Origin of the sequence: Pseudomonas orientalis, from assembly GCF_022807995.1 — a bacterium.
GTDB classification, from domain to species: Bacteria; Pseudomonadota; Gammaproteobacteria; order Pseudomonadales; family Pseudomonadaceae; genus Aquipseudomonas; species Aquipseudomonas orientalis_B.
Genome location: NZ_CP094351.1, coordinates 4,671,226 through 5,126,457, shown reverse-complemented (window position 1 = coordinate 5,126,457; position 455,232 = coordinate 4,671,226). Strand labels below are relative to the sequence as shown.

The 455,232-nt window shown below is 60.1% G+C and carries 405 protein-coding genes, 5 tRNA genes, 3 rRNA genes, 1 other RNA gene and 13 pseudogenes (2 of these 427 cut by a window edge); 247 read left to right on the top strand and 180 right to left on the bottom strand.

The window, feature by feature from the left end:
• Nucleotides 1-26: the beginning of a DUF2796 domain-containing protein gene (locus MRY17_RS22940; RefSeq protein ID WP_243352918.1), read on the bottom strand. 592 nt of this gene lie to the left of the window's left edge; 26 of the gene's 618 nt are visible here — the first part of the coding sequence; it begins with the start codon at nt 24-26; its stop codon lies off the left edge, out of view.
• A 130-nt stretch (nt 27-156) separates the two neighbouring features.
• Between MRY17_RS22940 and MRY17_RS22935 the strand changes: the two genes are divergently transcribed.
• A complete protein-coding gene (locus MRY17_RS22935; RefSeq protein WP_243352917.1) occupies nt 157-501 on the top strand; it encodes a hypothetical protein in 345 nt (114 codons plus the stop codon).
• Between the two features lie 104 nt (nt 502-605).
• Here MRY17_RS22935 and trxA read toward each other — a convergent pair whose 3' ends face one another.
• The 3 genes from trxA to MRY17_RS22920 form a co-directional block, all read right to left on the bottom strand.
• Nucleotides 606-1,478 carry a thioredoxin gene (trxA, locus tag MRY17_RS22930; RefSeq protein WP_191953571.1) on the bottom strand — a complete coding sequence of 291 codons (873 nt, stop codon included), beginning with the start codon at nt 1,476-1,478 and terminating at the stop codon, nt 606-608.
• Between the two features lie 150 nt (nt 1,479-1,628).
• Nucleotides 1,629-2,285, bottom strand: coding sequence for a class I SAM-dependent methyltransferase (locus tag MRY17_RS22925; protein ID WP_243352916.1), 657 nt, complete (start codon nt 2,283-2,285; stop codon nt 1,629-1,631).
• Nucleotides 2,282-2,737, bottom strand: a complete 456-nt coding sequence (locus MRY17_RS22920; protein WP_181283546.1) for a YbaY family lipoprotein — start codon at nt 2,735-2,737, stop codon at nt 2,282-2,284. Before MRY17_RS22920 ends, MRY17_RS22925 begins: the two co-directional genes overlap by 4 nt.
• A gap of 141 nt (nt 2,738-2,878) precedes the next feature.
• Here MRY17_RS22920 and nrdR point away from each other — a divergent pair, with 141 nt between their 5' ends.
• The 11 genes from nrdR to MRY17_RS22865 all read left to right on the top strand — a co-directional run bounded on the left by nrdR (nt 2,879) and on the right by MRY17_RS22865 (nt 11,141).
• Complete coding sequence (nrdR, locus tag MRY17_RS22915; RefSeq protein ID WP_124434181.1) at nt 2,879-3,343, top strand: transcriptional regulator NrdR; 465 nt, start codon at nt 2,879-2,881, stop codon at nt 3,341-3,343.
• A complete protein-coding gene (gene ribD / locus MRY17_RS22910) occupies nt 3,340-4,467 on the top strand; it encodes a bifunctional diaminohydroxyphosphoribosylaminopyrimidine deaminase/5-amino-6-(5-phosphoribosylamino)uracil reductase RibD (RefSeq protein ID WP_181283545.1) in 1,128 nt (375 codons plus the stop codon). The genes nrdR and ribD overlap by 4 nt, the downstream gene beginning before the upstream one ends.
• Before the next feature lie 47 nt (nt 4,468-4,514).
• The gene (locus MRY17_RS22905) at nt 4,515-5,177 is read left to right on the top strand and encodes a riboflavin synthase (protein WP_057724856.1); all 663 of its coding nucleotides are present in this window, start codon (nt 4,515-4,517) and stop codon (nt 5,175-5,177) included.
• Nucleotides 5,178-5,192: 15 nt separating this feature from the next.
• Nucleotides 5,193-6,284, top strand: a complete 1,092-nt coding sequence (ribBA, locus tag MRY17_RS22900) for a bifunctional 3,4-dihydroxy-2-butanone-4-phosphate synthase/GTP cyclohydrolase II (protein ID WP_124359997.1) — start codon at nt 5,193-5,195, stop codon at nt 6,282-6,284.
• 88 nt (nt 6,285-6,372) lie between these two features.
• Entirely contained in the window at nt 6,373-6,849 is a 477-nt protein-coding gene (gene ribH, locus MRY17_RS22895) for a 6,7-dimethyl-8-ribityllumazine synthase (RefSeq protein WP_003194576.1), read from the top strand.
• A complete protein-coding gene (gene nusB, locus MRY17_RS22890; protein WP_065888385.1) occupies nt 6,846-7,346 on the top strand; it encodes a transcription antitermination factor NusB in 501 nt (166 codons plus the stop codon). The genes ribH and nusB overlap by 4 nt, the downstream gene beginning before the upstream one ends.
• 18 nt (nt 7,347-7,364) lie before the next feature.
• Nucleotides 7,365-8,330 (top strand): thiamine-phosphate kinase, encoded by a 966-nt coding sequence (gene thiL, locus MRY17_RS22885; RefSeq protein WP_243352915.1) that lies wholly within the window; start codon nt 7,365-7,367, stop codon nt 8,328-8,330.
• A gap of 54 nt (nt 8,331-8,384) precedes the next feature.
• Nucleotides 8,385-9,107, top strand: coding sequence for a substrate-binding periplasmic protein (locus tag MRY17_RS22880; RefSeq protein ID WP_181283542.1), 723 nt, complete (start codon nt 8,385-8,387; stop codon nt 9,105-9,107).
• Nucleotides 9,108-9,325: 218 nt separating this feature from the next.
• Nucleotides 9,326-9,943 (top strand): GTP cyclohydrolase II, encoded by a 618-nt coding sequence (gene ribA, locus MRY17_RS22875; RefSeq protein WP_057724861.1) that lies wholly within the window; start codon nt 9,326-9,328, stop codon nt 9,941-9,943.
• Complete coding sequence (locus MRY17_RS22870) at nt 9,940-10,359, top strand: nuclear FMR1 interacting 1 family protein (RefSeq protein WP_181283541.1); 420 nt, start codon at nt 9,940-9,942, stop codon at nt 10,357-10,359. Before ribA ends, MRY17_RS22870 begins: the two co-directional genes overlap by 4 nt.
• Complete coding sequence (locus MRY17_RS22865) at nt 10,356-11,141, top strand: cobalamin-binding protein (protein ID WP_191953566.1); 786 nt, start codon at nt 10,356-10,358, stop codon at nt 11,139-11,141. The genes MRY17_RS22870 and MRY17_RS22865 overlap by 4 nt, the downstream gene beginning before the upstream one ends.
• Nucleotides 11,142-11,693: 552 nt before the next feature.
• On the opposite strand, the pseudogene MRY17_RS22860 reads toward MRY17_RS22865, so the two are convergent.
• The 6 genes and pseudogenes from MRY17_RS22860 to ycaC form a co-directional block, all read right to left on the bottom strand.
• Nucleotides 11,694-13,567, bottom strand: a pseudogene (locus MRY17_RS22860) (TonB-dependent receptor domain-containing protein).
• A 140-nt stretch (nt 13,568-13,707) separates the two neighbouring features.
• A complete protein-coding gene (gene dxs, locus MRY17_RS22855) occupies nt 13,708-15,606 on the bottom strand; it encodes a 1-deoxy-D-xylulose-5-phosphate synthase (protein WP_243352914.1) in 1,899 nt (632 codons plus the stop codon).
• A 110-nt stretch (nt 15,607-15,716) separates the two neighbouring features.
• Nucleotides 15,717-16,604, bottom strand: a complete 888-nt coding sequence (locus tag MRY17_RS22850) for a polyprenyl synthetase family protein (RefSeq protein WP_243352913.1) — start codon at nt 16,602-16,604, stop codon at nt 15,717-15,719.
• Nucleotides 16,601-16,843, bottom strand: a complete 243-nt coding sequence (locus MRY17_RS22845; protein ID WP_003176346.1) for an exodeoxyribonuclease VII small subunit — start codon at nt 16,841-16,843, stop codon at nt 16,601-16,603. The genes MRY17_RS22850 and MRY17_RS22845 overlap by 4 nt, the downstream gene beginning before the upstream one ends.
• A 75-nt stretch (nt 16,844-16,918) precedes the next feature.
• Entirely contained in the window at nt 16,919-18,058 is a 1,140-nt protein-coding gene (locus MRY17_RS22840) for a Fic family protein (RefSeq protein ID WP_243352912.1), read from the bottom strand.
• Between the two features lie 147 nt (nt 18,059-18,205).
• On the bottom strand, nt 18,206-18,838 hold the full coding sequence (ycaC, locus tag MRY17_RS22835) for an isochorismate family cysteine hydrolase YcaC (protein WP_034117703.1): 633 nt from the start codon (nt 18,836-18,838) through the stop codon (nt 18,206-18,208).
• Between the two features lie 208 nt (nt 18,839-19,046).
• Between ycaC and MRY17_RS22830 the strand changes: the two genes are divergently transcribed.
• Together MRY17_RS22830 and MRY17_RS22825 are read left to right on the top strand one after the other, a co-directional pair.
• Nucleotides 19,047-19,811, top strand: a complete 765-nt coding sequence (locus MRY17_RS22830) for a type IV toxin-antitoxin system AbiEi family antitoxin (protein WP_243352911.1) — start codon at nt 19,047-19,049, stop codon at nt 19,809-19,811.
• Nucleotides 19,801-19,974, top strand: a pseudogene (locus MRY17_RS22825) (nucleotidyl transferase AbiEii/AbiGii toxin family protein); the annotation flags it as partial. The gene MRY17_RS22830 and the pseudogene MRY17_RS22825, both read left to right, overlap by 11 nt.
• 272 nt (nt 19,975-20,246) lie before the next feature.
• Here the strand turns inward: MRY17_RS22825 and darG are convergent.
• From darG to MRY17_RS22810, 3 genes are read right to left on the bottom strand one after another with little or no spacing between them, the layout of a single operon-like run.
• Nucleotides 20,247-21,341: a type II toxin-antitoxin system antitoxin DNA ADP-ribosyl glycohydrolase DarG gene (darG, locus tag MRY17_RS22820; protein ID WP_181283095.1), complete on the bottom strand. Its 1,095-nt coding sequence runs from the start codon at nt 21,339-21,341 to the stop codon at nt 20,247-20,249.
• Complete coding sequence (darT, locus tag MRY17_RS22815) at nt 21,338-21,982, bottom strand: type II toxin-antitoxin system toxin DNA ADP-ribosyl transferase DarT (RefSeq protein ID WP_181283096.1); 645 nt, start codon at nt 21,980-21,982, stop codon at nt 21,338-21,340. The genes darG and darT overlap by 4 nt, the downstream gene beginning before the upstream one ends.
• On the bottom strand, nt 21,979-22,551 hold the full coding sequence (locus MRY17_RS22810) for a DarT ssDNA thymidine ADP-ribosyltransferase family protein (protein WP_181283097.1): 573 nt from the start codon (nt 22,549-22,551) through the stop codon (nt 21,979-21,981). Before MRY17_RS22810 ends, darT begins: the two co-directional genes overlap by 4 nt.
• Before the next feature lie 501 nt (nt 22,552-23,052).
• Between MRY17_RS22810 and MRY17_RS22805 the strand changes: the two genes are divergently transcribed.
• The gene (locus MRY17_RS22805) at nt 23,053-23,304 is read left to right on the top strand and encodes a hypothetical protein (protein WP_181283098.1); all 252 of its coding nucleotides are present in this window, start codon (nt 23,053-23,055) and stop codon (nt 23,302-23,304) included.
• 276 nt (nt 23,305-23,580) lie between these two features.
• Here the strand turns inward: MRY17_RS22805 and MRY17_RS22800 are convergent, their stop codons facing one another.
• The 9 genes from MRY17_RS22800 to exaC all read right to left on the bottom strand — a co-directional run bounded on the left by MRY17_RS22800 (nt 23,581) and on the right by exaC (nt 32,979).
• The gene (locus MRY17_RS22800; RefSeq protein ID WP_191953281.1) at nt 23,581-24,351 is read right to left on the bottom strand and encodes a LexA family transcriptional regulator; all 771 of its coding nucleotides are present in this window, start codon (nt 24,349-24,351) and stop codon (nt 23,581-23,583) included.
• A gap of 211 nt (nt 24,352-24,562) precedes the next feature.
• Nucleotides 24,563-25,090 carry an inorganic diphosphatase gene (ppa, locus tag MRY17_RS22795; RefSeq protein WP_005791810.1) on the bottom strand — a complete coding sequence of 176 codons (528 nt, stop codon included), beginning with the start codon at nt 25,088-25,090 and terminating at the stop codon, nt 24,563-24,565.
• Nucleotides 25,091-25,199: 109 nt separating this feature from the next.
• Entirely contained in the window at nt 25,200-26,015 is an 816-nt protein-coding gene (locus MRY17_RS22790) for a zinc-dependent peptidase (protein ID WP_243352910.1), read from the bottom strand.
• A 5-nt stretch (nt 26,016-26,020) separates the two neighbouring features.
• Nucleotides 26,021-26,677, bottom strand: a complete 657-nt coding sequence (locus MRY17_RS22785) for a DedA family protein (protein WP_057724876.1) — start codon at nt 26,675-26,677, stop codon at nt 26,021-26,023.
• A gap of 303 nt (nt 26,678-26,980) precedes the next feature.
• Nucleotides 26,981-27,439: a GNAT family N-acetyltransferase gene (locus MRY17_RS22780; protein ID WP_056861944.1), complete on the bottom strand. Its 459-nt coding sequence runs from the start codon at nt 27,437-27,439 to the stop codon at nt 26,981-26,983.
• Nucleotides 27,440-27,530: 91 nt separating this feature from the next.
• A complete protein-coding gene (eutC, locus tag MRY17_RS22775) occupies nt 27,531-28,364 on the bottom strand; it encodes an ethanolamine ammonia-lyase subunit EutC (protein WP_191953279.1) in 834 nt (277 codons plus the stop codon).
• Nucleotides 28,361-29,755 (bottom strand): ethanolamine ammonia-lyase subunit EutB, encoded by a 1,395-nt coding sequence (locus MRY17_RS22770; RefSeq protein WP_243352909.1) that lies wholly within the window; start codon nt 29,753-29,755, stop codon nt 28,361-28,363. Before MRY17_RS22770 ends, eutC begins: the two co-directional genes overlap by 4 nt.
• Before the next feature lie 63 nt (nt 29,756-29,818).
• Nucleotides 29,819-31,252: an ethanolamine permease gene (gene eat / locus MRY17_RS22765; protein WP_191953277.1), complete on the bottom strand. Its 1,434-nt coding sequence runs from the start codon at nt 31,250-31,252 to the stop codon at nt 29,819-29,821.
• A 206-nt stretch (nt 31,253-31,458) separates the two neighbouring features.
• Nucleotides 31,459-32,979 (bottom strand): acetaldehyde dehydrogenase ExaC, encoded by a 1,521-nt coding sequence (gene exaC, locus MRY17_RS22760; protein WP_065895154.1) that lies wholly within the window; start codon nt 32,977-32,979, stop codon nt 31,459-31,461.
• Nucleotides 32,980-33,250: 271 nt separating this feature from the next.
• Here exaC and MRY17_RS22755 point away from each other — a divergent pair, with 271 nt between their 5' ends.
• From MRY17_RS22755 to MRY17_RS22730, 6 genes are all read left to right on the top strand, one after another.
• Nucleotides 33,251-35,170 carry a sigma-54-dependent Fis family transcriptional regulator gene (locus MRY17_RS22755; RefSeq protein ID WP_243352908.1) on the top strand — a complete coding sequence of 640 codons (1,920 nt, stop codon included), beginning with the start codon at nt 33,251-33,253 and terminating at the stop codon, nt 35,168-35,170.
• A 296-nt stretch (nt 35,171-35,466) separates the two neighbouring features.
• Nucleotides 35,467-38,541, top strand: a complete 3,075-nt coding sequence (locus tag MRY17_RS22750; RefSeq protein WP_243352907.1) for a hypothetical protein — start codon at nt 35,467-35,469, stop codon at nt 38,539-38,541.
• An 89-nt stretch (nt 38,542-38,630) separates the two neighbouring features.
• Nucleotides 38,631-39,704, top strand: a complete 1,074-nt coding sequence (locus MRY17_RS22745; RefSeq protein WP_243352906.1) for a hypothetical protein — start codon at nt 38,631-38,633, stop codon at nt 39,702-39,704.
• 134 nt (nt 39,705-39,838) lie between these two features.
• Complete coding sequence (gene mpl / locus MRY17_RS22740; protein ID WP_243352905.1) at nt 39,839-41,188, top strand: UDP-N-acetylmuramate:L-alanyl-gamma-D-glutamyl-meso-diaminopimelate ligase; 1,350 nt, start codon at nt 39,839-39,841, stop codon at nt 41,186-41,188.
• Nucleotides 41,185-41,814, top strand: coding sequence for a flavin prenyltransferase UbiX (gene ubiX, locus MRY17_RS22735; RefSeq protein WP_181283108.1), 630 nt, complete (start codon nt 41,185-41,187; stop codon nt 41,812-41,814). Before mpl ends, ubiX begins: the two co-directional genes overlap by 4 nt.
• Entirely contained in the window at nt 41,807-42,091 is a 285-nt protein-coding gene (locus MRY17_RS22730) for a YceK/YidQ family lipoprotein (protein WP_191953272.1), read from the top strand. The genes ubiX and MRY17_RS22730 overlap by 8 nt, the downstream gene beginning before the upstream one ends.
• Nucleotides 42,092-42,233: 142 nt before the next feature.
• Here the strand turns inward: MRY17_RS22730 and MRY17_RS22725 are convergent, their stop codons facing one another.
• The 3 genes from MRY17_RS22725 to MRY17_RS22715 form a co-directional block, all read right to left on the bottom strand.
• Nucleotides 42,234-42,875, bottom strand: a complete 642-nt coding sequence (locus tag MRY17_RS22725) for an oxidoreductase (RefSeq protein ID WP_057724886.1) — start codon at nt 42,873-42,875, stop codon at nt 42,234-42,236.
• Nucleotides 42,876-42,904: 29 nt separating this feature from the next.
• The gene (locus MRY17_RS22720) at nt 42,905-44,623 is read right to left on the bottom strand and encodes a C13 family peptidase (protein WP_191955870.1); all 1,719 of its coding nucleotides are present in this window, start codon (nt 44,621-44,623) and stop codon (nt 42,905-42,907) included.
• A 105-nt stretch (nt 44,624-44,728) separates the two neighbouring features.
• The gene (locus MRY17_RS22715) at nt 44,729-45,184 is read right to left on the bottom strand and encodes a MaoC family dehydratase (protein WP_181283111.1); all 456 of its coding nucleotides are present in this window, start codon (nt 45,182-45,184) and stop codon (nt 44,729-44,731) included.
• 183 nt (nt 45,185-45,367) lie between these two features.
• On the opposite strand from MRY17_RS22715, the gene MRY17_RS22710 reads away from it, so the two are divergent.
• The 4 genes from MRY17_RS22710 to MRY17_RS22695 all read left to right on the top strand — a co-directional run bounded on the left by MRY17_RS22710 (nt 45,368) and on the right by MRY17_RS22695 (nt 47,364).
• Complete coding sequence (locus MRY17_RS22710) at nt 45,368-45,721, top strand: CidA/LrgA family protein (RefSeq protein WP_181283112.1); 354 nt, start codon at nt 45,368-45,370, stop codon at nt 45,719-45,721.
• On the top strand, nt 45,718-46,434 hold the full coding sequence (locus MRY17_RS22705) for an LrgB family protein (RefSeq protein WP_181283113.1): 717 nt from the start codon (nt 45,718-45,720) through the stop codon (nt 46,432-46,434). The genes MRY17_RS22710 and MRY17_RS22705 overlap by 4 nt, the downstream gene beginning before the upstream one ends.
• A gap of 21 nt (nt 46,435-46,455) precedes the next feature.
• On the top strand, nt 46,456-47,046 hold the full coding sequence (locus MRY17_RS22700; RefSeq protein ID WP_181283114.1) for an LON peptidase substrate-binding domain-containing protein: 591 nt from the start codon (nt 46,456-46,458) through the stop codon (nt 47,044-47,046).
• 102 nt (nt 47,047-47,148) lie between these two features.
• A complete protein-coding gene (locus tag MRY17_RS22695) occupies nt 47,149-47,364 on the top strand; it encodes a hypothetical protein (protein ID WP_191955893.1) in 216 nt (71 codons plus the stop codon).
• On the opposite strand, the gene MRY17_RS22690 is transcribed toward MRY17_RS22695, so the two are convergent.
• Complete coding sequence (locus tag MRY17_RS22690; RefSeq protein WP_181283116.1) at nt 47,358-48,674, bottom strand: bifunctional DedA family/phosphatase PAP2 family protein; 1,317 nt, start codon at nt 48,672-48,674, stop codon at nt 47,358-47,360. The two genes, MRY17_RS22695 and MRY17_RS22690, sit on opposite strands and share 7 nt — an antisense overlap.
• A gap of 177 nt (nt 48,675-48,851) precedes the next feature.
• Nucleotides 48,852-49,535: a DNA-3-methyladenine glycosylase gene (locus MRY17_RS22685; RefSeq protein WP_181283117.1), complete on the bottom strand. Its 684-nt coding sequence runs from the start codon at nt 49,533-49,535 to the stop codon at nt 48,852-48,854.
• Between the two features lie 175 nt (nt 49,536-49,710).
• On the opposite strand from MRY17_RS22685, the gene MRY17_RS22680 reads away from it, so the two are divergent.
• The 13 genes from MRY17_RS22680 (at nt 49,711) to MRY17_RS22620 (ending at nt 62,180) form a co-directional block, all read left to right on the top strand.
• Nucleotides 49,711-50,976, top strand: coding sequence for a glutamate-5-semialdehyde dehydrogenase (locus tag MRY17_RS22680; RefSeq protein WP_181283118.1), 1,266 nt, complete (start codon nt 49,711-49,713; stop codon nt 50,974-50,976).
• On the top strand, nt 50,976-51,620 hold the full coding sequence (gene nadD / locus MRY17_RS22675) for a nicotinate-nucleotide adenylyltransferase (RefSeq protein WP_181283119.1): 645 nt from the start codon (nt 50,976-50,978) through the stop codon (nt 51,618-51,620). The genes MRY17_RS22680 and nadD overlap by 1 nt, the downstream gene beginning before the upstream one ends.
• 69 nt (nt 51,621-51,689) lie before the next feature.
• On the top strand, nt 51,690-52,184 hold the full coding sequence (rsfS, locus tag MRY17_RS22670; protein ID WP_003237041.1) for a ribosome silencing factor: 495 nt from the start codon (nt 51,690-51,692) through the stop codon (nt 52,182-52,184).
• Nucleotides 52,185-52,193: 9 nt separating this feature from the next.
• Entirely contained in the window at nt 52,194-52,661 is a 468-nt protein-coding gene (gene rlmH, locus MRY17_RS22665; RefSeq protein ID WP_003176297.1) for a 23S rRNA (pseudouridine(1915)-N(3))-methyltransferase RlmH, read from the top strand.
• 15 nt (nt 52,662-52,676) lie between these two features.
• On the top strand, nt 52,677-54,575 hold the full coding sequence (gene mrdA, locus MRY17_RS22660; protein WP_124427663.1) for a penicillin-binding protein 2: 1,899 nt from the start codon (nt 52,677-52,679) through the stop codon (nt 54,573-54,575).
• Between the two features lie 31 nt (nt 54,576-54,606).
• Nucleotides 54,607-55,710, top strand: coding sequence for a rod shape-determining protein RodA (gene rodA / locus MRY17_RS22655; RefSeq protein ID WP_057724897.1), 1,104 nt, complete (start codon nt 54,607-54,609; stop codon nt 55,708-55,710).
• Between the two features lie 17 nt (nt 55,711-55,727).
• Nucleotides 55,728-56,738 (top strand): lytic murein transglycosylase B, encoded by a 1,011-nt coding sequence (gene mltB / locus MRY17_RS22650; RefSeq protein WP_181283121.1) that lies wholly within the window; start codon nt 55,728-55,730, stop codon nt 56,736-56,738.
• A complete protein-coding gene (locus tag MRY17_RS22645) occupies nt 56,738-57,742 on the top strand; it encodes a septal ring lytic transglycosylase RlpA family protein (RefSeq protein ID WP_243352904.1) in 1,005 nt (334 codons plus the stop codon). The genes mltB and MRY17_RS22645 overlap by 1 nt, the downstream gene beginning before the upstream one ends.
• Before the next feature lie 177 nt (nt 57,743-57,919).
• Entirely contained in the window at nt 57,920-59,077 is a 1,158-nt protein-coding gene (locus MRY17_RS22640) for a D-alanyl-D-alanine carboxypeptidase family protein (protein WP_181283123.1), read from the top strand.
• An 84-nt stretch (nt 59,078-59,161) separates the two neighbouring features.
• Nucleotides 59,162-59,440, top strand: coding sequence for a DUF493 domain-containing protein (locus MRY17_RS22635; RefSeq protein ID WP_181283124.1), 279 nt, complete (start codon nt 59,162-59,164; stop codon nt 59,438-59,440).
• Nucleotides 59,440-60,087 (top strand): lipoyl(octanoyl) transferase LipB, encoded by a 648-nt coding sequence (lipB, locus tag MRY17_RS22630; RefSeq protein WP_181283125.1) that lies wholly within the window; start codon nt 59,440-59,442, stop codon nt 60,085-60,087. Before MRY17_RS22635 ends, lipB begins: the two co-directional genes overlap by 1 nt.
• A gap of 25 nt (nt 60,088-60,112) precedes the next feature.
• Nucleotides 60,113-61,114 (top strand): lipoyl synthase, encoded by a 1,002-nt coding sequence (gene lipA / locus MRY17_RS22625; protein ID WP_164485131.1) that lies wholly within the window; start codon nt 60,113-60,115, stop codon nt 61,112-61,114.
• A gap of 148 nt (nt 61,115-61,262) precedes the next feature.
• Nucleotides 61,263-62,180, top strand: coding sequence for a S66 peptidase family protein (locus MRY17_RS22620; RefSeq protein ID WP_243352903.1), 918 nt, complete (start codon nt 61,263-61,265; stop codon nt 62,178-62,180).
• A 109-nt stretch (nt 62,181-62,289) separates the two neighbouring features.
• Here MRY17_RS22620 and MRY17_RS22615 read toward each other — a convergent pair whose 3' ends face one another.
• The 5 genes from MRY17_RS22615 to leuS all read right to left on the bottom strand — a co-directional run bounded on the left by MRY17_RS22615 (nt 62,290) and on the right by leuS (nt 68,436).
• Nucleotides 62,290-63,615, bottom strand: coding sequence for a lytic murein transglycosylase (locus MRY17_RS22615; protein ID WP_243352902.1), 1,326 nt, complete (start codon nt 63,613-63,615; stop codon nt 62,290-62,292).
• 62 nt (nt 63,616-63,677) lie between these two features.
• On the bottom strand, nt 63,678-63,842 hold the full coding sequence (gene arfA / locus MRY17_RS22610; RefSeq protein WP_003237016.1) for an alternative ribosome rescue factor ArfA: 165 nt from the start codon (nt 63,840-63,842) through the stop codon (nt 63,678-63,680).
• Nucleotides 63,843-64,057: 215 nt separating this feature from the next.
• On the bottom strand, nt 64,058-65,095 hold the full coding sequence (gene holA / locus MRY17_RS22605) for a DNA polymerase III subunit delta (RefSeq protein ID WP_243352901.1): 1,038 nt from the start codon (nt 65,093-65,095) through the stop codon (nt 64,058-64,060).
• Between the two features lie 39 nt (nt 65,096-65,134).
• On the bottom strand, nt 65,135-65,740 hold the full coding sequence (lptE, locus tag MRY17_RS22600) for an LPS assembly lipoprotein LptE (protein ID WP_181283129.1): 606 nt from the start codon (nt 65,738-65,740) through the stop codon (nt 65,135-65,137).
• 89 nt (nt 65,741-65,829) lie between these two features.
• On the bottom strand, nt 65,830-68,436 hold the full coding sequence (gene leuS / locus MRY17_RS22595) for a leucine--tRNA ligase (protein WP_243352900.1): 2,607 nt from the start codon (nt 68,434-68,436) through the stop codon (nt 65,830-65,832).
• 260 nt (nt 68,437-68,696) lie between these two features.
• Here leuS and MRY17_RS22590 point away from each other — a divergent pair, with 260 nt between their 5' ends.
• Both MRY17_RS22590 and MRY17_RS22585 read left to right on the top strand, forming a co-directional pair.
• A complete protein-coding gene (locus tag MRY17_RS22590; protein ID WP_243352899.1) occupies nt 68,697-69,014 on the top strand; it encodes a hypothetical protein in 318 nt (105 codons plus the stop codon).
• Nucleotides 69,015-69,109: 95 nt separating this feature from the next.
• Nucleotides 69,110-69,871 (top strand): YdcF family protein, encoded by a 762-nt coding sequence (locus MRY17_RS22585; protein ID WP_181283132.1) that lies wholly within the window; start codon nt 69,110-69,112, stop codon nt 69,869-69,871.
• 133 nt (nt 69,872-70,004) lie between these two features.
• Here the strand turns inward: MRY17_RS22585 and lnt are convergent, their stop codons facing one another.
• From lnt to miaB, 5 genes are all read right to left on the bottom strand, one after another.
• On the bottom strand, nt 70,005-71,528 hold the full coding sequence (lnt, locus tag MRY17_RS22580; protein ID WP_243352898.1) for an apolipoprotein N-acyltransferase: 1,524 nt from the start codon (nt 71,526-71,528) through the stop codon (nt 70,005-70,007).
• Between the two features lie 8 nt (nt 71,529-71,536).
• Complete coding sequence (locus MRY17_RS22575; RefSeq protein ID WP_057724910.1) at nt 71,537-72,376, bottom strand: HlyC/CorC family transporter; 840 nt, start codon at nt 72,374-72,376, stop codon at nt 71,537-71,539.
• Between the two features lie 42 nt (nt 72,377-72,418).
• Nucleotides 72,419-72,877, bottom strand: a complete 459-nt coding sequence (gene ybeY / locus MRY17_RS22570; protein WP_243352897.1) for an rRNA maturation RNase YbeY — start codon at nt 72,875-72,877, stop codon at nt 72,419-72,421.
• Complete coding sequence (locus MRY17_RS22565) at nt 72,870-73,874, bottom strand: PhoH family protein (RefSeq protein WP_243352896.1); 1,005 nt, start codon at nt 73,872-73,874, stop codon at nt 72,870-72,872. Before MRY17_RS22565 ends, ybeY begins: the two co-directional genes overlap by 8 nt.
• Nucleotides 73,875-74,138: 264 nt before the next feature.
• A complete protein-coding gene (miaB, locus tag MRY17_RS22560; RefSeq protein ID WP_181283135.1) occupies nt 74,139-75,467 on the bottom strand; it encodes a tRNA (N6-isopentenyl adenosine(37)-C2)-methylthiotransferase MiaB in 1,329 nt (442 codons plus the stop codon).
• Nucleotides 75,468-75,597: 130 nt separating this feature from the next.
• Here miaB and MRY17_RS22555 point away from each other — a divergent pair, with 130 nt between their 5' ends.
• Nucleotides 75,598-75,924, top strand: a complete 327-nt coding sequence (locus MRY17_RS22555; RefSeq protein WP_003194436.1) for a DUF1820 family protein — start codon at nt 75,598-75,600, stop codon at nt 75,922-75,924.
• A gap of 45 nt (nt 75,925-75,969) precedes the next feature.
• Here the strand turns inward: MRY17_RS22555 and MRY17_RS22550 are convergent, their stop codons facing one another.
• The 4 genes from MRY17_RS22550 to MRY17_RS22535 form a co-directional block, all read right to left on the bottom strand.
• Nucleotides 75,970-76,524 carry a tetratricopeptide repeat protein gene (locus MRY17_RS22550; RefSeq protein ID WP_057724919.1) on the bottom strand — a complete coding sequence of 185 codons (555 nt, stop codon included), beginning with the start codon at nt 76,522-76,524 and terminating at the stop codon, nt 75,970-75,972.
• Nucleotides 76,525-76,750: 226 nt separating this feature from the next.
• The gene (hemL, locus tag MRY17_RS22545) at nt 76,751-78,034 is read right to left on the bottom strand and encodes a glutamate-1-semialdehyde 2,1-aminomutase (protein WP_181283136.1); all 1,284 of its coding nucleotides are present in this window, start codon (nt 78,032-78,034) and stop codon (nt 76,751-76,753) included.
• Between the two features lie 19 nt (nt 78,035-78,053).
• Complete coding sequence (gene thiE / locus MRY17_RS22540) at nt 78,054-78,677, bottom strand: thiamine phosphate synthase (protein ID WP_181283137.1); 624 nt, start codon at nt 78,675-78,677, stop codon at nt 78,054-78,056.
• An 18-nt stretch (nt 78,678-78,695) separates the two neighbouring features.
• Nucleotides 78,696-79,493: a hydroxymethylpyrimidine/phosphomethylpyrimidine kinase gene (locus MRY17_RS22535; RefSeq protein WP_243352895.1), complete on the bottom strand. Its 798-nt coding sequence runs from the start codon at nt 79,491-79,493 to the stop codon at nt 78,696-78,698.
• Between the two features lie 277 nt (nt 79,494-79,770).
• On the opposite strand from MRY17_RS22535, the gene MRY17_RS22530 reads away from it, so the two are divergent.
• The 4 genes from MRY17_RS22530 to MRY17_RS22515 all read left to right on the top strand — a co-directional run bounded on the left by MRY17_RS22530 (nt 79,771) and on the right by MRY17_RS22515 (nt 86,256).
• Nucleotides 79,771-82,170, top strand: a complete 2,400-nt coding sequence (locus tag MRY17_RS22530) for a hybrid sensor histidine kinase/response regulator (protein WP_243352894.1) — start codon at nt 79,771-79,773, stop codon at nt 82,168-82,170.
• Between the two features lie 67 nt (nt 82,171-82,237).
• Entirely contained in the window at nt 82,238-83,890 is a 1,653-nt protein-coding gene (locus MRY17_RS22525; RefSeq protein ID WP_243352893.1) for an acyl-CoA dehydrogenase family protein, read from the top strand.
• 186 nt (nt 83,891-84,076) lie between these two features.
• Nucleotides 84,077-85,549 (top strand): AMP nucleosidase, encoded by a 1,473-nt coding sequence (gene amn, locus MRY17_RS22520; RefSeq protein WP_181283141.1) that lies wholly within the window; start codon nt 84,077-84,079, stop codon nt 85,547-85,549.
• A gap of 71 nt (nt 85,550-85,620) precedes the next feature.
• Nucleotides 85,621-86,256, top strand: a complete 636-nt coding sequence (locus tag MRY17_RS22515) for a pseudouridine synthase (protein WP_243352892.1) — start codon at nt 85,621-85,623, stop codon at nt 86,254-86,256.
• Here MRY17_RS22515 and MRY17_RS22510 read toward each other — a convergent pair.
• Entirely contained in the window at nt 86,251-86,460 is a 210-nt protein-coding gene (locus MRY17_RS22510) for a DUF2788 domain-containing protein (RefSeq protein WP_025999909.1), read from the bottom strand. The two genes, MRY17_RS22515 and MRY17_RS22510, sit on opposite strands and share 6 nt — an antisense overlap.
• A 219-nt stretch (nt 86,461-86,679) precedes the next feature.
• Nucleotides 86,680-87,159 (bottom strand): Lrp/AsnC family transcriptional regulator, encoded by a 480-nt coding sequence (locus MRY17_RS22505; protein ID WP_003194418.1) that lies wholly within the window; start codon nt 87,157-87,159, stop codon nt 86,680-86,682.
• 417 nt (nt 87,160-87,576) lie between these two features.
• Here MRY17_RS22505 and MRY17_RS22500 point away from each other — a divergent pair, with 417 nt between their 5' ends.
• Nucleotides 87,577-88,587: a DUF6515 family protein gene (locus tag MRY17_RS22500; protein WP_191955860.1), complete on the top strand. Its 1,011-nt coding sequence runs from the start codon at nt 87,577-87,579 to the stop codon at nt 88,585-88,587.
• Here the strand turns inward: MRY17_RS22500 and MRY17_RS22495 are convergent.
• Nucleotides 88,584-89,477 carry a cation diffusion facilitator family transporter gene (locus MRY17_RS22495; protein WP_181283143.1) on the bottom strand — a complete coding sequence of 298 codons (894 nt, stop codon included), beginning with the start codon at nt 89,475-89,477 and terminating at the stop codon, nt 88,584-88,586. The two genes, MRY17_RS22500 and MRY17_RS22495, sit on opposite strands and share 4 nt — an antisense overlap.
• Nucleotides 89,478-89,486: 9 nt before the next feature.
• A complete protein-coding gene (locus MRY17_RS22490) occupies nt 89,487-89,906 on the bottom strand; it encodes a hypothetical protein (RefSeq protein ID WP_057724928.1) in 420 nt (139 codons plus the stop codon).
• Between the two features lie 252 nt (nt 89,907-90,158).
• Between MRY17_RS22490 and hrpB the strand changes: the two genes are divergently transcribed.
• Complete coding sequence (hrpB, locus tag MRY17_RS22485) at nt 90,159-92,666, top strand: ATP-dependent helicase HrpB (RefSeq protein WP_243352891.1); 2,508 nt, start codon at nt 90,159-90,161, stop codon at nt 92,664-92,666.
• A gap of 108 nt (nt 92,667-92,774) precedes the next feature.
• On the opposite strand, the gene MRY17_RS22480 is transcribed toward hrpB, so the two are convergent.
• Together MRY17_RS22480 and MRY17_RS22475 are read right to left on the bottom strand one after the other, a co-directional pair.
• Nucleotides 92,775-93,863, bottom strand: coding sequence for an endonuclease/exonuclease/phosphatase family protein (locus MRY17_RS22480; RefSeq protein ID WP_243352890.1), 1,089 nt, complete (start codon nt 93,861-93,863; stop codon nt 92,775-92,777).
• 41 nt (nt 93,864-93,904) lie between these two features.
• On the bottom strand, nt 93,905-94,564 hold the full coding sequence (locus MRY17_RS22475) for a YciC family protein (RefSeq protein ID WP_243352889.1): 660 nt from the start codon (nt 94,562-94,564) through the stop codon (nt 93,905-93,907).
• A 179-nt stretch (nt 94,565-94,743) separates the two neighbouring features.
• On the opposite strand from MRY17_RS22475, the gene MRY17_RS22470 reads away from it, so the two are divergent.
• The 3 genes from MRY17_RS22470 to MRY17_RS22460 all read left to right on the top strand — a co-directional run bounded on the left by MRY17_RS22470 (nt 94,744) and on the right by MRY17_RS22460 (nt 96,711).
• Nucleotides 94,744-95,478: a DUF2076 domain-containing protein gene (locus MRY17_RS22470; protein ID WP_243352888.1), complete on the top strand. Its 735-nt coding sequence runs from the start codon at nt 94,744-94,746 to the stop codon at nt 95,476-95,478.
• Between the two features lie 119 nt (nt 95,479-95,597).
• The gene (locus MRY17_RS22465; protein ID WP_057724933.1) at nt 95,598-96,074 is read left to right on the top strand and encodes an NYN domain-containing protein; all 477 of its coding nucleotides are present in this window, start codon (nt 95,598-95,600) and stop codon (nt 96,072-96,074) included.
• A 25-nt stretch (nt 96,075-96,099) separates the two neighbouring features.
• The gene (locus tag MRY17_RS22460; RefSeq protein ID WP_057724934.1) at nt 96,100-96,711 is read left to right on the top strand and encodes a 3'-5' exonuclease; all 612 of its coding nucleotides are present in this window, start codon (nt 96,100-96,102) and stop codon (nt 96,709-96,711) included.
• A 140-nt stretch (nt 96,712-96,851) separates the two neighbouring features.
• Here the strand turns inward: MRY17_RS22460 and MRY17_RS22455 are convergent, their stop codons facing one another.
• Nucleotides 96,852-97,160 (bottom strand): DUF6124 family protein, encoded by a 309-nt coding sequence (locus MRY17_RS22455; protein ID WP_243352887.1) that lies wholly within the window; start codon nt 97,158-97,160, stop codon nt 96,852-96,854.
• 266 nt (nt 97,161-97,426) lie between these two features.
• A complete protein-coding gene (locus tag MRY17_RS22450) occupies nt 97,427-97,888 on the bottom strand; it encodes an Lrp/AsnC family transcriptional regulator (RefSeq protein ID WP_243352886.1) in 462 nt (153 codons plus the stop codon).
• A 160-nt stretch (nt 97,889-98,048) separates the two neighbouring features.
• On the opposite strand from MRY17_RS22450, the gene yedA reads away from it, so the two are divergent.
• Together yedA and MRY17_RS22440 are read left to right on the top strand one after the other, a co-directional pair.
• Nucleotides 98,049-98,945, top strand: a complete 897-nt coding sequence (gene yedA / locus MRY17_RS22445; protein WP_243352885.1) for a drug/metabolite exporter YedA — start codon at nt 98,049-98,051, stop codon at nt 98,943-98,945.
• A 48-nt stretch (nt 98,946-98,993) separates the two neighbouring features.
• A complete protein-coding gene (locus tag MRY17_RS22440) occupies nt 98,994-100,328 on the top strand; it encodes a DEAD/DEAH box helicase (protein ID WP_243352884.1) in 1,335 nt (444 codons plus the stop codon).
• A 122-nt stretch (nt 100,329-100,450) separates the two neighbouring features.
• Here MRY17_RS22440 and MRY17_RS22435 read toward each other — a convergent pair whose 3' ends face one another.
• Together MRY17_RS22435 and MRY17_RS22430 are read right to left on the bottom strand one after the other, a co-directional pair.
• The gene (locus tag MRY17_RS22435; RefSeq protein ID WP_243352883.1) at nt 100,451-101,677 is read right to left on the bottom strand and encodes a TIGR03862 family flavoprotein; all 1,227 of its coding nucleotides are present in this window, start codon (nt 101,675-101,677) and stop codon (nt 100,451-100,453) included.
• 171 nt (nt 101,678-101,848) lie between these two features.
• Nucleotides 101,849-102,769: a histone deacetylase family protein gene (locus MRY17_RS22430; protein ID WP_243352882.1), complete on the bottom strand. Its 921-nt coding sequence runs from the start codon at nt 102,767-102,769 to the stop codon at nt 101,849-101,851.
• Nucleotides 102,770-102,845: 76 nt separating this feature from the next.
• Here MRY17_RS22430 and MRY17_RS22425 point away from each other — a divergent pair, with 76 nt between their 5' ends.
• From MRY17_RS22425 to MRY17_RS22415, 3 genes are all read left to right on the top strand, one after another.
• A complete protein-coding gene (locus MRY17_RS22425) occupies nt 102,846-103,415 on the top strand; it encodes a GNAT family N-acetyltransferase (protein WP_191953252.1) in 570 nt (189 codons plus the stop codon).
• Between the two features lie 134 nt (nt 103,416-103,549).
• Entirely contained in the window at nt 103,550-104,419 is an 870-nt protein-coding gene (gene tesB / locus MRY17_RS22420; protein WP_065895199.1) for an acyl-CoA thioesterase II, read from the top strand.
• The gene (locus tag MRY17_RS22415) at nt 104,416-105,015 is read left to right on the top strand and encodes an HAD family hydrolase (protein WP_243352881.1); all 600 of its coding nucleotides are present in this window, start codon (nt 104,416-104,418) and stop codon (nt 105,013-105,015) included. The genes tesB and MRY17_RS22415 overlap by 4 nt, the downstream gene beginning before the upstream one ends.
• Nucleotides 105,016-105,314: 299 nt before the next feature.
• Here the strand turns inward: MRY17_RS22415 and MRY17_RS22410 are convergent, their stop codons facing one another.
• From MRY17_RS22410 to MRY17_RS22400, 3 genes are read right to left on the bottom strand one after another with little or no spacing between them, the layout of a single operon-like run.
• Nucleotides 105,315-106,289: an alpha/beta hydrolase gene (locus MRY17_RS22410; RefSeq protein WP_243352880.1), complete on the bottom strand. Its 975-nt coding sequence runs from the start codon at nt 106,287-106,289 to the stop codon at nt 105,315-105,317.
• Nucleotides 106,290-107,183, bottom strand: a complete 894-nt coding sequence (ypfJ, locus tag MRY17_RS22405; protein WP_243352879.1) for a KPN_02809 family neutral zinc metallopeptidase — start codon at nt 107,181-107,183, stop codon at nt 106,290-106,292. It abuts the gene before it with no gap.
• Between the two features lie 53 nt (nt 107,184-107,236).
• Nucleotides 107,237-107,650, bottom strand: coding sequence for a lipoprotein (locus MRY17_RS22400; RefSeq protein ID WP_191953249.1), 414 nt, complete (start codon nt 107,648-107,650; stop codon nt 107,237-107,239).
• A 185-nt stretch (nt 107,651-107,835) separates the two neighbouring features.
• Here MRY17_RS22400 and MRY17_RS22395 point away from each other — a divergent pair, with 185 nt between their 5' ends.
• Nucleotides 107,836-108,714 (top strand): DMT family transporter, encoded by an 879-nt coding sequence (locus MRY17_RS22395; protein ID WP_065886891.1) that lies wholly within the window; start codon nt 107,836-107,838, stop codon nt 108,712-108,714.
• A 1-nt stretch (nt 108,715) separates the two neighbouring features.
• On the opposite strand, the gene MRY17_RS22390 is transcribed toward MRY17_RS22395, so the two are convergent.
• A complete protein-coding gene (locus MRY17_RS22390; RefSeq protein ID WP_243352878.1) occupies nt 108,716-110,050 on the bottom strand; it encodes an MFS transporter in 1,335 nt (444 codons plus the stop codon).
• Between the two features lie 210 nt (nt 110,051-110,260).
• Here MRY17_RS22390 and quiC point away from each other — a divergent pair, with 210 nt between their 5' ends.
• Both quiC and MRY17_RS22380 read left to right on the top strand, forming a co-directional pair.
• Nucleotides 110,261-112,162, top strand: coding sequence for a 3-dehydroshikimate dehydratase QuiC (gene quiC / locus MRY17_RS22385; protein WP_243352877.1), 1,902 nt, complete (start codon nt 110,261-110,263; stop codon nt 112,160-112,162).
• 73 nt (nt 112,163-112,235) lie between these two features.
• Entirely contained in the window at nt 112,236-112,901 is a 666-nt protein-coding gene (locus tag MRY17_RS22380; protein WP_243352876.1) for a TetR/AcrR family transcriptional regulator, read from the top strand.
• A 120-nt stretch (nt 112,902-113,021) separates the two neighbouring features.
• Here the strand turns inward: MRY17_RS22380 and MRY17_RS22375 are convergent.
• From MRY17_RS22375 to MRY17_RS22355, 5 genes and pseudogenes are all read right to left on the bottom strand, one after another.
• A pseudogene (locus MRY17_RS22375) lies at nt 113,022-113,126 on the bottom strand (shikimate dehydrogenase); the annotation flags it as partial.
• Nucleotides 113,127-113,250: 124 nt separating this feature from the next.
• Complete coding sequence (locus MRY17_RS22370) at nt 113,251-114,105, bottom strand: shikimate dehydrogenase (protein WP_431768374.1); 855 nt, start codon at nt 114,103-114,105, stop codon at nt 113,251-113,253.
• Nucleotides 114,105-114,551, bottom strand: coding sequence for a type II 3-dehydroquinate dehydratase (gene aroQ, locus MRY17_RS22365; protein ID WP_065895204.1), 447 nt, complete (start codon nt 114,549-114,551; stop codon nt 114,105-114,107). Before aroQ ends, MRY17_RS22370 begins: the two co-directional genes overlap by 1 nt.
• 180 nt (nt 114,552-114,731) lie before the next feature.
• Nucleotides 114,732-115,811, bottom strand: a complete 1,080-nt coding sequence (trmA, locus tag MRY17_RS22360) for a tRNA (uridine(54)-C5)-methyltransferase TrmA (RefSeq protein ID WP_191955847.1) — start codon at nt 115,809-115,811, stop codon at nt 114,732-114,734.
• On the bottom strand, nt 115,808-117,103 hold the full coding sequence (locus MRY17_RS22355; protein ID WP_034117796.1) for an NCS2 family permease: 1,296 nt from the start codon (nt 117,101-117,103) through the stop codon (nt 115,808-115,810). Before MRY17_RS22355 ends, trmA begins: the two co-directional genes overlap by 4 nt.
• Nucleotides 117,104-117,291: 188 nt before the next feature.
• Between MRY17_RS22355 and MRY17_RS22350 the strand changes: the two genes are divergently transcribed.
• The 4 genes from MRY17_RS22350 to MRY17_RS22335 all read left to right on the top strand — a co-directional run bounded on the left by MRY17_RS22350 (nt 117,292) and on the right by MRY17_RS22335 (nt 121,526).
• Nucleotides 117,292-117,738, top strand: a complete 447-nt coding sequence (locus tag MRY17_RS22350) for a DUF4879 domain-containing protein (protein ID WP_243352875.1) — start codon at nt 117,292-117,294, stop codon at nt 117,736-117,738.
• A gap of 97 nt (nt 117,739-117,835) precedes the next feature.
• Entirely contained in the window at nt 117,836-118,360 is a 525-nt protein-coding gene (locus MRY17_RS22345; RefSeq protein WP_191953244.1) for a (2Fe-2S)-binding protein, read from the top strand.
• Nucleotides 118,357-119,346 (top strand): FAD binding domain-containing protein, encoded by a 990-nt coding sequence (locus tag MRY17_RS22340; protein ID WP_181283166.1) that lies wholly within the window; start codon nt 118,357-118,359, stop codon nt 119,344-119,346. Before MRY17_RS22345 ends, MRY17_RS22340 begins: the two co-directional genes overlap by 4 nt.
• Nucleotides 119,343-121,526, top strand: coding sequence for a xanthine dehydrogenase family protein molybdopterin-binding subunit (locus MRY17_RS22335; RefSeq protein ID WP_191955845.1), 2,184 nt, complete (start codon nt 119,343-119,345; stop codon nt 121,524-121,526). Before MRY17_RS22340 ends, MRY17_RS22335 begins: the two co-directional genes overlap by 4 nt.
• 553 nt (nt 121,527-122,079) lie before the next feature.
• Here MRY17_RS22335 and MRY17_RS22330 read toward each other — a convergent pair.
• A complete protein-coding gene (locus tag MRY17_RS22330) occupies nt 122,080-123,330 on the bottom strand; it encodes an MFS transporter (RefSeq protein WP_243352874.1) in 1,251 nt (416 codons plus the stop codon).
• Between the two features lie 318 nt (nt 123,331-123,648).
• On the opposite strand from MRY17_RS22330, the gene MRY17_RS22325 reads away from it, so the two are divergent.
• The 3 genes from MRY17_RS22325 to MRY17_RS22315 are packed head-to-tail and all read left to right on the top strand — an operon-like array spanning nt 123,649 to nt 126,277.
• Nucleotides 123,649-125,088 (top strand): cytochrome ubiquinol oxidase subunit I, encoded by a 1,440-nt coding sequence (locus MRY17_RS22325; RefSeq protein WP_181284587.1) that lies wholly within the window; start codon nt 123,649-123,651, stop codon nt 125,086-125,088.
• Nucleotide 125,089: 1 nt separating this feature from the next.
• On the top strand, nt 125,090-126,097 hold the full coding sequence (gene cydB / locus MRY17_RS22320) for a cytochrome d ubiquinol oxidase subunit II (RefSeq protein WP_057724960.1): 1,008 nt from the start codon (nt 125,090-125,092) through the stop codon (nt 126,095-126,097).
• A 12-nt stretch (nt 126,098-126,109) separates the two neighbouring features.
• Nucleotides 126,110-126,277 (top strand): DUF2474 domain-containing protein, encoded by a 168-nt coding sequence (locus tag MRY17_RS22315; protein ID WP_181284586.1) that lies wholly within the window; start codon nt 126,110-126,112, stop codon nt 126,275-126,277.
• A gap of 71 nt (nt 126,278-126,348) precedes the next feature.
• On the opposite strand, the gene MRY17_RS22310 is transcribed toward MRY17_RS22315, so the two are convergent.
• Together MRY17_RS22310 and MRY17_RS22305 are read right to left on the bottom strand one after the other, a co-directional pair.
• On the bottom strand, nt 126,349-127,473 hold the full coding sequence (locus MRY17_RS22310; protein WP_243352873.1) for a methyltransferase: 1,125 nt from the start codon (nt 127,471-127,473) through the stop codon (nt 126,349-126,351).
• Between the two features lie 140 nt (nt 127,474-127,613).
• Nucleotides 127,614-128,324: a helix-turn-helix transcriptional regulator gene (locus MRY17_RS22305; protein WP_191953240.1), complete on the bottom strand. Its 711-nt coding sequence runs from the start codon at nt 128,322-128,324 to the stop codon at nt 127,614-127,616.
• Between the two features lie 429 nt (nt 128,325-128,753).
• Between MRY17_RS22305 and MRY17_RS22300 the strand changes: the two genes are divergently transcribed.
• Nucleotides 128,754-129,530 carry a ferredoxin--NADP reductase gene (locus MRY17_RS22300; protein ID WP_181284583.1) on the top strand — a complete coding sequence of 259 codons (777 nt, stop codon included), beginning with the start codon at nt 128,754-128,756 and terminating at the stop codon, nt 129,528-129,530.
• 38 nt (nt 129,531-129,568) lie between these two features.
• Here MRY17_RS22300 and mscL read toward each other — a convergent pair whose 3' ends face one another.
• Nucleotides 129,569-129,985: a large-conductance mechanosensitive channel protein MscL gene (gene mscL / locus MRY17_RS22295; protein ID WP_191953239.1), complete on the bottom strand. Its 417-nt coding sequence runs from the start codon at nt 129,983-129,985 to the stop codon at nt 129,569-129,571.
• 287 nt (nt 129,986-130,272) lie between these two features.
• On the opposite strand from mscL, the gene katB reads away from it, so the two are divergent.
• The 6 genes from katB (at nt 130,273) to yjiA (ending at nt 137,596) form a co-directional block, all read left to right on the top strand.
• Complete coding sequence (katB, locus tag MRY17_RS22290) at nt 130,273-131,814, top strand: catalase KatB (RefSeq protein ID WP_243352872.1); 1,542 nt, start codon at nt 130,273-130,275, stop codon at nt 131,812-131,814.
• Nucleotides 131,815-131,952: 138 nt separating this feature from the next.
• Nucleotides 131,953-132,501, top strand: a complete 549-nt coding sequence (locus MRY17_RS22285; RefSeq protein WP_243352871.1) for an ankyrin repeat domain-containing protein — start codon at nt 131,953-131,955, stop codon at nt 132,499-132,501.
• A 35-nt stretch (nt 132,502-132,536) separates the two neighbouring features.
• A complete protein-coding gene (gene radA / locus MRY17_RS22280; RefSeq protein WP_032884669.1) occupies nt 132,537-133,904 on the top strand; it encodes a DNA repair protein RadA in 1,368 nt (455 codons plus the stop codon).
• Between the two features lie 295 nt (nt 133,905-134,199).
• A complete protein-coding gene (locus MRY17_RS22275; RefSeq protein ID WP_057724970.1) occupies nt 134,200-136,266 on the top strand; it encodes a carbon starvation CstA family protein in 2,067 nt (688 codons plus the stop codon).
• Nucleotides 136,267-136,281: 15 nt separating this feature from the next.
• A complete protein-coding gene (locus MRY17_RS22270) occupies nt 136,282-136,479 on the top strand; it encodes a YbdD/YjiX family protein (protein ID WP_003176208.1) in 198 nt (65 codons plus the stop codon).
• Between the two features lie 154 nt (nt 136,480-136,633).
• Nucleotides 136,634-137,596: a GTPase gene (gene yjiA, locus MRY17_RS22265; protein ID WP_243352870.1), complete on the top strand. Its 963-nt coding sequence runs from the start codon at nt 136,634-136,636 to the stop codon at nt 137,594-137,596.
• Nucleotides 137,597-137,775: 179 nt separating this feature from the next.
• Here the strand turns inward: yjiA and glyA are convergent, their stop codons facing one another.
• A complete protein-coding gene (gene glyA, locus MRY17_RS22260; protein ID WP_076952735.1) occupies nt 137,776-139,029 on the bottom strand; it encodes a serine hydroxymethyltransferase in 1,254 nt (417 codons plus the stop codon).
• A 229-nt stretch (nt 139,030-139,258) separates the two neighbouring features.
• A complete protein-coding gene (locus tag MRY17_RS22255) occupies nt 139,259-143,110 on the bottom strand; it encodes a sensor domain-containing protein (RefSeq protein ID WP_431768373.1) in 3,852 nt (1,283 codons plus the stop codon).
• Nucleotides 143,111-143,395: 285 nt separating this feature from the next.
• Here MRY17_RS22255 and ettA point away from each other — a divergent pair, with 285 nt between their 5' ends.
• Both ettA and gdhA read left to right on the top strand, forming a co-directional pair.
• Nucleotides 143,396-145,060, top strand: a complete 1,665-nt coding sequence (gene ettA, locus MRY17_RS22250) for an energy-dependent translational throttle protein EttA (RefSeq protein WP_243352869.1) — start codon at nt 143,396-143,398, stop codon at nt 145,058-145,060.
• A 334-nt stretch (nt 145,061-145,394) separates the two neighbouring features.
• Nucleotides 145,395-146,732, top strand: a complete 1,338-nt coding sequence (gene gdhA / locus MRY17_RS22245; RefSeq protein ID WP_243352868.1) for an NADP-specific glutamate dehydrogenase — start codon at nt 145,395-145,397, stop codon at nt 146,730-146,732.
• Here the strand turns inward: gdhA and MRY17_RS22240 are convergent.
• From MRY17_RS22240 to MRY17_RS22225, 4 genes are all read right to left on the bottom strand, one after another.
• A complete protein-coding gene (locus tag MRY17_RS22240; RefSeq protein ID WP_191953233.1) occupies nt 146,729-147,226 on the bottom strand; it encodes a GreA/GreB family elongation factor in 498 nt (165 codons plus the stop codon). The two genes, gdhA and MRY17_RS22240, sit on opposite strands and share 4 nt — an antisense overlap.
• Nucleotides 147,227-147,281: 55 nt before the next feature.
• On the bottom strand, nt 147,282-147,638 hold the full coding sequence (locus MRY17_RS22235; protein ID WP_181284574.1) for a hypothetical protein: 357 nt from the start codon (nt 147,636-147,638) through the stop codon (nt 147,282-147,284).
• A gap of 229 nt (nt 147,639-147,867) precedes the next feature.
• Nucleotides 147,868-149,721 (bottom strand): Lnb N-terminal periplasmic domain-containing protein, encoded by a 1,854-nt coding sequence (locus tag MRY17_RS22230; RefSeq protein WP_191953232.1) that lies wholly within the window; start codon nt 149,719-149,721, stop codon nt 147,868-147,870.
• Between the two features lie 92 nt (nt 149,722-149,813).
• Nucleotides 149,814-150,302: a DUF3015 domain-containing protein gene (locus tag MRY17_RS22225; RefSeq protein ID WP_015885974.1), complete on the bottom strand. Its 489-nt coding sequence runs from the start codon at nt 150,300-150,302 to the stop codon at nt 149,814-149,816.
• 265 nt (nt 150,303-150,567) lie between these two features.
• On the opposite strand from MRY17_RS22225, the gene MRY17_RS22220 reads away from it, so the two are divergent.
• Together MRY17_RS22220 and MRY17_RS22215 are read left to right on the top strand one after the other, a co-directional pair.
• A complete protein-coding gene (locus MRY17_RS22220; RefSeq protein WP_057724982.1) occupies nt 150,568-153,006 on the top strand; it encodes a Lon protease family protein in 2,439 nt (812 codons plus the stop codon).
• 299 nt (nt 153,007-153,305) lie between these two features.
• Complete coding sequence (locus tag MRY17_RS22215) at nt 153,306-153,623, top strand: hypothetical protein (RefSeq protein WP_181284570.1); 318 nt, start codon at nt 153,306-153,308, stop codon at nt 153,621-153,623.
• 7 nt (nt 153,624-153,630) lie between these two features.
• On the opposite strand, the gene MRY17_RS22210 is transcribed toward MRY17_RS22215, so the two are convergent.
• Nucleotides 153,631-155,451, bottom strand: coding sequence for a hypothetical protein (locus MRY17_RS22210; protein WP_243352867.1), 1,821 nt, complete (start codon nt 155,449-155,451; stop codon nt 153,631-153,633).
• 165 nt (nt 155,452-155,616) lie between these two features.
• Here MRY17_RS22210 and MRY17_RS22205 point away from each other — a divergent pair, with 165 nt between their 5' ends.
• Complete coding sequence (locus MRY17_RS22205; protein WP_057724985.1) at nt 155,617-156,105, top strand: TIGR00645 family protein; 489 nt, start codon at nt 155,617-155,619, stop codon at nt 156,103-156,105.
• Between the two features lie 15 nt (nt 156,106-156,120).
• Here the strand turns inward: MRY17_RS22205 and MRY17_RS22200 are convergent, their stop codons facing one another.
• The 4 genes from MRY17_RS22200 to MRY17_RS22185 all read right to left on the bottom strand — a co-directional run bounded on the left by MRY17_RS22200 (nt 156,121) and on the right by MRY17_RS22185 (nt 160,341).
• Complete coding sequence (locus MRY17_RS22200) at nt 156,121-157,560, bottom strand: ArnT family glycosyltransferase (protein WP_243352866.1); 1,440 nt, start codon at nt 157,558-157,560, stop codon at nt 156,121-156,123.
• 123 nt (nt 157,561-157,683) lie between these two features.
• The gene (locus MRY17_RS22195) at nt 157,684-158,592 is read right to left on the bottom strand and encodes a LysR family transcriptional regulator (protein ID WP_243352865.1); all 909 of its coding nucleotides are present in this window, start codon (nt 158,590-158,592) and stop codon (nt 157,684-157,686) included.
• Between the two features lie 224 nt (nt 158,593-158,816).
• Nucleotides 158,817-159,815 (bottom strand): GTP 3',8-cyclase MoaA, encoded by a 999-nt coding sequence (gene moaA / locus MRY17_RS22190; RefSeq protein ID WP_243352864.1) that lies wholly within the window; start codon nt 159,813-159,815, stop codon nt 158,817-158,819.
• Between the two features lie 265 nt (nt 159,816-160,080).
• Nucleotides 160,081-160,341: a DUF6124 family protein gene (locus MRY17_RS22185; RefSeq protein WP_243352863.1), complete on the bottom strand. Its 261-nt coding sequence runs from the start codon at nt 160,339-160,341 to the stop codon at nt 160,081-160,083.
• A gap of 1,021 nt (nt 160,342-161,362) precedes the next feature.
• Between MRY17_RS22185 and MRY17_RS22180 the strand changes: the two genes are divergently transcribed.
• Entirely contained in the window at nt 161,363-162,463 is a 1,101-nt protein-coding gene (locus MRY17_RS22180; RefSeq protein ID WP_243352862.1) for an adenine-specific methyltransferase EcoRI family protein, read from the top strand.
• Nucleotides 162,463-163,548, top strand: coding sequence for an HNH endonuclease family protein (locus MRY17_RS22175; protein ID WP_243352861.1), 1,086 nt, complete (start codon nt 162,463-162,465; stop codon nt 163,546-163,548). Before MRY17_RS22180 ends, MRY17_RS22175 begins: the two co-directional genes overlap by 1 nt.
• A gap of 188 nt (nt 163,549-163,736) precedes the next feature.
• Here the strand turns inward: MRY17_RS22175 and MRY17_RS22170 are convergent.
• Nucleotides 163,737-164,098 (bottom strand): annotated as a pseudogene (locus MRY17_RS22170) (integrase); the annotation flags it as partial.
• Nucleotides 164,099-164,402: 304 nt separating this feature from the next.
• Between MRY17_RS22170 and MRY17_RS22165 the strand changes: the two are divergent.
• The 4 genes and pseudogenes from MRY17_RS22165 to MRY17_RS22150 form a co-directional block, all read left to right on the top strand.
• Entirely contained in the window at nt 164,403-166,355 is a 1,953-nt protein-coding gene (locus tag MRY17_RS22165; RefSeq protein ID WP_243352860.1) for an AIPR family protein, read from the top strand.
• Nucleotides 166,356-166,577: 222 nt separating this feature from the next.
• Nucleotides 166,578-167,054, top strand: coding sequence for a transposase (locus MRY17_RS22160; protein WP_243352859.1), 477 nt, complete (start codon nt 166,578-166,580; stop codon nt 167,052-167,054).
• Complete coding sequence (gene tnpB, locus MRY17_RS22155) at nt 167,051-167,395, top strand: IS66 family insertion sequence element accessory protein TnpB (protein ID WP_243352858.1); 345 nt, start codon at nt 167,051-167,053, stop codon at nt 167,393-167,395. Before MRY17_RS22160 ends, tnpB begins: the two co-directional genes overlap by 4 nt.
• A gap of 248 nt (nt 167,396-167,643) precedes the next feature.
• Nucleotides 167,644-167,938: pseudogene (locus tag MRY17_RS22150) on the top strand (DUF3987 domain-containing protein); the annotation flags it as partial.
• Between the two features lie 134 nt (nt 167,939-168,072).
• On the opposite strand, the gene ssrA reads toward MRY17_RS22150, so the two are convergent.
• From ssrA to MRY17_RS22130, 4 genes are all read right to left on the bottom strand, one after another.
• Nucleotides 168,073-168,469: a transfer-messenger RNA gene (ssrA, locus tag MRY17_RS22145) on the bottom strand.
• A 93-nt stretch (nt 168,470-168,562) separates the two neighbouring features.
• Nucleotides 168,563-168,841: a hypothetical protein gene (locus MRY17_RS22140; RefSeq protein ID WP_243352856.1), complete on the bottom strand. Its 279-nt coding sequence runs from the start codon at nt 168,839-168,841 to the stop codon at nt 168,563-168,565.
• A 138-nt stretch (nt 168,842-168,979) separates the two neighbouring features.
• A complete protein-coding gene (locus MRY17_RS22135; protein ID WP_243352855.1) occupies nt 168,980-171,790 on the bottom strand; it encodes an FAD-binding and (Fe-S)-binding domain-containing protein in 2,811 nt (936 codons plus the stop codon).
• A gap of 70 nt (nt 171,791-171,860) precedes the next feature.
• Nucleotides 171,861-173,555 (bottom strand): lactate permease LctP family transporter, encoded by a 1,695-nt coding sequence (locus MRY17_RS22130; protein WP_243352854.1) that lies wholly within the window; start codon nt 173,553-173,555, stop codon nt 171,861-171,863.
• Nucleotides 173,556-173,805: 250 nt separating this feature from the next.
• On the opposite strand from MRY17_RS22130, the gene MRY17_RS22125 reads away from it, so the two are divergent.
• On the top strand, nt 173,806-174,573 hold the full coding sequence (locus MRY17_RS22125; RefSeq protein WP_243352853.1) for a GntR family transcriptional regulator: 768 nt from the start codon (nt 173,806-173,808) through the stop codon (nt 174,571-174,573).
• Between the two features lie 37 nt (nt 174,574-174,610).
• Here MRY17_RS22125 and smpB read toward each other — a convergent pair whose 3' ends face one another.
• Nucleotides 174,611-175,093, bottom strand: a complete 483-nt coding sequence (smpB, locus tag MRY17_RS22120) for an SsrA-binding protein SmpB (RefSeq protein WP_003235073.1) — start codon at nt 175,091-175,093, stop codon at nt 174,611-174,613.
• A gap of 169 nt (nt 175,094-175,262) precedes the next feature.
• Between smpB and MRY17_RS22115 the strand changes: the two genes are divergently transcribed.
• Nucleotides 175,263-175,697, top strand: coding sequence for a type II toxin-antitoxin system RatA family toxin (locus tag MRY17_RS22115; RefSeq protein ID WP_124425025.1), 435 nt, complete (start codon nt 175,263-175,265; stop codon nt 175,695-175,697).
• Nucleotides 175,690-175,989: an RnfH family protein gene (locus tag MRY17_RS22110; RefSeq protein ID WP_191953215.1), complete on the top strand. Its 300-nt coding sequence runs from the start codon at nt 175,690-175,692 to the stop codon at nt 175,987-175,989. The genes MRY17_RS22115 and MRY17_RS22110 overlap by 8 nt, the downstream gene beginning before the upstream one ends.
• Nucleotides 175,990-176,048: 59 nt before the next feature.
• Here MRY17_RS22110 and MRY17_RS22105 read toward each other — a convergent pair whose 3' ends face one another.
• Nucleotides 176,049-176,576, bottom strand: a complete 528-nt coding sequence (locus MRY17_RS22105; RefSeq protein WP_057725005.1) for an outer membrane protein assembly factor BamE — start codon at nt 176,574-176,576, stop codon at nt 176,049-176,051.
• Nucleotides 176,577-176,674: 98 nt separating this feature from the next.
• On the opposite strand from MRY17_RS22105, the gene fur reads away from it, so the two are divergent.
• Nucleotides 176,675-177,079 (top strand): ferric iron uptake transcriptional regulator, encoded by a 405-nt coding sequence (gene fur / locus MRY17_RS22100; RefSeq protein ID WP_003194220.1) that lies wholly within the window; start codon nt 176,675-176,677, stop codon nt 177,077-177,079.
• Between the two features lie 86 nt (nt 177,080-177,165).
• On the opposite strand, the gene recN is transcribed toward fur, so the two are convergent.
• Nucleotides 177,166-178,839: a DNA repair protein RecN gene (gene recN, locus MRY17_RS22095; RefSeq protein ID WP_243352852.1), complete on the bottom strand. Its 1,674-nt coding sequence runs from the start codon at nt 178,837-178,839 to the stop codon at nt 177,166-177,168.
• Between the two features lie 254 nt (nt 178,840-179,093).
• On the opposite strand from recN, the gene grpE reads away from it, so the two are divergent.
• The 8 genes from grpE (at nt 179,094) to MRY17_RS22055 (ending at nt 189,567) form a co-directional block, all read left to right on the top strand.
• On the top strand, nt 179,094-179,654 hold the full coding sequence (gene grpE, locus MRY17_RS22090) for a nucleotide exchange factor GrpE (RefSeq protein WP_057725007.1): 561 nt from the start codon (nt 179,094-179,096) through the stop codon (nt 179,652-179,654).
• Nucleotides 179,655-179,756: 102 nt separating this feature from the next.
• A complete protein-coding gene (gene dnaK / locus MRY17_RS22085) occupies nt 179,757-181,673 on the top strand; it encodes a molecular chaperone DnaK (protein ID WP_191953214.1) in 1,917 nt (638 codons plus the stop codon).
• 318 nt (nt 181,674-181,991) lie between these two features.
• Entirely contained in the window at nt 181,992-183,116 is a 1,125-nt protein-coding gene (gene dnaJ / locus MRY17_RS22080) for a molecular chaperone DnaJ (RefSeq protein WP_124425022.1), read from the top strand.
• Nucleotides 183,117-183,126: 10 nt separating this feature from the next.
• The gene (gene dapB / locus MRY17_RS22075; RefSeq protein WP_057725010.1) at nt 183,127-183,933 is read left to right on the top strand and encodes a 4-hydroxy-tetrahydrodipicolinate reductase; all 807 of its coding nucleotides are present in this window, start codon (nt 183,127-183,129) and stop codon (nt 183,931-183,933) included.
• A 258-nt stretch (nt 183,934-184,191) separates the two neighbouring features.
• The gene (carA, locus tag MRY17_RS22070) at nt 184,192-185,328 is read left to right on the top strand and encodes a glutamine-hydrolyzing carbamoyl-phosphate synthase small subunit (RefSeq protein WP_191953213.1); all 1,137 of its coding nucleotides are present in this window, start codon (nt 184,192-184,194) and stop codon (nt 185,326-185,328) included.
• Between the two features lie 105 nt (nt 185,329-185,433).
• Nucleotides 185,434-188,655, top strand: a complete 3,222-nt coding sequence (carB, locus tag MRY17_RS22065; protein WP_065883937.1) for a carbamoyl-phosphate synthase large subunit — start codon at nt 185,434-185,436, stop codon at nt 188,653-188,655.
• A 2-nt stretch (nt 188,656-188,657) separates the two neighbouring features.
• Nucleotides 188,658-189,134, top strand: coding sequence for a transcription elongation factor GreA (gene greA / locus MRY17_RS22060; protein WP_057725061.1), 477 nt, complete (start codon nt 188,658-188,660; stop codon nt 189,132-189,134).
• 28 nt (nt 189,135-189,162) lie between these two features.
• Nucleotides 189,163-189,567, top strand: coding sequence for an MFS transporter (locus MRY17_RS22055; RefSeq protein WP_181283595.1), 405 nt, complete (start codon nt 189,163-189,165; stop codon nt 189,565-189,567).
• A 9-nt stretch (nt 189,568-189,576) separates the two neighbouring features.
• Here the strand turns inward: MRY17_RS22055 and yhbY are convergent, their stop codons facing one another.
• Entirely contained in the window at nt 189,577-189,885 is a 309-nt protein-coding gene (gene yhbY / locus MRY17_RS22050; RefSeq protein ID WP_043048386.1) for a ribosome assembly RNA-binding protein YhbY, read from the bottom strand.
• Between the two features lie 106 nt (nt 189,886-189,991).
• Here yhbY and rlmE point away from each other — a divergent pair, with 106 nt between their 5' ends.
• The 16 genes from rlmE (at nt 189,992) to MRY17_RS21970 (ending at nt 206,204) form a co-directional block, all read left to right on the top strand.
• Entirely contained in the window at nt 189,992-190,642 is a 651-nt protein-coding gene (rlmE, locus tag MRY17_RS22045; RefSeq protein WP_032862906.1) for a 23S rRNA (uridine(2552)-2'-O)-methyltransferase RlmE, read from the top strand.
• 200 nt (nt 190,643-190,842) lie between these two features.
• Nucleotides 190,843-192,753 carry an ATP-dependent zinc metalloprotease FtsH gene (ftsH, locus tag MRY17_RS22040; RefSeq protein ID WP_057725015.1) on the top strand — a complete coding sequence of 637 codons (1,911 nt, stop codon included), beginning with the start codon at nt 190,843-190,845 and terminating at the stop codon, nt 192,751-192,753.
• A gap of 8 nt (nt 192,754-192,761) precedes the next feature.
• Nucleotides 192,762-193,613, top strand: coding sequence for a dihydropteroate synthase (gene folP / locus MRY17_RS22035; protein WP_191953211.1), 852 nt, complete (start codon nt 192,762-192,764; stop codon nt 193,611-193,613).
• 16 nt (nt 193,614-193,629) lie between these two features.
• The gene (gene glmM / locus MRY17_RS22030; RefSeq protein WP_243352851.1) at nt 193,630-194,967 is read left to right on the top strand and encodes a phosphoglucosamine mutase; all 1,338 of its coding nucleotides are present in this window, start codon (nt 193,630-193,632) and stop codon (nt 194,965-194,967) included.
• Between the two features lie 66 nt (nt 194,968-195,033).
• Nucleotides 195,034-195,789: a triose-phosphate isomerase gene (tpiA, locus tag MRY17_RS22025; RefSeq protein WP_243352850.1), complete on the top strand. Its 756-nt coding sequence runs from the start codon at nt 195,034-195,036 to the stop codon at nt 195,787-195,789.
• Nucleotides 195,790-195,793: 4 nt separating this feature from the next.
• Entirely contained in the window at nt 195,794-196,177 is a 384-nt protein-coding gene (gene secG, locus MRY17_RS22020) for a preprotein translocase subunit SecG (RefSeq protein WP_010206600.1), read from the top strand.
• 21 nt (nt 196,178-196,198) lie between these two features.
• Nucleotides 196,199-196,284 (top strand) — tRNA-Leu (locus MRY17_RS22015).
• A 96-nt stretch (nt 196,285-196,380) separates the two neighbouring features.
• Nucleotides 196,381-196,457: transfer RNA gene (locus tag MRY17_RS22010), tRNA-Met, on the top strand.
• Nucleotides 196,458-196,597: 140 nt separating this feature from the next.
• Entirely contained in the window at nt 196,598-197,056 is a 459-nt protein-coding gene (gene rimP, locus MRY17_RS22005) for a ribosome maturation factor RimP (RefSeq protein WP_003235029.1), read from the top strand.
• A gap of 47 nt (nt 197,057-197,103) precedes the next feature.
• A complete protein-coding gene (gene nusA, locus MRY17_RS22000) occupies nt 197,104-198,585 on the top strand; it encodes a transcription termination factor NusA (RefSeq protein WP_057725019.1) in 1,482 nt (493 codons plus the stop codon).
• Nucleotides 198,586-198,612: 27 nt separating this feature from the next.
• Nucleotides 198,613-201,126: a translation initiation factor IF-2 gene (infB, locus tag MRY17_RS21995; RefSeq protein WP_057725020.1), complete on the top strand. Its 2,514-nt coding sequence runs from the start codon at nt 198,613-198,615 to the stop codon at nt 201,124-201,126.
• A gap of 158 nt (nt 201,127-201,284) precedes the next feature.
• Nucleotides 201,285-201,680 (top strand): 30S ribosome-binding factor RbfA, encoded by a 396-nt coding sequence (rbfA, locus tag MRY17_RS21990; RefSeq protein ID WP_057725021.1) that lies wholly within the window; start codon nt 201,285-201,287, stop codon nt 201,678-201,680.
• A gap of 3 nt (nt 201,681-201,683) precedes the next feature.
• Entirely contained in the window at nt 201,684-202,601 is a 918-nt protein-coding gene (gene truB / locus MRY17_RS21985; protein ID WP_003176136.1) for a tRNA pseudouridine(55) synthase TruB, read from the top strand.
• 115 nt (nt 202,602-202,716) lie between these two features.
• Nucleotides 202,717-202,986: a 30S ribosomal protein S15 gene (gene rpsO / locus MRY17_RS21980; RefSeq protein WP_003176135.1), complete on the top strand. Its 270-nt coding sequence runs from the start codon at nt 202,717-202,719 to the stop codon at nt 202,984-202,986.
• Nucleotides 202,987-203,181: 195 nt separating this feature from the next.
• Entirely contained in the window at nt 203,182-205,287 is a 2,106-nt protein-coding gene (pnp, locus tag MRY17_RS21975; RefSeq protein ID WP_057725022.1) for a polyribonucleotide nucleotidyltransferase, read from the top strand.
• A gap of 296 nt (nt 205,288-205,583) precedes the next feature.
• Nucleotides 205,584-206,204, top strand: coding sequence for a BON domain-containing protein (locus MRY17_RS21970; protein ID WP_243352849.1), 621 nt, complete (start codon nt 205,584-205,586; stop codon nt 206,202-206,204).
• A gap of 1,169 nt (nt 206,205-207,373) precedes the next feature.
• Here the strand turns inward: MRY17_RS21970 and MRY17_RS21965 are convergent.
• The 12 genes from MRY17_RS21965 to dksA form a co-directional block, all read right to left on the bottom strand.
• On the bottom strand, nt 207,374-210,307 hold the full coding sequence (locus tag MRY17_RS21965; protein WP_243352848.1) for a DUF748 domain-containing protein: 2,934 nt from the start codon (nt 210,305-210,307) through the stop codon (nt 207,374-207,376).
• Between the two features lie 88 nt (nt 210,308-210,395).
• A complete protein-coding gene (locus tag MRY17_RS21960) occupies nt 210,396-211,412 on the bottom strand; it encodes a class I SAM-dependent rRNA methyltransferase (RefSeq protein WP_191953208.1) in 1,017 nt (338 codons plus the stop codon).
• 107 nt (nt 211,413-211,519) lie between these two features.
• Nucleotides 211,520-213,184, bottom strand: a complete 1,665-nt coding sequence (pgi, locus tag MRY17_RS21955) for a glucose-6-phosphate isomerase (protein WP_191953207.1) — start codon at nt 213,182-213,184, stop codon at nt 211,520-211,522.
• A gap of 224 nt (nt 213,185-213,408) precedes the next feature.
• Nucleotides 213,409-214,260, bottom strand: a complete 852-nt coding sequence (gene panC, locus MRY17_RS21950; protein ID WP_191953206.1) for a pantoate--beta-alanine ligase — start codon at nt 214,258-214,260, stop codon at nt 213,409-213,411.
• Nucleotides 214,257-215,057 carry a 3-methyl-2-oxobutanoate hydroxymethyltransferase gene (gene panB, locus MRY17_RS21945; RefSeq protein WP_057725029.1) on the bottom strand — a complete coding sequence of 267 codons (801 nt, stop codon included), beginning with the start codon at nt 215,055-215,057 and terminating at the stop codon, nt 214,257-214,259. Before panB ends, panC begins: the two co-directional genes overlap by 4 nt.
• Nucleotides 215,058-215,379: 322 nt before the next feature.
• Nucleotides 215,380-215,862 carry a 2-amino-4-hydroxy-6-hydroxymethyldihydropteridine diphosphokinase gene (gene folK / locus MRY17_RS21940; RefSeq protein WP_181285563.1) on the bottom strand — a complete coding sequence of 161 codons (483 nt, stop codon included), beginning with the start codon at nt 215,860-215,862 and terminating at the stop codon, nt 215,380-215,382.
• A gap of 2 nt (nt 215,863-215,864) precedes the next feature.
• Complete coding sequence (locus MRY17_RS21935) at nt 215,865-217,268, bottom strand: polynucleotide adenylyltransferase PcnB (RefSeq protein ID WP_191955813.1); 1,404 nt, start codon at nt 217,266-217,268, stop codon at nt 215,865-215,867.
• Nucleotides 217,269-217,985: 717 nt separating this feature from the next.
• A complete protein-coding gene (locus tag MRY17_RS21930; RefSeq protein WP_057725032.1) occupies nt 217,986-219,416 on the bottom strand; it encodes a sigma-54-dependent transcriptional regulator in 1,431 nt (476 codons plus the stop codon).
• Between the two features lie 22 nt (nt 219,417-219,438).
• Nucleotides 219,439-222,393: a sensor histidine kinase gene (locus MRY17_RS21925; RefSeq protein WP_162276150.1), complete on the bottom strand. Its 2,955-nt coding sequence runs from the start codon at nt 222,391-222,393 to the stop codon at nt 219,439-219,441.
• Nucleotides 222,377-222,553: a hypothetical protein gene (locus tag MRY17_RS21920; RefSeq protein WP_003176118.1), complete on the bottom strand. Its 177-nt coding sequence runs from the start codon at nt 222,551-222,553 to the stop codon at nt 222,377-222,379. The genes MRY17_RS21925 and MRY17_RS21920 overlap by 17 nt, the downstream gene beginning before the upstream one ends.
• Before the next feature lie 62 nt (nt 222,554-222,615).
• Nucleotides 222,616-223,503: a tRNA glutamyl-Q(34) synthetase GluQRS gene (gluQRS, locus tag MRY17_RS21915; protein ID WP_243352847.1), complete on the bottom strand. Its 888-nt coding sequence runs from the start codon at nt 223,501-223,503 to the stop codon at nt 222,616-222,618.
• Between the two features lie 84 nt (nt 223,504-223,587).
• Nucleotides 223,588-224,019, bottom strand: a complete 432-nt coding sequence (gene dksA / locus MRY17_RS21910) for an RNA polymerase-binding protein DksA (protein ID WP_057725035.1) — start codon at nt 224,017-224,019, stop codon at nt 223,588-223,590.
• A 319-nt stretch (nt 224,020-224,338) separates the two neighbouring features.
• On the opposite strand from dksA, the gene MRY17_RS21905 reads away from it, so the two are divergent.
• Complete coding sequence (locus tag MRY17_RS21905; RefSeq protein ID WP_181285570.1) at nt 224,339-225,511, top strand: pyridoxal phosphate-dependent aminotransferase; 1,173 nt, start codon at nt 224,339-224,341, stop codon at nt 225,509-225,511.
• Nucleotides 225,511-226,224 carry a DNA/RNA nuclease SfsA gene (sfsA, locus tag MRY17_RS21900; protein WP_181285572.1) on the top strand — a complete coding sequence of 238 codons (714 nt, stop codon included), beginning with the start codon at nt 225,511-225,513 and terminating at the stop codon, nt 226,222-226,224. Before MRY17_RS21905 ends, sfsA begins: the two co-directional genes overlap by 1 nt.
• Here the strand turns inward: sfsA and MRY17_RS21895 are convergent.
• Entirely contained in the window at nt 226,221-226,538 is a 318-nt protein-coding gene (locus MRY17_RS21895; RefSeq protein WP_191953201.1) for a Rieske (2Fe-2S) protein, read from the bottom strand. The genes sfsA and MRY17_RS21895 overlap by 4 nt on opposite strands.
• Before the next feature lie 155 nt (nt 226,539-226,693).
• Here MRY17_RS21895 and MRY17_RS21890 point away from each other — a divergent pair, with 155 nt between their 5' ends.
• The 3 genes from MRY17_RS21890 to MRY17_RS21880 are packed head-to-tail and all read left to right on the top strand — an operon-like array spanning nt 226,694 to nt 229,373.
• A complete protein-coding gene (locus MRY17_RS21890) occupies nt 226,694-227,572 on the top strand; it encodes a heme/hemin ABC transporter substrate-binding protein (RefSeq protein WP_243352846.1) in 879 nt (292 codons plus the stop codon).
• 50 nt (nt 227,573-227,622) lie between these two features.
• Entirely contained in the window at nt 227,623-228,606 is a 984-nt protein-coding gene (locus tag MRY17_RS21885) for a FecCD family ABC transporter permease (protein WP_243353962.1), read from the top strand.
• Nucleotides 228,606-229,373: a heme ABC transporter ATP-binding protein gene (locus MRY17_RS21880; protein WP_243352845.1), complete on the top strand. Its 768-nt coding sequence runs from the start codon at nt 228,606-228,608 to the stop codon at nt 229,371-229,373. The genes MRY17_RS21885 and MRY17_RS21880 overlap by 1 nt, the downstream gene beginning before the upstream one ends.
• A gap of 214 nt (nt 229,374-229,587) precedes the next feature.
• Here MRY17_RS21880 and MRY17_RS21875 read toward each other — a convergent pair whose 3' ends face one another.
• The 3 genes from MRY17_RS21875 to MRY17_RS21865 form a co-directional block, all read right to left on the bottom strand.
• Entirely contained in the window at nt 229,588-229,860 is a 273-nt protein-coding gene (locus MRY17_RS21875; protein WP_057725042.1) for a TfoX/Sxy family protein, read from the bottom strand.
• Between the two features lie 197 nt (nt 229,861-230,057).
• Entirely contained in the window at nt 230,058-230,402 is a 345-nt protein-coding gene (locus tag MRY17_RS21870) for a pentapeptide repeat-containing protein (protein ID WP_191953198.1), read from the bottom strand.
• A gap of 92 nt (nt 230,403-230,494) precedes the next feature.
• Complete coding sequence (locus MRY17_RS21865; RefSeq protein ID WP_243352844.1) at nt 230,495-232,051, bottom strand: AAA family ATPase; 1,557 nt, start codon at nt 232,049-232,051, stop codon at nt 230,495-230,497.
• A 118-nt stretch (nt 232,052-232,169) separates the two neighbouring features.
• Between MRY17_RS21865 and mrcB the strand changes: the two genes are divergently transcribed.
• The 20 genes from mrcB to MRY17_RS21765 all read left to right on the top strand — a co-directional run bounded on the left by mrcB (nt 232,170) and on the right by MRY17_RS21765 (nt 259,473).
• Nucleotides 232,170-234,494, top strand: a complete 2,325-nt coding sequence (gene mrcB / locus MRY17_RS21860; RefSeq protein ID WP_243352843.1) for a penicillin-binding protein 1B — start codon at nt 232,170-232,172, stop codon at nt 234,492-234,494.
• 16 nt (nt 234,495-234,510) lie between these two features.
• A complete protein-coding gene (locus MRY17_RS21855) occupies nt 234,511-235,245 on the top strand; it encodes a tetratricopeptide repeat protein (protein WP_181285581.1) in 735 nt (244 codons plus the stop codon).
• Nucleotides 235,245-235,574 carry a YqcC family protein gene (locus MRY17_RS21850; protein ID WP_181285582.1) on the top strand — a complete coding sequence of 110 codons (330 nt, stop codon included), beginning with the start codon at nt 235,245-235,247 and terminating at the stop codon, nt 235,572-235,574. Before MRY17_RS21855 ends, MRY17_RS21850 begins: the two co-directional genes overlap by 1 nt.
• A 431-nt stretch (nt 235,575-236,005) precedes the next feature.
• Complete coding sequence (locus MRY17_RS21845; protein WP_181285583.1) at nt 236,006-237,730, top strand: acetolactate synthase 3 large subunit; 1,725 nt, start codon at nt 236,006-236,008, stop codon at nt 237,728-237,730.
• 2 nt (nt 237,731-237,732) lie between these two features.
• A complete protein-coding gene (gene ilvN / locus MRY17_RS21840) occupies nt 237,733-238,224 on the top strand; it encodes an acetolactate synthase small subunit (RefSeq protein WP_003176102.1) in 492 nt (163 codons plus the stop codon).
• Nucleotides 238,225-238,270: 46 nt separating this feature from the next.
• A complete protein-coding gene (gene ilvC, locus MRY17_RS21835; protein WP_003176099.1) occupies nt 238,271-239,287 on the top strand; it encodes a ketol-acid reductoisomerase in 1,017 nt (338 codons plus the stop codon).
• A gap of 145 nt (nt 239,288-239,432) precedes the next feature.
• Entirely contained in the window at nt 239,433-240,290 is an 858-nt protein-coding gene (gene pssA, locus MRY17_RS21830) for a CDP-diacylglycerol--serine O-phosphatidyltransferase (RefSeq protein ID WP_005791399.1), read from the top strand.
• Between the two features lie 63 nt (nt 240,291-240,353).
• Nucleotides 240,354-241,367, top strand: a complete 1,014-nt coding sequence (gene msrP / locus MRY17_RS21825) for a protein-methionine-sulfoxide reductase catalytic subunit MsrP (RefSeq protein WP_191953196.1) — start codon at nt 240,354-240,356, stop codon at nt 241,365-241,367.
• Nucleotides 241,367-241,987, top strand: a complete 621-nt coding sequence (gene msrQ, locus MRY17_RS21820; protein WP_065892294.1) for a protein-methionine-sulfoxide reductase heme-binding subunit MsrQ — start codon at nt 241,367-241,369, stop codon at nt 241,985-241,987. The genes msrP and msrQ overlap by 1 nt, the downstream gene beginning before the upstream one ends.
• 487 nt (nt 241,988-242,474) lie before the next feature.
• Nucleotides 242,475-244,011, top strand: a 16S ribosomal RNA gene (locus MRY17_RS21815).
• A gap of 82 nt (nt 244,012-244,093) precedes the next feature.
• Nucleotides 244,094-244,170: transfer RNA gene (locus MRY17_RS21810), tRNA-Ile, on the top strand.
• A 30-nt stretch (nt 244,171-244,200) separates the two neighbouring features.
• Nucleotides 244,201-244,276 (top strand) — tRNA-Ala (locus MRY17_RS21805).
• Between the two features lie 247 nt (nt 244,277-244,523).
• Nucleotides 244,524-247,415: ribosomal RNA gene (locus tag MRY17_RS21800) — 23S ribosomal RNA — on the top strand.
• Between the two features lie 157 nt (nt 247,416-247,572).
• Nucleotides 247,573-247,688 (top strand): 5S ribosomal RNA (gene rrf, locus MRY17_RS21795).
• Together the 16S, 23S and 5S rRNA genes with 2 tRNA genes alongside form the textbook arrangement of a ribosomal RNA operon.
• Nucleotides 247,689-247,823: 135 nt before the next feature.
• The gene (gene recC, locus MRY17_RS21790; protein WP_243352842.1) at nt 247,824-251,276 is read left to right on the top strand and encodes an exodeoxyribonuclease V subunit gamma; all 3,453 of its coding nucleotides are present in this window, start codon (nt 247,824-247,826) and stop codon (nt 251,274-251,276) included.
• Nucleotides 251,273-254,944, top strand: coding sequence for an exodeoxyribonuclease V subunit beta (gene recB, locus MRY17_RS21785; RefSeq protein WP_243352841.1), 3,672 nt, complete (start codon nt 251,273-251,275; stop codon nt 254,942-254,944). Before recC ends, recB begins: the two co-directional genes overlap by 4 nt.
• Nucleotides 254,941-257,010, top strand: a complete 2,070-nt coding sequence (gene recD / locus MRY17_RS21780) for an exodeoxyribonuclease V subunit alpha (RefSeq protein WP_243352840.1) — start codon at nt 254,941-254,943, stop codon at nt 257,008-257,010. The genes recB and recD overlap by 4 nt, the downstream gene beginning before the upstream one ends.
• Nucleotides 257,011-257,151: 141 nt before the next feature.
• Nucleotides 257,152-257,718, top strand: coding sequence for a YfiR family protein (locus MRY17_RS21775; RefSeq protein ID WP_181283694.1), 567 nt, complete (start codon nt 257,152-257,154; stop codon nt 257,716-257,718).
• Entirely contained in the window at nt 257,715-258,977 is a 1,263-nt protein-coding gene (locus MRY17_RS21770; protein ID WP_181283693.1) for a diguanylate cyclase domain-containing protein, read from the top strand. Before MRY17_RS21775 ends, MRY17_RS21770 begins: the two co-directional genes overlap by 4 nt.
• 4 nt (nt 258,978-258,981) lie before the next feature.
• A complete protein-coding gene (locus MRY17_RS21765) occupies nt 258,982-259,473 on the top strand; it encodes an OmpA family protein (RefSeq protein ID WP_181283692.1) in 492 nt (163 codons plus the stop codon).
• A 200-nt stretch (nt 259,474-259,673) separates the two neighbouring features.
• Here the strand turns inward: MRY17_RS21765 and MRY17_RS26730 are convergent, their stop codons facing one another.
• The 4 genes and pseudogenes from MRY17_RS26730 to MRY17_RS21745 form a co-directional block, all read right to left on the bottom strand.
• The gene (locus MRY17_RS26730; protein WP_425540619.1) at nt 259,674-259,832 is read right to left on the bottom strand and encodes a DUF3077 domain-containing protein; all 159 of its coding nucleotides are present in this window, start codon (nt 259,830-259,832) and stop codon (nt 259,674-259,676) included.
• 76 nt (nt 259,833-259,908) lie between these two features.
• Nucleotides 259,909-259,995: pseudogene (locus MRY17_RS21755) on the bottom strand (DUF3077 domain-containing protein); the annotation flags it as partial.
• A 148-nt stretch (nt 259,996-260,143) separates the two neighbouring features.
• Nucleotides 260,144-260,302, bottom strand: coding sequence for a DUF3077 domain-containing protein (locus tag MRY17_RS26725; RefSeq protein ID WP_431768372.1), 159 nt, complete (start codon nt 260,300-260,302; stop codon nt 260,144-260,146).
• 77 nt (nt 260,303-260,379) lie between these two features.
• A complete protein-coding gene (locus MRY17_RS21745) occupies nt 260,380-261,327 on the bottom strand; it encodes a LysR family transcriptional regulator (RefSeq protein ID WP_243352839.1) in 948 nt (315 codons plus the stop codon).
• A gap of 125 nt (nt 261,328-261,452) precedes the next feature.
• Between MRY17_RS21745 and MRY17_RS21740 the strand changes: the two genes are divergently transcribed.
• Nucleotides 261,453-262,970 (top strand): CoA-acylating methylmalonate-semialdehyde dehydrogenase, encoded by a 1,518-nt coding sequence (locus MRY17_RS21740; RefSeq protein WP_243352838.1) that lies wholly within the window; start codon nt 261,453-261,455, stop codon nt 262,968-262,970.
• Between the two features lie 14 nt (nt 262,971-262,984).
• Nucleotides 262,985-263,872: a 3-hydroxyisobutyrate dehydrogenase gene (gene mmsB / locus MRY17_RS21735; RefSeq protein WP_191956648.1), complete on the top strand. Its 888-nt coding sequence runs from the start codon at nt 262,985-262,987 to the stop codon at nt 263,870-263,872.
• Nucleotides 263,873-263,906: 34 nt separating this feature from the next.
• Here mmsB and MRY17_RS21730 read toward each other — a convergent pair whose 3' ends face one another.
• Nucleotides 263,907-264,602 (bottom strand): hypothetical protein, encoded by a 696-nt coding sequence (locus tag MRY17_RS21730; RefSeq protein ID WP_243352837.1) that lies wholly within the window; start codon nt 264,600-264,602, stop codon nt 263,907-263,909.
• 159 nt (nt 264,603-264,761) lie between these two features.
• Nucleotides 264,762-265,106, bottom strand: a complete 345-nt coding sequence (locus MRY17_RS21725) for a cupin domain-containing protein (RefSeq protein ID WP_181282401.1) — start codon at nt 265,104-265,106, stop codon at nt 264,762-264,764.
• A gap of 383 nt (nt 265,107-265,489) precedes the next feature.
• Here MRY17_RS21725 and kynB point away from each other — a divergent pair, with 383 nt between their 5' ends.
• Both kynB and kynA read left to right on the top strand, forming a co-directional pair.
• On the top strand, nt 265,490-266,140 hold the full coding sequence (gene kynB / locus MRY17_RS21720; RefSeq protein ID WP_124434009.1) for an arylformamidase: 651 nt from the start codon (nt 265,490-265,492) through the stop codon (nt 266,138-266,140).
• Nucleotides 266,137-267,009 (top strand): tryptophan 2,3-dioxygenase, encoded by an 873-nt coding sequence (kynA, locus tag MRY17_RS21715; RefSeq protein ID WP_124434008.1) that lies wholly within the window; start codon nt 266,137-266,139, stop codon nt 267,007-267,009. The genes kynB and kynA overlap by 4 nt, the downstream gene beginning before the upstream one ends.
• A 145-nt stretch (nt 267,010-267,154) precedes the next feature.
• On the opposite strand, the gene MRY17_RS21710 is transcribed toward kynA, so the two are convergent.
• The 4 genes from MRY17_RS21710 to antA form a co-directional block, all read right to left on the bottom strand.
• Entirely contained in the window at nt 267,155-268,558 is a 1,404-nt protein-coding gene (locus MRY17_RS21710) for an amino acid permease (RefSeq protein ID WP_124434007.1), read from the bottom strand.
• 70 nt (nt 268,559-268,628) lie between these two features.
• Nucleotides 268,629-269,636 carry an anthranilate 1,2-dioxygenase electron transfer component AntC gene (gene antC, locus MRY17_RS21705; protein ID WP_243352836.1) on the bottom strand — a complete coding sequence of 336 codons (1,008 nt, stop codon included), beginning with the start codon at nt 269,634-269,636 and terminating at the stop codon, nt 268,629-268,631.
• 146 nt (nt 269,637-269,782) lie between these two features.
• The gene (antB, locus tag MRY17_RS21700) at nt 269,783-270,274 is read right to left on the bottom strand and encodes an anthranilate 1,2-dioxygenase small subunit (RefSeq protein ID WP_124424984.1); all 492 of its coding nucleotides are present in this window, start codon (nt 270,272-270,274) and stop codon (nt 269,783-269,785) included.
• Nucleotides 270,274-271,665 carry an anthranilate 1,2-dioxygenase large subunit gene (antA, locus tag MRY17_RS21695; RefSeq protein WP_243352835.1) on the bottom strand — a complete coding sequence of 464 codons (1,392 nt, stop codon included), beginning with the start codon at nt 271,663-271,665 and terminating at the stop codon, nt 270,274-270,276. The genes antB and antA overlap by 1 nt, the downstream gene beginning before the upstream one ends.
• 311 nt (nt 271,666-271,976) lie before the next feature.
• On the opposite strand from antA, the gene MRY17_RS21690 reads away from it, so the two are divergent.
• The gene (locus MRY17_RS21690; protein WP_243352834.1) at nt 271,977-272,957 is read left to right on the top strand and encodes an AraC family transcriptional regulator; all 981 of its coding nucleotides are present in this window, start codon (nt 271,977-271,979) and stop codon (nt 272,955-272,957) included.
• 133 nt (nt 272,958-273,090) lie between these two features.
• Here MRY17_RS21690 and MRY17_RS21685 read toward each other — a convergent pair whose 3' ends face one another.
• The gene (locus MRY17_RS21685) at nt 273,091-273,966 is read right to left on the bottom strand and encodes a LysR family transcriptional regulator (RefSeq protein ID WP_243352833.1); all 876 of its coding nucleotides are present in this window, start codon (nt 273,964-273,966) and stop codon (nt 273,091-273,093) included.
• 114 nt (nt 273,967-274,080) lie between these two features.
• Between MRY17_RS21685 and MRY17_RS21680 the strand changes: the two genes are divergently transcribed.
• The 3 genes from MRY17_RS21680 to catA are packed head-to-tail and all read left to right on the top strand — an operon-like array spanning nt 274,081 to nt 276,482.
• The gene (locus MRY17_RS21680; protein ID WP_243352832.1) at nt 274,081-275,208 is read left to right on the top strand and encodes a muconate cycloisomerase family protein; all 1,128 of its coding nucleotides are present in this window, start codon (nt 274,081-274,083) and stop codon (nt 275,206-275,208) included.
• A 12-nt stretch (nt 275,209-275,220) separates the two neighbouring features.
• Nucleotides 275,221-275,511 carry a muconolactone Delta-isomerase gene (catC, locus tag MRY17_RS21675; RefSeq protein WP_104504725.1) on the top strand — a complete coding sequence of 97 codons (291 nt, stop codon included), beginning with the start codon at nt 275,221-275,223 and terminating at the stop codon, nt 275,509-275,511.
• 41 nt (nt 275,512-275,552) lie between these two features.
• Nucleotides 275,553-276,482 (top strand): catechol 1,2-dioxygenase, encoded by a 930-nt coding sequence (gene catA, locus MRY17_RS21670; protein WP_243352831.1) that lies wholly within the window; start codon nt 275,553-275,555, stop codon nt 276,480-276,482.
• A gap of 126 nt (nt 276,483-276,608) precedes the next feature.
• Here the strand turns inward: catA and MRY17_RS21665 are convergent, their stop codons facing one another.
• Entirely contained in the window at nt 276,609-277,082 is a 474-nt protein-coding gene (locus MRY17_RS21665) for an Lrp/AsnC family transcriptional regulator (RefSeq protein WP_017531067.1), read from the bottom strand.
• Between the two features lie 144 nt (nt 277,083-277,226).
• Between MRY17_RS21665 and kynU the strand changes: the two genes are divergently transcribed.
• Together kynU and MRY17_RS21655 are read left to right on the top strand one after the other, a co-directional pair.
• A complete protein-coding gene (gene kynU, locus MRY17_RS21660) occupies nt 277,227-278,477 on the top strand; it encodes a kynureninase (protein ID WP_243352830.1) in 1,251 nt (416 codons plus the stop codon).
• Between the two features lie 160 nt (nt 278,478-278,637).
• On the top strand, nt 278,638-280,047 hold the full coding sequence (locus MRY17_RS21655; protein ID WP_243352829.1) for an amino acid permease: 1,410 nt from the start codon (nt 278,638-278,640) through the stop codon (nt 280,045-280,047).
• Here MRY17_RS21655 and MRY17_RS21650 read toward each other — a convergent pair.
• Entirely contained in the window at nt 279,993-280,883 is an 891-nt protein-coding gene (locus MRY17_RS21650) for a LysR substrate-binding domain-containing protein (RefSeq protein WP_243352828.1), read from the bottom strand. The two genes, MRY17_RS21655 and MRY17_RS21650, sit on opposite strands and share 55 nt — an antisense overlap.
• Before the next feature lie 92 nt (nt 280,884-280,975).
• Between MRY17_RS21650 and MRY17_RS21645 the strand changes: the two genes are divergently transcribed.
• From MRY17_RS21645 to MRY17_RS21630, 4 genes and pseudogenes are all read left to right on the top strand, one after another.
• The gene (locus tag MRY17_RS21645; RefSeq protein ID WP_181282406.1) at nt 280,976-281,743 is read left to right on the top strand and encodes a sulfite exporter TauE/SafE family protein; all 768 of its coding nucleotides are present in this window, start codon (nt 280,976-280,978) and stop codon (nt 281,741-281,743) included.
• A 29-nt stretch (nt 281,744-281,772) separates the two neighbouring features.
• Nucleotides 281,773-282,669 (top strand): LysR family transcriptional regulator, encoded by an 897-nt coding sequence (locus tag MRY17_RS21640; protein ID WP_243352827.1) that lies wholly within the window; start codon nt 281,773-281,775, stop codon nt 282,667-282,669.
• A 103-nt stretch (nt 282,670-282,772) separates the two neighbouring features.
• A pseudogene (locus MRY17_RS21635) lies at nt 282,773-283,666 on the top strand (NAD-dependent epimerase/dehydratase family protein).
• 234 nt (nt 283,667-283,900) lie between these two features.
• Complete coding sequence (locus tag MRY17_RS21630; RefSeq protein ID WP_243352826.1) at nt 283,901-285,346, top strand: SulP family inorganic anion transporter; 1,446 nt, start codon at nt 283,901-283,903, stop codon at nt 285,344-285,346.
• Nucleotides 285,347-285,357: 11 nt separating this feature from the next.
• On the opposite strand, the gene MRY17_RS21625 is transcribed toward MRY17_RS21630, so the two are convergent.
• Nucleotides 285,358-285,738 carry a lysozyme inhibitor LprI family protein gene (locus MRY17_RS21625; RefSeq protein WP_124424969.1) on the bottom strand — a complete coding sequence of 127 codons (381 nt, stop codon included), beginning with the start codon at nt 285,736-285,738 and terminating at the stop codon, nt 285,358-285,360.
• Nucleotides 285,739-285,932: 194 nt separating this feature from the next.
• Here MRY17_RS21625 and MRY17_RS21620 point away from each other — a divergent pair, with 194 nt between their 5' ends.
• The 5 genes from MRY17_RS21620 (at nt 285,933) to MRY17_RS21600 (ending at nt 292,695) form a co-directional block, all read left to right on the top strand.
• Nucleotides 285,933-287,336 (top strand): gluconate:H+ symporter, encoded by a 1,404-nt coding sequence (locus MRY17_RS21620; protein ID WP_181282386.1) that lies wholly within the window; start codon nt 285,933-285,935, stop codon nt 287,334-287,336.
• Nucleotides 287,337-287,348: 12 nt separating this feature from the next.
• Nucleotides 287,349-288,209 (top strand): MurR/RpiR family transcriptional regulator, encoded by an 861-nt coding sequence (locus MRY17_RS21615; RefSeq protein ID WP_191956640.1) that lies wholly within the window; start codon nt 287,349-287,351, stop codon nt 288,207-288,209.
• 1 nt (nt 288,210) lies between these two features.
• Nucleotides 288,211-289,689, top strand: coding sequence for an N-acyl-D-amino-acid deacylase family protein (locus MRY17_RS21610; protein ID WP_191953401.1), 1,479 nt, complete (start codon nt 288,211-288,213; stop codon nt 289,687-289,689).
• Between the two features lie 113 nt (nt 289,690-289,802).
• A complete protein-coding gene (locus tag MRY17_RS21605; RefSeq protein ID WP_243352825.1) occupies nt 289,803-292,250 on the top strand; it encodes a dermonecrotic toxin domain-containing protein in 2,448 nt (815 codons plus the stop codon).
• A gap of 76 nt (nt 292,251-292,326) precedes the next feature.
• Entirely contained in the window at nt 292,327-292,695 is a 369-nt protein-coding gene (locus MRY17_RS21600; protein ID WP_181282382.1) for a glyoxalase superfamily protein, read from the top strand.
• 57 nt (nt 292,696-292,752) lie between these two features.
• Here the strand turns inward: MRY17_RS21600 and MRY17_RS26720 are convergent.
• Both MRY17_RS26720 and MRY17_RS26715 read right to left on the bottom strand, forming a co-directional pair.
• Nucleotides 292,753-293,346 (bottom strand): annotated as a pseudogene (locus MRY17_RS26720) (methyl-accepting chemotaxis protein); the annotation flags it as partial.
• Nucleotides 293,347-293,655: 309 nt separating this feature from the next.
• Nucleotides 293,656-294,672, bottom strand: a pseudogene (locus MRY17_RS26715) (methyl-accepting chemotaxis protein); the annotation flags it as partial.
• Nucleotides 294,673-294,923: 251 nt separating this feature from the next.
• Here MRY17_RS26715 and MRY17_RS21590 point away from each other — a divergent pair.
• Complete coding sequence (locus MRY17_RS21590; RefSeq protein WP_003176055.1) at nt 294,924-295,541, top strand: FKBP-type peptidyl-prolyl cis-trans isomerase; 618 nt, start codon at nt 294,924-294,926, stop codon at nt 295,539-295,541.
• 124 nt (nt 295,542-295,665) lie between these two features.
• On the opposite strand, the gene MRY17_RS21585 is transcribed toward MRY17_RS21590, so the two are convergent.
• The 3 genes from MRY17_RS21585 to MRY17_RS21575 all read right to left on the bottom strand — a co-directional run bounded on the left by MRY17_RS21585 (nt 295,666) and on the right by MRY17_RS21575 (nt 297,585).
• Nucleotides 295,666-295,923, bottom strand: coding sequence for a PA4570 family protein (locus tag MRY17_RS21585; RefSeq protein ID WP_057724031.1), 258 nt, complete (start codon nt 295,921-295,923; stop codon nt 295,666-295,668).
• A gap of 158 nt (nt 295,924-296,081) precedes the next feature.
• Nucleotides 296,082-296,423, bottom strand: coding sequence for a zinc ribbon domain-containing protein YjdM (locus tag MRY17_RS21580; RefSeq protein WP_005791320.1), 342 nt, complete (start codon nt 296,421-296,423; stop codon nt 296,082-296,084).
• Nucleotides 296,424-296,616: 193 nt separating this feature from the next.
• A complete protein-coding gene (locus MRY17_RS21575; RefSeq protein ID WP_057724030.1) occupies nt 296,617-297,585 on the bottom strand; it encodes a polyprenyl synthetase family protein in 969 nt (322 codons plus the stop codon).
• Between the two features lie 239 nt (nt 297,586-297,824).
• Between MRY17_RS21575 and rplU the strand changes: the two genes are divergently transcribed.
• The 7 genes from rplU to MRY17_RS21540 all read left to right on the top strand — a co-directional run bounded on the left by rplU (nt 297,825) and on the right by MRY17_RS21540 (nt 303,465).
• Entirely contained in the window at nt 297,825-298,139 is a 315-nt protein-coding gene (gene rplU / locus MRY17_RS21570; protein ID WP_003176051.1) for a 50S ribosomal protein L21, read from the top strand.
• A 33-nt stretch (nt 298,140-298,172) separates the two neighbouring features.
• Nucleotides 298,173-298,430: a 50S ribosomal protein L27 gene (gene rpmA / locus MRY17_RS21565; RefSeq protein ID WP_003176049.1), complete on the top strand. Its 258-nt coding sequence runs from the start codon at nt 298,173-298,175 to the stop codon at nt 298,428-298,430.
• 193 nt (nt 298,431-298,623) lie between these two features.
• Nucleotides 298,624-299,847, top strand: coding sequence for an Obg family GTPase CgtA (cgtA, locus tag MRY17_RS21560; RefSeq protein ID WP_003230855.1), 1,224 nt, complete (start codon nt 298,624-298,626; stop codon nt 299,845-299,847).
• Between the two features lie 111 nt (nt 299,848-299,958).
• Complete coding sequence (gene proB / locus MRY17_RS21555; protein ID WP_243352823.1) at nt 299,959-301,077, top strand: glutamate 5-kinase; 1,119 nt, start codon at nt 299,959-299,961, stop codon at nt 301,075-301,077.
• Nucleotides 301,078-301,092: 15 nt separating this feature from the next.
• Nucleotides 301,093-301,557 (top strand): CreA family protein, encoded by a 465-nt coding sequence (locus MRY17_RS21550; RefSeq protein ID WP_057724027.1) that lies wholly within the window; start codon nt 301,093-301,095, stop codon nt 301,555-301,557.
• A 101-nt stretch (nt 301,558-301,658) separates the two neighbouring features.
• The gene (locus MRY17_RS21545; RefSeq protein WP_181282379.1) at nt 301,659-302,141 is read left to right on the top strand and encodes a glutathione peroxidase; all 483 of its coding nucleotides are present in this window, start codon (nt 301,659-301,661) and stop codon (nt 302,139-302,141) included.
• A 220-nt stretch (nt 302,142-302,361) separates the two neighbouring features.
• On the top strand, nt 302,362-303,465 hold the full coding sequence (locus MRY17_RS21540) for an NADH:flavin oxidoreductase (RefSeq protein WP_243352822.1): 1,104 nt from the start codon (nt 302,362-302,364) through the stop codon (nt 303,463-303,465).
• Nucleotides 303,466-303,510: 45 nt separating this feature from the next.
• Here the strand turns inward: MRY17_RS21540 and MRY17_RS21535 are convergent, their stop codons facing one another.
• The 3 genes from MRY17_RS21535 to cysZ all read right to left on the bottom strand — a co-directional run bounded on the left by MRY17_RS21535 (nt 303,511) and on the right by cysZ (nt 305,827).
• On the bottom strand, nt 303,511-303,690 hold the full coding sequence (locus tag MRY17_RS21535) for a hypothetical protein (protein ID WP_181282377.1): 180 nt from the start codon (nt 303,688-303,690) through the stop codon (nt 303,511-303,513).
• Nucleotides 303,691-303,829: 139 nt separating this feature from the next.
• Nucleotides 303,830-305,008: a glycosyltransferase family 4 protein gene (locus MRY17_RS21530; protein WP_181282376.1), complete on the bottom strand. Its 1,179-nt coding sequence runs from the start codon at nt 305,006-305,008 to the stop codon at nt 303,830-303,832.
• Nucleotides 305,009-305,062: 54 nt separating this feature from the next.
• Nucleotides 305,063-305,827 carry a sulfate transporter CysZ gene (gene cysZ / locus MRY17_RS21525; protein WP_191953404.1) on the bottom strand — a complete coding sequence of 255 codons (765 nt, stop codon included), beginning with the start codon at nt 305,825-305,827 and terminating at the stop codon, nt 305,063-305,065.
• A gap of 281 nt (nt 305,828-306,108) precedes the next feature.
• Between cysZ and trxB the strand changes: the two genes are divergently transcribed.
• On the top strand, nt 306,109-307,071 hold the full coding sequence (trxB, locus tag MRY17_RS21520) for a thioredoxin-disulfide reductase (RefSeq protein WP_181282374.1): 963 nt from the start codon (nt 306,109-306,111) through the stop codon (nt 307,069-307,071).
• 125 nt (nt 307,072-307,196) lie between these two features.
• On the opposite strand, the gene MRY17_RS21515 is transcribed toward trxB, so the two are convergent.
• Genes MRY17_RS21515 through MRY17_RS21490 form a run of 6 tightly spaced genes read right to left on the bottom strand, consistent with a single transcriptional unit; the run spans nt 307,197 to nt 310,124 of the window.
• Entirely contained in the window at nt 307,197-307,538 is a 342-nt protein-coding gene (locus tag MRY17_RS21515) for a HopJ type III effector protein (protein ID WP_181282373.1), read from the bottom strand.
• Entirely contained in the window at nt 307,531-307,827 is a 297-nt protein-coding gene (locus tag MRY17_RS21510; RefSeq protein ID WP_243352821.1) for a DUF1244 domain-containing protein, read from the bottom strand. Before MRY17_RS21510 ends, MRY17_RS21515 begins: the two co-directional genes overlap by 8 nt.
• A 16-nt stretch (nt 307,828-307,843) precedes the next feature.
• Nucleotides 307,844-308,215: a dihydroneopterin triphosphate 2'-epimerase gene (gene folX / locus MRY17_RS21505; RefSeq protein WP_003194073.1), complete on the bottom strand. Its 372-nt coding sequence runs from the start codon at nt 308,213-308,215 to the stop codon at nt 307,844-307,846.
• Nucleotides 308,216-308,217: 2 nt separating this feature from the next.
• A complete protein-coding gene (folE, locus tag MRY17_RS21500) occupies nt 308,218-308,778 on the bottom strand; it encodes a GTP cyclohydrolase I FolE (RefSeq protein WP_124359780.1) in 561 nt (186 codons plus the stop codon).
• Between the two features lie 20 nt (nt 308,779-308,798).
• Nucleotides 308,799-309,509: a dihydromonapterin reductase gene (gene folM / locus MRY17_RS21495; RefSeq protein ID WP_181282371.1), complete on the bottom strand. Its 711-nt coding sequence runs from the start codon at nt 309,507-309,509 to the stop codon at nt 308,799-308,801.
• Between the two features lie 57 nt (nt 309,510-309,566).
• Nucleotides 309,567-310,124, bottom strand: coding sequence for an antibiotic biosynthesis monooxygenase (locus MRY17_RS21490; RefSeq protein ID WP_181282370.1), 558 nt, complete (start codon nt 310,122-310,124; stop codon nt 309,567-309,569).
• A 218-nt stretch (nt 310,125-310,342) separates the two neighbouring features.
• Between MRY17_RS21490 and MRY17_RS21485 the strand changes: the two genes are divergently transcribed.
• The gene (locus tag MRY17_RS21485; RefSeq protein ID WP_431768393.1) at nt 310,343-311,293 is read left to right on the top strand and encodes a MerR family transcriptional regulator; all 951 of its coding nucleotides are present in this window, start codon (nt 310,343-310,345) and stop codon (nt 311,291-311,293) included.
• Nucleotides 311,294-311,295: 2 nt separating this feature from the next.
• On the opposite strand, the gene MRY17_RS21480 is transcribed toward MRY17_RS21485, so the two are convergent.
• Nucleotides 311,296-311,901, bottom strand: coding sequence for a hypothetical protein (locus MRY17_RS21480; RefSeq protein WP_181282369.1), 606 nt, complete (start codon nt 311,899-311,901; stop codon nt 311,296-311,298).
• 58 nt (nt 311,902-311,959) lie between these two features.
• Nucleotides 311,960-312,427: a PAS domain S-box protein gene (locus tag MRY17_RS21475; protein ID WP_181282368.1), complete on the bottom strand. Its 468-nt coding sequence runs from the start codon at nt 312,425-312,427 to the stop codon at nt 311,960-311,962.
• A gap of 126 nt (nt 312,428-312,553) precedes the next feature.
• Between MRY17_RS21475 and MRY17_RS21470 the strand changes: the two genes are divergently transcribed.
• From MRY17_RS21470 to MRY17_RS21440, 7 genes and pseudogenes are all read left to right on the top strand, one after another.
• Nucleotides 312,554-313,009 (top strand): flavodoxin, encoded by a 456-nt coding sequence (locus MRY17_RS21470; protein ID WP_181282367.1) that lies wholly within the window; start codon nt 312,554-312,556, stop codon nt 313,007-313,009.
• Between the two features lie 198 nt (nt 313,010-313,207).
• Nucleotides 313,208-313,309: pseudogene (locus tag MRY17_RS21465) on the top strand (class II aldolase); the annotation flags it as partial.
• 17 nt (nt 313,310-313,326) lie between these two features.
• Nucleotides 313,327-314,229, top strand: coding sequence for an alpha/beta fold hydrolase (locus MRY17_RS21460; protein ID WP_181282366.1), 903 nt, complete (start codon nt 313,327-313,329; stop codon nt 314,227-314,229).
• A gap of 129 nt (nt 314,230-314,358) precedes the next feature.
• Nucleotides 314,359-315,270 (top strand): SDR family oxidoreductase, encoded by a 912-nt coding sequence (locus MRY17_RS21455; RefSeq protein ID WP_181282365.1) that lies wholly within the window; start codon nt 314,359-314,361, stop codon nt 315,268-315,270.
• Nucleotides 315,271-315,753: 483 nt separating this feature from the next.
• Nucleotides 315,754-317,544, top strand: coding sequence for a DUF1302 domain-containing protein (locus MRY17_RS21450; RefSeq protein ID WP_181282364.1), 1,791 nt, complete (start codon nt 315,754-315,756; stop codon nt 317,542-317,544).
• A 26-nt stretch (nt 317,545-317,570) separates the two neighbouring features.
• Nucleotides 317,571-318,929, top strand: a complete 1,359-nt coding sequence (locus MRY17_RS21445; protein WP_181282363.1) for a DUF1329 domain-containing protein — start codon at nt 317,571-317,573, stop codon at nt 318,927-318,929.
• A gap of 301 nt (nt 318,930-319,230) precedes the next feature.
• Complete coding sequence (locus MRY17_RS21440; RefSeq protein WP_243352820.1) at nt 319,231-321,732, top strand: LuxR C-terminal-related transcriptional regulator; 2,502 nt, start codon at nt 319,231-319,233, stop codon at nt 321,730-321,732.
• Here the strand turns inward: MRY17_RS21440 and MRY17_RS21435 are convergent.
• A complete protein-coding gene (locus MRY17_RS21435; protein WP_243352819.1) occupies nt 321,729-322,604 on the bottom strand; it encodes a helix-turn-helix domain-containing protein in 876 nt (291 codons plus the stop codon). The two genes, MRY17_RS21440 and MRY17_RS21435, sit on opposite strands and share 4 nt — an antisense overlap.
• 136 nt (nt 322,605-322,740) lie before the next feature.
• On the opposite strand from MRY17_RS21435, the gene MRY17_RS21430 reads away from it, so the two are divergent.
• Nucleotides 322,741-323,643 carry a DMT family transporter gene (locus MRY17_RS21430; RefSeq protein ID WP_181282360.1) on the top strand — a complete coding sequence of 301 codons (903 nt, stop codon included), beginning with the start codon at nt 322,741-322,743 and terminating at the stop codon, nt 323,641-323,643.
• Between the two features lie 110 nt (nt 323,644-323,753).
• Here MRY17_RS21430 and norR read toward each other — a convergent pair whose 3' ends face one another.
• On the bottom strand, nt 323,754-325,298 hold the full coding sequence (norR, locus tag MRY17_RS21425) for a nitric oxide reductase transcriptional regulator NorR (RefSeq protein ID WP_243352818.1): 1,545 nt from the start codon (nt 325,296-325,298) through the stop codon (nt 323,754-323,756).
• Nucleotides 325,299-325,444: 146 nt separating this feature from the next.
• On the opposite strand from norR, the gene hmpA reads away from it, so the two are divergent.
• From hmpA to queC, 8 genes are all read left to right on the top strand, one after another.
• Nucleotides 325,445-326,626, top strand: a complete 1,182-nt coding sequence (gene hmpA, locus MRY17_RS21420) for an NO-inducible flavohemoprotein (RefSeq protein WP_243352817.1) — start codon at nt 325,445-325,447, stop codon at nt 326,624-326,626.
• A 159-nt stretch (nt 326,627-326,785) separates the two neighbouring features.
• Entirely contained in the window at nt 326,786-327,292 is a 507-nt protein-coding gene (locus MRY17_RS21415; protein ID WP_057724002.1) for a disulfide bond formation protein B, read from the top strand.
• 790 nt (nt 327,293-328,082) lie between these two features.
• Nucleotides 328,083-329,024 (top strand): ubiquinol oxidase subunit II, encoded by a 942-nt coding sequence (cyoA, locus tag MRY17_RS21410; protein ID WP_181282357.1) that lies wholly within the window; start codon nt 328,083-328,085, stop codon nt 329,022-329,024.
• Between the two features lie 3 nt (nt 329,025-329,027).
• Nucleotides 329,028-331,046, top strand: coding sequence for a cytochrome o ubiquinol oxidase subunit I (gene cyoB / locus MRY17_RS21405; RefSeq protein WP_104504688.1), 2,019 nt, complete (start codon nt 329,028-329,030; stop codon nt 331,044-331,046).
• A 3-nt stretch (nt 331,047-331,049) separates the two neighbouring features.
• Entirely contained in the window at nt 331,050-331,676 is a 627-nt protein-coding gene (locus tag MRY17_RS21400) for a cytochrome o ubiquinol oxidase subunit III (protein WP_057723999.1), read from the top strand.
• Entirely contained in the window at nt 331,676-332,011 is a 336-nt protein-coding gene (cyoD, locus tag MRY17_RS21395; protein WP_003194051.1) for a cytochrome o ubiquinol oxidase subunit IV, read from the top strand. Before MRY17_RS21400 ends, cyoD begins: the two co-directional genes overlap by 1 nt.
• Before the next feature lie 11 nt (nt 332,012-332,022).
• On the top strand, nt 332,023-332,910 hold the full coding sequence (cyoE, locus tag MRY17_RS21390) for a heme o synthase (RefSeq protein WP_003176002.1): 888 nt from the start codon (nt 332,023-332,025) through the stop codon (nt 332,908-332,910).
• A 122-nt stretch (nt 332,911-333,032) separates the two neighbouring features.
• Complete coding sequence (gene queC, locus MRY17_RS21385) at nt 333,033-333,731, top strand: 7-cyano-7-deazaguanine synthase QueC (RefSeq protein ID WP_181282356.1); 699 nt, start codon at nt 333,033-333,035, stop codon at nt 333,729-333,731.
• Between the two features lie 139 nt (nt 333,732-333,870).
• On the opposite strand, the gene MRY17_RS21380 is transcribed toward queC, so the two are convergent.
• The gene (locus tag MRY17_RS21380) at nt 333,871-334,743 is read right to left on the bottom strand and encodes a queuosine precursor transporter (protein WP_181282355.1); all 873 of its coding nucleotides are present in this window, start codon (nt 334,741-334,743) and stop codon (nt 333,871-333,873) included.
• The gene (locus tag MRY17_RS21375) at nt 334,730-335,332 is read right to left on the bottom strand and encodes a helix-turn-helix transcriptional regulator (protein WP_181282354.1); all 603 of its coding nucleotides are present in this window, start codon (nt 335,330-335,332) and stop codon (nt 334,730-334,732) included. The genes MRY17_RS21380 and MRY17_RS21375 overlap by 14 nt, the downstream gene beginning before the upstream one ends.
• Nucleotides 335,333-335,547: 215 nt before the next feature.
• Here MRY17_RS21375 and MRY17_RS21370 point away from each other — a divergent pair, with 215 nt between their 5' ends.
• Nucleotides 335,548-336,642 carry a pyridoxal phosphate-dependent aminotransferase gene (locus MRY17_RS21370; RefSeq protein ID WP_181282353.1) on the top strand — a complete coding sequence of 365 codons (1,095 nt, stop codon included), beginning with the start codon at nt 335,548-335,550 and terminating at the stop codon, nt 336,640-336,642.
• A 250-nt stretch (nt 336,643-336,892) separates the two neighbouring features.
• Here the strand turns inward: MRY17_RS21370 and MRY17_RS21365 are convergent, their stop codons facing one another.
• The 6 genes from MRY17_RS21365 to MRY17_RS21340 all read right to left on the bottom strand — a co-directional run bounded on the left by MRY17_RS21365 (nt 336,893) and on the right by MRY17_RS21340 (nt 344,640).
• Nucleotides 336,893-337,609 (bottom strand): hypothetical protein, encoded by a 717-nt coding sequence (locus tag MRY17_RS21365; RefSeq protein WP_243352816.1) that lies wholly within the window; start codon nt 337,607-337,609, stop codon nt 336,893-336,895.
• Between the two features lie 120 nt (nt 337,610-337,729).
• The gene (locus MRY17_RS21360) at nt 337,730-338,743 is read right to left on the bottom strand and encodes a sensor domain-containing diguanylate cyclase (protein ID WP_243352815.1); all 1,014 of its coding nucleotides are present in this window, start codon (nt 338,741-338,743) and stop codon (nt 337,730-337,732) included.
• 99 nt (nt 338,744-338,842) lie between these two features.
• Complete coding sequence (locus MRY17_RS21355; RefSeq protein WP_243352814.1) at nt 338,843-340,732, bottom strand: alkaline phosphatase D family protein; 1,890 nt, start codon at nt 340,730-340,732, stop codon at nt 338,843-338,845.
• A 477-nt stretch (nt 340,733-341,209) separates the two neighbouring features.
• Complete coding sequence (locus tag MRY17_RS21350; protein ID WP_191953415.1) at nt 341,210-343,453, bottom strand: ATP-binding protein; 2,244 nt, start codon at nt 343,451-343,453, stop codon at nt 341,210-341,212.
• The gene (locus MRY17_RS21345) at nt 343,450-344,064 is read right to left on the bottom strand and encodes a biliverdin-producing heme oxygenase (protein WP_181282348.1); all 615 of its coding nucleotides are present in this window, start codon (nt 344,062-344,064) and stop codon (nt 343,450-343,452) included. The genes MRY17_RS21350 and MRY17_RS21345 overlap by 4 nt, the downstream gene beginning before the upstream one ends.
• A 195-nt stretch (nt 344,065-344,259) precedes the next feature.
• Nucleotides 344,260-344,640 (bottom strand): response regulator, encoded by a 381-nt coding sequence (locus tag MRY17_RS21340; RefSeq protein WP_181282347.1) that lies wholly within the window; start codon nt 344,638-344,640, stop codon nt 344,260-344,262.
• Between the two features lie 192 nt (nt 344,641-344,832).
• On the opposite strand from MRY17_RS21340, the gene MRY17_RS21335 reads away from it, so the two are divergent.
• Nucleotides 344,833-345,207, top strand: a complete 375-nt coding sequence (locus tag MRY17_RS21335; RefSeq protein ID WP_243352813.1) for a c-type cytochrome — start codon at nt 344,833-344,835, stop codon at nt 345,205-345,207.
• Nucleotides 345,208-345,256: 49 nt separating this feature from the next.
• Here MRY17_RS21335 and MRY17_RS21330 read toward each other — a convergent pair whose 3' ends face one another.
• The gene (locus MRY17_RS21330; protein WP_191953417.1) at nt 345,257-346,054 is read right to left on the bottom strand and encodes an NAD(P)H-dependent oxidoreductase; all 798 of its coding nucleotides are present in this window, start codon (nt 346,052-346,054) and stop codon (nt 345,257-345,259) included.
• 84 nt (nt 346,055-346,138) lie between these two features.
• On the opposite strand from MRY17_RS21330, the gene MRY17_RS21325 reads away from it, so the two are divergent.
• Nucleotides 346,139-347,053 carry a LysR family transcriptional regulator gene (locus tag MRY17_RS21325; protein WP_243352812.1) on the top strand — a complete coding sequence of 305 codons (915 nt, stop codon included), beginning with the start codon at nt 346,139-346,141 and terminating at the stop codon, nt 347,051-347,053.
• A gap of 211 nt (nt 347,054-347,264) precedes the next feature.
• Here the strand turns inward: MRY17_RS21325 and MRY17_RS21320 are convergent, their stop codons facing one another.
• The 5 genes and pseudogenes from MRY17_RS21320 to MRY17_RS21300 all read right to left on the bottom strand — a co-directional run bounded on the left by MRY17_RS21320 (nt 347,265) and on the right by MRY17_RS21300 (nt 349,937).
• Nucleotides 347,265-347,522, bottom strand: a complete 258-nt coding sequence (locus tag MRY17_RS21320) for a colicin E3-like toxin immunity protein (protein WP_191952426.1) — start codon at nt 347,520-347,522, stop codon at nt 347,265-347,267.
• A gap of 7 nt (nt 347,523-347,529) precedes the next feature.
• A pseudogene (locus MRY17_RS21315) lies at nt 347,530-347,694 on the bottom strand (colicin E3/pyocin S6 family cytotoxin); the annotation flags it as partial.
• A gap of 95 nt (nt 347,695-347,789) precedes the next feature.
• Complete coding sequence (locus MRY17_RS21310) at nt 347,790-348,110, bottom strand: colicin E3-like toxin immunity protein (protein ID WP_431768371.1); 321 nt, start codon at nt 348,108-348,110, stop codon at nt 347,790-347,792.
• Nucleotides 348,088-349,251 (bottom strand): S-type pyocin domain-containing protein, encoded by a 1,164-nt coding sequence (locus tag MRY17_RS21305; RefSeq protein ID WP_243352811.1) that lies wholly within the window; start codon nt 349,249-349,251, stop codon nt 348,088-348,090. The genes MRY17_RS21310 and MRY17_RS21305 overlap by 23 nt, the downstream gene beginning before the upstream one ends.
• A 314-nt stretch (nt 349,252-349,565) precedes the next feature.
• Nucleotides 349,566-349,937 carry a PH domain-containing protein gene (locus MRY17_RS21300; protein WP_048722821.1) on the bottom strand — a complete coding sequence of 124 codons (372 nt, stop codon included), beginning with the start codon at nt 349,935-349,937 and terminating at the stop codon, nt 349,566-349,568.
• A gap of 157 nt (nt 349,938-350,094) precedes the next feature.
• Between MRY17_RS21300 and MRY17_RS21295 the strand changes: the two genes are divergently transcribed.
• Nucleotides 350,095-350,730: a LysE family translocator gene (locus MRY17_RS21295; RefSeq protein WP_243352810.1), complete on the top strand. Its 636-nt coding sequence runs from the start codon at nt 350,095-350,097 to the stop codon at nt 350,728-350,730.
• Between the two features lies 1 nt (nt 350,731).
• Here MRY17_RS21295 and MRY17_RS21290 read toward each other — a convergent pair whose 3' ends face one another.
• Nucleotides 350,732-351,424, bottom strand: coding sequence for an NBR1-Ig-like domain-containing protein (locus MRY17_RS21290; RefSeq protein WP_191952423.1), 693 nt, complete (start codon nt 351,422-351,424; stop codon nt 350,732-350,734).
• 231 nt (nt 351,425-351,655) lie between these two features.
• On the opposite strand from MRY17_RS21290, the gene MRY17_RS21285 reads away from it, so the two are divergent.
• Together MRY17_RS21285 and MRY17_RS21280 are read left to right on the top strand one after the other, a co-directional pair.
• On the top strand, nt 351,656-352,462 hold the full coding sequence (locus MRY17_RS21285; protein ID WP_191952422.1) for a 2OG-Fe(II) oxygenase family protein: 807 nt from the start codon (nt 351,656-351,658) through the stop codon (nt 352,460-352,462).
• 25 nt (nt 352,463-352,487) lie between these two features.
• Nucleotides 352,488-353,135, top strand: coding sequence for a LysE/ArgO family amino acid transporter (locus tag MRY17_RS21280; RefSeq protein ID WP_191952421.1), 648 nt, complete (start codon nt 352,488-352,490; stop codon nt 353,133-353,135).
• Here MRY17_RS21280 and MRY17_RS21275 read toward each other — a convergent pair.
• Nucleotides 353,097-353,426, bottom strand: coding sequence for a hypothetical protein (locus MRY17_RS21275; protein ID WP_191952420.1), 330 nt, complete (start codon nt 353,424-353,426; stop codon nt 353,097-353,099). The two genes, MRY17_RS21280 and MRY17_RS21275, sit on opposite strands and share 39 nt — an antisense overlap.
• A 216-nt stretch (nt 353,427-353,642) precedes the next feature.
• On the opposite strand from MRY17_RS21275, the gene MRY17_RS21270 reads away from it, so the two are divergent.
• Nucleotides 353,643-354,539 (top strand): hypothetical protein, encoded by an 897-nt coding sequence (locus MRY17_RS21270; RefSeq protein WP_243352808.1) that lies wholly within the window; start codon nt 353,643-353,645, stop codon nt 354,537-354,539.
• Between the two features lie 30 nt (nt 354,540-354,569).
• Nucleotides 354,570-354,854, top strand: a complete 285-nt coding sequence (locus tag MRY17_RS21265; RefSeq protein ID WP_124433954.1) for a hypothetical protein — start codon at nt 354,570-354,572, stop codon at nt 354,852-354,854.
• A 2-nt stretch (nt 354,855-354,856) separates the two neighbouring features.
• Here the strand turns inward: MRY17_RS21265 and MRY17_RS21260 are convergent, their stop codons facing one another.
• The 5 genes from MRY17_RS21260 to MRY17_RS21240 form a co-directional block, all read right to left on the bottom strand.
• Nucleotides 354,857-355,327 carry a hypothetical protein gene (locus MRY17_RS21260; RefSeq protein WP_124427484.1) on the bottom strand — a complete coding sequence of 157 codons (471 nt, stop codon included), beginning with the start codon at nt 355,325-355,327 and terminating at the stop codon, nt 354,857-354,859.
• 77 nt (nt 355,328-355,404) lie between these two features.
• Nucleotides 355,405-355,779, bottom strand: a complete 375-nt coding sequence (locus MRY17_RS21255) for a cupin domain-containing protein (RefSeq protein WP_191952419.1) — start codon at nt 355,777-355,779, stop codon at nt 355,405-355,407.
• 97 nt (nt 355,780-355,876) lie between these two features.
• Complete coding sequence (locus tag MRY17_RS21250; protein WP_191952418.1) at nt 355,877-356,200, bottom strand: hypothetical protein; 324 nt, start codon at nt 356,198-356,200, stop codon at nt 355,877-355,879.
• A 92-nt stretch (nt 356,201-356,292) separates the two neighbouring features.
• On the bottom strand, nt 356,293-356,619 hold the full coding sequence (locus MRY17_RS21245) for a hypothetical protein (RefSeq protein ID WP_243352807.1): 327 nt from the start codon (nt 356,617-356,619) through the stop codon (nt 356,293-356,295).
• Nucleotides 356,620-356,667: 48 nt separating this feature from the next.
• A complete protein-coding gene (locus MRY17_RS21240) occupies nt 356,668-357,180 on the bottom strand; it encodes a LysR family transcriptional regulator (RefSeq protein ID WP_243352806.1) in 513 nt (170 codons plus the stop codon).
• A gap of 183 nt (nt 357,181-357,363) precedes the next feature.
• On the opposite strand from MRY17_RS21240, the gene MRY17_RS21235 reads away from it, so the two are divergent.
• Both MRY17_RS21235 and MRY17_RS21230 read left to right on the top strand, forming a co-directional pair.
• The gene (locus MRY17_RS21235) at nt 357,364-358,290 is read left to right on the top strand and encodes a DMT family transporter (RefSeq protein ID WP_243353959.1); all 927 of its coding nucleotides are present in this window, start codon (nt 357,364-357,366) and stop codon (nt 358,288-358,290) included.
• Nucleotides 358,287-359,090, top strand: a complete 804-nt coding sequence (locus MRY17_RS21230) for an NAD(P)H-dependent oxidoreductase (RefSeq protein WP_243352805.1) — start codon at nt 358,287-358,289, stop codon at nt 359,088-359,090. Before MRY17_RS21235 ends, MRY17_RS21230 begins: the two co-directional genes overlap by 4 nt.
• Before the next feature lie 43 nt (nt 359,091-359,133).
• Here the strand turns inward: MRY17_RS21230 and MRY17_RS21225 are convergent, their stop codons facing one another.
• Nucleotides 359,134-361,491 carry an FdhF/YdeP family oxidoreductase gene (locus tag MRY17_RS21225; RefSeq protein ID WP_243352804.1) on the bottom strand — a complete coding sequence of 786 codons (2,358 nt, stop codon included), beginning with the start codon at nt 361,489-361,491 and terminating at the stop codon, nt 359,134-359,136.
• A 368-nt stretch (nt 361,492-361,859) separates the two neighbouring features.
• Here MRY17_RS21225 and MRY17_RS21220 point away from each other — a divergent pair, with 368 nt between their 5' ends.
• Both MRY17_RS21220 and MRY17_RS21215 read left to right on the top strand, forming a co-directional pair.
• Complete coding sequence (locus MRY17_RS21220) at nt 361,860-362,975, top strand: AAA family ATPase (protein WP_243352803.1); 1,116 nt, start codon at nt 361,860-361,862, stop codon at nt 362,973-362,975.
• Nucleotides 362,972-365,170, top strand: a complete 2,199-nt coding sequence (locus tag MRY17_RS21215; RefSeq protein WP_243352802.1) for a S8 family peptidase — start codon at nt 362,972-362,974, stop codon at nt 365,168-365,170. Before MRY17_RS21220 ends, MRY17_RS21215 begins: the two co-directional genes overlap by 4 nt.
• Before the next feature lie 113 nt (nt 365,171-365,283).
• Here the strand turns inward: MRY17_RS21215 and MRY17_RS21210 are convergent, their stop codons facing one another.
• Both MRY17_RS21210 and MRY17_RS21205 read right to left on the bottom strand, forming a co-directional pair.
• Nucleotides 365,284-366,582: an adenylate/guanylate cyclase domain-containing protein gene (locus tag MRY17_RS21210; protein WP_243352801.1), complete on the bottom strand. Its 1,299-nt coding sequence runs from the start codon at nt 366,580-366,582 to the stop codon at nt 365,284-365,286.
• Nucleotides 366,570-367,121 (bottom strand): Pycsar system effector family protein, encoded by a 552-nt coding sequence (locus MRY17_RS21205; RefSeq protein WP_243352800.1) that lies wholly within the window; start codon nt 367,119-367,121, stop codon nt 366,570-366,572. The genes MRY17_RS21210 and MRY17_RS21205 overlap by 13 nt, the downstream gene beginning before the upstream one ends.
• Nucleotides 367,122-367,857: 736 nt before the next feature.
• Here MRY17_RS21205 and MRY17_RS21200 point away from each other — a divergent pair.
• Nucleotides 367,858-368,166: a DUF3077 domain-containing protein gene (locus MRY17_RS21200; RefSeq protein WP_057723971.1), complete on the top strand. Its 309-nt coding sequence runs from the start codon at nt 367,858-367,860 to the stop codon at nt 368,164-368,166.
• A gap of 165 nt (nt 368,167-368,331) precedes the next feature.
• On the opposite strand, the gene MRY17_RS21195 is transcribed toward MRY17_RS21200, so the two are convergent.
• Nucleotides 368,332-368,416 (bottom strand) — tRNA-Leu (locus MRY17_RS21195).
• Between the two features lie 108 nt (nt 368,417-368,524).
• Between MRY17_RS21195 and queA the strand changes: the two genes are divergently transcribed.
• The 6 genes from queA (at nt 368,525) to MRY17_RS21165 (ending at nt 374,599) form a co-directional block, all read left to right on the top strand.
• A complete protein-coding gene (gene queA / locus MRY17_RS21190) occupies nt 368,525-369,574 on the top strand; it encodes a tRNA preQ1(34) S-adenosylmethionine ribosyltransferase-isomerase QueA (RefSeq protein WP_057723970.1) in 1,050 nt (349 codons plus the stop codon).
• Nucleotides 369,575-369,579: 5 nt separating this feature from the next.
• Nucleotides 369,580-370,695, top strand: coding sequence for a tRNA guanosine(34) transglycosylase Tgt (tgt, locus tag MRY17_RS21185; protein WP_162279259.1), 1,116 nt, complete (start codon nt 369,580-369,582; stop codon nt 370,693-370,695).
• 43 nt (nt 370,696-370,738) lie between these two features.
• Nucleotides 370,739-371,077 carry a preprotein translocase subunit YajC gene (yajC, locus tag MRY17_RS21180; protein WP_003175975.1) on the top strand — a complete coding sequence of 113 codons (339 nt, stop codon included), beginning with the start codon at nt 370,739-370,741 and terminating at the stop codon, nt 371,075-371,077.
• A 63-nt stretch (nt 371,078-371,140) separates the two neighbouring features.
• Nucleotides 371,141-373,009: a protein translocase subunit SecD gene (secD, locus tag MRY17_RS21175; protein WP_057723968.1), complete on the top strand. Its 1,869-nt coding sequence runs from the start codon at nt 371,141-371,143 to the stop codon at nt 373,007-373,009.
• Between the two features lie 9 nt (nt 373,010-373,018).
• Complete coding sequence (gene secF, locus MRY17_RS21170) at nt 373,019-373,933, top strand: protein translocase subunit SecF (protein WP_186691276.1); 915 nt, start codon at nt 373,019-373,021, stop codon at nt 373,931-373,933.
• Nucleotides 373,934-374,056: 123 nt separating this feature from the next.
• Nucleotides 374,057-374,599 (top strand): glycine zipper 2TM domain-containing protein, encoded by a 543-nt coding sequence (locus MRY17_RS21165; protein ID WP_005791197.1) that lies wholly within the window; start codon nt 374,057-374,059, stop codon nt 374,597-374,599.
• 224 nt (nt 374,600-374,823) lie between these two features.
• Here MRY17_RS21165 and suhB read toward each other — a convergent pair whose 3' ends face one another.
• Nucleotides 374,824-375,639 carry a type III secretion system regulator SuhB gene (gene suhB / locus MRY17_RS21160; RefSeq protein ID WP_003175971.1) on the bottom strand — a complete coding sequence of 272 codons (816 nt, stop codon included), beginning with the start codon at nt 375,637-375,639 and terminating at the stop codon, nt 374,824-374,826.
• A gap of 145 nt (nt 375,640-375,784) precedes the next feature.
• Here suhB and trmJ point away from each other — a divergent pair, with 145 nt between their 5' ends.
• The 22 genes and pseudogenes from trmJ to MRY17_RS21050 all read left to right on the top strand — a co-directional run bounded on the left by trmJ (nt 375,785) and on the right by MRY17_RS21050 (nt 394,727).
• Nucleotides 375,785-376,555 carry a tRNA (cytosine(32)/uridine(32)-2'-O)-methyltransferase TrmJ gene (trmJ, locus tag MRY17_RS21155; RefSeq protein WP_191952397.1) on the top strand — a complete coding sequence of 257 codons (771 nt, stop codon included), beginning with the start codon at nt 375,785-375,787 and terminating at the stop codon, nt 376,553-376,555.
• A 2-nt stretch (nt 376,556-376,557) separates the two neighbouring features.
• The gene (gene cysE, locus MRY17_RS21150; RefSeq protein WP_191956619.1) at nt 376,558-377,340 is read left to right on the top strand and encodes a serine O-acetyltransferase; all 783 of its coding nucleotides are present in this window, start codon (nt 376,558-376,560) and stop codon (nt 377,338-377,340) included.
• 300 nt (nt 377,341-377,640) lie between these two features.
• Nucleotides 377,641-378,132, top strand: coding sequence for a Fe-S cluster assembly transcriptional regulator IscR (iscR, locus tag MRY17_RS21145; protein WP_243352799.1), 492 nt, complete (start codon nt 377,641-377,643; stop codon nt 378,130-378,132).
• A gap of 50 nt (nt 378,133-378,182) precedes the next feature.
• Nucleotides 378,183-379,397: an IscS subfamily cysteine desulfurase gene (locus MRY17_RS21140; protein ID WP_181282327.1), complete on the top strand. Its 1,215-nt coding sequence runs from the start codon at nt 378,183-378,185 to the stop codon at nt 379,395-379,397.
• 99 nt (nt 379,398-379,496) lie between these two features.
• On the top strand, nt 379,497-379,883 hold the full coding sequence (iscU, locus tag MRY17_RS21135) for a Fe-S cluster assembly scaffold IscU (protein ID WP_003175965.1): 387 nt from the start codon (nt 379,497-379,499) through the stop codon (nt 379,881-379,883).
• A gap of 28 nt (nt 379,884-379,911) precedes the next feature.
• Entirely contained in the window at nt 379,912-380,235 is a 324-nt protein-coding gene (gene iscA, locus MRY17_RS21130; RefSeq protein ID WP_003209680.1) for an iron-sulfur cluster assembly protein IscA, read from the top strand.
• 8 nt (nt 380,236-380,243) lie between these two features.
• Nucleotides 380,244-380,765, top strand: a complete 522-nt coding sequence (gene hscB / locus MRY17_RS21125) for a co-chaperone HscB (protein ID WP_124359727.1) — start codon at nt 380,244-380,246, stop codon at nt 380,763-380,765.
• Nucleotides 380,766-380,818: 53 nt separating this feature from the next.
• Nucleotides 380,819-382,681, top strand: coding sequence for a Fe-S protein assembly chaperone HscA (gene hscA / locus MRY17_RS21120; RefSeq protein ID WP_243352798.1), 1,863 nt, complete (start codon nt 380,819-380,821; stop codon nt 382,679-382,681).
• Between the two features lie 3 nt (nt 382,682-382,684).
• On the top strand, nt 382,685-383,026 hold the full coding sequence (gene fdx / locus MRY17_RS21115) for an ISC system 2Fe-2S type ferredoxin (protein WP_057723961.1): 342 nt from the start codon (nt 382,685-382,687) through the stop codon (nt 383,024-383,026).
• A 14-nt stretch (nt 383,027-383,040) separates the two neighbouring features.
• Nucleotides 383,041-383,241, top strand: coding sequence for a Fe-S cluster assembly protein IscX (gene iscX, locus MRY17_RS21110; RefSeq protein WP_003238461.1), 201 nt, complete (start codon nt 383,041-383,043; stop codon nt 383,239-383,241).
• A gap of 92 nt (nt 383,242-383,333) precedes the next feature.
• A complete protein-coding gene (gene ndk / locus MRY17_RS21105) occupies nt 383,334-383,759 on the top strand; it encodes a nucleoside-diphosphate kinase (RefSeq protein WP_003175956.1) in 426 nt (141 codons plus the stop codon).
• Between the two features lie 29 nt (nt 383,760-383,788).
• A complete protein-coding gene (gene rlmN, locus MRY17_RS21100) occupies nt 383,789-384,937 on the top strand; it encodes a 23S rRNA (adenine(2503)-C(2))-methyltransferase RlmN (RefSeq protein ID WP_181282324.1) in 1,149 nt (382 codons plus the stop codon).
• Between the two features lie 12 nt (nt 384,938-384,949).
• Nucleotides 384,950-385,708 (top strand): type IV pilus biogenesis/stability protein PilW, encoded by a 759-nt coding sequence (gene pilW, locus MRY17_RS21095; RefSeq protein ID WP_243352797.1) that lies wholly within the window; start codon nt 384,950-384,952, stop codon nt 385,706-385,708.
• Complete coding sequence (locus MRY17_RS21090) at nt 385,708-386,688, top strand: RodZ domain-containing protein (RefSeq protein ID WP_181282322.1); 981 nt, start codon at nt 385,708-385,710, stop codon at nt 386,686-386,688. Before pilW ends, MRY17_RS21090 begins: the two co-directional genes overlap by 1 nt.
• Nucleotides 386,689-386,690: 2 nt before the next feature.
• Nucleotides 386,691-387,800 carry a flavodoxin-dependent (E)-4-hydroxy-3-methylbut-2-enyl-diphosphate synthase gene (ispG, locus tag MRY17_RS21085; RefSeq protein ID WP_057723957.1) on the top strand — a complete coding sequence of 370 codons (1,110 nt, stop codon included), beginning with the start codon at nt 386,691-386,693 and terminating at the stop codon, nt 387,798-387,800.
• Between the two features lie 23 nt (nt 387,801-387,823).
• The gene (gene hisS / locus MRY17_RS21080) at nt 387,824-389,113 is read left to right on the top strand and encodes a histidine--tRNA ligase (RefSeq protein ID WP_243352796.1); all 1,290 of its coding nucleotides are present in this window, start codon (nt 387,824-387,826) and stop codon (nt 389,111-389,113) included.
• Between the two features lie 41 nt (nt 389,114-389,154).
• Nucleotides 389,155-389,796 (top strand): YfgM family protein, encoded by a 642-nt coding sequence (locus tag MRY17_RS21075; protein WP_065951255.1) that lies wholly within the window; start codon nt 389,155-389,157, stop codon nt 389,794-389,796.
• A complete protein-coding gene (bamB, locus tag MRY17_RS21070) occupies nt 389,789-390,940 on the top strand; it encodes an outer membrane protein assembly factor BamB (RefSeq protein ID WP_057723954.1) in 1,152 nt (383 codons plus the stop codon). Before MRY17_RS21075 ends, bamB begins: the two co-directional genes overlap by 8 nt.
• A 39-nt stretch (nt 390,941-390,979) precedes the next feature.
• Nucleotides 390,980-391,111: pseudogene (locus MRY17_RS21065) on the top strand (outer membrane lipoprotein carrier protein LolA); the annotation flags it as partial.
• 83 nt (nt 391,112-391,194) lie between these two features.
• Nucleotides 391,195-392,664: a ribosome biogenesis GTPase Der gene (gene der / locus MRY17_RS21060; protein WP_057723953.1), complete on the top strand. Its 1,470-nt coding sequence runs from the start codon at nt 391,195-391,197 to the stop codon at nt 392,662-392,664.
• Nucleotides 392,665-392,799: 135 nt separating this feature from the next.
• Entirely contained in the window at nt 392,800-393,948 is a 1,149-nt protein-coding gene (locus MRY17_RS21055) for a pyridoxal phosphate-dependent aminotransferase (RefSeq protein WP_243352795.1), read from the top strand.
• Nucleotides 393,936-394,727: an amidohydrolase gene (locus tag MRY17_RS21050; protein ID WP_191952390.1), complete on the top strand. Its 792-nt coding sequence runs from the start codon at nt 393,936-393,938 to the stop codon at nt 394,725-394,727. The genes MRY17_RS21055 and MRY17_RS21050 overlap by 13 nt, the downstream gene beginning before the upstream one ends.
• Before the next feature lie 168 nt (nt 394,728-394,895).
• Here the strand turns inward: MRY17_RS21050 and leuA are convergent, their stop codons facing one another.
• From leuA to xseA, 4 genes are all read right to left on the bottom strand, one after another.
• Nucleotides 394,896-396,575 carry a 2-isopropylmalate synthase gene (leuA, locus tag MRY17_RS21045; RefSeq protein ID WP_181282318.1) on the bottom strand — a complete coding sequence of 560 codons (1,680 nt, stop codon included), beginning with the start codon at nt 396,573-396,575 and terminating at the stop codon, nt 394,896-394,898.
• A 364-nt stretch (nt 396,576-396,939) separates the two neighbouring features.
• Entirely contained in the window at nt 396,940-401,085 is a 4,146-nt protein-coding gene (locus MRY17_RS21040) for a membrane-targeted effector domain-containing toxin (protein WP_191952389.1), read from the bottom strand.
• A 154-nt stretch (nt 401,086-401,239) separates the two neighbouring features.
• On the bottom strand, nt 401,240-402,061 hold the full coding sequence (locus tag MRY17_RS21035; protein ID WP_181284032.1) for a M23 family metallopeptidase: 822 nt from the start codon (nt 402,059-402,061) through the stop codon (nt 401,240-401,242).
• Nucleotides 402,062-402,064: 3 nt separating this feature from the next.
• Complete coding sequence (xseA, locus tag MRY17_RS21030) at nt 402,065-403,444, bottom strand: exodeoxyribonuclease VII large subunit (protein ID WP_243352794.1); 1,380 nt, start codon at nt 403,442-403,444, stop codon at nt 402,065-402,067.
• 123 nt (nt 403,445-403,567) lie between these two features.
• Here xseA and MRY17_RS21025 point away from each other — a divergent pair, with 123 nt between their 5' ends.
• The 4 genes from MRY17_RS21025 to guaA all read left to right on the top strand — a co-directional run bounded on the left by MRY17_RS21025 (nt 403,568) and on the right by guaA (nt 408,374).
• On the top strand, nt 403,568-404,335 hold the full coding sequence (locus MRY17_RS21025; RefSeq protein WP_243352793.1) for a sulfite exporter TauE/SafE family protein: 768 nt from the start codon (nt 403,568-403,570) through the stop codon (nt 404,333-404,335).
• A 144-nt stretch (nt 404,336-404,479) separates the two neighbouring features.
• On the top strand, nt 404,480-405,028 hold the full coding sequence (locus MRY17_RS21020; protein ID WP_065887493.1) for a sugar ABC transporter ATPase: 549 nt from the start codon (nt 404,480-404,482) through the stop codon (nt 405,026-405,028).
• 217 nt (nt 405,029-405,245) lie between these two features.
• Nucleotides 405,246-406,715, top strand: coding sequence for an IMP dehydrogenase (gene guaB / locus MRY17_RS21015; RefSeq protein ID WP_181284030.1), 1,470 nt, complete (start codon nt 405,246-405,248; stop codon nt 406,713-406,715).
• Between the two features lie 81 nt (nt 406,716-406,796).
• Nucleotides 406,797-408,374 (top strand): glutamine-hydrolyzing GMP synthase, encoded by a 1,578-nt coding sequence (gene guaA, locus MRY17_RS21010; RefSeq protein WP_181284029.1) that lies wholly within the window; start codon nt 406,797-406,799, stop codon nt 408,372-408,374.
• Nucleotides 408,375-408,457: 83 nt separating this feature from the next.
• Here guaA and MRY17_RS21005 read toward each other — a convergent pair whose 3' ends face one another.
• The 3 genes and pseudogenes from MRY17_RS21005 to MRY17_RS20995 all read right to left on the bottom strand — a co-directional run bounded on the left by MRY17_RS21005 (nt 408,458) and on the right by MRY17_RS20995 (nt 414,242).
• Nucleotides 408,458-411,904, bottom strand: coding sequence for a membrane-targeted effector domain-containing toxin (locus MRY17_RS21005; RefSeq protein WP_191952387.1), 3,447 nt, complete (start codon nt 411,902-411,904; stop codon nt 408,458-408,460).
• A 100-nt stretch (nt 411,905-412,004) separates the two neighbouring features.
• A pseudogene (locus MRY17_RS21000) lies at nt 412,005-412,097 on the bottom strand (trehalose operon repressor); the annotation flags it as partial.
• A 72-nt stretch (nt 412,098-412,169) separates the two neighbouring features.
• The gene (locus tag MRY17_RS20995; protein WP_243352792.1) at nt 412,170-414,242 is read right to left on the bottom strand and encodes a TerD family protein; all 2,073 of its coding nucleotides are present in this window, start codon (nt 414,240-414,242) and stop codon (nt 412,170-412,172) included.
• A gap of 386 nt (nt 414,243-414,628) precedes the next feature.
• Here MRY17_RS20995 and MRY17_RS20990 point away from each other — a divergent pair, with 386 nt between their 5' ends.
• A complete protein-coding gene (locus MRY17_RS20990; RefSeq protein ID WP_191952432.1) occupies nt 414,629-414,874 on the top strand; it encodes a helix-turn-helix domain-containing protein in 246 nt (81 codons plus the stop codon).
• Nucleotides 414,867-416,102 (top strand): type II toxin-antitoxin system HipA family toxin, encoded by a 1,236-nt coding sequence (locus tag MRY17_RS20985; protein WP_191952385.1) that lies wholly within the window; start codon nt 414,867-414,869, stop codon nt 416,100-416,102. The genes MRY17_RS20990 and MRY17_RS20985 overlap by 8 nt, the downstream gene beginning before the upstream one ends.
• 21 nt (nt 416,103-416,123) lie before the next feature.
• On the opposite strand, the gene treR is transcribed toward MRY17_RS20985, so the two are convergent.
• Nucleotides 416,124-416,828 carry a trehalose operon repressor gene (treR, locus tag MRY17_RS20980; RefSeq protein ID WP_181284026.1) on the bottom strand — a complete coding sequence of 235 codons (705 nt, stop codon included), beginning with the start codon at nt 416,826-416,828 and terminating at the stop codon, nt 416,124-416,126.
• A 254-nt stretch (nt 416,829-417,082) separates the two neighbouring features.
• Between treR and treP the strand changes: the two genes are divergently transcribed.
• The 5 genes from treP to MRY17_RS20955 all read left to right on the top strand — a co-directional run bounded on the left by treP (nt 417,083) and on the right by MRY17_RS20955 (nt 424,578).
• Nucleotides 417,083-418,525, top strand: a complete 1,443-nt coding sequence (treP, locus tag MRY17_RS20975) for a PTS system trehalose-specific EIIBC component (protein ID WP_243352791.1) — start codon at nt 417,083-417,085, stop codon at nt 418,523-418,525.
• Nucleotides 418,526-418,631: 106 nt separating this feature from the next.
• Nucleotides 418,632-420,278, top strand: a complete 1,647-nt coding sequence (treC, locus tag MRY17_RS20970) for an alpha,alpha-phosphotrehalase (protein WP_243352790.1) — start codon at nt 418,632-418,634, stop codon at nt 420,276-420,278.
• 164 nt (nt 420,279-420,442) lie between these two features.
• Nucleotides 420,443-421,663, top strand: a complete 1,221-nt coding sequence (locus MRY17_RS20965; protein ID WP_243352789.1) for a maltoporin — start codon at nt 420,443-420,445, stop codon at nt 421,661-421,663.
• Between the two features lie 87 nt (nt 421,664-421,750).
• A complete protein-coding gene (gene ptsP, locus MRY17_RS20960) occupies nt 421,751-424,282 on the top strand; it encodes a phosphoenolpyruvate--protein phosphotransferase (protein WP_181284022.1) in 2,532 nt (843 codons plus the stop codon).
• 2 nt (nt 424,283-424,284) lie between these two features.
• The gene (locus MRY17_RS20955; RefSeq protein WP_243352788.1) at nt 424,285-424,578 is read left to right on the top strand and encodes a PTS transporter subunit EIIB; all 294 of its coding nucleotides are present in this window, start codon (nt 424,285-424,287) and stop codon (nt 424,576-424,578) included.
• Nucleotides 424,579-424,642: 64 nt separating this feature from the next.
• Here the strand turns inward: MRY17_RS20955 and MRY17_RS20950 are convergent, their stop codons facing one another.
• The 3 genes from MRY17_RS20950 to mltF form a co-directional block, all read right to left on the bottom strand.
• Nucleotides 424,643-425,449, bottom strand: a complete 807-nt coding sequence (locus MRY17_RS20950; protein ID WP_243353916.1) for an IS3 family transposase — start codon at nt 425,447-425,449, stop codon at nt 424,643-424,645.
• Nucleotides 425,450-425,475: 26 nt separating this feature from the next.
• Nucleotides 425,476-425,781 carry a transposase gene (locus tag MRY17_RS20945; RefSeq protein ID WP_241188859.1) on the bottom strand — a complete coding sequence of 102 codons (306 nt, stop codon included), beginning with the start codon at nt 425,779-425,781 and terminating at the stop codon, nt 425,476-425,478.
• Nucleotides 425,782-425,945: 164 nt separating this feature from the next.
• A complete protein-coding gene (gene mltF, locus MRY17_RS20940) occupies nt 425,946-427,406 on the bottom strand; it encodes a membrane-bound lytic murein transglycosylase MltF (protein ID WP_191952381.1) in 1,461 nt (486 codons plus the stop codon).
• A 286-nt stretch (nt 427,407-427,692) separates the two neighbouring features.
• Between mltF and purL the strand changes: the two genes are divergently transcribed.
• From purL to MRY17_RS20920, 4 genes are all read left to right on the top strand, one after another.
• The gene (gene purL, locus MRY17_RS20935; protein WP_243352787.1) at nt 427,693-431,589 is read left to right on the top strand and encodes a phosphoribosylformylglycinamidine synthase; all 3,897 of its coding nucleotides are present in this window, start codon (nt 427,693-427,695) and stop codon (nt 431,587-431,589) included.
• 4 nt (nt 431,590-431,593) lie between these two features.
• A complete protein-coding gene (locus tag MRY17_RS20930; protein WP_181284018.1) occupies nt 431,594-431,905 on the top strand; it encodes a YqfO family protein in 312 nt (103 codons plus the stop codon).
• A 365-nt stretch (nt 431,906-432,270) separates the two neighbouring features.
• Complete coding sequence (locus MRY17_RS20925) at nt 432,271-433,209, top strand: pectate lyase (protein WP_191952379.1); 939 nt, start codon at nt 432,271-432,273, stop codon at nt 433,207-433,209.
• Nucleotides 433,210-433,587: 378 nt separating this feature from the next.
• On the top strand, nt 433,588-433,881 hold the full coding sequence (locus tag MRY17_RS20920; RefSeq protein WP_243352786.1) for a DUF6124 family protein: 294 nt from the start codon (nt 433,588-433,590) through the stop codon (nt 433,879-433,881).
• Between the two features lie 127 nt (nt 433,882-434,008).
• Here MRY17_RS20920 and nagE read toward each other — a convergent pair whose 3' ends face one another.
• From nagE to MRY17_RS20885, 7 genes are all read right to left on the bottom strand, one after another.
• Nucleotides 434,009-435,712: an N-acetylglucosamine-specific PTS transporter subunit IIBC gene (nagE, locus tag MRY17_RS20915; protein ID WP_243352785.1), complete on the bottom strand. Its 1,704-nt coding sequence runs from the start codon at nt 435,710-435,712 to the stop codon at nt 434,009-434,011.
• 26 nt (nt 435,713-435,738) lie between these two features.
• Nucleotides 435,739-438,252 (bottom strand): phosphoenolpyruvate--protein phosphotransferase, encoded by a 2,514-nt coding sequence (ptsP, locus tag MRY17_RS20910; RefSeq protein ID WP_181283483.1) that lies wholly within the window; start codon nt 438,250-438,252, stop codon nt 435,739-435,741.
• A gap of 30 nt (nt 438,253-438,282) precedes the next feature.
• A complete protein-coding gene (locus tag MRY17_RS20905) occupies nt 438,283-439,305 on the bottom strand; it encodes an SIS domain-containing protein (protein ID WP_243352784.1) in 1,023 nt (340 codons plus the stop codon).
• Nucleotides 439,286-440,392 carry an N-acetylglucosamine-6-phosphate deacetylase gene (gene nagA / locus MRY17_RS20900; protein WP_243352783.1) on the bottom strand — a complete coding sequence of 369 codons (1,107 nt, stop codon included), beginning with the start codon at nt 440,390-440,392 and terminating at the stop codon, nt 439,286-439,288. The genes MRY17_RS20905 and nagA overlap by 20 nt, the downstream gene beginning before the upstream one ends.
• 10 nt (nt 440,393-440,402) lie before the next feature.
• On the bottom strand, nt 440,403-441,161 hold the full coding sequence (locus MRY17_RS20895; protein WP_104504623.1) for a GntR family transcriptional regulator: 759 nt from the start codon (nt 441,159-441,161) through the stop codon (nt 440,403-440,405).
• Between the two features lie 261 nt (nt 441,162-441,422).
• Nucleotides 441,423-441,926 (bottom strand): L,D-transpeptidase family protein, encoded by a 504-nt coding sequence (locus MRY17_RS20890; RefSeq protein WP_065887515.1) that lies wholly within the window; start codon nt 441,924-441,926, stop codon nt 441,423-441,425.
• A 37-nt stretch (nt 441,927-441,963) separates the two neighbouring features.
• A complete protein-coding gene (locus MRY17_RS20885) occupies nt 441,964-442,512 on the bottom strand; it encodes an NUDIX hydrolase (RefSeq protein ID WP_124359693.1) in 549 nt (182 codons plus the stop codon).
• Between the two features lie 147 nt (nt 442,513-442,659).
• Between MRY17_RS20885 and MRY17_RS20880 the strand changes: the two genes are divergently transcribed.
• From MRY17_RS20880 to purT, 5 genes are all read left to right on the top strand, one after another.
• Nucleotides 442,660-443,262: a CoA pyrophosphatase gene (locus MRY17_RS20880; protein ID WP_017736785.1), complete on the top strand. Its 603-nt coding sequence runs from the start codon at nt 442,660-442,662 to the stop codon at nt 443,260-443,262.
• 36 nt (nt 443,263-443,298) lie between these two features.
• On the top strand, nt 443,299-443,823 hold the full coding sequence (locus tag MRY17_RS20875; RefSeq protein WP_243352782.1) for a gamma carbonic anhydrase family protein: 525 nt from the start codon (nt 443,299-443,301) through the stop codon (nt 443,821-443,823).
• On the top strand, nt 443,820-444,035 hold the full coding sequence (locus MRY17_RS20870) for a DUF1289 domain-containing protein (RefSeq protein WP_181283477.1): 216 nt from the start codon (nt 443,820-443,822) through the stop codon (nt 444,033-444,035). Before MRY17_RS20875 ends, MRY17_RS20870 begins: the two co-directional genes overlap by 4 nt.
• Nucleotides 444,036-444,184: 149 nt before the next feature.
• Complete coding sequence (locus MRY17_RS20865; protein ID WP_243352781.1) at nt 444,185-444,652, top strand: VUT family protein; 468 nt, start codon at nt 444,185-444,187, stop codon at nt 444,650-444,652.
• 69 nt (nt 444,653-444,721) lie between these two features.
• Nucleotides 444,722-445,903: a formate-dependent phosphoribosylglycinamide formyltransferase gene (gene purT, locus MRY17_RS20860; RefSeq protein ID WP_243352780.1), complete on the top strand. Its 1,182-nt coding sequence runs from the start codon at nt 444,722-444,724 to the stop codon at nt 445,901-445,903.
• A 105-nt stretch (nt 445,904-446,008) separates the two neighbouring features.
• Here purT and MRY17_RS20855 read toward each other — a convergent pair whose 3' ends face one another.
• From MRY17_RS20855 to MRY17_RS20845, 3 genes are all read right to left on the bottom strand, one after another.
• On the bottom strand, nt 446,009-447,319 hold the full coding sequence (locus tag MRY17_RS20855; RefSeq protein WP_181283474.1) for an MFS transporter: 1,311 nt from the start codon (nt 447,317-447,319) through the stop codon (nt 446,009-446,011).
• Between the two features lie 357 nt (nt 447,320-447,676).
• Complete coding sequence (locus MRY17_RS20850) at nt 447,677-448,915, bottom strand: transporter associated domain-containing protein (RefSeq protein ID WP_181285834.1); 1,239 nt, start codon at nt 448,913-448,915, stop codon at nt 447,677-447,679.
• A 12-nt stretch (nt 448,916-448,927) separates the two neighbouring features.
• Nucleotides 448,928-449,740 (bottom strand): cytochrome C assembly family protein, encoded by an 813-nt coding sequence (locus MRY17_RS20845; protein WP_191952370.1) that lies wholly within the window; start codon nt 449,738-449,740, stop codon nt 448,928-448,930.
• 234 nt (nt 449,741-449,974) lie between these two features.
• Between MRY17_RS20845 and ffh the strand changes: the two genes are divergently transcribed.
• From ffh to rplS, 5 genes are all read left to right on the top strand, one after another.
• Nucleotides 449,975-451,351 (top strand): signal recognition particle protein, encoded by a 1,377-nt coding sequence (gene ffh, locus MRY17_RS20840; protein ID WP_010207982.1) that lies wholly within the window; start codon nt 449,975-449,977, stop codon nt 451,349-451,351.
• Between the two features lie 251 nt (nt 451,352-451,602).
• A complete protein-coding gene (gene rpsP, locus MRY17_RS20835) occupies nt 451,603-451,854 on the top strand; it encodes a 30S ribosomal protein S16 (protein WP_003238923.1) in 252 nt (83 codons plus the stop codon).
• A 5-nt stretch (nt 451,855-451,859) separates the two neighbouring features.
• Nucleotides 451,860-452,396, top strand: coding sequence for a ribosome maturation factor RimM (gene rimM, locus MRY17_RS20830; RefSeq protein ID WP_056858695.1), 537 nt, complete (start codon nt 451,860-451,862; stop codon nt 452,394-452,396).
• Entirely contained in the window at nt 452,378-453,151 is a 774-nt protein-coding gene (gene trmD, locus MRY17_RS20825) for a tRNA (guanosine(37)-N1)-methyltransferase TrmD (RefSeq protein WP_191952369.1), read from the top strand. The genes rimM and trmD overlap by 19 nt, the downstream gene beginning before the upstream one ends.
• A 45-nt stretch (nt 453,152-453,196) precedes the next feature.
• Nucleotides 453,197-453,547 carry a 50S ribosomal protein L19 gene (gene rplS / locus MRY17_RS20820; RefSeq protein WP_003175895.1) on the top strand — a complete coding sequence of 117 codons (351 nt, stop codon included), beginning with the start codon at nt 453,197-453,199 and terminating at the stop codon, nt 453,545-453,547.
• Nucleotides 453,548-453,605: 58 nt separating this feature from the next.
• On the opposite strand, the gene MRY17_RS20815 is transcribed toward rplS, so the two are convergent.
• A protein-coding gene (locus MRY17_RS20815; RefSeq protein WP_191952368.1) for a cation:proton antiporter crosses the window boundary here: on the bottom strand, nt 453,606-455,232 show its 3' portion. It continues 188 nt past the right edge of the window; the window shows 1,627 of its 1,815 coding nt (coding positions 189-1,815); its start codon lies beyond the right edge, outside the window — the gene reads right to left on this strand; its stop codon occupies nt 453,606-453,608.

Genomic DNA, 455,232 nt, shown 5'->3' with positions numbered 1-455,232 from the left:
GGCAAAGCAAGCAGCAGACGGCGCATGACAGGACTCCACAGATGAAAGTTTTGTTATGTGATCTTATAACAATAACGCCGAGAGTTTGACCGTCCGCTTGGCGTTGCGCAAGCTGCATGGGAGCATGCCCGTCAGAAAAATGCAGGAGTAGGGATGATGTTGCGAATTCGTGGAACCGTCGGCGACCTGCCGGTGGACTTGACCCTGGAGCTGGACGACAGCGATTGGGCGCGGCTGGGCGCGCAATTGCAGGCCGCCCCGGTGCCGGCTGCGTCGACTGCGGTACCGGTCAGGCAAAGTGAGGATCTATGGCAGAACGCCCAGGACCTGTTGCGCAACGCCGGGCAGCTCAGCGGCCTGGAGCTGCTCGATCAACTGGAAGGGTTGGCCGGCGATGCCGCTGCGGGCAAGCGCCTGCTGGTGCGCTTGCGTCACAGCGCCAAGGTGAAGGTGACCAGCGGCGCCGACACGCCGCTGTACATCTGGATCGATTCTTTGTAGGAGCGAGCTTGCTCGCGAAAAACGCATAGGCACCGCGTTCATTCAGGATGCCCGCGTTATCGTTGACGGCCTTCGCGAGCAAGCTCGCTCCTACAGGGTGAGGGTTAGTACAGCGCGGCAAACAGTTTGCGGCGGTACACCGTGACCAGCGGGTGATCGTTGCCCAGCAGTTCGAACACCTGCAGCAAGGTCTTGTGTGGCAAGCCTTCGCTGTAGCTGCGATTGCGGACAAACAGCTTGAGCAGGCCTTCCAGCGCGGCGTCGTATTGCTGGCGCGCCAGTTGTTGAATGCTCAACTGATAGGCCGCTTCGTCATCCTGCGGGTTCTGCGCCAGACGGCTTTTCAGGTCGGCGGCGTCCGGCAGGTCGGCAGCCTGGCGCAGGAAGGTGATCTGCGCCTTGGCCCCGGCGAGTGCGGCCTTGTGGTCATCGCTTTTTACCGCGTCCAGCACGGTTTGGGCTTCATCCAGTTCACCGCGCTCGGCCAGGCAGCGGGCGTAGAGGATCAGCGCCGCGGCGTTGGTGTTGTCTTCGCCCAGCAGCGCAACCAGCATGGCTTCGGCATCGCTGATGCGGCCCTCGGCAAACGACGCCTGGGCCTGCTCCAGCGGATCGGCCGCAGCCGGTGGCGGCATCTGCACATGGGGCTCGAGCATCGCCCGCACCGCCGACTCCGGCTGCGCCCCGGCAAACCCATCCACTGGCTGACCGTCCTTGAACAGCACCACCGTCGGCAGGCTCTGGATACCGAAACGCGCAACGATATCCTGCTCGGCTTCGCAATCGACCTTGGCCAGCAGCAACTCACCGCGGTAACTCTCGGCAATCTGCGCCAGCATCGGCATCAGCGCCTTGCATGGCGCGCACCACTCGGCCCAGAAATCCACCAGCACCGGTTTTTCGAAAGAGTTCTGAATCACCGCCTGCTCGAAGTTGGCGGTGGTGACGTCAAAGATGTACGGCGTGGGCTCACTCATGAGGCGTCTCGAATAAAGCGGGAATGGGGGCAACTATAAGGGCTGGCGCGGTTGGCTGAAAGCATCGTGGACTCAAGACCTTGTCGCAGACGAACCCGCTCTCCTAGTTGAAATGCATTCCCTGTGGGAGCGGGCTTGCCCGCGATGGCCTCAAGGACGCCGCGAATGGTACAGGCTCACCTTGCGAAACTCCCACGGCTCGGCCAGGTCCGGCAGGGTCAGCGCCTCGAGGATGTCCAGCCGCTGATAATCCGGATGCTGGAAGTCACGCACCCGCGAGTCCGCCACCAGCGCTTCGCGGCCACGGGTCAGGAACTGGTCCAGCAGCGGCAGGTTGGCGCGGTCGTAAAGCACGTCGGCCACCAGGATCAGGTCGAAGCGATTGGCCTCGGCAAAGAAGTCGGTTGAATAACTCAGTGCCACCGCGTTGAGTTCGGCATTTGCCCGGCAAGCCGCCAGCGCCAGTGGATCAAGGTCGCACGCCACCACCTCCAACGCCCCGGCCTTGACGGCCGCAATCGCGGCCACGCCGGAACCGGTGCCGAAATCCAGCACGCGCTTGCCCGCCACCCACGCAGGGTTCGCCGCCAGATAGCGCGCCAGCGCCAGGCCGCTGGCCCAGCAGAAGCTCCAGTAGGGCGGCTCATGCAGGATGCGCCGGGTTTCTTCCTGGCTGAAGGCGCGGTCCATGTTGTCGGCGTCGAGCAACCACAACGACAGTTCGGTGCCCGGCAGCGGGCAGGGCACCAGGTGTGCGTCGCCGATCAACTCGCTGAGGGCGCGTTGCAGGTGCAGCGGTGGCGTCATGGCGCCTTGACGAGTTGCAGGGGGCCGGTGGTCTGGGTGATCGCCTGGGTGATGCGCACGGCGGGCAGGTGCAGGATCAACTGGCCGGACTGGCTGGCGCGACCGCGCAATTCAACCCGCGCACCGGCCGGGAATGCTTCTGGGTTGAAGCGCAGGCGAAAGGCCAGGGGCTTGCCGTTGCCGGTCAATACGCTGCTGGCGAGCAGTTGTTGCGGGCGCGAACGGTCGTCGATCACCAACAGGGCAAGCTCGACTTCGGCGCCGGCCGGCACATTGGTCAGGTTGCCGCTGATTTCACGCTGGTAGGCGGGCAGGGGGCCCAACTCTTCGATGCCGGGGACTTTTTTCTCTTGTGCGGGTGTTGGCTGAGGTGCGGCCGGCTTGGGGGCTTCGCTGCTGCAGGCGACCAGAAAACTGAACAGGGCGAGCAGGGCAAGTGGTCGTAACTGCATGTACGGCTCCAGAAAAGGGCAAAATCCGTGGCTTAAAAAAATAGAAACATATAGGCCTGCCTATATACCGTAAAGGCTATGGCTTGTCTTGCGACGGGGATGCGCTACCATGGCCCTCCCTTTATTTGTTGCCTGCCAACCATGCACTGTCCCTTCTGCGGTGCCAACGACACCAAGGTCATTGACTCGCGTCTGGTCGCCGAGGGCGATCAAGTGCGTCGCCGGCGCGAATGCCTGGCCTGTGGTGAACGTTTCACCACCTTCGAAACCGCCGAACTGGTATTGCCGCGCCTGATCAAGTCCGACGGCAGCCGCCAGCCTTTCGACGAAGACAAACTGCGCGCCGGTATGCAGCGCGCCCTGGAAAAACGCCCGGTGAGTGTCGAGCGCCTGGAAGCGGCGCTGGCGCATATCAAGCACAAGCTGCGGGCGACCGGCGAGCGTGAGGTCAAGAGCCTGGTGGTGGGCGAGTTGGTGATGGGCGAGCTGCAAAAGCTCGACGAAGTCGCCTATATCCGTTTTGCCTCGGTGTACCGACGCTTCCAGGACCTCAATGAGTTCCGCGAAGAGATCGACCGCCTGGCCCGTGAGCCTTCCAAGCAATGACGTCTGAACAGGCAGTCCTCGACGCCCATTACATGGCGCGCGCCCTCGAATTGGCGCGCAAGGGCCTGTACACCACCCATCCCAACCCCCGGGTGGGCTGCGTGATTGTGCGTGACGGGCAGATTGTCGGCGAAGGCTGGCATGAGCGCACCGGCGAGCCCCATGCCGAGCCGAATGCCTTGCGCGCCGCCGGTGACAAGGCCCGTGGCGCCACGGTGTACGTGACCCTCGAACCCTGCAGCCATCATGGCCGTACACCGCCGTGCGCCGATGCACTGGTGAGCGCCGGTGTGGCGCGGGTAGTAGCCGGCATGCAGGACCCCAATCCGGAAGTGGCGGGCCGCGGCATGCAGCGTCTGGCCCAGGCCGGGATCGAAATTCGTAGCGGCGTGCTCGAGTCCCAAGCGCGCGCGCTGAACCCTGGCTTTCTCAAGCGCATGGAACACGGCCTGCCGTTTGTGCGGGTCAAGCTGGCGATGAGCCTGGACGGGCGCACCGCCATGGCCAGCGGCGAAAGCCAATGGATCACCGGCCCCGCCGCACGTGCCGCCGTGCAGCGCCTGCGCGCCGAAGCGAGCGTGGTGCTGACCGGCGCCGATACGGTGCTGGCTGACGGCGCCCGCCTGACCGTACGCGCCGCCGAACTGGGCCTGGATGCAGAGACCACCGCCCTGGCCATGTCGCGCCCGCCGCTGCGCGTGTTGATCGACGGCCGCCTGCGGGTGCCGCTCAACGCGCCGTTCTTCAAGGCCGGCCCGGCTCTGGTCATCACCTGCGTAACCCCGGAAAACCAGTTCCCCCGTGGCCCCGAGTGCCTGGTGGTACCGGGCGTGGAGGGCCAGGTCGACCTGCGTTCAGCGCTGGTGGCACTCGCCGCCCGTGGCGTCAACGACGTGCTGGTTGAAGCGGGCCCAAGCCTGGCGGGCGCGTTTGCCCAGCAAGGGCTGGTCGACGAGTACGTGATTTTCGTCGCCGGCAAGTTCCTTGGCTCCGCTGCCCGGCCTTTGCTGGACTGGCCGCTTGAGAAGCTGGCCGACGCGCCCCAACTCAAGATCACTGACATGCGTGCCGTGGGCGACGACTGGCGAGTCACCGCCGTCCCGCTTTCGGCAGTGTGCGTATAATTCCCGGCCTGCGCTTGAGCGTCAGCCCCCGTTTTCAGGAGAACGACATGTTCACCGGCATCATCGAGTCCATCGGCAGCATCCGCGCAATGACCCCCAAAGGCGGCGACATTCGCCTGCTGGTTGAAACCGGCAAGCTGGATCTGGGCGACGTCAAACTGGGCGACAGCATCGCCGTCAGCGGTGTGTGCCTGACCGTCGTCGAGCTGCCGGGCAACGGCTTCGCCGCCGATGTCAGCCGCGAGACCCTGGACTGCACCGCGATGAACGACCTCAAGGCAGGCAGCCCGGTCAACCTGGAAAAAGCCCTGACGCCGACCACGCGCCTGGGCGGCCACCTGGTCAGCGGGCATGTCGACGGCGTCGGCGAAGTGGTGGCCCGCAGCGAAAACGCGCGCGCCGTGGAATTTCGTATCCGCGCGCCGAAAGAGCTGGCCAAGTACATCGCCCACAAAGGCTCGATCACCGTCGACGGCACCAGCCTGACCGTGAACGCCGTCAATGGCGCCGAATTCGAACTGACCATCATTCCCCACACCCTCAGCGAAACCATCATGGCCTCCTACCAGCCAGGCCGGCGGGTGAACCTGGAAGTGGACTTGCTTGCCCGTTACCTGGAGCGCCTGTTGCTGGGCGAAAAGGCCGCAGAGCCTGCATCAGGCAACATCACCGAAAGTTTTCTGGCCGCTAACGGCTACCTGAAATCCTGACCAAGGGGGTGCCGCGTGGCGCTCAATAGCATCGAAGAACTGGTTGAAGACATCCGCCAAGGCAAGATGGTCATCCTGATGGATGACGAAGATCGCGAGAACGAAGGCGACATCATCATGGCCGCCGAAGCGTGCAAGCCCGAGCACATCAACTTCATGGCCAAGCACGCCCGTGGTTTGATCTGCATGCCCATGAGCCGTGAACGCTGCGAATTGCTCAAGCTGCCGCTGATGGCACCGCGCAATGGCTCGGGGTTCGGCACCAAGTTCACCGTATCGATTGAAGCGACCACCGGCGTCACCACCGGCATCTCCGCCGCCGACCGTGCGCGCACCGTGCAGGCTGCCGCTGCGAAAGACGCCAAGGCCGAAGACATCGTCAGCCCCGGCCACATCTTCCCGCTGATGGCCCAGCCGGGCGGCACCCTCGCTCGCGCCGGTCACACCGAGGCGGCCTGCGATCTGGCGCGCATGGCCGGTTTCGAGCCGAGCGGGGTGATCTGCGAGGTGATGAACGACGACGGCACCATGGCCCGTCGCAGTGAACTCGAAGCCTTTGCCGCCGAACACAACCTCAAGGTCGGCACCATTGCCGACCTGATCCACTACCGCATGATTCACGAACGTACCGTTCAGCGGATTGCCGAGCAGCCGCTGGACAGTGAGCTGGGCCAATTCAATCTGGTGACCTACCGTGATTCAGTGGAGGGCGACGTGCACATGGCCCTGACCCTGGGCAACATTTGCGCCGACGAGCCGACCCTGGTGCGCGTGCACAACATGGACCCGCTGCGCGACTTGCTGATGGTCAAGCAACCCGGGCGCTGGAGCCTGCGTGCCGCCATGGCGGCGGTGTCCGAGGCGGGCAGTGGCGTGGTGCTGTTGCTCGGTCACCCGGTGGACGGCGATGCACTGCTGGCGCATATCCGCGAAACGGCCGATCACGTGCCGGTGAAAAAACCGACCACCTACAGCATCGTCGGTGCCGGTTCGCAGATCCTGCGCGACCTCGGTGTGCGCAAAATGCGCCTGATGAGCGCACCGATGAAATTTAATGCGATATCCGGATTCGACCTGGAAGTTGTAGAATACGTGCCCTCCGAATAAAGGCTGGCGATTTTTGCCCCTTGTTCGCGGTTAAATCATCACTGAGGGACGCACTTTTCGCGTCCCGGCTCTTTAAGAGATTTGTCGAATGACCCTGAAGACCATCGAAGGTACCTTCATCGCCCCCAAAGGCCGCTATGCCCTGGTGGTCGGCCGCTTCAACAGCTTCGTGGTTGAAAGCCTGGTAAGCGGTGCCGTTGACGCCCTGGTTCGCCACGGCGTGAGCGAGAGCGACATCACCCTTATCCGTGCCCCTGGCGCCTTCGAAATTCCACTGGTTGCGCAAAAGGTTGCCCAGCAGGGTGAATACGCGGCGATCATCGCCCTGGGCGCGGTCATTCGTGGCGGTACCCCGCACTTCGAATACGTGGCCGGCGAATGCACCAAGGGCCTGGCCCAGGTGTCCATGGAGTTCGGCGTGCCCGTCGCGTTCGGCGTGCTGACCGTTGACTCCATCGAGCAAGCCATCGAGCGCTCCGGCACCAAGGCCGGTAACAAAGGCGCTGAAGCTGCCCTGTCCGCCCTGGAAATGGTCAGCCTGCTGTCGCAGTTGGAGGCCAAGTGATTTCCGACGAGAGCGATCGTTTCAACCCACGCGACGAGCGTCCAGCCGACGCCGGCAAGCCTTCGAAAAGCGAAAAGCGCCGTGCTGCGCGCCAGCTGGCGACCCAGGCGCTGTACCAGCGCCACATGGCCGGCACTGCGCTGAACGAAATCGAAGCGCAATTTCGCGTCGATAACGATTTCACCTTCGCCGACCAGAGCTATTTCCACGACATCCTGCACGGTGTTCCGGCCAACCTGGACGAGATCGACAAGGCCTTGGCGCCCTGCCTGGACCTGACCCTCGAAGAGCTGGACCCGGTTGAACTGGCCGTGCTGCGCCTGTCCACCTGGGAACTGCTCAAGCGCGTCGACGTGCCGTACCGCGTGGTGATCAACGAAGGCATCGAACTGGCGAAAGTCTACGGTTCGACCGACGGGCACAAGTTCGTCAATGGCGTGCTCGACAAGCTGGCCCCGCGCCTGCGTGAAGCCGAAGTCAAGGAACACAAGCGCTAAGTCGCGCTTGAGTCCTCGATGGGTGAGTTCGAGCTGATCCGCAACTATTTCGCCGCCGCGCCCTGTGCGCAAGGTGGCGAAGGCATTGCCCTGGGGATCGGCGACGACTGCGCCTTGCTGACGCTCCCCGCCGGGGACCAGCTGGCGGTTTCTACTGACACGTTAGTGGCCGGCGTGCATTTTGCCGACCCCTGTGACCCGTTCCTGCTCGGCCAGCGCTCGCTGGCCGTGGCGGTGAGCGACCTGGCCGCCATGGGCGCCCATCCTCTTGCCTTTACCCTTGCCCTGACCACACCGAGCGTCGAAGACGATTGGCTGCAACGCTATGCCCAAGGCTTGAACACCATGGCGCAAAGCTGCGGCGTGGGCTTGGTGGGCGGCGATACCACCCGTGGGCCGCTGAGCCTGACCCTGACGGTGTTCGGCCGTGTGCCGGCTGGCCAGGCCTTGACACGCAGCGGTGCACAGCCAGGTGATTTGCTGTGTGTGGGCGGCGAGCTGGGCAATGCCGCTGGCGCCTTGCCGCTGGTATTGGGGCAACGCACGGCTGACGCAGCAATCGCCGAGCCGCTGCTGGCGCATTACTGGTCGCCGCAACCGCAGCTGGCCCTGGGGCTTGCGCTGCGGGGCAAGGCGACTGCGGCGATGGATATCTCTGATGGGCTGCTGGCCGATTGCGGGCATATCGCCAAGGCGTCGGCGGTGCGCCTGGTGGTTGAGCGCCACCGGTTGCCGTTGTCCGAGGCCTTGCTGGCGTTTGTTGGTGAAGACCAGGCTCAAGTGGCGGCGTTGAGCGGGGGCGACGACTACGTGCTGGCGTTCACCTTGCCACCGTCCGAGTTGGCGCCGTTGCAGGCGGATGGTTGGCCGATACATGTGATCGGCCGAGTCGAAGCGGGGCAGGGCGTGACGCTGCTCGACGTCGATGGCCAGGACATCACTCCGGCTGTGCGCGGCTACCAGCATTTTCGCCAGACGCCCTGAGCCGGCGGTCTGCGCTACCCTTTATACGATTTTCCCGAGTAAGAGGCCGTGACTATGGCTGCATGCCGCTGGCTGCTGATCGTGCTGTGTACCTTCGCTTCCCTGGCCCAGGCGGACGTTCCGGTGCCCGGCAAAATCGTGCTGGCCAGTGAGGAATGGAACGACTACACCAACCAAGATGGCAGCGGCCTGGCCTGGGACCTGTTGCGCCAAGTCTTTGAACCGGCTGGCATCACCGTGCACACCCGCAGCGTGCCCTACACCCGCTCGATTGGCCTGGCTCAGCGTGGTGAAGTGGATGGTTGTGTCGGCACCTATCGCGAGGAGGCCAGTGGTGTGCTGTACCCGCGCTGGAATTTCGACGCCGATCATGTCTACGCCCTCGGGTTGGCCACTGCACCCACGCCGACCCTGGCGACCTTGGGCAAGTACCGCCTGGCCTGGGTGCGTGGTTACAAATACGAGGGGTACCTGCCCAACGTGCAGCGCTTTAACCAGATCGAGCGGCGCAGCGGCATTCTGCCGATGCTGCAACACGGCCGTGCCGATTTCTATATCGATGCCCTTACCGAGGCCAAATACGTGCTCAGCCAGGCGCAAGACCCGGCACTGTTCAAACTCACCCATATTGCTGAACTGCCGCTCTATGTAGGCTTTGCCGACACCGAGCGCGGCAGGGCATTGATGGCCGTGTATGACCAGCGTCTGGCCAGCCTGGTCAAGAGCGGTGAGTTGAAAGCGATTTTCGACCGTTGGAAACAGCCCTACCCCTTGTAGGAGCGAGCTTGCTCGCGAAAAACTCATAAACGCCGCGTTCACCCAGGATGCCCGCGTCATCGTTGACGACTTTCGCGAGCAAGCTCGCTCCTGCATAGAATCAATCCAAAGGCCAATCGAACCTATTGATCTTTATCAGCGATCATTCAGCTTAAGCGTCGGTAGGAACCTGCTGTTACAATGCCTGCCTCTGTGAAATCTGAAATCAGGAGCACACGGTGCCCGTCGTTTTCGTCGCCGCTTCCAAGCTGCCTACCCCCTTTGCCACATTCACCATGCATGGCTTTCTCGAAGAAGCCACCGGGCGCGAGCACGTTGTGCTCAGCCTGGGCGATATCGCTGATGGTGCACCGGTGCTGGGCCGCGTGCATTCCGAATGCCTGACCGGCGACGCGCTGTTCAGCCAGCGTTGCGACTGCGGTTCGCAATTGGAAGCCGCGTTGCAGGCTATCGCCCGTGAAGGCCGTGGGGTGCTGCTGTACTTGCGTCAGGAAGGCCGTGGCATCGGTCTGTTGAACAAGATCCGCGCCTATGAATTGCAAGATGGCGGTGCCGACACCGTGGAAGCCAACGAGCGCCTGGGCTTCGCCGCCGACCAGCGTGACTACGCTATCTGCCTGCCGATGCTCGAGCATCTGGGCGTGAAGTCGTTGCGCCTGATGACCAACAACCCGCGCAAGGTCAAAGCCTTGACCGAAATGGGCATCACCGTGGCCGAGCGCGTGCCGCTGCACACCGGGCACAACCCGCACAACAAACTGTACCTGGCCACCAAAGCCAGCAAGCTCGACCACATGATGGGCAACGAGCATCAGGGCGAGGTCGACCGCGCGTGACCCGCGGCCAGGTAAAGCGGCGACTGTCCTTTAACTGGTGGCAGTACCTGGCCCTGGCGTTGCTTCCACTGTTTGTGATCAACCTGGTGTTCGGCCGCGCCGAGTCCTTGCTTCCCGTGCTGGCCATGCCGTTCTTTATTGCCGGCGTGGCCTCGATGTTTCTCAGCTTGCGTTATTTTCACGCCTATAAACACGCGCTGATCGCCACCTCCAAAGCCCTCGACACCCCTGAAGAGCCCGCCGCCTGGATCGCCCTCGCGGCGCGTCGGCGCACGGCCTTGCTGGTGGCTGCGTTACCGGCCTGGATCGGCGCGTTGGCGGTGTTCGTCGGCCTGGAAGCGGTACCACTGTTCTTGCTGGCGCTGTCGACGACGGTGCTGTTCTACCTCTATCGCATTCCGCGTCAGTTGGGATGAAACGCTACTGGCTGGCGCTGCTGCTGGGGTTCAGCGTTCAGGCGCTGGCGGTCGAGCGCGTCGTCAGTCTGGCGCCGTCGCTGTCTGAAATCGTCGTCGAACTGGGCGCTGCCGACCTCTTGGTGGGCGTGCTCGATGGCGGCGAGCGGCCGTCGGTCCTTGCGCAGGTGCCATCGGTGGGGCGTTACGGCCAGTTGGACATGGAGCGCCTGCTCAGCCTCCAGCCCGACCTGATCCTGCTCTGGCCCGGCAGCGTCGGCCCGGCCCAGCGTGAGCAGTTGCAGCGCCTGAATATCCCGGTGTACGTCGCCGAGCCCCATAATCTTGAACAACTGACCACACAGGTACAGGCCATTGCCGAGCAATTGGGGCGTGCCGATGCCGGCCTGGCGTTGGCCGACCAACTGCGCCAGCGCCTCGCCGAACTGCGCCAACGCTACCAGCGCGTCAAGCCGCTGCGCGTGTTTTACCAGGTCTGGAACCAGCCGCTGTACACCGTGGGCGGTGAGCAGATCATCAGCGATGCGTTGCAGGTGTGCGGGGCGCGCAATGTGTTCGATGAGCTGAAACTGCCGGCGCCGCAGGTGAGTATTGAGTCAGTGTTGCAGCGTGATCCGCAGCTGATCCTGGTGGGCGATCAGGCGCAGCTTGAGGCCTGGAAGGTCTGGCCAAGTATGGCGGCGCGCGTGCGGTTGGTGCCGGACAAGGGCCTGGAGCGGCCCAGTGGGCAGATGCTGGAAGCGGTGGCGCGGTTGTGTCAGGTGATTGCGCCTGATCTTTGACATCGCTATCGCAGGCAAGCCATCTCCCACAGGGGAATGCATTTCAAAGGTGGGAGGGGGCTTGCCCCCGATGGCGGCCTCAGGGCCGACCAGGATTTTGTGTCGATCCCGGTCCAAATGTGGGAGGGGGCTTGCCCCCGATGGCGACCTCCGAGTCGACCAGGATGTTGGATCAGACCGAGTACATATCCGTTTCTGCGGTCACGGCTGCTATAGGTTCCGCTTTTACAGCGGCTCACTTTTGAAAAGCGCAAAAGTAAGCAAAACGCTCTTGCCCCACCACTCGGCACCTCGCTTGGGCTCGGTGTGCCCTCTCTCCGGCTTGAATCCGTGGGCCGCCGCAATGGGCCATCCATGGCCCAGTGCGGCTAACCCGGCGTCCTGCCGGGTTACCCACGGATTCAAGCCTGCGTTCGGCCAGCGTGGTTTAACGGGGCGCCTAAGATCAAAGGCAGATCAAGATCAGGAGCGGCTCGCTTCGCATCGTGGTTAGGGTTGGGGGGACTGGAATTGTGTTGGCAGCTATGCTGCGATGACGCCGGTTCAGGCAACTCAAATCTCGGGTGTCCAGGTTACCCCGAGCATCCACGTCCGGCCTGCTTCGCGATAATTCTGATACCCCTCGAGGTAGCTGTACTTCGCCCGCGCGTAAGACTTGTCCAGCACGTTATCGACCTTCAGCGACAACGACACCTCGCGGTTCAACGCCCAACTGCTGCGCAGCCCCAGCAAGGCATAGCCGCCCAGGCGATGACGATTGGCTTCGTCATCGTAGCTGCTGCTGATCGCCTGCCAGCTTGCACCCACACCGAGCTTATCGAACTGCCGGTCCAGGTCCAGGTTCAACGTGCGCCGGGCGCGACGCGCCAGGGTATGGCCGCTGTCGCGGTCACGCGGGTCGATCAACGACACGCCCAGGTTGCCTTGCCAGCCAAACAACTCCTGCTTGAGCGCCGCTTCGACACCATTGATTCGCGCCGACGCCACGTTCTGCGGCTTGCCGCCGTCGAGGATGATCGCGTCACTCAGGTTGGTGCGGTACAGCGAGGCTTCCAGGCGCGTGCTGTCCGCCAGTTGGCTACGCCATTGCACCTCGTAGCTTTTTGAAGTCTCAGGCTGCAGGTTGGGGTTGCTGTACTGCGTGTCGGGGTAATACAAGTCGTTGAAGGTCGGCGCACGGAAGCCTTCGCTGTAGCTGAGCAACACGTCATTGTCAGGGTTGATCGGCACTGTCAGCGTGCCGCTCCAGCTGTTCTGGGCGCCGAACTGCTGGTTCCGGTCGCGACGCAGGCCCAGTTCGGTGGAAAACCAGTCACCGTGAAAGCGATGCTGCACAAAGGCGGCACGGTTCCAGCGGCTGTCTTCGGTAAAGGTGGTGGAACCGTGGAAGCGGTCTTGGTACCAGTCGCCACCGACGATCAGACTGTTGCGCTCGTTCAGCGTCAGGTCGTTCTGCCAGTTGACCGAGTCGCGGTAGGTATTGAACACGCTGAAATCATCGCTGAGGGTGTCGCGCTTGGTATCGCGGTTTTCGCTGTGGCCCAGTTCCAGGCGCGACTGCCAGCCTTCGCTGAAGGTGGCGTCGGCATAGCCGCTGGCACTGCTGACGGTGTAGTCGGTGTAGGGTTTCTGGCCGAAGCTTTGCCCGGTCGCGAAGTCGTAGCGGCCGAAGCTGTTGTCGTATTCCGACTTGCCGCGGTTATCCAGGAGGTTGAAGCCCAGCTCCAGCGCGTCGCTGAACGAGTGGCTGAGGTTCAGGCTCAGGGACTGATTGCGATAGGCGTCGTGGTCGCTGTCGCTGGGGAACGACTGATGGCTTGAATTGATGCCGGCGGTTTCATCCAGGCTGGCGCCCAGGTTGAAGCGCGTCTGTGCATCGCCGCCCGACAGGCCCAGGCTGCGCTCCCAGGTCTGATGGCTGCCACCGCCCAGTTTCAGGCGCGGTTGCAGGCCTTGCTCGGAATTGCGCCGGGTGAACACCTGAATCACTCCGCCAATCGCATCGCTGCCGTAAATCACCGAGCGTGAACCACGTAGCACTTCCACACGTTCGATCTGGTCGACGTTGAGGTATTGCAGGCCGCTGTCGCCGGAAGTGGTATTGGCGATGCGCTGGCCGTCCACCAGCACCAGGCTCTGCGCAGATTTTGTACCGCGAATGTAGATGCCCGGCAGACTGCCACGGCCGCCTGTGGGCGCGACTTGTACGCCGGGCACGCGGCTGAGCAGGTCGGTAACGCTGCTTGGCTGCAGGCGGTCAATATCGGCGCGGGTGAACACGCTGTTGGCGGCGCTGCTGTCGTTGCGCGCCTGCACCGGCGGTTGGCACTGATGACCACGTCGGAGAGCTTGAGAGCCTGGTCGCGGGTGTCGGCGAGCAGATCGGCGCAGGGTAGCAGCAGCAGGGCAAGGCACAGGCTTTTTATGGGCTGTCCATAGCGTTTGAAGGTGGCATCAATCAAATGTGGGAGGGGGCTTGCCCCCGATTGCAGTGTGTCAGTCAGAACATCTGGTACTGATACACCGCTATCGGGGGCAAGCCCCCTCCCACATTTAGTCCCGGTTTCTACAGGGCCAGAAGCGCCATGCGCTGGCGCACCGAAGCCTCGATACCGACTTCATCCAACCCGCATTCAGCCAGCATCTGCGCCGGCTTGGCGTGTTCGACGTACACATCCGGCAAGCCCAGGTGCAGCACCGACTTGAGGATATTCTCCCGTGCCAGGAACTCGCTGACCGCCGCACCGGCGCCGCCCATGATGGCGTTCTCTTCGACGGTCACCAACAGATCATGGCTACCGGCGATCTCGCGAACCAGTGCTTCATCCAGCGGCTTGACGAAACGCATGTCGACTACCGTTGCATCAAGCCTCTCAGCCACTTTCAGCGCTTCGGCCAGTTGTACGCCAAACACCAGGAACGCAGTCTTGCTGCCCTGGCGACGCACGATACCCTTGCCGATTTCAATCGGCTCCAGGTCTTTCTCGATCACCGCATTCGGGCCATTGCCGCGCGGATAGCGCACGGCGGCGGGGCCGTTGTACAGGTGGCCGGTGCTGAGCATCTTGCGCAATTCGTTCTCGTCGCTCGGCGTCATCACCAGCATGCCGGGAATGCAGCGCAGGTAGGACAGGTCGAAACTGCCCGCGTGGGTCGGACCGTCTTCGCCGACAAGACCGGCGCGGTCGATGGCGAACAGTACGTCGAGGTTCTGCACCGCTACGTCATGCACCAACTGGTCATAACCGCGTTGCAGGAAGGTCGAGTAAATCGCGACCACCGGTTTGGCGCCTTCACAGGCCATGCCTGCGGCGAAGGTCACCGCGTGCTGCTCGGCAATCGCCACGTCGAAATAGCGCAGCGGGAAACGCTCGCTGAAGGCCACCAGGTCGGAGCCTTCCTTCATCGCCGGGGTAATACCTACCAGGCGCGGGTCGGCGGCGGCCATGTCGCACAACCATTCGCCAAACACACCGGAATACTTCGGCCCGCTGGCCTTTTTCGGCGCAGCGGCGGGGGCGTCCAGGGGCTCGAGCTTGGTGATCGCGTGATAACCGATCGGGTCGACTTCCGCCGGCGCGAAGCCTTTGCCTTTCTTGGTGACGATATGCAGGAACTGCGGGCCCTTGAGGTCACGCATATTGCGCAGCGTGGCAATCAGGGTGGGCAGGTCATGACCGTCGATAGGGCCGATGTAATTCCAGCCCAACTCCTCGAACAACGTGCCGGGCACCAGCATGCCCTTGGCATATTCTTCCGTGCGACGGGCAATTTCCCACGCGCCGGGCAGACGCGACAGCACTTTCTTGCTGCCTTCGCGCATGCTGGCGTAGGTGCGGCTGGAGAGGATTTTGGCCAGGTAATTGGACAAACCACCGACATTGCGCGAAATCGACATGTCGTTGTCGTTGAGGATCACCAACATGTTGGCATCCACTTCCGGCGCATGGTTCAGCGCCTCGAAGGCCATGCCCGCAGTCAGTGCGCCATCACCGATCACCGCAATCGCCTTGCGCTCACTGCCTTGCAGGCGGGCGGCAATCGCCATGCCCAGCGCGGCACTGATGGAGGTGCTGGAGTGGCCGACGCCAAAGGTGTCGTACTCACTCTCCGAGCGCCGTGGAAAGGCGGCGATACCGTCCTTCTGGCGCAGGCTGGCCATGCGTTCGCGACGGCCGGTAAGGATTTTATGCGGATACGCCTGGTGGCCCACGTCCCACACCAGCCGGTCGTCCGGGGTGTCGAATACGTAGTGCAAGGCGATGGTCAGCTCGATCACGCCCAGCCCGGCACCGAAATGCCCACCGGTCTGGCCGACCGTGTAGAGCAATTCCAGGCGCAGTTCATCGGCCAGGGTTTCCAGCTCGGCTTCACCCAACCGACGCAGGCCGTCCGGCGTGGCAGCACGGTCGAGCAGAGGCGTGGACGGGCGCTTGCGGGGAATCTCTTGGAACGTCGTGGGCATCAGGCGAATCGTTATAGGTATAGAAGAGGCGGCAGTTTACCTCAAGCATCGCAAACTGCCCACGCGGAGGGGCGAACTTGGCCGATATGCGGCGCTTATGGCCGCAGGTGTCAGTGGCGACGTTCGACGATATACCGCGCCAGATCACGCAACGGTTCAGCCGCCGCGTCGAAAGGTCGCAGGGCGTCCAGGGCCTGATCGCGCAGTTCCAGGGCGTAGCCCTTGGCGGCCGCAAGCCCGAGCAGCGCAGGATAGGTCGGCTTGTCCCGTGCGACATCGGCACCCTGGCGTTTGCCGAGGGTGGCGGTGTCGCTTTCCACATCGAGAATATCGTCCTGCACCTGGAAGGCCAGGCCGATAGCCCGTGAATAGGTGTGCAGCGCCGCCAATTGCGCCGCTTCAGCCCGGCCACTGGCCAGGGCGCCCAGTTGCACGGCGGCCTCGATCAACGCGCCGGTCTTGTGACGATGCATGTGTTCCAGGGCGTGTTGATCCAGCTTGAGGCTGACCGAACCCATGTCGATCGCCTGCCCGCCGACCATCCCGGCCGGGCCTGCGGCCAGGGCCAGGGCGGAGACCATGCGCAGGCGGATCTCGGCATTGACGCTGCTCAGCGCCGGGTCCAGCAATGCGCTGAACGCCAGGCTTTGCAAGCCATCGCCGGCCAGTATCGCGTAGGCTTCATCAAAGGCTTTATGGGTGGTCGGCTGGCCGCGACGCAGGTCGTCGTCGTCCATCGCCGGCAGATCGTCGTGTACCAGGGAATAGGCGTGAATCAGCTCTACCGCACAGGCCGCGCCATTGGCTTGCTCGGCTGGCGCACCCAGCGCTTCACACGCCGCATACGCCAGCAACGGGCGCACACGCTTGCCACCATTCATCACGCTGTAGCGCATGGCGGCGTAAAGCCGCTTCATTTCCGGGCTCGGCGCAACAAACAAGGGCTCCAGCGCCGCATTTACCCGGGCTTGGCTACTGGCCTGATACGCATCGATCATTCAGGTTGTTCCGCATCGAAAGGTTCTTCGGCCAACTCCCCGTCGCGCTCGAGCAACACCTGCACTTTCTGCTCAGCCTGCGCCAACGCGCTCTGGCAGTCACGGGTCAGGCCGATGCCTTGCTCAAACGCCGTCAACGAGTCTTCCAGCGACAACTCGCCGTTCTCCAGACGCTCGACCAGGGTTTGCAGGTCGGCGAGGGATTGTTCGAAATCGAGTGCAACTTTTTTGCGGGCCATGGCGGCAATTCCGGTAGACGGTAAACCGGCGCGACACTAGCAGACATGGGGGATTGGGGCAAATGGGTGGGGCTGTTACTCGTAGGTGGGATTGATCTGATAACGCGTGCTGCGGCCGCCTGCGGGGAGACGGATCAGGCAGTTTTTTTCCAGCAAATCAGCCAGGTGCCGCGTGGCCGTTGCCTTGGATACCTTGGCCACCGCCTGGTACTGCGCGGCGCTGATGCCCTGTTCGAAACCCCTTTCACCGCCGTCGAGCAAACGGTTGAGTACCTTGATTTGTTCGGCGGACAGCACGAGGTCGCGGCGCCGTTGCCAGAACCGGCTTTTGTGCAGGACCCGGTCAATCCGCGCCATGGCTTGCTGAACGCTGCGCAACAGGGTCTTGAGAAACCATTCCAGCCAATCCGTGATGTCCAGCGTGGCTTTCTGGCTTGACTCCAACGCCTCGTAATAACCGGTACGGTCCTCAAGAATGCTGGCCGACATCGCATAAAAGCGTATGGCTTGATGCTCACCCTGGGCCAGCGCCAAATCCGTGATGGCGCGTGTTAGACGACCATTGCCGTCATCGAAGGGGTGCAGGGTGACGAACCAGAAATGTGCCACGCCAGCGCGCACCAGCGGGTCGAGTTCCGGTTGGTCGCGGCTGGTTTCGAACCATTCCAAAAACTCCCCCAGCGCGTGCTCCAAGCCCTCACGAGGTGGCGCCTCGAAATGCACCGTTGGCCGATCAAGCCGCCCCGACACTACCTGCATCGGCTCGTCCCCGCGCAACGCGCCGACATGCAGCGCTTTCGCGATATAACCAGCGTCCGGCGTTGGAAATAACAAATGGTGCCAATTCAAAAGACGGGCGAGAGTGAAGGGCTGGGAGTATTGTTGGGTGGCATCCATCATCAACTCGGCCAGACCCTCACTACGGCGGCTGACGCTCGCATCCTTCAAGGGCTGCAAGCCTAAACGCCGCGCCAGCGATGAGCGCACCGAGCCGACATTCAACTGCTCCCCCTCGATGGCTGACGAGGTCAGAATGTTTTGCAGCAAGGCATCCAGTTCGTTCTGCGCATTGACCGCCTGGTTGACCGTACCGAGCATGCCCAGCAACCTGCCTTGTGCTTGCCCGCACTCGCGCAGCAAAGGCCCCAGACGGCCTGGTTGCCAATGAAAGTGCGGCCAGTCAAGGTGTTGCCAGATCCAGTGTGGATGGTCCATGGGGGAATACCTGAGGATGTGAGCCGAATAAAAGATTTATTCGGCTCATTTGATGAGCCGATTGTGCAGCCTATTCGGCTCAGCGTCCAGACAGTCCAGACAGTCCAGGCCGTCTTCGAGTTGGCACATTGCTCATGAGCGTTCTGCTTATTTCTGCTGCGCCGTCAGCGCCGCATACCCATTCATCAAATTGCGATAGTTAGGAATACGCTGGGACAACAGATTCCCCAAGCCTTCGATATCGTTACGCCAGTCGCGATGCAGCTCACACGCCACCGAAAACCAGTTCATCAATTGCGCACCGGCCTGGGTCATCCGACTCCACGCCGCCTGCTGCACCGTGGTATTGAACGTGCCCGACGCATCCGTCACCACAAACACCTCGAATCCTTCCGCCAGCGCCGACAAGGTCGGGAACGCCACGCACACATCCGTCACCACACCGGCAATGATGATCTGCTTGCGCCCGGTGGCCTTGATCGCCTTGACGAAGTCTTCGTTGTCCCACGCATTGATCTGGCCTGGGCGAGCGATATACGGCGCGTCCGGGAACATCTCCTTCAACTCCGGCACCAGCGGGCCGTTGGGGCCTTGTTCGAAACTGGTGGTGAGGATGGTCGGCAGGTTGAAGAACTTGGCCAGGTCGGCGAGGGCCAGCACGTTGTTCTTGAACTCGTTGGGGGAGAAGTCCTGCACCAGGGAGATCAGACCGGTCTGGTGGTCGACCAGCAGGACAATGGCGTCGTCTTTGTTGAGGCGGTTGTAGGTTGCAGTGCTCATGGTTGAATCCTTTTTTGTTTAGGTTGGTTGGGCGTTGTGTTCAACATGGGCATAGGTTAATGGGTGGGTGGCGGGGGATAAATCGGGTGAAAGAAGTCTTACTGTCAACTATTTGTTGACAATAACGGGAAGAGAAGAATGATCACCGTGCTTCGCCATCGTGGTTTAATATTAGTAATGTAAACACCCTTATAGGGCGATATATTCCATGAAAATAAACCGCCTTCTCGCAAATTGGCCCTCGGGCACGATCGTCACCCAGGCGTGGCTTCACGAGCAGGGAGTCGGCCCCAACCTCATTCAGAAATATCAGCAAACAGGCTGGGTAGAGCGGGTGGGTCACGGCGCCTGGAAACGCAGCGGCGACAGTATCGACTGGCACAGCGGTGTATTCGCGTTGCAACAGGGCGCAACAGTGCAGATCTGGCCGGGCGGCGCGACGGCGTTGAGCCTGGCCGGTTACAGCCATTACCTGACGTTTGGAAAAGAAACCGTTGATTTATTTGGCACCTCAGCCGCCGTTCTCCCCGGTTGGTTTCGCAAGCATGAATGGGAAGCGCAGATGAACTTCCATCCGGGCGCGCTCTTCACCGGGCTGGAAGATATGGCGTTACAAGTTTTCCAAATACCTTACCGCCAATTCGCGCTAAAAATCTCCACCCCGGAACGTGCGGTGCTCGAGCTTATTCACCAAAGCGCCGACGAAATGCTGTTCAGCGGCGTGGCCGATGTAATGAACGGTCTTGCCACGTTGAGCCCCAGGCGCCTGCAGAAGCTGCTTGAAGCGTGCAACTCCATCCGCGTCAAACGTGTGTTCTTTGTGCTGGCGCGTAATGCGGCTCATGCCTGGTATGCGCGAATAGATCGTTCCAGCATTGAGCTAGGCAAGGGCAAGCGGCAAATAATCCGGGGCGGTCGACTCGATAAAGAGTTCCTTATTACCGTTCCGGAGCGTTTTGCCTATGCCACTTGATCCACGTTATGCCGCTCAGGTTCGTCTGCTGGTGCAGGTCATTCCCTACGTAGCGGCAGAACGATGTTTCGCGCTGAAGGGAGGCACGGCGATTAACCTGTTCGTACGTGACCTGCCTCGGTTGTCGGTGGATACAGACCTGGCGTATCTGCCCAGCGCTGATCGTCAGCAGGCATGGTCGACGTTCGCCAGGCCCTGGAGCGGATTACCGATGCGATAGGGCGGGGCCTTCCCGGAGCCGTCGCCACCGTTCAAGGAAATCGAGACGATGAGCTTCGGATTCTCGTAAGGACCGCTCAGGCCCAAATCTGCAACTCACATGCCACCGAGAACCAGTTCATCAACTGCGCACCGGCCTGGGTCATTTATTTATAGGGTTCTAGTTAAGCATCAGAATCTTTCGTACAGGCTGTTTACAGCCTGTACTCAGGATCCTCATATATGACAGGAAGTCATTTGACGGCTGAAGCTGCTGGAGGTGAGCCGTTTAAGCGCAATATCAAGTGCTTGATCGTCAAACAGCTTGTTTTTGCGAGCGGCTGCAGCGACACCGCCATTCCATCGTTTCAGTGCCTCACGTACAGCCGGAACGGTTGGGGCTACATCTTCCTGGGTCAGCAGCCAGTCGACTGTTGCCAATAGCTCCATGCCGAAGGGTGATTCAAAGCCATCGATCAACTCCGCGGTAAGCTCCAGGGCCTGGGAATATTCCTTGGCCTGTGTTCTGAGATAGGTTTGTAGAAAGGCTCTGCGGTCTTGGTCAAACCAGATCACATCACTGTTTTCCGCATCGCTGATGCGCTTATCGCAATGCAGATAACTACCGTCCAGATTGTTAAGCAGGTGTTCCAACCGGTTGGCATACGGCCCGTACTTATGAGCAACAAACTTAAGATCCAGTGGGTTTTTGAGGCCTGGCCGCTTCTCAATTGCGCGCTCCAGGAACCAAGCCAGTTTCTGAATCTCCAGCAGGCTGCATTCCATACCTAACACCCAGTAGCGTCGAACCAGTTCCGCAATGAGCGCGCGCGCAGGCGTAAGCTGTTCTACACCGCTGCGTTTGGCGACATTCAGATACTGATTGGATGGCTCAAAAACCAACACATCGACATCCAGATCGCTCAAGACATCCTCGATCTGTTCGCGAACGTCCGGCCATTTCAGACCACCGTTACCGGCCCCTAACGGAGGAACCGCCACTGACTTCACATGGTTTTCAATCAGAAAACGACGGAGGTCGTGCAGGCCTTCGGTTATCCATGCCATCTGCGATGGTGATCGCCAGTGACGTTTGGTCGGGAAGTTAACGATCCAGCGAGGACCGTCCAGTTCGTTGACCGCAGTTACGTGCACTTTTCCGGTCTCTACCTCGCCAGCTTTACAGGCAGCAGCGTACAAGCGATAGTTTTCTGCAAAACGCTCTTTGAACATCAGCGCGATGCCCTTGCCCATCACGCCCACGGTATTCACCGTGTTGACGAGGACTTCGGCGTTGGCCTGCAGAAGGTTGCCCTGGGTGAATCTGATCATGGGAAATACCATCCCGGACGAGCATGTACAGGCAGCGTCAGGCCTCTTGCGGCGACGTCCTGCTCTATGCGTTCTTTCATCGCATCGGTGTAACACATGATGCCAAGGAGTCCTGTAATCGGTAAGTGGTGGTGAATCAGCGCTTCAGCCTGATAACGCTCCATTTTGCGAGGGTCATCGGGGTCACGTTTGAAGTCACGCCGTTGAAGGATAGACCAATCGATCTCGTGGAGATTCGCCAGGTCGCTGTAATAGTCTGTCCAATCCGGGTACGCATGTGCGTTTGTGAAGACGAACGGTAGGCCAAGCTCGGCGACGCGGTGGAGGCTGGAGACCAGAATCACGATCTCGTCATTGTTGCGTCGTTGAACGCTCCAGCCAGAGTGAATATTTTTCATCATCACAGAGAAGGGTGTGAAATAGAAGGGAACGTAGTCTGACAAAAAGCCTGAAGGAGCAATGGGGACACAGCGCGTGCGTCGTTTGTCGATTAAATCAACATTGCCTATGTCCACATATTGCGCGGCCTGCACCTCTGAGCTGGCGCAGTGCAGGCCGTTGTCCAGAATCCAAGGCAGATTGTCGCGATGCACGATTCGCCAGATCAGCGCTTTTTCAGGATTCAGGTTGTTATAAATCATCTAAGAAACATTCCCCGATTCACTCCGATTTGTACATTAACACCGGCCTCGCGCATTTTAGACTCACAGAGGGCTTCTACTTCGGCATTAGAAACAAAAACCTTGAAGAAATCGTTAGGGGAAACTACATCGGGCGAAAGGCACTCAGCCATACAGATGCTCTTGCATTGGGGATCATTGTAGTCCCTGGCATTCATAACCTCCCAATTGATGCTCTCGAAGCCATCGGCATAATCGAGCAACTGAATGGCATCGTTAGCCAATGGATGGCGGGGAATGACCTTCCATTGCTTTCTAATTGCCACGTTTCGATGCACCGTAATCACAACAAATTGGGTGTCCGGCCTTCTGCGTTGAACGCTTCCATCGAATGGATTTGCGGCAAACCAGTGGAAAGGTACGTACTGATCTAGTGCGAGACCTTGTCGTTTTTTCAGAATGTCGGCATCAGCCACGTCTTCGAATGCCCTGAGCTGAACTCGCGGTTTTAGCCCGTGCTGAAAAATACCGCTCAGGTTTTCTAGCGAAGTGAGGTGATAGAGAAGTTTTTGTTCCTTGATATCCGGCATATCGGTCTCCTTGACCTGCGTATGAGCTGAAGTTGCTCCATCCTGCTCGCTCATCCATTGGCAGGATGAGATAGGTGATTCTATTGTGATATCAGTTTGGCTCGCAATGGCCGTGCTTTTTACGCAGGATTGCTGAAAATTATATGAATCATCGGTTCTCTAACGTTCTCGGATTCGTTGTGCCAGCAGGTCCTATCCCTTTCATTTGCAGGACGTTTCCGGGAGAATCCCAACCGCATTGCGCCAGCGGGAATGGGTGACTAGGCTGCGGATTGTCACTGCACATTCAGTGATCGGGTTTAGTCGCCCGGACTTCGCTAGGCGCACGCGCCATCTCAAAGACAGGTGTCTTCTCACCTGCACTTTATGGTGGCTGTGCGCAGGGCACCTTCGGGTGCGCCGGTGCCTAGCGGCCGGTCGACTAACCTGCGTACAGCCGCCACCTATACTCGTTTAGTCGCGAAAGGACGGTGGTATTCACTTACTGCTAGGAGTTTTGCTATGGATAACGTTTGTTCGGATTCGCCGTCATCAGCTGTGGCCAGCCCGTTTACCGTCAATGAAGAACTGAGTTTTGAAGATGCCTGGGTGCAGGTGGCTGAGCTGCTGCATTGTGCGGTAGCCACGTCGCAGGTGCTCGGCGAGCCAGTAGCCGCGCCGCAGAGGGCGGTGATGCATTTGGTGGAGATGGCCAGGATGGTGGCCGATCGGGCTGTGGGGTGTTTGCAGGCTCATGACGCGCTGGGCCGGTAAGTCGCTAAACTGCCTTTTTTGACCCTTCAATTGTCCAACCGCTGTTGGACAATTGATCCGAGATTGGCGGGCATTAAAAAGCCGGCTTATGGCCGGCTTCTCTGTGACTGCCTCAGCTTGTTTTTGACAAACCTCACCAGCCTTCAAATCGCTCAGCCCACATTGCGTCGGGCTGAATGGTAGGGCATCCGCGGGAACTCCTCCGCATCGCCTGGCAGGGCAAATCGCTGAGCCATCCCCCTGCCAAATGTGCGGCGCATGATACCCACATTCACTTCAGTTGCCCACCTCCGGTTCCGATTCAGCGCCTTCCCAGCCCAGCAGGTGGTCATCCAGTGGGACGGGTGGGCGGCGGTTGTTGAGGGTGGACCACCAGAATACCCAGCCGACGATCTGGAAGTTCTGTTCGAAGCGTTCATCGTAGGTGAGGTATTCGTCCGGGTGTTCGCTGGCGTTGTGGCTGCGCATGCGCAGGCCACCGCCCGGGCGGTTGTAGAGGTATTTGATGCGCAGCATGCCGTCGTGTTCGACGGCGTAGATTTCGCCATCGATGATTTGGGTGCGGCCTCGGTCGATGGCGAGGGTGGCGCCTTGCTGGATGATGTCGATCATGCTGTTGTCGACCATGTAGGCGCCCACGGCGCGGTCGGGTTTTACGTTGAGGGTCTGGAGGGTGTGTTGGGTGACGCGGATGCGTTCGGTTGAGGTGAATGTGGGGTGGAGGGGGATCTCCACGTCGTTAGTTTCCGGGCTGCAGGCGGGGCCTGTGAGGTATTTGCCGATGTCTTCGCGGGCGGGTGCAATCCTTGCAGTGGGGGCTTCCAACAGGTAGTTGGCGGGCGGGTGTTTGGGGCCTTTGCCGTCGCTCAGCCAGCGACTTGAGACGCACAGCAGTTCTGCGATCTCGTTGAGTCGGCCCATGGGGACGCCGCGTTTGAACCAGTTGTTCACGTGCTGAGGCGTGACGCCACGGTTCTTGGCGAAGTCGGAGGCGGAAAGATGAACTTCCCGGAGTAGCGCTTTTAAACGATCACCTGATGTATTCATGAACACAGAGTTTACTGGCCGGGAAAACCATTCAAATAAACCATGCGTTGATTTGCGCGTGTAGGTTTTTGCTTAGTTGTAGCCTGATTCTTCAGGAGTACTGGTTAGTTGAACGCCTGAACTTAAACGCTGAACTTGATGTTTAATTTCCCCACAAAAAAGCCCCGAATAATCGGGGCTTTTTGCTTGTCGTGGCAATGAGGCGCGGGTATCAGCCTTTGTAGGCGGCAACCGACTTCATGATCTCGGCGCGGGCGGCTTCTGCGTTGCCCCAGCCGTCGATCTTCACCCATTTGCCTTTTTCGAGGTCTTTGTAGTTCTCGAAGAAGTGCTTGATCTGTTCCAGCAGCAGGGGCGGCAGGTCGGTGTATTCCTTCACGTCGACGTACAGCTGGGACAGCTTGTCGTGTGGCACAGCGATGACTTTGGCATCGCCGCCGCCGTCGTCGGTCATGTTCAGGATGCCGACCGGACGGGCGCGGATGACCGAGCCTGGGGTGACCGGGTAAGGGGTCACGACCAGCACGTCGAGGGGGTCGCCGTCGTCAGCCAGGGTGTTGGGGATAAAACCGTAGTTGGCCGGGTAGAACATCGGGGTGGCCATGAAACGGTCAACGAACAGGCAGTCGCTGTCTTTGTCGATTTCGTATTTGATCGGCGCGTGGTTGGCCGGAATTTCGATGGCGACGTAGATGTCGTTCGGCAGGTCTTTGCCAGCCGGAATCTTGCTGTAGCTCATTGGGCGTTGCCCCCGTTAGTTGGCCATATGACATGGCCGGATTGGCCTAAAAGTGGCGGCGATTATAGGCATATTCTGACGCCGATGCCATGCGCCAAGCGTCGTACGGTCATTCGCCCTGCGGCTGGTAGCGCGGGTCGTGGGCTTGCAGTTGTGTCAGGCGGGCCAGGGGATCCTGGCGGTAAAAGCGGCTGAGTTGGGCGTACACCTGTGGATAACTGTTGACCAGCAAGTCCGGGGCACTGAAGAAATATTCGCTGGTGACGGCAAAGAATTCCGCCGGGTTTTCCGCGGCGTAGGGGTCGATCTCGGTTTCAGCGTCCGGATTGGCGTCCAGTTGACGATTGAGGTCGTCAAAGGCGCTTTGCATCACGCTGGCCCAGTCCTGCACGCGCATGTCGTTGTGCAGCGGTGGCAGGCCGTTGGCGTCGCCGTTGAGCATGTCGAGTTTGTGCGCCAGCTCGTGGATGACCAGGTTGTAGCCTTCCCATTGGCCGCTGGCCAGCACGCCGGGCCAGGCGAGGATCACCGGGCCTTGTTGCCAGGCTTCGCCGCTGTGTTCGCCGTCCCACTCGTGCTCCACGCCGCTGGCATCGCGATGGCGTTGCGGGCTGAGGAAGTCGTCGGGGTACAGCACGATTTCATGGAAACCCTGATACCAGTCGAGGTCGCCCAGGTTCATCAGCGGCAGTTGCGCCTGGGCGGCGAGCAGCAGGCGTTGTTCCTGGTGCAGTTCGACGCCGGGCAGGGCGGTGAGGTGTTTGTCGGCGAGGAACAGCACACAGGCTTCGCGCAGCCACTGGTCTTGTTCGGGTGTGATGCCGTCGAGGAAGGTCAGGTGGTAGCGCACCCGCTGCCAGAGGTCATCGGCAATCGGGTGCCTGGCCAGCAAGCGCCGGCGACGCCAGGCGCTGAGGGACCACATGGCGATCAGTGCGGTTTGGCTTCGGAGGAGGTGCGGCCAAAGCGGCTGCGCACCACGCCGATGATCATCGGCACCAGGGACAGCAGGATGATGAACACGACGAGCAACGACAGGTTCTTCTTGATGAACGGCACGTTGCCGAAGAAGTAGCCCAGGGTCACCAGACCGCCGACCCAGAGGATGGTGCCCAGCACGCTGAAACCGAAGAAGCGCGGGTAGGGCATTTTCGCGATGCCGGCGACGAACGGCGCGAAGGTGCGCAGGATCGGCAGGAAGCGCGCCAGGGTCACGGTTTTGCCGCCGTGCTTGTCGTAGAAGTCGTGGGTTTTTTGCAGGTAGTCGCGTCGGAAGATTTTCGAGTTCGGGTTGCTGAACAAGCGCTCGCCCACCGTTCGTCCTATCACGTAGTTGGTGCTGTCGCCGAGGATGGCCGCCAGCATCAGCAGGCCGGCCAGCAACACCGGGTCCATGCCGCCGCCCGCTGCAACGGCGCCGGCGATGAAGAGCAACGAATCGCCCGGCAGGAACGGCATGACCACCAGGCCGGTCTCGCAGAAAATCACCAGGAACAGAATGGCGTAGATCCACGGACCGTAGTTGGTTACCAGCATGTCGAGGTAAACGTCGAGATGCAGGATAAGGTCAAGCGGGTTGAAATCCATGGATGGCACCTGTGTGAATGGCCCGGCTCAGCGGGCCAGTGCGGGAACGGCGGGTAATAAGGCTACACGTGTATGTCGAGATTCTTACAACCCTGAGAGGTGCGCATTATACGGATTGAATGGTGAAAAGCGTGTGGCTTTTGTAGCGGGGAGTGTCGTGAAAGTGTGAAGCGGTGGAGTCCGGTTTAAAAGTGTGGGAGGGGGCTTGATCCCGATGGCGGTGGGTCAGGGATAGATTTGTTGACTGACACTCCGCTATCGGGGGCAAGCCCCCTCCCACAGGGGATTTGCGGTGGTTGGAGGTCAGTCCTCGCTGATCGGCAGCACGTAGTTCTTGAATTCGGTGTCTTCGCGAAAACCGATGGACTCATAGGTCTTCTGCGCCACGTCGTTATCGCTGCTGGTCGATACCCGCAGCCGCACCGCGTGGGTTTCCTTGGCCATTTTCTTCGCGGTGCGCATCAGGTTGTCGGCGACCAGCTGCCGGCGCGCGTCCTCGGCCACATAGATGTCATTGAGGATCCACACCCGTTTGAGCGACAGCGAAGAGAAACTTGGATACAGCTGGCAGAACCCCAGCAGGCGCTTGTCATCATCATCGGCCAGCGCCAGGTAGATCACCGATTCCTTGCGGCGCAGGCGCTTTTCCAGGAAGGCCCGGGACGAGTCCGGAAACGGCAAGGCCCCATAGAATTCGCGGTATTTGACGAACAGCGGGGTGAGCAGGTCCAGGTGTTCCAGGGTCGCTTGAGTAATCCGCATGCCAGGCCTCAACTTCCAAATGGGTACGACCACGCGCGCGGCCTTCGCTGGATGCTGCCTAAAGCCACGAAAAAGCGCAATCGTGCAGCGATCAGTCTGCGGGTGGGCTGAGCAGGAAATTGCCTTTCATCAGGTTCGGGTCATCCGATTCAAGGGTCTGCAGTTGCGCCTCATCCTTGAGATTGACCCCCGACAGTTGACGGCGACAGGCCTCGCGCATCAGGTACAGCAGGCGATGGGCCGCCATGCCGTAACTCAGGCCTTCCAGGCGCACATTGGAGATGCAGTTGCGGTAGGCGTCGGTGAGGCCGACCTTGGGGTTGTAGGTGAAATACAGCCCCAGGCTGTCCGGCGAACTGAGCCCCGGCCGTTCGCCGATCAGGATCACCACCATTTTCGCGCCCAGTAACTGCCCGATCTCGTCGGCCACTGCCACGCGGCCCTGTTCCACCAGGATCACCGGTGACAGGGACCAGCCTTCGGCGTGGGTCTGTTCCTCCAGGCGCTCAAGAAAAGGCGCCGTATGTTTATGCACGGCCAGCGCAGACAGGCCATCGGCCACCACGATTGCCAGGTCCACCCCATCCGGATGCGCCGCCGCATAGTCGCGCAGGGTCTGGGCCGATTCATCACTCAGCCGTCGCCCAAGATCCGGGCGTTGCAGGTATGTATGCCGGTCGGTGGCGGCGCTGTGCAGCAACAGGCTGTCGCGGCCGCGTTCGGCACATTGGCGGCTCAGCCCTTCATGATCGAAAGGCAGGTGCACCGCGTCCCGCGCCTGGGCGTGGGCGAACTGGAAGTCCAGTTGGGCATTGGTGGGAATGCTGGTGCCGGTGCGGCCCAGGGCGATGCGCGCCGGGGTCAGGCGGCGCAGTTGCAGCCACGGGTTGTCAGGCAATTCTGGTTGCACGGTCGGCTCCTTCATCCCAATTGCGCCAGCGCGTGGCGAAACGCCGGTGGCAGGCTGTTGCCGAAGTGCACTTTGCCATCGGCTTGCGTGAAGATGCCCATTTTCGCCAGCCACTGTTCAAACTCCGGCGCCGGTTTTAAACCCAATGTTTGCCGGGCGTACAAGGCGTCGTGGAACGAGGTGGTCTGGTAATTGAGCATGATGTCGTCAGAGCCGGGGATGCCCATGATGAAGTTGATCCCGGCCACGCCGAGCAGGGTCAGCAGGGTGTCCATGTCGTCCTGGTCGGCTTCGGCGTGGTTGGTGTAGCAGATGTCGCACCCCATCGGCACGCCGAGCAACTTGCCGCAAAAGTGGTCTTCGAGACCGGCGCGGATGATCTGTTTGCCGTTGTACAGGTACTCGGGGCCGATAAAGCCGACCACGGTGTTGACCAGAAACGGTTTGAAGTGCCGGGCCACCGCATAGGCGCGGGTTTCACAGGTTTGCTGGTCGACGCCAAAGTGTGCGTTGGCCGACAAGGCGCTGCCCTGGCCGGTTTCGAAATACATCAGGTTCTGGCCCAGGGTGCCGCGATTGAGGCTCAGGCCCGCGTCGTAACCTTCCTGCAGCAGGCTCAGGCTGATACCGAAGCTGGCGTTGGCCGCTTCGGTGCCGGCAATCGACTGGAACACCAGGTCCAGCGGCACGCCGCGATTGATCGCCTCGATGGAGGTGGTGACGTGGGTCAGCACGCAGGCCTGGGTGGGGATTTCGTAGCGCTGGATGATTGCGTCGAGCATCTCGAGCATGGCGCAGATCGAGGCAATGCTGTCGGTGGCCGGGTTGATGCCGATCATGGCGTCGCCGTTGCCGTAGAGCAGGCCGTCGAGAATGCTGGCGGCGATGCCCGCCGGTTCGTCGGTGGGGTGGTTGGGCTGCAAGCGCGTGGACAGACGCCCGCGCAAACCCAGGGTGCCGCGAAATTGGGTGACCACGCGGATCTTCTGCGCCACCAGCACCAGGTCCTGCACGCGCATGATTTTGGATACGGCGGCGGCCATTTCCGGTGTCAGCCCCGGTGCCAATAAACGTAGGGATTGTTCGTCAGCCGCGTCGCTGAGCAGCCAGTCGCGCAGGCCGCCGACGGTAAGGTGGCTGACCGGCGCAAACGCCTGTTTGTCGTGGGTGTCGATGATCAGTCGGGTAACTTCGTCGGTTTCATAGGGGATCAGCACCTCTTCCAGGAAGTGCTTCAACGGCGTATCCGCCAGCGCCATCTGGGCCGCAACCCGTTCGCCATCGTTTTGCGCAGCCACGCCGGCCAGGAAATCCCCGGAACGCGCCGGGCTGGCCTTGGCCATCAGGTCCTTGAGGCTGTCGAAGCGGTAGGTGTGTGCGCCCACCGCGTGAGAAAAACTTGCCATACAGTGTCTCCTTGATGACGCGGGCACGCGTGGAAAAGCCGCCCGCGTCGAGGTTTTCGGCAATCAGTGCAAGGCGGCCTCTGCGGCCTGGATCGCCGCAAATTCTTCTTCCGGCGTGCCTGCTACCAAGTGATGCCGGCTGTAGAAAGCAAAGTAAGCAATTAATACTCCATAGATGATCGCAGCGCCAATCACCACCCGTGGATCCACCAGAAAGCCCGCCACCACGGCCACGCAGGCCAGTACCAGCGCCACGCCCGAGGTGAAGATGCCGCCCGGCGTGCGGTATGGGCGATCCATTTTGGGGCGACGGATGCGCAGGGTGATGTGGGCGGCCATCATCAACACGTAGGAAATGGTCGCGCCGAACACCGCCACCAGAATCAGCAGATCGCCCTGACCGGTCAGCGACAGGCCAAAACCGATCATCCCCGGAATCACCAACGCCAGTACCGGCGCCTTGCTCTTGTTGGTCTCGGACAGTTTGCGCGGCAGGTAGCCGGCGCGGGACAAGGCAAAGATCTGCCGCGAATAGGCATAGATGATCGAGAAAAAGCTGGCGATCAAGCCGGCCAGGCCCACCAGGTTGACGAAACCGCCCATCCAGGTCGAACCGCCGTAGGCCAAGGCCAGGGCTTCCACCAGCGGGTTGCCGGATTTGATCAGCGCATAAGTGCCCGCACCGCCCGGCGCGATCACCAGGATCAACAGGGCAAAACTGGTCAGCACCACAATCGCGCCGATCAGGCCGCGTGGCAGGTCGCGCTTGGGGTTCTTGGTTTCTTCCGCCGCCAGGGGCACGCCCTCCACCGCGAGGAAAAACCAGATCGCATAGGGGATCGCCGCCCACACGCCGACGTAGCCGAACGGCAGGAAGCTGCTGGCGCCCTTGGCGTCGCTCAGCGGGATATCCAGCAGGTTGGCGACGTTGAAGTGCGGCACCATCGACACCAGGAACACACCCAGCGCGATGGCCGCAATGGCGGTGATCACGAACATCAACTTCAAGGCTTCACCCACACCAAAAATGTGGATGCCGATAAAGATGATGTAGAACGCCAGGTAGATCATCCAGCCACCAATACCGAACAGCGACTCGCAATACGCGCCGATAAACACCGCGATGGCGGCGGGGGCGATGGCGTATTCGATCAGGATCGCCGTGCCCGTCAGGAACCCGCCCCAGGGGCCGAACGCGCTGCGGGCAAAACCGTAGCCACCGCCGGCGGTGGGGATCATTGAGGACAGTTCGGCCAGGGAAAAGCACATGCACAGGTACATGGTGGCCATCAGCAGTGTGGCGAGGAACATTCCGCCCCAACCGCCCTGGGCCAGGCCGAAGTTCCAGCCGGCGTAGTCGCCGGAGATGACGTAGGCGACGCCGAGGCCGACCAGCAGTACCCAGCCGGCGGCGCCTTTTTTAAGTTCGCGTTGTTGGAAGTATTGGGAGTCGACTTTTTCGAAGTCGACGGAAGAACTTGTGGGTTCGCTGGGCATGGGAAGTACCTTCCATTCTTATTGTTTTAACTCGGCCTCTGTGTGCCGAATGCGCATCGAAAATATTTATGCGGATCCAAATGTGGGAGGGAGCTTGCCCCCGATGGCGGTGTGTCAATCAATTCAGTGTTGGCTGATCCACTGCAATCGGGGGCAAGCCCCCTCCCACCTTTGATCGCATTGCAAAAGTGGGCGGGGGTTGAGGGTTAGAAAAAGCCCAGCGGATTGATGTCGTAACTCACCAGCAAGTTTTTCGTCTGCTGGTAATGGTCCAGCATCATCTTGTGCGTCTCGCGCCCCACACCGGACTTCTTGTAACCGCCAAACGCGGCATGCGCCGGGTACAGGTGGTAGCAATTGGTCCACACGCGGCCGGCCTTGATTGCGCGGCCCATGCGGTAGGCACGGTTAATGTCGCGCGTCCACAGGCCGGCGCCCAGGCCGAACTCGGTGTCGTTGGCAATCGCCAGGGCTTCGGCTTCGTCCTTGAAAGTGGTGATGCTCACCACCGGGCCGAAGATTTCTTCCTGGAACACGCGCATTTCATTGGTGCCCTTGAGCAGGGTCGGCTGGATGTAATAGCCGGTTGCCAAGTCACCGCTGAGTTTCTCCACCTTGCCGCCGGTGAGCAGCTGCGCGCCTTCGCCCTTGGCGATTTCCAGGTAGGACAGGATCTTGTCGAACTGCTGTTCGGAGGCCTGGGCGCCGACCATGGTATCGGTGTCCAGCGGGTCGCCACGTTTGATCGACTCGACTTTCTTCATCACCACTTTCATGAAGTCGTCGTAGATCGATTCTTCCACCAGCGCGCGGGACGGGCAGGTGCACACTTCGCCCTGGTTGAAGAACGCCAGCACCAGGCCTTCGGCAGCCTTTTCGATAAATTGCGGTTCGGCTTTCATGATGTCGGCGAAGAAGATGTTCGGCGACTTGCCGCCCAGTTCAACGGTGGACGGAATGATGTTCTCGGCCGCCGCATGCATGATGTGCGAACCCACCGGGGTGGAACCGGTAAAGGCGATCTTGGCGATGCGCTTGCTGGTGGCCAGGGCTTCGCCGGCTTCTTTACCGAAACCGTGCACCACATTGAGTACGCCGGGTGGCAGCAAGTCGCCGATCAGTTCCATCAGCACGTTGATGCCCAGCGGCGTCTGCTCGGCCGGCTTGAGGACCACGCAGTTACCGGCGGCCAGGGCCGGGGCGAGTTTCCAGGCGGCCATCAGCAGGGGGAAGTTCCACGGGATGATCTGGCCGACCACGCCCAGCGGTTCGTGGAAGTGATAGGCAGCGGTGAGTTCGTTGATTTCGGCGCTGCTGCCTTCCTGGGCGCGGATGCAGCCGGCGAAGTAGCGGAAGTGGTCGGCGGCCAGCGGGATGTCGGCGTTGAGGGTTTCACGCACGGCCTTGCCGTTGTCCCAGGTCTCGGTGATGGCCAGCAGTTCGAGGTTCTGTTCGATGCGATCGGCGATTTTCAGCAGGACCAGCGAGCGGTCCTGGGCGCTGGTCTTGCCCCAGGCGTCGGCGGCGGCATGGGCGGCATCCAGCGCCTTGTCGATGTCTTTGGCGGTGGAGCGCGGGAAATCAGCGATGGGCTTGCCGTTGACCGGCGAAGTGTTGGTGAAGTAATTGCCATCGACCGGCGCAACAAATTCGCCACCGATGTAGTTGCCGTACTTGGCCTTGAACGAAACGATGGCGCCTTCAGTACCGGGGTGTGCATAACGCATGGTGGGCATCTCCTGCTTTTATGTTTATCGGAGTACAGCGCGGCAAGCGCGTTATTAAAGCGTAGAGCAAAGGTCGGGCCACTGGGTGCGGGCCAGTTAAATCAAGGGTTTGGTTTTATCCACAAGGCATGACTGTGGCCGGATCGATACAGACGGGTGACAGTGTGTGCCATAAACGGTACAGCCAGTGACCGGTGGGTCGGCCCGGGATTGCAATGGCCGGGTGCCTGGGGGATGCTGGGCGTTCTCACGCAGGGAGAATAATAAGAACATGCACAACGATCATTTCAGTCGCCATGCCCAGCAGGTTCTCACCGTTACCCGTGGGCAAGAGCCGCCTCACGGGCCGGGCAGCGACCCGTCCATTGCCCGCTCCTGGTTGCGTTGCCTGGAGGACTACCACCTCGACCCTGCGCTGACCGTCGCCCCCACTGTGCTGGAGCATGACCGCTTGCTGGAAAGCCGCGAACGCTTGCGCCAGGTCTTGCACATCGCCGGCACCGAAATGAACAGCCTGCACCAGCAGCTTTCGGGCGCGGGGCACGCGGTGCTGCTCACCGATGCACGCGGGGTGATCCTCAACTGCGTCACCGCGCCGTCCGAGCGCAGGATTTTCGAGCGCGCCGGGCTGTGGCTGGGCGCCGACTGGAGCGAGGCCTGCGAGGGCACCAATGGCATCGGCACCTGCCTGGTCGAGCGCCAATCACTGACTATCCACCGTGACGAGCATTTTCGTGGTCGTCACACCGGGCTGACTTGTTCGGCGAGCCCGGTGTTCGACCCGCACGGTGAGCTGCTGGCGGTGCTGGATGTATCGTCTGCCCGCGAAACCGTGTCGCGCCAGAGCCAGTTCCACACCATGGCGCTGGTCAACCTGTCGGCCAAGATGATTGAAAGCTGCTACTTTTTGCGCCACTTCGAGCATCACTGGTTGTTGCGTTTTCACCTGCAGGCGGAGTCGGTCGGGTTGTTCAGTGAAGGGCTGCTGGCCTTTGATGGCGACGGGCGCATCTGTGCGCTCAACCAGAGCGCGCTGAACCTGCTGGGGCAGCTTCGCGGCAGCGTGTTGGGCCAGCCGGTGGAAGCGGTTTTCGACTGCTCCCTGGATCAGTTGCTGGGGCGCGCCAGCGCCAATGCCACGACCGGCTGGCCGTTGCGTACCCGCGATGGCCGCCAGTTGTTCGCGGCGTTACGCGGGCAGGGGCGCTCGGCCCCGGCCCCCACCGCCAAACCGACTGTTCCTGGCCGTTCGCGTTTACCCGGTGTCTGCCTGGACGACCCGGCGCTGCGACAGGCTTTCAGCCAGTCCGTGCGGGTGTTCGAGCGTGATGTACCCTTGCTGGTCAATGGCGAAACCGGCTCGGGCAAGGAAGCCTTTGCCAAGGCGGTGCATCTGGCCAGCCAGCGTGCCGACAAACCGTTCGTTGCCCTCAACTGCGCCGCTATCCCGGAAAACCTGATCGAGAGCGAATTGTTCGGCTATCGCGGCGGCAGTTTTACCGGCGCACGCAAGGAGGGCATGCAAGGCAAGCTGCAGCAAGCCGATGGTGGCACCCTGTTCCTTGACGAGATCGGCGACATGCCCCTGGCCTTGCAGACGCGACTGCTCAGAGTGCTGGAAGATCGCCTGGTGGTGCCTATCGGTGGGGAGCCCCAGGCGGTGAATGTCAGAATTATCAGCGCTACCCACCGCAATCTATTGGCTCGGGTAGAAGACGGCAGCTTTCGCGAGGATTTGTATTATCGGCTCAATGGCCTGGAAGTTGCGCTGCCGGCATTGCGTCAGCGCGCTGATAAATCGCAGTTGCTGGACCTGCTGCTGGCGCAGGAAGCCGGTGAACAAACTGTATATCTGCAGCCGGCGGCGCGTGACGCGTTGTTGGCGTTTGCCTGGCCGGGCAACGTCCGACAGTTGCGTACGGTATTACGCACGCTGGTCGCGTTGTGCGAAGACGGCAAGGTCGGCCCGGAACATTTACCGCCGATGATTCGTCACGCGCGGGTCCCTGACGCTCAATCAAGTATGACTTCGCTGTCCCCCTTTGAAGAGGCCGAGCGGTCAACCCTGCTGGCCGCTCTGAATCAACAGCGCTGGCATATGAGCCAGGCGGCAGTGCACTTGGGCGTCAGCCGCAACACGTTGTACCGCAAGTTGAGAAAGTATGAAATTTCACGAGGTTCGGTCGTTTAGCCTACAGCCTTTTTGAATTTTTATTTGTACTTGAGTTAATAAGTAATCGAGGTGTGTAAGTTATCGGATCGGCAATATTATGTCGATTTTAAAAGTCGCGTATTTTGCATGTTTGCTCCACTCATTGAGTACATTAAAACTTCGGTTGTTTAGAAGCTTGATCACTGTATTCAGGGAGGGTTATGAGTATTCCAACGGCGTCTGCGCCCCCAATGACAGCGTCCTTCAACTCAATTGCTGAACGAGGCGAAGTTCACGCAAACCACGCAGGTTCTGTCGTAGTCGATAAAAGCCGTATGGCGACCGAGACCAGTAAAACCCACTCAACACGTCGCGCCGAGGCCGATGCCGAGGTCGCCAGTTCGTTCGTCTCATTATTGCGTGACGGTCGCTATAGAACTTCAATCCGGCCACCCGATGTGCAGGTCCCGCCCCACTCGACGGTAGCGCTCTGGTATGCCCAATTGGACAGCGCATTTAAAAGCGAAGTCTTTTCAGCGTGGGCTAAAAAGCAGGGGCTTGATACGCGCTACCTGACACTGATTCCCGCACGCGGGGAAATAAAAGGCTATGTAGACGGCCGGCCCAAAACCTTTTATCTGTCGGACGATTCAGGATGGGCTGATGTGTCCCGCACGCTCCTGGCCGTTGGCAGGGTATTCGCCCCGGAACACGGTCAGGCGGTGCGATACCCAGGGAGCGGGCAGGGCGGCGTGTCGATGACCCTGGTCGCGCAATTCTACAAGGAACCTGATCTTTTTGACGGCGCCCAAGTCAGCGTTCGCCTCAAACAGCTCACGGATAATCCCGGCTTCACACTTGATGAGCGTCACCTGTCGACCCACTCCGACGCCGCGCTGGCGGCGCATCGGCAAGCGCTGGGCGATGAGGCCAATCGGCACAGCCTGTTGAGCGCATTGAGCGCCCTGGTCGATGACGCTGACGGGCGTATCGATCTGGAGCAGATCAACGTGCTCATCGATCCTCGCTCTGCGCTGTTTGATCGAGAGCCGAGCAAAACCGTGAGCCTGGCCCGGATGCTCACGCTGGAAGGCTATAAAATGCCCGCGAACAGTGCTCAGGCTCATGCGTTGGCCTTGGCACTGTCCTTTGACCTGGCGCCCAGGGCGCCGGGCGTGGACAAAGGCGGCGTAAGGCACATTGGGCAGGGGCTGTCGTCTACCTCACTGCGCAAGATGGCAAAGCTCGTCAAGGCGCAGACCGGGCCAGATACGACAAGCGGGCCTGGAGCGGGCAGCCTCTTGAGTCGGTTGATCAGTCATCTTCCAGACAACCTGAGAAAGGCCATGGCGGATTATCCGGCAATCGCCCTCGACCAGCTCCTGCGCACGCCCGAGGCGCAGCGGCTGGGCAGCTTGATCCAAGAGGTGCTCAAGGTTATCGACACACCCACAAGCGCGATTGAAAGTCTTGGCGCAGCCCTGGTCCAGGAACTCGATCCCGGCCTGGCCAAGTCGCGGTTCAACCTGGCGGGCTACAACTTGTATGGCGCTGATAACGCAGGCGCTTCGTCGGCCGACATCGTCAAGCGCTTTACGACACACCTTGCCGGCAGAATCGGCAACGAGGGCGCAGCCGTCGCCGCACGCCTTTTGTTATCGGCGGCAGCGCCTGAGTTCCTGGTAAAAAACATCCCGCCCAATCTGGTATACGGCTCCCACACCTGGACGAATTTTTGTATAGAGGTTTCGCGCATAGAGCAGCAAGTGCCTGGTGCGGCGGCAAACATGACCTTCAGCCAGGTGATGGCTTTCGGTAATACGCCGCCGGTGTCCATCGAGGGTGAGGATCAACTGGCCTTTGCCGTGCGCGATCCGATCCTTGCCTGGGGCATTGCCAACCGCGTGATAGACACCAGCCCGGCTCAGATTTATTCGGATGCGCAGGCCGAGCAGGCGCAACGGATACTCAACAAGCAGCAAAAAGAGCTTCGCTGGGCGAGTAATGCCATGCAGACACCGCCGCCGACGCGCCGTGAGTTGGCGCTGGCTGAGTTGAAGCGGGTATTTCCGGAGGTCGACCCGACGCTTGAAGTGATGCAGCAGACATCCGTAAAGCATAAGCCGCTTTCGCTGTTGGATATTTACATGACGGGGCCGATCCAGCCGGACTATTGGATGTCCACGGATGAGCAGCGTTTTCCCTATGAGCGTTTGAAGTCGCGCCTGTCTGAACTGACACCTGACATTAATAAAGTGTTTGCTGCGAAGTTTCAGGAGTATCGCAAGGTTCAGGAAACTGCCTGGGCTATCCAGTTCAAATATCAGCTGTCACTGCTGCCCATGGCAGACAGGCTGCGTATCGGCCAATCGGACGTCAGTTTTTTTGAGGTGTCCCGCGCCTACATCAAGAACGGGCCTTGCACCTCGGGGGTGTTTACTCCCAGGGAATGCCTGCCTCCAACGCCCACTGCGCAGGAACTTGAAGCGCTCAAGGGCAGGCACGGGTTGCTGATGAAAGTGGTGGAGCCTGATGGCAGCGTCAGCGCCTACAGTTACTTTCCCGCCGAAGGCAAGATCGTTAAGGAAGACGGCTTTCCTGGGAGGCGGATCGACCTGGATGATCGTTCCTATTTTGGAGGGGGAAGCGAAGGTTATATTCCAGGTTTGCCGCATGCCTACGCGCAATACGGGGTAACGGATAAAACCCGCGATCCGCCTGCGCCGGACGGGGAAAAACAAGGTGACTACTTTTCTGATAAATCGGGTGCACTCGCACACACGGCGAGTGGTTATTTCACCAAGGACTACGGTGCCCTGCAAAAGGAGGCGGCGGGCGTCACCGAGATTGAAAAAGGACGTGCCTACGACGAAAAGCTGAAGGGATTTTTTCTGAGCCTCGTGCCTTTTTACGACGGTGTCCAAGACGCGATCAAAGGTGACATAGGCGGGGCGGTATTCAATCTCGGGTTCGACATTCTCGGCTTTGTCATTCCCGGCGCGAATGCCGCGCGAAAGGCCACCAAGGCGGGTAAAGGTGTTTTGAATGTAATTAAAAGCGGTGTCGTGGCGGGTATCGGTGCGTCCGTGGGCTATACCGACTCAGTCGACATTGCAAAGAATTTAAATAAAGGCGCGCGCGCCGGTTATAGGGATGTGAAGTACTTGGCTGAACAGGGTCATGATGTGCTGTCACGGTTGAGAGGACATTATGGGAGTTATGATGTCACTAAAATTTATAAGGAGGGCGATGTCGTAAAAGGCTTTTTTTACGCGGCTGAGAATAACGTCTGGCAGCCTGCCGTGGCCATTTTCAAGAAAGGCGCCTGGTATGCCTATAACGTTGTGACTAAAACGCCGTTCGGTGTTCAGTTGGCACAGTTTGGTGCTGTGAGTTCATTGCACAGTTGATACAGGGACGTGTTCAGGTGACTAAAGATTAATATTCATTCGACAGGGAATGTGAATGGTTTTATTTATCCCGAATAAGGTGAATGACGATGAAGCGTTCAACAACAATAACAACGGCGTTACTTCCTGTCCGCACTGCGCTTGTATTCAAAGGGCGTATCAATCACAAAAAAGCCTATCGAACTATAACGTGTTCAAAAATAGGTGAGGTCATTGGCGGCCTTCTGAGGGGCGCTTCCAGAGAGAGTATGCCGAGCCCGACACGGGTTGACGCGCCCAACCTCGCAGGCACCACACGCGGTGGCGTGGAGACAGGCCACCAAAAGTTCGATCAAGGCTTTGTGGACGCCAAAGTGAACGGGTTCGACGGCCCAGGGCACGCCAGTGGCACCCGGCAGGCGGGAGACGCCGCCTCAGGCGCCGGGCAAACGCCCGAAATGGCCGCGTACGTCGAAAAACAACGAAAAGCCTGGCAAGCCTCCAGGGATGCGCACATCCGCGACCAGCTGTTCGGCCAGCCCAGTTCGGGCCGTGTCAATCAGCAGGATGTCGAGCCTTTTTCTGCGCGAACCCTTGAAGAGAATGCCAAGACGGCGGTCAAGGCCATAGAGACTGCGCTGCCGCCGACCAACAGGACCCTGCTCAAGACCGCAGCGATCACGACGGCGATCAGCGTACCTGTGACGTCGATCGGCATGGTCGTTGTCGGGAGTGTCAACGAAGCGCTCAAGCCATTGATCAATCCGGCGCCTGCACCCGTGACACCGGAAAGCATCGAAGAAGGGCGGCTCGTCGAGTATGCGCAGAACGCAACTTTTCTGTTGGTCAACACCTTGTCGAAACTGCGTGGAGAGCAGCCTGTCGGGCCGAACCTGCAATGGGTGATGCAAACCAGGGACGAGCGCCTCGACTCGCTTGAGGCCATGATTGGCTATGTCGAGAGGGAGCTGGGCAAAGAGGCCAAGGTCCGGAAAATTGATTTTCAACCGGCGTCCACGGGGCCTGAAAAAGATGACATCAAGGCGCGTGTGATCGATTTGGAGAGCCGCATGGCAGCGCTTTCTGCCTTGCTGGGGGCCATCAGCATCACACCCGCGCCTGAGTCCAATACGCCGGTATTGCCGATAGGGACCGCTTCGCAGCGGCTGGCGGCCATCCAATAGCTCTGGATGGCCGGCGCCACGTTAACCCAGCCTGCGCGCCCGCCGTATCCCTGCGGCGGGCGTTTCGCGCTCAGCTAAAGCGTGCGAACTTTCCCACCCTACGCTAACCTGCCTCGATGTTTACGAGGTCAACTATGCACATTCATATTCTGGGTATCTGCGGCACGTTCATGGGTTCGATGGCGGTTCTGGCCAAAGAGCTGGGCCATCACGTTACCGGTTCCGATGCCAACGTTTATCCACCGATGAGCACGCAACTGCAGGCGCAAGGGATTGAACTGACCCAGGGTTACGATCCTTCGCAATTCAACCCGGTGCCGGATCTGGTGGTGATTGGCAATGCGATGTCGCGTGGCAACCCGGCGGTCGAATACGTGTTGAACAAGGGGTTGCCTTACGTCTCCGGTCCCCAGTGGCTGGCTGATCACGTGCTGCAGGGCCGCTGGGTATTGGCCGTCGCCGGCACCCACGGCAAGACTACCACCAGCAGCATGCTGGCCTGGGTGCTGGAGCACGCGGGCATGAGCCCGGGCTTTCTGATCGGCGGCGTTCCGCAGAATTTCTCGGTGTCGGCGCGCCTGGGTGACACGCCATTTTTCGTGATTGAGGCCGATGAATACGACAGCGCCTTTTTCGACAAGCGCTCCAAGTTCGTCCACTACCGTCCGCGCACAGCGATCCTGAACAACCTGGAATTCGATCACGCCGACATCTTCCCCGATCTGCCGGCCATTGAACGGCAATTCCACCATCTGGTGCGCACCATCCCCAGCGAAGGCCTGGTGATCCATCCAACCACCGAGCCCGCGTTGCAGCGCGTGATCGACATGGGCTGCTGGACCCCGGTGCAAACCACGGGCGTCGGCGGGCAGTGGCAGGTCAAGTTGCTCAGTGACGACGGTTCCCGGTTTGAAGTGCTGTTCGAAGGCGCGGCCCAAGGCGTGGTCGACTGGGGCATGACCGGTCAGCATAACGTCGCCAATGCGTTGGTTACCCTGGCTGCCGCGCGGCATGTGGGCGTGACGCCAGCCGTGGGCATCGCCGCATTGAGCGCGTTCAAGAGCGTGAAGCGCCGCATGGAAAAGGTCGCCGACGTGAACGGGATTACCATCTACGACGACTTTGCCCATCACCCCACGGCGATTGCCACCACATTGGATGGCCTGCGCAAGCGCATCGGTGGTGCGCAGATCATTGCGATCGTCGAGCCGCGTTCCAACTCCATGAAGCTGGGAGCGCACCGCGATGGCCTGCCCGAAAGCGTGAATGACGCCGACCAGGTGGTGTGGTACGCACCCGCCAACCTCGGCTGGGACCTGCCGGCCATCGCCGCACTGTGCAGCGTGCCTTCGAAGGTATGCGACTCGCTGGAAGGCATCATCGAGCACGTCAAACACCTGGCCAAGCCGGGCACCCACGTGGTGATCATGAGCAACGGAGGCTTCGGTGGCCTGCACGGCAAGCTGGCCGAGGCACTCCAGTGAGCGGCCCGGAACGTATTACGCTGGCGATGACCGGCGCGTCCGGTGCGCCGTATGGCCTGCGCCTGCTCGATTGCCTGGTGCGTGAAGAGCGTGAGGTGCACTTTCTGATCTCCAAGGCCGCGCAACTGGTCATGGCCACCGAGACCGAAGTCGAGCTGCCGGCCAAAGTGCAGATGATGCAAGCCTTCCTGACCGAATACACCGGTGCGGCGGCGGGGCAGATCAAGGTGTATGGCAAAGAGGACTGGATGTCGCCGGTGGCTTCCGGCTCAGGTGCGCCGGCGGCGATGGTGGTAGTGCCATGCTCTACCGGCACTTTGTCGGCGATTGCCACCGGGGCGTGCAATAACTTGATCGAACGCGCGGCGGACGTCACCTTGAAGGAGCGGCGCCAGTTGATTCTGGTGCCACGTGAGGCGCCTTATTCCAGTATTCACCTGGAACACATGCTCAAGTTGTCGAACATGGGGGTGACCATACTGCCCGCATCGCCGGGCTTCTATCATCAGCCGCAGACCATCGATGATCTGGTGGACTTTGTGGTGGCGCGTATTCTCAACCTGCTGAATATCCCCCAGGACATGCTGCCGCGTTGGGGCGAGCATCACTTGAGTGGCGATGAATAAGGCGCTGTTGCTGGTGCTGGCGCTGCAACTGACCGGCTGCGCCACCGCGCGCACGCTGGATGCGGCGCAACCGGGCGCGCCGGTGGTGTATGCGGGCACCCGGCTGGATCTGTACGCGATCAACGGCGGCTGCTGTGCCAGGGACAGGTTCGGCGCCGAGGCCCCCAGCTATCCCCATATCGACCTGCCCGCCAGTGCGTTGCTCGATACGCTGCTGTTGCCACTGTCGTTGTTGACCGTGCTGGGCGTCGGCTTCAACGCCACCGGCGGCCTGTAACGCAATTCTCACCAACACCATAAAACCAATGTGGGAGGGGGCTTGCCCCCGATGGCGGTAGTCCAGTCAATATCTTCAGCGACTGACACTCCGCTATCGGGGGCAAGCCCCCTCCCACATTGGGTTCCGTGTTCGTCTTTATTTATTTACCTAGCTTGCGCAGCTCATCCGACTCCACCACCCGCACGCCATCCTGCTCTTCCAGCGCCAGACGCCACATGGCGCGGGCCAGTTCGCACACTTCGATACCGTGGTACTTGCCCGGAATCAAGCGAGACAATGGCCCGGCCAGTTGTTCGGCCAGGCGCGGTTCCAGTCGTTCGCCCAACAACAACGAGGGCCGCACGATGGTCAGTTGCGGCCAATCCTGGGCTCTGAGTGCCTGTTCCATTTCCCCTTTGACCCGGTTGTAGAACACCGAGGATTTCGGGTCGGCGCCAATCGCACTGATCACGATCAGGTGCCGTGCGCCCAGTTCCCGAGCGCGCCTGGCGAAGGCCACCACCATGTCCAGGTCGACCGCCCGGAACGCCGCTTCGGAACCGGCTTTCTTGATCGTGGTACCCAAGCAGCAGAAGGCGATATCCACCTGGCCGCTCAGTTGGGGCAGGAACACGGCCGGGTCGCCTACCGGGTTTTCCAGGCGTGGGTGTTCAGCCAGTGGCTTGCGGCTGGGTGCCAGCACGCGGGTGACGGTGGGTTCGTTGAGCAGGCGGTCCAGCAAGTGTTCGCCGGTAAGGCCAGAGGCGCCGGCCAGCAAGATATGCTGCGGTGTCAGGTACATGGTGTTTCCCCCGTGTTACACGTTACAGCTTAGTTGCCTTTGGCTTCCTTGCTATTCATTGAGACGCTTTCGAGCGCCTTTCGTGCCTGCTGTTTACGTAATAATTGCCAGTGGGCGATCACGCCCTTGGGCGCCCAGATCTGCGGTTCGGAGGCTTCGAAGTTGTCCGCCTGTTCGCGTTCGGCCACGTGCAGTTGTGCCAGTTTGAAGGCCTGTTGCAAATCGTCCGTTTGGTTGAAAGCCTGTGCGAAAAGGGCATCGCCGAAGTAGGTAAAGTCCGCTTCTTCCGAGCAGCCGAACGACACACGATCAGCACGCGAGGCGGTCATGATCAGCGTGCGCTCGTCCTTCAACGCCGGGATGAAGCCGCCGGAGTAGCAGGCGGAAATCACGACGATCTTGTCGCGGTTTTTCAGGGGGGCGAGCACGGCGGCCAGTTCATCGGCCGGCAGGTCGGCCAGTTCCATGCGCGGCTGGTCGAGCACCAGTTCGTGTTCATGGGTGCCGTGGCTGGTCATATAGATGAACACCAGGTCTTCCGGACCGCTGCGGTCGGCCAGGGTTTGCACGGCACGGCGCAGATTTTCGCGGGTGGCCATGGGACGGTCGGCAATATGGTCGCGGTGGTTGACCAGGCGAATCTGCCCATGGGCACCGAAGCGGGTGGCGAGCATGTTGCTGACGTAATCGGCTTCGCGCAAGAACACGCTTTGCTTGCCGTCGCCGGCCAATGCCAGGGTGTACAGCTCGACGGCGGGCGTGGACGCGGGAACGGCGGCGAGCGCCTCGGCCAGCAAGTGGCCCTGGGCCAATACGCCGATTTCCAGTGGGTCGGGCAACAGCTTGCCGTCGGCGTCGCGCACGTGCATGCCGTTGACCCAGGTGCCGGCCTGTACCGTGCCGTCGGCCAGCACCAGCGTGCCGCGGCCCTGGTAGCTGTCGCTGTCAAAGCCGCCGATATAGAAGCTGCCATCGGTAAGATTCAGGCGACCTTCGCCGCTGAAGCGCCAATCGCTGAACTGGCCGACGTAATGGCTGCCGTCGACGCCAATCAGCTCACCTTTGCCGCTGAGGGCGCCTTCCTTGAACTGGCCGATCCAGACATCGCCGTCGGCGTTTTCGTAGCGCCCCTTGCCGTTGAGCTGGTTCTGTTTGAACTGGCCGACGTAGATATCGCCATCGGCGCTGTTGAAGGTGCCGTTGCCTTCGAGCTGGCCATCGACAAAGTGGCCGCTGAACTGATTGCCGCTGTCGTCGTTGCGCTGGCCTTCGCCATTGGGTTTGCCGTGGGCGAACTGGCCCTGGTATTGGCTGCCGTCGGGCAGTTCCAGACGCCCGAGGCCGGAATACTGGTCGTCCTTGAATTCGCCGCGATAGGTCATCTGCCCCTCTTTGAGAGTGCCTTCGCCGTTGCGTCGACCGTTCTTGAAGCCGCCCACATAGCTGCTGCCCGCCGTGGTCAGGCTGCCCTGGCCATCAAACAGGCCTTGCTTGAACTGGCCCTTGTAGATTTCGCCGTTGCTGCCATGCCATTCGCCCTGCCCGTGCCACTGGCCCTTATCGAACTCGCCGGCGTACCAGCTGCCGTTGGGGTAGTCGACGCGCCCCTGGCCTTGCAGCAAGCCGTTGACCACATCGCCACGGTAGCGGCCGCCATCGGGCAGGCGCGCATCGGGCGGCAACAGCGATTCGCCGTCTCCGCAAGCGGTGAGCAACAGGGCAAGGGCAAGGGGAGCGAGTGAGCGCATAGCGGGATCCGGATAATTGAGCGCCGAGTATGCCGCAGCTGCGCGTTTCGTACATAAATTTACATACACTGTGGCAAGGTTTGTTGCCTCGCCACAGGCAGCGTCCTACACGAAGCAGAGTGACAATGACTCAGCGATGTAGGCCGGTTTTTCCTGACCTTCGATTTCCAGCGTGGCGGTGGCCTTGAACAGCCACTGGCCAGGTTTTTTCTCGTGGACGTCGGTGAGGGTGACGTTCAGGCGCACCTTGGAGTCGACCTTCACCGGCTGGATGAAGCGCACGCTGTCCAGGCCGTAGTTGATCGCCATCTTCAGGCCTTCGGGCATGATCAGGATGTCCTCCATCAGCTTGGGCATCAGCGACAGCGACAGGAACCCATGGGCGATGGTGCTGCCGAACGGGGTTTGCGCCGCCTTGACCGGGTCGACGTGGATGAACTGATGATCGCCGGTGGCCTCTGCGAACAGGTTGATGCGCGCCTGGTCGATGGTAAGCCATTCGGAACGTCCCAGTTCCTTGCCGACATAATCCTTGAGCTGCGCTACGGGTACATAGGGCATTGCGTTTCTCCTGGGTTCGTCATTTTTATTCCCCGCAGATGAGGGTTTTTTTATGGGATACAGAGAACCAATGTAGATCACCATGGGCAATCGGCCCGGTCAACCCAACATGCTTTTGGCGAATGCCGGAGCATAGGGCGGGCGTGCTTATAATGCGCACGAACTTTGAGGGAGGCAGAGAGGATGCTGTTACGTGGCCTGACCTGGCTGGTGCTGTTTCAATTGATCGGCACTGCGCTCAATCATGTGCTGTTGCCGGTCTTGCCGGGGCCGATCATCGGCCTGCTGCTGATGCTCGGCTTTCTGATCTGGCGCGGCGAAGTCAGCGAGCCGCTGAGCCTGGCGGCCAGCAGCCTGCTGCGCTATTTGCCGTTGCTGCTGGTGCCGCCGGCCGTGGGCGTGATGGTGTACGCCAAGGACATCGTTGCCGACTTCTGGGCCATCGTCGGCGCGCTGGTGCTGTCGCTGGTCATCGCCATGGGGGTTGTCGGCGTGCTGATGGAACGGATGGTCAAGCGCAAGGAGCGGGGGCAATGATGTTCGACTGGCAGGGCGCCTGGACAGCCGTCATTCATCACCCGTTGTTCGGTATCGGTATTACCCTGGGCGCTTATCAACTGGTACTGGCGGCGTTCGAGAAAACCCGCTGGATCTTCCTGCAGCCGGTGCTGGTCTCCATGTTGCTGGTGATCGGCGTGTTGCTGATCTGCGGCCTGAGCTACGCCGAATACCGTGAGAGCACCGCGATCATGGGCATTCTGCTGGGGCCGGCGACGGTGGCCCTGGCGGTGCCGCTTTATCTGAACCTGCGACGGATTCGCCAATTGTTCTGGCCGATTTTTACTACGCTGGTGATAGGCGGGGTGCTGGCCACCGGCCTGTGCGTGTTGCTGGGCTGGTGGTTCGGCGCCGAACACCGGGTGCTGATGACCATGGCGCCCAAGTCGGTGACGTCGCCGATCGCGATGCTGGTCGCCGAGCAGATCGGTGGGGTGGCGGCATTGGCCGCGGTGTTCGTGCTGATCACCGGGGTGGCCGGCGCGATGATCGGGCCGGCGTTCCTGTCGCGCCTGGGTGTCTACAGCCCCGAGGCGCGCGGCATGGCTCTGGGCATGACGGCCCATGCGGTCGGCACCTCGGTGGCCCTGCAGGAAAGCGAAGAATGCGGCGCCTTTGCGGCGCTGGCCATGAGTCTGATGGGCGTGGCCACGGCAGTGTTCCTGCCGCTGGCTGTGTCGGTGATTGTATAAACCGGGTTTAAGGAAACCTTTATGAGTCTGGCGCTGTTTCCACTCAACACTGTGCTGTTCCCTGGTTGCACCCTCGATTTGCAACTGTTCGAAGCGCGCTACCTGGACATGATCAGCCGCTGCATGAAAAAGGGCGAAAGCTTCGGTGTGGTGTGCATCCTCGATGGCAAGGAGGTCGGCCTGGCCCCGGACGGCTATGCGTTGATCGGCTGCGAAGCGCTGATCCGCGACTTCACGCAGCAGGATAACGGCCTGCTGGGAATTCGCGTCGAGGGCGGACGGCGTTTTCGCGTGCATGATGCCAAGGTGCAGAAGGACCAGTTGCTGGTCGCCGACGTGCAATGGCTCGAAGAACTGCCGGACCAGCCGCTGGAAGAGGAGGACGCCGACCTGCTGGCGTTGCTCCAGGCATTGGCCGAGCACCCGATGGTCGCTTCGCTGGATATGGACGCCCATGCCGAGGGTCAGCAGGCTCTGAGTAATCAGCTGGCCTATCTGCTGCCGTTCACCGAGGCGGATAAAGTCGACCTGCTGCAACTCGACGATCCGCAGATGCGGCTGGATGCGATCCAGATGTTGCTGGATGAATTGCAGGGTGAGCTGTTCACCTGAGATTCGGAATGCTCTGACGCGGGTATCAGACTTTGTTTCGTCCGCTTCAGGGACGTGGCCCGCACTATTTTCCGATCACACCCCCAATGATCGGAGATGACCATGATTCAGCTGACACCCTCGGAACAGGCTGCCTGGGACGCGTATTTCGTCAGCGTCACCACGCAGTTACTCCGGCACGATCCCGCGCGGAGCGCGGAATACATCGCCGAGCGCGCCGCCGACATTGCCGATGAAATGCTGCTGGAACGACGCGAGCGTTGTGTTGAACGTCGCAGCGCGTCGGTGGACTGGATCGGTCCGGCCAAGGGTCAGTAGGCGTACCTGAGCAACGCGTGTGAGGTGCCGGTAAGCGCGATAAACCCGAGCACCGCCACTACCATGGGCAATACCAGCCACCAGGCTTTTTGCGTCATCGGCGGCAATGGGCTGCGGTATTGAATGAGGGCGAGGCTCAACGCGCACACGCTCATTGCCAGCAGCGTGCCGGCCAGGATATCCGTAGGCCAGTGGGCACCCAGGTAGACCCGCGACAACGCAATGAACGCCGCAGGAATGCACCCCAGCAGCAGCCAGGTCAGGCGCAGCCGCGTGGGTTGGCCTCGGCCGGCCAGTACCGCCAGGGCCAGGAAGAACGCAAACGCGCCGGAGGCATGGCCGCTGGGCATGCTGAAACTGGTGAGCGGGTCGGCCAGGATTTCCGGACGGCCACGGGCGAAGAAGAGCTTGGTGCCGGTATTGATCACGGCGGCGCCCGCCAGCGTGGCGCCGACGAATACGGCATGACGCCACTGTCGCGCCAGCAGCAACAGGCCGGTAAACACTGCGCTGGCAAAGAACATTTTCTTGAATTCGCCCAGTTGGGTGATCCGCACCATCACCTCGTCGAGCCACGGGCTACGATGTTCCTGCACCAGTGCGCTCAGGCCCTGGTCGAAATCGTTGAGATGCGGGTAGCCGATAAACAGCGCGACCAGCAACGTCAGGCTGGCGCAGCCGACCCACAGGGTCACGCGACGATGGCCGCGCAGGCTGCTGTTCAAACTCAGCCCCAGCAGTACCGCCAGGCAGGCCGCGACGATCGCCGCTTCCGGCCAGAAACCTTCGGGCAGGGGCAAGCGGAACGCTGCACCGGCAGCCCAGCCCGGCAACAGATAGGCGACTGACCAACCTGCCGCCGCGAGAACGCTCACCACCGCAAAGCGCGGGAATGGCATGTCGCACATGCCGGCGACCATCGGCAGCATGGGCCGTAACGGGCCGATGAAGCGCCCGACCAGCAGGCTGGCGATGCCGTACTTATGGAAGTAGGTTTCCGCGCCATTCATCCACTCGGGATGGTTGCGCAGACCGGGCAGACGCCGGATGTTCTGGTGGAAATGTCGGCCCAGATAGTAGGAAACCCCATCGCCCAATAAACCGCCCAGGAAGCCCAGCAGCAGGGTTTCGCTCAACGACAGCGCGCCGCTGCCGGCCAGCGCGGCAATCGCAAACAGCAGCACCGTGCCCGGCACGATCAGCCCGGCGATGGCCAGGCATTCCACGCACGCGACGATAAACACCGCCACCGCCAGCCATTGTGGGTTGACGGTCAGCCAGCCGGTGATGCTATCGAGCCATTGGCCCATACAATCCACTCCATCAAGTGTGGGAGGGGGCTTGCCCCCGAAGGCGGTGGGACAGTGGATAAATGGTTCCCTGGCACACCGCTATCGGGGGCAAGTCGAATCGTCGCACGCCCCTCCCACATTAAATTTTCTGTGCGACAGGTATCAATTCCAGCAGGTGCAGTCGGTTCATTCTGTTCAAATCAAAAAATAATCGCGGCCTTCGACCTGCCCGCGTCGCAGCGGGTTCCGCGTGCAATAAGGCGCATAGCCAGCATCGACGAAGCGATACATCAAATGCTCATCGCGCCCGCTGGGAATGCCCAGCCGTGTGGTCTGGATAATACGTGTGGGCACCTGGCCCACGTCCTCGACATACAACAGTTCCTGATCGAAGCGCTTGGCATCCCACATCGGCACCTTCAGGCCCAGCGCCTTGCACAGCAGCGTCTGGCCCGCACAAAGTTTCTGCGAGAGACGCGGGCTACCGTCGGGGTTGGGGTTGTTCAACAGCATTTGCGCCAGGCTCGCCGGCCCGGACATCTCATCGACCCAGGGGTAGGCCGATTTGATCAGCACGGCATTGCCCGGGCCATGGGCGCTGAAGTTCAGCGAATCACCGCCACGGGCGTAATACATGTAGATATGCCCGCCATCCAGAAACAAAGCCTTACGCTTTTCTGTGTAACCGAGTGAGGCGTGACTGCCTTTTTCGGCCACGTAGTAGGCTTCGGTTTCGATAATCCGTGCTGAAAGCCAGATTTCGCCGACACGATGGCGGATGACTTTGCCCAGCAATTCCTGCGCGAGCAACTGGGCGTCGCGGTCGAAAAAGCTGTCGGGGAGGGCGCTGGCGGGGAGTTCGGGCGTCATACTGGACATAGCGTTCAGGGTTATTACGGCTAAATGTGACGGAATCATAACAACTCTCACCTTAATTACCGCTGAACCCCAGGTTTTTACAGTTCATTTCGACCATCCGCCCCTCACCGCTGTCAGTCAGGCGGCGTCACAGCTATAATCTGCCGCTTTCCTCTTTGCCAAGACTTCCTGACCCATGACTGAGTCCGTTCTTGACTACATGACCCGCCTGGGTCGCGCTGCCCGTCAGGCCTCGCGGTTGATCGCCCGTGCGAGCACCGCGCAGAAGAACCGCGCACTGCTGGCTGCCGCCGATGCTCTGGATGCTGCGCGCTCCGAGTTGGCCGCCGCCAACGAACAGGACCTGGCCAACGGTCGCGCCAATGGCCTGGAGCCAGCACTGCTGGACCGTCTGGCGCTGACTCCGGCGCGCATCGACGACATGATCGAAGGCTTGCGCCAGGTGGCCAAGCTGCCTGACCCCATCGGTGAAATTCGCGACATGCGTTACCTGCCGTCCGGCATCCAGGTCGGCAAAATGCGCGTGCCCCTGGGCGTGATCGGCATCATCTACGAGTCGCGCCCGAACGTGACCATCGACGCAGCGAGCCTGTGCCTCAAGTCGGGCAACGCCACCATCCTGCGCGGCGGTTCCGAGGCGATCCATTCCAACCGTGCCATCGCAGCCTGCATTCAGCAGGGCCTGGCCGTGGCCGAGTTGCCCGCCGAAGTGGTGCAAGTGGTGCAAACCACCGACCGTGCCGCGGTCGGTGCATTGATCACCATGCCGGAATTTGTCGACGTGATCGTACCGCGTGGTGGCAAGAGCCTGATCGAACGCGTCAGCCGTGATGCCAAGGTCCCGGTGATCAAGCACCTGGACGGCGTGTGCCACGTGTACATCGACATCGCCGCCGATATCGACAAGGCGATCCGCATCGCCGACAACGCCAAGACCCACCGCTACGCGCCGTGCAACACCATGGAAACCCTGCTGGTGCACGCCGGCATTGCCGAGCGCGTGCTGCCGCCGCTGGCTGCCATCTACCGCGACAAGGGTGTGGAGTTGCGCGGTTGCGACCGTACCCGCGCGCTGCTGGGTGCGGACGTGATCGAGGCGACCGAGCAGGACTGGTACACCGAATACACCGCGCCGATCCTGTCGATCCGCATTGTCGACGACCTGGACCAGGCCATCGAACACATCAACACCTACGGCTCCAGGCACACCGACGCCATCGTCTCCGAGCATTTCAGCGATGCCCGGCGTTTCCTCAATGAAGTGGATTCCGCTTCGGTGATGGTCAACGCCTCGACGCGCTTTGCCGATGGTTTCGAGTACGGCCTGGGGGCGGAGATCGGCATTTCCACCGACAAGCTCCATGCACGCGGCCCGGTCGGCCTTGAAGGGCTGACCAGCGAGAAGTACGTAGTGTTCGGCGACGGTCATGTGCGCACTTGATGGCTAAACGTATCGGGCTGCTCGGCGGTACTTTCGACCCCGTGCACATCGGCCATTTGCGCAGTGCCCTGGAAGTCGCGGATGCCCTGGCGTTGGACCAGTTGCGCCTGATGCCCAATTTCCGGCCGCCCCATCGCGATACGCCGCAGGTGTCCGCGCAACAGCGCCTGGAAATGGTGCGCGTTGCGGTGGAGGGCATAGCGCCGCTGGTGGTGGATGATCGCGAGCTCAAGCGCGACAAACCGTCCTACACTGTCGACACCCTGGAACTGATGCGCGCCGAGTTGGCCGCCGATGACCAGTTGTTTCTGCTTTTGGGCTGGGACGCATTTTGCGGCCTGCCCTCTTGGCACCGCTGGGAGGAACTCCTCCAGCATTGCCACATCCTGGTTCTGCAACGCCCGGATGCCGACAGCGAACCGCCGGATGCCTTGCGCAACCTGCTGGCCGCGCGGTCGGTAAGTGACCCCTTGGCCCTGACCGGGCCGAACGGGAATATTGCATTCGTCTGGCAGACCCCGCTTGCGGTGTCCGCCACCCAGATCCGTCAACTGCTGGCCAGCGGTAAGTCGGTACGTTTCCTGGTGCCTGACGCGGTCCTGGCCTACATCGATGCGCACGGGCTTTACCGTGCGTCGAACTGAAAAGGCGCGCTTGAACGCACGAAAAGTCGTGCAGCGAGCGCCCGAACATACGAGCAAAACGAGTTTTATATGACGAACAAAGACGTAAGCAAAGTTAAGCGCAAAGGCACTTTCAAGAGCGCACCGCTGCCGGTAGAAGCCCACGTTGGCCCGGAACTGGCTGGCGAAGAGCTGGTAAAAGTCGCCGTGGCTGCCCTGGAAGACGTGAAGGCCCAGGACATCCAGGTGCTGGACGTGCGCGACAAGCAGAGCATCACTGACTACATGATCATCGCCACCGGTACTTCCAACCGCCAGATCGGCGCAATGCTCGACAAGGTGCGCGAAGCCGTCAAGGCCCAGGGCGTCAAGCCGCTGGGTGAAGAAGGCAAGGGCGACAGCGACTGGGTGCTGCTGGACATGGACGACGTGATCGTGCACATGATGACCTCCAACGCCCGCCAGTTCTACGACCTGGAACGTCTGTGGAAAGGCGCCGAGCAGAGCCGTGCCGCCGATGGCAAGCACCACAGCCCGGAAGTGGGCCACGCGCACTTCGACAAGCTCAACAAAGACCAGGAATAAGGAACGGCTGTGCGCCTGCGTCTGATCGCTGTCGGTTCACGCATGCCCAAGTGGGTGGAAGAGGGCTGGCACGAGTATGCCAAGCGCCTGCCTGCCGAGCTGTCGCTTGAGCTGGTGGAAATACCGCTCAACACTCGGGGCAAGAACGCCGACGTGGCGCGCTTTATCCGTCAGGAAGGCGAAGCCATGTTGGCCAAGGTCGGCCCCAACGAGCGCATCGTCACCCTTGAAGTGCACGGCAAGCCCTGGAGCACCGAGCAACTGGCGGTGGAACTGGACCGCTGGCGCCTGGATTCGCGCACTGTCAACTTCATGGTCGGCGGCCCCGAAGGGCTGGCGCCGGAAGTCTGTGCGCGGGCTGACCAGCGCTGGTCGTTGTCTGCGTTGACACTGCCGCACCCGTTGGTAAGGATTCTGATCGGTGAACAGCTGTATCGCGCCTGGACAGTTCTGTCCGGGCACCCTTATCACAAATAATCTGCGCCATAGCCGATGACCCAGCCGATCCGCATCAAGGACCACGAGAAAGACGCACGTCTAGTACGCGCGCGCGTGGTGTTTGGCGCGATCATGGTGGTGGCATTGATTGGTGTGCTGATCGCCCGTCTGTATTACCTGCAGGTGATCCAGTACGAGTATCACTCCACCTTGTCGGAAAACAATCGGGTGCATGTGCAGCCGATCCCGCCGACCCGTGGGCTGATTTTCGACCGCAATGGCGTGGTGGTGGCGGATAACCGGCCCAGCTTCAGCCTGAGCATGACCCGCGAGCGTTCCGGCGACTGGCAGCAGGTGCTCGATGTGATTGTCGAGGTGCTGCAGCTGACACCGGAAGACCGGGTGATTTTCGAGAAGCGCATGAGGCAGGGGCGCCGGCCTTTCGAGCCGGTGCCGATCCTGTTCGAGCTGAACGAAGAGCAGATCGCGCGGATCGCGGTGAACCAGTTCCGCCTGCCGGGGGTGGAGGTGGTGGCGCAGTTGGTGCGGCACTACCCGCAGGGGCCGCACTTTGCCCACTCGGTCGGCTACATGGGGCGCATCAACGAGAAAGAGCTCAAAAGCCTCGATCCGGTCAATTACAGCGGCACCCATCACATCGGCAAAACCGGCATCGAGCGTTTCTACGAGCCCGAGCTGCACGGCCAGGTGGGTTACGAAGAGGTCGAGACCAACGCCCGCGGCCGCGTGCTGCGCGTGCTCAAGCGCACCGACCCCTTGCCGGGCAAGGACATCGTGCTGAGCCTGGACATCAAGTTGCAGGAAGCCGCCGAAATGGCGCTGGGCGGTCGTCGCGGCGCGGTGGTGGCGCTGGACCCGAAGACTGGCGAAGTCCTGGCCATGGTCAGCCAGCCAAGTTTTGACCCCAACCTGTTCGTGACCGGCATCAGCTTCAAGGCCTACGCCGAATTGCGCGATTCGATCGACCGGCCTCTATTCAACCGCGTGTTGCGCGGCCTGTATCCGCCGGGGTCGACCATCAAGCCGGCGGTGGCGATTGCCGGCCTGGATTCGGGGGTGGTCACCGCGTCGAGCCGGGTCTATGACCCCGGCTACTACATGCTGCCCAACTACGATCACAAATACCGTAACTGGAACCGCTCCGGTGACGGCTATGTCGACCTGGACACCGCCATCATGCGCTCCAACGACACCTATTTCTATGACCTGGCCCACAAGCTGGGGATCGATCGCCTGGCGGCCTACATGGGCAAGTTCGGTCTCGGTCAGAAGGTCTCCCTGGACATGTTCGAAGAGTCTCCCGGCCTGATGCCGTCGCGCGAATGGAAGCGCGCGACGCGCCGCCAGGCCTGGTTCCCCGGCGAAACCCTGATCCTCGGCATCGGCCAGGGCTATATGCAGGCCACCCCGCTGCAACTGGCCCAGGCGACTGCGCTGGTGGCGAACAAGGGCGTGTGGAACCGTCCGCACCTGGCCAGGACCATCGAGGGCGAGAAACCGGTGGATGAAAACCCGATCCCGGATATCGTGCTGCGCGACCCTTCCGACTGGGCCAAGGTCAATCACGGCATGCAGCAGGTGATGCACGGCGCTCGCGGCACCGCACGCAAGGCGGCGCTCGGCGCGCAATACCGCATCGCCGGCAAGAGCGGTACCGCCCAGGTGGTCGCGATCAAGCAGGGTGAAAAATATGACCGCTCCAAGGTTCAGGAACGCCATCGCGACCACGCCTTGTTTGTCGGCTTTGCCCCCGCCGACGACCCGAAAATCGTGGTGGCGGTGATGGTGGAGAACGGCGAGTCCGGCTCCGGTGTGGCCGCGCCAGTGGTGCGCCAGATCATGGATGCGTGGCTGCTTGGCCCTGACGGCAAGCTCAAGCCCGAATATGGCGGCCCCCCTTCAAGCCCCGAGGTTACGGCCCGTGAAGAGTAATTTTGACCGCATCCTCTCCAGTGAAGATGTGATGCGTCGCCGTGCGACGTTGCTGCAACGCATGCACATTGATGGCCCGTTGCTGGTGCTGCTTTTGATACTGGCGGCCGGCAGCCTGTTCGTGCTGTATTCGGCCAGCGGCAAGAACTGGGACCTGCTGATCAAGCAAGCGTCGTCGTTCGGCCTGGGCCTGTTGTCGATGGTGGTGATCGCCCAGCTCGAGCCGCGCTTCATGGCGCGCTGGGTGCCGCTGGGGTATGTGGCCGGGGTGTTGCTGCTGGTGGTGGTGGACGTGATGGGCCACAACGCCATGGGCGCGACCCGCTGGATCAACATCCCGGGGGTGATTCGCTTCCAGCCGTCGGAATTCATGAAGATCCTGATGCCGGCCACCATCGCCTGGTACCTGTCCAAGCGCACCTTGCCGCCCCAGCTCAAGCATGTGGGTATCAGCCTGATCCTGATCGGCGTGCCGTTCATTCTGATCGTGCGCCAGCCGGACCTCGGCACCTCGCTGCTGATCCTGGCGGGGGGCGCGTTCGTGCTGTTCATGGGGGGCCTGCGCTGGCGCTGGATTCTCAGCGTGCTGGCCGCTGCGGTGCCGGTGGCGGTGGCCATGTGGTTCTTCTTTATGCACGACTATCAAAAGCAGCGGATCCTGACGTTCCTCGACCCCGAAAGCGACCCGCTGGGCACCGGCTGGAACATCATCCAGTCCAAGGCGGCCATCGGCTCCGGCGGCGTGTTCGGCAAGGGCTGGCTGCTGGGTACCCAATCGCACCTGGATTTTCTGCCCGAAAGCCACACCGACTTCATTATCGCGGTGATGGGCGAAGAGTTCGGCCTGGTAGGCATTTGCGCGCTGCTGCTGATCTATTTGCTGTTGATCGGGCGCGGGCTGGTAATTACCGCGCAGGCCCAGACCCTGTTCGGCAAGTTGCTGGCCGGCAGTCTGACCATGACGTTTTTTGTTTATGTTTTCGTCAACATCGGTATGGTCAGTGGCCTGTTGCCGGTGGTTGGGGTGCCGTTGCCATTCATTAGCTACGGCGGAACTTCGCTGGTGACATTGCTGTCAGCGTTTGGGGTTTTGATGTCGATTCATACGCATCGCAAATGGATCGCTCAGGTTTGAATAAGGTGAAGATGTCAATGCAAGTAATGCGCGGCTGGGCCACTCGGCATGCGTCCTGGATGGGCCTGATCGGGCTGCTGGGCGCAACGCAGGAGGTGCAGGCCGGTGACTACGATGGCTCACCTCAGGTCGCCGAATTCGTCGGCGAGATGACCCGCGACTACGGTTTCGCCGGTGAACAGTTGATGGGCGTGTTTCGCGAAGCCCGCAAAAAGCAGGCGATCCTCGACGCCATCTCGCGCCCCGCCGAGCGGGTCAAGCAATGGAAGGAATATCGCCCGATGTTCCTCACCGACGCCCGTGTGGCGCGGGGCGTGGACTTCTGGCGCCAGCATGAGGCGGTACTGGCCCGCGCCGAGCAGGAATACGGCGTGCCGGCCCAGGTCATCGTCGCGATCATCGGCATTGAAACCTTCTACGGCCGCAACACCGGCAGTTACCGGGTGATCGACGCCTTGTCGACCCTGGGCTTCGATTACCCGCCGCGCGCCGAGTTCTTCCGCAAGGAGCTGCGCGAATTCCTGTTGCTGGCCCGCGAAGAACAAGTCGACCCGATGACCCTCAAGGGCTCCTATGCCGGGGCGATGGGCTTGCCGCAGTTCATGCCGAGCAGCTTTCGCGCCTACGCGGTGGATTTCGACGGCGACGGGCATATCAATATCTGGAGCAATCCCGACGATGCCATCGGCAGCGTGGCCAGCTACTTCAAGCGCCACGGCTGGGTCGGCGGAGAACCGGTGGTCGTGCGCGCCGATGTGACGGGCGAGCGTGCCGACGAAGGCCTGACCCAGGGGATCGACCCGGTGAAGACCGTCGGGGAGTTGCGAGCGCTGGGCTGGTCGAGTCAGAATGCGCCACGCGATGATATGCCGGTGACGGCGTTCCGCCTCGAAGGTGAACAGGGCCCGGAATACTGGATGGGCCTGAAGAATTTCTACGCAATCACGCGTTATAACCGCAGTGTGATGTACGCCATGGCCGTGCATCAGCTGTCAGACGAGCTGGTTCAAGCACGGGGCAACAAGTAATGCGGGTATCGCCGTTCAAACAACCGCTCAAGCTGGTGGCGTTCGCCGCGTTGTCCCTGCTGGTCGCCAGTTGCTCCACGACGCCGAACCGTGCGCCGACCAAAAAGGCTGGTGGCGCGGTTGTTCGCGCCCAGCCGGGCCTGGACATCAACCGTGCGCACAAGGACGGCGCGCCGTGGTGGGACGTGGATGTGTCGAAGATCCCGGATGCCACGCCAACCCTGCACACCGGCCCCTACAAGGCCAACCCCTATACCGTGCTGGGCAAGAATTACTTCCCGCTGCAGGAATCCAGGACCTACGTGCAGTCGGGCACGGCGTCCTGGTACGGGACCAAGTTCCATGGCCAGAACACCGCCAATGGCGAAGTGTATGACCTCTACGGCATGAGTGCGGCGCACAAGACCCTGCCGCTGCCCAGCTACGTGCGCGTGACCAACCTGGACAACAACCGCACCGTGATTCTGCGGGTCAACGACCGTGGGCCGTTCTATTCGGACCGGATCATCGACCTCTCCTATGCCGCCGCAAAGAAACTTGGTTATGCCGAAATCGGCACCGCCCGGGTGAAAGTCGAAGGCATCGACCCGGCGCAGTATTGGGCCCAGCGTGGCAAGCCGGCGCCGTTGATGCTCAACGAGCCGCAAACCGCGCAACCGCAGGTGACGGCGTCGACCGGCAAGATCGAACAATGGACGCCGCCGCCGGCGCAGCATGCTCCGGATACCGTGGTCGTGCCCCATGCGGCGCCCGGCGCCTCCAAGGTGGGCGGGCAGTACCTGCAGGTGGGCGCTTTCGCCAACCCGGATGCGGCAGAGCTGTTAAGGTCCAAGCTCAGCAGCATGGTCAGCGCGCCGGTGTTCATCAGTTCCATCGTGCGTAACCAGCAAACCCTGCACCGCGTGCGCATGGGGCCGATCGGCTCGCCGAGCGAGGTTGCGCAAGTGCAGAACAGCGTACGCCTGGCTAATCTGGGACAACCCAGCGTAGTGACCGCGGAATAAGGCAATAGAGGATTGAAGGCTCAGGCGCGTGCCCGGGCCCTGGTTGTTGGCTCGTTGAACAATAAAACCCAGGGGCAAGGGGTGAGCGGGCAACCGAACACGTGACAGTCTGGAAGCGGGCTGTCTGAATAGTTTTGCCCGCGAGGGCAAGTTTCCATAAGCAATTTCGAGAGACGGATGAACATCACCACCTTAGCCAAACGTACGTGCCTGCTTATCTCGCTGATCATCACCCCGGCCGCCTGGGCGGTTGAGATGGTGCCGGCTTCCCCGCAACTGGCCGCCAAGTCCTGGGTCCTCATGGATGCCGCCAGTGGCAACGTGCTGGTCGAAAACGGTGGTGACGTGCGCCTGCCGCCTGCCAGCCTGACCAAGCTGATGACCGCCTACATCGCGACCCTGGAAATCCGTCGCGGCCAGATCGGCGAGAACGATCCGGTGACCGTCAGCGAGAACGCCTGGCGTACCGGTGGTTCGCGCATGTTCATCAAGGTCGGTTCGCAAGTCACGGTCAGCGACCTGCTGCACGGCATCATCATCCAGTCCGGCAACGACGCCAGCGTAGCCCTGGCCGAGCATATCGCCGGCAGCGAAGATGCGTTCGCCGACATGATGAACAAGACGGCCAGCGACCTGGGCATGACCAACAGCCACTTCATGAACCCGACCGGCCTGCCGAACCCGGAGCATTATTCGTCGGCCCACGACATGGCGATCCTGGCTCGCGCGATCATCCGTGTCGACCCGGTGCACTACGCCATCTACTCCCAGAAGGAATTCTTCTGGAACAACATCAAGCAGCCTAACCGCAACCTGTTGCTGTGGCGCGACAAGACCGTCGACGGCCTGAAAACCGGCCACACCGACGAAGCCGGCTACTGCATGGTGTCGTCCGCTGTGCGTGATGGCCAGCGCCTGATCGCCGTGGTCTTCGGCACCAACAGCGAACAGGCCCGTGCGGCCGAGACGCAAAAGCTGCTGACCTACGGCTTCCGCTTCTTCGAAACCCAGACCTTCTATCAGAAGGGTACTGAGCTTGCGACTGCGCCGGTCTGGAAGGGCGCGACTTCCCAGGTCAAGGCCGGCCTGGCTGACGACCTGACCCTGACCATGCCTAAAGGCCAGCTGAAAAAGCTCGCTGCCAGCATGACTCTGAACCCGCAACTGGTTGCGCCAATCGCCAAGGGCGATGTGATCGGCAAGGTTGAAGTGAAGCTGGACGACAAAGTCGTGCACAGCGCCGACCTGATCGCACTGGACGCCGTCGACGAAGGTGGTATCTTCCGCCGCGTGTGGGATAGCATCCGTCTATTCTTCTACGGCTTGTTCAACTGATTGTGTGCACCTGCAAAGCCCCGCGTTGATCCGACGCGGGGCTTTGCCGTCGCCACGGCTTACCGCTTACGAGGCCGTTCTGCCATGACCGATAAAGAAGAAGTAAAGGCGCCAAAGATCGAATTTCCGGTGACGGATTATCCCATCAAGGTGATCAGCGATACCGGCGTAGGTCGCAAAGACACGATTCTCGAAATTGTGCGCAAACACGCGACCATCAACGACAACCGCGTGGACGAGCGCTCCAGCTCCACGGGTAAATACACGACGATCCAGTTGCACATCGTTGCGACGGATCAGGACCAGCTCTACAACATCAACAGCGAACTGCGGGCCACCGGCTTCGTGCACATGGTGCTGTGATGTCGCACGTCCTGGGCTTTCGCGAGCTCGGCCGGATGGACTATGAGCCCGTCTGGCACGCCATGCAGCGCTTCACCAACGAGCGCGGCAGCGCGGCAGCGGATGAAATCTGGCTGGTCGAGCACCCGCCGGTATTCACCCAGGGCCAGGCCGGCAAGGCCGAGCATCTGCTGCTTCCAGGTGATATTCCGGTGGTGCAGGTCGACCGAGGGGGTCAAGTGACTTACCATGGGCCTGGCCAACTGGTTGCCTATCTGTTGCTGGATGTGCGCAAGCTGGGGTTTGGCGTGCGTGATCTGGTCAGCCGCATGGAGGCTTGCCTGATCGAGCTGCTGGCCAGTTACGGCGTGACCGCCGCGGCCAAGCCCGATGCACCGGGTGTGTATGTGGAGGGCGCGAAAATCGCTTCCCTCGGGCTGCGCATTCGGCACGGCTGTTCCTTTCATGGCCTGGCCCTGAATGTGGACATGGACCTGGCCCCGTTCCAGCGGATCAACCCGTGCGGCTATGCGGGGCTGGCGATGACCCAGTTGAGCGACCACGCAACACCCATAGAATTTGCCGAGGTAAGTGCCCGGCTGCGCGCGCAGCTCGTCAAACACCTCGACTATGCTGAGCAGACGACCCTGACGGGCGGAATCGATTGATATGACTACTGATGTTGTGCAAACCATGATCCCGACGCTGGACATCACCGAGCGTCCAGCCCCGGCCCCGCGTGCCAAGGTGGAAGCCGGCGTCAAGCTGCGCGGCGCCGAGAAGGTTGCACGCATCCCGGTGAAGATCATTCCGACCACCGAACTGCCGAAAAAGCCCGACTGGATTCGCGTGCGTATCCCGGTCTCGCCGGAAGTCGACCGTATCAAGGCGCTGCTGCGCAAACACAAGCTGCACAGCGTGTGCGAAGAAGCGTCCTGCCCGAACCTGGGTGAATGCTTCTCCGGCGGTACCGCCACTTTCATGATCATGGGTGACATCTGCACCCGTCGTTGCCCGTTCTGCGACGTGGGTCACGGCCGGCCGAAGCCGCTGGACGTCAACGAGCCGCAAAGCCTGGCCATCGCCATCGCCGACTTGAAACTCAAATACGTAGTGATCACCTCGGTGGACCGTGACGACTTGCGTGACGGCGGTGCCCAGCACTTTGCCGACTGCATCCGCGAAATCCGTAAACTGTCGCCCAACGTGATGCTCGAAACCCTGGTGCCCGACTACCGTGGGCGCATGGACGTGGCGCTGCAAATCACTGCCGCCGAGCCGCCGGATGTGTTCAACCACAACCTGGAAACCGTGCCGCGCCTGTACAAGGCTGCGCGTCCGGGTTCGGATTACCAGTGGTCGCTGACCCTGCTGCAGAAATTCAAGCAGATGATGCCGCACATTCCGACCAAGTCCGGCCTGATGCTGGGCCTGGGCGAAACCGACGAAGAAGTCATCGAAGTCATGAAGCGCATGCGCGAGCACGACATCGACATGCTGACCCTGGGCCAGTACCTGCAACCGTCCCGCAGCCACTTGCCGGTGCAGCGTTTCGTGCACCCGGACACCTTCGCCTGGTTCGCCGAGGAAGGCTACAAGATGGGCTTCAAGAACGTCGCCTCGGGCCCGCTGGTACGGTCTTCGTATCACGCCGATGAACAGGCCAAGCTGGTCAAGGCGAGCCTGGTTTCTTAATAAAGGTTTGTGTAACACCGCAGGTCCAATGTGGGAGGGGGCTTGCCCCCGATTGCGGTGTGTCAGTCCCTTGAGTATTGGCTGCCAAGCCGCCATCGGGGGCAAGCCCCCTCCCACATTCGTTGCGTATTAATCAGGGAGACCATGGATGACAGCCCCCGTACCCGCATTGCGCCTCGAAGGCACCATTGGCCTGATCGCCCCCGCCGGCCCAGCCGCGCTGGACGTCGAAAAAGCCGGGCAGTGGATGCGCACCCGTGGCTACGAGCTGCGCATTTTTCCCGGTGTGTACGAACGCGATGGCTACCTCGCCGGTAGCGATCAAGTGCGCCTGCGCGACCTTCACGCCGCCTTCGCCGATCCCAAAATCGATGCCATCTTCTGCCTGCGCGGCGGCTACGGCACGCCACGCTTGCTCGACGCACTGGACTTCGACCTGCTGCGCGCCAACCCCAAGCCCTTCGTCGGCTACAGTGACATCACCGCCTTGCATCTGGCGATCAACCGCTACGCCGGCTTCGTCACTTTCCACGGGCCGATGCTCAATGCAGACCTGCTCGGTGACAAGCAACCACCTACCGAGTCCTCGCTGTTCAGCCTGTTGCGTGGCCAGCTGGGCGCCGGCAGTGTGCTCGCGCACCCGGTGGCCTACCCCTTGACCACCATCGAGCCAGGCATCGCCTGCGGTCGCTTGCTGGGCGGTAACTTATCAATGATTGCGGCGGTGATGGGCACCGCTTATGAAATTGACGCCGAAGGCATCATCCTGTTTATCGAGGACGTCAATGAGCCGCTCTATCGCATCGACCGCCTCCTGACGCACCTGCGCCTGGCGGGCAAGCTCGATCAGGTTGCGGGGGTATTGGTGGGGGATGTGGCCGGTGTGGATCAGGTGGCGCTTGAACGACTGTTGAAACAGACCTTCGAGCCGCTGTGCATTCCGGTGCTGGCTGGCTGGCGCAGTGGGCATTGCGATCCGAACCTGACGCTGCCGATGGGCGCGCTGGTGCGGTTGGATGCGGGGGAACAGCGGGTGGTGCTGGAGCAGGATGTAGTCTGTAAATAGTGGTCGCCTGCCAGATCCTATCGGGGGCAAGCCCCCTCCCACACTTGGAATGCATTTCAAAATGTGGGAGGGGGCTTGCCCCCGATGGCGGTAGTTGCCCTAAGCAGATCTATCGGCTTTGCAGCGCCTCCAGCAACTTCACCGTCGGATACCCATCCGCCGGCCAGCCCAACGCTTGCTGCGCCGCCCGAATCGCCTTGCGCGTGTTGGCGCCGATGATCCCGTCGGCATTGCCCGCGTCATAACCTTTGGCGCTGAGCGCCGTCTGCAGGTCGATACGTTGCGAGCGGCTCAGCGGCAGCTCATCCTTCGGCCAGCTTCCGCGAATCACCCCACCGCCACCAAAGCGCTCCGACAGCAGGCCAACGGCCAGTGCATAGGACGATGAGTTGTTGTACTTGAGGATCGCGCGGAAGTTATCCAGCACCAGGAACGCCGGGCCACGGTAGCCGGCGGGCAACAACAGGGCGGCGGACAGTTGCTCGACGTTGGCTGGCAGGCTCGTGCCGGGCGGCAGCTGGATGCCCAGTTTCAGCCATTCGGCCACGGTCTTGCGGATGCCGCCATCGGCCAGGGAAAAGTCGAAGCCCGAGGGCAGTGGCTGCACCTCGACGCCCCACGGTTGGCCCTTCTGCCAACCGGAGCTTTGCAGGTAATGGGCGGTGGAGGCGAGGGCGTCACCCGGGCTGTTCCAGATATCGCGGCGACCGTCACCGTCAAAGTCCACCGCGTGGGTGTTGTAGGTGGTGGGTATGAATTGGGTCTGGCCCATCGCGCCGGCCCAGGAGCCTTTCATCTGGTCGGCCGGGATATCGCCGTGCTGGATGATCTGCAGCGCCGCCAGCAGTTGCGCCTGTGCAAACGCCGGGCGGCGGCCTTCATAGGCCAGGGTCGCGAGGGAGCGGATCACCGAGTTATTGCCCTGGAACTGGCCGAAGTTGCTTTCCATGCCCCACACCGAGACCAGTGCCTGGCGATCAACGCCATAACGCTCCTCGATGCGCTGCAGGATATCGGCGTATTTCACCAGCAACGCCTGACCGTTGCGCACGCGCAGCGGCGACAGCGCGCCATCGATGTATTCCCACACCGGCCGGGAAAACTCCGGCTGGCTGCGGTCGGCGCGAATCACGGCCATGTCCGGGCTGACGCCGGCGAAGGCATTATCGAAGACCTCGGCCGTGATCCCGGCTTGCAGGGCCTGCGCACGAAAGCCGGCCTGCCATTCGGCGAAGGTCTGGGTCGGTTGGATGTCCAGGTTATCCACCGCCAACGGCGCGACGACGGCAGGTGCGATAGCCGGTGCGGTCTTGAGCGTGGGCAGGGGTTGAGCGTCCGCAGCGGTGGGTTTTTCCGCGCAGGCGACAAGCAGAATGAGGCTGGAGGCAGCAATCAACTGGCGAAGGTGCCAGCGACGGGAAAGACTAGAGGGCATGCACAGGTCCAGGGGGTTACAAATCAAGTGCAGACCTTATCATGCCAGAGGGGCGCTTGCCTTCAGGCAGCCAGAAAGTAAGAAGCCTCCCAGCTGTCAGACTGGAAGGCTTCGCGGCGGTAGCTGCCTTTGCCCTTGCCGGCGCGTTCCTGACGGCTGCGGAACAGTGGCTGGGCGATGATGGATTTGGCCTTGTTCGGGCCATGCTTGGATGGCTTTTTGCTCATGGTCGGGTCTCTCGTTGGATGGGTGGAGCGGCGAAAATAATCTACCGAAGTTGAGCCGCTGTAAAGCCCGGCAATCTGTAGGAAGTTACACGGTCAAAATGTGGGAGGGGGCTTGCCCCCGATAGCGGTGTATCAGCGGCATATATGACCCTGACACTCCGCTATCGGGGGCAAGCCCCCTCCCACATTAGACCTGCGGTTTTGCTGATAGAGGATTACTCTGCAGGCAGCGCCAGGCGCTGGCCGGCCATCAGCAGCGACAAGCGGCTCAGGCTCATCCACGGCGAACCGGCCGCCTGGCCCTTGATCTGCGCATCGATGCGCTGCGCTTCCAGCAGCAATTGCGCCCAGCGTTGCGCCGAGTGCCGTTGCAGGGCCTTACTCATCAGGGGCTTGCGCTTGTCCCACACCGGCGGTCGGGCCTGGCTGAAGCATTTGTCCAGCGGCGTGCCCTGACTGTATTGCAAGGCAATATTGGCCAGTACCCGCAGCTCCCGGGCCAGGGCCCAGAGAATCACCGGCGGTTCCACACCCTCGCCGCGCAGCCCTTCGAGCATGCGCAAGGCGTGGGCGGGTTCGCCGTTGAGGATCGCATCCACCAGCCCGAATACATCGAACCGAGCACTGTCAGCCACCGCGCCTTGGACGGTTTCGACAGTGATTTGCCCCTCTTCGGCCATCAGCTTGAGTTTTTCGATCTCCTGGGCGGCAGCCAGGAGGTTGCCTTCAACCCTGGCGGCGATCAGCTCGACGGCCTCTTGCGTGGCCGACAGCCCCGACTGTGACAGGCGTTGACGAATCCACTGCGGCAGCTGGCTGCTGTCCACCGGCCAGATCTGAATGAACTGGCTCTGCGGACCTTCCACCAGGGCCTTGCCCCATTTGGTCTTCTGCGCACTGCCATCGAGCTTGGGCAGGCTGATCAGCAACACCGTATCTTCAGCAGGGCGCGAGCAATATTCGATCAACGCTGCCGCGCCTTTATCGCCCGGCTTGCCCGAGGGCAAGCGCAGTTCCAGCAGGCGTTTTTCGGCAAACAGCGACATGCTCGCGCCGGCTTGCAGCAACGTTCCCCAGTCGAAACTGGCGTCGGCACTGAACACTTGGCGTTCGTCGAAACCTTGCTGGCGCGCCGCCGAGCGAATCGCATCGGCCGCTTCCTGGCACAGCAACGGGTCATCGCCGCTGACAATATAGACAGGCGCGAGGCCACCTTGCAGGTGTTTGGCGAGTTGGGCGGGGGCGAGTTTCATAGGCAGGGCGAACGGGGCGCCAGGAGCGCCCCGTTTGGCTTACTCGACAGGCACTTCAACAGGCGACTGTTTCGGCGTGTTGTCTTCATACTCTTGCGCAGCCTTCAGGGCGTCGGCGTCAGCCTTGGCCTTGTTGTCGGCGATCTGCTGCAGCTCCGCGAGTTTTTCCGGGGTCAGCAGTTGCAGGCGAGTCATCATGCGCTGGATCAGATCACGACGCATCTCCTTGCGCACCTGGAGGGTCTCCGAGTCCGAACCCACCAGGTTGTTGCCATCGTGGCTCACAACTTTCTGCACCTGGATCTTGTCACCCATCAGCGGCAAGTTATCGCGGCCCTGTATTTCGAAGTTGACGGTGGTGGCCAACTCGATATCGGACGCGCGACCGGCACTGGCGTAGCTGATGTTGCGCTGGGTTTCGCGCTCATCGACCAGGTTCAGCTTGTAGGTGGCGCCGGAATAGACGTGCACGCCGCTGTTTTCCAGGCTCTGACGCAGTTGCGTCACGGTTTCGCCGTAGGCGTTACGTGCGCTGACGTCGAGTTCCTTGAGCGACAGCTCATTGGTGCCGGTGCCGCGCAGCTGGAAGCCGCAAGCGCTCAACAGAACGGCCAGGCCCATTACCAGCAGATTGCGTTTGATCATGTTGTTGCTCCCCTTGAAACCAGGCGGGCCGTATCGAGGCCCTGAAGGTTTAGTTCGGCGCAGGGCTTGAGCCCTGCGCCCGATCCGATTTAGCTGGCGACGATATTGACCAGTTTTCCGGGCACTACGATCACTTTGCGGATCGTCAGGCCTTCGGTAAAGCGCAGCACGTTCTCGTTGCAGCGTGCAGCGGCTTCGACTTCTTCACGGCTCGCGCTGGCCGGCATGTCGATCTGGCCGCGCAATTTGCCATTGACCTGAATCACCAACTGCAGGGTGTCCTGTACCAGCGCGCTGTCATCCTGCACCGGCCAGCGGGCGTCGATGACGGCGCCGCTGTGGCCCAGGCGGTTCCACAGTTCGTGGCTGATGTGCGGCGTGATCGGCGCCAGCAGCAGGGTCACCGTTTCCAGGCCCTCCTGGATCAATGCGCGATCCTGTGCCGTGGCCTGCGGGGCTTTTTCCAGCACGTTCATCAGCGTCATCACCTGGGCGATGGCGGTGTTGAACTTGTGGTTCTGCCCTACGTCCTGGCTGGCCTGGCGGATGGCCAGGTGGGTGCTGCGACGAATGGCTTTCTGCTCATCATTCAAGGCCGCGACGTCCAGCTTGCCCGGCAAGCCCTGGCTGACGTGGGCATGGGCCAGGCGCCAGACGCGCTTGAGGAAGCGGTGCGAGCCTTCGACGCCGGAGTCGGACCATTCGGCGCTCATGTCGGGCGGCGAGGCGAACATCATGAACAGGCGGCAGGTGTCGGCGCCGAACTGATCGATCATCGATTGCGGGTCGACGCCGTTGTTCTTCGACTTGGCCATCTTCTCGGTGCCGCCGATTTCCACCGGCAGGCCGTCGGACTTGAGCCTGGCGCTGATGACCTTGGCCTTGCTGTCACGCTCGAGCTCGACGTCCGCCGGGTTGAACCAGGTGTAGGCGCCATTGGCTTCACGACGATAGTAGGTGTCGGCAATCACCATGCCCTGGGTCAGCAGGTTCTTGAACGGCTCGTCGGAGCTGACCAGCCCTTCGTCACGCATCAGCTTGTGGAAGAAGCGCGCGTACAGCAGGTGCAGGATGGCGTGCTCGATACCGCCGATGTACTGATCCACCGGCAACCAGTGGTCGGCGGCGGATTTTTCCACCAGGCCACCTTCATAGTGCGGCGAGGCGTAGCGGGCGTAGTACCACGAGGACTCCACGAAGGTATCCATGGTGTCGGTTTCGCGCTTGGCAGGCTGGCCGCATTTCGGGCAGCTGCATTCGTAGAACTCGGGCATGCGCGCCAGTGGCGAACCGGCGCCGTCCGGTACCACGTCTTCGGGCAGGACCACCGGCAGTTGGTCTTCCGGTACCGGCACGTCGCCACAGCTTTGGCAATGGATGATCGGGATCGGGCAGCCCCAGTAGCGCTGGCGGCTGATGCCCCAGTCGCGCAGGCGGAACTGGGTGCGCGAGGCACCGAGGTTTTTCTTGATCAGGGCAACTTCGATGGCGTCGAAAGCGCCCTGGAAGTCCAGGCCGTCGAACTCGCCGGAGTTGATCAGCTCGCCGTGCTCGCCGTAGGCGTCCTGCCACGGGGCCGGGTTGGTGTCGCCCGCGCTGGTGCGTACCACCGACTTGATCGGCAGGCTGTACTTGGTGGCGAATTCGAAGTCACGCTCGTCGTGGGCCGGCACTGCCATTACAGCGCCATCGCCGTAATGCATCAGCACATAGTTGGCGACCCACACCGGCAATTTCTCGCCCGTCAGCGGGTGCTCGACGAACAGCCCGGTCGGCAGGCCTTTTTTCTCCTGGGTGGCGACGTCGGCTTCGGCCACGCTGCCGCCCTTGCACTCGGCGATGAACGCCTGCAGCTCAGGGTTGTTCTGTGCAGCCTGGGTGGCCAGCGGGTGTTCGGCGGCCACGGCGACATAAGTCGCGCCCATCAGGGTGTCCGGACGGGTCGTGAAGACCTTGAGTGCGCCGGCTTCGCCGATCGAGTCGACGTTGTACGGGAACTGCACTTCCATGCCCTTGGATTTGCCGATCCAGTTGCGCTGCATGGTCTTGACCTGCTCAGGCCAGCCCGGCAAGTCGTCGAGGCTCGACAAGAGTTCATCCGCGTAGGCGGTGATCTTGAAGTAGTACATCGGGATTTCGCGTTTTTCGATCAGCGCGCCGGAGCGCCAGCCGCGACCATCGATCACCTGCTCGTTGGCCAGGACGGTCTGGTCGACCGGGTCCCAGTTCACGGTGCCGCTTTTTTTGTAGATCACGCCTTTTTCGAACAGGCGAGTGAACAGCCATTGTTCCCAGCGGTAATAGTCCGGCTTGCAGGTGGTCACTTCGCGGGACCAGTCCACCGCCAGGCCCAGGCTGCGCAGCTGGGTCTTCATGTAGGCGATGTTTTCGTAGGTCCACTTGGCGGGCGCCACGTTGTTTTTCATCGCGGCGTTTTCCGCCGGCATGCCGAAAGCGTCCCAACCCATGGGTTGCAGAACGTTCTTGCCGAGCATGCGCTGGTAGCGGGAAATCACGTCGCCGATGGTGTAGTTACGCACGTGCCCCATGTGTAGCTTGCCGCTGGGGTAAGGGAACATCGATAGGCAATAGAACGTCTCCTTGCCTGGCTGTTCGCTGACTTCAAAGGACTTTTGTTCGTCCCAGAAGGTTTGTGCGGCATTTTCTATTTCACGGGGCTGATATTGTTCGTGCATGGCTACTTTTGAACTGAATAGGGGTGGCCTAATCCTCTTCGGTGCAACGTTCGGGTTGATCGACACCAAAAGCGGCGCGTCCGTGCCCAAACCCTGCGGGAAGTGGAGTTACAGGAAGCGCCGTAGCATACATGACCCCACTCTATCGAGGGAAACCCTGATTGCGCAGGCCAGGCCGTCTGTCGCGGCAGTGGGCAGGCGCAGCCACGGGGGCTACGCTGTTTGGTGGGGAGCAAGTATTTCTTCAATGAGGTGAGGGGATGGCTGAATCGCAGCGAACTTTGACGAAACCGCAGTTGTATGAAGGACTGATCGACCGTTTGGGTCGGGCATTGGATGCCGCAAGGACCGCAGGCCGATTGCGTGATGAGCGGCCTCTGGAACTGGAGTTGCGAGGCTTGAGCCAGGCAGAGCTGGAACTGATCAATCGCTATCTGGAATTGCGTCACCAACGTGCCGCTCAGGGGCCGGCTTCCCTGCCAGTCCGCGAGCCTTCCGGTTCGGCCAAGGTGATTTGGCTGAAGGACATGGCGGCTGGACGCGGCCCGGAAAAGGTCCGGTCCGTACGGTGCAAATGACCCCCGCGTTATCATTAACCTTTACAAAATATGCTGGTAAGGATTGTTGCTGAACCCCGTTGCATCTAGGCTTCGGGCATCTTTGGAGATGCCCGATGCCTTTTCGTTATTTCATTAAACAATTGTTGTTGCCGCCCGGTATTTTCCTACTGTTGCTGGTGCTTGCCTGGTGGTTGCGCCGTAGTCGCCCGCGCTTGGCCGGGGCCTGCTTTGCCTTGGGTTTGGGCGGGATGTGGTTGATCAGCCTGCCGGTGATGGTGCAGTGGGGCGCACGCGCCCTGGAAACAGCGCCGCCTCTGGCCCGCGAGGACTGGGCACACCTGGCCCAGCGCGCCGATGCGATTGTGGTGCTGGGCTCCGGTCGTGAGCGCGGCGACATTGCGTGGGGCTCCGACCAGCCCACCGGTATCGGCCTGGAGCGTGAGCGTTACGCGGCGCGTCTGGCCAAGGCATCCGGGTTGCCGGTGCTGACCAGTGGCGGCTTGCATTACGGCACGCCGCCCAGCGAAGCGGAGCTGATGGCGGTGTCGATGCAGGATGACTTCGACGTCGCTGTGCGTTGGAAGGAAGAGCGCAGCCGCACCACTTGGGAAAATGCGCAGATGAGCGCCGACATTCTGTTGCCCCAGGGCATAAAGCGCGTGGTGGTGGTGACCCAGGCCTGGCATATGCCGCGTTCGGTGTGGAGCTTTGAGAAGGCCGGCTTCACTGTGGTGCCCGGGCCGGTGGGGTTCCTGGGCGTGGATCACGGTCGACCGCTCGGCGGGTGGATGCCGGAGGTCAAGTCGGTGTGGCAGAGCGGGCAGTTGATCAATGAGGCGGTGGGGCAGGTGGGGTATAGGCTGTTCTATCGCTGACCCTGCTGATTAAAATGCAGATCAAAATGTGGGAGGGGGCTTGCCCCCGATAGCGGTGTATCAGTATCAAATGTGCTGATTGACACTCTGCTATCGGGGGCAAGCCCCCTCCCACATTGGTATGTGTTGCCTGTCAGACGGTTTTAGCCATGCGAGCAGCCAGCAGCGCCCAACCGAACAGCAGCAGGCACACAATGATCAACGGCCACGACCGCCATTGCAGGTAAGGCGTGAGATTGTGCATCGGCACTACCTCGCCATAGAGAATGCCTCGCTCGAACTGCGGGATCTGGGCGGTGATCTGTCCAAACGGGTTGATCAGGCCGGTCACGCCATTGTTGGTGGCGCGGATCATCCAGCGGCCCGCCTCAAGCGCACGCATCTGCGCCATCTGCAGATGCTGCAATGGGCCGATCGAGCGGCCGAACCAGGTATCGTTGCTGATCGTCAGCAGCAGGTCGCTCTGGGCCGACAGGCCGGCGGCAAACTCCGGGTACACCACTTCATAACAGATGAACGGCGCAATCTGATAACCCTTGGCCTGGAGCATCGGCTGGTCGGAAGGGCCGCGGGCGAAGTCCGACATCGGCAGGTCGAAGAAGGCGATCAAGCCGCGCAGCACGTCCTGCAGCGGCACGTACTCACCGAAAGGCACCAGCTTCTGTTTGAGGTAGGTGCCGTCACCTTCGCCGACCACGGTGATGCCATTGAAGTAACGCTTTTCATGGCGTACCTCTTCGCGAATCGGTACCCCGGTGATCAGCGCGCTATTACGGTCGGCAGCGAACTTGCCCATCATGCCCAGGTAGCCTTCGACCGATTCCTTGAGTACCGGTACGGCGGTTTCCGGCCACACCAGCAGGTCGACGCGTTTGGAGCTCAGGCTCATGTCGCGGTACAGCGCCAGTTGCGCATTGAGTTGCTCGGGGTCCCACTTCATGCTTTGTTCGACGTTGCCCTGGATGGCAGCCACGCTCAAGGGCGGGCCGGAGGGCGAGGTCCAGGCATGATGCTTGAGCGCCAGGCCGATGGCCCACGGCGCAACGAGCAGGGCCAGGCCGGCCGCGATAAAGCTGTTGCGCTTGCCCGCCAGCAGGCGCGGCAGGTTGCACAAAAGGGCTGCCGTCAGCGCCAGGGCAAACGAAATCAGCCACATCCCGCCCAGCGGCGCGAGGCCGGTCAGCGGACCGTCGAGTTGACTGTAGCCCGAATACAGCCACGGGAAACCGGTGAGGAACCAGCCGCGAAACGCTTCCTGGCCGACCCACAATGCCGCAAAGGTCAGCGCATCGGCCAACGGCGCTTCATTGCGGCGCAGCCAGCGCGCCCACAGCCAGGCGGGCAGGGCAAAGAACCAGGCGATGGCGGCGGTGAACAGCAGCATCAGGAAACCCGCCAGCAGCACCGAAGCGCCGCCGAAGTGGTGGATGCTGTAATAGATCCAACTGGTGCCGGCGCCGAACAGGCCGAAACCGAAACACCAGCCCCGGCCCAGGGCCTGGCGCGGTGTCAGCTCACGCAGGCCGATATAGAACAGGCCGACCGCCACCAGCGCCAGCGGCCAGATATCGAACGGCGCCAGCGCCAGGGTAGTGATGGCGCCGGCCACCACGGCCAGCAGGTTACCGGGCCAGCCGGGTGCGATCAGACGGCGCATTTCAGTCCTTAACGGGCGATAGGGGTCAAACGGATCAGGTGGATACGACGGCTGTCCGCGTTGAGGATGCGGAACCGATACGCGCCGATCTCGGTGGTTTCGTTGCGCTTGGGCAGGTGCCCGAACGCGCTCATCACCAGGCCGCCGACGGTGTCGAATTCATCGTCGGAAAACTCGCTGTCGAAGAACTCGTTGAAGTTCTCGATGGGCGTCAAGGCCTTGATCAGGAAGTCACCGCTGGGCAGTGGCTTGATGTAGCTGTCTTCTTCGACGTCGTGCTCGTCTTCGATGTCGCCGACGATCTGTTCCAGCACGTCTTCGATGGTCACCAGGCCCGCCACACCACCGTATTCGTCGATCACAATGGCCATGTGATTGTGGTTGGCGCGGAACTCGCGCAGCAGCACGTTCAGGCGCTTGGATTCAGGTACGAAGGTGGCCGGACGCAGCAGGTCCTTGATGTTGAAACTGTCGCCGTTTTCCTTGAGGATCAGTGGCAGCAGGTCCTTGGCCAGCAGGACGCCCATGACGTCGTCATGGCTTTCGCCGATCACCGGGTAGCGCGAGTGCGCCGAGTCGATCACGGCCGGGAGGAATTCCCGTGGGGTCTGGGTCGCCCTGATGCTGATCATCTGCGAGCGCGGCACCATGATGTCGCGTACTTGCAGGTCAGCCACCTGGATGGCGCCTTCGACGATGGCCAGCGCTTCGCTGTCCAGCAACTTGTTCTGGTGGGCCTCGCGCAGCAGCTCCAACAGCTCCTGGCGGTTTTTCGGCTCGTGGGCAAAAGCCTGGGTCAGTTTACCCAGCCATGACTTTTGCCCGTTGCTCGATCGGTCTTCGCTCATAGCGATTACTCTAAATCCTTTGATATGACAGTTGAGTGTTGATCAGTTTTCGTCGTCTGCGTAAGGGTCAGGGTGACCCAGCTCTGCAAGCAACGTTCGTTCCAGTGCTTCCATTTCCTCGGCTTCGTCATCGTCTATATGGTCGTAACCCAAGAGATGCAAGCAGCCGTGGATGACTAGATGGGCCCAGTGGGCCTCAAGTTCCTTGCCTTGTTCGCGCGCTTCGCGTTCCACCACTTCGACGCAGATCACCAGATCGCCCAGCAGCGGGATATCCAGTAATTCGTCGGGTACGTCGGCGGGGAAGGACAACACGTTGGTCGCGTAATCCTTTTGACGCCAGGTATGGTTCAGCGCTCGACCTTCGGGCTCATCCACCAGACGGATGGTCAGTTCCGAGTCGGCAGTGCGCTGGCGCAGGGCCAGCGCGCACCATTGACGGAACTCTTCTTCGCGGGGGGCGGTCGCTTCGGTGGCCCGCTGCAGGTCAAGCTCAAGCATCGCGGCGCGTGTCCCTGGCCGGTGCGTCGTCCTTGTGGTCGAAACGCTCATAGGCTTCAACGATGCGCTGTACCAGGGGATGGCGCACCACGTCCTTGGGCATGAAGTGCGTGAAGCTGATACCCGGTACGTCCTTGAGTACTTCGATCACTTGGGCCAGGCCCGACTTGGTGCCCTTGGGCAGGTCGACCTGGGTGACGTCACCGGTAATCACGGCCGTGGAGCCGAAACCGATACGGGTGAGGAACATCTTCATCTGCTCGACCGTGGTGTTCTGGCTCTCGTCGAGGATGATGAAGCTGTTGTTCAAAGTGCGACCGCGCATGTAGGCCAGCGGGGCAATCTCGATCACCTGGCGCTCGATCAGCTTGGCCACGTATTCAAAGCCTAGCATCTCGTAGAGTGCGTCGTAGAGCGGGCGCAGGTACGGGTCGATCTTCTGGGCCAGGTCGCCGGGCAGGAAGCCGAGTTTTTCACCCGCTTCGACCGCCGGGCGCACCAGCAGGATGCGGCGAACCTGTTCGCGCTCCAGGGCATCCACCGCACAGGCCACGGCCAGGTAGGTCTTGCCGGTACCGGCCGGGCCGATGCCGAAGTTGATATCGTTGCCGAGGATTTCCTTGACGTACTTCTGCTGATTCAAGCCGCGCGGGCGAATCATGCCTTTTTTGGTACGCAGGGCCACGCTGGCTTCGGCCACCGGGTTGTTGGCCAGGTCTTCCACGGCCGATTCCTGCAGGTACAGGTGCACCGTTTCCGGCGACAGCTCGCTGCCCTTGGTTTCGCGGTAGAGGCGACGCAGCAGGTTTTCCGCGGACGTGGTGTGTTGGGGGTCACCAATGAGCTCGAACTGATTGCCGCGGTTGCGGATCTCGATGCTCAGGCGTTGTTCGATCAGGCGCAGGTGCTCGTCGAACTGTCCGCACAGGTTGGCGAAACGGCGAGCCTCAAACGGCTCGAGGAGAAAACGATGGGGTTCTACTGTAGGTGCGTTCAAGGTCGCTTTTAGCCGCCCTTTGGCTGTTGAGATAAAACAGAGAATAACGCCAGTGGCGCGGGTACGAAAGCACTTACGTCACCAGAATGTTGCACAGACAATGTTGGAGGGGGGGGGGGGCAAGCCCCAATACTAGCCAGTGTAGGAGCGAGCTTGCTCGCGAGAAACCAACAGGCGCCGCGTTTATTCAGGAAACACGCGTTATCGTTGAGGTTTTTCGCGAGCAAGCTCGCTCCTACAGGGGGGACAAGACCCCTCCCGTATTTATTGCACCAGCGAGCCGCGCAGCGAGTGCGGTTGCGCCGCATCGATGTGCACATCGGCAAACTGGCCGATCAGGGTCGGGTCGTTGCAGCGGAAGTTGACGATCCGGTTGTTCTCGGTACGGCCCTGCAATTCGCCGGGGTCCTTCTTTGAATAGTCGGTCACCAGGATGCGCTGGATCGAACCGACCATTTGTCGGCTGATCTCGAAACCCTGCTGATTGAGCCGGTGTTGCAGCGCATTCAAGCGTTCTTTTTTCAAGGCTTCCGGGGTGTCGTCCGGCAGGTCCGCCGCTGGGGTGCCCGGGCGCTGGCTGTAGACGAACGAGTAGGAGAAGTCGAAGCCGACGTCCTCGATCAGCTTCATGGTCTGCTCGAAGTCTTTCTCGGTTTCGCCGGGGAAACCGACGATAAAGTCCGAGCTGATGCAGATGCCCGGCACAGCGGCGCGCAATTTGCGCAGCTTGGATTTGTACTCCAGGGCCGTGTGGTTGCGCTTCATCGCCGACAGGATGCGGTCCGAGCCCGATTGCACCGGCAAGTGCAGGTGCTTGACCAGCTCCGGCACTTCGGCGTGAGCCTGGATCAGGCTGTCGGAGAACTCCAGCGGGTGCGAGGTGGTGTAGCGAATGCGCTCGATGCCGTCGACGGCGGCGACCACGCGGATCAGCTCCGCCAGGTCCGCCAGGCGCCCGTCGTCGGTCTGGCCACGGTAACCGTTGACGTTCTGGCCCAGCAGGGTCACTTCACGCACGCCGTTTTCGGCCAGGTGGATGATTTCCGACAGCACATCGTCAAACGGCCGGCTGACTTCTTCGCCACGGGTGTAGGGCACTACGCAGAAGGTGCAGTACTTGCTGCAGCCTTCCATCACCGACACATAGGCACTTGGGCCGTCGATGCGCGGCTCGGGCAAATGGTCGAATTTTTCGATTTCGGGGAACGACACGTCTACCTGCGGCAGCTTGGTGAGGCGTGCGGCGTCGATCATTTCCGGCAGCCGGTGCAGGGTTTGCGGGCCGAAGACCACGTCGACATAGGGCGCGCGGTCGCGGATCGCGGCGCCTTCCTGGCTGGCCACGCAACCGCCGACGGCGATTACCATGTCCGGGTTGGCCAGCTTCAATTCGCGCCAGCGGCCCAGCTGCGAGTACACACGGTCCTGGGCCCGCTCGCGGATCGAGCAGGTATTGAGCAGGATCACGTCGGCATCTTCGGCGCGGGCGGTGACTTCCAGGGCCTGGTGTTCGCCCAGCAGATCGACCATGCGCGAGCTGTCGTACTCGTTCATCTGGCAACCGTGGGTTTCGATGTAAAGCTTCTTGGCCATGGGAATCGTCAACTGGTGGTAAAGAACCGCGCATTATAGGGGGCATGCCCATTGGTTCCTAGCGCTGTGCATCGGGGGCCATGCTATAGTTCGCGCCCTCTTTATATCCGCGATGTGTTGCTCGCCCGCCATGACCAAACGTGAAGCTCCAATCTACAAGGTGATTTTCCTCAACCAGGGCCAGGTGTTCGAAATGTACGCCAAGCAGATCTATCAAAGTGATCTGTGGGGCTTCCTGGAGGTGGAGGAGTTCGTCTTTGGCGAGCGCACCCAGTTGGTCGTCGACCCGGGCGAAGAAAAGCTCAAGGCCCAGTTCGAAGGCGTGGTGCGCAGCTTTGTGCCGATGCATTCGATCGTGCGCATCGATGAAGTCGAGCGCCTGGGCACGCCGAAGATCAGCGAGGCGCGGGGCACCAGCAATGTGATGCCGTTTCCGATGCCGATGCCGGAGAAGTAGAGCTGTTGTGGTGTGGGAGCAAGCTCCCTCGCCACGAAGGTAGTTTCAGGGCAGGGGGGAGAAGGGTGAACGCCCATCGGCACTCTGCAATTCCTGCAGGTAGTTGCGGAAGATCTGCCCCAGCACCTGGGTTGCCACTTCCAGTTCATCGCGCTGCATGTGCTCGGCGACTTCGTCCGCAGTGTCCAGCGCGTCTTCGGCGCCGTTGACCGCCGCCATTTTCAGCACGATGTAGGCTTGGACGTTATTGGCCGGCACACCTTCGCCGCGAAAGAACATGTTGCCGAGCTGGAATTGCGCCTGGGCATGGCCCTGCAATGAAGCTTTTTCGAAGTAGCTCAACGCTTTGTTGAGGTCGACGGCCGGGTTCTTGCTGTCGTGGTAGTACTCGCCCAACTCGTACTGCGCTTGCGCATCCCCTTCGTCAGCCTGTTTCTGGCACGCGCTCAGGGCTTCGGCCTGGGTGTCGGGCTGGGTATTGAGGGTGCAACGACCCATCGCTGGGATTAACAACGAGTTGCCGCCTGCTTGTGCATGCGCCAGCAGCGGCTGAAGGAGCAACAGGCAGCCCAGAACCAGGGTGCGGCCGGTGCGTTTCATGGGAATCGACTTACCTCTGACGGGGCGCGCGGACACTCGGGGAGTCCAGTAAGCGCGCATTATGAAATAAGCAGGCCTCTGCTTACAAAGTCTTTACTCGTTTTTCTGCTGCTTGGGCAAGTTATCTGCCGGATTGCAGGGCAATTCTCGAAAAAACCAGGAAATCCCTGTAGGCAAAGTAGCAAATCTGACGCCGGCACGGGCGGCGTCAGAGGTTTGCCGTCACTTATTTCAGGGCTGCGAAGGCGCGCTCGGCAGCTTCCAGAGTCAGCTTCAGTTCGGTGTCGCCATGGGCGATCGATGTGAAGCCGGCTTCAAAGGCACTCGGCGCCAGGTACACACCGCCTTCGAGCATCAGGTGGAAGAAGCGCTTGAACAGGTCGGCATCGCTGCCCATGACGTCATCAAAGGTGACGATGTCGTCGGCGCCGCTGAAGTACAGGCCGAACATGCCGCCGGCCTGGGTGGTGACGAACGGGATACCGGCGGCATCGGCACGCACTTGCAGGCCGTCCAGCAGGCGGGTGGTGTAATCGGTCAGCTCGGCGTGGAAGCCCGGACGGCTGATCAGGCGCAGGGTAGTCAGGCCGGCGGCCATCGCCAGCGGGTTGCCGGACAGCGTACCGGCCTGGTACACCGGGCCCAGCGGGGCGATGTGCTGCATGATCTCGCGCTTGCCGCCGAAGCAGCCCACCGGCATGCCGCCGCCGATGATCTTGCCGAAGGTGCTCAGGTCCGGCGTGACGCCGTAGTGCGCCTGAGCGCCGCCGAGGGCGACGCGGAAACCGGTCATCACCTCGTCAAAAATCAGCACCACGCCGTGCTTGTCGCACTGCTCGCGCAGGCCTTCAAGGAAACCCGGGGCCGGTGGCACGCAGTTCATGTTGCCGGCGACCGGCTCGACGATGATGCAGGCCACGTCCTGGCCAACTTCAGCGAGCATCTGCTCGACGGCGGCGATGTCGTTGAACGGCAGGGTCAGGGTGTGTTTGGCGAAGGCCGCCGGCACGCCGGCCGAACTCGGTACGCCCTGGGTCAGGGCGCCGGAACCGGCTTTTACCAGCAGGCTGTCAGAGTGTCCGTGGTAGCAACCTTCGAACTTGATGATGCTGTCGCGACCGGTGAAGCCACGGGCCAGGCGGATCGCGCTCATGGTGGCTTCGGTGCCGGAGCTGACCATGCGCACCATTTCCATCGACGGCACGATCGAGCAGACAAGGTCAGCCATCTCGGTTTCCATCGCGGTCGGTGCACCGTAGGACAAGCCATGCTGCAGTTGCTGGCGTACGGCGTCCAGCACGTCCGGATGGCTGTGACCGAGGATCATCGGGCCCCAGGAGCCGACGTAGTCGACGTAGCGCTTGTCATCTTCGTCGGTGACATAGGCGCCTTCGGCATGTTTGAAGAACAACGGTGTGCCGCCCACGCTCTTGAACGCACGCACGGGGGAGTTCACACCGCCGGGAATGTGTTTCTGAGCACTGGCAAACAGGGTTTCGGAACGGGACATGGTGGGAGTCTCTCTGAAATCAAAGCTTAAGAAGGGTATTGAAAGCACGGGCACGGCGCGTGACTTCCTGGGTGCTGTCGGCGCCGAACAGGCCGTGCACCACGGCAAGCAGGTCGGCCCCGTGGGCCACCAGCGGTTCGGCATTTTCCAGGGTCACGCCGCCGATCACGCAGATGGGCAGGTGCAGGCGTTTGCGCGCATCGGCCAGCATGTCAACGGTGGCGGCCGGGGCGCCGGGCTTGGTCGTGGAATTGAAGAAGCGGCCGAAAGCGACGTAACTGGCGCCTTCCTTCGCAGCCTGTTCGGCCAGTTCGATCTGGCTGTGGCAGGTGGCGCCGATGATCGCTTTGGAGCCGAGCAGCGCCCGGGCCGGGGTCAGCGGGCCGTCGGTCTGGCCCAGGTGCACGCCCACGCCCAGGCGCGCGGCCAGTTCGGCGTCATCGTTGATGATCAACTGGGTCTTGTAGCGCGAGCACAGCTCCCGCAGTTTTTCCGCCTCGCGCAGGCGCCGCGCTTCGTCGCTGCTTTTGTCGCGGTACTGCAGCAATGTCACGCCGCCGTCCAGCGCCGCTTCGACGTAGGCGAGGAATTTGCCGGCCAACAGTTGGCTGTCGGTGATGGCGTAAAGGCCACGTAGTTTCATCGGGCAGGCCTCTCGGTATTAAGAGCAGAAATCCAGCGGCAGACGGCGAGGCACGAACTGGCCCTGACCGAGTCGTTCGGCGTCACGCAGGGTGCGCCAGGTGTAGTTGAGCGCCGACTGCACGGCGCTCACCAACCCTTCGCCCTGGGCGATTCGCCCGGCGAGGGTGCTGGCCAGGGTGCAACCCGAGCCGTGATAGCTGCCGGGCAAGCGCTGGCACGTATAGGTATGGCGGCTGCCATCGCGGCTGTACAGGCGATTGTGCACTTCGTGCTCATCGCCGTGGCCGCCGGTGATCAGCAGGTGCTTGATGTAGGGCAACAGCTTCTCGGCGCATTCGTCGGCGCTGCCGTCAGGCAATTCGGCGAGGATGCGCGCCTCTGGCAGGTTGGGCGTGGCGATCAGTGCCAGAGGCAACAGCCGCTCGCGCATCGCAAAGCCGACTTCATCCTTGCCCAGGCTGCCGCCACCGCCGGCACGCAGCACCGGGTCGCAGACCACCGGCAGGTGCGGGTGCGCCTGCAGCAGTTCGACCACAGTGTCGACCATGGCGGTAGAGCCCAGCATGCCCAGCTTGACCGCCGCGACTTCAGAGTCGCCGAGCACGGCATTGGCCTGGGCCAGCACCCACTCGCGGTCGAGCACACGAAAGTCACTGACATTGACGGTGTTCTGCACGGTCAGCGCAGTGATGGCCGTCGCGGCGTGGCAACCCTGGGCGAGCAGGGCTTCGATATCTGCCTGCAAGCCGGCGCCACCACTGGGATCATGGCCGGAGAGACAGAGAACAACAGGGCGAGAGCTGTAGATATTCATGGAGCGCGAGCTTACCACCAAACGCTTTTTGCGTGGCCGTCCGGCGATGGCTGAATGTTGCCCTGTGCTAAGACTTTTCAAGTAGCTGACAATCGTCTTCAAACACGCTGAAAGCCACGTCCCAGGGCCATCCGATAAATACTTCCAATGGTGTCTAATGGCCTTTACCGGCTATGCTAGAGTGGATCCAAACATCTCACTGTATTGCCGGTGTACGTCTTCTCAAAAGGAATGGGGGAGCTTTTTGCCATAACCGGCCAGGCCACGCTGGGGCTCTATGCGCTATTTGCTGATTTTATTATTGTGCGGGCTGCCGCTGCTGGCGGGCGCCGTCGAGTTCAATCAGAGCACCCGAAGCCTGCCATTGGGCCGGGTCATGCAAGTGCTCGAAGACCCAACCGGCGCCCTCACTATCGCCGACGTCAGCTCGCCTGCCTACGCCGCTCAATTCAAGACCCATGACAAAGACACCCTCAATGCCGGTTATTCGCGCTCGGTGTTCTGGCTGAAGGTCAACCTGCATTACACCGCCGTTGACCCGAGCGCCCCGCGCAGCTGGTTTCTGGAACTGGCTTACCCACCGCTCAATCGCCTGGATCTGTACCAGAGCGACGGCACCGGCAATTATCGCCTCACCACCCGAACCGGCAGCGCGCTGCCGTTTTCCAGCCGCGAAATGCGCCAGAGCAACTACCTGTTCAAGCTCAACTTCGTGCCCGACCAGCGGCAAACGGTCTACCTGCGCTTGCAAAGCCAGGGCTCGATCCAGGCGCCGTTGACCCTCTGGGCCGGCACCGCCTATATGGAAGAGCAGCCGCTGCGCCTGTATGTGCTGGGTGCTATCTATGGCGTGTTGCTGGGCATGCTGATTTACAACCTGTTCATTTATTTGAGCGTGCGCGACACCAGCTACCTTTATTACATCCTCTACATCGCCTCGTTCGGCCTTTACCAGTTGTCGGTCAACGGCGTGGCCGTGGAGTACTTCTGGCCGAACAACCCGTGGTGGGCAAACGCGGCGGTGCCGTTTCTGATCGGCGCGGCCGCCTTGTTCGGCAGCCTGTTCGCGCGCAGTTTCCTGCACACCGCGCAACACAGCCGCTGGCTCGACCGCATCCTGCTGGCGCTGGTGGCTTGTGGCGGGCTGGTCATGGCGCTGGCGCTGTTGACCAGCTACGCGGTGGCACTGCGCCTGGCCACCGGCCTGGCATTGGTGTTCACCGTGACCATCTTCGTGACCGCGATCAAGGCCTGGTATTGCGGACAGCGCATGGCGCGTTATTTCATCATTGCCTGGTCGGCGTTTTTACTCGGAGGGGTGGTCAATACGCTGATGGTGTTGGGCTACTTGCCCAACGTATTTCTCACGATGTATGCCAGCCAGATCGGCTCGGCCATTGAAGTGGCGCTGCTGTCCCTGGCCCTGGCCGACCGCATCAACGGCATGCGCGAGCAGCAGGCGCAGATCCTGTTCGACGCCAGCCAGAAGCTCGAAGTGCTCAACCAGCAACTGGCCCGCAGCAACCGGCTCAAGGATGAATTTCTCGCCACCTTGACCCATGAGTTGCGCACGCCGATGAACGGCGTGATTGGCTCCCTTGAATTGATGCAGACCGAATCCCTGAGCGACGACCTGGCGCAGTACCAGCAAACTGCCGCCGGTTCGGCGCGGGACATGATGCGCATGGTCAACGGTATTCTCACGCTGACCGAATTGCAGGCCGGCCGCCTGGTTGCTCGACCCCAGGCGTTCAGTCTGCGCGGCGCGCTGGAAACCTTGCGCCAACAGTTCACCCCCAGCGCCCAGGCCAGGGGCCTGGAGTTTTCCATTGATGTCGCCGATGCCGTGCCGGACCGCATGATCGGCGACGCCGAAAAACTGATCCAGTGCCTGGATTGCCTGCTGGACAATGCCTTCAAATTCACCCACCACGGCGCGGTGCGCCTGCGCGTGGTGGGCATCCCCCAAGCCGATGGCGGCTTGCGCCTGAGCTTTATCGTGACCGACACCGGTATCGGCTTCGCCTTCCTCGACGAAGCCACGCTGTACCAACGCTTCTTTCAGCTCGACGGTTCGATGACCCGCGAATACGGCGGCCTGGGTATTGGCTTGGCGATTTGCCGGCAGTTGATCGAGCTGGTGGGCGGGCGCCTCACCCATCATTCGGAGCCACGCAAGGGCAGTCGCTTCCAGCTGGAAGTGGACGTCCAGTCGATGCCGCCCGAACCCAAGCCGGCCGGGCAGTCGCGGCCTGCACAACGCGCTCCGCAGGACTGCACGGTGCTGCTGGTAGACGACAACAGCGTGGTGCAACTGGCGGTGCGGGGCATGCTGCTCAAACTCGGTTTCCGGGTCAAAGCCGTCGACGGCGGCCCGGCGGCACTGGCGGCTTTGCAAGAGCACAGGTTCGAGGCCGTGGTGCTGGATGTGCCTGAGGGCGGCTTCTCTTTGTGCTGTCAGATTCGTGCCTTGCCGGGCTGCGGTGAATTACCGGTGATCGGCATGAGCACTGCACTCACTGTCACAGACCGTGAGCGCTGCCATGGCATAGGCATGAGCGAGCACCTGGCCAAGCCGGTACGTTTCGAAGCCTTGCAGGCCACGCTGGAGCGTCTCGTGCTGTGTCCGCAAGAGGGCGAAAGCGCCGTGCATTCGGCGCGTATGCCACTTTTTTAACGCAGGTGACGGTGCTTAACTGAAATCAAGGCCTCGATGACGTGGCCGTTTTCCAGGAGGCCCCGTCATGAACCTGCACCGGTTTGCCGAAACCCACGACGTCACCAACCAGCCACCGTCCCTGGACGGCACCAACCTGTACCGTATCGACTTGCCCCTGCAAGAGTGGGCGCGTCGCTTTGGCGCCGGCTGGGCCGAGTCGCGTATCGACGCCTATGGTGCATTGGCCGGCGGGCCGCTGATGGAGGCCGGCTTCCTGGCCAATCAGAACAAGCCGATGTTCAGCAGCCATGACCGTTATGGGCACCGGATTGACCTGGTGGAATTTCACCCCGCCTACCACGAACTGATGCGCACCGCCGTCGAGCATGGCCTGCCGTCGCTGCCGTGGACCGATGCGCAATCCGGCGCCCACGTGGCGCGCGCTGCCATGACCTATCTGCACAGCCAGGCCGAAGCCGGCACCGGTTGCCCGCTGACCATGACCTTCGCCTGCGTCCCGGCCCTGCGCCTGCAACCCGACCTGGCGGACCTCTGGCTGCCGAAGATTCTCAGTACCCAATACGATCCTCGTAATGTCGGCATTGCCCACAAGGGCGGTGCCACAATCGGCATGGCCATGACTGAAAAACAGGGCGGCACCGACGTGCGCGCCAACACCACCCGCGCCTACCCGGTGGGGGCTGGCGGTCCCGGGCAGGCCTATGAACTGGTCGGCCACAAATGGTTCTGCTCGGCGCCGATGTGCGACGGGTTCCTCACCCTGGCTCAGACCGACAAGGGCCTGAGCTGTTTCCTGTTGCCCCGGCATCGCCCGGATGACACGCGTAACGAGTTCTATATCCAGCGTTTGAAAAACAAACTGGGCAACTGCTCCAACGCCTCCAGTGAAGTGGAGTTCCGTGGCGCCCTGGCGTGGATGCTCGGTGAAGAGGGGCGCGGGGTGCCGACCATCATCGAGATGGTCGCCATGACCCGCTTCGATTGCATGGTCGGCTCCAGCGCACTGATGCGCCAGGCGTTGACCCAGGCGAGCCATCACTGCGCCCATCGCTCGGTCGGCGGCCGCGTGTTGAGCCAACAGCCGCTGATGCAGAACGTGCTCGCCGACCTGGCCCTGGAAAGCGAAGCGGCCCTGGCCCTGAGTCTGCGCATGGGTCGGGCGCTGGACCATCTGGAGGATGAACAGGAAGCCAAATTCGCCCGGCTGGTGACGGCGGTGGGCAAGTATTGGATCTGCAAACGGGCGCCGGCCATGATCAACGAAGCCGCTGAATGCATGGGCGGTGCCGGTTATGTCGAGGACAGCATCCTGCCGCGTCTGTACCGTGAGGCGCCGGTGAATTCGACGTGGGAAGGTTCCGGCAACGTGCAATGCCTGGACGTGCTGCGGGCATTGTCCAAGGAACCGGGTGTGCTGGAGGCGCTGTTTGTCGAGCTGGGTGACGGGCATGGGGACCGGCAATTGGCGCGGCACATCGAACAGTTGAAGTCAGCGTTTATGGACACCCAGGATATTCAATACCGCGCCCGCCAGCTCACCGAGGATATCGCCCTGGCGTTGCAGGCCAAGCTGCTGCTGGAGGCCGGTAATGCGGCGGTCAGTGATGGGTTTGTGGCCAGTCGGTTGGGGGAGTCGTCCGGTCGGGTCTACGGCGCCTTGCCGCGTGGGGTGGATGTGGAAGCGCTTGTCGCCCGTTCAACCCCGCCATCTCCTTGAATAAACGCGGTCAAGTGTGGGAGGGGGCTTGCTCCCGATAGCGGTGTGTCAGCCAATACATCTGGTGGCTGATACTCAGCTATCGGGGGCAAGCCCCCTCCCACATTATTAACAGCATTCCAATCCGACTGTTTCAGTGAAGCCTGGATACAGGCAAGATAAAGGCCTGCAAGTCCAGAACACAGGATGCTTACCGTGACCGAAGCTTTTGTTGTCGTTCAAACCGCTGAAGAAGCCGTGGATCGGCTGGCGGCCCTGCATGAGCGTGCGACTGGCGCGCTCAATCAAGCCCTCAAGCAATACCTCAAGGACCGCGTCGAACCCGACGCCGAACAACGCGCGCTGTTTCGCTACCCGGAACTGCGCCTGACCTACCACTGCCACGGCGAGGTCCCACAGACCACCCGGGCCTATGCCAAGGTGCAACTGCCGGGGACCTACAGCGTTACCGTCACCCATCCGGCGGCGTTCCGTAAATACCTGCTGGAGCAACTGGTGCCGCTGATGCACGACTTCACCGTGACGGTGGAAGTTGGCGTCAGCCAGCAGAACATCCCGTACCCGTACGTGGTGGAGCAGGGCGACGAACTGGCCGGCTCCGGCGTGACCGCCGCGACCCTGGCCCGCGTGTTTCCCAGCACCGACTTGTCCGCCGCCACCGATGGCATCGCCGACGGTCTCTATGACTGGGAGAACACCGACCCGCTGCCCCTGGCCCTGTTCGACGCGGCGCGTGTGGACTTCTCCCTGCGCCGCCTGGTGCACTACACCGGCAGCGACTGGCGCCATGTGCAACCGTGGATTCTGTTGACCAACTACCATCGCTACGTTGACCAGTTCATCCTGCATGGCCTGGAGCAACTGCGCAGCGACCCACGCTTCATCCGCATGGTGCTGCCGGGCAACGTGGTGATCGACAAGAGCATGGACCATGGCGAAGCGTCGGCGATTGCCGCAGGCGTGGTCTGGCACCGCTACCAGATGCCGGCCTATCACCTGCAGGCCACTGACGGCCATGGCGTGACCCTGGTGAATATCGGCGTGGGCCCGTCCAACGCCAAGAACATCACCGACCACCTGGCCGTGCTGCGCCCGCATTGCTGGCTGATGATCGGGCACTGCGGCGGCCTGCGCCAATCCCAGACCATCGGCGACTACGTACTGGCCCACGCCTATATGCGTCGCGACGGGATTCTCGACCGCGTGGTGCCGCCGAACATCCCGATCCCGGCCCTGGCCGAGGTGCAACTGGCGCTTCAGCAAGCGGCGGCGAAAGTCACCGGCGAAAAAGGCGAAGAGCTGAAAAAGCGCCTGCGCACCGGCACTGTATTGACCTACGACGACCGCAATTGGGAACTGCGCTGGGCCCAGGAGCGGCCGCTGATCAACCTGTCCCGCGCCGTGGCGGTGGACATGGAAAGCGGCACCATTGCCGCCCAGGGTTACCGTTTGCGTGTGCCGTACGGCACGTTGTTGTGTGTGTCGGACAAACCGCTGCACAGCGAGATCAAGTTGCCGGGCTCGGCCAACGCCTTTTACGAGCGGGCAGTCAGCCAGCACTTGAAGATCGGCATCGAAGCCGTCGACCTGCTGCGCACCGAGCTCAACTCACTGCACTCGCGCAAACTGCGCAGCTTCGACGAGCCGCCGTTCCGCTAAGCGGTGGGGATGGTCATTTAGCGGTCAGGCCACTAGCATTGTCGGTCCTGACCGTTAGATGTCCCGTTGCCATGTCCCGTCCCACCCGTCCCGATGCGCGCCGCCCTGGCGTGAAACCTCCGCATGCAGGCCCGCGCCGTGTCGCCAAGGCGCCGCCGGCCGAGCCGAAGCTGATTCTGTTCAACAAACCGTTCGATGTGCTGACCCAGTTCAGTGACGAAGGCGGGCGCGCGACCCTCAAGGATTTTATCGATATCCCGGGCATCTACCCGGCCGGCCGCCTGGACCGTGACAGCGAAGGCCTGTTGCTGCTGACCAATGACGGCCAGTTGCAGGCGCGCATTGCCGATCCCAGACACAAGCTGGCGAAAACCTACTGGGTGCAGGTTGAAGGCGAACCTACCGAAGAACAACTGCAACGCCTGCGTGACGGCGTGGAGCTTAACGACGGCATGACCTTGCCCGCCGAGGCGCGGCAGTTGGAAGAACCGCAATTATGGCCGCGCAACCCGCCTGTGCGCTTTCGCAAAAGCGTGCCCACTCACTGGTTGGAGCTGGTGATACGTGAAGGGCGTAACCGCCAGGTACGGCGCATGACCGCAGCGGTGGGCTTGCCGACGTTGCGCCTGGTGCGTGTGCGGATTGGCGACTGGTCTATCGAAGGCCTCGATCAGGGCCAGTGGAAGGCAGTGCCGGCGCGTCTATAAGGCGCCGGACTCGATCAGGCCGATCACCACGCTCTTGATGATGAACGCGGCCACGCCCAGACCCAGCACGAAAAACAGAATGAACGAGCCAAAGCGCCCGGCCTTGGATTTCTTCGCCAGGTCCCAGACGATAAAGCCCATGAAAATGATCAGGATAGTGACCAGGCCGGTCATCATCCATTCTTCGAACAGGGCGGGGTCAATGTTGTTCATGGGGCTTCCTACAAAGGCAGGCGGGAAGTATACGGCAGCGTCACAGACACAACATTGACCTGAGTCGAAGCACAATCCAAATGTAGGAGCGAGCTTGCTCGCGAAAAACTCACAGGCGCCGCGTTCATTCAGAAAGCACGCGGTATCGTTGACGTTTTTCGCGAGCAAGCTCGCTCCTACAACAAGCAAGCCCCTCGAACGTCGTTGTTCTCAGGTGCGCAGGTGGGTCAATGGCAGTTCGGTGCTGTTGAGCACCTGGTTCAGCACAAAGCTGGAGCGCACGCTGGTCACGCCTTCAATCCGGGTCAGATGCCCCAGCAGCAGCTTTTGATAATGGTCCATGTCCGGCACCACCACCTTCAACTGATAGTCGGCGTCCATCCCGGTCACCAGGCTGCATTCCAGTACTTGCGGCAGTGTACGGATGGCCGCTTCGAAATTCTCGAAACGTTCCGGCGTATGCCGGTCCATGCCGATCAGCACATAGGCGGTCAGGCTCAGGCCGAGCATCTTGCGGTCGAGCAACGCGACCTGGCGGGCGATATAGCCGTCGTCTTCCAATTGCTTGACCCGGCGCGAGCAGGGCGAAGGCGACAGGCCGATACGCTCGGCCAGCTCCTGGTTGGAGATCCGCGCGTCACGCTGCAATTCCGCCAAAATACTCAGGTCGTATCGGTCAAGCTTGCTCATTGGGTTAGCCTTTGTCGTAACTATTGCGGTGAATTATCCATGAAGGGTTAAAAATTGCGCAAGCACTGTTTATTGACGCAATCTTCGCAATCATCCGTCGGGCGGGTGCCTGTATCTTTATCAACAGAATCACCGCCTGGACAACAGTCCACTGCAGCCCGCCCAATCAGGCTCGCTGCGGCCGCCACCCCAGCAGGGTTGAGCCGGCCTCCAGGCTGCACACTGTCCACAAGACAGCGTGAGGTGAGCCAACGTCAAAAGCGTTGAGCCAGGACGAAATTCTCAAGGGGTGGCCGACGGGTCACCCCTTTTCTTTTGCGTTCAAGAAAATAGTTCTCGTGACTGATAACCTGTCTCAGAACCGGGCGAGGCTTTCCCAGTCTCATGAACAAGCCCTAACCCGCAGTGAGGAAAAGCATGAAGCGCATCTGGCGTATGGCAGGTGTTGGTTTGCTGGTGGTCAGCGTCGGCACGCAGGTAATGGCCGACGAGCGCGATAACTCACCGGGCCAGGGGCCGCGGCCACAGGGCGGCGGCCAGCATGAGCGGGGACCGGAAGGGGCAGGTCGCCCGGAAAACAATCAGCCGCGCCCGCAGGTTGATCGCGATGGCCACAATGGCGGCGGTCAATGGCAAGGGCGCCCGCAGGTCAATGAGCCGGGGCGGCCACAACCGCAGCCGTCCAACAACCTGCCGATCCAGGGCCGGCCCGATACCGTGCGCCAGACCCAGGAACCGCGCCAGGGTTACTACCGCGACATACCCCGGCGCAACGACGACAACCGGCACTGGGAGGCTGGCGGTCCGGGTTCGCGCCCCGGCTACAATGGTCACCCCAATGATAACCGTTGGGATAACCGCTGGCCTGGCCGCCCCGACGGGCATGGCAACGGCTGGGGCCCGGGCCCGCAGTATCGCCCAGGCTATATCGTCGACCGTTTCCCGGAGCGCAATTACCGCGTGCCGTATCGCGGCCAGGATTACTTTTTCTCCGGCGGTTACTGGTACCGTCCGCAAGGCCCGCGTTATGTGGTGGTGAGGCCGCCGTACGGCATTCGTGTGCAGTATTTGCCGGACTACGCACGTGAAGTCTGGGTGGGCGGTTCGCTATTGTTTCTGGCGGCTGGCGCCTACTACGCCTACGAACAGAACACTCAGCAATACGTGGTGGTGGAACCGCCGGCGCAAGTGCCTGTGCCGCCGCCTGCGCCGCAAGGCAACGGCTATAACGTGGTGGCCTACCCTGCCAATGGGCAGTCGCCGGCTCAGGTACAGCAGGACGGTTACGATTGTTATCGCTGGGCCGCGCAGCAAAGCGGCTTTGACCCGCAGGCCGCCACCTACGCCCCCGACCCTGCCGTTGTGCAAACCTACCGCCAGGCGCAGGGCAACTGCCTGAGCAGTCGTGGCTATCAGGTCCAGTATTAGGCTCTGGCGCCGGTGACCACTTCCAGTGGGTCGGCGTGCACCAGCACCTCGGCCTTCGGGTAGGCCCGGTGAATGGCATCGGCGGCCTGGTCGCTGATGCCGTGGGCCACGGATAACGTCAATTCCCCTGGCAATTCCAGGTGCAACTGCACGAACCAGTGGTTGCCGGACACCCGCGTGCGCAAGTCATGGGCACCCAGTACTCCGGGTACGCCACGGGCCAGGTCCAGCATATGCTGGCTGATATCGGCCGGCAGTTCCTCGTCCATCAGCACGGCAAAGCTCTCGCGGGCAATCTGGACGGCGCTCCACAGGATGTAGGCGGCGATACCCAGGCCGAACCAGGCGTCCACCTGCTGCCAACCAAAACCGGCGAGCACCAGCGCCACCAGGATGCTGGCGTTGAGCATCAGGTCGGAGCGGTAATGCAGCGAATCGGCGCGCACCGCGTTGGAGCCGGTTTCGCGGATCACCCGGTGTTGCAGCATCAACAACGCCACGGTCAGCACCAATGAGAACAAGATCACGCCAATGCTCAGCCAGGGCGCGCCCACCGGTTCCGGGTGCTGCAGGCGTTGATAGGCCTGGAACGCGATCAACACCGCACTGGCGCCGATAAACAGCGCCTGGGCCATCCCCGACAGCGACTCCGCCTTGCCGTGGCCGTAACGGTGATCATCATCGGCGGGGCGCAGGGCGTAGTGCACCGCCAGCAGATTGAGCAACGAGGTCACGCCGTCGAGCAGCGAGTCGGTCAACCCGGCGAGCATGGCCACCGAGCCACTGAACCACCAGGCGATGGCCTTGGTGACGATCAGCGCGCAGGCCACGCCCACCGAGGCGCGGGTGGCCAGGCGCAGAAGCCTGGCGTGTTCGGGACTGCTGGTCATGGGCTGTCCTTATGCGGCGGGTTGCAGGCCCAGGGACGCCAGTTGTTGCACGCTGCCCTTGAACTGGATCAGGCGCGGGTCGTCCAGCGGCAAGGTGCGGCCGGTTTCCTTCTGGATGATGCTCTGCAGCTTGACGTTATCGACCTTGCCGTCGGCGCCGATGGCTTCGTGCAGTTTTTCCGGCGCGACCTGGGCGGTCTTGCCCGGTTCGAAATAGATCGCGCCCGTGGCGAAGTCGACGCCAAACGCGATCAGGCCCGGGATTACATAGAACAGCAGGCCGACCGCATCGAGCACGGCAATCGCCGGGTCGATCTTGCCGTCGATCTGGCCGCGCCGATCCGGATAGAAAATCGAACCGCAGGCGGTGAGTTGGCTCAGCAGGGTGACGGCCAAGACGCCGCCGATGACACGGGAAGCGATACGCATGAAAAAGTCTCCTGAACATAGTAAGGGTGACTATAAGCCAGATGTGCCAGACGCCGATGATCCAATGTGGGAGCTGGCTTGCCTGCGATAGCGGTGTGACAGTCACCGCTGTCTTCCCTGAAGCGCCGCCATCGCAGGCAAGCCAGCTCCCACACTCGACTGCATTCACAGTCTGGACATTGGGTGTTTTTAAGACCCGCGTCAGCCTCCGGCAGTTCGCCGTTATACTCGCCGCTCTGCTTTGGAGCCAGTATGAATTCGTTGCCGATTGATGATGTTTTACCCGCCCTGCGTGACGCCTTGGCGATTCGCCATGAAGCCGTGCTGGAAGCGCCGCCCGGCGCCGGTAAAACCACCCGCGTGCCTCTGGCTTTATTGAACGAGCCCTGGCTCGCCGGGCAGACCATCCTGATGCTCGAACCCAGGCGCCTGGCTGCGCGTGCCGCCGCCGAGCGACTGGCCAGCGAGTTGGGTGAAAAGGTCGGTGAAACCGTCGGCTATCGCATCCGCCTCGACAGCAAAGTCGGCCCCAACACGCGTATCGAAGTGGTCACCGAAGGCATCCTCACCCGTCGCCTGCAGGACGACCCGGCGCTGGACGGCGTGGGCCTGTTGATCTTCGACGAATTCCACGAGCGCAGCCTCGATGCCGATCTGGCGCTGGCCCTGAGCCTCAACGGTCGCGAGCTGTTTCGCGATGACCAACCACTGAAAATCCTGCTGATGTCCGCCACCCTCGAAGGCGAGCGCCTCGCCAGCCTGCTGGATGACGCACCGATCCTGCGCAGCGAAGGGCGCATGTTCCCGGTGCGGATGCGCTGGGGGCGGCCGTACCAGGCCGGGGAGTTCATCGAGCCGCGGGTGGTGCAGACGATTCTTGAAGCCCTGCATGACGAAACCGGCAGCGTGCTGGTGTTCCTGCCGGGGCAGGCGGAGATTCGCCGGGTCCATCAGCAACTGTCCGACGCCTTGGGTCATCAGCCCGATGTGCTGCTGTGTCCGCTGCACGGCGAGCTCGACCTCAATGCCCAGCGCGCCGCCATCGACCCCGCGCCGGCCGGCAAGCGCAAAGTGGTGCTGGCCACCAACATTGCCGAGACCAGCCTGACCATCAACGGCGTGCGCGTTGTCATCGACGCCGGGCTGGCGCGGGTGCCGCGCTTCGATCCCGGCAGCGGCATGACCCGCCTCGACACCCAGCGCATCTCCCGCGCCAGCGCCACTCAGCGTGCCGGCCGGGCAGGGCGGTTGGAGCCGGGGGTGTGTTATCGCTTGTGGTCCGAAGACCAGCATGACGGGCTGGCCGCCTACGGCAGTGCGGAAATCCTCGCCGCCGACCTCGCCGGCCTGGCCTTGCAATTGGCGCGCTGGGGCGTCACCCCCGCGCAACTGGTGTGGCTCGATGTGCCACCGACCGCCGCCTACGCCCAGGCCCAGGACTTGCTGGTGCGCCTCGGCGCCTTGAATGACGACAAGCTCACCGCCCATGGCCAGAAGATGGCCCAATTGCCGGCCCATCCGCGTATCGCCCACTTGCTGTTGCGCGGGCAGGACCTGGGGCTCGCGGCCATGGCCTGCGACGTGGCCGCCTTGTTGGGGGAGCGCGATATCCTGCGCGGCGGCGGTGCCGACTTGCACAGTCGTCTGGCGCTGTTGTCCGGCGAAGAGCGTGCGCGCGGCACCCAAGGCGGGGTGCAGCGGGCCAAACAGTTGGCGCGGCAATATCGCGGCTATCTGCGAGGCAAGGCCACCCAACCGGTGGCCGACCCCGATCACCCGCGCTGGCTCGGCGCCTTGCTGGCACTGGCTTATCCGGACCGCGTCGCCCAACAGCGTCGCCCCGGTGGCGCCGAATACCGGCTGGCCAATGGACGCGCCGCGCTGTTTGCCGAAGCCGACAGTTTGATGAAACAAGCCTGGCTGGTAATCGCCGACCTGGGCAGCCGTCAGGGCCAGCGCGAAGAGCGCATCTACCTGGCGGCGGATTTCGATCCGGCGCTGTTCGACACGGTACTCGCCGAGCAAGTGCGCAATGTCGACCAACTTGATTGGGACGAGCGCGAAGGGGTATTGCGTGCCGAACGCCAGCGCAAGGTCGGTGAACTGGTGCTCAGCCGTGAACCGCTTGCAGGTCTTGACGAGGCCGCGCGCAGTCAGGCACTGGTCAATCTGGTGCGGCGCAAAGGCCTGGAGCTATTGCCCTGGACCCCGGAACTGCGCCAATGGCAGGCCCGTGTGATGCTGCTGCGCCAACTGGACGTCGGCCACACCAGCGAATGGCCCGATATCAGCGACAAGGCCCTGCTCGCCAGCCTGGAGCACTGGCTGATGCCCTACCTGGGCAAAGTCTCGCGCCTGAGCCATTTCGCCAACCTGGATATTTCCAGCTACCTGCACAACCTGCTGCCCTGGCCACTGCCCCAGCGCCTGGATGAACTCGCGCCCCAGCATGTGAAAGTGCCGTCGGGCTCGTCGGTGCGCCTGGACTACAGCGAACAGCCGCCGATCCTGGCGGTGCGCTTGCAGGAGCTGTTCGGGCTGGCGGATACACCACGCATTGCCGGTGGGCGCCAAGTGGTCAAGCTGCACCTGCTGTCGCCGGCGCGGCGGCCGGTGCAGGTCACGCAGGACCTGGCCAACTTCTGGCGCAGTACCTATGCCGAGGTGAAGAAGGATTTGAAGGGGCGTTACCCCAAGCATTACTGGCCGGATGACCCCCTGGTGGCTGAAGCGACCGCCAGGATCAAACCCCGAAAGTAGCCACAATGGAAATCCCCTGTGGGAGGGGGCTTGCCCCCGATAGCGGTGTATCAGTAACAGATGTACTGGCTGACACACTGTCATCGGGGGCAAGCCCCCTCCCACATTTTATTGCGCGGCGGGCAGCAGGAACCGAGCAATGACCGGCAAGTGGTTGGAGATGCGCAAGGTATCTTCCTGCCTGACCTTGGCCTCCACCCGCTTGATCCGCGCGCTGTAGAACAGGTAGTCCAGCGTCCGATCCGGCCCCTCGAGGCTTGGGTCATTGGGGAAGTGCGTCAGCCATTGCTTGCGGTCGATGCCGCTCGATTCACTGTTGCTCGGGATCATCGGGTATTTATCCCACAACAGGTGCAATTCACTGTCCGGCGAATACTCGCCGCGTTTTTGCGCATCCAGGCGCAGGAATTGGCCCAGCGGCAGCAGATTGAAATCCCCGCCGATCAACCAGGGCGTGCCGCGGCCTTCGAGGTTATCCAGTAACTTCACGGTGGCCTCCACCTGTCCCTGCACGGCACTGCGCCCAGGCACGCCGCCATCCAGGCGCGTGTTGAGTACCGCCAGTTGCCCGCCGTCGCTCAGCGGCAGGTAAGTCAGCAACAAGGCCGGCCTGGGCTGGAACTGGCGGCTGATGAAATTGGCATCGGCGGTCGGTAATTGCAGACGCTCGGCGTGTTCGATCTGGTAGCGGCTCAGCGTCGCCAACTTGCGCCCGACGCTGCCGAAGATGGGCAGGCTGGGCACAAAGTCGGCTTTCCAGTCGAACGCCTGGGCGCTGCAGGGGTAGAGGTCGACCAGCCGCTCCTGCAACAGCGCGAGTTGATCCTGGTAATGGGAGGGCTTGGCGCCTTCGTCGATTTCCTGCAACAGCAGGATGTCGGGCTGTTCGTCGCGGATCACCCGCGCCACTTCGTCGAGGCTGAAGGCCATGTCTTCAACCGTGGGCCGCTCGTCCGGGCCGCTGCCGTCGGGAGTGTCGTACCAGAACACGTAGTTCTTGCCGGCCAGGTACTGCAGATTCCAGGTCATCACCTTGAGCGTCTGCCCCGGCAGCAGGGTCGGTGCACGCGGTGCCACGCAACTGACCGGCAGGGTCTCCTTGTCGGCCGGGCGCCAGGTCAGGCTGTAGATCAGTGCAGCCAACAGGCCTGCAATCAGCAGCAGGCTCAACAGGGTGATGCGCAATAAACGGGTCATCGGCTCGGCTTATGTGCGTTTCAGAAGAGGCACGGAGCATATCACCGCGCGTCGGCGTCGCCACCGATCAACATGAATAAACGGAACAGCACCACACTGGTAAACAGTTGCAGGAAACTGTGGGCGCTGTCCATCAGCAGCCCCAGCAGCGGCGCGGGTTCGGGATACGCCGCCACGCTGGCACCCTTGAGCAGCCACAGCGGGGTCATCACACACAGCAGGCACATCAGGATGCGCCAGAAATGTCCACGGGTCAGGCGCAGGCTTTCCTTCATCGCTTCAAGCGCCGACAGGCCGCGCAATACCAGCAGGTACTCGGCAAACGCCAGCACCACCATCAGCCACAGGCCCGGCAGGAAGTACAACGACAGCCCGAGCAGAATCAGCAGCGTGCTCATCGCGGTCAGCAGGGCGAAGCGCGGCCACATGGCCAGGGCGAGGGCCCACACATCCCGGGTACGCGGCGATTCACCCCGGGTACGGGCGTCGAGGAACAGGATCAAGGCGCCGGTGTACAACGGATACACCAGCAATCCCACCATCACGCTGTAACCGCTGAAGGCCTCCGGGCCCAGCGTGTGGTCGAGCACCTGTTGCAACAGGGCCTCGAGGATCACCAGCGGCAGGCACAGCTGGACGATGGCGCCCAGGTTGCGCAGGGTAAAGCGGAAGGAGTCGCGCAGCACGTCTAACGGATTCATCAGAGTCATCACAGGCCGAAAAGCAGGGGCACACTTTAACCGATAGCTGGTCTGGGCAAGCAAACGTAAACCTTGAGTAAAGACCATTGAAACAATTGGTAACAGCCCCATAACTAGGGCGTACCTTGCCTGATGTCAGGCGGGACCCTGATTTTTACCGGCAATCTAACGAGGTCGCCATGAACAGCGAAGAACAAACCCTGATCGATGGACTGTTTTCACGGTTGCAGCAAGCCGAGACGGACTCAGCCCCCCGCGACGCCCAGGCCGAAGCACGGATCAAGGAACACATGACTCGCCAACCGGCCGCCGGCTATTACATGACCCAGTCGTTGCTGGTGCAGGAACATGCGCTGCAGAGCCTCGACGCGCAAAACAAGCAGCAGGCCCAGCAGATCCAGCAACTGCAGGAAGAATTGCAGCGCGCCAAATCCACGTCCGCACCCGCGGCTCCGGCCAGCGGCGGTGGTTTCCTGTCGAGCATCTTTGGCGGTGGTTCACGCGATGCGCAGCCTGCGCCGGGTAATTCGGGCGGCGGTTGGCGTGAGCCGGCGCGGCCATCGTTCAATCAGCCGGCGCCGCAGCAGAATTATCAACAGCCGCCACAACCGGCCGCCGCCGCACCAGCCGGCAGCGGGTTTCTGGGTGGCGCCATGAAGACCGCTGCCGGCGTGGCCGGTGGTGTATTGCTCGCCGAAGGCATCAGCAGCCTGTTTCATCACAACCAGCAACCGCAGGTGGTGGAAGAGATCATCGAACAACCAGCGCCGGCGAGCGATCAAGGTGGCTGGGGCAACGATGATCAGAAGTTCGCCGGTAATGACAACTGGGGCGGCAACAACACCGACAGCATCGCCGACAGCGATTATGCCGACGACTCCTCTGCCTTTGGCGACGACGATTCATTCGTCTGACCCGCTCGACCCGGGGCGCTGCGTCGCCCCGGTCTGATTTTTTCCCGGAAACCTCCCCATGGCTGGCATACTGGCAACCTTTCCGGGCGCTGGCGCCTGGCGGTCAGTGAGGAAGTGCGGTGAAGAAAATTGCAGTGTTCGCCGATGTGCAAAACCTCTATTACACCGTGCGCCAGGCCTATGGCTGCCACTTCAACTACGCGGCGCTGTGGGCTGATATCAGCGCCCATGGGCAGATCGTCGAGGCGTACGCCTACGCCATCGACCGTGGTGACAGCAAGCAGCAGCAGTTCCAGCAGATCCTGCGCAACCTCGGCTTTACCGTGAAGCTCAAGCCCTATATCCAGCGCAGCGACGGTTCGGCCAAGGGCGACTGGGACGTGGGCATCACCCTCGACATCATGGACGCCGCCGACCACGTCGACGAAGTGGTACTGGCTTCCGGCGACGGGGATTTCGACATGCTGCTCGAGCGCATCATCCACAAGCATGGCGTGCAAGCGGTGGCCTACGGCGTGCCGGGGCTGACCGCCAACTCGCTGATACGCGCCGCCAGCCGCTATGTGCCGATCGAAGGCGCGTTGTTGCTCAAATAGAACGTTGAACGGAGTTGGAACAGGTTTGGAACGTATAGCGGTCATCGACTTTGAAACCACCGGCATCACCCCGAGCAGCCACTGCCGGGCCACGGAAATTGGCGTGGTCATCCTTGAGCGCGGGCACATTGTCGACCGCTACCAGAGCCTGATGAATGCCGGCGTGCGCGTGCCAGGCTTTATCGAGCAACTCACCGGCATCAGCAACGCCATGCTGCGCAACGCGCCACCGGCCGAGCGGGTGATGAACGAGGTCAATGAGTTCGTCGGCACTACGCCGCTGATGGCGCACAACGCCGCGTTCGACCAGAAGTTCTGGGACTTTGAACTGGGCCTGATCCGCCGCACCCGCCTGCAGAAATTCGCCTGCTCCCTGCTGCTGGCCCGCCGCCTCATGCCGGCTGCGCCGAACCACAAGCTCGGCACTCTCAACAGCTACGCGCAACTGCCCCACACCGGCCAGGCTCACCGGGCGCTGGCGGATGCCGAGATGGCCGCCAACCTGACGGCGCACCTGGCGCGGGAACTGCGCCAGACCCACGGCCTGCGCGAACTGTCCCACGACCTGTTGTGCACCTTGCAGAAAGTGCCTGCCGCGAAGATCAATGAGCACCTGAAGAAACATCGCGGGTTCTGAACCCGCCACACTCTCAAGAACACCAACGATCCAAATGTGGGAGGGGGCTTGCCCCCGATAGCGGTGGGTCAGCTACAAATAAGCTGGCTGATACACCGCAATCGGGGGCAAGCCCCCTCCCACATTTAGTTATGCGGCGCCTATCGAGCCTGCGTGCACTCCAACGCCTGATCCACCACCCCCTTCGCCATCTCCACCAAATGCATCACCGCCCGCTGCGGCGCCTTCATCACCTCACCCGACGCGTGGGCCGTCTCCACCGCGCAATGCAACAAATCCGCCGCATGGGCCAGGGCGTCTTCGAAGCTCAGGTTGTCATTCAAGATAAAAATCGGCGCATCCGGGGCGGAGGCCTTGAGGTAGTAGTCGATGGCACGACGGTGGAGCAGGGCGTCTTCGCTGAGGAAGTCTGCACGGGTGTCGGTTGATGCGGAAGTTGCTTTGACCATGTTGATAACTCCAGGTTATTTAACTCGCTCCTTCCGTCAATTTCGGCTTGCACTTCCGGTCATCGAAGGGCCGATGACATGGGGGAGATTATCTGTGGGAATTAATCAGAACAAGGCGCGAAAGGTCACTCGGAAACGTCCCGCAAATGAAAGAGATCGGTCTTGCGATGAAGCTAATGACGCCATCGGGGGCAAGCCCCCTCCCACATTTTGAATGGGTTCACAAATCAAAGTGTGGGAGGGGGCTTGCCCCCGATGGCGGCGGGTCAGCTACCATTTTTCCCATTGGCTTCCAACTGCCCCAGCGGCACCCGCCGCTCTATGGCGCTCGACAAGATGATCGAGGTCTTGCTGAACCCGAACTTCGCCACGCGATCAATCAGGTCCTCCAACTGCGGCATGGTGCCCACCGCCGCCTGCATGATCACGCACGGGTCGCCCGTCACCCGGTGGCATTCGGTCAGTTCGGGAATTTGCGCCAGGGCGTCGTACACCTTCTGGCTGCCGTGATTGGTCAGCCGCAATTCAATCACGCATTGAATCGGCAGGCCGACTTTGGACAGGTCCACCTTGGCCTGATACCCGGTGATCACGCCGCAGGCCTCAAGCTTGGCCACGCGCTCGGCCACGGCGGGGGCGGAGAGGTTCACCGTGCGCGCCAGTTGCGCGTAGGACGCGCGCCCATCTTCGAGCAGGGCGCTGAGGAGCATGCGGTCGTATTTGTCCATGATAAGGCTCCGGTTGTGCGTGGCTTTCGAAAGCACGGTTTATAGCCTTCATAACCATGCTTTGAAAAGTGTATGGGCGCTTTAAACAGGTTTTGTAACTTATGTTTATTCACCTTCGTTTCTAGAATAAGCCTCCCATCTCCTGCCATAGAGCCGCCCAATGCCTGGCCCACGTCGCTTTCCCTTACCGTTGATCGCCGCCTTTTTTGCGTTGTATGGGATCTGGGGTTCCACTTACCTGGTGATTCGCATCGGCGTGGAGTACTGGCCGCCGCTGCTGCTGGCGGGGATTCGGTTTTGCACGGCGGGCGCGTTGATGTATGGCTACCTGCGGTGGCGCGGGGTGCCAGCGCCGACCTGGCCGCAGTGGAAGGCGGCCGGGATGATCGGTATTTTGCTGCTCACTGTAGGCAACGGTGGCGTCAGCGTGGCCGAGCATATGGGCGTGTCGTCCGGCGTGGCGGCGTTGGCGGTTGCGACCGTGCCCTTGTTTACCCTGCTGTGCGGTTTTTTCTGGGGCGCGCGTAATACGCGGCTGGAATGGGCCGGGGTGCTTCTGGGGATTATCGGTATTGCGATGCTCAACATGGGCACTACCTTGCAATCGAGCCCACTGGGGGCGGTGTTGCTGTTGATGGCAGCGGCGTCCTGGGCCTTCGGCTCGGTGTGGAGTCGGCATTTGCCGCTGCCCCAGGGCGCCATGGCCAGTGCCGCGGAAATGCTGGTGGCCGGTGTGGCGCTGCTGATCGTCAGCACGCTGTCCGGCGAACACCTGCAGGCCATGCCGCCGCTGGAGGGCTGGCTGGCGCTGGCCTACCTGACGGTGTTCGGCTCGATCATCGCCTTCAACGCCTACATGTATCTGCTCAAGCACGTGCGCCCGGCGGCGGCGACCAGTTATGCCTACGTCAACCCGGCGGTGGCGGTATTGCTGGGGATTGTGTTCGTCGGCGAGAGCATCGGCCTGGAGGAAGCCCTGGCGATGCTGGTGATCATCAGCGCGGTGTTGCTGATCAGCCTGCCCCAGTGGCGCAAGCCCAAGCCGGAAATAAGGTAAACTGCCGCGCATTACGCCCATGCGCTGAATTTTTCCTACGGTAAACACATGACTTTCGCCACCCTTGGCCTGATCGAACCCTTGCTGCGCGCCCTTGAGACGCTTGGCTACCAGACCCCGACGCCGGTGCAGGCGCAAGCCATTCCGGCGGTGCTGGCCGGTCGCGACCTGATGGCCGCCGCCCAGACCGGCACCGGCAAGACCGCAGGTTTTGCCTTGCCGCTGCTGCAACTGCTGACGATGGAAGGGCCGAAAGTCGCCGCCAACTCGGCCCGTGCGCTGATCCTGTGCCCCACCCGTGAACTGGCTGAGCAGGTGCATGCCAGCGTCGCCGAATACGCCCAGCACCTGCCGCTGACCACCTACGCGGTGTACGGCGGCGTGAGCATCAACCCGCAGATGATGAAGCTGCGCAAGGGTGTCGACATCCTGGTCGCCACCCCTGGCCGGCTGATCGACCTGTTCCGCCAGAACGCGCTGAAACTCAATCAGCTGCAAACCCTGGTGCTGGATGAAGCCGACCGCATGCTCGACCTTGGCTTCTCCGAAGAGCTGGCGAACATCTACCGCATGCTGCCGAAAAAGCGCCAGACCCTGCTGTTCTCCGCGACCTTCTCCGACGACATTCGCCTGCTCGCCGGGCAGATGCTCAACGACCCGCTGAGCATCGAAGTGAGCCCGCGCAACGTCGCCGCCAACACCGTGCAGCAGTGGGTGGTGCCGGTGGATAAAAAGCGCAAGGCGGAGCTGTTCGTGCACCTGATGCGCAAGGGGCGCTGGAAGCAGGTGCTGGTGTTCGCCAAGACCCGTAACGGCGTGGACGCGCTGGTGGACAAGTTGCAGGGCCTGGGCATCAATGCCGACGGCATCCATGGCGACAAACCCCAGGCCACACGCCAGCGCGCACTGGACCGTTTCAAGGCCAGCGAAGTGCAGATCCTGGTGGCCACCGACGTGGCGGCCCGTGGCCTGGATATTGAAGATTTGCCGCTGGTGGTCAACTTCGACCTGCCGATCGTTGCCGAAGACTACATCCATCGCATCGGCCGTACCGGGCGTGCGGGCAACACCGGCGAGGCGATTTCGCTGGTGTGTGCCGATGAAGTGAACATGCTCTCGGCTATCGAAATGCTCACGCGCCAGACCCTGACCCGCAAGATGGAACCGGATTTCGTACCCGAGCACCGCGTGCCGGAGACCGATGCCAGTGGGCAGGTGGTGAAGAAGCCGAAAAAGCCGAAGAAGCCCAAAACATCCGGTGGTGGCGGTAAGCGCAATCTGGGCAAGTGGGTGGACAGCGGTGACGTGGCGCCGGTGGAGCCGTCGATCAAGCCGGTGCGTAAGGTGCCGGTGTTTAATACGGGGCCGCGTAAGAAGAAGTGATTGTGTGGTGGGGCTGATGGCCTCATCGGGGGCAAGCCCCCTCCCACATTTTGAATGTGTTCACAAATCAAAATGTGGGAGGAAGCTTGCCCCCGATGGCGGCCTTGAATCCACCCCACCTCTCAGCGGTTAAGCCATTCCAACAGCCCAAGCCCAGCCGCTCTGCCACTGGCAAAACAACCGGTCAGCAAATACCCCCCGGTCGGCGCCTCCCAATCCAGCATTTCCCCCGCACAAAACACCCCTGGCAGTTGCTTGAGCATCAGCCGCTCATCCAGTGCTTCAAACGGCACACCACCTGCGGTGCTGATGGCTTCGTCGATGGGCCGCGTCTTGACCAATCTCAGCGGCAACGCCTTGATCTCCACCGCCAACTGCGCCGGATCATTAAAGTGTTCAGCCGGCGCCAGCTCACGCAACAGCGCCGCCTTGACCCCGTCCAACCCCAACTGACTGTGCAAATGCTTGCTCATCGACCGCGACCCACGGGGCTTGGCCAGTGCAGCCTGCACCTTGTCCAGGGGCTTGCTCGGCAGCAGATCGATATGCACCGTGGCGGCGCCGTCACGGTTGATCGCGTCGCGAATCGGCGCCGACAGCGCATAGATCAGGCTGCCTTCGATACCGGTGGCCGTCACCACGCATTCCCCCAGGCGGGGTTTATCGTCCCCCAGCCCAATGGCGACATTTTTCAACGGCGCCCCGGCGAATTTGCTGACCATCAGCTCGCTCCAGGCCGACACTTCGAACCCGCAGTTGCTCGGTTGCAGGCGCACATAGGGCACCCCTCGGCCTTCCAGCAAATTCAGCCAGGCCCCATCGGAGCCCAGGCGGGACCAACTGCCGCCGCCCAGAGCCAGCAGCACGGCATCGCTATGGACAACTTTTTCGCCCTCGGGGGTGTGGATAAGCAGGTCACCCTCGGCATTCCAGCCCACCCAGCGATGCCGGGTGTGGATAACCACGCCCTGGTCACGCAGGCGCTTGAGCCAGGCACGCAGCAGCGGCGCAGCTTTCATGTCGGTAGGAAATACGCGGCCGGAGGTGCCGACAAAGGTTTGAATGCCCAGGCCGTGGATCCACGCGCATAACGCTTCGGCCCCGAAGCTGCGCAGCAATGGCGCCATGTGCGGGGCGCGTTCGGCGTAGCGCGCCACAAAGGCCGGATAGGCCTCGGAGTGAGTGATGTTCATGCCGCCCACGCCGGCCAGCAGGAATTTGCGCCCCACTGACGGCATGCCGTCGTACAGGTCCACGCGTACCCCGGCCTGGCTCAGGATTTCGGCTGCCATCAGCCCGGCTGGGCCGCCGCCGATAACGGTGACGTGGTGAGTTGCGGTGTGAGGCATGGGCAGGGCTACGGTGCTGTGAATAAGTCGAGCATTCTACCGGACGGCGCGCCCGCTGCCTGATCAAAAAACGTACAGTTTCCTACAGGCCTTAGCGGCGCTTGCTCTCAGGCGCTTACGCTCACGTTATCCACAGGCCGTTCCACAGCTCGTGTGGGTAACGTGCATAAGTCAGTGACAACCTGATGACGTCCACACCCGCTGCGCGCTGTGATGCAGGATGCCGTGGCGGCGCGCCAGGGCAGGGCGGTCCTTGCTGTAGCCGCCACCGATCACGCCCATGACCGGAATATCGCGGCCCAGGCAGTGACGCATCACGCTTTCATCGCGGGCGGCAACGCCGGCATCTGTCAGCTTGAGGTAACCGAGTGCGTCGTCCTTGTGTACATCTACGCCCGCGTCGTACAGCACCAGATCCGGCTGGTAGAGCGGCAGCAGGTAATTGAGCGCGTCGTCGACCACCTTGAGGTAGTCGACATCGCCCATGTCCATCGGCAATGGAATGTCCCAGTCGCTCTGGGCCTTGCGCGCCGGAAAGTTCTTTTCGCAATGCAGCGATACGGTGATGGCATCCGGCGTGTCATGCAGGATGCGTGCGGTGCCGTCGCCCTGGTGTACATCGCAATCGAAGATCAGCACCCGATTGACCCGGCCGCTGGCCAGCAGGTAATGGCTGATCACCGCCAGGTCATTGAAGATGCAGAAGCCCGCCGGGTAATCGTAATGGGCGTGATGGGTGCCGCCGGCGAGATGGCAGGCCAGGCCGTGTTCCAGCGCCTGCTCGGCCGCCAGGATCGAGCCGCCCACCGCGCGCACGGTGCGGCGCGCCAAGGCTTCGCTCCACGGCAGGCCGAGGCGCCGTTGGTCTTCGCGAGACAACTCGCCGCTCATATAGCGTTCGATATACCCGGGGTCGTGGGCCAGGCCCAGAATCTGCGCCGGGCACAGTTGCGGGCGCAGCAACTGGCTGTCCTCGGTCAGGCCGCTGTCCACCAGGTGGTCGCGCAACAGGCGAAACTTGTCCATGGGAAACCGGTGGTCCGCCGGGAACTCGGGGCTGTAGTCATCGTGGTAGATCAATGGCAAGGGCATGGGATTTTCTGACGGGAATCTGCGTCGGATCTTACCAGCGCTGTACACTCACGCACATGGCAAGGAGAGGGGCCCCATGGAGCCGATACTGGAATTGGAAAGTGCACGTCTGATCATGCGCCCATGGCGTGACAAGGACCTGCAGGCATTCGCTCAGATGTGCGCCGACCCGCAGGTGATGCGCTATTTCCCGGCCAGGTTGAGCCACCTGGAAAGCGCCGCACTGATTGGGCGCATTCGCGGCCACTTCGCCGAATATGGCTTCGGCTTCTGGGCTTTGCAACGCAAGGACAGTGGCGAATTCATCGGCCTCACCGGGCTGCAGAACGTCAGTTTTGAAGCGAGCTTCACTCCGGCGGTGGAAATCGGTTGGCGCCTGGCTCGCGAACATTGGGGCCTGGGTTATGCGAGCGAGGCGGCGTGGACCGCATTGCGCTGTGGTTTCGATCGCTTGACGCTGGATGAAATTGTCGCCTTCACCACCGAAGCCAATTTGCCTTCACAAAAAGTCATGCAGGCCATCGGTATGCATTACGATCCGCAGGCTGATTTTGAACACCCCAAAGTCGCAGCCGACGACCCGCTGCGCCCACACGTTTTGTACCGCATCACCCGCGCCCAATGGTTGGACACGCTGCACGGGTAGGAGCGAGCTTGCTCGCGAAGAACGCAAGTGCGCCGTGGAGTATCAGAAACCCCGCGTCACCATTAACGACCTTCGCGAGCGAACTCGCTCCTACAGGTGAAGGTAGATGCTGTTTTGCTCTGAGGAGAGTGTGAATGAGCCAAGTATTGGAAGATCTGGTGGACTTGCTGACCCTGGAGCCGATCGAGGAAAACCTCTTTCGCGGCCGCAGCCAGGACCTGGGTTTTCGCCAACTGTTCGGTGGCCAAGTGCTCGGCCAGTCGCTGTCGGCGGCCAGCCAGACGGTAGAAGAAGCGCGTCACGTGCATTCCCTGCACGGCTATTTCCTGCGCCCGGGAGACGCGGCACTGCCGGTGGTGTATTCGGTGGACCGCGTGCGCGATGGCGGCAGCTTCAGTACACGCCGCGTTACCGCGATTCAGAAGGGCCATCCGATTTTCACCTGCACCACCTCCTTCCAGTACGACGAAGAAGGCTTTGAGCACCAGACCACCATGCCCGTAGTGGTCGGCCCGGAGAACCTGCCCTCGGAGCTGGAACTGACTCAGCAGCGCGCGCACCTGATCCCCGAGCACATGCGCGACAAGCTGCTGTGCCCCAAGCCCATCGAAGTGCGCCCGGTCACCGAAAAAGACCCGTTCAACCCGCAGCCGTCCGACCCGGTCAAGTACGTGTGGTTTCGCGCCGACGGTGCCCTGGCCGATGCGCCGGCGCTGCATAAGTACCTGCTGGCCTACGCTTCGGATTTCGGCCTGCTGACCACCTCGCTGCTGCCCCACGGCAAGACCGTGTGGCAGAAAGACATGCAGGTCGCCAGCCTCGACCACGCGCTGTGGTTTCACGCCGACCTGCGCGCCGATGATTGGTTGCTGTATGCCATGGACAGCCCCTGGGCCGGCAATTCCCGTGGGTTTTCCCGTGGCAGCGTGTACAACCGCGCCGGGCAACTGGTGGCCTCGGTGACCCAGGAAGGCTTGATCCGTCATCGCAAGGACTGGGCATGAACCTGGCCGACGTGCGGCATTGGGTGTTCGACATGGACGGCACCCTCACGGTGGCGGTGCATGATTTTGCGGCCATCCGCGTGGCGCTGGAAATTCCCGCCGAAGACGACATCCTCACGCACCTTGCCGCGTTGCCGGCGGATATCGCGGCGGCCAAGCATGCCTGGCTGCTGGAGCATGAGCGCGAGCTGGCGCTGGGCTCGGTAGCCGCCGAGGGCGCGGTTGAACTGGTGCGTGAGCTGGCCGCACGCGGCTATCGCCTGGGGATTCTGACCCGTAATGCGCGGGAGCTGGCCCATATCACCCTGGAGGCGATTGGCCTGGCGGACTGCTTTGCCCTTGAGGATGTGCTGGGGCGTGATGATGCGCCGCACAAGCCAGACCCGGGTGGGTTGCTGAAACTGGCGACGGCCTGGAACGTGGCACCCGGCGAGATGGTGATGGTGGGGGATTATCGTTTTGACCTGGACTGTGGCCGGGCAGCGGGGGCCAGGACCGTGTTGGTGAACCTGCCGGAAAACCCGTGGCCTGAGTTGACGGATTGGCATGCCGAGGACTGTGCGGCGCTGCGCCGAATGATCCAGCCCAGGCAATAGCGATCAACTGTGGGAGGGGGCTTGCCCCCGATAGCGGACTGTCAGCTAAACATATGCAGGCTGACACACCGCCATCGGGGGCAAGCCCCCTCCCACATTTTTAATCCGGTTTCTTCAGTGAGCGCGGGAACATTTCTGCTGCGCAGCTTTGTGCCGGATGGTCCAGCCCAGGCAATGAAGATCAACTGTGGGAGGGGGCTTGCCCCCGATAGCGGTCTGTCAGCTAAGCATGTGCTGGCTGACCCACCGCCATCGGGGGCAAGCCCCCTCCCACATATTTGATCCGGTTTCTTCAGTGATTATTGTGGGAATAATGCCGCTTGCCCCTGCGGCGAGGTGAACATCTTGTCGCCGTCATGGCCAACCCCCGGCACTTCCACCAGCCGGTGACCCAGCTGCGGATGCCGCTGCTTGACGTAGTCGAAATAGTTGTGCCCACGAATCAACCGATAGGCACCCTGGGTTTCGGCTTCGCAGCTTTTATCCAGCGCAGGATGGTTGGGATCGGTGTCCTGCTGGCCCAATAGATAGGTGATGTCGCGCGACACGTAGGCTTGTTCCAGTTGCTGGGCGCCTTGGTCACCGACGTAATGCGGCAGGTGTTGCATGCCATATTTCCAGTCGTTGAAGCTTGGGCAACTGGCCGCATCGAACGGCACCGGCCGCTGCGGGCTGAAGTAGGCGTAGGACGAGGGATTGGCGACCACGTACCGCAGGCTGATGCCCTCGGTTTGCAGCAACGGGTGATCGTGGCCGGTGAGGGCGAAGCGTTGTACCACTTGGCCACCACCTGAATGCCCGGCGATGACGATTTCTTTCAGCGTCGGGAACAGCGTGCGGTTGCCCAGGTGCTGGATGATCTGGTCGAGGGCGGCGTAGGAGCTGATATGGCCGGGGCCTGTCGAGGGGTCGCCGGCCATCCAGTCGTTACCCTTCCACTGCAATACCTGATCGCCCAGATGGTTACGCTTCACATCCGACTGATTGAGAAACTGCGGCGCGATCACCAGCGTATTGCCGCCAACCCCGGCATGGTTGGCGGCGTCGATGCCGCTTTGCAGGTAGGTCTGTGCATTGCGCAGGCGGCCATGCACGATGATCAGCGCACGAGTGACCTTGGGCAACGGCTGGCGCCAGTCCTGGCTCAAGCCGAGGCTGAGGTCGCCGGCCTCCAGATGTAAGCGATCGGGGCTGACCACCTTGACGCCGTGTTCGGCCGCCAGGGTGCAGCAGGACACTGACAAACCCAGCAGCAGCCCCCATCGTTTGATCATCTAGAGACTCCTGGCCGTAAAGGTATCGCACTGGGATATCTGCCCCTGGGCGAAGCCGGTCTTGAACCAGCGCACGCGCTGGGCCGAGGTGCCGTGGGTAAACGAGTCCGGCACGACGCGCCCCTGGCCCTGCTGCTGCAGGCGGTCATCGCCGATGGCGTTGGCGGCGTTCAGGGCTTCTTCGATATCGCCGGGTTCCAGCCAGTTCAGGCGTTTTTGCGCGCGGTTGGCCCACACGCCGGCAAAGCAGTCGGCCTGCAGTTCCTGGCGTACCAGCAGGCCACCGTCGCCTTCCATCGGTCGACCTTGCTGGCGCGCGGCCTGGATCTTGGACGAAATACCGAGCAGGGTTTGCACGTGATGCCCGACTTCGTGGGCGATCACATACGCCTGGGCGAAATCGCCGGCAGCCTGGAAGCGTTGCGACATTTCCCGGAAGAAATCCAGGTCCAGGTACACCTGCTGATCCGCCGGGCAATAGAACGGGCCGCTGGCCGAGGTGGCGCCCCCGCAGGCGGAGTTCACCCGGCCACGGAACAGGATCAGTTTGGGGTTCTTGTAGGCCAGGCCGTTTTCCTGGAAGACCTGGCCCCAGGTGTCTTCGGTGTCGCCCAGCACGGCGCGCACGAAGTCGGCCTGCTCATCGTTGGCCGGTGGCGCCTGGCGCGACTGTGACTGTGTGCTGACCGACGGCGCCTGCTCCATCTGGCCGGTCAATTGGCCGAGGATCTGCATCGGGTCCTGGCCGGTGAGCCAGCCGATGCCTACAATCAGCACGATGGCGGTCAGGCTCAGGCCCTTGCCGCCACCGAAGCGCATACCACCGCCACCGCCACCGCTGTCATCGCGGGCATCGACCACGTTGTCGCTGCGTCGGCCTTTTTTCCATAGCATGGGGCAATCCTCTTGTTAACGGTCCGGCATATATGAAGGGAGTATGGTCGTAATCAGCGGCAATAGCCTTCGCCGGCGGCGACAATCAGGCAGTCTTTTTTATCCGCCAGCCACTTCAGGCCAGTGGCTGCTCCGTCCCCGGCGCGCAGCACTTGGGGGCCGTCCGGGCGGGTGAAGGCGATGCCGTCATCGGTTGCCTGGCCCTTGAACGTGCCGGAAGCATCCGCATCCAGGCCATATTGCATGGTCAGGAGGTAATGACCGCGACCGATGCTGTCGTCCTTGGCGATGCTCAGGTTCAAGCCTTCGACGCCGATCCACTTGCCGACCCATTTATCGGTGGGCGGGGTCTCGGGCACCAGGGTCGCCTGTACGGAGGCGGGCGCAGGCTTCGGGGCTTCTTTTGGGGTCTTGTCGCAGGCAGAAAGCAGAGCCAGAGCAGACAGGGCAAACAGGATTTTTTTCATAGCGGCAGGGCCTTGATTAAAAAGTGTGCAACGCCGGGGCGTGCGTGCAGGGTTGGACTCAAATCTGCTGATTTAGTGCGCTGTTCGCCCGGTGTTTGGTTATGCTCTTGGGGCAGGTGCATGGTCGGCTGCTAGATTACTGGGTTGAGTGCAATCGCGTTCCCCTCGCCACACAAGAGAATTCAATGACTGTCAGTACCCCACTTTCCGGCGTCAACCATCCGTTCAAAGGCATCCTGCTGATTGTGCTGGCAACATTCCTGTTCTCCAGCCACGACGCCTTGTCCAAATACCTGGCCGGGTTCTACCCGATCGTGATGGTGGTATGGGCGCGGTACATGGTGCATACCTTGCTGATGGCCGGGATCTTCCTGCCCCAATCGGGCCTGCGCGTGCTGCGCAGCAAACGGCCGGGCATGCAGGTGGTACGGGCATTGTGCCTGTTGGGCACCAGCCTGTTCTTCACCACGGCGCTGCATTACATCCCGCTGGCCGAAGCCACGGCGGTGAACTTCCTCGCGCCGATCCTGGTGACGGCGCTGTCGGTGCCCTTGCTCGGCGAGCACGTCACACGTGGCCAATGGCTGGCGGTGATCTGCGGGTTTGTCGGCGTGGTGATCATCATCCATCCGGGTGGTGAGTTGTTCACACCGGCGGTGCTGTTGCCGCTGTGCTCGGCGCTGTTCTTCTGTTTCTACCAACTGCTCACGCGCATTCTCAGCCAATACGACAGTCCCACCACCAGCAATTTTTTCGCCGGCCTGTGCAACACTTTGGTGATGAGTGCGATGGTGCCGTTCTTCTGGCAGATACCCACCCTGTGGCATGGCGTGATGATGCTGGCGCTGGGCACCTGCGGGATGACCGCGCACTTGATGCTCACCCAGGCGTTCCGCTTCGCGGCGCCGGCCTTGCTGGCACCGTTCGGCTATTGCCAGATTGTGTTTGCGGGTTTGTTGGGCTGGCTGGTGTTCAGTCATACCCCCGACATGACCACGGTGGTCGGTATCGGGGTGATCTGCATGAGCGGGTTGGCCGCTGCCTGGCAGCAGCGGCGTCGGTAAATTAAACGTCTACCGTAGGAATCTTGCGCGGCGCCATGAAGTACATCCACACCAGTGCGATGAAATACATCGCCGGGATCAGGGTGAACAACGCGGTGTAGTTGTTGTGGGTCACCGTGAGGATGTGGCCGACGATCTGGGTCATGAACATGCCGCCGATGGCCGCGCACATGCCGCCGAAACCGAACACCGTGCTCATCATGTGCTTGGGCGTGTAGTCCATCACCAGGCTCCAGATGTTGGCGGTCCAGGCCTGGTGCGCGCCGATGGCCAGGGAGATGGCGAACACCGCGACCCACAACTGGCTGGAGCCGGCCGCCATGATCACACCGACGATGCAGCAGGCGAACAACAGCATCGACAGCAACCGCGCCTTGATCGAGTTCATCCCGCGGCCGATCAGGAACGAGGACAGGATGCCGCCGCCCACACTGCCGAAATCGGCGGTCAGGTAAATGATGATCAGCGGAATGCCCATCTGCGTCACGTTGATGCCCAGGTTGTATTGCTGGTTCAGGAACGGCGGCAGCCAATACAGGTAGAACCAGAATACCGGCGCGGTCAGTGCGTAGGCGATGGCAAAGGCCCAGGTGCCGCGCATGCGCAGGATGCGGCTGAACGGTACGCCAGGTTGTTCCGGCTCGGCGTGCTGTTGCACGTAGTCCAATTCTGATTGTTTGACGGTCGGGTGCTCTTCCGGGTTGTAATATTTCAGCCCCCAGAACACCAGCCAGATCAAGCCCAGCGAAGCCATGCACAGGAACGCCGCCTGCCAGCCCCACACGTGCAGGATCAACGGCAGCAGCATGGGCGTCATCATGGCGCCGACGTTGGTGCCGGCGTTGAAGATGCCTGTCGCCACTGCGCGCTCACCGGCGGGGAACCAAAGGCGCGTGGTTTTCACACAAGCCGGGTAGTTGGCCGCTTCGGTGAGCCCGAGGATAAACCGACAGACCATAAAGCCGACCGCCGAGGTCGCCAGGCCGTGGGCACCGGTGGCCAGGCTCCACAGCAGTACGGCGCAGAAAAACACGCGCTTGACGCCCACCCGGTCGATCAATCGGCCCTGCAGCACAAAGCCGATGGCGTAGCCGACCTGAAACCAGAAGTTGATGTTGGCGTAGTCCATCGCCGTCCAGCTCATTTCCTTGGCCAGAATCGGTTGCATCACACCCAGGGCGGCGCGGTCGATGTAGTTGAGGGTGGTGGCGAAGAACACCAGGGCCAGCATGCCCCAGCGGGTTTTACCCACGGCCAGGGCGCCGCGGATCTTGTCGCCGATGCCGGCGTGCGGGGTGCCGGGGCGCGTGGCCAGGGCGGGATTTTGCAAAGGCATGAGGTCGTACCCGTTTTTGAAATTTTTATGGTGAGATCTGGGTCTTGGTGCAGGGTCGATGGTGCGCAGTGGTTAAAAAGTCGTCAATTCGCCAAAGGGGCATAGTGTTCGATAATCGCACCAAAAACTAACCGGTTCGTACATTTTAATTGCCGCGTGTAGGCTGGGGGCGAATAATTTGCCATAAACAACAATTGCCGGGAGTGACCCATGCAACGTTCCATCGCTACCGTGTCGTTGAGCGGCACCCTGCCGGAAAAGCTCGAAGCCATTGCCGCCGCCGGGTTTGATGGCGTTGAGATTTTCGAGAACGACCTGTTGTATTACGACGGCAGCCCGCGTGAAGTTAAACAGATGTGCGCCGACCTCGGTATCGCCATCACGCTGTTCCAGCCGTTTCGCGACTTTGAAGGCTGCCGCCGTGATCGTCTGGCCCGTAACCTGGAGCGCGCCGAGCGCAAATTCGACCTGATGCAGGAGCTGGGCACCGACCTGGTGCTGGTGTGCAGTAACGCCTCGGCCGATTGCGTGGGCGATGAACCCATCCTGCTCGACGACCTCAGCCTGCTGGCCGAACACGCCGGCCGCCGTGGCTTGAGAATCGGCTACGAAGCGCTGGCCTGGGGCAAGCATGTAAACACCTGGCAACAGGTGTGGAACCTGGTGCGCCAAGTGAATCACCCGAGCCTGGGCGTGCTGCTCGACAGTTTTCACACCTTGTCTCTCAAGGGCGATCCGAGCGGCATAGCCCAGATTCCCGGCGACAAAATCTTCTTCGTACAAATGGCCGACGCGCCGATCCTGGACATGGATGTACTGGAGTGGAGCCGGCATTTCCGCTGCTTCCCCGGCCAGGGCGAGTTCGATCTGGCAGGTTTTCTGGCGCCGATCATTCAGAGTGGCTACACCGGGCCTTTGTCCCTGGAGATTTTCAACGACGGCTTTCGCGCCGCACCGACGCGGGCCAATGCGGCGGATGGGTTGCGCTCGTTGCTGTACCTGGAAGAGAAAACCCGCCAACGCCTCGCTGCGCAACAACCTGCGGTGCCCCTGGATATCCTGTTCGAGACCCCGGCGGCCAGTGAATACGACGGCATCGAATTCCTTGAATTTGCCGTGGATGAAAGCCTTGGCGCCAAGCTCACCCATTGGCTGGAACGTCTGGGCTTCACCAAGGCCGGCCAGCACCGTTCCAAAAATGTGAGCCTGTTGCGTCAGGGCGATATCAACCTGATCCTCAATTGCGAGCCCTATTCCTTTGCCCACAACTTTTTCGAGGCTCATGGGCCGTCGTTGTGTGCCACGGCGATGCGAGTCAAGGACAGCGCCAAGGCATTGGAACGAGCGGTGGCGTACAAAGGCCAGCCCTATCGCGGCCTGGTCGGGCCCAATGAGTTGGAGTTGGCCGCCGTGCGTGCGCCGGATGGCAGCCTGATTTACCTGGTGGACCAGAGCGAGGGCGGCTTGTACGACACCGATTTCAACCTGCAACCGGCGACAGCCGCCAGTGGCGGCTTGCTGCGTATCGACCATATGGCCATGGCGCTGCCGGCCGACAGCCTCGACAGCTGGGTGCTGTTCTACAAAAGCCTGCTGGATTTCGAAGCCGACGATGAAGTGGTGCTGCCCGATCCCTACGGACTGGTCAAAAGCCGCGCACTGCGCAGCCGCTGCAGTTCGATTCGCCTGCCGCTGAATATTTCCGAGAACCGCAACACGGCCATTTCCCACGCGTTATCGAGCTATCGCGGCTCGGGTGTGCACCACATTGCTTTCGATTGCGCGGATATTTTCGCCGAAGTGCGCCGGGCCAAGGAGGCCGGCGTGCCGCTGTTGGATATCCCGCTCAATTACTACGACGACCTGGCTGCGCGCTTTGATTTCGACGATGAGTTTCTCAGCGAACTGGCGTACTACAACGTGTTGTACGACCGCGACGCCCAGGGCGGTGAGCTGTTTCATGTCTACACCGAAGCCTTCGAGGGCCGGTTTTTCTTTGAGATCATCCAGCGCAAGAATGGCTATGCCGGCTATGGCGCGGCCAACGTGGCGGTGCGTCTGGCGGCCATGGCCAAGTCGCGCAGCGGTACGGTGCGCCAGGCCCGTTTATAAGGCGGTGGGGTGCTTCCTTCGGGGAGCGCCTCGGCCCATAATCGGGCCTGCATAAAAACGCCGTGAGCGCACCATGACCCTGATTCCCGATCTCTCTGCCGTGTCAGACGCACCGCGCAAGAGTCGCAAGAACAATCCGGAAAAAACCCGCGAGAATATTCTCCAGGAAGCCGTTGTCGAGTTTGTTCAGCAAGGCCTGTCCGGCGCCCGCGTGGATGCCATCGCCGAGCGCATCCACACCTCCAAGCGCATGATCTATTACTACTTCGGCAGCAAGGAGCAGCTCTACGTCGAAGTGTTGGAGAAGCTCTACGGCGATATTCGCAACACCGAAACCCGCATGAACCTCACGGCCCTGGAACCGCGCGAAGCGATCCGCCGGCTGGTGGAGTTCACCTTCGACCACCATGACCAGAACGTGGATTTCGTACGCATTGTGAGTATCGAAAATATTCACAACGCCGAGTATGTGAAACGCACCAGTACGATCAAGGACATGAACAGTAAAATCCTCGAGAGTCTCGGTGAGACCTTGCGTCGAGGCGCTGAGATGGGACTGTTTCGTGAAGGGTTGGAGCCGCTGGACGTCCACCTGTTGATCAACTCGTTCAGTTTTTATCGCGTATCCAACCGCCATACGTTCAGCGAGATTTTTCAGATCGAATTGTCGGATGAGGCGATCAAGCAGCGGCATCGCGAGATGATCTGCGAATCGGTGTTGCGTTACCTGCAGGCTTGAATTCACCGAGTGACCAATGTGGGAGGGGGCTTGCCCCCGATTGCGGTCTGTCAGATGAGCATGTGCCACTGATACACCGCTATCGGGAGCAAGCCCCCTCCCACATTTTTACACCGGTTCCTACAGTGAGGTGTTCATGCTCTGGAAGTGCGCCAGCATCCGGTCCGCATCCGCCGCTGTGCCACTGAACAACTCAAATGCCTTCACCGCCTGAAACACCGCCATTTCAGGGCTGAGTGCAATCAATGTGGGAGGGGGCTTGCCCCCGATTGCGGTCTGTCAGATGAGCATGTGCCACTGATACACCGCTATCGGGAGCAAGCCCCCTCCCACATTTTTACACCGGTTCCTACAGTGAGGTGCTCATGCTCTGGAAGTGCGCCAGCATCCGGTCTGCATTCGCCGCTGTGCCACTGAACAATTCAAATGCCTTCACCGCCTGAAACACCGCCATATTGCCGCCATCCAGGGTACGGCAACCCAGGGCGCGGGCGTCGCGCAGCAATTGGGTTTCCAACGGGAAATACACGATTTCCGCCACCCACAGCCCGGCGTGCAATAACGCGGCGGGCACCGGTGTGCCGGGCAGCTTGGCCATGCCCATCGGGGTGGTATTGACCAGACCCTGCGCTTCGGCCACGGCGTTAGCCAACTGGCCACCGACCTGAGCGCGACCGTCTCCAAAACGCCGGGCGAGGTTGTCCACAAGCTCGCGCGCTCGGGTGGTGTCCACGTCGAAGATGCTCAACTGTTCAACGCCTTCCGCCAGCAGCGCGTGCGCCACCGCCGCGCCCGCACCGCCGGCGCCCATCTGCACCACGCGCTGGCGTGGCACATCATTGAAATTGCGTCGGAAACCTGCGGCGAAGCCCAGGCAATCGGTGTTATGGCCGATGCGCTTGCCGTCCTTGAACACCACCGTGTTGACCGCGCCAATGCCCCTCGCCTCGTCGGACAGTTCATCCAGCAGCGGCAGGATCGCCTGCTTGCACGGGTAAGTAATATTCAAGCCGGTGAAGTGCATCTGTTCGGCGGCACGCAGCAGATCGGGCAGGGCATGGCTGTCCAGGCGCAGCGCCTCCAGGTCGATCAGGCGATACAGGTAGCGCAGTCCCTGGGCGTCACCTTCCTGTTCATGCAGGGCGGGCGTGCGGGAGGCCTGGATGCCGGCGCCGATCAGGCCGGCGAGAACGCGGGGCTTCATCAGGCGCATCCTTTCAACGAGTGGCTGAAATGCTCCAGGGCCAAGTGGTAGCCATGGCTGCCAAACCCGGCCAATACCGCCTTGGCAATCGGCGAAACAAAGGAGTGATGACGAAACGCCTCACGGGCATGCACGTTGGATAAATGCACTTCGATCACCGGCACTTCACTGGCCACCAGCGCATCGCGAATCGCCACCGAGGTGTGGGTCCAGGCCGCCGGGTTGATCACGATTCCTGCGCAACGGGCGCGGGCGGCGTGAATCCAGTCGAGCAATTCGCCTTCATGGTTGGTTTGGCGAAACTCGATGCTCAGCCCGAGTTTTTCCGCGCTGCGGCCACACAGCGCGGCGATGTCGGCCAGGGTTTCATGGCCGTAAGTGGCGGGCTCGCGGGTGCCGAGCAGGTTGAGATTGGGGCCGTTGAGCACCAGCACGATAGGCGGCATAGAGGGGTCTCCACAGTTTTTATTGGTTGTGGAGTTAAAATGTACTGAATGGTTAATTTGGTCAATAAATGGCGGTGGATCTGTTCGATTATCGAACTTTTAATCCGTTGCGCAGGGAGGATCGCGTGTGGGAGGCGGCAAGAGCGGCCCCCACAGCGGTAACAGCGTTGCGTGGCAGGCTTATCGACGGGTCAGCAACACACCCGATTCCATATGATGCGTCCACGGGAACTGGTCAAACATTGCGCATTGGGTAATGCGATGCGTGTCATGCAGCTGCGCGATGTTCGCCGCCAACGTCTCCGGGTTGCAGGAGATGTACAGGATGTTGTCGAAACGCCGGGTCAGTTCGCAGGTGTCCGGGTCCATGCCGGCGCGGGGCGGGTCGACGAAGACGCTGCCGAATTCGTAGCTTTTCAGGTCGATGCCGTGCAGGCGCCGGAACGGGCGCACTTCATTCAGCGCCTCGGTCAGCTCTTCGGCGGAAAGGCGCACCAAGGTGACGTTATCCACGGCATTTTCATCAAGGTTGCTCAAGGCCGCATTCACCGAGGTCTTGCTGATTTCGGTGGCCAGCACCTTGCGCACGCGGGTCGCCAGCGGCAGGGTGAAGTTGCCGTTGCCGCAGTACAGCTCCAGCAAGTCATCCGGGCGATCACCCAGGGCGTCGTACGCCCAGTTGAGCATCTTGCGATTCACCGTGCCGTTGGGCTGGGTGAAGGCGCCTTCGGGTTGGCGGTAGCTGAACGTGCGGCCACCGACCTCGAGTTTCTCCACCACATAGTCGTGGCCGATGACATCGCGCTTGCCCTTGGAGCGGCCAATGATGCTCACATTCAGGTCAGCGGCCAATTTATTCGCGGCAGTGTGCCAATGCTCATCCAGCGGGCGGTGATAACACAGGGTGATCATCGCGTCGCCGGCCAGCGTGGTCAGGAATTCCACCTGGAACAGCTTGTGGCTCAGGGCGGCGCTGGCTTGCCAGGCGGCCTTGAGCTGCGGCATCAATTGGTTGATGCGCTGGCTGGCAATGGGAAACTCTTCAATGAGGATCGGCGTGCGCTTGTCGTCCTGGGCGAACATGGCGTAGTGGCGATCCCCGCCTTCGCGCCACAGGCGGAACTCGGCGCGCAGGCGGAAGTGCTGCAGCGGCGAGTCGAAGACCTGCGGCTCGGGCGCGTCGAAGGGTGCCAGCAGGTCACGCAAACGCGTGACCTTGTCTTGCAGTTGAGCGGTGTAGTGTACGGCGTCGAAAGTCATGCGTTGAACCAGCCCAGCTTGATCACGAACAGAATCGACAGAATCACCAGTGCCGGGTTCAGCTCACGGTAGCGGCCCGAAAGCAGCTTGATGGCGGTCCAGGCGATGAAACCGAAGGCGATGCCGTTGGCGATGGAGTAAGTGAACGGCATCGCCAGAGCGGTGATCACCACCGGCGCGGCCACAGTAATGTCATCCCAGTCGATTTCAGCCAGGCCGGACGTCATCAACACCGCCACAAACAGCAGCGCCGGTGCGGTGGCGAAGGCCGGTACGCTGGCCGCCAAGGGCGAGAAAAACAGCGCCAGCAGGAACAGGATCGCGACTACGATGGCGGTCAGGCCGGTACGGCCACCGGCGCTCACGCCGGCGGCGGATTCGATGTAGCTGGTGGTGGTCGAGGTGCCCAGCAGCGAGCCGGCCATGGCCGCCGTACTGTCGGCGATCAGCGCACGGCCCATTTTCGGCATATGGCCGTCCTTGCCCATCAGGCCGGCGCGCTTGGCGACGCCGATCAGGGTGCCGGAGTTGTCGAACAGGTCGACGAACAGGAAGGCAAAGATCACGCTGACCAGGCCGATGTCCAGCGCGCCCTTGATGTCCAGTTGCAGGAAGGTCGGCGCCAGGGACGGTGGCATGGAGGTCACGCCGCCAAACGGGGTGACGCCGAGCAGGATCGAGACAATGGTCACCGCCAGGATGCCGATCAACACGGCACCGCGCACCGCCAGGGCTTCCAGTGCAACGATCAGCACGAAGCCCAGGGTCGCGAGGATCGGCGCCGGTTGTTTCAGATCGCCCAGGCCCACCAGCGTGGCCGGATTGGCGACCACGATACCGGCGTTGTGCAGGGCGATCAGCGCCAGGAACAGGCCGATACCGGCAGCAATCGCCGAGCGCAGGGGCAGGGGAATGCTGTTGATGATCCACTCACGGATACGGAAGATCGACAGCAGGAAGAACAGCACCGCCGAAATGAACACCGCGCCCAGCGCAACCTGCCAGGTGTGGCCCATGTGCAGCACCACGGTGTAGGTGAAGAAGGCATTGAGGCCCATGCCCGGCGCCAGCGCGATCGGGTAGTTGGCGATCAGGCCCATCACGGTGGAACCGATGGCCGCCGCCAGGCAGGTCGCGACAAACACTGCGCCCTTGTCCATGCCGGTTTCACCAAGGATGCTCGGGTTCACGAACAGGATGTAGGCCATGGCCAGGAACGTGGTGATACCCGCGAGAATCTCGGTGCGCACGTTGGTGTTGTGGGCTTTGAGTTGAAACAGCTTTTCCAGCATGCCGGCTCCCTGTGACGCTATCTTGCGTCGTGATTTGTTGACCTCTAAGTCAAAGCACAAACTGCGCCAAGCGCCTGTGGTTTCAGAGAGGATCGGAAAAAGCGGCGCATCATACCAGCAGCCGAGGCTGTGTGGCGCATGGCCTTGAGGCATACTGCGCCGACGTTCAACAGCAGGTCATCGACAGCATGAAAAAAGCCAACGTGTGGAGTCTAGCGCTGATCGCCAGTATCAGCCTGTGGCTGGGCACAGCACCGGCGTGGGGCGCGACTGCACCGGCCTTGAGCGAGGTGCGCGTGTTCAAGGTCGAGTCAGGCAAGTGCACGGAAACCATCCCGGAGCGCGTCACCCTGACTCAGATGTGTACACATCGCGGGCCAACCAAGGTTTCGGTGATGGAAGTGGGCCTGGGTAACAACCCGGTCGGGCGCTTCAACGGTGCGGTGCTCAACGGCCAGCGCACGGCGGTGTGCCAGGTCGGCAACATCAGCCAGGCCTGCAATGGTGCGGGCACATTGATGGGCTACATCTATGTGTTCGACCTGAATGTCGAGGGGCCAGGGGGCTTCGTCTACAGCAATACCTCGATCAACCCTCCGCAAAATACATTGACCACCATACTCAATATCCACTGATCAATCATCTTGAACGCTCAAAACCCCGGGAAGTCGTACCCCTTAAGACGGCGATTTTCCTGAACGCCGCGGATGTACACCAACCCGTGAGGTGTTTATGAGCGCGACCCCCAATGGCGCGGCGGCCCAGCCGTACGTTGCCCACCCGATACGCTTGACCATCAATGGCCAGGATCGCCAATTGAGTGTGCTGCCCTGGACCACCTTGCTGGACCTGCTGCGCGAACAACTGGACCTGGTTGGCAGCAAAAAGGGCTGCGACCACGGCCAATGCGGTGCCTGCACCGTGTTGCGTGACGGCAAACGCGTAAACGCCTGCCTGACCCTGGCCGTGATGTGCGACGGCGCCGAGCTGACCACCATCGAAGGCCTGGCCGACGGCGACCAACTGCACCCGATGCAGCAAGCCTTTATCAAGCACGATGCCTTTCAGTGCGGCTACTGCACCCCCGGCCAGATCTGCTCGGCGGTCGGCCTGGCCAACGAAGGGCGCGCCCACGACAGTGCGCAAATCCAGGAACTCATGAGCGGCAACCTGTGCCGCTGCGGCGCCTACAGCAATATCCGCGACGCCATCGAAGAAGCGCTGCCGGCGTGCGGCAACCGCGGAGGTGAGCAATGAATCCCTTCCAGTACAGCAAACCGACCGATGTGCACGAGGCGGTGCACCTGAGCAGCGCGGCATCACGCTTCATTGCCGGCGGCACCAACCTGCTGGACCTGATGAAAGAGAACATCAGCCGCCCCGAACACTTGATTGATATCACCGGATTGCCGCTGGGCGCCATCGAAGAAACTGCCGAGGGCGGCCTGCGCATTGGCGCGCTGGTGAGCAATGCCGACCTGGCCTGGCACCCGCTGATCGAGCAGCGTTATCCGTTGCTGTCCCAGGCCATCCTGGCCGGCGCTTCGCCGCAACTGCGCAACATGGCCAGTACCGGTGGCAACCTGCTGCAACGCACCCGTTGCTACTATTTCTATGACGCCACGGTGCCCTGCAACAAGCGTGAACCCGGCAGCGGCTGCCCGGCGCGCACCGGCTTGAATCGTATCCACGCGATCCTCGGCGCCAGCGAGCAATGCGTCGCCACCCACCCTTCGGACATGTGCGTAGCCCTGGCAGCGCTGGAGGCGCGGGTGCATGTGCAAGGACGCGGCGGGGCGCGGGTTATCGAGTTTGCCGACTTCCACCGTCTGCCGGGCGATGCGCCGCAACGGGACAACCAATTGGCCGACGACGAACTGATCACCGCCGTGGAATTGCCTGCCGATAACCTGGCGCGTCACAGCCACTACCTGAAGATCCGCGACCGTGCGTCCTATGCGTTCGCGCTGGTGTCGGTGGCCGCTGCCCTGGAGCTGCACGGCGACGAGATCATCGACGCCCGTCTGGCCCTCGGCGGTGTGGCCCACAAACCCTGGCGTGACCGTGCGGTGGAAGCCTCGCTGATCGGCCGCACCGTCAGCCGCGAAACCTTCAGTAATGCCGCCGATGCCCTGCTGCAGGATGCCGAGCCGCTGCAACACAACGGCTTCAAGATCAAGCTGGCGCGTCGCGCAATCATTCGAGCACTGAGCGACGCTGCGGTCGCGGGAGAACAGCCATGAGTGCCATCGGCAAACCCCTGGACCGTGTCGACGGTCTGCTCAAGGTCACCGGCCAGGCGCGCTATGCCGGTGAGTTCCCCGAGGACGGCCTGCTGCATGGCAGTGTGGTATCGAGCACCATCGCCAAAGGCCGGGTCATTCGGATCGATGCCTCCAAGGCCTTGGCCCTGCCGGGCGTGGTGGCGGTGATTGATCACCTCAATCGCCCGAAAATCGCCAGTTACGACGATGCCTTCGCCGATGCGGATGCCGCCGACGGCTCGCCCTTTCGCCCACTGTATAACGACCGCGTGCTCTACAGCGGACAGCCGCTGGCGCTGGTGATCGCCGATAATCTGGAGCTTGCGCGGCATGCCGGCTCGCTGGTGGAGATTGAATACGCGCCCGAAGACTTCGAAACGGACCTGATCACCCAGCAGGAATCGGCCCATCCTTCGCCGCAGACCCCGCCCGGCCCGCGTGGCAACTTCCAGGCCGAGTGGGCCGGCGCCGCCATCAGCCTCGATCTGCATTACAGCACGCCCATCGAACACCATAACCCGATGGAACCCCACGCCAGCACCGTGCTGTACCAGCCGGACGGCACCTTGCATATCCACGACAAGACCCAGGGCCCGCAGAACTGCCAGGCTTATGTGCAAAAAGTATTCGGCCTGGATAAAAGCCAGGTGCGCATCTTTGCCGCGTTTGTGGGCGGTGCCTTTGGTTCGGGTCTGCGCCCGCAGTACCAATTGCCGCTGGCGGTGATGGCATCGCTGGCACTCAAGCGTTCGGTACGCGTCACCCTGACCCGCCAACAGATGTTCACCTTCGGCTACCGCCCTCGCACCTTGCAGCGCTTGCAGATGGGCGCCGCCCCCAACGGGCGCTTGCTGGCCCTGGGGCATACCGCGATCGGCCAGACCTCGCGTTTCGAGGATTTCAGCGAGCACGTGGTGGAGTGGAGCGGCATGCTCTACCACTGCGATAACGTGCAATTGACCTACAAGCTGGTGCCGCTGGACGTCTTCACCCCACTGGACATGCGCGCCCCCGGCGCCGCCCTGGGCGTGATCGGGCTGGAATGCGCCATGGACGAACTGGCCTGTGCCCTGGCCATCGACCCGGTGCAACTGCGCCTGATCAACTACGCCGAGCGTAACCAGAACGAGGACAAACCCTGGTCGAGCAAGGCCCTGCGCGAGTGTTACAGCGAAGGCGCCGAGCGTTTCGGCTGGAGCCAGCGCAACCCCGAACCGCGCAGCATGCGCGACGGCCGCCAGTTGATCGGCTGGGGCATGGCCGGCGGGGTGTGGGAAGCCATGCAGATGAAAGCCAGCGCCAAGGCGCGCATCGACAGTGACGGCAAACTCACCGTCAGCAGCGCCACCACCGATATCGGCACCGGCACCTACACCGTGATGACCCAGATCGCGGCCCAGGCCAGTGGCGTGGCGATGGCCGACGTCAGCTTTCTGCTGGGCGATTCATCGTTGCCCACGGCGCCGTTGCAGGGCGGCTCGTTTACCGTGTCGTCCGTCGGTACCGCCGTGCAACAGGCCTGTGAAGCGCTCAATGCGAAACTGCTGGAAACCGCGCGGCAGGTCTACCCGGTGTTCAGGGACGCCGAGTCCGTGCGTTTCGAAGAGGGCCAGTTGCATACCGGCGACGTGAGTGTGTCGCTGGCCCAGTTGGTCAAGGACAGCGGTGAAAACGCGCTGGAGGTGCAGGTAGACAGCGAGCCCGACAAGAAGCGCGAGGGCTATGCCAGCGCCACCCATTCGGCGGTGTTCGTTGAAGTGCGCGTGGACGAGGACCTTGGCACCATCAAGGTCAGCCGTGTGGTCAGCGCCATTGCGGCCGGGCGTGTGGTCAATCCGAAAATGGCGCGCAGCCAGATTCTCGGCGGCGTGGTGTGGGGCATTGGCATGGCGCTGCATGAAGAGACCCAGGTCGATCATCAACTGGGTCGCTCCATGAACCATAGCCTGGCCGAGTACCATATCCCGGTGAATGCCGATATCGGCGAGATTGATGTGCTGTTTGTCGAAGAGCATGACGAGATCGTCAATGCCCTGGGGTCCAAGGGGGTGGGAGAGATCGGTATTGTCGGGGTGGCGGCGGCGGTGGCGAATGCTATCTATCACGCTACTGGCAAACGGGTTCGGGAGTTTCCGATTACTCTGGACAAGGTGCTCTGACGCGGTCTGGCAAACACTGAAGACCTGAATGTACTGTGACGGCCGGACAGCCGACGCGGTTCTAACTGACGGTCCGAGGTCCAAATGTGGGAGGGGGCTTGCCCCCGATGGCGGCCTCTGGGCCGACCAGGATGTTGAGTTGGACCGAGTACATATCCGTTTCTGCGGTCATGGCCACTTAGGGTTCCGCCCTGACGGCGGCTCACTTTTGAAAAGCGCAAAAGTAAGCAAAACGCTCTTGCCCCACCACTCGGCACCTCGCCTAGGCTCGGTGTGCCCGAACGAAGGCTTGAATCCGTGGGCCGCCGCAATGGGCCATCCATGGCCCAGTGCGGCTAACCCGGCGTCCTGCCGGGTTGCCCACGGATTCAAGCCTGCGTTCGGCCAGCGTGGTTTAACGGGGCGCCTAGGATCAAAAGCAGATCAAGATCAAGATCAAGATCAAGAGCGACTCGCTTCGCATCGTGGTTACGGTTGGCGCTACAAGGTTGTGTATATAGCTATGGCTATCGGGGGCAAGCCCCCTCCCACATTGACCTTATGTCAAAGCGGGTCAGGCGGTGGTTTTCGAGGCCGTTTCTTCCACCGGTACATGCATACGATCGCGATTGGCCAGGGTCGGGAACAGTTTGATCCACACTCCGGTCACGACCAGTGTACCCACGCCGCCCATGACGACGGCGGGCACAGTGCCGAACCAGTGTGCGGTGATGCCCGATTCGAACTCGCCCAATTGATTGGATGCGCCGATAAACAAGCCGTTGACCGCACTCACCCGGCCGCGCATTTCATCCGGCGTTTCCAACTGCACGAACGAAGCCCGGATCACCATGCTGATCATGTCCGCCGCGCCGAGTACCACCAGCACCGCCAGGGAGAACCAGAACGAGGTCGACAGGCCGAATGCGATGGTCGCCACGCCGAACACGCCGACTGCAGTGAACATGACGCGACCGACCTTGCGGTCCACTGAAAAACGCGCCAGCCACAGTGACATCAGCAGCGCCCCCACCGCCGGTGCCGAGCGCAGCAGGCCCAGGCCCCAGGGGCCGGTCAACAGGATATCCTTGGCGAACACCGGCAATAGCGCGGTGGCGCCGCCCAACAGTACGGCGAACAGGTCCAGGGAGATGGCGCCGAGGATGTCCGGCCGGCTGCGGATAAAGCGAATCCCGGCCAGCAACGAGTCGAGGGTGGCCTTGCCTTTGTTCAGCGGCGTCTGGCGGGCGGGCAGGTTCAGGGTCAGCCCGCAGGCGATCAGGTACAGCACCACGGTCGGGCCGTATACCCAGACGCTGCCGAACGCGTAGAGCAAGCCGCCGAGGGCCGGGGCGACGATGGTCGCCAATTGCTGGGCCGATTGCGACGACGCCACGGCCCGGGGGAACAGTGCGCTGGGTACGATACTGGGCAGCAGCGCTTGGGTGGTGGGCATTTCGAACGAACGCGCGGCGCCCAGCAGAAAGGCGAGAATGAAGATCATCTCGCGGGTCACATTGCCGGTCAGCCCGCCGATGGCCAGGGACAGCGCAATCAGCGCCTGCACGGTCTGGCAGATGGCAGCGACCTTGCGTCGCTCATAACGATCGGCCACATGCCCGGTGTGCAGCATGAACAGCACGCGCGGCACGAATTCCACCAGGCCGACCAACCCCAGGTCGAGCACATTGCCGGTCAGTTGGTAGAGGTTCCAGCCGATGGCCACGGTCAGCATCTGGAAACCGCTGGCGGTAAAGATCCGCGCCAGCCAGAACGCGATGAAAGGACGGTGGTGACGTAACAGCAACGCGGATTCGCTAGGCATTGGGCGTACAGATCAAGACCGAAGGGAATGTCGAGATTAGCATTATGTTGTAACAAAGAGTTGCAATAACCTTGGTGAGGCAAGCTGTCACGCGGCAAAACACCACACAACTGCCCATCGAAAATGGGACTACTCTTTCAACGATGCTTGATCCAGATCAACGCCCGCTCCGGGATTGCTCTGGTGGCCGAAGGGCCAGACTCCCTGCGTGACGGGTAAAAAAAGAAACGAATTGAAATTCGCCACACTCCATATCCGTGGGGGCAGTGGGTGCAGGCTCCGAGCCCGCAGCCGGTATTACCTGACAGAGGAAGACTTATGTTCGGTTTGGAGGCGCTAGATCTCGCCCGAATTCAATTTGCGTTCACCATCTCGTTTCACATCCTGTTCCCGGCGATCACCATCGGCCTGGCCAGTTACCTTGCGGTGCTGGAGGGCTTGTGGCTCAAGACCCGCAACGACACCTACCGTGACCTCTACCATTTCTGGTCGAAGATCTTTGCCGTCAACTTCGGCATGGGCGTGGTCTCCGGCCTGGTCATGGCTTATCAGTTCGGCACCAACTGGAGCCGCTTCTCGGACTTCGCCGGTGCCGTCACCGGGCCGCTGCTGACGTACGAAGTACTCACCGCCTTCTTCCTCGAAGCCGGTTTCCTGGGCGTGATGCTGTTCGGCTGGAACAAGGTGGGGCGCAACCTGCACTTCTTCTCCACCGTGATGGTGGCGGTCGGTACGCTGATCTCGACGTTCTGGATTCTCTCCTCCAACAGCTGGATGCAGACGCCCCAAGGCTTTGAAATCGTCGACGGCCGCGTGATTCCGACCGATTGGTTCGCCGTGGTTTTCAACCCCTCATTCCCCTATCGACTGGCGCATATGGCCACCGCTGCCTTTGTGGCGACGGCGTTCTTCGTTGGCTCCTCTGCGGCCTGGCACCTGCTGCGCGGCAAGGACAACCCGGCGATCCGCAAAATGCTCTCGATGGCGATGTGGATGGCCTTGATCGTCGCGCCCATCCAGGCGGTGATCGGCGACTTCCACGGCCTCAACACCCTCAAGCATCAGCCAGCCAAAATCGCCGCGATTGAAGGTCACTGGGAAAACATCGGCAATGAACCCACGCCGCTGATCCTGTTCGGCTGGCCGGACATGAAAGCCGAAAAGACCAAGTACGCGGTGGAAATTCCCTACCTGGGCAGCCTGATCCTGACCCACTCGCTGGACAAGCAGGTGCCGGCGCTCAAGGAGTTCCCGCCTGAAGACCGTCCCAACTCGACCGTGGTGTTCTGGTCGTTCCGGGTCATGGTCGGCCTGGGTTTCCTGATGATCTTCACCGGCTTGTTCAGCCTGTGGCTGCGCCGTGGCGACAAGATGTACACGTCCAGGCCATTCCTGCATCTGGCGTTGTGGATGGGCCCGTCCGGCCTGATCGCGATTCTCGCCGGCTGGTTCACCACCGAAATCGGCCGCCAGCCGTGGGTGGTCTACGGGCTGATGCGCACTGCGGATGCGTCTTCCGGGCATAGCCTGGCGCAGATGACCATCACCCTGGTGCTGTTCGTGGTGGTGTACTTCGCGCTGTTTGGCGCGGGCCTGGGTTACATGATGCGCCTGGTGCGCAAAGGGCCTGTGGTTTACGAGGTCACCGAGCCGACCCAGGGTGGACCTGGCCAGAAACGCACCCCGGCGCGTCCGTTGTCCGCTGCCGATGATGGCACCGACAACGATCACGACGACATCCAGCACAAGGGGCATTGAGATGGGCATTGATCTTCCGCTGATCTGGGCCGTGATCATCATCTTCGGCATCATGATGTACGTGGTGATGGACGGCTTCGACCTGGGCATCGGCATCCTGTTTCCGTTCGTACCGGGCAAGACCGACCGCGACGTCATGATGAACACCGTGGCGCCCGTGTGGGACGGCAACGAAACCTGGCTGGTATTGGGCGGCGCGGGCTTGTTCGGCGCGTTTCCGCTGGCCTATTCGGTGGTGTTGTCGGCGTTGTACCTGCCGCTGATCCTGATGTTGATCGGGCTGATCTTTCGCGGCGTGGCCTTCGAGTTCCGCTTCAAGGCCAAGGACCACAAGCGTCACCTGTGGGACAAGGCGTTTATCGGCGGCTCGCTCACGGCGACGTTCTTCCAGGGCGTGGCGCTGGGGGCGTTTATCGACGGCATCCCGGTGGTGAACCGCCAGTTCGCCGGCGGCTCGCTGGACTGGCTGACTCCGTTCACGATGTTCTGCGGCGTAGCGTTGATCGTGGCGTATGCCTTGCTCGGCTGCACCTGGCTGATCATGAAGACCGAAGGCAAGTTGCAGGAACAGATGCACAACCTGGCGCGGCCGCTGGCCTTCGTGGTGCTGGCGGTGATCGGTATCGTCAGCCTCTGGACGCCGTTGACCCACGCGGAAATCGCCTCGCGCTGGTTCACTCTGCCGAACCTGTTCTGGTTCCTGCCCGTGCCGCTGCTGGTGCTGGTGACGATGTACGGGTTGTTCCGCGCCGTGGCCCGCCGGGCGCACTACACGCCATTCTTGCTGACGCTGGTATTGATCTTCCTGGGCTACAGCGGCCTTGGGATCAGCCTGTGGCCGAACATCATTCCACCGTCGGTGTCGATCTGGGACGCGGCTGCGCCGCCGCAAAGCCAGGGCTTCATGCTGGTGGGCACCTTGTTCATCATTCCGTTCATCCTGGGCTACACCTTCTGGAGCTACTACGTGTTCCGCGGCAAGGTCACCCACGAAGACGGTTATCACTAGGAGGGTCGCAACATGGCGGGCAAACCTTCGTTGCACGACATCGAACAGGCTGAAAAACAGCCGCTGTGGCGGCGTCTTGGGTGGCTGGCGATGATCTGGGCCGGCAGCGTGCTGGCCCTGTTTATCGTCGCCAGCCTGATGCGCATGTTCATGAATGCGGCTGGCCTGACCACCCACTGACATCCCGATCCGGGCTTTGCGGCCCGGTTTTTTTGAGTCCTGCTCTTGTTACTTGAAGGGCAGGGCTTTTTTTATTTGCGCGCCTTGAGAATGACGAACTTGGGCGTCGCCGCCACCTGTTCGACGCCGCGGAACAGGCGCGCCAATTTGCTGTGATAACCCAGGTGACGGTTACCGACGATATACAACGCGCCACCCACCACCAGGGTCTCCCGCGCCTGCTGGAACATGCGCCAGGCGAGGAAGTCGCCCACCACCTGCTGCTGGTGGAACGGCGGGTTGCACAGCACCACGTCCAACGACTGCGCTTGCTGGCCGGCCAGACCGTCGTCGGCCCGCACGATCACCTCGCGTTCCCCCAGGGCGGCCCGCCAATTCTCGGTGGCTGACTGCACCGCCATGAAGGATTCGTCCACCAGGGTGTACTGCGCGTCCGGGTTTTGCAGGGCGCTGGCAATTGCCAATACGCCGTTGCCGCAGCCAAGGTCGGCCACGCGGGCGCCGCCCAGGTTGTTCGGCAGGTGCGGCAGGAACGCGCGCGTGCCGATGTCCAGGCCTTCGCGGCAGAACACGTTGGCGTGGTTGAGCAATTCGATGGCCGGGGTGTCCAGCGTGTAGCGGGTAGGGTAGGGCGACACTGCCGCAGCGCGGTCTGCGACGGTGGCGATCAGCAGCCGGGCCTTTTTTACCGCAAGCGTGGCGTGCATCGGCCCGATATGACGCTCCAGCAGCTCACCGGCGGCGCGTGGCAAATGTTTGATCATCGCCGCAGCGATCACTTCGGCGCCTGGGGCCAGTCGGCCCTGCAGCCGTATCAACTGTTCTTCCAGCAGCGCCAGGCTTTTAGGTATGCGCAGCAACACCCGATCGAACGGCCCTACCGGCACTTGGCTGGCCGGCACGAACGGTACCGCATCAAAGGCTTTGCCGTTGCGTACCAGGTTTTTTTCCAGGCCTTGGGCGGCGAGGAACGAGTCCCCGCTGGAAGTCACCTGCACCTGGCCTGCCAGGCTGGCCGCGAGGGCACCGAAGCTGTCATTGAGCACCAGCACCCGGGTTGCCGCAGGCGGTTGCTGGTCGGCGAGGTGGCTGAGCAGGTACTCGTCGGCGGCATCGAAGGCTTGCAGCGGATCATTGTGTTGCTCGGGCTGACGAATCAAATCGAGCTGGGCGAAGGGGCTGTCAAGCAGGGGCATGGCGGGGGAGGCTCTGGAGTAATCGACGGAACCGTCTGAGTGAACGGCGAGGCAACCTTTGAAAGGGCATCAACACTCAGAATGGGCCGTAAATGGTACTTTTTTTTCAACGCGATGACATGCGGTGTTTCTTGTCCGGGTCAAAACAACCCTGCTTTGGAGGCGCTGAGCACGGCCTGGATCTTGTTGTGAACCCCAAGCTTCTTGAAGGTACTGCTGATATGGAAGCCCACCGTACGCTCGGACAGGCAGAGAATGGCCGCGATCTCGGACGCGGTCTTGCCCATGGCGGACCACTTGAGGACTTCCGTTTCCCGTGCGGTCAACTTGCTGGGCGTGTTGACGTGGGCTTTGTCGGCGTATTTTTTTGCAACCACTGCATGCATCGCATGGCAGAGCCACAACACCTGCCCGGCTTTTTCGTAAAGCTCTTCAGGGCTGACCTCGCCTTTGCCACGGGTCAGCGTGAGCATGCTGAATATACCCTGGAAATCATGCACCGCCTGGGTCCAGCCCAGGTGCACGCCAAACGATTGGGCCAACTCCCACAACTGGGGTGTACTGCTAAAGGTTTTCTGGTCCCAGACAATGGGCAGGACACTTTTTTTACAATGGGATACAACAGGATCCAGATCGAAGAAATGCGCTCGTGTGTAAATACTTCTCCACTCATTTGGATGGTTGTCTAGTTGGATGGGATCTGTTTGGTTGTTTTTAGCTTGAGAACTCATCGTAAATGAGCAATATTGGAATCCCAGTTCATAAGTGTGATTGACGACCATCTCAAACACGCTGGTGATTTCGCTCTCGCCCTCCAGCTTGGGCAGCCGGGTATTGCGCCATTTGACCATCGGTAACTCTCCATAGGTTTCCCTGTGACTTGGGTACGTCCTGATCCCAACGCTGCTCGAGAACAAAGTGTAGGATAAGTCCTATGAGTAGGGCTGAAAAAAAATTTCGGTTATTGGCGTGTCACGGCACAACAGCGCTGTACAACTAACAAACTTTTGTATGAGTTAGCCGCGTGGTGCTTGGCTTTTCAATAGTTTGAAGGTGGTGTCAAAATGATATGCTCCCGACGTTCAGCATCATCTAGTGATGTATCGCGAGTGGGTTAATAGCAAAATGTTTAGTTTGTTGTTGGCGCGCTATTTGTCACTTATTGTTACAAGCCCGACAGCGTCGCTGTCTTTGGCTGACTGCAATGTCAGTACAAATCAACGGTGTTTGCGCGGCCCGCATTGAGAGACACTACGGCCCTGTGCAAAACGGAGCCCCCCATGACGGCCAGTGCTGAGAAATTTACCCGCCAGACCTTGCTCGACGTGCAATCGCTGACCCCCAGCCTCTTCACCTTGCGCACCACGCGTGATGCAGGCTTTCGCTTTACCGCCGGCCAGTTCGTGCGCCTGGGCGTCACCAAGGCGGATGGCAGTACTGTATGGCGTGCTTATTCCATCGTGTCTTCGCCGTTTGACGAATACCTCGATTTCTTTTCCATTGTGGTGCCAGGCGGCGAGTTCACCAGTGAGCTGAGCCGCCTGAAAGTGGGCGATACCTTGCTGGTGGAACGCCAGGCCACTGGCTTCCTGACCCTGAACCGCTTTATCGACGGGCGCGATCTGTGGCTGCTGGGCACCGGTACCGGCGTGGCACCGTTCCTGTCGATCCTGCAGGATTTCGAGGTGTGGGAAAAATTCGAACGTATCGTTCTGGTGTACAGCGCACGAGAGGCCAGGGAGCTGGCGTACCAGTCGTTGATCAACCAACTGGGCGAGCGCGAATACCTGGCCGAATACGCCCACAAGCTGGTCTACATCCCTATCGTCACCCGTGAGCGGCATCCGGGCGCGTTGAACGGACGTATCACCACCTTGATCGAGAATGGAGAGCTGGAACGCGCGGCCGGCATCGAGCTGACGGCGCAACACTCGCGCGTGCTGATTTGCGGCAACCCGCAGATGGTCGATGACACGCGCCAGTTGCTCAAGCAGCGCGACATGCAACTGAGCCTGAGCCGACGCCCTGGCCAGGTGGCGGTGGAAAACTACTGGTAAAAAAAGGCGCCTCACGGCGCCTTTTTTGGGTCCGCAGGTCAGAGCGGCTTGTCGTGCTGTGCCTTGAGCAGATCGCGGATCTCGCCCAGCAGCACCTCTTGCTTGGTCGGCGTCGGTGGCAAGCTCGGGGCTACGGCCTCTTCGCGCTTGAGGCGGTTGATCGCCTTTACCCCCATGAAAATAGCGAAGGCGACGATCAAAAAGTCGACCACGCTCTGGATGAACTTGCCGTAGGCCAGCACCACGGCGGGTGCATCGCCTTGCGCGGCCTTGAGCGTGATTGCCAGGTCGCCGAAGTCCACGCCACCGATCAACAGGCCGAGCGGCGGCATCACCACGTCCCCTACAAATGAGGAAACAATTTTGCCGAACGCGGCGCCGATGATAATACCGACGGCCATGTCGACCACATTACCTTTGACCGCGAAGGCCTTGAACTCACTGATCACGCCCATAGGTTATTCCTTGTTACAGATGAGAAGGGTGGAGGTCAGTGTAAGTCAGTCGTAGCGGGCTTGCGCGACACAACCTTTAACACTGTTGGTTTTTATCGACACATTAAAACGCAATTAGTTTGCAAAGTGCCACCAATCGCGCGCGGGATACGGCGGATTTCAGCGGGTTACCACATTTTTTTCTCAATCGGGCCTGTGGTGTTTTTCTATTTATCTTCTGACCCGCAGGTCACTAGCCTCTGGCAAGCACAACTGAATGTGCACTAAAAAAACCAGAGGAAACCTTGATGAACCATTCAATCAATCGCAGGCCTGTGTCGGCACGCCAGGCGTTGGCGTTGGTGACCGCCAGCCTGCTGACCCTCTCCGTGCAAGCCGCCAACCTGACCCGTGACAACGGCGCCGCCGTTGGCGATAACCAGAACTCGCAGACGGCCGGCGCCAATGGCCCCGTGCTGCTGCAGGACGTTCAATTGATTCAGAAGCTGCAGCGCTTCGACCGCGAACGCATCCCCGAGCGCGTGGTGCATGCCCGTGGCACGGGCGCCCATGGCACCTTCACCGTGACCGACAACCTCAGCGACCTGACCAAGGCCAAGGTATTCGCCGCCGGTGAAGCCACGCCGGTGTTCGTGCGTTTCTCGGCCGTGGTCCACGGCAACCATTCCCCGGAAACCCTGCGCGACCCACGGGGCTTCGCCACCAAGTTCTATACCGCCGAAGGCAACTGGGACCTGGTCGGCAACAACTTCCCGACATTCTTCATTCGCGATGCCATCAAGTTCCCGGACATGGTCCACGCGTTCAAACCGGACCCGCGCACTAACCTGGACGATGACTCCCGTCGTTTCGACTTCTTCTCCCATGTTCCCGAGTCCACGCGTACATTGACCGAGTTGTACTCGGACGCCGGCACACCGGCCAGTTACCGGGAGATGGATGGCAACGGCGTACATGCCTACAAGTTGATCAACGCCAAGGGCGAAGTGCACTACGTCAAGTTCCACTGGAAGAGCCTGCAAGGCATCAAGAACCTTGATCCCAAGCAAGTCACCGAAGTGCAAGGGCGTGACTACAGCCATATGACCAATGACCTGGTCACCCATATCAACAAGGGCGACTTCCCCAAGTGGGACTTGTATGTGCAGGTGTTGAAACCTGAAGACCTGGCCAAGTTCGATTTCGACCCGCTGGACGCCACCAAGATCTGGCCGAATGTGCCTGAGCGCAAAGTCGGGCAAATGGTGCTCAACCGCAACCCGGCCAATGTTTTCCAGGAGACCGAACAAGTGGCGATGGCCCCGGCCAACCTGGTGCCGGGTATCGAACCGTCGGAAGACCGCCTGCTGCAAGGGCGGGTGTTCTCCTACGCCGATACGCAAATGTACCGACTGGGCGCCAATGCCCTGCAACTGCCGATCAACGCCCCACGGGTCACCGTCAACAACGGTAACCAGGACGGCGCGCTGAACTTCGGCAAGACCACCACCGGCGTGAACTACCAGCCAAGCCGCCTGTTGCCACGGGAAGAGCCGCAAGCTGCGCGTTACAGCCAGTCTCCGCTGTCGGGCAGCACCCAGCAGGCGAAGATTCAGCGTGAGCAGAACTTCAAGCAGGCCGGCGACTTGTATCGCTCCTACAGCAAAAAAGAGCGTCAGGACCTGATCGATAACTTTGGCGGCTCGTTGGCGACCACCGATGATGAAAGCAAGCACATCATCCTGTCGTTCCTCTACAAAGCCGATCCGGAATACGGCACCGGCGTGGCCAAGGTGGCCAAAGGGGACTTGGCGCGTGTGAAAGCACTGGCTGACAAACTGAGCGACTAACCGCGCCCTCCTGTAGGAGCGAGCTTGCTCGCGAAGAACTCAAAGGCAACGCATTCATCCAGGATGCACGCGTTATCGTTGACGTTTTTCGCGAGCAAGCTCGCTCCTACCAGGGGATCTTTCTCAAGGATCTTGATCATGCGTACGTTCATATGGGCACTGCTGGCCTGCTGGTCGTTCAGTGTGCTGGCCGAACAACCCCCATCCAATGACCCTGGTGCGCTCAAGGCTCAGCTCCAGGATTATTATTTCGACGCCGCCCGCCGTGGCGACCTCGACATGCTCAACACGTTCATTGAGTCGGGCTACGCCCTGAATACTCAGGACGACAAGGGCTACACCGCCTTGATCCTTGCCGCCTATCACGGCCAAAGCGCCTACGTTGAGCGCCTGTTGGCCGCTGGCGCCGACGCCTGCGTGCAGGACCAACGCGGCAACACCGCGCTCATGGGCGCCATCTTCAAAGGCGAACTGAAAATTGCCCAGCGGTTACTGGCCACCGACTGCAATCCCGACCAACGCAACGGCGCGGGGCAGACCGCCGCCATGTACGCCGGGCTGTTCAAACGCGTCGAACTGCTGGGCGAACTGAAGGCCAAAGGCGCCGATCTCAACGCCGAAGACCCCATCGGCAACACCGCTTCACGCTTGGCCAACGGTGAAATCCGGACCCCGGCGCCGCGCTGAGCTATCATCGCGGTTTTTCGGTTGGAGGTTCTTCAATGGCAAAGGCCAAGCGCATGTACGGCTGCACGGAGTGCGGCGCGACCTTTCCCAAGTGGGCGGGCCAGTGCGGCGAGTGCGGTGCGTGGAACACCCTGACTGAAACCATGATTGAAAGCGGTGGCGCCGCAGCCCCCACCGGCCGCGCCGGCTGGACCGGGCAACAAGCGCAGATCAAGACCCTGGCCGAAGTCAGCGTCGAAGAGATCCCGCGTTTCTCCACGGCCTCCGGCGAGCTGGACCGGGTATTGGGCGGTGGCCTGGTGGACGGCTCGGTTGTGCTGATCGGCGGCGACCCCGGCATCGGTAAATCCACGATCCTGCTGCAAACCCTGTGCAGCATCGCCAGCCGCATGCCGGCGCTGTACGTCACCGGCGAAGAATCCCAGCAGCAAGTGGCCATGCGCGCCCGCCGCCTGGGCCTGCCCCAAGACCAACTGCGGGTCATGACCGAAACCTGCATCGAAAGCATCATCGCCACGGCGCGCATCGAAAAGCCCAAGGTCATGGTGATCGACTCGATCCAGACGATTTTCACCGAGCAACTGCAATCAGCGCCTGGCGGCGTGTCCCAGGTGCGTGAAAGCGCGGCGCTGCTGGTGCGCTATGCCAAGCAGAGCGGCACGGCGATCTTCCTGGTCGGTCACGTGACCAAGGAAGGCGCGCTGGCCGGGCCGCGCGTGCTGGAGCACATGGTGGATACCGTGCTGTATTTCGAGGGTGAATCCGATGGCCGCCTCCGGTTGCTGCGGGCGGTGAAAAACCGCTTTGGCGCGGTTAACGAGTTGGGTGTGTTTGCCATGACTGACCGGGGGCTGAAAGAAGTCTCCAACCCCTCGGCGATCTTTCTCACCCGCGCCCAGGAAGAAGTCCCAGGCAGCGTGGTAATGGCGACGTGGGAAGGCACCCGGCCGATGCTGGTGGAAGTCCAGGCGCTGGTGGATGACAGCCATCTGGCCAACCCGCGACGGGTCACCCTCGGCCTGGATCAGAACCGCCTGGCCATGCTGTTGGCGGTATTGCATCGCCATGGCGGCATTCCGACTCACGATCAGGACGTCTTCCTCAATGTGGTGGGCGGGGTCAAGGTGTTGGAGACCGCGTCCGACCTGGCGTTGATGGCGGCGGTGATGTCCAGCCTGCGCAACCGGCCCTTGCCCCATGACTTGCTGGTGTTTGGCGAGGTCGGGCTGTCGGGCGAAGTGCGCCCGGTGCCCAGCGGCCAGGAGCGCTTGAAAGAGGCGGCCAAGCATGGCTTCAAGCGGGCGATCGTGCCCAAGGGCAATGCGCCGAAGGAAATGCCGCCAGGATTGCAGGTGATTGGGGTCACCCGCCTGGAACAGGCGTTGGATGCACTGTTCGAGTAATCAGCAACACCGCAAAACCAATGTGGGAGGGGGCTTGCCCCCGATGGCGGCAGGTCAGTCAATCTATCAGCGCCTGACACACTGCTATCGGGGGCAAGCCCCCTCCCACATTTTGATTTGTGTTGAAGTCTAGGTTTCCAGCAGTGCCGCCAACCCTGCGCCATCATTCAGCCTTTATTTCTGCTTTTTTTGCATCGGCAAGGCTCTAGACCAACGTAGGGGGGTGGCCTTTGAGGCCAGTAGCGCTAAACTCCGGTTGGCTGTCCTTTCTGTCCACCCTGGCTGGAATATAAAAATGAAAAATAATAATAGCCTGCTACGCCATCTACCCTGGCTGGTGCTGGCAATCGTAGGAGCGTGCGCCCTCGGCGTAGTGGCCTTGCGCCGCGGCGAGGCGATCAACGCCTTGTGGATTGTGGTTGCTGCGGTGGCCATCTACCTGGTCGCTTACCGTTACTACAGCCTGTTCATCGCCAATAATGTGATGCAACTGGACCCACGGCGGGCCACCCCCGCAGTGATCAACAACGACGGTCTGGACTACGTGCCGACCAACAAACACATCCTCTTCGGTCACCACTTTGCGGCCATTGCCGGCGCGGGCCCTCTGGTCGGTCCGGTATTGGCGGCGCAAATGGGTTACCTGCCCGGCACGCTCTGGCTGATTGCCGGTGTGGTGCTGGCCGGTGCGGTGCAGGACTTCATGATCCTGTTCCTGTCCACGCGGCGTAACGGCCGTTCCCTGGGCGACATGGTCCGCGAAGAGATGGGCCGCATTCCCGGGACCATTGCGCTGTTCGGCTGCTTCCTGATCATGATCATCATCCTCGCGGTGCTGGCGCTGATCGTGGTCAAGGCCCTGGCCGAGAGCCCGTGGGGCATCTTCACGGTAATGGCGACCATCCCGATCGCGATGTTCATGGGCATTTACATGCGCTACATCCGCCCGGGCCGCATTGGCGAGATCTCGATCATCGGCGTGCTGTTGCTGCTGGGTTCGATCTGGCTGGGCGGGCAGATTGCGGCTGACCCGGTGTGGGCCAAGGCCTTCACCTTTACCGGGATCCAGATCACCTGGATGCTGATCGGCTACGGTTTCGTTGCCGCGGTATTGCCGGTATGGCTGATCCTGGCCCCGCGTGACTACCTGTCGACCTTCCTGAAAATCGGCACCATCATCGCGCTGGCGATTGGCATCCTGGTCACCATGCCTGACCTGAAAATGCCGGCGCTTACCCAGTTCATCGACGGCACCGGCCCGGTGTGGAAGGGCGGTCTGTTCCCGTTCCTGTTCATTACCATCGCCTGTGGCGCGGTCTCCGGCTTCCACGCGCTGATCTCCTCGGGCACCACGCCCAAGCTGCTGGCCAATGAAAGCCATGCGCGTTACATCGGGTACGGCGGCATGCTGATGGAGTCGTTCGTGGCCATCATGGCGATGGTTGCGGCGTCTGTGATTGAGCCTGGCGTGTACTTCGCCATGAACAGCCCGGCGGCGATTGTCGGCAGCGACGTGGTGACCGTGGCGCAGACCGTCAGCAGCTGGGGCTTTGCAATCACCCCAGAGGCGTTGTCGGCCGTGGCCCACGACATTGGTGAAACCACCATCCTGGCACGTGCCGGCGGTGCACCGACCCTGGCGGTCGGTATCGCGCAGATCCTGCACAGCGTACTGCCGGGTGAAAACACCATGGCGTTCTGGTACCACTTTGCAATCCTGTTCGAAGCGCTGTTCATCCTGACGGCGGTCGACGCCGGTACCCGTGCCGGTCGTTTCATGCTGCAGGACCTGCTCGGCTCCTTCGTGCCGTCGCTCAAGCGCACCGAATCCTGGACCGCCAACCTGATCGCCACCGCCGGTTGTGTAGCGATGTGGGGTTACCTGCTGTACCAGGGCGTGATCGACCCGCTGGGCGGCATCAACACCTTGTGGCCGCTGTTCGGTATCTCCAACCAGATGCTGGCGGGGATCGCGTTGATGCTGGCCACCGTTGTGCTGATCAAGATGAAGCGTCAGCGCTACATCTGGGTGACCTTGGTGCCGGCAGTCTGGCTGTTGATCTGCACCACCACGGCGGGCTTTATCAAGCTATTCGACGCCAACCCGGCGATCGGCTTCCTGTCGCTGGCCAAGAAGTACAGCGATGCCCTGGCCAACGGCCAGATCCTTGCCCCGGCCAAGAGCATCGACCAGATGCAACACGTGATCTACAACGCCTACACCAACGCAACGCTGACGGCGCTGTTCCTGTTCGTGGTATTCAGCATCCTGTTCTATGCGCTCAAGGTCGGCATTGCCGCCTGGGGCAACAAAGAGCGTACGGATAAAGAAGCGCCGTTCCAGGCTGTACCGGACGCATAACCGAGGATTGCACCCATGTTCAATGACATCAGTCGCCTCGGTAAATACCTCGGTCAGGCCGCGCGCCTGATGGTCGGCATGCCCGACTACGACACTTACGTCGAGCATATGCAAACCAAGCACCCGGACAAGCCGATGATGGATTACAAGGCGTTCTTCCGGGAACGCCAGGAGGCCCGTTACGGCGGCAAGGGTGGGCCCAAGTGCTGCTGACCCGGCATTCGGGCCAGCAGTGATTCCATGTGGGAGGGGGCTTGCCCCCGATAGCGGTGTATCAGTGACACATCCGTGCCTGACACACCGCTATCGGGAGCAAGCCCCCTCCCACATTTGTTTTGTGTTCCTTCAGCTATAAGGAGAACTGTCTGTGTCCTCTCCCATTCCGGTCACCGTGCTCAGCGGCTTCCTCGGCGCCGGCAAGACCACCTTGCTGCGCCACCTGCTCAAGGCCGAACACGGCCTGAAAATCGCCGTGATCGAAAACGAATTCAGTGATGCCGGCATCGATACCCAGCTGTTGGGCGCGGAGCCGGTACAGGTCATGACCCTCTCCAACGGCTGTGTGTGTTGCACCATCCACACCGACCTGACCAAGGCGCTCTACTTGCTGCTTGAGCGGCTGGACAGTGGCGAAATCGCCTTCGATCGGCTGGTGATCGAATGCACCGGCCTGGCCGACCCCGCGCCTGTGGCCCAGACTTTTTTCATCGACGAAGAACTGCGCGAGCGCTACATCCTCGACGGCATCATCACTCTGGTGGACGCGGCCCACGCCGAGCATCACCTGACCCAGACCATCGCCCAGGCGCAGATCGGCTTTGCCGACCGCCTGCTGGTGAGCAAGCGCGACCTGGTGGACGCTGCCACCTTCGACGCCCTCAGCGAACGCTTGACCCGCATCAACCGCCGCGCACCGATCCGCGTAGTGGAGCATGGCAGGATCGACCTGGCCGAGTTGCTGGATGTGCGCGGCTTCAACCTCAACGCAGGCATGAGCCTGCGCCCGGTCAGCACTGCGCCATCGTTCGACCGTATTTCCAGCCTGGTACTGCGCACCGACCAGCCGCTGGATATCGACCGCCTCAGTGAGTTCATGAACGAACTATTGGAAGACCATGGCAAGCAACTGCTGCGCTACAAGGGCGTGCTGAATATTGCCGGGGAGGATCGGCGCATGGTGTTCCAGGGCGTGTTGAAGCTCTACGGCTTCGACTGGGACACCGAATGGGCCGAAGGCGAGGCGCGGGAAAGTGTGATTGTGTTTATTGCCGATGAATTGCCCGAAGACAAGATTCGCCAAGGCTTTGCCAGGGTCTACCAACCCACCTGACTTGAAATGCAACCAAATGTGGGAGGGGGCTTGCCCCCGATAGCTGAGTGTCAGTCACCACAGGCAGCGACTGATAGATTGCCATCGGGGGCAAGCCCTCTCCCACACTTGACCGCATTTCAAATTGGAATAAAAAAGCCCGGCTCAAGAGCCGGGCTTTTTCATTCAAGCAACTGCAATCAAGCGCCGTACACCGGCAGCTTCTTGCAGATGGCCTTGACCTTCTCACGTACCGCGTCGATCACGGCTTCGTTGGAAAGGTCCGCCAGGATGTCGCAGATCCAGCCGGCCAGCTCCTTGCACTCGGCTTCCTTGAAGCCACGGGTGGTCACCGCCGGGGTGCCGAAGCGCAGGCCGGAGGTGACGAACGGCGAACGTGGGTCGTTCGGCACGGAGTTCTTGTTCACGGTGATGAAGGCTTTGCCCAGGGCAGCGTCAGCATCCTTACCGGAAATGTCCTGTTTGATCAGCGACAGCAGGAACAGGTGGTTCTCGGTACCGCCGGACACCACGTCAAAACCGCGCTCGATGAACACGCCGGCCATGGCCTTGGCGTTCTTGACCACTTGTTGCTGGTAGGTCTTGAACTCAGGCTGCAGTGCTTCCTTGAAGCAGATCGCTTTAGCGGCGATCACGTGCTCCAGCGGGCCGCCCTGGGCGCCCGGGAATACCGCGGAGTTCAGCTTCTTCTCGATCTCGGCGTTGGCGCGCGCCAGGATCAGGCCGCCACGTGGACCGCGCAGGGTCTTGTGGGTAGTGGTGGTGACCACGTCGGCGTAAGGCACCGGGTTCGGGTAGACGCCAGCGGCGACCAGACCCGCAACGTGAGCCATATCCACGAAGAGATAAGCGCCGACCTTGTCAGCGATTTCACGGAAGCGTGGGAAGTCCAGGATCTGCGAGTAGGCAGAGAAACCGGCCACGATCATTTTTGGCTTGTGCTCGACCGCCAGGCGCTCGACTTCGTCGTAGTCGATCAGGCCGTTGGCATCGATACCATATTGAACCGCGTTGTACAGCTTGCCTGAGGAGGACACGCTGGCGCCATGAGTCAGGTGGCCGCCGTGGGCCAGGCTCATGCCCAGGATGGTGTCGCCGCCTTGCAGCAGGGCCAGGTACACCGCGCTGTTGGCTTGGGAACCGGCGTGGGGCTGGACGTTGGCGTAATCGGCGCCGAACAGCTCTTTTGCACGGTCGATGGCCAACTGCTCAACCACGTCGACGTACTCGCAACCACCGTAGTAGCGCTTGCCTGGGTAGCCTTCGGCGTACTTGTTGGTCAGTACCGAGCCTTGAGCCTCCATCACCGCAGGGCTGGTGTAGTTTTCCGAAGCGATCAGCTCGATGTGCTCTTCCTGGCGCACGGCTTCTTGCTCCATGGCGGCGAAGAGATCGGCGTCGTACTTGGCAATAGTCAAATCACGGCTGAACATGGCGGTCCTCAAGGATCGGGGGCAGAAAAGGAGGGCATTCTAACCCAATGGGTTTTGGATGGCATATGAAAGGACATCATGTCGCGGACAAGTGGGGCTCATCCGGGATTAGGTGTTGACTGTGCCGGCCTCATCGGGGGCAAGCCCCCTCCCACATTTTGATCTGCGAACACATTCAAGTGTGGGAGGGGGCTTGCCCCCGATGAGGCCAGTGGCCTCACCACACATCTCAGTCGAACATGAACAGCGCATCATTGCTGAACTGCGCCTCGAACCGATTCGCCGGCATCGGCCGTCCGAACAGATAACCCTGCACCTCATCGCAGCCATGCTCGCGCAGGAAGTCAAGTTGCTCGTGGGTTTCCACGCCCTCGGCGATCACCGCCAGGTTCAGGCTGTGGGCCATGGCGATGATGGCGCGGGCGATCTGCGCATCCTGCTCGCCGGAGGGCAGGCCGTCGACGAAAGTGCGGTCGATCTTCAGCACATCGATGGGGAATTGCTTGAGGTAGTTGAGCGACGAATAGCCGGTGCCGAAGTCGTCGACCGCGATGCTCAGGCCGAGGTTTTTCAGGCTGGCGAGGATCTGCATGGCTTCGTTGACTTCGCGCATCAGGATACTTTCGGTCAGCTCCAACTCCAGGCACGCTGGTGGCAGGCCGGTGTCCCTGAGGATGGTGGCGATGCGCGTGCCCAGTTGCCCGTCGGAGAACTGCCGCGCCGAGATGTTGACCGAGACTTTCGGCACCCGCACTTTGTTCTGGTGCCAGGTCTTGAGCTGACGACAGGCTTCGCTGATCACCCAGTCGCCCACATCCACCACCAGCCCCAGCTCTTCCAGCACCGGAATGAAATCCCCCGGCGGCACCAGGCCGCGGCGTGGGTGGCGCCAGCGCAACAGGGCTTCGGCGCCGGTCAGGCGTTTGCCGTCGCCGCTGAACTGCGGCTGGTAATAGAGCACGAATTCGTCCTGTTCCAGGGCGTGGCGCAGGTCGCTTTCCAGCTCCAGGCGCTCCAGGGCGCTGGCGTTCATGTCGGCCTGGTAGAACTGGAAGTTGTTCTTGCCGCGCTCCTTGGCGTGATACATCGCCGTGTCGGCGTTTTTCATCAACTGGCTCAGCTCGTTACCGTCCTGGGGACTCAAGGCGATGCCGATGCTGGCGGTGACGAAGAATTCGCGGCCTTCGAGCACGAACGGCTTTACCAGGCTGGCCAGAATCTGCTCGGCCACGCTGATGGCGCGGTTCAGCGCCATTTCGCGGCTGACGCGCGGTTGCAGCAGCAAGGTGAACTCGTCGCCGCCCATCCGCGCCACGGTGTCGTCCTCGGCCACGCAACCGAGCAAGCGCGTAGCCATTTCCTTGAGCATCCGGTCGCCGGCGGCGTGGCCCAGGGAGTCGTTGATCGGCTTGAAACGGTCGAGGTCGAGGAACATCAAGACCACCCACGACTTCTGCCGCTCGGCCGACTGCAATGCGGTGTGCAGGCGGTCCTGGAACAGGGTGCGGTTGGGCAGGTGGGTCAGGGCGTCATAGTAGGCCAGGCGGTGGATGCGCTGTTCGCTGGCCTTGCGCTCGCTGATATCGCTGAAGAAACACACGTAGCTGGCCAGGTCGCCTTCATCGTCGAACACCGCCGTGATGCCGACCCAGGCCGGGTAGTGCTCGCCATTGCGGCGCTTGAGCCACACTTCGCCTTCCCAGGTGCTGTGCTGGTGCAATTGCTTGAGCACGTAGCGCAGGTGGGCTTCCTGCTGTTCGTCGACGGTGAGCATGTTGGGCAACTGGTCGAGTACATCGCTGACGGCGTAACCGCTGACCCGGCTGAAGGCTTCGTTGGCCTGCACGATATAGCCGGCGGGGTCGGTGATCAGGATGGCGGAGGTGGAGTGTTCGAACACCGTGGCCGCCATGCGCAGGTCTTTTTCCGCGCGGCGCTGCTGGCTGATATCACGACCCACGCCAAGGATGCCTTCAAACGCGCCATGTTCGTCCCACACCAGCACCACACGCAGCTCGATCGGCACTTTGCGCCCATCGGCGCGCAGGCAATCGAACAGGAACAGTTGGGACTGCACCTCATCGCGCAGGCTGTTCAGCGCCTCGGGATTGCCCACGGCACGGCTGACCTGTTCCATCAGGCCGTACATGCCGGTGAGCTGCTGCGGGTTGGCAATGATCGACTGCCAGCCGTTCTTGAACACCCAGTCCACGTCATACCCCAGCACGGCGTTGACCGATGGGCTGACGTAGTTGAGGGCCAGCCGACTGTCGGTGGAGCAGATCACGTCGCTGATGCTTTCGGCCAGCATGCGGTAGCGCTGTTCGCTGTCGCGCAGGGATTCGCTGGCCTCGATCTGGTCGGTGATGTCCTTGGCCACGCCGATGATCCGCGTAACCACCGCCGAGGTGTCCCTGGCCAGGGCCTGTTCGCGGATATCGAAACGTCGCCACTGGTTGTTGCGGTGACGAAAGCGCAACTGGCAGTGCAGTTGGGTCGTGTAGCCCACCTGCCGTTGCTGTTGACGCGCGTCGTGGTAATGCTCGGCGTCTTCGGGGTGCAGCAGGATTTCCCAGAAGTACTCACCCATCTGCTGCAGTTCGGCCTTGTTGTAGCCGAGGGTATGGCCCAGGTGATGGTTGCTGAAAATCATGCGCTGGCTGATCACGTCCTGTACATACAGGTGGTCGGGCACGGTGCGGACCACATCCGACCAGAAACTCTCGCGCTCGACCAGCGAGAGTTCGATCAGCTTGCGGCTGGTGATATCACTGATGCTGAGAATGACCGCCCTGACGTCATCCTGCTGCTCCGGCAAGCGCATGACCAGCCACAGGTATTGTTCATTGCCCGCCATATCGTTGAGCTGGATTTCCAGCTCCAGTTGTTTCTGCCGTGTCAGTACGGCTTCCAGCACCTGGTGGCCGATAGAGGTGGCATTGTGCGGGCCATCGTCAATCAGGCGCTCCCAGGCTTGCTCGCAGGAGCTCACGTTCAGCAGGCGCACGGCCATCTGGTTGATCTCGGTGACGCGCAGCTCCTTGAGCAGTTTGCGCCGCTCGGTGGGGTTGGCCTGCAGCCAGGCGCGCAATGGTTCGCCGCCCTGCACCGGGCTCTTGTCGCAGAACGCCTTCAACCCCGACAGGTCGAGTACGCACAAGGCCACGCCGGTGCCTTCGAAAATATCCTGATAACGTCGCCGGCCTTCATGCACCTGGCGCTGGCGCCGGCGCATGTTCAGCAGCACGATCACCGGAATCAGCGAAAATGCCAGGCCCAGCAGGCATTTGCCGATGAACGCGGGCAGCAGTTGTTCGAGCACCGCGCTGCGGTCGAACAGCCCGCGCAGTTGCCAGTCACTCTTGCTCAACGGGGTGACCAGCACACTTTTATTCAATTCATCCGGGGTCAACGCACTGGCCCATTGGGCCGGCATGCCGTTGTCACGGCTGACCACGCGATGGTTCAGGCGGTTCTCGATGGCCCACGTCGGGCGCTGGCCCTGGGCATCCTGGCGGGTCAGGTTGGCCAGGTAGGTGGGCGCCAGGCGCAGCGCCCAGTACAGCTTCGAGCCACCGCTGGGCTGGTGCAGCAACAGATAGATGACGGTGCCGTCGCTGTCGTTGCTCAGGTAATAGGCTTGGGCGTGGCTGCGCTTGACCAGCTCTTCGAGCAGGGCGCTGTCCTGGCTGTCGTTGGCGCTGTCGCTGATCACTGCGCCGCTGGGAGCGAGCAGGGCGAAGCTGCGCAGTTCGGGAAGTGAGCGCTGCAACGTGTGCATCAGCGCCTGTTGTTGTTCGGTGTTGCGCGGCGGCTCGACGATCGGCAGCAGATTCAAGGCGATCTGTGCGCTCAGGGCCATATTCTGGCTGATCTGTTCGGCGAGGTCCGCGCTGTAGTCGATGGTGTATTGCTGCTGGTCTTTCTGGTTTTGCTGCAATTGGTCGAGCAGTTGCCAGAACAATAGCGCGAGCAACATCAGCACAAGCGTCGCCAACGCGCCTTTGAAGGTGCCGTGCAGGGGCGCTCCCGGCGCTAGATGAGCGGCGCGCAAGGGCGTGGGCGGCATGACTTTGGACAAGCTGTGATCCTGCGGTTGGCTGGACTGGCGCGCGACGTGCACTATAAGCCGGACGCCCGAAGGGCGGCTAGCATGCCTTGAGTTGTGGCAAAGTGCCAGTCCCGCCTGGCTGGACTGCCCCAGCGCATTGAGGTAGCTTTGCCGGTTACGCGGGGGCGTTCCAGCCCCAGACATTCAGGCTTTTTTCCGCTCGCTGGCATTGATGATAGTCAACGGCCCGCGCGGCGCATGGCCTGGCACGGGCTTCGTCCGCTTAATTCATCAGTCACTGACGCTAGGTTCACCATGGCTCAATACGTCTTCACCATGCATCGGCTGGGAAAAGTTGTTCCGCCGAAGCGGGAAATCCTGAAAAACATTTCGCTGTCCTTTTTTCCAGGCGCCAAGATCGGCGTGCTCGGTCTCAACGGTTCGGGTAAGTCCACGCTGCTGAAAATCATGGCCGGCGTCGACACCGAGTTCGAAGGCGAAGCCCGCCCGATGCCGGACCTGAACATCGGCTACCTGCCCCAGGAGCCGATCCTGGACCCGACCAAGACCGTGCGCGAAGTGGTCGAAGAGGCCGTCAGCGTGATCAAGGACGCCCAGGCGCGCCTGGACGAGGTCTACGCCGCCTACGCCGAGCCGGATGCCGACTTCGACAAGCTGGCCGCCGAACAGGCCAAGCTCGAAGCCATCCTCCAGGCCGGCGACGGTCATAACCTGGAGCGCCAGCTGGAAGTCGCTGCCGACGCGCTGCGCCTGCCGGCCTGGGACGCCAAGGTCGAACACCTGTCCGGTGGCGAGAAGCGCCGTGTGGCCCTGTGCCGCCTGCTGCTATCGGCGCCCGACATGCTGCTGCTCGACGAACCGACCAACCACCTGGACGCCGATTCCGTCGCCTGGCTGGAGCACTTCCTGCACGACTTCCCGGGCACCGTGGTGGCGATCACGCACGACCGTTACTTCCTGGACAACGTCGCCGGCTGGATTCTGGAACTCGATCGTGGCGCCGGTATCCCTTACGAGGGCAACTACTCCGGTTGGCTGGAAACCAAGTCCGACCGTCTGGCCGCCGAATCCAAGCAGCAATCGGCCCATGAAAAAGCCATGAAGGAAGAACTGGAGTGGGTGCGCAAAGGCGCCAAGGCCCGCCAGTCCAAATCCAAGGCCCGTCTGCAACGCTTTGAAGAAATGCAGTCGCAGGAATTCCAGAAGCGCAGCGAGACCAACGAGATCTATATCCCGGCCGGTCCGCGCCTGGGTGACAAGGTCATCGAATTCAAGAACGTCTCCAAGGGTTATGGCGACCGCGTGCTGATCGACAACCTGTCGTTCTCCATGCCAAAAGGCGCGATCGTCGGCGTTATCGGCGGTAACGGTGCGGGTAAGTCCACGCTGTTCCGCATGCTGATGGGCAAGGAAACCCCGGATTCGGGCAGCATCGAGATCGGCGAAACCGTGCAACTGGCCTGTGTGGACCAGAGCCGTGAAGACCTCGATGGCAGCAAGACGGTATTCCAGCAGATTTCCGACGGCTCCGACCAGATCCGTATCGGCAACTATGAAATCCCGGCGCGCACCTATGTGGGCCGTTTCAACTTCAAGGGCGGCGACCAGCAGAAGTTCGTCAAGGACCTGTCCGGTGGTGAACGTGGCCGTTTGCACCTGGCCCTGACCCTGAAAGAGGGCGGCAACGTGTTGCTGCTCGACGAACCGTCCAACGACCTCGACGTTGAAACCCTGCGTTCCCTGGAAGAAGCCCTGCTGGACTTCCCGGGCGCCGCCATTGTGATCTCTCACGATCGGTGGTTCCTTGACCGCGTGGCGACTCACATCCTCGCGTACGAAGACGACTCCCAGGCGGTGTTCTTCGAGGGCAACTACACCGAGTATGAAGCCGACCGCAAGAAGCGTTTGGGCGACGCGGCGGCCCAGCCGCACCGGGTACGCCACAAGAAACTGGCCTGATTCGGGTTGGTGGTTTGAAAAAGCGGAGCCTTTGGGCTCCGTTTTTTTATGTGTTTTTTCAGCGAGACCGAGTTGGAGCCATCGGGGGCAAGCCCCCTCCCACATTGGAATGCATTTCAAAATGTGGGAGGGGGCTTGCCCCCGATAGCTATCTAACTATTGGTGCATGGCTCAGCCTGAAATCCCTGTTCAGGGGCAAAATTGGTCGTTTATTTACATCAAGTGCACCATTTAAATTCATAAAGGCGACATTTTGCCCTGTCACGGTGCGAAATGAATTGATAAAGTCCGGCTCAATCTCTGTTTAACAACAATCATTTTGCCGAGACTTTTCATGCACGAATCCGTCGAATCCTTCCTTGCCCGCCTCCAGAAACGCGACCCCGACCAACCGGAATTCCACCAGGCCGTGGAAGAAGTCCTGCGCAGTCTGTGGCCGTTTCTTGAAGCCAACCCCCACTACCTGACCTCGGGCATTCTGGAGCGCATCTGCGAGCCGGAACGCGCGATCACCTTTCGGGTGTCCTGGGTGGACGATCATGGCAAGGTTCAGGTCAATCGCGGTTTTCGTATCCAGATGAACAGTGCCATCGGCCCCTATAAAGGCGGCTTGCGCTTCCACCCTTCGGTGAATCTGGGCGTGCTGAAATTCCTCGCCTTCGAGCAGACCTTCAAGAACTCCCTGACTTCGTTGCCCATGGGCGGCGGCAAAGGCGGTTCGGACTTCGATCCCAAGGGCAAGAGCGACGCCGAAGTGATGCGCTTCTGCCAGGCGTTCATGAGCGAGCTGTACCGCCACATCGGTGCGGACGTGGACGTACCGGCCGGTGATATCGGTGTGGGCGCACGGGAAATCGGCTTCCTGTTCGGCCAGTACAAACGCCTGGCTAATCAATTCACCTCGGTCCTGACCGGCAAAGGCATGACCTACGGCGGCAGCCTGATCCGACCGGAAGCCACCGGTTTTGGCTGTGTGTATTTCGCCGAGGAAATGCTCAAGCGCCAGGGCCAGCGGGTCGAGGGCAAGCGCGTGGCGATCTCGGGTTCCGGCAACGTGGCGCAATACGCGGCGCGCAAGGTGATGGACCTGGGTGGCAAGGTGATTTCCCTGTCGGACTCCGAAGGGACGCTGTACGCCGAAAGTGGTTTGACCGAGGAGCAATGGTCGGCCTTGTTGGCGCTGAAAAACGTGCAACGCGGTCGCATCAGTGAATTGGCCGAACGTTTCGGCCTGGAATTCCGCAAAGGCAAGACGCCTTGGGAACTGGCCTGCGATATTGCGCTGCCCTGCGCCACCCAGAACGAACTCGACGCTGAGGCTGCCCGCACGCTGTTACGCAACGGCTGCATCTGCGTGGCCGAAGGCGCCAACATGCCGACCACGCTTGAGGCGGTGGATATCTTTATCGACGCGGGCATCCTGTTCGCGCCGGGCAAGGCCTCCAATGCCGGCGGCGTGGCCGTCAGTGGCCTGGAGATGTCGCAGAACGCCATGCGCCTGTTGTGGACCGCCGGCGAAGTGGACAGCAAGCTGCACAGCATCATGCAGTCGATCCACCATGCCTGTGTGCATTACGGCGAGGAAAATGGTCGGGTCAACTACGTGAAGGGCGCGAACATCGCAGGCTTCGTCAAGGTCGCCGATGCGATGCTGGCCCAAGGCATCGTCTAGACGTCGGGCTCGATGCGCAGCACTTCGATCAACTGATCGCCGACGGGGCGCTTCCACAGCACCTCGTCACCCACCTGGGCGCCCAGCAACGCACGTCCTAGAGGCGAACCCCAGTTGATCAGGCCCGCGTTGGCGTCAGCCTGGTCTTCGCCGACCAACTGGATGCGCTGCTGCTCGTCCTGCTCGTTGGCGAATGTGACCCAACTGCCGATTTGCACCTTGTCGCTGGCGGTGGCCGGCGCGACGACCTGGGCACTTTGTACACGCTGGTTGAAGTAGCGCAAATCCCGCTCAAGGTCGGCCTGGCGTTGTTTGTCGGCCTGCTCGCCCTTGGCGGATTCGGTGCTGTATGCCTGCTGCAACTGTGCAACCTTGGCCTGCAATTGCGCCAGTCCTTGCGCAGTCAAACGGTTGGGCTGCGCGCTGACCTGACGCTCCACTGGTTGGTCGGCCTGGGCGGCGGCGTTGTCCTCATTTACAAAAGCTCGGCTCATTACATTCTCCCTCAATGGAGTTTGGGCCATGCTCACCGTCAGATCGTTCCCACGCTCATTGCGAGCGATACGCTTTGGCCGCATCGCGATCCTTTTCCTGCTGCCACTCGTGCTCGCGATCATCCCTGCGGTTGTCCTGATAATCACGCAATTCCTCGCTCTCACGCATGGCTTTGCACTGGCGAAAACCGTCTTCCCAGCCTTCGGCGTAGTGCCGGTCTTTCAGATAACGTGGCACGTTCTTGCGAAACTCCCCGGTGATCACCCCGGCGGCCTGGCGTCCGCTGCTGCAACCGTCGTCAAAGCCATCGGCGAAGGCGGGTGGATAACCCTTGGCCAGCAGGTCCTGATGTGTGGTCTGGCACCCCGTCAGCCACACCCCTGCACACAGCATTAGCGCATACCGCCACATGGCGTACTCCCTGGCCGATTTACGGCTGATAAGGTGAGTCTAGAAGGGGATTTGTAAGCTGTATGTGAAAGGCGTGTAAGAGGGATGTGCAGAATTTTTAGCCAAGCACACAACCAACTGTGGGAGGGGGCTTGCCCCCGATAGCGGAGTGTCAGGCACTGAAAGCTTGGCTGACACACTGCCATCGGGGGCAAGCCCCCTCCCACATTTGATCTTCACCAGGCTTGGGTTAGTAGTGGTACCACTTTACTTCGAGCATTACTTCATTGACTGGGGTGGACAGGTGGCTGTATTCGCGCTGGGCGCTCAGGCGCAGGCCCAGGTTGCGGGACAGTTCCCATTGCTGGTTGAGGCTGATGCTGCGCCGCACTTCGCCATTGGTGAAGAAATCGCCCTTGGCCTCCAGGCTCAGGTTGCCCAGTGGGTTTTTCCACAACACGCCGGTGTTGAAACCGGCGGCGGGGGAGATGGCTTCGCTGAAGTCGTTGTTGTGCTCCACCCGCACGGTGCCGAGGGCGAAGCCGAGCATGTCGTCCGAGAGTTGCCAGGTGCCGCCGGCGCCGCCGTTGACGTGGGCGACCAGGGTTTCGTCGTCGTGTTTGCCCGGTACTCGCTCCAGACCGCCGGTGACTTGCCAGGACCACGGCTGCAACAGCGCATTGCGCGGGGTCAGGGAGCGGATGGTGGCCAGGTCCAGTTGCTGCAATTGCCAGTGGTTGCCTTCGTACTGGCGCAGTTTCATCTGCAGGATTTCGATCTGTGCGCCCAAGGGGAAGCCTTCGGCGTTGTCGTTGAGGTCGTGATAGGCCATGCGCAGGCCGTATTCACCGAAGGCCTTGTCGCCGCGGGTGCCGATGCCGGCCTGCCAGGTGCGCGACTCGTGGCCATTCTCCGGCAAGCCGGGCGGGGTGATCTTCAGGTCGGGCGCCGGGTTCTGGTTGATCGCGCGCAGCAGTTCGAAGCTGCGCTGGGAGCGTGCGGTGTCGCGTTCCAGGCCGTTGGCGCGGTAGCGGCCAAGGCGATAGGCAGCGTCCACCACCAGGGCCTGGCGCTCGCGCGGCAGTGCCTTGAAGGCGGGCTCCTGCAACTGTTTCTGGTCATCGCTGATCTTCAATACCCATTGCTGCTCATCGCTGTCGAGCGGCTTGGCGCGTTCGAGCAGCTCGCGTTCACGGGACGGACGATAGTCGATCTTTTCCACCAGACCCGCGTCCTTTACCGCTTTGACGGTATCGGTCGGGATCGCGGTGAGCGGGAATTGCTCGGTCAGGCGCAGGCCGGGGCGCGCCACTTGCAGCAGTTCCAGCAGGCGATAGGAGCAGTTTTCATCGAAGAAGAAGTAGTCGAACTGGATCTGCTTGAGCTCCCACACGTGCTCGACCATGCGCTTGGTCTCGACTTCGGTGAGGTTCAGGCGGTATTCCCACAGGTCACGGTTTTCCAGGCTGCGGTATTCGGAAAGTTTTTCCTGGTAGGGCACCAGGGCGAACAGGCCGGGGTAGCCGCCCATCAGGCCTTTCCACGCGTACAGAATGCTGTTGTCCGAGCCTTCGATATAGGCGCCGAAGTTGATCGCGTAGCTGAGCAGGGCGGTGTTGTTGCTCTGCACGTCGGCCTGGTCGATGCGCAGCAGGGTGTGGCCGAACATCGACGAGGGACTGTTGAGGTACGCCGCCGGAAAAATCATCACCGCGCTGTGCGGCGCGACGTCCGAGAACCATTGTTTGAATTCCTTGCAGTCCACGGCCGGCAGGTCGGTCAGGTGCAACTGATCCTTGAGCCAACGGGTGCGCGCGGGGTAGACGCATTGGGCATGTTTTTCGCCCAGGCTGGCCGGCGCATAGAGCGCGTCCACGGTGGCCTTGAGTTCGGCGTCCGGATGGTGCGCGCCGTCGGCGGCGAGGAAAAACTTCTTGTCGCTGACATAGCTGCGCCAGCCACTGATCTTGCCGGCCTCGTAATGCCCCAGCGACAGCCAGAACGGATCATTGGCCAGTTGCTGCAAACGTTGATCGTCGAGGTGCGGTGCCGCGTGCAGCGGGGCGCAGGCGAAGAGAGCCAGGCAAGCGAGGCGTTTGAGCATGGGGGCTACTTAAGTCGGACTGAAAAAAAGACCCAAGGGGGACAGGTCGAAAAAACAAAACCCGCGCCTCGAAAGACGCGGGTGGGTCGAGCTTAAGCCTGGGTAGCGTATTTCGCCAGACGGGCATCGCTTTTCAGTACGGCAATGGTGTTGTTGTGCACGTCGTCAGCGGTCACGTCAGCCTTGCTGAAGATCTGCTGGAAGTGCTCGTGGGTCACGGCCGCGAAGTGCTCGCGATCTTCCGGCGCCACGCCCAGTACCACAGCGTAGGTGGTCAGCGCTTCGCCGTTGCCCTTGGCCATGTCTTCGGACAGCTCGTTCATCATGCCATTCATGGCAATCCACGACTTGCCGCCGTAGGTCAGGGCGCTGTTGGTGCTGCAACCGTTGGTGCCCGAGGTCATGCCGAAGGTGGCGTTACCCGAGGTGCCGTTGGTGGTGGAAGCCAGGAAGTGAGCTGGAGTGCCGCGCTGGCCTTCGAACAACATGTTGCCCCAACCGCAGTTCGGGCCACCTGGTGCTTCTGCCATTGCATTGAGGGAGACGACGGTGAAGAGAGTACCAAGAAGGATCCGTTTCATAGCTTTGTTCTCTTTGTGTGCAAACCAATGGACAAGGGTTCAGGCGCTTCGCAGCACCCTAGGGGCCAGTTATTAGTCCAACCCGCGCAGTTTGGAGTTTAGGCAGGTTCCTGGGGTTCCGTGATTTTTTATAAACATTCAGTCTTGTGTGATTTTTTTGTAGGACGCGCGCCGTGGCTATAGTTTCCCAACAGCGCGCCTTGCCAGAGCGCGCAACCGAGAGCCAGAATGCCCCCATCTGCCCCGCCTGATGTAAGGAAGCCCGATGCCTGATCCTGTTGCTGCCAGCTTGCGTCTAGCGCCCGAAGCGCTGACTCGCCCTTTCTCCGCTGAACAGTTCAGCTTCTCGACCACCAATGATTTGGAGCCCTTTCGCGGTGTGCTTGGCCAGGAACGTGCGGTTGAAGCCTTGCAGTTCGGTGTGGCCATGCCACGCCCCGGTTACAACGTGTTTGTCATGGGCGAGCCCGGTACCGGTCGCTTTTCATTCGTCAAACGTTACCTGAAAGCCGAAGGCAAACGCCTGCAAACCCCGTCGGACTGGGTGTATGTGAATAATTTCGACGAACCGCGCGAGCCGCGCGCGCTGGAATTGCCGGGCGGCGGCGCTGCCGCGTTTATCGCCGATATCAACGCGCTGGTCGACAACCTGGTGGCAACCTTTCCGGCGGTGTTCGAGCACCCGACGTATCAACAGCGCAAAAGCGCCATCGACCGTGCGTTCAACCAGCGCTACGACAAGGCCCTGGACGTGATCGAGCGCCTAGCCCTGGAAAAAGACGTGGCGCTGTACCGCGACAGCTCCAACATCGCCTTTACGCCGATGCTTGACGGCAAGGCGCTGGACGAAGCGGAGTTTTCGCAACTGCCGGAAGCCGATCGCGAGCGCTTCCACACCGATATTTCCGAGCTGGAAGAGCGCCTCAACGAAGAGTTGGCGAGCCTGCCGCAGTGGAAGCGTGAGTCAAACAACCAGCTGCGCCAGTTCAACGAAGAAACCATCACCCTGGCCCTGCAACCGTTGCTGGCGCCGCTGTCGGAAAAATACGCGGAAAACGCCGCCGTCTGCGGTTACCTGCAGGCCGTGCAGGTGTATCTGCTCAAGACCGTGGTCGAGCAATTGGTCGACGACGCCAAGACTGACGCCCAGGCGCGCAAGCTGCTCGAAGAGCAATACTGCCCGAGCCTGGTGGTGGGTCATTCGGTCAACGGCGGTGCGCCGGTGGTGTTTGAGCCGCACCCGACCTATGACAACCTGTTCGGTCGTATCGAATACAGCACCGACCAGGGCGCGCTTTACACCACCTATCGCCAACTGCGTCCGGGGGCGTTGCACCGCGCCAACGGTGGCTTCCTGATTCTTGAAGCGGAAAAAATGCTCAGCGAGCCATTCGTGTGGGATGCGCTCAAGCGTTCCCTGCAATCGCGCAAGCTGAAGATGGAGTCGCCCCTGGGCGAACTCGGCCGCCTGGCCACCGTGACCCTCAACCCGCAGATGATTCCGTTGCAGGTCAAGGTGATCATCATCGGGTCGCGCCAGTTGTACTACGCGCTGCAGGACGCCGATCCGGACTTCCAGGAAATGTTCCGGGTACTGGTGGACTTCGACGAAGACATCCCGATGGTCGACGAAAGCCTGGAGCAGTTCGCCCAGTTGCTCAAGACCCGCACCTCGGAAGAAGGCATGGCGCCGCTGACGTCGGATGCCGTGGCGCGGCTGGCGACCTACAGCGCACGCCTGGCCGAACATCAGGGCCGTTTGTCGGCGCGCATCGGTGATTTGTTCCAGTTGGTCAGCGAGGCGGACTTCATTCGTCACCTGGCGGGCGATGAAATGACCGATGCCGGGCATATCGAGCGCGCGCTCAAGGCCAAGGCCACGCGCACCGGCCGCGTGTCGGCGCGGATTCTCGACGACATGCTTGCCGGGGTAATCCTGATCGACACCGCCGGCGCCGCCGTCGGCAAGTGCAACGGGCTGACGGTGCTGGAGGTGGGTGACTCGGCGTTTGGCGTACCGGCGCGGATTTCCGCCACGGTGTACCCCGGCGGCAGTGGCATCGTGGACATCGAGCGGGAGGTCAACCTCGGCCAGCCGATTCACTCCAAGGGCGTGATGATCCTCACCGGTTACCTGGGCAGCCGTTACGCGCAGGAATTCCCGCTGGCGATCTCGGCCAGCATCGCGCTGGAACAATCCTACGGTTACGTGGATGGCGACAGCGCTTCCCTGGGCGAGGCCTGCACCTTGATCTCGGCGTTGTCGAAGACACCGCTCAAGCAGTGCTTTGCCATCACCGGCTCGATCAACCAGTTTGGCGAAGTGCAGGCAGTGGGTGGGGTCAACGAGAAGATCGAAGGCTTCTTCCGCCTGTGCGAAGCGCGTGGCTTGACCGGTGAACAGGGCGCGATCATCCCCAAGGCCAACGTGGCCACGCTGATGCTCGACGAGAAGGTCTTGCAGGCCGTGCGCGCCGGGCAATTCCATATCTATGCGGTGCGCCAGGCGGATGAAGCGTTGAGCCTGCTGGTGGGCGAGGATGCCGGTGAGCCGGATGCCGAAGGGCAGTTTCCGGAAGGTACGGTCAATGCGCGGGTCGTGGAACGTTTAAGGGCAATTGCCGAAATGATCAGCGAAGAAGACTTGAAGGAAGCGGAGAAGGAACTGGCGCAGCAGGCTTTAGCTGAGGCCAAACCGACCTGATCCCTGAAGCTTGATGGGATCAAAATGTGGGAGGGGGCTTGCCCCCGATAGCAGTGTGTCAGTCTCAGTATTCTTGACTGATCCACCGCTATCGGGGGCAAGCCCCCTCCCACATTTGGAATTGTTTATGCCACAAAATTGACTCCATTCTTACGACCGACGCCCGTTGGTCCTTACAACCTTGGTCTGTCGCGGTTTTCTTCTATTCTCAATACCAGGGATATCCACAGGAGTCGCAGGATAGAAACAGCCTCGCCTTTGCGCCGGGGCTGAACACCGATCTACCGAGGGTCGCCGCCATGTCGCGCAACCTTTGCCTTACCCGCCAGTGCCTGGGCCTGGAAACCCGTATCGAATGCTCCATTCGCCCGCTTGCCGGGGAAAACGGGCTGTGGACGCTGTTGTTTGCCGCCGGCATGTCGGGCGAGCAGCCTTCCACGGTCAAGTCTCAAGGCCCGTTTCGCGGGCCATTCTTGGCAGAGACCATGCTGGGTTCCATTGTCGATAGCCTCACATTGCATGGCTATGAACAGTTGGACGAGCCGCAGATCTGGTGCCTGCACCTGCAAGCCCATCTGCGCCAACTCAACGGCGGCCAGGAACGGTTGGCCCTGTAGTCCCGGGCTATTTGCTTTCCGGTTTGTCCAGCTTGACCTCGAAACCATATTGCACGGTGTTAAGGTCAGTGCGCTGGTAGCTTTCCAGGGTGGTCGGCTGGCCGTAAAAATAATGCACATCGAACAACGCCGTCCCGTATTCCTCGGCACGGTGGCTCACGCCAAGAATTTCCTTGAGGTAGTTGCCGCTCGCGTCCTTGGCGTAGAAGCGCCAGCTGTCGGAAGGAAACGCTTGCTGGTCGACGATCAGCGCGTTGTCCTTGAGCGACAGGCCCTTGGGCAGTTTGCTGACGTCAATCGAGGCCTTCTCGATGGTGGCGAGAAACAACGGCACCGAGCCGACCACAAACGCCGGAGTTTCCGGAAACAGGTTCAGATCATAGGTCAGCGTGCCGCTGGCCGCGTTCAGCTCAAAGGCCTCGGTCGGCAACTCGATGGGTTCGCCGCGCTCGCCCTTATCGTCTGCGGTGAAAAAGGTGATCGGCGCGGCGCTGTTATTGCGCTCGGCGCCGACCAGATCGTCATTGAAGGTGAAAGGGTGGTCAAACACGATTTTCGCGGCGCTGGCGTCTTCGGTCGATTGGCTGATGGTGACGCTGTTTTTCAGCTGTTCTTCAGTCATCGACGCGTCTTTCAGCCAGCTGGCGGCGTCGTCGTCATACACCGTGACCGGCATCGGCAAGGGCTGCACGCTCTGTTGCAGGCTGTTTTTGTCGAAGCGCATCACCGGCAGGTCCAGCGCCTTGCGGGTTACGGTGGCCTTGGAAAAGTCCAGCACGTTGACCTGCAGCGTGTCGACCACACCGTTGAAATACACCTTGGCGTAATGGCTGGTCTGGGTGTGTTCGAAGGCTTTTTGCGCGTCGGTGAGCTGTTTGTCCAACGCTTCGGACCAGGCCTTCTGCTGTTGCAGCTGCGCCAGCTGTTTCTCATAGAACGCCACTTGCGCGGCACTTTCGTTGATTGAGCCCGAGCGGGTAAGGAATTGCCCGGTGCCGTCCCGGGCCTGTACCAGCAGCGGGTTGGGCGAATCATCGCCCAGCTCGATGGCCAAAGGCTCGCTGTTGGTCAGTTCGATTTCTGCGTAATTCTTGTCCAGCGACAACAGCTTGAGGCTGATATTGCCCTCGGTGCGTGAATGACCGACGTCCTTTTTTGACAGGTCGAAGGTCAGCACTCTGCCCGGCGCGGCGACTTCAATCGTGCCTTTAAGGCTGACGGGCTGCGGCTGGCTCTTGTTTTCCGTCTCGATGCCCTCGATGAACGGGTAGGTCACCGTCAGGTCGTCGGGGTTGGTCAGGTTGGAGCTGCTGGGACTGAGCTGGATGCCGGGGTCGGTTTCCGACCACTCCGGCTGGAAGGGAATGACTTTGTTGTTGCTCAAGGTTACCGACTCCCACTCCAGGCCATGGGGGAAGGGGAATTGCTCGGGAGCGTTGAACGTGAACGGGAAGACCGGCTGCAAATCCGTCAGGTAGTCGGAATGGGAGGCTCTGCGCAGCACGAACAGGCCGTTGATGTAGGTGTCCACCAAGGCCTGGGGGCTCGGGTAATGCTTGAGCAGGGCCAGGCTGTCTTCGCCGTATTCGGCTTCGACGGGCTTGGTGTCGAGCTTGATGCGCGCACGTTCCAGCAACAACAGCGAACCGCCAAGGTCGGCGATGACATCGCGCAGCTTGGGGTCCTGGATGCCGTCCAGGGACTGTTCGAACTTGCTGGTTTTCTCTTCAAGGGTGGCTTGTTTCTGCTCTTCTTTGGGGGAGCAGCCGCTGGCCATCAGCAACGCCGCGCACAGGCCTAGAGTGGCCAAAGGGAATCGCACATCCATTATCTGAGTTTTCCTGTCCGACATCATCAAGCCGAGTGAATGCTCTCGACACTAGCAGAAAAATCTTCTTACAGATGCCACTTGGCGCAGTTTTCTCGCGGTGACAGCTGCCGGGCAGCCACTGGTATACTCGGCGCCATTTTTAGCCACGCTGTGTGAGATTCAATGGAACGCTTTATCGAAAACACGATGTATGCCGCGCGCTGGCTGCTGGCACCGATCTACCTGGGTTTATCCCTGGGATTGCTGATCCTGGCGATCAAGTTTTTCCAGGAAATCATCCACGTGATTCCGAATATTTTTTCCTTGCTCGAATCGGAAGTGATCCTGCTGCTGCTGTCGCTGATCGACATGGCCCTGGTCGGTGGCCTGCTGGTGATGGTGATGATTTCCGGCTACGAGAACTTCGTCTCGCAGCTGGATATCGATGAAAACAAGGAAAAGCTCAACTGGCTGGGCACCATGGACTCTTCGTCGCTGAAGATGAAAGTGGCGGCCTCCATCGTGGCGATTTCCTCCATCCACCTGCTGCGCATCTTCATGGACGCCAAGAACGTCGATCCGCAACACCTGATGTGGTACGTGATCATCCACATGACTTTCGTGGTCTCGGCGTTTGCCATGGGTTACCTGGACAAGCTGACCAAGCACTGATGACCCGCGCCGGCCTTACTGCTCGACGAAATAGTAGGGCTGGCGGTTGATCGTCATGTGCTTGATCACGGTAACTTTCTCATTCAACCGGTCGGTATGATCCAGCAGCGCAACGTTGCCGGGTTTGGCGCTGAGAAAGGCGCGCAATTGGGGTTCGGTCTGCAGAATCGGCAAATACGCGCGCAGATAGAACACACTCGCGCCGGCGATCCGCTCATTGGGTTGGAACAGCGCCACCTCTTTACCTTCGTCCTGCAGCGTCTGCACCTGGCTGATCACGGGCACGAATGACTGGCGCACATCGGCTTTGGGTGCGAACCAGAACGCGGCGCTGAGGTAGCAGGCGATGGCCAGCGTGAATACCCCGCCGATGATGTGCCGGTGGTAGCGGTAGAGTGCCGGTTTGTGTTGTTTGACCCATTCCAGCAACACCCGCGCATATTCCGCAGCCAATACGGCCGCCGCCGGGGTCAGTGCCATTAAATAGACAGTGCGTTTGCTCGAGGCCAGGGTCAGCAGGGTGAACTGCGCCACCAGCCACACGCTGAAAAACAGACGGTAGCGGTTTTGCACCAGGCTTTTGCGAAAGTGCCACAGGCCCAGGTACACCAGGATATTCCACGGCAGGAAGGCCTCAGGCAGTTTGACCAGATAGTAATAGAACGGCTCGTAATGCCCGGCTTCGACGAACGAGCCGCTGAAACGCCCGACACTGTTGGTCCACAGCACCTCACCGACCGCCTGCGTACCGCCGCGCTGAAACAGAAACCCCAGCCAGATCAGCAGCGGCACCAACGCCAGCAGCGTAAAGAGCGCCGGCTTGAGCCAGTCGCCCACGCGCAAGCGCTTATCCATCAGGCTGGTGCAGGCCAGATAAACAAAGATCACAATCCCCGGCATCGCCAGGCCCAGCACACCTTTGCTCAAAGTGGCGATGACCATCCCCGCCGTGAACAATGTCCATGCCCATGCGGTCGAGCCCTGACGCTCGGCCTCGGGGCGAATCGCCTGATAGAACCCCAGCAACGCTGCGGTCACGCCCAGACTGAGCAACGAATCCTCACCCACACCGCGCACATTGCCCCAATAGCTGGCCATGGTCGCCAGGATCAACGCGGCGCTGAACGCCAGCGTGGTGGGCCGCCCAAACCGGCGCAACATCCCGTAGAGCAACATCACGCTGAACAGTCCGGCAAACGCCGACGCCAAACGCACCGCGCCAGTGCTCGCGCCAAACAGGCGAATCGCCCCCGCATCCAGCCAAAGGCTCAGGGGCGGTTTCTCCAGGAAAGGCTCGCGAAACAGACGCGGCACCACCCAGTCATTGTCCAGGTGCATGGCCATTGCAATCCCGGAAACGCGGGCCTCGGTGGAGCCTTGCAGTTCATGGTTGCCAAGGGCGAAGAAAAACAGCAGACCAACGAGCAGGAGCAGCAGAGGAACAGGACGCGTCATTGAAGGCTACCGGGCAGGGGACCGCTCGGGGGAGCGGGCATGGCTGCCGGCTAGTATAGGGAGGGGTTTCTTAACGGTTCGTGAACGAGTGTGGGGTTTTTTTTGGGGGCAGCGAGGCTTTATTTACCTGACACGCTGGTCCGAGTCCTTGGCAGCAAATAATCGCTTGGCCTCAGCAAAACACTTCTCGGCAATGGCCGAGCGCGGTTCGGTCTTGCGCATCACCATGCCCAGTGGCGCGAGTACGCTGGCGTCCGGCAGGTTGATGAAGGCCAGGTTTTCAATCGGGCTTTCCAGACCGCTGTCCAGCGGCATGATTGCGCAGCAAAAGCCTTCGTGGATCGCCTGGAACAGTTGGTAGGTTGAATCGCTTTCGAGTATGGGCTGAGGATCGAGGCCACGGCTGCGGAAGCTCAGGTCAATGGACTTTCGATAGTGCATGCCCGTGCTGATCATCCCCAGGGGTAATTGCGCGGCGTCTTCCCAGCTCATTTCGCTGCTCTCGAAATGGAAGTGACGGGTGTCGTACAGCAGGCCGACACGGGTCTCGCCCAGTTCGAAAAAATCCAGGTAGGTGGCGTTGACGTGGTCCAGGTAACACACACCCAGATCCAGTTGATTGGTGCCCAGCGCCTCGATGATGTTGTCTGAGCTCATGGACGTCAGGCTGAACTTGAGCTCCGGAAAGGTGTGGGACAGGCTCTGGATATAGCTGATCGGGCTGAACCCGCTGAGCGGCACCAGGCCCAGGCGCAAGTTACCCACCAACTGGCCGCGACACGCGGCCGCTTCGGCGAACAACCCGTCATGGGCGGCGAGCAGGGTTCTGGCCCAGGCCAGCACACGCTCACCGGCCTCGGTAAAGCCTTCGAAACGCTGGCCACGGGTGACCAACTCCAGGCCCAACTCCTCCTCCAGATTGCGCAGGCGCATCGACAACGTCGGCTGGGTGATATGGCAGCGCGCAGCCGCCTGGCCGAAGTGACGGGTCTGCTCCAGCGCAATCAGGAATTTGAGTTGTTTTATGTCCATCAAGGTGCCTGCCAGGGAAGAAGTGAAAGGTCTGTCAGAGTGGAATCACCAGTTGCGAAGAACTGGCCAACGCACTCGATAACCGGCCGCCAGACATTGCTGGATAGCCCGATCAGCCTTGACGATTAGACAGGCATTTTTCAGTTCAGTACACAGTCGATGGCTTGAAGGACGGGCAGCAGCCCTGCCGTGCGCAGGAGGGCATGGGGTTGAAACCGGGTCGATCAGCCGCCCGTCATGTTCATGAAGCGCACCACCTGCACCTCATCGTCGAGGGTGAAGTTGTGCCGATACGGCTTGAGTTTCATCGACTCGATAATGGCGCTCTCCAAGCGTTTCGGTTCGCCCGGATAGCGCCGCAGCACCGCCTTGAGGTCGACCGAATGCTCATTGCCCAGGCACAGCAGCAGCCGGCCTTCAACCGTCAGGCGCACACGGTTGCAGGTAGCGCAGAAGTTGTGACTGTGGGGCGAAATAAAGCCCAGGCGAATATGCGGCGCCTCGGCCAGACGCCAGTAACGCGACGGCCCCTGGGTCGATTCCGCAGAGTCGATCAAGGTATAGCGTTCAGCGATACGCTCGCGCACCTGCGCACTGGAATAAAACGCCTCGGCACGGCTGTGTTCGCTGATCACGCCCAATGGCATTTCTTCGATAAAGGATATATCCAGCCCACGGTCGATGGCGAAGGCCACCAGATCGTTGACCTCATGGTCATTGCGACCTTTCATCACCACACAATTGAGCTTGGTGTGCTCAAACCCCGCAGCATTCGCGGCATCGATACCGGCGATTACCTTGGCCAGATCACCGGTGCGCGTCAGTTCACGAAAGCGCGTGGGGTCCAGGCTGTCGAGGCTGATATTCAAGCGCTTGAGCCCGGCATCGAACAACGGCGCGGCGAGCTTGCCCAGCTGCGAGCCATTGGTGGTCATGCACAACTCGCGCAGACCGGGGAGCGCGGCGATGCGTTGGCACAGCTCAACCACGCCCTGACGAACCAAGGGCTCGCCGCCGGTCAGACGGATCTTGCGCGTACCCAGCGCGACGAAACTGTGTGCCAGTTGATACAGCTCTTCCAGCGACAGAATCTGCTGGCGCGGCAGGAACTCCATGTCCTCGGCCATGCAATACACACAACGGAAATCGCAACGGTCAGTGACGGACATCCTGAGGTAGTCGACCCGGCGCGAAAAGCTATCCATCAGGATTTGATCGGTCATGAGAAACCTCGGCGGCGGCGTCGGGCGCATAACCCTGGCGCTTTAATGGGCGCGTTATCTACGCGAGGCTAGAGTTGTTTTGAGCGTACGTCTAATCAGTATTAGCAACTGGGTGATCGACGGGGTCTATGGGGTGAGGCTGATGGTTTTTAGGGGGAGGCGCGGTAGTGGGTGATGAAGGGCTTGGTCAGTTAAAGGTTCGATTCCGACCTGTGGCGAGGGCGCCTCGCTCGCCGCAGGTACGGAGTGATCGTGCTGTCGGTTTCTATGGATTCTCGCCAGGTGTCTGCATAGTGAATACCTGAGTTTCCAGCATCCGCTCCAGCAACAACTCACCCAGCACAACCAGTTGCTGAGCCGCCAGCAGTTTGTGGCGGTGTGAGCCTTCCAGTTCAAAGGCCAGATCGGTGGTCATGACGTTCAGGGAGGCGAGGGTTTCACTGGCTTGGACCAGCAGGGTTTCGGCGGGGATGCCTGGGGCGAGGGTGAAAAGGGTTGTTGGGGGATTGGGGGTGATCTTTTTCATGACTGAAACTCCTTGATTAGTGGAGTCGCCAGACATCGCTGCTAAACGAAAAGGGTGGCGACTGTACGCGGGTTAGCAGACCAGGAATCAAGGAACCCAGCGCACCCGAAGGTGCCCCACGCACAGCCGCCATAACGCAATCCAGCGGATGCTGAAAGCATCGCTTGAATGGAAGGTGGCGTTGCAGGCCTTGATATTAACCGAGCTGCTAAACCCGGTCGCTGATTTTGCAGCGACTGGGGGAGGTTAGCGGGGTGGGGGGGGGGGAGGGGGAGTTCATGGGTGGCGCGAGTTTTTGTGGGAAAATTCTGAAGGTTTGCCAGCAGGGCTTTTTGAGCCTCAGAAACAACAAAATCCGCGCTAGGCGGGTTTTGTTGATGCTTCGAATTGCCGGGGTAATCTGAATTGGCATCCTATGGCATTGATTATTTAAGATAAATTTATTTTTTAGTTTTGATTGGAATACCAACTGGAATACCCCACGAGATATCCACGCTCTGGTCTGGCGCTTGTAATCGATTTTACGCCTTTGCTTCTCATCTTTGATTAGGGGGTGATCTTCCTGCCGCTCTCGGGATACAGGTTGCGCTTGATAGGAGGCTGAAGGTGGTGAACGGCAGAACCCGGCCGATTCTGTTGAAAAAGTCGGTTCTCTCGGATTGCCCGGATGCTGAGCGGTGAAGGAGCCTGTTTTTCGCGCGGCTACGTGAAATCGGTGTCCGAATGCCTGTGCGGCCATTTAAGATTTTAATCTCATGCACTTACTCTTCTGCCCTGAGAACCGCGTCCGACTTTTTTAACAGAATCGGCCAAAAGCGGTCATTGGCAATGGACTTGCGCAGTGCGAATCGAGTAGTGTTCGAGCCAGAATTTTCTGGCGACCTGATCAAGCAGCCTAGGCTTGTTATCAATGTCGCATTACTCCCGGCGGCTGTCGTAATCCTTTCGACAGTGATGTTGCACAATAGTATTTAGATAACGATATGTCCGAAGCCCGATGGCAGACGCAAGGAACAGCAGGATGGTTGTAGAGACGCAGAACGCAAGCCTGAGCAGGGCGAAGGCGAATAAGGAGGATGAGTTTTACACTCAGCGAGAAGACGTCGAGCGCGAACTCAAGCACTACCGGAGCCATTTCAAGGGCAAGGTCGTCTATCTCAACTGCGATGATCCAAGGGTCAGTGCCTTCTTCCATTTCTTCTCCTTCAACTTCGAGAAATTTGGTCTCAAGAAGTTAATAGCAACCTGCTACAGAAATCAGAAGCGTGACCTCTTCAGTGAGCATGAAAGTGATCGTGCGATCGTCCTAGAGTACGAAGGTGATAAGGACGGTGACCGCATTCCGGGAGACGATGAGATACATGTCAACTTCTTAGATGGTGATGGAGATTTTCGCAGCGCGGAATCCATCGAACTTTTGAAACAAGCGGACATCGTGGTCACCAATCCCCCGTTCTCCCTCTTCCGAGAGTACATCGCGCAACTTATCGAGTATGATAAGAAGTTCATCATTCTTGGAAACCAGAATGCAATTACCCTGAAGGAGATCTTTCCGCTGCTCAAGGAAGAGAAATTATGGTTAGGTGCTAATAGTGGGGATATGAGTTTCAAGGTTCCGGACCATTATACGGAGCGCGCAACGCGGTTCTGGGTAGACGAAACGGGGCAAAAGTGGCGCAGCTTCGGAAATATGTGCTGGTTCACGAACTTGGACTACCGAAAGCGCCACGAAGATATGATTCTCTTCAAAACCTTCAACTCTGACGAATATCCCGCCTATGACAACTTTGACGCCATAGAGGTCGGTACAGTCGCTAACATTCCCAAGGATTACGAAGGCGTCATGGGTGTTACTCCCGGGTTTTTCGCGAAACACAATCCTGACCAGTTTGAGATTGTCGGCATTACTAAAACGTGGTTCGGTTTGGCGACCAAAACGTATCCACAGCAAGAACAGCTGAGCGCGAATGGCAAGATTAGTCGCGTGGGTAAACTGAACGATGGCGCAGTGATCAAGGTGGCGACCCCTCCCCTTGGTAAGACCTACTACAAGGTGGGCGATGAGTTCTTTACTCAAACCTATCCTCGTATCCTCATCCGCAACAAGAAGATTGAAGCCTGATGGAAATCGAACTCAAGAAGATCCTCGTTCGCGACTTGTATGAAGGCTACTTCGACGACGCGGAGGGCGGCGTTCGCGGTTATAGCGGTAAACTTGATATCCGCCCGCCATACCAGCGCGAGTTCGTATATGACGCCAAGGAGCGCAACAAGGTCATAGACACACTGACCCAAAATTTTCCTCTCAACGTCATGTATTGGTCCGTTCGCGACGACAACACCTTTGAAGTAATCGACGGGCAGCAACGCACGATCTCGATTTGCCAGTACGTGGATGGAGAGTTTACATGGAACGACCTCTACTTCCATAACCTCACAAATGACCAGCAGGAGCAAATCCTCAACTATGAGTTAATGGTTTATTTTTGCGAGGGGACAGATAGTGAAAGGCTGGCCTGGTTTGAGACCATCAATATCGCTGGCAAGGTATTAACTAAACAGGAACTCCGCAACGCGACTTACGCGGGTCCGTGGTTGTCGGACGCCAAGAAACATTTCAGCAAGACCGCTTGTCCCGCTTACCAAATCGGAAGCGAGCTCATGAGTGGATCGCCCATCCGCCAGGACTATCTCGAAAATGTCCTAGACTGGATCAGCGGCGGCAACATTGCGGCGTATATGGGGAAACACCAACACAAATCCAAGGCAAACGAGTTGTGGGTGTACTTCCAAAACGTCGTTGCATGGGTAAGGGCAACCTTTCCGGTGGCGCGTAATAAAGAAATGAAGGGACAACCGTGGGGTGAGCTCTACAACGTTTACAAGGACGTGTCTCTCGACCCTGTCGAGCTCGAGGATCGCATCTCAGCCCTCCTGCAAGACCCGGATGTGACGAACTATCGCGGCGTCTATCACTACGTGTTGAATGGCAAGGAGAAGCATCTCAACATCCGCCAGTTCGATGAGAGGATGCGCCGTTCAGCGTTTGAGCGGCAGAAGGGTGTGTGTCCTGACTGCGCCAAAACCTTCACCATCGAAGAGATGGAGGCAGACCACATCAAGCCATGGCACGAGGGTGGCAAGACAGAAGCGGTCAACTGTCAGATGCTGTGCCTTGAGGACAACCGGAGAAAGGGAGGGAGATGACATCGTCTAACAGTGGTTTGCAGCAGGCGGATCGCTTCGCGTTCCGCAGCTGAACCAGGATGTTGGTCTTTTGTGATTGGCAACATTGGGTCGGATAGCAACGGTGAAACATCGACCGTCACTATGGATGGTCAGACCTCCGTTTGTTCCGCCATTTCCAAGGCATCATCGACCTCGATTCCCAGCTATCTAGTTGGAAACAAGCAGTCCTCGCTGCGGAGGTGCGCCTGATGCATCCTCGCCTCCAAAACCGTTCGAGTTTGCTCAGTGATTTCGAATTGCACAGGGTGCTGAGTTTTCTGCTGCATCACGATGGCCCGTGACGAGACATACTCGCCATGGGCTATGTCTCGAGCTCGCAGCGTGGTTAAGTCACAAGCACGCAGCTTGCTGTCGATAGCCAAGTGAAGAGCGCCAAATCACGTGTCTTCTCCGCGAGCTGGAGTCTGACCCGAATGGCCCAGATATCTCTTACTCGCAGCGGGGCTTTCTGCCCGACAAGCTTTCCCTTGTGCCAAGGCTGTTGGCTGTGTTTAGCAATAATGTTCATGGCTCGTCCTCCATGTTGAGAGAGTACAAGGGTGGAATCAGTCAGAAAGAGTGGTGGTCGCTACTCGATCCAAAACGGACGTTCGCGGGCGCCACGAAAAACGGAATCTGGTTGGTGAGATGATGTATAGCGATGATACCTAGCCTCACAAGCTGCGGGGTATGCATAGCCAATGGCCATCAGTTAGAATCCAGTCAGGGCTGAATTCTCTGCGCTTCTTCTCTCTGAAGCGGTAATCCTCCTGGACTACTAATTTAGACATCCCCTAAGCCTCAAACAGTTCATAACAATGCCAAGGATTTGCATGAACAACATCACACTGCAAAGCATGCTTAAAGAATTCTCAACTAAAAACTCTCTAACTGATAGCGATAGCCTCCGCTTTGAACAATTCGTAGTTTATTCATTGCTAGCCAATGATTACAACGACACATTTGAGCCTGACGCCCTAAGCACAGGTAATTGCATTGGGGTTGACTCGGTAGCGATTGCAATTAACGACGTCCTGGTTTATAGCGTCAACTCAGCTGTCCCGCTTACTACAGGGATATTCGATACAAGCTTTACATTTATCCAAGCTAAAACCTCATCTAGCGTGGATTTGGGTGATTATCTTAAGTTTCTGCAAGCTGTTAAAATATTTTTCACTGGCAAATTAGAAGATCAGCCAGTAGAGCTTAAAGAAGCATATGCAATCAAGCAATTCATCTACGATAAAGCCGGAAAATTTCGTTGTGATCCGACATTAACAATGAAATATGTTTACACCGGCGACGGAAAATTTCCTGACAAGGATTTTCTACCTCAAGTACAAGCTACGGTCAGCGAGATCGAAAACTTGAAGTATATGTTCTCATCTGTCGAGAGTAAATTGATTGGGGCTGTCGAACTACAAAATCTTTACAAGGAGACATTAAACAGAATCACTAAGCCTTTGATGTTTCAGCGCCATGTTGCATTGCCTAAGTTGTCCTTGGCTACGGCGGCATACCTGGGTGTCTCTAAGTGTAAGGACTACGTAGAATTTATTAAAAATCAAAGTGGGAGTATTAACAAGGGTGTATTTTACGACAACGTTCGCGACTATCTCGGTAGCGCAAATCAAGTAAATGCTGATATTGCCGAAACAATAAAAAGTGACGCCCAGAGAAATTTGTTTTCTGTTCTTAATAATGGCGTAACAGTTGTCGCAAAAAAGGTGGTACCTTCTGGAGATGTTTTTAAGATATCGGGGTTCCAAATCGTTAACGGATGTCAGACGAGCCACGTTCTTTTTGAAAACAGAGAGCATATAACGGATGACATGTACGTCACGATCAAGCTTATTGAAACTGATGACATTGAATTATCTAGCAGTGTCATTAAAGCCACCAACAGCCAGTCGGTGGTGATGAAGGAGGCATTCGCAACCATCAAGCCATACCACAAGCGACTTGAAGACTTCTTCGCAGCGATGAATACACAAGGGCACCGAATTTTTTATGCGCGGCGACCTCATCAATATGATGAAGATGATACGATACTACTGAGCGAAACAGTGTCAGCACCTCTATTAATCAAATCATTCATATCCATAGCGCTCGAGGAGCCTCATAAAGTCCACTTTTATTATGGTCAACTGCTTAGAGACTACAATAACGAAGCAAGCAGCCTTCTTTTTAATGAAAGTCATCACCCAGCGCTATACTTCGTATCCCATTTGATTTTTTCAAAATCCAAGGAGCACTGCGCAAGACGCCGAATGTCCAAATGGAGTTACCACGTTGCGCTTCTAGTTAAGAAACTACTCCATATTGATCTAAGTCCAGAAAAAAAGACAACTGACGACCATGTCAAGGATATGATTACTAAAATTAATAGCGGCTTTGAACGAGCGATACAAACGGCGGAAGCGATCATTAATTCATTTGGTTTCGGTTCAAATGATCATATGGATCCACGTCACACCAGCGCCATTCTCGAAAAACACAAGATCGTCGTTGCAGACTCTTGTCGTCAAAAAGCCAAAGCAGTGCAAGAAAGAAAAAATGCTGGTCCGAACGATACTTTGAAGCCACTGCAACCCCAGGCTCAAGCTCAATTCCTAAAAGGAAACTATAGAGTTCGTCGTTATAAAGCGTCAAACGGCACCGCGACGTTCAGCTATAACTCCAGAGAGCATAGTTATCAATACGATAATCCGAAATTCGACTCCATTGAAGAGGTTAGCTGCAATATAAGGTTCGAAAGCGGAACAATTCAGGACGTCGTATTCTAATTGTTGCTTCGATTAACGACATGCCTCTGGCGTGCCGCTGTAAAAAAGATATGCGCTCAAGCCCATAAATACCAGGGCTTGAGCGCCCTTTAGTGTTCCGGCAACAGCATATGTAAAGGTTTGGATTGACCTAGCAGGTCGCTTAGTTTGTTCCATCATGCCACACAGAGCCCACCTCCTCCGATGGCAGGCGAAGCCTATTCTTCGACGGCTAGACTAAAGATGGATGTGAACCCTTCAAAGCGCCCCTTTGAGCGTAACCGTCCGATCAGCACCCACTCCTTACCGTTCTCCAAATTAGCCAAGATAGTGGACACCATTTCTAGTGGGCACCATCTTGGATATAGCTCCCGTTCGTCGCTCCGGTCGCCGCCCGAATTTCCATCCGTATTCAAGCGCAAAGTCGTCGAAGCCTCATATCAACCCGGCGCCTCAGTGTCGATGATCGTTCGCGAGCATTACGTCAATGCCAACATAGTTTTTCGTTGGCGGCAGCAATATCAGGACGGCGCATTCGGCCCGGTCGGTGTGAGCGCAACGTTCTTGTCAGTCGAGGTGATCAAAGCACCTATCGACTTGCCGTCAGCAGCGGCGCTGCCGCAAAAATCCCATTCCGGGATCGTGATAGAAGCAGGAAAAGCCACGCTACGCATCACCGGCTCCCCTGACCCGCAGACCTTGCAGCAGTTGCTGCGATGATTTCTCCTCCCGCTGGAACCCGTATCTGGATCGCCGCCGGCGTCACCGATATGCTCCGAGGCTTCGACGGATTGGCAGCATTGGTACAGACACAGCTGGAAGCCGATCCCTTCTGCGGCCAGATCTTTGCCTTTCGCGGACGACGCGGTGATCGGATCAAGTTGCTGTGGTGGGACGGCGACGGTTTGTGCCTGTTCTGCAAACGCCTGGAACAAGGTCGCTTCGTCTGGCCGCAAGCAACCCGCGGCAGCGTGTCGCTGACGGCGGCGCAGTTATCGATGCTGTTGGAAGGCATTGATTGGCGCAGGCCAATTCGTACAGCACCTGTCCTAGCGGTCTGACTTCTTCTCCCGCCCAAGATCTCTAGGTGCCGAACTCGTCACTCGGCATAGCCTCCCCCCGCCCGCATCTTCAGATGCGTCTAAGGAGGTCAGGTTCATGGGTTCATGCCCTTGCTCTCGGTCGTAAGGAGCAGTTCGTTCCGCACAAGTGAAAACCTCACAGGCTGCAGAGGCCTTGGTCCCTGATAACACCCAACAACCGTGGCGGGACTACGTGGGGACAGCCAGCAATGAACGAGGAGAGGGCCATGCAGCAATTAGATTCGAAGCTTGAACTACCACGACCACCTCGACCACTGATTGAGTCGAGTACCGTGGCCCAGCCTTATCCAGTCCAGGCACTGAGCGGGATTCTTGGGCCAGCGTTGGAGTGCATGGCCGAGGTCATCGGCGTGCCCCAGGCGCTTGCCGCGCAATCGGTGTTGGTTGCCTCGGCGCTGGCAACTCAGGGCATTTAGGTTTACAACTTGACGGGAGAACTTATCCGCTGTCGTTGTAGCCGATTACGTTAGCTGCGTCAGAGATCGTAAAACGGCAGCAGATTGATGTGCATTGCTTCCAGCACTGCAAAGCGCGTTGAACACAGAGTCCTCAAAAGTCCAAGAAGCGTTAAACCCCCGTATGATTGGATTCCAGGCACAAAAAAAGACGTCCGTGGACGTCTTTAGATGATGAAGTGGTGGAGCCGGGGGGATTTGAACCCCCGTCCGCCAGTACTCCGCTGTCGGTACTACATGCGTAGCCGTTTCTATTAAGTTAACCCTCAGCGACCCGAAGGGCAGGGTGCTTTGGGCGAGTTGTGTAAGTTTTAGCCGCTTCGTCCACAACGTACTGCACGGCGATTCTGTTCTATATGACAATCACTTTGGGTTTACAGACATCCCCTGGTGATTGCTGGACCCGAAGGTACCAGAAGCTCAGGGCTAAGGCTGCTTACGCAGCGAGAGCGAATTCCTGGCCGTAGTTTTCGTCATTGGCAACTATAAGAAGTTGCAACAGTGGATTTACGAGTTCTGTTACCAACTCGGCATGCACCTAAAGTTTCGCGACCGGCGTCGAATCCTAAACGGCCCCGTGCTTGTAACTCGTTGTTTCTAGTGAGTGACAAGCTTGTGTAGTGTACGCCAAACCTTCAGGAAAGGCCAACCCGAAGGTCGGCCCTATCGCTTACTGACCGCCTTTCTCGCTGTTCTGCAGGTCTTGCAGGGCCTTGGAGGTGATTTCGATGCACTTCTTGTGGTCACCGGCGGCGCTGGCTGCCTTGGCTTGGGCGACGGCGGTGTCGATTTCGCCGCTTTTGCCACTGGTGTCGGTGGACAGCAGGGCTTTGCCGTTGTTGATTTTGTCCAGATTGATCTCGCAGAGGTCTTTATCACCGGCCGCAAAGGCGGGGGATGCCAGCATCGCAGCGGTGATGAACAAGCCAGCAAGAGCGGAACGCTTCATAGGGTATCTCCTTGCGCAAAAGGGCTCGACGCTGCTGGCGTTGAGGGCCTGCCAGCGACATCACTGATAGGCCTCGCTTGTCGAGGCCTATGCAGATGACTACGCCGGCGCGCCGGGGTTCTGTTTTATTTTGCGGGGTTAATGGGCGCGGGCCTGGGTGACGCGGTCCACGAGGTAGACCAGCCCGTGATAGTCGATGCCGCCGTGCTGGCTCAAGCCGATCTCGCAGGTGCGGCTGGTGGAGATGCCTTCGCTGCAGTGTTGCACCGCGTCCTTGAGGGTGCGCAGTGAGTGGGCGTTGAGTTCCGGGGTGGTGAAGCCTTTGTCGCCGGCGAAGCCGCAGCAGTGAATGCCTTCGGGGATGACGACGGTCCTGGCGCAGCGTCGGGCGAGGTCGATCAGCGCCTGGCTTTCGCCCAGGTGCTGGGTGCTGCAGGTGACGTGGACGGCAATGGGCGCTTCCTGCGGCGTGAAGTCGAGGCGGTCCATGAGGTGGGTGCGGATAAAGCGCACCGGGTCGTAGAGGTCCAGGCGTGTCTCGCACAGGTCTTGCGTCAGGCGCAGGGTGCACGGGCTGGTGTCGCAATAGATCGGGTCGAGGCCGCCACGGCTGGCGTGGAGCAGGGCGCCGATCAGTTCCTGGCGCTTGTGTTCGGCCTGTTCGGCGTAGCCTTTGGAGGCGAAGGGCTGGCCGCAGCACAGATTGTCCTGGTGGTCGGGAAAGACGACCTGGTAACCGGCTTTTTCCAGCAGGCCACGGGTTTTGTCGTACAGCGACATCTGCTCTTTATCCCCCGCCGCCGGGCCCATGGCGCGTGAGACGCACGCCGCCAGGTAGACCACCCGGGGTCGCTCGTCGGTGACGGCCGGGCTGAAGCGAATGGCTTTTTCCGGTTGTGGCATGGCGTTGGTCCACTGCGGGACTTGTCCCTTGGACAGTCGGGTGACGGTGGCCGATAACTTCGCCAGGCGTGGGGCGCCCAGCAGCATGCGCGCGCCGTTGGCGACATGCAGGGTAAAACGCGCGCCTTGCAGCGCGGTGGCGAAATGGGTGGCGAGCCAGTCGGCGGTTTTCGTACGGTCGGCGTCGCGGCTGCGCAGCTTTTTCACCAGGTCGCCGGTATTGATGCCTACAGGGCAGCGTTGGGCGCAGAGGCCGGTCGCGGCGCAGGTGTCGATGCCTTGGTAGCGGTAGGCCGCTTCCAGTTCGGTGGTATCGACGCCGGCGCGTTGTTTGGCCTGGATGTCGCGCCAGATCACGATGCGTTGGCGCGGGCTCAGGGTCAGACCTTTCGACGGGCATACCGGCTCGCAGAACCCGCATTCGATGCACTTATCCACAAGCTCATCGGCGGCGGGCAGGGGCTTGAGGTGTTTGAGGTGAATCTGCGGGTCTTCGCTGAGCACCACGTCCGGGTTGAGGATGCCGTTGGGGTCGAGCAGGCGCTTGAGCTGCCACATCAGTTGGTAGGCATCGCGGCCCCATTCCAGTTCGACAAACGGCGCCATATTGCGGCCGGTGCCGTGTTCGGCTTTCAACGAGCCACCGAACTCAACCGCCACCAACTGCGCAACGTCGTCCATGAACGCTTGATAGCGTGCGACTTCTTCCGCGCTATTGAAGCCTTGGGTGAAGACGAAGTGCAGATTGCCTTCCAGGGCGTGTCCGAAAAGGATGGCTTCGTCGTAGTGGTGTTTGTCGAACAGTTCGATCAAGCGGTTGACGCCAAGCGCCAGTTGCTCGACCGGGAAGGTGATGTCCTCGATGATCACGGTAGTGCCGGTTTTGCGCACGGCGCCTACGGCGGGGAAGGTGTCCTTGCGGATGGCCCAGAGCCGGGCGTTTTCCAGCGGGTCTTCGGTGAAGTCGACCTGTTTCTCCACCGCAAAAGAGGCGAGGGAGGCCATGATCAGCGCCAGTTGTTCATGCAGTAACGAGGAAGTGGCGGCGCGGGACTCGATCAGCAGCGCGCAGGCATTTTCCGATAGTTGCTGTACGAACGCCGGCATACCCGGTTTGTTCTGTACCGAGCGCAGGCTGCGCCGGTCCAGCAGCTCAACCGCCGATACCGGTTGGGTTTTCAGCACGGTGACCGCGTTGCAGCAGGTTTCGACGTCCGGGAATACGATGAGTGCCGAGGCTTTATTCGGATGATCGATCACCGTGTCGTAGGTCACGGCGCTGATAAACCCCAGCGTGCCCTCAGACCCCACCAGCAAATGGCTAAGGATATCCAGCGGGTCATCGAAATCCACCAGGGCGTTCAGTGACAGGCCGGTGGTATTTTTCAGACGGTATTTGTGGCGGATCTTTGCCGCCAGTTCGGCGTTTGCCCGCGTCTCGCGGCCCAGTGTGGCCAGGCGTTCTAGCAGCTCGCCATGGGTGTGGCGGAAGGCCTGGATGCTGGCGGGGTCTTCGGTGTCCAGGCGGCTGCCATCGGCCAGGACCAGGCGAATGCCTGCCAGGGTGTGGTAGGTATTTTGCGCCGTGCCGCAGCACATGCCGCTGGCGTTGTTGGCGACGATGCCGCCTATCTTGCAGGCGTTGATGGACGCCGGGTCCGGCCCGATCTTGCGCCCGAATGGCGCCAGCCAGGCATTGGCCTGAGCGCCGATGACGCCGGGTTGCAGGCGGATCTGCAGACCTTGCCCGCGAATTTCGCGGCCATTCCACTGATCACCCAGCACGATCAGCACCGAGTCGCTGATGGCCTGGCCGGACAAGCTGGTGCCCGCCGCGCGAAAGGTCACGGCGACGCGGTCGCGCTGGGCCAGTTGCAGCAGCGTGACGACTTCGTCTTCCGACTCCACGCGTATCACCAACTGTGGGATCAATCGGTAAAAGCTGGCATCGGTGCCGAAGGCGAGGGTGGAAAGTGGATCGTCAAAACGCCGATCCTTCGGGATCAGTTGTGCGACGTCGCTCAGGAATGCGGCAGGCAGGCTCATCGGTCCTCCAGAAATAGCTGACGCCGGAACCGTTGTCCGGCGTCGATTCTTACCCTATTGCGTGCAGGTCTCAGTGCACCAGCATACCGGTGAACCAATACGCCTGTGCCAGGGTGATCAGCCCGACGATCGTGGCGAAGAACAGGCTGTGTTTAAGGGTAAAGCGGAACAGGTCGGATTCCTTGCCGACCAAGCCGGTCGCGGCACAGGCCACGGCGATCGATTGCGGCGAAATCATTTTGCCGGTCACGCCGCCACTGGTATTCGCCGCCACCAGCAAAGTGTCGTTGACGCCGATCTGGTGGGCGGTGGTGGCTTGCAACGAGCTGAACAGTGCATTGGACGAGGTGTCCGAGCCTGTCAGGAAAACGCCGAGCCAGCCGAGGAACGGTGAGAAAAACGGGAAGGCCGCGCCGGTGCCGGCCAGCACCAGCGCCATGGTCGAGGACATGCCCGAGTAGTTGGTAACAAAGGCGAAGGCCAGCACCATGCCGATGGACAGGATCGGCCAGCGTAGCTCGTAGAAGGTCTCTTTTAAAGTGGTAAGACCAGTCTTGAGGTCTATTTTCAGGACCGCCATCGAGATCAGCGCGGAGAAGAAAATCGCGGTGCCGGTTGCTGAAATCGGGTCCAGCTTGAACACGGCCGGTAGGGCGGTGGGGGTGGTGACGATCGGCGCGACTTTGATCACCAGTTGGTCCAGGTGCGGGATCGCGAAATTGAACACCCAGCTGTACATCGAGCCGCCCGCGGCGAACATTGCCTTGAAGGGCTTGAGGGTCCAGATGGTCACCAGCACGGTGAGGATCAGGAAGGGCGACCATGCCTTGAAAATCTGCCCCAGGCTGTACGGCGAAACAATCGTGTTGCGGGGCAAGCCGAAGCCGCCGGCGCTGGCGGTAACCGCCGTGCCCGAGGTGGCGCCGGCAATCTGCGCGCCGGCGCTGCGCTTGGGTTGCCAGACTTTGAGGAACAAGGTCAGGGCAATCAGGCTGGCCAGTGCCGAGGTGATGTCGGGCAGTTCCGGGCCGATGAAGTTGGATGTGAAGTACTGGGTGACGGCAAAGCTCAGGCCCGCCACCAGGGCTGCCGGCCAGGTTTCGCGGACGCCGCGCAGGCCGTCCATCATGAACACCAGCCAGAACGGCACGAACAGCGACAACAGGGGCAGTTGGCGGCCGGTCATGGCGCCGATCTTGAAGGCGTCGATGCCGGTGACCTGGCCTGCCACAATGATGGGGATACCCAGCGCACCAAAGGCGACCGGGGCGGTGTTGGCAATCAGGCACAGGCCGGCCGCGTAGAGCGGGTTGAAACCCAGGCCGACCAACAGCGCGGCGGTAATGGCCACGGGTGCGCCGAAACCGGCCGCCCCTTCGAGGAACGCTCCGAAGCAGAAGCCGATCAGCAGTACCTGCAAGCGCTGGTCGTCGGTAATCGACAGGACCGAGCTGCGGATTACCTCGAACTGACCGCTCTTGACCGTCAACTTGTAGAGAAATACCGCCGCCACGATGATCCACGCAATCGGCCACAAACCATAGGCGAAGCCGTAGCCGGCGGCGGCCAGGGCCATGTCCACCGGCATCTGGAAGGCGAAGATGGCCACGAGGATCGACAGCGCGAGGGTAATGCTGCCGGCCACGTGGCCCTTAAGGCGGAATACAGCCAGGGCCAGGAAGAAAAATACGATGGGGATAACGGCGGCCAGTGCGGACACGCCGAGACTGCCGAGTGGGCTGTAGAGCTGTTGCCAGGTTTGCATATGGGGTGGCCCCTGATTGTTGTTGTTTGTACGCTGTGGATAATTGGTAATACCAATTTACAGTCGCTGTGGGCTAGATTAAGAGGCTTGGCAGGGGTGTGTCAATTTGCCGCTCGCGAAACTTTGGTCGTACAGGTGGGCGTGCGGCGTTCTGATCGGGAAAATCCGAGGCGTTCTGATAGGTGCCGGGAGCGCGGCGATAGGCCAGAATAGAAGCCCCGGCGCGTGGTCGGGATGGTGGAGAGTGGGTATGGGGTTTGATCAGGTGCGTCAGCGCCGTTTGTCTGACGATATCGTCGAGCAGCTCGAGAGCATGATCCTCGAGGGCACGCTCAAGTCGGGCGAGCGCTTGCCGGCCGAGCGCGCATTGGCTGAACAGTTTGGCGTATCGCGCCCGTCGCTGCGCGAAGCCATCCAGAAGCTGGCGGCCAAAGGGTTGTTGGTCAGTCGTCAGGGTGGCGGCAACTATGTGGTGGAATCCCTGGGGTCGACCTTCAGCGACCCTCTTTTGCATCTGCTGGAAAACAATCCGGAAGCGCAGCGGGATCTGTTGGAGTTTCGCCAGACGCTTGAGGCTTCCTGTGCTTATTACGCGGCGTTACGCGCAACCGAAGTGGACCGTGAACGGCTGACGGCGGCGTTCGAAGCGTTGCAGGATTGCTATGCGCGGGTCGATGAGGTGAGTCGAGTGGAGGAGGGCGCGGCCGATGCGCGGTTTCACCTGGCTATTGCCGAAGCCAGTCATAACGCCGTGTTGCTGCACACCATTCGCGGGTTGTTTGATCTGCTCAAGCGCAACGTGGTGACAAACATTGGCGGCATGTATCAGCAGCGCACCGAGACCCGCGACATGCTGATCAGCCAGCATCGCGATCTGTACCTGGCCATTATTGAAGGGCGGGCCGAGCAGGCGCGGGAGATTTCAACACGTCACCTGCTGTATGTGCAGGAAGTGCTGGAGGAGGTTCGTCAGGAGGTTCAGCGCGTAGCCCGGGCGGAGCGACGGAAAGGCATGTAGCGTCGGGCGAGCCGCCCGACGCTACATCGTCGCAAGGTTAGTCTTCCTTGCCCTTGTTACGCACAGCGCGATGCAATTCGCGATTGGAGTCGCGCTCGCGTTCGGTATCGCGTTTGTCGTATTCCTTCTTGCCTTTGCCCAGCGCAATTTCGCACTTGACCAGATGCTTGCTCCAGTACCAGGACAAGCAGATGCACGCGTAGCCTTTCTGTTGCACTGCCGCAGCGAGTTTTTCCAGCTCGCGGGCATTGAGCAGCAGCTTGCGCGTGCGCACCGGGTCGGCAATCACGTGGGTGCTCGCGGTGGTCAGCGGGGTGATATGACTGCCCAGCAGCCACGCCTCGCCATCCTTGAGCAGCACATAGCTGTCGACCAGCTGCAGCTTGCTGGCACGCAGACTTTTTACTTCCCAGCCGGCCAGGACCAGACCAGCCTCGAACCGATGTTCGATGAAGTAATCGTGTCGCGCTTTTTTATTTTGCGCGATGGTCCCTGTGGGGTGTTTCTTTTGTTTAGCCATAGGGGCGGCATTATAGGGAGTTGCGAGCGTGTCGGCTACGGTCAACCTGCGTGCTTGAGCGTGTTGGACGAATCCCGGACAATGCGGGCAGTTCTTTGGTTTTTTTCTCTCGCGGATCAGGCTGTTGTTTCGCGATGTTTGCCCGCTCAGCTGTGGAAGTAACGCTCACATGACGACGCATATTCAACGTTCGGCCCTGCTGCCATACCCCGCGCAGGCGCTCTATGACCTGGTCAACGACGTGGCGCGTTACCCGGAATTTTTGCCGTGGTGCTCCACTGCCGAGGTTTTGGAGAGTGGTGACGCGTACATGGTTGCCAGCGTCGGCGTAGCCAAGGGTGGACTTAGCCAGCATTTTGTTACGCGCAATGTGCTGGTGCCTGGAAAATCCATCGAGATGAATTTGCAGGAAGGGCCGTTCACCCAGTTGCATGGAGTCTGGGTATTCAAGGCGCTGACGGACAAGGCCTGCAAGATCAGCCTGGATTTATCCTTCGACTACGCAGGACCGATTATCAGGGCGACATTAGGGCCTTTGTTCAATCAGGCGGCGAATACGCTGGTGGATGCGTTCTGTGAGCGGGCCAAGCAACTGCATGGTTGATATTGAAGTGGTGTATGCCGCCGTTGATCGCCAGGTTTTACTGGCGCTAACGGTCCCGATGGGCACGAGTCTGAGGGAGGCGGTGCGCATGTCGGGGATTGCTGAGCAGTTTGCGCAGCCGGCGCTGGCCGAATGCCCGTTGGGGATTTTCGGAAAGGTGGTTGCGGACGCTGATGTGCGTGTCGTCCAGCCGGGTGATCGAATTGAGATCTACCGGCCGTTGCTGGCAGATCCCAAGGAAGTGCGCAGACAGCGTGCGGCCAAAGCGGCGAAGGCCAGGCAGCAAGGTTGATAAATCGGCCAGACAACAAAAAGCCCGGCATGCCGGGCTTTTTGTTGAGTGTTGCCTTGTTACTGCGGGCTGGTGTCCAGAGGCTGTGGCGTCGGGACGGGCACGGTTTCCACGCCATCGACGTCTTTCTGGATCTGGTCCAGTAAGGAGCCTGGCTTGGCCGGCACCTCGGATTTCGGCTTCTCGGCTTCCTGAGCAGGGGCGGTCACGCTGGTGCCGCTGTCTTTGCCCAGCAGCGCTTCATCGCGGCTGACGCCAGGCATGAAGTCGCCGGACAGGCTGACAAGCTGGTCATTGCCATTGAAAATGACGCTGACGCGCTCCTGCTGGCGCTCACCGCCGCCAGGCTGGAGACTGTAGAGATAATCCCAGCGATCGGCATGGAAAGTGTCGGTCAGCAGGGGGTTACCCATGATAAACCGTACTTGCCGTCGGGTCATTCCCGGGCGTAACTGGTCTATCATGTCCTGCGTGACGACATTGCCCTGCTGGATGTCGATTTTGTAAACCCCGGGGAATGAACAACCGGCGAGTGCGAGCAGTCCCACAAAGGTGAAACTGGTTAGCAAGAGCTTGGTGTTTTGCATCGGTGGGCGACTTCCACTATCTTGGCTGGGACAACGTAAACGCCGATCATACCCGTATTAAGAGAAGCTGCGAAGCAGCATCCGCGAGAAAGCTAACCATGGTTGAAAATAGCGAACTACGCAAAGCCGGTCTCAAAGTGACTCTGCCCCGAGTCAAGATTCTACAAATGCTCGATTCTGCTGAGCAGCGCCACATGAGTGCCGAGGACGTTTACAAGGCGCTGATGGAGTCTAATGAGGACGTCGGCCTGGCCACGGTTTACCGTGTCCTGACCCAGTTTGAAGCCGCAGGGCTGGTGGTTCGTCATAATTTCGACGGCGGTCATGCAGTGTTTGAATTGGCCGACGGCGGGCACCACGACCATATGGTTGACCTGGATACCAATGAGGTTATCGAGTTCACCAGCCCTGAGATCGAAGCGCTGCAGCATAAGATCGCTGAGGAGCATGGCTTCGATTTGGTCGACCATAATCTGGTGCTGTACATCCGTAAGAAAAAGTAAAAATCGACGCAGATTCGCTCTGCAAAACGATTGAAGGCGACCCTAGGGTCGCCTTCGTGCTTTATATAAGAAGAAAAATGCTCGCTTCAGGCCTTCGCCGCTACGACCATCTTCTTCGCATGCGCCAGGGACTCTTTGGTCAAATCAATACCGCCCAGCATCCGCGCCACTTCTTCCACGCGCTCCGACTTGTTCAGCTTGGACACTGCCGTGCGCGTCGCATCGCTGCCGCGCACCTTGTGCACGAACAAGTGCTGATGCCCCTGAGCTGCCACTTGCGGTAAGTGGGTCACCGTCAGTACCTGGCCCCGATCGCCCAGGCGTCGCAACAACTGACCAACAATCTCGGCGGTCGGCCCGCCAATGCCTACGTCCACTTCATCGAATACCAGAGTCGGTACACGCGAGGTTTGCGCAGTAATGACCTGAATCGCCAGGCTGATCCGTGAAAGCTCGCCGCCGGAGGCGACTTTTGCCAGGGCTTTGAGCGGTTGCCCCGGGTTGGCGCTGACCAGCAGCTCCACCTGTTCCAGTCCGTGAGGTTGCAGCTCGTGGCTGGTATTGGCGTGCAACTGGATAGTGAAGCGGCCACCGGGCATGCCCAGGCGCTGAATTTCCTGCTCCACCGCACCGGCCAGGCGGGTAGCGGCCTGCTGGCGAAGGTCGCTCAGCTCACAAGCCTTTTCCTGATAATGACGGGCGAAGGAGGCGAGTTCTTCGCCGAGGCGCTCAATGGACTCGTCGTTCGCGTTCAGGGTTTCGATTTCATCCAGCAGCTTTTGCTGCATTGCCGCCACTTCGGTTGGCTGGATGCGATGTTTGCGCGCCAGGGTGTAGATGGTGTCCAGGCGCTCCTCTATTTCCTGCAGGCGCGCCGGGTCGGCATCGAAATGATCCAGGAAGCGGTTCAGCTCACCCACCGCTTCTTCTACCTGGATCTGCGCGCTGGTCAGCAGGGTAGTGGCTTCACTCAGTGAGCCGGACGCGTTATTCACGCTGGACAGGCGATTGAGGCTCGCTGTCAGCGCGTTAAGCACATTGCCGGAATCACTTTCGCTGCATTGCTCGATCACCTGGCGACAGATACCCAGCAACGTCTCGGCGTTGGTCAGGTTCTTGTGTTCCTGTTCAAGCTGCTCGAGTTCGTTTTCGCCCAGGCCCAGGCTTTCAAGTTCTTCGAGTTGATAGCTGAGCAATTGGTGGCGAGCGCGTTGCTCGTCGCCGGAGTTGGAAAGGCGTTCCAGTTCCTGGCGCGTCTGGCGCCAGCGTTGGGCGGCAAGGTGAACCTGGCGGGCAAGTTCGGTGGCACCGGCGTACTCATCGAGCAGACGGCGATGGGTATCGGTTTTCAGCAGGGACTGATGCTCATGCTGGCTGTGGATATCAATCAGCAGTTCACCCAGGGCTTTCAAGTCGCCAAGGGGGCAGGGTGTGCCGTTGATGTAGCCGCGTGAGCGTCCTTCGGCGGTGATCACCCGGCGCAGAATGCACGGGCCCTCGTTATTGAGGTCGCGCTCGGCCAGCCAGGCCTCGGCCTCGGGAATATCCGCCAGGTCGAAGGTGGCCAGGATATCGGCCTTGTCGGCGCCGGGGCGTACCACGCCACTGTCGGCGCGGTCCCCAAGTGTCAGGCCCAGGGCGTCGAGCATGATCGACTTGCCGGCGCCGGTCTCGCCTGTGATTACGCTCATGCCGCGATCCAGTTCGAGATCCAGATGTTCAACGATGGCGTAGTTATGTACGGACAGGTGCACGAGCATGAAGGTCGCTCCCAGGCTTTAGGTCTGGTTATTTATACAGTGTTTTGTTTGTGGCTGACAATCCTGACGCTTAGCTCGATTTGCTTGATCGAAAGTTTTTTTTAGCTCAATAAGGAATGTAGAGGCAGGAAATGATCCGAGACATACGAAAGACTTTTGGTAGCGCCTGCACCCTTGAACCTGAAAATTGTGGCCCCATATACCGGAACAGAAGCGCGAGTTGAGTTCGCGCATGATTTTGAAAGGAGAAATCTATGGCTGACGAACAGACGCAGGATACGCAAACGCCAGACGCCAATTCGGCCGCCGGTGATGAGCTGGGGACTCGTGTGCAAGTGCTCGAAGAGCAATTGGCCGCAGCGCAGGATCAGTCGTTGCGTGTTGCCGCCGATCTGCAGAACGTCCGCCGCCGTGCCGAGCAGGACGTCGAAAAGGCTCACAAATTCGCCTTGGAAAAATTCGCCAACGACCTGCTGCCGATTATCGACAGTCTGGAGCGCGGCCTTGAACTGTCCAATCCGGATGACGAAAACATCCGCCCGATGCGTGAGGGGATCGAACTGACCCTGAAAATGTTCCAGGACACCCTGAAGCGTTATCAGCTGGAAGCCATCGATCCGCAAGGCGGCGAGCCGTTCAACGCTGAGCACCATCAGGCGATGGCGATGCAGGAAAGCCACGACCTGGAGCCCAACAGTGTATTGAAGGTATTCCAGAAGGGCTATCTGCTCAACGGTCGCTTGCTGCGCCCGGCGATGGTGGTGGTGAGCAAAGCTCCCGCACCCGTTTCGCCTTCTATTGATGAGCAGGCTTGAAATCCGCCGCAAGGCCCCCATTTATAAGTCAAGCGATTAAGTGCTACCGCAGTTAGCCACAACTGCTGCGGCAACCAAATTCAAGTTTCGGGAGAGTCAATCATGGGCAAAATTATCGGTATCGACCTGGGGACCACCAACTCGTGCGTCTCGGTCATGGAAAACGGCAAGGCCAAAGTTATCGAAAACGCTGAAGGCGCGCGTACCACGCCGTCGATCATCGCTTACGCCAACGACGGCGAGATCCTGGTCGGTCAGTCGGCCAAGCGTCAGGCCGTTACCAACCCGCACAATACCCTGTACGCGGTAAAGCGTCTGATCGGTCGTAAGTTCGACGAAGAAGTCGTACAGAAAGACATCAAAATGGTGCCTTACAAAATCGCCAAGGCTGACAATGGTGACGCCTGGGTTGAAGTCAACGGCAACAAGATGTCCGCGCCGCAGATCTCGGCTGAAGTCTTGAAAAAGATGAAGAAGACTGCCGAAGACTACCTCGGTGAGACCGTGACCGAAGCGGTGATCACCGTTCCGGCCTACTTCAACGACAGCCAGCGCCAGGCGACCAAAGACGCCGGCCGCATCGCGGGCCTGGACGTAAAACGTATCATCAACGAACCTACCGCAGCTGCCCTGGCCTACGGTATGGACAAGGCCAAAGGCGACCACACCGTGATCGTTTATGACTTGGGTGGTGGTACTTTCGACGTCTCCGTCATCGAGATCGCTGAAGTTGACGGCGAGCACCAGTTCGAAGTGTTGGCCACCAACGGTGACACGTTCCTGGGCGGTGAAGACTTCGACATCCGTCTGATCGACTACCTCGTTGACGAATTCAAGAAAGAAAGCGGCATGAACCTCAAGGGTGATCCGCTGGCAATGCAGCGCCTCAAAGAAGCCGCTGAGAAAGCCAAGATCGAACTGTCTTCGAGCATGTCCACCGACGTGAACCTGCCGTACATCACTGCAGATGCCACCGGTCCCAAGCACTTGAACGTGAAGATCTCTCGCGCCAAGTTGGAAGCACTGGTTGAAGACCTGGTTCAGCGCACCATCGAACCATGCCGCATCGCACTGAAAGACGCCGGTATCGACGTTGGCTCGATCAACGACGTGATTCTGGTCGGTGGCCAGACCCGTATGCCGCTGGTGCAGCAGAAAGTCACCGAGTTCTTCGGTAAAGAAGCCCGTAAAGACGTGAACCCGGACGAAGCGGTTGCCATGGGTGCTGCCATCCAGGGCGCGGTATTGGCGGGTGACGTCAAAGACGTGTTGCTGCTGGACGTCAGCCCGCTGACCCTGGGTATCGAAACCATGGGTGGCGTGATGACCGCGCTGATCGAGAAAAACACCACGATTCCTACCAAGAAATCCCAGGTGTTCTCGACTGCCGACGACAACCAGGGCGCCGTGACCATTCACGTGCTGCAAGGCGAGCGTAAGCAGGCTGCCCAGAACAAGTCCCTGGGCAAGTTCGACCTGGCCGAGATTCCACCAGCTCCACGTGGCGTGCCGCAGATCGAAGTGACTTTCGACATCGACGCCAACGGTATCCTGCACGTTGGTGCGAAAGACAAGGCGACCGGCAAAGAGCAGAAGATCACCATCAAGGCCAACTCCGGCCTGTCTGATGAAGAAATTCAACAGATGATTCGTGATGCTGAAGCCAACGCTGATGCGGACGCCAAGTTTGCCGAGCTGGCCGGTGCCCGTAACCAGGGTGATGCGCTGGTTCACTCGACGCGCAAAATGATCGCTGATGCTGGCGACAAAGTGACTGCTGAAGAGAAAGCCGCGATTGAAGCTGCCGTGGTTGCCCTGGAAGCCGCCGTGAAAGGCGACGACAAGGCGGCTATCGAGAGCAAAATCGAGGAGCTGTCGAAAGTCTCCGCGCCGGTCGCTCAGAAAATGTATGCCGAACAAGGTCAGCCAACTGACGCTGCAGCGCAACAGGCAGAGCCTGAAGCCAAGCACGACGACGTTGTCGATGCCGAGTTCGAAGAAGTCAAAGACAACAAGTAATTGGGTTGTCCGGTTGACCGCTTTCAAGCGGTGACTGGTAGGATGTCGCCGCGCGGGAGCTTGCTCCCGCGTTGGCGTGTCTGGGGTATGCGAATTTTTACAGTATGCGACAGCGTTCGGATGCTGGCGGTGTGATCGGGAATGCTCCTGCTTTCCGAGCAGTAAATACCGCGTTTTTGGTCGGGTGACCGGCTAAAAAACAGTAATGACCAGGATCGTTGAATTGACGTGAGTTGGGTCCGGGCCTGCATTGGGGCTCAACGAGTTTGGCGAGGCTCAGGAGGGTCTGGCTGAACGTCCTTAAGAGTGCAAAGACTTATGGCAAAGCGTGACTATTACGAAGTATTGGGTGTGGAGCGCGGTTCCAGCGAGGCGGACCTGAAAAAGGCTTACCGTCGCCTGGCGATGAAGCACCACCCGGACCGTAATCCGGATAGCAAAGAATCCGAAGAAATGTTCAAAGAGGCCAATGAGGCCTACGAATGTCTGTCTGATCCCAACAAGCGTGCGGCCTACGACCAGTACGGTCATGCCGGTGTCGACCCAAGCATGGGCGGCGGCGGTGCCGGGTTTGGCGGCCAGAATTTCTCCGATATCTTCGGTGATGTGTTCAGTGATTTCTTTGGCGGTGGCCGGGGTGGTCAGCGTGGCGGGGCCCAGCGTGGCAGCGACTTGCGCTACACCCTGGAACTGAACCTGGAAGAAGCCGTGCGCGGCACCAGCGTCAATATCCGTGTGCCGACGCTGGTCAACTGCAAGCCGTGCGACGGCTCGGGTGCCAAGAAGGGCTCCTCGCCCATCACTTGCCCGACCTGCGGCGGTATCGGCCAGGTCCGGATGCAGCAGGGCTTCTTCTCGGTGCAGCAGACCTGCCCGCGTTGCCACGGCCAGGGCAAGATCATTTCCGACCCATGCGACTCGTGCCATGGCGAAGGTCGTGTCGAAGAGTACAAAACGCTGTCGGTGAAGGTGCCGGCGGGCGTGGATACCGGTGACCGCATTCGCCTGTCGGGTGAAGGGGAGGCGGGTGCTCAAGGTGGGCCTACAGGCGACCTGTACGTGGTGATCAATGTGCGCGAGCACTCGATCTTCCAGCGCGATGGCAAGCATCTGTTCTGTGAAGTGCCGATCAGTTTTGTCGACGCGGCCCTGGGTGGCGAGCTGGAAATCCCGACGCTGGACGGTCGGGTCAAGCTCAAAATTCCCGAAGGCACGCAGACCGGCAAGCAGTTCCGTATCCGTGGCAAGGGCGTTGCGCCCGTGCGTGGCGGTGGGGCGGGCGACCTGATGTGTCGCGTAGCGGTAGAAACGCCGGTCAACCTGAATCGCCGTCAGCGTGAGCTGCTGGAAGAGTTCCGCAGTTCGTTGGAAGGTGATGACTCTCACTCGCCGAAAACCACGGGCTTTTTCGATGGCGTGAAGCGCTTCTTCGGCGACCTGTAAGGAATTGAGTATGCGACGTATAGCCGTAATGGGCGCTGCCGGGCGCATGGGCAAGACATTGGTCGAGGCCGTGCAGCAGCGCTCGCCGGCGTCCGGGCTGACCGCGGCGATCGTGCGCCCGGGCAGCACGTTGATCGGTGCGGACGCCGGTGAATTGGCCTCGCTGGGCCGCATCGGCGTTTCGTTGTCCGGTCATCTGGCGCAGGTGGCCGACGAGTTCGACGTGTTGATCGATTTCACGCTGCCGGAGGTCATGCTGGAAAACCTGGCGTTCTGTCGCAAGGCAGGCAAGGCGATGGTGATCGGTACCACCGGTTTGACGGTTGAGCAGAAGCAGTTGCTGGCTCAGGCGGGCAAGGATATTCCAATCGTCTTTGCCGCAAACTTCAGCGTGGGCGTGAATCTTTCCCTCAAGCTGCTGGACATGGCGGCTCGCGTATTGGGCGACGAAGCGGATATCGAGATTATCGAAACCCATCATCGCCACAAGATCGATGCACCGTCAGGGACTGCGCTGCGCATGGGCGAGGCCATCGCTGATGCGTTGGGGCGTGACCTGTCGAAAGTGGCGGTGTATGGCCGCGAAGGGCATACCGGTGCCCGCGCGCGCGACACCATTGGTTTTGCCACTGTGCGCGGTGGTGATGTGGTCGGTGATCACACTGTGTTGTTTGCCACTGAGGGCGAACGCCTGGAAATCACGCACAAGGCCTCCAGTCGCATGACGTTTGCCAAGGGCGCAGTCCGTGCTGCGCTCTGGCTGGAAGGGCGCGAGCCCGGCTTGTACGACATGCGTGATGTGCTCGACCTGCACTAATCGGTAGCTTAAACAGGGTCTCAAGCTTATGCTTGGGCCCCGTTTTACCCGCTAAGCGACGTCCTGTCGCATTCCCCTGCCTTTCAGGCTCATTAGCGGTGGACCAAAAAAGCCTTTTTCTGTAAGCTACAGCTTTAGTGTGTCCACTAAAAGCGCGCAGAATAATTCAGTGAAGAAGCGGGGTGACGTGTCCATACGTCACTCCGCTTTTTTGCAACCTGCGATCGCCCTTTCAGGCTTTATTTACGGGAGGTCTTCTTGACTAAGCCAGCCATACTCGCCCTTGCTGATGGCAGCATTTTTCGCGGCGAAGCCATTGGAGCCGACGGTCAGACCGTTGGAGAGGTGGTGTTCAACACCGCCATGACCGGCTATCAGGAAATCCTTACCGATCCTTCCTACGCCCAACAGATCGTTACCCTGACCTATCCGCACATCGGCAACACCGGTACTACACCGGAAGATGCCGAGTCTGATCGTGTCTGGTCGGCCGGTCTGGTGATTCGTGACCTGCCACTGGTTGCGAGCAACTGGCGTAACACGATGTCGCTGTCCGATTACCTGAAAGCCAACAACGTTGTGGCGATCGCCGGTATCGATACGCGCCGTCTCACGCGCATCCTGCGTGAAAAAGGCTCGCAGAACGGCTGCATCATGGTCGGTGAGAATATCTCCGAAGAGGCGGCGATTGCCGCAGCGCAAGGGTTCCCTGGCCTGAAAGGCATGGACCTGGCGAAAGTGGTCAGCGTCAAAGAGAAGTACGAATGGCGCTCCACGGTCTGGGACTTGAAGACCGACAGCCACGCGACTATCGAGGCCGCCGACCTGCCCTACCACGTTGTGGCCTACGACTACGGCGTGAAGTACAACATCCTGCGCATGCTGGTTGAGCGTGGCTGCCGCGTGACCGTGGTGCCGGCGCAAACCCCGGCCAGCGACGTGCTCGCCCTGCAGCCGGACGGCGTGTTCCTGTCCAACGGCCCGGGTGACCCCGAGCCCTGCGACTATGCCATCCAGGCGATCAAGGACGTGCTGGAAACCGAGATCCCGGTATTCGGTATCTGCCTGGGCCACCAGCTGCTGGCCCTGGCCTCGGGCGCCAAGACCCTGAAAATGGGTCACGGCCATCACGGCGCCAACCACCCGGTGCAGGACCTGGACACCGGCATTGTCATGATCACCAGCCAGAACCACGGTTTTGCGGTGGATGAAGCGAGCCTGCCTTCGAATGTGCGCGCCATTCACAAGTCGCTGTTCGACGGCTCCCTGCAAGGCATCGAGCGCACCGACAAGAGCGCGTTCAGCTTCCAGGGTCACCCTGAAGCCAGCCCGGGCCCGAACGACGTAGCGCCGCTGTTCGACCGTTTCATCAATGAGATGGCCAAGCGACGCTGACTGAGCGGCCTGCGGGTGGCCCCGAAATTCGGTGGCCCCCACAGGTTCTTCAAAGAATGTTCAAGACGGCTTGCCGACTGACCTGCGGATTTGAGTGACAAACCCATGCCAAAACGTACAGACATAAAAAGCATCCTGATTCTCGGCGCTGGCCCGATCGTGATCGGCCAGGCCTGCGAATTCGACTACTCCGGCGCCCAGGCCTGTAAAGCCCTGCGCGAGGAGGGCTACCGCGTCATCCTGGTGAACTCCAACCCGGCCACCATCATGACCGACCCGGCCATGGCCGACGCCACCTACATCGAACCGATCAAGTGGCAGACCGTTGCCAAGATCATCGAGAAAGAGCGCCCGGACGCGCTGCTGCCGACCATGGGCGGCCAGACCGCACTGAACTGCGCCCTGGACCTGGAGCGCGAAGGCGTTCTGGAAAAGTTCGGCGTCGAGATGATCGGTGCAAACGCCGACACCATCGATAAGGCGGAAGACCGTTCGCGTTTCGACAAGGCGATGAAGTCCATCGGCCTTGACTGCCCGCGCTCCGGTATCGCCCACAGCATGGAAGAGGCCAACGCGGTTCTCGAAAAGCTGGGCTTCCCGTGCATTATCCGTCCGTCCTTTACCATGGGCGGCACCGGTGGTGGCATCGCCTACAACCGTGAAGAGTTCGAAGAAATCTGCGCCCGTGGCCTGGACCTGTCGCCGACCAAAGAGCTGCTGATCGATGAATCCCTGATCGGCTGGAAAGAATACGAGATGGAGGTTGTCCGCGATAAAAAGGACAACTGCATCATCGTCTGCTCCATCGAAAACTTCGACCCGATGGGCGTGCACACCGGTGACTCGATCACCGTTGCGCCGGCGCAGACCCTGACGGACAAGGAATACCAGATCATGCGTAACGCCTCGTTGGCGGTACTGCGTGAAATCGGCGTTGAAACCGGTGGTTCCAACGTGCAGTTCGGCATTTGCCCGGACACCGGCCGCATGGTCGTGATCGAGATGAACCCGCGCGTATCGCGTTCTTCGGCCCTGGCATCGAAAGCCACCGGCTTCCCGATTGCGCGTATCGCGGCCAAGCTGGCGATCGGTTACACCCTGGACGAGTTGCAAAACGAAATCACCGGCGGCGCGATGCCGGCGTCCTTCGAGCCGTCTATCGACTACGTTGTGACCAAGCTGCCGCGCTTTGCCTTCGAGAAATTCGCCAAGGCCGACGCGCGCCTGACCACCCAGATGAAGTCTGTGGGTGAAGTCATGGCCATCGGCCGCACGTTCCAGGAATCCCTGCAGAAAGCCCTGCGCGGCCTGGAAGTCGGTGTGTGCGGCCTGGACGAGAAGCTCGACCTGAGCAACCCGGAAAGCATGAGCATCCTCAAGCGCGAGCTGACCGTACCGGGCGCCGAGCGTATCTGGTATGTGGCTGACGCCTTCCGCGCCGGCCTGAGCGTCGAAGATATTTTCGGCATGAACATGATCGACCCATGGTTCCTGGTGCAGATCGAAGACCTGATCAAGGAAGAAGAGAAGGTCAAGACCCTGGGCCTGTCGTCCATCGACCGCGACCTGATGTTCCGCCTCAAGCGCAAAGGCTTTTCCGACCAGCGTCTGGCCAAGCTGCTGGGTGTGACCGAGAAGAACCTGCGTACCCATCGCCACAAGCTGGATATCTTCCCGGTCTACAAGCGCGTTGACACCTGCGCTGCTGAGTTCGCCACCGACACCGCCTACATGTACTCCACCTATGAGGAAGAGTGCGAAGCCGCGCCGTCGGGCCGCGACAAGATCATTATCCTGGGCGGCGGTCCGAACCGTATCGGCCAGGGCATCGAGTTTGACTACTGCTGCGTACACGCCGCTCTCGCCCTGCGCGAAGACGGGTACGAGACCATCATGGTCAACTGCAACCCGGAAACGGTTTCCACCGACTACGACACGTCCGACCGCCTGTACTTCGAGCCGGTCACGCTGGAAGACGTACTGGAAATCTGCCGCGTCGAGAAGCCGAAAGGCGTGATCGTCCAGTACGGCGGTCAAACCCCGCTGAAACTGGCGCGTGCCCTGGAAGCCGCTGGCGTGCCGATCATCGGTACCAGCCCGGACGCCATTGACCGCGCAGAAGACCGCGAGCGCTTCCAGCAAATGGTCGAGCGCCTGAATCTGCGTCAGCCGCCAAACGCCACCGTGCGCAGCGAAGATGAAGCCATTCGCGCAGCCAGCAAGATCGGCTACCCGCTGGTGGTGCGTCCGTCCTACGTACTGGGCGGTCGGGCGATGGAAATCGTCTACGAAGAAGAGGAACTCAAGCGCTACCTGCGTGACGCGGTGAAAGTCTCCAACGACAGCCCGGTGCTGCTCGACCACTTCCTCAACTGCGCCATCGAAATGGACGTGGACGCGGTGTGCGACGGTACCGATGTAGTGATCGGCGCGATCATGCAGCACATCGAACAGGCAGGTGTTCACTCCGGTGACTCCGCGTGCTCGCTGCCGCCGTACTCGCTGCCGGCGCACATCCAGGACGAGATGCGCGAACAGGTCAAGAAAATGGCCCTGGAGCTGGGTGTGGTCGGCCTGATGAACGTACAGTTGGCGCTGCAGGGCGAAGACATCTACGTGATCGAAGTCAACCCGCGCGCTTCGCGTACCGTGCCGTTCGTGTCCAAGTGCATCGGTGTGTCCCTGGCCATGATCGCTGCGCGCGTAATGGCCGGTAAGACCCTGAAGGAAATCGGCTTCACCAAGGAAATCATTCCGAACTTCTACAGCGTGAAAGAGGCGGTGTTCCCCTTCGCCAAATTCCCTGGCGTGGACCCGATCCTGGGCCCGGAAATGAAGTCCACCGGTGAGGTGATGGGCGTGGGCGACACCTTCGGCGAAGCCTTCGCCAAGGCCCAGATGGGTGCGAGCGAAGTGCTGCCGACCGGCGGTACTGCGTTCATCAGCGTGCGTGATGACGACAAGCCACTGGTTGCAGGCGTGGCCCGTGATCTGATCAACTTGGGCTTTGAAGTCGTGGCTACCGCCGGGACCGCCAAGCTGATCGAGGCTGCCGGCCTGAAAGTACGTCGCGTGAACAAAGTGACGGAGGGCCGTCCGCACGTGGTCGACATGATCAAGAATGACGAAGTCACCCTGATCATCAACACCACCGAAGGTCGCCAGTCGATCGCGGACTCCTACTCCATTCGTCGTAATGCCTTGCAGCACAAGATCTACTGCACCACCACCATTGCTGCTGGCGAAGCTATCTGTGAAGCGCTCAAGTTCGGTCCGGAAAAGACCGTGCGTCGCTTGCAGGATCTACACGCAGGATTGAAGGCATGAGCATAACCAAATACCCGATGACCGTTCAGGGCGCTCGCGCCCTGGAAGAGGAGCACGCCCACCTGACCAAGGTCGTACGTCCAAAGCTGAGCCAGGACATCGGTACGGCTCGCGAGCTGGGTGACTTGAAGGAAAACGCCGAATACCACGCTGCTCGAGAGCAGCAGGGTATGGTCGAGGCGCGCATCCGTGATATCGAAGGCCGCATGCAGAATGCGGTGATCATCGACGTCACGACCATCCCGCATACCGGCAAGGTGATTTTCGGCACCACTGTGGAAATCGCCAACGTCGAGACGGATGAGCGCGTTGTTTATCACATCGTGGGCGAAGACGAGGCTGACTTCAAACTCGGTAAGATCTCCGTCGGTTCACCGCTTGCCCGCGCCTTGATTGCCAAGGAAGAAGGCGATGTGGTGTCTGTAAAAACCCCTGGCGGCGTGATCGAGTACGAGATTGTCGAAGTTCGTCACATCTGAAAGACGGCGCCCGCTTCGTGCGGGCGCCATGCTTTGGCAGCTCTCCCAGATGCTCTGGGTGGGCGGCCTGTGGTTGCTGCACATCGGTGTGCTGCCGGCGCTGGGTTTGATTGGCCTGGCGCCGCTGCTGATCGATGAAATTGACGGATTGCTCAGTGCGTTGCTGGTGTCTTTTGCGGCGGCGTGCGTGACGCTCCAGGCAGTGGTGCTGGTCAAGGCTGAAGGCTTGGGGAGTTTGTGGCGGGATATTCGCGGCCAACTGCTATTGATGGCGCTGTATGCGTGTGCAATGTATTGCGTTGTGCATGTCTGGCTGCCGCAAGCGTTGCGCTGGCAGCTATTCAGCTATCTTGTGCTGGGGTTCTCCGGCCTGGTGCTGGCTATACAGCCCGCACCGGGATGGAGTGGCGGGGCGCGCGAAGCACGCCCTTGACCCTTTTCATCACTTGAAGCGATGAACGTTCGACAGTTGCTTGTTGACGCTGAAGTTCTTGCGATACAGCAGCGCCATCTTGCCGATGACCTGGACCAGGTCCGCCTTGCCCGCCTTGCACAGTTCTGCAACGGCGGCCAGGCGCGCTTCGCGATCAAGGATATTGACCTTGATCTTGATCAGTTCATGATCATTGAGTGCGCGTTCGAATTCGGCTAACACACCTTCAGTCAAACCGTTGTCTGCCACAATCAGAACTGGTTTCAGATGGTGGCCAATGGATTTGTACTGTTTCTTCTGCTCTTGAGTGAGCGGCATAATCTGACCCCTGCGTCTGATCTTGTAAAAAGCGGCGGCCAGTTTACCCGAGCGAGTCCGGGACCGCCCAGTTAATCACGACCCGTTTTATTTTTCGAGGTGGCCCGTGGCCCGTTCCAAAACCAGCCTTAAGTGGCTACAAGAACATTTCAACGATCCTTACGTCAAAAAGGCGCAGAAGGACGGCTACCGTTCCCGGGCCAGCTACAAGCTGCTGGAGATCCAGGACAAGGACAAATTGATCCGTCCCGGCATGAGCGTCATTGACCTGGGCGCAGCCCCGGGTGGCTGGTCCCAGGTGACCAGTCGTCTGATTGGTGGGCAGGGCCGCTTGATCGCTTCCGACATCCTGGAGATGGACAGCATCCCGGATGTGACCTTTGTTCATGGGGACTTCACCCAGGACGCCGTGCTCGCACAGATTCTTGAGGCGGTGGGAAATTCGCAGGTAGACCTTGTGATTTCCGACATGGCCCCCAATATGAGTGGATTACCGGCCGTCGATATGCCGCGTGCCATGTTCCTGTGTGAACTGGCGCTGGACCTGGCGGGTCGGGTACTGCGTCCTGGTGGTGATTTCCTGGTGAAAGTCTTCCAGGGCGAGGGGTTTGACGAGTATCACAAGAACATCCGCAAGCTGTTCGACAAGGTACAAACGCGCAAGCCCGACTCTTCCCGGGACAGGTCTCGCGAGCAATACCTGCTCTGCCGCGGCTTTCGCGGCGTTGAAGGCGCTGCCAGCGAAGAGCGTTTTTGAGAGATTCGAGGAGGGCGATAGGTTTTTTTATATCGCTTTCGTCATGAAGCTTTACGATTATTGTGTAGTCAAAGTTTCACAAAGGGTTACAGACGGCGCCTGCCAGTGGTGTAGGTAATGTAGTAAGTTAGGCCGGTGAATATCATGCGAAGCGCGCGCCAGTAGCGGAGCTTGCTTCAGAGGGTAGTTAATTGAACGATATGGCAAAGAATCTGATCCTGTGGTTGATCATCGCGGCTGTCCTGGTGACGGTGATGAACAACTTCTCCAGCCCTAACGAGCCGCAGACCCTCAACTATTCCGACTTCATCCAGCAAGTTAAGGATGGCAAGGTCGAGCGCGTGGCGGTTGATGGCTACGTGATCACCGGCAAGCGTATTGATGGCGACAGCTTCAAGACCATTCGTCCGGCAATCCAGGACAACGGTCTGATCGGCGACCTGGTGGACAACAAGGTTGTTGTTGAAGGCAAGCAGCCTGAGCAGCAGAGCATCTGGACCCAGCTCCTGGTGGCCAGCTTCCCGATCCTGGTGATTATCGCCGTGTTCATGTTCTTCATGCGCCAGATGCAAGGTGGTGCGGGAGGCAAGGGCGGGCCGATGAGCTTCGGCAAGAGCAAGGCACGCCTGCTTTCCGAGGATCAGGTGAAGACCACCCTGGCTGATGTTGCCGGTTGTGACGAAGCCAAGGAAGAAGTCGGCGAGCTGGTCGAATTCCTGCGCGATCCGGGCAAGTTCCAGCGTCTGGGCGGGCGCATTCCTCGCGGCGTTCTGATGGTCGGTCCTCCGGGTACCGGTAAAACCTTGCTGGCCAAGGCGATTGCCGGCGAAGCCAAGGTGCCGTTCTTCACCATTTCCGGTTCTGACTTCGTCGAGATGTTCGTCGGTGTCGGTGCCAGCCGTGTTCGCGATATGTTCGAACAGGCCAAGAAGCACGCGCCCTGCATCATCTTCATTGACGAAATCGATGCCGTTGGTCGCCATCGTGGCGCCGGCATGGGTGGCGGTCATGACGAGCGTGAGCAGACCCTCAACCAGTTGCTGGTGGAGATGGACGGTTTCGAGATGAATGACGGCATCATCGTCATCGCCGCAACCAACCGTCCGGACGTACTGGACCCTGCGCTTCTGCGTCCAGGCCGTTTCGACCGCCAGGTGGTGGTGGGCTTGCCGGACATCCGTGGCCGTGAACAGATCCTTAAAGTACACATGCGTAAAGTGCCAATGGGCGACGACGTGGCGCCGGCCGTGATCGCCCGTGGTACGCCTGGCTTCTCCGGTGCCGACCTGGCCAACCTGGTCAACGAGGCTTCGTTGTTCGCTGCCCGTACCGGCAAGCGCATCGTTGAAATGAAAGAGTTCGAGTTGGCCAAGGACAAGATCATGATGGGCGCTGAGCGCAAATCCATGGTCATGTCCGAGAAAGAGAAGCAGAACACTGCGTATCACGAAGCGGGTCACGCCATCGTTGGTCGAGTTGTGCCTGAGCATGACCCGGTCTACAAGGTGTCGATCATTCCGCGTGGTCGTGCGCTGGGCGTGACGATGTTCCTGCCGGAAGAGGATCGTTACAGCCTCTCCAAACGCGCACTGATCAGCCAGATCTGTTCGCTGTACGGCGGTCGAATTGCGGAAGAAATGACGCTGGGCTTCGACGGTGTCACCACCGGCGCTTCCAACGACATCATGCGTGCCAGCCAGATCGCACGGAATATGGTGACCAAGTGGGGTCTTTCGGAAAAACTCGGTCCTTTGATGTATGCCGAGGAAGAAGGCGAGGTATTCCTGGGGCGTGGCGGTGGCGGTCAAAGTGCCAGCTTTTCGGGGGAGACAGCCAAGCTGATCGACTCCGAGGTGCGCAGCATCATTGACCAGTGCTACGGCACGGCCAAGCAGATCCTCACCGACAACCGCGACAAGCTGGATGCGATGGCTGATGCGCTGATGAAGTACGAGACCATTGATGCCGATCAGATCGATGACATCATGGCCGGTCGTACGCCTCGTGAGCCTCGCGATTGGGAAGGTGGTTCGGGTACCTCGGGCACTCCGCCAGTGGTGCAGAATGAACGTCCTGAAGCTCCGATCGGCGGCCCGGCGGCTGACCATTAAGGTTTGAAATGACTTTTGCGTTGTCCTCCACCCGGTTGCCTTGCGGCAACCGGGTTCTTGATTTGGCCCATACGCATGTCATGGGTATTCTCAATGTCACCCCAGACTCGTTTTCCGATGGTGGCCGCTTCAGCCAGCAGGATGCAGCGTTGCGTCATGCGCAGGCAATGGTGGCGGCGGGCGCGACGTTGATTGATGTCGGCGGCGAGTCGACTCGGCCCGGTGCTCGTGTTGTTTCTCCTTTGGAGGAGCTGGAGCGGGTGGCGCCGATTGTCGAGCGCATTGCCCGCGAGCTGGATGTGATCATCTCGGTGGACACGTCAACACCGGCGGTGATGCGTGAAACCGCGCGTCTGGGAGCGGGGCTCATCAATGATGTGCGTTCGTTGCGGCGTGACGGTGCTCTCGACGCCGCTGCGGCGACCGGTTTGCCCGTGTGCCTGATGCATATGCTGGGTGAACCCGGCAATATGCAGGATAATCCGCACTACGACGACCTGGTTGGCGAGGTAGGCAGCTTTCTTGCCGACAGAGTCGCTCAATGCGCGTCAGTGGGCATTGCTGCGGAAAAGATCATTCTCGATCCGGGGTTTGGCTTCGCCAAGACGCTGCAACATAATTTAAGCCTGTTCAAACATATGGAAGCCCTGCATGCCCTTGGTCGACCCCTTTTGGTCGGTGTTTCGCGCAAGAGCATGATAGGGCAGGCCTTGAATCGCCCGGTGGGTGAGCGGCTGTTCGGCGGCCTTGCGCTGGCAGCGCTTGCGATGACCAAGGGCGCCCGTATTTTGCGTGTGCATGATGTCGCCGAGACGGTGGACGTGGTGCGCATGATTGCTGCTGTAGAATCAGCCGAATAAGAATGATGGAGCACTCATGACTAAGAAATATTTTGGCACCGACGGCATTCGTGGTCGGGTCGGCGAATACCCGATTACCCCGGATTTCATGCTCAAGCTGGGTTGGGCTGCGGGCATGGCGTTCCGCAGCATGGGCGCGTGCCGCATCCTGGTAGGCAAGGACACACGTATTTCAGGCTACATGTTTGAATCCGCGCTGGAGGCGGGGTTATCCGCCGCAGGCGCCGACGTGATGCTGCTGGGCCCGATGCCGACGCCGGCGATCGCCTACCTGACACGTACCTTTCACGCTGAAGCCGGTATCGTGATCAGTGCCTCGCATAATCCGCATGATGACAATGGCATCAAGTTTTTCTCGGGGCAGGGCACCAAGTTGCCGGACGAGATCGAGTTGATGATCGAAGAACTGCTGGATGCGCCGATGACCGTGGTCGAGTCCAGCAAACTGGGCAAGGTGTCGCGTATCAATGATGCTTCTGGGCGCTACATCGAATTCTGCAAAAGCAGCGTTCCGAGCAGCACCAATTTTGCCGGGCTGAAAATCGTCGTCGATTGCGCCCACGGTGCGACCTACAAGGTGGCGCCGAGTGTCTTCAAGGAACTTGGTGCGCAAGTCACTGTGCTGTCGGCTCAGCCTAACGGGTTGAACATCAACGACAACTGCGGTTCCACGCACATGGAGCAGTTGCAGGCGGCGGTTCTGGCCGAGCATGCAGACCTGGGCATCGCCTTTGACGGCGATGGCGACCGCGTGTTGATGGTGGATCACACCGGCATGATCGTGGATGGCGATGATCTGTTGTTCATCATTGCCCGTGACTTGCATGAACGTAACAAGTTGCAAGGTGGCGTCGTCGGTACGCTGATGAGTAACCTGGGCCTTGAATTGGCGTTGGGTGAGCTGGGAATTCCCTTCATTCGCGCCAATGTCGGTGACCGTTATGTGATTGCCGAGTTGCTGGAGCGCAACTGGCTGATTGGCGGTGAAAACTCGGGGCATGTTGTTTGCTTCCAGCACACCACCACAGGCGACGCAATTATCGCCGCGCTGCAGGTGTTGCTGGCTTTGCGCCGTCGCCAAGAAAGCCTGGCCCAGGCGCGACAGGCTCTGCGCAAGTGTCCGCAGGTGTTGCTCAATGTGCGTTTTGCCGGTGGCGAAAATCCAATCGAGCATCCCTCTGTCAAAGAGGCCTGCGAGCGCGTGACGCAAGCGATGGCTGGGCGCGGGCGTGTGTTATTGCGCAAGTCCGGCACAGAGCCTCTGGTGCGTGTCATGGTCGAAGGCGAGGACGAAACACAGGTTCGCGGCCATGCCGAAGACCTGGCAAAACTGGTAACTGAAGTTTGCGCCTGAATTCGGCTTGCCAGTGATGGTGTGGTTGGGTAACATCTGCGCCCACTTTGACCGACGGGGTACAGCATGCGTCGCACTATGGTAGCTGGTAACTGGAAGATGCACGGTACCCGCGCCAGTGTCGCTGAGCTGATCAATGGCCTTCGTCAACTGGCCTTGCCTGGCGATGTGGATGTTGCGGTTTTCCCGCCTTTCCTGCATGTCGGCCAAGTGGTTGATGGCTTGAAAGGTCAGTCGATTCAGGTCGGCGCGCAGAATTGCGCGGTGGAGCCAGCGCAAGGTGCGTTGACCGGTGAGATTGCGCCGAGTCAGTTGGTAGATGCGGGTTGTGCCTATGTGCTTGTCGGGCACTCCGAGCGCCGCCAGTTGATAGGTGAAAGCGATCAGATGCTCAACCGCAAGTTCGCAGCGGCACAGGCCTGTGGCTTGATCCCGGTGTTGTGCATAGGGGAAACCCTTGAGCAGCGTGAATCGGGCAAGACGCTTGAAGTTGTCTCGCGTCAGCTGGGCAGCATCATCGAAGAGCTGGGTGTTGGTGCGTTTGCAAAAGCGGTCATTGCTTACGAGCCGGTCTGGGCCATTGGCACCGGGCTGACTGCTACACCGCAACAGGCGCAGGATGTGCACGCCGCCATCCGCGCGCAGTTGGCGGCAGAAAATTCTGAAGTCGCACAAGGTGTGCGGCTTCTATACGGCGGCAGCGTGAAGGCGGCCAATGCGGTCGAACTGTTCGGCATGCCGGATATCGATGGGGGGCTCATTGGTGGAGCTTCCCTGAATGCAGATGAGTTCGGTGCGATCTGTCGCGCCGCGGGAAACTGAAAAAATGCTGGAAACAGTCGTAGTCGTTTTTCATCTGTTGGCTGCCCTGGGCGTAGTTGCCCTGGTTTTGTTGCAACAGGGCAAAGGTGCGGATGCTGGTGCGTCTTTCGGTGCAGGTGCTTCAAATACTGTGTTCGGAAGCCAAGGTTCCTCTACCTTTCTTAGTAAGTTTACTGCTATACTTGCCGCCGGTTTCTTCATAACCAGCTTGGGGTTAGGTTACTTTGCTAAAGAGAAGGCTCATGTGCTGACTCAAGTAGGTTTGCCAAACCCGGCAGTGTTGGAAGTACCAAAAGCAAAACCGGCTTCTGATGATGTCCCGGTGCTTCAAGAGCAAAAGTCGGCTACTCCAGCGACTGACGTGCCTCCAGCTCAAGAGCAGAAGTAAGAAGGTTGTAAACGCTGTATTGCCGAGGTGGTGGAATTGGTAGACACGCAACCTTGAGGTGGTTGTGCCCATAGGGTGTAGGGGTTCGAGTCCCCTTCTCGGTACCAATTATCAGGAGAGCCCGCTGTTGCGGGCTTTCTTGTAGGTGGAAGGTTACATTGACCCTGCAAGGGATCGGTCGTATACTTCCGCCCCAGCTTTGTCGCGGGGTGGAGCAGTCTGGTAGCTCGTCGGGCTCATAACCCGAAGGTCGTCGGTTCAAATCCGGCCCCCGCAACCAGTTTTAGCGGAGCCCCTTTTAAGGGGCTTTTTGTTAGCTGGACACTTTCAACGCCGCTGTTCGACGGCGTTTCAAGGATGGGCGTTTCGCCCATTTTTTTATTTTGCACAGCATGCACATACATGCACGAGGGGGTTCAGGTGTCGAGCAAGCTAGAAGAGTTGCAGGCCTTGCTGGCCCCGGTGGTCGTGGCCCTAGGCTATGAATGCTGGGGTATTGAGTTTTCGGCTCAAGGTCGCCACTCAATGTTGCGCGTTTATATCGATAAAGAGGGCGGCGTGCTGGTGGACGATTGTGCAATTGTCAGCCGTCAGATCAGCGGTGTCCTGGATGTAGAAGATCCGATTTCCGTTGAATACACCCTTGAAGTTTCCTCGCCAGGCATGGAACGCCCACTGTTCACTATTGATCAGTTTGCAAAATTTGCCGGTGAACAAGTGAAGATCAAGCTGCGCTCCCCATTCGAAGGGCGACGCAACTTTCAGGGCCTTCTGCGCGGTGTAGAAGAGCAGGATGTCGTGGTGCAGGTAGAAGACCATGAGTTCCTGTTGCCGATCGATATGATCGACAAGGCCAACATTATTCCCAGTTTTGACTGAGACGCGGATCCCGCGGATCCAATGGCTTGCGAAAGGCGAGGCGTACGATGAGCAAAGAAGTACTGCTGGTTGTTGAGTCGGTATCCAATGAAAAGGGCGTACCGGCAAACGTGATTTTTGAAGCGCTGGAGCTGGCCCTGGCCACTGCTACCAAAAAGCGTTTTGAAGATGAAGTTGATCTGCGTGTGGAAATCAACCGCCACACCGGTGCCTATGAGACTTTCCGTCGCTGGACGGTCGTCGAAGAAGCCGATCTTGATGATCCGGCGATTGAAACCTGGCCGAGCAAGGTTGCGCAAACGCACCCTGGCGCCAACGTCGGTGATGTCGTCGAAGAGAAGATCGAATCGATCGAGTTCGGCCGTATCGCTGCACAGACCGCCAAGCAGGTCATCGTGCAGAAGGTTCGCGAAGCCGAGCGTGCTCAAGTCGTTGACGCCTATCGCGAACGCCTGGGTGAAATCATCTCCGGTACCGTGAAAAAAGTCACCCGCGACAACGTGATCGTCGACCTGGGCAACAACGCCGAAGCGTTGCTGGCCCGTGAAGACATCATCTCTCGCGAAACCTTCCGTGTCGGCGTGCGCTTGCGTGCGCTGCTCAAGGAAATCCGCACCGAGAACCGCGGCCCTCAGTTGATCCTGTCGCGTACCGCGCCGGAAATGCTGATTGAGCTGTTCCGTATCGAAGTGCCGGAAATCGCCGAAGGCCTGATCGAAGTCATGGCAGCGTCCCGCGACCCGGGTTCGCGCGCCAAGATCGCGGTCCGCTCCAAGGACAAACGCATCGACCCGCAGGGCGCTTGCATTGGTATGCGCGGTTCGCGCGTCCAGGCAGTGTCGGGCGAATTGGGCGGTGAGCGTGTGGACATCGTCCTGTGGGACGATAACCCGGCGCAGTTCGTGATCAACGCCATGTCGCCAGCTGAAGTGGCGGCAATTATCGTCGACGAAGATGCCCATGCAATGGACATCGCCGTTGGCGCAGACAATCTGGCTCAGGCCATTGGTCGTGGTGGTCAGAACGTGCGTCTGGCCAGCCAACTGACCGGTTGGACCCTGAACGTGATGACCGAATCGGACATCCAGGCTAAGCAGCAAGCTGAAACCGGTGACATCCTGCGCAACTTTATCGAAGAGCTGGAAGTCGATGAAGATCTGGCGCAGGTGCTGGTAGATGAAGGCTTCACCAGCCTGGAAGAGATTGCCTACGTACCGTTGGAAGAAATGCTCAACATCGACGGCTTTGACGAAGACACCGTCAACGAGCTTCGCGCTCGGGCCAAGGATCGTTTGTTGACTAAAGCCATCGCTACTGAGGAAAAGCTGGCAGACGCCCATCCGGCCGAAGACCTGCTCTCGCTTGAGGGTATGGACAAGGATTTGGCGATGGAACTGGCGGTGCGCGGCGTAATTACCCGCGAAGACCTGGCCGAGCAGTCTATTGACGATCTGCTCGACATCGACGGCATTGACGAAGATCGTGCCGGCAAGTTGATCATGGCCGCCCGAGCCCATTGGTTCGAGTAATTAGGCGCGGCCTGAGGAGAGAAGTGCATGACGCAAGTCACGGTGAAACAACTGGCCGATGAGGTCAAAACACCGGTAGAGCGCCTGTTGCAGCAGATGCGTGAGGCAGGTCTGCCGCACACCGCCGCCGAGGAACATGTGAGCGACAGTGAGAAGCAGTCTTTGCTGACTCACTTGAAAAGCAGCCACAAGGCGAAAGTGGAAGAACCGCGCAAGATTACATTGCAGCGCAAAACCACCAGCACCCTGCGTGTTGCAGGTAGCAAGAGCATCAGCGTTGAAGTACGCAAGAAGAAAGTCTTCGTACAGCGCAGCCCGGAAGAAATCGAAGCCGAGCGCAAACGCGAGCTGGATGAACGTCGCGCAGTAGAAAATGCTGCTCGTCAGAAGGCTGAAGAAGAAGCCAAGCGTCGCGCCGAAGAAGAAGCGCGTCGCCAGCCTGCTGCCGCGCAACCTGCCGGCACTGAAGCGGTCGCCGCTCCTGTTGAAGCTGTGCGTGAGGCCGCTCCGGTGGCTGCCGCACCTGCTCCTGCAGCAGACCGCAAACGCGACGAGCCTCGTCGTCCGGACAAGCCACGTGCCGACGATAACAATCGTCGCGGTGGTGGCGGTGATGGCGAGCGTAAAAACGCTCCGCATCGCGCCTCGGTCAAAGAGAAAGCGCCTGCGCCACGCGTTGCCCCACGGACTACCGACGAAGAAAGCGACAGCTTCCGTCGCGGTGGTCGCGGAAAGGCCAAGCTGAAAAAACGCAACGCCCACGGTTTCCAGAGCCCAACCGGCCCTGTCGTGCGTGATGTGCAGATCGGCGAGACCATCACGGTTGGCGATCTCGCCAACCAGATGTCGGTCAAGGCGGCTGAAATCATCAAGTTCATGTTCAAACTGGGTACCCCCGCGACCATCAACCAGGTGCTGGATCAGGAAACTGCTCAGCTGGTAGCCGAAGAACTGGGCCACAAAGTGACCCTGGTCAGCGATACCGCTCTGGAAGATTCCCTGGCCGAGTCCCTGAAGTTTGAAGGTGAGACGTTCTCCCGTGCGCCAGTTGTGACCGTAATGGGCCACGTTGACCATGGTAAGACGTCGCTGCTCGACTACATCCGTCGTGCCAAGGTAGCTGCTGGCGAAGCCGGTGGTATCACCCAGCACATCGGTGCGTACCACGTTGAAACCGAGCGCGGCATGGTCACCTTCCTCGACACCCCGGGTCACGCCGCGTTTACCGCGATGCGTGCCCGTGGTGCCAAGGCGACCGACATCGTGATCCTGGTGGTTGCAGCGGACGACGGCGTGATGCCACAGACCATTGAAGCTGTCCAGCACGCCAAGGCCGCCGGTGTTCCACTGGTGGTTGCAGTGAACAAGATCGATAAGCCGGGCGCCGATCTCGATCGCATCCGTAGCGAGCTGTCGGTTCACGGCGTGACGTCTGAAGAGTGGGGCGGTGATACGCCGTTCGTTTCGGTCTCGGCCAAAGTCGGTACCGGTGTGGACGAACTGCTCGAAGCGGTCCTGCTGCAAGCTGAAGTACTCGAACTCAAGGCAACCCCATCGGCCCCAGGTCGCGGTGTTGTGGTTGAATCGCGTCTGGACAAGGGTCGCGGCCCGGTTGCTACCGTACTGGTTCAAGACGGTACCCTGCGCCAGGGCGACATGGTGCTGGTCGGTTCGAACTATGGCCGCGTGCGTGCCATGCTCGACGAGAACGGCAAGCCAATCAAGGAAGCCGGTCCTTCCATCCCTGTCGAGATCCTCGGCCTGGACGGTACCCCGGACGCTGGCGACGAGATGAGCGTGGTTGCCGACGAGAAGAAAGCCCGTGAAGTGGCTCTGTTCCGTCAAGGCAAGTTCCGCGAAGTCAAACTGGCGCGTGCTCACGCCGGCAAGCTGGAAAACATCTTCGAGAACATGGGCCAGGCAGAGAAGAAGACGCTCAACATCGTCCTCAAATCTGACGTACGTGGTTCCCTCGAAGCGTTGAACGGCGCCTTGAACGGCCTGGGTAACGACGAAGTGCAAGTGCGCGTTGTCGGTGGCGGTGTCGGTGGTATCACCGAATCCGACGCCAACCTGGCACTGGCTTCCAACGCTGTACTGTTCGGCTTCAACGTGCGTGCCGATGCCGGCGCTCGCAAGATCGTCGAGCAGGAAGGCCTGGACATGCGTTACTACAACGTCATCTACGACATCATCGAAGACGTCAAGAAGGCCCTTACCGGCATGCTTGGCAGCGACGTCCGGGAGAACATCCTGGGTATCGCCGAGGTGCGTGACGTGTTCCGCTCGCCGAAATTCGGCGCGATCGCCGGTTGCATGGTTATCGAAGGTACTGTGTACCGTAACCGTCCAATCCGTGTACTGCGTGAAGACATCGTTATCTTCGAAGGCGAGCTGGAATCCCTGCGCCGCTTCAAGGACGATGCTTCCGAAGTACGTGCCGGCATGGAATGCGGTATCGGCGTCAAGAGCTACAACGACGTCAAGCCTGGCGACAAGATCGAAGTCTACGAGAAGGTTCAGGTTGCTCGCAGCCTCTAACTCGCGCACTTCCGGAGCCACGCCGCGTGTGGGCATGCAGATGCCCCGCGCAGCGTACGGACTCTAAACGCAACGCCCGGTCTGGCTTTTGTCAGGCCGGGCGTTTGCCGCTTTCAAACCCGCGGGTTTCACCGTGTGGCAGTAACAGGTAACAAGACATGGCAAAAGAATACAGCCGTACCCAGCGTATCGGCGATCAGATGCAGCGCGAGCTGGCCCAACTGATCCGTCGCGAAGTCAAAGACCCGCGCGTTGGCCTGGTCACTATCACCGCCGTTGAAGTGAGCCGTGACGTGGGTCACGCCAAGATCTTCATCACCGTGATGGGCCAGGACAGCAGCGAAGAGATCGCGCAAAGCATCAAGGTGCTCAACGCTGCCGCAGGTTTCCTGCGCATGCAGCTGGCCCGTGAAATGAAGTTGCGCAGCGTTCCGCAGTTGCACTTCCATTACGATGAAAGCGTTGTGCGTGGCGCGCACCTGTCGGCACTGATCGAGCGCGCCGTGGCTGAAGACAGCCAGCATCCGTCCACACCTGAAGACGCCAAGGAGTAAGCGGTGGCTCAGGTCAAACGTATCCGCCGTAACGTCAGTGGCATCATTCTGCTCGACAAACCCATTGGCTTTACCTCCAATGCCGCGTTGCAGAAGGTCCGCTGGCTGCTCAATGCCGAGAAGGCCGGGCACACCGGCAGCCTCGATCCCCTGGCCACCGGCGTGCTGCCGTTGTGCTTTGGCGAGGCGACCAAGTTCTCGCAATACCTGCTTGATTCCGACAAGGGTTACGAAACCCTGATGCAGTTGGGCAAGACCACCACCACGGCCGACGCCGAAGGCGATGTGCTGCAGGTTCGCGATGTGACCGTTGGTCGTGCCGATATTGAAGCTGCCTTACCCGCTTTCCGTGGACAAATCAGCCAGATACCGCCGATGTACTCGGCGCTCAAGCGTGATGGGCAACCTCTTTACAAGCTGGCGCGTGCCGGTGAAGTGGTGGAGCGCGAACCGCGTTCTGTTACTATTGCCCGGCTGGAATTGCTCGCCTGTGAAGGCGACACTGCCCGATTGGCGGTGGACTGCAGCAAAGGCACCTATATCCGTACCCTGGTGGAAGATATTGGTGAGCAATTGGGTTGTGGCGCATATGTTGCCGAACTGCGACGTACACAGGCCGGCCCTTTCACCCTGGCCCAGACGGTCACGCTGGAAGAGCTCGAAGCGGTGCATGCCGAAGGCGGCAACGAAGCGGTTGATCGCTTCCTGATGCCATCGGACAGCGGTTTGCTCGATTGGCCATTGCTGCACTTCTCGGAGCACAGCGCGTTCTACTGGCTCAACGGCCAGCCGGTACGCGCCCCGGATGCCCCGAAGTTCGGCATGGTGCGAGTACAGGATCATAACGGTCGCTTTATCGGTATCGGTGAAGTGAGCGAAGACGGGCGGATCGCGCCGCGTCGACTGATTCGGTCAGAATGACCGAACGAGTGTGGCTGTTAACAGGCATGGTCAACACTCATTTTTAGATACAGGGATTTGTCCCTGGCCTGTTGAAACTGCCCTTTGGGTGGTTTCCTGAAAAAAGGATTGCCTCATGGCTCTCGACGTTCAAGAAAAAGCACAAATCGTAGCTGACTATCAGCAAGCTGTTGGTGACACTGGTTCGCCAGAAGTGCAAGTTGCACTGCTGACCCACAACATCAACAAACTGCAAGGTCACTTCAAGGCCAACGGTAAAGATCACCACTCCCGTCGTGGTCTGATCCGCATGGTAAACCAGCGCCGTAAGCTGCTGGACTACCTGAAAGGCAAGGATCTGGGTCGTTATCAGGCTCTGATCGGTCGCCTGGGTCTGCGTCGCTAATCAGCGATTGCGCTAGAGGTTGGTTGTCTGCCGTGTGTCAGTGGGATTCCCGCTGGCCCATGGCAGGCTCCCAGCCTCAAGTTTTATCTGGATACACCGTTTTACCCTGGACGAGCGTCGGGCCGATTCCCGAGATTGCCCAAGAATTTCGCAAGAAAACAAGTTCCCCAAGAGCCACAAAGAAGGTAGGACACCGTGAACCCGGTTATCAAAAAATTCCAGTTCGGTCAGTCGACCGTTACCCTCGAGACAGGCCGTATCGCCCGTCAAGCCTCCGGCGCAGTGCTGGTTACCGTTGACGACGACGTTACCGTACTGGTGACCGTGGTTGGCGCCAAGACCGCTGACCCGAGCAAAGGCTTTTTCCCTCTGTCCGTTCACTACCAGGAAAAGACTTACGCTGCCGGTAAGATCCCTGGCGGTTTCTTCAAGCGCGAAGGCCGTCCTTCCGAGAAAGAAACCCTGACTTCCCGACTGATCGACCGTCCGATCCGTCCGCTGTTCCCAGAAGGCTTCATGAACGAAGTGCAGGTTGTCTGCACCGTCGTTTCCACCAGCAAAAAGACCGATCCGGACATCGCTGCGATGATCGGTACCTCGGCTGCCCTGGCCATCTCCGGCATTCCTTTCGATGGCCCGATCGGCGCCGCCCGCGTTGCCTTCCATGAAAGCACCGGCTACCTGCTGAACCCGACTTACGAGCAACAGAAAGCCTCGAGCCTGGACATGGTCGTTGCCGGTACCTCGGAAGCCGTGTTGATGGTTGAATCGGAAGCCAAAGAGCTGACCGAAGACCAGATGCTGGGCGCGGTACTGTTTGCTCACGACGAGTTCCAGGTGGTGATCAACGCCGTCAAGGAACTGGCCGCTGAAGCTGCCAAGCCAACCTGGGCCTGGGCTCCTCAGCCAGAAGCCACCGCACTGCTGGGTGCTATCCGTGCCGAGTTCGGCGATGCGATCTCCCAGGCCTATGCCATCACCGTCAAGGCCGACCGTTACGCGCGCCTGGGCGAGCTGAAGGACCAGGTTGTCGCCAAGCTGTCCGGCGAAGAAGGCCAGCCTTCTTCCAGCGAAGTCAAAGCGGCTTTCGGTGAAATCGAATACCGCACCGTTCGCGAAAACATCGTTAACGGCAAGCCACGGATCGACGGCCGCGACACACGCACCGTACGTCCGCTGAATATCGAAGTCGGTGTTCTGCCGAAGACTCACGGTTCGGCGCTGTTCACCCGTGGTGAAACCCAGGCCCTGGTCGTCGCAACTCTGGGCACCGCCCGTGACGCGCAGCTGCTGGACACCCTGGAAGGCGAGAAAAAAGACCCCTTCATGCTGCACTACAACTTCCCTCCGTTCTCGGTGGGCGAGTGTGGTCGCATGGGTGGTGCTGGCCGTCGTGAAATCGGTCACGGCCGTCTGGCCCGTCGTTCGATCGCCGCGATGCTGCCGGCTGCCGACGTCTTCCCGTACACCATCCGTGTTGTGTCGGAAATCACCGAATCCAACGGTTCCAGCTCCATGGCTTCCGTTTGCGGTGCTTCCCTGGCACTGATGGACGCGGGTGTGCCGATGAAGGCACCGGTTGCTGGTATCGCCATGGGCCTGGTTAAAGAAGGCGAGAAATTCGCCATCCTGACCGACATCCTGGGTGACGAAGACCACCTGGGCGACATGGACTTCAAGGTAGCCGGTACCGCCAAAGGCGTAACCGCGCTGCAGATGGACATCAAGATCAAGGGCATCACCGAGGAGATCATGGAAATCGCCCTGGGCCAAGCCCTGGAAGCGCGCCTGAATATCCTCGGCCAGATGAACCAGATCATTGGTCAGTCGCGTACAGAGCTGTCGGAAAATGCTCCGACCATGATCGCGATGAAAATCGACACCGACAAAATCCGTGATGTCATCGGTAAAGGCGGCGCGACCATCCGTGCGATCTGTGAAGAAACCAAGGCGTCGATCGATATCGAAGACGACGGTTCGATCAAGATCTTCGGCGAAACCAAGGAAGCGGCTGAAGCGGCACGCCAGCGCGTCCTGGGTATCACCGCTGAAGCCGAGATCGGCAAGATCTACGTGGGTAAGGTTGAGCGCATCGTCGACTTCGGCGCATTCGTCAACATCCTGCCGGGCAAGGACGGCCTGGTTCACATCTCCATGCTGAGCGACGCTCGCGTTGAGAAAGTGACTGACATTCTGAAAGAAGGCCAGGAAGTGGAAGTGCTGGTACTGGACGTGGACAACCGCGGCCGTATCAAACTGTCCATCAAGGACGTAGCAGCAGCCAAGGCTTCGGGCGTTTAATCACGCGCTGGCTTCACGCTGAAAAAAAGGACTCCTCGGAGTCCTTTTTTTATGGGCGCGAGAAAATGAAGCAGAATCAGCCGTTTAGCGCCGCCCAAAAGCCGCAACTTGCATGCAGGCACGACGGTCTTCATGCAAGTTGCACGATTCCGAAAATCTCTTGATTTTATAACTTATTGTTTTATATGGTTTTTTTAAGATTCGGTGACTTGGCACACTGCCTGCACTATCCCTGTTAGCGCTGCAGCACCAAGATTTACGTGCTGCGGTCTTTTAATAAAACAGGAGTTACTCGTATGAAGAAGTTCGCTCTCGCTACTGCTACCGCTCTGACTCTGGCCATGGGTGCTAACGTAGCCTTTGCTCAGACTTCCCAGGCCCCTATGACTTTGGCGGCCGGCGAAGCCACCCAGGCTAAGGAAAGCGTTTCGGATACTTGGATCACCACCAAAGTCAAAGCTGACCTGCTGACTGAAAAAGGCATTCCAGGTTCGGACATCAAGGTTGAAACCAACAAAGGTGTGGTTTCCCTGTCCTCCGATGTAGCTATCTCGGATTCGCAGAAAGCGACCGCCGTAGCCATCACCAAGAAAATCAAAGGTGTGAATGCTGTTTCTGCTGACGGCCTGCTGGCTGGCGGCGCTACCAAGGCTGACGGCATCGACAAGACCAAAGGTGCTGCCCACAACGCTGGCGAGGCGACCAGCGATACCTGGATCACCACCAAAGTAAAAGCTGATCTGGTGACCGAGAAAGGTATTCCTGGTACCGACATCAAAGTTGAAACCAACAAAGGCGTCGTGTCCCTGTCGTCCCCAACGGCTGTGACTGCTGCGCAGAAAGAAACGGCTGTAGCGATCGCCAAGAAAATCAAAGGCGTTAAAGCTGTATCGGCCGATGGCCTGAAAGCAGAGTAACGCTGCAGGTTTCGTTTGAACTGAATGGCGGCGGCTTAGGGTGAGTTAGATTTCCACCCAAGGCACCTCTGGAGTTCATGCGACCGACCACACGGATGTGGTCATTACAGGCCCCGGCACTTGTGTCGGGGCCTGTTTTATTGGGCTCGATAATTTGCCTGCCCGGCAAGGAATAAAAATGTGGGAGGGGGCTTGCCCCCGATAGCTGTGTAACAGTCGACCTATAACCGACTGACCTACCGCCATCGGGGGCAAGCCCCCTCCCACATTGGGTTACTCGGCATCCAGATGCATTGGTGTGATCACCCGACCATCTTTATCCGCGTGCCTCAGCTGCGCATCAATAAGTCGATGCCTGTTTTATTTCTGCGCACCACCTTGCTGTCAGGCGAGGAATAAAAAATGTGGGAGGGGGCTTGCCCCCGATAGCTGTGTAACAGTCGACCTATAACCGACTGACCTACCGCCATCGGGGGCAAGCCCCCTCCCACATTGGGTTATTCGGCATCCAGATGCATTGGTGTGATCACCCGACCATCTTTATCCGCGTGCCTCAGCTGCGCATCAATAAGTCGATGCCTGTTTTATTTCTGCGCACCACCTTGCTGTCAGGCGAGGAATAAAAAATGTGGGAGGGGGCTTGCCCCCGATAGCTGTGTAACAGTCGACCTATAACCGACTGACCTACCGCCATCGGGGGCAAGCCCCCTCCCACATTGGGTTATTCGGCATCCAGATGCATTGGTGTGATCACCCGACCATCTTTATCCGCGTGCCTCAGCTGCGCATCAATAAGTCGATGCCTGTTTTATTTCTGCGCACCATCTTGCTGTCAGGCGAGGAATAAAAAATGTGGGAGGGGGCTTGCCCCCGATAGCTGTGTAACAGTCGACCTATAACCGACTGACCTACCGCCATCGGGGACAAGCCCCCTCCCACATTGGGTTACTCGGCATCCAGATGCATTGGTGTAATCACCCGACCATCTTTATCCGCGTGCCTCAGCTGCGCATCAATAAGTCGATGCCTGTTTTATTTCTGCGCACCACCTTGCTGTCAGGCGAGGAATAAAAAATGTGGGAGGGGGCTTGCCCCCGATAGCTGTGTAACAGTCGACCTATAACCGACTGAACTACCGCCATCGGGGGCAAGCCCCCTCCCACATTGGGTTATTCGGCATCCAGATGCATCGGTGTGATCACCCGACCATCTTTCTCCGCCTGCCCCAGCTGCGCATCAATGAAGTACACGCGGTCGTCCTCCAGTTGAGCCTTGTCCACCAGGTAATCCTTGATGGTGCTGGCCCGGTCCTGGCCGAGCTGGCGCAGCAGTACGTCACTGCCGCTCCAGAACTTGATCACGCCGTCCTTGAGCCTGGCCGCGCGCTCATCGTCGCTCAGGTTTTTCCATTCGGCCGGTGGTTGTTGTTTCAGGCGGGTGCGGTAGATGCCTTCCAGCAAAGGCGCCTTTTCCTTCTGGGGCACGACCAGCAATGACGCCTGGGCCGGGACTTTATCGCCGCGACGCTGCAGGATTTTGTAATAGTTGTATTGGTACTCACGCTCCAGTCGTTGCGCGGCCAGGAACGGCCCGTCGCTGCTGGCTGCTGCGGTGCCTTCGATTTCCAGGCGCAGGGCAGGGCGTTCCTTGAGTGCCTTGGCCAGCGTGTTGAGTGCCCCTTCAGCGCCTTTATCCAGTTCACTGGAGCCCGCCGCAAACGACACACTACCCAAGTCTTGCGAACCGCCGCCGGTGACCAGCCCGCCAATGAACTTGAAGGGCGCCGTTGCTGCGCGGACCACGAGGTTGCGCAGGGTCTGCCACACGATCGGCATGACGCTGAATTGCGGGTTGTTCAGGTCACCGCTTACTGGCAGCTCGATGGAGATCCTGCCATCGCTGTCCTTGAGCAAGGCAACCGCCAGGCGAATCGGCAAGTCCACCGCATCGGCGCTGTCGACTTTCTCGCCCAGTTGCAGTTGCTCGACCACCACCTTGTTTTCAGCCTTCAACTGGCCTTTGGTGATCATGTAGTGCAAATCCAGGTTCAAGCGACCTTTGCGAATTCGAAAGCCCGCGAATTTGCCCGAGTACGGCGTCAGGGTGGTCAACTCGACACGTTTGAAGCTGGTTGCGATGTCCAGCGCCGCCATCGGGTCAAACGGGTTCACGCTGCCCTTGATGGTCACGGGCGCATAGCGGTCCACCTTGCCCTTGATGTCGACGCTGGCCGGCTTGGTCTGGCGACTGTCGATGGTACCGATCTGGCCGTTGAGTTGTTGAATCGCGGTGGCGAAGTTGGGCGTGAGGCTGAAGTCGGCGAAATTGGCCGAGCCATCGTTGATCGCGATCTGCCCGATATGGATACCCAGCGGCTTGTCTTTGCTCGCTGCCGGCTTGGCTGTCGATTTGCTCCCGCTGTCGGCGGGCTGCGCAACCAGCAGGTCGTCGATATTGGTGGTGCGGTCATCGTTGATCATGAAGCGCGCATAGGGTTGCAGCAGGTTGACCTTGTCGATCGACAGGCTGTCGCCGTGCTGGTAGTTGACGCCCTCCAGCACCAGGCGCTGCCATTTGAGGAAGTCACGGGACTTCAGGGTGTCGAGGGTGTGCAACTGATCCACTTGCGCGCGGCCGGTGACTTGCAGGGCCAGCGGCTCGGTGCTCTTCAGGTTGACATCCAGGTTGCTGCCGAGCATGCCGCTGCGCAGTTCCAGGCGGATGAACGGGCTGATATAGGACTGGGCAACGCGCAGGTCGATGTCCTGGGTGTTCACTTTCAGCCTGGCGCTGACCGGATTCAGGTTGACCTCGCCGGTTGCCTGGATCTTGCCTTGCTTGCCCAGACCGCTATCGACCTTCAAGGTAAAAGGGCTCTGGTTGAGGCTGTCGAAGTTCTGCACGTCGATGTTCAACGGGCCCAGCTCCAGCGCTACCGCAGGCTTGGCCTGGCGGTCAGCCAGGTGCACCTGATAGTTGCGCAGTTGCACGTCCTTGAGCAGCACTTGCCAGGGTTTGTTCGGCGTCGCCGGTGGCGCTTCAGGCGAGTCGGCAGTCGCGGGCGCAGAGGCCGGCTCCGGTGGCTTGGCGGGTTTGTCGGGTTGGCTGGCGAACAGTTTCTGCCAGTCCAGTTGCCCATCGGCCTCGCGGGCGGCCCAGGTTTCGAGTTTGTTGCTGCGGATTTTGCCGATCACCACCTGTTGCTTGGCCAGGTCCACCGTGGTCTCGCTGACGTCCAGGCGTTCCAGGCGTGCCAATGGCCGGCCATCCGGCGCCTTGATCGCAAAGGGCGCAATGCTGGCGGTGGTGTTGGTCAGGTTCAGCTCGGTCTCTTTGGCCAGGCTGAATTTATAGTGGGTGCTGAAATTGAGCACACCGTCCTCAAGCACCAGCGGCACGGCATCGCGCACATAAGGCCACCAGGCTTTCATTTGACCGTCAGTGACTTTCAGCGAGCCTTCGGAGGTGATCGGTACCAGGCTGAAGTTGCCTTTCCAGTCTATCTGCCCGCCCTGGGGGCCAGCGGCCACCAGGGTCATGTCGGCGTTATCTTCCGGCAAGGTGCTGAGGTTTTTCAGCTCGAAGTCGAGTTTGTCGTAGAGAAATTCGATGGGTTCGCTGGGACGCAGGTCCCGAAAGTGCACATAGCCGCCCGCCAGCTTGATGCTGTCGATACGCAGCGGGAAAGGCTTTGCGTCGGGATCGGCGGGGGTTGGCTCGCTCGGGGGCAACTTGAATAACTGCGCCAGGTTCAACTGGCCGGACTTGTCGAAGAGCAATTCGGTCTTGGGCTGCTCAAGTTGAACATCGGCCAGGTGCAGGGCGCGAGTCCAGAGGCTGTCGATCTGCAGGTTGGCGTAGAGACGTTTGAAACCCAGCTGTTCCTTGCCCGGCTCACCGATCTGCAGGCCCCACAGCGTCAGTTCCAGGCTGAACGGGTTGAGCTCGATACGCTCGATACGCGCCGGCACCGTTGCGTAATTGGCCAACTGCTGGTTGGCAATGCGCAGGGCAATGCCGGGCAGAATCAGAAAGCCCAGCAAGCTATACACAGCGAGGGCGGTCAACAATGCGCCTATGGCGCGGATCAATCCTTTGGGCATGGGTGACAGCCATCTATGTCGAACAAGAGTGCCTTGGAGTATGGCATGTGATTTCGGTTCCGAAGAACAGCCAGGCCTGGGAAACTTCCTACAATTGCAGGATCAGGGTCTTCAGCGGCGGTTGCTGGTCTTTCGACGGAAAGTCCGCTCCCGGTGCCATGATCTGCCAGTCGCGTACGGGACGACCGGCTTTTTCCGCGCAACGCAGCACCTGTTCGCGCCAGTCATCCATGCTCACTTTCGCCAGGTTGTTGCAGCAAATGAGCACGCCATTATCGGCGGTTGCCAACAGTGCAGGCTTGAGCAGGCTTTGGTAGTCGCGCAACAGGTCGACGGTGCCGAATGCGCTCTTGGCCCAGGCGGGGGGATCGAGGAGCACAAGGTCATACTGGCGCTGTTCCAGGCGTGGATAGCTCGGCAGTTTCTGGCCACGGCGCTGAGTGATAGGGAGGCCGGCCAATTGGCGAATGGCAGGAAAGTAATCGGACTGTACGAACGCCATGGTCGGCAACTGCGGGTTGAGCAGACCGTTCTCGCGCCCCACGGCGAGGTTGCCCTCGGCAAAGTCCAGGTTGCAGACTTCACTTGCGCCACCGGCCGCCGCGCTCAAGCCTACGCCGCAGGTGTAGGCGAACAGGTTGAGCACGCTTTTGCCGGCGCTGTGGTTCTTGACCCAGCCGCGAGTGTTGCGCAGGTCAAGGAACAGCAGCGGGTCCTGCCCGGCATGCCGCCCACGCACACGGTAGTTGAGGCCCCATTCGTGACCGACCAGGTCCTCCAGCGCAGCAGGTTCGGCCCGGTAAACGCTGTCTTCGCGATCAATTCGTGAGTTGCCACGGGAGCGGTCGTTGTACACCAGCATCAGTTCCAGGCCCATGTATTGACCGATCAGTTGGTGCAGGTCCAGCAGATCAGCGTTTTGCAGGGATTGGTGGAAGCTTTGCACCAGCAATTGCGGGCCGTAGCGATCAATCGTCAGGCCGCCGGCGCCTTCCTGGCTGCCGTGGAACAGCCGGTAGCAATCGGTGCCCTGGGCATGCAGTTCACTGATCAGGTCTTGGCGATGGTCGAGGGCGGCGCGCAGCGCCTGGTTCAAGGAAGTCATGGAGCGCGCCTTGCTTGCGGGGGAATGGGGGCAATGGGGCGCGCAGTTTAACAGCCCCGGCCTGGACAGGCCGGGGGTTATTTCGAGGCTATCGGTTCAGGCCTTGATCAGCCGCGGTGACGGCCGCGGAAGTAGTTGATCAGGCCCTGGGTCGAAGCATCTTCGGCCGAGGTTTCTTCGGCGCCGGTCAGGCGGTTGTAGACGCCTTTGCCCAGCTCTTTGCCCAGTTCGACACCCCATTGGTCGAAGGCGTTGATGCCCCAGATAACGCTCTGGACGAACACTTTGTGCTCATACATGGCGACCAGCGCGCCCAGGCGACGTGGGCTGATGCGTTCGACCACGATAGTGTTGCTCGGACGGTTGCCCGGGATCACCTTGTGGGGCGCCAGTTTCTGCACGTCGGCCTCAGGAATACCCTTTTCGCGCAGTTCCGCTTCGGCTTCGGCGCGTGTCTTGCCGAGCATCAGCGCCTGGCTCTGGGACAGGCAGTTGGCGTACAGCCACTGGTGGTGGTCGGAGACCGGGTTGAAGCTCACGATCGGCACGATGAAGTCGGCGGGGATCAGTTGGGTCCCCTGGTGCAGCAACTGGTGATAGGCATGCTGGCCGTTGCAGCCCACGCCGCCCCAGATGACCGGGCCAGTGTCGGTAGCGACCGGCGTGCCGTCCTGGCGCACGCTCTTGCCGTTGGATTCCATGTCCAACTGCTGCAAATGCTTGGTGATGTTACGCAGGTAATGGTCGTACGGCAGGATCGCATGGCTCTGCGAACCCCAAAAATTGCCGTACCACACCCCCAGCAGGCCCAGCAGCACCGGCATGTTGTCTTCGAACGGTGCGTTCTGGAAATGCTGGTCCATGGTGTAGGCGCCGGACAGCAACTCCTTGAAGTTGGACATGCCGATCGCCAGGGCGATAGGCAAGCCGATCGCGGACCATAGCGAGTAACGACCGCCGACCCAGTCCCACATCGGGAAGATGTTCTCTTCGCGGATGCCGAACGCTACGGCCGCTGCGTTGTTGCTCGACACGGCGATAAAGTGGCGATACAGCTCGGCTTCCGAGCCACCCTGGGCCAGGTACCAGGCGCGGGCGGCCTGGGCGTTTTTCAGGGTTTCCAGGGTATTGAAGGATTTCGACGAGACGATAAACAGCGTGGTCTCGGCGCGCAGCTTCATGGTCAGTTCGTGGAACTCGCTGCCGTCGATGTTCGCCAGGTAATGGCAGCGCACGCCTTTATGGGCGTAGGACAGCAGCGCTTCGGAGACCAGTTCCGGGCCGAGGAACGAACCACCGATGCCAATGTTCACCACGTCGGTGATCGGCTTCTCGGTGTAGCCACGCCACAGGCCGTCGTGGATGCGGCCGACCAGGTCAGTGATCTGGTTCAGCACCTTGTGCACGTCCGGCATGATATTCACGCCGTTGACCGACAACTTGTCGCCTACCGGACGGCGCAGGGCGGTGTGCAGCGCGGGACGGCCTTCGGAGGAGTTGACCGGCTCGCCGGCATACAGCGAGTTGATCGCGTCTTTAAGGCCCACTTCGTTGGCCAGGCCCACCAGCAGGTCGCGGGTTTCGCGGGTGATCAGGTTTTTCGAGTAATCGAGGAAAAGCCCGCAGCTGCTCAGGGTGAATTCGGAAAAACGCTGGGGGTCGGCATTAAAGGCCTCGCGCATGCTGAAATCCTGCATGGCTTGGCGATGTTGATCGAGCGCGTGCCAGGCGGGCAGCGCGGTAACGTCATGAGGGGTGCGGTAGTACGCCATCGCTGCGGGTTTCCTTTTATTACGGGGACTGCCTTTAGGACACTTCAAAGCCCGGAACATCCAGTCTTTTAACACACGACGGGTTCCGGACAGCGCTAACCAGGAGCGCAGGGCGATTACATTAAACCTAGCGTGTCGATATGTCTTGGCTTTGTCTGCGCTGTGGCCGGTACTTTTTTATACCGGCGCAGCGATGAAGGCAATCGGCGGGGTGCCCAGAAGGGTCAGTCGAGGTTCAAGTGCAGGTTGTCGATCAGGCGAGTTGCGCCCAGATAGGCCGCCACCAGGATCACAATGTCCCGGTCCTCGGGCGTGGCCGGGCGCAAGTGCACGCCCTGGCGCACTTCCAGGTAGTCCATGCGCAAGCCGGCGGCTTCGATCTGCTGGATATGCTCGGCGCACAGTGTGGCGAAATCCCGCTCACCGCTCTTGATGGCGGCGGCCATCTGGCTGAGGCTGCGGTACAGCACGGGGGCAGCCGCGCGTTGCTCCTGGGTGAGGTAACCGTTGCGCGATGACAGCGCCAAGCCATCAGTTGCGCGTACGGTCGGCTCGCCGATGATCTGGATCGGCATGTTCAGGTCATGCACCATGGCGCGGATCACCGCCAGTTGCTGATAGTCCTTCTGGCCAAATACGGCCATATCCGGCTGGACCATGTTGAACAGCTTGCTGACCACCGTGGCCACGCCTTCGAAATGCCCTGGACGGCTGGCCCCACAGAGGCCTTCGGACAGATGGGGGACGCTGACGCGGGTCTGGCCGGTCATGCCGCCGGGGTACATTTCCTCGACCGTGGGCGCGAACAGCAGGTTGCAACCGGCTTGCAGCAGCATTTCCTGATCGGCGGCGAGGGTGCGCGGGTATTTGTCCAGGTCTTCGCCGGCACCGAATTGCAATGGGTTGACGAAAATGCTGGTCACCACGAAGTCCGACTGCTGCGCGGCCTTGGTCACCAGGGTGGCGTGGCCACTGTGCAGGTTGCCCATGGTCGGCACGAAGCCGATGCGCTTGCCGGCACTGCGCGCGTGGGTCACGGCGGCGCGCAGTTCACGTAGGGTTTTAACGGTGTTCATGCAGAAAACCCATGTTCGGTGCCGGGGAAGGTCACGGCTTTGACTTCGCTGACGTAAGCGCTCAGTGCGGCGTGAATACTGGGCTGGCCGGCCATGAAGTTCTTCACGAACTTGGGTACGTGGCCGCTGATCGACAGGCCGAGCATGTCGTGCAGCACCAGCACCTGGCCATCGGTGGCGGCGCCGGCACCGATGCCGATCACCGGTACCTTGACGGCCTGGGTGATTTCGGCGGCCAGTTCACTGGGCACGCACTCCAGCAGAATCATTGCGGCGCCGGCTTGTTCCAGGGCAATGGCATCGGCACGCATCTGGCGCGCCTGGGCTTCATTGCGGCCCTGTACCTTGTAGCCGCCGAGCAGATTGACCGACTGCGGCGTCAGGCCCATGTGCGCGCATACCGGCACGCCGCGCTCAGCCAGCAGTCGGATCGACTCGGCGAGCCATACGGCGCCTTCGACCTTGATCATGTGCGCACCCGCCTGCATCAGTTTGCCTGCGTTCTGGAAGGTCTGTTCGAGGGTGGCATAGCCCATGAATGGCAGGTCGGCGATGATAAACGCACCGTCATTGCCACGCTTGACGCTGGCGGTGTGGTAGGCGAGTTCATCGGTGGTGACGGGCAGCGTGCTGTCATTCCCTTGAAGCACCATGCCCAGTGAGTCGCCTACCAGCAACACCTCGACTCCGGCCTGGCAACTGGCGTGGGCGAAGGTGGCGTCATAGCAGGTCAGCATGGTGATTTTTTCACCTCTGAGCTTGAGGCTCTGCAAGGTGGTCAGGGTAATGTCTGGCATGAAAAGGGTCCTCGTTCAGGCGCTTGGAAACAGCGAGTAACGCGCGTGAGTCTTCGTTTATACAGGCGCACCGTCTTGAGAGCAGTGCTTGTAAGGCCTGGATTGCGCCCTTCAGCGCCGGGTTGGCGGCAGCGGGACGCCTATAGTCGTGAGGAGGACACGGGAAGTCAATTGGATGTGTTACCGCATTGTTACGATGACGGTGTTACCGCTGTTACTGACGCGATTGTAGGAGCGAGCTTGCTCGCGAAGAACGCTTAGGCACCGCGTTTAATCAGGCTGTGCGCGTTATCGTTGACGATTTTCGCGAGCAAGCTCGCTCCTACAGAGGTAAGCGTTCCAGGCCGACGAATGGGCAGGCTTCAAGCAGGCCGCTGAGGCTTTTCCCGTCAGGCAGTTGCAGGTTCGCAGGCGCCAGCTCGGCCAGCGGATAAAGCACGAACGCCCGCAGGTGCATCTGGTAATGCGGCACCTTGAGGCGTGGCTCGTCGATCAGGCGGTCACCGAACAGCAGGATATCCAGGTCCAGCGTGCGAGGGCCCCAGCGTTCGACGCGTTGGCGGCCCTGATCGTTTTCGATGGCCTGCAGTGCATCGAGCAGGTCCAGCGGCGCAAGGTCGCAGTCCAGGGCCGCCACCGCGTTGGTGTAGCGCGGTTGGCCCGGGAGCAGGGAGTCACTTTGATAAAAGGCGGATACACCGGCGAGGGTGGTGCCGGGCAATTGCGCCAAGGCGTCGATAGCGCTGCGCAATTGCTGTTGCGGGGCAGCGAGGTTGCTGCCCATGCCGATGTAGATACGTTCCACGTTTATTCGCCTGTTGCGCCTGAGGCATCGGCGGCGCTGCGTTTGCGCTTGCTGGAGCTGCGGCGACGCTTTTTCGGCCCTTCGCCGGTGCCGTCGCCTTTGCTGCCGAGTTCACGAATCATCTCGCGGCGCTGGCTGTCATTGGCATCCTGGTAATCGGTCCACCATTCGCCCAGGCCGTCGGTCTGCTCGCCGGCGCTTTCGCGCAGCAGCAGGAAGTCGTAGCCGGCACGGAAGCGCGGGTTTTCCAGCAACAGATCGGCGCGTTTGCCGCTGCGACGCGGCAGGCGCTCCTGCATGTCCCAGATCTCGCGGATCGGCAGGGTGAAGCGCTTCGGAATGGCGATGCGCTGGCACTGCTCGCTGATCAATTCGTGGGCGGCTTCCTGCATGGCGGGGATCGGCGGCATGCCGCGATCCTGCAAGCGCAGTACACGCTTGGGCAGGGCCGGCCACAACAGCGCAGCAAACAGGAAGGCCGGGGTGACCGGCTTGTTCTGCTTGATGCGCAAGTCGGTATTGACCAACGCTTCGCTGATCAGGGTATGGGTATACGTCGGGTTGTATTCCAGGGCCTCGGCGCTGGCCGGGAACAGTGGATCAAACAGTTGCAGGTCGACGAGCATTTCAAAGGTGTCGGCCGCGTAGCCCGAGAGGAACAGCTTGAGCACTTCTTCAAACAAGCGAGCCGACGGAATTTCCCGCAGCATCGGTGCCAGTTCGCGAATCGGCGCGGCCGTGTGTTTCTCGATGCCGAAGTTGAGCTTGGCGGCGAACCGTACCGCGCGCAGCATGCGCACCGGGTCTTCCTGATAGCGCTGCGTCGGGTCGCCGATCAGGCGGATCAGGTTGTTGCGGATGTCGTGCACGCCGTTGGCGTAATCGAGGATGCGCTCGCTGACCGGATCGTAATACAGGGCATTGATGGTGAAGTCGCGGCGTTGCGCGTCTTCTTCCAGGGTGCCGTAGACGTTGTCGCGCAGGATGCGTCCGCTCTCGTTGCGGGAAGACTGGTTGGTGTCTTCCTCTTCATCGTTTTGCGGGTGACCGGCGCGGAACGTCGCGACCTCGATGATTTCTCGACCGAAGTGGATGTGCACCAGCTTGAAGCGGCGTCCGATGATCCGCGCATTGCGAAATTCGGCACGCACCTGTTCAGGTGTGGCGCTGGTGGCGACGTCGAAATCCTTCGGCGTGATATTGAGCAGCATGTCGCGTACGCAGCCGCCCACCAGGTAGGCCTGGTAACCGGCGTTCTGCAAACGTTCGACGATGTTCACGGCGTAACGGCTGAATTGAGCGCGCTGCAATGAATGCTGACTGCTGTTAAGCACTTCAGGCGTGCTGCGAATGTGTTGCGTACGACGCAAGGGAGAACGGAATGACTGGAACAACTTCTTCAGCATGGGATGCACTGTTTGAAGGAATGTTCGGCCATAACGAAGAATGACCGCATGATGGGCCGGGATTCTAGCATTTAGTCAGGGGATGGTGTAGGAACAAGCTGCGAGCGTTGCGCCAAAAGCGTTTGAAGGCCACTTCAGGGGCGATCTGTCGAAAACTACAGAAACTACAAGGGGAGCCGAAGCTCCCCCAGAAGTAGTTGCGTGCTCTATTTTTATTATTGATGTCGGGCTTCTTGTTTTTGTTGATCGCCCTCGCCATGAAGCTTCACCTTCATGACACTCCCAATCGGGAGTCAAGAGCAAACGGATTGCTTTGGTCGCTGTGTTGCTGATCTACGATCCAACCAGTTCAGGCTCTGCCTTAGGGCAGTTTTTGTTGTTCTCGGCCTGGTTGCGGGGCAAGCCCCAAATGCAACGCCTCTCCAAAAGAATCAGTTAGCTGCGCCTCCGCCGTGTTGTTTTTGTTATGCGTGAGTCGATTCGTCTTATTTTTATTGTCTTGTACAAAGCTTGTTATTGTTTTTGTACTAAGCATATAGCAGGGTGCGTGCCAACTTTCACGTCGCCCAGCAAAACCGGGGGGTTGAGGCTGATTCGGGTTTTTGACTGGCCAAAAAAAGCCGGGGCTTCGTTACCGTAAGCCCCGGCTTTTGTTACGCGAAATATCCGCGGTAACAGTTTTTTCACATCAGCACGTGTTACCTGTGGCGCGGCCCCTCAACTTTCGCTGGCGACGCCGGTCTTGCGCCGTGGAATGCCCAGGCGCTGGCGACGTTCCCACAGGCACTTGCGGCTCACGCCCAGCTTGCGGGCCAACTCGGTCTCGGTCATGTGGTCCTGGTGCTCGAGGACGAAATGCTGGAAGTAATCTTCCAGGGACAAATCTTCCGTCGGCTCATGGCTGGTGTTGCTACCTGCGCCCTGTTGCGGCGCCAGGCCAATGAAGTCATCGTCGTCCAAATCGCTGAGTTCGATATCGATGCCCAGCAGCTCGGCGGATATTTCCGGGCTTTCCGACAGGATGACCGCACGCTCGACGGCGTTTTCCAGTTCGCGCACGTTGCCCGGCCATGAGTAATGCCGGATGGCCTGCTCCGCGTCCGGCGCAAATTTCAGGTCGGTACGGTTGATGCGCGCGCTCTGGCGCAGCAGGAACGCCTGGGCGATCTCGTTGACGTCGGCGCCACGCTCACGCAATGCCGGCAGCTTGAGCGCAATCACGTGCAAGCGGTAATACAAGTCTTCGCGGAACTGGCCGATCTTGGCCAGGCTCTTGAGATCACGGTGCGTCGCGGCGATCAGGCGCACATCGACCTTTTGCGATTGCACCGAACCGACCCGGCGAATCTCGCCTTCCTGCAACACGCGCAACAAGCGCGCCTGTGCTTCCAGGGGCAGCTCGCCGATCTCGTCGAGGAACAGCGTGCCGCCGTCGGCGGCTTCAACCAGGCCCGCGCGCCCGGCGCTGGCACCGGTGAACGCGCCTTTTTCGTGGCCGAACAATTCGGACTCGATCAAGGATTCGGGGATCGCCGCGCAGTTCACCGAGATCATCGGTGCCTTGGCACGTTTGGACAGGTTATGCAGGGCGCGGGCCACCAGCTCCTTGCCGGTGCCTGACTCGCCCTGGATCAAGACATTGGAGTCGGTCGGCGCCACTTTGCGGATCTTGCTGTAAAGGTCCTGCATCGGCGGGCAGGAGCCAATGATGCCGATCTCGCCATTGCTGTTATCGACCCCCGGTTTCTCGGCAGCTTTTCCCGCCGCACGTGGTTCGACCGGCGCACTGCTGGCCGACTGGCGGTCACGCAGGATGCGGGCCACCGCCTGAAGCATCTCGTCGTGATCAAAAGGTTTGGCGATGTAGTCCACCGCGCCCATCTTCATCGAGTCCACCGCCGAGCGCAGGCTGGCGTAGCTGGTCATGATCAGCACCGGCGTGCCCTGGCCCAGCTTGATCAATTCGGTACCCGGCGCGCCGGGCAGACGCAGGTCGCTGACGATCAGGTCGAACGTGGGAATGCTGAACCGCTCCTGGGCTTCCTGTACCGAGCCGGCTTCGCTGACCTGGTACTGATTGCGTTCAAGCAGGCGACGCAAGGCAGAGCGGATAATGGTTTCGTCTTCGACGATCAAAATGTGCGGCATTGATTCAATTCTCTCGACGGTCTCAGTTCACAGCGGACGTCGCTTCGACATGACGCGGCAAGGTCACCCGAATCCGGGTGCCGCGTTGGCTTTCGGTGTCAGCCGGGCTGTCGATGGTGATTTGTCCATAATGCTCTTCAACGATGGAATAGACCAGTGCAAGGCCCAGACCGGTGCCTTCACCCGGGTCCTTGGTGGTGAAGAAAGGTTCGAACAATCGGTCCATGATGTTCTGTGGAATGCCGCTGCCTTCGTCTTCCACGATCAGGTCGACCGTGTGCTCGAAAGCCTCGCTCTTGACACGTACCGCACTGTGCGGCGGGGACGCGTCGCGGGCGTTGGACAGCAGGTTGATCAGCACCTGGGCCAGGCGTTGCGAGTCGCCATCGACCCAATGGTCCGGATCGCACAGGTTAAAGAACTGTACTTCGAAATTGCGCCGGTTCAAGGCCAGCAGCCCAATGGCATCCTGCGCCACTTCGGCCAGGCACACCGCTTCGTCCTGATTCTGGTGGGCGCCGGAGTGGGCGAAGCTCATCAACGACTGCACGATGCGCGACACGCGCTTGGTCTGCTCGAGGATCTGCCCGCTGATCTCGGTGATTTCGCCGTCTTCCTCGCGTTCTTCGCGCAGGTTCTGCGCCAGGCAGGCGATGCCGGTGATCGGGTTGCCGATCTCGTGCGCCACGCCGGCGGCCAGGCGACCGATGCTGGCCAGGCGCTCGGAGTGCACCAGCTTGTCTTCGAGCATCTGGGTGTCGGTGAGGTCTTCGACCAGTAACACCAGGCCGCTGTTGCCGGGGGCCAGCGGCTCGTCAATGGCGGCCTTGTGCAGGTTCAGCCAGCGGGTCTGGCCGTCGAGGGCCAGGTGCTGCTTGTGCAAATGCTCGTCGGGCAGGTTGATAAAGCCTTGCAGCAGTTCTTTCCAGGGATCGCCCAGGGTATTCAAGCGAGAGCCGACCACGCGTTGCGCGGCAATGCCGGTCAGCTCTTCCATGGCCTTGTTCCACATCAGGATTTCCTGATCCTTGGCCAGGGAGCACACGCCCATCGGCAGTTCCTGCAGGGTCTGGCGGTGATAGCGGCGCAGGGCATCGAGCTCGGCGGCCAGGCCGGTGAGGCGCGAGTGGTAGTCCTCGAGCCGGCTTTCGATGAAGTGGATGTCTTCGGTCACATAGTTCTCGCCGCCCGCCTTGTAGGGCAGGAAGGTTTCCACCATGTCCTGGGACACGCTGGGGCCCATCAGTCCGGACAGGTTGGCTTCGATACGGTCACGCAAACGCCGCAGGGCATAGGGGCGGCGCTCGTCGAACGGCAGGTACAAATCGCGCAAGGCTTGCTCGACTTCCTTTTGCGCGGCCTTGGCACCCAGCGGCTTGGCCAGTTGCGTGGCGAACTCCTGGGGCGAGGCCGCATGCAGCTCGCGGCGTTGCGGGCGGCGCACGTTGTCCACCGCACAGGCTTCGGCGGCGCTGGTTTCTTCGGGACTGGCGTTGGTGAACAGCGAGATCAGGGTGAACATCAGCACGTTGGCAGCCAGCGAGGCGATCGCCGCCATGTGCCAGCTGGTGTCGTCCAGCACGTAAATCATGTTCAGCAAGGGGATGTAGAAGCCCTGCAGGTTGCCGACCAGCGGGAGCAACATGGTGACCAGCCACACCAGGATGCCCGCCAGCAAGCCGGCGATGAAGCCACGGCGGTTGGCGGTGGGCCAATACAGCACCGACAGCACGCCCGGCAGGAACTGCAAGGTGGCGACAAAGGCCACGATGCCGAGGTTGGCCAAGTCCTGTCCGGCGCCCAGCAGCAGATAGAAGGCGTAGCCGGCCATGATGATCGCGACGATCAACGCGCGACGCGTCCACTTCAACCAGCGGTAGATATTGCCTTCGGCCGGTGGCTGGTACAGCGGCAGCACCAGATGGTTAAGCGCCATCCCGGAAAGTGCCAGGGTGGTGACGATGATCAAGCCGCTGGCCGCGGACAAACCGCCGACATACGCCAGCAGCGCCAGCGCCGGACTGTTGGCCGCGATACCGATGCCCAGGGTGAAATACTCGGGATTGGTGGTGGCCCCCAGTTTCAGGCCGGCCCAGAGAATCAGCGGCACCGCCAGGCTCATCAACAGCAGGAACAGCGGCAACCCCCAACTGGCGCTGACCAGCGAGCGTGGGTTGAGGTTTTCGGTGAAGGTCATGTGGTACATGTGCGGCATCACGATTGCCGATGCGAAGAACACCAGCAGCAGCGTTCGCCAGGGGCCTTCCTGCAAAGGCGTGTGCAGGGCGGCAAGGGCGGTCTGGTTTTGCAGCAGCCACAGCTCCAACTGTTGCGGGCCGTCGAACACGCCGTAGAGCGCATAAAGGCCGACACCGCCGATGGCAATCAACTTGATGACCGACTCGAAGGCAATCGCAAACACCAGGCCCTGGTGTTTTTCGCGAGTGGCGATATGGCGTGAGCCGAAGAAAATCGTGAACAGGCTGATCAAGGCGCAGAAGGCCAGGGCAACGCGATGTTGCACGGGCTCGCGGGTCAGGATGCTGATGGAGTCGGCCACCGCCTGGATCTGCAGGGCCAGCAACGGCAGCACGCCGATCAACATGAAAATCGTGGTGAGCGCGCCGGCCCAGGTGCTGCGAAAGCGAAAGGCAAACAGGTCTGCCAGGGAAGACAACTGATAGGTGCGGGTGATTTTCAGGATCGGGTACAGCAGCACCGGCGCCAGCAGGAACGCGCCGGACACCCCGAGATAGCTGGAGAGGAAACCATAGCCGTATTGATAGGCCAGGCCGACGGTGCCGTAGAACGCCCAGGCGCTGGCGTACACGCCCAGGGACAAGGTGTAGGTCAACGGGTGGCGAATGATCGCCCGCGGAATCATTCCGCGCTCACTGATCCAGGCGACGCCGAACAACGCCGCCAGGTAGGCGGCGCTGATCAGCAGCATCTGGGTGAGGCTAAAGCTCATCGGCATCTTTTTGGCTCTGCAGGATGAAGGTCACGACGATCAGGATCAGCCACAGCAGATAAGGGCGGTACCAGGCGCCCGTGGCGTCGATCCACCAATCCATGATGGCGGGGGAAAACAGGTAGATCCCGACGACCAGCAGCAGGACCAATCGATAGATGTACATGTTGGCCTCTGATTAATGAACTGCGGCGATGGTAACGGATGCCCGGCAAGCTGCAAGCGCCTTCAGTTCAATTGCGCTTCGGCCAGCGTGAGTGTGCGCGGGATCAATGTGGCATCCCATTGCTGGATGCCCCAATCCAGCAGTTCCCTGGGGCGTGCGTAAAGCAGCTCGTTGCCGGCCGGCTGGCCAAGGGCGCGCAGGGCTCTGAGCAGCAGCGGTGTGGCCTGGTCCGCGGTCAGCGGTGGCGAACGGTACGACTTGCCCAGCTTGTTACCGTCCGGCTGGACGATCAGCGGCACATGCAGATAACGCGGCTGGCGCAGGCCGAGCAATTCCTGCAGGTAGAGCTGGCGTGGCGTGGAATCGAGCAGGTCGGCACCGCGCACGATGTCGGTAACCCCTTGCCAGGCGTCATCCAGGACCACGGCCAATTGATAGGCGTACAGGCCATCGCGGCGGCGGATGACGAAGTCGCCCGCATCGCGTCCCAGGTGTTGTCGGAATGGGCCCTGCACGCGGTCGATAAAGTGATATTCAAGCTCGGGCACGCGCAGACGGATGGCGGCATCTTGCTGGTCGTGGCCAGCATTGCGGCAAAGTCCGGGGTAAATCCCGTTGTAGGGCTCCAACTGTTTGCGCGAGCAGGTGCAGGCGTAGGCCAGGCCATGGTTGAACAGGTCGTTCAGCACCTTGGCGTAGGCCTCGTGTCGCTCGCTCTGCCGGACCAACTCGCCGTCCCATTCAAAACCGTAGCTTTCCAGGGCATGCAGAATTGCCGCCTGGGCGCCGGGCTCTTCACGGGGCGGATCGAGGTCTTCCATGCGCATCAGCCAGCGGCCTTGATTGGCGCGGGCGTCGAGGTAGGAGGCGAGGGCGGCGACCAGGGAGCCGAAGTGCAAATGGCCGCTGGGCGTGGGGGCGAAGCGCCCGATATAGGTAGAGGCAGTCATGGGCCGGATACTACTGGAAAATCGGTAAACGCCAGAAACAAAAATGGGGCGTTCGCACGCCCCATTCCTTCGTTTCGGCAGGTATTACTTGCCGACCTGTTTTTCCTTGATTTCGGCCAAGGTCTTGCAGTCTACGCAGAGGTCCGCTGTCGGGCGGGCTTCCAGGCGGCGAATACCGATTTCGACGCCGCAGGATTCGCACCAGCCGTATTCTTCGTCTTTGATCAGTTGCAGGGTCTTGTCGATCTTCTTGATCAACTTGCGCTCACGATCGCGTGCGCGCAGTTCGAGGGCGAACTCTTCTTCCTGGCTGGCACGGTCGGCCGGGTCAGGGAAGTTGGCTGCTTCGTCCTTCATGTGGTCGACGGTACGATCAACCTCCTGCATCAAGTCCTGTTTCCACTTGTTCAGGATCTTGGTGAAGTGCAAGCGCATGGGCTCGCCCATGTACTCCTCACCTTTCTTCTCTACGTAAGGTTCGAAGCCGCTGATGCTTTGCTTTTCTAGGGTGGACATGAATAGACCGCCTCTCACTCTTCTAATCCATTGCGCAGGATTGCAACGTCACCGACACCTGCCGGCCCTGCGGCTGCAAGCGGGCGAACTTACCAGATAGATTCGGGGTGCGCCACTCCCGGTTGTCGACCCTGTCGCGCCGGGGTTGCAAACTGCAGTGCCCCGTCGTGGCTGGGTATGTCTTGTCTCGACTGTTGATTTTAGTCGTTTTGCCGGCGCTTGCCCGCACCGGCAAGTCGGCCGGGCAGGCAATAGAGCATGTTTTAGCGCCAGGGTTCGGTAGAATCCGGATTTTGTCCTCACCGTCTAAGGAAGGCTAATGGCTCAGCCCTACAGTGCGCGCAGTCGCGCCATCGAACCTTTTCATGTCATGGCGTTACTGGCGCGGGCCAATGAGCTGCAATCAGCCGGCCGCGACGTGATCCATCTGGAAATCGGCGAGCCGGATTTCACTACCGCCGAGCCGATTATCCAGGCTGGTCAAGCGGCCCTGGCCAACGGCAAGACGCGCTACACCGCCGCCCGTGGGCTGCCCGAGTTGCGGGACGCGATCAGTGGTTTCTATCAGCAACGCTATGGGTTGAACATTGATGCGCAACGCATTCTGATCACGCCCGGTGGCTCCGGCGCGCTGTTACTGGCCAGCAGCCTGCTGGTGGATCCGGGCAAGCACTGGCTGTTGGCGGATCCAGGCTACCCCTGCAACCGGCATTTTTTGCGCCTGGTGGAGGGCGCGGCGCAGTTGGTGCCGGTGGGACCGGACGTACGCTATCAATTGACTGCCGGTCTGGTGGCTGAACACTGGAACCAGGACAGCGTGGGCGCCTTGGTTGCCTCGCCGGCCAATCCCACCGGGACGATGCTCACTCGCGACGAGCTGGCCGGGCTGTCGAGTGCCATCAAGGCGCGTGACGGTCACTTGGTGGTGGACGAGATCTATCATGGCCTTACCTACGGCGCAGACGCCGCGAGCGTGCTGGAAGTCGATGACGATGCTTTCGTCCTGAATAGTTTTTCGAAGTATTTCGGCATGACCGGCTGGCGCCTGGGCTGGCTGGTGGCACCCCCGGAAGCGGTGGGTGAACTGGAGAAGTTGGCGCAGAACCTCTACATCAGCGCGCCGAGCATGGCCCAGCATGCGGCCCTGGCCTGTTTCACTGCGCAAACCCTGAGCATTCTGGAGGAGCGCCGCGCTGAATTTGGCCGACGCCGTGACTTCCTGCTGCCGGCCCTGCGCGAGTTGGGGTTCGGGATCGCCGTGGAGCCGGAAGGGGCGTTCTATCTGTATGCGGATATCAGCGCGTTCGGCGGTGATGCCTTCGCGTTCTGTCGGCATTTCCTGGAAACAGAATATGTGGCCTTCACCCCGGGGCTGGATTTCGGGCGTTACCAAGCGGGTCATCACGTGCGGTTTGCCTACACGCAAAACCTTGATCGGCTACAAGAGGCAGTGGAACGGATTGCCCGTGGCTTGCGGAGCTGGCAAGGCTGATGCGCTTTCATCCTCCCCTCGAAGAAGGGCGGCTGATCCGCCGCTACAAGCGCTTTCTCACCGATATCGAAACCGTTACCGGCGAGTTGCTCACCATTCACTGCCCTAACACCGGTTCGATGCTTAATTGCATGGTCGAAGGCGGCCAGGTCTGGTTCAGCCGTTCCAACGACCCCAAGCGCAAGCTGCCAGGCACCTGGGAAATTGCTGAAACGCCCCAGGGCCGGCTGGCATGCGTGAATACGGCACGCGCCAATCAGTTGGTCGAGGAGGCATTGCTTGCAGGCGTCATCACTGAGCTCAATGGTTTCACTGCGTTGAAGCGAGAGGTCCCTTACGGTCAGGAAAAAAGCCGGATCGACTTTCGCCTGGAGTACCCGCAGGGGGCCGCGTTTGTGGAGGTCAAAAGTGTCACGTTGGGCTTTGATGGCAGCTCAGTGGCGGCGTTCCCTGATGCTGTGACCCAGCGCGGCGCCAAGCACTTGCGGGAGCTGGCTTACCTGGCGCGTGAAGGTGTGCGGGCGGTGCAGTTGTATTGCGTCAATCTCTCGGGGATCGATGCGGTGCGCCCGGCGGTGGAAATAGATGCGGGTTACGCCGCAGCGTTGCGCGAGGCCAAGGCGGCTGGGGTCGAGGTGCTGGCGTATGGTGTGCGTGTCACGCCTGAAGAGATCTACGTCGAGCGCCCGTTGAAGGTGCTGTTGGGTGACTAGAGTTCCACCCACAGGCCCTGTTCGTCTTCGCGGCCGGGCAGGGCGGTGAGACTCTGCCCTTCGCAGGGGCCGGCGATGCATTCGCCGCTTTCGATCAGGAACAGCGCCCCATGGGTGGCGCATTGAATCAGGCTGGCGCTTGAATCGAGGAAGCGGTGCGGTTGCCATTCCAGCGGGATGCCGCGATGGGGGCAACGGTTGAGATAGAAGTAGGCGACCCCATCGCGCCTCACGGCCAACAGTTTGCAGCCGTCGATATCAAAACCGAGGCTGCTGTCGGGTGCAAGGGCCTGGGAGGGGCAGAGAAACTTCATTTCAGTCCTTAAGTGCCTTGACGTTCAAATGCAAACAATTATCAAATGTCCGCATCGCCCTTCAGCTGATCGGGTGCTCATTACGATGCCGGGCAGGCAGTATCTGTCACATTGATGAGTGCTTGAGCGGCTTTGCCTTGAAAGGAAACCCTGTTATGCGCCTGAGTGCCAGCGTTATCGCGCTTGTTGCCGGATTGCTGGTCAGCCACACCGCCCAAGCCTTGGAGCTGCCGCAACGCTGGGTCAGCGCCGGTGGCGCGTTATCGGAGTGGGTGACGGCATTGGGGGGTGAGTCAAAACTGGTCGGCGTGGACACGACAAGCCAGCATCCGGCGTCACTCAAGGCATTGCCCAGTATCGGTTATCAGCGCCAATTGTCGGCCGAAGGCATTCTCAGCCTGCGCCCGCAGCTGCTGGTGGGTACCGAGGAAATGGGGCCACCGCCGGTGCTGGCGCAGATCCGCAGCGCCGGGGTGCAGGTAGAAATGTTCTCGGCACAGCCGGATTTGGCGAGCCTGAACACCAACCTGTCGCGTTTGGGCAAGCTGCTGGACAGCGAGGCCAGGGCCAGCCAATTGTTCAGCGGCTATGAGCAGGCCCTGGACCGACAGAAAGCCTGGGTGGCCAAGGCGCAGTCGACGCAAAAAGCACCGGGCGTGTTGCTGTTGCTCGGAAACGCTGGCGGCAAGCCGTTGATCGCCGGCAAGGACACCGCCGCTGACTGGATAGTGCAGCAGGCCGGCGGCCATAACCTGGCGACTCACAGTGGTTACAAGCTGTTCTCGGTGGAGTCGCTGGCCGGGTTGAGTCCCGATGTGCTGGTATTTGCTGATCGGGCGCTCAGCGGTGAAGACGCCCGCGTGGCGTTGTTCAAGGAAAATCCTATCCTCGCGTCCACGCCGGCGGCCAGGAGCGGCCGGGTGATTGAGTTGGATCCGACGCTGCTGGTGGGCGGGCTCGGGCCACGCTTGCCGCAAAGCCTTGCACAACTGTCGGCCGGGTTTTACCCGTCCAGCGCGCAAACCGCCCCATGACCACATTGGTTAAACCGAAAACGCTGTTTATCGGGCTGGCGCTGTTGTGTCTGGTGGCGACCTGGCTTTCACTGGCCCTGGGCCCGGTCAGCCTGCCGTTGTTCGACACGCTCCGGGCCGCGTTGCGATTGCTGGGGATGCCGATCAATGCCCAGGGGCTCGAACAGGCCGAGTTGATCCTGGGGCAGATTCGTTTGCCGCGTACGTTACTGGGCCTGGCCGTCGGGGGTGTACTCGCATTGTCGGGCGTGGCGATGCAGGGGCTGTTTCGCAACCCGCTGGCCGATCCTGGTTTGGTGGGCGTGTCCAGTGGCGCGGCATTGGGGGCGGCGGTGGCGATTGTCGCAGGCTCGTTTTTTGGCGGGTTGCCGGACGCATTCGGGCCGTATCTATTATCAATCTGCGCGTTTCTGGGCGGCCTGGGTGTTACCGCGCTGGTTTATCGATTGGGACGGCGCAACGGCCAGACCAACGTCGCGACGATGCTGCTCGCCGGTATTGCGCTGACGGCGCTCGCCGGCTCCACGGTGGGGCTGCTTACCTACCTGGCGGACGACGCCACCCTGCGTACTCTGACATTCTGGAACCTGGGTAGCCTCAACGGTGCCAGCTATTCGCGATTATGGCCGTTGCTGCTGGTCAGTGCGGGCGTGGCGCTGTGGCTGCCGCGCCGGGCAAAGGCCTTGAATGCACTGCTGCTGGGTGAATCCGAGGCCAGTCATTTGGGTATTGATGTTGAAAAGCTCAAGCGTGAACTGGTGTTCTGTACGGCGTTGGGCGTCGGCGCAGCGGTGGCTGCGGCGGGCATGATCGGCTTTGTCGGATTGGTGGTGCCGCACCTGGTGCGGTTGCTGGCAGGGCCGGATCATCGTGTGTTGCTGCCGGCTTCGGTGCTGGCGGGCGCAAGTTTGCTGCTGTTTGCCGATCTGGTGGCGCGCCTGGCGTTGGCGCCGGCGGAATTGCCGATCGGTATCGTCACCGCGTTTATCGGCGCGCCTTTTTTTCTCTATTTATTGTTGCGGGGGCGCGCCTGATGCTGCGGGTGGAAGCGCTGCACATCCGTCGCGCAGGCAAGACCGTGTTGGCGGATGTGACCCTGGACCTGCTTCCGGGCCAAGTGCTGGGCGTATTGGGGCCCAACGGGGCGGGTAAAAGCACCTTGTTGAGTGCGCTGTGCGGTGAATTGTTGCCTGATCAGGGCGAGGTCTGGCTGGGCCAGCAGGAGTTGAAGCATTTGAGCGGCGCGCAACGCGCCCGACGCCTGGCAGTATTACCCCAGACCTCAACTCTGGACTTCGCTTTCCGTGTCGAGGAGGTTGTAGGCATGGGGCGTTTGCCCCATCAGACCGGTCGAGTAAGGGATAAGGAGATTATCAACGCGGCACTGCATGCGGCAGACGTGGGACACCTGAGCGGTCGCAGTTACCTGGCGTTGTCGGGCGGGGAGCGTCAGCGGGTGCATCTGGCCCGTGTATTGGCGCAATTATGGCCGGGCGAGGCGGGGCAGACGTTGTTGCTGGATGAACCGACGTCGATGCTCGATCCGTTGCATCAGCATACGACCCTCCAGGCCATCTGCAGCTTTGCCGACCGTGGCGCTGCGGTGCTGGTGATCCTGCATGACCTGAACCTGGCCGCGCGTTACTGTGATCGTATCCTGCTGCTGGCGGGTGGGCGCCCGCATGCCCTGGACACTCCGGCACAGGTGCTGCGGCCCGAGCCGCTCAAGGCGGTGTTTGGTCTGGATGTGTTGGTGCAGTCGCATCCGGAACGTGGTCATCCGTTGATCATCGCGCGCTGAGCACAGCGTTTTCCAGGCAAAAAAAGACCCGGCAAGAGCCGGGTCAAATAACCGTGATTAGCCTGATGAGGAGATAATCTGAGAGTCCGAACCAATGGTCTTTCAGTTATCGGCTGATCTCGCGACCAGTTGTGATAATCATAACGATTCTCATTTGAGAGTCAACAATTGTTTTATCCATCCTCGATTTTTCTCCAGATGTCCGTTTGCGGACCTAGATCTTCTGGCGCGTCGAGAGCGCATCGAACTGACGGTTCAACGCCTCTTTGCGCTCTGGGGGAATGTCGTTCCAATGCACATCCATCAATGCGCCTTCAATGGCATACAGCAGGACTTTCGATGCCCGAAACCCGCGGGTTCGCACGGCGCGGTACGCATCGACCGCCCCCAGTCGGCGTAAGTCGGACGCGCTGTGGATGCCCACCGCATGCAGCCACTGCGCCGACGTCTTGCCAAGATTTTTCAGGTGCTGCAGCTCATCGTTCATCAAGCCTCCTTGCGACGGCCGAAGGTGCGGTGGGTATTCGTGACCAGGCAAGCCTGAAAATGAGTGTAGCGCTCAGTAGGAAAAGCGTGATTCTTTGGTCGGGAACGGCTCAAAAGCTTATAAGAACGCCGCCGTATCTCAGGCAGGCGAAAGCGCCCGGCACGCTTGTCGCGCAGCCGGGAGCCTAAGTCTCGAGGTTATTTGGTGCGGTAACGCAGGCGGGTGCCGAAATTGACCGACATCAGGATCTCGTCAGCCGTCAGCTCGGGTGAGAAGTAAGTGCCGGAAATCTGCGCATGGGCCAGGCTGGCGCCTTCCAGTGAACAGTCACGTAGATCCAGCCCGCGCAGGTCGGCGGAGCGGAAGTAAGCGTCGGTAAAGTCGATACCCGCGGCGTCCAGTTCGCGCAGGTCCAACCCCCGGAAGTCGCCGCCACGCATGTCGATAACCCCGTCTGCGGGGCGCTCCTGATTGAAGCCGCGGATGTCGTCCTTGTGCAGGAGCGCGTAGAGCGGGGTATCAAGTAGCTTGGGCTGACTCATGACGGCGACTCCTGTTGGTATTATGGTGCCATTATAGTGCCACTATCGCAGGGTCGTGCGTCAAAAGAGACGACACGACCAAGAAATATTTCTTACAGGCCGGGCAAGCGTTGACGAATGTGCGCCACCAACGCATCGAGGGTCCCGCTTTCGTTGGTTTCGACCCGCTTGCTCAATAGCAGCTCCTGGGCATTCAGTGGTTCACGATTGGCTTGCTGCGCTTCGATAACCGCCAAGGTTGCGTCGGACGGATCGTTTTTATCTGCCTGACGTTGTGCCAGCCAACTGGTGATGACGGCCTGGGGCGCATTGCAATCGAGAATCAGGAACGGGGCGCCGGTGGCTTCGGCAACCCGGGCCGCCGCGTCGCGTTGTTCGCGTTTGAGGAAGGTGGCATCCAGCACCACCGGGAAACCGGCGCGAAGCACGGTATCGGCAATCTCGTTCAGGCGCGTGTACGTTGCAGCACTGGCGTCATGGCTATAGATGCCGGCCTGCGGTGTATTTTCCACAGGCTGCTCGCCAAACAGGCGCTTGCGCTCCACGTCCGAACGCAGGCGGACCGCGCCCAGGGCCTCGACCAGGCGCATGGCAACATGGCTTTTGCCCACGGCCGAAACACCGTGGGTAATTGCCAGGAAGCGTGAGGGAATCGTGCTGTAGCTTTCAGCCAGGTTGGCGTAGTTGCGGTACTGGCGCAGGGTGGTGGCGCGTTGCACCGGGTTGGCTTCGCTCGGCATGCTGAACAGCGCAACCTTGGCCCGGACCAGGGCGCGATACGCCTTGTAGAAATTGAGCAGCTCCAGGCCCTGATAATCGCCGGTCAGTTCCAGGTATTGGCTGATAAACCGGCGCGCGAGGCATTTGAGGCCACGGTCTTCCAGGTCCATCGCCAGGAATGCGGTGTCGGCGTACACGTCGGTAAAGCGGAACGGCTCGTTGAATTCGATGCAGTCGAAGATCACCACATGGCCGTCGATCAGGGTCGCGTTGCCCAAGTGGATGTCACCGTGGCATTCGCGGGTGAACCCATTGAGCTTGCGCTGTTCCAGCAGCGGCTTGAGGCGTTCGAAGCTGCTTTCGGCCCAGGCTTGCAGGGCTTCCAGTTGAGTCAGGTCGGCCTTGTCGCTGAGGAACGGGCGGATCTGTTCAAAGTTTTGGCGTACCGGGGCCATCACTTCATCCGGGGTGCCGGCCGGGTGTTCCTGTGGGACTTTGGGCGCGTTGAGATGGAACTGCGCAATCTGCCTGGCCATTTCGTCAATGTGCGTGCTGGTGAGTTCACCGTTGGCTTGCAAGGTGCTCAACATCTGGCTTTGCGGGAACTGGCGCATTTTCAGCGCGTACTCGATCACCGGGCCGTCGCCAGCCAGGTGCGGTGCGTCAGCCGTGCCGGTAATTGGCAACACTTCAAGATACAAATCTTCAGTCAGGCGCTGGTTGAGGCGCAGTTCTTCGTTGCAGAAGTGGCCGCGCTTTTCCAGATCGGTGAAGTCCAAAAAACCGAAGTTCATCGGTTTCTTCAGTTTATAAGCATAGGGACCGGTCAGGATCACCCAGGAAATATGGGTTTCAATGACTTGAAATGCTTCCACCGGATGCGGGTACAACGCCGGGTTTTGCAGGGCTGCGATCAGGGACTGGCTCACGGGCGATCCTTCAAAGTCTGGGAGAAATCATGGCGGGCATTATGGCCGCTGCGAGCTGTCGTGCAAACCGCTGTCCGGCTCATGTTGATCATCAATAAAGTGCGTATAATCCGCCGCCATGACTCGAACCCGATCTCCCCGTTCCCGTAAAAAACCTCCTTCGCGCAGTCTGCGCCCGTGGCTGGGCTGGGCGCTCAAGCTCGGCCTGGTTGGCCTTGTGGCGCTCGCCGGCGTGGCGGTGTATCTCGATGCCGTGGTCCAGGAGAAGTTCTCCGGCAAGCGCTGGACCATCCCGGCCAAGGTGTATGCACGCCCGCTGGAATTGTTCGCCGGCCAGAAACTGAGCAAGGACGACTTCCTCACCGAACTCGATGCGCTGGGCTATCGACGCGAACCCGTGAGCAACGGCCCGGGCGCGGCGGCGGTCAGCGGCAATACCGTCGACCTGAACACCCGTGGCTTCCAGTTCTACGAAGGCCTGGAAAAAGCCCAGCCGGTACGCGTGCGCTTTTCCGGCGATTACGTGGCCGAGCTGTCGTCGCTCAACGGCGCCAAGCTGCCGGTGGTGCGTCTTGAACCGCTGATGATTGGCGGCATTTACCCGAAGAACCTTGAAGATCGCATCCTGATCAAGCTCGATCAGGCGCCTCCGTATCTGCTGGACACCCTGGTCGCCGTCGAAGACCGCGACTTCTACAGCCACTGGGGCGTTTCGCCGAAGTCGATTGCCCGCGCGGTTTGGGTCAATACCTCCGGCGGCAGGATGACCCAGGGTGGCAGTACGCTCACCCAGCAGTTGGTGAAAAACTTCTACCTGACCAACGAGCGCAGCCTGACGCGCAAGCTCACCGAAGCCATGATGGCGATGCTCCTGGAGTTGCATTACAGCAAGCAGGAAATCCTTGAGGCGTACCTCAACGAAGTCTTCGTGGGCCAGGATGGTCAGCGCGCGGTGCACGGTTTCGGCTTGGCCAGCCAGTTTTTCTTCGGGCAGCCGTTGTCAGAATTGAAGTTGCATCAGGTGGCCTTGCTGGTGGGGATGGTCAAGGGGCCGTCCTATTACAATCCGCGTCGCAATCCGGAACGTGCGCTCGAACGGCGCAACCTGGTGCTCGATGTGCTGGAACAGCAGGGCGTTGCCACGGCCGAACAGGTCGCTGCCGCGAAGAAAATGCCGCTGGGCGTCACCACGCGCGGCAAGCTGGCGGACAGCTCGTTCCCCGGCTTTATCGACCTGGTCAAACGTCAGTTGCGCGAAGACTACCGCGACGAAGACTTGACTGAAGAAGGCCTGCGTATCTTCACCAGCTTCGACCCTATTCTGCAGATGAAGGCCGAGGCATCGGTCAATGACACCTTCAAACGCCTGACCGGCCGCAAAGGCTCCGATGAAGTGGAAGCTGCGATGGTTGTGACCAACCCGGAAACCGGTGAAGTCCAGGCCATGATCGGCAGCCGCCAGGCCAGTTTCGCCGGTTTCAACCGCGCCCTGGACGCCGTGCGCCCGATCGGCTCGCTGGTCAAGCCGGCGGTTTACCTGACCGCCCTGGAAAAGCCGAGCAAGTACACGCTCACCAGTTGGCTGTCGGATGATCCGCTGTCGATCAAAGGCGCCGATGGTCAGGTGTGGACGCCAAAGAACTTCGACCGCCGCTCCCACGGCACCGTGTTCCTGTATCAGGGGTTGGCGCATTCCTACAATATCTCGACCTCGCGCCTGGGGCTTGAAGTCGGTGTGCCGAATGTCCTGAAGACGTTGGCGCGCTTGGGTATCGAACGGGAGTTCCCAGCGTTCCCGTCGATGCTGCTGGGAGCGGCAGCCATGAGTCCGATGGAAGTGGCCACCATGTACCAGACCCTGGCCAACGGTGGTTTCAACACCCCGATGCGCGGTATTCGCAGTGTGCTGACCGCCGAGGGCGAACCGCTCAAGCGCTATCCGTTCCAGATCCAGCAGCGTTTCGATGCGGGCTCCATCTACCTGATCCAGAACGCCATGCAGCGTGTGATGCGTGAAGGTACCGGACGCGCGGTCTACAGCGTGCTGCCGTCGAGCCTGACGCTGGCGGGCAAGACCGGCACCAGTAACGACTCGCGCGACAGTTGGTTCGCAGGTTTCGGCCAGGACGTGCTGGCCGTGGTGTGGCTGGGCCGTGACGATAATGGCAAGACGCCGTTCACCGGTGCGACCGGTGCGCTGCAGGTCTGGACCAGCTTCATGCGCAAGGCTGACCCGTTGCCACTCAACATGCCGCAGCCGGACAATATCGTGCAGGCCTGGATTGATCCGCACACAGGCCAGGGTTCCGATACCAACTGCCCGGGGGCGGTGCAGATGCCGTATATTCGCGGCAGCGAGCCACCACCCGGTGCCGCCTGCGGGGGCAGCGCCCCGGCTGACGCGGATTCGGTGATGGATTGGGTCAAGGGCTGGATGAATTAAGCAAAGAGGGTTTCAAGTGAACAAGTTGTGGATTCCAGCGATTACAGTTCTGGCTTTGCTCGGCGGTTGCTCCAGCGTGCAACGCGGCTCCATTCCGGTCGTGGACGCGAGCACGGGCGTCTCTAATAGCGAGCGGATTTCAGCCAAGGGCGGGTTTCGTCAAACCGTGACCAACCGTCCGGCACAGGCCAAGCCGCAGGCACTGCCGCAGGATTCGGGCGTGGTGGTGATGGTGCCTGGCAGTGGTGCCGCTACCGCAGCCCCGATCAGCGCCGAACCCTGGACGCCAGGGCCAAGCACTTCGGGGCCGGTCGACTCCACGCCGATCCAGACGGCGCCGGTCAACCAGGGCACCTACACCATGCCGTCGACGCCGAGCGGCATTCCTTCGTCGTCCAGTGCGGGCGGCCTGTCGGCTGACGAACAACTGGACGGCCCGGTATTGGCGCTGCTCACCACCGCCCAGCAACAGCAGGCCGGTGGCGACCTCAATGGCGCTTCGTCGAGCCTGGAGCGTGCCCAGCGCGTAGCGCCTCGCGAACCGCAAGTGCTGTATCGCCTGGCCCAGGTACGGATGGCCCAGGGCGATGCGCCGCAAGCCGAGCAGTTCGCTCGCCGTGGTTTGAGCATGGCCAACGGTCGCCCCGACCTGCAAGCCAGCCTGTGGGCGCTGATCGGCGACGCGCGTGCCGCCCAGGGTGACGCCGCCGGCGCTGCCCAGGCTCGCGCAAAAGCCAAGGTCAACCTCTGATGGATGCACGTTTTCCGGCGATTGCCGAACAGTTGTTGCTGATCGAGCGAGAGCTGCGCGTGCAGGGCTGGTGGGATGAGGTATCCCCCAGCGCCGAAGCGCTCGGCAGCGTCGAGCCTTTTTCGGTCGACACATTGGATTTTCACCAGTGGCTGCAATGGATTTTCCTGGTACGCATGAAGCAGATCCTCGAACGGGACCTGCCTTTGCCCAACGCTTCCGGAATTCTGGAGATGGCCGAGATGGTCTACGCCGACCGTCCTCTGGAGAGCCTTGGCTTGCGCAATGCGCTGAAAAAGTTCGACCAATTGATCACTGACGCTCGTTAATTGCCTGACTGCCGGTTTTTCCGGCAGTCTTGCGCATATTTCTACCGCTTGACGACATTCAGGCGAGTTTTATCCCTCCTCAGAGCCCTTTCTCCTACGTTCTCATGCGCTTAGTTGGAAAAAAGCGCAATTATTGCTTGACTTGAAGGGCCTGAAACAGAAGAATCCAAAGTCCGCTGTATCGGGACTGCCAGAAGCAGGCCCGCTCAGCAGATCATGAGGCGCATATCCGCGCCGACCTGTAACACCCGCAACGCGTTACCTCGCGCTGGGTGGGAAAAGCCCGCAACACTTGGGACGATCCCAATACTTGCTCAGTCAGTGCTGACGTAGTCGGCGACCACCGTCGCTCATGCTCTGTTGAGAAGTAAACCTATTAAGACCCGTCGGTTTTCAACGGACGGTATTCTGGCGTTTTAGAGGTGAACAACGTGGAGCTTTTATCTGGCGGTGAGATGCTCGTCCGCTTTTTGCGTGACGAAGGCGTCGACTATATCTACGGGTACCCGGGTGGTGCTCTGCTGCATGTCTACGACGCACTGTTCAAGGAACCGGCTGTTACCCACATCCTGGTTCGCCACGAACAGGCCGCGACCCATATGGCTGACGGCTACGCCCGTGCCACCGGTAAAGCCGGCGTGGTACTGGTAACGTCCGGCCCGGGCGCAACCAATGCCATCACTGGCATCGCGACTGCCTATATGGACTCCATTCCGATGGTGATCATTTCCGGCCAGGTCGCCAGCACCATGGTCGGCACCGACGCGTTCCAGGAAACCGACATGATCGGTATCTCCCGGCCGATCGTGAAACACAGCTTCATGATCAAGCACGCGTCGGAAATTCCGGACGTCATGAAAAAGGCGTTCTACCTCGCACAATCCGGTCGCCCGGGTCCTGTCGTGGTGGATATTCCCAAGGACATGACCAACCCGGCCGAGAAATTCGAATACATCTTCCCGAAGAAGGCCAAGCTTCGCTCCTACAGCCCGGCCGTGCGCGGGCACTCGGGGCAAATCCGCAAGGCGGCAGAGATGCTCCTGGCGGCCAAGCGCCCGGTGCTGTACTCCGGTGGTGGCGTGATTCTGGGGGGCGGTTCCGCACCGCTGACCGAGTTGGCCAAGCTGCTGAACCTGCCGGTGACCAATACCTTGATGGGCCTCGGCGCATTCCCGGGCTCGGATCGTCAGTTCGTCGGTATGCTCGGCATGCATGGCAGCTACACCGCCAACCTGACCATGCACCACGCCGATGTGATCCTGGCCGTGGGCGCACGTTTCGATGACCGCGTGATCAATGGCGCGAGCAAGTTTTGCCCGAATGCCAAGATCATCCATATCGACATCGACCCGGCGTCCATTTCCAAGACCATCAAGGCCGACGTGCCGATCGTGGGTCCGGTTGAAAGCGTACTGACCGAAATGGTCGCAGCGCTCAAGGACATCGGCGAAACGCCGAACAAAGACTCCGTTGCCAGCTGGTGGAAGCAGATCGACGAATGGCGCGGTGACCGCGGCCTGTTTCCTTACGACAAGGGCGACGGCAGCATTATCAAGCCGCAAACCGTAATCGAGACCCTGTGCGAAGTGACCAAGGGCGATGCCTTTGTAACCTCCGACGTGGGCCAGCATCAGATGTTCGCGGCGCAGTACTACACATTCGACAAGCCTAACCGCTGGATCAACTCCGGTGGCTTGGGCACGATGGGCTTTGGTTTCCCTGCGGCCATGGGTGTGAAACTGAGCTTCCCGGATACGGACGTCGCGTGCGTCACCGGTGAAGGCAGTATCCAGATGAACATCCAGGAATTGTCGACGTGCCTGCAGTACGGCCTTCCCGTGAAGATCGTCTGCCTGAACAACGGCGTGCTGGGCATGGTTCGTCAGTGGCAGGACATGAGCTACGGCAGCCGTCACTCCCATTCCTACATGGAATCGTTGCCGGATTTCGTCAAGTTGGTTGAAGCCTATGGCCACGTCGGCATGCGCATCACCGATTTGAAAGATCTTAAGCCGAAGATGGAAGAAGCGTTCGCCATGAAGGACCGCCTGGTGTTCATCGATATCAAGGTCGATACCAGCGAGCACGTCTACCCGATGCAGATCAAAGACGGCTCTATGCGCGACATGTGGCTGAACAAGACGGAGCGTACTTAATCATGCGGCATATTATCTCCCTGCTTCTGGAGAACGAACCCGGCGCTCTGTCTCGTGTTGTCGGCCTGTTTTCGCAACGCAACTACAACATCGAAAGCCTGACCGTGGCCCCGACCGAAGACCCGACCCTGTCGCGCCTGACGTTGACCACCGTGGGCCACGATGAGGTGATTGAGCAGATCACCAAGAACCTCAACAAGCTGATCGAAGTGGTCAAGCTGGTCGACCTGTCGGAAAGTGCCCATATCGAGCGCGAGCTGATGCTGGTCAAGGTCAAGGCTACAGGCGCCCAGCGTGCCGAGATCAAGCGCACTACCGATATTTATCGCGGGCAGATCGTCGATGTGAGCGCCAGCGTCTATACCGTGCAACTGACCGGTACAAGCGACAAGCTGGACAGCTTCATCCAGTCGATCGGGACGGCCTCGATTCTGGAAACCGTACGCAGTGGTGTCACCGGAATCGCCCGTGGCGACAAAGTACTCAGCATCTAACCCAATTAGCGAATGGCCTTACGGCCTGGATATATAGAGGAACCTCATGAAAGTTTATTACGATAAAGATTGTGACCTGTCGATCATCCAGGGCAAGAAAGTCGCCATCATCGGTTACGGCTCCCAGGGTCACGCCCAAGCGTGCAACCTGAAAGATTCCGGCGTTGACGTGACCGTTGGCCTGCGCAAAGGCTCGGCTACCGTTGCCAAGGCCGAAGCCCACGGCCTGAAAGTGACCGACGTGGCTTCCGCTGTTGCGGCTGCCGACCTGGTCATGATCCTGACCCCGGACGAATTCCAGTCCGCGCTGTACAAGAATGAAATCGAGCCGAACATCAAGAAAGGCGCCACCCTGGCCTTCTCCCACGGCTTCGCGATCCACTACAACCAGGTTGTGCCGCGCGCTGACCTCGACGTGATCATGATCGCGCCGAAGGCTCCGGGCCACACCGTACGTTCCGAGTTCGTCAAGGGCGGCGGTATCCCTGACCTGATCGCGATCTACCAGGACGCTTCGGGCAATGCCAAGAACGTGGCGCTGTCCTACGCTGCCGGCGTTGGCGGCGGTCGTACCGGCATCATCGAAACCACCTTCAAGGACGAGACCGAAACCGACCTGTTCGGCGAACAAGCCGTACTGTGCGGCGGTACGGTTGAGCTGGTGAAAGCCGGTTTCGAAACCCTGGTTGAAGCGGGCTACGCGCCGGAAATGGCCTACTTTGAATGCCTGCACGAACTGAAGCTGATCGTTGACCTCATGTACGAAGGCGGTATCGCCAACATGAACTACTCGATCTCCAACAACGCTGAATATGGCGAATACGTGACCGGCCCGGAAGTGATCAACGCCGAATCCCGTCAGGCTATGCGCAACGCCCTGAAACGTATTCAGGACGGCGAGTACGCCAAAATGTTCATCAGCGAAGGCGCGACCGGCTACCCTTCGATGACCGCCAAGCGTCGTAACAACGCTGCCCACGGTATCGAAGTCATCGGCGAGCAGCTGCGCTCCATGATGCCGTGGATCGGTGCCAACAAGATCGTCGACAAAGCCAAGAACTAAGTCGCACGTATCAAGGGAAAACGCGGCTTAGGCCGCGTTTTTTCGTTTGGGTAAGCGGGTTCTGGTATAAAGCTGCATCGTTGCGGGCGAACACTCGCCGCAAGTATCTGTCGAATTTTTTTCACACCGTTGCAAGGTAAAGTCCATGAGCGAACGTCCCGAAGAGCCAAACCAGGCTTCCGACGCCGAAAGCATGCTGCCGATCGATGAACATGTCGAAGAAGGGCATGACGCGGAAGGCCGCAAGGTCCGGCATCGTGGCATCTATCTGCTGCCCAACCTGTTCACCACGGCAAACCTGTTTGCCGGCTTCTATTCCATCATTAACTCGATGAGCGCCCAGAGCGCATTGGCGGCAGGTGATGCCGCGAGTGCCAGCAAGTACTTCGGTTTTGCTGCCATCGCCATCTTCGTCGCCATGGTGCTTGATGGCCTGGATGGTCGCGTGGCGCGCATGACCAATACCCAAAGCGCCTTCGGTGCCGAGTACGACTCGTTGTCGGACATGGTTGCATTCGGTGTTGCCCCTGCGCTCCTGGCGTTTGCCTGGGCCTTGGGTGATATGGGTAAGGTCGGCTGGATGGTTGCCTTCATCTATGTTGCCGGTGCGGCGTTGCGGCTTGCGCGATTCAATACCCAGGTAGGCACTGCCGACAAGCGTTACTTCATTGGACTGGCCAGCCCCGCTGCCGCGGGCGTGGTGGCGGGTATCGTCTGGGCATTCAGTGATTACGGCATCCAGGGGTCGAAGATGTCGTTCCTGGTAGCGCTGATGGTTGCAGCGGCCGGCATGCTGATGGTCAGCAACATCAAGTACAACAGCTTCAAGGAGCTGGACCTCAAGGGGCGTGTGCCTTTCGTCGCGATTCTTGTCGTGGTGCTGGTGTTTGCAGTGGTGTTCAGCGATCCGCCGCGCATTCTGCTGTTGGCCTTCCTGGTCTATGCCGCTTCCGGGCCGATCCAGTACCTGCTGCATCTTCGCCGGGACAAAACGTTGCCTTAATGTAATTTCCCCCATACTCCGCAGTCTATTGGAGCACCTGTCCTCCAATGCTGCGGAGTTGCCATGTTAATCAAGATCCCCAAAGCGTCCGATTGCCATGAATCGGATGTCACGCCTGAATCTTTCTACCTCTCTCGCCGCAGCTTGCTCGGTGGCGCGCTTGCCGGTATCGCCGCGAGCAGCCTGCCCCGATGGGCCAGTGCCGAGGAGGCGGCACGCTATGCCGATGTCGAACCGGGCAGGGCGCCCGACTGGTTTTCGCAAAAACTCCCCGGTACAAAGTGGCAGGCAGTGACCGTAAAGGACGAGGCCATCACGCCGTTCAAGGACGCAACCCACTACAACAACTTCTATGAATTTGGCACGGACAAGGGCGACCCGGCGGCCAATGCGGGTTCACTCAAGACTGAACCCTGGAGTGTTGTGATCGATGGTGAGGTCGCCAAGCCTGGGCGCTACGCGTTGGAAGACTTCATGAAGCCTTACGAGTTGGAAGAGCGCATCTATCGACTGCGGTGCGTCGAGGCGTGGTCGATGGTAATTCCATGGATCGGCTTTCCCATTTCCGCCCTGCTCAAGCAGGTTGAGCCTACTTCCAAGGCGAAGTTCATCCGCTTTGAAACGCTGCAGGATCCGAAGAGCATGCCGGGTCAGCGCTCCAGTTTCGGCTTGATCGATTGGCCTTATATAGAAGGGCTGCGCCTGGACGAGGCGATGAATCCACTGGCGATCCTTGCTGTTGGTATGTACGGGCGAGAGTTGCCCAACCAGAACGGTGCGCCGTTGCGGTTGGTCGTGCCGTGGAAGTATGGTTTCAAGAGCGTGAAATCGATCGTGAGGATCAGTCTTGTCAGCGAGCAGCCTAAAACGACCTGGCAAAGTATTGCTGCAGATGAATATGGCTTCTATGCGAATGTGAACCCGACGGTTGACCATCCTCGCTGGACCCAGGCGCGTGAGCGTCGTCTGCCGAGCGGCCTTTTCAGCCCGAACGTGCGTGAGACCCAGATGTTCAATGGCTACTCGGATGAGGTCGCCTCGTTATATGCGGGCCTCGACCTGCGGAAGAACTATTGATGCGCTATCCGCTCTGGCGCATTGGCGTCTTTATAGCTGTCGCGGTATGGCCGTTGTTCTGGCTATATGAGGCCTGGAGTTTTGCCCTCGGGCCCGACCCTGGGAAGGTGCTGGTGGATCGCCTCGGCCTGGGCACCTTGATTCTGTTGCTAATCACGCTTGGCATGACTCCGCTTCAGAAACTAAGCGGTTGGGCGGGGTGGATTGCGGTACGCCGGCAACTAGGGTTGTGGTGCTTTGCCTATGTGACGCTGCATTTGGCAGCCTATTGCGTGTTTGTCCTCGGGCTTGACTGGTCGCAGCTGGGTGTGGAGTTGCGTAAGCGCCCGTACATCATTGTCGGCACGTTGGGGTTTGTGGGCTTGCTGGTTTTGGCTGCGACCTCCAATCGTTACAGTCAGCGACGGTTGGGGAGCCGCTGGAAGAAACTGCACCGTTTGGTCTATGTGATTCTCGGACTTGGTTTGCTGCATATGCTCTGGATAGTTCGGGCTGATTTGAAGGAGTGGGCTGTCTACGCTTCCATTGGTGCGCTGCTTCTTCTATTGCGGGTGCCACCGGTGATGCGCCGAATCCCTCGCCTTATTGCTAAAAAACCGTCTTCTGCAACAAAACTGTAATTAGCCCTTGACGGCAGATTCTGTGCGCCTATAATTCGCCCCACTTCCGGCGCAGTCGAAACGGAAAACTCCTTGGTAAACAACGAGTTAAGCAAGTTTTGGCAGCAGGTCGCTTCAGTTCATCGAAGCCAGAAGGAAGTTGAAAAAGAGGTGTTGACAGCAGCGTGTAACGCTGTAGAATTCGCCTCCCGCTTACGAGAGATCGCAAGCGCAAGTGGTTGAAGTTGTTGAAGAATTCTTCGAAAACTTCTGAAAATAACCACTTGACAGCAAATGAGGCTGCTGTAGAATGCGCGCCTCGGTTGAGACGAAACATCTTAACCAACCGCTCTTTAACAACTGAATCAAGCAATTCGTGTGGGTGCTTGTGGGGTCAGACTGATAGTCAACAAGATTATCAGCATCACAAGTTACTCCGCGAGAAATCAAAGAATAACCAACGATTGCTGAGCCAAGTTTAGGGTTTCTTAAAAACCCAAAGATGTTTGAACTGAAGAGTTTGATCATGGCTCAGATTGAACGCTGGCGGCAGGCCTAACACATGCAAGTCGAGCGGTAGAGAGAAGCTTGCTTCTCTTGAGAGCGGCGGACGGGTGAGTAAAGCCTAGGAATCTGCCTGGTAGTGGGGGATAACGTTCGGAAACGGACGCTAATACCGCATACGTCCTACGGGAGAAAGCAGGGGACCTTCGGGCCTTGCGCTATCAGATGAGCCTAGGTCGGATTAGCTAGTTGGTGAGGTAATGGCTCACCAAGGCGACGATCCGTAACTGGTCTGAGAGGATGATCAGTCACACTGGAACTGAGACACGGTCCAGACTCCTACGGGAGGCAGCAGTGGGGAATATTGGACAATGGGCGAAAGCCTGATCCAGCCATGCCGCGTGTGTGAAGAAGGTCTTCGGATTGTAAAGCACTTTAAGTTGGGAGGAAGGGCAGTTACCTAATACGTGATTGTTTTGACGTTACCGACAGAATAAGCACCGGCTAACTCTGTGCCAGCAGCCGCGGTAATACAGAGGGTGCAAGCGTTAATCGGAATTACTGGGCGTAAAGCGCGCGTAGGTGGTTTGTTAAGTTGGATGTGAAATCCCCGGGCTCAACCTGGGAACTGCATTCAAAACTGACTGACTAGAGTGTGGTAGAGGGTGGTGGAATTTCCTGTGTAGCGGTGAAATGCGTAGATATAGGAAGGAACACCAGTGGCGAAGGCGACCACCTGGACCAACACTGACACTGAGGTGCGAAAGCGTGGGGAGCAAACAGGATTAGATACCCTGGTAGTCCACGCCGTAAACGATGTCAACTAGCCGTTGGGAGCCTTGAGCTCTTAGTGGCGCAGCTAACGCATTAAGTTGACCGCCTGGGGAGTACGGCCGCAAGGTTAAAACTCAAATGAATTGACGGGGGCCCGCACAAGCGGTGGAGCATGTGGTTTAATTCGAAGCAACGCGAAGAACCTTACCAGGCCTTGACATCCAATGAACTTTCCAGAGATGGATGGGTGCCTTCGGGAACATTGAGACAGGTGCTGCATGGCTGTCGTCAGCTCGTGTCGTGAGATGTTGGGTTAAGTCCCGTAACGAGCGCAACCCTTGTCCTTAGTTACCAGCACGTTATGGTGGGCACTCTAAGGAGACTGCCGGTGACAAACCGGAGGAAGGTGGGGATGACGTCAAGTCATCATGGCCCTTACGGCCTGGGCTACACACGTGCTACAATGGTCGGTACAGAGGGTTGCCAAGCCGCGAGGTGGAGCTAATCCCACAAAACCGATCGTAGTCCGGATCGCAGTCTGCAACTCGACTGCGTGAAGTCGGAATCGCTAGTAATCGCGAATCAGAATGTCGCGGTGAATACGTTCCCGGGCCTTGTACACACCGCCCGTCACACCATGGGAGTGGGTTGCACCAGAAGTAGCTAGTCTAACCTTCGGGAGGACGGTTACCACGGTGTGATTCATGACTGGGGTGAAGTCGTAACAAGGTAGCCGTAGGGGAACCTGCGGCTGGATCACCTCCTTAATCGACGACATCAGCTGCTCCATAAGTTCCCACACGAATTGCTTGATTCATTGAAGAAGACGATAAGAAGCAGCCCGAAATTGGGTCTGTAGCTCAGTTGGTTAGAGCGCACCCCTGATAAGGGTGAGGTCGGCAGTTCGAATCTGCCCAGACCCACCAATTTTGTGTGGGAAACGCCTGTAGAAATACGGGGCCATAGCTCAGCTGGGAGAGCGCCTGCCTTGCACGCAGGAGGTCAACGGTTCGATCCCGTTTGGCTCCACCACTACTGCTTCTGTTTGTATAAAGCTTAGAAATGAGCATTCCATTATCATGATGGTGAATGTTGATTTCTAGTCTTTGACTAGTTCGTTCTTTAAAAATTTGGGTATGTGATAGAAAGATAGACTGAACGTTACTTTCACTGGTAACGGCTCAGGCTAAGGTAAAATTTGTGAGTTCTCTTAACTGAGAAATTCGAATTTTCGGCGAATGTTGTCTTCACAGTATAACCAGATTGCTTGGGGTTATATGGTCAAGTGAAGAAGCGCATACGGTGGATGCCTTGGCAGTCAGAGGCGATGAAAGACGTGGTAGCCTGCGAAAAGCTTCGGGGAGTCGGCAAACAGACTTTGATCCGGAGATGTCTGAATGGGGGAACCCAGCCATCATAAGATGGTTACCTTACACTGAATACATAGGTGTATGGAGCGAACCAGGGGAACTGAAACATCTAAGTACCCTGAGGAAAAGAAATCAACCGAGATTCCCTTAGTAGTGGCGAGCGAACGGGGACTAGCCCTTAAGTGGCTTTGAGATTAGCGGAACGCTCTGGAAAGTGCGGCCATAGTGGGTGATAGCCCTGTACGCGAAAATCTCTTAGTCATGAAATCGAGTAGGACGGAGCACGAGAAACTTTGTCTGAATATGGGGGGACCATCCTCCAAGGCTAAATACTACTGACTGACCGATAGTGAACTAGTACCGTGAGGGAAAGGCGAAAAGAACCCCGGAGAGGGGAGTGAAATAGATCCTGAAACCGTATGCGTACAAGCAGTGGGAGCCCACTTTGTTGGGTGACTGCGTACCTTTTGTATAATGGGTCAGCGACTTATTTTCAGTGGCGAGCTTAACCGAATAGGGGAGGCGTAGCGAAAGCGAGTCTTAATAGGGCGTCTAGTCGCTGGGAATAGACCCGAAACCGGGCGATCTATCCATGGGCAGGTTGAAGGTTGGGTAACACTAACTGGAGGACCGAACCGACTACCGTTGAAAAGTTAGCGGATGACCTGTGGATCGGAGTGAAAGGCTAATCAAGCTCGGAGATAGCTGGTTCTCCTCGAAAGCTATTTAGGTAGCGCCTCATGTATCACTGTAGGGGGTAGAGCACTGTTTCGGCTAGGGGGTCATCCCGACTTACCAAACCGATGCAAACTCCGAATACCTACAAGTGCCGAGCATGGGAGACACACGGCGGGTGCTAACGTCCGTCGTGAAAAGGGAAACAACCCAGACCGTCAGCTAAGGTCCCAAAGTTATGGTTAAGTGGGAAACGATGTGGGAAGGCTTAGACAGCTAGGAGGTTGGCTTAGAAGCAGCCACCCTTTAAAGAAAGCGTAATAGCTCACTAGTCGAGTCGGCCTGCGCGGAAGATGTAACGGGGCTCAAACCATACACCGAAGCTACGGGTATCACGTAAGTGATGCGGTAGAGGAGCGTTCTGTAAGCCTGTGAAGGTGAGTTGAGAAGCTTGCTGGAGGTATCAGAAGTGCGAATGCTGACATGAGTAACGACAATGGGTGTGAAAAACACCCACGCCGAAAGACCAAGGTTTCCTGCGCAACGTTAATCGACGCAGGGTTAGTCGGTCCCTAAGGCGAGGCTGAAAAGCGTAGTCGATGGAAAACAGGTTAATATTCCTGTACTTCTGGTTATTGCGATGGAGGGACGGAGAAGGCTAGGCCAGCTTGGCGTTGGTTGTCCAAGTTTAAGGTGGTAGGCTGGAATCTTAGGTAAATCCGGGATTCTAAGGCCGAGAGCTGATGACGAGTCGTCTTTTAGACGACGAAGTGGTTGATGCCATGCTTCCAAGAAAAGCTTCTAAGCTTCAGGTAACCAGGAACCGTACCCCAAACCGACACAGGTGGTTGGGTAGAGAATACCAAGGCGCTTGAGAGAACTCGGGTGAAGGAACTAGGCAAAATGGCACCGTAACTTCGGGAGAAGGTGCGCCGGTGAGGGTGAAGGACTTGCTCCGTAAGCTCATGCCGGTCGAAGATACCAGGCCGCTGCGACTGTTTATTAAAAACACAGCACTCTGCAAACACGAAAGTGGACGTATAGGGTGTGACGCCTGCCCGGTGCCGGAAGGTTAATTGATGGGGTTAGCTAACGCGAAGCTCTTGATCGAAGCCCCGGTAAACGGCGGCCGTAACTATAACGGTCCTAAGGTAGCGAAATTCCTTGTCGGGTAAGTTCCGACCTGCACGAATGGCGTAACGATGGCGGCGCTGTCTCCACCCGAGACTCAGTGAAATTGAAATCGCTGTGAAGATGCAGTGTATCCGCGGCTAGACGGAAAGACCCCGTGAACCTTTACTATAGCTTTGCACTGGACTTTGAATTTGCTTGTGTAGGATAGGTGGGAGGCTTTGAAGCGTGGACGCCAGTCTGCGTGGAGCCAACCTTGAAATACCACCCTGGCAACTTTGAGGTTCTAACTCAGGTCCGTTATCCGGATCGAGGACAGTGTATGGTGGGTAGTTTGACTGGGGCGGTCTCCTCCTAAAGAGTAACGGAGGAGTACGAAGGTGCGCTCAGACCGGTCGGAAATCGGTCGTAGAGTATAAAGGCAAAAGCGCGCTTGACTGCGAGACAGACACGTCGAGCAGGTACGAAAGTAGGTCTTAGTGATCCGGTGGTTCTGTATGGAAGGGCCATCGCTCAACGGATAAAAGGTACTCCGGGGATAACAGGCTGATACCGCCCAAGAGTTCATATCGACGGCGGTGTTTGGCACCTCGATGTCGGCTCATCACATCCTGGGGCTGAAGCCGGTCCCAAGGGTATGGCTGTTCGCCATTTAAAGTGGTACGCGAGCTGGGTTTAGAACGTCGTGAGACAGTTCGGTCCCTATCTGCCGTGGACGTTTGAGATTTGAGAGGGGCTGCTCCTAGTACGAGAGGACCGGAGTGGACGAACCTCTGGTGTTCCGGTTGTCACGCCAGTGGCATTGCCGGGTAGCTATGTTCGGAATAGATAACCGCTGAAAGCATCTAAGCGGGAAACTAGCCTCAAGATGAGATCTCACTGGAACCTTGAGTTCCCTGAAGGGCCGTCGAAGACTACGACGTTGATAGGTTGGGTGTGTAAGCGCTGTGAGGCGTTGAGCTAACCAATACTAATTGCCCGTGAGGCTTGACCATATAACACCCAAGCAATTTGATTACTCTAACGAGCATCAGATTGCGGTGTGTGAAGACGAGATGAACCGAAAGTTCGACGCTCACAAAACACCGAAAACTGTCACATACCCAATTTGCTGAAGCGAGGCCAACAGGTCACGACTCAGTACCCGAATTTCTTGACGACCATAGAGCATTGGAACCACCTGATCCCATCCCGAACTCAGCAGTGAAACGATGCATCGCCGATGGTAGTGTGGGGTTTCCCCATGTGAGAGTAGGTCATCGTCAAGATTAAATTCCAGAACCCCATTTGCGAAAGCAGATGGGGTTTTGTTTTGGGCGCTCGAAAAGTATCAAGGCGCTCATGGCAATGGCCTTCAGTGCTACAGTCCATGCCTCGATTTTTGCTTTTCCAAGGAAACCGTTATGCCGGGTGCGACATCCCTCAGCGCAGGATTCATGGTGGTTCATGGTAACCGCCTGGACGAGTTGCGCAGCCTGGTAGTCAGCTGGATGCGTCGTTATCCCCTGGCGCCTCTGGAAAATGAAATCGCGTTGGTCCAAAGCAATGGCATCGCCCAATGGCTCAAGCTTGCCCTGGCCGAAGATCCGCAGGAAGACGATATGGGAGGCTGTGGCATCGCGGCGGCAATCGATGTGCAATTGCCCGGCAGCTTCATGTGGCAGCTCTATCGCATGGTGCTGGGTCGTGACGAAATCCCTCCCAAGTCTTTGCTTGATAAGGCCCCGTTGACGTGGCGACTCATGCGTCTGCTCCCGGAGCTTATCAACCAACCCCATTTCGAGCCGTTGCAACGCTTCCTGACCCACGATACCGACCTGCGCAAACGCTACCAGCTCGCCGAGCGCCTGGCCGACTTGTTCGACCAATATCAGGTGTATCGCGCCGATTGGCTGGAAGACTGGGCTGCGGGGCGCCATCAGTTACGCAACGGGCGCGGCGAATCAAAACCCCTTAACCCCGCCAACTGTTGGCAGGCTGAGTTATGGCGCGCGTTGTTGCTTGACGTAGGGGAGCAGGGCATGGCCGAGAGCCGTGCCGGTGTTCACCAGCGCTTTATCGAACGCATCAATACGCTTGAGCAAGCGCCGCCTGGCTTGCCTTCCCGCGTGATCGTCTTCGGCATTTCCTCGCTGCCCGCCCAAGCGCTCGAAGCACTGGCGGGCCTGGCCCGTTTCAGCCAAGTGCTGCTGTGCGTGCACAACCCTTGCCGCCATCACTGGTCGGACATCGTGGCCGACAAAGACCTGCTGCGTAACGAGTACAAGCGCCAGGCGCGCAAAGCCGGCATGCCCGTCACCATCGACCCGCACACCTTGCACCAGCATGCTCATCCGCTACTCGCCGCCTGGGGCAAGCAGGGCCGTGACTACATCAGCCTGTTGGACAGTTACGACGACCCCAACAGCTACCGCGCCGCCTTCCGGGATGGTCGTATCGACCTGTTCAGCGACAGCCAGCCCACCACGCTGCTCAACCAGCTTCAGGACGATATTCTCGAACTGCGCCCTCTCGATGAGACCCGTGAGTTCTGGCCCGCGGTCGATCTGACACGTGACACCTCCATTCGCTTTCACATCGCCCACAGCGCCCAGCGCGAAGTGGAGATTCTCCACGACCAATTACTCCAGCGTTTCAGCGCCGACCCTACGTTGCGCCCTCGGGACATCATCGTCATGGTCCCCGATGTCGACAGCTACGCACCGCACATCCGCGCGGTGTTCGGCCAACTGGAACGACATGACCCACGCTTCATTCCTTTCACCCTGACAGACCAGGGGCAACGCGGCCGTGACCCTCTGTTGATCGCGGTCGAGCACCTGCTAAAACTCCCCGACAGCCGTTTCCCGGTCAGCGAAATTCTGGACCTGCTGGACGTCCCCGCCTTGCGCGAACGTTTCGCCATCAACGAGCGCGACTTGCCTACACTGCATCGCTGGATTGAAGGCGCCGGCATCCGCTGGGGTCTCAACGCCGAACAGCGTGCCGGCCTGGGACTGCCCGCAGAACTTGAGCAGAACAGCTGGCGATTCGGCCTGCGGCGCATGTTGCTGGGCTACGCCGTCGGCACGGGTGTGGCGTGCGAAGGCATCGAACCCTACGACGAGATCGGTGGGCTTGATGCGGCACTGATTGGTCCACTGGTCGCCTTGCTCGATGCCTTAAACGACGCGCACCAGGCGCTGTCGCAACCAGCGCCTCCCCATGTGTGGGGCGAGCGACTGCAACGCTTGATGCAGCTGTTTTTCCTGCCCGGCAGTGAGCACGACGACTACTTGCTTGGCCAGCTTGAACAGTTGAGAGAGACCTGGCTGGAAACCTGCGAGTCCGTCGGCCTGCAAGACGAATTACCCCTCACCGTGGTCCGTGAGGCGTGGTTGGCCGGGCTTGACCAGGGCCGCCTGTCCCAGCGCTTCCTCGCGGGTGCGGTCAATTTTTGTACCTTGATGCCCATGCGCGCGATCCCGTTCAAGCTGGTCTGCCTGCTCGGCATGAATGACGGTGACTACCCGCGTGCCCAGCCGCCGCTGGACTTTGACCTGATGGGCAGCGACTACCGTCCCGGCGATCGTTCCCGCCGTGAAGACGATCGCTACCTGCTGCTCGAAGCCCTGCTTTCCGCGCGCGACCAGCTTTACATCAGTTGGGTCGGCCGCAGCATCCGCGACAACAGCGATCGCCCGGCCTCGGTGCTGATCGGCCAGCTGCGCGACCACCTCGCCAGCGGCTGGCATAACGCCCAGAGCGACCACTCCCTGATCGACGCGATGACCCAGGAGCACCCGCTCCAACCCTTCAGCGCCCGCTACTTCCATGCAGGCGACTCGCTGTTCAGTTACGCCCGCGAATGGCAGTTGCTGCATGAGGCCCCAGCCGCAGCGGTGCATGACCACGCGCTGGCACCGTACCACCAGGAGGAGCCCCTGAGCCTCGGCCAGTTACAGGATTTCCTGCGCAATCCGGTCAGGCATTTCTTCAGCCAACGCCTGAAAGTGTTCTTTGAAGCTGCCGAAGTACCGCTGGCCGACGAAGAACCCTTCGTCCTTGACGCACTGCAACGCTACACCCTCAGCGACAGCCTGCTCAACGCGGCGCTGAGCCGGCCCGACCAGCTCGATCAGGCCCTCAACGCCCAAGCCCTGCGCCTGCAAGGCAGTGGCCTGCTGCCGATGGTCGGCTTCGGCGAATGCCTGCGCAACGAGCTGATCGAGCCGTTGCCGGACCTGTTGCAGCGCTACCAGCAACTCCTGGCGCTCTGGCCAACCCCGCACACTGGCGCGGAGCCGATCAGTTTCGAGTACCAGGGCATTCAGCTCGAAGGCTGGATCAGCGGCCTGCACCGGCGCAGTGATGGCGGCTTGTTAAGCGTGACCACCATCCCCAACAGCATCGGCTCGATCAAGACGCGCAAGTGGCACCGCCTGATTCGGCCCTGGGTCAATCATGTGGTCGCCTGTGCCTGTGGCGTGCCCTTGAGTACCGCTCTGGTGGCCAGTGACGACACCTTGCTGCTGGCCCCGTTGGACACGTCCACCGCTCAGGCCATACTCGGTGACTTGCTGCTCGCCTGGCACACCGGCATGAGCCAACCGCTGCCCGTCGCGGTAAAAACCGCCTTTGCCTGGCTCGGCCAGACCGATCCGGCCAAAGCCCAGGCGGCTGCCGGCAAAGCCTACGAGGGCGACGGTATCACCACCGACGGCGAACGCCGCGAAACGCCCGCGCTCACTCGCCAGTTCCCGGACTACGCCACGCTGGTCGCCAGCGAGGAGTTCGAAGGCTGGTGCGAGACCTTGTATCGCCCCCTGATCAACGCCCCCTGGCGCTCATTGTCCAGCGAGGACGCCGGCGCATGACCAGCAAACCCTTGGCCCTGGCCTTCCCGCTCAAAGGCAGCCAGCTGATTGAAGCCAGCGCCGGCACCGGCAAAACCTTCACCATTTCGGCGTTGTATTTGCGCCTGGTGCTCGGCAACGGTGGCGATGAGTCCGGCTTCGGCCGCGAACTGCTACCGCCGCAAATCCTCGTGGTGACCTTCACCGACGCCGCCACCAAGGAATTGCGTGAACGTATCCGTATCCGTCTGGCGGAGGCCGCGCGGTTCTTCCGTGACGAAATCGAGCAGCCCGACGCCTTGATCGCCGACCTGCGTCAGCAATACCCCCTGGAACACTGGCCTGCCTGCGCCAATCGGCTGGACATCGCCGCGCAGTGGATGGACGAAGCAGCCGTCTCGACGATTCACAGTTGGTGCCAGCGCATGCTGCGCGAACACGCCTTCGACAGCGGCAGCCTGTTTACCCAGACCCTGGAAACCGACCACAGCGACCTGCTCGGTGAAGTACTGCGCGATTACTGGCGCCTGTTCTGCTACCCCATGCACGACGACGCGCTCAATTGGGTGCGCAATAACTGGAGCGGCCCGGCCGCGCTGATGCCACGGGTGCGCGCGCTGTTCGGCAGTGAGCGGCCGGCCGAAGACAGCCGCGAGCCCGCCGAAATAATCGCTGCCTGCCTGCAAGAGCGTCGCGAGGCATTGGCCAGCATCAAGGCACCCTGGCAGCAATGGGCCGCCGAGTTGCGTGATCTGTGCCTGCAAGCCGTGGCGGCCAAGGCGGTCGATGGGCGCAAGATGCAGGCGCGTTACTTCGAACCCTGGTTCGAAAAAATCAGTGCCTGGGCCACTGATGAAACCCTGGAACAACTGGATATCGGCACCGGCTTTACCCGCCTGACCCCCGAGGGTATGGCCGAAGCCTGGAAAGGCGAGCCGCCACGGCATCCCGGCATCGACGCGATGGCCAGTCTGAAAGCGGCCCTTGACGCGCTGCCAACCCCGGATGCCGCAGTGCTGCAACACGCCGCCGCCTGGGTGGGCAAGCGCTTCGAAGAAGAGAAGCGGCGCCGCGCCGAAATGGGTTTCGACGACATGCTGATCCGCCTCAACGCCGCGCTCCAGGCCGACGGCGGCGAACGTCTTGCCAGTGTAATCCGCGAGCAATTTCCGGTGGCGCTGATCGATGAATTCCAGGACACCGATCCTGTGCAATACAGCATTTTCGACAGCATTTATCGCATCGAAGAAAACCACCTGGACAGCGGGCTGTTCCTGATCGGCGACCCCAAACAGGCGATCTACGCCTTCCGGGGCGCAGACATCTACACCTACCTGCGCGCCCGGCAGTCCACCACTGGTCGCCACCATACCCTGGGCACCAACTTCCGCTCCAGCCATGCAATGGTCGAGGCGGTAAACCACCTGTTCCAGCGCGCGGAAACCGGCCGCGGCGCGTTCCTGTTTCGTGAGCCCGACGGCCGTAACCCGGTGCCGTTCCACTCGGTGCTGTCTCAAGGCCGCAAAGAACGGCTGCAGGTCGACGGCCAGACGCTGCCCGCAATGAACCTTTGGCATTTAGCTACCGACCAACCGATTTCCAATGTGCTGTATCGCCAGCAACTGGCGGCTGCTTGCGCTACGCAGATCGTCGAATTGCTCAATGGTGGACAGCAAGGCAGCGCAGGCTTTGCCAGAGACGACACGTTCAAAGGCGTGCTGCCGTCAGACATCGCCATCCTCGTGCGAGACGGCAAGGAAGCCCAGGCCGTGCGCGCCGAGTTGGCGGCGCGGGGCGTGCGCAGTGTGTACCTGTCGGACAAGGACTCGGTCTTCGCCGCCCAGGAAGCCCACGATCTGCTGGCCTGGCTCAAGGCCTGCGCCGAACCGGACGTCGAACGCCCGCTGCGCGCGGCCCTGGCTTGCGTCACCTTGAACCTGCCATTGACGGAACTGGAGCGTCTGAACCAGGACGAACTGGCGTGGGAAAGCCGCGTAATGCAGTTTCGGGGCTACCGCTCGATCTGGCGCACCCAAGGCGTGCTGCCGATGCTGCGTCGCCTGCTGCATGACTTCAAGCTGCCGCAAACCCTGATCGCCCGTAGCGATGGCGAGCGTGTGCTGACCAACCTGTTGCACCTCAGTGAGCTGCTGCAACAGACCGCGTCGGAACTGGACGGCGAACAGGCGCTGATTCGGCATCTGGCCGAGCACCTGGCGCTGTCGGGCCAGGCCGGTGAAGAGCAAATCCTGCGCCTGGAAAGTGATGAACAACTGGTCAAGGTGGTGACGATCCACAAATCCAAGGGCCTGGAATACGACCTGGTCTTCCTACCCTTCATCTGCTCGGCCAAACCGGTAGACGGCACGCGCTTGCCGCTGCACTACCACGACGCGCAGGGCAAATCCCAGGTCAGCCTGCGGCCTACCGCCGAGCTGATCGCCCAGGCCGACGATGAGCGCCTGGCCGAAGATCTGCGCCTGCTGTACGTCGCCTTGACCCGCGCCAAACACGCCTGCTGGCTGGGCATCGCCGACCTCAAGCGCGGCAACAGCAGCAGCTCGGTGCTGCACCTGTCGGCGTTGGGCTATTTGCTGGGCGCCGGTGCGCCGCTGGGCGAGTCGGCCGGCCTGGCGCGCTGGTTACTGGATGTGCAGCAGGGTTGCCTGGCCATCAGCTATGCCCAGGTGCCCCCAGCGCAAGACATCGTGTTCCACCCCCCGCGCAACGAAGCGACCCTGCTGGCGCCGCTGTTGCCCAAACGCAAGGCCGCCGAAAACTGGTGGATTGCGTCCTACAGCGCCTTGCGCATTGGCGACAGCATGAGCGCCGCCAGTCTCGAGGCGCCTGAAAGCCCGCAGGCCCAGAAACTGTTCGATGACGAACGCCTTGATCCCGACGCACCGCGCGAAGTGGTGGCGTCCGGCGGTGATATTCATCGATTCCCACGCGGTCCGAATCCAGGCACTTTCCTTCACGGCTTGTTGGAGTGGGCCGGTGAAGAAGCCTTCAACGTGAGCCCCGAGGCCATTGAAAAAGCCGTCGGAGCGCGTTGCAATCGGCGCAATTGGGAAGGCTGGATCGTCACCCTCAGCGCTTGGCTTGGCCACTTGCTGCAAGCGCCTCTGCCCCTGTACGACGACCGGGTCAGCCTCAGCGCACTGCGGCATTACCAGATCGAAATGGAATTCTGGTTTGCCAGCCATAAAGTCGACGTGCTCGCTGTCGACAAGCTGGTGTGCCAGTACACCCACCACGGCGTCTCCCGCGTGGCGGCCGAACCGGTGTTGCTCAACGGCATGTTCAAGGGCTTTATCGACCTGACCTTCGAGCACGATGGCCGTTATTACGTGGCTGACTACAAATCCAACTGGCTCGGGCCAGATGATTCGGCCTACACCCTAGAAGCCATGGAACAGTCGATCCTCGAACATCGGTACGACCTGCAATACGTGCTTTACCTGCTGGCCCTGCATCGCCAGCTCAAGGCGCGCCTGCCGAATTACGACTACGAACGCCACATCGGCGGCGCCCTCTACCTGTTCCTGCGCGGCACGCAGTCGGCGACCCAGGGTGCCTACTTCAGCCGGCCACCGCGTGAGCTGATCGAAGGGCTGGACCTGTTGTTCCAGGGCAAGCCTATTCCGCCAAAAGCCGAGCCCGCCTGGGAACAAGGAGTGTTGCTATGAGCTTGTCGCCGCTGCTGCTGGATCAATTGTCGCCGCTCAGTCGCGCCGCCGACCTGGTGCAACTGCTGGAGCGCTGGGTCGAGCGTGGCTGGCTGCGGGCCCTGGACAAAGCGTTCGTCGGCTTCCTGCATGAGCTTGACCCGCAGGCCGATCCCCTTGTGCTATTGGCGGCGGCATTGACCAGCCACCAATTGGGTCACGGCCATGTGTGCCTCGACCTGTTCGAAACCCTCAAGGCGCCGGACTTTGCCCTGTCGCTGCCGCCCGAAGGTGATCAACAGACTGGCGCGATGCTGTTGCCGTCGCAGTTGCTCGAGGGGCTGGAGGGCGCCCACTGGTGTCATGCCCTGGCGGCCAGTCGTTTGGTTGCGCTGGCGGTGGATGGCAGTGAGTCGGCCCAAAGCCGCCCGTTGGTGCTGTCTGGAAAACGCCTCTATCTGCGCCGCTATTGGAATTATGAACGGCGCATCGACAGTGCCTTGCGCCTGCGGCTGGCCAGCCACGAAACCGTCGCCGCCGATTTGCCGCAGCGCCTGAATGGTTTGTTCGATCAGCCGGCGCCCGATGGCGTGATCGACTGGCAAAAACTCGCCTGTGCCCTGGCCACCCGGGGCGCATTCAGTATCGTCACCGGCGGCCCCGGCACCGGCAAGACCACCACCGTGGTGCGTCTGCTCGCGCTGTTGCAGGCGCCTGCCGTGGAGAGCGGCAATCCCTTGCGTATCCGTTTGGCCGCGCCCACCGGTAAAGCCGCCGCACGTCTTACCGAGTCCATCAGCCAGCAAGTGCTGTCACTGAAGGTGCCTGACACAGTGCGCGAAAAAATCCCGACCCAGGTCACCACGGTTCACCGCTTGCTGGGCAGCCGCCCGGGCACCCGGCACTTCCGTCATCACGTCGGCAACCCGCTGCCGCTGGATGTGCTGGTGGTGGATGAAGCGTCGATGATCGATCTGGAAATGATGGCCAACCTGCTCGACGCCCTGCCACCCCATGCTCGCCTGGTGCTGCTGGGGGACAAGGACCAGCTCGCCTCGGTCGAGGCGGGCGCGGTGCTCGGTGATCTGTGCCGCGATGCCGAGGCCGGCTGGTACAGCCCGGCCACGCGCCAATGGCTGCAAGCGGTCAGCGCTGAAGACCTTAGTAACAGCGGCCTGCAGGAAGACCTCGACGGCAGTCATCCACTGGCCCAGCAGGTGGTGATGCTGCGCTACTCGCGTCGTTTCGGCGAAGGCAGCGGCATCGGCCAGTTGGCGCGCTGGGTCAACCAGCAGAATGCCGAGGAGGCGCGCAAGCTGCTGGCCGCGCGCAGTCACGACGACCTGTTCTGTCTCAGCCTCAAGGGCGAGCATGATCACGCGCTTGAGCGCCTGGTGCTGGACGGGCAGGGCGAAGGTGCCCAGGGCTATCGTTTTTACCTGAACCTGCTGCAGTCGGCGCGTCCTGCGCCGCAGACCCCGCGTGACGATCACGCCTGGACCCACTGGGCGCAACAACTGCTGCAAGCCTTCGACGCGTTCCAGTTGCTCTGCGCCGTACGCAAAGGCCCCTGGGGCGTCGAAGGGCTGAACCTGCGCATCACCGCCGCCTTGCGCAAGGTGCGGCTGATCGAGGGCGACGAGCAGTGGTATGAAGGCCGCCCGGTGCTGATGACCCGTAACGATTACGGCCTGGGCCTGATGAACGGTGATATCGGTATCGCCTTGAAATTGCCCGAAAGCGACGGTGGTCCTCAGGTGCTGCGCGTGGCCTTCCCGCGCAATGACGGCCAGGGTGGCGTGCGTTTCGTGCTGCCCAGCCGGCTCAACGACGTGGAAACCGTCTATGCCATGACCGTGCACAAATCCCAGGGGTCGGAGTTCACCCACACCGCGCTGATCCTGCCGGACGCGCTGAATCCGGTGCTGACCAAAGAGCTTATCTACACCGGTATCACCCGCGCCAAACGCTGGTTCAGCCTGATCGAACCGCGTGCCGGGGTCTTTGAGGAAGCCGTGAGGCGTCGGGTCAAACGCTTGAGCGGATTGATGCTGGAGCTGGACGCCGCCCCCGAAGAAACTGACTGAACGGTCATAGGATATTTCCAGTTCAGATGCCTGATTTTTCTGAAAAAATACGCAACCCCACGAAAGCCTCGCTCCGTGGGGTTTTCCGTTGCTGTGCTATCGTTGCGGCATCATCCTGAAATTTCTTGAGAGAATCGCTGCATGAACGTGGCTGTCTCGCTCCCAGAACGCAGTTTGAGCTGGAGACGCCTGTTGCAGGTGGCGGCGCTCTGCCTGCTCGCTCCGCAGGCCTGGGCTCAAACCCCGAGCCTCGCCGAGCAGCGCGCCCAGGCGGTCACCCAGGTCGTGCTCGGTATTCTCAGTTACGCCCGGTGGCCGGTGGAGCCTGCGCAACTGCGCTTGTGCATCGTCGGGCCCACCCAATACACCGACGACCTGATCAAAGGCACCACCCAGGCGACCGGCCGTCCGGTGACGGTGCGACGCTTGCTGGCCAACCATCCCGATATCGTCAGTGCCTGCGACGCCGTTTACATCGGCAAACTCAGCGGCGACGAACGCACCGCATTGTTTGCTTCATTGATCGGCCACCCGGTGCTCAGCATCAGCGAAGGCGGCGACCAATGCACCGTGGGCAGCCTGTTCTGCCTGCGGGTGAGTGATGCGCAGGTGTCGTTTGAGGTGAACCTGGATTCCGTCGCCCGCAGCGGCGTACGCATTCACCCCAGCGTGCTGCAACTGTCGCGCCGTCGAGCGCCGGCGCCATGAGGCCGGCTAAAGCGCGGCCGACCCTGAGGTCGGTGATCGGCAGAGGGCACATGATCCTGGCCCTGGTGGCGGTGACTCTGGCCAGTGTGTCCCTGACCCTGCTCGGCGTGCTGGCGCTGCGGGTCTACGCCGAACACAACCTGCACTTGATCGCACGCTCGATCAATTACACCGTCGAAGCGGCCGTGGTGTTCGACGACAGTGCCGCCGCCACTGAAGCCTTGAGCCTGATCGCTTCGACCGAAGAGGTGGCCCAGGCCGAAGTCTTCGATGCCAGTGGCAAGCTGCTGGCGCAATGGGTGCGGCCGAACAACGGGATGTTGTCACGGGTTGAACTCGAACTGGCGCATGCCTTGCTCGAGCAACCCATCAGCCAGCCGATCCTTCACCAGGGCCAAACGGTCGGCAGTATCCACCTGACCGGTCATGGCGGCAGCCTGTTGCGCTTCTTGCTCAGTGGGCTGGCGGGCATTGTGATCTGCACCGCGCTCAGCGCCTGGGTGGCGCTGCATCTGGCGCGACGTTTGTTGAACGGCATCACCGGGCCGCTGCAAAGCCTCGCCGCCGTGGCCCACGCCGCCCGTAGCGAACGCGACTTTGACCGCCGCGTGCCCCCGGCGCAGATCGCCGAACTCGACAGCCTGGGCAGCGACTTCAATGCCCTGCTGGGCGAGATGGAGGCCTGGCAAAACCATCTGCAAAGCGAAAACGAAACCCTCGCGCATCAGGCCAGCCACGACAGTCTCACCGGCCTGCCCAACCGTGCGTTCTTCGAAGGCCGGTTGATTCGGGCCTTGCGCAGCGCCGCCAAGGTCAATGAGCGGGTAGGGGTGCTGTTTCTCGACAGCGATCGTTTCAAAGACATCAACGACAACTTCGGCCACGCCGCCGGCGATGCCGTGCTGGTGGCGGTTGCCGAGCGCGTGCGCGCACAACTGCGCGAAGATGACCTGGTAGCCCGCCTGGGCGGCGATGAATTCGCCGTCCTGCTGGCGCCGCTGCACAAAGTCGACGATGCGCAACGCATCGCCGACAAGATCAATGCCAGCATGGACGCGCCGATCCCACTGCCGGACGACACCCAGGTACTGACCTCTCTGAGTATCGGCATCGCCATTTATCCCGACCATGGCGCCACGCCCGGCACCTTGCTCAATGCCGCCGATGCGGCGATGTACCAGGCCAAACGGCTGTCGGCGGGCGGTCAGCAAACGACGGAATCGGAGCACCCCGTCGTCAACGTTCAACACAGGAGTTGACCCCTTGTTCTCTCACCCACGCGTTCTATTCATCAGCTTGCTTCTTGCCTGCCTGGCCCTCGGCGGCTGCCAGACCCCGCCGCCCAAAGGCCTGAGCCCGGCGCAAGTGGCCGTGCTCAAGCAGCAGGGCTTCGAGCTGACCGACGAAGGCTGGGCCTTCGGCCTGTCTGGCAAAGTGCTGTTTGGCAGCGACGTCGAAACCCTCAACAAGCCCAGCACCGACATCGTCGAACGCATCGGCAAGGCCCTGGTGGGCGCAGGCATCCAACGCGTACGCGTCGACGGCCACACCGACGCGTCGGGCAAGGAACTCTACAACCAGACCTTGTCCCTGCGCCGTGCTGAAAGTGTGGGCAAGGTGCTGAGCAGCGTTGGCATGAAAGAACAGAACATCCAACTGCGCGGCCTGGGCAGCAGCGAGCCGGTGGCGGCCAATACCACCACGGCGGGGCGCACCGAGAATCGACGCGTATCAATTGTGGTCATCGCGGACTAAGGCCTTTCAACGTTCTCAATCTGAAATGCATTCAAAATGTGGGAGGGGGCTTGCCCCCGATAGCAGTGTGTCAGCCAATACATCTGGCAACTGACACTCCGCCATCGGGGGCAAGCCCCCTCCCACATGTGTACTGCAGTGTGCACATGTGTACTGCAGTGTGCACATGTGTACTGCAATGTGCTTAAGACTGTGTTCGCTTAACGGCTCGGCGTGATCGCCTGCGTCAAGTCATCCACCACCGCCTTGCCCATCTCACACAGATAATGCGCGGCCCACCCGTATTGCGCTCTCAACCTGAAATGCAATCCATTGTGGGAGGGGGCTTGCCCCCGATAGCAGTGTGTCAGCCAATACATCTGGCAACTGACACTCCGCCATCGGGGGCAAGCCCCTCCCACATGTGTACTGCAGTGTGCTTAAGACTGTGTTCGCTTAACCGCTCGGCGTCATCGCCTGCGTCAAGTCATCCACCACCGCCTTGCCCATCTCACACAGATAACGCGCGGCCCACGCGTATTGCGCTCTCAACCTGAAATGCAATCCATTGTGGGAGGGGGCTTGCCCCCGATAGCAGTGTGTCAGCCAATGCATCTGGTAACTGACACTCCGCCATCGGGGGCAAGCCCCTCCCACATGTGTACTGCAGTGTGCTTAAGACTGTGTTCGCTTAACCGCTCGGCGTGATCGCCTGCGTCAAGTCATCCACCACCGCTTTGCCCATCTCACACAGATAATGCGCGGCCCACGCGTATTGCGCTCTCAACCTGAAATGCAATCCATTGTGGGAGGGGGCTTGCCCCCGATAGCGGTGTGTCAGCCAATACATCTGGTAACTGACACTCCGCCATCGGGGGCAAGTCGAATCGTCGCACCGCCCCTCCCACAGTTTTCCGCGCGGCACATTCAGTCTGCGAACCGCATCTCCCGCGTCTCCCCCATCAACAACCCCTTATTCTGTTCCGTCACCTCCCGGATGTAGTCCCACAACAGCGTAATCCGCTTCAACTTCCTCAAATCCTCCCGGCAATACATCCAGAACTGCCGCGTAATCGCGATCTGCTCCCCCAGCACCGGCAGCAGTCGCGGATCCTGCGCCGCCAAAAAACACGGCAATATCGCCATCGACCGGCCCTGCTGCGCCGCGACGTACTGTGCAATCACACTGGTACTGCGCAGGCTGGCGCTGGCGCCCGGTACTACGTTCGCCAGGTACAGCAACTCCGAGCTGAACGCCAGGTCATCCACGTAGCTGATAAACGGATGCTCGGCCAAATCCGCCAGGCGTTGGATCGGCGGGTGTTGGTCGAGGTAGTCCTGTGTGGCGTACAGCTGCAGTTTGTAGTCGCACAGTTTGCAGCACACGTACGGGCCGTGTTCCGGGCGTTCCAGGGCGATGACGATGTCGGCTTCGCGCTTGGACAGGCTGATGAAGTGGGGCAGGGGCAGGATGTCCACCGAGATCGCCGGGTAGGTGTCGACGAAGTGGCTCAGTTGCGGCGTGATGAAGAAGCTGCCGAAACCTTCGGTGCAACCCATGCGCACATGCCCGGACAAGGCCACGCCGGAGCCGGAGACTTGCTCGCACGCCATGTGCAAGGTGCTTTCGATGGATTCGGCATAGCCCAGCAAACGCTGGCCCTCGGCGGTGAGGACAAAACCGTTGGTCCGGGATTTTTCGAACAGCAGGGTGCCTAGCGACACTTCCAGTGAGCTGATGCGCCGCGACACGGTGGTGTAGTCCACTGCCAGGCGCTTGGCGGCAACACTGGCCTTGCGGGTGCGGGCCACTTCGAGAAAAAACTTCAGGTCATCCCAGTTCAGGGAGCCCAGTGATGTGATGTTTTTTTGCATATTGGACCGGCTTTTATGTGCGTTCTTATTAGAGATTTGCACATCTATACTCCAAAAACAGCCCGAACGCCTCCTTCTTCAAGGCGATTCAACTCTCTGCATAACAACAAGATTCCGGAGACCCCATGAACGCATCTGCCGATATTTCCGTTAAACAGGTCAAGTTGCTGATCAACGGCGAGTGGGTCGAGTCCAAGACCACCGAATGGCAAGACATCGTCAACCCGGCCACCCAGCAAGTGCTTGCCCGCGTCCCGTTCACCACGGCCGATGAGGTCAACGCCGCCATCGACGCCGCCCATCGCGCCTTCCAGACCTGGAAGCTGACGCCGATCGGCGCGCGCATGCGCATCATGCTCAAGCTGCAAGCCTTGATCCGCGAACACTCCAAGCGCATTGCCGTGGTCCTCAGCAACGAGCAGGGCAAGACCATTGCCGATGCCGAAGGCGATATTTTCCGTGGTCTGGAAGTGGTGGAGCACGCCTGTTCCATCGGTACCCTGCAAATGGGCGAGTTCGCCGAGAACGTCGCCGGCGGCGTAGATACCTACACCCTGCGCCAGCCCATCGGCGTGTGTGCCGGCATCACCCCCTTTAACTTCCCGGCCATGATTCCGCTGTGGATGTTCCCGATGGCCATCGCCTGCGGTAACACCTTCGTGCTCAAGCCGTCCGAGCAGGACCCGCTGTCGACGATGCTGCTGGTGGAGCTGGCGCTGGAAGCTGGCGTACCGCCGGGCGTGCTCAACGTGGTGCACGGCGGCAAGGACGTGGTGGATGCGCTGTGCACCCATAAAGACATCAAGGCGGTGTCCTTCGTCGGCTCGACCGCCGTGGGCACTCACGTGTACGACCTGGCCGGCAAGCATGGCAAGCGTGTGCAGTCGATGATGGGCGCCAAGAACCACGCGGTGGTGCTGCCGGACGCCAACCGCGAACACACCCTCAATGCCTTGGTCGGTGCCGGTTTCGGTGCGGCGGGCCAGCGTTGCATGGCCACCTCGGTGGTGGTGCTGGTGGGCGCGTCCAAGCAGTGGCTGCCGGACCTCAAGGCCCTGGCACAGAAGCTCAAGGTCAACGCCGGCAGCGAAGCCGGTACCGACGTGGGCCCGGTGATCTCCAAGCGCGCCAAGGCACGCATCCTGGAGCTGATCGAAAGCGGCGTGAAAGAAGGCGCCAAACTGGAGCTGGACGGCCGCGACATCAAGGTGCCGGGCTTCGAGCAAGGCAACTTTGTCGGCCCGACGCTGTTCTCCGGCGTGACCACCGACATGCGCATCTACACCGAGGAAATCTTCGGCCCGGTGCTGGTGGTGCTGGAGGTCGACACCCTCGATCAAGCCATTGCGCTGGTCAACGCCAACCCGTTCGGCAACGGCACCGGCCTGTTCACCCAGAGTGGCGCGGCGGCGCGCAAGTTCCAGAGTGAAATCGACGTAGGCCAGGTCGGCATCAACATCCCGATCCCGGTGCCGGTGCCGTTCTTCAGCTTCACCGGTTCCCGTGGTTCCAAACTCGGCGACCTTGGCCCGTACGGCAAGCAGGTGGTGCAGTTCTACACCCAGACCAAGACCGTCACCAGCCGCTGGTTCGATGACGATACGGTCAACGATGGCGTCAACACCACCATCAACCTGCGCTGACCTGGGAGACGACCATGAAAATTGCATTTATCGGCCTGGGCAACATGGGCGCGCCCATGGCCCGCAACCTGATCAAGGCCGGGCACGCGCTGAACCTGTTCGACCTGAACCAGGCCGTGCTCAAGGAACTGGCCGAACTGGGCGGCCACATCAGCGACTCACCGCGTGACGCAGCCCAGGGCGCTGAGCTGGTGATCACCATGCTGCCGGCCGCCGCGCATGTGCGCAGCGTGTGGCTGAATGAAGACGGTGTGCTCGCCGGCATCGGCAACGGCATTCCCGCCGTGGATTGCAGCACGATCGACCCGCAGACTGCCCGTGACGTCGCGGCGGCCGCCGCCCGGCAAGGCGTGGTGATGGCCGATGCCCCGGTGTCCGGCGGCACCGGCGGGGCGCAGGCTGGCACGCTGACCTTCATGGTCGGTGCCACACCTGAACTGTTCGCCACCCTGCAGCCGATACTGGCGCAGATGGGCCGCAACATCGTGCACTGCGGCGAGGTGGGTACCGGGCAAATCGCCAAGATCTGCAACAACCTGCTGCTGGGTATCAGCATGGTCGGCGTCAGTGAGGCGATGGCCCTGGGCGACGCGCTGGGCATCGATACGCAGGTGCTGGCCGGGATTATCAACAGCTCAACCGGGCGTTGCTGGAGTTCGGACACCTACAATCCGTGGCCGGGCGTGATCGAAACCGCGCCGTCATCGCGTGGCTATACCGGCGGTTTCGGCGCCGACCTGATGCTCAAGGACCTGGGCCTGGCCACTGAAGCGGCGCGCCAGGCAAAACAGCCAGTGATCCTCGGTGCGGTGGCCCAGCAGTTGTATCAATCGATGAGCCAGCGTGGGGAAGGGGGCAAGGACTTTTCGGCTATCATCAACAGCTACCTTAAAACCCATTAAGGAGAAAGGGGGCGGCGTTAAGCTGCCTCCGCTTTTACACCGTTGTGTATGTGTTCAATGCGGCCACGATAGAAATGCCCGAAGGAGAATAGCCCAGTACGCAGCTGGCGGCTTGTTTAACCCCGGCGTTCAAGGCGGAAAAATTTTTCTGGTTCTCGCCTGTTGCAGGATCCATATAGCTGCCGTCGGCCCGGCTTACCACCCAGTGCAATCCGATTGGCAAGCCTATGCATGACACCGCCATGGCTTCCAGTTTGACCTCATTACTGCCGAGCGCAGGTCCAGGCAGGTCAATAGGGCAGCCAATACCTTTAAGGTTGTTTTCGATCTCTGGATAAAGCCAGTTCAATCCAGTGGAGAACAAACCTGGGCTTTTTTCCACTCTCATGTCCAGCCCCAAAAGCCTTCCAGCGATGACAATATTGTCCGGCATCGAATAGCCGGCCTGTTGCAGATTGCTTTGCCCCTGCCTCACGGTTGTGCATCCGCTGGTGATCCTGTACAGGTCGCTTTCACAACGATTGTCCAGCTCAAGCGTGTCGACACCCAGATGCTCAGACATGGATCCGGAAAGCACCGGTATTTTATTGATCCCTAGCTCTTTTGCCGCGCACAGCAATGCGGCGGCGCCGCAGGAGTTGGGGAACACCTGCTTTTTGGCCACATGGTTGTTCGGGGCAGGCTGGTAAATAGCTGAGGACCAGGCAATTTGAGACGTGGCATGAATCATGAGCATCCTCTGAAACTGTTCAATTCGGAGACTGAAACACGCCCTGATCTTGCCATCCAGCCCATGAAAGGCCTGTAGGACAGGCCTTAACAGGTGATGAATGTGTGACATGAGCACGCACCGGCTGAGCTCATGCTCAATGCGCTATGCCACCGCCTGTCAAGCAAACACAAAATACTTACGCACCGTCTCCACCACCTCCCACGTCCCCTTCATCCCCGGCTCCACCACAAAGATATCCCCAGCCCGCAAGTGAATCGGCGCCATGCCTTGCGGCGTGATGATGCAATAGCCTTCCTGGAAGTGGCAGTATTCCCATTTCACGTAGTCCACGTACCACTTGCCCGGCGTGCAGATCCAGGTGCCCATGATCTTGCTGCCGTCCTCACTGGTATAGGCGTTGAGGTTGACGGTGTGCGGGTCGCCTTCGAGCTTTTCCCATTTGCAGGCATCCAGGACTGGCAAGGGGTGGGTGTCGCGCAGTACGGTGATGGGCTTGGACATGATGACTCCGAGGCAAGGGAATAAGAGTCGAACCCTATAGCGTCACAGCCGGGGCTGGTGGTCTGGACTCGACATCGGTATGCCCAGAAGCGCAGGCAAAGACGATTCCATTGGCTCGGTGAGGTCAATGTGGGAGGGGGCTTGCCCCCGATGGCGGTGTGTCAGCCAACTTCTGATTGACTGGCCCACTGCTATCGGGGGCAAGCCCCCTCCCACATTGATTGCTAGTGGCCGCATCACTGTGTTCAGAGGTGTTTCTGCGCGTAAATTCGCCATTTTATCGCAGTAACTGCGAAAGAACTCCCTCCTGGCGCCAGAATTCGCAAGAAAATTCACGTCCGGCCCTCGTATCATTCACCCAGGAACGAGTGAGAGCCGTGAACATGAACCCAATAAAAACGTGGTGGGATATCAGCCCGCCCTTGAGTGCGGCGACCCCGACCTGGCCGGGCGATACGCCGTTCCAGGAGGAGCGTGTGTGGCAGTTCGGTCCCGAGTGCCCGGTGAATGTGGGGCGTGTGACCCTGTCGCCGCACACCGGCGCCCACGTGGATGCGCCGCTGCATTACAGCGCTGACGGCGCGCCGATTGGCGAGGTGTCGTTGGACGTGTACATGGGCCCGTGCCGGGTGTTGCACTGCCTGGGCAGCGGCGCGCTGGTGCAGCCGCATCAATTGCAGGGGCGTGTGGATAACCTGCCCGAGCGCGTGTTGCTGCGCACTTATCCACAAGCGCCGTTGACCGAATGGGATTCAGACTTCACCGCCATCGCCCCGCAAACCATCGATCTGCTAGCCAGCCTCGGCGTGCGCCTGATCGGGATCGACACGCCGTCCCTGGACCCGCAACAGTCCAAGACCATGGACTCGCACAACGCCGTGGCGCGCCATGGCATGGCGATCCTCGAAGGCATCGTGCTCGACGACGTACCGGAGGGCGACTATGAACTGATCGCGCTGCCGCTGCGTTTTGCCCATCTGGACGCCAGCCCGGTCCGTGCAATCCTGCGCCCGCTTTTGGAGCCCACGCGATGAGCCAGTGTCCCTTCTCTTCAGACTATAAGCCTGCCGATTACCCGCCCCCGGAAGAATGGCACAACGCCGAGCTGAATTTTTCCGAGTCCATGAGCTATGGCGACTACCTGGACCTGGGCAAAGTCCTCAGCGCCCAGCATCCGCTGTCGCCGGACCACAACGAAATGCTGTTCATCATCCAGCACCAGACCTCGGAGCTGTGGATGAAACTGATGCTCCACGAACTCAAGGCCGCCCGCGAACATGTGCGCCTGGGCGAGTTGCCGCCGGCGTTCAAGATGCTGGCGCGGGTTTCGCGGATCTTCGATCAATTGGTGCATGCCTGGGCGGTGCTGGCGACCATGACACCGTCGGAATACACGGCGATTCGTCCGTTCCTCGGGCAGTCGTCGGGGTTCCAGTCGTTCCAGTATCGCGAGATTGAGTTCATCCTCGGCAACAAGAGCCCGGCGCTGTTGCGGCCCCATGCCCATCGCCCGGAGCTGTTGCAGCAATTGCAGGTGGCGATTGCCACGCCGTCACTGTATGACGAAGCGATCAACCTGATGCTCAAGGCCGGTCTGGCGATAGATCCGAAACGGGCCGAACGCGACCCGACGGCGGCAACCGTCCACGATGAATCGGTGGAAGCCGCGTGGCGTGAGGTCTATCGCGATCCGAGCCGTTATTGGGACTTGTATCAGTTGGCCGAGAAGTTCATCGACCTGGAGGATTCGTTCCGTCAGTGGCGTTTTCGGCATGTGACCACGGTGGAGCGGATTATCGGCTTCCAGCCGGGGACTGGCGGTACCGAAGGCGTGGGGTATTTGCGCAAGATGCTCGACACGGTGCTGTTCCCAGAGCTCTGGCGAGTACGCTCCACCCTCTGAACAAAAAGCCCCGGACTACCGGGGCTTTTCAGTTGGAATGCAGTTAAAAATGTGGGAGGGGGCTTGCCCCCGATAGCGGTGGGCCAGTAGACATATCAGTGGCTGACCCACTGCAATCGGGGGCAAGCCCCCTCTCACATGGGTATTACTGCGCTGTGGCTACCGCTTTCGCCTTGCTTACGCGCAACCGATATGCCACATAAATAATCCCCACCCACACCGGCATCGCATACACCGACTCACGAATCCCCGGAATCGCCAGCATCACGCTGATGATCATCAGCATGAACGCCAGGCACAGGTAGTTGCTGAACGGGAACCAGAAAGTCTTGAACGACGGCGTCACGCCTTGCTCGCCCATGGCCTTGCGGAATTTGATGTGGGTGATGCTGATCAGCGCCCAGTTGATCATCAGCGAGGCAACCACCAAGGCAAACAGCAGCTCCAGGGCGCTCTGCGGCGCGATGTAGTTGACCACCACGCACAGCATCGTCACCAGCGCCGAAATCGCCAGGGCGCGTAATGGCACGCCCTGCTTGTTGAGCTTCATCAGCGCCTTGGGCGCGTCGCCTTGCTCGGCCAGGCCGAACAGCATGCGGCTGTTGCAGTACACGCCACTGTTGTACACCGACAGCGCCGCGGTCAGCACCACGAAGTTGAGGATGTGCGCCGCGGTGTCATTGCCGATCAGCGAGAAGATCTGCACGAACGGGCTGCCGCTGTAGGGATCGCCCGACGCGCCGAGGGTTTGCAGCAGTTGATCCCACGGGTACAGCGACAGCAGCACGGTGAGGGCGCCGACGTAGAAAATCAGGATCCGGTACACCACCTGGTTGATCGCCTTCGGGATCACCTTGCGCGGCTCGCTGGCCTCGGCGGCGGTGATGCCCACCAGCTCCAGGCCACCGAACGAGAACATGATGAACGCCATCGACATCAACAGCCCCATGCCGCCGTTCGGGAAGAACCCGCCATGACTCCACAGGTTGCTGACCGATGCCTGCGGGCCGCCGGTGCCGCTGAACAGCAGGTAGCAGCCGAGCACGATCATGCCGACAATCGCCACCACCTTGATGATCGCGAACCAGAATTCGGCTTCACCGAAGAACTTCACGTTCAGGGTGTTGATCAGGTTGACCGCGACAAAGAACACCAGCGCGCTGACCCAGGTCGGGATTTCCGGCCACCAGAACTGGATGTACTTGCCCACCGCCGTCAGTTCAGCCATGCCTACCAGCACGTACAGCACCCAGTAGTTCCAGCCTGCGAGAAAGCCCGCGTAACCGCCCCAGTATTTATGCGCAAAGTGGCTGAAGGAGCCGGCCACCGGCTCTTCGACAATCATCTCGCCGAGCTGGCGCATGATCAGGAAGGCGATGAAACCGGCTATCGCATAACCCAGGATCATCGACGGCCCCGCCGACTTGAGCACCCCGGCCGAGCCGAGGAACAGTCCCGTGCCAATCGCCCCTCCCAAGGCGATCAGTTGAATGTGCCGGTTCTTCAGGCCGCGCTTGAGGCCCACCGGGTTTACCATGTCATCCGCCATTAACATTCCCTTCTACTTGTTTTTCTTAAGGGTGAGTGCAGGCGCATCAGCCCCTCAGAAGTGCTGAGGGTCAGATATTACTCTGCGTAAACTTTTCGTAATACAGCTGAACGCCATCAAGTGCCTGATCCGCCAGCCATTGTTGGATCGATTCGACCATCGGCGGGGGACCGCACACGTACATGTCCACTGATTTGTCACGCAAGTGGGCCAGGTCGAAATGTTCGGTGAGGTAGCCGCGCTTGCCCGTCCATTGCGCTGAGGCGTCGCTGAGGACTTCGGTGTAGCGAAAGTCGGCGATTTTCGACGCGTAACCGCGGATGCGCGCCGCTTCGCACAAGTCTTCTGCACCGCGCACACCGTAATAGAGGTGCACGGGCTGTTCGCAGCCGCCAGCCGCCAACTGATCGAGCATGCCCAGCAGTGCCGACAACCCGGTGCCACCGGCGACCAGCACCAGCGGTTGGGTCACGTGCCGCAGGTAGAACGCCCCCAGCGGCGCCTCCATCAATACCTCGTCACCCACCTGGCAGCGCTCGCGCAAGTAGTTGCTCATCACTCCGTCGGGCAGCAGGCGCACCAGAAACTGCAACCGATGGCCCGGCAGGTTGGCGAAGGAATAGGAACGCCAGCTGTCAGTGCCGGGTACCGACAACCGCGCATATTGACCGGGCAGAAAATCCAGCGGTGCGTCCACTTGCAACTGCAGGACTGCCGTACTGGCCGACACCACCTGCACCTCGCTCACCGTGCCGCGCACCTGCACCGGCCCCGGCGCGTTGCACAGGCTTGAATCGAAGTCGAAGTAGAAGGTCGCATCGGACTGCACCCGCGTCTGGCAACTGAGCATTTTGCGCTGTTGCAGGTCGAGCCCGGACAGCGCTTCCTCGTCGACATAGTCCTGGGTGTAATCGCCGGATTCGCAGCGTCCCTGGCAGGTGCCGCACACGCCTTCGCGACAATCCAGCGGGATCTTGATGCCGTTGCGCAGGGCGGCATCCAGCAGGATTTCATGGGCGCTCACCGGGAAGAACAGGGTCTTGCCATCGGCAAAACTGAAGGCCACTTTGTGGTTCATTCACATGACTCCGTGGATAGGTATGAACCTTGTAGGAGCGAGCTTGCTCGCGAAGAACGTCAACGATGACGCCGGCAGCCTGGATGCACGCGGTGTACTTGAGTTTTTCGCGAGCAAGCTCGCTCCTACAGGGGAATGCGCCACCGTCATAGGTGGTAGAAGTCCAGCACCGAGTTGATGGTGTCGTTGAGCAGCAGCGCATGCTTGCGGGTGATCAGCCAGCTGTCGCCCGCAGGCTTGAGACGGTAGGTCGCGTGCCCATAAAACTGCTCGGACGTCGCCAGCCGATAGAACAGGGTGTGCCAGTTCAGCTTTACCTCCAGCGTGCCGTCGGCCTGTTCGGCAATGCGCACGTTATTGATCAAGTGCAGCGTGCGCGGCATGGGTGTGGCCGAGGCTGCCTTGCCGGTGCGCAGGCGGAAGACGCGGTCCTCCAGCCCCGAGCGGTTGGCGTAATAGATCAACGACATTTCGCGCTTGGGGTCCTGGGTGTAGACGTGTTCCGAGTCCCATTGCGGCAGATGGAATTCACTCAGTGGGTCGAACAATTGCACATAGGCATCCCAGTCCTGGGCGTCGCACAGTTCGGATTTACGGTAGAAGAATTGTTCGATCCGGTACTGCAACTGGGCATTCATCACTTCACCTCCCGCAGTTGCAGTGCCTGCCGGTCCAGGCCCTTGAGCAAAAACCGCTGCCAGTTGCGGTGCTGGTTGACGTACAAACCTTCGTGGGTGAATTCGGTGCCGGTCATGGCGGGCTGGATACCGATGGCTTCGCTGTTCGGCGTCGGCCCGGTCGCCCAGCGATGACTGCCGCGTGAGATATCGCTCCAGCGCTCCAGCCGACCCTGGAAACCGCGCTGGGCCTCGCGAAACTCCACCAGGTCATCCGGCGTGCCCATGCCCGAGACGTTAAAGAAATCCTCGAACTGGCGAATACGGTTCTCGCGGTCGGCGTCGGACTCGTTCTTCACCCCCAGGCACTGGCTGATGATCTCGGTCTTGTTCCACGCCAGTGGGCGGATGATGCGCAGTTGGGAACTGATCTGGTCGAGAAAGAACAGGCTGGGGTAGATATTCAGGTTGCGCAGGCGGTGCATCATCCATTCGGCTTTCTGCTGGCCGTGTTCGGCCACCAGGCGCGGCATGATGGTGGCGTAGCCGGAGCGCACGCTGGGGTTGGGCATGTCGCTGAACAGCAGACTGTGGCCGTTGTTGAAGGCAAACCAGCCGTCGTCGGTGTTGGCGTCGCCGGCGCCGAGCTTGCTGTAGTCCAGGGTAGTGCCGGCACTTGCGCCATTTTCGCTATTGACCTGCTGGCGATGCTGCACCGTGGCCACGTAGTTGTAGTGCACGGTGCTGACGTGATAACCGTCCAGGCCGTTTTCGTTCTGCAGTTTCCAGTTGCCGTCGTAGGTGTAGGCGGACTTGCCCGGCAGCACCTCCAGTTCGCCGGTGGCCGACTGCGCCACCATCATGTCGAAGAACACTTTGGCGTCACCGAGGAAGTCTTCCAGGCTGTCGGTGCCGTTCACGTCGAGGCTGATGAATACAAAGCCCTTGTAGCTGTCGATGCGCGCCTTTTTCAGGCCGCGGGTGGCTTTGTCGAAACCTTCCGGGTATTCACCCGGCGCCTTGACCTTCACCAACCGGCCATCGCTCTTGTAGCACCAGGCGTGGAACGGGCAAGTGAACGTGGACTGGTTGCCCTTGCCCACGCGGGTGAGGGTGGTGCCGCGATGCTGGCAGGCATTGATCAGCGCGTTGAGCCGGCCTTCGCCGTCGCGGGTGATGATCATCGGCTGGCGCCCGGCGCGCATCGTCACGAAGTCGTGGTGATTGGCCAATTCGCTTTCGTGGCAGGCGTAGATCCAGTTCTTTTCGAAGATCAGTTCCATCTCCAGATCGAACAGTTCGGGCTCGGTGAACATGTCGCGGGCGATGCGGAACACCTCATCCGCCGGGCGAAAGTCCAGGCAACTGTCGATAAAGGTTTTCCACTGTTCGACGTTTCTTGCACCACTCATGGCAGGCACCTTTTTGATCAGGGCTAATCGGTGGAACATTAGAGGCAGCGGGGCAGGGCGCGGGCTATCCGCTTAATGGGGGAAGGCAGGCCGGATAATTGGGCAGCAAATACCCAACCCGGTGCGCGGCGGTGACGGGATGCGCTACTGTCTGGCGGGGCAACGGCCTGAAAAGCTGGCGTCTTATCCACTTAGTCGGCGGTTGCTATCCACCTGGTGGCAATTTCGCCAGCATGGCGCATTACTTGCTGTCCAACCCTGACAACGCGCCGTCAGAGCGCGCAAACGCCTAACCGCCGTGGGTGCACCCGATGAGCAGCCAAACGATTCAACGCTTCGACCTGGAAGGCGCGCGTAGCTGGATGTCCGGCATCTGCGGGCCCCATCGCCTGGCCACCGCCACGCCCGAACGCCTGCGTTTTCACCACAGCGCCAACATGTTCAAGTCCCGCGCGACCACCCTGGGTGTGATCGAATACGGCACTGATGTGACCATCGATATCGAAGATGCCGAGCACTTCAGCAGTTACAGCCTGAGCCTGCCCCTGGTGGGCGAGCAGGAGTTGAGTAAAAACGGCGAACGGCTCAGCTCCAACCGCGACCAGGGCGTCATCATCTCGCCCAACGAGCACCAGGTGCTGGCGATTTCCGGCGACTGCCGCAAGTTGCAGGTGGTGATTACGCGGGCGGCGATGAGTGAGTCACTGGAGAATTTGCTACAGCGCCCCATCGAGGCGCCGTTGCGCTTTGAGTCGGTAATGGACGCGGTGGACGGCGCTTCGGCGTCGTGGTGGCGCATGGCGCGTTACGTCATTGCCGAACTGGAACACGGCAGTGAGTTGTATGAGCAGGCCGCGTTTACCCGTGATCTGGAAAGCTCGTTGATCAAGGGGCTGATCCTGGCCCAGCCGAACAATTATTCCGAAGAGCTGCGCGACGTACTGGGCGTGAAACTGCCCCACTATTTGATCCGTGCATGCCAGTACATTCACGCTAACGCCCGCGAAGCCGTACACCTGGAAGACCTGGAAGCGGCTGCCGGAGTGTCGCGGTTCAAGCTGTTCGATGCCTTTCGCAAATATTTTGCGCTGTCGCCGATGGCTTATCTGAAGAAGTACCGGCTGAGCGCCGTGCGCCAGGAGCTTCTTGAGCTTGGCGCCACACGAACCATCTCCGAGATCGCCCTGGGTTGGGGCTTTACCCATCTGGGGCGGTTTTCGGCGGAGTATCGCAAGCTGTTCGATGAATCCCCCAGCCAAACCCTGCAGCGCAAGCGCCTGCGCAGTATTTGAATCCAATGGAGATCAACATGTGGGAGGGGGCTTGCCCCCGATAGCAGGGTATCAGTCAACACATTCATTGACTGAGCCACAGCAATCGGGGGCAAGCCCCCTCCCACATTGGAATTGCAGTGTATGGAAGGTTTCAGATCAACTCTTCAACCAATTGCAGGCAATGACTGAGCCCCGGCGACTGGTCATTCACCCGCCGGCTGAGAATGATCGGCGAGGTCGCGGTGGTTTCCACGACCGGCGTGTAGCCAATATCCGCCCGGTGCAGCACCTGCACCGACGCCGGTACCAGTGTCACGCCCATGCCTGCGCCCACCAGGCCGATGGCGGTCTGCAACTCGTTGGTCCACTGCGCCACCTTGAGGCTCAAGCCGTGGGCGTCGAACAAGGCGATGACATGGTCGGCATAACTGGGGCGCGGATTGCCGGGGTACAGCACAAAGGGTTCGGCGGCCAACTGGGCGAGGGTGGCGGGGGCGCCCAGCAACGGATGATCGCTGGGCAACACCGCCACCAGCCGGTCCTGCACCAGGACGCGCTGGACAATGGCCGGGTCGTCGATGCGGATCCGCCCGAAACCCACATCGATGCGTCCGGCCTTGAGCGCCTCGACCTGCTGCAAGGTGGTCATCTCCGACAATCCCAATTCCAGCTCCAGCGCCTCATGGTTGCGCAGACGCCGAATCAATTCCGGCAGCACGCCGTACAAGGTCGACGGCGCAAAACCGATGCCCAGCCAGGTCTTCTGACCCAGGCCGATGCGCCGGGTGTTGTCGCAGGCTTTACCCAGCTGTTCCAGCAGCACATTGGCGTGTTCATAGAAAAATCGCCCGGCCTCGGTCAGCCGCAGCGGGCGGCCGCGCTCCAGCAACACCACGCCCAATTCGTCTTCCAATTGCTGGATCTGCCGACTCAACGGCGGCTGGGCGATGTGCAGGCGTTCGGCGGCGCGGGTGAAGTTGAGGGTCTGTCCCAGTACCTGGAAATAGCGCAGGTGACGCAGTTCCATATCAGCTCCTTTAATACCTTCAAGGTATCGAACCAGACCAATTCTATATTGGAACCTGTCAATCATGCAGACCAGAATCGACGCAGACCTATAAAGAACCCAACGGGTATTGCCATGCCGATTTGCCCCATCGTGTCGATCGACACCATCATCGTCGACCTTCCCACCATTCGCCCGCACACGTTGGCGATGCATACGATGCAACACCAGACCCTGGTAATCATCCGCCTGCGTTGCGCCGATGGCATCGAAGGCATCGGTGAAGCCACCACCATCGGCGGCCTGAGTTATGGCAACGAAAGCCCCGAGAGCATCAAGGTCAACATTGACCAGCACTTCGCGCCGCTGCTGATCGGCCAGGACGCGAGCAATATCAACGCCGCCATGTTGCGTCTGGAGCGCAGCATTCGCGGCAATACCTTTGCCAAATCGGGCATCGAGAGCGCGCTGCTCGACGCCCTTGGCAAGCGCCTGAACCTGCCGGTCAGCGAACTGCTCGGCGGCCGTGTGCGCGACGCCTTGCCGGTGGCCTGGACCCTGGCCAGCGGCAACACCGCCCAGGACATCGGCGAGGCCGAGAAGATGCTCGACCTGCGCCGCCATCGCCTCTTCAAATTGAAAATCGGCGCCGGTGAGGTCGACCGTGACCTGGCCCATGTGATAGCGATCAAGCGCGCGCTGGGTGACCGCGCCAGTGTGCGGGTCGACGTCAACCAGGCCTGGGACGAGGCCGTGGCCCTGCGCGCCTGCCGGGTGCTGGCGGACAACGGGATCGACCTGATCGAACAGCCGATCTCGCGCCATAACCGCGGCGGCATGGCGCGGCTGAACCTGTCGAGCCCGGCGCCGATCATGGCCGACGAATCCATCGAGTGCGTCGAGGACGCGTTCAACCTGGCCCGCGAAGGCGCGGCCTCGGTATTTGCCCTGAAAATCGCCAAGAACGGTGGCCCGCGTGCGGTGTTGCGTACGGCGGCGATTGCCGAAGCGGCCGGCATCAGCCTCTACGGCGGCACCATGCTCGAAGGCGGCATCGGCACCCTGGCTTCGGCACACGCCTTTCTTACGCTGAACACGCTGGCGTGGGGCACCGAACTGTTCGGGCCGTTGCTGCTCACCGAAGACATCCTCACCGAGCCGCCTGTGTACCGTGATTTCCACCTGCATGTTTCCACCGCACCGGGCCTGGGCCTGGCAATCGACGAAGAGCGCCTGGCGTTCCTGCGGCGTGACAACCACTAAGAGGCGCCTGCCATGTTGTTCCACGTAAAGATGACCGTGAACCTGCCGCTCGACATGCCCGCCGAACGCGCCGCCAGTCTCAAGGCCGAGGAGAAGGCTCTGGCGCAGCGCCTGCAACAACAAGGTAAATGGCGCCACCTGTGGCGCATCGCCGGGCACTACGCCAACTACAGCGTGTTCGATGTCGAGAGCGTGCAGGCGCTGCACGACCTGCTGATGCAGCTGCCGTTGTTCCCCTATATGGCCATCGAAGTGAATGCGCTGTGCCGGCACCCGTCGTCGATCCACGCCGACGACCGCTGAGCCTGTTTCGCACCCAATAATTACAAGATGAGGATTGCACCATGTCCATCCGACTGTCCCAGACCGCCCACGCCCAGCAGTTTCTCGAAGAAGCCAGCGGTCACCGCAGCGAAGGCGGCAACCCGCGCACCAAGGCGTTGATCTATCGGATCCTGCGCGACACCGTGAACATCATCGAAGACCTGGAAGTGACCCCGCAAGAGTTCTGGAAGGCGGTCAACTACCTCAACGAATTGGGTAAAACCCAGGAAGCCGGTCTGCTCGCCGCCGGGTTGGGCCTGGAGCATTATCTGGACCTGTTGATGGACGCCGCCGACATCGAGGCCGGCAAATCCGGCGGCACGCCGCGCACCATCGAAGGCCCGCTGTATGTGGCCGGTGCACCGCTGTGCAGATACGAAGCGCGCCTGGATGATGGCAACGATGATGCCGTGCCGCTGTTCATGCGCGGGCAGGTGCGCGATACCCAGGGCAAGCCGTTGGCAGGGGCGATTGTGGATGTGTGGCAGGCCAACACCGGCGGCACGTACTCGTGGTTTGACCCGACGCAATCGGAGTTCAACCTGCGCCGACGTATCGAGACCGACGAGCAGGGCAACTATCGTTTTCGCAGCATCGTGCCGTCCGGCTACGGCTGCCCGCCGACCGGTCCGACCCAGCAGTTGCTCGATCAGTTGGGGCGCCACGGGCAGCGTCCGGCGCACATTCACTTCTTCATCTCGACGCCTGGCCATCGGCACCTGACCACCCAGATCAACCTGTCGGACGACCCGTACCTGCATGATGATTTTGCCTATGCCACACGGGATGAATTGATTGCCGAAATCCGCTTCAGTGACGATCCGCAACTGGCACAGGAGTTCGGCGTACAGGGGCGGTTTGCGCAGATTGATTTTGACTTCGAGTTGCAGGTGGCTGATGCGCCGGTAGAGCAAAAACGCATGCAACGCGTGCGAGCCCTGGAAGACTGATCAACGCTGTCAAAAAATGTGGGAGGGGGCTTGCCCCCGATAGCGGTGGATCAGTCAGTAAACAGGTAACTGACCCACTGCAATCGGGGGCAAGCCCCCTCCCACATTTGAATGGCGTTGCAGGTGCTATTTGCGGACCACCAGATCCAGCACCTCATCCCGATCCTTGATCTTCTGCAGCACAATCTCCGAACGTATATCCATCACCCCCGCCGTGCGGTTCAGGTGGTTCACGATAAAGTCCGAAAAATGCTTGAGGTTGCGCGCCTGCACCCGCAGCACATAGTTGCTGGCGCCGGTGATCACATAGGCACTGGCCACCTCCGGCCAACCCTGCACTTTCTTGATGAATGTCTCGTGCCAGTCTTCCACATCCTGGCGCAAGGACAGATGCACGATGGCCTCAAGCTCAATGCCCAACTGCTCGGCATTGAGCACCGCCCGATAGCCGCTGATCACGCCTTCGCTTTCCAGCAGGCGCAAACGGCGCAGGCAGGCCGAGGGCGACAGCGCGACTTTTTCCGCCAGTTCCTGGTTGCTGATACGCCCATCCTGTTGCAGGAAATGCAGGAGGCGCAGGTCGGTGGCGTCAAGAATCATGGTTTGAATAAATCCGCGTGTTTGGGAATTAAATTCGAATTTCCTACAGCTTAAATAGCGCTTCACCTACCACTTTGCACGAAAATTCTCTAAAAGTTCGTTCATTATTTGGTCCATCCTCCCTTATAAAAACCAGGACAGACCATGACCACCCGAAGCCATTGCCAAGCCCTCGACGCCCAGGACCCGCTGGCGCCGTTGCGCGATCAGTTCGCCTTGCCCGAGGGCGTCATCTACCTTGACGGCAATTCCCTCGGCGCACGTCCGCGGGCGGCGTTGGCGCGGGCGCAACAGGTGATCGCCGAAGAATGGGGCAATGGCCTGATTCGCAGCTGGAACAGCGCCGGTTGGGCGGACCTGTCCCTGCGTCTGGGCAATCGCCTGGCCCCGCTGATCGGCGCCGGCGAGGGCGAAGTAGCGGTTACCGATACCACGTCAATCAACCTGTTCAAGGTGCTCAGCGCGGCGCTGAGCGTACAACGCCAGCGTGCGCCGGCGCGCAAGGTAATCGTCAGCGAGGCGAGCAACTTTCCCACCGACCTGTACATCGCCGAGGGCCTTGCCGAGCTGCTGCAACAGGGTTACGCCCTGCGCCTGGTCAACAGCCCGGACGAATTGCCCAACGCCATCGACGAGGACGTAGCCGTGGTGATGCTCACCCATGTCAACTACAAGACCGGCTATATGTATGACATGCACGCACTCACCGCCTTGACTCACGAGTGCGGCGCGTTGAGCCTCTGGGACCTGGCGCATTCGGCCGGCGCGGTGCCCATCGACCTGCACGCGGCCGGGGCCGATTATGCGATTGGCTGCACTTACAAATACCTCAATGGCGGCCCGGGCTCCCAGGCATTCGTTTGGGTCAGCCCGGCGTTGGTGGACCTGGTGCGCCAGCCGCTGTCGGGCTGGTTCGGGCATACCCGCCAGTTCGCGATGCAATCGAGCTACGCGCCGAGTGCCGGCATCGCCCGCTACCTGTGCGGCACCCAGCCGATCACCTCGCTGGCCATGGTGGAATGCGGGCTGGCGATATTTGAACAGACCGATATGGCCAGCCTGCGCGCTAAATCCCTGGCATTGACCGATCTGTTTATCGAGCGGGTCGAAGCACGCTGCGCCGTCCATGGCTTGCAACTGATCACCCCGCGTGAACATGCCAGGCGCGGCAGCCATGTGAGTTTCGAACACCCTGAAGGTTACGCGGTGATCCAGGCGCTGATCGCCCGGGGCGTGATCGGTGACTACCGTGAGCCGCGCATCATGCGGTTCGGTTTTACCCCGCTGTACACCCGCTTCACCGAAGTCTGGGATGCGGTGGAAATCCTCGGTGACATTCTCGACAACAGCACTTGGGATCAGCCGCAATTCAAGGTGCGTAACAGCGTTACTTAAGAGCACCACAAAACCAATGTGGGAGGGGGCTTGCCCCCGATAGCAGTGTGTCAGGGCTTTACCTTTCACTGATCCACCGCTATCGGGGGCAAGCCCTCCCACAGGGGATCCACGTCAATATTCAAACTGTGCAAACACAATAATAAAAGGGGCACGCCACGTGACCACGCCAGAAGACAACGGCTTTGCAGAAATCACCCACCGCGAACTGGGGCTCAGGCGCCAGCTTACTTCCGGTCAAATGAGCATGATCGCCATCGGTGGCGCCATTGGTACCGGGCTGTTCATGGGCAGCGCCTACGCCATTGGCTATGCCGGGCCCAGCGTATTGCTCAGTTACGCCATCGGTGCGTTGATCACCTTGATCCTGATGGGGTGCCTGGCGGAGATGACGGTGGCCCATTCCACCTCCGGCTCCTTTGGTGCCTACGCCGAGTTTTATATCAGCCCGCTGGCCGGGTTCCTGGTGCGTTATGCCTACTGGGCGGCGATTGTGCTGGCCGTCGGGGCCGAGGTGACGGCGGTGGCGATGTACATGAAGTACTGGTTCGCCAACGTGCCGGAGTGGGTGTGGATCGTGTCGTTCTCCAGCGTGTTGATTCTGCTCAATGCGATCAGCGTGAAGACGTTCGGCAACTTCGAATACTGGTTTTCCACCATCAAGATCAGCGCCATCGTCGGCTTCATTATCCTGGCCGTGTACGTGGTGTTCGGCTCGGGCAACCCGGCGTATGGCGTGCAGAACTACACCGCCCATGAGGGATTTTTTCCCCATGGGTTGAGCGGCATGTGGATCGCGGTGATCGTGTCGATCTTCAGCTACTTGAGTGTGGAGATGATCGCGGTGGCTGCCGGTGAAGCGGCCGACCCGGAGCGGGCGGTGAAGAAAGCCTTTCGCGCGACGATTGTGCGTCTGGTGGTGTTCTACCTGCTGACCCTGGCGCTGATGCTCGCCATCGTGCCGTGGAACCAGGCCGGTCAGGCCCAGAGCCCGTTCGTCACGGTGATGCAGACCCTCGGCATTCCCGGCGCCACCGGGGTGATGAACTTCGTGATTCTGATTGCGGCGCTGTCGGCGATGAACAGCCAACTCTACATCACCACGCGCATGATGTTCAGCCTGTCCCGCGCGGGCTTTGCGCCCAGGTCCATGGGTGCATTGAGCAAAAGCGGCATCCCGCTCAATGCGTTGCTGCTGTCCAGTTCCGGTATCGCGTTGGCGACCCTGCTCAACGTGGTGTACCCGGACAGTTCGTTCACGCTGATGATGGCGATCTCGATGTTCGGGGCGATCTTCACCTGGTTCATGATCTTCCTAACGCACCTGTTTTTCCGGCGCTACCGCAAGCGCCATGGCGGGCCGAAGCTGTCCTTCGAGCTGCTCCTGTTTCCATACAGCACACTGCTGGGGCTGGTGCTGATGGGTGCGGTGATGATCACCACGTATTTCACTGACGCGTTCAGGATGACCCTGGTGTTTGGCGTGCCGTTCCTGCTGATCCTGAGTGCGGTGTATTACGGGTTTTTCCGCAAGGGCAGGGCCAAGGCATCGAACAAGGCCCTGGCATAACCCGGCAGGTGTTCGAATGAGCGCGCGCAGAGCAACAATCGGCGGCAGGCCCATTGTTCCTTGAGCGGCTGGGCCTTGATGCGGTCTTCCTGCGGCCAACGGTCCAGAGCGGCCTGGGGCACGATGCCCAGGCCCGCGCCTCGGGCCACCATGCGAATCACCCCATCGAAACCCTCGGCGCGAATGCGCGTTTGCAGGCGATAGCCTGCGTGCAGGGCCTGTTCCTCCAGATACACCGCCAGCGCGCTATTGGCTGCCAGGCCAACGTAGTCGTATTGCAGACTGTCGATGAAATTCGCGGTCTTCAGCGGATGGTCGAAGGGCATGATCAGCATCAGCGGGTCGTCGCGAAATGCCAGTGTCTGCAAGCCGTGGGTATCCACTGCATCGGAGATAATTCCCAGGTCCGCCGTGCCTTGGCGCAGGGCCTGGATAATGCGCAGGCTGGGCAACTCCTGCAAGTCGATATCGAGGTTGGGGTGTTTGCGCAGAAAGTCCGCCAGCAGTTCCGGCAGGTATTCGCTCAGCGCGGTGGTATTGCACAGCAGGCGCACCTGGCCTTTGACGCCGTTGGCGTATTCCGCCAGGTCTTGTTGCAGATGTTCGGCCTGTTGCAGCAGCAGGCGGGCGTGGCGGCCCAGGGCTTTGCCGGCAGGTGTCGGCGTGACGCCACGGCGGCCACGCTCCAGCAGTTCGATGCCCATTGAGGCTTCCATCGCCCGAATGCGCGCGCTGGCGGCGGCCAGGGACAAATGGCTGCGGGCGGCACCGGCGGTGATGTTGCCGGTGTCGAGGATGTGCAGGTAGAGGCGCAGGTCGATCAGATCAAAGTGCATGGCTCAAGATTTCCTCAGCCTCATTCAAAACAAGAGGCTGCCTCAGTATATGGCGAATGTTCAACCGTTCGGTAAAACCGCACACTCCGGGCATGATGACTTTCCTGACGTTCTATCAAAACCTTGGCCCAGCCCTGACGCTGTTGGTTGTCGGCACGTTCCTGCTGGCCGGTACGGTCAAGGGCGTGATCGGCCTCGGCCTGCCCACCGTGGCCATGGGCATGCTCGGCCTGGCTATGCTGCCGGCACAGGCTGCGGCGTTATTGATCATCCCTTCGACGGTCACCAACCTCTGGCAACTGGCATTGGGGGGGCACCTGGGTACCTTGCTCAAGCGCCTGTGGCCGATGTTGCTGATGATTGTCCTGGGCGCCGGGCTGGGCACGCTGTGGCTGGGCATGGACGGTGGGCCGTGGGTGGTGCGCGCGTTGGGTGCGGCGCTGCTGGCGTATGCGCTGAGCGGCTTATTTCTGCCGGCCTTCAGGGTAGCCCCCCGAACCGAGCGCTGGCTGGGCCCGTTGTGCGGGGTGATCACCGGCATCATCACGGCGGCCACCGGCGTGTTCGTGGTTCCTGCGGTGCCATACCTGCAAGCGTTAGGCTTGAATCGCGACCAGTTGGTGCAGGCGCTGGGGCTGTCGTTCAGCGTGTCGACCCTGGCGTTGGCCGGCGGGCTGGCCTGGCGCGGCGCGCTCGGTGGCGGTGAAATCGGCGCATCGTTGTTGGCGCTGGTGCCGGCGTTGCTGGGGATGTGGTTGGGCCAGGTGGTGCGCCAGCGCATCAGTGCGCTGTGGTTCAAGCGGGGATTTTTCAGCGGCATGGCGCTATTGGGAGGCCATTTGTTGCTGAGTGGTCAATAATGAGTCCGAGCCGATAACCAGGACCGCCCGTGAAAGCCCGATCCGATGAACTACAGATCTTTGTCAGCGTGATCGAGTGCGGCTCGATTTCCGCCGCCGCCGAGCAGGTCGGGCAGACGCCGTCGGCGGTCAGCCGCACCTTGTCGCGCCTGGAGGCCAAGCTCGACACCACCCTGATCAACCGGACCACGCGGCGCATGGACCTGACCGAGGAGGGCCGGTACTTCCTTGAGCAGGCCAAGGTGATCCTGGCGCAAATGCAAGCGCTGGAAGAACGACTGTCGTCACGCCGGAAAAAACCGGCCGGGCGGCTGCGCATCAATGCGGCGGTGCCGTTCATGCTGCACGGGATCATGCCGTACATCGGCGAGTTTCGTGGGCTGTACCCGGACATCCAATTGGAGCTGAACAGCGACGACTTGATCATCGACCTGCTGGAGCAAAGTACCGACATCGCCATTCGAATCGGCACCCTGGCCGACTCCACCCTGCATGCCCGCGCCCTGGGCAGCACGCCACTGCACATCCTGGCCAGCGCCGACTACCTCCAGCAGCATGGCACGCCGACCACCGTCGCGGAATTGGCCGAGCATACGTTGCTGGGGTTCAGCCACACCGACACCCTCAACCACTGGCCGCTGCGCCATGCCGAAGGCGACCGCTGGCTGATCCGGCCGGGCATCGCCGCGTCCAGCGGTGAAACCGTGCGTCATCTGGCATTGGAGGGGCAGGGCATTTGCTGCCTCTCCAACTTCATGACCCACGAAGACATCGAGGCCGGTCGCCTGGTGCCACTCCTGGAAACGTCCAACAACGGCTATCGCCAGCCGATCCATGCGGTGTACTACCGCAACTCGCAACTGGCGTTGCGTATCCAGTGCTTCCTGGATTTTATCCAGGCCAAGCTGGCGCGTTATGCCCGCTGATTCGTGACTGCTGCGCAAGAGTGAATTGGTCAACACGGGGTTATTCGACGCCAGGGGCTGCCTGATACTGGGCCCATCACTTACCCAGTCAGGAGCACTCTCCATGAATGTATTCGTTACCGGCGCAGCCGGTTTTATCGGCGGCTCCATCGCCACCGGTCTGGTCAAGGCCGGGCACGCCGTCACCGGTCTGGTGCGCAGCGCCGAGCAAGCCGCTGAAATGACCGCACTGGGCATCACCCCAGTGATCGGCACCCTCGATGACGCCGCCGTATTGACCGAGCAGGCGCAGCACGCCGATGCGGTGATCAATGCCGCCAGCAGCGACCATCGCGCCGCCGTCGAAACCCTGCTGGCCGCGTTGAACGGTTCCAACAAGCCCTTCCTGCACACCAGCGGTTCGAGCATCGTCGGCGACGCGTCGGGCGGCAAGGCCAGTGATGTCATTTACTTCGAGGACACTCTGCCGGAGCCGACCGCCGACAAGGCCGCTCGGGTGGCCATCGATAACCTGATCCTGGCCGCGGCCAGAGAGGGTGTGAATTCGGCGGTGATCTGTAACACCCTGATCTAAGGTCACAGCCTGGGCGTGAAGCGCGACAGCGTGCAATTGCCGCGCTTGCTCAAGCAGGCGCGCAAGAGTGGCGTGGTGCGCCATGTAGGGCCGGGGCAGAACATCTGGTCCAACGTGCATATCGAAGACGTGGTCGCGCTGTACCTGCTGGCGCTGACCAGGAATGTGCCCGGCACGTTCTACTTCGTGGAAAGCGGCGAAGCGGCCTTTATCGACATGACTACTGCGATTGCCCAAGCGCTGAACCTGGACGCGCCGCAGGACTGGCCCTTGGCCGAGGCTGAAGCCGAGTGGGGGTATGAGATGGCCAACTACGGCCTGGGCTCCAACAGCCGAGTGCGCGGCAAGCATGCCCGTGAACGGCTGGGCTGGGCGCCCAAGCGTACATCGGTGGTGGAGTGGATACGCAACGAGATGGTGTGATGTCCGCTTGATACCGAGGTGAAGCTATCGGGGGCAAGCCCCCTCCCACACTAGACCGCGTCGCACCGGATGTACGCGGTCAAATGTGAGAGCCCCCGCCCCCCTTGGATGTACTCGGTCAAATGTGGGAGGGGGCTTGCCCCCGATTGGCGCGCCTCGGTCCCGAAGGCTAGCCCCACCCCGCTCAATTCCGTACCATTCCCCGCCTCATCTCCCGCAACTCCCTGGTATTCCATGAACCTCTCCCGTCTGCGCGCCGACGCCCTGGCCGGCCTCACCACGTCATTTGCATTGCTGCCCGAATGCATCGCCTTCGCCCTGGTGGCCCATCTCAACCCGTTGATGGGGCTCTACGGTGCCTTCATCCTCTGCACCCTCACCGCGTTGTTCGGCGGCCGGCCCGGCATGGTGTCCGGTGCGGCCGGTTCCATGGCGGTGGTGATCGTGGCGCTGGTGGTGCAACACGGCGTGGAGTATCTGCTCGCGACCGTGTTGCTGGGCGGCTTGATCATGGTCGCGTTCGGCCTGTTGCGCCTGGGCAAGCTGGTGCGCATGGTGCCGCACCCGGTGATGCTGGGGTTCGTCAACGGCCTGGCGATTATCATTGCGCTGGCGCAGTTGGAACACTTCAAACGTGGCGAGACCTGGCTCAGCGGTACAGCGCTGTACGTGATGGTCGCGCTGGTGGCGGTCACCATGGCCATCGTCTACCTGCTGCCACGCCTGACCCGCGCCGTGCCGCCGGCGCTGGTGGCGATCCTCGGCGTGGGCCTGGCCGTGTACCTGCTCGGCCTGCCCACCCGCACCCTTGGCGATATGGCGCACATCGCCGGCGGCCTGCCGACCTTCGCGCTGCCGCAGATCCCCTGGACCCTGGAAACCCTAGGCATCATCGCGCCCTATGCATTCCTGATGGCAATGGTCGGCCTGCTGGAAACCCTGCTGACCCTCAACCTCACCGACGAAATCACCGAAACCCGTGGCTACCCCGACCGCGAAAGCGTGGCCCTGGGCGCTGCGAATATGGTCTCGGGCCTGTTCGGCGGCATGGGCGGCTGCGCGATGATCGGGCAAACCGTGATCAACCTCAGTTCCGGTGGGCGCGGGCGTTTCTCCGGGGTGTTTGCCGGGGTGATGATCCTGCTGTTCATTCTGTTTCTGTCGCCGCTGATCGAGCGGATTCCGCTGGCGGCGCTGGTGGGAGTGATGTTCGTGGTGTCCCAGCAGACGTTCGCCTGGGCGTCGTTGCGGGTAATCAACAAGGTGCCGCTCAATGACGTGCTGGTGATCATCGCGGTGACGGTCATCACCGTGTTCACCGACCTGGCGACCGCTGTGTTGTGCGGTATCGTCATCGCCGCGCTGAATTTTGCCTGGCAGCAGGCGCGTGAGCTGTATGCCGATGAGCACCTGGAAGCCGACGGCAGCAAACTGTATCGCCTGCACGGCACCTTGTTCTTTGCCTCGACCACGCCGTTCCTGAATCAATTCGACCCGGCCAACGACCCGGCCCAGGTCACGCTCGATTGTCGTCACCTGAGCTTTGTCGACTATTCAGCGATTGCCGCGCTGATGACCCTGCGCGAGCGCTACAGCAAAGCTGGCAAGCATTTGCGCGTGCTGCACTTGTCGGAGCGCTGCAAGAAGCTGCTCAAGCGCGCCAGGGTTCAGCACGACTGACCTGCGCGAGCCTAGGGCCCGACCAGGTCTTCGAGTTCCTGGGCGCGGGTCTGGGTCATGTCCAGCACGCAGCCGGAACCGTTGACCTGATCGATGGTGCCGCCGGTGGCGCTGCCGGCGAAGGCGCAATTGGCGTCACGGTATTTGATCCACAGGCGCTGCAGATCCTGCAGTTGCTGCTTGCGGTTGCCTTCCTGGGCAGCCAGCGCAGTCTTGTAAGCCTTGTTTAGCCGCGCATCCTGCACCTTGGCTTGCTTGACATTGCAGCCGACCATATCGGCGGTGGTCTGGGCGCCGTCCATGCATTTTGTCAGCGCCGGGTTGTCGGCGGCGGCGGCAGTGCCGCCTGCGGCCAGAAGCAGGGCGCCGACGGCGAGTGTGGTGCGAATCATCAGTGTTTGTCCTGGCATCAATGGATGTGCAGTGTATGACTCGACCGCGCTCGTTGAGTTTCCAGCCTTTATCTGAAGGTCATGTAAGAACACCCCCTGAATTTTCATGCGGCCGCGTCGGGCATATCCCACGGCGACAGCACTTATCCCTGAGCGGTAATTACTTTCATAAAAATTGAAAATTCACCTCGGTAATGATTTATGAGTTTCACAACCAATTCGACGTGACCCTTTCCGAGGAGTACCGCATGGCCGCATCATCGGGCTTCGGGCTATTGGCATACGCAGCCATCGCCATCATTGCTTTGATCGTGCTGATCGCACGTTATCGTCTTAACCCGTTTATCGTCATCACCCTGGTGTCCATTGGCCTGGCGCTGATGGCCGGGATGCCCGCGGACACCATCATGGGTTCTTACGAAGCGGGCGTCGGCAAAACCCTGGGGCATATCGCCCTGGTGGTAGCGCTGGGCACCATGCTCGGCAAGATGATGGCCGAGTCCGGTGGCGCGGAGCAGGTGGCACGTACGTTGATCAACCGTTTCGGCGAGCGCAATGCCCACTGGGCCATGGTCTGCATCGCGTTTCTGGTGGGGCTGCCGCTGTTTTTCGAGGTGGGCTTTGTATTGCTGGTGCCGATCGCCTTCACCGTGGCACGGCGCGTGGGCGTGTCGATCCTGATGGTCGGCCTGCCGATGGTCGCCGGGCTGTCGGTGGTGCATGCGCTGGTGCCGCCGCACCCGGCGGCGATGATGGCGGTGCTGGCGTATAACGCTTCGGTGGGGCAGACCGTGCTGTACGCGATCCTGATCGGTATTCCCACGGCGATCATCGCTGGCCCGGTCTACGCTAAATTCATCGTGCCGCACATTCACTTGCCGGCGCAAAACCCGCTGGAACGCCAATTCATCGAGCGCGAACCGCGTACCCGTCTGCCGAGCTTCGCGCTGACCATGGGCACTATCCTGTTGCCGGTAGTGCTGATGATGATCGGCGGTTGGGCCAATGTGATGTCCACGCCTGGCACCGGCTTCAACCAGTTCCTGTTATTTATCGGCAACTCGGTGATCGCGCTGCTGGTGGCGACCCTGGTGAGTTTCTGGACGCTGGGCCTGGCCCAGGGCTTCAACCGTGAGTCGATCCTCAAGTTCACCAACGAATGCCTGGCGCCCACGGCAAGCATCACGCTGCTGGTAGGGGCGGGCGGTGGCTTGAACCGCATCCTGGTGGACGCCGGCGTCACTCATGAAATTCTTGGCCTGGCCCATGCGTTCCAGCTGTCACCGCTGGTGATGGGCTGGTTGTTCGCTGCGCTGATGCGGATCGCCACGGGCTCGGCCACGGTGGCGATGACCACGGCGTCCGGTGTAGTGGCCCCGGTCGCTCTGGGCATGGGTTATCCACACCCTGAATTGCTGGTATTGGCGACCGGCGCCGGTTCGGTGATCTTTTCCCACGTCAACGACGGCGGCTTCTGGCTGATCAAGGAATACTTCAATATGACCGTGATCCAGACCTTCAAGACCTGGACCGTGCTGGAAACCCTGATTTCGGTGGTGGCCTTCGGTCTGACCTATGGTCTGTCCTGCCTTTTGTAACCCGGAGCCGCGATGGACATCCTCTACCAGATCCGTGCCCGCCAGGACGCCTTCAGCGCCGGCGAAGGGCGTATCGCCAGGCTGATGCTCGACGACGTGGGCTTTGCAGCGTCGGCCAGTCTGGAAGCGCTGTCGCAACGGGCCGAGGTGAGTACCGCCACCTTGTCGCGCTTTGCCCGCAGTGTCGGTTGCCGCGACTTGCGTGACCTGCGCCTGCAACTGGCCCAGGCCAGTGGTGTGGGCAGCCGCTTTCTGGACCCGGCGGGGCTGCCGGAACAGTCGGCGTTCCATCGGCAGATTCTCGGTGATATCGAAGCCACGCTGCGCCAGCATCTGTCCGGCTTCAATCAACACAGCTTTGTCGATGCGGTGAGCCTGTTGGGCAAGGCACGGATGATTCACGCGTTCGGTATGGGCGGCCCGTCGAGCCTGGGCAGCGATGAGTTGCAGGTGCGGCTGGTGCGCCTGGGCTATCCGATTGCGGTCTGCCATGACCCGGTAATGATGCGCGTGACGGCCGCGACCCTGGGGCCGGAGCAGGCGCTGATCGTTTGCTCGCTGACCGGCCTTACGCCTGAGTTGCTGGATGTGGTGAGGTTGGCGCGCAACTACGATGCGCGCATTGTCGCGCTCACTTTGGCCGATTCCCCCCTGGCCGGGCTGGCCGATGTGCTGCTGCCGCTGCAACCGGCTGAAACCAGTTTTATCTACAAACCGACGGCTGCGCGCTACGGCATGCTGCTGGCCATCGACCTGCTGGCCACCGAGCTGGCCCTGGCCATGCCTGATGCCAATCAGGAACGCCTGCGCCGCATCAAACTGGCCCTGGACGACTATCGCGGCGGCCCCGACAGCCTGCCGCTTGGAGACTGAAATGAAGTACGACACGCTGATTCGCCAGGCGCTGATCATTGATGGCAGCAACACGCCTGGGTACCTCGCCGATGTGGGCGTGCGCGACGGGCGTATCGAGACGATCGGCGACCTGTCGGCGGCGGTGGCCGTGCATGAGGTTGACGCCACCGGCTACGTACTGGCGCCGGGCTTTGTCGATGTGCACACCCATGACGACACGGTCGTGATCCGCCACCCGCAGATGCTGCCCAAGCTCAGCCAGGGCGTGACCACGGTGATTGTCGGCAACTGTGGCATCAGCGCTTCACCTGTGAGCCTGCGGGGCAATCCACCCGATCCGATGAACCTGCTGGGCAATGCCGAAGCCTTCGCCTACCCGCGCTTCGTCGATTATCGCGCGGCGGTAGAACGCGCTCGGCCTGCGGTCAATGTCGCCGCGCTGATCGGCCACACGGCACTGCGCAGCAATCATATGGACGACCTGCACCGCACGGCCACGGCCCATGAAATCGCGGCCATGCGCATGCAGTTGCAGGAGAGCCTCGATGCCGGTGCCCTGGGCTTGTCCACCGGCCTTGCCTACGCCAGCGCATTCAATGCAGAGACCGATGAGGTGCTGCAACTGAGCGAAGAGCTGACCGCTTATGGCGCGGTGTACGCCACGCATTTGCGCAGTGAGTTCGAACCGGTATTGGACGCAATGGACGAAGCATTCCTGATCGGTCGACATGCCAGGGCACCGGTGATTATTTCTCACCTCAAGTGCGCCGGTGCGGGAAACTGGGGGCGCAGCCCGCACCTGTTGGCGTCGCTTGAGGCAGCAGCGAAAACCCATCCGGTGGGCTGTGACTGCTATCCCTACGCGGCCAGTTCGTCGACCCTGGACCTCAAGCAGGTCACCGACGCGTTCCGCATCACCATCACCTGGTCCACACCTCATCCTGACATGGGCGGGCGTGATCTGCAGGACATTGCTGCAGAGTGGGGCGTTGCGCTGATGGACGCCGCCCGCCGCCTGCAACCGGCGGGGGCCGTGTATTACGGCATGGATGAGGCGGACGTGCGACGCATTCTTGCCCACCCGTTGACCATGGTCGGCTCTGACGGGTTGCCCGAAGATCCGTTTCCGCATCCACGTCTGTGGGGGGCATTCCCACGGGTGTTGGGACATTTCAGTCGGGATGTCGGATTGTTCCCGTTACACACGGCGATACACAAGATGACCGGGCTGTCGGCGGCGCGTTTCGGCCTGGCTCAACGCGGTGAAATTCACGAGGGGTTCTGGGCCGACCTGGTGCTCTTCGATCCTGCGCGTGTGTGTGACATGGCCGATTTCAAGGCGCCTCAACGTGCGGCCGAAGGGATTGAGGGCGTATGGATCAACGGCGTCTTGAGCTACAGCGAAGGGCAGGCGAACGTACAGCGGGCCGGGCGCTTTCTGGCGCGCAGCGGTGATTTGCGCCGGGGGTTTCAGACCGGAGCGCGGGAGGCGGTATGACGGTGCTCGGGCCGATAGCGTGTCTGAATATGGCCAATGAGCGCTTACAAAAAGCCGATTGATTGCCAGGGGCGGCGCCCTAACATGTGTGGGTCTTGTTACGGAGAGCCTGCATGAACACTCAGTCTGTAAGTCCCAGCCTGCTCGCCAACCGGGCCGGCAATGCCGTCATTCCGCCCACCGTCACGGCGCCTGGTGCAACGGCGAATGAGAGCGTCGAGGCGATCTCGGCGTTCCCTTTTCCCCGCGACACGATCAAAGGCTGGATCCAGGAAAAAGTCTGGAACCTGACGAATCAGTGGATCGACCCCGACAAGGTTTACCTGCATCAGTTTGCTCCTGCCAACAGTACCCATACCGGCAGTGCCGTGACCGGTTGGGAGCATCGCGGAACTCCCGAATCATCCATGACGCTGACCGATGCCGTGGCCAGTGATTTTTTTTCGGCTGAACGCTACGGCACGGCCGGCAAGGCTCAGGCGCTGGCGCATTTCGTGTCGTCGAACACCAGCCCGTTTTCATTGCTGGACAGCGAAAGCGTGCCGGATTTTTTCAGCCGGCTGGGCAAGTTCATTCTCGACCGGACGGGGCCGGGTTACCTCTACTCGAAAATCCATGACGATGTTCCCGCCGCCGTGGAGACCTGGCGTGATCTGGACGCCGTCTATGGCCTGTACCTGGATGGCCCGGAAAAAGGCAGGTACGACGCCGGCAACCAACTGCGCATGAAGCCCAGCGAGTTGCTGAACCTGGTGCGTGAGGGGGACCTGCAGAAAAAAGTGATGGCCAAGCTGGACAGTTTTTGGACGCAGCACGGCGACGAATGGCGGGTGCTGGCCAAGCAACAGTTCGTGATGGAGGCCCGTGCCGCGCGTGCCCTCAATCAACAAGACCCCGGCCGGGGCCTGAGTCCGCAGGCGTATGCCGAGGTGATGAAAGCGGCGGCATCAGGTGTGCCGCTCGAGGGGCCGGTGTCCAGGGCCCAGTTGCAGACGCAGACCACGCCGGACCCGCACACCAAGGTGTTTGGCTTGGACATCAATGGCTATCAGTCCAATGACATCCTGCGCTTCGTCTCCAAAAGCGGCGCCGAAACCCTGTATGTCCCCGGCGCAAAGCCCGCCATCCAGACGTTCAAGGACCGGGCCGCCTTGGACCAGTGGGTGCTCGAACAAAGCAGGGACCCCGCCAAAGCCAAGGCGCTGGAGGAACATTTCTCGCTGCGTGATCGTCAGCAGGGCGTGTTCGGCGCCCTGAGTGCCGACGGCGTGGACGCTACCCTGACCAAGCTGGGGGCGGGTACCCAGGCTGCCAATGACAGAGTGATCAATACCCGCAATTATCCCATCGGCGGTGACGTATTTTCCTTCATGGCCAGCCAGACACGCCAGCGCATCGACAAGGATGCCGACACCGAAATGAAATCCAACGCCGAAGTGCGCAAGGACGACGCACTGGCCCTGTTGCAAGCCGGTAATGCCGTATTCTCCATCCCCATGGCCTTGCTCGGGCCTATTGGTCTGGCGCTTGGCGCCGCCTCTTACACGGCGCAGGTCGGCATGGAAATCGACCAGGCCGTTGAGGGTGACACCCAGGCCGAGCGCAAGAGCGGGCTGCATTCGGCGGTGATGGATGTTGCGACCATGGCTTTTTTTCATGCCCTCGGCAAGGCTGGTCCGTCCACGGCCGACCCCGCTGTCGAGTCCGGCGCTCAACCGACGACGGGGGACAAGCCTTTTTTCAACTATCGCCGCGTGAACGGGCAGATCGGTGTACTGATGAGTCCGAACCAGCCTCCACGGTTGCCCGAAACACCGGGCGGCACGTTGAATCCTGCGTGGGACCCCTCCATGGAGATTTATCTGCAAGCGGGGTCCAAGCGTCCCTCGGTGCAGCCCCGTTATGAGATCGTCGAGGAGGCCGCGCCTGCGGCGAAGAAACCCAAAGTCGAGGACTCGGAACACGAACTGTCGGACAATGAGGAGTCGCCGTCTTCGGTGGCTTCCAATGCCACGTCCTCCGGGGATTACGAACCGTACGACGACAGCAGCGTGCTCAAGGTCAATCCGTTCAAGGACGGCGTCAAGCTGCCTGCCGGTGGGTATTTCAACAGTCGCGGCATGATCGAGCGCACCGACATACCCAAGTTGTACCGCGTCGAAAAGGCTGATCGCGTAGAGCGGCGCGGCGACCCGGAAGATGATGGTTTTCGCGACTCCAATTTCTTTTCCGGTCCGGAAAAAATGATGGAGGGCAATGTCGTGGTGGCCTCTCGCTCGAAAGCGGCGGCGATGCACTTTGGCGACACAGAGTTCGAGGGCAAGTACCACCTTTACGAAATCGACAGCCGGGGCGTTCCCGTTGTTTCGTTCAACGAAAATATCGAGGCCAATCCGCAGTTCGTCGAAGCGCGTCAATGCGTGGCACCTGGCACCCTTGAGCGGATGCGCAAGGCGGGCAATCTGGATGAGTTTGCGGACGACTCCTACAAGTTCGATGAAGTGCATGTGGACAATGACCAACTGTCGAGCGGCAGGATCCGCAGAATTCCCCGGTATTGAACCGGTTCACTTTGCGCGCTTGCCGGGCTAGGGTGTCGGTTCACCCACAGCGATTGCCCGATGCCTGTAGAGTCACATGCACTTAGGAAAAGTCACCCCCATCCTGCGAATTTTCGACGAGGCCAAGGCGCTGGAATTCTATGTCGATTTCCTGGGGTTCAACGTCGACTGGCAGCATCGCTTCGAGGCCAATTTTCCGTTGTACCTGCAAGTGTCGCTGGGAGAATGCGTGCTGCATTTGTCCGAGCATCATGGCGATGCGTCGCCGGGCGCCGCGGTGCGGATCCAGGCGCAAGGAGTGGATGCGTACCAGCAGCAATTGCAGGCCAAGGACTATCGTTATGCCAAGCCTGGGGTTGAGCAAACGCCTTGGGGCTCGCGGGAGATGAGTATCAAGGACCCGTTCGGGAACCGGGTGGTGTTTGTAGAGGAGGGGGAAGAGTGAATGAATGGCAGCCCCAGTCAATGACTGGGGCTGCATCCTGGGCCAGCGCCCTGTGGTTTATACCCGGAAATGGCTGACCATCTGCTGCAACTGGCTACCCAGCCGCGCCAGCTCGACGCTCGACTTGGCCGTCTCCTCACTGGCTGTAGCGGTCTGCTCGGACACATCGCGCACATTCACAATGCTGCGGCTGATCTCTTCGGCCACGGCGCTCTGCTGTTCGGCGGCCGCTGCAATCTGCTGGTTCATCGACTGGATGTTCGACACGGTGCGGGTGATGTTTTCCAGGGATACACCGGCTTTGCGCGTGAGGTCCACGCTGCTGTCGGTGAGGCTGCGGCTGTTGTTCATCACGTTGGCCACTTGCTGGGTGCCGTTCTGCAAGCCGGCCACCAGGCCTTCGATTTCCTCGGTGGATTTCTGCGTACGCTGGGCCAGCCCGCGCACTTCGTCGGCTACCACGGCGAACCCACGACCGGCTTCACCGGCACGGGCGGCTTCAATTGCCGCGTTGAGCGCCAGCAGGTTGGTCTGTTCGGCCACGGCCTTGATCACGTCCATCACGCTGCCGATCTTGTTGCTCTCTTGCTGCAGGTGGGCCATGGCGTCGGTGGAGCGTGCCACTTCGGCAGCCAGGCGTTCGATCTGGGCAATGGCCTCGGCCACCACTTTGTCGCCCGCACGGGCCTGACCATCGGCATCGGCGGCGGCCAGCGAAGCCTGTTCGGCGTTGCGCGCCACTTCCTGCACGGTAGCGGTCATTTCATGCATCGCCGTAGCGACCTGGTCGGTCTCGATTTTCTGGCTTTTGACGCCGGCGCTGGTCTGCTCGGTAACGGCTGAGAGTTCTTCGGCGGCGCTGGCGATCTGGGTCACGCCGTCACGAATCCCGCTGATCAGTTCACGCAAGGTGGTGCCCATGCGCTGGATGCCTTGTTGCAACACGCCCAGTTCATCGCGACGGGTGACTTGGATGGTGTGGCTCAGGTCGCCGGAGGCAATGCGCTCGACCACAGCCAGGGTGTCTTGCAGCGGACGGGTGATCTGGCGGGTGATGACCAGGGCCGCGATGATGCCCACCAGCAAGGCCAGCAACGTGCTGATCAGTTGCAGGCTGCGGGCTTGGGCGCTTTCGGCATCGCGGCGTTCCAGCTGGATGTCGTAGAGTTTGTCGCTGAGGGTGACGATATCGGCGCCTTGGGTGGTCATTTCGGCGCGGGCGGTCACGATGTTGGCGTTGGCGGCTTTATAGCTTTGTACGGCGCTGCGGTAGGCGCCCAGTGCGGTTTCCAGCGAGCCCAGCGCGGCCTGTTGGCTGCTGCCGAACACGGCATTGAGGCCTTTCAAGCCAGCGATGGCTTTCTCGATTTGCGCGGCGGCACGGGCTTCGTTTTCTGCATTGACGTTGTTGGTGTAACCACGCACTTCGTAGCGCGCCAGCAGGAATTCTTCCTTGGCACCTGTCACGGCCTGGTACTGTGCGAAACGTTCCGGGCTGTCGGGCATCTGCTGCACGTTGGTGTCCAGTGCATCGATTTGTGCGTTGGCGATGTCAGCTTTGTCGCCCATGACCTGGCGCGCGGCGTTGCCATTGCGATAGGCCTCGCGCATTTTGTTCAAGGACTGCTGATACGCCGTAATGACAGCTTTCTGTTGATTGAGCAGCTTGAGGTTTTCCGGGCTCTTGAAACTGTCCAGCAGCTTTTGTTGCTGGGCGGCGAAAGCGTCAAGGCTGGTTTGCACGTTCTGCGCCACGGCTTCGTCGCCGTTGGCCAGCATATATTGCAGGCGAACGATGCGCAGTTTGGTCAGCGAGGCGTTGAGCTGAGTGATGTCGCTCATCCAGTTGCTGCGGTCGATCAGGCCGCCCAGGCTGGTCCAGCCGGTGAGGGCCAGGATCGAGGTGAGGACAAGCACCAGGCCGAAGCCCAGGCCCAGTTTGAGGTTGACGCTGATGTTACCGAACCAGCTATTCATCGAATGCTCCGCAAGAATGATATGTGTGCTGGGCGGTGTTGTTGTTGGAGCCAGCCAAAGTGTGTAGCGCTGTATCGGCGGCAGGGCATGAATCTGAAATACTTTTATTGGCAGTCCGGCAAAGGGGGCCGATGCGCTAACAGAAGCGGGTGAGCGGGGCTCATCACGCGTCGGACTTGTGTGCTAGTCTGCGGGCCCTTTTAGTTTTGGATGGCGCAATAAACAGCGTCGTCCTACAGCGGAGCCTTTTCATGTCCGAAGTTAATCTGTCCACCGACGAAACCCGCGTCAGCTACGGTATCGGCCGTCAGTTGGGCGACCAACTGCGCGACAACCCGCCACCGGGCGTCAGCCTGGACGCGATCCTGGCCGGCCTGACCGACGCCTTCGCAGGCAAGCCAAGCCGTGTTGACCAGGAGCAAATGGCGGCCAGCTTCAAAGTGATCCGCGAAATCATGCAAGCCGAAGCCGCTGCCAAGGCTGAGGCCGCCGCAGGCGCTGGCCTGGCCTTCCTGGCTGAAAACGCCAAGCGTGACGGCATCACCACACTGGCCTCGGGCCTGCAGTTTGAAGTGCTGACGGCCGGTGACGGCGCCAAGCCGACCCGTGAAGATCAAGTACGTACTCACTACCACGGCACCCTGATCGACGGCACCGTGTTCGACAGTTCCTACGAGCGCGGCCAGCCTGCGGAATTCCCGGTTGGCGGCGTGATCGCCGGCTGGACCGAAGCCCTGCAACTGATGAACGCCGGCAGCAAATGGCGCCTGTACGTGCCGAGCGAACTGGCTTACGGCGCACAAGGCGTTGGCAGCATTCCGCCGCACAGTGTTCTGGTATTCGACGTCGAGCTGCTCGACGTTTTGTAAGACCTGTACCTGTAGGAGCGAGCTTGCTCGCGAAGAACGTCAACGATAACGCGTAAAGCCTGGTTTAACGCGGTGCCTTTGTTATCTTCGCGAGCACGCTCGCTCCTACATTGGCTGTTGTTTCTCATGGATGGAACTTGCCACTCAGCTCCGTCGCCGGGCGCAACGCTCGGGCATAGCAGAACAGAAACAGATTCCTCACCACTTCCTTCAGCACGCCAGGCTCACTGGAACTCAGGCCATTGACGTCCAGGTCGCCCTGGTCCTGCAGTTCATTCAGCGCTTCTTCTTCAAGCACCGCACAGACTTCGCCGGTTTCCCGATGCAGGATCCGCAGGTACGGATGTGGGCGGTCCAGCCAGGCATCTATCAAATAAGTCATGGTCGTTCTCCTTGATGGGTTTCAATGAGAATAATTCTTATTCGTAGAATAGCAAGTGTCTATTGGCGGTTTGCGATTTTTTTGTGTGGGTATTTGAGACAGTTCAACGCGAGGGCGAAGCGCCATCCCGCGGCGGGCGCGGGATGGATGCAGCAGGTTCAGACCTTGCGCACGAACTCGGACTTGAGCTTCATCGGGCCGATGCCGTCAATCTTGCAGTCGATATCGTGGTCGCCGTCGCACAGGCGGATATTCTTGACCTTGGTGCCGACCTTGACCACCAGGGAGGTGCCCTTGACCTTGAGGTCCTTGATCACCGTGATGGTGTCGCCGTCCTGCAGGACGTTGCCTACAGAGTCTTTCTTGACGGTTTCGTCGCCCGCCACTTCGGCCTCGCCATTGGCGGACCATTCATGGGCGCATTCCGGGCAGACCAGTTGGGTGCCGTCTTCGTAGGTGTATTCGGAATTGCATTTCGGGCAGGGTGGCAACGTACTCACTAAAGCTCCTTGGGAGTCAGGATGGCTAAAAGTCGCACATTATATAGGGTTTTGTGGTCTTGCAGGCTGTATGAAATCCAAATGTGGGAGGGGGCTTGCCCCCGATTGCGGTGTGTCAGCCACCTTATCCATTGGCTGACCTGCTGCTATCGGGGGCAAGCCCCCTCCCACATGGTCCTGCGGCGCTGGTGCTTTAGTGAGTACGGGCGACCGCAAACTCACTCAGTTCAACCAGGGCATCCCGGTATTCGCTGGCGGGCAGGGCTTCCAGGCACTTGATCGCACGGGCCACGTAGTCACGCGCCAGTTGCGCGGTGTACTCCAGGGAGCCGGACGCTTCCACGGCGGCGCGAATGGCCTCCAGGTCTTCGATCCCGCCTTTCTGGATCGCCTTGCGCACCAGCGCAGCCTGTTCCGGCGTGCCTTCGCGCATGGTGTAGATCAGCGGCAAGGTCGGCTTGCCCTCGGCCAGGTCGTCACCGACGTTCTTGCCCAGGGTTTCGGCATCGCCCTTATAGTCGAGCAGGTCATCCACCAGTTGGAACGCCACGCCCAGGTGGTCGCCAAAGGTGCGCAGGGCTTCGGCCTGTTCGGCGGTGGCGCCGCACAGCGCGGCGGCGCTGTGGGTGGAGGCTTCGAAGAGCATCGCGGTCTTGCCGCGAATCACTTCCATATAGGTTTCTTCGGTGGTGCTGGCGTCACGTACCTTGGACAGTTGCAGCACTTCGCCTTCGGCGATGATGCGCGTGGCCTGTGAAAGAATCTTCATCACCGGCATCGAGCCCAGTTCGACCATCATTTCGAACGAGCGCGAGTACAGGAAATCGCCCACCAGCACGCTGGGCGCGTTGCCCCACATGGCATTGGCGGTCTCGCGGCCACGGCGCATGCCGGACATGTCGACCACGTCGTCATGCAGCAGGGTGGCGGTGTGCAGGAATTCAATGGTGGCGGCCAGCAGGCGCAGGTCATCACCTTCGCGGCCCAGGGCCTTGCCGCACAGCAACACTAATAAAGGACGCAGACGCTTACCGCCCGCCGACGTAATATAGTCGCCAATTTTGGAGACCAGCGGCACTTTAGACGTCAGCTGCTGCTTGATGATGCCGTCGACGGCGCTAAAATCGTCCGCGACCGCGCGGTAGAAAGCTTGGGGTTGCATCAGCGACAGTCGCTCCAGAAGGGTTGCGCGGCATGCTAGGACCCTGACCCCCCAGTGTCAAGGCGCGATAGACGGCCCCTTGCAACACCCCTTTACCTTGCGTACAATCGCGCACCCTGAACTTCCTGGGCAGCACCTGCCTTACGCAATTGCATTCGGGACGTCCATCCCATGCAGCCATGCCAGCCAATACCTCTTCTTATAAAGCGCTGGGTGAGCAGGATTATCGGAGAAATACCATGTCGTACGCAGTAATTGTTACTGGTGGCAAGCAATACAAAGTCGCCCCAGGTGAATACCTGAAGATCGAAAAACTGGAAATCGCTACCGGCGAATCCGTGACGTTTGATCGCGTTCTGTTGGTCGCCAATGGCGATGACGTGAACATCGGCGCTCCAGTTGTTGCCGGCGCTACCGTTGTGGCTGAAGTGATCTCCCAAGGTCGTCACGATAAGGTCCGCATCATCAAGTTCCGTCGTCGTAAGCACCACATGAAGCGTATGGGCCACCGCCAGTGGTACACCGAGATCAAAATCACCGGTATTCAGGCTTAATTTCAGCCTAATCCTCACTAGGAGAATTGACTCATGGCACACAAAAAAGCTGGTGGTAGTACCCGTAACGGTCGCGACTCAGAAGCCAAACGCCTTGGCGTGAAGATGTATGGCGGCCAGAAAATCATTCCGGGCAACATCATCGTGCGTCAGCGCGGCACCCAATTCCACGCCGGTTACGGTGTTGGCATGGGTAAGGATCACACTCTCTTCGCTAAAATCGAAGGCGTGATCAAGTTCGAAGTAAAGGGCGCGTTCAACCGCCGTTACGTGAGCGTTGTCGCAGCTTAATCGCGAGATCGCTGGAAAAGCCCTGTCTTGCGACGGGGCTTTTTCGTTTGTGGAGTGAGTCTCTTGCAAAGCTGTTTGTGATGGGCTCTGGCGCTGGATAAGCGGTCGCTGATTGAGGTCGCTGCGCTCATTTTTGCAAGAGTCTTATGTCTTGGTTTCTTAAGCTCGTCCATGCGACGAGAGGCGTTTTGTTATGAAGTTCGTTGATGAAGTTTCCATCCGAGTAAAAGCAGGCGACGGCGGTAACGGCTGCATGAGTTTCCGTCGCGAAAAGTTCATTGAAAACGGTGGCCCCAACGGCGGCGACGGCGGCGACGGCGGTTCCATCTACATGATGGCCGACGAAAACCTCAACACCCTGGTCGACTACCGTTACACCCGGCACTTCGATGCCGAGCGTGGCTCCAACGGCGGCAGCACCGACTGCACCGGTAAAAAAGGCGAAGACCTGGTGCTGCGCGTACCGGTCGGTACCACGATCATCGACTCGGCTACCCAGGAAGTGATCGGCGACCTGACCAAGGCCGGCCAGAAGCTGATGGTGGTGCAAGGCGGCTGGCATGGTCTGGGTAACACCCGATTCAAGTCCAGTACCAACCGTGCACCGCGCCAGACCACCCCTGGCAAGCCGGGCGAGCAGCGCGATCTCAAGCTGGAAATGAAAGTTCTCGCCGACGTAGGCCTGCTGGGCCTGCCGAATGCCGGCAAAAGTACCTTCATTCGCTCGGTATCGGCCGCCAAGCCGAAGGTCGCCGACTACCCGTTCACCACCCTGGTACCCAACCTGGGCGTGGTCAGCGTCGACCGCTGGAAAAGCTTCGTGATCGCCGATATTCCAGGCCTGATCGAAGGTGCTTCCGACGGCGCGGGCCTGGGCATTCGCTTCCTCAAGCACTTGTCGCGCACCCGGTTGCTGCTGCACCTCGTCGACATGGCACCACTGGATGAAACCAGTGCAGCCGACGCCGCCGAAGTGATTGTCAGCGAGCTGACCAAGTTCAGCCCGGCCCTGGCCGAGCGTGATCGCTGGCTGGTGCTGAACAAATGCGACCAGATCCTCGAAGAAGAGCACGAGGAACGCGTCAAGGAAATCGTCGATCGCCTGGAGTGGGAAGGTCCGGTCTACGTGATCTCGGCCATCGCCAAAGAAGGCACCGAGCGCCTGACCCGCGACATCATGCGCTACCTGGAAGACCGCGCCGACCGCCTCGCGGCCGACCCGGTGTTCAAGGCCGAACTGGCCGAACTCGACCAGCAGATCGAAGACGAAGCCCGTGCTCAGTTGCAAGCGCTGGATGATCAGCGTGCCTTGCGCCGCAGCGGCGTGAAGTCGGTGCATGACATCGGCGACGATGATTGGGACGAAGAAGACGTGGATGACGAAGACGGTCCGGAAATCATTTACGTGCGTGACTGATTCGTTGCGATAAACTTGAACGCCGCTCTCTTTAGAGCGGCGTTTTGGTATCCGGGTATAACGTTATGGGCGGCGCTGGGTCGCGCGGCCCTCACTCTAAGGTTGAAGATGATGCGGAGCAAAGTGACAGGTGCGCAGCGCTGGGTCGTAAAGATTGGCAGCGCGTTGTTGACGGCGGATGGCAAGGGCCTGGACCGCGCGGCCATGAGTGTCTGGGTCGAGCAGATGGTGGCCTTGCATGAAGCGGGCGTTGAGTTGGTGCTGGTCTCGTCCGGGGCGGTTGCCGCCGGGATGAGCCGCCTCGGCTGGACCACGCGACCCAGCGCGATGCACGAGCTGCAAGCCGCCGCCGCCATCGGCCAGATGGGCCTGGTGCAGGCCTGGGAATCGAGCTTTGCCGAGCACGGCCGCCACACGGCGCAGATCCTGCTGACCCACGACGACCTGTCCGACCGCAAGCGCTACCTCAACGCCCGCAGCACCTTGCGTGCGCTGGTGGAGCTCAAGGTCATCCCGGTGATCAACGAAAACGACACCGTGGTCACCGATGAAATCCGCTTCGGCGACAACGACACCCTGGCCGCCCTGGTGGCCAACCTGGTGGAAGCCGACCTGCTGGTGATCCTCACCGACCGCGACGGCATGTTCGACGCCGACCCGCGCCACAACCCCGACGCCCAGCTTATTCATGAAGCGCGCGCCGATGACCCGGCGCTGGACGCCGTGGCCGGCAGTGTCGGCGGCGCCCTGGGCCGTGGCGGCATGCAGACCAAGTTGCGCGCTGCGCGCCTGGCCGCGCGCTCCGGTGCCCATACCATCATCGTCGGCGGGCGCCTTGCGCGCGTGCTGGACCGTCTCAAGGCCGGCGAGCGCATCGGCACCCTGTTGTCGCCGGAACGCGGCATGCTGGCAGCGCGCAAGCAGTGGCTGGCCGGGCACCTGCAAACCCGCGGCACCCTGGTGCTGGACGCAGGCGCGGTGTCGGCGCTGTCCCAGGGCAACAAAAGCTTGCTGCCGGTAGGCGTCAAGTTGGTGCAGGGCAGCTTCCGCCGGGGCGAGATGGTGGTGTGCGTGGCGCCGGATGGTCGTGAGATCGCTCGCGGGCTGGCGAACTACAGTGCCCTGGAAGCGCAGAAGATTATTGGACAATCGTCCGACGCGATTGTCGGACTATTGGGTTACATGGCCGAGCCGGAACTGGTTCACCGCGACAACCTGATCCTGGTTTAACCAAAGGAATACACGATGCGTTTAGTGAAGGGACTGCTCGGCCTGCTGCTGGCCATGCCACTGCTGGCCTCGGCCGAAGAGGTCGGCCAGGTGTCGACGGTGTTCAAGTTTGTCGGCCCCAATGACCGGATCGTCGTCGAAGCCTTCGATGACCCCAAGGTCGACGGCGTGACGTGTTACCTGTCGCGCGCCAAGACCGGCGGCGTCAAAGGTGGCCTGGGCCTGGCCGAGGACCGCGCCGAAGCCTCGATCGCCTGCCGCCAGGTCGGCCCGATCCACTTCAAGGGCGAACTCAAGGACGGCGATGAAGTGTTCAAGGAACGCACCTCGCTGGTGTTCAAGACCATGCAGGTGGTGCGTTTTCTCGACAAGAAGCGCAATACCCTGGTGTATCTGGTCTACAGCGACCGTCTGATCGAAGGCAGCCCGCAGAACGCGGTGACGGCGATCCCTATCTTGCCGTGGCCAACCGCTCAGTAACCGGTGGGCGAGTTTTTCAATCGGCATCTATGCTTGCAGGCTTGTGGTCTGTAATCTCGAACGGCTGCAATGCGAAGAACATGGGATATCTGGAGTTCGTCATGAGTGCTTTCCACGACCTGAAACTCAAAGCGTTGGACGGGCAAGAGCTGCCGCTGGCGCCCTTCAAGGGCCAAGTTGTGCTGGTGGTCAACGTTGCCTCCAAATGCGGTCTGACCCCGCAGTATGCGGCCCTGGAAAACCTCTACCAGCAATACAAAGACCAGGGTTTCACCGTGCTGGGCCTGCCCTGCAATCAGTTTGCAGGGCAGGAGCCGGGTACCGAGCGAGAGATCCAGGAGTTCTGCAGCCTCAACTACGGGGTGACGTTCCCGCTGGGCAGCAAGCTTGAGGTCAACGGCCCTGATCGTCACCAACTGTACCGCCTGCTGGCGGGCGAGGGTGCCGAGTTTCCAGGCGATATCACCTGGAATTTCGAAAAATTTCTGCTCGGCAAGGATGGCCGTGTACTGGCGCGCTTCTCGCCGCGTACGCCGCCGGATGATCCAACGGTCGTCCAGGCCATCGAAAAAGCCCTGGCCTGAATCCCCCCCACTATAGGAGCGAGCTTGCTCGCGAAAATCGCCAACGGTGATGCGTACACTCAGGATTTACGCGCCGCCCTGCGATTTTTCGCGAGCAAGCTCGCTCCTACAGGTATACGGTTGTTTTTATCGCCTTAATCACTCAGATCAATAGTGCTACCCAGCAAGCTTTGGCGTGCATATTATCCACATCATAAATTCGCCTCATGTGGAGTGCTCCATGCCCGTCCAAGCCTTGTTCAAACCCTTCCAACTCGGTGCACTGCAACTGTCGACTCGCGTGGTCATGGCGCCGATGACGCGTTCGTTTTCTCCAGGTGGCGTACCCAATTCCAAGGTGATCGAGTATTACCGTCGCCGGGCTGCCGCCGGTGTGGGCCTGATCATCACCGAAGGCACAGTGGTTAATCATCAAGCCTCCAACGGCTACCCCAATGTTCCGCACTTTTACGGCGAAGCGGCGTTGGCCGGTTGGAAGAAAGTGGTCGATGCGGTCCACGCCGAAGGCGGCAAGATCGTTCCGCAGCTGTGGCACGTCGGCAGTGTGCGCCGTATAGGTACCGAACCTGACGCCAGCGTGCCCGCCTACGGGCCGATGGAAAAGCTCAAGGATGGCACTGTCGTCGTGCACGGCATGACCACCCAGGACATCAAGGACGTGATCAATGCCTTCGCCGAGGCGGCCAAGGATGCCCAAAGCATCGGCATGGACGGTGTGGAAATCCACGGCGCCCACGGCTACCTGGTCGACCAGTTCTTCTGGGAAGGCAGCAACCAGCGCACCGACGAATACGGCGGCAGCCTGGCCAACCGCTCACGTTTCGCCATCGAACTGATCCAGGCTACCCGCGCGGCGGTCGGCCCGGACTTCCCGATCATCTTGCGTTTTTCCCAATGGAAGCAGCAGGACTACACGGCGCGCCTGGTGCAAACCCCCGAGGCGTTGGGCGAATTTCTCAAGCCGTTGTCCGATGCTGGCGTGGATATTTTTCACTGCTCTACACGCCGGTTCTGGGAGCCGGAATTCGAAGGTTCCGACCTTAACCTCGCCGGCTGGACCCGCCAGTTGACCGGTAAGCCGACGATCACCGTGGGCAGTGTCGGCCTGGACGGCGAGTTCCTGCAGTTCATGGTCAACACCGACAAAGTCGCGCAGCCGGCCAGCCTCGAGAAACTGCTGGAGCGCTTGAATAACGATGAGTTCGACCTGGTCGCCGTGGGCCGTGCGCTGCTGGTGGATCCGGATTGGGCGGTGAAGGTGCGTGAAGGCCGAGAGGCCGATATTCTACCGTTCAGTCGTGAGGCGTTGACGAGCCTGGTGTAAATGGCGGTGCTCCCCGTGAACGTCATGGGGAGCCGGTCTGCAACCTCAGTACTCCAACCCTTTCTTCAGCTCTCGGCTGTGATCGGTCCTGTGCCCGTCCTTACGTGCAGACTGGTCGTAGGTGGGGGGCTCGGCCCTGGATTTGTCCAATATCTGTTGCAGGCGCGTCCACTCCGCCGTCGGCATGTTGACGCCGTTGCGCACACCCATTCCATAAGTTGACATTTTCATTGTCTCCACTGATTTGAAGGACCTGCCAGAGGTGGCAGGTATCAATGGTTGGCAATTCACCGAAAGGCGTTCCTCATTTAAATATCAGGTAATCCTTACCCGACCTTGCACTACCCATTTACGGGAAGGCGTTTCAACGCACGCACGTTTGTACAGGGGTAACCAATGGCTCGCCGCATGCGCCTCGCAGTTGGCTCTCGAATTGCTCGATAATCGCCGGCCACCCTTGGCGACTGGCGTGCTGGCGGGCATTCAGACGCGCGCGGCGCAGCGTCTCGCGCTCCTCCAACAACCACACGGCTGCATCGCAAAATGCGTTCTCATCCCCCGGCATCGCCAGTACACCGTTGTAGCCGTGGCGAATATGCTGGGTGGCGGCCGCCTGGTCATACGCCACCACGCCCAGGCCGGAGGCCATGGCTTCCAGCACCACATTGCCGAACGTCTCGGTCAGGCTGGGAAACAGGAACAGATCGCCCGAGGCGTAATGCCGTGCCAGCTCTTCGCCGCGCTGGGTGCCGCAGAATACCGCTTCGGGCAGATCGCGCTGCAACAGGCCGCGCTGCGGGCCATCGCCGACAATGACCAGCTTCAACCGCCGCGAGGGGTAGGCGGTCTGCAACGCATCGAAACAGCGTTTAAGCAGCCCGAGGTTCTTCTCCTGGGCAAGGCGTCCTACGTGCAGCACCACAATATCGTCACTCTCCAAGCCCCAGTTTTCGCGCAGGCTGTAGTCGCGTTTCGCCGGGTGGAACAGTTGGCTATCGACTCCCCGGGACAGCATCCCGAGGCGCTCGAAGTGCCGACGTTCCAGCTCCAGGCGTTGACTCGCGCTGGGAACCAGCGTCAAGGTCGAGCGGTTATGAAACCAGCGCAGGTAATGGGTGACCAGGCGGCTCAACAGACTCAAGCCGTACTGGTTCGAATACTGTTGAAAGTTGGTGTGGAAGCCGCTGACCACGCTGATGCCCAGGCGCCGCGCCGCGCGTAATGCCGACAGGCCCAACGGCCCCTCGGTGGCGATGTACAGCACATCCGGCCGCTGACGGGTCCAGCGCCGCAGCAGTTTGTGCATCGACGATTGGCCCCATTGCAGCCCTGGATATCCTGGTAACGGCCAGCCGCGGCACAGCAGCAATTGGTCGTCACTCGGCCGGCTCTGGTCGACACCCTGGCGCGGGCGCACCAGTTCGATTTGATGGCCGCGTGCGCGCAAACCGTCGCACAGGCGGCCGAGCGTGTTGGCCACCCCGTTGATTTCCGGCGGGAAGGTTTCGGTGATCAGGGTGATGTGAAGCGAGGCTGTCGTCATGACCCACAGTGTCGCTGCGGGCCATGTCGTCATTGTGTCACTGGCATGATGGATTTATGACCGCGCTACTTGTTGCCCCGCCATCGTCTCGGCACCTTGCTCGCGCACCCAGAACAACGTGGCCCCGGCGACCGCCGCCGGCATCATCAGCAGGTTGACCACCGGCACCAGCAGCACCAGGTAGACGACGCCGCCGAAGCTCATGCTCTGCCAGCGTTTCTGGCGCAGCCAGGCGAGCATTTCGTTCCAGCCCAGCTTGTGGTTATCGGCCGGGTAGTCGATGTATTGGATCGCCATCATCCATACGCCGAACAGCAGCCACAACGGCGCGGCAATCAGGTTGACCACCGGAATGAACGACAGGATGAACAGGCCGATAGCCCGTGGCAGGAAGTAGCCCAGCTTGCGCATTTCCCGGGCCAGGGTGCGCGGGACCATCGCGATCAGCTCGCCCCAGCTGAAAGGCGGGAAGTCGTCGGTGCCGCGTACCACCACTTCGACTTTCTCCGATAGAAAGCCATTGAACGGCGCCGCGATGATGTTGGCGAGCATGGTGAAGGTGAAAAACACCATCAGCACCACCAGCACCACAAACAGCGGCCAGATCAGGTAATTCAGAAAGCTCAGCCAGCTTGGCAGCGTCGGCATCAGATGGTCGACCCATAGGCTGAACTGATGACCGGCGAAATAGATCAAGCCCACGAACAGCACCAGGTTGATCGCCAGCGGCAGCAATACGAACAGGCGCAGGCCAGGGCTCAACACCAGTTTGAGGCCTTCACGCAGGTACTGCGGGCCGGAAAGAACAGGGGCGGGCATGGAGGACTCCGAGCAAAGGGACGAACGCGCCGACCTTACCGGCTTTGCCTCCTGGGCGAAAGCGGCAACATCAGCTGTAACAAACCGACCGATCAACCGGGACGACTGCATAGAGACCACCTATGAGCTGGATTGTTATTGCGTATTTCCTTAATCTTGCCCCCCTCTATACGCTGCACCCATTATTTTCAGGATCCGCGAGTTCAAGCCTTCCCCAAGTGCTTCGCGGTCCTTTTTTATTCCAGCCGTCTTGTAGTCCGGGCGGTCGATAGGAGTGAGTCATGTCTGATACCCGTCATTCGCGAGTGATTATTCTCGGTTCCGGCCCTGCCGGTTACAGCGCTGCCGTCTACGCTGCCCGGGCCAACCTCAAGCCGCTGCTGATCACCGGCATGCAGGCGGGCGGTCAGTTGACCACCACCACCGAAGTCGACAACTGGCCGGGCGATGTCCATGGCCTGACCGGCCCGGTGCTGATGGAGCGTATGAAGGAACACGCCGAGCGCTTTGAAACCGAGATCGTATTCGACCACATCAACAAGGTCGATTTCTCCAAGAAGCCTTACAGCCTGATCGGCGACAGCGGCGTTTACACCTGTGACGCCTTGATCATCGCCACCGGCGCCAGCGCGCGTTACCTGGGCCTGCCTTCGGAAGAAGCGTTCATGGGCAAGGGCGTTTCCGCCTGCGCGACCTGCGACGGTTTCTTCTATCGCAACAAGCCTGTAGCTGTGGTCGGCGGCGGCAACACCGCCGTGGAAGAGGCGCTGTACCTGGCCAACATCGCCAGCACCGTGACCCTGGTGCACCGCCGCGAAACCTTCCGCGCCGAGAAGATCCTGATCGACAAGCTGCACGCCCGTGTCGCTGAAGGCAAGATCATCCTCAAGCTCAACGCCACCCTGGACGAAGTGCTGGGCGACAACATGGGCGTGACCGGCGCTCGCCTGAAGAACAACGACGGCAGCTTCGACGAGTTGAAAGTCGACGGCGTATTCATCGCCATCGGCCACACCCCGAACACCTCGTTGTTCGAAGGCGTGCTGGAAGCCAAAGACGGTTACCTGGTGGTGCAGGGCGGCCGTGAAGGCAATGCCACCGCTACCAACATCGAAGGCATCTTCGCTGCCGGCGACGTAGCTGACCACGTGTACCGTCAAGCCATCACCTCGGCCGGCGCCGGTTGCATGGCGGCCCTGGATGCCGAGCGTTACCTCGATGGTCTGAAAGACGCCTCGTTCTAAGCAGCACTGCAAAACAAATGTGGGAGGGGGCTTGCCCCCGATAGCAGTGTGTCAGTCAGTACATTTGTTACTGAACCACCGCAATCGGGGGCAAGCCCCCTCCCGCATTTTGATTTGTGTATGACTCAGGATTTGCGGGTCAGTGGCTCGGCGGTGAATTTCACACCGGCCAGGCCGTGGGCGATCAACGCGCGGATATTTCCGTGATCAGAGCCTTCAGGCGTCGCCACCACCGAACGGTAATGCTCGCCAAACGCCAGCAACGCTTCCTGATCGCTCAACCCTTCCAGCAATGCCAATCCCAGGGTCTTGCACGAGCCTTCGTTCTGGCCGGCGGCATTTTCCACCTCGCCGTTGGTGAAGGCTTGCGGCTGGTAGTCATAACCTGCGGCTACAAAGGCCAGGGTATCGGCAAAGGCGTGTTCGCCGCTGTTGAGGCTGGTGCGCAGGGTGTTCAGGTCAGTCATGGGGTTTTCCTTGGGCGAACGCCGCTTGCTGGTCGGCGTTGGCTTCTTTCTGGTATTGGGCTTTCCACTGCGCGTACGACATGCCGTACACCACTTCACGGGCGTCATCGAGGCTCAGCTCGATCCGGCGCTCATCGGCCTCGGCCTTGTACCACTTGGACAGGCAGTTGCGGCAGAAGCCGGCCAGGTTCATCAGGTCGATGTTCTGTACATCCTTGCGGCTGTCCAGGTGGGCTACCAGCCGGCGAAAGGCGGCGGCTTCGAGTTCGAGGCGTTGTTGGTCGTTCATAGGGCTCACTTGAGTATCAGCGGCTGGCCGCCAGAGTAATCGAAACCGACTCGGCAAAACGCAGCGCATGGGGCTTGTCCACTTCGACTTCGGCATACAGCACCGATTCGTTGCTCATCACCAGGTCCAGCAACTCCTGGGTCAGGCGCTCGAGCAGGGCAAAACGGTTGCCTTCGACGTGGGCGATGATCGCCTTGGTGATGGTGCGGTAATTCAAGGCATGGTCGATGTCATTATCGCGCACGGCTTCCTGGGCGGCATACAGGATGGTGAGGTTGATCAGCACATCCTGCTTGTTGAGGATTTCGTCCTCGTTGATGCCGATAAAGGTGCGCAGGCACAGGTCCTTGACCCGGATGCGCGCCATGCCTGGTTGAAGTTGTGGCATTGCTACTTGCTCCGTCCAATCAGTTGCAGGAACTCCATGCGCGTGGTGTTCGACTCGCGGAAGGCGCCGAGCATCACCGAGGTGTTCATGGTTGAATTCTGTTTTTCCACGCCGCGCATCATCATGCACATGTGCCTGGCTTCGATCACCACCGCCACGCCGGCGGCCTGGGTCACGTCCTGGATGGCGTCGGCGATCTGCCGCGTGAGGTTTTCCTGGATCTGCAGGCGCCGGGCGAACATGTCGACGATGCGCGCCAGCTTCGACAGGCCCAGCACCTTGCCGGTCGGAATATAGGCCACGTGGGCCTTGCCGATAAAGGGCAGCAGGTGATGCTCGCACAGCGAGTACAACTCAATGTCCTTGAGGATCACCATCTCGTCATTGTCGGAGGCGAACAATGCGCCGTTGACGATGTCCTGCAGGTTCTGCTCGTAGCCATGACACAGATACTGCATCGCCTTGGCGGCGCGCTTGGGCGTATCGAGCAGGCCTTCGCGCTCAGGATCTTCACCCAGGCCCTTGAGAATCTCGCGGTAATGGTGGGGCAGGGACAAAGTCATACAACATCCTCACAAACGGCTTACTTGATGTGCCGCCCGCCGTTGACGGTCAGGGTGGTCCCGGTGACATAGGGGTTGTCCAGCAGGTAACGCACGCTCTGGTAGATCACTTGCGGCCCGGGCTCGATGCCCAGTGCCGACTTGGCCAGGACCCTGGCGCGATAGGCCGCGTCGTCGCCTTCATTGAACATCACCATGGCCGGTGCTATGCCGTTGACCTTGATCAACGGCGCGAACTGCGCGGCAAACGACAGCGTGAGGCTGTCGAGCCCGGCCTTGGTGGCGCAATAGGCGATGTGCTGACGGCTGCCCTTGCGCACCACATCGTCGCTGATATGCACGATGTCGGCCGGTGTCGAGCGGTGCAGCAGAGGTGAACAATGCAGGTTGATCAGGTACGGCGCAAGCATGTGCACGCTGAACATATCGATAAAGGCGCGGCTTTCGTCGCCCGGCGTTTCCGCGACCCAGGCCGAGGCGTTGTGGATGATCGCGCGCAGCGCGTCGGTCTGTGTCTTCAGCTCAGCGATGAACGCCAGGATTCCCGCCTCGCTGGAAAAATCGGCAAACAGGCCGACCGCGCCGCGTTCGCGCAGGCGCTGCACACCTGGACGTTCGCTGCGGTAGCTGAATATCACCGGTTGCCCTTCGTCCAGCAGGCGCTCGGCGCAATACAGGCCGACACGCTGGCCGGCACCGGTGATCAGGATCGGGGCGTTGGTTGCAGTCATGGGAGGCTCGAGTCGCTGGCAGATGCAAACTATACCAGTGACCCGTCTCCCCTGTACTCAGACAGCGGCTTCGCTGACCTTGCGCGGCGCGGTTGGATGCAGCCAGTTCGCCAGCAGGTGCGTCGACAACGGGATGAACAGGTAAACCATCAGCGGGGTCAGCGCCAAGGTGCTGACCAGCACTCGGCTGAACAGGTCCAGCTCGCCAAGCAGGGGGGCCAGGCCGAAATTGAACAGCAGCGACACCGGGAAAAACGCCAGCCAGATCGCCACCGCCTGTTTCCAGCGCGGCGGGCGTGCGCCCACGGCACCGAACCAGCCATCGATGCCGCTCACGCGATGTTCGGACGGGTCGGCAAACAGCTCGCTGCCACGGCTCAGCCAGGCACTGCGCGACGCGGAAAACTCCCAGGCATGCAGGGTCTTTTCATCGGCGAAGCGGAAGATGATCTGGAATTCATCATCATGGGGCGGCGGTGCGAGCACGCCGGAACCCAGGTAACCGGGAAAATCCGTGGCCAATTGCTCGCCTTCGCGCAGCCAGGCCATCAATTCTTCGTAGCGACCTTTGGCCACACGACGCGCAACCATCAAGGTGACGGGGGAGGTAGACATTGTGTATCTCCAGATAAACGGGTGCGCTTGACCGGGTAGGCGGCGCACGAGCGCAGCGGCGGGTAGTGCCACTGCACTGAAAAAACAGGCAAGGATTATTCCTGTTTTGAGGAAATACGCCAGTGACGTTGGTCCGAAGTCCAGAGGCCTTGAAAAAGACAGGTTTAAATGCGTTAAATGAGGCTCCATTCCTGGTGACTTCTGTCAGAAATAACGTGATTACCGCACCGACTAATAGCACTTTGCAGCTGGAATCGACTGATTCGGAGCAACTGTTCCCTATTCGGGAAGTCGCAAGATTGACAGGCGTCAATCCCGTCACTCTGCGGGCATGGGAGCGGCGTTATGGGCTGATCCGGCCCGTGCGCACCGAAAGCGGGCACCGCCTCTACTCCAGGACCGATATCGAGACCGTCAATCGTATTCTCCAGTGGACTGAGCGCGGCGTCGCAGTGAGCAAGGTAGGCAAGCTTCTGGCCCGTGACAGTCAACAGGCCGACGCGATACGCGCCGAGCGTGACGCGGTTGATGTCAGCGAATGGCCGCAGTGGCGGGCTCGTCTGATGCAGGCCATCAGTGCTTTCGACGACCGCCAGTTGGCAAGCGTGTACGGTCAGATTTTCTCTACCTATCCCTTGAGCGTCGCGTTCCAGGACATCCTGATGCCGCTGTGGAACGACTTGCTGCGCCGTCAGGGCCGTTTCGGCCAGGCCAGTGAGTGGCTGTTTTTCGACGCTTTCCTGCGTGTGCAGACTTTCCTGCGCCTGCAGGCAGCGAGCGCGTCGCCAGCCCCCCGCCTATTACTCAGCGCCATGCCTGGCGAGTGCCGGGAACTGGAGCTACTGGTGGCGGCGCTGCTGATGAGCGGTGAGGATTTGACCGTGAAGGTGCTGTGCCTGGGTCAGCCGGTCGACGAGTTGACCCTGGTCTGTGAAAAGGTCCGCCCCCAGGCGTTGGTCATTTTCTCCAATCACTCACACAAACAGGACCTGAATGCGCGTTTGAACCGCCTGGCATTGACCCTCAACTGCCCGCTGCTGCTGGCAGGCGCTGCATCGGAGCTGTTGCAGGCCGATCTGGCCGGTACGTCCATTGGTTGCCTGGGCAGCGAAGCGCGCCAGATGCAGCAGCGTCTGCAGCGGTTTCTCAGCGGCGGCCTGGATACCTGATCTCAGGCGTGTACATGCGGATGCACCAGACGATGCTGGTGCAGGATGAACTGGCGCAGGCGCTCGATTTCACCCGCGTCACTCTGATTCAAGCGGTAGGCGAACAATCCCCGGGCGGTTTCCCGCTCCAGCGTGCCGCGCAGCGCAATGCGTTCGTAACCGGACGGGCTGAACCACAACGAAAAGGTTTTGGGCGGTCGGGTTCGGCCACGTCCTTCTACCAGCACACCCTTGAATGATACTTGGTGCACCCACAGCGCGCTGGCGTAGCCCTTGATGTTCTCCAGGGCCACCGGCGCTTCGAGGGCCAGGCGCCATGGGCGAACCATCGGCCCGTCTTCAAAAATACTCGGCACGCCCAACCTGAGATGCACCGCATGAAACTCATCCTCCACCAGATGCAGAGGAAAGGTCAGTTGCTGGTTGTCGAACTGCGCCTGGATGGTGACTTGATCATGGGCGGCCAAGCGGGTCAGCAGATCGCGAATCTGCGCTCCGCCATTTACCGTCAGGCTCGACCCTGCATCCCGCAGGTTGAGCTGCGGGTTGTGCTGCATGTTCTGGATAAAATCCAGCTCGTCCTGAGTCAATAGGGCATCGCGATGCATTGATAGAGCTCAAAGGTTGCGCATTAAAAGGCCATTATTGCGCTAAAAAAGGCATTTTTTACAGCTTGTTAACGCCGCTCGTTGACTTGAGCGCCGCCAGCTCGGCTTTAAGCTCGGCAACTTGGGCCTCCAACTGCGCTACGCGTTGCTGCGCCTTTACCTGGGTGGTGACGTCTTTTTGCACACCGACGAAATAGGTCTGCTGGTCGGCTGCGTTGTACACCGTCGACAGTGAGAGCTCGTTCCAGAAGTGCGTACCGTCTTTGCGGTAGTTGCGCAGAATCTCTCGGCAGGCGCCGCCGCTGTCGAGCGCTTCGCGGATCGCCATCAGGGCCGGCTGGTCGCGATCGCCCGCCTGCAGGAAGCGGCAATCCTGATAGAGAATTTCGTCCAGGGTATAACCGGTCAGCCGTTCGAACGCGGGGTTGACGTAGATCAGCGGCTTCTCTTCGCCCTCGCGTTCGGCAACGACGATGCCGTCGTTGGACGCGTTGACAACCATCTGCAGCAGCTTGGCGTTAATCATGAGCGTTCCATGGCTTGTTTTGACGATGCAAGTTTATGACAAATTCTGAAGGTTGCACGGCTCGCACTGAAACCCTGGTGCAACTGCTAATATCCTACGCTTTCGTTCAATGACAGGATCAGATTGATGAAAGTCGCCATCCTTTCCGGCTCGGTCTACGGCACGGCTGAAGAAGTTGCCCGCCACGCCCGGGACATCCTCAACGCAGCGGGTTTTGAGGCCTGGCACAACCCGCGCGCCACGCTGGCGGACGTTCAGGCATTCGCCCCCCAGGCGTTCCTGGCGGTCACATCGACCACCGGCATGGGCGAGTTGCCCGACAACCTGCAGCCACTGTATTCAAGTATTCGCGACCAACTCCCCGCCGCCTGGCGTGGCCTGCCCGGTGCGGTCATTGGCCTGGGTGACGCCAGCTACGGCGATACCTTCTGCGGCGGTGGCGAGCAAATGCGTGAAGTGTTCGCTGAGTTGGGCCTGCGCGAAGTGCTGCCGATGCTGCGCCTGGACGCCAGCGAAAGCGTGACCCCGGAGAGCGACGCCGAGCCGTGGCTGGCCGAGTTTGTGACTGCCCTGCAACAGTAGCAAGTGGGCGCGTCGTCTGGGGCGCACGGTCCGGCGTGCTTTTATTGACGGCGCTTCCCTGACACCGATTTGTACTATTCTCCTGGCTGACTCGCTCAGTCATCAAGCTGGCTGCGAAGGCAACTTCGCAAGCCAGGGCGTCTGACTAGACTGGCCCATCACTTAAAAAACAATAAGTGCGCCAAGGAGGTCAATAGCGTGAGCCTAGCCCCGGTTTTATTGCCACAGCATGTCAAAGACCAGGTCAGTGCGGCCCAATGGCAGACGCGTATCGATCTGGCGGGCTGCTATCGCCCTGTGCCCAGGTATAAAAGCTGATGCCACTTGCCGAAATACCGCTCAGCGTCTGGCGCAAGCGCGGCCAGGACTTCGTCTTTCGCAGCCACTCCATTCGTTATTGGGTGGCCGGGCAGGGCGAGCCGCTGCTGCTGATTCATGGCTTTCCCACGGCCAGTTGGGACTGGCATTACCTGTGGCAACCCCTGGCCCAGCACCACCAGGTGATTGCCTGCGACATGCTCGGCTTTGGCGACTCGGCCAAACCGCTGGATCACGGTTACTGCCTGCTGGAGCAGGCGGACCTGCAGCAGGCGCTGCTCGAGCACCTGCGGGTGACAAAACCGGTGCACGTGTTCGCCCATGACTATGGCGACAGCGTGGCCCAGGAACTCCTGGCCCGGCATCACGAGGGTAAATTTCAGATGGCCAGTTGTGTGTTTCTCAACGGTGGGTTGTTCCCGGAAACCCATCGCGCGACCTTGGTGCAGAAATTATTGCTCAGTCCCCTGGGCTGGATGATTGGCCGAGCTTGCGGACGAAGCAGCGTGGCCAGCAGTTTCAACCAGATTTTTGGTCCCCGCACGCGCCCCAGCGAAAGTGCCCTGGATGATTTCTGGAGCCTGATTGAGCGCAATGATGGCCCGCGCATCCTGCACAAACTGATCAGCTATATCCCTCAGCGTCGGCGCCTGCGTGATCGCTGGGTGGCGGCGATGCAGCGCGACGACGTGCCATTGCGCGTCATCGACGGTGAGGTCGACCCCATTTCCGGGGCTCATATGGTGGAGCGCTACCACCAGCTCGTGCCGCATGCCGATACGGTATTGCTGGCCGGCATCGGCCATTACCCGCAGATCGAGGCGCCGGTCCAGGTGCTCACGCATTACCAGGCGTTTCGTGAGCGGATTGGCCAGCGGTCGTCGCGTGCGGCCTGTTCCTGAGTCTGGCGGTACGCAAGGCATCATCCCGCTGCCTTATCGGGCACCATTCAGCGTCGGCTGTATTTATTGTGACCCCAGGCGCTGTGCATGACACTCTGGCCATTGCCATTGTCGCCAGAGGAGTTCGGTATGAGTCAGTCAGTGCAGCTGCAGGATAAGGTCGTGATCGTCACCGGTGCCGGCGGCGGATTGGGCCGGGCCCATGCGCTGCTGTTCGCCCGGCACGGGGCCAAGGTACTGGTCAATGACCTCGGTGGTTCGACCCAGGGCGAAGGCGCCAACGCCTCGGCGGCCGACCGGGTAGTGGCCGAAATCCGCGAAGCCGGCGGCACTGCCGAAGCCAACCATGATTCCGTCACCGACGGCGACAAAATCGTGCAGAACGCGCTGGATGCATTCGGCCGTATCGACGTGGTGGTGAACAACGCCGGCATCCTGCGCGACAAGACCTTCCACAAAATGGACGACAGCGATTGGGACCTGGTTTACCGGGTGCATGTCGAAGGCGCCTACAAAGTCACGCGCGCCGCCTGGCCGTATCTGCGCGAGCAGGGTTATGGCCGGGTGATCTTCACCGCGTCCACCTCCGGCATCTACGGCAACTTCGGCCAGTCCAACTACGGCATGGCCAAGCTCGGCCTGTATGGCTTGACCCGAACCCTGGCGCTGGAAGGACGCAAGAACAACATCCTGGTCAACGCGATCGCCCCCACCGGCGGCACACGCATGACCGAAGGGCTGATCCCGCCGCAGGTGTTCGAGCGCCTCAAGCCGGAACTGGTCAGCCCGTTGGTGGTGTACCTGGGCAGCGAAGCCTGCCAGGAAACCTCGGGCCTGTTCGAGGTGGGCGGCGGCTGGATCGGCAAGACCCGTTGGGAGCGCAGCCTGGGCGTGGGTTTCGATCCCGAAGCGGGCTTTTCGCCGGATGACGTGGCGGCACATTGGCAGCAAATATGCGACTTTGAAGGCGCCGCGCACCCCAAGGACAATATCGAGGCATTGAAGGAGATGATGGCCAACTTGCAGAAATTCAGCCTCTGATCCTTGCCATAAAAATAGTGAATCCCACGGGGCGTCGATGACGCCCCGTTTTTATTCGAGGCATAAAAAAGGCCGCTGCACAGGCAGCGGCCGAAGTAAGACGTTGGATCAAGGAGCGATAAATCAACGTCAGTGAACGCGGTTAACAGACTGAAAATATTCACAATCCGTTGAATTCAAGCTTTTCTCCCCAACTCGGGAGCGGGCTGTTTGCCCTGAGAGCGAGGTAAGAATAATCGGTTGTAACAGAATGAGTAATAGCGGTTCAGGACAAGGACTGTTACCAAAACGACAATAATTGCCGCGCCGCCATCGATTCTTCTGATAAGCCACCATCCATCCAATCCATGACCCGTGCTCGAGCCTTGGGCAGCGCGGCTTGTCATCCTTTCGAGCGACAACACAAATACCTCCTTGGTGCGCTTATCGCTCCTCATGGGCAGCAGTAGGGTGGGGCCTTCTGTCACTCACCGGGGAAGACGCATGACAAAAACAACAATGCGCGCCATCTTCACGCCACAGGCGCTGGCCGCTGCGGTTGCCGTGGGCTGCTGTGCCCAGGCACAGGCTGTTTCGTTCAACATTGGCGAGATCGAAGGGCAATTCGATTCCTCGCTGTCGGTCGGTGCGAGCTGGGGCACGCGGGATGCCGACAGAAGCCTGGTCGGCACCGTCAATGGCGGCACGGGCCAGGCGTCCACCGGGGATGACGGGCGGCTGAACTTCAAGAAGGGCGAAACCTTCTCCAAGATCTTCAAGGGCCTGCACGACCTTGAGCTGAAATACGGCGACACCGGTGTGTTCGTGCGTGGCAAGTATTGGTACGACTTCGAGCTCAAGGACGAAGACCGCGAGTTCAAGCCGATCAGTGACCACAACCGCAAGGAAGGCGCCAAGTCCAGCGGTGCGCAGATCCTTGATGCGTTCGTCTACCACAACTATTCCCTGGGCGACCTGCCCGGTACCGTGCGCGCCGGCAAGCAGGTGGTCAGTTGGGGCGAAAGTACCTTCATCGGCAACTCCATCAACAGCATCAACCCGATCGACGTGTCGGCGTTCCGTCGACCGGGGGCCGAGATCAAGGAAGGCTTGATCCCGGTGAATATGCTGTTCGCCTCCCAGAGCCTGACCAATCAGTTGACCGTGGAAGGTTTCTACCAGTTGGAATGGGACCAGACCGTGCTGGACAACTGCGGCACCTTCTTCGGTGGCGACGTGGCGGCGGACGGCTGTACCGATAACTACACGGTGGGCAATCCGGCTATCCGGCCACTGCAGCCGGTGGCGGCCGCCTTTGGCCAAGGGTTTGGCGTGACCAATGAAGGCGTGATCGTGCGGCGTGCCGGTGACCGCGATGCGCGCGACTCCGGCCAGTTCGGCGCCGCCCTGCGCTGGCTGGGCGATGACACTGAATATGGCGTGTACTTCATGAACTACCACAGCCGCACACCGACCGTCGGCACCCTGACGGCCAACACCAACCTGGCCACCCTCGGGCGCATTATTAACACCGCCAACGCCATTGCGCCGGGTTCCGGCGCCGGTCTGGCTCAAAGCACGATGCTCGGCCGTGGCCAGTACTACCTCGATTACCCCGAGGACATCCGTCTGTTCGGCGCCAGCTTCTCCACCACCTTGCCCACCGGCACGGCGTGGACCGGCGAAATCAGCTATCGACCCAATGCGCCGGTGCAACTGAATACCACCGACCTGACCCTGGCCTTGATCAACCCGATCGCCGGCCAACTGGCCTCACCCATCCGCAGCAATTTCGGCGATGACAACAAAGGCTACCGGCGCAAGGAAATCACCCAGATCCAAAGCACCATGACCCAGTTCTTCGACCAGGTGCTGGGCGCCGAGCGCCTGACCCTGGTGGGCGAAGCGGCCGTGGTGCACGTCGCCGGCCTGGAAGACAAAACCAGGTTGCGTTATGGCCGCGACTCGGTGTACGGCGCCTATGGTTTCCAGGGCGACACCGACGGTTTCGTCACCTCCACCTCCTGGGGCTACCGTGCGCGGGCGATCCTCGATTACAACAACGCGATTGCCGGGGTGAACCTCAAGCCCAACCTGTCCTGGTCCCATGACGTGGCCGGCTACGGTCCCAACGGGATTTTCAACAAAGGCGCCAAGGCCATCAGCGTCGGCGTGGACGCGGACTACCGCAGCACCTACACCGCCAGCCTCAGCTACACCGACTTCTTTGGCGGCGACTACAACACCCTGACCGACCGCGACTTCCTCGCCCTCAGCTTCGGCGTGAACTTCTGATTTGGCTAAAAGAAGGACAAGAACTTATGCGTAAGACAATTGCAGTGCTGGCCCTGAGTCTGTTGGCCGCCCACGTGATGGCCGCGGTATCGCCGGAAGAGGCCGCCAAGCTTGGCACCACACTCACCCCGGTCGGCGCCGAAAAAGCCGGCAACGCCGATGGCTCGATCCCGGCCTGGACCGGCGGTATCCCGAAAAACGCTGGCGCGGTGGACAGCAAGGGCTTTCTCGCCGACCCGTTCGCCGGTGAAAAACCGCTGTTCGTGATCACCGCCGCCACCGTCGACAAGTACAAGGACAAGCTCTCCGACGGCCAGGTGGCGATGTTCAAGCGCTACCCCGAGACCTACAAGATCCCGGTGTACCCGAGCCACCGTACGGTCAACCTGCCGGCGGATATCTACGAGTCGATCAAGCGCAGCGCACTGAACGTCAAGGCGATCAACGACGGCAACGGCCTGGAGAACTTCACCGGTAACCGTTACTACGCATTCCCGATCCCGAAAAATGGCGTGGAGGTGTTGTGGAACCACATCACCCGCTACCACGGCGGCAACCTGCGCCGCATCATCACCCAGGCCACGCCCCAGACCAACGGCAGCTACACGCCGATCCGCTTTGAAGAAGAAGTCGCGGTACCCCAGGCCATCCCCGATGTCGACCCGGCCAAGGCGGCCAACGTGCTGAGTTATTTCAAGCAGTCGGTCACAGCGCCGGCGCGGCTGGCCGGCAACGTGCTGCTGGTGCACGAAACCCTCGACCAGGTGAAGGAACCGCGCCTGGCCTGGATCTACAACGCCGGCCAGCGCCGTGTGCGGCGGGCGCCGCAGGTGTCGTATGACGGTCCGGGCACCGCCTCCGACGGCCTGCGCACCACCGACAACTTCGACATGTTCTCCGGCGCGCCCGACCGCTATGACTGGAAGCTGGTGGGCAAGAAGGAACTGTACATCCCTTACAACAGCTACAAGCTCGATTCGCCCACCCTCAAGTACGACGACATCATCAAGGCCGGGCATATCAACCAGGACCTGACGCGCTATGAGCTGCATCGCGTCTGGGAAGTGATCGGCACCGTCAAGCCGAGCGAGCGGCACATCTACGCCAAGCGCCACATGTACATCGACGAAGACAGCTGGCAGGTCGCCCTGGTGGACCACTACGACGGTCGCGGCCAACTGTGGCGCGTCGCCGAAGGCCATGCGCAGTTCTATTACGACCACCAGGTGCCGGCCTACACCGTGGAAACCCTGTACGACCTGATCGCCGGGCGCTACCTCGCGCTGGGCATGAAGAACGAGGAGAAGAGCAGCTTCGTGTTCGGCTTTGCGGCCAAGGCAGCGGATTACACCCCGGCGGCGCTCAGGTCGGAGGGCGTGCGCTGATCCTCGACTCAAATGTAATCAATCTGTGGGGGGGAGCAAGCCCTGATTAAGCGCAGATACCCTGTGGGAGGGGCGGTGCGACGATTCGACTTGCCCCCGATTGCGGTGGGTCAACCAACATCAATGTTGGCTGGGCCGACGTCTTCGGGGGCAAGTCGAATCGTCGCACCGCCCCTCCCACATTGGTCTGCATACATATCGGGTTTTGTGCATGGTCCTTAATCACCCCGCTGAATACTTCTTCAACAACCGCCCACGACAGGTCTAGGGTTGCATCACAATAAAAAAGCAGGATGCAGCAATGACCGCCCTGACACGCTGCCTGGACCGTCCTGGATTCATGCCTCGGCTGTCCGCTCACCATATGCTGCGCCCACGTCTGGCCGCCCCTTTGCTCGCGGCGCCAGCGCGTGTGAAGTTGTTGTGCGCGCCGGGCGGCAGCGGCAAGAGTGCGCTGCTTGCCGAGTGTGCACTTCAGGCCCCGCCTGGATGCCAGGTGTATTGGCTGGCGCTCAATGGCGGCGTGGCATGTCCTGTCGATTTCTCCCGGCGCCTGGCGCACAGCCTTGGCCTGCCTTATAGCGATGAAGCAACGTTATTGCTGGACTTGGGGCGTTGGCAGCACCCGGCGTGGCTGTGCCTGGATGATTTCTGCCGCATGCCTGCTCCCGAGCTGGACGCTTTGCTGGACCGCTTGCTCGCCGCCAGCAGCCCGGCGCTGACCTGGTGGCTGGGCGCGCGGCGCCGGCCATCGTGCAATTGGCCGCGGCTGTTGCTCGATGACGAATTGCTGGAATGCGGCAGCACTGAACTGGCCTTCAACGCTACGGAAATCCAGGCGCTGCTCGGCCCCGGACAGAACGTCGAGAGCGTCATGCAATTCAGCGCCGGGTGGTGTGCCGGTGTGCGTATTGCGCTGCTCAATGACGGCCATCCTGAGAAAACCGTGCTCGATTATCTGCAACACGAAGTGTTCAACAGCTTGCCGGCGGAGCTGGCCGACGCCTGGCGGGTGCTGGCCAACCTGCCGCGCTTCAACACGGGGCTGTGTGAACACCTGTTCGGCGCTGGTGACGGGGCTCAGTACCTGCGCGAGCTTCAAGCGCTCGGGGCGTTTATCCATCCCTGGGAAGGCAACACCGATTGGCTGCAGATATTTGCACCTTTGGCGCGCTTGCTGCGCGACGAACCCTGGCCGGGCAAGCGCGCCTGGCACCGGCGCGCTTGCCAGTGGTTCAGCGCCGAGCAGGACTGGCAGGCTGCCTTCGAGCAGGCGCTGCTGGCGCAGGAGTACGAAGCGGCGGTGAGCCTGTTGCAGCACTTCAGTTTCGAAGACTTGTTTCGCGGGCAAAATGCCGTGTTGCTGTTGCGCCTGCATGAGCAGCATGGTGATGAATTGATGCTGGGCTCAGCACAATTGGTCGGGCTGGTCACGGCCGCACTGCTGTTTGCCGGACGCTTCGAGCAGGCGGCGGTGTGCATCGACCAGATGGCTCGATTCGCGCCGCGACCCACGGCGGCGGCGCAGTGTCATCTGGTGGCGCGCTGGCAGGCGCAAGCCGGCTGGCTGCTGCACCTGAGCGGCGATGCCGAGGGTTCCCGCGTGCATTTTCTGGAGGCGCTGCAAGCCTTGCCCGAAAGTGCCTGGACATCGCGCCTGATGTGCCTGTCGGGCCTGACCCAGCAAGCCCTGCTGCGCGGTGAACTGGACGTCGCCCAGACCCTGAACCGTGAAGCGCTGTGCCTGGCCCGCGCCCACGGTTCGCTGGTACTGGAGGCGTTGCTGGAGCTGGATCACGCCCAATTGCTGGAACAGCGCGGCGCGCCTTACCGGGCGCAAAGCCTGTTGGAAGGTGTGCAGGCGATGCTGGTCGAGCAGCGCTTGCAGGCAGGGCCACTGATGGGGCGTATCGCCCTGCGACGCGGGCATCTGGCGTTGCGTCAAGGGCAGGACGCGTTGGCGGGCGACTGTTTCGAGGCCGGTATGAACATCTGCCTGCACAGCCAGGACAAGCGGGTGCTCTACGGATTTCTCGGGCTGGCGTTGCTGGCGGCCAATCGCGGTGATTACGCCCAGGCGTTTATCCAGCTGCGCGAGGCCGAGCGGCTGATGCAGCAACGCCACGTCCCCGTGCTGGTGTACCGCGCGGTGCTGTTGTTGGTCAGCGGGCATTTCTGGCTGCAGCAGGGGCGCGCGGAATTGACGATGGAAGCGGTGCGCCGCGTGCTGCGTCACTTTCAGGGGCCCTGCGCCAAGCAGGCGCCGCCGGCTACGCTGGAATTGATCCCGCGTCTTGAGTACCTGCTGGTGCTGGCCGAGGTCAGGCTGGGCTGCGCCGAACATCCGCTTGAGCGGCTCGGCGCGTTGCTCGACAGAACCCGTCAACGCGGCATGCTGTGCCTGGAAACCGAACTGCACTTGGTGCTGGGCGAGGTGGCCTGGCGCCTGGGAGAGCCGGCCCGGGCGCGACTGGCCTTGCAGGCCGGCCTGGCATTGGCGGCGCGTTGCCAGGTACAGCAGGCGGTTCGCGAATTGCGTCTACGCGCACCGGGGTTATTGAGTGAGCTGGGGCTCGAACCGCAAGCGTCGCCCGTCGGCGTCACGCAAAACCCGCTGAGCCAGCGCGAACTGGAAGTATTGCAGTTGATCGCCCTGGGCAATTCCAACCTGGAAATTGCCGACCGCCTGTATATCTCCCTGCACACCGTCAAGACCCATGCGCGGCGTATCCACAGCAAACTCGGGGTGGAGCGGCGCACCCAGGCAGTGGCCAAGGCCAAGACGCTGGGCTTGATGGGCTAGGCGCGAAAGGCCTGGCGATAATCCCCGGGCGCCGCCCCCATGGCCTGGCGAAAGCGCTGGTTGAAATGACTGGCGCTGGAGAAGCCGCACCTCAAGGCGATCTCCCCCACGGCCAGGGCGCTGCCGCGCAGCAGGCTCTGCGCGCGAGCCAGCCGGCGCGCCAGCAGGTACTGGTGGGGCGGCAGGCCGAAGCTTTGGCGGAACATACGTGCGAAATGGTACTCCGACAATGCGCACAGACCGGCCAGTTGGCCGAGGCTGATGGCGTCCTGCAGGTGCTGGTCGATGTACTCCACCAACCGCCGTCGCTGGTGCGCGGCCAGCCCACCTTTGACCCGCAGCCCCTCGCGGACGCCGACCTGGCTGAGCAGGGTGTGACTGAGCATTTCATGGGCCAGGCTGCTGGTCAGCAGGCGCTCGCCGGGCTCGTGCCAGTTGAGGGCGATCAACTGGTGAAAGCGCCCGGCCAGGCGGGCGTCTTCGAGGAAGGTGCCTTCGCGCAATTGCAGTTCACGGGGTTCGCGGTCGAGCAGGGTGACGCAGCCGAGGGCAAATTGTTCGGGGCTGAAATACACATGGGCCAGGCGAATCTGGCCATTGATCACCCACGCCGATTGATGCTCGGCCGGCAGGATGCACAGTTTGTCGGGACCGCCCTTGATGCCCGGCTGGTCACGGCGAAAGGTGCCGGTGCCGCCGCCGATGTAGCACGACAAGGTGTGGTGGCTGGGCGCCTGGTAATCCTGGGCGTCGTGGTGATTGCTCCAGAGCGCCGCAGACAAGCCGTCACCGAGCTCGGCGCAGGCGTGCAGGCGTGCGTTGGGGGAGCGGTTGAGGGCTTGAAAGACTTGCAGGGATTGAAGTGCTGGCATGCTGTGTTCTCCGACGTTTGGCATCCTACCCCGCCGTCATGGCGCTGTGATCCCCGCTTCCGACAAAAGCGCAAGAATGTGCAAGAGAACGGCACGCGGTAACAGCGACACTGGGGCTCACTTATCGGAGCCCACCATGAACCTTTCCCTGTATTTACTCACGGTGCTGATCTGGGGCACCACCTGGATTGCGCTCAAATGGCAGTTGGGCGTGGTGGCGATTCCCGTATCGATCGTTTATCGCTTCGGCCTGGCGGCGCTGGTGCTGTTTGTGCTGTTGCTGCTCAGTCGCCGGCTGCAAGTGATGAACCGGCGCGGGCATCTGATCTGCCTGGCCCAGGGCCTGTGCCTGTTTTGCGTCAACTTCATGTGTTTTCTCACCGCCAGCCAGTGGATCCCCAGCGGGCTGGTGGCGGTGGTGTTTTCCACGGCGACCTTGTGGAATGCGCTGAATGCCCGGGTGTTTTTCGGTCAGCGGGTCGCCCGCAATGTGGTGATGGGCGGTGCGCTTGGATTGCTGGGCCTGGGGTTCATGTTCTGGCCGGAAGTGGTCGGGCATACCGCCAGCCCGCAGACCTTGCTCGGCCTTGCCTTGGCGCTGCTGGGAACCCTGTGTTTCTCGGCGGGCAATATGCTGTCGAGCCTGCAACAGAAAGCCGGGCTCAAGCCGTTGACCACCAACGCCTGGGGCATGGCCTATGGCGCGGCGATGCTGGCGGCCTATTGCGCAGTGCGCGGTATTGCGTTCGAGATGGAGTGGAGCGCACGGTATATCGGCGCGCTGTGGTACCTGGTGATCCCGGGGTCGGTCATCGGGTTTACCGCATACCTCACCCTGGTCGGCCGCATGGGACCGGAGAAGGCGGCGTACTGCACGGTCTTGTTCCCGGTGGTGGCGTTGAACGTATCGGCATTTGCCGAGGGCTATCAGTGGACGGCCCCGGCGCTGGTGGGGTTGGTGCTGGTCATGCTGGGCAATGTGCTGGTGTTTCGCAAACCCCGGCCTGCCACCCCGATTTTCAATGCAAAGCAGGTCTAAGGTGGGAGGGGGCTTGCCCCCGATAGCGGCCTTGCAGTTGACACATGCATTGACTGACACACTGCTATCGGGGGCAAGCCCCCTCCCACATTGGATACCAGGTGACCTGCCTATTTCAGTCCAAGGCGCCTGGCCATGCGGCCGAGGTTGGCGCGGTCCAGGCCCAGTTCGCGGGCGGCGCCGGCCCAGTTGTGTTGATGGCGTTCCAGGCAGGCGCTGATGACCTGGCGCTGGAAGTGCTCGGTGGCCTGGCGCAGGTCGCCGGTGACTTCGGGGGCGGTGGCGAGCGGTGCGTCGACGGCCGCTGCGCCGACATTCGGCAGGTCCAGGTCCGCGGCGCTCAGGCTGAGAATCTTCGGCCGCTCGCGGCAGTGGCCCAAGGCTTTGAGCGCGCTGCGTCCGATCAAGTGTTCCAACTCGCGCACATTGCCCGGCCAGTCGTAGGCCAGCAGTGCGGCCTGGGCATCGCTGGTCAGGCGCAGACTGCCCAGGCCCATGCGTGAGCGGTTGTGCTCCAGAAAGAACCCGGCCAGCAGCAGCACATCGCGCCCGCGTTCACGTAGCGCAGGCACTTTCAGCGGGTAGACGCTCAAGCGGTGGTAGAAGTCGGCGCGGTAGCGGCCAGTGCGCACTTCCTCAGCCAGGTCACGATTGGTGGCGGCAATCAGGCGCACATTCACCTGATGCTCCTTGTCCGAACCCAGGCGCTGCAACTGGCCGCTCTGCAGTACGCGCAGCAGTTTGGCCTGCACGGTCAGCGACAGCTCGCCCACTTCATCCAGGAACAAGGTGCCGCCATTGGCCAACTCGAATTTGCCCCGGCGTTCATTCAGCGCGCCGGTGAAGGCGCCGCGCACATGACCGAACAGCTCGCTTTCCACCAGCGTCTCGGGCAGCGCAGCGCAGTTGAGGCTGATCAGCGGTTTGTCGGCCCGCGCCGAAGCGGCGTGGATCGCCTGGGCCACCAGCTCCTTGCCGACCCCGGTTTCACCGGTGATCAGCACGGTCAGGTCACTGCCGCCCACCAGTTTGATCTCGTCCACCAGATGCTTGTGTGCTTTGCTCTGGCCGATCATTTCCTTGTGCTGCTGGCCGCTGGCCTGACGGTAGATCTCGGCACGCTGGTGCTCGTCTTCGGCGCGCAACGCCAGGCGTTCAATGCGCTCGGCGACGTTGACGGTGGCGGCGGCAAGGCTGGCAAAGGCTTGCAGGGCGTCGAGTTCGACCCGTTCAAAGCGCTCGATGTCGAGGGCATCCAGGGTCAGCAGGCCCCAGGGCCGGTCGTCGATAAACAACGGGCAGCCCATGCAGTCGTGTACTTCCAGGTGTCCATGCAGGCCGTCCACCAGACCGTCGTAAGGGTCGGGCAATGGGCTGTCGCTGTCGAAGCGGGTAGGGCCGGGGTTGCTCAGCAACACCTCAAAGCGCGGGTGTTCGCTGATTTTGAAGCGTCGGCCCAAGGTATCGGCGCTCAGCCCATCCACGGCCAGCGGCACCAGCCATTCGCCATCCAGGCGCAGCAGTGCGGCGGCGTCGCACGGCAGCAGGGCGCGCATGGCGTGCAGCAGCCGTCGATAGCGCTCGCCTTCGGGCAGTTCCCGTGACAGGTCGGCGACCAAAGGCAGCAGAGTGGTGAGCAGCGGTTGTGCAGTCATAGTGACTCCTTGTAGTCCTTATGACTATAAGCTGTCAGAGGTCATACTGACTACAGTGATTCTAACCTTCTGAAAATAAAGACTTTATAAGTTGGCACGATTACTGAGTAACCAGAGGCATTCGTTAAAAGACCCAGGAGTCTCCCATGCTGAGTGCCCAAGACCGTGCCATCGTCAAATCCACCGTGCCCCTGCTGGAAAGTGGCGGCGAGGCGCTGATTACCCATTTCTACCGCATGATGCTGTCCGAATACCCTGAAGTTCGCCCCCTGTTCAACCAGGCCCACCAGGCCAGCGGCGACCAGCCTCGTGCCCTGGCCAATGGCGTGCTGATGTACGCACGGCATATCGACCAGCTGGACCAACTGGGCGACCTGGTGGCCAGGATCATCAACAAGCATGTGGCCTTGCAGATACTGCCGGAACACTACCCGATCGTCGGTGCCTGCCTGCTGCGGGCTATTTCCGAGGTGCTGGGCAATGAGATAGCCACCCCTGAAGTAATGAGCGCCTGGGGCGCGGCGTATGGCCAGTTGGCGGACATACTGATCGGCGCCGAAGCGGCTATCTACGACGAGAAAGCCCAGGCGCCCGGTGGCTGGCGCGGTGCGCGGCCGTTCGTGCTGGTCAAGCGTGTGGAGGAGAGCGCCGAGATCATCTCGTTCTACTTTGCCCCGGTGGACAACGGCCCGATCCTCAACGCTGCCCCCGGCCAATACATCGGCATGAAGCTGGTGCTCGATGGCGAGGAGGTGCGTCGCAACTACTCCCTGTCGGCCCTGAGCGATGCCGGCCTGTACCGCATCAGCGTCAAGCGCGAAGCCGGTGGGCGGGTCTCCAATTACCTGCATGACCAACTGCACGTCGGCGCGACCATTGACCTGTTCCCGCCCGCGGGCGAGTTCACCCTGGCCGCCAGCGACAAGCCGCTGGTGCTGATCAGCGGCGGGGTGGGCATTACGCCAACCCTGCCGATGCTCGAAGCAGCCCTGGCCACCGAGCGTCCGGTGCACTTTATCCACTGCGCGCGCAATGGCGGGGTGCATGCGTTCCGTGACTGGGTGGACGCCCTGGCGGCCAAGCATCCGCAGCTCAAGCACTTCTACTGTTATGCCGAGGATGACGGCGTGAGCCCGGCGGCGGACAAGATCGGCCTGCTGAGCCAGGAGCAACTGGCGGCGTGGTTGCCCGAGCAGCGCGATATTGATGCGTATTTCCTGGGGCCTAAAGGCTTCATGGCCGCGATCAAGCAGCACCTGAAGGCGCTGGGTGTGCCCGAGAAACAAAGTCGCTACGAGTTCTTCGGCCCCGCTGCGGCGTTGGAATAAGTTCTTCGCAGCAACGGTGACCCAATGTGGGAAGGGGCAAGCCCCCTCCCACATCTGCTCTCCATTTTTCCTGATTAATCCGGTGTTAACCCTTCTCTGTTTTAACCACTGCCTGTGTGTAAACTTGTTGCCATCAGGCACAAACAAAGGAAACCGGAGATGAGTGACGAAATGCGTTTGGGCAGGGAGCGGCGCTTTCTGGTGTTGCTGGGCATCATCTGCCTGGCGCTGATCGGCGGCGCGTTGTACATGCAAGTGGTGCTGGGCGAAGCGCCATGCCCGCTGTGCATCCTGCAACGCTACGCCTTGCTGCTGATCGCGCTCTTTGCGTTCATCGGGGCCGCGATGCGCACCAAAGGCGCGGTCACGTTCTTTGAGGGCCTGGTGGTGCTCAGCGCCGTGGGTGGTGTGGCGGCTGCCGGTCACCACGTGTACACCCAGTTTTTCCCTCAAGTCAGTTGCGGCATCGATGTGCTGCAGCCGATCGTCGATGATCTGCCGCTGGCCAAAGTGTTTCCCCTGGGCTTTCAGGTCGACGGCTTCTGCAGCACGCCTTATCCGCCGATCCTGGGCCTGTCCCTGGCGCAATGGGCGTTGGTCGCCTTCGTGCTGACCGTGATCCTGGTGCCCCTGTGCATCTATCGCAATCGCCATCCCAAAGCCTGAACCCGTTCGACAAAACGCCCCGGTCTCCTTGAGCGAAGGCCGGGGCGTTTTGGTTCGCAGGGATTTGTGAAAGCGCCGTGACGAGCGGCAACAAATGCGCAGCGCAGCGTGCGACATGTTGTCACACTGAGGTTGTCGCAGGCGGTTCGAAACCGGCCGGACCAGCCCCTGGATTTGCATCCGGTGTGCAAACTGTGCTGTCAGTTTGTGGTTTGAAAGACACCGCCAGGCGCGTGGAGTTCGCGCACCGGACGGGTCTGCGAATGCCTTGTTTTATGGGGACTTTACTGCGTTTACCATGCCCTTACAGTGTGTAAGGGGAGTGGCAATCTGCCCAATGACAACGCGATTTTTGTGGTTTTTGTTGAGAATTGAACGCGATAACATCGTGAACCCTTGCAGGAATGGTGAAGGATTATTGCTGTAATCGATAAAAATTATTTCTTTATCAGACATGGTTTATACATCGCTAGCTAACTACAATCGCCCGCACTGAATGTCCGGTGCTGTTCAATATTTGAGCATTGGAGCGGTCGAGGAGCAGATGGAAGGCTCTGTGCGACCCCAGGTTCCGGCAGCCTTCAACTATCCGCACCAAATGGAATTGGTCTGTAACAAGGCCTTTAGCCACGAAATCGAATAAGAACTCACCGCAGGTCCGTGAAACGTACAGCTATGACGTGACGGGCAGGCTCTTATTCAATCGAAGAGAAATGCCAACCCTTGGCAGGGTGAAGTGTTGGCGATCAAAACCCAACTGCATTGCGCAAGCTGCTTTAGAGGTCGTGAGATGAGTAAAAACAGGTACCCCCGATTACTAGGCTTTTTGCCGCTGCTTGGCATGATGTTAATGCTGGGAGGCTGCAAGTGGACCTTGCTCGACCCAAAAGGACAGGTCGGTCTGGATGAACGAAACCTGATCATCACCGCTACCCTGCTGATGCTGCTGGTCGTGGTCCCTGTGATCATCATGACCTTCGCCTTCGCCTGGAAATACCGCGCGTCCAACACCAGCGCCACCTACGCGCCGAAGTGGTCGCACTCCACCAAGATCGAAATCGCAGTGTGGCTGGTGCCGATCCTCATCATCATTGCCCTGGGTTATGTGACCTACAAGTCCACCCACGCACTGGACCCGTACCGTCCGCTGGAATCGGACGTCAAGCCGATCAACATCGAAGTGGTCGCGCTGGACTGGAAGTGGCTGTTCATCTACCCGGACCTGGGTATCGCCACTGTGAACCAGATCCGGTTCCCGGAGCACACTCCGCTTAACTTCAAGATCACCTCCGACGCCGTGATGAACTCGTTCTTCATCCCGGCCCTGGGCGGCCAGATCTACGCGATGGCAGGCATGCAGACCAAGCTGCACCTGATCGCCAACCAGAAAGCTGAAATGGAAGGCATCTCCGCCAACTACAGCGGCGCTGGCTTCACCGGCATGAAATTCAAAGCGATCTCGACGAGCCAGGAAGAATTTGACGCCTGGGTAGCCGAAGTCAAGGCCGCACCTAAACAGCTTGATCAAGCTGAATACGACGCCCTGACCAAACCAAGCCAGAACAACCCTGTCGCGCTGTACTCCGCGTTTGAACCGAACCTGTTTCAGAAAATCGTCGACAAGTACGAAGGTATGAAGCCAGGCAAGCCGGTCAAGCACGAGAAGAAAGAAGTGGCCGCGGTTGAAGGTTCTGACACAGGCGCGCATTCAACTGCTGGGGCAGAGGAGTAAACGATGTTTGGTAAATTAAGTTGGGACGCGGTCCCATTCCACGAGCCGATCGTGATGGTGACCATCGCCATGATCGCGCTGGGTGGTCTGGCACTGTTTGCGGGTATCACGTACTTCAAGAAGTGGACCTACCTGTGGACCGAGTGGTTGACGTCGGTCGACCACAAGAAAATCGGCGTCATGTACGTCATCGTGGCCATGGTCATGCTGCTGCGTGGTTTTGCCGACGCCATCATGATGCGTACCCAGCTGGCCATGGCCACCGAGGGTTCGCCTGGCTACCTGCCACCTGAACACTATGACCAGATCTTCACCGCCCACGGTGTGATCATGATCATCTTCATGGCGATGCCTTTCTTCACCGGCCTGATGAACCTTGCCTTGCCGCTGCAGATCGGTGCCCGTGACGTTGCCTACCCGTTCCTGAACTCCCTGAGCTTCTGGCTGCTGGTATCGGGCGTGGTGCTGATCAACGTGTCCCTGGGCGTCGGCGAATTCGCCAAGACCGGTTGGGTTGCGTATCCGCCGCTGTCGGGCCTGCAATACAGCCCTGGCGTGGGTGTGGACTACTACATCTGGGCGCTACAGTTATCAGGACTCGGGACGACATTGACGGGGGTCAACTTCCTGGCCACCGTCCTGAAGATGCGCGCCCCTGGCATGAAATTGATGGACATGCCGATCTTCACCTGGACCTGCACCTGGGCAAACGTCCTGATCGTGGCTTCGTTCCCGATCCTGGCCGCCACCATGGCGCTGCTGTCGCTTGACCGTTACCTGGATTTCCACATTTTCACCAATGAACTTGGTGGCAATCCAATGATGTACGTGAACCTGTTCTGGGCGTGGGGTCACCCTGAGGTGTACATCCTGATCCTGCCAGCGTTCGGTATCTTCTCCGAAGTGATTTCGACCTTTACCGGCAAGCGCCTGTTCGGTCACCACTCGATGGTCTACGCATCGGGCGCCATCTCGGTACTGGGCTTCATGGTGTGGCTGCACCACTTCTTCACCATGGGTTCGGGGGCCAGCGTCAACGCCTTCTTCGGCCTGGCGACGATGCTGATTTCCATCCCGACGGGGGTGAAGCTGTTCAACTGGCTGTTCACCATCTACCACGGTCGTCTACGCATGACCAGCCAGGTCCTGTGGACCCTGGGCTTCATGGTGACCTTCGCCATCGGCGGCATGACCGGCGTACTGCTGGCCATCCCGGGTGCTGACTTCGTACTGCACAACAGCCTGTTCGTGATCGCTCACTTCCACAACGTGATCATCGGCGGCGCGGTATTCGGCTACATCGCCGGTTTCAGCTTCTACTTCCCGAAAGCGTTCGGCTTCAAGCTGCACGAAGGCTGGGGCAAGGCTGCATTCTGGTTCTGGATCTCGGGCTTCTTCGTCGCGTTCATGCCGCTCTATGCACTGGGCTTCATGGGTATGACCCGTCGTCTGAACGCCACCACCAACCCTGAGTGGGTGCCGTACCTGTACGTCGCCATGTTCGGTGCGGTGATGATCGCTGTGGGCATCGCCTGCCAGCTGATCCAGCTGTACGTGAGTGTGCGTGACCGTAAGCAGAACGCTTGCGAATCCGGCGACCCATGGAACGGCCACACCCTGGAATGGTCGACCTCGTCGCCACCACCGTTCTACAACTTCGCCGTGATTCCTACCGCGAACACCATCGATGCGTTCACCGAAGCCAAGGAAGACGGTACTGCGTACCAGAAACCTGCGCACTACGAGCCGATCCACATGCCGAACAACACCGCCACCGGCGTGGTGATGGGCGCGCTGTTGACCGTGTTCGGTTTCGCGATGATCTGGCACATCTGGTGGCTGGCGATCGTGGGCCTGGTGGGCACTATCGGTTACTTCATCATTCACGCTGCCCGTGATGATCAAGGCTACATGGTGCCGGTCGAAACGATCGAACGCATCGAAGCCGAGCAGCACGCTCGCCTGGTAGCCGAGAAGAAGATTCCGGCCAACCGTGTAGAAACCTCGTTGGAACAGGCTTAAACCATGTCGAACTTAGTGACCAATGCTGGACACGCCCATGTCGATGACCATGGGCACGATGACCATCACCACGACTCGGGGCCAATAACCGTCTTCGGTTTCTGGCTCTACCTGATGACCGACTGCATCTTGTTTGCATCGATCTTCGCGGTGTACGCGGTACTGGTAAACAACGTAGCGGGTGGCCCGTCGGGCCACGACATCTTCGAACTGCCTTACGTGCTCGGCGAAACCGCCTTGCTGTTGTTCAGCTCGATCACCTACGGCTTCGCCATGTTGGCCTTCTACAAGGGCAACAAGAAAGGCGTCCTGAGCTGGTTGGCACTGACCTTCCTGTTCGGCCTGGGCTTCATCGGTATGGAGATCAACGAGTTCCACCTGCTGATCTCCGAAGGCTACGGCCCGCACCGTTCCGGTTTCCTGTCGGCGTTCTTCACGCTGGTCGGCACCCACGGTCTGCACGTATCCGCCGGCCTGCTGTGGATGGCGGTGATGATGTATCAGGTCAATAAGCACGGCCTGACCAACACCAACAAGACCCGCCTGAGCTGCCTGAGCCTGTTCTGGCACTTCCTGGACGTGGTCTGGATCTGCGTATTCACCGTCGTTTACTTGATGGGGACTCTGTAATGGCTAATGCACACTCCCATGACAGCCACGATTCAAGCCACGGCAGCGTAAAGTCTTACGCCATCGGCTTTATCCTGTCGGTCATCCTGACCCTGATCCCGTTCGGCCTGGTGATGTACCCAACCCTGCCGAAGTCGATCACCTTGATGATCGTCCTGGCGTTCGCGGTGATTCAGGTCCTGGTTCACCTGGTGTACTTCCTGCACCTGGATCGTTCCAAAGAGCAGCGCGAGAACGTGATTGCGTTCGTGTTCGCGGGCCTGGTGATCGTTCTGCTGGTTGGTCTGTCGCTGTGGATCATGTTCAGCATCCACACCTACATGATGGCGAAGTGAGGTAAGACCCGATGTCGCTTAAGCACTTTATCCAAATCACCAAACCGGGGATCATTTTCGGTAACGTGCTTTCTGTGGCGGGCGGTTTCTTCCTGGCCTCCAAGGGACATGTCGATCTGGCCATCTTCCTGGCGGCGATGATCGGCACATCCCTGGTGGTAGCTTCCGGATGCGTGTTCAACAACTGCATCGACCGTGACATCGACATCAAGATGGAGCGCACCAAGAATCGCGTGTTGGTCCAGGGGCTTATCTCCCTGAAACTGGCACTGATCTTCGCGACCGTCCTGGGTGTTGCGGGCGTGGTGTTGCTGTACAAGGTGGCCAACCCGCTGGCGGCGCTGTTTGCCGTGATCGGCTTTGTCATCTACGTCGGCCTCTACAGCCTCTACCTCAAGCGCAAGTCGGTACACGGCACGCTGGTGGGGAGTCTGTCGGGGGCGATGCCGCCGGTGATTGGTTATGTGGCCGTGACCAATAGCTTCGACATGGCCGCGCTGGTGCTGCTGGTGATGTTCAGCCTGTGGCAGATGCCGCATTCCTACGCCATCGCGATTTTCCGCTTCAATGACTACCTGGCTGCGTCGATTCCGGTTCTGCCGGTCAAGCGTGGCATCCAGGTGGCCAAGAAACATATCCTGCTCTACATCCTGGCCTTCCTTGTGGCGACCTTGATGTTGACCTTCAGTGGCTATGCCGGCATGAGCTACCTCGCCGTCGCCGCGGCCATGGGCATGTACTGGTTGTACATGGCCTGGACCGGCTACAAGGCGGTGGATGACACCGTCTGGGCGCGCAAGCTGTTCGTGTTCTCGATCTTCACCATCACCGCGCTCAGCGTGATGATGTCCCTGGATTTCCAGGTACCGAAAGAGCTGTTGCTGACTTACGCACACTGAGTGTTCTGAGCAGTAAAGGCCCCGCCTTCGCAAGAAGCGCGGGGTTTTTTATGGTATGCCCTTTATGATCGCGAGCAAGCTCGCTCCTATACCCAAATTCTTCGAATGCAGGAAGCAAAGCAATGAGTAAAAAAGCCGTTATGGTCTTCAGTGGCGGGCAGGACTCGACCACCTGCCTGATCCAGGCATTGAAGCAGTATGACGAAGTGCACTGCATCACCTTCGATTATGGCCAGCGCCATGTGGCGGAGATCGAAGTGGCCCGCACGTTGGCCAAGCAGTTGGGCGCCACCGTGCACAAGGTGATGGATGTGTCCCTGCTCAATGAGCTGGCGATCAGCAGCCTTACCCGTGACAACATCCCCGTGCCCACGGTGAACAGCTCAGGGGAAAGCTTGCCGAGCACCTTCGTGCCGGGGCGTAACATCCTGTTCCTGACCCTGGCCGCGATCTACGCCTATCAAGTCAAGGCCGAGAGCGTGATCACCGGTGTGTGCGAAACCGATTTCTCGGGTTACCCGGATTGCCGCGACGAGTTCGTCAAGGCGCTGAACCAGGCCCTGAAGCTTGGCATGGAATACGACGTGCGCCTCGATACCCCACTGATGTGGCTGAACAAGGCTGAGACCTGGGCCCTGGCCGATTACCACGGGCAGCTTGAGCTGGTGCGCGAGCAGACGCTGACCTGCTACAACGGCGTCATTGGCACCGGTTGCGGCAACTGCGATGCGTGCAACCTGCGCGCCCGGGGCTTGAATGAGTACCTGCAGAATAAAGCGGATGTCATGCACAGCCTCAAGCACAAGTTGCAGCTGACGTAACTCGATCAAGAGCCAAGTGAGGTCAAAATGTGGGAGGGGGCTTGCCCCCGATGGCGGTGTGTCAGTTAAAAATGCACTGACTGACACGGCCTCATCGGGGGCAAGCCCCCTCCCACAGGGATAGCGGTGACCGTGAGTTTCATGCACTGGTCAGATAGCGCTTGAACAACGACCGCGCCCCATAGGCCGGCAGGATATTGAAAAACGCAAAGCCGACTTTGATCGCGATCTGCACATAGATCATGCTCAGGATATCGCTGGTCTGCATCACGCCATAGAAGGCGATAAAGCAGAACAGGACGCTGTCGATAATGACCGCAAAGAACGTACTGAGGAAAATCCGCAGGTACAGGTACCTGGAGTTGGTCAGCTCTTTGATTTTGCACAGCAGATAAGAGTTGATGTTCTCCGACACCAGGAACGACACCGACGAGGCGATCAGCACCGACGAGACTTGCAGGATCACGTCGGTGTACGGCCCATCCAGTTTCCAGCCCGGCAGCCCGGGCAGAAAGGTCGAGCCGTAGAGCAGCATGATGATCATCGCGTTACTGGCAAACGCGAACAGAATCGCCCGGCGCGCCAGGCGCAGCCCGAAGTTTTCGTTCAGCAAGTCCACGATCAGAAAGGTCAGGGGATACAGGAACGTGCCCGGCGTCACGATGATGCCCATCGATTCCAGATAGATCGGTTTGGTCGCGGCGATACTGGTGAAGATATAAAACGTGAACAGCAGCAAATTCAGGATGATGTAGATCATCCACGAGTTTTCATTGCGGTCGTTCATGTCGTAGGCCGTGAGCGCACCGCCTTGTGAATAGAACTTCCTGTAGAGGTTCCTGATTTCCATCCTGTTGAAGTTGTCCATCATTTCGCTGTTGAGCACTTCGCTGAGCTTGATCTTGATGACCTTGCCGGTGGCGATCACCATGACCACCGCCAGGCGCTTGTCATTTTCGAAGCCCAGCAGCTTGTATTTGCTGTTTTCAACTGCAGCGTCAAGCGAGGTCATTGAAGCGCTCCTCAAAGATATCGCCGATGACACACAGGCGATCCGAGTTCGCACAGGGCTCGAGGGTAATGAACAGTTTTTGGGTGGCGCGGTCGTACACCAGCTTTTCCTTGTCGTCGCTGCACGCGCCTTTTTGCACGATCAGCAGGTCCCCAGGCTCGTTGAGTCCGGGAATGGCGTTCTCCAGCAGTACGCCGATCAAATTGCACGACAAGCCGAAGTAATACGTCAGTGGGAAAAGCGTGGACAGCTCACCGATACGCTTGCCCAGGTGCTGCATGACCAGGCTTTCCTTGAGCACAGGCACCGCCGCCGGGTTCATATTGCCCAGCGGGGAAACGTTGCTCTCGATGATTTCCTTGGCTTCGAAATTGATGGTTTCGATTTCTTCGTAAGAGACGCCGAAGAAGTCGGAAATTTTGCGGATGGTCGACTGCTGTACGTTGGCGACCTTGCCTTCCAGAATGTTGTAGATCGTGGTCCTGGTCAGGCCGGCGGCGTTGCTTAAAGAAAGCTGGGTTTCGCCGCGACTTTTGATCAAGTACCTGATGTTGCTTTTCAGGTGCTCGGTTTTTTCCCGTCTGTGCATCACGTGCTCACCCGCTCCTTTTAGTCATGATCGTCCATTTTTCCTTTGCGAAACCGCCGATTTAGAGCCTGCCAGGGGGCTCTTCAGCTTCGTGGTCGGGAGTGTTACATGCGTGTTGCTCAACAATAAAGCGCTAAATCAGGCGGCATTTTCCTCGTCATACTTCTCTGTACGACCCGTACGAATCCCACGTTCGTCTACAAGGAGTAGTTGCCATGGTCAGCGTCAGTCGTCGATCTCTTCTCGCCCTGGGCGCGGCCTTGCCGGTGCTGGGGCACCTGGATTGGGCCGTTGCAAGCCCCGCGCCGGCGACCTCTGACAAGGTATTGCTCAACTACAACGAAAGCCCCTACGGGCCGTCGACGGCGGCGCTTGAGGCGATGCAGCGGGGCAGCGCGCAATCGGGGCGGTATCCCTATCGGCATATGTACGCGCTGGCTGCGCTGTTTGCCCAGCAGCAAGGTATTACCGAAGAGAGCGTGGCAGTGTTTGCCGGCTCCATGGCCGCGCTGCGCTATGCCGTGTTGGCGTTCACCCGCCCAACCCGTGGCCTGGTGATGGCCACGCCGTCCTACGAAGTGCCGCGCCAGGCGGCCGCGTCGAACAAGGCGCCGGTGCGCGAAGTGAACCTCGATGCCGGGCATGCCCATGATGTACCGGCCATGCTCGCGGCTGATCCCCAGGCAGGCATGCTGTACCTGTGCAACCCCAACAACCCGACCGGCACCCTGACGCCCACCGAGGCCATCCGTCAGGCGCTGGCGAACAAACCCAAAGGCAGCGTGCTGGTGGTGGACGAAGCCTATATCGACTTCTGCGATGCCCCCAGTTGCGTGAGTTGGACCAGGGACCACGATGACCTGCTGGTGCTGCGCACCTTCTCGAAAATCTACGGCATGGCCGGTGCGCGCCTGGGCCTGGCAATCGGCCACCCGGCATTGCTGGAGCAACTGGCGGTGTTCGGCGGCGACAATGTGCCGGCCGGTGCCAGCCTGCTGGGTGCCCATGCCAGCCTGGAAGACGTCAAGCTGCTGGGTCAGCGCAAGGCCCTCAATGCCGGCTTGCGTGACGAGACTATCGCTTGGTTGAACGAGCGAGGGTTCAGATGCACGGCGTCGCAGAGCAACTGCTTCATGATCGACGTCAAGCAGCCTGCGCAGCCGCTGATCGAACGGCTGGCTGCACAGAATGTGCTGGTGGGGCGCGTATGGAGCAACTGGCCGCAGTGGGTGCGGGTGACGGTGGGTAACCGCCAGGAGATGGAGCGGTTTCGCCAGGTGTTCGCCACGCAGATCGTGCGTGTCAGCTGAACCGCATACAAAAGGTGGGAACGGGGCAAGCCTTAATGCCAGTCAGATAAGCGAACGAAATGCTCAAGTCAGCGAAGATCAAATGTGGGAGGGGGCTTGCCCCCGAAGACGTTGGCCCAGCAAACACTGATGTTGGTTGACCCACCGCTATCGGGGGCAAGCCCCCTCCCACAGGGGATCTGCGCTAACTGACCTGCATCAGGACTTGCCCCGTCCCCAACTTAAGTCCTGCCGTGTGACCGGCAATGCGTTACTGCTGGGCGATGCTGTAGCCGTCAAAGGCCGTCTGCTGTTGCAGTGCAGCTATCACGCTCTTGCGGCTCAGCGGCTGTTCAGTGCCGGCGTTATCCACAAAGCTTTCCACCTCCGGCTCGGCTTCATCGCCCTCACCGACAAAGTTGAACCCCAGGAATTCGAACGCTTCACGGTCGACATTGAGTCTGGAGCGCGGCGTACGCAGTGGCAGGGTGACGCTGGCGCCCTCCTTGCTGATCACAAACACCTCGGCTTCTTTCTTGGCGCGCGCGGCCTTGCCCTTGCCTGCGCTTGGGTTGCTGATGGCCTGGTGCGACTGGTTCAGCACTTTGAGGGCCAAGCCGTAGACCAGCTCCTGAAACTCGGGATCGTCCTTGAAACTGGACAGGATACGACTGATGGAGAACTTGCTGCTCAGGTCTTCCAGGGCAGCGTTATCGGCGGCTTCGGCGTCTTTCAATTGTTTGAGCCGGCCCATCAACTCGTAGGCCTTGTCATCGTCGAAGGCGTCATGGGCCTGACGGATAGCCACGCGCAACTCGCGGATCTGGTCGCTTTCCTTGGAGGTATGAAACGCGTCCAGCACCATTTCGCTGATGATCTTGGCCGCTGGCACATGCTGTGAAAGATTGATGGCGTTCTCGTACTCGGCTTTGGCGTGCAAGGCGGTTACGGAGGCTTCGGCGGATTCAGCGGTGTAGGAATCGGACATTGAAATTTCACTACTTCAGTAAACGGGGAGAGACAAAAAGCGTCGGGCATTTTCAGGGGGCAGGGGAGTCAGGTCAAGGCAACTGCGAAGGTGAACCGGTCAGGTCAGGTTGCCGGCGAGTTATTCCGACACGCCATTCTTACCCGCCGCCTTGGACCGATACAGCGCCTGATCGGCACGTGTCATCAGAGCGGCCGGTGACTCGCCCAGCCGGCGCTCCACTACACCCAGGCTCAGGGTTATCCTGGCGTCACCGACGGCGGGCATTTCCTGGATTTTATGACGCACCCGTTCGGCCAGTTCCTTCGCTGTCTGCAGCGTACTGTTGGGCAAGACCAGCATGAATTCATCGCCGCCCCAGCGCGCCAGCAAGTCACCGGCACGTACGCAAGCTTCCAGGCCTTCCACGACCCGTACCAGCGTCTGATCGCCTACGCCATGGCCATGTCGGTCATTGATCGGCTTGAAGTCGTCAATATCCATGGCCACCAGCGCCAGTGGCAGGCGAAAGCGTTCGGCGCGGTCGCACTGTTCGAGCAGTACTTTTTCCAGGCGATAACGGTTGGCGATGCGGGTCAGGGCGTCCCGTTCGGCCAGGGAGCGGTTTTCGTCCAATTGCAATTGCAACTGCTGATTGACGCGCGACAGTTCAAGGGTGCGCTCGACCACCAGGGCTTCGAGGGACTGGTTACGCTTTCGCAGGCGTTCCAGGGAGCATTTGCGCGTATGGATATCGCGGTGCACGCCCACCATGCGCGCGACCGAATTGTCGGGGTTACGCGCGATGATGTAGCCACGATCTTCGATCCAGAGGTAGGTGCCGTCGTGCTTTCGACAGCGGTATTCGGCTCGGTAATGAGGGGCGCGTTGGCAGATATAGTCATCAAAGTCGGCCATCACGCGGGGGTAATCCTCAGGATGGATCAGGTTTTCCCAGGTGAATACGCTGTTTTCCAGGGCGTGGCACGGATAGCCCAGCATCTCGTACCAACCGGGATTGCGGTAGACGAATCCGGTATTGGCATTCCAGTCCCATATCCCGTCGCTGACCAGCTCCATGACGGCATGCAACAGGTCGGTGCTGAGGTCGGAAAAGTCATTACGCGGTGCTTCGTTACCGGCTGTATCGTCCATCGACGCGCTTCCTGCGTGAGCTGTGGTTGACGCCGATACTCCGTGGCTGACGCTACTGTATAACGCGGCCCATGCGCTTTGAATAGGTCAGATGTGCGGTCAAGGGTGCGGTGCAATCATTTTCGTCCGAGGCTTGCCGTCCGCATTGTGTTGATAAATTGCCTCAGGTTGGCCCTGATCGTTGAAAAATACCTGACCGATCCCGGCTGAATTCCATAACCGTTCCCCTGCCTCGGCATGTTCCGGAATGTGCGGCACCACCTGCATGGTGCGGCGCCGGGTAAACCAGTTGAGCGGTGAGCGTGGGGAGTAGAGCCAGCGGTTGAGACGGTCGAACCACTCCAGCAGCCGTGGTGGGAACTCGTTCTTGATGCCGCTGCTGGTGATCTGCCAGATCCTGGGGCCGGCATTGCGGTGGCGAATCAGCACTTCATAGACGAACGAATAATGCACGTCGCCCGACAGAATCACGTAATTACCCGGTGTGCGCGAGTGTCGGAAGATGTTGAGAATCACCTGGGCGCTGCCGCGATGGGCCATCCAGTTTTCGGCATCCACCAATAAGGGATGGCCGCACCAACTGAACACTTTCTGCACGGTCTCGATCAGCTTCACGCCAAAGATTGGCGCGGGCGAGACGATGATGGCCGATGGATGGTCGAGCAGTTCCTGTTGCAGTTCGCTCAAGGCTTCCCAATCCAGCAGGCCGGAGGGTTGCTTGAGGGTGAACTCGCTGCGCCAGCGCCGGGTACGGGTATCGAGCACCACCAGCGCGGGGGTGGTCGGCAGTACGTAATGCCAGTGCTGGAATGTACGCAGCGCTTCGAGTAGTTCGTCCTGCGCGGCTGCGTCCAGATGGTTGGCCTTGGTCTGGCTGGTCAGCGCTTGGGTTCGGCTCACCAGTTCGTCAAACGCATCCGGCTGGTTACCCCAGCCCTGACATAACAGATAGGCCAGCAGGGCGTTTCCGATGATGCGTTTGGAGAAGGGGTGGCCGTAAGCGGTTTCCTCCCATTGGGCGCTGAGGTTCCAGTCGTCGGTGATGTCATGGTCGTCAAAGATCATCAAGGTCGACAAGTGGGCGAATACTCGCGCGACACTCGGCAGGCCGTCGCGGAATCCCTCGACCCGGAGTTCTTCGCTGGCGTAACGCTGCTGCCGTTCCGGGCTCAAGGGCGGGCTTTGAAGCGTGACCAGCGCCCAGGGCGTTGGCGACCACGCCAGCAGGTACATTGCAATGACTTCGGCAAAGGTCACCAGATGATTATCGGCGGTGCTGCTGGTGAAAATCGGCTTTTTCACGCCACCAAAGAAGCGTTCGCGCAACGTCTCGTTGCTGTCCAGTGCCGGCAGCAAATCGGCACGGTGGTAGTAACTGGCGGGATGCCGGTAGAGGCTGGCGCTGTCATCGACCACTGCGCCTTCGAGGTATTCATCGAACAGGCCCAGCCGTGCAATCAGCCCATGAATCGCACGCAGCATCGGCCCGGCGACATCGTCGGCGTAAATCTGGTCGCCGCTCATCATCAGTAAGGCCGGACGTTCGGCCGGTGCTTGGGCGTCGGCCAACAGGCGGTCGACGCACAGTAAACCTTCGTCGGCACTGTGATGGGGTTTGCGGCATGAGCCGTGCACCAATTGATGGATACGGCTATGCAGCACGAAACTGGGGTATTGAGCACCGGCGTACAACAGATGCGGTGCCCACTCAGCGATGCCGGTATTGGCAAAAACCAGGTCATAGCTGATCGCCACGTCCAGGGGCAGCGCTTCGTCCAGCGACACATCGATCAAGTGAATAAATGCATGACGCCCGACGGCTACGACGTTGCAGTCAAGGGGGATCTCCAGTGTCTGCGCGGGCAGATGCAGCCTCAACGTCAGTTCCAGTGCTCGACTTCCTACCAGCCACAACACCAGGCGCCGAGCTTCGAGGCGTCGCAGCAGAGGGCCGGCCAGAACGGCAGGCAGTGTGTCGGAATGCGGCATGCAGGCAGTGGTCCCAGGCTGGATTGAACCGGTGAGTTTAAGCCAGTGAATGTCATGGTTTTGTTATTGAGGGGTACGAAGGGCCGTACACCGACCCTCGTACGCGCCGGTTAAAGCGCGTTGCCCCGACCCAGGCTGTCCAGGCCACCGCCCTTGTTTCTGCGTCGGTCATCGGCCGTCATGCCTTCAGGCTCGAGGGCATTGCGTTGCATGCCTGTGGTGTCGGTGCTGCGCTTTGTGCGTTGGGGTCCTGCATCATTTTGCTGCACAGGTGGGTATTGAAGGCTGCCCAGTGAGTGATTCATTCCGCTGACCATGGATGTTTCCTTCTATGAGTAGGGGTGGCTTCGCCTGTCGGAGCGAAGTAAGGCCTACCTTAATAGCGGCACAAGCGGGTCCGCTATAAACGCGATGCTGCAAGATATGACTACAGCTGACGAGCGTTTTCAGAAAACATCCCGCACATGCTCTACGGCATCAGGTGTGCGAGTCTTCAATCACCTTGGGTACCGTAAACCGGAACTCACTGCCGCGTCCCACTTCACTCTCGGCAACGATCTTGCCGCCATGGGCCTGGACGATGCCCTGGGTGATGTACAGCCCCAGGCCGCTGCCGGTGGGGTTGTTTTCGGTTTTGGTCCAATAGCGCTCGAACACGTGAGGCAACTGGTCCGGTGCAATGCCTTCGCCGGAGTCGCGCACCGAGAACACGATTTCTTCACCATTGCTCATGGCGCTGATGCCGATATTGCCCTGGCGCGGGGTGAACTTGATGGCGTTGCCGATCAGGTTCGACAGCACCTGGAACAAGCGCTCCGGGTCGGCGTTGATCAGCAGCCCGGGTTCGGCGTTGAACGACAGGTCGATGCCTTTTTCCATCGCCAAGGGTGCAAGCAGCGAATAGGCCTCATCGAACATCTGGCTGACATCCAGCGCCACAGGTTTGACGACATAGCGCCCGGCCTCGATTTTCGACGTGTCGAGCAAGTCCTCCAGCAGCACGTTCATGCGCCCGGCGGCCTGTTGCATGGTGTCGATGGCCGAGGCGATGCGCCGCGAGGTATGCGGGCCCTCGGAACTGAAGGCCTTCTGCATCATGCCGCAGAGCATGGAAATGACAGTCATGGGGTTACGCAGGTCGTGGGACACCACGGCCACCAAGTCATCGCGTGCGCGCACGGCCTGTTGCTCGCGCTTGACCTGGCGCGCCAGGTCGTTTTCCAGTGCCGAGCGGCGCAGATCGTTGGCGGCGAACAGATCGCCGTGACTCCACTTGGTGGAGATGCCGGCCATTTCGACCTTCCAGATTTCGAACGATGTACGTGGGCGAAGGCGCAGCCCGGCGTCGGAGTTTTCCAAGTCCAGCGGCTTTTGCGGATCACCGCTCCAGTTGACGTTTTCTTTGACTTCCGGGCGGAACCACAGCACACCGTTGTCCACAGGCTTGGGCAGTTGCAGCGCCAGCACGCCGCTGGCGACTGGCTGGAACTCGGCGGCCGGTGGGTATAGCGAAACCAGATTGTGGCTGGCAAACACCGGTTCGCCGCGTTCTTGCAGCCATTTGTGCAGCGCACGAATCTGCGCCGGCTGCGGGCAGTTGCCGTAGCGGTGCAACTGCTTGTCCTCAATGATCGCCACGCCGCCTGCCCGCACCAGATCCATCAGCAGTTGGCCCTGTTGGGCCAAGCCATCGAACACATTCTCGTCCGAGGCCTTCATCGCTTGATCAAGGCGCGTCAGCGCCTGGAGTTTTTCCTCGCGCTGACGGCTCAGTTCCAGGGCTTCCATGGCGCTGATCTGCAATGACAGCACTTGGCCAATGGTCTGGCAGGCGGTGCGCAACTCGTTCGGCACCAGCAGTGGCTCGCGATTGCCGCAACTGATCAGGCCCCAGAGCTTGTCGCCCTTCATCAACGAGATGCTCATGGACGACAGCACGCCCATGTTCTTCATGTACTGGCAATGAATCGGCGACACGCTGCGCAGGGTGGCGAAACTCAAATCCAGCGGTTCGCCGGTGTCCGGCCGCAGCTTGGGCACCAACGGCACCGGCTCGTAGGCCGCATTGGGAATAATGCGCAGCCAGTTGGTGCGATACAGCTCGCGGGCCTGCTCGGGAATATCGGAGGCGGGGAAAAACAACCCGTTGAAAAGCTCCATGGACGGTGCCGACGCTTCGGCGATCACCTGACCGTGGCCTTCCTCTTCGAAGCGGTAAATGAGCACGCGGTCGTAACCGGTCATGGCCTGGATTTCATTCACGCTGATTTCGTACAACGCCTGCAGGGTTTTCGCCGCCTGCAAACGTTGCAGCATCTTGCTCAGGTTACTGGTGCGACCGTTCAGTGCCCGCGGGCGAAAGTCTTTGAGCCGCGGCTCGAACTCCAACACCAGCACGTTCCGGTGGCGGTGCAGCAAGCCTTCGAAATCCGCGCCGTTGAGGGTGACGTGCAGCGGCGGCATGTCGAAGAAGGTATTGGCCTGGGCCATGGCCTGCACGGCCTGGGCGTGTTCGACGCCGATCAAACCGTGCAGCGGCTGGCCGAGCAGCGATTCGGGCAGGTGGCCGAACAGGGTGCCGACGTTGGCGCTGACCTGGATGATATCCAGGCCGGGTTCCGACAGCGTCAACAGTACACCATGAGGCTGGATTGCCCCTGGGAAACGGATAGGTTCGTCAGCACAGTTGGCAAGCAGTTCTTCAAAATCGTCGGGTTTCATAGCAGTACCTCCTGGCTGTCGAGCCATTGCTCAAAGCAGCTGAATGTCGAGCGGGCAGCGTCCACGGCGCGTTGTTTTGCGGGCGCGTCCAGCGGCTGGTCGCCCAGATAAACAAGAAAATCTTTCCAGCGCCGCCCGGTCTCTATCCCGTAGATGTCCAGAAAAGCGCCGCCGTTGTCCGTGCTCACGCCCAGGCGCTGAGCCATCTCACGTCGAAGCACCTGGCCCCCCAGCGTTGCGCCCTCCAGCACGTACAGGGCGCCAAGGCAGGCGGCCGGGGTGTCGAGTGTTGGAAGTAAAAGGCAACGGGGCAGGGTGTCGATGGCCTGATCATCCAGACCCAGGGCGTGTAGATCAGCGAGCAGTGTCGGTGTTTTCACACGTGCAGCTGTGTCCAAACCTTCAGGAATCAAGCCACTGCCGTACAACCCCGCTTCCATAGGCTGATAAAAACCGAAGTACACCTGGAGCAGGCGCTGATACCACTGCGCATCAAGGCGTTCGGAGAAAAACGGCAGGCGTTTTTCCAGCGCGACATGCAGCAAGGCCGTGCCCGTGCGCAACGCTTCCAGCAGTGGGGGCGCATCGACGTCATGGGCCTGAGAATGCATTCAGTAAGCTCGAACTGTGGGCCTCTCGGCCATGAATGACGCGCGAAATGGGCGACGATTCTACACAACTCGTAGTCGGTAACTAAACGCGTAAAGCGAAAAGGCAGACTAACGGATCAGAAATGTCGTTCCTTAGCTAAACAGTGGACCAACGGGCTGACCGGGAAGTTCGCTCACGGTGATATCGCGACGCTATCAATGCATGGTCGAGCCCTGCTGATTCAGCGCTGTCTGCACACAGTCAATCAAGTGCTGAGTGCTCCAGGGCTTGGGCAGGAAGCGCACCGAGCCGCCCAACTGCGCCGCCAGATGTGCGTTGCCGGACGTCAACACCACCTGCACCGTCGGCCAGCGGTGCGCCACCACCTTGCTCAGATCAAAACCGTTGAGCAAACCCGGCATTTGAATATCGCTGACAATCAGGTCCACCGGATCATCGCCCCGTTCCAGATAAATCATTCCTTCATCGGCTGAAGGAAATGACGTCACCAGCGCGCCGAAATCTTCCAGTACATCGACCATCAGCGCCCGAATGATCTCGTCGTCTTCCAATACTAAAATCGATGGCTGAGCCATGATTCCTTACTCCACCATCAGGGTTCAGTCAGTTGAGTGGAGCGAGGTGGCATAGGTTCGATCGGCATAGCGCTTAAACGATGGGTGGTGCTTGAAGGGGTCTAGATTGCGTACTTGCCGGGAGGTGCAGCAAGCTCCCGTGCCGCTGAGAAGCAGGCATAATTGCCCGCAACAGCCGATGTGGAGTTCCTCATGAAGTACGCTTTGTTCACCCTCGTCCTGATCTTTAATACCCACGCGGCACTTGCCGACGGCGATGCCGAGGCGGGCGCGAAGCTCTTCGCCAAGACCTGCGGTGGCTGCCACAGTGTCGGCGAAGACGCGCGCGGAGGTTTCGGCCCGCAACTCAACGGCATCATCGGCCGGCCGGCGGGGACTACCACGGATTACCAATATTCCGAGGCGATGAAAAACTCAGGCGTGGTCTGGACCCGGGACAAACTTGCCGCCTACATCGAAGCGCCGAAGAAAGTAGTGAGCGGCACGCGGATGATCTTCTGGGGCATCAGTGATCAGGAGAAGATCGAAAATATATTGGCGTACCTTGAGACATTTCAGCCCGAGTGATGACGTAAGCGGTGGTCTCCAGCCGCCGCTTGAGTTTGTCGGGGTATGTCTAGCCTTCAGGCGCCATGTCCTCAACGATATGGATCCCCAAATCGTTACGACCGGCGGCAAGGTGCGACTTGAGTGTCAGTGACGGAATGTCATAGTCCCCTGCGTTCTGACGACGAAATGGCAAAGGCTTGTCGTCGAACAGATTGTCCAGCCGAGCAGCATAGGCCGTGCATAGCTGTTCGAAGCGGGCGGCGTCCATTTTGCTGGTTTTATAGATAGGGAAGGGCGGCATGACTGTGAATCCAGGGTAGAACAACACCCCATGCTGGATAGGAAATAGCAGGTCATCCAGCGCCCCGTTCACCCCTCGACCGCTGTAGTGCGACTCCCACCCGCCCATGCTGACCACCAGCATCGCGCGCTTTCCTGCCATGCTGCCCTCGCCGTAGCGATCGCCCCAGTGGCGTTCGCTGTGTTCGCCGACGCCGTAGGCGAACCCGTAGGCATAGACGCGTTCGACCCAGCCCTTGAGAATCGCCGGCATCGAGAACCACCACAGTGGGAATTGAAAGATCACCGCATCCGCCCACAGCAGTTTGGCCTGCTCTTGCTTGATGTCTGCCGGTTGGGTGCCGGCGGCGAAAACGCGTTGTGATTCCAGCGCCGGGTTGAAAGGTTTTTCATCGTCATAGCCTGGAGCGTCGTCACTATCAATCGGGGCTTTCCAACGCATGGCGTAGAGATCGGAAACCTGGACCTCGTGACCTGCGGTCTTCAGGTGAGCGATTGCGAAGTCCCTGAGCGAGCCATTGAGCGAACGGGGTTCCGGGTGGGCGTAGATCAGTAGTAGCTTCATGAGGCGCTCCGAATGGGGGTATGCCTCACCGTAACGACGAACCCGGTATGATAGAAATGAATTTACGAAACATATGGTATTTACATGCACAATACCTTGCGCCGCCTGGACCTGAATTTGCTGGTCACGCTGGATGCACTGCTGTCTGAACAAAACGTTACACGGGCGGCGCGCTTGCTCAACCTCGCTCAGCCGACCGTCAGCCTGCAACTAGGGCGGCTGCGAGAAATTCTGGGCGATCCCTTGTTGTTGCCCGGCCCCCGGGGCATGTCGCCTACCGAGCGTGCCCGTGAATTACGTGGGCCGCTGCGCGAAGCGCTGATAGCGCTGGAAGGCGCATTGAGTCCCAGTGCCGCCTTTGAGCCCGCATTGTCCAATCAGACGTGGAGGGTGGCTGCCAGTGATTACGCAGCAACCGCCTTAGTCTGGCCCTCGCTGGCGCTGCTCAGACGCCTGGCGCCGAATACGCGCCTGGCGCTGTTGAACAAGCTTCCCGTCAGTCTTGCCAGTGATCTGGAAAACGGCCAGCTCGATCTGGCGCTGCATACTCGCGATGACGCGCCGCCAAAACTGCGTCAACGGTCTCTGGTTCATGAGCGCTATGTGCTGGCAGGGCGGCGCGGTCATCCCGCTTTGACAACCAAGCTTTCGCTTAAAGCGTTCTGCGGCCTGGAACATGCCGTCATGTCACCCAATGGTGGTGGGTTCGTCGGCAGCACTGACCAGGCTCTGGCGGCTAAAGGCCTGGAGCGACGAGTCGTATTATCAGTGTCTAATTTCAACTCGCTCGTCTCGGCGTTGGCGCACAGCGACGTGGTCGCCGTGGTGCCGGAAAGGCTGGTGCGAGATGAGCCCGCCCTGCATGTACAGGCGCCTCCACTGGCTATTCCGGGCTTTGAAATGCTCATGCTATGGCCCGAACGACTGCACCGGGACCCCGCCCATATGTGGCTGCGCGATCTCATCGGCTCGACGTTGGCGGGCACCTGTACGCGTTGATCGTTCCCACGCTCCGCGTGGTAATGCATCCCGTGACGCTCTGCGTCACCTGTGCGTTGAGCTGTGTGACGGGACGCGGAGCGTCCCAGGCGGCATTACCACGCAGAGCGTGGGAACGATCATCCTCGGTTCAACTGAGCAATCGTGGCCACCGCCTTTTCTTAACATTCAACGGTATACGGATCAAATATGCCCATTGATTCTGTTCGAATCAGTCGCGTGTATCCTCGTAATCGAATGCGATGAAGTAGTCGCTTTCTGAAAGAACTATGTCATGGGAGAAATGAGCCTGTATCACTGATAGCCACTCCTTTCGCAGTTCAAACATTCCGTTATTGACGTCTTCGTTTGCCGACAATCCGAGTTTAGAAATCACGGAGTAATCGTTTCCCAAGTCCGCCGAGTCCTCCGTCCCGCTTAGCCACTCTGTGGTTCCGTCGAACCATTCCAACCTGACTTTGAGCCCCATGTTGCCCTCACAGATACTTTTTGATGTTTCGTTTCTTCATCGGATTTTTTAGCTGCTCGCCGGTTATGTGGTTGAACGCACCCATATGGCTCCCATCACTAGCTAGATAAATTTCCAGTTCGCCATGCTGGGAGTCCCATTCATAAATCCTTCGACCTTTTTCATCTATCCAATCATCTACCGATAAACGCGACAACTGCCGTGATACACACCGTAGGTCCGAGAATTGACGGGGCGGTAGAGGAGGGGGCTTTTTCATGGCTGTCCTCATGGTTTCTCGCGCTGTTCTTGGGGGGGCGGCCAAGCGCCCTGGTGGCGGAAGGATATTTGGTAGTCGAAAAGTGAAGGCTCTATTACATGCTGGAAATGTGGCTGGAGAATCGCTATCCACGTTGGAAGAACGTCGAATCCTCCTGCGTAAATGTGAGGCTCCTCGTGTAAGCCGAGCGCGTTGAGAATGCTATCGCCCTCATCAAGATTTGCTGAGTACTCATCTGCCTCCAGACTTTCTGTTTGTTTATTGAACCATTCCAGCCGTACCTTCATCGCCATAGACAACTCCCATTCATTTTTGTATACGTCGTTCATCTTTTGCAGGGCCCCGTTGCTCTGCGGTGTAGGGGTCAAATGACCCTAAATGTTTCACGTCGCTGTATCGGTAGACTTCCAACTCACCTTTTTCAGAGTCCCACTCAAAAAGCCGCTTTCCTTTAGCGTCCTTCCAACGTTCACGAAGGCCACTACCGCCTTTTCTTTGGCTCTTTCGCTTTTGCTTTATCAAGCCAGGGAAACCAGTGATGTCCTCGGTATTTGGTGCCGGAAAGTAATCATGATCCGGATTTCTCAAGCCCTTCCTTGGTTCATTAACCACCACATACAACGGCCGAACCCCCGACCCCACCGGAAACACCAGAATAAAATCCCGATACTCCGGCGGATAAATCGGGTTCACCAGAATCTGCGCGGCCTTCTCCGTCGGCGGATAAATCCAGATCACCGGCGCTTGCGGCGCAGCCTCCAAGGCTGGAATACCTAGCGTGTCATTGGGATCAACCGCAGGCGTCCAGATCAACTCGACTCCCTCACCCAAATCCGCCACAAACTGATCGCCGCGGGCTTGGAACTGCACCACATCGATCATCTGCCAGCTCGGATGGTTGCCGGTGTAAAACCCATACCCCTTGAGCGTACCGTCCTCGCGTTGTTCGATATGCAAACGCATCTGCGACCGCGCCCGGTCCATCGAGCGCAGTTGCTCTTCACTGTAGAGCGCGCTGTCACCCAGCTCAGACGGCCAGGCCAGCGCCACCAAACCGGCCAACAGGCCACCGGCGACAGACCCGACGGCAGTCGCCGCCGACTCCCACACCGCCGAACGCAACGCCAACTGCCCCAAGCCGATGGGCAACGTGCTGCCGCCGATCTTGCGCAAGGCCACCGCGCCTCGTCCGTCCACCTCGCGCCCACCCAACAGGCTGAACTGGGCGTACTCCCTGACCAACTCCAGCGGGACATAACCGGTGGGGTCTACGTAGCGGGTGAAACCGTCCGGCAATTGGCAGGGCTTGATAAAGACGCAGCCGGCAGGTTTGGCCGGCGTGGGGGCAGGTGCAGGGGAGGGTTCGTATAGATCAATCGTCGGCGAATAGAGCGCCCGCGACGGTTGCGGTGTCAGGATTCGCTGCCTGCGTAGCGCTTCTTCAGTAGGTGGATAAGAACGTTCTGACATGACCGGCTCACTTCCTTGTGCGAGGGAGTGAGCCTACGGGGGGATATCACGGGACTGAATTGGCAGTGTCCGACGTTGGATGTGGGAAAAGTAGACAGTGACGCAGATGGTTTCGAATATTGCGATTTTTCGTTGATCGTTCCCACGCTCTGCGTGGTAATGCATCCCGTGACGCTCTGCGTCACCTGTACGCATTGCTCTTCGTGACCGGACGCGGAGCGTCCCAGGCGGCATTACCACGCAGAGCGGGGGACGATCATGGTATGGCGGCTGACATCTTCGCAGGCACGCCAGCCCCCCTTTTTTGTTCCCGATCAAGTCAGCAAGTGCTTTGAAATCAAGCGTGAAATCTCAACTATCGAAGTCTTCCCGGTAAATTCAAACTTCACCTTCCCCAACGACGAAAAATAAATCTCCAACTCCGAATCCAAATCAAACGTACCCGACGTTTCCACCGAATACGCCACTATGTTCTTGTAGGGCAGCGACGTGAAGTCCTTCTTGCTGCCGGTGATTCCCTGAACATTCACCGCAATGATGCGCTTGGTGGTGAACACCACGCCGTCGCGCATGGCCTTGTACGCGTCTACCACTTCCTCGCCATCGAGCAGCAATGACGCCACGCGTTCGGCGTATTCGTTGTTTTGTTTGAGTTTGAAGAAGCCTTTGTTATTGAAGTCGATCATGTGTCTGCCCTTGGGTGAATGCTGCGGTCGGTGTATGACGTTTTGAGCATGGATCTGTATCTAACGCGCGCATTTTGAACGCCCTACCATGGCGTCCAACGCTACAACGTTGACCAAATGTTTCGCATCGACAGAACAACCTCCAGGGAGTCCGACCATGCCTGAGCTGTCCAACTGGCTTGCCTATGCGCTGATATCCCTCGGCATGGTGCTGACGCCCGGCCCGAACATGATTTACCTCATTTCACGGTCGATCTGCCAGGGGCGCGCGGCCGGGTTTATCTCCCTGGGCGGCGTGGCGTTGGGGTTTCTGGTGTATATGCTGTGCGCGGCCCTGGGAATTACCGCATTGGTAATGGCGGTGCCCTTCGCCTATGACGCGCTGCGATTTGGCGGGGCGCTGTACCTGGCTTATCTGGCCTGGCAGGCGGTCAAGCCGGGTGGCCGTTCGCCGTTTCAGGTGCAGAATTTGCCCCAGGACAGCCCGCGCAAACTGTTCACCATGGGCCTGGTGACCAACCTGCTGAACCCCAAGGTAGCGGTGATGTATCTATCGCTGTTGCCCCAGTTCATCGACCCGAACGGCCATGGCAGTGTGCTGATGCAATCCCTGGTGCTGGGCTTCACGCAGATTCTTATCAGCGTAAGCGTGAATGCGGTGATTGCCACCCTGGCGGGCTCCATCGCCGTATTTTTCGTCACCCGGCCGGGCTGGCAGGTGGTGCAGCGTTGGCTGATGGGGTCGGTGTTGATGGGGTTGGCGGTGCGGATGGTGGTGGAAGGGCGCAAGTAGCTCAGCGCGCCATCACGTTTACTATCACATGCAAAATGAACTCAGGGCCGTAGCACGGTTGCCCATGTTCATCCTCGATCCGCCAGATGGAAGTGACTGCGCAGGTTTCCTTGGGCGCGGCGAATTCCACCGTGATATGCACCGGTTGCCCAGGCAGTGTTTCTGCGATGAGGATTTCGTTGTTAAGGCTGCGCAGATGCGTGTCCATGACGACTTCCAATGGCGCGCCCATGGCGGTGCGCCGTGCGATGACGTACTCACCGTCAACGCGCACCAACTTTCGGCCCCGCCACGGGCGTGTGCCGAGGTTCTGAATCTCCCATGTCTTCTGAAAAATTTCGCCAGGCAGCACGACGGTCTGGTCGGGCGTAGTGACGTCTGCGTTGAAGACGGCGATGTCACTTGAATCATGCAAGCCCACTGCCCGGTTGGTGGTCGCCATTGAGCTGGAGTCGACGGGAGCCCCCGCCAAGTCGGCGAAGTAACGGAACAGCAGCAGCGGGGAAACCTGCAGCACTTTGGCCAGTTTGATCAAGGTGCGAACTGATGGGTCTTTTGAGACGCCTCCTGCTAAACCATAGAGGTAGGTTCTGGAGATACCGGCTTCCTTGGCTAGCGTAGTCATGGACTTGCCCAGCTCTCGGCTACGTCGTACCACCAGGGCTCGGAGAGTGTCACGGTTTTTGATGCTCATAATCGTGTTGGTCCCAGTCCGTGGTGAAAGTCGTCACCTTGTTCACCAAAAAGTACAACTTGCTCGCCGCCGCGTGTAACGAGCAATGCACACTCACACCCAGCTGGCGACGTTGTGAAGGACATGGATAGGTCCCTATTTTTGGTTGACTATATCCAGTGTCGCGGTTTCTCACATGCTTGCGAACCTAGTGTGTGTTGCATTCCTTTACATCTCTCTTTGGATATAGCTATGACTCAAATAAAAATGTGCTGTGAATCTATCGTTCGATCAGGCTTTGGTATCTTGCAAATACCCGAAGTCATGCTGGGAAACTACAAACAAATTGTTGATGGATACTCGTCAATCTCCCAAGCGACCAAGGCAGCATTTTCGTTCAGTCAGGACACTGACGGGTTTTTCCCGTTTGGCGCTGAATATTCAGGTATTGAGGATCAGCCTGACCTCTGTGAGCGATTCTGTTATTGGCCTGCGCATGCGTCGAAGCGAATAGGTTATGAGTTCACCAAGAGCGGCTTTTTCGCGGCGGTGGATATCTTTGAGCAACAGATCAGCACGTTGGCTCAGGAGTTAATGGACGGCATCTGCGACGAGTTCGGAGTAGCGCCACTCGGTCCATTTCGCTTGGCTTCCTACGTACAGTTATGTGTCTACGGTGCTCAGGCTGTAAACATCGAGCGTCGATTCGCCCAGGATCCTCATGAAGACGGTCATATGTTGTCTTTTATCAAACCTACCCGCGAAGGGCTGGTTTTGGTGAAAGGGGGCTCGCTTGAACCTGTGCGTCTTTTGGAAAATGAGATTGCGGTGCTAGCAGGGTCTTTGCTGACTGAGCTTTCAGATCATGCAATTCCTGCCGCTTATCACGCGGTTCTCGCGTCCCAGAGGCCGGTGACCAGAAGCTCGTTGATCTACTTTGCGAACCCGAGCCCAGGGCAAGTGTTAACCAGTTTTTTCCGCAGGCAGGCAATTGACATGAGTGGCGCCGTAAACGCTCGTCACATCCGGTTTGGTAACCAGCCTATTCAGCTTCTCTAAATGTGCCCGCGGGCACGGACACATTATGGCCCCGTACTTCAGTGCGCTCTACCTTGAAGGCTTGCTCCTGGGCATTGGCTTGTTCGCAGCCCCCGGTCCCAAAGACACCTTGGTCATCCGCCAAGGTGTCAGCCGTGGTCCCATCTGGGGTGTGGTGGCCGTCTGCGTAGTCTCCGATATGTTATTGATCGCCGCGGGCATCACGGGTTTGGGTTCGCTATTGGAAAGCCGTCCCAAGCTGGTAGCGCTCTTGCTTCTTTCCGGCGCGGCGTATTTGCTGTGGTTCGGTGGCCAGCGCCTGCTGGCTTGCCTGCGTGACCAGTCCTTGCCGGACACCCAAGGCGGCAATTCGCAACGAGGGCTGTTGCGTACGGCAATGGTGCTGGGTTTTGCCAACCCCTACGCATGGCTCGATACCGTCGTGCTGATCGGCTCGATCGGCGCCGCTAAGCCGGCAGGCCAACAAGCAATCTTTGCGGCGGGGGCGATGACCGCGTCGCTATTGTGGTTTGTATTGCTGGCGCTTGGTTGTCAGCGACTGACTAGGTTATTTAGAACACCGGTGGTGTGGCGCTGGCTGGATGCGGGGGTGGCGGTGTTGATGGTGTATCTCGCCGGAATGCTGATCACCGATTCACTGGATGTCTTTCAGGTAGTCCTTGAGGGTGGTTAGCGGTACGCTCAGTGCGTTGAGCTGATCTGTATTTTGTACGGCGGTTGCCAGTCGTTGCAGCTCGCGCCCCATCACGGTCGTGGCGCCGCCCAGTGATTCGAGCGCTGAGGTCAGGCACTCATCCAGCTTCAACCGAATCCCCGCCAAATCCCCCTGGCGCACCAACAACCCAAATACCTCGCGGTCGTACGCCTCCATCACCGGATCATCGCGCAAAACCGGGCTGCCGCCGTCCGTCTCGTGCGAAAGCTTCAGTGCAAAGAGCGCAACCGCTTCCAGCGTCAATTCCATGGTGTTGATTCCTGGGGCTTTGGGGGGGCGATGATCACTGTTCTGCACGGGAAAAAAAAGACCCCATAGTGTGAACCGGTTGGCTTGCGCAGCCGTACTGTCCTCTGGTCAAGGAACGATATTAATTAGCCATGTTCCAACTCGCCGTGCCAACTGCACCCGGTCACCAGAAGGATAGGGTGCAAGACCTAACCCACTACAAGGACGCAAACACCCATGCAGTCATCCTCCACCCAAACGCCATCCGCCACCGGCGAATTGATCGCCAGTTTCCGCCACGGCAAGGGTTTCCTGATCTTCAGTTTGATATTTGGCGTCGTGTTGCTGGGGCTCGCAGTGTTTGTGCTGTACCTGGGCACCATCCTGCCGGCGGGCAGTAACGGCCCCGTCGTCGGCCAGACCGTCCGCGGCATGTCGTTCAGCTTCAGCAGCCCGCAAACCGTGATCTACTTCACCAGCGCCTTGCTCGCCGTTCTCGCGTTGGGCGTGTTTGCCGGCTACGCCTGGCACAGAAAACTGCGCGCGCCGCGTTACAACGTGTATGAGCACGGCATCGAGCGCTTCATCAACGACCAGCACGACTACACCGCCTTTACCGACATCGAAGACCTGTACCTGTTTGGCTCCGGGCAAACCGTGATGACCGGCATGATCACCAATCTGGCCTATCGCCGTAACGCGTCGGAGCCTTTTCACCGAGTGATTGAAACCCTCAAGGGCTTTTACGAATTCCAGCAGTTGGTGCGCGAGCTGCATGTACGCGCGCGCATGCCGGCAGTGATCGCGACGCTGGAAACGGGTGGGGCGGTGACGTTCAACTGCATCAGCTCGGGGCAGGTCTGGGGCAAGCGCGTGAGCGGCAACTTCCTGAAAATCACCACCTCGCCGATCATGGTCAGCCGCGCGTTTCTGGACTACCAGGGGCGCGCAGTGCCGATGTCCTCGCTGCGCACCGTCGATCTCAATGCCTGGACCGAAAAAGTGGTAATCAAGGACGAGAGCGGCAAAGCTGTGTTGTCGACCATCGCCACTGGCATCCTCAGCCACGACCTGTTCCTCAACACCCTCGATGCCGTATTGGCAGTCGAAGAACAAACCCGCGAGTTGGCGTGAGCCGGCAGCTTTAAGGATGAGGACTGAACGATGATCTATCGCGGTGCAGGCTGGCTCACGTTGTTTACACCCGTGGCGATGGTGCTGCTGTTGATGTGGCTGTGGCCGGATCCGAGCGTCAAGCCCGGCAATACCTCGCTCATGCAAGTGTTGATGGGGTTCGGGATGGGCTCGGCGATCAACGTTGTGCTGGGCTTGGTGTTGAATCGAAAGGTTCACGCCGATGGCGTTCGCCATCACTTCTTTTTCATGCCCATGCAATGGCCGGCACTGGCGATCACGCTGGTGTGCGCGCTGATCGCCCTGTTGAAATAAGCTTACCGACCGCTCGGCAAGGGCGGTCGGGTTTCAACTTGTTCGAGGCTTATGCGATACGTGGTGTAAGTGTCGCCGTCCCTCAGGTATAGGTCGCTGTGATAACGGCTGACGGCGCCTTTGAGCTTGATGTGCAGGCCGTTGGCGACGCGCTGGATGACCACGTCTTTCAAGTCGGTGTCCGAGACCAGGAACGGCGGGGTTTTGCCGAGGTACACCTTCATGGTTGCGTCTGTCGATTCACGGTAATCCATATAGAACTTCAGCGTCTTGGGTTCCGAACGATCCCTGGCTTCCTCGACGATATAAAGCCATTCCCCCGGTATGAAGTTTTGCTTCAGGACTATTTGGGGGGGAAGCTCGGGTTTGTGCAGATAGGCGTAGATGAGAAACCCCGTAAGGCAGAGCGCGAAGATAATCGCCAGGTACTTTTTAAGCCTGAGCTTCAGGGCTTGCCATTCGTTTTTATTCATAAGTTTCAACGTTGGGGTTGGAGACGGTGTCATCGCGGTGCGTTGATGATAATCGTGTCCAGACCCAAAGCCAGTATTCAAATCCACTGATCATTCAAGGCGGTTCGGTCCCCACCTTCATGACCGGTGTTCAAAATGCCCCGTGGCTCGATCATCATCAGCTTGGCTTCGCCTTCGGCGGCCGTGCGGTGTTCAATGCCGCGAGGGACCACGTAGAGTTCGCCTGGCGCTACATAGACGGGGCCGTCGGGAAGGTCGATACGTAGCGTGCCTTCCAGCACCAGGAATGCCTCGTCGGTTTCGGGGTGGGCGTGCCAGATGAATTCGCCTTCGATACGCACCACCTTGAACTGGTAGTCGTTCATTTCGGCGACGACGCGCGGGCTCCAGTGTTGGTCGATGAGGGCGGCTTTTTGGGTGAGGTTTATGGGGGAGGCGGGAGGCTGAGCCATGACGGATACTCGAGTCGGTGAGGAAAGTCATGTTAGCCAGAAGAATGGCGCAGGGCTTGAACGATCATGCAATAGGCGTCATCGCGCTGTTCTGAGTTCAAGCCTGCCGTACTTTGCCGGCGAGCCAGGAAAGCGTTATGGCCGGAATCGAGAGAATAGCCGCATACAGGATGCCAACACCCAGCAACGGGGAAGCACCAGAGGTAACCAACATCACCGGGATCTGAGCAAGCATTACGACGGCGCCTGCGGACCATTGGGCGTTTTTTAGCACGGCTCCAAGCATCGCTGACAGAGCAAGCGCTGCGGGATATATGAGGGTCCAGTAACTGGCCAGGTCCCAAGGTTCCTTGGTTCCTGTGAGTGCTGAAACAACAACCCAAAAAAACAGGGACGCAACGCAGGTAGCAATGAATGCCATGATTTTCCTATTTCGACTTCGTCGAAAGATCCGTTGGACGCAATCGAAACCCCGGAAAGAGGACGGATTTATTCTTCCTGGACTTCAAATTATCAATTTTTTTGAACGCGCTGCGCTACGTCGCAAAGCCACCGGCGCAGCAGCTGTGCTGCCTCACCCAGCACTACATCTTTGGCCTGAACCAAATAATAGCCCTTGCCAGTCTTCAGTACAGCGTCAAAGACAGGTACGAGAAGGGCTCTTTCTACGTCTTCCTCAACCAGCCAAGGGCTGGTGAGCACTAAACCCTGATCGCGACGCGCCGCGTCGATTGCCAGCTCAGACTGATCGAACTTGAGGCTGCTGGAAAAGCTATCGGCGGACATACCGACCGATGATAGCCATTGAGCCCAGTGAGCGTGAGACGTCGTATAGATCAAGGTGGCTCCCGGCAAACAATCAAGGCTATGCAACTGGAGCCGTTCGCGTTACGCCGGGCTGGAATAGACCCTGACCTCGTCTGGCAAGAGCAGTTCTGCGCTCACGTCACTGCTATGTCCATCGAAATGCCGCACCGCCAGGTCGCAGGTAGCGTCATGGAAATCCACGTTATCGGTGGATGCGCTCAAGTGCAGTTGCACCTCTGGATGCCGCTCCATGAACAATGGCATCCGCTTTGCGAACCAGGAGTTAGCGAATGCCGGCGGCAAGCTTAGCCGTACCTGCCTGTCTCTAAGAACCCGCACGGCTAGGTTGGCTGTCTCCAGCTGGCGAAGCGCCGGCTTGACCTGCTCCCAGTAACTCAGCGCCTGCGCCGTGGGTTGCAGCCTGCGCACATTGCGTACGAACAGTGGCGTCCCCAGCCAACCTTCCAGCTTGCGAATCTGTTGCCCTACCGCTCCCGGTGTCACGAACAACTGGCTTGCAGCAAGGCTGACGCTGCCGGTGCGCATGACCGCGTCAAAGCATGCGATGGCCCTGAGGGGCGTATCAGCTCTCATGGCGTAGTTTTTCTCTTCTATAGATCGAAAACATATGATTTGTAGTGGCTTGAGTACTTTCCCACAATCGAATTTCGCCATCGGCTGTTGGGCCTGCCGAGTGAGAAATAAATTATTGTCCAAATCAATGACAAAAGGTGCCGACCAGTGAGGAAGTCAGTCGATGGGACTGCCACGGCAGTAATGGTGCTGCTGTGTCTCATCTGGGGCGCCCAGCAGGTGGCAATCAAGGCGGTTGCCGGTGACATAGCACCGCTCATGCAGGTTGCCGTTCGCTCCGGAGTCGCTGCAGCCTTGGTCTGGCTGATCGGAAAATCGATCATGCGGGAAGTGTGGTTACCCGGCGTCTGGTGCCGCTCCGGATTGGTCGTGGCCGTTCTGTTCGCGAGTGAATTTCTGTTCATCGCGCAAGGGTTACGCTGGACAAGTGCTTCGCATATGGCGGTTTTCCTGTATACGGCGCCCTTGTTTGCCGCCATTGGTCTGCACCTGCGCTTGCCGGAGGAACGGCTTAGCGCGATTCAGTGGTTGGGTATGTCGCTGGCGTTCGCAGGCATTGCCATCACCTTCCTCATGCCACGCGATGGGACAGCCATTCAAACCTCCAACACAAACAGCCTGCTGGGTGACCTGCTGGGCTTGTGCGCGGGCGCTGCCTGGGGATTTACGACGGTAGCGGTGCGTACGAGTCGCCTAAGTGAAGCACCCGCAACCCAGACCCTGTTTTACCAACTGGCAGGGGCCTTTCTCCTTCTGCTGCCTTTGAGCCTGCTAGCGGGCCAAAGCGAAATGAGTTTTTCAACCGGTGCAGTGGCCAGTCTGGTTTTCCAGACATTGATCGTGTCAGTGGCCAGCTACTTGATCTGGTTCTGGATGCTTCGTCGCTACCTCGCGGCTCGCCTGGGAGTGCTGGCCTTCATGAGTCCGCTGTTTGGCGTATTGATGGGTTACCTGTGGCTCAAAGAGCAGACGAGCATCGGGTTTCTGCTGGGCGCAAGCCTGACTATTGTCGGCCTGCTCGTGGTGAGTCTCAGCAAAGCGGTCGGACAGAATCGGGGCGATAGACCTTACCCAACACCGAAAAATCGCAGGGAGAAGATGCAGTTATGAAGACGTTAATCGTATTGGCGCACCCGGAACCACGCTCTTTCAACGGCGCCCTAAAGCACGTAGCTGTTGAAACGCTGCGCGAACTCGGCCACCAGGTTCAGGTGAGCGATCTCTACGCGATGAATTGGAAGGCTGAGCTGGGCGTTGGTGACTTCCCCGATAATCGCGCCGATCCTGACTATCTCGATCTTCCCCGCGAGCAAGAACATGCGTTTGCAAACAACGCTCACACCGACGACGTCAAAGTCGAGCAAGCGAAAGTCATGTGGGCTGACCTGGTAATTTTTCAGTTTCCAGTGTGGTGGTTTTCGATGCCGGCCATTCTGAAAGGCTGGGTAGACCGGGTGTTAAGTCGCGGGTTCGCGTACTCATCGGGGCATAAGTATGGATCAGGCCTACTCAAGGGCAAGAGGGCCATGCTTTGCCTGACCACAGGCACCGCGAGCAGCCTTTATACACCTGCTGGCATTGATGGCGACTTGCATCACATACTCTGGCCTATCCATAACGGCATTTTGGCTTATACCGGTTTCACCGTTCTTCCGCCGTTTGCTGCATGGATGCCGGCGCAGCTCAGCAATGACGAACGTCAGCAATATCTGAATTCATATGCCGACTACCTGCGAAGCTTGGAAGCGGTGCAGCCGCTGTTTTTTCATCCCCGTGAAGACTATGACGACAACCAGCAGCTCAAACCCGGGATTGAAGCCCGCTCGGGTGTGCAGTGGAATCCACGTGCAGGACAAAGTTTTGAACAGGCTGCATCCCGTTTCTCAGGGCAGCCTAAGTCTAAAATCTAGCTCTCATGCTGGCCGGCACCGGAAAAACGCTGTACCACGAGCCCTAACTAGCTGCCGCAATCAACCCGCGTCGCTCCAAAGCCACCTGCGTCTCCTCTGGATTCATCCGCACCAGGTTCACCGGGATGGATTTCGCCGCCGGCGTGTTACTGCGGCTGTCCCGATTCGCCAGTGGCAGCAAACCGTTGGTTTCCGGGTAGTACGCGGCGCAACAGCCTTGCGGTACGTCGAAGGGGATGACCTTGAAACCGGGCGCCCGACGCGGTGTTGTCATGTCCAGCGCCGTCTGGAACTCGACATAATCCCCCGCCTTGAGCCCCAGGCGCTCAATGTCCTGCGGATTGAGCATCACCACCATGCGGTCGCCGTAGATACCCCGGTAACGGTCATCGTTGGAATACACCGTGGTATTGAACTGGTCATGGCTGCGGATCGTCATCAGTTGCAGATGATCAGCGCCCGGTGGCGTGTCGTCCTCGTCAAAAACCCCTGCAGGAAACAGGAAGTTGGCCTTGCCTGACGCGGTGTTCCACTTGCGTTCGCTGGCACCATTGGGCAGGCGGAAGCCGCCGGGCTCCTTGATGCGCTGGTTGAAGTCATAAAACTGCTCGGGCAGCACGGCTTCGATCTTGTCGCGAATGCGCGCGTAATCGCTCACGTAGCTGTCCCAATCCACGTTGGGGTTGGGCGCAAGCGTCGCCTTGGCGATACCGGCGATGATCGCCACTTCGGAGATCAGGTGTTTCGACGCAGGTTCCAGCATGCCGGTGGAGCCGTGCACCATCGACATCGAGTCTTCGACCGTCACGGTTTGCGCCACGCCGTTCTGCATGTCCAGCTCCGAGCGGGCGATGCATGGCAGCAGAAACGCTTTCTGGCCATGCACCGTTGCACTGCGGTTGAGCTTGGTATTGACCAGCACAGTCATTTTCAAGCGGCTGACGGTGGGACAGACCACATCGATATCCGGGATGGCCCGGAAGAAATTGCCGCCCATGGAAATAAACGCTTCCACCTCACCACGCAGCAGCGCTTCACAGGCTTCGGCAACATCATGCCCACCTTTGCGGGACGCCTCGAAACCGAACACCTTGCTCATACTGGCCAGGAACGGCTCGCCGGCTTTTTCGTAGATGCCCATGGTGCGGTCACCCTGCACATTGGAGTGGCCGCGAATGGGGCAAGCCCCCGCGCCCAGCTTGCCGATGTTGCCGCGCAACAGCAGCAGATTAATGATCTGCTGCATCGCGTCGCCACCGCGCTTGTGCTGAGTAATGCCCATGCCCCAGCAACAGATCACCCGCTCCGACCGCATGTACACCGCCGCCACATCCTCCAGTGCCTGACGCGTCAGGCCCGAATGACGCTCGATGATTGCCCACGGCAGCTGCCGGCAGTAGTCGGCGAACGACTCAAGGCCATGGGTGTGCTCGTCGATGAAGGCGACATCCAGCACACGGGGAAGGCCTTCACGCTGAGCCGCATCGTCCGCTTCAATCACCGCCTTGCAGATGCCCTGCACCGCAATCATGTCGCCGCCGATTCTGACCTGATGGTACTGGGAACTGATCTTCACGCCGCTGCGACTGAGCATGTCGCGCGGGTCCTGGGGTGATGCAAAACGCACCAGCGCCTTTTCGCGCAACGGGTTGAACGAGATAATGCTCGCGCCACGGCGTGCGGCGGCATGCAGCTCCGACATCATGCGCGGGCTGTTGGTGCCGGGGTTCTGACCGAAGATGAAAATGGCGTCGGCGTTCTCGAAGTCCTCCAACGTCGTGGTGCCTTTGCCCACGCCGATCGACTCGGGAAGCGCCACGCTGGTGGTCTCATGACACATGTTCGAGCAGTCAGGAAAGTTAGCCATGCCATACAGGCGACCAAACAACTGATACAAAAACGCCGCCTCGTTCGAGGTACGCCCCGAGGTGTACAACTCCAGCTTCCACGGGTCGCTCAGCTGGCGCAGCTCCTGCCCGATCTCGGCGAACGCCTCGTCCCAACTGACGGGCAGGTATTTGTCGCTGCCCGCGTCATAGCGCATCGGCTCGGTGATGCGGCCCTGATCTTCCAGATCGTGATCGGTCCAGGTGGCCAGCTCGCTGACTGTATGTTCAGCGAAGAACTCCGGCGTGACGCGTTTTTTGGTCGACTCCCACGCCAGTGCCTTGGCACCGTTTTCACAGTATTCAAAGGTGTGCGGCTTCTTTGGGTCTGGCCAGGCACAGCTGGGGCAGTCGAAACCGTCCGGTTTGTTCATGGACAGCAGGGTACGGTTGCCCTTGAGCAGGACGTGCTGGTGGAGCAGGTGCTTGTTGACGGCATTGAGTGCAGGCCAGCCGCCGGCGGCGGAGCCGTCGGACTGGGAGCCTTGGAGCGGGGAATTTTTAGGTTCAGACATTGCGGGGGTTCTCCCTGTTGACGCCAGTGGAGGCGTGGTGCGTATGGTTGTGATGCATACGGGGAGGGAGAATTCGGCTTGGTCGACGAGCGTTGCTGACCAGGTGGAAGGGTGGGAGGTTCAGTCAGGGGGCGAGCTGTTCAGACAAAGCTCCTAAACATCGCACCGTGAGGATTGTGGCTATAGTTGGCCAGTTAACGACAGGCTAGAGTTGACCTGAGCTCTCTGTAACGTGAGGTGTGGACGTATTGACGTACCGCGGTTGGAAGCCCGTCAGTCTGACAGGGGTGTTTTTCCGTTTGGTGAAGTTGAGTGTTGCAGCTATTAGTGCAACACTGCGCAACATTTGCAACGCTTGAGAAGATATTGTGACTACAGCTCCCGCCTCCCATGCCGAATGGATTGCCCTTATCCGAGAGGGTTGTGTTGGAAATGCCTCTTCTTTCCAGCTCCGGTTAAGTCGCCTGATAGCCCGCTTGAGACGTGAAAAATCTCCACTGTCGGATCTGTTATCGAAAGCATTGGCAGAAGCAAACGCCTCTCAACTGACGCTATCGCGAGATTCAGCAGCTCAGCAGGCGACGATTAGTCCCGTTGATGCTGACAGCAATTTGCCTCTAACCACTATTCAATTTCCTGTTGTTATGGAGCATAAGGCTGTGTGGGCACCTGAGGTCGGCTCAGGTCTTTCTGCACTTATAGACGAGTGGCTCAATGCAGGACGCCTCATTCAGGCTGGTTTAACTCCATCCCGCACGATCCTGTTGTCAGGCCCTCCAGGTGTAGGGAAAACATTAGCGGCTACTTATTTGGCTGAGCAATTGAGTCTTCCACTTGTTAGCCTAAACTTGGCGGCGGCGGTTAACAGTTTGCTCGGTAAAACTGGCAGCAACCTAATAAAGGTCCTGAATTACGCTCGTTCTCAGCCATGTGTTCTTTTACTCGATGAGTTCGATGCATTCGCTAAAAGGCGAGATGATGGGCAAGATGTTGGAGAGTTGAAGCGAGTTGTCAATGTTCTTTTACAAGCTATAGACGAGTGGCCCTCTACTTCGTTATTAGTTGCCGCAACAAATCATGAGGAATTACTTGATCGGGCGATATTTCGAAGGTTTGATTTTTGGTTGCGTTTTCCCGATAGCAGCCGAGAGCAAATAGGGCAACTCCTAATGCAGTTGGGCTGCGATCAGGGACTGGCAAGTAAGCTGGCTCCTGCACTTGTTGGTCGTCCACTATCTGATGCCTATCGTTTGGTAATCAAAGCCAAGAGGCAAGTTGTACTTAGAGATGACACATTTGAACGTGCGCTATTGAGCTTGATAATTCCAGAAGCTTTAGATGGTGATGATACCAAAAAGTATTTGGAGGTTAAACGCTTAAAGGCCAAAGGTATGTCGCTGAGGGCAATAGGAAAGGAGCTCAATGTGCATGCTTCAACTATTTCAAGAATGCTTCACCGTATCGATAAGGAAGATCGGTTATGAATGACAAGAAAAGAAATCTTTTGATCGCTAATGGGCATGAGTTGATCGGGCAACTGTCATGGCCGAAAGGGGGTGGAAAGAAATGGTTGCCATATACTATTCTTGAAGCGAGAGATTCATTACATTCTCAATTGGTTGAACTGGCTAAGTTTGCAAGGGAGATACCTCCGAAGTTTGCGCCAAGAGGTGAAATTACAGCGAAGGTTGTACTCCATCCCTCATTTTTGGCTAAGACGTATTTTCCGTCTACAATTTTGCGTGACTCAGGGCTAAGCATACTTGGATCGCGCCCTGTTAATATTTCGCCAAGGCGGACGCGTAGTGGTGAAGAAAGCTTTCAAGAAACTGCATCTATCTTCGTTTCTGGAACGGAAGCAAGTTTTCTAGATATGGATGAACGTCTGCTGAGCAGAAGTACCTCAACTTCGCGGCAGGAGCAGTTTTCTCGTATTGAGCTAATAGACGCTTATCAAGCAGAAGAGAAATTGCGAATCAGCGAGGATAGTCAGTGGCCGGGGCATGCGCATATTACTATGCATGCACTTGAAACAGATGCAGATATATTGGCTTCCTTCAAAAACGCGGTTGAAGAACTCGGCGGCAAGCTCTCGAATCGGGGATTTCGGTTTGTTCCAGGATTGACTTTTGCTGCCATAGAAATATCTCCTGAAAAACTAACGAAGCTTGCGGATTTCACTAGGATTCGTCTCATTAGGTCTCTGCCTGAGTTACAGCAGGAATGGAAGCTTGAACAGGCACTAACTAGATCTTACGGAGCGGTATCCCTGCCTTCATCAAAGTCAACGTCTGGTGTAAAGACTGCTATCTTTGACGGTGGAACATCAAACGCATTTCCAGATCATGTGACCGAAATCAACAGCTCGCTGAATCCATCTTCATCGTTGAAGGATTTAGCACATGGGATTAATGTAACATCTGCATTTTTATATGGACATGTTGCCGACGGAGCGACAGTACTTCCAACACCTTTTTGTCATGTAGATCATCATTGCGTGTTACCAACTTTGGGCAATCCTGAGCAGGCTCTTGATGTTTTAGATAGGATTGTCACTGCGCTACGCAGTGCTAAGGTATCCGGTACTCCCTACCGGTTCGCAAATATTAGTCTCGGTCCAATAGCGACGTTCTTTGATGATGATGTTCATGAGTGGACATCTCGGTTAGATACCGAACTCTCGGATGGAAGGACACTCTGCACTGCTGCTGTAGGAAATAACGGCCATCTGGGAGGCGAGTTAGCCCGTATTCAGCCCCCAGGTGATGCCGTCAATATTTTCGCTATTGGCGCTGCAGATTCCAGTAAAAAGAAATGGGGTAAAGCCATTTACAGTGCTGTTGGCCCAGGACGAAGCCCAGGTTATGTGAAACCGGATATCGTTGCATTTGGTGGGTCAGATGCTGAACCTGTACCGGTATTTAATCCTATGGCTGGAACTGTGATAGGTGTAGCGGGAACCAGTTTTGCTAGCCCTTTAGCTCTACGTGTCGCCGTAGGAGCTGACGCACTTAGTGGTTCTGTATTCGAACCTATAACGTTGCAGGCACTAATGATTAATGGCAGCGAATTTAGTGCGCGCAGTCATAAGCGTGCAGACGTTGGTTGGGGACGTTTGACCCTCAATCCAGAGGAAATTATCTATACATCTTCTGATGTAGTTCGAATCGTTTACCAAGGGGTAACGAGACCCGGCAACCCTCAGAAAGCGATTATCCCTATTCCGAAAAATTTACCAGCAGGAACGAGAGTTACTCTCGGTGCTACTTTTTGCTATCGTGCTCCCGTTGATTCTGCTCATGCCATTAATTACACCCGCGCAGGGTTGTGGGTGCGAGCTTACAAAGGTCCGAAAAAGTCATTGAGTTTATTTGGCAGCGGGATGTACAAAACAGAAGCTGAACTACGTAGGGATTCCATGAGATGGGATACCGTCCTGCACGCTAAGCGAAAAGTCGATGTGGACGGCCTCGATAATCCCTATTTTCATATAAATTATCAAGTAAGAGACGAAGGGGAGTCTGTACGGATGGAGGATGCTGTCCCAATGCCATACTCATTAGTTGTAACTATTGAAGCTCCAGGGATTTTAGATTTGCTTGCACGCGTACAAGCAGAATATCCGGTGCTCCAAACGTTACCGTTAGCGACGGATTCCGATACTCAGGTTTTTACTTGATTTTCAGTTTCTAAGGTGTTTCGACACTCCTTCCATTAAGAGGGAGTGCCGTTTTAAATTTTATCTAAGTTGATGCTTATGAAAAGTCGCTTGATGACTGAGAAGGTTGGCCGCTATACAGCCTGGTCACCAATAAAAACAGCGAACCTTTGCTCTTCAGCAATTTTTACGTTTTTATGCCAGACTGAGACATACATGTAGTGAAGGCCTGTATAAGAGGCGTCCTCCCAGTGAGAAGCAAAATAATCACCCGTATCCCTACGCACGGCGGGTACATCATTGTGATGATTACCATTAGTCGGCTCTTTTACTTGTGCAGCTTCTTTTCCAGTATTTTCGACACGAAATCGTACGGAGACATCTGTGAGATGTTCTGCTAGTTCGAAGGTTGCTTTAAATGTTATACCGTATGGTTTATATATAGAGCGCGAGCACGCATGATAATCAGTATCGGCTTGAGTCTGATATTTAGTCTTTACACTTGCAGTGACTCTTATGTTTCTACGATTGTCTTGAGGGCTCGGTAAGAGTGGGTAGTATAACTTGTGATTTAGTACATATTGCTTGTAGTTCAAAGGGGTCTCTTCACGAGTCCTGTAGTTAGGTGTCACATATCTTTCCGGTTCACCACTTACTGTTTTGTGCTCGATTATAGGCTTAGGAAGGTCAAGCATGTCACAGAGGCTTTGTCCAAGCATTACACGATTGCGGGGGGCTTTTTGCTGTAGCTTGGCAGCTACATCAACGTGGAATGAGGTGGCGGTAACCTCTGATACACCAGGATAGCCATACATTCCCCATAGCACTTTTTCGTCTGGTCCATAGTCAATCCCAATACGAATACCAATATCCTCTTCCAGTCCATAGTTTTGGATTTCTGGTTGGACGATATCTTTCATGAATTGTACGAGATATGTTCCGCAGTTGATCGCGTCAATAGCAGAGTCCCTCGGACTGTTTCCGTCACTTCTAAAGAACGCTAATACTGCGTCGCCCATTATGCGGTGAACGTGACCATCAAAAGCTTGTATGCATTCTATCGCGCACTTGATGATTGTGTTTTTGTAATAAAAAACTTCTTCTAAGTCGTATACCACTCCAAGTCGGGTTGAACCTTTTATGTCCATAAATAATGTGGTGACGTACCCATTGGACCTGGATTTGCTTTTTGCGAGTTCATCAAAGTGCGGGTGTCCGCCTATTTTTGTATTGTTTAATATGCGCTTTCCAAAAAGTTCTCTTATTTTTCCGTTAACATCAAAGTCGCGAGCTGGCAGTCGACTGTCGGAGGTTATCGACTCTGTAATGTAATCTTCTAGTCCTCCCCAAGTTGTGTTATGGCTTCTGCTTAACGATTTGTGTGTTCTCGATTCAGAGAATACATCGCCAAAAACATCCTTCATCCCTGACATAATATGATTCCAAAGTGGTTAAGGCAAACCGTGATGGCAAGTCCTAAAAGCGAAATGATAGTTACTTTAGAAAAGAATGAAGATTTAGCAATTAGCTTGAATTTTAGATGAGTTATGGCTGCCACTTCGTGGATCTGTACGCATAGGTCTCTTTCGATTTCTTTGCTCGTTCTGACGGCCATCGTGGACTTGAAGGTTTCCGCCGAAAAGTTGCTTGCAACGGAGCCGAAGAAAATCATTGAAGGCTCAATTGGTTTGGCATTGCTAGCGCTGGTTAGATTTGGCCATATACTTTTTATCACCCAATATAAAGCAGCGCTTGTGCTGGCGAAAATAGTTATAAGCAGCACGAGTGCGATCCATTTGTAGGGTGCGTATGAAATATTTATTGTTTCTATTTTTAATAGTATCCCGCCCAATACTGCAACATTAAATGATGTTAGTAGGCCGCTTTTAAAGTTGACGCTTCCTATGTATGCATCATATCTTTTCAAAGTTTCCCATAAACTTGAGATTCTAGTTTTTTCTTCGTCGTCCATGGGGCTATCCTTGGGTGGGATTTTATCCGTCATACTAATTCCTTATATATGGAAGATTCCTGAGCGGTGAACTGCTTGCAGGATGGCTTTCTGACAGTATCCCAGTTTACATGATTGCTCCACCTATTAAAGACGGGCACCCTGTGAGAAATTTTAGCTAGGGGAAATCAGCGAGTCTGATAACCCATGTAGCAGGCGGACCCCTAGGGAGGACCCATGATTCCAAGTTCGCGAGCTGGCCTGAAGACGCTTAGCTTAAAAGGTCAGAGCGGATGATCTGGATCACGAGCGAGCGGAAAAGACGCGCAACCACGTGGTGATGGCGCGTATAGCCGGGGCCAGACTACGTTTTTGTCGGTCTACCGGAAACTTTTCGCCATAGATACGGACTTCCAGCCCTAACCACTCCTGCGCTACCTTCCCTCCGTCGCTTCCAACCCAGCGACCGGACTTGAGAATCCGAGAAACAATAGGCGCATAGGCGCCACCATCCATTAGACTGTTGGCGCTTTTTTGTGCCCGCATGTCTGTGTAATGGCGGCTATGCGTGGGAGGCCTTCGGGTCTGCCGGGTTCCTATTGTCCCGGTTTCTCAACCCGCGCATAGCTGCCACCCATTCGCATGAGAAACGAACGTGGCAGCTCACTACAATAGGAGCTTACGCAATGAACGTTTCTGATAGGTCGTACCCTCGCAGTACCGCAATCGACACCGCCGCTCAGATCGGAGGTGCCCAATGATCAACCCACCCCTCAACAAAACCCTCGGGGTCATCACCTTTTCCACCTGCGGCAAACAGCCCAACCTCCACCGTCTATTCCGCGTCAATTCCGGCGTGCCTATCCGCGATGCCCTGGAGCACGCCTCCGAGCTTCTGCACTGTTCAAAAATGCTGGCATTAGATGCAGCGATGGATAACAGCGCAGATCGCTATGCCTGGGCAGCACATTATTTGGGCGAGATGGCGAAGGCGGTGGTGGATGATTTGGCGAATGGGATGTTGCCGAATGGGGTGACGGAGGAGGGGGATTCGGTTGGTGTGTAGGCAGGTGGTTTGAGGGTGTTGGGGCTGGCGCAATCGCAGGCAAGCCAGCTCCCACATTTGGACTGTGTTTCAGGCTGGAAGTGGGCGGTGAGCGATGAATCAGCTGTCGCCCACTTTTCTACAGACGAAAAAAAAGACCTTGAATTTCAAGGTCTTTTTTTAAGATGGTGCCCCGAGGGAGAATCGAACTCCCACTTCTTTCGAAAACGGATTTTGAATCCGCCGCGTCTACCAATTCCGCCATCAGGGCTCAATGGCGGCGAAGTATAGAGATGAGATTACCGTTGGTCAATCACGTTTCATGGTCAATTTTGACTATTTCCGCTAGACTTCCCGGCCCTGCTAGACGAACCCCATCATGCGCGTTGCTGACTTTACTTTTGAGCTCCCTGATTCGCTGATCGCTCGCCACCCGTTGGCCGAGCGTCGCGCCAGTCGACTGCTGACCCTGGACGGGCCGAGCGGTGCCCTCGCACACCGTCAATTCACTGATTTGCTTGAGCATTTGCGCCCGGGCGATTTGATGGTGTTCAACAATACCCGGGTGATTCCGGCGCGGCTGTTTGGCCAGAAAGCCTCCGGCGGCAAGCTGGAAATTCTGGTGGAAAGGGTGCTGGACAGCCATCGTGTGCTGGCCCATGTGCGCTCCAGCAAGTCGCCGAAACCGGGGTCGAGCATCCTCATTGATGGCGGTGGCGAGGCCCAGATGGTCGCGCGCCATGATGCGTTGTTCGAGCTCAGGTTTGCCGAAGAGGTGTTGCCGCTGTTGGAGCGTGTCGGCCATATGCCGTTGCCTCCTTATATAGACCGCCCCGACGAAGACGCGGACCGCGAGCGCTATCAAACCGTGTACTCCCAGCGCCTCGGTGCGGTGGCCGCGCCGACGGCTGGGTTGCACTTCGACCAGCCGCTGTTGGATGCGATTGCCGCCAAGGGTGTTGAAAGCGCCTATGTGACCCTGCACGTGGGCGCCGGGACGTTTCAGCCGGTGCGTGTGGAGAACATCGAAGACCACCATATGCACAGCGAGTGGCTGGAGGTCAGCCAGGACGTGGTGGACGCGGTCAATGCGTGCAAGGCGCGCGGCGGGCGGGTGGTGGCGGTGGGCACTACCAGCGTGCGCTCGCTGGAGAGTGCGGCGCGTGATGGCGTGCTCAAGCCGTTCAGTGGCGACACCGATATCTTTATTTTCCCAGGCCGGCCGTTTCATGTGGTCGATTGCCTGGTCACCAATTTCCATTTGCCGGAATCCACGCTGTTGATGCTGGTGTCGGCCTTTGCCGGTTACCCGGAAACCATGGCGGCTTATCAAGCGGCCATCGCCAACGAGTACCGCTTTTTCAGCTACGGTGATGCGATGTTTATCACCCGCAACCCGGCGCCGCGCGGCCCAGAGGAACAACTATGAGTCGTATGTCGTTTGAATTATTGGCCACCGACGGCAAAGCCCGTCGTGGTCGCGTGACCTTCCCGCGCGGCACCGTGGAGACCCCGGCGTTCATGCCGGTCGGCACCTACGGCACCGTCAAGGGCATGCTGCCGCGTGACATCGTCGCCACCGGCGCCGAGATCATCCTCGGCAATACCTTCCACCTGTGGCTGCGCCCGGGCACGGAAGTGATCAAGAAGCATGGCGACCTGCATGACTTCATGAAGTGGCAGGGCCCGATCCTCACCGACTCCGGTGGTTTCCAGGTGTTCAGCCTGGGCGCCATGCGCAAGATCAAGGAGGAGGGCGTGACCTTCGCTTCGCCGGTGGACGGTTCCAAAGTGTTCATGGGCCCGGAAGAATCGATGCAGGTGCAGCGCGACCTGGGCTCCGACATCGTGATGATTTTTGACGAGTGCACGCCGTACCCTGCTGACGAAGACGTGGCGCGCATCTCCATGGAGCTGTCGCTGCGTTGGGCCCAGCGTTCGAAGAACGCCCACGGCGATAACACCGCGGCGCTGTTCGGCATTGTTCAGGGTGGCATGCATGAAAGCCTGCGCAAGCGCTCGCTGGAAGGCCTCGACAAGATCGGTTTTGACGGTCTGGCCATCGGCGGTCTCTCGGTGGGCGAGCCCAAGCACGAGATGATCAAGGTGCTGGATTACCTGCCGGGCCTGATGCCCGCAGACAAACCTCGTTACCTTATGGGCGTTGGCAAACCGGAAGATCTCGTAGAGGGTGTGCGCCGCGGTGTGGACATGTTCGATTGCGTGATGCCAACCCGTAATGCCCGCAATGGGCATCTGTTCATCGATACAGGCGTGCTGAAGATCCGTAACGCGTTCCATCGCCATGATGATTCGCCGCTCGATCCGACCTGCGATTGCTATACCTGCCAGAACTTCTCCCGTGCTTATCTGCACCATCTGGACAAGTGTGGGGAAATGCTGGGTAGCATGTTGAATACCATCCACAATTTGCGCCATTACCAAGTCCTGATGGCTGGTTTGCGCGAGGCTATTCAACAGGGTACATTGGCCGCCTTCGTCGATGCCTTCTATGCCAAGCGCGGGCTCCCTGTGCCGCCCTTGGACTGAGTTTCCCGACCCTAAGATTCACTATTTGCAACTGGAGTGCTAAATGAGCTTTTTTATCTCTAACGCCATGGCTGACGCCGCTGCGCCTGCTGCTGCCGGCCCGATGGGCGGTGGTTTCGAGTGGATTTTCCTGGTCGGCTTCCTGGTCATCTTCTACCTGATGATCTGGCGTCCACAGGCCAAGCGCGCCAAAGAGCAGAAAAACCTGCTGGGCAGCCTGCAAAAAGGTGACGAAGTTGTGACCACTGGCGGCATCGCCGGCAAGATCACCAAGGTTTCCGATGCTTTCGTGGTTCTGGAAGTCTCCGACACCGTAGAAATGAAGTTCCAGAAGGGCGCCATCGCCGCCACGCTGCCAAAAGGCACGCTCAAAGCGATCTAAAGTAACAACCTTTACCAATCGACGGGGCGCGCAAGGCGCCCCGCGTTATAAGCGGGCGGCGTGATGCTGAACAAATACCCTCTGTGGAAATACGTACTGATCCTGGCGGTGCTGGCGATCGGTTTTATTTATTCCGCTCCCAATCTCTATCCTGATGACCCGGCGATCCAGATTTCTGGTGCCAGCACTTCGCTGCAGGTCAATCAGGCTGATCTGGACCGTGCGAGCAAAGCGCTCACCGACGCGGGTATCCAGGTTAAAGCGGCAACCTTGGCAGCTGGTTCCAAAGGCGGCTTGTTGCGCCTGACCAAGCAAGAAGACCAATTGCCGGCCAAGGATGTTGTACGCAAGGCTATGGGTGACGACTACGTTGTCGCGCTCAACCTGGCACAGACCACGCCACAATGGCTGCGCAGCATTGGCGCGCACCCGATGAAGCTGGGTCTGGACTTGTCCGGTGGTGTGCACTTCCTCCTGGAAGTCGACATGGACAAGGCCCTCGACGCACGCCTGAAAGTCTATGAAGGCGATGTGAAGAGCCTGCTGCGCAAAGAGAAACTGCGTTATCGCAGCCTGCCGCAGCTCAACGGTGCCATCCAGCTGGGCTTCTCTGATGAAGCGTCCCGCGAACAGGCCCGTGCGCTGATCCGCAAGAACTTCAACGATTTCGACATCGTACCGGCCGACCTCAATGGTCAGGCGGTGCTGCGTCTGGCGATGAGCCCGGCCAAGATCGCGGAAATCCGTGAATATTCCATCAAGCAGAACTTGACCACGGTGCGTAACCGCGTCAACGAGCTGGGTGTGGCCGAGCCGATCGTGCAGCGTCAGGGCGCCAACCGCATCGTGGTTGAACTGCCGGGCGTGCAGGACACCGCTGAAGCCAAGCGTATCCTGGGTAAGACCGCCAACCTGGAATTCCGCCTCGCGGCTGAGCCGGGTGCTACCCGCGCGACGTCCGAAGAGTTCGAATTCCGTGAGGGCAACCGTCCTCCTGCCTTGATCGAGCGTGGCTTGATCATCACCGGTGACCAGGTGACCGACGCCAAGGCCGGTTTCGGCGAGCACGGTACTCCTGAAGTGAACATTCGTCTGGATGGCCATGGCGGCGAGCTGATGAGCCGCGCCACGCGCAGCAACGTGGGCCGCAGCATGGCGGTGATCTTCATCGAACAGCGCCCGGTGACCACCTACACCAAGCAGATGGTCAACGGCGTCGAGAAAGACGTACCGGTACAGACCTTCAAGGAAGAGAAGAAGATCATCAGCCTGGCGACCATCCAGTCTCCGCTGGGTGCGCAATTTCGCATCACGGGCCTGAACGGTCAGGGTGAATCTTCCGAACTGGCCCTGCTGTTGCGTGCCGGTGGTTTGGCGGCGCCGATGTACTTCGCTGAAGAACGTACCATCGGCCCGAGCCTGGGTGCCGACAACATCACCAAGGGTGTCGATGCGGCGCTGTGGGGCATGTTGTTCGTGTCGCTGTTCATCATCGCCATCTACCGCTTCTTCGGCGTCATCGCCACTGTGGCCCTGGCGGGCAACATGGTGATGCTGCTGGCGCTGATGTCGCTGCTGGGCGCAACCCTGACCCTGCCGGGTATCGCCGGTATCGTCCTCACCATGGGGATGGCGGTGGACGCCAACGTGCTGATCTTCTCGCGGATCCGTGAAGAGATCGCCGCGGGCATGACCGTACAGCGTGCAATCAACGAAGGCTTCGGCCGGGCATTTACCGCAATTCTCGACTCCAACCTGACCACCTTGCTGGTCGGCGGGATTCTCTTTGCCATGGGCACCGGCCCCGTCAAAGGTTTTGCGGTAACCATGTCCCTCGGTATCTTTACCTCGATGTTCACGGCCATTCTGGTGACCCGCGCAATGGTCAACCTGATCTTTGGCGGACGTGACTTCAAGAAGTTGTGGATTTAAGGGGCTGCCATGTTACGTACAATCAACTTCATGGGCGTTCGCAACATTGCGTTCGGCGCCACTGTGCTCCTTACCGTTCTGGCGCTGTTCAGCTGGTTCCATAAGGGCCTGAACTACGGTCTGGACTTCACCGGCGGTACGCTCATCGAGCTGACCTACGAGAAGCCGGCCGACGTTACCCTGGTGCGCAACGAGCTGGTCAAGGCCGGCTACCACGAAGCCGTGGTGCAGAACTTCGGCGCGACCACCGACCTGCTGGTGCGTATGCCTGGTGAAGACCCGCAACTGGGTCACCAGGTGGCCGAGGCCTTGCAGAAGGTCGGCGGCGACAACCCGGCGTCGGTCAAGCGTGTCGAGTTCGTCGGCCCGCAGGTCGGTGAAGAACTGCGCGACCAGGGCGGCCTCGGCATGCTGATGGCGCTGGTCGGCATCATGATCTACCTGGCTTTCCGCTTTCAGTGGAAGTTCGGGGTCGGCGCCATTGTGTCGCTGATCCACGACGTGATCGTCACCGTGGGTATCCTGGCGTACTTCCAGATCACCTTCGACCTGACCGTATTGGCGGCCGTGCTGGCGATCATTGGTTACTCCCTCAACGACACCATTGTGGTGTTCGACCGGGTTCGCGAGAACTTCCGCGTACTGCGCAAGGCGACGTTGATCGAGAACATCAACATCTCCACCACCCAGACCTTGCTGCGGACCATGGCGACGTCGATCTCCACCTTGCTGGCGATCGCTGCGCTGATGATCTTCGGGGGCGACAACCTGTGGGGCTTCTCCCTGGCGCTGTTCATTGGCGTATTGGCGGGTACCTACTCGTCGATCTACATCGCCAACGTGGTATTGATCTGGCTGAACCTCAACAGCGAAGACTTGATCCCTCCGGCCGCGACCGGCAAGGAGGTCGACGACCGACCTTGATGGGCAGGCGTTGATTTGCTGTTACAAAAAAGGCACGAGATTGAACTCGTGCCTTTTTTTTCGCTCCAAGGCTGGGTATAGCGCGGATCTTTCGGTCCGCTTGTGATGGTCAGGAGGTTCAACGTGAACAAGTCGTTGCTGGTTGGTGCGGTATTGGGTGCTGTCGGTGTGACTGCCGGGGGCGCTGTTGCCACCTACAGCCTGGTAAAAAGCGGCCCTGAGTATGCGCAAGTGCTGGCGGTGCAGCCGGTAAAAACCCAGATTAAAACCCCGCGTGAGGTCTGCAAGGATGTCACCGTGACCCGGCAGCGTCCGGTGCAGGATCAGCATCAAATCGCCGGTACCGTCGTAGGCGCCCTGGCAGGCGGCCTGCTAGGCAACCAGATCGGTGGCGGTAACGGCAAGAAGCTGGCAACGGTAGCCGGTGCGGTCGGCGGCGGTTATGCGGGTAACAAGGTTCAGGAAGGTATGCAGAACCGCGATACCTACACCACCACCCAGACTCGCTGTAACACCGTGAATGACATCAGCGACAAGGTTGTGGGCTACGATGTTCGTTACAACCTGGATGGCAAGGAAGGTACCGTGCGTATGGAGCGTGATCCAGGCGGCCAGATTCCGGTGGATAAGGAAGGGCGCCTGATCCTGGGTCAGAACCAGCAGTAATCAAGGGTCATGCACGGATTCAAAAAACTGTGCAATCCAAAATGTGGGAGGGGGCTTGCCCCCGATAGCGGTGGATCAGTCAGCTGATAAGGTGCTGACCCACTGCAATCGGGGGCAAGCCCCCTCCCACATTTGATATGTATTACTGCTGATGCATGGGTTGGCTCAAAATACCCAGGCATAAAAAAAGCACCCCTCAGGGGTGCTTTTTTGTGCCCGCTCGCTTAACGCTTCAGCGAAGCCGGCAAGTGCGGCTGGATCGCCGTCAATACTGCCTTGAAGCATTTGGTATTGCCGGCAACCACATGGCCTTTCTCAAGGAAGTCATGACCACCGGTAAAGTCGCTCACCAGGCCGCCCGCTTCCTGGATCAGCAGGGCGCCCGCAGCCATGTCCCACTCGGACAGGCCTGACTCCCAGAATGCATCAAAACGACCGGCGGCCACATAAGCCAGGTCCAGGCTCGCAGCGCCGGCGCGACGGATGCCGGCGGTCTGGCCAACCAGGGCGCGGAACATGCCCAGGTAGTTTTCCAGGTTGTCCATCTGGTCGTCACGGAACGGGAAGCCGGTACCCAGCAGGGCGCCGTCCAGGCTGGTGCGACCGCTCACGCGCAGGCGACGGCCATTGAGCTGGGCGCCACGGCCACGGCTGGCGGTGAATTCTTCCTGGCGGACCGGGTCCAGCACGACGGCGTGTTCCAGGCGGCCACGGTATTTGCACGCGATGCTCACGGCAAAGTGCGGGATGCCGCGCAGGAAGTTGGTGGTGCCGTCCAGTGGGTCAATGATCCACAGGTAATCTTCGCCTTCGCCGCTGCCTTTGTGCAGGCCGGTTTCTTCGCCGAGGATGCCGTGGGTAGGGTAGGCCTTGCGCAGGGCGTCGATGATTTTCTGTTCGGCGGCGCGATCCACCTCGGACACATAATCCTTGGCGTCTTTTTCGTCGACCTTGATGGTATCCAGGCGCTCGATGGAGCGGAAGATCAATTCACTGGCGCTGCGGGCGGCGCGCAGCGCGATATTCAGCATGGGCTGCATGGATAGGTCACCTAAGGTTGTTAAAGAAAGCCGGGCAGTTTAGCAGAAACTTTGTGCAGGTGAAGGGCGACGTTAGCTTTCGTGGCATAACCTTGGGCGCTTCTGTAAGATTTGCTCCCCTTTCCCGTGTCCGAGAGCGCCTCCCTTGCTGCAAAACATTCGTGTCGTTTTGGTCAATACCAGTCATCCCGGCAACATCGGCGGGGTGGCGCGAGCCATGAAAAACATGGGGCTGACGCGCCTGGTGCTGGTCGAGCCACGTGTGTTTCCGCACCACGAGGCCGATGCTCGCGCATCCGGCGCCAATGACCTCTTGGAAAAAGCCCAGGTCGTCGCCACTCTGGAAGACGCCCTGGTCGGCTGCAACCTGGTGCTCGGCACCAGCGCCCGCGACCGCCGCATTCCCTGGCCGCTGCTGGACCCGCGCGAGTGCGGCACCAAAGTGGTGGAAGAGGCGGCCGGTGGTGCAGAAATCGCTCTGGTATTCGGCCGTGAAGACTCTGGCCTGACCAACGACGAGCTGCAGCGATGTCATTATCACGTGCACATTCCATCAGACCCCGAGTTCAGTTCGCTGAACCTGGGGGCGGCGGTGCAGGTGCTGACCTACGAAGTGCGCATGGCCTGGCTGGCCGCCGAAGGCCAGCCGAGCAAGATGGAAAAGGACGAAGTGGCGTCGACCAAAAGTGGCGAGCTGGCCACGATGGACGAGCTGGAGCGATTTTATGAGCACCTGGAGCAAACCCTGGTGGCTATCGAATTTCTCGATCCTGAAAAGCCACGGCACTTGATGGCGCGCCTGCGCCGGTTGTACGGACGCAGCTCGGTCAGCCGGGCAGAAATGAATATATTGCGTGGCATCCTCACGGAAACCCAGAAAGCGGCCCGTGGCGAGCTGCTTAAGCGGAAGGATTAAAAATGTTCGAGCGTTTGCGAGAAGATATCCAGAGTGTTTTCCACCGTGACCCGGCGGCGCGCAACGCCTTTGAAGTGCTGACCTGCTACCCGGGTATGCATGCGATCTGGATTCACCGGCTGTCCGGCGCGTTGTGGGGCATGGGCTGGAAATGGCTGGCGCGGCTGGTGTCGAACTTCGGGCGCTGGCTGACCGGGATCGAAATTCATCCGGGCGCCAAGGTCGGCCGTCGCTTTTTTATCGACCATGGCATGGGCATCGTGATTGGCGAGACCGCCGAGATTGGCGATGACGTAACGCTTTATCAGGGTGTCACCCTGGGCGGCACCACCTGGAACAAAGGCAAGCGCCACCCGACGCTGGGCGACGGCGTAGTGGTGGGCGCGGGCGCCAAGGTGCTGGGCCCGTTCACGGTCGGCGCCGGCGCCAAGGTCGGCTCCAATGCCGTAGTCACCAAGGCCGTGCCGCCGGGTGCGACGGTCGTGGGTATTCCTGGCCGGATCATCGTCAAGCCGGAGGTCGGCGACGAGCAGGAGGCCAAGCGCAAGGCCATGGCCGAGAAAATCGGTTTTGATGCCTATGGCGTCAGCGAAGACATGCCCGACCCGGTGGCCCGTGCCATTGGCCAGTTGCTCGATCACCTGCAGGCGGTCGATGGCAAGCTGGACGGCATGTGCGGCGCGCTGAAGGAGCTGGGCAGCCCTTACTGCGCCAAAGACCTTCCTGAGCTGCGCGAAGAGGATTTCGCCGAGATCAAGGACGAAGCCGCCACCAAGGCAAGTTGATATCTCGGAATCACCAGAGATCCCCTGTGGGAGGGGGCTTGCCCCCGATAGCGGTGGATCAGCCAGCCCATTTGGCAACTGACCCACCGCCATCGGGGGCAAGCCCCCTCCCACATTTGACCTTCATTGTGTCTGGCATAGCTGGTTATCCGGTGCCGCTGTTCGTCCCCGCCCCACCCTGCTATGATTCGCGCGCCCTTTTTACGGGTAATCCTGACTAAAGTACTAGGTCTTATAGTTGACTTAAATACTCGGGAATCGCATACTTGCTCCCATTCTGAAACACCTTGGTACTTGTCCATGAGACTGACTACAAAAGGCCGATACGCGGTGACTGCCATGCTCGACCTGGCCTTGCACGCGCAAACTGGGCCGGTGTCCCTGGCCGATATCTCCGAGCGCCAAGGCATTTCCCTGTCGTACCTGGAGCAGCTGTTCGCCAAATTGCGCCGCAGCAACCTGGTTTCCAGCGTGAGAGGCCCAGGTGGCGGCTATCAACTGTCCCGCGACATGCAGGGCATCCAGGTAGCCCAGGTGATCGATGCGGTCAACGAATCCGTCGATGCGACCAAATGCCACGGCCTGGGTGACTGCCATGCCGGCGACACCTGCCTGACGCACCACTTGTGGTGTGACTTGAGCCTGCAGATCCATGAGTTTTTGAGTGGTATCAGCTTGGCTGATCTTGTGACTCGCCGTGAGGTGCAAGAAGTAGCCCAGCGTCAGGACCAGCGCCGTTGCAACACCAAGGCGCCGCGTCTGGACAAGATCGAAGCGTCCGCCGTCGAGTGACAGCCGCAGAGCTAACGGCGCGCCAGCCAGCCTGATTTAGGAGAAAGTCCATGAAATTGCCGATTTACCTTGATTACTCAGCGACCACCCCGGTTGATCCGCGTGTCGCGCAAAAGATGAGCGAATGCCTGCTGGTTGACGGAAACTTCGGCAACCCGGCCTCCCGTTCCCACGTATTCGGCTGGAAAGCCGAGGAAGCGGTCGAGAACGCACGTCGCCAGGTCGCCGACCTGGTGGGCGCCGACCCGCGGGAAATCGTCTGGACCTCCGGTGCCACCGAGTCCGACAACCTGGCGATCAAGGGCGCGGCGCATTTCTACGCGACCAAGGGCAAGCACCTGATCACCACCAAGATTGAGCACAAGGCTGTCCTCGACACCATGCGCCAACTGGAGCGTGAGGGTTTTGAGGTCACCTACCTCGAGCCGACCACCGACGGTATCGTCACGCCGGCCATGATCGAAGCCGCGCTGCGTGAAGACACCATCCTGGTTTCCGTGATCCACGTGAACAACGAAATCGGCACCATCAACGACATCGAAGCGATTGGCGAACTGACCCGCTCCAAGGGCATTCTGCTGCACGTCGACGCCGCTCAGTCCACCGGCAAGGTCGAGATCGATCTGTCCAAGCTGAAAGTCGACCTGATGTCGTTCTCTGCCCACAAGACCTACGGCCCTAAAGGCATCGGCGCCCTCTACGTAAGCCGCAAGCCGCGCGTACGTATCGAAGCCGCCATGCACGGCGGCGGTCACGAGCGCGGCATGCGTTCGGGCACCCTGGCAACCCACCAGATCGTCGGCATGGGCGAAGCCTTCCGTGTAGCCAAGGAAGACATGGCTGCCGAAAACGTGCGCATCAAGGCTTTGAGCGATCGCTTCTACAAGCAGGTCGAAAACCTTGAAGAGCTGTACATCAACGGCAGCATGACCGCCCGCGTACCGCACAACCTGAATTTGAGCTTCAACTACGTCGAAGGCGAGTCGCTGATCATGGCGCTCAAGGACCTGGCGGTTTCGTCCGGTTCGGCCTGCACCTCGGCCTCCCTTGAGCCTTCGTACGTACTGCGCGCCCTGGGCCGCAACGACGAACTGGCGCACAGCTCGATCCGCTTTACGTTCGGCCGCTTCACCACCGAAGAACAAGTCGACTACGCCGCGCAGAAAGTCTGCGAAGCCGTCAACAAGCTGCGTGTCCTGTCGCCGCTGTGGGACATGTACAAAGACGGCGTCGACATTTCCAAGATCGAGTGGGCGGCACACTAACTATAGAAGCCGCCACCCCAGCTCTGTAGCAACGTGGCGGAAAACGCAGACGTTTCTACAGGGTTCCAGAGCGGCCCTGATGAGTGAGGATTCAGTACCATGGCTTACAGCGAAAAGGTCATCGACCACTACGAAAACCCGCGCAACGTCGGCAAGATGAACGCGGAAGACCCTGATGTCGGCACCGGCATGGTTGGCGCTCCGGCGTGCGGCGATGTGATGCGCCTGCAGATCAAGGTCAACGACGCTGGCGTTATCGAAGACGCCAAGTTCAAGACCTACGGCTGCGGTTCGGCCATCGCCTCCAGCTCCCTGGCGACCGAATGGATGAAAGGCAAGACCCTGGATGAGGCTGTCACCATCAGCAACACCCAGCTGGCCGAAGAACTGGCCCTGCCGCCGGTGAAAATCCACTGCTCGGTACTCGCGGAAGACGCCATCAAGGCGGCCGTTCGCGACTACAAGCAGAAGAAAGGCTTGATCTAAGTATTTGGCGACGAGTAAGGAGTCAACGATGGCTATCAGCATGACAGAAGCGGCAGCGCAGCACATTCGCCGCTCCCTGAATGGGCGCGGTAAAGGTGAGGGGATTCGTCTGGGTGTTCGCACCACGGGCTGTTCCGGCCTTGCCTACGTGCTGGAGTTTGTCGACGAGGTGGTTGAAGAGGATCAGGTATTCGAAAGTCACGGCGAGAAAGTGATCATCGACCCGAAGAGCCTGACCTACCTGGACGGCACCGAACTCGATTTCGTCAAGGAAGGGTTGAACGAAGGCTTCAAGTTCAACAACCCCAACGTACGCGGTGAATGTGGCTGCGGCGAAAGCTTCAACATCTGAGGCTATTTGTGGGTACTCCTTGTCATTTCGCTTTATTCGAGCTGCAGCCGAGCTTTCGCCTGGACCTCGACCAGCTTGCCACGCGCTATCGAGAATTGGCGCGTGGCGTGCATCCGGACCGCTTCGCTGACGCTTCCGAGCGTGAGCAACGCCTGGCGCTGGAGCAATCGGCCAGCCTCAACGAAGCCTATCAGACGCTCAAAAGCCCCCCGAAACGCGCGCGTTATTTGCTGGCGATGAAGGGCGGTGAGTTGCCGATGGAAGTCACCGTGCATGACCCGGACTTCCTGATGCAGCAGATGCAGTGGCGCGAAGAACTCGAAGACTTGCAGGACCAGGCCGATGTGGCCGGCGTCGCGGTCTTCAAGCGTCGTCTGAAAGCGGCCCAGGAAGAGCTCAACGAAAGCTTCGCAGCCTGTTGGGATGACGCAGCGCAACGCGAGCAGGCCGAACGCCTGATGCGGCGCATGCAGTTTCTCGACAAGCTCACCTACGAAGTGCGCCAGCTAGAAGAGCGCCTCGACGATTAACCCAGTGTGCTGCCCGTGATGCACGCCTGATAGACAGATAAGACCTGATTACCATGGCTCTACTGCAAATCGCCGAACCCGGCCAAAGCCCTCAACCGCACCAGCGTCGCCTGGCGGTCGGGATTGATCTGGGCACCACCAATTCCCTGGTTGCTGCCGTCCGCAGCGGCCTGTCCGAGCCGCTGCCCGACGCCAACGGCCAGGTGATCCTGCCGTCCGCCGTGCGCTATCACGCCGACCGTATCGAAGTCGGCGAGTCGGCCAAGCTGGCAGCGTCCTCCGACCCCCTCAATACCGTGCTGTCGGTCAAGCGCTTGATGGGTCGTGGCTTGTCCGACGTCAAGCAGTTGGGCGACCAACTGCCGTACCGCTTTGTCGGCGGTGAATCCCATATGCCGTTCATCGACACCGTCCAGGGCCCGAAAAGCCCGGTGGAAGTGTCGGCCGATATCCTCAAGGTGCTGCGCCAGCGCGCGGAAACCACCTTGGGCGGCGAACTGGTCGGCGCGGTGATCACGGTTCCGGCGTATTTCGATGACGCGCAGCGCCAAGCCACCAAGGATGCGGCGAAACTCGCCGGCCTGAACGTGCTGCGCCTGCTCAACGAGCCGACCGCGGCTGCGGTGGCTTACGGTCTGGACCAGCATGCCGAAGGCCTGGTCGCCATTTACGACCTGGGCGGTGGCACCTTTGATATTTCGATCCTGCGCCTGACCGGCGGCGTCTTCGAAGTGCTGGCCACCGGTGGCGACAGCGCCCTGGGTGGTGATGACTTTGACCATGCCATTGCGAGCTGGATCATCAGCAGCGCCGGCTTGTCCGCCGACCTGGACCCGGGCGCGCAGCGCAACCTGCTGCAAACTGCCTGCGCCGCCAAGGAAGCACTGACGGACGCCGCTACTGTAGAAGTTTCCTACGGTAGCTGGTCGGCCCAGTTGACGCGCGAAGCCTTCGATGCGTTGATCGAACCCATGGTCGCCCGCAGCCTGAAAGCCTGCCGCCGCGCCGTGCGTGATTCCGGTATCGAGCTCGAAGACGTCGGTGCCGTAGTGATGGTTGGCGGCTCCACCCGCGTTCCGCGTGTGCGTGACGCCGTCGCCGAAGCCTTTGGCCGCCAGCCGTTGACTGAAATCGACCCGGACCAGGTCGTCGCCATTGGCGCGGCCATCCAGGCCGATACCCTGGCCGGCAACAAGCGCGATGGCGGCGAACTGCTGCTGCTCGATGTGATTCCGTTGTCCCTGGGCCTGGAAACCATGGGTGGTCTGATGGAGAAGGTGATTCCGCGCAACACCACCATTCCCGTCGCCCGCGCCCAGGACTTCACCACCTACAAAGATGGCCAGACGGCCATGATGATTCATGTGCTGCAAGGCGAGCGCGAGCTGATCAGCGACTGCCGCTCCCTGGCGCGCTTCGAACTGCGCGGTATCCCGGCGATGGTAGCCGGCGCGGCGAAAATTCGCGTCACCTTCCAGGTCGACGCCGACGGCCTGCTCAGCGTCGCCGCACGCGAGCTGGCCTCCGGCGTCGAAGCCAGCATCCAGGTCAAGCCGTCCTATGGCCTCACCGACGGCGAAATCGCCAAGATGCTCAAGGACTCGTTCCAATACGCCGGCGATGACAAGGTCGCCCGCGTGCTGCGTGAGCAGCAGGTGGATGCCCAGCGCCTGCTCGAAGCGGTGCAGGGCGCCCTTGAGGCTGACGGCGAGCGTTTGCTGGATGCCGAAGAGCGCATGGTCATCGACCTGCAGATGCAGGAACTGGCCGAATTGATGAAAGGCACCGATGGCTATGCCATCGAGCAGCAGACCAAGCGTCTGTCGCAAGTGACCGATGCCTTTGCCGCCCGTCGTATGGACCAGTCGGTAAAAGCCGCCCTGGCGGGACGCAACCTGAATGAACTTGAGGATTAACTGATGCCGCAGATCATTTTTCTGCCACACGCCGAGCATTGCCCGGACGGTATGGTCGTGGAGGCTGAGACCGGCAAGTCCATCCTGGAAGTGGCCCACGACAACCACATTGAAATCGAAAGTGCCTGCGGCGGTGTGTGCGCTTGCACCACCTGCCACTGCATCATCCGCGAGGGCTTCAACAGCCTGGAAGAGGCTGATGAGCTGGAAGAAGACTTCCTTGACCGCGCCTGGGGCCTGGAAGCGACTTCGCGTCTAAGCTGTCAGGCAAAGGTTGGCACTGAAGACATCACCGTCGAAATTCCGAAATATTCGCTCAACCATGCAGCCGAAGCGCCGCATTGATTCAAGGAACTGTCATGAGCCTGAAATGGGTTGATGTACAAGAAATCGCTATACAACTTGCTGAAGCTCATCCTGAGGTCAATCCTCTTACGGTGAACTTCGTCAAGCTGCGCAACCTCGTAATGGAACTGCCGGATTTTGACGACATCCCGGATCGGGGTGGCGAAAAGGTCCTGGAGGCGATTCAAGGCCTGTGGATCGAAGAAGCAGACTGAGCCGCCTTGTTACGCAGTTAGGCAATACCTGATAACCCGCGTATAATTCGCGGGTTTAATTTTTCGTAAATTACCGTTTCTGGAGTTACACCATGGCTGTTCAACGTACTTTCTCCATCATCAAGCCTGACGCTGTTGCAAAAAACGTCATCGGCGAGATCACCACTCGTTTCGAAAAAGCCGGCCTGAAGGTTGTAGCTTCGAAACTCAAGCAACTGTCCAAGGCTGAAGCTGAAGGCTTCTACGCTGAGCACAGCGCTCGTGGTTTCTTCGGCGACCTGGTTGCCTTCATGATCTCCGGTCCTGTTGTTGTTCAGGTGCTGGAAGGCGAGAACGCTATCGCTCTGAACCGCGAACTGATGGGCGCTACCAACCCTAAAGAAGCGGCTGCCGGCACCATCCGCGCTGACTTCGCTGAATCCATCGACGCCAACGCTGTACACGGTTCGGACTCCGAAGCCGCTGCTGCCCGCGAAATCTCGTACTTTTTCGCTGCTACTGAAGTAACCGCTCGCTAAGCAACGGCTTAAAGAGTGAGGGTGAATCCATGACGACATCGACTGTTAAAACCAACCTGCTGGGGCTGACTCAGCCGGAAATGGAGAAATTCTTCGACTCAATCGGGGAGAAGCGCTTCCGTGCCGGTCAGGTAATGAAATGGATTCACCACTTTGGCGTCGACGATTTCGACGCCATGACGAACGTCAGCAAGGCCCTGCGCGACAAGCTCAAGGCCATTGCCGAGGTGCGTGGTCCCGAAGTGGTCAGCGAGGACATCTCCAGCGACGGCACCCGTAAGTGGGTGGTGCGCGTGGCGTCCGGCAGCTGCGTCGAGACCGTTTACATTCCCCAGGGCAAGCGCGGCACTTTGTGCGTTTCGTCCCAGGCAGGCTGTGCCCTGGACTGCAGTTTCTGCTCCACCGGCAAGCAAGGCTTCAATAGCAACCTCACCGCCGCCGAAGTGATCGGCCAGGTGTGGATTGCCAACAAATCCTTTGGCAGCGTCCCGGCGACCGTCGACCGTGCCATCACCAACGTGGTGATGATGGGCATGGGTGAGCCGCTGCTGAACTTCGACAACGTCATTGCGGCCATGCACCTGATGATGGACGACCTGGGCTACGGCATTTCCAAGCGCCGTGTCACCCTGTCGACCTCCGGCGTGGTACCGATGATCGATGAGCTGGCCAAGCACATCGACGTCTCCCTGGCCTTGTCGCTGCACGCACCCAATGACGCATTGCGTAACCAATTGGTGCCGATCAACAAGAAGTATCCGCTTAAGATGCTGCTCGAATCCTGCCAGCGTTATATGGCGACCTTGGGCGAAAAGCGTGTCTTGACCATTGAGTACACCATGCTCAAGGACGTCAACGACAAGGTCGAGCACGCGGTCGAGATGATCGAGTTGCTCAAGAACACCCCGTGCAAGATCAACCTGATTCCGTTCAACCCGTTTCCGCATTCTGGCTACGAGCGGCCGAGCAACAACGCCATTCGCCGTTTCCAGGATCAACTGCACCAGGCCGGCTACAACGTCACCGTGCGCACCACACGTGGTGAAGACATCGACGCCGCCTGTGGCCAATTGGTAGGGCAGGTGATGGACCGCACCCGCCGCAGCGAGCGTTATATCGCCGGGCGCGAACTGAACGCCGCCGACGATTTGCCGCTGATTGCTGTAAATCGAATCTGAGAGAGGATCTCTATGCCCTTGCGCCTTGCGCTGCTTTTGCTTGTTACCGGTCTTGCGGCCGGTTGTGTTTCATCGGGTCATGACAGCCCTTTGCAAACCGACAAGGGTCGTGAAGCGGCGCGAGTGGCGTATGTGCAGCTTGGGCTGGGCTATCTGCAACAAGGCATGAGCGAGCAGGCCAAGGTGCCATTGAAGAAGGCCCTTGAGCTGGACGCCGACGACGCCGACGCCAATGCCGCGCTGGCGCTGGTCTTCCAGGCTCAGGCCGAGCCCGAGTTGGCCGATCGGTATTTCACCACGGCGCTGGCTTCCCGTCCTGGCGACGCTCGGTTGCTGAACAATTACGGCAGTTTCCTGTTCGAGCAGAAGCGTTATGAACAGGCAGCTGGTTATTTTCGTCAGGCCAGCACCGATACCCTTTATCCCGAGCGTTCGCGCATCTTCGAGAACCTCGGGGTGACGTCGATACACCTGGGTCAGCGCGAGCTTGCGCGCCAGCAATTGGAAAAAGCCCTGCACCTGAACGCTCGCCAACCACGCGCTTTGCTTGAAATGGCTGAGTTGTCTTACGAAGACAGGCATTATGTGCCGGCACGCGACTATTACGAGCGTTTCAGCCTGCTCAGCGGGCACAATGCACGTAGTCTGTTGCTCGGTGCGCGCCTGGCGACCGTTCATGAAGAACGCGATACGGCCGCACGTTTTGGCCAGCAACTCGAACGACTCTATCCCGGTACACCGGAATATCAGCAATACCTGTCGGAGCAATGATGAAAGCCGCGCACCCGGAAGTTGTAGCAGCTAATCGCGTCAACCCAGGCGAGACCTTGCGTGAGGCCCGCGAAAGCAATGGCTGGTCGCTGGCGCAAGTGGCTCTCAAGCTCAATTTGACCACTACCTCCCTGGCCAACCTGGAAGCTGGCGCGTTCGACAAGCTACCTGGGCACACCTTTGCCCGCGGCTATATCCGCGCTTATGCCAAGTTGCTGGGGATCGACCAGACCGTACTGGTCCAGCAATTCGACCAGTTCACCGGCACCGACTCCCAAGGCAGTAATGTGCATGGGCTGGGGCGTATTGAAGAACCAACCCGGGTGTCCCACACGATCTTGCGCATTGTCAGCCTGTTGCTGCTGATTGCCGTGATTGGTGGCGGCTTCGTCTGGTGGCAGGACCAGACTTCCCAACGCAATAAAGACCTGACCAGCAACGCCCTGGAGCACGTCGAAGTCGAAAGCGCCGACGGCACCACCCAGATTCATCCGCTGGATGAGCCGGAAGACCAGGCCGTCGTCGAAGGGCAGGCCGCGCCGCAAGCGCCTGCCACCGCCGAACAGCCGGCTCCGCAAGCCGACAGCGCACCTGCAGCGACTGCAACCGTACCTGCGCCGGCTCCAGCAGCGCCTGTGGCCCAGGCTCCCGCAGCCGCCGCGCCGGCCCAGGCTCCAGCGCCTGCGGCACCGGCTGCGCCAGCCATATCGCCGCCCACCACACCCGCTTTGATCGCCGGTGACGGGCGCGTACAGATCACCTTCGTCGCTGATTGCTGGACGCAAGTCACCGATGGTAATGGCAAAGTGCTGTTTAGCGGTCTGAAGCGTAAGGGAGATACGCTTGATCAGGGCGGCAAACCTCCTTTGACGCTGCGTCTGGGCTATGCCCGTGGCGCGCAAGTGGCCTACAACGGCCAGCCTGTGGACGTGGCGCCGTTCACCAGTGGCGAGACAGCTCGCCTCAAGTTGGGACAATAGTCATGCACGGCGAATCTCCAATCAAACGTCGCGTATCGCGCAAGATCTGGGTCGGCTCGGTGCCGGTGGGCGGCGATGCCCCCATCGCGGTGCAGAGCATGACCAACAGCGACACCAATGACGTGGCCGCCACCGTCGCCCAGATCAATCGTCTGGAAGCGGCCGGCGTGGACATCGTGCGGGTATCCGTACCAGACATGGACGCAGCCGAAGCGTTTGGCCGTATCAAGCAATTGGTCAAGGTGCCGCTGGTTGCCGACATCCACTTCGACTACAAAATTGCACTGCGCGTCGCCGAACTGGGTGTGGACTGTCTGCGGATCAACCCCGGCAACATCGGCCGTGAAGACCGTGTGCGCGCCGTGGTCGATGCGGCCCGTGATCGCGGTATTCCGATCCGCATCGGGGTCAACGCCGGTTCGCTGGAAAAAGACCTGCAAAAGAAATACGGCGAGCCCACCCCGGCGGCGCTGGTCGAGTCGGCATTGCGCCACGTTGAACACCTGGAGCGTCTGAATTTCCAGGACTTCAAGGTGAGCGTCAAGGCTTCCGACGTGTTCATGGCCGTGGAAGCCTACCGCCTGCTGGCCAAGGAAATCGTGCAGCCGCTGCACCTGGGTATCACGGAAGCCGGCGGTTTACGCTCAGGCACAGTGAAATCTGCGGTGGGTCTCGGTATGCTGCTCGCCGAAGGGATTGGCGATACCATCCGTATCTCCCTGGCGGCAGACCCCGTAGAGGAAGTGAAGGTCGGCTACGACATTCTCAAATCCCTGCGTTTGCGTTCCCGTGGCATCAACTTCATTGCCTGCCCGAGCTGCTCGCGGCAGAACTTTGACGTGGTGAAAACCATGAACGATCTGGAGTTGCGTCTCGAAGACCTGCTGGTGCCGCTGGATGTCGCGGTGATCGGTTGCGTGGTCAACGGGCCGGGTGAGGCCAAGGAGGCGCATGTGGGCCTGACCGGCGGTACGCCGAACCTGATCTACATCGACGGCAAGCCGGCGCAGAAGTTAACGAATGACAATCTGGTGGATCAGCTCGAAAAACTGATCCGCCAGAAAGCGGCCGAGAAGGTCGCCGCTGATGCAGCGCTGATCGCTCGCGGCTGATTGAACGAATTTAAGGATTTGATGTGAGCAAGTCTCTGCAAGCCATTCGTGGCATGAACGACATCCTCCCGGAGCAGACGCCGCTGTGGCGCTATTTCGAGAGCACCGTCGCGCGCCTGCTGGATAACTACGGTTACAAGCAGATCCGCGTGCCGATCGTCGAGTTCACCGAGCTGTTCAAGCGCTCCATCGGTGAAGTGACCGACATCGTCGAAAAAGAGATGTACACCTTTGAAGACCGTAACGGCGACTCCCTGACCCTGCGGCCGGAAGGCACCGCCGCGTGCGTTCGCGCTGTGCTGGAGCATGGCATCACCGGTGGCGGCCAGACCCAGAAACTGTGGTACATCGGCCCGATGTTCCGCCACGAGCGCCCGCAGAAAGGCCGTTATCGCCAATTCCACCAGATCGGTTGCGAAGTCTTCAACCTGGACGGTCCGGACATCGACGCCGAGCTGATCGTCCTGACCTGGCGCCTGTGGGGCGAGTTGGGCATCCGCGATGCGGTCAAGCTCGAACTCAACAGCCTGGGCACGAGTGAGTCCCGCGGTCGCTATCGCGAAGCCCTGGTCGAGTACCTGTCGGCCCACCTGGACAGGCTGGACGAAGACAGCCAGCGCCGCCTGAAGACCAACCCGTTGCGCGTGCTTGATACCAAGAACGCCGACACCCAGGCCGTACTGGTCGACGCGCCGAAAATGGCTGATTACCTGGACGACGAATCGCGCACGCACTTCGAGGGCCTCAAGGCTCGCCTGGATGCGGCCGGTATTCCCTACGTGATCAACCCCAAGCTGGTGCGCGGCCTCGACTACTACAGCAAGACCGTGTTCGAGTGGGTTACCGACAAACTCGGTGCCCAGGGCACCGTGTGTGCGGGCGGTCGTTACGACGGCCTGGTCGAGCAAATGGGTGGCAAGCCGACCACGGGCGTAGGTTTCGCCATGGGCATCGAGCGGCTGATCCTGTTGCTCGAGACCCTTGAGCAAGTGCCACAAGAGATTTCCCGCCAGGTGGACGTGTATCTTTGCGCTTTTGGCGAGGCCGCCGAACTGGCTGCCCTGGCCCTGAGCGAAAAGGTGCGTGACCAACTGCCGAACCTGCGTCTGCAAGTCAATGCCGGCGCGGGCAGCTTCAAGAGCCAGTTCAAGAAGGCTGACAAGAGCGGCGCGCTGTATGCGCTGATCCTCGGCGATGACGAGTTGGCCCAGCAAGTGATAGGTTTCAAACCCCTGCGTGGCCAGGGCGAACAACAGAACATTGCCTTTGATGCGCTCGCTGCGCACCTGGCCACCTGCGTCGTGCAGGGTTGAAGCTGTCGAACAGCCGAATTTAGCGATTAAGGAGTATTGGGGTGTCGAGTACTGATGATGAGCAACTGGCCGAGTTCAAGGACTGGTGGCAGCGTAACGGCAAGCCCCTGGTTACCGGCGGTCTGCTGGCTTTAGTGGTGGTGTTCGGCTGGCAAGCCTGGACCAAGTATCAGGCCAACCAGTCCCAGGGCGCTTCGATCGTTTACCAGCAATTGCTGGAAACCACCCTGACCCCGGACGGCAAGCCGGATCCTGCACGCGTGGCAGACCTGGCCGGCAAGCTGAAGAACGAATTTGGCGGTACGACCTACGCCCAGTACGGTAGTCTGTTCGTCGCGAAAGTCGCGGTCGACACCGGCAAGCTGGATGATGCAGCCACTGAGCTCAAGGCTATCGCCGACAAACCGACCAACCCGACTCTGGGTGAAATCGCACGTCAACGCCTGGCACAGGTATTGGCGGCACAGAACAAGGCTGACGAAGCACTCAAACTGCTCGACGGCGATGCTGACAAGGCATTTGTAGCCACTCGCGAAGAGCTCAAGGGCGACCTGTTGGTCCAATTGGGTCGTACCGACGAAGCCAATGCTGCGTACCAAAAAGCCAAGGCGGCGCTGTCTGATGAAGCGGCGGTCGGTGGCTTACAAATCAAGCTGGACGACCTGGCCAAAGGGGATGCGTGACGTGATCCGTTGGAAACATGCAGCATTGCTGGCTCTGGCCGTTCTGGCCGCGGGTTGCAGCAGCAACAGTAAAAAAGAACTGCCACCTGCGGAGCTGACCAGCTTCAAGGAAGAGGTGGTCCTGCAAAAGCAGTGGAGCCGCTCCATCGGTGACGGTCAGGGCGAAACCTACAACATGCTGGTACCGGCAATCGACGGTGACAACATTGTGGCCGCCGACGTGACCGGTATCGTGACTTCCCTGGATCGCATGACCGGCGATGTGAAGTGGAAGAAAGACCTTGAACTGCCTGTCTCCGGCGCCGTTGGCGTGGGTTACGGCATGGTCATGCTCGGCACGCTCAAAGGCGAAGTCGTGGCGCTGGACTCCGGCACCGGTGAAGAGAAATGGCGCGCCCGCGTGACCAGTGAGGTGCTCGCACCGCCTGCCACCAATGGCGATATCGTCGTGGTGCAGACTCAGGATGACCGTGTGATCGGCCTTGACGCCAGCACCGGCGAACAGCGCTGGTTGTACGACAGCACCCCGGCGGTGCTGACCCTGCGCGGTACCAGTGGTCCGATTGTGACCAACAATCTGGCCGTTGCCGGGCTGTCCACCGGTAAAGTGGTCGCCCTGAATACCCAGAACGGCGTGCCGGCCTGGGAAACCCGTGTGGCTATCCCGCAAGGTCGTTCCGAATTGGATCGCGTGGTGGATATCGACGGCGGCTTGTTGCTGTCCGGCGAGACCCTCTACGTCGCCACCTATCAGGGCCGCGTCGCGGCACTGGACCTGCAGAGCGGCCGGGTCAACTGGCAGCGTGATGCGTCCAGCTACGCCGGTGTCGCCCAAGGGTTTGGCAGCGTCTACGTAAGCCTGGCGTCCGGCACCGTTGAAAGTGTCGACGAGCGTTCCACCACTGCGCTGTGGAGCAACGACTCCCTGGCCCGTCGCCAGCTGTCGGCGCCGGAAGTCTTTTCCAGCTACGTAGCGGTCGGTGACTTCGAAGGCTACCTGCACCTGCTGAGCCAGGTGGACGGTCGCTTCGTGGGTCGCGAGCGGATCGACAGCGACGGCCTGCGTGCGCGTCCGCTGGTGGTGGGTAACATGCTGTATGTGTATGGCAACAGCGGCAAGCTGGAAGCGCTGACCATCAAGTAAGAATCATGCTTGGGGTAACCCCCAGGCGGCCCTGCCTCAATGCTGTTTGTAGGAGCGAGCTTGCTCGCGATGGACGTCAACGCTAACGCGGGTTTTCTGGATAAACGCGGCGTCCTCTGGTTTTTCGCGAGCAAGCTCGCTCCTACCGTATTCAGTGTCGAGCAGGGCATGTGGCATTCAAATGCCGCCCCGAGCACCAGCCGCTGCCCTGCAGCGGCTTTTGTATTTTCTGAAATAACGAAGTGGAGAGCCGCATGGTTCCCGTAATCGCCCTGGTGGGCCGACCTAACGTCGGCAAGTCCACCTTGTTCAACCGCCTGACCAGGACTCGCGACGCCATCGTCGGCGACTTGTCCGGTCTGACCCGTGATCGCCAATACGGTGAGGCAAAGTGGCAAGGGCGCTCCTACATTATTGTCGACACCGGTGGTATCTCCGGTGACGAACATGGCATGGACGAAAAAATGGCCGAGCAGTCGCTGCTGGCCATTGAAGAAGCCGATGTCGTGTTGTTCCTGGTGGACGCCCGCGCGGGCTACACCGCTGCCGACCAGATGATTGGCGAGCACCTGCGCAAGCGCAACAAGCGTTCCTATCTGGTCGCGAACAAGATCGATAACATCGATCCTGAGGCGGCTCGTGCCGAATTCAGCCCGATGGGCCTGGGCGACGCGATCCCGGTTGCCGGCGCCCACGGTCGCGGCATCACGCAGATGCTGGAGATTGCCCTCAGCACCTTTCCCAAGGATGACGATGAGGAAGAAGAGGGTGAGGAGGAGATCGTCGCCGAAGGCGAGGAAGCCAAGCGCATTCCTGGCCCGAGCGAAAAAGACGGTATCAAGATCGCCATCATCGGCCGCCCTAACGTCGGCAAGTCGACCCTGGTCAACCGCATGCTCGGTGAAGACCGGGTAATCGTCTATGACGAACCCGGCACTACCCGCGACAGCATCTACATCCCGTTCGAACGCAACGAGGAAAAGTACACGCTGATCGACACCGCCGGTGTGCGCAAGCGCGGCAAGATCCACGAAGAAGTTGAAAAATTCTCCGTGGTCAAAACCCTGCAAGCGATCAAAGACGCCAACGTGGTGATCTTCGTGATGGACGCCCGCGAAGGCGTGGTGGACCACGACCTGAACCTGCTGGGCTTCGCCCTGGAAGCTGGTCGTGCCCTGGTGATCGCAATCAACAAGTGGGACGGCATGACGCCGAGCGAGCGCGATTTCGTCAAGATCGAACTGCAGCGGCGCCTGTTCTTCGTTGAGTTTGCCGATATCCACTTTATCTCGGCGCTGCACGGCACCGGCGTGGGCAACCTCTACGCCTCGGTACAGAACTCGTTCAAGTCCGCAGTCACGCGCTGGCCGACCAACCGCCTCACCCAGATCCTGGAAGACGCGGTAGGCGAGCACGCGCCGCCGATGGTCAACAACCGTCGTATCAAGCTGCGTTACGCCCACCTGGGTGGTGCCAACCCGCCGATTATCGTGATCCACGGTAACCAGATCGAGAAGGTCCCCAAGTCCTACGTGCGTTACCTGGAAAATACTTACCGCCGTGTCTTGAAACTGGTCGGTACGCCGATCCGTATCGAGTTCAAGGGTGGCGAGAACCCGTACGAAGGCAACAAGAACACGCTGACCGACCGTCAGGTGAACAAGAAGCGTCGTTTGATGACTCACCACAAGAAGGCCGACAAGAAGCGCCGCGACAAGAAATAACGGCAGCTTCAAGTTGTAAGCTACAAGCTGCAAGAGAGGGCGCCTTTGGCGCCCTTTTTTGTGCGCGGCGGTTTGCCCCTTGACCCGCTTGCAGCTTGCAGCTTAAAACTTGCAGCTCACCCGAAGGGGGCTCCCATGATCACCAGCAAGCTGCCGAATGTCGGCACGACCATTTTCACCAGCATGTCGCAGTTGGCGGCCGAAACCGGCGCAATCAACCTGTCCCAGGGTTTCCCCGACTTCAATGGCCCTCAAGACCTGCTCGATGCCGTAAGCCGGCACGTCGCCAACGGTCATAACCAGTACGCACCGATGAGCGGCTTGCCCGCGCTGCGCCAGCAGGTAGCGGCAAAGATCGCCCGCAGCTACGGTGTCAGCGTCGATGCGGATCTTGAGGTGACCATTACGCCCGGCGCCACCCAAGGCATTTTCTGCGCGATCCAGGCGGTTATCCGCACCGGCGACGAAGTGATCATCTTCGACCCTTGCTATGACAGCTACGCACCCTCGGTGGAGCTGGCCGGCGGGCGCTGCGTGCATCTGCAGTTGGGCTTGCAGGATTTCAGCCTGGATCTGGAGCGCATCAAGGACGCGCTGTCGCCGCGCACGCGCATGATTGTGCTCAATACCCCGCACAACCCCAGTGGCGCGCTGGTCAGCCGTGAGGAATTGGACCAGTTGGCCGAGCTGATTCGCGGCCGCGATATCTATCTGCTCAGCGATGAAGTGTACGAACACCTGGTGTTCGATGATGTGCCCCATGTCAGCGTGCTGGCCCATGAAGAGCTGTATTCGCGTGCGTTCGTAGTCAGCTCGTTCGGCAAGACGTATCACGTCACGGGCTGGAAAACCGGCTATGTGGTGGCACCGCCGGCCCTCACCGCCGAGCTGCGCAAGGTGCATCAATACGTCAGTTTCTGTGGCGTCACGCCGTTGCAATACGCGCTGGCCGATTTCATGGCCGGGCACCCGCAGCATGTGGACGCGCTGCCGGCGTTCTACCAAGCCAAGCGCGACCTGTTCTGTCAGTTGCTGGCGCCGTCGCGGTTCAGCTTCAGCCCATCGGCGGGGACTTACTTCCAACTGGTGGATTATTCCCGGATCCGCCCGGATCTGGATGATGTCGCCATGTCCGAATGGATGACGCGCGAACACGGCGTGGCATCCATTCCGATCTCGGTGTTTTACCGCAACCCACCCCAAGGCCAGCGCCTGGTGCGCCTGTGCTTTGCCAAACGCGAGGAGACGCTGCAACAAGCGGCGGAGAAACTATGCGTGATTTGAGTGCCTTGCCGAACCTGAACATCGCCCTGATCCAGACCACCCTGGCGTGGCACGACCGCCAGGCCAATCTCGAGCATTTCGAGCTGCTGCTGGAACAGGCCAACGGCGCCGACCTGATCGTATTGCCGGAGATGTTCACCACCGGGTTCTCCATGGAATCGGCCGCCCTGGCCGAACAGGAAAACGGCCCGACTCAGCGCTGGCTTCAAGCCCAGGCGGCGAAATACAACGCCGTGATCACCGGCAGTGTGATCATCCAGGCGGCGGACGGCAGCCACCGTAACCGCCTGCTCTGGGCGCGCCCCGACGGTGAAGTGCTGTATTACGATAAACGCCACCTGTTCCGCATGGCCGGCGAGCACGATCACTACACGCCCGGCGAGCGCCAGGTGCAGTTCGAGTTGAAAGGCTGGCGTATCCGCCCGCTGATTTGCTACGACCTGCGCTTCCCGGTGTGGAGTCGCGATGCCCAGGACACCGACTTGCTGTTGTACACCGCCAATTGGCCGGGTGCGCGGCGTCAGCACTGGAACCGTTTGTTGCCGGCACGGGCGATTGAAAATCTGTGCTATGTGGCAGCGGTAAATCGGGTGGGGACTGACGGCAAGGGCTTTGCCTACACCGGCGATAGCCAGGTGTTGGATTTCCAGGGTGAGACATTGCTGAGCGCGGGGGAGGCGGATGGGGTATTCCAGGTGGTTCTGGATGCAGCGGAGTTGGCGGCGTATCGCACCAAGTTCCCGGCGAACCTGGATGCCGATAGTTTTCAGTTTGTCTGACACGCCGCCATCGGGGGCAAGCCCCCTCCCACTTTTTTGACTTGTGAATACCTTCAAATGTGGGAGGGGGCTTGCCCCCGATGAGGCCATCAGCACCACCACCCTAACCCAAAGTAAAAAGGCCCCTGGATTCTCACCCAGGGGCCTTTTGCAGTCGCGCCGATTAGTTTACGCCGCCTTCGCTTCCTGCTGGCTCAACGAACGGTTCAGCGCACTGAACAGCGCCTTGAAGCTCGCGGTGGTGATGTTTTCATCAATACCCACGCCATGCACCGGACGCTCGCCATTCACGCGCAGTTCGATGTACGCCGCCGCTTTGGCGTTGGTGCCCGCGCCAATCGCATGTTCGTTGTAGTCCATGATCTCCACGCCAATCGGCAAGCCCGCCACCAGCGCTTCCAGCGCGCCGTTGCCTTTGCCCTTCCAGTGCAGGTTGGTTTCGCCCTGGCCCTTGCCGGAGACTTCCACTTCCACATAGCTGTTGCCGTTTTCTTCCTGCAGGCGATGGCTGACCAGTGCATACGGGGTGTTGGCCTGCAGGTACTCACGTTGCAGCAAGGCGTAGATCTGCGGTGCGGTCATCTCAAGGCCCACGCGGTCGGTTTCAGCCTGGACCACCTGGCTGAATTCGATCTGCATGCGACGTGGCAAGCTGATGTCGTATTCCTGTTCCAGCAGGTAGGCGATGCCGCCCTTGCCCGACTGGCTGTTCACCCGGATCACCGCCTCGTAGCTGCGGCCGATATCGGCCGGGTCGATCGGCAAGTACGGCACTTCCCACAGCGCATCGTCTTTCTGCTGGGAGAAGCCTTTGCGGATCGCGTCCTGGTGGGAGCCGGAGAACGCGGTGTGCACCAGATCGCCGACGTACGGATGACGCGGGTGAACCTGGATCTGGTTGCACTCTTCGACGACTTTGCGCACGCCGTCGATGTCGGAGAAGTCCAGTTGTGGGTCCAGGCCCTGGGTGTACATGTTCAGCGCCACGGTGACCAAATCGACGTTACCGGTGCGCTCGCCGTTGCCGAACAGGCAGCCTTCGACACGGTCGGCGCCAGCCATCAGGCCCAGCTCGGTAGCGGCCACGCCGGTGCCACGGTCGTTGTGGGTGTGCAGGCTGATGATCACGCTGTCACGGCGGTTGATATGGCGACCGAACCATTCGATCTGGTCGGCATAGATGTTCGGCGTGGCGCATTCCACGGTGGCCGGCAGATTGAGGATCATCTTGTGCTCGGGCGTCGGGTTCCACACCTCGATCACCGCGTCACAGACTTCCTTGGCGAACTCAAGCTCCGTGGCGCTGAACGTCTCCGGGGAATACTCGAAGGTCCACTGGGTCTGCGGCTGCTGCGCGGCGTATTTGACGAACAGCTTGGCGGCATTGACGGCGATGGCCTTGATGCCGTCCTTGTCCTGGTTGAACACGATGCGGCGGAACGACGGCGACGTTGCATTGTACAAATGCACGATGGCCTTCTTGGCGCCGCGCAGGGATTCGAAAGTGCGTGCGATCAAGTCTTCACGGCCCTGGGTCAGCACCTGGATGGTGGTGTCCTCGGGGATGTGATTGTCTTCGATCAGGGTGCGCACAAAATCGAAATCGGTTTGCGATGCAGCCGGGAACGAGGCTTCGATTTCCTTCACACCGACGGCGACCAGGGTCTTCCAGAAGCGCAGCTTTTTCGCGGCGTCCATCGGTTCGATCAGCGACTGGTTGCCATCACGCAGGTCGGAGCTGCACCAGATTGGCGCCTGGGTGATGGTTTTCGACGGCCAGGTGCGGTCCGGGATATCGATGGTCGGGAACGCGCGGTACTTCGAAGACGGGTCTTTGAGCATGCTCATCGCAAAATCCTTTGTTGTAGGGCCGAGAAGAGGCGGCCTGCCGTAGAACTGTTGTTGGGGATAAAACTTGAGGACGAGGCAGATCGATTCAGCCTGGCAGTCGTGCGCTGACAAGGCACAGGCTGCGGTGCTGGCGGAGCTGAATGAGGGTGTGAAAGGTTTTCATAAGCTCAACCCTAACCGCGGGGCGGAAGGATGGCAAGCTGTGAAAAAAAATTGAGATAATTTCTATTTTATGGGTTTTTTTTGATGTTTTATTTTGGTTTTAGTGAAAATTTCTCTCATAAATTGCTCGTGGTTTCCTTATGGCGCAATCACTAGCCTCTCGATCTTTCGATCGAGAGGCCTGCTTCGTGGGAGGGCGTTATACGGTGAGCGCGTCAATGTTGTATTCGATATGAACATCTCCGATGGGTTCGGGGACGTCACCGTGCATCAGTTTCAGTGGAGGAAGCATATGGGGAGGTTGGCGGACGACGCTTGGACTGCCCTTAGGCGCAGGGGTGACGGATATACCGACACCACCGGTCAATTCAGCGACACCTGGGACATTATTAAAAGTATTCATATGGGCTTTCCCAACTAGAGCTACGAACTTTTCGCCGGGCGGGGTTCGTTTGATAATTTCTGCGCCATAGTAGTTAAGCTCTTGCAGGCGGTTTTGTTCCCATTGATCCGATCGCATATTCCTGAGGTTGCCGGCTCCATTATCCATATGCCAAGTCAGCTCCTGGTGTTCGAGACCCACAACTTTAATCCCGCGCTTATCTGCCTCGCTGATTATGTCGAGCATTGTCGGTCCGCCCGTATACGCAGCGTCGTAGGGATGTAACCCCAGGCTGGGCGCATCAGACGGTAGTAAGGCGGCGTCGCTGACTCTCGGAGAACCTTGAAAGAAAGGCGCACCCTCAAGATAAATAGTGGTTACCCCGTTTTTTGCGAAGTTATCCATCTGGTCGATCAGCAGTTGAAATGCTGCGGGCTCATTGTGAAGTTCGCCGACTACCAGTCCGCGTACATCGGGCTGGGACAAAATGTTCTGAATGGCCCCAGTCGGTGTGCTGTTGTTATTCAGCACGGGGATTGATGGGCGAGTTGGTATACCGTTTGCGCGTATGTGGTTGTAGTGGTTGATCATGTCGCGCCTGAACCAGCGCCGAATGTGTCCGGTAATGGCTGGATTCCCAGTAATGTCCTGGGCCGCTGCACCCGAAAGTACCCGGTCCATATAAGTGTCGGGCGGTGGTGAGGTTCTACCCCTTCTGCCTCGGCCACCCGGTAATTCATTCAACCGCCATTCACCGCTTCCAGCCGATTGCAGGGACGCCACGATTCTACTGCCTCGTGGCGCCGTGAGTGGGGCATTGGGGTCGATGATATTGACCTGCCCATTGCGCGCATGAAACACCGAATCAATCTGATAGACCCTGTTCGTGCCGGTACCGTCGGTGTATCGCACATACCAATTGTCACCTGCGTTATAGGTGCCGTCGGACCTCAGTGGTCGGCCGCTGATGACCTCATTAGGTACCGTGTAGGCGCTCAGGTCTCGGTTTGGCTGGGCGACGGTGGTCGAGGGGCGTGTGGCGGCGCTGGTCACGCCGCTGCTGGTGGATGTGACTGTTGGGGGGGCGCTGGTGGGCGCGGGCAAAGCTCTGGGGCCCGAGCGTGCCACAAGCGGGCCGGCTTGGCCTGTGGATTTGAATACCGGTCGCATGGGGGCCGCGCGAAGATTGGAGATGCCTGTGGCAGCAAGGCTGAAGTCACTGTAGATCGCGCGTGCCAAGCCAGGCTTTTTGATCAGGTGCGGCAAAATCTTGCTGTTGGCGCGTAGCGCCGTCACACCGGCTTTGCCCAGGCGAACACCAGTGGACACACCTTTGCCGACCACAGGGATGAGATCGGTGAAGATCAAGGCCACTTCAATGCCGAACTCGATTTTGTTGAGGGTGGATTGCTTCGCCACTTCCTCGCTGCTCACGGACTGATGATCAGCTCGGTCGAGCACCATCTGTACGTGTTGTTTGTACAGGTGTTCCTGAACATCACCTTCGATCGGCTTCAGGCTGGTCGCACCGCCCAATAGTTTGACCGATGAAGTGATCAGTTTGGCGGAGATCAGCTTCAAAGGGTCGTATGTTTTCTCCTTAAGGGCTTCCCTGAATTCAGTGATGTCATCTTTACTGATAGGCGACTTTCTTCTTGCGATATAGGACGCCCACCCGTCTTTAGCCAGAAGGGCGTCCAGGGCTTTATGGTTCGCCACTTCACGAAAGGTGATGCCGTCGGGAGCCTTGGGGGTATAAAGCACCAGCGACGAGTCCGTCTGGTTGCCGATCACCATCACACCTTGCACCGCCAACCCACGGTGGACAAGGCTGTTGGCTACAATGTTCTGTCCATCCACCTGGGGGCGCGTGGCGGGATTGGGGTGGTCCAATACCGCATCAACCCACTGCACCGCACGCTTGGTGCTGGTGTCTTCCTTGGCTTTTTCCGTGTAAGCGTCGGGGTTGAGTTCTGATAAAAGCGCCTCCTTGGCCATGGCATCTACCAGGTTGGCTTTCCAGGCTGTACGCAGTTGCGCGGCACTGCCAGTCTCGGTGTCAGTGGCCATCTCCTGTTTAAGCAGCTTGGTGTATTCACCGCCGACATCGGCGGCATTGACCAGCTTTTTCAGCGCGTCGGTGTCCAGGACCACCGGCTTGCCAGCCAGGTCCAGGACGGGCTTGCCTTGTGTGTCGAGCAACGGCAAGTTCATTTTTACATCGGTAAACGTGCCCCTTTCGATGCCTGGAAAACCACTGGGATTGTTCAGCGCCAGGTTGGTCAGCGAGACGGAGTCCTTTTTGTCATAAAGTGGCTGGCCCGTCCCACGCCCACCCTGGACGCCGGTGCGGGTGTGTCTCCGTACCTTTAATTGATCAGCATCGACCACTGCGTTCGGGTACTGCTTCTTGATGGCTGCATTCAGCCTGTCTCGGGAGAAGGCTCCCAGGGACGGGATTTTTGCGAGCAGCGGCGCCAGCGTGTCCAGGCTTTTCTCTTGCGCACGCTCCAAATGCAAAAACACCGCTTCTTGAATGGGGGTCAGGTTCTTCAACCACTCGGGCTGGTTTTTGTCTGTCAGTTTTGCATCCCTAGCCAGCATCGCATTGTTGCCATCGAGCAGATACGACCAGTCAGCCGCGTCATCGATGGCTTGAGAGGATGCACTGTCGAGCAAAGGGCTGGTGGTGTTGCCTGGCGCCAGTGCTTTGTCCAAACCTGCCTTGATCTCTGCTTGCTGGCGCCTGAGCATCCAAGGCACGGCTTCTGCCAACACATCCCCGGACGATGGCTCGACGCTGCGCATCAGGTCATCACCTGTAAAACCGTCAGCCCGGTTTTGCAGGGCCGGTGGCAGGGTTTGTAAGAGTAGCTCGGCCTGGATGCCGCCTTGATCGAGCCGGTTGGCCAATGCCTGGCGTGCCTGGGCGGGGGTCGCAAACTCTTCAAATCCTTCGCCGGGTGTGTACAGCACGACGGGGCCGTTGACATCGTTGAGTTCAAGGGTGCGCCCGTTCGGCCAGGTGGGCGGCGTGGCCTGTGAGCCGTCGTTTTTGGTGATGAGAAACGCCCCTGCCAGCATCGCGCCGCGTTCGGTTTTGTCATCGATCGTGATGGGGTACACGCCCGGGCGATCACCATTGGCGAACTTTTTCTCCCGGGCATCCAGGGTGGGGTATTGCAGTGCTTCGTCGATCAGTGTCTTGCTTTCGTTGCTCAGGGTTTGATCGCCGACACGCAGGGAGGCCAGGATCGACAATTGGCGTTTGTGCAGGTTCAGCAGCTGATTGAGCGGCGACTCGTGGGTGCGCAGGTCATCATGAACCGGACTGGGAGTATTCCAGTAGCGCTCAATTGCCTGTGGGTACTGCATGGCGATGCTGCGCGCGATGGCTTGCAAGGTGCTTGCGGTGGTGGCGGGAAATTCCAGGTCGTCCGGGCTTTTGCGATGATTGAATTGAGTGTGTATGTCGCGCTCAAGCGGTATCTCTTTAGTGGGGTCAGCCAGGATGGCTTGAATCATCCTGGCCAGGGCGGTCATCAGCGGTTCGGACGACTCCAGTGAGACCTCATTGCCGTTAATGCGATAACGACTGACGCTCATTGTCTCGACATCCAGAGGTCTGACGGCGGGGAATGCTTCTTCGAGTTGCGCCTGTATGAAGGCTTTGAAGCTGGGTTGTTGGTTGTGCAGACGTTGCATATCCTCCGTCAGGAGGGCGTGTTCAACGGTGTAGCCAAACTGTTTGCTGACGTTGAAATAGTTGGGGTAACGCAGGTTCGCGCTGGCTATAGCGGGCGAAGTGGGGACGGGGGGAGTGTCGGGGGCGTAGGTGGAGGCGGGAGCAAGCGCTTGTGTCGTACTAGCAGGCATGTGAGGAGGGGGGGATGGGGGAAGCGCAGAATCGATCAGGGTTTGTTGTTTGTATCGTGTTGCCAACGCTTGGGTCAGGGAGAACATAGAGTGAGTCTCACAAGTTTCTGATATCCACTGGTCAGGTCATGCTCATTACGCTCCGTGTAAGTTATGGAATGGGTGGGGGGAGGATGTCGGTTGGTTCCGGGTACAAACGTAAGAAAAGAGATATGCCCGGTGTGAGGGCATTGGAGGGGAATCAGGGCTGAAAAGCACCGATGAATATCGCCGGGTCTACGCGGGCATCGTTGAGGCTGACGTTCCAGTGCATATGCGGCCCGGTCGCACGGCCTGTTGAGCCGACCTTGCCCACCACCGCGCCGCGCACCAGTTGCTGGCCCACCTTCACGTCGATCTTGGACATATGGCAGAACATGCTGATAAAGCCCTGGCCGTGGTCAACGAACACCGTGTTGCCGTTGAAGAAGTAATTGCCCACCAGGATCACCTTGCCGTTCGCAGGCGTCTTGATCGGCGTACCTGCGGGCACGGCGAAGTCCAGGCCCGAATGCGGGTTGCGCTCTTCGCCGTTGAAGAAGCGCCGCACGCCAAACTTGCTCGACAGCGGCCCGCTCACCGGTTTATCCAGCACCAGGTTGCTTGGCAGGTTCGGGCTGAAACTGCGGTAAGCCTTGATCTGCACGGCCAGCTCATTTTCGATGCGCTTGAGTTGGGCCGGGTCGGGGTTGACCTGGCTTTTGTTTTTCAAGGTGATGCGCTGTTCCGGGTACTTCTTGTAGCCGACGATAAACGGCAGGTTGCGCCCACTGCTGCTAATGCGCTCGTTGCCAGGCTTGACCGTTAAAGGGATGCCGACAATCGCCAGCCAGTTGTCCTGCTCCTTGACCACCAGCACCGGCCTGCCCTGGTAGGTGGCTTTCGGCGCCGTGGCCGAAGGGCCTAGCTCGACGACGGCCACGCCGCCGGGCACCGGCTTGTTCAGGGTTCGCGTGATGTAGCTGTCGGCATGGGCGTTAAACATGAGGCACAACAGCATCAACAGGCTCAGTAGGCGTGGCATCGATCAGTCCAGTAATGAAAGGGTGACGGGTGTCAGGTGGTTGTCTTCCACCCGCACTTGCAATTGGCCTTCACCCAGACGCGCGGTGAGGCGCTGGCCGGTGTGGGTTTGAGCGGCATTGCGAATCGCCTGGCCGCGCTCGTCCAGCAGGATGCTGTAGCCACGGCCCAGGGTTGCCAGCGGGCTGACCACGTGCAGCGTCTGCACCTGGCTTTGCAGTTGCAGGCGTCGCGCCTTGAGGCCTTCGCGCATGGCGCGGGGCAGGCGTTCGGCGAGACTGTCCAGGCGCTGGCGCAGCAGGGCCAGTTGCCGGCCCGGATGTTGGCCGGCGAGGCGGGTTTCCAGGCGAATCAGGCGTTCGCGACGGGTATTGAGGCTGCGCTCGAACGCGCGGCGCAGGCGCATGTCCAGGTCGTCCAGGCGCTGGGCCTGCTGGCGCAGACGCTCACCCGGATGTCGCAGGCGCCGGGCCATGCCCTCCAGGCGCAGGCGATCGTGGCGCAGGCGGTTGTGCATCAACAGCACCAGGCGGCGATGCAGGTTCTCGACCTGGCGCACCAGGTGGCTGGCGTCAGGGGCCAGCAGTTCAGCGGCGGCGGACGGGGTAGGGGCGCGCACGTCCGCCACGAAGTCGCTGATCGACACATCGGTTTCATGGCCGACCGCGCTGACGATGGGCGTGACGCAGGCATCCACCGCCCGGGCCACGGCTTCTTCGTTGAAGCACCAGAGGTCTTCCAGGGAGCCGCCGCCACGGGCCAGGATCAGCGCGTCGAAGCCGCGGGCGTCGGCGAGTTTCAGTGCACGTACGATCTGCGCGATGGCCTCGCGGCCTTGCACAGCGGTGGGGATCAGCGTCAGTTCGATGTTCGGCGCGCGGCGGCGGAACACGCTGATGATGTCGCGAATCACCGCGCCGGTCGGCGAACTGATAATGCCGATGCGCCGAGGATGCGCCGGCAAGGGCACCTTGCGCTCGGCACTGAACAGGCCTTCGGCGCTGAGCTTTTCCTTCAAGGCATCGAAGGCCAGGCGCAGCGCGCCGTCACCCGCCGACTCCACGGTGTCGAGGATCAACTGGTAGTCGCCACGGCCCTCGAACAACGAGACCTTGCCGCGCACCTTCACCGCCAGGCCATCCTTTAACGCCTGGCGCACCCGCGCAGCGTTGTTGCGAAACAGCGCGCAACGCACTTGGGCGCCGCTGTCCTTGAGGGTGAAATACACGTGGCCGGAAGCCGGGCGGGCGAGGTTGGAGATCTCGCCTTCCACCCAGATATTGGTGAACACGTCTTCGAGCAACACCCGCGCGCGGCCGTTGAGCTGGCTGACAGTCAGGACTTCGCGGTCCAGGCCCAGTCGGGCAAAAGGATCTTTAATCATGGGCGGCAGTTTATAGGCATTCGTGGCAGGTTTGACAGAACTGCTCCACCCGCGTGCGACTTCGCGCTGGCGCAATGCTCACGGATGACTAAAGTGTCGGCATTCTCTTTCAAGGAATCACCCATGAGTCTGCTTGAGCTGATGAGCCAGTGGTCGTTCGGCGCGGTTGAGTGGCTGGTGATCGGCCTCGGTATCGTCGTGGCCTATATCGTTTTCGGTATCGCAGGCTTTGGTACGGCATTGGTGGCAGGGCCTGTGCTCATTCTGTTCATGCCGTTGTCGAAGATCATCCCGCTGTTGGTGTTGCTGGATTTTGTCGCCGCCTTCGGTGGCCTGCTGCAGACACGTCGGGATGTGAGCAAACCGGAATTGCTGCGACTGCTGCCGTGCATGGCCATCGGTTGCACCTTGGGTGTGGTGTTTTTGCTCAACCTGCATTCGGATCTGTTACTGCTGTTGATGGGGCTGTTTATCAGTGCTTACGCGGTCTACAGCCTGGCGGTGAAGGCGCGGCCCACGCAGTTGGCAGCGGGCTGGTCGATTCCCATGGGCACGGTCGGCGGTTTGTTTGGTGCGTTGTTCGGCAGTGGCGGCTTTTTATATGCGATCTACCTGAACAGTCGTCTGACCAAAGAGGCGGCAAGGGCCACGCAAAGTGCGTTGATCAGTTGCAGCACCGTGGTGCGCCTGAGCCTGTTTCTGATCGCCGGGGTGTATGCCGATTTGCCGCTGTTGATGTTGGCGCTGTGCCTGTTGCCGGCAATGGCGCTGGGCTTGTGGTGCGGGCGCAGGCTGACGATGCGCATGTCCCGCGAGGCGTTTGTGCGGTTGGTGACGTGGTTGGTGCTGGCGAGCGGCATTGCGTTGATTGGACGGTATTTGAGTACTTGACCTGATTTCTTCAGGGATTAAGCTGCCAGCCTTTAGAGCGCCATCGGGGGCAAGCCCCCTCCCCACAGTTGACTGTGTTCACAATTCAAAATGTGGGAGGGGGCTTGCCCCCGATGGCGTCAGCAGCCACACCGCAGGACTCCCATGAATTCCCAAAGCATCCTTGTCCCGAAAATCTCCACCTTGCCCGTCCACGAACCCCGCGCCCGGGCAATCGTGCGCTGGCTGGTGCGCAAGAACATCATCAAGGAAGAACTGACCACGTGTGGCCGCACCGGCAACCGCATGGCCTATGCCCTGGCCGACGGCGCCCGCGCGGTGGTGCTGCACCCGCAAGCGCTGCCGTTCAACGAACCGGTCAATGGCCTGGAGATCATCTACAAACGCTGCATCTACACGCCGGCCAAGGGGTTTCTCGAAGAAGCCGGCTGCCCGGAATGCCTGAAGGAAGTCGGTGAAGCGTTGTTCGAAAGCCTGGAGGACTGGATGCCCGGCCACACCGATAACTTCACCTGCCCGCTGTGTGGGCACGAAGACGACATCAACGGCTTTCTGTTCCTGCAGGAATGCGGGTTTTCCAACCTGGGGTTCATCTTCAACAATTGGGCGGAGGCGGGGTTCAAGCAAAGCTTTATCGATGAGTTTGCCGATTGGCTCGATCAAAAAATGAGTTGGGTCAAAGTCGAACTGTAGGAGCGAGCTTGCTCGCGAAAATCGTCAACGATAACGCGGGTTGCCTGGTTTTACGCGGTGCCCTGGCGTTCTTCGCGAGCAAGCTCGCTCCTACAGGAAGGCAGCGGGTTTTCTCCATCTATCAGTATTACCAAGTTTGTCAGAGTTTTACATTGAGCCCGACAGGGTGCATGTATATAATGGCGCGCTTCCATTTTCCCGCTCGGGAGCCCCCGCGATGCTGCGTATCAGCCAAGAAGCTCTGACATTCGACGACATTCTCCTAGTGCCCGGTTATTCCGAGGTGCTTCCTAACGAAGTCAGTCTCAAGACCCGCCTAACCCGTGGCATCGAGCTGAATATTCCCCTGGTTTCCGCTGCCATGGACACCGTCACCGAAGCCCGTCTGGCCATCGCCATGGCCCAGGAAGGCGGCATCGGCATCATCCACAAGAACATGACCATCGAGCAGCAGGCTGCCGAAGTGCGCAAGGTCAAGCGTTACGAAGCCGGTGTGGTGAAAGATCCCATCACCATCGAAGCCGACGCCACCGTGCGTGACCTGTTCGAGCTGACCCGCATGCACAACATCTCCGGCGTTCCGGTACTGCACGATGGCGACCTGGTCGGCATCGTCACGTCCCGCGACGTGCGTTTCGAGAACCGCATGGAAGTCACCGTCCGCGAAGTGATGACGCCTAAAGAGCGCCTCGTCACCGTCAAGGAAGGCGCCGACAAGAACGATGTGCGTGAACTGCTGCACAAGCACCGCATTGAGCGCGTGCTGATCGTCGATGACAAATTCGCGCTCAAGGGCATGATGACCGTCAACGACATCGAAAAAGCCAAGGCCTACCCGCTGGCCAGTAAGGATGACCAAGGTCGTCTGCGCGTCGGCGCTGCGGTTGGCACCGGCAAAGACACCGGTGATCGCGTTTCGGCGCTGGTCGCGGCCGGGGTTGACGTGGTGGTGGTCGACACCGCTCACGGTCATTCCAAAGGCGTGATCGACCGCGTGCGCTGGGTCAAGCAGAACTTCCCTGACGTGCAGGTGATCGGCGGCAACATCGCCACCGGCGCTGCCGCCAAGGCTTTGGCCGAAGCCGGTGCCGATGCGGTCAAGGTCGGTATCGGCCCTGGCTCGATCTGCACCACGCGTATCGTCGCCGGTGTGGGCGTGCCGCAAATCAGCGCCATCGCCAACGTCGCCGCTGCCCTTGAAGGCACCGGCGTTCCGTTGATCGCCGACGGCGGCATCCGTTTCTCCGGTGACCTGTCCAAGGCCATCGTTGCCGGTGCTTCGTGCGTGATGATGGGCTCGATGTTCGCCGGTACTGAAGAAGCGCCAGGCGAGATCGAACTGTTCCAGGGCCGTTCCTACAAGGCTTACCGCGGCATGGGTTCGCTGGGCGCCATGTCCCAGGCGCAAGGTTCTTCCGACCGTTACTTCCAGGACTCCTCGGCGGGCGCCGAGAAGCTCGTCCCGGAAGGCATCGAAGGCCGTGTGCCGTACAAGGGCACCCTGAGCGCGATCATCCATCAACTGATGGGCGGCCTGCGTTCCTCGATGGGCTACACCGGCAGCGCCGACATCGAAGAAATGCGCACCAAGCCGGAGTTCGTGCGGATCACCGGCGCCGGCATGGCTGAATCCCATGTTCACGACGTGCAGATCACCAAGGAAGCGCCAAACTACCGCGTAGGTTGAGGCTTCCAGCAAAACGTTAAGTAACCGGGGCTGTTCTTTCAGCCCCGAGTTGTTTCTGATTCATTAGACGAGACTGACTTCATGGCCCTCGACATTCACGCCCACCGCATCCTGATCCTCGATTTCGGTTCCCAATACACCCAACTGATCGCCCGCCGCGTGCGTGAAATCGGCGTGTACTGCGAACTGCACCCGTTCGACATGGATGACGCAGCGATCCGCGAATTCGCGCCCAAAGGCGTCATCCTCGCCGGTGGCCCCGAGTCCGTGCACGAAGCCGACAGCCCGCGTTGCCCGCAAGCGGTATTCGACCTCGGCGTGCCGGTCTTCGGTATCTGCTACGGCATGCAGACCATGGCCGAACAACTGGGCGGCAAGGTTGAAGGTTCCGAGCTGCGTGAATTCGGTTATGCGCGCGTCGACGTGGTCGGCAAGAGCCGGCTGCTGGACGGCATCGAAGACCACATCGACGCCGACGGCCTGTTCGGCCTCGACGTGTGGATGAGCCACGGTGACAAGGTCACCAAGATGCCGCAGGACTTCCACATCCTGGCCAGCACCCCGAGCTGCCCGATCGCCGGCATGTTCAGCGACGAGCGTCGTTACTACGGCGTGCAGTTCCACCCGGAAGTGACCCACACCAAGCAAGGCGGGCGCATCCTGTCGCGCTTCATCCTCGACATCTGCGAGTGTGAAGCCCTGTGGACCCCGTCGAAAATCGCTGAAGACGCTATCGCTAACGTCCGCGCCCAGGTCGGTACCGACAACGTATTGCTCGGCCTGTCCGGCGGCGTCGACTCCTCCGTGGTCGCCGCACTGCTGCACAAAGCCATCGGCGACCAGCTGACCTGCGTCTTCGTCGACAACGGCTTGCTGCGCCTGCACGAAGGTGAGCAGGTGATGGCCATGTTCGCCGAGAACATGGGCGTCAAGGTCATCCGCGCCAACGCCGAGCAGCAGTTTCTCGACAACCTGGCCGGCGAGTCCGACCCGGAGAAGAAGCGCAAGATCATCGGCCGCACCTTCATCGACGTGTTCGATGCCCAGGCCAAACACCTGGACAACATCAAGTACCTCGCCCAGGGCACCATCTACCCCGACGTGATCGAGTCGGCCGGCGCCAAGAGCGGCAAGGCCCATGTGATCAAATCCCACCACAACGTGGGTGGCCTGCCGGAGGAAATGAACCTCAAGCTGGTCGAGCCGCTGCGCGAACTGTTCAAGGACGAAGTTCGCCGCCTGGGCCTGGAGCTGGGCCTGCCGTACGACATGGTCTACCGCCACCCCTTCCCGGGCCCGGGCCTGGGCGTGCGCATCCTCGGCGAAGTGAAAAAGGAATACGCCGACCTGCTGCGTCGCGCCGACCACATCTTCATCGAAGAACTGCGCAAGGCCGACTGGTACCACAAGGTCAGCCAAGCGTTCGTGGTGTTCCAGCCAGTCAAGTCGGTTGGTGTTGTGGGCGATGGCCGTCGTTACGCGTGGGTTGTTGCACTGCGTGCCGTAGAAACTATCGACTTCATGACCGCACGTTGGGCACACCTGCCGTACGAACTGCTGGAAACGGTCAGCGGTCGTATCATCAATGAGATCGAAGGTATTTCGCGCGTGACGTATGACGTGTCGAGCAAGCCGCCGGCGACGATTGAGTGGGAATAATTCCTGGCCCTCGCTTCAAATCGTAAATAAACAAAGCCCCGGCAAATGCCGGGGCTTTGTTGTTTCAGGGCAGGAATCGGTGACTAGCGGGTAAACGTTTCCCACTGTCCTAGTTCATTGAGCCGAACCGCAATCGAATCCGCGGCGGCGTTGGGGGCGTGGGGGTTGATGATGGCCCAGCCGCCAGTGCCGCCTCGATAAGTTTCATAGCGCACGTAGTAGGGCTTGCCATCGTACAGAATCGCCTCGGCAGGCTCGGACTTGAGGCGATAGATCCCCTGGTATTTCCCAGGTTCGCTGACCGGTGTTTCGCCCTCCAGGATCTCATTGGCTTCCCACGCGGCAGGAATATCCGGGACGCTGGTCGCTCCTGGTATCAGCGGTGGATTAACCGCAGGAGCAGCGCCTGCGGCTGGCGGGATGTGGTCGTACGCCGGCACGTTATTGATGTTGACCTCCGCCGTCGGAAGCCGCGTCTTGATCAGTGGCAACCCCTTGAACCTCATGCCCTGGTTGTTCAGGGCCCCGAGCAGGTCGGTCAACGAGTTGTAGACGGTGCCGTTGAGCCGAGGAAACTGGGTCGCATCAATAAAGTACCCATGGCCGACGGTGCTCTGGATGGTACTGCGCACCAGCGCCTTGAGCCGATTGCGGTGGATCAGGGTCAATGTCGACTGGGTCTGTTCCAGCAGGTAGTCGCCGGGAACCTTGAGCACATCCTCGACCTGCCGCTCGGTGAACACATAGGTGCGTGGCAGCTCCAGTTCGGTCATGGGTATTTTCAGAGAGAGGTCGGTGTCCAGAGCCCTCAGGCGCGGGTTTACCTTGGCGTAATTCATTACCTTGGGGCCAAGGCGCACTTCGACCTTGGGGCTGGCGGCATTGAGTTCTTCAACGATGCGCAGGCTGGTGCCACCGTTTATTTCACTGACACCGGCCACGCCCCTGAATGTGTTGGTGTTGTGCGCCTCAGTCAACACTACCCATTTGCCGACGCCATTCTTGAGTTGGTCCAGGCGGATGATTTCGCTGGTCAAAAAGTTCTTGGCCATTTGTTCATCCACCGCCACCGGGAAGGATCGATAATTAGCCAGGCAGCCCGTGGCCTGCACCCGTATGCCGTAGGCTCTGGCGGCGGTAAGCAGCGCCTGGGTGTTAAAGCGTACTGGCAACAGCGCGTCCATTTTCTCAAGGTAGGTTTTGAGGTCCTCGGACAGCACCCCGGTTTTGGCGAATGTATCGAGGTCCAGTTGATGCAAGTCGTTGAACAGCCGGTTCAGGTAAAGCGTCTTGATCCCTTGGCGCGCCAGGGCGGGCATGTCTTTGATCAGGACGTACAAGCTGGCGATGCGATTCGGGCTTTCGGCGACGACCAGGCCGGGTGCGGTTTTGAACACGGCTTCAATCAGCTCGGTAGAGGACATTTCTGGCGTGAGCGAGGGCAGGGCCGGGCGCTCAGGCAGGCTATGAATGAAAAAGGGCCGGGAGAAAAACTGACGCGCTGCAGTGAGGATTTTGGTGCGCGCCGGGTTGATAAAATAATCTGACGTGAAGAAATCAGTAAAACCGCCTCCAGGCTTGGGGATACGCTTGAAGTGGTCCGGTCTGCCGCCCATTGCCAGCTCAATCTGGTACTGGCCCAGGTCGTTGAGGTCATAGGGGGTACCGAGGCTGGAGGGCGGATTGCTTGAGTTGGGCGACCCATAGGCGCTTGGCATTTCTGTTTCAACCCTGCTTGCACCCAGCCGTGTTTCGCCTGCCGCGACCGTGTCGACCGGAGCGCCTCCCCTGATGGCGTCGGATGGACGCAAAGCGAGTTCCCATTCACCCGCGGCGTTCAGTTGTACCGGGCGTGTACCGTAAAAAGCGTTAGGGTTCTGCGGATCGATAATGGCCCAGCTCCCTTCGCCATTGATATCGGCTTCGTAGCGTACGTAATAGACGGCATCCTTGAGTTTGATGACGGTCGAGGGGTTGGCGTTGAGGCTGTAGATGTTGCGATAGCGTCCTCCTTCGCTCATCGGGGTTGCCCCTTTCAGACCTTCCAGGCGCTTCCAGGATGTCGGTATCGGGGACGTGGAGGGCGGTGGTTCCTCGGTGGTTGGCGGTGCCGGCGTTTCTCCTCCCGTGGGTGTTACTGCGGGCTCGTCAACCGAATCCGGCTGTAGTGTCTTTTTGTACTCCGCCATTTCGGCGGCCTCGGCGGCATCGACTTCCGGGCCTGCCTCCGTGATCGGACCCGGCCCGGCCAGGGCCAGCAGGTTGAACAACATGGCAATGCCATTGATCACCGCAGCCGTCACGCCGGCCTTGCGCTCGGCGCGGGTACGGCCATTGACGGCCTGATCTATGTTCATCCCTGTGAGCGCGATGCTGGCACCCAGCACCGGCAAGGCTATTTCCCAGCCAATCGCCGCCATCGGGCCGAACACTTTCAAACCGGCGCTCAGGTAGCCTATCCAGAGTTTCTTTTGCAGGTCCTTCTGCGTGGTCAGCAATTGCCGGGCCTCGTCGTACATGGACCAGCGAGTGCGTTCCATCAGCCAGGAGAAAGCGTCGACGTTGATCACCTGGTTTTTGCGGTTGATCAAATGATGGTCGGACCTGCCCCAGGTACCAACCAGGCGGTTCATCAGGTCAGTGATGTTTTCCTGCATGGCCAGGCGATCAGGCAGCGGGAAATGGCATAGAAAGGCGCTGCGGCTCTGTTCATTGTTCATTTTCCCCAAAATCCACCAGTGCATGTCTGCCGGGGTTTCGAGGACCTGGAACGTCGGGCTGTCGCCGGGGGTGTAGAGAATCTGGCGGCCCTTTGGATCGACGATGCGAAGCAGGTTGAACGCCACATGGCCGTCTACATCCAGCGCGAAGACTTGGACGCTTTGGCTTGCAGCGACTTCGGTTTGCAGCATCTTGCGCGTGATAGGCCACGTCACGTTGGAGGCGACAGCGCTGATGCAGGTGCGCAAGTCCTCCTGCGTCAGTTGCTTGAGGTCGGCTGCCTGAACAGCCTTGCTGAGGAAATTGCATTTGGCCAAAGTGCGAAAGTCGTCGGCGTGGTTGTGCCAGAAATCATCCAGTTGACCGGTGTAGAGGCTGTCGAACTGTATGTTCCAGAAGTCTTTGAGTACCTCGTTGCCATGCAGGCGCACTTCGTTGGTTTCGTTGAAGTCGCCGTACTCCGGGCCCTTGGTGTAAAAGCCGCCATACAGGTCGAGCAAGTCGGCGTTGTCGAAATCGGTGGCACGAAAGCGATGAATCACCAACTGCGTCAGGGTTGTCGATTCGTAGGGCTTTTCCAGTATGTGTTCCCAGCCGGTGAAGGTCTTGTTACTGCTCTGGGCGGCCTTGAATCGGTGGTAGTAAACGTCATCCGGGTCCAGGCCTTTCAAACCATGCTTTTGCAGGATGTCGCAGGCGGTTTGATGGGCGCTGTCGTTCAGGCTCGGGCATGCCTGAATCACCTGAGTGGCCAGGGTTATCAGCGCGGCCTTGTCGGCTGCATTGGGCAGGGGGGTACCGATGGTCATGGAGCGGCTCATCCTTCAGAAAAAGAAGGCGAGCGTCCCTCGGATATGACGCTTGCGGGCGCTACATAGTTGTGGGGTGTGGGTTCACCGCCGCGCAATATTGGTCGTCCTTGCTGCGCGGCAGGGCTTCGATGGTGCGTTGCGGGTAGCTGGTCTGCAGCTCCAGCGTTTGTTCGATAAACGCGTAGATCGACTACTCGGCCATCGAGCAAAGAAAAGGGCACTGATTAGTGTGCGAGAAATACAGCAAAGGCTGGCATAGATATTAGAGAAACTGCGATCGAATCAAATCCGTATCGAACGGTGTTATCCCTTGATCCTCCGCAAATACCGCCTGTGCTTGTTGGAGCGCAGCCACTCGTTCTCCCCGTGCTCGAACGTGTAAATCGAACAATGTCTCCAAGTCCGGCCCAGGGGTATGTACCAGCGCTTGCAGCATCAACGATACCCCACTGAGGTTGTTCTGGACGTTGTTCCACCGCGGGGATGAAGTGAGTCCAAGATCGGCCCAAATCATGCGTCGTTTCTGCAAGTCCATCACGAATGGCAAACAGATCGCTGTATCGGATGCGATATCGATACGGTCGAACACGGAGCGCGGCTCGAATACTTCACCCGATGCCGCGTCGGCGCGGGCCATCCAGCCAGCGAAGCATTCTGGAAGATCGCAGTACGGCTGCTCGGTGTACGAGTTGATAGACGTGACGACATAACGGATACCCTTCTTGACGAGAACATCAAGGTCGAGGTCGATGAACTCCGAAGCCCCTTCGGGCGCGTCGACGATGTCGCCACTGTGGTAACCGCCGAAACCCTTCAAGTTGTAGTATGCGACTGTTTCTTTAAACACGAAGTTGACATCGAAAAATGCGGCGGACAAGTCGATATCCGTGCGTCCACGGCCATTCTTCCACCACAGGAACAGGCGAATGAAACGTGTGTCAGGCACAGGCAGTCGACTGCCCCGCACCAGCGTACGTAGCGACTTCGATGAGGCACGCTGCGCCAGCGGCACCCGGTATTCGCGTAATGCCGGATCGATGAAACAGCGGCCTAGTGGCGGTAGTGACGCAAATCGCGCTACGAGAGCGTCTTCGCAGATTCTGGCTGCACGAGCCAACACGTCGGGAGCGAGGGGTTCGCGTCGATCCTTGGTGCCATAGACTTTGGCAAATGCACCTTTTGGCGTAAAGGCCCGCAGGGGGAGGGGGCGCGGCGCACGTACCTGAGCCAGCAACTGCAGCAGCACAGGTGAGGACACCTGTGTTGCGACCGTCTCGAACGCGTTGAGAACCGACTCTGGTTCCGACGCGCGTCGCAGGGTCGCGTCCAGCCTTCGTGCGAACTCACCAGGACGACTCTGTAGCAGGGGCGTAAGCATGGAAATGTGACGCTGGGCAAACAAGGTTTCGACACGTGATCCAAATGAGGCTGGCGCTTTGTTGTGACGTGCTGCCGTGATGGCGACTAGCGCTCGTGGGTATTTATCCGCATAGTCGCCCGGATGCACTACTTCAGCCAGGCGTTTCCAGTGTTCAGCATGGCGCATCACATCTTCTACGGCGTTGGGAATTTGGTCGAGTAGGCGCAAAAGCATACGGCGTATCGAGCGCTTCATCGCAGTGAAACGTGTCGAAGCTGTCGCAAGTGATACGTCTCCACCGTTCAGCGCGACGGCGAGTCGCAGCACGTCAGTCGCCGTTTCGACGTTTTTTTCAAGGAATGCGTCCACCCGTGCATCGCCGGCTACCTGCAGGACAAGTGCGCTGCCAACCTGTGCGCGGATCTCCCGGAACTGAACGGCTTCAGGCAGTAGTCGGAACACATCGTTTTTGTACGTTCGGATAAACCAGGCGACATCGGCAGCGTCCTCCTCGGAGAGCGAGGTGCGCGATGAAACGAGTGGATCGAGCAGTGATTCGAATGCAGAGATGCTTCCCGGCTCGATCACGCGGGATATGAAGTTGCCTTCAAGCATCGCAGGTCGAGAGTGTTCAGACGGTGGTAAACGCCAAAGCGTGAGGCAATGTATGACGGCGTTAAGGTACAACTCTGCCTCTGAGGCCGTCAGAACCTGCTCTGGAAAGTCAGGATAAAATGGCTTGTGGTGTACATGAACGCCAGTTTGCCGACGCAGGACTCCGACAATTTCGCGCAACCAGTGCTTGAGCTCTTTCGCTGACAATATGCCGATTTGCTCAATCAAAGACTCTGATAGTACGCATCGGAACGCCGCGACTTCCCGGACCGCCGACGCGACCTGAGCGCGCGTGGCACCGCCAGTTCCCGTCGGAACGTAAACTTTGCTACAGCGACGCAGGAAAAGATCCTGATTCATCCTTGTCTTTCTCCTTTGGCCGCCGTCGTGGACGAGTTGCAGTATGGTTTTACAGCTGATGTAAAAACGCCTGCAGGAAGCAGGCGCAGTGTGGAGAGCGAAACCCCTAGGTCATAGAAGGTTAGGAGGAAGGTGTTCCATAGCCACGAACGCATCCTATGAAAGGTTGTATTTATTTGCCAGGGAGCGACGTATCTCAACGGTAACAAGCTGCTTCACCAGGCTACGTTTTTGCACAGCCTGCTGGGCGGGGGGTTGTGTTTCTGATGTGTAAACGCTCAAAAAAGAGCCGTACGCGTATAAGCACTGTTTAAGATTGTACGCATCATATATGATGTATTCATGGAGTTTTATTGGTTATTGCATTGCATAGGATGCACTTTGGTATGGACGATCTAGGAATACTGATTAAGAACCTGCGCAAGGCAGCCGGTCTTTCACAAAGCCAGCTGGCGCAACGGCATGGAATGAGCCGCGCCACGATCTCGGGGATCGAGAACAACACCATCCCGGAAGTGGGGATCCGTAAAGTCGCGGCGATCCTTGAGGGCTTGGGATATGAATTGACCGCCATACCCAGGAATCGCCGCAAGACACTCGATGAGCTGAAATCAGGAGGCATCCATGACTAGCCGACATGACCGGTTGTATATCGGTGCTGGTGGTGTGCCGGCAGGAACGCTCGGGCGCGGTGAAGAAGACCGGCGTGATTCGGTATTTTCGTATAATGAAAAGGTCGCTCAAGAGCATGCCGTTTCCCTGACCATGCCTGTGCGCCTGGAGAGCTATAACTGGAAGTATGGGATCCACCCGTTGTTCGAGATGCATATCCCTGAGGGGCATCTCAAGGACGAACTGGTGCGAAGGTTCAGCAAGTCGGTACGCGGTTTTGACGACTTCACCCTGCTGGGCATCGTGGGCCCGCACCAACTGGGTCGTATCAGCGTGGCCCATGATGCGGGCGGTGAGACGCTGCCTGAGGTCAAGCTCTCACAACTGTTGGTTTACGACGGGGCGAAGGACCTGTTCGAAGAGCTTCTGAAAACCTACGCGGCCTATTCCGGGGTGTCGGGTGTTCAACCCAAGGTGCTGGTGCGCGACCTTGACGATAGGGTCTGCGGCATTGAGCGTCTCACGCACAGGGGCGCCACGCACCTGGTGAAGGCGTTCAACGAAGCTGACTTTTCACAATTGGCTGCCAATGAGTTTTTCTGCATGCGGGCTGCATTCTATTGCGGCCTGGACGTGCCCGAGTTTCAGCTCAGCCGCCACGGCAAATTTCTGGTGGTGAAACGGTTCGACATCGGTGCGAACGCTTACCTCGGATTTGAGGACATGTGCGTTCTATCGGGGTGGGGAACCGCCAGGAAATACGACGGCAGCTACCAGGGATGCGCGAAGCTGATCAGGTCATTTGTCACGCCCAATCGTGTCACCCGGGCACTGGAGGACTTCTTCCTGATGGTGGCGCTTTCTGCCGGAATCCAGAACGGTGACGCTCACCTGAAAAACTTCGGACTGCTGTATGAGCATTGCGCAGAGGACGCGGACGTCTGGCTCGCCCCGGCTTACGATCTGGTGACCACCACGGTATACAGCAGCAACGACATCATGGGTTTGCTGCTCGGCGGTTCGAAAGCCTGGCCAAAGCGCGAGATGCTGGTCAAGTTCGGACGCAGTGCGTGCGGTTTGACACAGGCCCGTTGCAACGACCTGCTTGCCAGGGTGCACGATGGCATGACCCGCGCGATGGCGGAGCTTTCGCAATACCGAAGCGCTCACCCGGAATTCGAGGCAGTCGGAGAAAAGATGACCGCTGCCTGGGCTGCGGGACTGGCGAAGAGTATTGCGGTGCAGTGATGTTCCCGGTCCAGGCCAGGCTTACCGCCGCGCAATATCCGAAAAGTAAAACTTGTCCAACGTATGCCGCGACTCGGTGTACTCGAACTGCCGCCCGTCCTGCAGGAACGTCTGGTTACTCACCACAATCACATGGCTTTGTCCGTCAAGGTCCAGGTGCGCCTGGTCGTCCTTGCTGCGCGGCAGGGCTTCGATGGTGCGTTGGGCGTAGCTGATCTGCAGCTGCAATGTCTGTTCGATGAATGCGTAGATCGACTGTTCGGCAATCGAGCGGTCCAGGCCGGGGATCAGGTCGGCGACGAAGTGGTTGATGTCAAGGATCACCCGTTTGCCGCCAATGCGTCGTACCCGCTTGATGCGCGTGATCAGCGTGCCGGGTTCGGCCTCGATGTGCTGTTGCAATGAGCCTTCCAGCGGCAATTGGGTGAACTCCACCACTTCGGTGTGTATGTCATCGCCCAGGTCGGCGTGGGTTTCATGGAAGCTCACGATGCCACCCAACTGAAACTCGATCGGGTTCGGCGACAACACAAAGGTGCCTTTGCCGTGGATTTTCTGCGCGAACCCGCGTTCCTGCAACTGCTCGATGGCCCGGCGCACCGTGCCCCGGCTGGCCTGGTAGCTGTCCATCAGTTCGGTTTCGGAGGGAAGGCGCGTGCCGCGCTGCAGGCGTTCGGTGGTGATGCTGGCAAGCAGATCGGTATAGATCTGGTTGTATTTGCTCATGGGATGGCTCGATGCACGGCTTTGTGAGGTGAACGGCGCTTTCAAGGCAGGAACCTTAGTGGCACCAATGGTGTTTGTCCATTCGCCGCTGGTGCAGTGGGTGGAAATGTCTTACGGACGCCTTCCAAAAATTAAACAAATTGTAACTCGTATAGACGAGTTGTTGATTTAACTCGTACAGACGAGTACGTTTGCCCTCTCGGCGTGCTGCCAATGACTGCCACCCATAAAAACAATCAAAGTGGAAAACGAGCATGAGCCACGACTATTCGATGATTGCCCGCGAGATTCTCGAGAACCTCGGGGGATGCGACAACCTTGAGCAAGCTGCCCACTGTGTGACGCGCCTGCGCCTGGCGCTCAAGGACCCGAGCCTGGTCAACAGCAGTGCGTTGAACCAGGTCGACCTGGTCAAGGGGTCGTTCTTTACCGGCGGTTTGTTCCAGGTGGTGATCGGCCCCGGAGAGGTGGAGAAGGTCTACGCCGCCTTGCGCGAAGTCACGGGCCTGGCCGCTTCGACCATTGCCGATGTGAAGCGCAAGGGTGCCGACAAGACCAACCCCATGCAGCGCCTGGTGCGGGTGTTCTCCGATGTGTTCATGCCGATCCTGCCGGCGCTGATCATTGCCGGCCTGCTGATGGGCATCAACAACCTGATGGGCGCCAAGGGCATGTTCATCGAGGGCCAGACGCTGCTGGAGGCGTATCCGAACCTGGATGGCCTGTGGAGCCTGATCAACCTCATGGCCAACACTTCGTTCGTGTTCCTGCCGGCGCTGGTGGGCTGGTCGGCGGCCAAGCGTTTTGGCGGCAGTGAGATTCTCGGCATCGTACTGGGCCTGATGCTGGTTCACCCGGACCTGCTCAATGCCTGGAACTACGGCAAGGCGGTCGCCGGCCTCGACGGCCAGAGCCTGCCTTACTTCGATATTCTCGGCTGGTTCCAGGTCGAGAAAGTGGGCTACCAGGGGCAGATTCTGCCGATTCTGATGGCGGCCTATGTCATGAGCGTGATCGAGAAGTGGCTGCGGGCACGGGTGCCCAACGCCATCCAGCTGCTCGTGGTGCCGATTACCACCATCGTCGTTACCGGCGTGCTTGCGTTGGCCATTATCGGCCCGGTCACCCGGCACCTGGGCATCCTGATTACCGAGGGTGTGGTGACGCTGTTCGACCTGGCACCGATGGTCGGCGGCGCAATATTCGGGCTGCTCTATGCCCCATTGGTCATCACCGGCATGCACCACATGTTCCTCGCCGTGGACCTGCAGTTGATCTCGACCCAGGGCGGCACCTTTATCTGGCCGATGATCGTCATGTCCAACCTGGCCCAGGGCAGCGCCGCGCTGGCTGTGTTCTACATGAGCCGCAATGCGCGGGACAAGAGCATGGCATCGACGTCGGCGATTTCCGCCTACTTCGGTATCACGGAGCCGGCGATGTTCGGTGTGAACCTGCGCTTCAAATTCCCGTTCTATGCCGCGCTGCTGGGCTCGGCGCTGGGCAGCATTTTCCTGTCGCTGAACAAGGTGCAGGCGTCGGCCATCGGCGTGGGCGGCCTGCCTGGATTTATCTCGATCGTGCCAAGTGCCATTCCGATGTTTGTGATCGGCATGGTGGTGGCGATTGTCGTGCCGTTTGTTGTGACCTGTGTGTTGAGCATGAAGATTGTTCGGCCTGGATACAGGGTCGCCTGATCTACCGCCATCGGGGGCAAGCCACCTCCCACATTGGAATGCGTTCCCCTGTGGGAGGGAGCTAGGCCCTCAAGGCAAGCACAAAACTCTACTGAAGGAACCCACCATGCAAACCTGGCAACACTCGGTGATCTACCAGATCTACCCCAAAAGCTTCCACAGCCACGCGGGTAATGCCACGGGTGACCTGCTGGGCATTGTGGACAAGCTCGACTACCTGCAATGGCTGGGCATCGATTGCCTGTGGGTCACCCCGTTCCTGCGCTCACCGCAACGCGACAATGGCTACGACATCAGCGACTACTACGCCATCGATCCCAGCTACGGAACCATGGCTGATTGCGACCTGCTGATCAGCGAAGCGGCCAGGCGCGGCATCCGGTTGATGCTCGATATCGTGGTCAACCACACCTCCATCGAGCATGAGTGGTTCCAGCAGGCGCGCAGCAGCCTCGACAACCCTTACCGCGACTTCTACATCTGGCGCGATCAGCCGAACAACTGGGAATCCAAGTTCGGCGGCTCGGCCTGGGAATACGAGGCGCAAACTGGCCAGTACTACCTGCACCTGTTCGACCACACCCAGGCCGACCTCAACTGGGACAACCCCAGGGTGCGCGCCGAAGTCTTCAAGATGATGCGCTTCTGGCGTGACAAGGGCGTGGGGGGCTTTCGCCTGGACGTGATCAACCTGATCTCCAAGCCCGCTGACTTTCCCGACGACCACACCGATGGCCGGCGCTTCTACACCGACGGCCCGAACGTTCATCAATACCTGCAACAAATGCACCGCGAAGTCTTCGAGGGCCATGACCTGATCAATGTCGGTGAAATGTCCTCCACCAGCCTGGAGCACTGCATTCGCTACTCCAATCCGGCATCGAAAGAATTGTCGATGACCTTCAACTTTCATCACCTGAAAGTCGATTACCCGAACCTGCAGAAGTGGGTGAAGGCCGAGTTCGATTTCCTGCAACTCAAGCAGATCCTCTCCGACTGGCAGGTGGGTATGCAGGCCGGTGGCGGCTGGAACGCGCTGTTCTGGTGTAACCACGACCAGCCACGGGTGGTCTCGCGGTTTGGGGATGACGGCGAGCATCGCGTGGCCTCGGCCAAAATGCTCGCCACCGCGCTGCACTTGCTCCAGGGCACGCCTTATGTGTACCAGGGCGAAGAGCTGGGCATGACCAATCCGGGCTTCGACAGGATCGAGCAATACCGCGATGTGGAAACCCTGAACATCTTTCGCCTCAAGCGCAATGCCGGTGAGTCCGAAGCCTCGAGCATGGCCGCGATCATGCAGAAGTCTCGCGACAACGGCCGCACACCGATGCAGTGGAGCAGTCAACCCAATGCCGGTTTCAGCAGCGGCGAACCGTGGATCGGCATCCCCTCCAATGCCGCGCAGATCAACGTCGAGCACCAGCTGGAGGACCCTGATTCCGTGCTGCATCACTACCGCGCGTTGATCGCCTTGCGTCGCCATGAACCCCTGATCCAGAAAGGCGTTTATCGCGAACTGCTGCCAGGTCATCCCCAGGTCTGGGCCTACCTGCGCGAAGGCCGTGGCGAACGCTTGCTGGTGGTCAACAACTTCTACGGCACACCGTGTGAAATCCAATTGCCCGACCAGGTCATCAACGCGGCGAGCGAGCAACGCCTGCTGATCAGCAACTACCCCGACTGCGCGGTGCGCACCGGCGCGGTGCTGCTGCGCCCTTACGAATCGTTTGTGCTGCACCTGACTGGTTGAAGTACCGCCTGTAGGAGCGAGCTTGCTCGCGAAGATCGTCAACCATAACGCGCCCTTCCAGGTGCAGCGTGGGGCCTGGAAGTTCTTCGCGAGCAAGCTCGCTCCTATAGGTGATCGCGTCACGCAAGACAGTAAGAAAAACAATAAAAATATCGGAGTGCTTTATGAAAACAACAATAAAGCTGGGCCTCGTTGCATCCTGCCTGAGCCTGCCCTTCGGCGCTCAAGCCCTTGAGTTTGGAGGCTACCTGCGCAGCGGCGCGGGCACCTCTACCGGCAGCGGCAAGCAGCAGTGCTTCCAATTGCCGGGCGCGCAAACCAAATACCGCTTGGGCAACGAATGCGAACAGTACGGTGAACTGGAATTGCGCCAGGACCTGCTGACCTTCGACGATGGCTCGGTGCTCAGCGTCGATGCCATGGCGTCGCTCTATAACAAGTACGACCGCGCCCTGAAATTCCAGGGCGAGAACAACGGCTCTGCGCGTATGCCGCAGATGTACGCGCAGTGGTCCAACCTGCCCAGCCTCAATGGCGGTTCGCTGTGGGCCGGGCGGCGTTACTACAAACGTAACGACATCCATATCTCCGACTTCTACTACTGGAACCAGAGCGCAACCGGCGGGGGCGTCGAGGATGTGCTGATCGGCGGCTTGAAATACAGCTACGCGCTGTCACGCAAAGACAACCTGTACCAGAAGGAACACGCCACCCGTCATGACTTCAACGTGGCCGGTTTCAACACCAACCCCGGCGGCGAACTGGAGTTTGGCTTGAGCTACATCCAGAAGGCCGGCGGGCGTGACACCAACAGCGGGTGGGCCCTGACTGCGCAGCATGTACAGAGCGCGTTCCTGGGCGGCAAGAACAAGTTCGCCCTGCAGTATGGCGAAGGCCCCGGCACCGGCCTGGGCTACACCGGCAATACGCGGTTGGACAAGAGCAGCAAGAGCTACCGAGCCGTGGAGTTTTTCGACTGGCAACTGACCCCGCGTTTTGGCGGGCAGGCCCAGGCGGTGTACCAGAAGGATGTGCGCCCGGGGCGTCAGGACCAGAACTGGCTGTCGCTCGGCGTGCGCCCGGCGTATGCCATCAGCGAGCAATTCAAACTGGTCACCGAGCTGGGGCACGATCAGGTCGAGGCCACGGGCGGTACGCGCAAGCTGAGCAAGTTCACCTTCGCGCCGACCTGGTCGCCCAAGGGGCCGGAGTTCTGGGCGCGGCCGGAAGTGCGCTTGTACTACACCTACGCCACTTGGAACCAGGCGGCCAAGCGCGCGGCGAATGAACTGGCGGCAGGTTCGGCGTTGTCCGACACCGGGGCCTACGGCACGGCGCGGCATGGCTCGAACATGGGCGTGCAAGTTGAGTACTGGTGGAAATAACCCGTACTGATGTGGGAGGGAGCAACCCCCTCCCACATTTGATCTCGTTTCCCACGAATTTAAAGAAAAAATACTACAGGTGAAGCCATGAACCCCTCTCAACCCGTGGAACTGCTGGCACCCCTGTCCGGGATGCTGCTGGCATTGGATCAGGTGCCAGACCCGGTATTTTCCAGTCGCATGATTGGCGACGGCGTGTGCATCGATCCCACCTCGCAGACGCTCTGTGCACCCTTGGCCGGGATGATCAGCAATATCCAGGACAGCGGCCATGCGGTCAGCGTCACCGACGACAACGGCGTGCAGGTGCTGATGCATATCGGCCTGGACAGCGTGAGCCTGGCAGGCAAGGGCTTCACCCGCCTGGTCGAAGAGGGCCAGCGCGTGACGGCCGGCCAAGCATTGATCGAGTTCGACGCCGACTATGTGGCGCTCAATGCGCGCAGTTTGCTGACCTTGATGCTGGTGGTCAGTGGCGAGCCGTTTGTGGTGCTGGCGGCGCAGGGCGAAATGGTTGAAGAGGGTCGGCCAGTGCTGCGACTCTCCCCCGGCGAGGCAGCGACAGACTCGATTGAGGAGCAGGGCTCGGCGCTGTTCTCCAAACCGCTGACCTTGCTCAATGCCCACGGCTTGCACGCTCGCCCTGCGGCGGTGTTGGCCCAGGCGGCGAAAGGTTTCAGTTCGAGCATTTACCTGCACAAGCAAACCCAGAGCGCCAACGCCAAGTCGTTGGTGGCAATCATGGCGCTGCAAACCGTGCGGGGCGACACCTTGCAGGTGAGTGCGGCGGGGGAGGACGCCGAGGCCGCGATCCGGGCATTGGCGGCTTTATTGGCCGAGGGCTGTGGCGAAGCGGTGGTGGCTGCGGCCGAGCCGGTTGAACCGGTTACGCCGGTATCCTCGGCTGCACTGCTGCGCGGCATCTGTGCGTCACCCGGTTCGGCGTTCGGTCAAGTGGTCCAAGTGGCTGAGCCTGAGCTGTTGATTACTGAAGCCGGCACGGGCGAAGCCGCCGAGCGCGATGCATTGATGCGTGGCCTGCTGGCGGCGAATGAAGCGTTGCAACGCTTGCAGGCCGGCGCCACCGGCAGTGCCCAGGCCGATATCTTCCGCGCCCATCAGGAACTGCTGGAAGACCCGACACTGCTCGAGCAGGCCCACCTGTTGCTGGCCAAGGGCAAAAGCGCGGCATTTGCCTGGAACAGCGCCACCGCCGCCACGGCTAAATTGTTTCAGGGGCTGGGCAATACGTTGCTCGCCGAGCGTGCCGCAGACCTGTCCGATGTCGGCCAACGCGTGCTCAAACTGATTCTGGGGGTTGAGGATCGCGCCTGGGCGCTGCCGGAGCGGGCAATCTTGATCGCCGAGCAACTGACCCCCTCGCAAACCGCGAATCTCGACACCAGCAAGGTGTTGGGATTTGTTACGGTCGGCGGCGGGGCGACCAGTCACGTCGCCATCCTCGCCCGAGCACTGGGCATCCCCGCCCTCTGTGGTGCGCCCGCTGACGTATTGGCGTTGGCCGAGGGTACGCAGGTGCTGCTTGACGCCGACAGGGGCGAACTGCATCTGGAGCCGGACCAGGTCGACATCGACCACTCCCAGGCTGCCCGTGAGCGGCAAGGGTTGCGACGTCAGCGCGAAGTGGCCGAGGCCGCACTGGCTGCCGTCACCCGCGACGGCCATCACGTCGACGTCACGGCCAACGTCGCCTCGTTGCAGGAAGTGGAGCAGTCCCTGGCCCTGGGCGGCGCAGGCGTCGGTCTGCTGCGTTCGGAATTTCTCTACCTGGACCGCAATCGCGCGCCCAGCCCGGCCGAGCAGGCCGGCACCTATCGCACCATTGCCCGTGCCCTGGGCACCGAGCGCAATCTGGTGGTGCGCACCCTGGATGTCGGCGGCGACAAGCCACTGGCCTATGTACCGATGGAAGCCGAAACCAACCCGTTCCTGGGCGTGCGCGGTATTCGCCTGTGCCTGGAGCGGCCGGAACTGCTGCGTGAGCAGTTGCGTGCAATCCTTGCCTGTGCCGGGCTGGCGCGGCTGCACATTATGTTGCCGATGGTGAGCCTGCTTGCGGAGCTGCATCTGGCGCGCAAGATGCTTGAAGAGGAGGCGCGGGCACTCGGGCTCAGCGAGTTGCCGAAGCTGGGCATCATGATTGAAGTGCCGTCCGCCGCGTTGATGGCGGATGTGTTCGCCCCCCATGTGGATTTCTTTTCCATCGGCACCAATGACCTGACCCAATACACCCTGGCCATGGATCGCGATCACCCACGCCTGGCCAGTCAGGCCGACAGTTTTCACCCGGCGGTGCTGCGCCTGATCGCCAGCACCGTCAAGGCTGCCCATGCCCACGGCAAGTGGGTGGGCGTCTGCGGTGCGCTGGCCTCCGAAACCCTGGCGGTGCCGGTGCTGATCGGTTTGGGGGTGGATGAACTGTCGGTCAGCGTACCCTTGATCCCGAGCATCAAGGCCACCGTACGTGAACTGGACCTGGCCGACTGCCAGGTCATCGCCCGCCAGGTGCTGGGCCTGGAAGAAGCCGGCCAGGTGCGTGAGGCCCTGCGCCTGTACCACGCCGCCACCGTTGAAACCTCATCTGTCGTGGAGCACTGAGCATGTTCGAGAAATTGCAGCAGGCGTTCTGGAAAGCCCTGACGCCGGATTTGATTGTGGAGACAGTCGCGGCGCCGGCGCCGGCGGGGGAGGGCCTGTTATCGGTCGATGTGCTGAGCGCACTGGGCGGTGAGGCAAACCTCATTTCGCAACAACGCGTGGCGCTGACGCGGGTGCGGGTGCAGTTGAAAGAGGCGGGGCGGTTGGATGAACAGGCGTTGAAGGCAGCGGGCGTACCGGGCGTCATGGTGTTGACGGGAGGCGTCGTCCATCTGCTGACCGGTCTCCAATCCTAGCGCCGATCCAAATGTGGGAGGGGGCTTGATCTGGTCCAGTAATTTTGGACATTCTTATCGGTTTTCACGCCGCTAGCTTTTCCGCCGCTATCGGTGAGTGGTAACCGTTGTAACTGTGGCGCCTTACACTGTTGTAGCGCGCCACATATCGGTTGATATCTGCCCGAGCTTCGTACTCCGAGCTGTAGCCTTTCTCGGGCACCCACTCGGACTTCAAGCTGCCAAAGAAACGCTCCATCGGGGCATTATCCCAGCACTGCCCTTTTCGACTCATGCTCTGCTTGAGCTCATGGGCCTGCAATTCAGCCCTGAATTTATGACTGGTGTACTGGCAGCCTTGGTCGGAATGAAACAGCACACCTTTAGGCCTCCCTCTCAATTCAACAGCCATGCGCAGTGACTCAGTAGCCAACGTCGCATCAGCGACCAGTGAATACGACCACCCCACCACTCGGCGGGCAAACAGGTCCAAAACTACCGAGAAGTAGAGCCAGCGCTTACCGAGCTGGATATAGGTGATGTCCGCGCACCAGACCTTGTTGATGTCCGCTACGTAGAACTCGCGCTCCAGTTCATGCTCAGCCACCAGAGACTCCACGCCTGACGATTTGTATTTGTGGGGCCTGCGTTGGCGGCTGGCAATCCCGGCTTCCTTCATCAAGCTGCGAGCCATGTAACGCCCCACCTGATGGCCTGCACCTCGCAGGTCTTCAGAAAGGGTTCGCGCTCCAGCCGATCCTCTTGAGGCCTTGTGGTACTTAACGAGAACAACCTTGAGCGCTTCGCGCTCCAGGTTGATTTTTCCCTGGCGCTGGCGCCAGGCGTAGTAGCTGCTGCGGTTGACTTCAAAAACACGACAGCAATCTGTAATGCCGTACTGTTCGCCTAGCTCGCTGATCAGAGGGAATGATCTTTGGAGTCCAAAAGCAGGAGAACACTGGCCTTTTTTAGGATTTCGATATCTCGATCTTTCTGCCTGAGCAGGGCTTGGAGTTCCTGAATTTTCTTCTGATCGGTAGTAATTGCTTTTGTGCCCGTCATCGTGGATCCGGCGCGCTCTTTACGCACCTGCTCGACCCAGCGACGCAAAGCCGTAGGGCCAATATCCAAACTGGCGCAAACTTCGGGAACAGGCATGTTTTGATCAAGCACCATGCTTGCAGCGTTGAGTTTGACCTCACTGGAATAGGACTTTCGCATCATCTGTACACCTCAGGTTTGGGCGCCATCATAGCGCCCTATTGATGTGTCCAATTTCATTAGGCCAGATCAGCTTGCCCCCGATGGCAGAGTGTCAGTCACTATATACAGTGATTGTTCCACCGCTATCGGGGGCAAGCCCCCTCCCACATTGATTCTCTGTGTTCTTATAACTGTGGGGTCTCTTCCGGCGGCTTGGTCTTGTCCACACCCGGCACATGCAGGTCGCCTTCCACCACCTGGTTCCCTTCCAACTGAGGCTGGGTCACCCAGGTCAGAATGTCGTAGTAGCGCCGGATGTTGGCCACGAAATGCACCGGCTCGCCGCCCCGGGCATAACCATAGCGCGTCTTGCTGTACCACTGCTTTTGCGACAGGCGCGGCAGCATTTTTTTCACATCCAGCCATTTGTTCGGGTTCAGGCCTTCCTTCTTGGCCAGAAGACGTGCGTCATCCAGGTGGCCGGTGCCGACGTTGTAGGCGGCGAGGGCAAACCAGGTGCGGTCGGGCTCGGCGATCTTGTCGTCCAGCTCATCCTTGATCCTGGCCAGGTACTTGGCACCGCCCATGATGCTCTGCTTGGGGTCCAGGCGGTTGGACACGCCCATGGCTTGCGCGGTGTTCTGGGTCAGCATCATCAGGCCGCGCACACCGGTCTTGGACGTTACCGCCGGTTGCCATAGCGATTCCTGGTAGCCGATGGCCGCCAACAGTCGCCAGTCGACCTTTTCTTGCTTGGCGTAGGCGCGAAAGTGCTTCTCGTACTTGGGCAGGCGCTGTTGCAAATGCTGGGCGAAGGTATAGGCGCCGACATAACCCAGTACATCCACGTGCCCGTAATACCGATCTTTCAGACGCTGGAGGGTGCCGTTCTTCTCGACCTTGTCCAGGTAACTGTTGATTTCGTTGAGCAGGCTGTTGTCCTCGCCCGCGGCCACGGCCCAGCTCTGGTTGCTGGCATTGCCCAGGTCGAACGCGACCCGCACGTTGGGGAAGTACACCTGGTTCATGGCGACTTCGTTGGAGTCCACCAGGGTCAGGTCGATTTGGCCTTCGTCGACCATGCGCAGCAGATCGACCACCTCGACGGCGTCGGACTCTTCGTATTCGATGGCCGGGTTCTGTTTTTTAAGCGCTGCCAGCTGCTCGGCGTGGGTGCTGCCCTTGAGCACCATGATCTTCTTGCCGACCAGATCCGCCGCGTTGGTCGGGCGCGACTGGCCGTTGCGGTAGATGATCTGCGGCGTGACTTCGAGGTACGGGTGGGAGAAGCGCACCTGCTGCTGGCGCTGCTCGCTGCTGACCAGGCCGGCAGCGGCGAGCACCGGGCCGTTGGGCTTGCCCAACTGGCCGAACAGGTCATCGAGGTTGTCGGCGGTTGCGATTTCCAGTTTGACGCCAAGGTCATCAGCAAAGCGCTTGACCAGTTCGTATTCGAAACCGGTTTCACCGTTGCGGTCCTGGAAATATGTGGCAGGGCTGTTTCGGGTAACCACCCGCAATACGCCATCCTCCTTGATTCGCTCGAGCGTGCTGGGTTTATCAACACAGGCGCTGAGCATCAGGAAGAGTCCGGTTGCGATGAGCCATTTGGCGCATCGCGGGCGCAAAGCAGTTGGGGAGAACATCTGCGCAGTATACGCAAACGGCCCACGGCGCCATATCTCGACAGCGGCACACTTGTCTGCTAGTCGCTGCAAAACTGTGCTGCATCCCGCAGAAACGCGGCCTGGCGCGTGATTGTGACGGTTAAAATATCTGCGCCCGAGGCCATGGATTATCCCCCGGCGCCGTGCAAACCGTGCCAACTGACGTTCGGCAGCGGCCGGCGTTAGCGTTTCGGGTGCCGTTGGCGAAGGTTTACGCTAGAATGCACGGCCTCAAAGCACACCCCTTCCCGAGGCTGTCCCGAAGATGTTGATCCTGCGCGGCGCTCCTGCCCTTTCTGCCTTTCGCCACAGCAAACTCCTTGAGCAACTGAGCCAGAAGGTTCCAGCGGTTACAGGCCTGTACGCTGAATTTGCTCACTTCGCCGACGTAGCCGGCGTCTTGACCGCCGACGAACAGCAAGTGCTGGCACGCCTTCTGAAGTACGGCCCAAGCGTTCCCGTTCAAGAGCCGACCGGCCGCTTGTTCCTGGTTCTGCCGCGGTTCGGCACCATCTCGCCGTGGTCGAGCAAGGCCAGCGACATCGCCCGCAACTGCGGCCTGGACAAAATCCAGCGCCTGGAGCGTGGGATCGCCTTCTATGTCGCGGGCCAGTTCAGCGATGCCGACGCCGAGCTGATCGCCAGCAGCCTGCACGACCGCATGACCCAGATCATCGTCAGCCAGCTGGAACAGGCTGCCGGCCTGTTCAGTCACGCCGAACCCAAGCCGCTCACCGCCATCGACGTGCTGGGCGGTGGCCGCGCCGCCCTCGAGAAGGCCAACACCGAGCTGGGCCTGGCCCTGGCCGAAGATGAGATCGACTATCTGGTTACTGCTTTCAACGGCTTGAAGCGCAACCCCCACGACATCGAACTGATGATGTTCGCCCAGGCCAACTCCGAGCACTGCCGTCACAAGATCTTCAACGCCAGTTGGGATATTGATGGCGAAAGCCAGGAAAAAAGCCTGTTCGGCATGATCAAGAACACCTACGTAATGCACAGCGAAGGCGTGCTGTCGGCTTATAAGGACAACGCCTCGGTGATTGTCGGCTCCGTCGCCGGCCGTTTCTTCCCGGACCCTGAAACCCGCCAGTACGGCGCGGTGCAGGAGCCAGTGCACATCCTGATGAAGGTCGAAACCCACAACCACCCGACCGCGATTGCCCCGTTCCCGGGCGCAGCGACCGGTTCGGGCGGCGAAATCCGTGACGAAGGCGCCACCGGCCGTGGCGCCAAGCCGAAGGCGGGCCTGACCGGTTTCACCGTGTCCAACCTGCAGATCCCGGGCTTCGAACAGCCGTGGGAAGTGCCGTACGGCAAGCCTGAGCGCATCGTGACCGCGCTGGACATCATGATCGAAGGCCCGCTGGGCGGCGCCGCGTTCAACAACGAATTCGGGCGCCCGGCGCTGACCGGCTACTTCCGCACCTTCGAGCAGTCCATCACCACCCCGCGTGGCGATGAAGTGCGCGGCTACCACAAGCCGATCATGTTGGCCGGCGGCATGGGCAACATCCGCGAAGAACACGTCAACAAAGGCGAGATCCTGGTTGGCTCCAAGCTGATCGTGCTCGGCGGCCCGGCGATGCTGATCGGCCTGGGCGGCGGCGCGGCTTCCTCCATGGCCACCGGCACCAGCTCGGCAGATCTGGACTTCGCTTCCGTACAGCGCGAAAACCCTGAAATGGAACGCCGCTGCCAGGAAGTCATCGACCGTTGCTGGCAGTTGGGTGACAAGAACCCGATCAGCTTCATCCACGACGTCGGCGCCGGTGGTTTGTCCAACGCCTTCCCGGAACTGGTCAACGACGGCGACCGTGGTGGCCGTTTCGAACTGCGCAACATTCCAAACGACGAGCCGGGCATGGCCCCGCACGAAATCTGGAGCAACGAATCCCAGGAACGCTATGTACTGGCCGTTGGCCCGGAAGACTTTGCGCGCTTCCAGGCCATCTGCGAACGCGAGCGTTGCCCGTTTGCCGTGGTCGGCGAAGCCACTGCCGAGCCGCAGCTCACGGTTACAGACAGCCACTTCGGCAACAGCCCGGTGGACATGCCGCTCGAAGTGCTGCTGGGCAAGGCCCCGCGCATGCACCGTTCGGCGGTACGTGAAGCCGAGCTGGGTGATGATTTCGACCCAAGCACCCTGGAACTGGCCGACAGCATCGAACGCGTGCTGCACCACCCGGCCGTGGCGAGCAAAAGCTTTTTGATCACCATCGGCGACCGCACCATCACCGGCCTCGTGGCCCGTGACCAAATGGTCGGCCCATGGCAGGTGCCGGTGGCCGACGTTGCCGTCACCGCCACCAGCTTCGACGTTTACACCGGTGAAGCCATGGCCATGGGCGAGCGCACGCCGCTGGCCTTGCTGGACGCGCCGGCGTCGGGCCGCATGGCGATTGGTGAAACCCTCACCAACATCGCCGCGTCGCGTATCGGCAAGCTGTCCGACATCAAACTGTCGGCCAACTGGATGTCGGCTGCCGGCCACCCGGGTGAAGACGCGCGCCTGTACGACACCGTCAAGGCTGTCGGCATGGAGCTGTGCCCTGAGCTGGGCATCACCATTCCGGTGGGCAAGGACTCCATGTCCATGGCCACCCGTTGGAACGAAGACGGCACCGACAAGAGCGTCACCTCGCCGCTGTCGCTGATCGTCACCGGTTTTGCGCCGGTCACCGACATCCGCCAGACCCTGACCCCGCAACTGCGCATGGACAAGGGCACCACCGACCTGATCCTGATCGACCTGGGCCGTGGCCAGAACCGCATGGGTGCCTCGATCCTGGCGCAGACCCACGGCAAGCTCGGCAAACACGCGCCGGACGTCGACGACGCCGAAGACCTCAAGGCCTTCTTCGCCGTGATCCAGGGCCTCAACGCCGACGGTCATCTGCTGGCTTACCACGACCGCTCCGACGGTGGTTTGCTGACCAGCGTGGTCGAGATGGCCTTCGCCGGTCACTGCGGCCTGAACATCGTGCTCGACAGCGTTGCCGAGGACGCCGCCGAGATCAACGGCATCCTGTTCAACGAAGAGTTGGGTGCCGTGATCCAGGTGCGCCAGGACGCGACCCCGGACGTACTCGCCCAATTCAGCGCCGCCGGCCTGGACGACTGCGTGGCGGTGATCGGTCAGCCGATCAACAACGGTGAGGTCAACATCTCCTTCAACGGCGACACCGTGTTCGCCGGCCAGCGCCGTCTGCTGCAACGCCAGTGGGCCGAGACCAGCTACCAGATCCAGCGCCTGCGCGACAACGTCGACTGCGCCGAGCAGGAATTCGACGCGATCCTGGAAGAAGACAACCCGGGCCTGAGCACCATGCTCAGCTTCGACGTCAACCAGGACATCGCCGCGCCCTACATCAAGAAGGGCATCCGCCCACAGGTTGCCGTGCTGCGTGAGCAGGGCGTCAACGGTCAGGTGGAAATGGCGGCGGCATTCGACCGCGCCGGCTTCAATGCGATCGACGTGCACATGAGCGACATCCTCGCCGGTCGCGTTGACCTCAACGAGTTCAAAGGCCTGGTGGCCTGCGGCGGTTTCTCCTACGGCGACGTGCTGGGGGCCGGTGAAGGCTGGGCCAAGTCGGCCCTGTTCAACCGCCGTGCCCGCGATGCGTTCCAGGGCTTCTTCGAACGTAACGACAGCTTCACCCTGGGTGTGTGCAACGGTTGCCAGATGATGTCCAACCTCAGCGAACTGATTCCGGGCAGCGAGTTCTGGCCGCACTTTGTGCGCAACCGTTCCGAGCAGTTCGAAGCCCGCGTCGCCATGGTGCAGGTGCAGGAATCCAACTCGATCTTCCTGCAGGGCATGGCCGGTTCGCGTATGCCGATCGCCATCGCCCACGGCGAAGGCCATGCCGAGTTCGCCAGCGAAGAAGCCCTGCTCGAAGCCGACCTGTCCGGCACCGTTGCCCTGCGTTTCGTCGACAACCACGGCAAGGTCACCGAGACCTACCCGGCCAACCCGAACGGCTCGCCGCGCGGAATCACCGGCCTCACCAGCCGCGACGGTCGCGTGACCATCATGATGCCGCACCCGGAACGCGTATTCCGCGCCGTGCAGAACTCATGGCGCCCGGAAGAGTGGAACGAAGACGGCGCCTGGATGCGCATGTTCCGCAACGCTCGTGTGTGGGTGAACTAAGGCCGTGTACAAGCTCGCCTTCTTTGTACCCGACAGCCATGTGGAGACGGTGAAAACCGCCGTCTTCGCAGCCGGTGGCGGGCGCATCGGCAACTACGACCACTGCGCCTGGCAAGTGCTGGGCCAGGGCCAATTCCGCGCGTTGGACGGCAGCCAGCCGTTTATCGGGCAGGTCGGCCAGGTTGAAGTGGTCAAGGAGTGGAAGGTTGAGCTGGTGGTGGCGGATGAGTTGATTGTGGCTGTCGTGGCTGCCTTGAAACTCAGTCACCCGTATGAGACACCGGCGTATGAGGTGTGGCAGTTGGCGGATTTTTGATCGGCTGGGTGCATAAACAAGAAACCCGCTGGGCCAGTATGGTCAGCGGGTTTTTTGTTGCCTTTCAAGGCCTCATCGGGGGCAAGCCCCCTCCCACATTCAACTGCATTCCAACGATGAAGCGCGGTCAACTGTGGGAGGGGGCTTGCCCCGCTTGAAAGGAGATCTTGTCGACTATATCAATCCACGCTTGACGCCATTTCTTTTACAGGTCACTGTATGCATGTACAGTATTTGAGGTGCCGGTAACATGCAACGGTCAGTCGGTTGCGCCGTCACTCATCCCACTGTGCACATGACCAGGACGGTCATGTTTCATTCCTGACTCGATCATCGAGTCCCATATTGCAAGAGAGGGAACTCCTATGTCTTATCCAGAAAGCAAACTCACCGGCATGACCGGCTTCGCCAAAGCCGCCAAGGTCACTGGCGGGTGGTCCGGTCCGGTTGTCAGCATCACCAGCCTGGATCAGCTCAAAGCCAATATTGCCGATGCCACGCCCCGCGTGCTGGTGATCAACAGCAATATCTCGGCGTCCAGTTTGACCAAGGTCTCCATGGGTTCAAACAAAACCCTGGTCGGCTCGTTCCAGAACCGCACGCTCAACAACGTCCACTTGCGTGCGACACCTGAGTCGCAAAACATCATTTTTCAGAACATCGTTTTCCAGCACTCGGCTGGTATCAAGGCCAATGATGATATCCAGCTGTACCTCAACTACGGCAGCAAGTACTGGATCGATCACTGCTCCTTTGTCGGCCATGACTGGTCCGCCAATGATGGCAGCCTCGACAAGCTGTTATACATCGGCGACAAGGCCGACTACGCGACCATCAGCAACTGTTTTTTCGGCAATCACAAGTATGGCCTGATCCTGGGCCATCCCAGCGATGACAACAACACAGCCTTCAATGGCTTCCCACGGCTGACTATTTGCCATAATCGCTTCGAGAATATGGAAGTGCGCGCACCGGGTTTGATGCGTTATGGCTACTTCCATGTCTATAACAACTACATCAACAAGTTTCATCTCGGCTTTACGCTGGCGCAAAACGCCAACATTCTTTCCGAGAGCAACAACTTTGGCGAAGGCAGCGCAAGCAACGGCATGTTGGACGATAAAGGCAACGGTACGTTTACCGATATTGGCAGCGTGCCTGCTATCACGAATCAGAAGTCGCCCAAAGCGCAGTGGACTGCTTCGTCCAATTACACCTACACCTTGAGGACCGCTGCGCAGGCAAAGGATTTTGCCGTCAAGAATGCGGGGGCCCAGTCGGTAAGCCTGGTGTTCGGTGGCTAAAGCCCGGAGGCTCAGCCATCCGTATGAGACACCGGTGTATGAGGTGTGGCAGTTGGCGGATTTTTGATCGGCTGGCTGCATAAACAAGAAACCCGCCGGGGCCAGTTTGGCCGGCGGGTTTTTTGTTGCCTTTCAAGGCCTCATCGGGGGCAAGCCCCCTCCCACATTCAACTGCATTCCAACGATGAAACTCGGTCAACTGTGGGAGGGGGCTTGCCCCCGATAGCGTCCGTCCAGGCGCCTCGGAGATTTCCGACAAACCTTTCAGGTTGTCCCTCGGAACTCGCACAACTAACCTTCGCCAGTCGCTGCCAATTCAGTGACCGGGACTGCAAGCCTGAAAAGTCACTAGGAGCCTATTTCATATGGAGTTTAATGATGATCAGCGACAACTTGCTAACTGGTTCAATCTCATCTCAAGCCGAGTCCCGCCAAGCTGGTGATTCAGCGTCCGACCAGATCTTCACCGTACTACCCAGTCTGAACAGCGAAACCCTGCTCGCCAACGCCTCCCAAGACCTGGCATCCGTGCAGGCACTGGCGGGTAATCTGGCTTTTGATGTCGACGGTCCGCAGCGTGATGCCGTGCTGGGGATTCATCGGATAGTGGAAGGGATCCAGTTGATGGTGGATCGGGTACTGGATTTAGTTGAGGTGCCTGAGCACAAGTAATCAGGCGCCTGTGAGGGCCAATCGGGGGCAAGCCCCCTCCCACATTTTGATCGGTGCCGGACTTGGCAATGCGGTCAAGTGTGGGAGGGGGCTTGCTCCCGATGAGACCAGAACAACCACTACCTCTCTAAACCCTGGCGCCGACCACAGGGCCACTGACCAACCGCTCCAACGCTTCACCCAACCCGGACGCCTTGTCACCAACCAACAAGTGCCAAGCACCGCTCTCAAGCTGACTCACACCCTGGCAACCGAGCGCAGTGAGCTGAGCTTCAGACAACCCCGAATCATCGCCCAGTTCCACCCGCAGCCGGGTCATCGCCACCGCTTGCAGCTGACGCACATTCGTACGGCCACCCAGAGCGCTTAGCCATTTCTCGGCCTCCTGGACATTCACCGCCAGCGGCTCATTCACAGGCGCCGCGACAACAGCAGTGGGTATAAACGAAGGCATCGCCAAGCGAATCTCATCGGCAATGCTATCGGCCATCGGCCCGACCACCACCTGCAAACTCCCCCCATTCCCCGGCCGCACCACCGCCATCGCGCCCAGCGCTTTCAACTCTGCATCCACCGCTTTGTTGCGATCCACCATGTCCAAGCGCAGCCGCGTGGTGCAGGCACCCACACTCAGCAAATTCTCAGCCCCACCCAACGCCTGGATATAAGCCGTCGCACGCTGGTTATCACTCATCGCTTCAGCCTGCACCACCTGGATATCTTCCCGGCCCGGCGTCTTCAGGTTGAAGCGGCGGATGCAGTAGCTGAACACCGTGTAGTAGATCACCGCGTAGGCCAGGCCCACCGGTACCACCAGCCAGCCGTTGGTGGACTTGCCCCAGCCCAGCACCATGTCGATAAAGCCACCGGAGAAGGTAAACCCGAGGTGGATGTTCAGCATGTTGGTAACAGCCATCGACAGGCCGGTGAGCAGCGCATGCAGCAAGTAGAGGAACGGCGCCAGGAACATGAACGCAAATTCAATCGGCTCGGTCACCCCGGTCAGGAACGAGGTCAGTGCCATCGACAGGAAAATCCCGCCCATCACTTTGCGCCGTTCAGGCAACGCATTGCGGTACATCGCCAGGCACGCGGCGGGCAGGCCGAACAGCATCACCGGGAACATGCCGGTCATGAACTGGCCGCCTTTGGGGTCGCCGGCAAAGTAGCGGGTCAAATCGCCCGTCACCACCGCACCGGTTGCCGGGTCGGTGAAGGTGCCGAACACGAACCACGCCATATTGTTGAGGATGTGGTGCAAACCGGTGACGATCAACAGGCGGTTGAACACGCCGAATACGAACGCACCCAGGCTGCCACTTTCCAGCAGCAACACGCCAAAGCTGTTGATGCCGTGCTGGATCGGCGGCCAGATCAGGCCGAAGATCACGCCCAGGCCCACCGCCGAAAAGCCGGTGACAATCGGTACAAAGCGTCGCCCGCCAAAGAACGCCAGGTACTCCGGCAGCTTGATGTCCTTGAAACGGTTATACAGCGCGCCCGCCATCAGGCCACTGGCGATACCGGCGAGCATGCCCATGTTGATGGACGTGTCCATCACCTTGAGCGTGGAGATCATCACCAGATAACCGATCGCCCCGGCCAGGCCTGCGGTGCCGTTGTTGTCGCGGGCAAAGCCCACGGCGATGCCGATGGCGAAGATCAGCGCCAGGTTGGCGAAGATCGCTTGCCCGGCATCGTGCATCACCGCGATGTTGAGTAAATCGGTGTCGCCCAGGCGCAGCAACAGGCCGGCAATCGGCAGGATCGCGATCGGCAGCATCAAGGCGCGGCCCAGGCGTTGCAGGCCTTCGATAAAGTGTTGGTACATGGCGTGTCTCCCTGTTCTTGTTGTTTTCAGCTCAGCGGCCAGTGATGTTGACAGGCTTGGCGAACGGCTTTGGCGCTGCTCAGGTTGAGCAACGCATGGCTCAGTTGCCGGCATTGCGCCGCATCCAAGTGGCGGACGCGGTCCTTGATTTCGCCGATCTGCGGCGGGCTCACCGACAGCTCGGTAACGCCCAGGCCGACCAGCACGGGCGTGGCCAGCGGGTCGGAGGCCAGGGCGCCGCACACGCCGACCCAGCGCCCGTGTTTCGCTGCACCGGCGCAGGTTTGCGCGATCAGCCGCAGCAAGGCCGGGTGCAGGGCATCGACGCGGGCGGCGAGGCCTGCGTGGTCGCGGTCCATGGCCAGGGTGTACTGGGACAAATCATTGGTGCCGATGGACAAAAAGTCCGCATGTTCGGCCAGCTGTTCAGCCATCAGCGCGGCGGCGGGCACTTCGATCATCACACCCAGTTCGGGGCGCTGGCTCAAACCCGACTCGGCGCACAGTTCATCCAGGCGCTGGCGGATCTGCAGCAATTCGTCCACTTCACTGACCATTGGCAAGAGGATGCGGCAGCGCGCCAGCGGCGAGACTTGCAGCAGTGCGCGCAGTTGCTGGTCGAGCAGTTCGGGACGCACCTGGGCCATGCGAATACCGCGCAGGCCCAACACCGGGTTGGCTTCGACCGGCAGCGGCAGGTAGTCGAGCTGCTTGTCGCCGCCCACATCGATGGTGCGGATGATCACCGACTTGTCGCCCATGGCGTCCAGCACGGCCTGATAAGCCTGACGCTGTTCCTGTTCATCCGGCGCGGTGCGGCGGTCGACGAAGAGGAATTCGGTGCGCAGCAGGCCGACGCCATCGGCGCCGTTTTCGAACGCCAGCCGGGCCTCGCTGCTGGAGGCGACATTGGCGGCGATTTCAATGTTCACGCCATCGGTGGTGCTGGCGGGCAATTGGGCCTGGGCCTGTTGCTGCTGACGGCGAACCTTCTGCGCGTCGCGAATCTGGTGAACTTCAGCATGGCGCTCGTCCGTGGGGGCCAGTTCCAGCCGGCCATTGACGGCATCCAGCACCACGCGTTGGCCCTGGGGCACATCCAGCACCTCGGCACCCAGCGCGACCACGCAGGGTAAGCCTTTACCCCGCGCAAGAATGGCGACGTGTGACGTGGCGCCGCCTTCGGCCATACAGATACCCACAGCCTGCTGTTCACTCAGTTGCAGCAAATCCGACGGGGTCAGTTCATGGGCACTGACAATCGACCCGGCGGGTAACTCAACGTGCCAGGCCTCACCCAGCAAGGCCCGCAATACGCGTTGTTGCAGGTCACGCAGGTCGTTGGCGCGCTCGGCAAACAGCGGCTTGCCCAACGCCAACAGCACCGCGCACTGGGCCTGGATCGCATCGCGCCAGGCGTGGGTGGCGGCGCTGCCGTGGGCGATGGCGTCGGTGGCCGTTTCCAGCAGTGCCGGGTCCTCGAGCAGCGCGAGGTGGGCGGCGAAGATGTCTTCTTCCTCGACGTTCTTGCGTTGGCGGGCATGCTCGAGGGTGCTGCGGATTTCGCCGCGCACCTGCTCCAGTGCCGTGTCGAGGTATTGCTGTTGTTCGTCGGCCGAATGATTGCCGGTGTCTTCCGGTAGCTCGATGCCGGTCAGGCGAAACAGCGGCCCGCACACCAGGCCGGGCGCAGCACAAACGCCTTGCAACACATCGGCTTCCACACTGGCGCGACGTGGCGCAGCTGCGACCGCCGGGGCGTGATGTTCTTCGCTGACCGCTACCGACAATGCCGCGATCAACCCTTGCAATGCCGCCTCGGCGTCTTGGCCACGGCAAACTACGCGCACTTCGTCGCCTTCGCCGATGCCCAGGCCCATCAAGCCAATCAGGCTGTCGCACGATGCCGACTTGTCAGCAAAGTACAGGTGCGATCGGCTGCTGAAACCCTGGGCCGTCTTGCGAATCAGGGCGGCCGGGCGTGCATGCAAACCGCCCCGGTGGGTGACGCGTACGCTGGCGCTGGCCTCAATGCTGGAGTCATCCACAGCTGTTTGAACGGTGGCAGTGGCGCGCGCAGCAATGTGCAGCAACGGCTCACCGACCTTGACCGTCTTCAGCGGCAAAGGCGTCAGTTCAAAGCGATCACTGTTGGTCAGGATGATCAGGCTCACCAGGCTCTTGCACTGGCGCGCAATGCGGTCCAGGTCAAACTGCACCAGCGGCTGGCCCTCGCTCACCCGTGCGCCATTCTTCACCAGCAAGGCAAAGCCCTCGCCATTGAGCTCCACGGTGTCGATGCCCACATGCATCAACACTTCGGCACCGTTGTCGGCACGCAGGGTCAAGGCATGCCCGGTGCGCGCGACATGGATGATCACGCCGTCACAAGGCGCATGCAGACAGTCGTTCAACGGGTCGATAGCGATACCGTCGCCCATGGCGCCGCTGGCGAACACTTCGTCGGGGACGCGGTTCAGGGCCAGCACCGGCCCACTCAAGGGGGCGCTGAGGGACAATGGATTATTGTTGTTGGGCATGGGCACGGTACTCATCAGGAAAACGCCGCTTCAGTGCGTGCGGGTGACTTTGCTCAGGTGGCGCGGCTGGTCCGGGTCCATCCCCCGTGCTTCAGCCAGGCCGGCGGCCATTACGTAGAAGCTCTGGATCGCCAGGATCGGGTCCAGGCTGGGGTGTTCGGCGCGGCTCAGGGTCAGGTCGCGTTCGGCGATGTCATCCGGCGCGGCCAGCAATACGCGGGCGCCGCGCTGGCGCATGTCGGCGGCCAGGCTCAACAGGCCGGCTTGTTCGGCGCCGCGTGGGGCGAATACCAGCAGCGGGTAATCTTTGTCGATCAGGGCCATCGGGCCGTGGCGCACTTCGGCGCTGCTGAACGCCTCGGCCTGGATCGCCGAGGTTTCCTTGAGCTTGAGCGCGGCTTCCTGGGCGATGGCAAAGCCGGCGCCACGGCCTATCACCATCAAGCGTTGGCTGTCTTTGAGCGCATCGACGGCCAGGCGCCAATCTTGCCTGGCTGCATCGCGCAGGCCATCGGGCAAGGCCTGGCAGGCTTGCAGCAGGTCGGCTTCCTGGTTCCAGTGCCCGATCAACTGCGCGCTGGCGCTGAGGGTGGCGATAAAGCTTTTGGTCGCGGCCACGCTGAGTTCCGGCCCGGCGCACAGCGGCACATGAAATTCACAGGCGGCCTGCAGAGGCGAATCTTCAGCGTTGACCAGCGAAATGCTCAAGGCGCCGCGTTTGCGCAACAGGCGCAGGCTGTTGACCAGGTCCGGGCTCTGACCCGACTGGGAGAACCCGAACGCCACCTGGCCGCTGACCTTCATCGGCGCCTGCAACAGGGTCACCACCGACATCGGCAATGACGCCACCGGAATGCCCACATGCTGCATGGCCAGGTAGGCGAAGTAGCTGGCGGCGTGGTCGGAGCTGCCGCGCGCGATGGTCACCGCCACTTGCGGCGGCTGGCGGCGCAGGCGGCCGGCCACTTCTTCCAGCAGCGGGTCCAGACGTTGCAGTTGGGCCGCGACGGCGTCGCAGGAGGCCAGCGCCTCTTCAAGCATTTTTGAAGTCAATGGTTTCTCCTTCGACCATTACGTCGGTGAGTGTCAGGGAGCGGTCCAGGCGCACGCAGTCGGCAAAGCTGCCGGGTTGCAGGCGACCGCGTTCTTCCAGACCCAAATAGTCCGCAGGAAACTGCGACAGGCGTTGCGAGGCTTCGCTGATCGGCAAGCCGATTTTCACCAGGTTGCGCAGCGCCTGGTCCATGGTCAGGGTGCTGCCGGCCAGGGTGCCGTCGGCCAGGCGCACGCCGCCCAGGCATTTGGTCACGGTGTGGCTGCCCAGCTTGTATTCACCATCGGGCATGCCGGCGGCGGCGGTGGAATCGGTGACGCAGTACAGGCACGGGATCGAGCGCAAGGCCACGCGGATCGCGCCGGGATGTACATGCAATAAGTCCGGTATCAGCTCCGCATACTTGGCGTGGGCCAACGCGGCGCCGACGATGCCCGGCTCGCGGTGATGCAGCGGGCTCATGGCGTTGTACAAATGGGTAAAGCTGGTGGCGCCGGCGGCGAGGGCGGCGACGCCTTCTTCATAACTGCCCAGGGTATGGCCGATCTGCATGCGCACGCCGCGCTCGCTGAGGGCGCGGATCAGGCCGTCGTGGCCGGCGATTTCCGGGGCGATGGTGATCACGCGGATCGGCGCCAGGCGCAGGTAGGCTTCGACTTCGGCCATCAATGCGGTGTGGGCGAAGTTGGGTTGGGCGCCGAGTTTACCCGGGTTGATGTAGGGGCCTTCCAGGTGCACGCCCAGCACCCGGGCGCTGCCTGCCGGGCGTTGCTCGCAGAACCTGCCGAGTTCACCGAGCACGCTGGTGATTTCGTCCACCGGCGCCGTCATGGTGGTGGCCAATAGCGAGGTGGTGCCGAACCGCACGTGGGTACGGGTGATGGTCTCGAAAGCGTTGGCACCCTCCATGATGTCCGCGCCGCCGCCACCGTGCACATGCAGGTCGATAAAGCCCGGCAGCAGGTAGGGCAGGTCGTTGTCGGCCGGGTCGCACGGCGTGCCTTCAATGGCGACGACTTTGCCGTGCTCGTGCACCAGGCGGCCGCGCATCCAGCCGCTGGGCGTGAGGATATTGTCTTCGGACATGGGCAGTTCTCTAAATTCGCAATTCGGCGGAATAATCATGACGGCGCAGCTCTGCGACAAAGTCGTAGTAGTCGTTGCGGCAGTAGGTGTCGGTGATTTCAATCGGTGTGTTGTCGGCGGTGTAGCCCACCCGGGTCATCAGCAGCATGGCAGTGCCGGGGGCGATGCCCACCAGCTTGGCGAACTCGTCCGAGGCATTGATCGCCTGGATATGTTGCAGGGCGCGCACGATGGGCTTGCCGACGCTTTCCAGGTATTCGTACAGTGAATTGCCGATGGCTTGCGGCTGGGGCAGCACGGAGGCGGGCATGGTGGTCATTTCAATCGCCATTACCGTGTCATCGGCTTTGCGCAGGCGCTTGAGACGCGCCACTTTGTCGCTGGGCGACAGACCCAGGCGGATCAGCTCTTCGTGGGTCGGCGGGGTGATGTCGCGCTCCAGCCACTGCGAACTGGGCACGAAGCCCTTGAGCCGGAGCATTTCGCTGAACCCCGACAGGCGTGACAACGGTTGCTCCAGGCGCGGCGTAATAAAGGTGCCGGAGCCCTGACTGCGGCGGATCAAACCCTGGGCAAGCAACACCTCCAGCGCTTTGCGGGCAGTGACCCGCGAGATGCTCAACTGCTCGCTGAGCGCACGTTCCGAGGGCAGGGCCTGCTCGGATTTCCACTGGCCGGCATGAATCGCTGCTTCAAGGCTGCGGGCCAGTTGCAGGTACAGCGGCGTGGATTGCTTGTCGTCGGGGCGCAGGGCCAGGATGGGGTTCATGTGTCAGGTGTCCGATGCGTTATTGGAATGTTGTCGCCCGGTAATGGCCGGAAATTAATACCACTTAAATACCATGTCAATGCCGCCAAAACGGTGCGGGCACGGGTTTCAGGGCTTCTTAAAGGTGCATGGTATCAAGTGGTATTAGAGAGGTCTTTGCTGCGCGCGCAAGTGCGCAGCCCGCGCAGTGAACTGGTATTCACCGGCAGGCGCTGCCTGGGGCAGGAATTTTTTTCGAATTATTTTACCAGCGGCCGCCGGTCAGGGCCGAATCTCGATCAGGGTGCCGTCCTTGACCAGGCTCCAGACTTCGCGCATGTCCACATTGCGCATGCCGATGCAGCCGTCGGTCCAGTCCAGGGTGTGGAACCACTGTTCCGGGTAGTCCTCGGTGTCGGGCGTGCCGTGGATCATGATCATGCTGCCCGGTTTCACCCCTTCGCGGCGCGCGCGGGCGGCGTCGCTGATATTGGGGTAGGAGATGTGCATGGCCAGGTTGAACCGCTCGCTGGTCTTGCGCCAGTCGATCCAGTAGAAGCCCTCGGGAGTGCGGCGGTCGCCCTCGATCAGTTTGTGACCTTTCGGGTTTTTACCCAGGGATATGCGATAGGTCTTGAGGGGCTTGCCGTCGTTGATCAACTGCAACTGGTGGGCGGATTTGAGCACCAGGACTTTTTCGACCGGTTTGCCGCCCAGGGTTTGCACCGTGGAGGCCGAGGACAGGGCAGCGAACGACAGGCAGATCAGAGCAAGCAACCAACGCATTGAAACGGTATCCCTTTGGCGACGCTCGGCCGGCGTGTTATTGGGCGGGCTTGGACAGCGGTGGCACGGACTCGCTGCGCACCGGGTAGGCCTGTTGGCGACGGTCAGCGAAGAAGCATTCTAAGGTACGCCCGACCGTGCGGAAAGCCAGCTCGGACCAAGGGATATCGGCTTCATCGAACAGTTTCACTTCCAGGCTTTCCTGGCCGGCGGCGAAGTCCAGGTCGATCAGCTCGGCGCGGTAGAAGATGTGCACCTGGCTGATGTGCGGCACATTGATCAAGGTATAGAGGCTCAGGTTGCGCACCCGGGCGCAGGCTTCTTCCAGTGTCTCGCGCATGGCCGCCTGTTCGACGGTTTCGCCGTTTTCCATAAAGCCCGCAGGCAGGGTCCAGTAACCCAGGCGCGGTTCGATGGCACGGCGGCACAGCAGCACTTTGTCGCCCCATACCGGTACGGTACCGGCGACGATGTTGGGGTTCTGGTAATGGATGGTCGAGCAGTGGTCGCACACATAGCGCAGGCGTGCGTCGCCTTCGGGAATGCGTTGGGTGACCGGTTTACCGCACTGGCTGCAGAAATTCATGCTGGGGTTCCTGGAGAGTGGGCACATCTTGGCTTGGTGCCAGGCGTTCCTGCAAGTTGTCGTTTCGCGACACGCCGGTGGTTTTGGGGTTGGGCGCCTGCTCGCTTTGGTGCATGATGCAAGGTAGCCAACAGACCGAGATGACTCATGCTGGACGAGCTACTTCGCCGGGTAAGCAATCACACTCCCCACACCCTGGAGACCGACGGGCGTTTCCCCGAGGCCGCAGTGCTGGTACCGATTACCCGCAGTGACGAACCCGAGCTGATCCTGACCCTGCGCGCCAGCGGCCTGTCGACCCATGGCGGCGAAGTGGCCTTTCCCGGCGGGCGCCGCGACCCCGAAGACCCGGACCTGATCTTTACCGCCCTGCGCGAAGCCGAAGAAGAAATCGGCCTGCCGCCGGGGCTGGTCGAGGTCATTGGTCCGTTGAGCCCGCTGATCTCCCTGCACGGCATCCGTGTAACGCCCTATGTGGGTGTGATCCCCGACTACGTCGAGTACCTGGCCAACGACGCCGAAATCGCGGCTGTGTTCAGCGTGCCCCTGGAGTTCTTTCGCCAGGACCCTCGCGAGCATACCCACCGCATCGACTATCAGGGCCGCAGTTGGTATGTGCCCAGCTACCGGTTCGGCGAATACAAGATCTGGGGCTTGACGGCAATCATGATCGTCGAGCTGATCAACCTGCTTTACGACGACGCCAAGATCAGCCTGCACCAGCCACCCAAGAGCTTCATCAATATCTAAGCCATCGTTTGAATGGCGCAGCCGTGAGGGAAGACCATGAAATACCGCCTGGGCGACGCCCGCGTCGAGACGCATCCCAACAGTTGGGTAGCACCGAATGCCACGCTGGTGGGCAAGGTCAAGCTGGAGGAGGGCGCCAACGTCTGGTTCAACGCGGTATTGCGTGGCGACAACGAACTGATCCTGATCGGCAAGAACAGCAACGTGCAGGACGGCAGTGTGATGCACACCGACATGGGCTACCCGCTGACCCTCGGCACCGGCGTGACCGTCGGCCATAACGCCATGCTGCACGGCTGCACTGTCGATGACTACAGCCTGATCGGCATCAATGCGGTGATTCTCAACGGCGCCAAGATTGGCAAGCACTGCATCATCGGCGCGAACTCGCTGATCGGCGAAGGCAAGGAAATTCCCGACGGTTCGCTGGTGATGGGCTCACCGGGCAAGGTGGTGCGTGAGCTGACCGAGGCGCAAAAACGCATGCTCGAAGCCAGTGCCGCGCACTATGTGCACAATTCGCAGCGGTATGCGCGGGACCTGGTTGAGCAGGAACAATGAGTGCGGTTGAACGGCCGGTTGCCTCGCCGTGCGTGAGTATTTGCGCGCTGGACGATGATGACATTTGTACTGGCTGCCAGCGTACGGTTGACGAGATTACGCGTTGGAGCCGCATGGACAATGCCGAGCGCCGGGTGGTGTTGGGGTTGTGTCATGAGCGGGCGGTGGCGGGTGGGTTAGTGTGGATGATGCCTGGGAAATCCGGTGCCTGAACTACCGCTATCGGGGGCAAGCCCCCTCCCACACTTGAATGTGTTCACAGTTCAAAAGGTGGGAGGGGGCTTGCCCCCGATGAGGCCCTCCCAGACGACCTCCCTGTAATTGTGTACCCTGTGCGGCATTACCCACAGGTTCCATCCCCATGCTCTTCCTGATCGCCTACATCAGCAGCGTCGTGCTGATCAACTTCGCCTTCTCCACCGCCCCGCACCTGGACGTGATCTGGTCCGCCTGGGGTGGCCTGGTCTTCATCCTGCGCGACATGGTGCAAACCCGCTTCGGCCACGGCGCGATCATCGCCATGCTGGCGGCGCTGGTGCTGTCCTACATCACTTCCGATCCGTCCATCGCCCTGGCCAGTGCCACGGCGTTCGCGGTGTCCGAGTGCATCGACTGGCTGGTGTTCAGCATCACCCGGCGCCCGCTGCACGACCGCCTGTGGATAAGTTCGGCGCTGAGCATTCCCCTGGATACCTTTATCTTCTTCGGCCTGATCGGCGCACTGACCCCAGCCGTGGCGGGCACTGCGCTGGTGTCGAAATTCGCCGGTGTCACCGCAGTGTGGTTGATCATGGCCTGGCGCATCCGCCGCCGCGCTGTCGCCAACTGAGGCCAATTTTTGCAGTTCATGTAAAATGCCGGCCTTTCTCCCCATGATCCGCTCCCCTGAGGACCTGAGATGACCCGAATCGGAACTCCATTGTCGCCAACCGCGACCCGCGTTTTGCTGTGTGGCTGCGGTGAGCTGGGCAAGGAAGTGGTAATCGAACTGCAACGCCTGGGCGTTGAAGTGATTGCCGTGGATCGCTACGCCAATGCGCCGGCCATGCAGGTGGCGCACCGCAGCCATGTGATCAACATGCTCGATGGTGCCGCGTTGCGCGCGGTGATCGAGGCGGAGAAGCCGCATTTTATCGTGCCGGAAATCGAAGCCATCGCCACGGCGACCCTGGTTGAGCTGGAAGCCGAAGGCTTCACCGTGATCCCGACCGCGCGCGCCACCTCGCTGACCATGAACCGCGAAGGCATCCGTCGCCTGGCCGCTGAAGAGCTGGACCTGCCGACCTCGCCGTACCATTTCGCCGACACCTTCGAAGACTACAGCAAGGCCGTGCAGGACCTGGGTTTCCCGTGTGTGGTCAAGCCAGTGATGAGTTCGTCGGGCAAGGGCCAGAGCCTGCTGCGCAGCGCGGACGATGTGCAGAAAGCCTGGGACTATGCCCAGGAAGGCGGGCGTGCGGGCAAAGGCCGGGTGATCATCGAAGGCTTTATCGATTTCGACTACGAAATCACTTTGCTGACTGTGCGCCATGTCGACGGCACTACGTTCTGCGCGCCGGTCGGCCACCGCCAGGAGAAGGGCGACTATCAGGAGTCCTGGCAGCCACAGGCCATGAGCCCGGTTGCCCTGGCCGAATCCGAGCGGGTTGCCAAGGCAGTGACCGAGGCCCTCGGTGGTCGCGGCCTGTTCGGCGTGGAATTGTTCATCAAGGGCGATCAGGTGTGGTTCAGCGAAGTCTCGCCGCGCCCCCATGACACCGGCCTGGTGACCCTGATTTCTCAAGACCTGTCGCAGTTTGCGTTGCACGCTCGCGCCATCCTGGGCCTGCCGATCCCGTTGATCCGCCAGTTCGGGCCTTCGGCTTCGGCGGTGATTCTGGTGGAGGGGCAGTCGACCCAGACCGCGTTCGCCAACCTGGGTGCTGCGTTGAGCGAGCCGGATACGGCGTTGCGTCTGTTTGGCAAGCCAGAAGTGAACGGCCAGCGCCGTATGGGCGTGGCGCTGGCACGGGATGAGTCGATTGAGGCTGCTCGGGCCAAGGCGACCCGGGCTTCCCAGGCCATTGTTGTAGAGCTCTAAAACGGCCCCTGTAGGAGCGAGCTTGCTCGCGAAGGTATTTCAGGCACCTTGCGATGTCGGATGTACCTTTTTCGCGAGCAAGCTCGCTCCTACAGTTTTTGACTATCAGGCGACCTTGTTCAAATCATTATCCCGCGTCTCCTTCAGGCACAGCACCGCAATCAAGCTCAGCAACGCTGCCGCCGACACATACCCCCCGACATAACTCAGCCCGCCCATCGCCACCAGCTTGGTCGCGAAGAACGGTGCCGCCGACGCGCCCACGATCCCACCCAGGTTGTACGCCGCCGACGCGCCGGTATAACGCACGCGGGTCGGGAACAGTTCCGGCAGCAGCGCACCCATCGGCGCGAAGGTCACGCCCATCAGGAACAGCTCCAGCGCCAGGAACAGCGCCACGGCCCAGGTCGAACCGTGGGTCAGCAGCGGCTCCATGGTAAAGCCCGACAGCATCGCCAGGATCGCGCCGACGATCAGCACCGGCTTGCGCCCGTAGCGGTCGCTGGCCAGCGCCGCCAACGGCGTCGCCAGGCCCATGAACAGCACCGCAAAACACAGCAGACCGAGGAAGGTTTCGCGGCTGTAGCCGAGGGTCGACACCCCGTAACTCAGGGAAAACGCCGTGGTGATATAGAACAGCGCATAGCACACCACCATCGACGCGGCGCCCAGCAGCACCGGCAACCAATGCTGGCTGAACAGTTCCACCAGCGGCACCTTCACCGGTTTTTCATGGGCCACGGCATTGGCGAATACGGGCGTCTCGTGCAGCTTGAGCCGTGCGTACAGGCCGACCATCACCAGCGCCGCGCTGAGGATGAACGGAATGCGCCAGCCCCAACTGCGGAACTGCTCGTCGTTCAGGCTCATGGCCAGAATCAGGAACAAACCATTGGCCGCCAAAAAGCCAATCGACGGGCCCAGTTGCGGGAACATACCGAACCAGGCGCGTTTGCCTTTGGGCGCGTTCTCGGTCGCCAGCAAGGCTGCGCCACCCCATTCCCCTCCCAGCCCCAAGCCTTGGCCGAAGCGCAATACACACAACAGGATCGGTGCCCAGGCGCCAATGCTGTCGTAGCCGGGCAGCAAGCCGATCAGGGTGGTACACACGCCCATCAGCAGCAGCGAGGCCACCAGTGTCGACTTGCGGCCGATACGGTCGCCAAAGTGGCCGAACAGCGCCGAGCCCAGCGGGCGGGCGATAAAAGCGATGCCGAAAGTCAGGAACGACGCCAGCATCTGGGCGGTGCCGGACGTCTGCGGGAAGAACACCGGGCCGATCACCAGCGCGGCAGCCGTGGCGTAGATATAGAAGTCGTAGAACTCGATGGCGGTGCCGACGATGCTCGCGGTCGCAACGCGGGCCGTCGAGTTGGTCGGGGCGGCGGTTGCGGCCTGGTTATAGGTCGTGCTCATGGCGGTAATCCCTGACGGTCATTGCGCGTTTGGACGCGGATTATTATTGGTCGTACACCCATGGATCAGGGGTGTGCGCGGAGCGGCTCGGGATGGGAGCAAACACCGGTCAGACATGGTAAAGCGCTGCCTGGACGCGCTGAGTGCGGGTAGCACGCGGTCGGGCGGGGGCTTGGGTAAGCCGCAGGGATTATAGGAAGAGGTTCGCAGTTACAACAAGTGACAGCCGCGCCGCAAATCAACATGTGGGAGGGGGCTTGCTCCCGATAGCGGTGTGTCAGTCACCTGATGCAGTGACTGACACACCGCTATCGGGGGCAAGTCCCCTCCCACATTGGATTGTGGTTTTATAGAAGGTTATGCGGCGACGGGCACGTGGCTGGTATGCCAGATCAGCACCTTGCTTACCCGGTTGTCCTCGGTCTCGAGGATTTCCAGGCGATAGCGGCCAATCTTCAGGCACACCGCGCAGTCTGGAATCGTCTCCAGCGCCTCGGTCACCAGGCCATTGAGGGTCTTGGGGCCGTCGCTGGGCAGGTGCCAGCCCAGGCTTTTGTTCAGTTCACGGATCGAAGCTGCGCCGTCGATGATGTAGCGGCCATCGGGCTGGGCTTCGATGTGCGGGTTATCCACCGTCTGATCGCTTTCGAATTCGCCGACGATTTCTTCCAGGATGTCTTCCAGGGTCACGATGCCCAGCACTTCGCCGTACTCGTCCACCACCATGCCCAGGCGACGCTGCTGCTTGTGGAAATTGAGCAGTTGCAGCTGCAACGGTGTGCTTTCCGGCACGAAGTAGGGTTCGTGGCAGGCGGCCAGCAGTGCTTCCTTGGTCAGGCTGGCGTCGGCCAGCAGATGCTGGACCTGCCGTGTGTTGAGCACCGCTTCGACCTGGTTGATGTCGCTGTGGAACACCGGCAGCCGCGTGCGCTGGGAAGTGCGCAGTTGTTCGATGATGTCTTCGATCGCGTCATCCAGGTTGATGCCGTCCACTTCACTGCGCGGCACCAGGATGTCATTGACGGTGATGTTGTCCAGGGCATGGATGCCGGGCATGCCGGGCATATGCGCTTGATCGGCATCATGTTGCGGTTCGTCGTGGTGCTCGGACGAGGGTTCGTCGCTGTTTTTCACCACGCCGGCCTTGCGCGCGAACGGGCGCAGCAACATCAGGCTGATGCCATTGAGCAGCCAGGCCGCGGGATAGAGGATTTTCAGCGGTACGCCCAAAAGCGCATTGCCGAAACCCAGGATGGCGTGCGGATTGCGGGTGGCCAGGGCGCGGGGCAGGTAGTCGGCGAGGATCAGCAGCAGCGCGCAGGCGATCAGCCAGCCCAGCCATGGCCCGTTCTGCGCCCAGGCGTAGATCGCCAGCAGTGTGCAGAGAATGACCACGGCTGCGCGGCACAGGCTGTTGCACAGGATCAGGCTGTGGCGCGGGAAGCTCAGGCGTGCGGCAGCCTTGTCACCCTGGCGGGTGCCTGGGCGCAGGGCCAACAGATGTTGCTGTGCTGCTTCGATGGCGGTAAACAGCGCCGCCCATAAAATCAGCAGGGCAATTACGGCGAGCATCGGCCCAAGGGGCAAGTTGTCCATGATCGCCGCTCGTCAGATATGCAGGATGTATTCGCGAACCAGCTTGCTGCCGAAATAGGCCAGCATCAGCAAGCAGAAACCGGCCAGGGTCCAGCGGATAGCCTTGTGCCCGCGCCAGCCGAGGCGGTTGCGGCCCCACAGCAACACACTGAACACGATCCAGGCCAGGCAGGCCAGCAAGGTCTTGTGCACCAGGTGCTGGGCGAACAGGTTCTCGACGAACAGCCAGCCGGAGATCAGCGACAGCGACAACAAGGTCCAGCCGGCCCACAGGAACCCGAACAGCAGGCTTTCCATGGTTTGCAGCGGTGGGAAGTTCTTGATCAGCCCGGACGGGTGCTTGTGCTTGAGCTGGTGGTCTTGCAGCAGCACCAGCAGGGACTGGAACACTGCAATGGTGAACATGCCGTAGGCGAGGATCGACAACAGGATATGCGCGAGAATGCCCGGCTCTTCATCGATCACCTGTACGGTGCCGGTGGGGGCGAATTGCGCCAGCAGCACCGTGAGCATGCCCAGCGGGAACAGCAGTACGAGCAGGTTTTCGACCGGAATCCGGTAGCACGCCAGCAGTGTCAGTGCGATGACGGCGGCGGCGATCAGGCTGGCGGCGCTGAAAAAATCCAGGCCCAGGCCCACCGGGGTCATCAGGTGCGTAAACAGACTGGCGGCATGGGCCAGCAGGGCGAGGACGCCAAGGCCTGTCAGCAGACGTTTGTCCGCTTTGGCGCCTTGGGCCAGACGAGTGCCCTGATAGAGGGTCGCAGCGGCATACACGATGGCGGCGGCGAGACTGGATAGCAAACTGGGTGACAAGGGGAGCATAAATCCTGATAGACAAGCCCGAAAGGCGCTGAGTTTGGCACACACCCGCGCTGCACGAAAGACTCCCGCACCAGACAGCGGGTGTGCATGGGCGCAGTCTTCGCTATAATCCGCGACCTGCCCACGCTGCAGGCTCGCCGAGCGCTATGTTTAATAGCGATTTACCGCAGCCTGGGCCGCCATTACCTCGGTCTACCAATGCATATCGTTGAATAGGGCCTGAAAGGATCGCGCATGTTTGAAAACCTGACTGACCGTCTCTCGCAGACGCTGCGCCATGTCACCGGCAAGGCCAAGCTGACCGAGGACAATATTAAAGACACCCTGCGTGAAGTGCGCATGGCGTTGCTGGAAGCCGACGTGGCCTTGCCGGTGGTGAAGGATTTCGTCAACTCGGTCAAGGAACGTGCGGTCGGCACTGAAGTGTCGCGCAGCCTGACCCCGGGCCAGGCGTTCGTGAAGATCGTCCAGGCCGAACTCGAAAGCCTGATGGGCGCGGCCAACGAAGACCTGAACCTCAGCGCCGTGCCTCCGGCCGTCGTCTTGATGGCCGGTCTGCAGGGCGCGGGTAAAACCACCACCGCCGGCAAGCTGGCGCGCTTCCTTAAAGAGCGCAAGAAGAAGTCGGTGATGGTGGTGTCGGCCGACGTGTACCGTCCGGCGGCCATCAAGCAGCTGGAAATGCTTGCGGGCGAAGTGGGCGTGACCTTCTTCCCCTCGGACCTGAGCCAGAAGCCGGTCGACATCGCCAACGCGGCGATTAAAGAAGCAAAACTCAAGTTCATCGACGTGGTCATTGTCGATACCGCCGGTCGCCTGCACATCGATGAAGAGATGATGGGCGAGATCAAGGCGCTGCATGCCGCGATCAACCCGGTCGAGACGCTGTTCGTGGTTGACGCCATGACCGGCCAGGATGCGGCCAACACCGCCAAGGCCTTCGGTGATGCATTGCCGTTGACCGGTGTGATCCTCACCAAGGTCGACGGCGATGCCCGTGGCGGTGCCGCGCTGTCGGTACGTGCCATCACCGGCAAGCCGATCAAATTCATCGGTATGGGCGAGAAGAGCGACGCGCTCGAGCCGTTCCACCCCGAGCGTATCGCCTCGCGCATCCTCGGCATGGGCGACGTGCTCAGCCTGATCGAGCAGGCCGAAGCCACGCTCGACAAGGACAAGGCCGACAAGCTTGCCAAAAAGCTGAAGAAGGGCAAGGGCTTCGACCTTGAAGACTTCCGCGATCAGCTGCAACAGATGAAGAACATGGGCGGCCTCGGCGGCCTGATGGACAAGCTGCCGAACATCGGCGGCGTAAACCTGGCGCAAATGGGCAATGCCCAGGGCGCGGCAGAAAAGCAGTTCAAGCAGATGGAAGCCATCATCAACTCCATGACCCCGGCCGAGCGCCGCGACCCTGAGCTGATCAGCGGTTCGCGCAAACGCCGGATCGCCATGGGTTCCGGTACCCAGGTGCAGGACATCGGTCGCTTGATCAAGCAGCACAAGCAGATGCAGAAGATGATGAAGAAATTCTCCGCCAAGGGCGGTATGGCCAAGATGATGCGCGGCATGGGCGGTATGTTGCCCGGCGGCGGCATGCCCAAGATGTAAAGAATTCGAGCGCAGGCCCTGCTTGCGCTTCGACCCGCAGGGATGCGGGATCTCCAGCAAACCCGCCATTGGCGGGCGCTGACTTGCCGTTTTAACCGACGGCTCTATAGCAGATCTGAATGGCACGCTGGTAGGCGCCGGAAAAAGACATTTGCAAAAGTCCGGATATTCCTTAGAATATGCGGCCTTTCGGGCACCTATGCCCGCTGTGCATTTAGATTTGCAGCACCGACTACAGGAACGATGTTCACATGCTAACAATCCGTCTTGCCCTTGGCGGCTCCAAAAAGCGCCCGTTTTACCACTTGACCGTAACTGACAGCCGCAACCCACGTGACGGCTCTCACAAGGAACAAGTTGGTTTCTTCAACCCGATCGCTCGCGGTCAGGAAGTTCGTCTGTCCGTGAACCAAGAGCGCGTAGCCTACTGGCTGAGCGTTGGTGCACAGCCATCCGAGCGCGTTGCCAAGCTGTTGAAAGACTCGGCTAAGGCCGCAGCCTGAGCAATATGAACGCGACGCCAGCTGTTGCTGATGATTTGATCGTTATCGGCAAGATTTACTCTGTTCATGGCGTTCGCGGCGAAGTGAAGGTGTATTCCTTTACTGATCCGACCGAAAACCTGTTGCAGTACAAAACCTGGACGCTCAAGCGCGAAGGCAGCGTGAAACAGGTCGAGCTGGTCAGTGGACGCGGGAGCGACAAGTTCCTGGTCGCAAAGCTCAAGGGTCTTGATGATCGTGAAGAAGCGCGTCTTCTGGCCGGTTATGAGATCTGCGTGCCGCGCAACCTGTTCCCTGAATTGACCGACGGCGAGTACTACTGGTACCAGCTTGAAGGTCTGAAGGTTATTGATCAACTCGGGCAACTGCTCGGAAAAATCGATCACCTTCTGGAAACCGGCGCCAATGATGTAATGGTGGTCAAGCCTTGCGCTGGCAGCCTGGATGATCGCGAACGCCTGTTGCCCTATACCGGGCAGTGCGTGTTGGCCGTCGACCTGGCAGCGGGTGAGATGAAGGTGGAATGGGACGCGGACTTCTAGGCGTGGCTAATTTGCGCATTGAAGTGATCAGTTTGTTTCCCGAGATGTTCTCCGCCATCAGCGAGTACGGCATCACCAGTCGGGCGGTGAAACAGGGGCTCTTGCAGCTCACCTGTTGGAACCCGCGAGACTACACGACGGATCGACATCACACTGTGGACGATCGCCCATTTGGCGGTGGCCCGGGCATGGTGATGAAGATCAAGCCCCTGGAAGATGCATTGGTTCAGGCCAAGGCAGCCGCCGGGGAGAAGGCGAAGGTGATTTACCTGTCCCCTCAGGGCCGTCAGCTGAAACAGGCTGGGGTCCGCGAACTGGCGAATGAGGATGCACTGATCCTGATTGCCGGTCGCTATGAAGGCATTGACGAGCGTTTTATTGAGGCTCATGTCGATGAAGAGTGGTCGATTGGGGACTATGTCCTGTCTGGCGGCGAGCTGCCGGCGATGGTCCTGATAGATGCGGTTACACGACTGCTGCCTGGAGCTTTAGGGCATGCGGACTCCGCGGAGGAAGATTCCTTCACGGATGGTTTGCTGGATTGCCCGCACTACACCCGACCGGAGGTGTATGCGGATCAGCGTGTTCCCGACGTATTGCTAAGTGGCAATCACGCACACATCCGGCGTTGGCGTTTACAGCAGTCCCTTGGTCGGACCTATGAACGACGCGCCGATCTTCTGGATAGCCGCTCGCTTTCTGGAGAAGAGAAGAAGCTGCTCGAGGAATACATCCTCGCGCGGGACGATAGTTAACAACGTATCGATGGTAGGTCCATTGACTTACCTTAGGAGCACAGCATGACTAACAAAATCATCCTTGCACTCGAAGCAGAGCAGATGACCAAAGAGATCCCTACCTTTGCCCCGGGCGACACCATTGTCGTTCAGGTGAAAGTGAAGGAAGGCGACCGTTCGCGTCTGCAAGCGTTCGAAGGCGTGGTAATCGCCAAGCGTAACCGTGGTGTGAACAGTGCTTTCACTGTTCGTAAAATCTCCAACGGTGTTGGCGTAGAGCGTACTTTCCAGACCTACAGCCCGCAAATCGACAGCATGGCTGTGAAACGTCGCGGTGACGTACGCAAAGCCAAGCTGTACTACCTGCGTGACCTGTCCGGTAAAGCAGCTCGCATCAAGGAAAAACTGGCTTAAGTCCAGGTTCCCGATGCAGAAAAAAGCAGCCTGCGGGCTGCTTTTTTGTGCCTGCGATTTATGCGGCGCGTTCCTGGGCCTGACCGGGCTGAATGACTGCCAGTAAGGTCCATCCCGCAAGCGGTTTCAAATCGCTCTCTGGCGTGACCACATGCACCCAGCCGCTGTTATCGCGGGCAAACAGCAGTGTCGCCCGTTCCCCGTGCAGTGCCTGATAGTCGCTCCAGCCAAACCCATCGGTCAGGTGGGTGGTGTACAGCTCGGCGCCTTGCCCCAGCAGGCTGGCGAGCTTGGTGTAGCTCAGCGGCTGGCTGCCCAGCAAGTGCCCACGGTGCTCGCCGCTGGCCCGGTGCTTGTCGGTGCGACGGCTTTCCTGGCTGTTGGCCAAGGCGAACAGGCGATGCCCGAAGTCATGACGAAAACGCATGGTGGCCAGGGTATTCAATTCGCCGGACGGCGAGAGCGCGAGCAAATGCCCAAGACCGACCAGGTCCAGATGGGATTCGGCATGCTGTGACGCCGGGTTGCCGAAGTAGGTCGGCAACCCTTCCATACGGCTGGCGCGAATGTTTTCCCAGCTTGAATCGGTCAGCAGCACGCGGCTGCCCAGCTGTTGCAAGGCTTTGCCGAGGATGCGTGCCGGGCCGTTTGCGCCGACGATCAGAAAGCCGCTGGGCGCGGGCTCGGCTACTTTCAGCAGGCGGGCCAGAGGGCGTGCAGTCGCGCTTTGCAGCACCACCGTGCCGATAATCACCGCAAACGTCAGCGGCACCAGCAACAACGCGCCTTCATGACCGGCTTCATCCAGGCGGATCGCAAAAATCGCCGACACTGCCGCAGCCACAATCCCGCGCGGGGCGATCCACGCCAGCAGTGCGCGTTCGCGCCAGTTCAGCTTCGAGCCGACAGTCGACACTGCAACGTTCAGCGGCCGCGCAATGAACTGAATGATCAGCAGCAGAATCAGTACGAACGGCCCCAGGGCGATCAGTGCGTTCAGGTCCAGGCGCGCCGCCAGCAGGATAAACAAGCCGGAAATCAACAGGACGCTGAGGTTCTCCTTGAAGTGCAGGATGTGACGCACGTCCACGCCCTTCATGTTGGCCATCCACATGCCCATCAGCGTCACCGCCAGCAGGCCGGACTCATGCATCACCTCATTGGAGGCGATGAAGACTCCCAGTACCGCCGCCAGGGTTGCCAGGTTATGCAGGTATTCCGGCAACCACTGGCGACGCATGACCAAACCCAGTACCCAGCCCCCGACAATCCCGAACAGGCTGCCGCACAGGATGACGCCGCCAAAGGTCAGCAGGCTGTGACTCAGTCCGTCGCCCGATGCGCTGGCGATGATAAAGCTGTAGACCACTACCGCCAGCAGCGCACCGATAGGGTCGATGACAATGCCTTCCCAGCGCAGGATATTGGCGATAGACGCCTTGGGGCGTACCACGCGCAGCATGGGCACGATGACAGTCGGGCCGGTTACCAGCGTCAGGGTGCCGAACAGCAGCGCCAGCATCCAGTCGAAACCCAGCAACCAGTGGGTTGCCAGGGTGATCACCGCCCAGGTCGTCAGCGCACCAAGGGTCACCAGTCGGTGCACCACGCTGCCGATTTCCTTCCATTCCGACAGGTGCAGCGTCAGGCTGCCCTCGAACAGGATCAGTGCGACGGCCAGTGAC

What these genes read in the sequence shown, in the direction of transcription:
- MRY17_RS22530 (WP_243352894.1), top strand. Translation starts at nt 79,771, where the DNA reads ATGCGCTATTTGCTGATTTTATTATTGTGCGGGCTGCCGCTGCTGGCG.
- infB (WP_057725020.1), top strand. Translation starts at nt 198,613, where the DNA reads ATGACGCAAGTCACGGTGAAACAACTGGCCGATGAGGTCAAAACACCG.
- MRY17_RS21685 (WP_243352833.1), bottom strand. Translation starts at nt 273,966, where the DNA reads ATGGAACTGCGTCACCTGCGCTATTTCCAGGTACTGGGACAGACCCTC.
- MRY17_RS20890 (WP_065887515.1), bottom strand. Translation starts at nt 441,926, where the DNA reads ATGCGTTGGTTGCTTGCTCTGATCTGCCTGTCGTTCGCTGCCCTGTCC.
- rplU (WP_003176051.1), top strand. Translation starts at nt 297,825, where the DNA reads ATGTCGTACGCAGTAATTGTTACTGGTGGCAAGCAATACAAAGTCGCC.
- tgt (WP_162279259.1), top strand. Translation starts at nt 369,580, where the DNA reads ATGTCGTTTGAATTATTGGCCACCGACGGCAAAGCCCGTCGTGGTCGC.
- MRY17_RS22470 (WP_243352888.1), top strand. Translation starts at nt 94,744, where the DNA reads ATGAACAGCGAAGAACAAACCCTGATCGATGGACTGTTTTCACGGTTG.
- MRY17_RS22780 (WP_056861944.1), bottom strand. Translation starts at nt 27,439, where the DNA reads ATGCGGATTACTCAAGCGACCCTGGAACACCTGGACCTGCTCACCCCG.
- MRY17_RS21440 (WP_243352820.1), top strand. Translation starts at nt 319,231, where the DNA reads ATGACCGCCCTGACACGCTGCCTGGACCGTCCTGGATTCATGCCTCGG.
- MRY17_RS22110 (WP_191953215.1), top strand. Translation starts at nt 175,690, where the DNA reads ATGGTTGATATTGAAGTGGTGTATGCCGCCGTTGATCGCCAGGTTTTA.
- MRY17_RS22690 (WP_181283116.1), bottom strand. Translation starts at nt 48,674, where the DNA reads ATGGGCCAATGGCTCGATAGCATCACCGGCTGGCTGACCGTCAACCCA.
- rimM (WP_056858695.1), top strand. Translation starts at nt 451,860, where the DNA reads ATGAACGCGACGCCAGCTGTTGCTGATGATTTGATCGTTATCGGCAAG.
- MRY17_RS22730 (WP_191953272.1), top strand. Translation starts at nt 41,807, where the DNA reads ATGAATAAGGCGCTGTTGCTGGTGCTGGCGCTGCAACTGACCGGCTGC.
- MRY17_RS21550 (WP_057724027.1), top strand. Translation starts at nt 301,093, where the DNA reads ATGCGTTTAGTGAAGGGACTGCTCGGCCTGCTGCTGGCCATGCCACTG.
- moaA (WP_243352864.1), bottom strand. Translation starts at nt 159,815, where the DNA reads ATGACCGATCAAATCCTGATGGATAGCTTTTCGCGCCGGGTCGACTAC.
- leuS (WP_243352900.1), bottom strand. Translation starts at nt 68,436, where the DNA reads ATGCACGAACAATATCAGCCCCGTGAAATAGAAAATGCCGCACAAACC.
- MRY17_RS22700 (WP_181283114.1), top strand. Translation starts at nt 46,456, where the DNA reads ATGAGTCTGGCGCTGTTTCCACTCAACACTGTGCTGTTCCCTGGTTGC.
- MRY17_RS22805 (WP_181283098.1), top strand. Translation starts at nt 23,053, where the DNA reads ATGGATAACGTTTGTTCGGATTCGCCGTCATCAGCTGTGGCCAGCCCG.
- MRY17_RS21255 (WP_191952419.1), bottom strand. Translation starts at nt 355,779, where the DNA reads ATGGCTCAGCCTCCCGCCTCCCCCATAAACCTCACCCAAAAAGCCGCC.
- MRY17_RS21360 (WP_243352815.1), bottom strand. Translation starts at nt 338,743, where the DNA reads ATGGACGATACAGCCGGTAACGAAGCACCGCGTAATGACTTTTCCGAC.
- lipA (WP_164485131.1), top strand. Translation starts at nt 60,113, where the DNA reads ATGATCCCGACGCTGGACATCACCGAGCGTCCAGCCCCGGCCCCGCGT.
- MRY17_RS20845 (WP_191952370.1), bottom strand. Translation starts at nt 449,740, where the DNA reads ATGCTCCCCTTGTCACCCAGTTTGCTATCCAGTCTCGCCGCCGCCATC.
- cyoB (WP_104504688.1), top strand. Translation starts at nt 329,028, where the DNA reads ATGTTTGGTAAATTAAGTTGGGACGCGGTCCCATTCCACGAGCCGATC.
- dnaK (WP_191953214.1), top strand. Translation starts at nt 179,757, where the DNA reads ATGGGCAAAATTATCGGTATCGACCTGGGGACCACCAACTCGTGCGTC.
- MRY17_RS21650 (WP_243352828.1), bottom strand. Translation starts at nt 280,883, where the DNA reads ATGCACTTTGATCTGATCGACCTGCGCCTCTACCTGCACATCCTCGAC.
- mrdA (WP_124427663.1), top strand. Translation starts at nt 52,677, where the DNA reads ATGACCCAGCCGATCCGCATCAAGGACCACGAGAAAGACGCACGTCTA.
- MRY17_RS22345 (WP_191953244.1), top strand. Translation starts at nt 117,836, where the DNA reads ATGAGCGCGACCCCCAATGGCGCGGCGGCCCAGCCGTACGTTGCCCAC.
- ptsP (WP_181283483.1), bottom strand. Translation starts at nt 438,252, where the DNA reads ATGCCCAACAACAATAATCCATTGTCCCTCAGCGCCCCCTTGAGTGGG.
- ptsP (WP_181284022.1), top strand. Translation starts at nt 421,751, where the DNA reads ATGAACCCCTCTCAACCCGTGGAACTGCTGGCACCCCTGTCCGGGATG.
- MRY17_RS22750 (WP_243352907.1), top strand. Translation starts at nt 35,467, where the DNA reads ATGGCGACCGAGACCAGTAAAACCCACTCAACACGTCGCGCCGAGGCC.
- MRY17_RS21905 (WP_181285570.1), top strand. Translation starts at nt 224,339, where the DNA reads ATGGCTCAGCCCTACAGTGCGCGCAGTCGCGCCATCGAACCTTTTCAT.
- MRY17_RS20875 (WP_243352782.1), top strand. Translation starts at nt 443,299, where the DNA reads ATGAAATACCGCCTGGGCGACGCCCGCGTCGAGACGCATCCCAACAGT.
- exaC (WP_065895154.1), bottom strand. Translation starts at nt 32,979, where the DNA reads ATGCGTTATGCACACCCCGGTACTGAAGGCGCCATCGTTTCGTTCAAG.
- MRY17_RS21365 (WP_243352816.1), bottom strand. Translation starts at nt 337,609, where the DNA reads ATGTCCGATTCCTACACCGCTGAATCCGCCGAAGCCTCCGTAACCGCC.
- MRY17_RS22315 (WP_181284586.1), top strand. Translation starts at nt 126,110, where the DNA reads ATGGCGGGCAAACCTTCGTTGCACGACATCGAACAGGCTGAAAAACAG.
- MRY17_RS21775 (WP_181283694.1), top strand. Translation starts at nt 257,152, where the DNA reads ATGAACGTGGCTGTCTCGCTCCCAGAACGCAGTTTGAGCTGGAGACGC.
- MRY17_RS22925 (WP_243352916.1), bottom strand. Translation starts at nt 2,285, where the DNA reads ATGACGCCACCGCTGCACCTGCAACGCGCCCTCAGCGAGTTGATCGGC.
- MRY17_RS21035 (WP_181284032.1), bottom strand. Translation starts at nt 402,061, where the DNA reads ATGCCACGCCTACTGAGCCTGTTGATGCTGTTGTGCCTCATGTTTAAC.
- cyoE (WP_003176002.1), top strand. Translation starts at nt 332,023, where the DNA reads ATGTCGCTTAAGCACTTTATCCAAATCACCAAACCGGGGATCATTTTC.
- MRY17_RS22240 (WP_191953233.1), bottom strand. Translation starts at nt 147,226, where the DNA reads ATGAGCCGAGCTTTTGTAAATGAGGACAACGCCGCCGCCCAGGCCGAC.
- MRY17_RS21740 (WP_243352838.1), top strand. Translation starts at nt 261,453, where the DNA reads ATGAACGCATCTGCCGATATTTCCGTTAAACAGGTCAAGTTGCTGATC.
- MRY17_RS22590 (WP_243352899.1), top strand. Translation starts at nt 68,697, where the DNA reads ATGGCTGAATCGCAGCGAACTTTGACGAAACCGCAGTTGTATGAAGGA.
- MRY17_RS21335 (WP_243352813.1), top strand. Translation starts at nt 344,833, where the DNA reads ATGAAGTACGCTTTGTTCACCCTCGTCCTGATCTTTAATACCCACGCG.
- recD (WP_243352840.1), top strand. Translation starts at nt 254,941, where the DNA reads ATGAGCTTGTCGCCGCTGCTGCTGGATCAATTGTCGCCGCTCAGTCGC.
- recN (WP_243352852.1), bottom strand. Translation starts at nt 178,839, where the DNA reads ATGCTCGTGCACCTGTCCGTACATAACTACGCCATCGTTGAACATCTG.
- MRY17_RS21020 (WP_065887493.1), top strand. Translation starts at nt 404,480, where the DNA reads ATGAATTCCCAAAGCATCCTTGTCCCGAAAATCTCCACCTTGCCCGTC.
- mltF (WP_191952381.1), bottom strand. Translation starts at nt 427,406, where the DNA reads ATGTTCTCCCCAACTGCTTTGCGCCCGCGATGCGCCAAATGGCTCATC.
- MRY17_RS22685 (WP_181283117.1), bottom strand. Translation starts at nt 49,535, where the DNA reads ATGTCCAGTATGACGCCCGAACTCCCCGCCAGCGCCCTCCCCGACAGC.
- MRY17_RS21230 (WP_243352805.1), top strand. Translation starts at nt 358,287, where the DNA reads ATGAAGACGTTAATCGTATTGGCGCACCCGGAACCACGCTCTTTCAAC.
- antB (WP_124424984.1), bottom strand. Translation starts at nt 270,274, where the DNA reads ATGAATGCCCAGTTGCAGTACCGGATCGAACAATTCTTCTACCGTAAA.
- MRY17_RS22305 (WP_191953240.1), bottom strand. Translation starts at nt 128,324, where the DNA reads ATGGTCAAATGGCGCAATACCCGGCTGCCCAAGCTGGAGGGCGAGAGC.
- pssA (WP_005791399.1), top strand. Translation starts at nt 239,433, where the DNA reads ATGAGCGAACGTCCCGAAGAGCCAAACCAGGCTTCCGACGCCGAAAGC.
- MRY17_RS22745 (WP_243352906.1), top strand. Translation starts at nt 38,631, where the DNA reads ATGAAGCGTTCAACAACAATAACAACGGCGTTACTTCCTGTCCGCACT.
- MRY17_RS20880 (WP_017736785.1), top strand. Translation starts at nt 442,660, where the DNA reads ATGCTGGACGAGCTACTTCGCCGGGTAAGCAATCACACTCCCCACACC.
- MRY17_RS21895 (WP_191953201.1), bottom strand. Translation starts at nt 226,538, where the DNA reads ATGAAGTTTCTCTGCCCCTCCCAGGCCCTTGCACCCGACAGCAGCCTC.
- MRY17_RS22325 (WP_181284587.1), top strand. Translation starts at nt 123,649, where the DNA reads ATGTTCGGTTTGGAGGCGCTAGATCTCGCCCGAATTCAATTTGCGTTC.
- trxB (WP_181282374.1), top strand. Translation starts at nt 306,109, where the DNA reads ATGTCTGATACCCGTCATTCGCGAGTGATTATTCTCGGTTCCGGCCCT.
- MRY17_RS22135 (WP_243352855.1), bottom strand. Translation starts at nt 171,790, where the DNA reads ATGAGCCTGCCTGCCGCATTCCTGAGCGACGTCGCACAACTGATCCCG.
- MRY17_RS22725 (WP_057724886.1), bottom strand. Translation starts at nt 42,875, where the DNA reads ATGTACCTGACACCGCAGCATATCTTGCTGGCCGGCGCCTCTGGCCTT.
- suhB (WP_003175971.1), bottom strand. Translation starts at nt 375,639, where the DNA reads ATGCAGCCCATGCTGAATATCGCGCTGCGCGCCGCCCGCAGCGCCAGT.
- purL (WP_243352787.1), top strand. Translation starts at nt 427,693, where the DNA reads ATGTTGATCCTGCGCGGCGCTCCTGCCCTTTCTGCCTTTCGCCACAGC.
- trmA (WP_191955847.1), bottom strand. Translation starts at nt 115,811, where the DNA reads ATGACTTTCGACGCCGTACACTACACCGCTCAACTGCAAGACAAGGTC.
- MRY17_RS22435 (WP_243352883.1), bottom strand. Translation starts at nt 101,677, where the DNA reads ATGCCTCACACCGCAACTCACCACGTCACCGTTATCGGCGGCGGCCCA.
- ffh (WP_010207982.1), top strand. Translation starts at nt 449,975, where the DNA reads ATGTTTGAAAACCTGACTGACCGTCTCTCGCAGACGCTGCGCCATGTC.
- MRY17_RS21470 (WP_181282367.1), top strand. Translation starts at nt 312,554, where the DNA reads ATGAAAGTCGCCATCCTTTCCGGCTCGGTCTACGGCACGGCTGAAGAA.
- purT (WP_243352780.1), top strand. Translation starts at nt 444,722, where the DNA reads ATGACCCGAATCGGAACTCCATTGTCGCCAACCGCGACCCGCGTTTTG.
- MRY17_RS22185 (WP_243352863.1), bottom strand. Translation starts at nt 160,341, where the DNA reads ATGAAAAAGATCACCCCCAATCCCCCAACAACCCTTTTCACCCTCGCC.
- panC (WP_191953206.1), bottom strand. Translation starts at nt 214,260, where the DNA reads ATGAACACCGTTAAAACCCTACGTGAACTGCGCGCCGCCGTGACCCAC.
- MRY17_RS22455 (WP_243352887.1), bottom strand. Translation starts at nt 97,160, where the DNA reads ATGGTCAAAGCAACTTCCGCATCAACCGACACCCGTGCAGACTTCCTC.
- MRY17_RS21290 (WP_191952423.1), bottom strand. Translation starts at nt 351,424, where the DNA reads ATGAGCATCAAAAACCGTGACACTCTCCGAGCCCTGGTGGTACGACGT.
- katB (WP_243352872.1), top strand. Translation starts at nt 130,273, where the DNA reads ATGAACCATTCAATCAATCGCAGGCCTGTGTCGGCACGCCAGGCGTTG.
- MRY17_RS22285 (WP_243352871.1), top strand. Translation starts at nt 131,953, where the DNA reads ATGCGTACGTTCATATGGGCACTGCTGGCCTGCTGGTCGTTCAGTGTG.
- MRY17_RS21615 (WP_191956640.1), top strand. Translation starts at nt 287,349, where the DNA reads ATGGACATCCTCTACCAGATCCGTGCCCGCCAGGACGCCTTCAGCGCC.
- darT (WP_181283096.1), bottom strand. Translation starts at nt 21,982, where the DNA reads ATGATTTATAACAACCTGAATCCTGAAAAAGCGCTGATCTGGCGAATC.
- MRY17_RS21875 (WP_057725042.1), bottom strand. Translation starts at nt 229,860, where the DNA reads ATGAACGATGAGCTGCAGCACCTGAAAAATCTTGGCAAGACGTCGGCG.
- recC (WP_243352842.1), top strand. Translation starts at nt 247,824, where the DNA reads ATGCCGGGTGCGACATCCCTCAGCGCAGGATTCATGGTGGTTCATGGT.
- secF (WP_186691276.1), top strand. Translation starts at nt 373,019, where the DNA reads ATGTTACGTACAATCAACTTCATGGGCGTTCGCAACATTGCGTTCGGC.
- MRY17_RS22635 (WP_181283124.1), top strand. Translation starts at nt 59,162, where the DNA reads ATGACCGATAAAGAAGAAGTAAAGGCGCCAAAGATCGAATTTCCGGTG.
- mpl (WP_243352905.1), top strand. Translation starts at nt 39,839, where the DNA reads ATGCACATTCATATTCTGGGTATCTGCGGCACGTTCATGGGTTCGATG.
- ribH (WP_003194576.1), top strand. Translation starts at nt 6,373, where the DNA reads ATGACCCTGAAGACCATCGAAGGTACCTTCATCGCCCCCAAAGGCCGC.
- MRY17_RS22390 (WP_243352878.1), bottom strand. Translation starts at nt 110,050, where the DNA reads ATGCCTTTGCAAAATCCCGCCCTGGCCACGCGCCCCGGCACCCCGCAC.
- radA (WP_032884669.1), top strand. Translation starts at nt 132,537, where the DNA reads ATGGCAAAGGCCAAGCGCATGTACGGCTGCACGGAGTGCGGCGCGACC.
- MRY17_RS21770 (WP_181283693.1), top strand. Translation starts at nt 257,715, where the DNA reads ATGAGGCCGGCTAAAGCGCGGCCGACCCTGAGGTCGGTGATCGGCAGA.
- catA (WP_243352831.1), top strand. Translation starts at nt 275,553, where the DNA reads ATGTCCATCCGACTGTCCCAGACCGCCCACGCCCAGCAGTTTCTCGAA.
- nusA (WP_057725019.1), top strand. Translation starts at nt 197,104, where the DNA reads ATGAGCAAAGAAGTACTGCTGGTTGTTGAGTCGGTATCCAATGAAAAG.
- MRY17_RS22370 (WP_431768374.1), bottom strand. Translation starts at nt 114,105, where the DNA reads ATGAAGCCCCGCGTTCTCGCCGGCCTGATCGGCGCCGGCATCCAGGCC.
- MRY17_RS22220 (WP_057724982.1), top strand. Translation starts at nt 150,568, where the DNA reads ATGCCTGATCCTGTTGCTGCCAGCTTGCGTCTAGCGCCCGAAGCGCTG.
- MRY17_RS22490 (WP_057724928.1), bottom strand. Translation starts at nt 89,906, where the DNA reads ATGCGTATCGCTTCCCGTGTCATCGGCGGCGTCTTGGCCGTCACCCTG.
- holA (WP_243352901.1), bottom strand. Translation starts at nt 65,095, where the DNA reads ATGAAACTCGCCCCCGCCCAACTCGCCAAACACCTGCAAGGTGGCCTC.
- MRY17_RS20870 (WP_181283477.1), top strand. Translation starts at nt 443,820, where the DNA reads ATGAGTGCGGTTGAACGGCCGGTTGCCTCGCCGTGCGTGAGTATTTGC.
- MRY17_RS21205 (WP_243352800.1), bottom strand. Translation starts at nt 367,121, where the DNA reads ATGGACGACGAAGAAAAAACTAGAATCTCAAGTTTATGGGAAACTTTG.
- MRY17_RS21690 (WP_243352834.1), top strand. Translation starts at nt 271,977, where the DNA reads ATGAGCAGCCAAACGATTCAACGCTTCGACCTGGAAGGCGCGCGTAGC.
- msrQ (WP_065892294.1), top strand. Translation starts at nt 241,367, where the DNA reads ATGCGCTATCCGCTCTGGCGCATTGGCGTCTTTATAGCTGTCGCGGTA.
- cyoA (WP_181282357.1), top strand. Translation starts at nt 328,083, where the DNA reads ATGAGTAAAAACAGGTACCCCCGATTACTAGGCTTTTTGCCGCTGCTT.
- hemL (WP_181283136.1), bottom strand. Translation starts at nt 78,034, where the DNA reads ATGTCCCGTTCCGAAACCCTGTTTGCCAGTGCTCAGAAACACATTCCC.
- MRY17_RS20945 (WP_241188859.1), bottom strand. Translation starts at nt 425,781, where the DNA reads ATGATGCGAAAGTCCTATTCCAGTGAGGTCAAACTCAACGCTGCAAGC.
- treP (WP_243352791.1), top strand. Translation starts at nt 417,083, where the DNA reads ATGAGCCACGACTATTCGATGATTGCCCGCGAGATTCTCGAGAACCTC.
- MRY17_RS22880 (WP_181283542.1), top strand. Translation starts at nt 8,385, where the DNA reads ATGGCTGCATGCCGCTGGCTGCTGATCGTGCTGTGTACCTTCGCTTCC.
- MRY17_RS22620 (WP_243352903.1), top strand. Translation starts at nt 61,263, where the DNA reads ATGACAGCCCCCGTACCCGCATTGCGCCTCGAAGGCACCATTGGCCTG.
- ispG (WP_057723957.1), top strand. Translation starts at nt 386,691, where the DNA reads ATGCACGGCGAATCTCCAATCAAACGTCGCGTATCGCGCAAGATCTGG.
- MRY17_RS22705 (WP_181283113.1), top strand. Translation starts at nt 45,718, where the DNA reads ATGATGTTCGACTGGCAGGGCGCCTGGACAGCCGTCATTCATCACCCG.
- MRY17_RS22645 (WP_243352904.1), top strand. Translation starts at nt 56,738, where the DNA reads ATGCGGGTATCGCCGTTCAAACAACCGCTCAAGCTGGTGGCGTTCGCC.
- MRY17_RS22200 (WP_243352866.1), bottom strand. Translation starts at nt 157,560, where the DNA reads ATGACGCGTCCTGTTCCTCTGCTGCTCCTGCTCGTTGGTCTGCTGTTT.
- nagA (WP_243352783.1), bottom strand. Translation starts at nt 440,392, where the DNA reads ATGTCCGAAGACAATATCCTCACGCCCAGCGGCTGGATGCGCGGCCGC.
- MRY17_RS22755 (WP_243352908.1), top strand. Translation starts at nt 33,251, where the DNA reads ATGCACAACGATCATTTCAGTCGCCATGCCCAGCAGGTTCTCACCGTT.
- amn (WP_181283141.1), top strand. Translation starts at nt 84,077, where the DNA reads ATGCTTACCGTGACCGAAGCTTTTGTTGTCGTTCAAACCGCTGAAGAA.
- MRY17_RS21350 (WP_191953415.1), bottom strand. Translation starts at nt 343,453, where the DNA reads ATGAAACCCGACGATTTTGAAGAACTGCTTGCCAACTGTGCTGACGAA.
- MRY17_RS20925 (WP_191952379.1), top strand. Translation starts at nt 432,271, where the DNA reads ATGTCTTATCCAGAAAGCAAACTCACCGGCATGACCGGCTTCGCCAAA.
- msrP (WP_191953196.1), top strand. Translation starts at nt 240,354, where the DNA reads ATGTTAATCAAGATCCCCAAAGCGTCCGATTGCCATGAATCGGATGTC.
- antA (WP_243352835.1), bottom strand. Translation starts at nt 271,665, where the DNA reads ATGAGTGGTGCAAGAAACGTCGAACAGTGGAAAACCTTTATCGACAGT.
- MRY17_RS22235 (WP_181284574.1), bottom strand. Translation starts at nt 147,638, where the DNA reads ATGTGGCGGTATGCGCTAATGCTGTGTGCAGGGGTGTGGCTGACGGGG.
- ettA (WP_243352869.1), top strand. Translation starts at nt 143,396, where the DNA reads ATGGCTCAATACGTCTTCACCATGCATCGGCTGGGAAAAGTTGTTCCG.
- dapB (WP_057725010.1), top strand. Translation starts at nt 183,127, where the DNA reads ATGCGACGTATAGCCGTAATGGGCGCTGCCGGGCGCATGGGCAAGACA.
- MRY17_RS21235 (WP_243353959.1), top strand. Translation starts at nt 357,364, where the DNA reads ATGGTGCTGCTGTGTCTCATCTGGGGCGCCCAGCAGGTGGCAATCAAG.
- MRY17_RS21545 (WP_181282379.1), top strand. Translation starts at nt 301,659, where the DNA reads ATGAGTGCTTTCCACGACCTGAAACTCAAAGCGTTGGACGGGCAAGAG.
- folP (WP_191953211.1), top strand. Translation starts at nt 192,762, where the DNA reads ATGACTTTTGCGTTGTCCTCCACCCGGTTGCCTTGCGGCAACCGGGTT.
- MRY17_RS22710 (WP_181283112.1), top strand. Translation starts at nt 45,368, where the DNA reads ATGCTGTTACGTGGCCTGACCTGGCTGGTGCTGTTTCAATTGATCGGC.
- ybeY (WP_243352897.1), bottom strand. Translation starts at nt 72,877, where the DNA reads ATGCTTGAGCTTGACCTGCAGCGGGCCACCGAAGCGACCGCCCCCCGC.
- MRY17_RS22505 (WP_003194418.1), bottom strand. Translation starts at nt 87,159, where the DNA reads ATGAGCAAGCTTGACCGATACGACCTGAGTATTTTGGCGGAATTGCAG.
- MRY17_RS21605 (WP_243352825.1), top strand. Translation starts at nt 289,803, where the DNA reads ATGAACACTCAGTCTGTAAGTCCCAGCCTGCTCGCCAACCGGGCCGGC.
- MRY17_RS21970 (WP_243352849.1), top strand. Translation starts at nt 205,584, where the DNA reads ATGAAGAAGTTCGCTCTCGCTACTGCTACCGCTCTGACTCTGGCCATG.
- MRY17_RS21295 (WP_243352810.1), top strand. Translation starts at nt 350,095, where the DNA reads ATGCCTGAGCTGTCCAACTGGCTTGCCTATGCGCTGATATCCCTCGGC.
- MRY17_RS20895 (WP_104504623.1), bottom strand. Translation starts at nt 441,161, where the DNA reads ATGAACCCCATCCTGGCCCTGCGCCCCGACGACAAGCAATCCACGCCG.
- MRY17_RS22115 (WP_124425025.1), top strand. Translation starts at nt 175,263, where the DNA reads ATGACGACGCATATTCAACGTTCGGCCCTGCTGCCATACCCCGCGCAG.
- MRY17_RS21340 (WP_181282347.1), bottom strand. Translation starts at nt 344,640, where the DNA reads ATGGCTCAGCCATCGATTTTAGTATTGGAAGACGACGAGATCATTCGG.
- gluQRS (WP_243352847.1), bottom strand. Translation starts at nt 223,503, where the DNA reads ATGACTGCCTCTACCTATATCGGGCGCTTCGCCCCCACGCCCAGCGGC.
- MRY17_RS22400 (WP_191953249.1), bottom strand. Translation starts at nt 107,650, where the DNA reads ATGAAAAAAATCCTGTTTGCCCTGTCTGCTCTGGCTCTGCTTTCTGCC.
- pgi (WP_191953207.1), bottom strand. Translation starts at nt 213,184, where the DNA reads ATGGCGTACTACCGCACCCCTCATGACGTTACCGCGCTGCCCGCCTGG.
- MRY17_RS21210 (WP_243352801.1), bottom strand. Translation starts at nt 366,582, where the DNA reads ATGTCAGGGATGAAGGATGTTTTTGGCGATGTATTCTCTGAATCGAGA.
- quiC (WP_243352877.1), top strand. Translation starts at nt 110,261, where the DNA reads ATGCAACGTTCCATCGCTACCGTGTCGTTGAGCGGCACCCTGCCGGAA.
- MRY17_RS21460 (WP_181282366.1), top strand. Translation starts at nt 313,327, where the DNA reads ATGCCACTTGCCGAAATACCGCTCAGCGTCTGGCGCAAGCGCGGCCAG.
- MRY17_RS21430 (WP_181282360.1), top strand. Translation starts at nt 322,741, where the DNA reads ATGAACCTTTCCCTGTATTTACTCACGGTGCTGATCTGGGGCACCACC.
- cgtA (WP_003230855.1), top strand. Translation starts at nt 298,624, where the DNA reads ATGAAGTTCGTTGATGAAGTTTCCATCCGAGTAAAAGCAGGCGACGGC.
- MRY17_RS21355 (WP_243352814.1), bottom strand. Translation starts at nt 340,732, where the DNA reads ATGCCGCATTCCGACACACTGCCTGCCGTTCTGGCCGGCCCTCTGCTG.
- thiE (WP_181283137.1), bottom strand. Translation starts at nt 78,677, where the DNA reads ATGAAACTACGTGGCCTTTACGCCATCACCGACAGCCAACTGTTGGCC.
- MRY17_RS22585 (WP_181283132.1), top strand. Translation starts at nt 69,110, where the DNA reads ATGCCTTTTCGTTATTTCATTAAACAATTGTTGTTGCCGCCCGGTATT.
- kynU (WP_243352830.1), top strand. Translation starts at nt 277,227, where the DNA reads ATGACCACCCGAAGCCATTGCCAAGCCCTCGACGCCCAGGACCCGCTG.
- MRY17_RS22840 (WP_243352912.1), bottom strand. Translation starts at nt 18,058, where the DNA reads ATGGACCATCCACACTGGATCTGGCAACACCTTGACTGGCCGCACTTT.
- MRY17_RS21585 (WP_057724031.1), bottom strand. Translation starts at nt 295,923, where the DNA reads ATGACTTATTTGATAGATGCCTGGCTGGACCGCCCACATCCGTACCTG.
- MRY17_RS21590 (WP_003176055.1), top strand. Translation starts at nt 294,924, where the DNA reads ATGTCCGAAGTTAATCTGTCCACCGACGAAACCCGCGTCAGCTACGGT.
- rlmN (WP_181282324.1), top strand. Translation starts at nt 383,789, where the DNA reads ATGACGACATCGACTGTTAAAACCAACCTGCTGGGGCTGACTCAGCCG.
- treR (WP_181284026.1), bottom strand. Translation starts at nt 416,828, where the DNA reads ATGAGCAAATACAACCAGATCTATACCGATCTGCTTGCCAGCATCACC.
- kynB (WP_124434009.1), top strand. Translation starts at nt 265,490, where the DNA reads ATGAACCCAATAAAAACGTGGTGGGATATCAGCCCGCCCTTGAGTGCG.
- MRY17_RS22130 (WP_243352854.1), bottom strand. Translation starts at nt 173,555, where the DNA reads ATGCAAACCTGGCAACAGCTCTACAGCCCACTCGGCAGTCTCGGCGTG.
- MRY17_RS22845 (WP_003176346.1), bottom strand. Translation starts at nt 16,843, where the DNA reads ATGGCCCGCAAAAAAGTTGCACTCGATTTCGAACAATCCCTCGCCGAC.
- rpmA (WP_003176049.1), top strand. Translation starts at nt 298,173, where the DNA reads ATGGCACACAAAAAAGCTGGTGGTAGTACCCGTAACGGTCGCGACTCA.
- MRY17_RS21050 (WP_191952390.1), top strand. Translation starts at nt 393,936, where the DNA reads ATGCGTGATTTGAGTGCCTTGCCGAACCTGAACATCGCCCTGATCCAG.
- gdhA (WP_243352868.1), top strand. Translation starts at nt 145,395, where the DNA reads ATGCACGAATCCGTCGAATCCTTCCTTGCCCGCCTCCAGAAACGCGAC.
- MRY17_RS22275 (WP_057724970.1), top strand. Translation starts at nt 134,200, where the DNA reads ATGAAAAATAATAATAGCCTGCTACGCCATCTACCCTGGCTGGTGCTG.
- MRY17_RS22575 (WP_057724910.1), bottom strand. Translation starts at nt 72,376, where the DNA reads ATGAGCGAAGACCGATCGAGCAACGGGCAAAAGTCATGGCTGGGTAAA.
- MRY17_RS21285 (WP_191952422.1), top strand. Translation starts at nt 351,656, where the DNA reads ATGACTCAAATAAAAATGTGCTGTGAATCTATCGTTCGATCAGGCTTT.
- xseA (WP_243352794.1), bottom strand. Translation starts at nt 403,444, where the DNA reads ATGATTAAAGATCCTTTTGCCCGACTGGGCCTGGACCGCGAAGTCCTG.
- MRY17_RS22865 (WP_191953566.1), top strand. Translation starts at nt 10,356, where the DNA reads ATGAAACGCTACTGGCTGGCGCTGCTGCTGGGGTTCAGCGTTCAGGCG.
- MRY17_RS22165 (WP_243352860.1), top strand. Translation starts at nt 164,403, where the DNA reads ATGAACAACATCACACTGCAAAGCATGCTTAAAGAATTCTCAACTAAA.
- MRY17_RS22475 (WP_243352889.1), bottom strand. Translation starts at nt 94,564, where the DNA reads ATGAATCCGTTAGACGTGCTGCGCGACTCCTTCCGCTTTACCCTGCGC.
- MRY17_RS22425 (WP_191953252.1), top strand. Translation starts at nt 102,846, where the DNA reads ATGGAGCCGATACTGGAATTGGAAAGTGCACGTCTGATCATGCGCCCA.
- grpE (WP_057725007.1), top strand. Translation starts at nt 179,094, where the DNA reads ATGGCTGACGAACAGACGCAGGATACGCAAACGCCAGACGCCAATTCG.
- rpsO (WP_003176135.1), top strand. Translation starts at nt 202,717, where the DNA reads ATGGCTCTCGACGTTCAAGAAAAAGCACAAATCGTAGCTGACTATCAG.
- MRY17_RS21055 (WP_243352795.1), top strand. Translation starts at nt 392,800, where the DNA reads ATGATCACCAGCAAGCTGCCGAATGTCGGCACGACCATTTTCACCAGC.
- nagE (WP_243352785.1), bottom strand. Translation starts at nt 435,712, where the DNA reads ATGTACCAACACTTTATCGAAGGCCTGCAACGCCTGGGCCGCGCCTTG.
- MRY17_RS22695 (WP_191955893.1), top strand. Translation starts at nt 47,149, where the DNA reads ATGATTCAGCTGACACCCTCGGAACAGGCTGCCTGGGACGCGTATTTC.
- MRY17_RS21325 (WP_243352812.1), top strand. Translation starts at nt 346,139, where the DNA reads ATGCACAATACCTTGCGCCGCCTGGACCTGAATTTGCTGGTCACGCTG.
- MRY17_RS21345 (WP_181282348.1), bottom strand. Translation starts at nt 344,064, where the DNA reads ATGCATTCTCAGGCCCATGACGTCGATGCGCCCCCACTGCTGGAAGCG.
- MRY17_RS21215 (WP_243352802.1), top strand. Translation starts at nt 362,972, where the DNA reads ATGAATGACAAGAAAAGAAATCTTTTGATCGCTAATGGGCATGAGTTG.
- MRY17_RS21725 (WP_181282401.1), bottom strand. Translation starts at nt 265,106, where the DNA reads ATGTCCAAGCCCATCACCGTACTGCGCGACACCCACCCCTTGCCAGTC.
- MRY17_RS22720 (WP_191955870.1), bottom strand. Translation starts at nt 44,623, where the DNA reads ATGCGCTCACTCGCTCCCCTTGCCCTTGCCCTGTTGCTCACCGCTTGC.
- MRY17_RS20865 (WP_243352781.1), top strand. Translation starts at nt 444,185, where the DNA reads ATGCTCTTCCTGATCGCCTACATCAGCAGCGTCGTGCTGATCAACTTC.
- MRY17_RS20955 (WP_243352788.1), top strand. Translation starts at nt 424,285, where the DNA reads ATGTTCGAGAAATTGCAGCAGGCGTTCTGGAAAGCCCTGACGCCGGAT.
- MRY17_RS22525 (WP_243352893.1), top strand. Translation starts at nt 82,238, where the DNA reads ATGAACCTGCACCGGTTTGCCGAAACCCACGACGTCACCAACCAGCCA.
- MRY17_RS22495 (WP_181283143.1), bottom strand. Translation starts at nt 89,477, where the DNA reads ATGACCAGCAGTCCCGAACACGCCAGGCTTCTGCGCCTGGCCACCCGC.
- MRY17_RS22905 (WP_057724856.1), top strand. Translation starts at nt 4,515, where the DNA reads ATGTTCACCGGCATCATCGAGTCCATCGGCAGCATCCGCGCAATGACC.
- MRY17_RS22785 (WP_057724876.1), bottom strand. Translation starts at nt 26,677, where the DNA reads ATGGATTTCAACCCGCTTGACCTTATCCTGCATCTCGACGTTTACCTC.
- MRY17_RS21025 (WP_243352793.1), top strand. Translation starts at nt 403,568, where the DNA reads ATGAGTCTGCTTGAGCTGATGAGCCAGTGGTCGTTCGGCGCGGTTGAG.
- lnt (WP_243352898.1), bottom strand. Translation starts at nt 71,528, where the DNA reads ATGCGCCGTCTGATCGCACCCGGCTGGCCCGGTAACCTGCTGGCCGTG.
- MRY17_RS20995 (WP_243352792.1), bottom strand. Translation starts at nt 414,242, where the DNA reads ATGAATCAGGATCTTTTCCTGCGTCGCTGTAGCAAAGTTTACGTTCCG.
- MRY17_RS21680 (WP_243352832.1), top strand. Translation starts at nt 274,081, where the DNA reads ATGCCGATTTGCCCCATCGTGTCGATCGACACCATCATCGTCGACCTT.
- MRY17_RS21435 (WP_243352819.1), bottom strand. Translation starts at nt 322,604, where the DNA reads ATGCCAGCACTTCAATCCCTGCAAGTCTTTCAAGCCCTCAACCGCTCC.
- iscX (WP_003238461.1), top strand. Translation starts at nt 383,041, where the DNA reads ATGAGCCTGAAATGGGTTGATGTACAAGAAATCGCTATACAACTTGCT.
- MRY17_RS26730 (WP_425540619.1), bottom strand. Translation starts at nt 259,832, where the DNA reads ATGTATTGGCTGACACACTGCTATCGGGGGCAAGCCCCCTCCCACAAT.
- MRY17_RS21455 (WP_181282365.1), top strand. Translation starts at nt 314,359, where the DNA reads ATGAGTCAGTCAGTGCAGCTGCAGGATAAGGTCGTGATCGTCACCGGT.
- MRY17_RS22790 (WP_243352910.1), bottom strand. Translation starts at nt 26,015, where the DNA reads ATGTGGTCCCTCAGCGCCTGGCGTCGCCGGCGCTTGCTGGCCAGGCAC.
- antC (WP_243352836.1), bottom strand. Translation starts at nt 269,636, where the DNA reads ATGAACCACAAAGTGGCCTTCAGTTTTGCCGATGGCAAGACCCTGTTC.
- hmpA (WP_243352817.1), top strand. Translation starts at nt 325,445, where the DNA reads ATGCTGAGTGCCCAAGACCGTGCCATCGTCAAATCCACCGTGCCCCTG.
- MRY17_RS21380 (WP_181282355.1), bottom strand. Translation starts at nt 334,743, where the DNA reads ATGACCTCGCTTGACGCTGCAGTTGAAAACAGCAAATACAAGCTGCTG.
- MRY17_RS21250 (WP_191952418.1), bottom strand. Translation starts at nt 356,200, where the DNA reads ATGGCATTCATTGCTACCTGCGTTGCGTCCCTGTTTTTTTGGGTTGTT.
- MRY17_RS21515 (WP_181282373.1), bottom strand. Translation starts at nt 307,538, where the DNA reads ATGACTGACCTGAACACCCTGCGCACCAGCCTCAACAGCGGCGAACAC.
- MRY17_RS21005 (WP_191952387.1), bottom strand. Translation starts at nt 411,904, where the DNA reads ATGACCATCGGTACCCCCCTGCCCAATGCAGCCGACAAGGCCGCGCTG.
- MRY17_RS22515 (WP_243352892.1), top strand. Translation starts at nt 85,621, where the DNA reads ATGTCCCGTCCCACCCGTCCCGATGCGCGCCGCCCTGGCGTGAAACCT.
- mrcB (WP_243352843.1), top strand. Translation starts at nt 232,170, where the DNA reads ATGACTCGAACCCGATCTCCCCGTTCCCGTAAAAAACCTCCTTCGCGC.
- MRY17_RS22615 (WP_243352902.1), bottom strand. Translation starts at nt 63,615, where the DNA reads ATGCCCTCTAGTCTTTCCCGTCGCTGGCACCTTCGCCAGTTGATTGCT.
- MRY17_RS21575 (WP_057724030.1), bottom strand. Translation starts at nt 297,585, where the DNA reads ATGCAACCCCAAGCTTTCTACCGCGCGGTCGCGGACGATTTTAGCGCC.
- cydB (WP_057724960.1), top strand. Translation starts at nt 125,090, where the DNA reads ATGGGCATTGATCTTCCGCTGATCTGGGCCGTGATCATCATCTTCGGC.
- MRY17_RS20850 (WP_181285834.1), bottom strand. Translation starts at nt 448,915, where the DNA reads ATGGACAACTTGCCCCTTGGGCCGATGCTCGCCGTAATTGCCCTGCTG.
- glyA (WP_076952735.1), bottom strand. Translation starts at nt 139,029, where the DNA reads ATGTTCAGCCGTGATTTGACTATTGCCAAGTACGACGCCGATCTCTTC.
- MRY17_RS22330 (WP_243352874.1), bottom strand. Translation starts at nt 123,330, where the DNA reads ATGCCTAGCGAATCCGCGTTGCTGTTACGTCACCACCGTCCTTTCATC.
- MRY17_RS21280 (WP_191952421.1), top strand. Translation starts at nt 352,488, where the DNA reads ATGGCCCCGTACTTCAGTGCGCTCTACCTTGAAGGCTTGCTCCTGGGC.
- cysE (WP_191956619.1), top strand. Translation starts at nt 376,558, where the DNA reads ATGTTCGAGCGTTTGCGAGAAGATATCCAGAGTGTTTTCCACCGTGAC.
- MRY17_RS21935 (WP_191955813.1), bottom strand. Translation starts at nt 217,268, where the DNA reads ATGCTGAAGAAGTTGTTCCAGTCATTCCGTTCTCCCTTGCGTCGTACG.
- MRY17_RS21330 (WP_191953417.1), bottom strand. Translation starts at nt 346,054, where the DNA reads ATGAAGCTACTACTGATCTACGCCCACCCGGAACCCCGTTCGCTCAAT.
- MRY17_RS21960 (WP_191953208.1), bottom strand. Translation starts at nt 211,412, where the DNA reads ATGACTTCCTTGAACCAGGCGCTGCGCGCCGCCCTCGACCATCGCCAA.
- iscA (WP_003209680.1), top strand. Translation starts at nt 379,912, where the DNA reads ATGGCTATCAGCATGACAGAAGCGGCAGCGCAGCACATTCGCCGCTCC.
- MRY17_RS22550 (WP_057724919.1), bottom strand. Translation starts at nt 76,524, where the DNA reads ATGAAACGCACCGGCCGCACCCTGGTTCTGGGCTGCCTGTTGCTCCTT.
- secD (WP_057723968.1), top strand. Translation starts at nt 371,141, where the DNA reads ATGCTGAACAAATACCCTCTGTGGAAATACGTACTGATCCTGGCGGTG.
- MRY17_RS21490 (WP_181282370.1), bottom strand. Translation starts at nt 310,124, where the DNA reads ATGTCTACCTCCCCCGTCACCTTGATGGTTGCGCGTCGTGTGGCCAAA.
- secG (WP_010206600.1), top strand. Translation starts at nt 195,794, where the DNA reads ATGCTGGAAACAGTCGTAGTCGTTTTTCATCTGTTGGCTGCCCTGGGC.
- MRY17_RS20965 (WP_243352789.1), top strand. Translation starts at nt 420,443, where the DNA reads ATGAAAACAACAATAAAGCTGGGCCTCGTTGCATCCTGCCTGAGCCTG.
- ycaC (WP_034117703.1), bottom strand. Translation starts at nt 18,838, where the DNA reads ATGAGCACTGCAACCTACAACCGCCTCAACAAAGACGACGCCATTGTC.
- MRY17_RS20920 (WP_243352786.1), top strand. Translation starts at nt 433,588, where the DNA reads ATGATCAGCGACAACTTGCTAACTGGTTCAATCTCATCTCAAGCCGAG.
- MRY17_RS21475 (WP_181282368.1), bottom strand. Translation starts at nt 312,427, where the DNA reads ATGATTAACGCCAAGCTGCTGCAGATGGTTGTCAACGCGTCCAACGAC.
- MRY17_RS22800 (WP_191953281.1), bottom strand. Translation starts at nt 24,351, where the DNA reads ATGAATACATCAGGTGATCGTTTAAAAGCGCTACTCCGGGAAGTTCAT.
- leuA (WP_181282318.1), bottom strand. Translation starts at nt 396,575, where the DNA reads ATGAGCATGCTCAAAGACCCGTCTTCGAAGTACCGCGCGTTCCCGACC.
- thiL (WP_243352915.1), top strand. Translation starts at nt 7,365, where the DNA reads ATGGGTGAGTTCGAGCTGATCCGCAACTATTTCGCCGCCGCGCCCTGT.
- pilW (WP_243352797.1), top strand. Translation starts at nt 384,950, where the DNA reads ATGCCCTTGCGCCTTGCGCTGCTTTTGCTTGTTACCGGTCTTGCGGCC.
- MRY17_RS21535 (WP_181282377.1), bottom strand. Translation starts at nt 303,690, where the DNA reads ATGTCAACTTATGGAATGGGTGTGCGCAACGGCGTCAACATGCCGACG.
- MRY17_RS21890 (WP_243352846.1), top strand. Translation starts at nt 226,694, where the DNA reads ATGCGCCTGAGTGCCAGCGTTATCGCGCTTGTTGCCGGATTGCTGGTC.
- dxs (WP_243352914.1), bottom strand. Translation starts at nt 15,606, where the DNA reads ATGCCCACGACGTTCCAAGAGATTCCCCGCAAGCGCCCGTCCACGCCT.
- MRY17_RS21540 (WP_243352822.1), top strand. Translation starts at nt 302,362, where the DNA reads ATGCCCGTCCAAGCCTTGTTCAAACCCTTCCAACTCGGTGCACTGCAA.
- MRY17_RS21630 (WP_243352826.1), top strand. Translation starts at nt 283,901, where the DNA reads ATGAACCTCTCCCGTCTGCGCGCCGACGCCCTGGCCGGCCTCACCACG.
- cyoD (WP_003194051.1), top strand. Translation starts at nt 331,676, where the DNA reads ATGGCTAATGCACACTCCCATGACAGCCACGATTCAAGCCACGGCAGC.
- MRY17_RS22500 (WP_191955860.1), top strand. Translation starts at nt 87,577, where the DNA reads ATGAAGCGCATCTGGCGTATGGCAGGTGTTGGTTTGCTGGTGGTCAGC.
- hscA (WP_243352798.1), top strand. Translation starts at nt 380,819, where the DNA reads ATGGCTCTACTGCAAATCGCCGAACCCGGCCAAAGCCCTCAACCGCAC.
- MRY17_RS26725 (WP_431768372.1), bottom strand. Translation starts at nt 260,302, where the DNA reads ATGTATTGGCTGACACACCGCTATCGGGGGCAAGCCCCCTCCCACAAT.
- MRY17_RS21880 (WP_243352845.1), top strand. Translation starts at nt 228,606, where the DNA reads ATGCTGCGGGTGGAAGCGCTGCACATCCGTCGCGCAGGCAAGACCGTG.
- rbfA (WP_057725021.1), top strand. Translation starts at nt 201,285, where the DNA reads ATGGCAAAAGAATACAGCCGTACCCAGCGTATCGGCGATCAGATGCAG.
- yajC (WP_003175975.1), top strand. Translation starts at nt 370,739, where the DNA reads ATGAGCTTTTTTATCTCTAACGCCATGGCTGACGCCGCTGCGCCTGCT.
- MRY17_RS22715 (WP_181283111.1), bottom strand. Translation starts at nt 45,184, where the DNA reads ATGCCCTATGTACCCGTAGCGCAGCTCAAGGATTATGTCGGCAAGGAA.
- queA (WP_057723970.1), top strand. Translation starts at nt 368,525, where the DNA reads ATGCGCGTTGCTGACTTTACTTTTGAGCTCCCTGATTCGCTGATCGCT.
- MRY17_RS22105 (WP_057725005.1), bottom strand. Translation starts at nt 176,576, where the DNA reads ATGCAAAACACCAAGCTCTTGCTAACCAGTTTCACCTTTGTGGGACTG.
- MRY17_RS22230 (WP_191953232.1), bottom strand. Translation starts at nt 149,721, where the DNA reads ATGCTCAAACGCCTCGCTTGCCTGGCTCTCTTCGCCTGCGCCCCGCTG.
- mmsB (WP_191956648.1), top strand. Translation starts at nt 262,985, where the DNA reads ATGAAAATTGCATTTATCGGCCTGGGCAACATGGGCGCGCCCATGGCC.
- MRY17_RS21625 (WP_124424969.1), bottom strand. Translation starts at nt 285,738, where the DNA reads ATGATTCGCACCACACTCGCCGTCGGCGCCCTGCTTCTGGCCGCAGGC.
- MRY17_RS22340 (WP_181283166.1), top strand. Translation starts at nt 118,357, where the DNA reads ATGAATCCCTTCCAGTACAGCAAACCGACCGATGTGCACGAGGCGGTG.
- MRY17_RS22195 (WP_243352865.1), bottom strand. Translation starts at nt 158,592, where the DNA reads ATGGACATAAAACAACTCAAATTCCTGATTGCGCTGGAGCAGACCCGT.
- MRY17_RS21375 (WP_181282354.1), bottom strand. Translation starts at nt 335,332, where the DNA reads ATGCACAGACGGGAAAAAACCGAGCACCTGAAAAGCAACATCAGGTAC.
- MRY17_RS22180 (WP_243352862.1), top strand. Translation starts at nt 161,363, where the DNA reads ATGGTTGTAGAGACGCAGAACGCAAGCCTGAGCAGGGCGAAGGCGAAT.
- nadD (WP_181283119.1), top strand. Translation starts at nt 50,976, where the DNA reads ATGGCTAAACGTATCGGGCTGCTCGGCGGTACTTTCGACCCCGTGCAC.
- MRY17_RS21610 (WP_191953401.1), top strand. Translation starts at nt 288,211, where the DNA reads ATGAAGTACGACACGCTGATTCGCCAGGCGCTGATCATTGATGGCAGC.
- MRY17_RS22210 (WP_243352867.1), bottom strand. Translation starts at nt 155,451, where the DNA reads ATGGATGTGCGATTCCCTTTGGCCACTCTAGGCCTGTGCGCGGCGTTG.
- MRY17_RS21200 (WP_057723971.1), top strand. Translation starts at nt 367,858, where the DNA reads ATGATCAACCCACCCCTCAACAAAACCCTCGGGGTCATCACCTTTTCC.
- MRY17_RS21965 (WP_243352848.1), bottom strand. Translation starts at nt 210,307, where the DNA reads ATGCCCAAAGGATTGATCCGCGCCATAGGCGCATTGTTGACCGCCCTC.
- MRY17_RS21225 (WP_243352804.1), bottom strand. Translation starts at nt 361,491, where the DNA reads ATGTCTGAACCTAAAAATTCCCCGCTCCAAGGCTCCCAGTCCGACGGC.
- folX (WP_003194073.1), bottom strand. Translation starts at nt 308,215, where the DNA reads ATGCCACAACTTCAACCAGGCATGGCGCGCATCCGGGTCAAGGACCTG.
- MRY17_RS22640 (WP_181283123.1), top strand. Translation starts at nt 57,920, where the DNA reads ATGAACATCACCACCTTAGCCAAACGTACGTGCCTGCTTATCTCGCTG.
- MRY17_RS21930 (WP_057725032.1), bottom strand. Translation starts at nt 219,416, where the DNA reads ATGCCGCACATTTTGATCGTCGAAGACGAAACCATTATCCGCTCTGCC.
- lptE (WP_181283129.1), bottom strand. Translation starts at nt 65,740, where the DNA reads ATGATCAAACGCAATCTGCTGGTAATGGGCCTGGCCGTTCTGTTGAGC.
- MRY17_RS21300 (WP_048722821.1), bottom strand. Translation starts at nt 349,937, where the DNA reads ATGATCGACTTCAATAACAAAGGCTTCTTCAAACTCAAACAAAACAAC.
- nrdR (WP_124434181.1), top strand. Translation starts at nt 2,879, where the DNA reads ATGCACTGTCCCTTCTGCGGTGCCAACGACACCAAGGTCATTGACTCG.
- MRY17_RS22430 (WP_243352882.1), bottom strand. Translation starts at nt 102,769, where the DNA reads ATGCCCTTGCCATTGATCTACCACGATGACTACAGCCCCGAGTTCCCG.
- kynA (WP_124434008.1), top strand. Translation starts at nt 266,137, where the DNA reads ATGAGCCAGTGTCCCTTCTCTTCAGACTATAAGCCTGCCGATTACCCG.
- MRY17_RS22215 (WP_181284570.1), top strand. Translation starts at nt 153,306, where the DNA reads ATGTCGCGCAACCTTTGCCTTACCCGCCAGTGCCTGGGCCTGGAAACC.
- MRY17_RS22770 (WP_243352909.1), bottom strand. Translation starts at nt 29,755, where the DNA reads ATGGCAAGTTTTTCTCACGCGGTGGGCGCACACACCTACCGCTTCGAC.
- MRY17_RS21310 (WP_431768371.1), bottom strand. Translation starts at nt 348,110, where the DNA reads ATGAACGACGTATACAAAAATGAATGGGAGTTGTCTATGGCGATGAAG.
- MRY17_RS22440 (WP_243352884.1), top strand. Translation starts at nt 98,994, where the DNA reads ATGACTTTCGCCACCCTTGGCCTGATCGAACCCTTGCTGCGCGCCCTT.
- mltB (WP_181283121.1), top strand. Translation starts at nt 55,728, where the DNA reads ATGCAAGTAATGCGCGGCTGGGCCACTCGGCATGCGTCCTGGATGGGC.
- MRY17_RS22395 (WP_065886891.1), top strand. Translation starts at nt 107,836, where the DNA reads ATGACTGTCAGTACCCCACTTTCCGGCGTCAACCATCCGTTCAAAGGC.
- MRY17_RS20985 (WP_191952385.1), top strand. Translation starts at nt 414,867, where the DNA reads ATGACTAGCCGACATGACCGGTTGTATATCGGTGCTGGTGGTGTGCCG.
- rodA (WP_057724897.1), top strand. Translation starts at nt 54,607, where the DNA reads ATGCGTCGCCGTGCGACGTTGCTGCAACGCATGCACATTGATGGCCCG.
- yedA (WP_243352885.1), top strand. Translation starts at nt 98,049, where the DNA reads ATGCCTGGCCCACGTCGCTTTCCCTTACCGTTGATCGCCGCCTTTTTT.
- MRY17_RS21140 (WP_181282327.1), top strand. Translation starts at nt 378,183, where the DNA reads ATGAAATTGCCGATTTACCTTGATTACTCAGCGACCACCCCGGTTGAT.
- panB (WP_057725029.1), bottom strand. Translation starts at nt 215,057, where the DNA reads ATGCCAGACATTACCCTGACCACCTTGCAGAGCCTCAAGCTCAGAGGT.
- MRY17_RS22350 (WP_243352875.1), top strand. Translation starts at nt 117,292, where the DNA reads ATGAAAAAAGCCAACGTGTGGAGTCTAGCGCTGATCGCCAGTATCAGC.
- yhbY (WP_043048386.1), bottom strand. Translation starts at nt 189,885, where the DNA reads ATGCCGCTCACTCAAGAGCAGAAGAAACAGTACAAATCCATTGGCCAC.
- aroQ (WP_065895204.1), bottom strand. Translation starts at nt 114,551, where the DNA reads ATGCCGCCTATCGTGCTGGTGCTCAACGGCCCCAATCTCAACCTGCTC.
- fur (WP_003194220.1), top strand. Translation starts at nt 176,675, where the DNA reads ATGGTTGAAAATAGCGAACTACGCAAAGCCGGTCTCAAAGTGACTCTG.
- MRY17_RS21320 (WP_191952426.1), bottom strand. Translation starts at nt 347,522, where the DNA reads ATGGGGCTCAAAGTCAGGTTGGAATGGTTCGACGGAACCACAGAGTGG.
- MRY17_RS21270 (WP_243352808.1), top strand. Translation starts at nt 353,643, where the DNA reads ATGCAGTCATCCTCCACCCAAACGCCATCCGCCACCGGCGAATTGATC.
- MRY17_RS21745 (WP_243352839.1), bottom strand. Translation starts at nt 261,327, where the DNA reads ATGCAAAAAAACATCACATCACTGGGCTCCCTGAACTGGGATGACCTG.
- MRY17_RS22270 (WP_003176208.1), top strand. Translation starts at nt 136,282, where the DNA reads ATGTTCAATGACATCAGTCGCCTCGGTAAATACCTCGGTCAGGCCGCG.
- MRY17_RS21090 (WP_181282322.1), top strand. Translation starts at nt 385,708, where the DNA reads ATGAAAGCCGCGCACCCGGAAGTTGTAGCAGCTAATCGCGTCAACCCA.
- bamB (WP_057723954.1), top strand. Translation starts at nt 389,789, where the DNA reads ATGCGTGACGTGATCCGTTGGAAACATGCAGCATTGCTGGCTCTGGCC.
- MRY17_RS22310 (WP_243352873.1), bottom strand. Translation starts at nt 127,473, where the DNA reads ATGCCCCTGCTTGACAGCCCCTTCGCCCAGCTCGATTTGATTCGTCAG.
- ilvN (WP_003176102.1), top strand. Translation starts at nt 237,733, where the DNA reads ATGCGGCATATTATCTCCCTGCTTCTGGAGAACGAACCCGGCGCTCTG.
- MRY17_RS21510 (WP_243352821.1), bottom strand. Translation starts at nt 307,827, where the DNA reads ATGAACGACCAACAACGCCTCGAACTCGAAGCCGCCGCCTTTCGCCGG.
- guaB (WP_181284030.1), top strand. Translation starts at nt 405,246, where the DNA reads ATGCTGCGTATCAGCCAAGAAGCTCTGACATTCGACGACATTCTCCTA.
- lipB (WP_181283125.1), top strand. Translation starts at nt 59,440, where the DNA reads ATGTCGCACGTCCTGGGCTTTCGCGAGCTCGGCCGGATGGACTATGAG.
- carB (WP_065883937.1), top strand. Translation starts at nt 185,434, where the DNA reads ATGCCAAAACGTACAGACATAAAAAGCATCCTGATTCTCGGCGCTGGC.
- MRY17_RS21480 (WP_181282369.1), bottom strand. Translation starts at nt 311,901, where the DNA reads ATGCATCGCGATGCCCTATTGACTCAGGACGAGCTGGATTTTATCCAG.
- cysZ (WP_191953404.1), bottom strand. Translation starts at nt 305,827, where the DNA reads ATGCCCGCCCCTGTTCTTTCCGGCCCGCAGTACCTGCGTGAAGGCCTC.
- MRY17_RS21275 (WP_191952420.1), bottom strand. Translation starts at nt 353,426, where the DNA reads ATGGAATTGACGCTGGAAGCGGTTGCGCTCTTTGCACTGAAGCTTTCG.
- MRY17_RS22450 (WP_243352886.1), bottom strand. Translation starts at nt 97,888, where the DNA reads ATGGACAAATACGACCGCATGCTCCTCAGCGCCCTGCTCGAAGATGGG.
- MRY17_RS21920 (WP_003176118.1), bottom strand. Translation starts at nt 222,553, where the DNA reads ATGTACATCTATCGATTGGTCCTGCTGCTGGTCGTCGGGATCTACCTG.
- guaA (WP_181284029.1), top strand. Translation starts at nt 406,797, where the DNA reads ATGGCCCTCGACATTCACGCCCACCGCATCCTGATCCTCGATTTCGGT.
- MRY17_RS22535 (WP_243352895.1), bottom strand. Translation starts at nt 79,493, where the DNA reads ATGAATATCTACAGCTCTCGCCCTGTTGTTCTCTGTCTCTCCGGCCAT.
- tpiA (WP_243352850.1), top strand. Translation starts at nt 195,034, where the DNA reads ATGCGTCGCACTATGGTAGCTGGTAACTGGAAGATGCACGGTACCCGC.
- tnpB (WP_243352858.1), top strand. Translation starts at nt 167,051, where the DNA reads ATGATTTCTCCTCCCGCTGGAACCCGTATCTGGATCGCCGCCGGCGTC.
- MRY17_RS22415 (WP_243352881.1), top strand. Translation starts at nt 104,416, where the DNA reads ATGAACCTGGCCGACGTGCGGCATTGGGTGTTCGACATGGACGGCACC.
- rsfS (WP_003237041.1), top strand. Translation starts at nt 51,690, where the DNA reads ATGACGAACAAAGACGTAAGCAAAGTTAAGCGCAAAGGCACTTTCAAG.
- der (WP_057723953.1), top strand. Translation starts at nt 391,195, where the DNA reads ATGGTTCCCGTAATCGCCCTGGTGGGCCGACCTAACGTCGGCAAGTCC.
- tesB (WP_065895199.1), top strand. Translation starts at nt 103,550, where the DNA reads ATGAGCCAAGTATTGGAAGATCTGGTGGACTTGCTGACCCTGGAGCCG.
- iscU (WP_003175965.1), top strand. Translation starts at nt 379,497, where the DNA reads ATGGCTTACAGCGAAAAGGTCATCGACCACTACGAAAACCCGCGCAAC.
- ribD (WP_181283545.1), top strand. Translation starts at nt 3,340, where the DNA reads ATGACGTCTGAACAGGCAGTCCTCGACGCCCATTACATGGCGCGCGCC.
- MRY17_RS22410 (WP_243352880.1), bottom strand. Translation starts at nt 106,289, where the DNA reads ATGATCAAACGATGGGGGCTGCTGCTGGGTTTGTCAGTGTCCTGCTGC.
- dksA (WP_057725035.1), bottom strand. Translation starts at nt 224,019, where the DNA reads ATGTCCACCCTAGAAAAGCAAAGCATCAGCGGCTTCGAACCTTACGTA.
- dnaJ (WP_124425022.1), top strand. Translation starts at nt 181,992, where the DNA reads ATGGCAAAGCGTGACTATTACGAAGTATTGGGTGTGGAGCGCGGTTCC.
- MRY17_RS22225 (WP_015885974.1), bottom strand. Translation starts at nt 150,302, where the DNA reads ATGAAACGGATCCTTCTTGGTACTCTCTTCACCGTCGTCTCCCTCAAT.
- iscR (WP_243352799.1), top strand. Translation starts at nt 377,641, where the DNA reads ATGAGACTGACTACAAAAGGCCGATACGCGGTGACTGCCATGCTCGAC.
- darG (WP_181283095.1), bottom strand. Translation starts at nt 21,341, where the DNA reads ATGATCAGATTCACCCAGGGCAACCTTCTGCAGGCCAACGCCGAAGTC.
- MRY17_RS22480 (WP_243352890.1), bottom strand. Translation starts at nt 93,863, where the DNA reads ATGACCCGTTTATTGCGCATCACCCTGTTGAGCCTGCTGCTGATTGCA.
- MRY17_RS21260 (WP_124427484.1), bottom strand. Translation starts at nt 355,327, where the DNA reads ATGAATAAAAACGAATGGCAAGCCCTGAAGCTCAGGCTTAAAAAGTAC.
- MRY17_RS22175 (WP_243352861.1), top strand. Translation starts at nt 162,463, where the DNA reads ATGGAAATCGAACTCAAGAAGATCCTCGTTCGCGACTTGTATGAAGGC.
- ndk (WP_003175956.1), top strand. Translation starts at nt 383,334, where the DNA reads ATGGCTGTTCAACGTACTTTCTCCATCATCAAGCCTGACGCTGTTGCA.
- glmM (WP_243352851.1), top strand. Translation starts at nt 193,630, where the DNA reads ATGACTAAGAAATATTTTGGCACCGACGGCATTCGTGGTCGGGTCGGC.
- eat (WP_191953277.1), bottom strand. Translation starts at nt 31,252, where the DNA reads ATGCCCAGCGAACCCACAAGTTCTTCCGTCGACTTCGAAAAAGTCGAC.
- MRY17_RS22055 (WP_181283595.1), top strand. Translation starts at nt 189,163, where the DNA reads ATGCTTTGGCAGCTCTCCCAGATGCTCTGGGTGGGCGGCCTGTGGTTG.
- MRY17_RS21530 (WP_181282376.1), bottom strand. Translation starts at nt 305,008, where the DNA reads ATGACGACAGCCTCGCTTCACATCACCCTGATCACCGAAACCTTCCCG.
- mscL (WP_191953239.1), bottom strand. Translation starts at nt 129,985, where the DNA reads ATGGGCGTGATCAGTGAGTTCAAGGCCTTCGCGGTCAAAGGTAATGTG.
- MRY17_RS21665 (WP_017531067.1), bottom strand. Translation starts at nt 277,082, where the DNA reads ATGATTCTTGACGCCACCGACCTGCGCCTCCTGCATTTCCTGCAACAG.
- MRY17_RS22380 (WP_243352876.1), top strand. Translation starts at nt 112,236, where the DNA reads ATGACCCTGATTCCCGATCTCTCTGCCGTGTCAGACGCACCGCGCAAG.
- MRY17_RS22850 (WP_243352913.1), bottom strand. Translation starts at nt 16,604, where the DNA reads ATGATCGATGCGTATCAGGCCAGTAGCCAAGCCCGGGTAAATGCGGCG.
- MRY17_RS22830 (WP_243352911.1), top strand. Translation starts at nt 19,047, where the DNA reads ATGAAAATAAACCGCCTTCTCGCAAATTGGCCCTCGGGCACGATCGTC.
- MRY17_RS21620 (WP_181282386.1), top strand. Translation starts at nt 285,933, where the DNA reads ATGATTTATGAGTTTCACAACCAATTCGACGTGACCCTTTCCGAGGAG.
- MRY17_RS22555 (WP_003194436.1), top strand. Translation starts at nt 75,598, where the DNA reads ATGACCAAACGTGAAGCTCCAATCTACAAGGTGATTTTCCTCAACCAG.
- MRY17_RS22355 (WP_034117796.1), bottom strand. Translation starts at nt 117,103, where the DNA reads ATGCTGGAAAAGCTGTTTCAACTCAAAGCCCACAACACCAACGTGCGC.
- MRY17_RS22920 (WP_181283546.1), bottom strand. Translation starts at nt 2,737, where the DNA reads ATGCAGTTACGACCACTTGCCCTGCTCGCCCTGTTCAGTTTTCTGGTC.
- MRY17_RS21370 (WP_181282353.1), top strand. Translation starts at nt 335,548, where the DNA reads ATGGTCAGCGTCAGTCGTCGATCTCTTCTCGCCCTGGGCGCGGCCTTG.
- MRY17_RS21240 (WP_243352806.1), bottom strand. Translation starts at nt 357,180, where the DNA reads ATGAGAGCTGATACGCCCCTCAGGGCCATCGCATGCTTTGACGCGGTC.
- folE (WP_124359780.1), bottom strand. Translation starts at nt 308,778, where the DNA reads ATGACTTTGTCCCTGCCCCACCATTACCGCGAGATTCTCAAGGGCCTG.
- catC (WP_104504725.1), top strand. Translation starts at nt 275,221, where the DNA reads ATGTTGTTCCACGTAAAGATGACCGTGAACCTGCCGCTCGACATGCCC.
- MRY17_RS21040 (WP_191952389.1), bottom strand. Translation starts at nt 401,085, where the DNA reads ATGTTCTCCCTGACCCAAGCGTTGGCAACACGATACAAACAACAAACC.
- rplS (WP_003175895.1), top strand. Translation starts at nt 453,197, where the DNA reads ATGACTAACAAAATCATCCTTGCACTCGAAGCAGAGCAGATGACCAAA.
- MRY17_RS20990 (WP_191952432.1), top strand. Translation starts at nt 414,629, where the DNA reads ATGGACGATCTAGGAATACTGATTAAGAACCTGCGCAAGGCAGCCGGT.
- ppa (WP_005791810.1), bottom strand. Translation starts at nt 25,090, where the DNA reads ATGAGCTACAGCAAGATTCCGGCTGGCAAAGACCTGCCGAACGACATC.
- MRY17_RS21710 (WP_124434007.1), bottom strand. Translation starts at nt 268,558, where the DNA reads ATGGCGGATGACATGGTAAACCCGGTGGGCCTCAAGCGCGGCCTGAAG.
- trmD (WP_191952369.1), top strand. Translation starts at nt 452,378, where the DNA reads ATGGGACGCGGACTTCTAGGCGTGGCTAATTTGCGCATTGAAGTGATC.
- recB (WP_243352841.1), top strand. Translation starts at nt 251,273, where the DNA reads ATGACCAGCAAACCCTTGGCCCTGGCCTTCCCGCTCAAAGGCAGCCAG.
- hrpB (WP_243352891.1), top strand. Translation starts at nt 90,159, where the DNA reads ATGAATTCGTTGCCGATTGATGATGTTTTACCCGCCCTGCGTGACGCC.
- MRY17_RS21870 (WP_191953198.1), bottom strand. Translation starts at nt 230,402, where the DNA reads ATGAGTCAGCCCAAGCTACTTGATACCCCGCTCTACGCGCTCCTGCAC.
- MRY17_RS22680 (WP_181283118.1), top strand. Translation starts at nt 49,711, where the DNA reads ATGACTGAGTCCGTTCTTGACTACATGACCCGCCTGGGTCGCGCTGCC.
- MRY17_RS21305 (WP_243352811.1), bottom strand. Translation starts at nt 349,251, where the DNA reads ATGTCAGAACGTTCTTATCCACCTACTGAAGAAGCGCTACGCAGGCAG.
- eutC (WP_191953279.1), bottom strand. Translation starts at nt 28,364, where the DNA reads ATGAAGGAGCCGACCGTGCAACCAGAATTGCCTGACAACCCGTGGCTG.
- proB (WP_243352823.1), top strand. Translation starts at nt 299,959, where the DNA reads ATGCGGAGCAAAGTGACAGGTGCGCAGCGCTGGGTCGTAAAGATTGGC.
- MRY17_RS22335 (WP_191955845.1), top strand. Translation starts at nt 119,343, where the DNA reads ATGAGTGCCATCGGCAAACCCCTGGACCGTGTCGACGGTCTGCTCAAG.
- MRY17_RS21400 (WP_057723999.1), top strand. Translation starts at nt 331,050, where the DNA reads ATGTCGAACTTAGTGACCAATGCTGGACACGCCCATGTCGATGACCAT.
- MRY17_RS21850 (WP_181285582.1), top strand. Translation starts at nt 235,245, where the DNA reads ATGGATGCACGTTTTCCGGCGATTGCCGAACAGTTGTTGCTGATCGAG.
- MRY17_RS22160 (WP_243352859.1), top strand. Translation starts at nt 166,578, where the DNA reads ATGGATGTGAACCCTTCAAAGCGCCCCTTTGAGCGTAACCGTCCGATC.
- trxA (WP_191953571.1), bottom strand. Translation starts at nt 1,478, where the DNA reads ATGAGTGAGCCCACGCCGTACATCTTTGACGTCACCACCGCCAACTTC.
- MRY17_RS22140 (WP_243352856.1), bottom strand. Translation starts at nt 168,841, where the DNA reads ATGAAGCGTTCCGCTCTTGCTGGCTTGTTCATCACCGCTGCGATGCTG.
- MRY17_RS21450 (WP_181282364.1), top strand. Translation starts at nt 315,754, where the DNA reads ATGACAAAAACAACAATGCGCGCCATCTTCACGCCACAGGCGCTGGCC.
- MRY17_RS22810 (WP_181283097.1), bottom strand. Translation starts at nt 22,551, where the DNA reads ATGCCGGATATCAAGGAACAAAAACTTCTCTATCACCTCACTTCGCTA.
- MRY17_RS22205 (WP_057724985.1), top strand. Translation starts at nt 155,617, where the DNA reads ATGGAACGCTTTATCGAAAACACGATGTATGCCGCGCGCTGGCTGCTG.
- miaB (WP_181283135.1), bottom strand. Translation starts at nt 75,467, where the DNA reads ATGGCCAAGAAGCTTTACATCGAAACCCACGGTTGCCAGATGAACGAG.
- treC (WP_243352790.1), top strand. Translation starts at nt 418,632, where the DNA reads ATGCAAACCTGGCAACACTCGGTGATCTACCAGATCTACCCCAAAAGC.
- MRY17_RS21265 (WP_124433954.1), top strand. Translation starts at nt 354,570, where the DNA reads ATGATCTATCGCGGTGCAGGCTGGCTCACGTTGTTTACACCCGTGGCG.
- rpsP (WP_003238923.1), top strand. Translation starts at nt 451,603, where the DNA reads ATGCTAACAATCCGTCTTGCCCTTGGCGGCTCCAAAAAGCGCCCGTTT.
- MRY17_RS20855 (WP_181283474.1), bottom strand. Translation starts at nt 447,319, where the DNA reads ATGAGCACGACCTATAACCAGGCCGCAACCGCCGCCCCGACCAACTCG.
- MRY17_RS21730 (WP_243352837.1), bottom strand. Translation starts at nt 264,602, where the DNA reads ATGATTCATGCCACGTCTCAAATTGCCTGGTCCTCAGCTATTTACCAG.
- folM (WP_181282371.1), bottom strand. Translation starts at nt 309,509, where the DNA reads ATGACTGCAACCAACGCCCCGATCCTGATCACCGGTGCCGGCCAGCGT.
- MRY17_RS22300 (WP_181284583.1), top strand. Translation starts at nt 128,754, where the DNA reads ATGACGGCCAGTGCTGAGAAATTTACCCGCCAGACCTTGCTCGACGTG.
- sfsA (WP_181285572.1), top strand. Translation starts at nt 225,511, where the DNA reads ATGCGCTTTCATCCTCCCCTCGAAGAAGGGCGGCTGATCCGCCGCTAC.
- smpB (WP_003235073.1), bottom strand. Translation starts at nt 175,093, where the DNA reads ATGGCTAAACAAAAGAAACACCCCACAGGGACCATCGCGCAAAATAAA.
- norR (WP_243352818.1), bottom strand. Translation starts at nt 325,298, where the DNA reads ATGACTGCACAACCGCTGCTCACCACTCTGCTGCCTTTGGTCGCCGAC.
- MRY17_RS21645 (WP_181282406.1), top strand. Translation starts at nt 280,976, where the DNA reads ATGATGACTTTCCTGACGTTCTATCAAAACCTTGGCCCAGCCCTGACG.
- fdx (WP_057723961.1), top strand. Translation starts at nt 382,685, where the DNA reads ATGCCGCAGATCATTTTTCTGCCACACGCCGAGCATTGCCCGGACGGT.
- queC (WP_181282356.1), top strand. Translation starts at nt 333,033, where the DNA reads ATGAGTAAAAAAGCCGTTATGGTCTTCAGTGGCGGGCAGGACTCGACC.
- MRY17_RS21445 (WP_181282363.1), top strand. Translation starts at nt 317,571, where the DNA reads ATGCGTAAGACAATTGCAGTGCTGGCCCTGAGTCTGTTGGCCGCCCAC.
- MRY17_RS22125 (WP_243352853.1), top strand. Translation starts at nt 173,806, where the DNA reads ATGGGGTTTGATCAGGTGCGTCAGCGCCGTTTGTCTGACGATATCGTC.
- MRY17_RS22935 (WP_243352917.1), top strand. Translation starts at nt 157, where the DNA reads ATGTTGCGAATTCGTGGAACCGTCGGCGACCTGCCGGTGGACTTGACC.
- ypfJ (WP_243352879.1), bottom strand. Translation starts at nt 107,183, where the DNA reads ATGCTATGGAAAAAAGGCCGACGCAGCGACAACGTGGTCGATGCCCGC.
- ftsH (WP_057725015.1), top strand. Translation starts at nt 190,843, where the DNA reads ATGGCAAAGAATCTGATCCTGTGGTTGATCATCGCGGCTGTCCTGGTG.
- arfA (WP_003237016.1), bottom strand. Translation starts at nt 63,842, where the DNA reads ATGAGCAAAAAGCCATCCAAGCATGGCCCGAACAAGGCCAAATCCATC.
- MRY17_RS21925 (WP_162276150.1), bottom strand. Translation starts at nt 222,393, where the DNA reads ATGCCGATGAGCTTTAGCCTCACCCAGATGCTGCTGATCAGCGCCGCC.
- MRY17_RS20885 (WP_124359693.1), bottom strand. Translation starts at nt 442,512, where the DNA reads ATGAATTTCTGCAGCCAGTGCGGTAAACCGGTCACCCAACGCATTCCC.
- MRY17_RS21600 (WP_181282382.1), top strand. Translation starts at nt 292,327, where the DNA reads ATGCACTTAGGAAAAGTCACCCCCATCCTGCGAATTTTCGACGAGGCC.
- MRY17_RS21415 (WP_057724002.1), top strand. Translation starts at nt 326,786, where the DNA reads ATGAGTGACGAAATGCGTTTGGGCAGGGAGCGGCGCTTTCTGGTGTTG.
- ilvC (WP_003176099.1), top strand. Translation starts at nt 238,271, where the DNA reads ATGAAAGTTTATTACGATAAAGATTGTGACCTGTCGATCATCCAGGGC.